The organism is Amycolatopsis sp. NPDC098790 (genome assembly GCF_044759945.1).
Classification (GTDB): Bacteria; Actinomycetota; Actinomycetes; order Mycobacteriales; family Pseudonocardiaceae; genus Amycolatopsis.
Window position 1 is genome coordinate 220530 of sequence record NZ_JBIWAI010000001.1, and the last position, 445282, is coordinate 665811.

The 445282-nt window shown below is 70.6% G+C and carries 452 protein-coding genes, 4 tRNA genes and 1 pseudogene (2 of these 457 only partly in view); 150 read left to right on the plus strand and 307 right to left on the minus strand.

What is annotated here, in order from left to right:
- The 4 genes from ACIQWX_RS01140 to ACIQWX_RS01155 form a co-directional block, all read left to right on the plus strand.
- A protein-coding gene (locus tag ACIQWX_RS01140) for an amidohydrolase family protein (protein ID WP_400863925.1) crosses the window boundary here: on the plus strand, positions 1–65 show its end. Its footprint begins 1099 nt before the window's first position; 65 of the gene's 1164 nt are visible here — the last part of the coding sequence; its start codon lies off the left edge, out of view; it ends in the stop codon at positions 63–65.
- Between the two features lie 88 nt (positions 66–153).
- Positions 154–537: a hypothetical protein gene (locus ACIQWX_RS01145; RefSeq protein WP_400863928.1), complete on the plus strand. Its 384-nt coding sequence runs from the start codon at positions 154–156 to the stop codon at positions 535–537.
- A gap of 21 nt (positions 538–558) precedes the next feature.
- Positions 559–1848 carry a histidine--tRNA ligase gene (gene hisS / locus ACIQWX_RS01150; RefSeq protein WP_400863930.1) on the plus strand — a complete coding sequence of 430 codons (1290 nt, stop codon included), beginning with the start codon at positions 559–561 and terminating at the stop codon, positions 1846–1848.
- Between the two features lie 32 nt (positions 1849–1880).
- A complete protein-coding gene (locus ACIQWX_RS01155; RefSeq protein WP_400863933.1) occupies positions 1881–3161 on the plus strand; it encodes a hypothetical protein in 1281 nt (426 codons plus the stop codon).
- 240 nt (positions 3162–3401) lie between these two features.
- Here the strand turns inward: ACIQWX_RS01155 and ACIQWX_RS01160 are convergent, their stop codons facing one another.
- The 8 genes from ACIQWX_RS01160 to ACIQWX_RS01195 all read right to left on the minus strand — a co-directional run bounded on the left by ACIQWX_RS01160 (position 3402) and on the right by ACIQWX_RS01195 (position 11957).
- Positions 3402–4592: a sensor histidine kinase gene (locus ACIQWX_RS01160; RefSeq protein ID WP_400863936.1), complete on the minus strand. Its 1191-nt coding sequence runs from the start codon at positions 4590–4592 to the stop codon at positions 3402–3404.
- Positions 4589–5236, minus strand: coding sequence for a response regulator transcription factor (locus ACIQWX_RS01165; protein WP_400869342.1), 648 nt, complete (start codon positions 5234–5236; stop codon positions 4589–4591). Before ACIQWX_RS01165 ends, ACIQWX_RS01160 begins: the two co-directional genes overlap by 4 nt.
- A 64-nt stretch (positions 5237–5300) precedes the next feature.
- Complete coding sequence (locus ACIQWX_RS01170) at positions 5301–6581, minus strand: cation:proton antiporter (RefSeq protein WP_400863939.1); 1281 nt, start codon at positions 6579–6581, stop codon at positions 5301–5303.
- Entirely contained in the window at positions 6578–7843 is a 1266-nt protein-coding gene (locus ACIQWX_RS01175) for a cytochrome P450 (RefSeq protein WP_400863942.1), read from the minus strand. Before ACIQWX_RS01175 ends, ACIQWX_RS01170 begins: the two co-directional genes overlap by 4 nt.
- Positions 7840–8913, minus strand: a complete 1074-nt coding sequence (locus ACIQWX_RS01180; RefSeq protein WP_400863944.1) for an alpha-hydroxy acid oxidase — start codon at positions 8911–8913, stop codon at positions 7840–7842. The genes ACIQWX_RS01175 and ACIQWX_RS01180 overlap by 4 nt, the downstream gene beginning before the upstream one ends.
- A complete protein-coding gene (locus tag ACIQWX_RS01185) occupies positions 8913–10451 on the minus strand; it encodes an NAD(P)-binding domain-containing protein (protein ID WP_400863946.1) in 1539 nt (512 codons plus the stop codon). Before ACIQWX_RS01185 ends, ACIQWX_RS01180 begins: the two co-directional genes overlap by 1 nt.
- Positions 10452–10581: 130 nt before the next feature.
- Positions 10582–11505 (minus strand): aldo/keto reductase, encoded by a 924-nt coding sequence (locus tag ACIQWX_RS01190; RefSeq protein ID WP_400869344.1) that lies wholly within the window; start codon positions 11503–11505, stop codon positions 10582–10584.
- 50 nt (positions 11506–11555) lie between these two features.
- Positions 11556–11957, minus strand: a complete 402-nt coding sequence (locus tag ACIQWX_RS01195; RefSeq protein ID WP_400863949.1) for a MerR family transcriptional regulator — start codon at positions 11955–11957, stop codon at positions 11556–11558.
- A gap of 83 nt (positions 11958–12040) precedes the next feature.
- Between ACIQWX_RS01195 and ACIQWX_RS01200 the strand changes: the two genes are divergently transcribed.
- Entirely contained in the window at positions 12041–12667 is a 627-nt protein-coding gene (locus ACIQWX_RS01200; protein WP_400863952.1) for a TetR/AcrR family transcriptional regulator, read from the plus strand.
- On the opposite strand, the gene ACIQWX_RS01205 is transcribed toward ACIQWX_RS01200, so the two are convergent.
- Entirely contained in the window at positions 12640–13899 is a 1260-nt protein-coding gene (locus ACIQWX_RS01205; RefSeq protein WP_400863954.1) for a hypothetical protein, read from the minus strand. The two genes, ACIQWX_RS01200 and ACIQWX_RS01205, sit on opposite strands and share 28 nt — an antisense overlap.
- Positions 13896–14465 (minus strand): RNA polymerase sigma factor, encoded by a 570-nt coding sequence (locus ACIQWX_RS01210; protein ID WP_400863956.1) that lies wholly within the window; start codon positions 14463–14465, stop codon positions 13896–13898. The genes ACIQWX_RS01205 and ACIQWX_RS01210 overlap by 4 nt, the downstream gene beginning before the upstream one ends.
- A 70-nt stretch (positions 14466–14535) precedes the next feature.
- On the opposite strand from ACIQWX_RS01210, the gene ACIQWX_RS01215 reads away from it, so the two are divergent.
- On the plus strand, positions 14536–15915 hold the full coding sequence (locus ACIQWX_RS01215; RefSeq protein ID WP_400863959.1) for a hypothetical protein: 1380 nt from the start codon (positions 14536–14538) through the stop codon (positions 15913–15915).
- On the opposite strand, the gene ACIQWX_RS01220 is transcribed toward ACIQWX_RS01215, so the two are convergent.
- The 3 genes from ACIQWX_RS01220 to ACIQWX_RS01230 are packed head-to-tail and all read right to left on the minus strand — an operon-like array spanning position 15897 to position 17890.
- Positions 15897–16811, minus strand: coding sequence for a pentapeptide repeat-containing protein (locus ACIQWX_RS01220; RefSeq protein WP_400863961.1), 915 nt, complete (start codon positions 16809–16811; stop codon positions 15897–15899). The two genes, ACIQWX_RS01215 and ACIQWX_RS01220, sit on opposite strands and share 19 nt — an antisense overlap.
- A 27-nt stretch (positions 16812–16838) precedes the next feature.
- Complete coding sequence (upp, locus tag ACIQWX_RS01225; protein WP_400863963.1) at positions 16839–17462, minus strand: uracil phosphoribosyltransferase; 624 nt, start codon at positions 17460–17462, stop codon at positions 16839–16841.
- A gap of 5 nt (positions 17463–17467) precedes the next feature.
- Positions 17468–17890: a protein-tyrosine phosphatase family protein gene (locus tag ACIQWX_RS01230; RefSeq protein WP_400863966.1), complete on the minus strand. Its 423-nt coding sequence runs from the start codon at positions 17888–17890 to the stop codon at positions 17468–17470.
- Between the two features lie 86 nt (positions 17891–17976).
- On the opposite strand from ACIQWX_RS01230, the gene ACIQWX_RS01235 reads away from it, so the two are divergent.
- From ACIQWX_RS01235 to ACIQWX_RS01255, 5 genes are all read left to right on the plus strand, one after another.
- Complete coding sequence (locus ACIQWX_RS01235; protein ID WP_400869346.1) at positions 17977–18591, plus strand: DUF1707 domain-containing protein; 615 nt, start codon at positions 17977–17979, stop codon at positions 18589–18591.
- Between the two features lie 84 nt (positions 18592–18675).
- Positions 18676–19650 (plus strand): deoxyribose-phosphate aldolase, encoded by a 975-nt coding sequence (gene deoC / locus ACIQWX_RS01240; protein ID WP_400863968.1) that lies wholly within the window; start codon positions 18676–18678, stop codon positions 19648–19650.
- Positions 19650–21083 carry an aldehyde dehydrogenase family protein gene (locus ACIQWX_RS01245; RefSeq protein ID WP_400863970.1) on the plus strand — a complete coding sequence of 478 codons (1434 nt, stop codon included), beginning with the start codon at positions 19650–19652 and terminating at the stop codon, positions 21081–21083. Before deoC ends, ACIQWX_RS01245 begins: the two co-directional genes overlap by 1 nt.
- The gene (locus ACIQWX_RS01250) at positions 21076–21942 is read left to right on the plus strand and encodes an aldehyde dehydrogenase family protein (RefSeq protein WP_400863973.1); all 867 of its coding nucleotides are present in this window, start codon (positions 21076–21078) and stop codon (positions 21940–21942) included. Before ACIQWX_RS01245 ends, ACIQWX_RS01250 begins: the two co-directional genes overlap by 8 nt.
- A gap of 102 nt (positions 21943–22044) precedes the next feature.
- Positions 22045–22581: a hypothetical protein gene (locus ACIQWX_RS01255; RefSeq protein WP_400863975.1), complete on the plus strand. Its 537-nt coding sequence runs from the start codon at positions 22045–22047 to the stop codon at positions 22579–22581.
- On the opposite strand, the gene ACIQWX_RS01260 is transcribed toward ACIQWX_RS01255, so the two are convergent.
- Together ACIQWX_RS01260 and ACIQWX_RS01265 are read right to left on the minus strand one after the other, a co-directional pair.
- Positions 22578–23267 (minus strand): hypothetical protein, encoded by a 690-nt coding sequence (locus tag ACIQWX_RS01260; RefSeq protein ID WP_400863977.1) that lies wholly within the window; start codon positions 23265–23267, stop codon positions 22578–22580. The two genes, ACIQWX_RS01255 and ACIQWX_RS01260, sit on opposite strands and share 4 nt — an antisense overlap.
- A gap of 219 nt (positions 23268–23486) precedes the next feature.
- Positions 23487–24137, minus strand: a complete 651-nt coding sequence (locus tag ACIQWX_RS01265; RefSeq protein WP_400863980.1) for a TetR/AcrR family transcriptional regulator — start codon at positions 24135–24137, stop codon at positions 23487–23489.
- A 178-nt stretch (positions 24138–24315) separates the two neighbouring features.
- Between ACIQWX_RS01265 and ACIQWX_RS01270 the strand changes: the two genes are divergently transcribed.
- From ACIQWX_RS01270 to ACIQWX_RS01280, 3 genes are read left to right on the plus strand one after another with little or no spacing between them, the layout of a single operon-like run.
- Positions 24316–25536, plus strand: a complete 1221-nt coding sequence (locus tag ACIQWX_RS01270) for a cytochrome P450 (RefSeq protein WP_400863982.1) — start codon at positions 24316–24318, stop codon at positions 25534–25536.
- Between the two features lie 10 nt (positions 25537–25546).
- Entirely contained in the window at positions 25547–26746 is a 1200-nt protein-coding gene (locus tag ACIQWX_RS01275; protein ID WP_400863984.1) for a cytochrome P450, read from the plus strand.
- 37 nt (positions 26747–26783) lie between these two features.
- Entirely contained in the window at positions 26784–26978 is a 195-nt protein-coding gene (locus ACIQWX_RS01280; RefSeq protein WP_360475480.1) for a 4Fe-4S domain-containing protein, read from the plus strand.
- A gap of 59 nt (positions 26979–27037) precedes the next feature.
- Here the strand turns inward: ACIQWX_RS01280 and ACIQWX_RS01285 are convergent, their stop codons facing one another.
- The 5 genes from ACIQWX_RS01285 to ACIQWX_RS01305 all read right to left on the minus strand — a co-directional run bounded on the left by ACIQWX_RS01285 (position 27038) and on the right by ACIQWX_RS01305 (position 32246).
- On the minus strand, positions 27038–28111 hold the full coding sequence (locus ACIQWX_RS01285; protein ID WP_400863986.1) for an ABC transporter ATP-binding protein: 1074 nt from the start codon (positions 28109–28111) through the stop codon (positions 27038–27040).
- 2 nt (positions 28112–28113) lie between these two features.
- A complete protein-coding gene (locus tag ACIQWX_RS01290) occupies positions 28114–28905 on the minus strand; it encodes a carbohydrate ABC transporter permease (protein ID WP_155549486.1) in 792 nt (263 codons plus the stop codon).
- A gap of 77 nt (positions 28906–28982) precedes the next feature.
- Complete coding sequence (locus ACIQWX_RS01295) at positions 28983–29915, minus strand: carbohydrate ABC transporter permease (RefSeq protein ID WP_400863988.1); 933 nt, start codon at positions 29913–29915, stop codon at positions 28983–28985.
- The gene (locus ACIQWX_RS01300; RefSeq protein WP_400863990.1) at positions 29915–31249 is read right to left on the minus strand and encodes an ABC transporter substrate-binding protein; all 1335 of its coding nucleotides are present in this window, start codon (positions 31247–31249) and stop codon (positions 29915–29917) included. The genes ACIQWX_RS01295 and ACIQWX_RS01300 overlap by 1 nt, the downstream gene beginning before the upstream one ends.
- Positions 31242–32246, minus strand: coding sequence for a zinc-dependent alcohol dehydrogenase family protein (locus ACIQWX_RS01305; RefSeq protein WP_400863993.1), 1005 nt, complete (start codon positions 32244–32246; stop codon positions 31242–31244). Before ACIQWX_RS01305 ends, ACIQWX_RS01300 begins: the two co-directional genes overlap by 8 nt.
- Before the next feature lie 128 nt (positions 32247–32374).
- Between ACIQWX_RS01305 and ACIQWX_RS01310 the strand changes: the two genes are divergently transcribed.
- Both ACIQWX_RS01310 and ACIQWX_RS01315 read left to right on the plus strand, forming a co-directional pair.
- Positions 32375–33361: a sugar-binding transcriptional regulator gene (locus ACIQWX_RS01310; protein ID WP_400863996.1), complete on the plus strand. Its 987-nt coding sequence runs from the start codon at positions 32375–32377 to the stop codon at positions 33359–33361.
- A gap of 127 nt (positions 33362–33488) precedes the next feature.
- Positions 33489–34139 carry a hypothetical protein gene (locus tag ACIQWX_RS01315; RefSeq protein ID WP_400863998.1) on the plus strand — a complete coding sequence of 217 codons (651 nt, stop codon included), beginning with the start codon at positions 33489–33491 and terminating at the stop codon, positions 34137–34139.
- Here the strand turns inward: ACIQWX_RS01315 and ACIQWX_RS01320 are convergent.
- Positions 34030–34353 (minus strand): winged helix-turn-helix transcriptional regulator, encoded by a 324-nt coding sequence (locus ACIQWX_RS01320; protein WP_400864001.1) that lies wholly within the window; start codon positions 34351–34353, stop codon positions 34030–34032. The genes ACIQWX_RS01315 and ACIQWX_RS01320 overlap by 110 nt on opposite strands.
- Positions 34354–34419: 66 nt before the next feature.
- Between ACIQWX_RS01320 and ACIQWX_RS01325 the strand changes: the two genes are divergently transcribed.
- Positions 34420–34965, plus strand: coding sequence for an NADPH-dependent F420 reductase (locus ACIQWX_RS01325; protein WP_400864004.1), 546 nt, complete (start codon positions 34420–34422; stop codon positions 34963–34965).
- A 4-nt stretch (positions 34966–34969) separates the two neighbouring features.
- On the opposite strand, the gene ACIQWX_RS01330 is transcribed toward ACIQWX_RS01325, so the two are convergent.
- The 3 genes from ACIQWX_RS01330 to ACIQWX_RS01340 all read right to left on the minus strand — a co-directional run bounded on the left by ACIQWX_RS01330 (position 34970) and on the right by ACIQWX_RS01340 (position 38775).
- The gene (locus ACIQWX_RS01330; RefSeq protein WP_400864006.1) at positions 34970–35125 is read right to left on the minus strand and encodes a hypothetical protein; all 156 of its coding nucleotides are present in this window, start codon (positions 35123–35125) and stop codon (positions 34970–34972) included.
- A 69-nt stretch (positions 35126–35194) separates the two neighbouring features.
- Positions 35195–36232 (minus strand): C45 family autoproteolytic acyltransferase/hydolase, encoded by a 1038-nt coding sequence (locus ACIQWX_RS01335; RefSeq protein ID WP_400864009.1) that lies wholly within the window; start codon positions 36230–36232, stop codon positions 35195–35197.
- Between the two features lie 38 nt (positions 36233–36270).
- Positions 36271–38775 (minus strand): DEAD/DEAH box helicase, encoded by a 2505-nt coding sequence (locus ACIQWX_RS01340; protein ID WP_400864011.1) that lies wholly within the window; start codon positions 38773–38775, stop codon positions 36271–36273.
- Between the two features lie 147 nt (positions 38776–38922).
- Between ACIQWX_RS01340 and ACIQWX_RS01345 the strand changes: the two genes are divergently transcribed.
- The gene (locus ACIQWX_RS01345; protein WP_400864013.1) at positions 38923–40188 is read left to right on the plus strand and encodes a primosomal protein; all 1266 of its coding nucleotides are present in this window, start codon (positions 38923–38925) and stop codon (positions 40186–40188) included.
- Between the two features lie 1118 nt (positions 40189–41306).
- Here the strand turns inward: ACIQWX_RS01345 and ACIQWX_RS01350 are convergent.
- Both ACIQWX_RS01350 and ACIQWX_RS01355 read right to left on the minus strand, forming a co-directional pair.
- Positions 41307–42515: an MFS transporter gene (locus tag ACIQWX_RS01350; RefSeq protein WP_400864016.1), complete on the minus strand. Its 1209-nt coding sequence runs from the start codon at positions 42513–42515 to the stop codon at positions 41307–41309.
- A gap of 90 nt (positions 42516–42605) precedes the next feature.
- Positions 42606–43700, minus strand: a complete 1095-nt coding sequence (locus ACIQWX_RS01355; protein ID WP_400864019.1) for an adenosine deaminase — start codon at positions 43698–43700, stop codon at positions 42606–42608.
- Positions 43701–43913: 213 nt separating this feature from the next.
- On the opposite strand from ACIQWX_RS01355, the gene ACIQWX_RS01360 reads away from it, so the two are divergent.
- Positions 43914–45005 carry a PA containing protein gene (locus ACIQWX_RS01360; RefSeq protein WP_400864022.1) on the plus strand — a complete coding sequence of 364 codons (1092 nt, stop codon included), beginning with the start codon at positions 43914–43916 and terminating at the stop codon, positions 45003–45005.
- A gap of 180 nt (positions 45006–45185) precedes the next feature.
- Here ACIQWX_RS01360 and ACIQWX_RS01365 read toward each other — a convergent pair whose 3' ends face one another.
- The 7 genes from ACIQWX_RS01365 to ACIQWX_RS01395 all read right to left on the minus strand — a co-directional run bounded on the left by ACIQWX_RS01365 (position 45186) and on the right by ACIQWX_RS01395 (position 54360).
- A complete protein-coding gene (locus ACIQWX_RS01365) occupies positions 45186–46469 on the minus strand; it encodes a thymidine phosphorylase (RefSeq protein WP_400864024.1) in 1284 nt (427 codons plus the stop codon).
- A complete protein-coding gene (locus ACIQWX_RS01370; RefSeq protein WP_033261417.1) occupies positions 46466–46855 on the minus strand; it encodes a cytidine deaminase in 390 nt (129 codons plus the stop codon). The genes ACIQWX_RS01365 and ACIQWX_RS01370 overlap by 4 nt, the downstream gene beginning before the upstream one ends.
- On the minus strand, positions 46855–48087 hold the full coding sequence (locus tag ACIQWX_RS01375; protein WP_400869348.1) for an ABC transporter permease: 1233 nt from the start codon (positions 48085–48087) through the stop codon (positions 46855–46857). The genes ACIQWX_RS01370 and ACIQWX_RS01375 overlap by 1 nt, the downstream gene beginning before the upstream one ends.
- A gap of 32 nt (positions 48088–48119) precedes the next feature.
- Positions 48120–49211: an ABC transporter permease gene (locus tag ACIQWX_RS01380; RefSeq protein WP_400864028.1), complete on the minus strand. Its 1092-nt coding sequence runs from the start codon at positions 49209–49211 to the stop codon at positions 48120–48122.
- Positions 49208–50779 carry an ABC transporter ATP-binding protein gene (locus ACIQWX_RS01385; protein WP_400864031.1) on the minus strand — a complete coding sequence of 524 codons (1572 nt, stop codon included), beginning with the start codon at positions 50777–50779 and terminating at the stop codon, positions 49208–49210. Before ACIQWX_RS01385 ends, ACIQWX_RS01380 begins: the two co-directional genes overlap by 4 nt.
- 78 nt (positions 50780–50857) lie before the next feature.
- Complete coding sequence (locus ACIQWX_RS01390; protein ID WP_400864033.1) at positions 50858–52003, minus strand: BMP family protein; 1146 nt, start codon at positions 52001–52003, stop codon at positions 50858–50860.
- A gap of 365 nt (positions 52004–52368) precedes the next feature.
- Positions 52369–54360, minus strand: coding sequence for an NPCBM/NEW2 domain-containing protein (locus tag ACIQWX_RS01395; RefSeq protein ID WP_400864036.1), 1992 nt, complete (start codon positions 54358–54360; stop codon positions 52369–52371).
- Between the two features lie 392 nt (positions 54361–54752).
- Between ACIQWX_RS01395 and sdhC the strand changes: the two genes are divergently transcribed.
- The 4 genes from sdhC to ACIQWX_RS01415 are packed head-to-tail and all read left to right on the plus strand — an operon-like array spanning position 54753 to position 58155.
- Positions 54753–55196, plus strand: coding sequence for a succinate dehydrogenase, cytochrome b556 subunit (gene sdhC, locus ACIQWX_RS01400; RefSeq protein WP_400864039.1), 444 nt, complete (start codon positions 54753–54755; stop codon positions 55194–55196).
- A 1-nt stretch (position 55197) separates the two neighbouring features.
- The gene (locus tag ACIQWX_RS01405; protein ID WP_247060758.1) at positions 55198–55611 is read left to right on the plus strand and encodes a succinate dehydrogenase hydrophobic membrane anchor subunit; all 414 of its coding nucleotides are present in this window, start codon (positions 55198–55200) and stop codon (positions 55609–55611) included.
- 19 nt (positions 55612–55630) lie between these two features.
- Positions 55631–57385: a succinate dehydrogenase flavoprotein subunit gene (gene sdhA, locus ACIQWX_RS01410; RefSeq protein WP_400864042.1), complete on the plus strand. Its 1755-nt coding sequence runs from the start codon at positions 55631–55633 to the stop codon at positions 57383–57385.
- The gene (locus ACIQWX_RS01415; RefSeq protein WP_400864045.1) at positions 57385–58155 is read left to right on the plus strand and encodes a succinate dehydrogenase iron-sulfur subunit; all 771 of its coding nucleotides are present in this window, start codon (positions 57385–57387) and stop codon (positions 58153–58155) included. Before sdhA ends, ACIQWX_RS01415 begins: the two co-directional genes overlap by 1 nt.
- A gap of 506 nt (positions 58156–58661) precedes the next feature.
- Here the strand turns inward: ACIQWX_RS01415 and ACIQWX_RS01420 are convergent.
- Positions 58662–60059 (minus strand): S8 family peptidase, encoded by a 1398-nt coding sequence (locus tag ACIQWX_RS01420; protein WP_400864048.1) that lies wholly within the window; start codon positions 60057–60059, stop codon positions 58662–58664.
- 63 nt (positions 60060–60122) lie between these two features.
- A complete protein-coding gene (locus ACIQWX_RS01425) occupies positions 60123–60350 on the minus strand; it encodes an SCO4848 family membrane protein (RefSeq protein ID WP_400864051.1) in 228 nt (75 codons plus the stop codon).
- Between the two features lie 43 nt (positions 60351–60393).
- On the opposite strand from ACIQWX_RS01425, the gene ACIQWX_RS01430 reads away from it, so the two are divergent.
- Positions 60394–61638: a D-alanyl-D-alanine carboxypeptidase family protein gene (locus ACIQWX_RS01430; RefSeq protein ID WP_400864053.1), complete on the plus strand. Its 1245-nt coding sequence runs from the start codon at positions 60394–60396 to the stop codon at positions 61636–61638.
- Here ACIQWX_RS01430 and ACIQWX_RS01435 read toward each other — a convergent pair.
- The 6 genes from ACIQWX_RS01435 to ACIQWX_RS01460 form a co-directional block, all read right to left on the minus strand.
- Positions 61635–62072 carry a winged helix-turn-helix transcriptional regulator gene (locus ACIQWX_RS01435; RefSeq protein WP_400864056.1) on the minus strand — a complete coding sequence of 146 codons (438 nt, stop codon included), beginning with the start codon at positions 62070–62072 and terminating at the stop codon, positions 61635–61637. The genes ACIQWX_RS01430 and ACIQWX_RS01435 overlap by 4 nt on opposite strands.
- On the minus strand, positions 62069–63175 hold the full coding sequence (locus ACIQWX_RS01440; RefSeq protein ID WP_400864058.1) for an acyl-CoA dehydrogenase family protein: 1107 nt from the start codon (positions 63173–63175) through the stop codon (positions 62069–62071). Before ACIQWX_RS01440 ends, ACIQWX_RS01435 begins: the two co-directional genes overlap by 4 nt.
- A 56-nt stretch (positions 63176–63231) precedes the next feature.
- Positions 63232–64245 (minus strand): inner membrane protein YhjD, encoded by a 1014-nt coding sequence (gene yhjD, locus ACIQWX_RS01445; protein WP_400864061.1) that lies wholly within the window; start codon positions 64243–64245, stop codon positions 63232–63234.
- Between the two features lie 279 nt (positions 64246–64524).
- Positions 64525–65028 carry an AAA family ATPase gene (locus ACIQWX_RS01450; RefSeq protein WP_400864064.1) on the minus strand — a complete coding sequence of 168 codons (504 nt, stop codon included), beginning with the start codon at positions 65026–65028 and terminating at the stop codon, positions 64525–64527.
- Positions 65025–66059 carry a tryptophan--tRNA ligase gene (gene trpS, locus ACIQWX_RS01455; RefSeq protein WP_400864066.1) on the minus strand — a complete coding sequence of 345 codons (1035 nt, stop codon included), beginning with the start codon at positions 66057–66059 and terminating at the stop codon, positions 65025–65027. The genes ACIQWX_RS01450 and trpS overlap by 4 nt, the downstream gene beginning before the upstream one ends.
- Before the next feature lie 281 nt (positions 66060–66340).
- Positions 66341–66691 (minus strand): hypothetical protein, encoded by a 351-nt coding sequence (locus ACIQWX_RS01460; protein ID WP_400864069.1) that lies wholly within the window; start codon positions 66689–66691, stop codon positions 66341–66343.
- 467 nt (positions 66692–67158) lie between these two features.
- Here ACIQWX_RS01460 and ACIQWX_RS01465 point away from each other — a divergent pair, with 467 nt between their 5' ends.
- Positions 67159–67887 (plus strand): chitinase, encoded by a 729-nt coding sequence (locus ACIQWX_RS01465; protein ID WP_400864071.1) that lies wholly within the window; start codon positions 67159–67161, stop codon positions 67885–67887.
- A gap of 54 nt (positions 67888–67941) precedes the next feature.
- On the opposite strand, the gene ACIQWX_RS01470 is transcribed toward ACIQWX_RS01465, so the two are convergent.
- On the minus strand, positions 67942–68442 hold the full coding sequence (locus ACIQWX_RS01470) for a MarR family winged helix-turn-helix transcriptional regulator (RefSeq protein ID WP_400864074.1): 501 nt from the start codon (positions 68440–68442) through the stop codon (positions 67942–67944).
- 81 nt (positions 68443–68523) lie between these two features.
- On the opposite strand from ACIQWX_RS01470, the gene ACIQWX_RS01475 reads away from it, so the two are divergent.
- Positions 68524–68997 carry a cupin domain-containing protein gene (locus ACIQWX_RS01475; protein WP_400864076.1) on the plus strand — a complete coding sequence of 158 codons (474 nt, stop codon included), beginning with the start codon at positions 68524–68526 and terminating at the stop codon, positions 68995–68997.
- Here the strand turns inward: ACIQWX_RS01475 and ACIQWX_RS01480 are convergent.
- Entirely contained in the window at positions 68994–69800 is an 807-nt protein-coding gene (locus ACIQWX_RS01480; protein ID WP_400864078.1) for an exodeoxyribonuclease III, read from the minus strand. The two genes, ACIQWX_RS01475 and ACIQWX_RS01480, sit on opposite strands and share 4 nt — an antisense overlap.
- A 31-nt stretch (positions 69801–69831) precedes the next feature.
- Here ACIQWX_RS01480 and ACIQWX_RS01485 point away from each other — a divergent pair, with 31 nt between their 5' ends.
- The 3 genes from ACIQWX_RS01485 to ACIQWX_RS01495 all read left to right on the plus strand — a co-directional run bounded on the left by ACIQWX_RS01485 (position 69832) and on the right by ACIQWX_RS01495 (position 72737).
- Positions 69832–70554 (plus strand): MBL fold metallo-hydrolase, encoded by a 723-nt coding sequence (locus ACIQWX_RS01485; RefSeq protein ID WP_400864081.1) that lies wholly within the window; start codon positions 69832–69834, stop codon positions 70552–70554.
- A 973-nt stretch (positions 70555–71527) separates the two neighbouring features.
- Positions 71528–72109, plus strand: a complete 582-nt coding sequence (locus ACIQWX_RS01490) for a TetR/AcrR family transcriptional regulator (protein ID WP_400864084.1) — start codon at positions 71528–71530, stop codon at positions 72107–72109.
- Between the two features lie 79 nt (positions 72110–72188).
- Positions 72189–72737 (plus strand): permease, encoded by a 549-nt coding sequence (locus ACIQWX_RS01495; protein ID WP_400864087.1) that lies wholly within the window; start codon positions 72189–72191, stop codon positions 72735–72737.
- Positions 72738–72740: 3 nt separating this feature from the next.
- Here ACIQWX_RS01495 and ACIQWX_RS01500 read toward each other — a convergent pair whose 3' ends face one another.
- Positions 72741–73037, minus strand: coding sequence for an SH3 domain-containing protein (locus tag ACIQWX_RS01500; RefSeq protein WP_257925207.1), 297 nt, complete (start codon positions 73035–73037; stop codon positions 72741–72743).
- A gap of 182 nt (positions 73038–73219) precedes the next feature.
- Positions 73220–74443 (minus strand): NADP-dependent isocitrate dehydrogenase, encoded by a 1224-nt coding sequence (locus ACIQWX_RS01505; protein ID WP_400864090.1) that lies wholly within the window; start codon positions 74441–74443, stop codon positions 73220–73222.
- Positions 74444–74700: 257 nt separating this feature from the next.
- Here ACIQWX_RS01505 and ACIQWX_RS01510 point away from each other — a divergent pair, with 257 nt between their 5' ends.
- The 3 genes from ACIQWX_RS01510 to ACIQWX_RS01520 are packed head-to-tail and all read left to right on the plus strand — an operon-like array spanning position 74701 to position 76243.
- On the plus strand, positions 74701–75210 hold the full coding sequence (locus ACIQWX_RS01510) for a hypothetical protein (RefSeq protein WP_400864093.1): 510 nt from the start codon (positions 74701–74703) through the stop codon (positions 75208–75210).
- Positions 75211–75235: 25 nt separating this feature from the next.
- Complete coding sequence (locus ACIQWX_RS01515) at positions 75236–75616, plus strand: DUF2203 domain-containing protein (RefSeq protein WP_400864095.1); 381 nt, start codon at positions 75236–75238, stop codon at positions 75614–75616.
- 9 nt (positions 75617–75625) lie between these two features.
- The gene (locus ACIQWX_RS01520; RefSeq protein ID WP_400864097.1) at positions 75626–76243 is read left to right on the plus strand and encodes a class I SAM-dependent methyltransferase; all 618 of its coding nucleotides are present in this window, start codon (positions 75626–75628) and stop codon (positions 76241–76243) included.
- A 3-nt stretch (positions 76244–76246) separates the two neighbouring features.
- Here ACIQWX_RS01520 and ACIQWX_RS01525 read toward each other — a convergent pair whose 3' ends face one another.
- Positions 76247–76750 (minus strand): hypothetical protein, encoded by a 504-nt coding sequence (locus tag ACIQWX_RS01525; protein ID WP_400864100.1) that lies wholly within the window; start codon positions 76748–76750, stop codon positions 76247–76249.
- Positions 76751–76885: 135 nt separating this feature from the next.
- Positions 76886–77299: a DUF2000 family protein gene (locus ACIQWX_RS01530; protein ID WP_400864102.1), complete on the minus strand. Its 414-nt coding sequence runs from the start codon at positions 77297–77299 to the stop codon at positions 76886–76888.
- A 50-nt stretch (positions 77300–77349) separates the two neighbouring features.
- Between ACIQWX_RS01530 and ACIQWX_RS01535 the strand changes: the two genes are divergently transcribed.
- Both ACIQWX_RS01535 and ACIQWX_RS01540 read left to right on the plus strand, forming a co-directional pair.
- Positions 77350–78126: an AraC family transcriptional regulator gene (locus ACIQWX_RS01535; protein WP_400864104.1), complete on the plus strand. Its 777-nt coding sequence runs from the start codon at positions 77350–77352 to the stop codon at positions 78124–78126.
- Between the two features lie 24 nt (positions 78127–78150).
- The gene (locus ACIQWX_RS01540; protein ID WP_400864106.1) at positions 78151–78732 is read left to right on the plus strand and encodes an HhH-GPD-type base excision DNA repair protein; all 582 of its coding nucleotides are present in this window, start codon (positions 78151–78153) and stop codon (positions 78730–78732) included.
- Here the strand turns inward: ACIQWX_RS01540 and ACIQWX_RS01545 are convergent.
- From ACIQWX_RS01545 to ACIQWX_RS01555, 3 genes are read right to left on the minus strand one after another with little or no spacing between them, the layout of a single operon-like run.
- Positions 78729–79280 carry a hypothetical protein gene (locus tag ACIQWX_RS01545; protein ID WP_400864108.1) on the minus strand — a complete coding sequence of 184 codons (552 nt, stop codon included), beginning with the start codon at positions 79278–79280 and terminating at the stop codon, positions 78729–78731. The genes ACIQWX_RS01540 and ACIQWX_RS01545 overlap by 4 nt on opposite strands.
- Positions 79262–79894: a spermidine synthase gene (locus ACIQWX_RS01550; RefSeq protein ID WP_400864110.1), complete on the minus strand. Its 633-nt coding sequence runs from the start codon at positions 79892–79894 to the stop codon at positions 79262–79264. The genes ACIQWX_RS01545 and ACIQWX_RS01550 overlap by 19 nt, the downstream gene beginning before the upstream one ends.
- Positions 79895–79906: 12 nt before the next feature.
- Positions 79907–80341: a TrmH family RNA methyltransferase gene (locus tag ACIQWX_RS01555; RefSeq protein WP_364518080.1), complete on the minus strand. Its 435-nt coding sequence runs from the start codon at positions 80339–80341 to the stop codon at positions 79907–79909.
- Positions 80342–80535: 194 nt separating this feature from the next.
- Between ACIQWX_RS01555 and ACIQWX_RS01560 the strand changes: the two genes are divergently transcribed.
- Complete coding sequence (locus tag ACIQWX_RS01560; RefSeq protein WP_034285998.1) at positions 80536–80724, plus strand: DUF1918 domain-containing protein; 189 nt, start codon at positions 80536–80538, stop codon at positions 80722–80724.
- Here ACIQWX_RS01560 and ACIQWX_RS01565 read toward each other — a convergent pair.
- The gene (locus tag ACIQWX_RS01565) at positions 80721–81887 is read right to left on the minus strand and encodes an MFS transporter (RefSeq protein ID WP_400864114.1); all 1167 of its coding nucleotides are present in this window, start codon (positions 81885–81887) and stop codon (positions 80721–80723) included. The two genes, ACIQWX_RS01560 and ACIQWX_RS01565, sit on opposite strands and share 4 nt — an antisense overlap.
- 109 nt (positions 81888–81996) lie before the next feature.
- On the opposite strand from ACIQWX_RS01565, the gene ACIQWX_RS01570 reads away from it, so the two are divergent.
- Together ACIQWX_RS01570 and ACIQWX_RS01575 are read left to right on the plus strand one after the other, a co-directional pair.
- The gene (locus tag ACIQWX_RS01570; protein ID WP_400864117.1) at positions 81997–82320 is read left to right on the plus strand and encodes an ArsR/SmtB family transcription factor; all 324 of its coding nucleotides are present in this window, start codon (positions 81997–81999) and stop codon (positions 82318–82320) included.
- A gap of 202 nt (positions 82321–82522) precedes the next feature.
- Positions 82523–83704 (plus strand): MFS transporter, encoded by a 1182-nt coding sequence (locus ACIQWX_RS01575; RefSeq protein WP_400864120.1) that lies wholly within the window; start codon positions 82523–82525, stop codon positions 83702–83704.
- On the opposite strand, the gene ACIQWX_RS01580 is transcribed toward ACIQWX_RS01575, so the two are convergent.
- Positions 83701–84024 carry a DUF3017 domain-containing protein gene (locus tag ACIQWX_RS01580; protein WP_400864122.1) on the minus strand — a complete coding sequence of 108 codons (324 nt, stop codon included), beginning with the start codon at positions 84022–84024 and terminating at the stop codon, positions 83701–83703. The two genes, ACIQWX_RS01575 and ACIQWX_RS01580, sit on opposite strands and share 4 nt — an antisense overlap.
- Positions 84024–84878, minus strand: a complete 855-nt coding sequence (locus ACIQWX_RS01585) for a bifunctional methylenetetrahydrofolate dehydrogenase/methenyltetrahydrofolate cyclohydrolase (protein ID WP_400864125.1) — start codon at positions 84876–84878, stop codon at positions 84024–84026. Before ACIQWX_RS01585 ends, ACIQWX_RS01580 begins: the two co-directional genes overlap by 1 nt.
- Before the next feature lie 223 nt (positions 84879–85101).
- On the opposite strand from ACIQWX_RS01585, the gene ACIQWX_RS01590 reads away from it, so the two are divergent.
- Positions 85102–88377: a glycohydrolase toxin TNT-related protein gene (locus ACIQWX_RS01590; protein ID WP_400864128.1), complete on the plus strand. Its 3276-nt coding sequence runs from the start codon at positions 85102–85104 to the stop codon at positions 88375–88377.
- Between the two features lie 57 nt (positions 88378–88434).
- Here ACIQWX_RS01590 and ACIQWX_RS01595 read toward each other — a convergent pair whose 3' ends face one another.
- Together ACIQWX_RS01595 and ACIQWX_RS01600 are read right to left on the minus strand one after the other, a co-directional pair.
- Entirely contained in the window at positions 88435–89022 is a 588-nt protein-coding gene (locus ACIQWX_RS01595; RefSeq protein ID WP_400864130.1) for a pentapeptide repeat-containing protein, read from the minus strand.
- Between the two features lie 23 nt (positions 89023–89045).
- Positions 89046–89504: a VOC family protein gene (locus ACIQWX_RS01600; RefSeq protein ID WP_400864133.1), complete on the minus strand. Its 459-nt coding sequence runs from the start codon at positions 89502–89504 to the stop codon at positions 89046–89048.
- A gap of 79 nt (positions 89505–89583) precedes the next feature.
- On the opposite strand from ACIQWX_RS01600, the gene ACIQWX_RS01605 reads away from it, so the two are divergent.
- The 3 genes from ACIQWX_RS01605 to ACIQWX_RS01615 are packed head-to-tail and all read left to right on the plus strand — an operon-like array spanning position 89584 to position 91550.
- Positions 89584–90393, plus strand: coding sequence for a helix-turn-helix domain-containing protein (locus ACIQWX_RS01605; RefSeq protein ID WP_400864136.1), 810 nt, complete (start codon positions 89584–89586; stop codon positions 90391–90393).
- A complete protein-coding gene (locus ACIQWX_RS01610; RefSeq protein WP_400864138.1) occupies positions 90362–90790 on the plus strand; it encodes an acyl-CoA thioesterase in 429 nt (142 codons plus the stop codon). The genes ACIQWX_RS01605 and ACIQWX_RS01610 overlap by 32 nt, the downstream gene beginning before the upstream one ends.
- Before the next feature lie 31 nt (positions 90791–90821).
- Positions 90822–91550, plus strand: a complete 729-nt coding sequence (locus ACIQWX_RS01615; RefSeq protein ID WP_400864140.1) for a class I SAM-dependent methyltransferase — start codon at positions 90822–90824, stop codon at positions 91548–91550.
- On the opposite strand, the gene ACIQWX_RS01620 is transcribed toward ACIQWX_RS01615, so the two are convergent.
- The 5 genes and pseudogenes from ACIQWX_RS01620 to ACIQWX_RS01640 all read right to left on the minus strand — a co-directional run bounded on the left by ACIQWX_RS01620 (position 91543) and on the right by ACIQWX_RS01640 (position 98739).
- Positions 91543–94848, minus strand: coding sequence for an error-prone DNA polymerase (locus tag ACIQWX_RS01620; protein WP_400864142.1), 3306 nt, complete (start codon positions 94846–94848; stop codon positions 91543–91545). The genes ACIQWX_RS01615 and ACIQWX_RS01620 overlap by 8 nt on opposite strands.
- Positions 94849–95733: a hypothetical protein gene (locus tag ACIQWX_RS01625; RefSeq protein ID WP_400864144.1), complete on the minus strand. Its 885-nt coding sequence runs from the start codon at positions 95731–95733 to the stop codon at positions 94849–94851.
- Positions 95734–95735: 2 nt separating this feature from the next.
- Positions 95736–97298, minus strand: coding sequence for a DNA polymerase Y family protein (locus ACIQWX_RS01630; protein ID WP_400869350.1), 1563 nt, complete (start codon positions 97296–97298; stop codon positions 95736–95738).
- Between the two features lie 319 nt (positions 97299–97617).
- Positions 97618–98277, minus strand: a pseudogene (locus ACIQWX_RS01635) (hypothetical protein); the annotation flags it as partial.
- Positions 98278–98403: 126 nt separating this feature from the next.
- Complete coding sequence (locus ACIQWX_RS01640; RefSeq protein WP_400864147.1) at positions 98404–98739, minus strand: hypothetical protein; 336 nt, start codon at positions 98737–98739, stop codon at positions 98404–98406.
- A gap of 55 nt (positions 98740–98794) precedes the next feature.
- Between ACIQWX_RS01640 and ACIQWX_RS01645 the strand changes: the two genes are divergently transcribed.
- Both ACIQWX_RS01645 and ACIQWX_RS01650 read left to right on the plus strand, forming a co-directional pair.
- Positions 98795–99283, plus strand: a complete 489-nt coding sequence (locus ACIQWX_RS01645; RefSeq protein WP_400864149.1) for a GNAT family N-acetyltransferase — start codon at positions 98795–98797, stop codon at positions 99281–99283.
- Between the two features lie 47 nt (positions 99284–99330).
- On the plus strand, positions 99331–100080 hold the full coding sequence (locus tag ACIQWX_RS01650; protein WP_400864152.1) for a hypothetical protein: 750 nt from the start codon (positions 99331–99333) through the stop codon (positions 100078–100080).
- Here the strand turns inward: ACIQWX_RS01650 and ACIQWX_RS01655 are convergent.
- The 9 genes from ACIQWX_RS01655 to ACIQWX_RS01695 form a co-directional block, all read right to left on the minus strand.
- Positions 100077–100838, minus strand: a complete 762-nt coding sequence (locus ACIQWX_RS01655) for a hypothetical protein (RefSeq protein ID WP_400864155.1) — start codon at positions 100836–100838, stop codon at positions 100077–100079. The two genes, ACIQWX_RS01650 and ACIQWX_RS01655, sit on opposite strands and share 4 nt — an antisense overlap.
- 27 nt (positions 100839–100865) lie before the next feature.
- Complete coding sequence (gene purH / locus ACIQWX_RS01660; protein ID WP_400864158.1) at positions 100866–102425, minus strand: bifunctional phosphoribosylaminoimidazolecarboxamide formyltransferase/IMP cyclohydrolase; 1560 nt, start codon at positions 102423–102425, stop codon at positions 100866–100868.
- Positions 102415–103032, minus strand: coding sequence for a phosphoribosylglycinamide formyltransferase (gene purN, locus ACIQWX_RS01665; RefSeq protein ID WP_400869352.1), 618 nt, complete (start codon positions 103030–103032; stop codon positions 102415–102417). The genes purH and purN overlap by 11 nt, the downstream gene beginning before the upstream one ends.
- A gap of 78 nt (positions 103033–103110) precedes the next feature.
- Positions 103111–104574 (minus strand): DUF6350 family protein, encoded by a 1464-nt coding sequence (locus ACIQWX_RS01670; RefSeq protein ID WP_400864161.1) that lies wholly within the window; start codon positions 104572–104574, stop codon positions 103111–103113.
- Between the two features lie 146 nt (positions 104575–104720).
- Positions 104721–105494 carry a DUF5336 domain-containing protein gene (locus ACIQWX_RS01675; RefSeq protein ID WP_400864164.1) on the minus strand — a complete coding sequence of 258 codons (774 nt, stop codon included), beginning with the start codon at positions 105492–105494 and terminating at the stop codon, positions 104721–104723.
- Positions 105495–105702: 208 nt separating this feature from the next.
- A complete protein-coding gene (gene sucD, locus ACIQWX_RS01680; RefSeq protein WP_400864167.1) occupies positions 105703–106593 on the minus strand; it encodes a succinate--CoA ligase subunit alpha in 891 nt (296 codons plus the stop codon).
- Position 106594: 1 nt separating this feature from the next.
- Positions 106595–107764 carry an ADP-forming succinate--CoA ligase subunit beta gene (gene sucC / locus ACIQWX_RS01685; protein ID WP_400864169.1) on the minus strand — a complete coding sequence of 390 codons (1170 nt, stop codon included), beginning with the start codon at positions 107762–107764 and terminating at the stop codon, positions 106595–106597.
- Between the two features lie 117 nt (positions 107765–107881).
- Complete coding sequence (locus ACIQWX_RS01690) at positions 107882–108205, minus strand: hypothetical protein (protein WP_400864171.1); 324 nt, start codon at positions 108203–108205, stop codon at positions 107882–107884.
- On the minus strand, positions 108202–110352 hold the full coding sequence (locus tag ACIQWX_RS01695) for a hypothetical protein (protein ID WP_400864174.1): 2151 nt from the start codon (positions 110350–110352) through the stop codon (positions 108202–108204). The genes ACIQWX_RS01690 and ACIQWX_RS01695 overlap by 4 nt, the downstream gene beginning before the upstream one ends.
- A 1312-nt stretch (positions 110353–111664) precedes the next feature.
- Here ACIQWX_RS01695 and ACIQWX_RS01700 point away from each other — a divergent pair.
- A complete protein-coding gene (locus tag ACIQWX_RS01700; RefSeq protein WP_400864177.1) occupies positions 111665–112342 on the plus strand; it encodes a M23 family metallopeptidase in 678 nt (225 codons plus the stop codon).
- A gap of 716 nt (positions 112343–113058) precedes the next feature.
- Here ACIQWX_RS01700 and pcrA read toward each other — a convergent pair.
- Complete coding sequence (gene pcrA / locus ACIQWX_RS01705; protein ID WP_400864180.1) at positions 113059–115479, minus strand: DNA helicase PcrA; 2421 nt, start codon at positions 115477–115479, stop codon at positions 113059–113061.
- 433 nt (positions 115480–115912) lie between these two features.
- On the opposite strand from pcrA, the gene ACIQWX_RS01710 reads away from it, so the two are divergent.
- The 7 genes from ACIQWX_RS01710 (at position 115913) to ACIQWX_RS01740 (ending at position 123038) form a co-directional block, all read left to right on the plus strand.
- Positions 115913–116338, plus strand: a complete 426-nt coding sequence (locus ACIQWX_RS01710; protein ID WP_400864182.1) for a DUF1707 domain-containing protein — start codon at positions 115913–115915, stop codon at positions 116336–116338.
- Between the two features lie 161 nt (positions 116339–116499).
- Complete coding sequence (locus ACIQWX_RS01715; protein WP_372672366.1) at positions 116500–116796, plus strand: chorismate mutase; 297 nt, start codon at positions 116500–116502, stop codon at positions 116794–116796.
- 64 nt (positions 116797–116860) lie between these two features.
- Positions 116861–117175, plus strand: a complete 315-nt coding sequence (locus ACIQWX_RS01720) for a hypothetical protein (RefSeq protein WP_400864185.1) — start codon at positions 116861–116863, stop codon at positions 117173–117175.
- Positions 117176–117509: 334 nt separating this feature from the next.
- Positions 117510–118970, plus strand: a complete 1461-nt coding sequence (locus ACIQWX_RS01725) for a hypothetical protein (RefSeq protein ID WP_400864187.1) — start codon at positions 117510–117512, stop codon at positions 118968–118970.
- A 258-nt stretch (positions 118971–119228) separates the two neighbouring features.
- Positions 119229–120089 carry a hypothetical protein gene (locus tag ACIQWX_RS01730; RefSeq protein ID WP_400864190.1) on the plus strand — a complete coding sequence of 287 codons (861 nt, stop codon included), beginning with the start codon at positions 119229–119231 and terminating at the stop codon, positions 120087–120089.
- A gap of 215 nt (positions 120090–120304) precedes the next feature.
- Positions 120305–121930, plus strand: a complete 1626-nt coding sequence (locus ACIQWX_RS01735; RefSeq protein ID WP_400864193.1) for a serine/threonine-protein kinase — start codon at positions 120305–120307, stop codon at positions 121928–121930.
- Between the two features lie 13 nt (positions 121931–121943).
- The gene (locus tag ACIQWX_RS01740; protein WP_400864196.1) at positions 121944–123038 is read left to right on the plus strand and encodes a serine/threonine-protein kinase; all 1095 of its coding nucleotides are present in this window, start codon (positions 121944–121946) and stop codon (positions 123036–123038) included.
- Here the strand turns inward: ACIQWX_RS01740 and ACIQWX_RS01745 are convergent.
- On the minus strand, positions 123035–123937 hold the full coding sequence (locus tag ACIQWX_RS01745; protein ID WP_400864198.1) for a LysR family transcriptional regulator: 903 nt from the start codon (positions 123935–123937) through the stop codon (positions 123035–123037). The genes ACIQWX_RS01740 and ACIQWX_RS01745 overlap by 4 nt on opposite strands.
- Before the next feature lie 104 nt (positions 123938–124041).
- On the opposite strand from ACIQWX_RS01745, the gene ACIQWX_RS01750 reads away from it, so the two are divergent.
- Positions 124042–125010 carry a DMT family transporter gene (locus ACIQWX_RS01750; RefSeq protein ID WP_400864201.1) on the plus strand — a complete coding sequence of 323 codons (969 nt, stop codon included), beginning with the start codon at positions 124042–124044 and terminating at the stop codon, positions 125008–125010.
- A gap of 4 nt (positions 125011–125014) precedes the next feature.
- Here the strand turns inward: ACIQWX_RS01750 and ACIQWX_RS01755 are convergent, their stop codons facing one another.
- From ACIQWX_RS01755 to ACIQWX_RS01765, 3 genes are read right to left on the minus strand one after another with little or no spacing between them, the layout of a single operon-like run.
- Positions 125015–125695, minus strand: coding sequence for a response regulator transcription factor (locus ACIQWX_RS01755; protein ID WP_086672798.1), 681 nt, complete (start codon positions 125693–125695; stop codon positions 125015–125017).
- 7 nt (positions 125696–125702) lie between these two features.
- The gene (locus ACIQWX_RS01760) at positions 125703–126998 is read right to left on the minus strand and encodes a PspC domain-containing protein (RefSeq protein WP_400864204.1); all 1296 of its coding nucleotides are present in this window, start codon (positions 126996–126998) and stop codon (positions 125703–125705) included.
- Positions 126999–127044: 46 nt separating this feature from the next.
- Positions 127045–127353, minus strand: a complete 309-nt coding sequence (locus ACIQWX_RS01765) for a restriction endonuclease (RefSeq protein WP_400864206.1) — start codon at positions 127351–127353, stop codon at positions 127045–127047.
- A gap of 295 nt (positions 127354–127648) precedes the next feature.
- Between ACIQWX_RS01765 and ACIQWX_RS01770 the strand changes: the two genes are divergently transcribed.
- Positions 127649–128938 (plus strand): PspC domain-containing protein, encoded by a 1290-nt coding sequence (locus ACIQWX_RS01770; RefSeq protein ID WP_400864209.1) that lies wholly within the window; start codon positions 127649–127651, stop codon positions 128936–128938.
- A complete protein-coding gene (locus ACIQWX_RS01775) occupies positions 128931–129170 on the plus strand; it encodes a hypothetical protein (RefSeq protein ID WP_400864211.1) in 240 nt (79 codons plus the stop codon). The genes ACIQWX_RS01770 and ACIQWX_RS01775 overlap by 8 nt, the downstream gene beginning before the upstream one ends.
- 63 nt (positions 129171–129233) lie before the next feature.
- On the opposite strand, the gene guaA is transcribed toward ACIQWX_RS01775, so the two are convergent.
- Positions 129234–130790 carry a glutamine-hydrolyzing GMP synthase gene (gene guaA / locus ACIQWX_RS01780; protein ID WP_400864214.1) on the minus strand — a complete coding sequence of 519 codons (1557 nt, stop codon included), beginning with the start codon at positions 130788–130790 and terminating at the stop codon, positions 129234–129236.
- A 109-nt stretch (positions 130791–130899) separates the two neighbouring features.
- Here guaA and ACIQWX_RS01785 point away from each other — a divergent pair, with 109 nt between their 5' ends.
- Together ACIQWX_RS01785 and ACIQWX_RS01790 are read left to right on the plus strand one after the other, a co-directional pair.
- Positions 130900–131445, plus strand: coding sequence for a DinB family protein (locus ACIQWX_RS01785; protein ID WP_400864216.1), 546 nt, complete (start codon positions 130900–130902; stop codon positions 131443–131445).
- Between the two features lie 70 nt (positions 131446–131515).
- Positions 131516–131938, plus strand: a complete 423-nt coding sequence (locus tag ACIQWX_RS01790) for a hypothetical protein (RefSeq protein WP_400864219.1) — start codon at positions 131516–131518, stop codon at positions 131936–131938.
- A 23-nt stretch (positions 131939–131961) separates the two neighbouring features.
- Here ACIQWX_RS01790 and ACIQWX_RS01795 read toward each other — a convergent pair whose 3' ends face one another.
- Entirely contained in the window at positions 131962–132570 is a 609-nt protein-coding gene (locus tag ACIQWX_RS01795; RefSeq protein ID WP_400864221.1) for a rhomboid family intramembrane serine protease, read from the minus strand.
- A 74-nt stretch (positions 132571–132644) separates the two neighbouring features.
- On the opposite strand from ACIQWX_RS01795, the gene ACIQWX_RS01800 reads away from it, so the two are divergent.
- Together ACIQWX_RS01800 and ACIQWX_RS01805 are read left to right on the plus strand one after the other, a co-directional pair.
- On the plus strand, positions 132645–133679 hold the full coding sequence (locus tag ACIQWX_RS01800; RefSeq protein WP_400864224.1) for a zinc-dependent alcohol dehydrogenase family protein: 1035 nt from the start codon (positions 132645–132647) through the stop codon (positions 133677–133679).
- 55 nt (positions 133680–133734) lie between these two features.
- Positions 133735–135180, plus strand: a complete 1446-nt coding sequence (locus ACIQWX_RS01805) for an aldehyde dehydrogenase family protein (RefSeq protein WP_400864227.1) — start codon at positions 133735–133737, stop codon at positions 135178–135180.
- Here ACIQWX_RS01805 and ACIQWX_RS01810 read toward each other — a convergent pair.
- The 3 genes from ACIQWX_RS01810 to ACIQWX_RS01820 form a co-directional block, all read right to left on the minus strand.
- A complete protein-coding gene (locus tag ACIQWX_RS01810) occupies positions 135177–136658 on the minus strand; it encodes an FAD-dependent oxidoreductase (RefSeq protein WP_400864230.1) in 1482 nt (493 codons plus the stop codon). The genes ACIQWX_RS01805 and ACIQWX_RS01810 overlap by 4 nt on opposite strands.
- Positions 136659–136750: 92 nt before the next feature.
- Positions 136751–137461 carry a maleylpyruvate isomerase N-terminal domain-containing protein gene (locus ACIQWX_RS01815; RefSeq protein ID WP_400864233.1) on the minus strand — a complete coding sequence of 237 codons (711 nt, stop codon included), beginning with the start codon at positions 137459–137461 and terminating at the stop codon, positions 136751–136753.
- Between the two features lie 10 nt (positions 137462–137471).
- Positions 137472–139181 (minus strand): FAD-dependent oxidoreductase, encoded by a 1710-nt coding sequence (locus ACIQWX_RS01820; RefSeq protein ID WP_400864235.1) that lies wholly within the window; start codon positions 139179–139181, stop codon positions 137472–137474.
- A 164-nt stretch (positions 139182–139345) separates the two neighbouring features.
- On the opposite strand from ACIQWX_RS01820, the gene ACIQWX_RS01825 reads away from it, so the two are divergent.
- Positions 139346–139540 carry a DUF397 domain-containing protein gene (locus ACIQWX_RS01825; RefSeq protein ID WP_400864238.1) on the plus strand — a complete coding sequence of 65 codons (195 nt, stop codon included), beginning with the start codon at positions 139346–139348 and terminating at the stop codon, positions 139538–139540.
- Here ACIQWX_RS01825 and ACIQWX_RS01830 read toward each other — a convergent pair.
- The 5 genes from ACIQWX_RS01830 to guaB form a co-directional block, all read right to left on the minus strand.
- Complete coding sequence (locus ACIQWX_RS01830; RefSeq protein WP_013222686.1) at positions 139524–140657, minus strand: GuaB3 family IMP dehydrogenase-related protein; 1134 nt, start codon at positions 140655–140657, stop codon at positions 139524–139526. The genes ACIQWX_RS01825 and ACIQWX_RS01830 overlap by 17 nt on opposite strands.
- A 76-nt stretch (positions 140658–140733) precedes the next feature.
- Entirely contained in the window at positions 140734–141216 is a 483-nt protein-coding gene (locus ACIQWX_RS01835; RefSeq protein ID WP_400864240.1) for a hypothetical protein, read from the minus strand.
- Position 141217: 1 nt separating this feature from the next.
- Entirely contained in the window at positions 141218–141745 is a 528-nt protein-coding gene (locus tag ACIQWX_RS01840) for a hypothetical protein (RefSeq protein ID WP_400864243.1), read from the minus strand.
- A gap of 74 nt (positions 141746–141819) precedes the next feature.
- Positions 141820–142266, minus strand: coding sequence for a DUF3574 domain-containing protein (locus ACIQWX_RS01845; RefSeq protein ID WP_400864245.1), 447 nt, complete (start codon positions 142264–142266; stop codon positions 141820–141822).
- 51 nt (positions 142267–142317) lie between these two features.
- The gene (gene guaB / locus ACIQWX_RS01850) at positions 142318–143829 is read right to left on the minus strand and encodes an IMP dehydrogenase (protein ID WP_400864248.1); all 1512 of its coding nucleotides are present in this window, start codon (positions 143827–143829) and stop codon (positions 142318–142320) included.
- A 149-nt stretch (positions 143830–143978) separates the two neighbouring features.
- On the opposite strand from guaB, the gene ACIQWX_RS01855 reads away from it, so the two are divergent.
- Positions 143979–144374 (plus strand): DUF5319 domain-containing protein, encoded by a 396-nt coding sequence (locus ACIQWX_RS01855; protein WP_003073549.1) that lies wholly within the window; start codon positions 143979–143981, stop codon positions 144372–144374.
- Between the two features lie 55 nt (positions 144375–144429).
- Here the strand turns inward: ACIQWX_RS01855 and ACIQWX_RS01860 are convergent, their stop codons facing one another.
- The 5 genes from ACIQWX_RS01860 to ACIQWX_RS01880 all read right to left on the minus strand — a co-directional run bounded on the left by ACIQWX_RS01860 (position 144430) and on the right by ACIQWX_RS01880 (position 149233).
- Positions 144430–145371, minus strand: coding sequence for an anti-sigma-D factor RsdA (locus ACIQWX_RS01860; RefSeq protein ID WP_400864250.1), 942 nt, complete (start codon positions 145369–145371; stop codon positions 144430–144432).
- A complete protein-coding gene (locus ACIQWX_RS01865; RefSeq protein WP_026468912.1) occupies positions 145372–145944 on the minus strand; it encodes a sigma-70 family RNA polymerase sigma factor in 573 nt (190 codons plus the stop codon).
- Between the two features lie 387 nt (positions 145945–146331).
- Complete coding sequence (locus tag ACIQWX_RS01870; RefSeq protein ID WP_003073605.1) at positions 146332–146928, minus strand: response regulator transcription factor; 597 nt, start codon at positions 146926–146928, stop codon at positions 146332–146334.
- Between the two features lie 131 nt (positions 146929–147059).
- Positions 147060–147914, minus strand: coding sequence for a hypothetical protein (locus tag ACIQWX_RS01875; protein ID WP_400864252.1), 855 nt, complete (start codon positions 147912–147914; stop codon positions 147060–147062).
- A 413-nt stretch (positions 147915–148327) separates the two neighbouring features.
- Entirely contained in the window at positions 148328–149233 is a 906-nt protein-coding gene (locus ACIQWX_RS01880) for a MerR family transcriptional regulator (protein ID WP_400869354.1), read from the minus strand.
- Between the two features lie 230 nt (positions 149234–149463).
- On the opposite strand from ACIQWX_RS01880, the gene ACIQWX_RS01885 reads away from it, so the two are divergent.
- Entirely contained in the window at positions 149464–149784 is a 321-nt protein-coding gene (locus ACIQWX_RS01885; RefSeq protein WP_026468909.1) for a WhiB family transcriptional regulator, read from the plus strand.
- A 107-nt stretch (positions 149785–149891) separates the two neighbouring features.
- On the opposite strand, the gene groL is transcribed toward ACIQWX_RS01885, so the two are convergent.
- Positions 149892–151505 carry a chaperonin GroEL gene (gene groL, locus ACIQWX_RS01890; protein ID WP_400864255.1) on the minus strand — a complete coding sequence of 538 codons (1614 nt, stop codon included), beginning with the start codon at positions 151503–151505 and terminating at the stop codon, positions 149892–149894.
- Between the two features lie 92 nt (positions 151506–151597).
- Positions 151598–151891, minus strand: a complete 294-nt coding sequence (groES, locus tag ACIQWX_RS01895) for a co-chaperone GroES (RefSeq protein WP_004559922.1) — start codon at positions 151889–151891, stop codon at positions 151598–151600.
- A gap of 454 nt (positions 151892–152345) precedes the next feature.
- Between groES and ACIQWX_RS01900 the strand changes: the two genes are divergently transcribed.
- Complete coding sequence (locus tag ACIQWX_RS01900; RefSeq protein WP_400864258.1) at positions 152346–154220, plus strand: N-acetylmuramoyl-L-alanine amidase; 1875 nt, start codon at positions 152346–152348, stop codon at positions 154218–154220.
- A 21-nt stretch (positions 154221–154241) separates the two neighbouring features.
- Here the strand turns inward: ACIQWX_RS01900 and ACIQWX_RS01905 are convergent, their stop codons facing one another.
- The gene (locus ACIQWX_RS01905; protein ID WP_400864261.1) at positions 154242–155618 is read right to left on the minus strand and encodes a glycosyltransferase family 2 protein; all 1377 of its coding nucleotides are present in this window, start codon (positions 155616–155618) and stop codon (positions 154242–154244) included.
- Positions 155615–156124, minus strand: coding sequence for an exosortase P (gene xrtP, locus ACIQWX_RS01910; protein ID WP_400869356.1), 510 nt, complete (start codon positions 156122–156124; stop codon positions 155615–155617). Before xrtP ends, ACIQWX_RS01905 begins: the two co-directional genes overlap by 4 nt.
- Positions 156125–156486: 362 nt before the next feature.
- On the opposite strand from xrtP, the gene ACIQWX_RS01915 reads away from it, so the two are divergent.
- From ACIQWX_RS01915 to wecB, 3 genes are all read left to right on the plus strand, one after another.
- Complete coding sequence (locus tag ACIQWX_RS01915; RefSeq protein ID WP_400864264.1) at positions 156487–157254, plus strand: choice-of-anchor P family protein; 768 nt, start codon at positions 156487–156489, stop codon at positions 157252–157254.
- Between the two features lie 11 nt (positions 157255–157265).
- On the plus strand, positions 157266–157445 hold the full coding sequence (locus ACIQWX_RS01920; RefSeq protein WP_257927206.1) for an LPXTG cell wall anchor domain-containing protein: 180 nt from the start codon (positions 157266–157268) through the stop codon (positions 157443–157445).
- Between the two features lie 95 nt (positions 157446–157540).
- A complete protein-coding gene (gene wecB / locus ACIQWX_RS01925; protein ID WP_400869358.1) occupies positions 157541–158692 on the plus strand; it encodes a non-hydrolyzing UDP-N-acetylglucosamine 2-epimerase in 1152 nt (383 codons plus the stop codon).
- 161 nt (positions 158693–158853) lie between these two features.
- Here wecB and tsaD read toward each other — a convergent pair whose 3' ends face one another.
- From tsaD to tsaB, 3 genes are read right to left on the minus strand one after another with little or no spacing between them, the layout of a single operon-like run.
- Positions 158854–159900: a tRNA (adenosine(37)-N6)-threonylcarbamoyltransferase complex transferase subunit TsaD gene (gene tsaD / locus ACIQWX_RS01930; protein WP_400864268.1), complete on the minus strand. Its 1047-nt coding sequence runs from the start codon at positions 159898–159900 to the stop codon at positions 158854–158856.
- On the minus strand, positions 159900–160379 hold the full coding sequence (rimI, locus tag ACIQWX_RS01935; protein WP_400864271.1) for a ribosomal protein S18-alanine N-acetyltransferase: 480 nt from the start codon (positions 160377–160379) through the stop codon (positions 159900–159902). Before rimI ends, tsaD begins: the two co-directional genes overlap by 1 nt.
- Entirely contained in the window at positions 160376–161041 is a 666-nt protein-coding gene (tsaB, locus tag ACIQWX_RS01940) for a tRNA (adenosine(37)-N6)-threonylcarbamoyltransferase complex dimerization subunit type 1 TsaB (protein ID WP_400864274.1), read from the minus strand. The genes rimI and tsaB overlap by 4 nt, the downstream gene beginning before the upstream one ends.
- A gap of 98 nt (positions 161042–161139) precedes the next feature.
- On the opposite strand from tsaB, the gene ACIQWX_RS01945 reads away from it, so the two are divergent.
- The 3 genes from ACIQWX_RS01945 to ACIQWX_RS01955 all read left to right on the plus strand — a co-directional run bounded on the left by ACIQWX_RS01945 (position 161140) and on the right by ACIQWX_RS01955 (position 164932).
- Entirely contained in the window at positions 161140–162567 is a 1428-nt protein-coding gene (locus ACIQWX_RS01945) for an acyl-CoA synthetase (protein ID WP_400864277.1), read from the plus strand.
- Positions 162560–163891 carry a carboxyl transferase domain-containing protein gene (locus ACIQWX_RS01950; RefSeq protein ID WP_400864279.1) on the plus strand — a complete coding sequence of 444 codons (1332 nt, stop codon included), beginning with the start codon at positions 162560–162562 and terminating at the stop codon, positions 163889–163891. Before ACIQWX_RS01945 ends, ACIQWX_RS01950 begins: the two co-directional genes overlap by 8 nt.
- A 78-nt stretch (positions 163892–163969) precedes the next feature.
- On the plus strand, positions 163970–164932 hold the full coding sequence (locus tag ACIQWX_RS01955; RefSeq protein ID WP_400864282.1) for a serine hydrolase: 963 nt from the start codon (positions 163970–163972) through the stop codon (positions 164930–164932).
- Positions 164933–164982: 50 nt separating this feature from the next.
- Here ACIQWX_RS01955 and tsaE read toward each other — a convergent pair whose 3' ends face one another.
- The 8 genes from tsaE to glmS form a co-directional block, all read right to left on the minus strand.
- Entirely contained in the window at positions 164983–165441 is a 459-nt protein-coding gene (gene tsaE / locus ACIQWX_RS01960; RefSeq protein ID WP_400864284.1) for a tRNA (adenosine(37)-N6)-threonylcarbamoyltransferase complex ATPase subunit type 1 TsaE, read from the minus strand.
- Between the two features lie 2 nt (positions 165442–165443).
- Positions 165444–166541 carry an alpha/beta fold hydrolase gene (locus tag ACIQWX_RS01965; protein WP_400864287.1) on the minus strand — a complete coding sequence of 366 codons (1098 nt, stop codon included), beginning with the start codon at positions 166539–166541 and terminating at the stop codon, positions 165444–165446.
- A complete protein-coding gene (alr, locus tag ACIQWX_RS01970) occupies positions 166538–167653 on the minus strand; it encodes an alanine racemase (RefSeq protein WP_400864290.1) in 1116 nt (371 codons plus the stop codon). Before alr ends, ACIQWX_RS01965 begins: the two co-directional genes overlap by 4 nt.
- A gap of 28 nt (positions 167654–167681) precedes the next feature.
- A complete protein-coding gene (locus ACIQWX_RS01975) occupies positions 167682–168770 on the minus strand; it encodes an ABC transporter ATP-binding protein (protein ID WP_400864293.1) in 1089 nt (362 codons plus the stop codon).
- A 3-nt stretch (positions 168771–168773) separates the two neighbouring features.
- The gene (gene xylB / locus ACIQWX_RS01980) at positions 168774–170204 is read right to left on the minus strand and encodes a xylulokinase (protein WP_400864296.1); all 1431 of its coding nucleotides are present in this window, start codon (positions 170202–170204) and stop codon (positions 168774–168776) included.
- Positions 170194–171027 carry a DeoR/GlpR family DNA-binding transcription regulator gene (locus ACIQWX_RS01985; protein WP_400864299.1) on the minus strand — a complete coding sequence of 278 codons (834 nt, stop codon included), beginning with the start codon at positions 171025–171027 and terminating at the stop codon, positions 170194–170196. Before ACIQWX_RS01985 ends, xylB begins: the two co-directional genes overlap by 11 nt.
- A 70-nt stretch (positions 171028–171097) precedes the next feature.
- Entirely contained in the window at positions 171098–172537 is a 1440-nt protein-coding gene (locus ACIQWX_RS01990) for an NAD(P)H-hydrate dehydratase (protein ID WP_400864301.1), read from the minus strand.
- 15 nt (positions 172538–172552) lie between these two features.
- Positions 172553–174412 (minus strand): glutamine--fructose-6-phosphate transaminase (isomerizing), encoded by a 1860-nt coding sequence (gene glmS, locus ACIQWX_RS01995; RefSeq protein WP_400864304.1) that lies wholly within the window; start codon positions 174410–174412, stop codon positions 172553–172555.
- Positions 174413–174987: 575 nt separating this feature from the next.
- Between glmS and ACIQWX_RS02000 the strand changes: the two genes are divergently transcribed.
- Complete coding sequence (locus ACIQWX_RS02000) at positions 174988–175812, plus strand: dienelactone hydrolase family protein (protein ID WP_400864306.1); 825 nt, start codon at positions 174988–174990, stop codon at positions 175810–175812.
- 10 nt (positions 175813–175822) lie between these two features.
- Here ACIQWX_RS02000 and ACIQWX_RS02005 read toward each other — a convergent pair whose 3' ends face one another.
- The 5 genes from ACIQWX_RS02005 to ACIQWX_RS02025 all read right to left on the minus strand — a co-directional run bounded on the left by ACIQWX_RS02005 (position 175823) and on the right by ACIQWX_RS02025 (position 181098).
- On the minus strand, positions 175823–176284 hold the full coding sequence (locus ACIQWX_RS02005; protein ID WP_400864308.1) for a hypothetical protein: 462 nt from the start codon (positions 176282–176284) through the stop codon (positions 175823–175825).
- Between the two features lie 19 nt (positions 176285–176303).
- Positions 176304–178844 (minus strand): WXG100 family type VII secretion target, encoded by a 2541-nt coding sequence (locus ACIQWX_RS02010; RefSeq protein ID WP_400864310.1) that lies wholly within the window; start codon positions 178842–178844, stop codon positions 176304–176306.
- Entirely contained in the window at positions 178844–179155 is a 312-nt protein-coding gene (locus ACIQWX_RS02015; RefSeq protein ID WP_400864313.1) for a hypothetical protein, read from the minus strand. The genes ACIQWX_RS02010 and ACIQWX_RS02015 overlap by 1 nt, the downstream gene beginning before the upstream one ends.
- A 142-nt stretch (positions 179156–179297) precedes the next feature.
- Positions 179298–179558 (minus strand): acyl carrier protein, encoded by a 261-nt coding sequence (locus ACIQWX_RS02020; RefSeq protein ID WP_400864316.1) that lies wholly within the window; start codon positions 179556–179558, stop codon positions 179298–179300.
- Positions 179551–181098: a fatty acyl-AMP ligase gene (locus ACIQWX_RS02025; protein WP_400864319.1), complete on the minus strand. Its 1548-nt coding sequence runs from the start codon at positions 181096–181098 to the stop codon at positions 179551–179553. The genes ACIQWX_RS02020 and ACIQWX_RS02025 overlap by 8 nt, the downstream gene beginning before the upstream one ends.
- Before the next feature lie 30 nt (positions 181099–181128).
- Between ACIQWX_RS02025 and ACIQWX_RS02030 the strand changes: the two genes are divergently transcribed.
- A complete protein-coding gene (locus ACIQWX_RS02030) occupies positions 181129–182010 on the plus strand; it encodes a cytochrome P450 (RefSeq protein ID WP_400864321.1) in 882 nt (293 codons plus the stop codon).
- On the opposite strand, the gene glmM is transcribed toward ACIQWX_RS02030, so the two are convergent.
- From glmM to rplM, 3 genes are all read right to left on the minus strand, one after another.
- Positions 181996–183330, minus strand: a complete 1335-nt coding sequence (gene glmM, locus ACIQWX_RS02035; protein ID WP_400864323.1) for a phosphoglucosamine mutase — start codon at positions 183328–183330, stop codon at positions 181996–181998. The genes ACIQWX_RS02030 and glmM overlap by 15 nt on opposite strands.
- 163 nt (positions 183331–183493) lie before the next feature.
- The gene (gene rpsI, locus ACIQWX_RS02040; protein WP_086679272.1) at positions 183494–184015 is read right to left on the minus strand and encodes a 30S ribosomal protein S9; all 522 of its coding nucleotides are present in this window, start codon (positions 184013–184015) and stop codon (positions 183494–183496) included.
- A 14-nt stretch (positions 184016–184029) separates the two neighbouring features.
- A complete protein-coding gene (rplM, locus tag ACIQWX_RS02045; protein ID WP_400864327.1) occupies positions 184030–184482 on the minus strand; it encodes a 50S ribosomal protein L13 in 453 nt (150 codons plus the stop codon).
- Between the two features lie 260 nt (positions 184483–184742).
- On the opposite strand from rplM, the gene ACIQWX_RS02050 reads away from it, so the two are divergent.
- Both ACIQWX_RS02050 and ACIQWX_RS02055 read left to right on the plus strand, forming a co-directional pair.
- Entirely contained in the window at positions 184743–185636 is an 894-nt protein-coding gene (locus ACIQWX_RS02050; protein WP_400864329.1) for a hypothetical protein, read from the plus strand.
- Between the two features lie 29 nt (positions 185637–185665).
- On the plus strand, positions 185666–186361 hold the full coding sequence (locus tag ACIQWX_RS02055; RefSeq protein WP_400864331.1) for a DUF4333 domain-containing protein: 696 nt from the start codon (positions 185666–185668) through the stop codon (positions 186359–186361).
- 247 nt (positions 186362–186608) lie between these two features.
- Here the strand turns inward: ACIQWX_RS02055 and ACIQWX_RS02060 are convergent, their stop codons facing one another.
- From ACIQWX_RS02060 to eccCa, 5 genes are all read right to left on the minus strand, one after another.
- Positions 186609–186902, minus strand: a complete 294-nt coding sequence (locus ACIQWX_RS02060; RefSeq protein WP_400864333.1) for a WXG100 family type VII secretion target — start codon at positions 186900–186902, stop codon at positions 186609–186611.
- 60 nt (positions 186903–186962) lie between these two features.
- Positions 186963–187289 (minus strand): WXG100 family type VII secretion target, encoded by a 327-nt coding sequence (locus tag ACIQWX_RS02065; protein ID WP_400864336.1) that lies wholly within the window; start codon positions 187287–187289, stop codon positions 186963–186965.
- Positions 187290–187542: 253 nt separating this feature from the next.
- Positions 187543–187899: a hypothetical protein gene (locus ACIQWX_RS02070; protein ID WP_400864338.1), complete on the minus strand. Its 357-nt coding sequence runs from the start codon at positions 187897–187899 to the stop codon at positions 187543–187545.
- An 18-nt stretch (positions 187900–187917) separates the two neighbouring features.
- On the minus strand, positions 187918–189939 hold the full coding sequence (locus ACIQWX_RS02075) for a type VII secretion-associated protein (RefSeq protein WP_400864341.1): 2022 nt from the start codon (positions 189937–189939) through the stop codon (positions 187918–187920).
- 106 nt (positions 189940–190045) lie between these two features.
- Positions 190046–194059 (minus strand): type VII secretion protein EccCa, encoded by a 4014-nt coding sequence (gene eccCa, locus ACIQWX_RS02080; RefSeq protein WP_400864343.1) that lies wholly within the window; start codon positions 194057–194059, stop codon positions 190046–190048.
- Positions 194060–194306: 247 nt separating this feature from the next.
- On the opposite strand from eccCa, the gene ACIQWX_RS02085 reads away from it, so the two are divergent.
- From ACIQWX_RS02085 to ACIQWX_RS02095, 3 genes are all read left to right on the plus strand, one after another.
- On the plus strand, positions 194307–194561 hold the full coding sequence (locus tag ACIQWX_RS02085) for a hypothetical protein (protein ID WP_400864346.1): 255 nt from the start codon (positions 194307–194309) through the stop codon (positions 194559–194561).
- 205 nt (positions 194562–194766) lie between these two features.
- Complete coding sequence (eccD, locus tag ACIQWX_RS02090; RefSeq protein ID WP_400864348.1) at positions 194767–196131, plus strand: type VII secretion integral membrane protein EccD; 1365 nt, start codon at positions 194767–194769, stop codon at positions 196129–196131.
- 20 nt (positions 196132–196151) lie between these two features.
- Positions 196152–197783: a type VII secretion-associated serine protease mycosin gene (locus tag ACIQWX_RS02095; RefSeq protein WP_400864350.1), complete on the plus strand. Its 1632-nt coding sequence runs from the start codon at positions 196152–196154 to the stop codon at positions 197781–197783.
- Positions 197784–197823: 40 nt separating this feature from the next.
- Here the strand turns inward: ACIQWX_RS02095 and ACIQWX_RS02100 are convergent, their stop codons facing one another.
- From ACIQWX_RS02100 to eccB, 3 genes are all read right to left on the minus strand, one after another.
- Positions 197824–198960 carry a WXG100 family type VII secretion target gene (locus tag ACIQWX_RS02100; protein ID WP_400869360.1) on the minus strand — a complete coding sequence of 379 codons (1137 nt, stop codon included), beginning with the start codon at positions 198958–198960 and terminating at the stop codon, positions 197824–197826.
- Positions 198960–199277 (minus strand): hypothetical protein, encoded by a 318-nt coding sequence (locus tag ACIQWX_RS02105; RefSeq protein ID WP_400864353.1) that lies wholly within the window; start codon positions 199275–199277, stop codon positions 198960–198962. Before ACIQWX_RS02105 ends, ACIQWX_RS02100 begins: the two co-directional genes overlap by 1 nt.
- Positions 199278–199343: 66 nt before the next feature.
- Complete coding sequence (gene eccB / locus ACIQWX_RS02110; RefSeq protein ID WP_400864355.1) at positions 199344–200987, minus strand: type VII secretion protein EccB; 1644 nt, start codon at positions 200985–200987, stop codon at positions 199344–199346.
- A 549-nt stretch (positions 200988–201536) separates the two neighbouring features.
- Between eccB and eccE the strand changes: the two genes are divergently transcribed.
- A complete protein-coding gene (gene eccE, locus ACIQWX_RS02115; RefSeq protein WP_400864358.1) occupies positions 201537–202772 on the plus strand; it encodes a type VII secretion protein EccE in 1236 nt (411 codons plus the stop codon).
- Positions 202769–203488, plus strand: coding sequence for a hypothetical protein (locus ACIQWX_RS02120; RefSeq protein WP_400864361.1), 720 nt, complete (start codon positions 202769–202771; stop codon positions 203486–203488). The genes eccE and ACIQWX_RS02120 overlap by 4 nt, the downstream gene beginning before the upstream one ends.
- A gap of 70 nt (positions 203489–203558) precedes the next feature.
- On the opposite strand, the gene truA is transcribed toward ACIQWX_RS02120, so the two are convergent.
- From truA to ACIQWX_RS02325, 41 genes are all read right to left on the minus strand, one after another.
- Positions 203559–204392 carry a tRNA pseudouridine(38-40) synthase TruA gene (gene truA / locus ACIQWX_RS02125; RefSeq protein ID WP_400869362.1) on the minus strand — a complete coding sequence of 278 codons (834 nt, stop codon included), beginning with the start codon at positions 204390–204392 and terminating at the stop codon, positions 203559–203561.
- Positions 204393–204465: 73 nt separating this feature from the next.
- Positions 204466–205011 carry a 50S ribosomal protein L17 gene (gene rplQ / locus ACIQWX_RS02130; RefSeq protein ID WP_400864363.1) on the minus strand — a complete coding sequence of 182 codons (546 nt, stop codon included), beginning with the start codon at positions 205009–205011 and terminating at the stop codon, positions 204466–204468.
- 41 nt (positions 205012–205052) lie between these two features.
- Complete coding sequence (locus tag ACIQWX_RS02135; RefSeq protein WP_004558887.1) at positions 205053–206123, minus strand: DNA-directed RNA polymerase subunit alpha; 1071 nt, start codon at positions 206121–206123, stop codon at positions 205053–205055.
- A gap of 105 nt (positions 206124–206228) precedes the next feature.
- Entirely contained in the window at positions 206229–206834 is a 606-nt protein-coding gene (gene rpsD / locus ACIQWX_RS02140; protein WP_004558886.1) for a 30S ribosomal protein S4, read from the minus strand.
- Positions 206835–206857: 23 nt separating this feature from the next.
- On the minus strand, positions 206858–207265 hold the full coding sequence (gene rpsK / locus ACIQWX_RS02145; protein ID WP_004558885.1) for a 30S ribosomal protein S11: 408 nt from the start codon (positions 207263–207265) through the stop codon (positions 206858–206860).
- An 18-nt stretch (positions 207266–207283) separates the two neighbouring features.
- The gene (locus ACIQWX_RS02150) at positions 207284–207469 is read right to left on the minus strand and encodes a hypothetical protein (RefSeq protein ID WP_013222623.1); all 186 of its coding nucleotides are present in this window, start codon (positions 207467–207469) and stop codon (positions 207284–207286) included.
- Positions 207466–207846: a 30S ribosomal protein S13 gene (rpsM, locus tag ACIQWX_RS02155; protein WP_004558883.1), complete on the minus strand. Its 381-nt coding sequence runs from the start codon at positions 207844–207846 to the stop codon at positions 207466–207468. The genes ACIQWX_RS02150 and rpsM overlap by 4 nt, the downstream gene beginning before the upstream one ends.
- Before the next feature lie 206 nt (positions 207847–208052).
- On the minus strand, positions 208053–208166 hold the full coding sequence (rpmJ, locus tag ACIQWX_RS02160) for a 50S ribosomal protein L36 (RefSeq protein WP_004558882.1): 114 nt from the start codon (positions 208164–208166) through the stop codon (positions 208053–208055).
- 34 nt (positions 208167–208200) lie between these two features.
- Positions 208201–208422: a translation initiation factor IF-1 gene (gene infA / locus ACIQWX_RS02165; protein WP_004558881.1), complete on the minus strand. Its 222-nt coding sequence runs from the start codon at positions 208420–208422 to the stop codon at positions 208201–208203.
- A 265-nt stretch (positions 208423–208687) separates the two neighbouring features.
- Positions 208688–209464 (minus strand): type I methionyl aminopeptidase, encoded by a 777-nt coding sequence (map, locus tag ACIQWX_RS02170; protein ID WP_400864369.1) that lies wholly within the window; start codon positions 209462–209464, stop codon positions 208688–208690.
- A 44-nt stretch (positions 209465–209508) separates the two neighbouring features.
- Complete coding sequence (locus ACIQWX_RS02175; RefSeq protein ID WP_400864372.1) at positions 209509–210063, minus strand: adenylate kinase; 555 nt, start codon at positions 210061–210063, stop codon at positions 209509–209511.
- Positions 210060–211367: a preprotein translocase subunit SecY gene (gene secY / locus ACIQWX_RS02180; RefSeq protein ID WP_400864374.1), complete on the minus strand. Its 1308-nt coding sequence runs from the start codon at positions 211365–211367 to the stop codon at positions 210060–210062. Before secY ends, ACIQWX_RS02175 begins: the two co-directional genes overlap by 4 nt.
- A gap of 256 nt (positions 211368–211623) precedes the next feature.
- A complete protein-coding gene (locus tag ACIQWX_RS02185) occupies positions 211624–212247 on the minus strand; it encodes a LysE family translocator (protein WP_400864376.1) in 624 nt (207 codons plus the stop codon).
- 22 nt (positions 212248–212269) lie between these two features.
- Positions 212270–213223 (minus strand): hypothetical protein, encoded by a 954-nt coding sequence (locus tag ACIQWX_RS02190; RefSeq protein ID WP_400864379.1) that lies wholly within the window; start codon positions 213221–213223, stop codon positions 212270–212272.
- 49 nt (positions 213224–213272) lie between these two features.
- The gene (locus ACIQWX_RS02195) at positions 213273–213809 is read right to left on the minus strand and encodes a hypothetical protein (RefSeq protein WP_400864381.1); all 537 of its coding nucleotides are present in this window, start codon (positions 213807–213809) and stop codon (positions 213273–213275) included.
- 67 nt (positions 213810–213876) lie between these two features.
- Entirely contained in the window at positions 213877–214323 is a 447-nt protein-coding gene (gene rplO, locus ACIQWX_RS02200; protein ID WP_372671240.1) for a 50S ribosomal protein L15, read from the minus strand.
- A complete protein-coding gene (rpmD, locus tag ACIQWX_RS02205) occupies positions 214320–214505 on the minus strand; it encodes a 50S ribosomal protein L30 (protein WP_033291195.1) in 186 nt (61 codons plus the stop codon). The genes rplO and rpmD overlap by 4 nt, the downstream gene beginning before the upstream one ends.
- 1 nt (position 214506) lies before the next feature.
- Positions 214507–215151: a 30S ribosomal protein S5 gene (gene rpsE / locus ACIQWX_RS02210; protein ID WP_086675494.1), complete on the minus strand. Its 645-nt coding sequence runs from the start codon at positions 215149–215151 to the stop codon at positions 214507–214509.
- Between the two features lie 34 nt (positions 215152–215185).
- Entirely contained in the window at positions 215186–215584 is a 399-nt protein-coding gene (gene rplR, locus ACIQWX_RS02215; RefSeq protein WP_400864386.1) for a 50S ribosomal protein L18, read from the minus strand.
- Positions 215585–215586: 2 nt separating this feature from the next.
- Positions 215587–216126, minus strand: coding sequence for a 50S ribosomal protein L6 (gene rplF / locus ACIQWX_RS02220; RefSeq protein WP_086675496.1), 540 nt, complete (start codon positions 216124–216126; stop codon positions 215587–215589).
- A 16-nt stretch (positions 216127–216142) separates the two neighbouring features.
- Positions 216143–216541 carry a 30S ribosomal protein S8 gene (rpsH, locus tag ACIQWX_RS02225; RefSeq protein WP_004558871.1) on the minus strand — a complete coding sequence of 133 codons (399 nt, stop codon included), beginning with the start codon at positions 216539–216541 and terminating at the stop codon, positions 216143–216145.
- Between the two features lie 91 nt (positions 216542–216632).
- The gene (locus ACIQWX_RS02230; RefSeq protein WP_004558870.1) at positions 216633–216818 is read right to left on the minus strand and encodes a type Z 30S ribosomal protein S14; all 186 of its coding nucleotides are present in this window, start codon (positions 216816–216818) and stop codon (positions 216633–216635) included.
- A gap of 4 nt (positions 216819–216822) precedes the next feature.
- Positions 216823–217386, minus strand: coding sequence for a 50S ribosomal protein L5 (gene rplE / locus ACIQWX_RS02235; protein WP_103350707.1), 564 nt, complete (start codon positions 217384–217386; stop codon positions 216823–216825).
- The gene (gene rplX / locus ACIQWX_RS02240) at positions 217386–217700 is read right to left on the minus strand and encodes a 50S ribosomal protein L24 (RefSeq protein WP_086675498.1); all 315 of its coding nucleotides are present in this window, start codon (positions 217698–217700) and stop codon (positions 217386–217388) included. Before rplX ends, rplE begins: the two co-directional genes overlap by 1 nt.
- On the minus strand, positions 217700–218068 hold the full coding sequence (gene rplN / locus ACIQWX_RS02245) for a 50S ribosomal protein L14 (RefSeq protein WP_004558867.1): 369 nt from the start codon (positions 218066–218068) through the stop codon (positions 217700–217702). The genes rplX and rplN overlap by 1 nt, the downstream gene beginning before the upstream one ends.
- Before the next feature lie 91 nt (positions 218069–218159).
- Entirely contained in the window at positions 218160–218438 is a 279-nt protein-coding gene (rpsQ, locus tag ACIQWX_RS02250) for a 30S ribosomal protein S17 (protein ID WP_372671242.1), read from the minus strand.
- On the minus strand, positions 218435–218680 hold the full coding sequence (rpmC, locus tag ACIQWX_RS02255; RefSeq protein WP_086675500.1) for a 50S ribosomal protein L29: 246 nt from the start codon (positions 218678–218680) through the stop codon (positions 218435–218437). Before rpmC ends, rpsQ begins: the two co-directional genes overlap by 4 nt.
- Positions 218680–219099, minus strand: coding sequence for a 50S ribosomal protein L16 (rplP, locus tag ACIQWX_RS02260; protein ID WP_004558864.1), 420 nt, complete (start codon positions 219097–219099; stop codon positions 218680–218682). The genes rpmC and rplP overlap by 1 nt, the downstream gene beginning before the upstream one ends.
- A gap of 3 nt (positions 219100–219102) precedes the next feature.
- Positions 219103–219936, minus strand: coding sequence for a 30S ribosomal protein S3 (gene rpsC, locus ACIQWX_RS02265; protein ID WP_072474761.1), 834 nt, complete (start codon positions 219934–219936; stop codon positions 219103–219105).
- Positions 219936–220355 carry a 50S ribosomal protein L22 gene (gene rplV / locus ACIQWX_RS02270; RefSeq protein ID WP_086675501.1) on the minus strand — a complete coding sequence of 140 codons (420 nt, stop codon included), beginning with the start codon at positions 220353–220355 and terminating at the stop codon, positions 219936–219938. The genes rpsC and rplV overlap by 1 nt, the downstream gene beginning before the upstream one ends.
- Before the next feature lie 29 nt (positions 220356–220384).
- Entirely contained in the window at positions 220385–220666 is a 282-nt protein-coding gene (rpsS, locus tag ACIQWX_RS02275) for a 30S ribosomal protein S19 (RefSeq protein ID WP_003102083.1), read from the minus strand.
- 18 nt (positions 220667–220684) lie between these two features.
- Entirely contained in the window at positions 220685–221521 is an 837-nt protein-coding gene (rplB, locus tag ACIQWX_RS02280; protein WP_400864396.1) for a 50S ribosomal protein L2, read from the minus strand.
- 15 nt (positions 221522–221536) lie between these two features.
- Entirely contained in the window at positions 221537–221848 is a 312-nt protein-coding gene (gene rplW / locus ACIQWX_RS02285; RefSeq protein ID WP_003102087.1) for a 50S ribosomal protein L23, read from the minus strand.
- Positions 221845–222534: a 50S ribosomal protein L4 gene (gene rplD, locus ACIQWX_RS02290; RefSeq protein WP_400864399.1), complete on the minus strand. Its 690-nt coding sequence runs from the start codon at positions 222532–222534 to the stop codon at positions 221845–221847. Before rplD ends, rplW begins: the two co-directional genes overlap by 4 nt.
- Positions 222531–223187: a 50S ribosomal protein L3 gene (gene rplC, locus ACIQWX_RS02295; protein WP_125306110.1), complete on the minus strand. Its 657-nt coding sequence runs from the start codon at positions 223185–223187 to the stop codon at positions 222531–222533. The genes rplD and rplC overlap by 4 nt, the downstream gene beginning before the upstream one ends.
- Positions 223188–223220: 33 nt before the next feature.
- Positions 223221–223526, minus strand: a complete 306-nt coding sequence (gene rpsJ / locus ACIQWX_RS02300) for a 30S ribosomal protein S10 (protein ID WP_003102098.1) — start codon at positions 223524–223526, stop codon at positions 223221–223223.
- A 408-nt stretch (positions 223527–223934) separates the two neighbouring features.
- Entirely contained in the window at positions 223935–225128 is a 1194-nt protein-coding gene (tuf, locus tag ACIQWX_RS02305) for an elongation factor Tu (protein ID WP_086675505.1), read from the minus strand.
- A gap of 171 nt (positions 225129–225299) precedes the next feature.
- Positions 225300–227399 (minus strand): elongation factor G, encoded by a 2100-nt coding sequence (gene fusA / locus ACIQWX_RS02310; RefSeq protein WP_400864402.1) that lies wholly within the window; start codon positions 227397–227399, stop codon positions 225300–225302.
- Positions 227400–227462: 63 nt separating this feature from the next.
- Complete coding sequence (gene rpsG, locus ACIQWX_RS02315; protein WP_003102106.1) at positions 227463–227933, minus strand: 30S ribosomal protein S7; 471 nt, start codon at positions 227931–227933, stop codon at positions 227463–227465.
- Entirely contained in the window at positions 227933–228307 is a 375-nt protein-coding gene (gene rpsL, locus ACIQWX_RS02320; protein ID WP_003102113.1) for a 30S ribosomal protein S12, read from the minus strand. The genes rpsG and rpsL overlap by 1 nt, the downstream gene beginning before the upstream one ends.
- Positions 228308–229043: 736 nt before the next feature.
- The gene (locus tag ACIQWX_RS02325) at positions 229044–229199 is read right to left on the minus strand and encodes a hypothetical protein (protein WP_400864406.1); all 156 of its coding nucleotides are present in this window, start codon (positions 229197–229199) and stop codon (positions 229044–229046) included.
- A 165-nt stretch (positions 229200–229364) separates the two neighbouring features.
- Here ACIQWX_RS02325 and ACIQWX_RS02330 point away from each other — a divergent pair, with 165 nt between their 5' ends.
- From ACIQWX_RS02330 to ACIQWX_RS02345, 4 genes are read left to right on the plus strand one after another with little or no spacing between them, the layout of a single operon-like run.
- Positions 229365–229901 (plus strand): YbaB/EbfC family nucleoid-associated protein, encoded by a 537-nt coding sequence (locus ACIQWX_RS02330; protein ID WP_400864409.1) that lies wholly within the window; start codon positions 229365–229367, stop codon positions 229899–229901.
- Positions 229901–230233, plus strand: coding sequence for an ESX-1 secretion-associated protein (locus ACIQWX_RS02335; protein WP_400864411.1), 333 nt, complete (start codon positions 229901–229903; stop codon positions 230231–230233). The genes ACIQWX_RS02330 and ACIQWX_RS02335 overlap by 1 nt, the downstream gene beginning before the upstream one ends.
- An 8-nt stretch (positions 230234–230241) precedes the next feature.
- On the plus strand, positions 230242–231432 hold the full coding sequence (locus ACIQWX_RS02340) for a hypothetical protein (protein ID WP_400864413.1): 1191 nt from the start codon (positions 230242–230244) through the stop codon (positions 231430–231432).
- The gene (locus tag ACIQWX_RS02345) at positions 231432–232043 is read left to right on the plus strand and encodes a hypothetical protein (RefSeq protein WP_400864416.1); all 612 of its coding nucleotides are present in this window, start codon (positions 231432–231434) and stop codon (positions 232041–232043) included. The genes ACIQWX_RS02340 and ACIQWX_RS02345 overlap by 1 nt, the downstream gene beginning before the upstream one ends.
- Here ACIQWX_RS02345 and ACIQWX_RS02350 read toward each other — a convergent pair.
- Positions 232024–232245, minus strand: coding sequence for a hypothetical protein (locus ACIQWX_RS02350; protein WP_400864418.1), 222 nt, complete (start codon positions 232243–232245; stop codon positions 232024–232026). The genes ACIQWX_RS02345 and ACIQWX_RS02350 overlap by 20 nt on opposite strands.
- A 58-nt stretch (positions 232246–232303) precedes the next feature.
- Here ACIQWX_RS02350 and ACIQWX_RS02355 point away from each other — a divergent pair, with 58 nt between their 5' ends.
- Positions 232304–232783, plus strand: coding sequence for a GNAT family N-acetyltransferase (locus ACIQWX_RS02355; RefSeq protein WP_400864420.1), 480 nt, complete (start codon positions 232304–232306; stop codon positions 232781–232783).
- A 130-nt stretch (positions 232784–232913) separates the two neighbouring features.
- Here ACIQWX_RS02355 and ACIQWX_RS02360 read toward each other — a convergent pair whose 3' ends face one another.
- The 6 genes from ACIQWX_RS02360 to ACIQWX_RS02385 form a co-directional block, all read right to left on the minus strand.
- Positions 232914–233132 (minus strand): hypothetical protein, encoded by a 219-nt coding sequence (locus ACIQWX_RS02360; RefSeq protein ID WP_400864423.1) that lies wholly within the window; start codon positions 233130–233132, stop codon positions 232914–232916.
- A gap of 14 nt (positions 233133–233146) precedes the next feature.
- Positions 233147–233353, minus strand: coding sequence for a hypothetical protein (locus ACIQWX_RS02365; protein ID WP_400864425.1), 207 nt, complete (start codon positions 233351–233353; stop codon positions 233147–233149).
- 24 nt (positions 233354–233377) lie between these two features.
- Positions 233378–235066 (minus strand): hypothetical protein, encoded by a 1689-nt coding sequence (locus ACIQWX_RS02370; protein WP_400864427.1) that lies wholly within the window; start codon positions 235064–235066, stop codon positions 233378–233380.
- Positions 235067–235121: 55 nt separating this feature from the next.
- Positions 235122–236978 carry a hypothetical protein gene (locus ACIQWX_RS02375; RefSeq protein WP_400864430.1) on the minus strand — a complete coding sequence of 619 codons (1857 nt, stop codon included), beginning with the start codon at positions 236976–236978 and terminating at the stop codon, positions 235122–235124.
- 310 nt (positions 236979–237288) lie between these two features.
- On the minus strand, positions 237289–237930 hold the full coding sequence (locus tag ACIQWX_RS02380; RefSeq protein ID WP_400864433.1) for a zinc ribbon domain-containing protein: 642 nt from the start codon (positions 237928–237930) through the stop codon (positions 237289–237291).
- Between the two features lie 61 nt (positions 237931–237991).
- The gene (locus ACIQWX_RS02385; protein WP_400864435.1) at positions 237992–239164 is read right to left on the minus strand and encodes an MFS transporter; all 1173 of its coding nucleotides are present in this window, start codon (positions 239162–239164) and stop codon (positions 237992–237994) included.
- A gap of 95 nt (positions 239165–239259) precedes the next feature.
- On the opposite strand from ACIQWX_RS02385, the gene ACIQWX_RS02390 reads away from it, so the two are divergent.
- Positions 239260–239760 (plus strand): Lrp/AsnC family transcriptional regulator, encoded by a 501-nt coding sequence (locus ACIQWX_RS02390; RefSeq protein ID WP_013222590.1) that lies wholly within the window; start codon positions 239260–239262, stop codon positions 239758–239760.
- A gap of 46 nt (positions 239761–239806) precedes the next feature.
- Positions 239807–240574, plus strand: coding sequence for a M15 family metallopeptidase (locus ACIQWX_RS02395; RefSeq protein WP_400864438.1), 768 nt, complete (start codon positions 239807–239809; stop codon positions 240572–240574).
- A gap of 59 nt (positions 240575–240633) precedes the next feature.
- Here ACIQWX_RS02395 and ACIQWX_RS02400 read toward each other — a convergent pair whose 3' ends face one another.
- From ACIQWX_RS02400 to rplJ, 16 genes are all read right to left on the minus strand, one after another.
- Complete coding sequence (locus ACIQWX_RS02400) at positions 240634–244545, minus strand: DNA-directed RNA polymerase subunit beta' (protein WP_400864440.1); 3912 nt, start codon at positions 244543–244545, stop codon at positions 240634–240636.
- Positions 244546–244631: 86 nt separating this feature from the next.
- Positions 244632–248135 carry a DNA-directed RNA polymerase subunit beta gene (locus ACIQWX_RS02405; protein ID WP_400864443.1) on the minus strand — a complete coding sequence of 1168 codons (3504 nt, stop codon included), beginning with the start codon at positions 248133–248135 and terminating at the stop codon, positions 244632–244634.
- An 813-nt stretch (positions 248136–248948) separates the two neighbouring features.
- Positions 248949–249902 carry a hypothetical protein gene (locus ACIQWX_RS02410; protein ID WP_400869364.1) on the minus strand — a complete coding sequence of 318 codons (954 nt, stop codon included), beginning with the start codon at positions 249900–249902 and terminating at the stop codon, positions 248949–248951.
- A gap of 82 nt (positions 249903–249984) precedes the next feature.
- Positions 249985–250566: a hypothetical protein gene (locus tag ACIQWX_RS02415; protein WP_400864446.1), complete on the minus strand. Its 582-nt coding sequence runs from the start codon at positions 250564–250566 to the stop codon at positions 249985–249987.
- A 36-nt stretch (positions 250567–250602) separates the two neighbouring features.
- Positions 250603–251868, minus strand: a complete 1266-nt coding sequence (locus ACIQWX_RS02420; protein WP_400864448.1) for an MCE family protein — start codon at positions 251866–251868, stop codon at positions 250603–250605.
- Positions 251868–253046 (minus strand): MCE family protein, encoded by a 1179-nt coding sequence (locus tag ACIQWX_RS02425; RefSeq protein ID WP_400864451.1) that lies wholly within the window; start codon positions 253044–253046, stop codon positions 251868–251870. The genes ACIQWX_RS02420 and ACIQWX_RS02425 overlap by 1 nt, the downstream gene beginning before the upstream one ends.
- Positions 253043–254227: an MCE family protein gene (locus ACIQWX_RS02430; protein ID WP_400864454.1), complete on the minus strand. Its 1185-nt coding sequence runs from the start codon at positions 254225–254227 to the stop codon at positions 253043–253045. The genes ACIQWX_RS02425 and ACIQWX_RS02430 overlap by 4 nt, the downstream gene beginning before the upstream one ends.
- Entirely contained in the window at positions 254224–255210 is a 987-nt protein-coding gene (locus tag ACIQWX_RS02435) for an MCE family protein (protein ID WP_400864457.1), read from the minus strand. Before ACIQWX_RS02435 ends, ACIQWX_RS02430 begins: the two co-directional genes overlap by 4 nt.
- Positions 255207–256235, minus strand: a complete 1029-nt coding sequence (locus ACIQWX_RS02440; protein WP_400864459.1) for an MCE family protein — start codon at positions 256233–256235, stop codon at positions 255207–255209. The genes ACIQWX_RS02435 and ACIQWX_RS02440 overlap by 4 nt, the downstream gene beginning before the upstream one ends.
- Positions 256232–257557 (minus strand): MCE family protein, encoded by a 1326-nt coding sequence (locus ACIQWX_RS02445; RefSeq protein WP_400864462.1) that lies wholly within the window; start codon positions 257555–257557, stop codon positions 256232–256234. The genes ACIQWX_RS02440 and ACIQWX_RS02445 overlap by 4 nt, the downstream gene beginning before the upstream one ends.
- Positions 257554–258390, minus strand: a complete 837-nt coding sequence (locus ACIQWX_RS02450) for an ABC transporter permease (RefSeq protein ID WP_003060266.1) — start codon at positions 258388–258390, stop codon at positions 257554–257556. Before ACIQWX_RS02450 ends, ACIQWX_RS02445 begins: the two co-directional genes overlap by 4 nt.
- A gap of 4 nt (positions 258391–258394) precedes the next feature.
- On the minus strand, positions 258395–259147 hold the full coding sequence (locus ACIQWX_RS02455) for an ABC transporter permease (RefSeq protein ID WP_086675527.1): 753 nt from the start codon (positions 259145–259147) through the stop codon (positions 258395–258397).
- Between the two features lie 38 nt (positions 259148–259185).
- Positions 259186–260382, minus strand: coding sequence for an ABC transporter ATP-binding protein (locus ACIQWX_RS02460; protein WP_400864464.1), 1197 nt, complete (start codon positions 260380–260382; stop codon positions 259186–259188).
- A 287-nt stretch (positions 260383–260669) separates the two neighbouring features.
- Entirely contained in the window at positions 260670–260807 is a 138-nt protein-coding gene (locus tag ACIQWX_RS02465) for a hypothetical protein (RefSeq protein WP_400864467.1), read from the minus strand.
- Positions 260808–260914: 107 nt separating this feature from the next.
- Positions 260915–261301 carry a 50S ribosomal protein L7/L12 gene (rplL, locus tag ACIQWX_RS02470; protein WP_086675529.1) on the minus strand — a complete coding sequence of 129 codons (387 nt, stop codon included), beginning with the start codon at positions 261299–261301 and terminating at the stop codon, positions 260915–260917.
- A gap of 49 nt (positions 261302–261350) precedes the next feature.
- Positions 261351–261905 (minus strand): 50S ribosomal protein L10, encoded by a 555-nt coding sequence (gene rplJ, locus ACIQWX_RS02475; RefSeq protein WP_125310035.1) that lies wholly within the window; start codon positions 261903–261905, stop codon positions 261351–261353.
- 279 nt (positions 261906–262184) lie between these two features.
- Here rplJ and ACIQWX_RS02480 point away from each other — a divergent pair, with 279 nt between their 5' ends.
- Positions 262185–263078, plus strand: a complete 894-nt coding sequence (locus ACIQWX_RS02480; protein WP_400864470.1) for a hypothetical protein — start codon at positions 262185–262187, stop codon at positions 263076–263078.
- 10 nt (positions 263079–263088) lie between these two features.
- On the opposite strand, the gene ACIQWX_RS02485 is transcribed toward ACIQWX_RS02480, so the two are convergent.
- From ACIQWX_RS02485 to ACIQWX_RS02510, 6 genes are all read right to left on the minus strand, one after another.
- On the minus strand, positions 263089–263868 hold the full coding sequence (locus ACIQWX_RS02485; protein ID WP_400864473.1) for an alpha/beta fold hydrolase: 780 nt from the start codon (positions 263866–263868) through the stop codon (positions 263089–263091).
- A gap of 70 nt (positions 263869–263938) precedes the next feature.
- Complete coding sequence (gene rplA / locus ACIQWX_RS02490; protein WP_086675533.1) at positions 263939–264658, minus strand: 50S ribosomal protein L1; 720 nt, start codon at positions 264656–264658, stop codon at positions 263939–263941.
- 199 nt (positions 264659–264857) lie between these two features.
- Positions 264858–265295: a 50S ribosomal protein L11 gene (rplK, locus tag ACIQWX_RS02495; protein WP_043781763.1), complete on the minus strand. Its 438-nt coding sequence runs from the start codon at positions 265293–265295 to the stop codon at positions 264858–264860.
- A gap of 74 nt (positions 265296–265369) precedes the next feature.
- Positions 265370–266212, minus strand: a complete 843-nt coding sequence (nusG, locus tag ACIQWX_RS02500) for a transcription termination/antitermination protein NusG (protein ID WP_400864477.1) — start codon at positions 266210–266212, stop codon at positions 265370–265372.
- A 73-nt stretch (positions 266213–266285) separates the two neighbouring features.
- Positions 266286–266726 carry a preprotein translocase subunit SecE gene (gene secE, locus ACIQWX_RS02505; protein WP_400864480.1) on the minus strand — a complete coding sequence of 147 codons (441 nt, stop codon included), beginning with the start codon at positions 266724–266726 and terminating at the stop codon, positions 266286–266288.
- Between the two features lie 26 nt (positions 266727–266752).
- Positions 266753–266825 (minus strand) — tRNA-Trp (locus ACIQWX_RS02510).
- A gap of 206 nt (positions 266826–267031) precedes the next feature.
- Between ACIQWX_RS02510 and ACIQWX_RS02515 the strand changes: the two genes are divergently transcribed.
- Positions 267032–267952, plus strand: a complete 921-nt coding sequence (locus ACIQWX_RS02515) for a TIGR03619 family F420-dependent LLM class oxidoreductase (protein ID WP_400864483.1) — start codon at positions 267032–267034, stop codon at positions 267950–267952.
- Positions 267953–268046: 94 nt separating this feature from the next.
- Positions 268047–268952, plus strand: coding sequence for an SGNH/GDSL hydrolase family protein (locus tag ACIQWX_RS02520; protein ID WP_400864485.1), 906 nt, complete (start codon positions 268047–268049; stop codon positions 268950–268952).
- 296 nt (positions 268953–269248) lie between these two features.
- Here the strand turns inward: ACIQWX_RS02520 and ACIQWX_RS02525 are convergent, their stop codons facing one another.
- The 6 genes from ACIQWX_RS02525 to ACIQWX_RS02550 form a co-directional block, all read right to left on the minus strand.
- A complete protein-coding gene (locus ACIQWX_RS02525; RefSeq protein ID WP_400864488.1) occupies positions 269249–269647 on the minus strand; it encodes a MaoC family dehydratase in 399 nt (132 codons plus the stop codon).
- Complete coding sequence (locus ACIQWX_RS02530; RefSeq protein ID WP_400864491.1) at positions 269644–270093, minus strand: MaoC family dehydratase N-terminal domain-containing protein; 450 nt, start codon at positions 270091–270093, stop codon at positions 269644–269646. The genes ACIQWX_RS02525 and ACIQWX_RS02530 overlap by 4 nt, the downstream gene beginning before the upstream one ends.
- Before the next feature lie 80 nt (positions 270094–270173).
- Positions 270174–270338, minus strand: coding sequence for a 50S ribosomal protein L33 (gene rpmG, locus ACIQWX_RS02535; protein WP_005152047.1), 165 nt, complete (start codon positions 270336–270338; stop codon positions 270174–270176).
- 49 nt (positions 270339–270387) lie between these two features.
- Positions 270388–270460 (minus strand) — tRNA-Met (locus tag ACIQWX_RS02540).
- A gap of 50 nt (positions 270461–270510) precedes the next feature.
- A tRNA-Thr gene (locus ACIQWX_RS02545) sits at positions 270511–270583 on the minus strand.
- Positions 270584–270663: 80 nt separating this feature from the next.
- Positions 270664–273309 carry a putative bifunctional diguanylate cyclase/phosphodiesterase gene (locus ACIQWX_RS02550; RefSeq protein ID WP_400864494.1) on the minus strand — a complete coding sequence of 882 codons (2646 nt, stop codon included), beginning with the start codon at positions 273307–273309 and terminating at the stop codon, positions 270664–270666.
- A gap of 237 nt (positions 273310–273546) precedes the next feature.
- On the opposite strand from ACIQWX_RS02550, the gene ACIQWX_RS02555 reads away from it, so the two are divergent.
- From ACIQWX_RS02555 to lon, 3 genes are all read left to right on the plus strand, one after another.
- Positions 273547–274485, plus strand: a complete 939-nt coding sequence (locus ACIQWX_RS02555) for a GNAT family N-acetyltransferase (protein ID WP_400864497.1) — start codon at positions 273547–273549, stop codon at positions 274483–274485.
- 70 nt (positions 274486–274555) lie between these two features.
- On the plus strand, positions 274556–275410 hold the full coding sequence (locus tag ACIQWX_RS02560; protein WP_400864500.1) for an SAM-dependent methyltransferase: 855 nt from the start codon (positions 274556–274558) through the stop codon (positions 275408–275410).
- A 100-nt stretch (positions 275411–275510) separates the two neighbouring features.
- A complete protein-coding gene (lon, locus tag ACIQWX_RS02565; protein ID WP_400864502.1) occupies positions 275511–277913 on the plus strand; it encodes an endopeptidase La in 2403 nt (800 codons plus the stop codon).
- 102 nt (positions 277914–278015) lie between these two features.
- Here the strand turns inward: lon and ACIQWX_RS02570 are convergent.
- Positions 278016–278101: transfer RNA gene (locus ACIQWX_RS02570), tRNA-Tyr, on the minus strand.
- 118 nt (positions 278102–278219) lie between these two features.
- Between ACIQWX_RS02570 and ACIQWX_RS02575 the strand changes: the two genes are divergently transcribed.
- On the plus strand, positions 278220–278711 hold the full coding sequence (locus ACIQWX_RS02575; RefSeq protein WP_400864504.1) for a YajQ family cyclic di-GMP-binding protein: 492 nt from the start codon (positions 278220–278222) through the stop codon (positions 278709–278711).
- 34 nt (positions 278712–278745) lie between these two features.
- On the opposite strand, the gene ACIQWX_RS02580 is transcribed toward ACIQWX_RS02575, so the two are convergent.
- On the minus strand, positions 278746–279405 hold the full coding sequence (locus ACIQWX_RS02580; RefSeq protein ID WP_400864507.1) for a hypothetical protein: 660 nt from the start codon (positions 279403–279405) through the stop codon (positions 278746–278748).
- Positions 279406–279551: 146 nt separating this feature from the next.
- On the opposite strand from ACIQWX_RS02580, the gene ACIQWX_RS02585 reads away from it, so the two are divergent.
- Both ACIQWX_RS02585 and rfbA read left to right on the plus strand, forming a co-directional pair.
- Complete coding sequence (locus tag ACIQWX_RS02585; RefSeq protein ID WP_400864510.1) at positions 279552–280688, plus strand: sialidase family protein; 1137 nt, start codon at positions 279552–279554, stop codon at positions 280686–280688.
- Between the two features lie 69 nt (positions 280689–280757).
- On the plus strand, positions 280758–281633 hold the full coding sequence (gene rfbA / locus ACIQWX_RS02590) for a glucose-1-phosphate thymidylyltransferase RfbA (protein WP_400864513.1): 876 nt from the start codon (positions 280758–280760) through the stop codon (positions 281631–281633).
- Here rfbA and ACIQWX_RS02595 read toward each other — a convergent pair.
- The 3 genes from ACIQWX_RS02595 to htpX form a co-directional block, all read right to left on the minus strand.
- Positions 281630–282940 (minus strand): NtaA/DmoA family FMN-dependent monooxygenase, encoded by a 1311-nt coding sequence (locus tag ACIQWX_RS02595; protein WP_400864515.1) that lies wholly within the window; start codon positions 282938–282940, stop codon positions 281630–281632. The two genes, rfbA and ACIQWX_RS02595, sit on opposite strands and share 4 nt — an antisense overlap.
- A gap of 1 nt (position 282941) precedes the next feature.
- Positions 282942–284036: an LLM class flavin-dependent oxidoreductase gene (locus ACIQWX_RS02600; protein WP_400864518.1), complete on the minus strand. Its 1095-nt coding sequence runs from the start codon at positions 284034–284036 to the stop codon at positions 282942–282944.
- Between the two features lie 126 nt (positions 284037–284162).
- Complete coding sequence (htpX, locus tag ACIQWX_RS02605; protein WP_400864520.1) at positions 284163–285014, minus strand: zinc metalloprotease HtpX; 852 nt, start codon at positions 285012–285014, stop codon at positions 284163–284165.
- A gap of 132 nt (positions 285015–285146) precedes the next feature.
- On the opposite strand from htpX, the gene ACIQWX_RS02610 reads away from it, so the two are divergent.
- Both ACIQWX_RS02610 and ACIQWX_RS02615 read left to right on the plus strand, forming a co-directional pair.
- Entirely contained in the window at positions 285147–286115 is a 969-nt protein-coding gene (locus ACIQWX_RS02610) for a YncE family protein (RefSeq protein WP_400864523.1), read from the plus strand.
- Between the two features lie 40 nt (positions 286116–286155).
- Complete coding sequence (locus ACIQWX_RS02615; protein ID WP_400864526.1) at positions 286156–287031, plus strand: LLM class F420-dependent oxidoreductase; 876 nt, start codon at positions 286156–286158, stop codon at positions 287029–287031.
- A gap of 42 nt (positions 287032–287073) precedes the next feature.
- On the opposite strand, the gene ACIQWX_RS02620 is transcribed toward ACIQWX_RS02615, so the two are convergent.
- The 4 genes from ACIQWX_RS02620 to ACIQWX_RS02635 form a co-directional block, all read right to left on the minus strand.
- Positions 287074–287463 (minus strand): hypothetical protein, encoded by a 390-nt coding sequence (locus tag ACIQWX_RS02620; RefSeq protein ID WP_400864528.1) that lies wholly within the window; start codon positions 287461–287463, stop codon positions 287074–287076.
- Between the two features lie 24 nt (positions 287464–287487).
- Positions 287488–288699 carry a hypothetical protein gene (locus ACIQWX_RS02625; RefSeq protein WP_400869366.1) on the minus strand — a complete coding sequence of 404 codons (1212 nt, stop codon included), beginning with the start codon at positions 288697–288699 and terminating at the stop codon, positions 287488–287490.
- A 190-nt stretch (positions 288700–288889) separates the two neighbouring features.
- Complete coding sequence (locus ACIQWX_RS02630; RefSeq protein ID WP_400864530.1) at positions 288890–289189, minus strand: WXG100 family type VII secretion target; 300 nt, start codon at positions 289187–289189, stop codon at positions 288890–288892.
- Between the two features lie 74 nt (positions 289190–289263).
- Entirely contained in the window at positions 289264–289632 is a 369-nt protein-coding gene (locus tag ACIQWX_RS02635; RefSeq protein ID WP_400864532.1) for a YrdB family protein, read from the minus strand.
- A gap of 200 nt (positions 289633–289832) precedes the next feature.
- On the opposite strand from ACIQWX_RS02635, the gene ACIQWX_RS02640 reads away from it, so the two are divergent.
- From ACIQWX_RS02640 to ACIQWX_RS02695, 12 genes are all read left to right on the plus strand, one after another.
- Positions 289833–291065: a class I SAM-dependent methyltransferase gene (locus tag ACIQWX_RS02640; RefSeq protein WP_400864535.1), complete on the plus strand. Its 1233-nt coding sequence runs from the start codon at positions 289833–289835 to the stop codon at positions 291063–291065.
- Between the two features lies 1 nt (position 291066).
- Positions 291067–291861, plus strand: a complete 795-nt coding sequence (locus tag ACIQWX_RS02645) for a glucose-1-phosphate cytidylyltransferase (protein ID WP_400864538.1) — start codon at positions 291067–291069, stop codon at positions 291859–291861.
- Positions 291858–292505 (plus strand): PIG-L deacetylase family protein, encoded by a 648-nt coding sequence (locus ACIQWX_RS02650; protein WP_400864541.1) that lies wholly within the window; start codon positions 291858–291860, stop codon positions 292503–292505. Before ACIQWX_RS02645 ends, ACIQWX_RS02650 begins: the two co-directional genes overlap by 4 nt.
- 5 nt (positions 292506–292510) lie before the next feature.
- Complete coding sequence (locus ACIQWX_RS02655; RefSeq protein WP_400864544.1) at positions 292511–293530, plus strand: NAD-dependent epimerase/dehydratase family protein; 1020 nt, start codon at positions 292511–292513, stop codon at positions 293528–293530.
- Positions 293530–294810 (plus strand): DUF4910 domain-containing protein, encoded by a 1281-nt coding sequence (locus ACIQWX_RS02660; RefSeq protein WP_400864547.1) that lies wholly within the window; start codon positions 293530–293532, stop codon positions 294808–294810. Before ACIQWX_RS02655 ends, ACIQWX_RS02660 begins: the two co-directional genes overlap by 1 nt.
- Positions 294811–294815: 5 nt before the next feature.
- Positions 294816–296141 (plus strand): hypothetical protein, encoded by a 1326-nt coding sequence (locus ACIQWX_RS02665; protein WP_400864550.1) that lies wholly within the window; start codon positions 294816–294818, stop codon positions 296139–296141.
- Positions 296142–296148: 7 nt separating this feature from the next.
- Positions 296149–297093 carry a glycosyltransferase family 2 protein gene (locus ACIQWX_RS02670; protein WP_400864553.1) on the plus strand — a complete coding sequence of 315 codons (945 nt, stop codon included), beginning with the start codon at positions 296149–296151 and terminating at the stop codon, positions 297091–297093.
- Positions 297090–298274 carry a polysaccharide pyruvyl transferase family protein gene (locus tag ACIQWX_RS02675; RefSeq protein ID WP_400864556.1) on the plus strand — a complete coding sequence of 395 codons (1185 nt, stop codon included), beginning with the start codon at positions 297090–297092 and terminating at the stop codon, positions 298272–298274. The genes ACIQWX_RS02670 and ACIQWX_RS02675 overlap by 4 nt, the downstream gene beginning before the upstream one ends.
- On the plus strand, positions 298271–298819 hold the full coding sequence (locus tag ACIQWX_RS02680) for a dTDP-4-dehydrorhamnose 3,5-epimerase family protein (RefSeq protein WP_400864559.1): 549 nt from the start codon (positions 298271–298273) through the stop codon (positions 298817–298819). The genes ACIQWX_RS02675 and ACIQWX_RS02680 overlap by 4 nt, the downstream gene beginning before the upstream one ends.
- A 5-nt stretch (positions 298820–298824) precedes the next feature.
- Positions 298825–300141: a glutamate-1-semialdehyde 2,1-aminomutase gene (locus tag ACIQWX_RS02685; RefSeq protein ID WP_400864562.1), complete on the plus strand. Its 1317-nt coding sequence runs from the start codon at positions 298825–298827 to the stop codon at positions 300139–300141.
- Positions 300142–300360: 219 nt separating this feature from the next.
- Positions 300361–301842, plus strand: coding sequence for a right-handed parallel beta-helix repeat-containing protein (locus ACIQWX_RS02690; RefSeq protein WP_400864564.1), 1482 nt, complete (start codon positions 300361–300363; stop codon positions 301840–301842).
- Positions 301843–302009: 167 nt separating this feature from the next.
- Positions 302010–302624, plus strand: coding sequence for an HAD family hydrolase (locus ACIQWX_RS02695; protein ID WP_400864567.1), 615 nt, complete (start codon positions 302010–302012; stop codon positions 302622–302624).
- Here ACIQWX_RS02695 and ACIQWX_RS02700 read toward each other — a convergent pair.
- The 17 genes from ACIQWX_RS02700 to ddaH form a co-directional block, all read right to left on the minus strand.
- Positions 302611–303225: a maleylpyruvate isomerase family mycothiol-dependent enzyme gene (locus ACIQWX_RS02700; RefSeq protein WP_400864570.1), complete on the minus strand. Its 615-nt coding sequence runs from the start codon at positions 303223–303225 to the stop codon at positions 302611–302613. The two genes, ACIQWX_RS02695 and ACIQWX_RS02700, sit on opposite strands and share 14 nt — an antisense overlap.
- Before the next feature lie 713 nt (positions 303226–303938).
- Complete coding sequence (locus ACIQWX_RS02705) at positions 303939–304580, minus strand: phosphatase PAP2 family protein (RefSeq protein WP_400864573.1); 642 nt, start codon at positions 304578–304580, stop codon at positions 303939–303941.
- Positions 304577–305752, minus strand: a complete 1176-nt coding sequence (locus ACIQWX_RS02710) for a glycosyltransferase family 4 protein (RefSeq protein ID WP_400864576.1) — start codon at positions 305750–305752, stop codon at positions 304577–304579. Before ACIQWX_RS02710 ends, ACIQWX_RS02705 begins: the two co-directional genes overlap by 4 nt.
- On the minus strand, positions 305749–307002 hold the full coding sequence (locus tag ACIQWX_RS02715; RefSeq protein WP_400864579.1) for an O-antigen ligase domain-containing protein: 1254 nt from the start codon (positions 307000–307002) through the stop codon (positions 305749–305751). The genes ACIQWX_RS02710 and ACIQWX_RS02715 overlap by 4 nt, the downstream gene beginning before the upstream one ends.
- A gap of 1 nt (position 307003) precedes the next feature.
- Complete coding sequence (locus ACIQWX_RS02720) at positions 307004–308527, minus strand: right-handed parallel beta-helix repeat-containing protein (protein ID WP_400864582.1); 1524 nt, start codon at positions 308525–308527, stop codon at positions 307004–307006.
- 9 nt (positions 308528–308536) lie between these two features.
- Positions 308537–310483, minus strand: coding sequence for an alginate lyase family protein (locus tag ACIQWX_RS02725; RefSeq protein ID WP_400864585.1), 1947 nt, complete (start codon positions 310481–310483; stop codon positions 308537–308539).
- Positions 310480–310908: a hypothetical protein gene (locus tag ACIQWX_RS02730; protein ID WP_400864588.1), complete on the minus strand. Its 429-nt coding sequence runs from the start codon at positions 310906–310908 to the stop codon at positions 310480–310482. The genes ACIQWX_RS02725 and ACIQWX_RS02730 overlap by 4 nt, the downstream gene beginning before the upstream one ends.
- Positions 310905–313082 carry a bi-domain-containing oxidoreductase gene (locus ACIQWX_RS02735; protein ID WP_400864591.1) on the minus strand — a complete coding sequence of 726 codons (2178 nt, stop codon included), beginning with the start codon at positions 313080–313082 and terminating at the stop codon, positions 310905–310907. Before ACIQWX_RS02735 ends, ACIQWX_RS02730 begins: the two co-directional genes overlap by 4 nt.
- The gene (asnB, locus tag ACIQWX_RS02740) at positions 313079–314989 is read right to left on the minus strand and encodes an asparagine synthase (glutamine-hydrolyzing) (RefSeq protein ID WP_400864594.1); all 1911 of its coding nucleotides are present in this window, start codon (positions 314987–314989) and stop codon (positions 313079–313081) included. Before asnB ends, ACIQWX_RS02735 begins: the two co-directional genes overlap by 4 nt.
- Positions 314990–315025: 36 nt before the next feature.
- Complete coding sequence (locus tag ACIQWX_RS02745) at positions 315026–316771, minus strand: Wzz/FepE/Etk N-terminal domain-containing protein (RefSeq protein ID WP_400864597.1); 1746 nt, start codon at positions 316769–316771, stop codon at positions 315026–315028.
- On the minus strand, positions 316768–318126 hold the full coding sequence (locus ACIQWX_RS02750; protein WP_400864600.1) for an exopolysaccharide biosynthesis protein: 1359 nt from the start codon (positions 318124–318126) through the stop codon (positions 316768–316770). Before ACIQWX_RS02750 ends, ACIQWX_RS02745 begins: the two co-directional genes overlap by 4 nt.
- A 110-nt stretch (positions 318127–318236) precedes the next feature.
- Complete coding sequence (locus ACIQWX_RS02755; RefSeq protein WP_400864603.1) at positions 318237–319427, minus strand: glycosyltransferase family 4 protein; 1191 nt, start codon at positions 319425–319427, stop codon at positions 318237–318239.
- Positions 319408–320724, minus strand: coding sequence for a nucleotide sugar dehydrogenase (locus tag ACIQWX_RS02760; RefSeq protein WP_400864606.1), 1317 nt, complete (start codon positions 320722–320724; stop codon positions 319408–319410). Before ACIQWX_RS02760 ends, ACIQWX_RS02755 begins: the two co-directional genes overlap by 20 nt.
- Positions 320725–320908: 184 nt before the next feature.
- Complete coding sequence (locus tag ACIQWX_RS02765) at positions 320909–321172, minus strand: helix-hairpin-helix domain-containing protein (RefSeq protein WP_400864609.1); 264 nt, start codon at positions 321170–321172, stop codon at positions 320909–320911.
- A gap of 63 nt (positions 321173–321235) precedes the next feature.
- On the minus strand, positions 321236–321931 hold the full coding sequence (locus ACIQWX_RS02770; RefSeq protein ID WP_400864611.1) for a glycoside hydrolase family 75 protein: 696 nt from the start codon (positions 321929–321931) through the stop codon (positions 321236–321238).
- Between the two features lie 190 nt (positions 321932–322121).
- Positions 322122–322772, minus strand: a complete 651-nt coding sequence (locus tag ACIQWX_RS02775; RefSeq protein ID WP_400864614.1) for a polysaccharide deacetylase family protein — start codon at positions 322770–322772, stop codon at positions 322122–322124.
- Positions 322773–322852: 80 nt separating this feature from the next.
- Positions 322853–323689: a dimethylargininase gene (ddaH, locus tag ACIQWX_RS02780; RefSeq protein WP_400864617.1), complete on the minus strand. Its 837-nt coding sequence runs from the start codon at positions 323687–323689 to the stop codon at positions 322853–322855.
- A gap of 74 nt (positions 323690–323763) precedes the next feature.
- On the opposite strand from ddaH, the gene ACIQWX_RS02785 reads away from it, so the two are divergent.
- On the plus strand, positions 323764–324210 hold the full coding sequence (locus ACIQWX_RS02785; protein ID WP_086676042.1) for an Lrp/AsnC family transcriptional regulator: 447 nt from the start codon (positions 323764–323766) through the stop codon (positions 324208–324210).
- A 517-nt stretch (positions 324211–324727) separates the two neighbouring features.
- Here the strand turns inward: ACIQWX_RS02785 and ACIQWX_RS02790 are convergent.
- Complete coding sequence (locus ACIQWX_RS02790; protein ID WP_400864622.1) at positions 324728–325096, minus strand: hypothetical protein; 369 nt, start codon at positions 325094–325096, stop codon at positions 324728–324730.
- 22 nt (positions 325097–325118) lie between these two features.
- Between ACIQWX_RS02790 and ACIQWX_RS02795 the strand changes: the two genes are divergently transcribed.
- From ACIQWX_RS02795 to ACIQWX_RS02805, 3 genes are all read left to right on the plus strand, one after another.
- On the plus strand, positions 325119–325871 hold the full coding sequence (locus ACIQWX_RS02795) for an enoyl-CoA hydratase (protein ID WP_400864625.1): 753 nt from the start codon (positions 325119–325121) through the stop codon (positions 325869–325871).
- Positions 325872–326133: 262 nt separating this feature from the next.
- Positions 326134–328059: a 2-oxoacid:acceptor oxidoreductase subunit alpha gene (locus ACIQWX_RS02800; protein WP_400864628.1), complete on the plus strand. Its 1926-nt coding sequence runs from the start codon at positions 326134–326136 to the stop codon at positions 328057–328059.
- Entirely contained in the window at positions 328056–329120 is a 1065-nt protein-coding gene (locus tag ACIQWX_RS02805; RefSeq protein ID WP_400864631.1) for a 2-oxoacid:ferredoxin oxidoreductase subunit beta, read from the plus strand. Before ACIQWX_RS02800 ends, ACIQWX_RS02805 begins: the two co-directional genes overlap by 4 nt.
- Before the next feature lie 152 nt (positions 329121–329272).
- Here ACIQWX_RS02805 and ACIQWX_RS02810 read toward each other — a convergent pair whose 3' ends face one another.
- Entirely contained in the window at positions 329273–330496 is a 1224-nt protein-coding gene (locus ACIQWX_RS02810) for a hypothetical protein (RefSeq protein ID WP_400864634.1), read from the minus strand.
- 18 nt (positions 330497–330514) lie between these two features.
- On the minus strand, positions 330515–331567 hold the full coding sequence (locus ACIQWX_RS02815) for a polyprenyl synthetase family protein (protein WP_400869368.1): 1053 nt from the start codon (positions 331565–331567) through the stop codon (positions 330515–330517).
- Positions 331568–331805: 238 nt separating this feature from the next.
- On the opposite strand from ACIQWX_RS02815, the gene ACIQWX_RS02820 reads away from it, so the two are divergent.
- From ACIQWX_RS02820 to ACIQWX_RS02830, 3 genes are all read left to right on the plus strand, one after another.
- Positions 331806–332462 carry a hypothetical protein gene (locus tag ACIQWX_RS02820; RefSeq protein ID WP_400864637.1) on the plus strand — a complete coding sequence of 219 codons (657 nt, stop codon included), beginning with the start codon at positions 331806–331808 and terminating at the stop codon, positions 332460–332462.
- A gap of 169 nt (positions 332463–332631) precedes the next feature.
- Positions 332632–333045, plus strand: coding sequence for a hypothetical protein (locus ACIQWX_RS02825; RefSeq protein WP_400864640.1), 414 nt, complete (start codon positions 332632–332634; stop codon positions 333043–333045).
- Between the two features lie 35 nt (positions 333046–333080).
- The gene (locus ACIQWX_RS02830; protein ID WP_400864643.1) at positions 333081–333665 is read left to right on the plus strand and encodes a DUF3558 domain-containing protein; all 585 of its coding nucleotides are present in this window, start codon (positions 333081–333083) and stop codon (positions 333663–333665) included.
- Here ACIQWX_RS02830 and ACIQWX_RS02835 read toward each other — a convergent pair.
- The gene (locus tag ACIQWX_RS02835; RefSeq protein WP_400864646.1) at positions 333617–334390 is read right to left on the minus strand and encodes a hypothetical protein; all 774 of its coding nucleotides are present in this window, start codon (positions 334388–334390) and stop codon (positions 333617–333619) included. The two genes, ACIQWX_RS02830 and ACIQWX_RS02835, sit on opposite strands and share 49 nt — an antisense overlap.
- Positions 334391–334831: 441 nt before the next feature.
- Here ACIQWX_RS02835 and ACIQWX_RS02840 point away from each other — a divergent pair, with 441 nt between their 5' ends.
- Positions 334832–334987 carry a hypothetical protein gene (locus ACIQWX_RS02840; protein WP_400864648.1) on the plus strand — a complete coding sequence of 52 codons (156 nt, stop codon included), beginning with the start codon at positions 334832–334834 and terminating at the stop codon, positions 334985–334987.
- Entirely contained in the window at positions 334984–335655 is a 672-nt protein-coding gene (locus tag ACIQWX_RS02845; protein WP_400864651.1) for an ESX secretion-associated protein EspG, read from the plus strand. Before ACIQWX_RS02840 ends, ACIQWX_RS02845 begins: the two co-directional genes overlap by 4 nt.
- A gap of 26 nt (positions 335656–335681) precedes the next feature.
- Here the strand turns inward: ACIQWX_RS02845 and nuoN are convergent, their stop codons facing one another.
- From nuoN to ACIQWX_RS02935, 18 genes are all read right to left on the minus strand, one after another.
- Complete coding sequence (gene nuoN / locus ACIQWX_RS02850) at positions 335682–337250, minus strand: NADH-quinone oxidoreductase subunit NuoN (RefSeq protein ID WP_400864654.1); 1569 nt, start codon at positions 337248–337250, stop codon at positions 335682–335684.
- A gap of 2 nt (positions 337251–337252) precedes the next feature.
- A complete protein-coding gene (locus ACIQWX_RS02855; RefSeq protein WP_400864657.1) occupies positions 337253–338803 on the minus strand; it encodes an NADH-quinone oxidoreductase subunit M in 1551 nt (516 codons plus the stop codon).
- The gene (gene nuoL, locus ACIQWX_RS02860) at positions 338803–340704 is read right to left on the minus strand and encodes an NADH-quinone oxidoreductase subunit L (protein WP_400864660.1); all 1902 of its coding nucleotides are present in this window, start codon (positions 340702–340704) and stop codon (positions 338803–338805) included. The genes ACIQWX_RS02855 and nuoL overlap by 1 nt, the downstream gene beginning before the upstream one ends.
- Before the next feature lie 10 nt (positions 340705–340714).
- Positions 340715–341014, minus strand: a complete 300-nt coding sequence (gene nuoK, locus ACIQWX_RS02865) for an NADH-quinone oxidoreductase subunit NuoK (protein ID WP_003081840.1) — start codon at positions 341012–341014, stop codon at positions 340715–340717.
- Entirely contained in the window at positions 341011–341874 is an 864-nt protein-coding gene (locus ACIQWX_RS02870) for an NADH-quinone oxidoreductase subunit J (protein WP_400864663.1), read from the minus strand. The genes nuoK and ACIQWX_RS02870 overlap by 4 nt, the downstream gene beginning before the upstream one ends.
- Positions 341871–342395: an NADH-quinone oxidoreductase subunit NuoI gene (gene nuoI / locus ACIQWX_RS02875; RefSeq protein WP_086678351.1), complete on the minus strand. Its 525-nt coding sequence runs from the start codon at positions 342393–342395 to the stop codon at positions 341871–341873. Before nuoI ends, ACIQWX_RS02870 begins: the two co-directional genes overlap by 4 nt.
- Entirely contained in the window at positions 342382–343740 is a 1359-nt protein-coding gene (gene nuoH, locus ACIQWX_RS02880) for an NADH-quinone oxidoreductase subunit NuoH (protein ID WP_400864667.1), read from the minus strand. Before nuoH ends, nuoI begins: the two co-directional genes overlap by 14 nt.
- A complete protein-coding gene (locus ACIQWX_RS02885) occupies positions 343737–346211 on the minus strand; it encodes an NADH-quinone oxidoreductase subunit G (protein ID WP_400864670.1) in 2475 nt (824 codons plus the stop codon). The genes nuoH and ACIQWX_RS02885 overlap by 4 nt, the downstream gene beginning before the upstream one ends.
- On the minus strand, positions 346208–347503 hold the full coding sequence (gene nuoF, locus ACIQWX_RS02890) for an NADH-quinone oxidoreductase subunit NuoF (RefSeq protein ID WP_400864673.1): 1296 nt from the start codon (positions 347501–347503) through the stop codon (positions 346208–346210). The genes ACIQWX_RS02885 and nuoF overlap by 4 nt, the downstream gene beginning before the upstream one ends.
- Positions 347503–348360 carry an NADH-quinone oxidoreductase subunit NuoE gene (gene nuoE / locus ACIQWX_RS02895; protein WP_400864676.1) on the minus strand — a complete coding sequence of 286 codons (858 nt, stop codon included), beginning with the start codon at positions 348358–348360 and terminating at the stop codon, positions 347503–347505. The genes nuoF and nuoE overlap by 1 nt, the downstream gene beginning before the upstream one ends.
- On the minus strand, positions 348357–349736 hold the full coding sequence (locus ACIQWX_RS02900) for an NADH-quinone oxidoreductase subunit D (RefSeq protein ID WP_400864679.1): 1380 nt from the start codon (positions 349734–349736) through the stop codon (positions 348357–348359). The genes nuoE and ACIQWX_RS02900 overlap by 4 nt, the downstream gene beginning before the upstream one ends.
- Positions 349733–350482 (minus strand): NADH-quinone oxidoreductase subunit C, encoded by a 750-nt coding sequence (locus ACIQWX_RS02905; RefSeq protein ID WP_400864682.1) that lies wholly within the window; start codon positions 350480–350482, stop codon positions 349733–349735. The genes ACIQWX_RS02900 and ACIQWX_RS02905 overlap by 4 nt, the downstream gene beginning before the upstream one ends.
- A gap of 4 nt (positions 350483–350486) precedes the next feature.
- Positions 350487–351035 carry an NADH-quinone oxidoreductase subunit B family protein gene (locus ACIQWX_RS02910; protein WP_086678877.1) on the minus strand — a complete coding sequence of 183 codons (549 nt, stop codon included), beginning with the start codon at positions 351033–351035 and terminating at the stop codon, positions 350487–350489.
- Positions 351036–351039: 4 nt separating this feature from the next.
- The gene (locus tag ACIQWX_RS02915; protein ID WP_086838657.1) at positions 351040–351459 is read right to left on the minus strand and encodes an NADH-quinone oxidoreductase subunit A; all 420 of its coding nucleotides are present in this window, start codon (positions 351457–351459) and stop codon (positions 351040–351042) included.
- A gap of 467 nt (positions 351460–351926) precedes the next feature.
- Positions 351927–353213 carry a geranylgeranyl reductase family protein gene (locus ACIQWX_RS02920; protein ID WP_400864687.1) on the minus strand — a complete coding sequence of 429 codons (1287 nt, stop codon included), beginning with the start codon at positions 353211–353213 and terminating at the stop codon, positions 351927–351929.
- Positions 353214–353223: 10 nt separating this feature from the next.
- On the minus strand, positions 353224–353913 hold the full coding sequence (locus ACIQWX_RS02925) for a demethylmenaquinone methyltransferase (protein WP_400864690.1): 690 nt from the start codon (positions 353911–353913) through the stop codon (positions 353224–353226).
- 23 nt (positions 353914–353936) lie between these two features.
- Positions 353937–355040, minus strand: coding sequence for a glycosyltransferase (locus ACIQWX_RS02930; protein ID WP_400864693.1), 1104 nt, complete (start codon positions 355038–355040; stop codon positions 353937–353939).
- Between the two features lies 1 nt (position 355041).
- On the minus strand, positions 355042–356112 hold the full coding sequence (locus ACIQWX_RS02935) for a glycosyltransferase family 4 protein (protein ID WP_400864696.1): 1071 nt from the start codon (positions 356110–356112) through the stop codon (positions 355042–355044).
- Positions 356113–356289: 177 nt separating this feature from the next.
- Between ACIQWX_RS02935 and ACIQWX_RS02940 the strand changes: the two genes are divergently transcribed.
- Positions 356290–357126: an inositol monophosphatase family protein gene (locus tag ACIQWX_RS02940; RefSeq protein ID WP_400864699.1), complete on the plus strand. Its 837-nt coding sequence runs from the start codon at positions 356290–356292 to the stop codon at positions 357124–357126.
- Between the two features lie 82 nt (positions 357127–357208).
- Positions 357209–357847: a GNAT family N-acetyltransferase gene (locus ACIQWX_RS02945; RefSeq protein ID WP_400864702.1), complete on the plus strand. Its 639-nt coding sequence runs from the start codon at positions 357209–357211 to the stop codon at positions 357845–357847.
- A gap of 134 nt (positions 357848–357981) precedes the next feature.
- Here ACIQWX_RS02945 and ACIQWX_RS02950 read toward each other — a convergent pair whose 3' ends face one another.
- From ACIQWX_RS02950 to menD, 3 genes are all read right to left on the minus strand, one after another.
- Positions 357982–358431, minus strand: a complete 450-nt coding sequence (locus tag ACIQWX_RS02950; protein WP_400864705.1) for a DUF3592 domain-containing protein — start codon at positions 358429–358431, stop codon at positions 357982–357984.
- A 22-nt stretch (positions 358432–358453) separates the two neighbouring features.
- Positions 358454–359971: a M1 family metallopeptidase gene (locus ACIQWX_RS02955; protein WP_400864708.1), complete on the minus strand. Its 1518-nt coding sequence runs from the start codon at positions 359969–359971 to the stop codon at positions 358454–358456.
- 154 nt (positions 359972–360125) lie between these two features.
- On the minus strand, positions 360126–361802 hold the full coding sequence (gene menD / locus ACIQWX_RS02960; RefSeq protein ID WP_400864711.1) for a 2-succinyl-5-enolpyruvyl-6-hydroxy-3-cyclohexene-1-carboxylic-acid synthase: 1677 nt from the start codon (positions 361800–361802) through the stop codon (positions 360126–360128).
- A 51-nt stretch (positions 361803–361853) separates the two neighbouring features.
- Here menD and ACIQWX_RS02965 point away from each other — a divergent pair, with 51 nt between their 5' ends.
- From ACIQWX_RS02965 to ACIQWX_RS02980, 4 genes are read left to right on the plus strand one after another with little or no spacing between them, the layout of a single operon-like run.
- The gene (locus tag ACIQWX_RS02965; protein ID WP_364616234.1) at positions 361854–362777 is read left to right on the plus strand and encodes a 1,4-dihydroxy-2-naphthoyl-CoA synthase; all 924 of its coding nucleotides are present in this window, start codon (positions 361854–361856) and stop codon (positions 362775–362777) included.
- A 1-nt stretch (position 362778) separates the two neighbouring features.
- On the plus strand, positions 362779–363912 hold the full coding sequence (menE, locus tag ACIQWX_RS02970) for an o-succinylbenzoate--CoA ligase (RefSeq protein ID WP_400869370.1): 1134 nt from the start codon (positions 362779–362781) through the stop codon (positions 363910–363912).
- A 51-nt stretch (positions 363913–363963) separates the two neighbouring features.
- A complete protein-coding gene (locus tag ACIQWX_RS02975) occupies positions 363964–364107 on the plus strand; it encodes a hypothetical protein (RefSeq protein WP_400864714.1) in 144 nt (47 codons plus the stop codon).
- Between the two features lie 49 nt (positions 364108–364156).
- Complete coding sequence (locus ACIQWX_RS02980; protein WP_400864717.1) at positions 364157–365026, plus strand: 1,4-dihydroxy-2-naphthoate polyprenyltransferase; 870 nt, start codon at positions 364157–364159, stop codon at positions 365024–365026.
- On the opposite strand, the gene ACIQWX_RS02985 is transcribed toward ACIQWX_RS02980, so the two are convergent.
- From ACIQWX_RS02985 to ACIQWX_RS02995, 3 genes are read right to left on the minus strand one after another with little or no spacing between them, the layout of a single operon-like run.
- On the minus strand, positions 365023–366102 hold the full coding sequence (locus ACIQWX_RS02985) for a PLP-dependent cysteine synthase family protein (RefSeq protein WP_400864720.1): 1080 nt from the start codon (positions 366100–366102) through the stop codon (positions 365023–365025). The genes ACIQWX_RS02980 and ACIQWX_RS02985 overlap by 4 nt on opposite strands.
- Positions 366099–366374 carry a DUF4229 domain-containing protein gene (locus tag ACIQWX_RS02990; protein ID WP_400864723.1) on the minus strand — a complete coding sequence of 92 codons (276 nt, stop codon included), beginning with the start codon at positions 366372–366374 and terminating at the stop codon, positions 366099–366101. Before ACIQWX_RS02990 ends, ACIQWX_RS02985 begins: the two co-directional genes overlap by 4 nt.
- Before the next feature lie 11 nt (positions 366375–366385).
- Positions 366386–366859: an Lrp/AsnC family transcriptional regulator gene (locus ACIQWX_RS02995; protein WP_400864726.1), complete on the minus strand. Its 474-nt coding sequence runs from the start codon at positions 366857–366859 to the stop codon at positions 366386–366388.
- 281 nt (positions 366860–367140) lie between these two features.
- On the opposite strand from ACIQWX_RS02995, the gene ACIQWX_RS03000 reads away from it, so the two are divergent.
- A complete protein-coding gene (locus ACIQWX_RS03000) occupies positions 367141–367353 on the plus strand; it encodes a BldC family transcriptional regulator (RefSeq protein WP_400864729.1) in 213 nt (70 codons plus the stop codon).
- Positions 367354–367715: 362 nt separating this feature from the next.
- A complete protein-coding gene (locus ACIQWX_RS03005; RefSeq protein WP_086677865.1) occupies positions 367716–367898 on the plus strand; it encodes a hypothetical protein in 183 nt (60 codons plus the stop codon).
- Here ACIQWX_RS03005 and ACIQWX_RS03010 read toward each other — a convergent pair.
- From ACIQWX_RS03010 to hemL, 8 genes are all read right to left on the minus strand, one after another.
- Entirely contained in the window at positions 367895–369322 is a 1428-nt protein-coding gene (locus ACIQWX_RS03010) for an AAA family ATPase (RefSeq protein WP_400864732.1), read from the minus strand. The genes ACIQWX_RS03005 and ACIQWX_RS03010 overlap by 4 nt on opposite strands.
- Positions 369323–369398: 76 nt before the next feature.
- Positions 369399–370367, minus strand: a complete 969-nt coding sequence (gene ccsB / locus ACIQWX_RS03015) for a c-type cytochrome biogenesis protein CcsB (RefSeq protein ID WP_400864735.1) — start codon at positions 370365–370367, stop codon at positions 369399–369401.
- A 3-nt stretch (positions 370368–370370) separates the two neighbouring features.
- The gene (locus ACIQWX_RS03020; RefSeq protein ID WP_400864738.1) at positions 370371–371966 is read right to left on the minus strand and encodes a cytochrome c biogenesis protein ResB; all 1596 of its coding nucleotides are present in this window, start codon (positions 371964–371966) and stop codon (positions 370371–370373) included.
- Positions 371963–372736: a cytochrome c biogenesis CcdA family protein gene (locus ACIQWX_RS03025; protein ID WP_400864741.1), complete on the minus strand. Its 774-nt coding sequence runs from the start codon at positions 372734–372736 to the stop codon at positions 371963–371965. Before ACIQWX_RS03025 ends, ACIQWX_RS03020 begins: the two co-directional genes overlap by 4 nt.
- 544 nt (positions 372737–373280) lie before the next feature.
- The gene (locus ACIQWX_RS03030; RefSeq protein WP_400864744.1) at positions 373281–373649 is read right to left on the minus strand and encodes a hypothetical protein; all 369 of its coding nucleotides are present in this window, start codon (positions 373647–373649) and stop codon (positions 373281–373283) included.
- 280 nt (positions 373650–373929) lie between these two features.
- A complete protein-coding gene (locus ACIQWX_RS03035; protein ID WP_400864747.1) occupies positions 373930–374493 on the minus strand; it encodes a TlpA family protein disulfide reductase in 564 nt (187 codons plus the stop codon).
- Positions 374490–375116, minus strand: a complete 627-nt coding sequence (locus tag ACIQWX_RS03040; protein WP_400864749.1) for a histidine phosphatase family protein — start codon at positions 375114–375116, stop codon at positions 374490–374492. Before ACIQWX_RS03040 ends, ACIQWX_RS03035 begins: the two co-directional genes overlap by 4 nt.
- On the minus strand, positions 375113–376414 hold the full coding sequence (hemL, locus tag ACIQWX_RS03045; RefSeq protein WP_400864751.1) for a glutamate-1-semialdehyde 2,1-aminomutase: 1302 nt from the start codon (positions 376412–376414) through the stop codon (positions 375113–375115). The genes ACIQWX_RS03040 and hemL overlap by 4 nt, the downstream gene beginning before the upstream one ends.
- A 60-nt stretch (positions 376415–376474) precedes the next feature.
- On the opposite strand from hemL, the gene ACIQWX_RS03050 reads away from it, so the two are divergent.
- Positions 376475–376951 (plus strand): TspO/MBR family protein, encoded by a 477-nt coding sequence (locus tag ACIQWX_RS03050; RefSeq protein WP_400864753.1) that lies wholly within the window; start codon positions 376475–376477, stop codon positions 376949–376951.
- Here ACIQWX_RS03050 and ACIQWX_RS03055 read toward each other — a convergent pair.
- The 8 genes from ACIQWX_RS03055 to hemB all read right to left on the minus strand — a co-directional run bounded on the left by ACIQWX_RS03055 (position 376948) and on the right by hemB (position 383110).
- Positions 376948–377508 carry a hypothetical protein gene (locus ACIQWX_RS03055; RefSeq protein ID WP_400864755.1) on the minus strand — a complete coding sequence of 187 codons (561 nt, stop codon included), beginning with the start codon at positions 377506–377508 and terminating at the stop codon, positions 376948–376950. The genes ACIQWX_RS03050 and ACIQWX_RS03055 overlap by 4 nt on opposite strands.
- Before the next feature lie 11 nt (positions 377509–377519).
- Entirely contained in the window at positions 377520–378725 is a 1206-nt protein-coding gene (locus ACIQWX_RS03060; protein ID WP_400864757.1) for an ABC transporter permease, read from the minus strand.
- A complete protein-coding gene (locus ACIQWX_RS03065) occupies positions 378722–379426 on the minus strand; it encodes an ABC transporter ATP-binding protein (RefSeq protein WP_400864759.1) in 705 nt (234 codons plus the stop codon). Before ACIQWX_RS03065 ends, ACIQWX_RS03060 begins: the two co-directional genes overlap by 4 nt.
- Positions 379427–379437: 11 nt before the next feature.
- Positions 379438–380727, minus strand: coding sequence for an efflux RND transporter periplasmic adaptor subunit (locus ACIQWX_RS03070; protein WP_400864761.1), 1290 nt, complete (start codon positions 380725–380727; stop codon positions 379438–379440).
- A gap of 62 nt (positions 380728–380789) precedes the next feature.
- Positions 380790–381128 carry a hypothetical protein gene (locus ACIQWX_RS03075; RefSeq protein ID WP_400864763.1) on the minus strand — a complete coding sequence of 113 codons (339 nt, stop codon included), beginning with the start codon at positions 381126–381128 and terminating at the stop codon, positions 380790–380792.
- Positions 381129–381141: 13 nt separating this feature from the next.
- Positions 381142–381588 carry a hypothetical protein gene (locus tag ACIQWX_RS03080; protein WP_400864765.1) on the minus strand — a complete coding sequence of 149 codons (447 nt, stop codon included), beginning with the start codon at positions 381586–381588 and terminating at the stop codon, positions 381142–381144.
- On the minus strand, positions 381585–382121 hold the full coding sequence (locus ACIQWX_RS03085; RefSeq protein ID WP_400864767.1) for a hypothetical protein: 537 nt from the start codon (positions 382119–382121) through the stop codon (positions 381585–381587). The genes ACIQWX_RS03080 and ACIQWX_RS03085 overlap by 4 nt, the downstream gene beginning before the upstream one ends.
- A gap of 17 nt (positions 382122–382138) precedes the next feature.
- Positions 382139–383110 carry a porphobilinogen synthase gene (gene hemB / locus ACIQWX_RS03090; protein WP_400864769.1) on the minus strand — a complete coding sequence of 324 codons (972 nt, stop codon included), beginning with the start codon at positions 383108–383110 and terminating at the stop codon, positions 382139–382141.
- 82 nt (positions 383111–383192) lie between these two features.
- Between hemB and ACIQWX_RS03095 the strand changes: the two genes are divergently transcribed.
- A complete protein-coding gene (locus tag ACIQWX_RS03095; RefSeq protein WP_400864771.1) occupies positions 383193–383981 on the plus strand; it encodes a DUF6597 domain-containing transcriptional factor in 789 nt (262 codons plus the stop codon).
- The gene (locus ACIQWX_RS03100; RefSeq protein ID WP_400864773.1) at positions 383978–384850 is read left to right on the plus strand and encodes an NAD-dependent epimerase/dehydratase family protein; all 873 of its coding nucleotides are present in this window, start codon (positions 383978–383980) and stop codon (positions 384848–384850) included. The genes ACIQWX_RS03095 and ACIQWX_RS03100 overlap by 4 nt, the downstream gene beginning before the upstream one ends.
- A gap of 52 nt (positions 384851–384902) precedes the next feature.
- Here the strand turns inward: ACIQWX_RS03100 and ACIQWX_RS03105 are convergent, their stop codons facing one another.
- The 7 genes from ACIQWX_RS03105 to ACIQWX_RS03135 form a co-directional block, all read right to left on the minus strand.
- Entirely contained in the window at positions 384903–386435 is a 1533-nt protein-coding gene (locus tag ACIQWX_RS03105; protein ID WP_400864775.1) for a uroporphyrinogen-III synthase, read from the minus strand.
- An 86-nt stretch (positions 386436–386521) separates the two neighbouring features.
- Positions 386522–387451 carry a hydroxymethylbilane synthase gene (gene hemC, locus ACIQWX_RS03110; protein WP_400864777.1) on the minus strand — a complete coding sequence of 310 codons (930 nt, stop codon included), beginning with the start codon at positions 387449–387451 and terminating at the stop codon, positions 386522–386524.
- Positions 387452–387471: 20 nt separating this feature from the next.
- A complete protein-coding gene (locus ACIQWX_RS03115) occupies positions 387472–388779 on the minus strand; it encodes a glutamyl-tRNA reductase (protein ID WP_400864779.1) in 1308 nt (435 codons plus the stop codon).
- Positions 388776–389681, minus strand: a complete 906-nt coding sequence (locus ACIQWX_RS03120; RefSeq protein ID WP_400864781.1) for a redox-sensing transcriptional repressor Rex — start codon at positions 389679–389681, stop codon at positions 388776–388778. Before ACIQWX_RS03120 ends, ACIQWX_RS03115 begins: the two co-directional genes overlap by 4 nt.
- Positions 389682–390096: 415 nt before the next feature.
- Complete coding sequence (locus ACIQWX_RS03125; RefSeq protein WP_400864783.1) at positions 390097–391653, minus strand: molybdopterin-dependent oxidoreductase; 1557 nt, start codon at positions 391651–391653, stop codon at positions 390097–390099.
- A 65-nt stretch (positions 391654–391718) separates the two neighbouring features.
- Positions 391719–391955, minus strand: coding sequence for a glutaredoxin family protein (locus ACIQWX_RS03130; RefSeq protein ID WP_400864785.1), 237 nt, complete (start codon positions 391953–391955; stop codon positions 391719–391721).
- A gap of 10 nt (positions 391956–391965) precedes the next feature.
- Positions 391966–393477, minus strand: a complete 1512-nt coding sequence (locus ACIQWX_RS03135) for an AMP-binding protein (RefSeq protein WP_400864787.1) — start codon at positions 393475–393477, stop codon at positions 391966–391968.
- Positions 393478–393791: 314 nt separating this feature from the next.
- Here ACIQWX_RS03135 and ACIQWX_RS03140 point away from each other — a divergent pair, with 314 nt between their 5' ends.
- From ACIQWX_RS03140 to ACIQWX_RS03150, 3 genes are all read left to right on the plus strand, one after another.
- Complete coding sequence (locus ACIQWX_RS03140; protein ID WP_400864789.1) at positions 393792–394484, plus strand: sigma-70 family RNA polymerase sigma factor; 693 nt, start codon at positions 393792–393794, stop codon at positions 394482–394484.
- Positions 394485–394597: 113 nt separating this feature from the next.
- Positions 394598–395656 (plus strand): DUF5667 domain-containing protein, encoded by a 1059-nt coding sequence (locus tag ACIQWX_RS03145; RefSeq protein WP_400864791.1) that lies wholly within the window; start codon positions 394598–394600, stop codon positions 395654–395656.
- A gap of 59 nt (positions 395657–395715) precedes the next feature.
- The gene (locus tag ACIQWX_RS03150) at positions 395716–396618 is read left to right on the plus strand and encodes an HAD family hydrolase (RefSeq protein ID WP_400864793.1); all 903 of its coding nucleotides are present in this window, start codon (positions 395716–395718) and stop codon (positions 396616–396618) included.
- A 132-nt stretch (positions 396619–396750) separates the two neighbouring features.
- On the opposite strand, the gene ACIQWX_RS03155 is transcribed toward ACIQWX_RS03150, so the two are convergent.
- From ACIQWX_RS03155 to ACIQWX_RS03210, 12 genes are all read right to left on the minus strand, one after another.
- Positions 396751–397785: a lysophospholipid acyltransferase family protein gene (locus ACIQWX_RS03155; RefSeq protein WP_400864795.1), complete on the minus strand. Its 1035-nt coding sequence runs from the start codon at positions 397783–397785 to the stop codon at positions 396751–396753.
- Positions 397782–398825 carry an NAD-dependent epimerase/dehydratase family protein gene (locus ACIQWX_RS03160; RefSeq protein ID WP_400864797.1) on the minus strand — a complete coding sequence of 348 codons (1044 nt, stop codon included), beginning with the start codon at positions 398823–398825 and terminating at the stop codon, positions 397782–397784. Before ACIQWX_RS03160 ends, ACIQWX_RS03155 begins: the two co-directional genes overlap by 4 nt.
- A 257-nt stretch (positions 398826–399082) precedes the next feature.
- Positions 399083–399184, minus strand: a complete 102-nt coding sequence (locus tag ACIQWX_RS03165) for a 30S ribosomal protein bS22 (protein ID WP_007030867.1) — start codon at positions 399182–399184, stop codon at positions 399083–399085.
- A 155-nt stretch (positions 399185–399339) separates the two neighbouring features.
- Positions 399340–399555 (minus strand): helix-turn-helix domain-containing protein, encoded by a 216-nt coding sequence (locus tag ACIQWX_RS03170; RefSeq protein WP_013222402.1) that lies wholly within the window; start codon positions 399553–399555, stop codon positions 399340–399342.
- A gap of 197 nt (positions 399556–399752) precedes the next feature.
- Positions 399753–400562, minus strand: coding sequence for a pyrroline-5-carboxylate reductase (gene proC, locus ACIQWX_RS03175; RefSeq protein ID WP_400864800.1), 810 nt, complete (start codon positions 400560–400562; stop codon positions 399753–399755).
- A gap of 508 nt (positions 400563–401070) precedes the next feature.
- Positions 401071–401898: a thioesterase family protein gene (locus tag ACIQWX_RS03180; RefSeq protein ID WP_372671411.1), complete on the minus strand. Its 828-nt coding sequence runs from the start codon at positions 401896–401898 to the stop codon at positions 401071–401073.
- A 134-nt stretch (positions 401899–402032) separates the two neighbouring features.
- Positions 402033–402845 carry a sugar phosphate isomerase/epimerase family protein gene (locus ACIQWX_RS03185; RefSeq protein ID WP_400864802.1) on the minus strand — a complete coding sequence of 271 codons (813 nt, stop codon included), beginning with the start codon at positions 402843–402845 and terminating at the stop codon, positions 402033–402035.
- Positions 402846–402920: 75 nt separating this feature from the next.
- Positions 402921–404552 (minus strand): hypothetical protein, encoded by a 1632-nt coding sequence (locus ACIQWX_RS03190; RefSeq protein ID WP_400864804.1) that lies wholly within the window; start codon positions 404550–404552, stop codon positions 402921–402923.
- Positions 404553–404709: 157 nt separating this feature from the next.
- Positions 404710–405693: a hypothetical protein gene (locus ACIQWX_RS03195; protein WP_400864806.1), complete on the minus strand. Its 984-nt coding sequence runs from the start codon at positions 405691–405693 to the stop codon at positions 404710–404712.
- A gap of 385 nt (positions 405694–406078) precedes the next feature.
- The gene (locus tag ACIQWX_RS03200) at positions 406079–406768 is read right to left on the minus strand and encodes a response regulator transcription factor (protein WP_125310281.1); all 690 of its coding nucleotides are present in this window, start codon (positions 406766–406768) and stop codon (positions 406079–406081) included.
- The gene (locus tag ACIQWX_RS03205; protein ID WP_400864809.1) at positions 406765–408006 is read right to left on the minus strand and encodes a sensor histidine kinase; all 1242 of its coding nucleotides are present in this window, start codon (positions 408004–408006) and stop codon (positions 406765–406767) included. The genes ACIQWX_RS03200 and ACIQWX_RS03205 overlap by 4 nt, the downstream gene beginning before the upstream one ends.
- Before the next feature lie 145 nt (positions 408007–408151).
- A complete protein-coding gene (locus tag ACIQWX_RS03210) occupies positions 408152–409015 on the minus strand; it encodes an oxidoreductase (RefSeq protein WP_400864811.1) in 864 nt (287 codons plus the stop codon).
- Between the two features lie 67 nt (positions 409016–409082).
- Between ACIQWX_RS03210 and ACIQWX_RS03215 the strand changes: the two genes are divergently transcribed.
- On the plus strand, positions 409083–409721 hold the full coding sequence (locus ACIQWX_RS03215; protein WP_400864814.1) for a DNA-binding response regulator: 639 nt from the start codon (positions 409083–409085) through the stop codon (positions 409719–409721).
- Complete coding sequence (locus tag ACIQWX_RS03220) at positions 409718–410593, plus strand: hypothetical protein (protein WP_400864817.1); 876 nt, start codon at positions 409718–409720, stop codon at positions 410591–410593. The genes ACIQWX_RS03215 and ACIQWX_RS03220 overlap by 4 nt, the downstream gene beginning before the upstream one ends.
- Before the next feature lie 3 nt (positions 410594–410596).
- Here ACIQWX_RS03220 and ACIQWX_RS03225 read toward each other — a convergent pair whose 3' ends face one another.
- The 7 genes from ACIQWX_RS03225 to ACIQWX_RS03255 all read right to left on the minus strand — a co-directional run bounded on the left by ACIQWX_RS03225 (position 410597) and on the right by ACIQWX_RS03255 (position 418412).
- The gene (locus ACIQWX_RS03225) at positions 410597–411346 is read right to left on the minus strand and encodes a phosphoglyceromutase (protein WP_400864820.1); all 750 of its coding nucleotides are present in this window, start codon (positions 411344–411346) and stop codon (positions 410597–410599) included.
- Positions 411347–412435: 1089 nt separating this feature from the next.
- The gene (locus tag ACIQWX_RS03230) at positions 412436–413299 is read right to left on the minus strand and encodes a DUF4349 domain-containing protein (protein WP_400864823.1); all 864 of its coding nucleotides are present in this window, start codon (positions 413297–413299) and stop codon (positions 412436–412438) included.
- A 70-nt stretch (positions 413300–413369) separates the two neighbouring features.
- A complete protein-coding gene (locus tag ACIQWX_RS03235; RefSeq protein ID WP_400864826.1) occupies positions 413370–413882 on the minus strand; it encodes a YbjN domain-containing protein in 513 nt (170 codons plus the stop codon).
- Positions 413879–415183, minus strand: a complete 1305-nt coding sequence (gene mshA / locus ACIQWX_RS03240) for a D-inositol-3-phosphate glycosyltransferase (protein ID WP_400864829.1) — start codon at positions 415181–415183, stop codon at positions 413879–413881. The genes ACIQWX_RS03235 and mshA overlap by 4 nt, the downstream gene beginning before the upstream one ends.
- 18 nt (positions 415184–415201) lie before the next feature.
- Positions 415202–416017, minus strand: a complete 816-nt coding sequence (locus tag ACIQWX_RS03245) for an alpha/beta fold hydrolase (RefSeq protein WP_400864832.1) — start codon at positions 416015–416017, stop codon at positions 415202–415204.
- A 3-nt stretch (positions 416018–416020) separates the two neighbouring features.
- A complete protein-coding gene (locus tag ACIQWX_RS03250) occupies positions 416021–417196 on the minus strand; it encodes an Ig-like domain-containing protein (RefSeq protein ID WP_400864835.1) in 1176 nt (391 codons plus the stop codon).
- A 160-nt stretch (positions 417197–417356) separates the two neighbouring features.
- Positions 417357–418412 carry a UDP-N-acetylmuramate dehydrogenase gene (locus tag ACIQWX_RS03255; protein ID WP_400864838.1) on the minus strand — a complete coding sequence of 352 codons (1056 nt, stop codon included), beginning with the start codon at positions 418410–418412 and terminating at the stop codon, positions 417357–417359.
- 24 nt (positions 418413–418436) lie between these two features.
- On the opposite strand from ACIQWX_RS03255, the gene ACIQWX_RS03260 reads away from it, so the two are divergent.
- The 5 genes from ACIQWX_RS03260 (at position 418437) to purU (ending at position 421717) form a co-directional block, all read left to right on the plus strand.
- Positions 418437–418943, plus strand: coding sequence for a DUF2505 domain-containing protein (locus ACIQWX_RS03260; protein WP_400864841.1), 507 nt, complete (start codon positions 418437–418439; stop codon positions 418941–418943).
- A complete protein-coding gene (locus tag ACIQWX_RS03265; RefSeq protein ID WP_400864844.1) occupies positions 418922–419716 on the plus strand; it encodes a class I SAM-dependent methyltransferase in 795 nt (264 codons plus the stop codon). Before ACIQWX_RS03260 ends, ACIQWX_RS03265 begins: the two co-directional genes overlap by 22 nt.
- A 63-nt stretch (positions 419717–419779) precedes the next feature.
- Positions 419780–420481 carry a DedA family protein gene (locus ACIQWX_RS03270; protein WP_400864847.1) on the plus strand — a complete coding sequence of 234 codons (702 nt, stop codon included), beginning with the start codon at positions 419780–419782 and terminating at the stop codon, positions 420479–420481.
- The gene (locus tag ACIQWX_RS03275) at positions 420378–420827 is read left to right on the plus strand and encodes a maleylpyruvate isomerase N-terminal domain-containing protein (protein WP_400864850.1); all 450 of its coding nucleotides are present in this window, start codon (positions 420378–420380) and stop codon (positions 420825–420827) included. The genes ACIQWX_RS03270 and ACIQWX_RS03275 overlap by 104 nt, the downstream gene beginning before the upstream one ends.
- A 23-nt stretch (positions 420828–420850) precedes the next feature.
- Positions 420851–421717 (plus strand): formyltetrahydrofolate deformylase, encoded by an 867-nt coding sequence (gene purU / locus ACIQWX_RS03280; protein WP_400864853.1) that lies wholly within the window; start codon positions 420851–420853, stop codon positions 421715–421717.
- A gap of 18 nt (positions 421718–421735) precedes the next feature.
- On the opposite strand, the gene ACIQWX_RS03285 is transcribed toward purU, so the two are convergent.
- The gene (locus ACIQWX_RS03285) at positions 421736–422785 is read right to left on the minus strand and encodes an NAD(P)-dependent alcohol dehydrogenase (protein WP_400864855.1); all 1050 of its coding nucleotides are present in this window, start codon (positions 422783–422785) and stop codon (positions 421736–421738) included.
- A gap of 90 nt (positions 422786–422875) precedes the next feature.
- Between ACIQWX_RS03285 and ACIQWX_RS03290 the strand changes: the two genes are divergently transcribed.
- Positions 422876–423484 carry a TetR/AcrR family transcriptional regulator gene (locus ACIQWX_RS03290; RefSeq protein ID WP_400864858.1) on the plus strand — a complete coding sequence of 203 codons (609 nt, stop codon included), beginning with the start codon at positions 422876–422878 and terminating at the stop codon, positions 423482–423484.
- A 4-nt stretch (positions 423485–423488) separates the two neighbouring features.
- Positions 423489–424112: a haloacid dehalogenase type II gene (locus ACIQWX_RS03295; protein ID WP_400864861.1), complete on the plus strand. Its 624-nt coding sequence runs from the start codon at positions 423489–423491 to the stop codon at positions 424110–424112.
- Here the strand turns inward: ACIQWX_RS03295 and ACIQWX_RS03300 are convergent.
- Both ACIQWX_RS03300 and ACIQWX_RS03305 read right to left on the minus strand, forming a co-directional pair.
- The gene (locus ACIQWX_RS03300; RefSeq protein ID WP_400864864.1) at positions 424109–425110 is read right to left on the minus strand and encodes an NADP-dependent oxidoreductase; all 1002 of its coding nucleotides are present in this window, start codon (positions 425108–425110) and stop codon (positions 424109–424111) included. The genes ACIQWX_RS03295 and ACIQWX_RS03300 overlap by 4 nt on opposite strands.
- 95 nt (positions 425111–425205) lie before the next feature.
- Positions 425206–425640, minus strand: a complete 435-nt coding sequence (locus tag ACIQWX_RS03305; RefSeq protein ID WP_400864867.1) for an SRPBCC family protein — start codon at positions 425638–425640, stop codon at positions 425206–425208.
- Between the two features lie 51 nt (positions 425641–425691).
- Between ACIQWX_RS03305 and ACIQWX_RS03310 the strand changes: the two genes are divergently transcribed.
- Positions 425692–426162 (plus strand): MarR family transcriptional regulator, encoded by a 471-nt coding sequence (locus ACIQWX_RS03310; RefSeq protein ID WP_400864870.1) that lies wholly within the window; start codon positions 425692–425694, stop codon positions 426160–426162.
- A 29-nt stretch (positions 426163–426191) separates the two neighbouring features.
- Positions 426192–426968 (plus strand): class I SAM-dependent methyltransferase, encoded by a 777-nt coding sequence (locus ACIQWX_RS03315; RefSeq protein ID WP_400864872.1) that lies wholly within the window; start codon positions 426192–426194, stop codon positions 426966–426968.
- Here ACIQWX_RS03315 and ACIQWX_RS03320 read toward each other — a convergent pair.
- Positions 426965–427888 carry an ABC transporter substrate-binding protein gene (locus tag ACIQWX_RS03320; RefSeq protein ID WP_400864875.1) on the minus strand — a complete coding sequence of 308 codons (924 nt, stop codon included), beginning with the start codon at positions 427886–427888 and terminating at the stop codon, positions 426965–426967. The two genes, ACIQWX_RS03315 and ACIQWX_RS03320, sit on opposite strands and share 4 nt — an antisense overlap.
- A gap of 139 nt (positions 427889–428027) precedes the next feature.
- Between ACIQWX_RS03320 and ACIQWX_RS03325 the strand changes: the two genes are divergently transcribed.
- The 4 genes from ACIQWX_RS03325 to ACIQWX_RS03340 are packed head-to-tail and all read left to right on the plus strand — an operon-like array spanning position 428028 to position 430495.
- Positions 428028–428717, plus strand: coding sequence for an ABC transporter permease (locus ACIQWX_RS03325; protein WP_400864878.1), 690 nt, complete (start codon positions 428028–428030; stop codon positions 428715–428717).
- Positions 428714–429427, plus strand: a complete 714-nt coding sequence (locus tag ACIQWX_RS03330) for an ABC transporter permease (RefSeq protein WP_400864881.1) — start codon at positions 428714–428716, stop codon at positions 429425–429427. The genes ACIQWX_RS03325 and ACIQWX_RS03330 overlap by 4 nt, the downstream gene beginning before the upstream one ends.
- A 38-nt stretch (positions 429428–429465) precedes the next feature.
- Positions 429466–430302: a helix-turn-helix domain-containing protein gene (locus ACIQWX_RS03335; protein WP_400864884.1), complete on the plus strand. Its 837-nt coding sequence runs from the start codon at positions 429466–429468 to the stop codon at positions 430300–430302.
- A 16-nt stretch (positions 430303–430318) separates the two neighbouring features.
- A complete protein-coding gene (locus tag ACIQWX_RS03340; protein ID WP_400864887.1) occupies positions 430319–430495 on the plus strand; it encodes a DUF397 domain-containing protein in 177 nt (58 codons plus the stop codon).
- Here the strand turns inward: ACIQWX_RS03340 and ACIQWX_RS03345 are convergent.
- The 6 genes from ACIQWX_RS03345 to ACIQWX_RS03370 form a co-directional block, all read right to left on the minus strand.
- A complete protein-coding gene (locus tag ACIQWX_RS03345; RefSeq protein WP_400864890.1) occupies positions 430485–431906 on the minus strand; it encodes an aromatic amino acid lyase in 1422 nt (473 codons plus the stop codon). The two genes, ACIQWX_RS03340 and ACIQWX_RS03345, sit on opposite strands and share 11 nt — an antisense overlap.
- Positions 431903–432910 carry an ornithine cyclodeaminase family protein gene (locus ACIQWX_RS03350; protein WP_400864893.1) on the minus strand — a complete coding sequence of 336 codons (1008 nt, stop codon included), beginning with the start codon at positions 432908–432910 and terminating at the stop codon, positions 431903–431905. Before ACIQWX_RS03350 ends, ACIQWX_RS03345 begins: the two co-directional genes overlap by 4 nt.
- Entirely contained in the window at positions 432907–433449 is a 543-nt protein-coding gene (locus tag ACIQWX_RS03355; RefSeq protein WP_400864896.1) for a YbaK/EbsC family protein, read from the minus strand. Before ACIQWX_RS03355 ends, ACIQWX_RS03350 begins: the two co-directional genes overlap by 4 nt.
- A gap of 418 nt (positions 433450–433867) precedes the next feature.
- Entirely contained in the window at positions 433868–434161 is a 294-nt protein-coding gene (locus ACIQWX_RS03360; RefSeq protein WP_086675688.1) for a DUF2516 family protein, read from the minus strand.
- 84 nt (positions 434162–434245) lie between these two features.
- Entirely contained in the window at positions 434246–434938 is a 693-nt protein-coding gene (locus ACIQWX_RS03365; protein ID WP_400864899.1) for a hypothetical protein, read from the minus strand.
- Entirely contained in the window at positions 434935–435351 is a 417-nt protein-coding gene (locus ACIQWX_RS03370; protein ID WP_372671538.1) for a helix-turn-helix domain-containing protein, read from the minus strand. The genes ACIQWX_RS03365 and ACIQWX_RS03370 overlap by 4 nt, the downstream gene beginning before the upstream one ends.
- Before the next feature lie 144 nt (positions 435352–435495).
- Here ACIQWX_RS03370 and ACIQWX_RS03375 point away from each other — a divergent pair, with 144 nt between their 5' ends.
- Positions 435496–436635 carry a methyltransferase domain-containing protein gene (locus ACIQWX_RS03375; protein WP_400864902.1) on the plus strand — a complete coding sequence of 380 codons (1140 nt, stop codon included), beginning with the start codon at positions 435496–435498 and terminating at the stop codon, positions 436633–436635.
- 28 nt (positions 436636–436663) lie between these two features.
- On the opposite strand, the gene ACIQWX_RS03380 is transcribed toward ACIQWX_RS03375, so the two are convergent.
- From ACIQWX_RS03380 to ACIQWX_RS03390, 3 genes are read right to left on the minus strand one after another with little or no spacing between them, the layout of a single operon-like run.
- Positions 436664–437275 (minus strand): nucleoside kinase, encoded by a 612-nt coding sequence (locus ACIQWX_RS03380; protein WP_400864905.1) that lies wholly within the window; start codon positions 437273–437275, stop codon positions 436664–436666.
- A 1-nt stretch (position 437276) separates the two neighbouring features.
- On the minus strand, positions 437277–437633 hold the full coding sequence (locus ACIQWX_RS03385; protein WP_400864908.1) for a zf-TFIIB domain-containing protein: 357 nt from the start codon (positions 437631–437633) through the stop codon (positions 437277–437279).
- Between the two features lie 7 nt (positions 437634–437640).
- Positions 437641–438009, minus strand: coding sequence for a VOC family protein (locus tag ACIQWX_RS03390; RefSeq protein WP_400864911.1), 369 nt, complete (start codon positions 438007–438009; stop codon positions 437641–437643).
- Between the two features lie 90 nt (positions 438010–438099).
- Between ACIQWX_RS03390 and ACIQWX_RS03395 the strand changes: the two genes are divergently transcribed.
- Complete coding sequence (locus ACIQWX_RS03395) at positions 438100–438570, plus strand: CGNR zinc finger domain-containing protein (RefSeq protein ID WP_400864914.1); 471 nt, start codon at positions 438100–438102, stop codon at positions 438568–438570.
- A 224-nt stretch (positions 438571–438794) separates the two neighbouring features.
- On the opposite strand, the gene ACIQWX_RS03400 is transcribed toward ACIQWX_RS03395, so the two are convergent.
- Positions 438795–440093, minus strand: a complete 1299-nt coding sequence (locus ACIQWX_RS03400; RefSeq protein WP_400864917.1) for a DUF445 domain-containing protein — start codon at positions 440091–440093, stop codon at positions 438795–438797.
- A 29-nt stretch (positions 440094–440122) separates the two neighbouring features.
- Here ACIQWX_RS03400 and ACIQWX_RS03405 point away from each other — a divergent pair, with 29 nt between their 5' ends.
- Positions 440123–441289, plus strand: coding sequence for a pyridoxal phosphate-dependent aminotransferase (locus ACIQWX_RS03405; protein ID WP_400864920.1), 1167 nt, complete (start codon positions 440123–440125; stop codon positions 441287–441289).
- Positions 441290–441827: 538 nt separating this feature from the next.
- Positions 441828–443126: a hypothetical protein gene (locus ACIQWX_RS03410; RefSeq protein ID WP_400864923.1), complete on the plus strand. Its 1299-nt coding sequence runs from the start codon at positions 441828–441830 to the stop codon at positions 443124–443126.
- A gap of 496 nt (positions 443127–443622) precedes the next feature.
- Here ACIQWX_RS03410 and ACIQWX_RS03415 read toward each other — a convergent pair whose 3' ends face one another.
- Positions 443623–445068, minus strand: a complete 1446-nt coding sequence (locus tag ACIQWX_RS03415; RefSeq protein WP_400864926.1) for a PLP-dependent aminotransferase family protein — start codon at positions 445066–445068, stop codon at positions 443623–443625.
- Between the two features lie 61 nt (positions 445069–445129).
- Here ACIQWX_RS03415 and ACIQWX_RS03420 point away from each other — a divergent pair, with 61 nt between their 5' ends.
- A protein-coding gene (locus ACIQWX_RS03420) for a YitT family protein (protein ID WP_400864929.1) crosses the window boundary here: on the plus strand, positions 445130–445282 show its start. The gene runs 468 nt beyond the window's last position; 153 of the gene's 621 nt are visible here — the first part of the coding sequence; its start codon is at positions 445130–445132; its stop codon lies beyond the right edge, outside the window.

Sequence of the window (445282 nt, forward strand, 5' to 3'; positions counted from 1 at the left end):
CGCTGGCGTCGCTCGCCGCGTTGCGCAATCCCCTTCTGGTGCTGGCCAAGGGTCGCGAAGCCTAGTTCCCCGATCGGGGGGTGCCCAGTTTGGTGACAACGTTTTAAAACAGTGTTATCGTAGCTGCCACCACCTCGACAAGGAGTCCCCCCGATGCACGGACCCACCCAGCTCTTCACCGTGATCGCCCTGGTCTCGCTGCCCACCGTCATGTACGGCGGCTACGCCCTGATGGGCGTCATGAGAGACCGCAAGCTCACCGAACACCAGCGCGCGATGTTCCGCGCCGGCCACGCGCACGCCGGCGTCCTGCTGGTCCTCGCCCTGGTCGCGCTGCAGATCCTCAGCCGGACGACCCTCTCGGACACCACCCTCTGGATCGCCTGCTCCCTGTTGCTCTTCGGGATCCTCGCCCAGTCCGGCGGGTTCTTCCTGCACCTGCTGCCGAACCGCGGCAAGCTCGGCGGGCGCGTCACCAGCGTCGGCGCCGTCCTCCTCGGTGCCGCCGTGCTGCTCACCGCCTACGGAGTCGCCTGAACCGGTCGTTAAGCTGGTCACGTGCCTGAATACCTGCCGACCGCGCCCTACAAGGGGACCCGGGACTTCCTGCCCGCCGAAATGTCCGTGCGTACGCAGGTGTTCGGTCATCTCTACGACGTCCTCGAGCGCCGCGGCTTCCTCCGCTACGACGGCCCGATCCTCGAATCGGCCGAGATCTACGAGCGGAAGTCGGGCCAGGAGCTGGCCGACAAGCAGCTCTACACGCTCACCGACAAGGGCGGGCGGCGCCTCGCGCTGCGTCCCGAGATGACGCCGTCGGTCGCGCGGATGATCGCCGGGAGCGCGAAGTCGCTGTCGTTCCCCGTCCGGTGGTACAGCCACCCGAACTGCCACCGGTACGAGGCGCCGCAGCGCGGCCGCGTCCGCGAGCACTGGCAGATCAACGCCGACATCTTCGGCTCGGACAGCGCCAACTGCGAGATCGAGATCTTCGAGCTGGTGCACGACATGATGGCCGCGCTGGGCGCGACGCCGGACATGTTCGTGCTGCGCGTCAACGACCGGAACCTGCTGACGTCGGCGCTCACCGACGTCGCCGGTGTCTCGGAAGACCACCTGGCCCAGGTGTTCGCGCTCGTCGACCGCTGGGAGAAGTACCCGCGCGAGAAGCTGGCGGAGAGCGCCGGTGAGATCGGCTTGTCGGACAAGCAGTTCGAGAAGCTGGCCGAGACGCTCGCCATGGGCGACGCCCTGCTCGACGAGCTGCCGGCCGAGGTGCGCGCGCAGTCGAACCTGGTTCGTGTCCTGGACAGCAGCGCGGGCAGCCTGGTGAAGTACGAGCCGCTGATCGTGCGCGGGCTGGCGTACTACACGTCGACGGTGTTCGAGGTCTTCGACACTTCGCCGGAGAACCGCCGCGCGCTGTTCGGCGGCGGGCGCTACAGCGACCTCGCGTCGATGTTCACACCGCAGCAGATCCCGGGCATCGGGTTCGGCATGGGTGACGTCACGCTGATCGACTTCCTCGACACGCACGGCCTGTCCCCGGCCCCGCGCAGCGAGGTCGACGTCATGGTGATCCCGGTGACCGAGGACCTCTCGGACGAGGCCCGTTCGGTGGCGGCGTCCCTGCGCGGCGCGGGCCTGCGGACGTCGACGCCGATCGAGCACCGCAAGCTGGGCAAGGAGCTGACCCGCGCGGACAAGGCGGGCGCGGCCGCGGTGGTGATCGTCGGCCAGGAGGACTGGGCGGCGGGCAACGTGACGGTCCGCAGCCTCGCGACGCGGGAGCAGAACCCGGTCGCGATCGCCGATGCCCCGGCCGCGGTTCAGGCCCTGCTGGGCTGAAAACGGTTCGACGCCCCTGGCACGCTGAGGGGGTGTTCGACGCCGAGATGCCCGACCTCGCCGCCTTCGCCGCCGGTGACGTGCGGCGCTGGGTCGACTTCGAGCGCGCCGTGCGGCGAGCGTGCCGGTACGGCCGGAAAGGCCGGTTGAGCCGCCGCCCCACCCGGCAGGAGCTGGCCGAAGCTTCGTGCGACGACGACGGTTACCTGCGCGAGGCCGCGGTCGAGCGGCTGGCCGCCCGCACCGATCCCGAGGCGCTGCCGTTGCTGCTGCTCCGGTGCGTCGACTGGGTCGAGCCGGTCCGGAACCTCGCGCGGACGCTGGTTCTGTCCAAACTGGACGAACCGGCGTTCCGCGCGGTGCTGCCGCTGATCGGCGTTCTCCGGCGGCGGCAGGTCGACGACTGGATGACCACGCTGTTCCGGCAGGCGCTGACCCCGCGGCTGCTCGACGCCGCGCTGTCCGTCGCGGACCGGGAGACCCGTCGCTGGGTCCACGGCGAGGCGCTCGATCTCCTGCCGCGCGAGCGGCTGCTGGACATCGCCACCCGCGACGGGGACTTCGTCGTGCGCGCGATCGTGGGCACCGCGCTGCTCGACCGCGGCGAGTGCGTCGACGAGCTGCTGGCGGCCGGGGCCCCGAAGGTCCGGATGCGCGCGCTCACCATGGCCGGCCGGGCCGAGGAGTACCTGGCCGACCCGACCTCCGCGGTGCGGTCGATGGCCCAGGCGCTGGTGCTCAAGGCGGGCGGCGACCCGGCCGTCCGCTACCGCGCGATGCCGGTTTCGTTCGGCATGGTCGCCGGGCTCGGCGAGACGGGCACGGCCGAAGACGCCCGCCTGCTGGAGGACCGGCTCACCGACGACCGCCCGCGCATCCGGCGGGCGGCGGTCCGCGGGCTGCGCCGGATCGCGCCGGACTCGACGGCGGTCGCCCCTCTGCTCACGGACTCCTCCCCCGCGGTGACCCGCCAGGTGGTGGAGTCCCTGCGCGGCAAGTTCATCGAGGTCGCCGCGCTCCGGGAGCTGCTGGCGGCGGACCGCCCGGTCCACACGCGACGGGCCGCCGCGACCCTGCTGCGCGACCGCGACACCTGGCAGCGCCTGCACACGGACCTCACGCTGCTGGCCGACGCGGACCTCGGCGCCGACGCCGAGCAGGACCTCCGCGCCTGTCACCAGCACTTGGCCCACGTGTGGACGAAACCCCCGGCGCGGCTGCGGGCAGAGCTCGAGGCCGCCTGCGCCGGCCTCGACCCCGCGCTGACCCGCGGAATCCGCTTCCTCCTGGACTCCGCGCGCTATCGGGCGTGATCAGGCCGAGCCGACCCGGCGCAGCCGCAGTGTGAACGTTGGCCGCGGCACCGACCGTGATCAGGCGGAGCCGACCCGGCGCAACCGCAAGGCGAGCCTCGCACCCGCGGCACCCACCGCGATCAGCCCGACCCGCCGCAACCGCAAGGCGAACCTCGCACCCGCAACACCGACCACGATCAGCCGACCCAACCCGACACAACCGCAACGCGAACCTCGCACCCGCGGCACCGACCGCGATCAGGCCGAGCCGGCCCGCCGCAGCCGCAAAGTGAACGTCGCACCGGCACCGGGCCGGCCCGCCGCCGCGATCGTGCCCCCGTGACCCGTCACCACTTCGCGGACCAACGCCAGCCCCAAGCCGAACCGGCGGCCGTCCCCGTCGGATCCGCGGGCGAAGCGCTCGAAGATCCGGTCCGCGTCCGCCGCCGGGAAACCGACCCCCGTGTCGCGGACCCGCAGCTCCACGTGCCCCTCGTCCGGTACACCCAGCCACACCTCGATCGACCCTCCCGGCGGCGTGTGGCCCAACGCGTTGTCGAGCAACGCCGACAGCACGCGCCGCAACGCCGTCGGGACGCCCTGGACCACGTACGGCCGTCGCTCCTTCGACACCGCCAGCCGGACCCGGCCCTCGCCCGCGCGGACCGCCTCCGCCGCGACTGCCTCCTCCGCCAGCACCCCCAGCTCCACCAGTTCCAGCGAAGGCCGGTCGCACGCCTGCGCCGACAGCAACAGGTCCTCGACGACCTCGCCGAGCTCCCGCGTGCCGCGCACCAGCTGGTCGAGGTCGGCCGCGTCGCGGCCGGACGCGCGCCGGGCCAGCAGCTGCGCCCGCGTGTGCAGGCGGGTCAGCGGGGCGCGCAGCTCGTGGGACGCGTCCGCGACGAACGTGCGCTGCCGGCGCAGCGCGTCGGCCAGGGGGCGGATCGCCCGGCACGCCAGCACGCGGCCGCACAGCACCGCGGCCAGCAGGGCGAGCACCTCGGCCACCACCAGCCCCGAGATCAGCGACGAGCGGTCCTGGATCTGGTACAGCTCCTCGAAGAACGCCTGCGAGACGACGCCACCGCGGTTCTCGACGCGGATCGTGTACGTCATGCCGCCGATCGAGCGCCGTTCCGTGTGGACGTCGCCGGCCGCGGGCACCGTCGCGTCCAGCGCCGGGATCGGCATCCCCGCCGGGGGACGGCCCGCGGGCGCGTGCAGGGCCGGGGTGAACAGCCAGACGCAGCCGGGCGGCGTCTCGGCCGGGCCCAGCTCGACCGTCCTGGCCAACGTGCGGTCGGCGTCGGCGTGCTGCCGGGACAGCAGGATCCCGTAGGCGACCCCGCCCGCCACCGCGACCAGCAACGACACCACGACGGCGATCTGCGCGGTGATCGCCCACCGCGCCCGCCGCAGGGCCCGCTCCTCGGGGTCGGCTCTCATACCGCGCCGATCTGGTAGCCGAGGCCGTGCACGGTCCGGACGACGTCGCGGCCGAGCTTGCGCCGCAGGTAGTAGACATACGTGTCCACAATGGACTCCCCCGTCGAGTCGGCGAAGACGGATCCCCGCAGCGCCGCCCGCGGGTGGATCGCCTTCGGCCGCTGCGCCAGCGTCCGCAGCAGCTCGAACTCCCGCCCGGACAGCGTGATCCGCTCGCCCCGCGGCAGCACGACCTCGTGCCGCTGCAGGTCGAGCGCCGCCGCACCCAGCGGCAGGCACTCCGCGCCTTCGAGGTCGCGGCGGCCGAGCGCGCGCAGGCGCGCGAGCAGCTCGTCGGCCTCGAACGGCTTGACGAGGTAGTCGTCGGCGCCGGCGTCGAGCCCGCCCACCCGGTCGGCCAGCTCGCCCAGCGCCGAGAGCACCAGCACGCGCGTGGTCACCGCCCGGGCCCGCAACCGCCGCAGCAGCTCCAGGCCGTCCAGCACCGGGAGCCGGCGGTCGATGATGATCACGTCGTAGTGACCGGTGAGCCCGAGGTGCAGACCCCGTTGCCCGTCGTGCGCCGCTTCCGTCTCGTAGCCTTCGTCCGCGAGCAGCTCGGAGAGCATGCCCGCCAGTTCCCGGTCGTCCTCGACCAGGAGCACTCGCGGTTTGGTTGCCCCATCGTGCACGCATCCATACTGGCAGTGATTTTCTGAAATTGAACTGTCAACTTTTCCCGGTCACCGGGACCGGCTCCGCCGTCAGGAGCACTTCGCTGGTCCCCTTGCGGGCATCGCGCCGGTCGAGCCAGGCGAGCACGGGTGCGGTCATGATCGTGGTGACCAGCGCCACAAGCACGAGCACCGTGAACAACGCCGGCGAGACGATCCCCGCGGCGAGCCCGACGTTCAGCGCGATCAGCTGCATCAGCCCCCGGGCGTTGACGAGCACGCCGACGCGCGTCGCGATCGCCTGCGGCTCCCCCGCCAGCCTCGCGGCGCCCCAGGACGCACCCAGCTTGCCGACGATCGAGACCGCCACCGTCAGCAGCGCGAAGGCGAGCAGCTTCGGGTCGGCGAGCAGCGCGAACCGGGTGTTCAGGCCGGAATAGGTGAAGAACAGCGGAACGAACACGATCGACCCGATCGGCATGATCTTCGCGAGCACGGCGTCGGCGGCCGCGCCGCGCGGGAACGCCACCCCGACGGTGAACGCGCCGAACACCGCGTACAGGCCGATCGTGTCGGTGAACCAGGCGGCCGCGAACAACGTCATCGCGGTGATGAGCACCCGCTGGTCGACGCTCACCCGGTCGCTGCCCATCACCCGGGTCAGCAGGCGCCGCCCGACGATGAACACCAGCAGCGCGAACAGCAGGCCACCGCCGAGGGCGAGCGCGATCGGGCCGAGCGACCCGGCGTGCATGCCCAGCACGACGGCCAGGAGCAGCCACGCGAGCACGTCGTCGAGCGCACCGCAGGCCAGCGCCAGCGAGCCGAACTTCGTCGAGCCGATCCCGCGTTCGGTGATGATCCGGACCATCATCGGGAACGCCGTGATCGCCACGGCCACCCCGACGAACGCGGCCGACGTCACGAGCGAGACACCTTCCTTGCCGATGCCGACCCACGACGTGCCCAGGATCGCGACGCCGACCCCGAGCGCCAGCGGCACCAGCGTCCCGGCCGACGAGATCGCCGCGACCGACTTCCGCGACTTCTTGATGCTGTCCAGGTTGAACTCGTAGCCGGCGCCGAACATGTAGATGACCAGGCCGATCTGGCCGCCGACGTAGAGCAGCGGCCGGATCGCGTCCGGGAACAGCGCCGCCTGGACGTCCGGCAGCAGCAGCCCGAACAGCGAGGGGCCGAGCAGCACCCCGGCGACCATCTCGCCGACCACCGGCGGCTGGCCGAGCTTGACCGCGACCAGGCAGACCAGCCGGACCACCACCAGGATCGCCACGACGGCGAGGAAGAAGACCGGCGCCGCTTCGGACGGGCTCATCGATTACCTCCGGCGAAGTAAGTGCTGCACAGGGCTTGGCGACGGGCGTCGAGGACCATGTAGGTGCCGAACACGAGCTGGGCGAAGCTGCGCCAGACGTCTTCCCAGCGGTCGCGCACGGCGATCCACACCAGGGGCACCCGCCGGGTGCGGGCACCGCGCCGGGTGAGCAGCGCCGGGCCGCGGTTGGGGATGGAGCGCGTGTGGCCTGCCGTCGAAGCGAGGCTGAACCGGCGCAGCACCTCGCGCGTCACGACGCGCATGGTCGGCGGGGCCAGCCCGCGGGCCGGGCAGGCGCGGTTCTGCGCGACGCCGAACGGGATGAAAGCGTCCTTTTCGGACTGTGCGGCGTAGCCCGGGTAGCTGAAGCACAGCACCGTTCCCGCCGGGATCGTGAGGTGCTCCAGCTCGATGTCCGCGGTGGAGATCCGGTGGGCGATGCCGAACAGCGGGAACTCGCGCAGGCCGTCGTCGATGACGCGGTCGAGGTAGGCGTCGTCGTCCGGGTGCTCGGCCAGCCGGCGCTGGACCTCCGGGCGTTGCGCAATGATCATCAGCAGGTGCGCCATCGCCTCGGACATCTGCACGACGGCGGTGTTGAAGAACGTCCCCTGCAGGTAGTAGGCCTGTTCCTCGGGGGTCAGCGAGTCCGGCAGCGGGTGCGGGACGTCGGCGAGGCGCCGCCGCAGGTACTTCGTCAGCTTGGCGCGGCGGCGCATGTTGCGCGGCCGCACGCACTTCAGGGCCGAGACGACGTCGTCGGCGTGCCCGACGATGAGGTCCCGCGCCTCGGGCGGGCACGGCTCCTCGAACACCAGCTCGTAGTACAGCTCGGCCCAGATCGGCATCATCGCATCGCGGAACCGGACGAGCCCGGGTTCGACGTCGTCGAGGACGTGCGCGGCCACCCGGCCGGCCAGCTCCTCGGAGTCCTTTTTGGACCGGACGAGGATGTGCCGGGTGCACTTGGCGACCTCGTCGTAGCGCGGCCCGGCTTCGAGGTGCTCCTGGTGCACCTGCGGCCCGGGCGCAAGCCAGTACCAGAACAGGTCGGACAACGCGGCGCCGCGGCTGCGGCCGTTCGCCGCCGGGTCGGCGTAGACGCGCTTGAAGTCCGCGGCGCCGACCTGCTCGCCCGGGATCGTCACCGTGTCCTGGCCGTTGACCAGCGCGAAGATCTTCATCCGCAGCGCGACGACCCGGGCGGGCAGCCACGCGGGCGCGGTCAGCGCGGCGGCCGCGGCGAGTGCTTTGCCGATCATCGCCGCACCTGGTCCGGGGTCAGGTCGGCCGGGTGCCGGCCACCGCACATCGCGAGGGCCTGGTCGAAGTCGTCGCGCAGCAGCTCCAGCACCTGCGTGACGCCTTCGCGGCCGCCCGCGGCCAGGCCCCACACGACCGGCCGGCCGACGCCGACCGCGTCCGCGCCGAGGGCCAGCGCCTTGACGACGTCGGTGCCGCGGCGGATCCCGCCGTCGAGCAGCACCGGGATCGCCCCGCCGACGGCCGCCGCGATCTCGGGGAGGACGTCGATGGTCGCGGGCACGGTGTCGAGCTGGCGGCCGCCGTGGTTGGACACGACGATCCCGGCCACGCCGTGGTGCACCGCCAGCCGCGCGTCCTCGGCGTGCAGCACGCCCTTGATCAGCACCGGCAGTTTCGTCTTCGACCGCAGCCACGCGATGTGGTCCCAGTTCAGCCCGGCCGACATGACGATCTCGCGGACATGGCTGGCGTTGCCGCCGCTGCGGTTCTCCAGCTCGAGGTTGCGGAGGTTCTCCACGACCAGCCCCGGCGGCAGGTCGTGGAAGTCGTTGCGGTCGTCGCGCTCGCGGCGGCCGAGCACCGGCGAGTCCACGGTCACGACGAACGCCTTGACGCCGGCGTTCTCGGCGCGGCGCACGATCGCCTCGGTGAACTCCAGGTCCGGCTGCAGGTAGAGCTGGAACCACAGGCCGGGGTCCGGCGCGACCTCGCGGGCCGCCGCGGCGATGTCCTCGACCGCCGTGGTGGCGGCCATGCTGACGATCATGATCGTGCCCGCGCGGGCCGCCGCCCGGGCCGTGGCGAGTTCGCCGTCGGCGTGCGCGAGCCGGTGGAACGCCGTGGGCGCGACGAGGATCGGCATCGACGACGGCGTCCCGAGCAGCTCGATGCTCAAGTCGCGCTTGTCGCTGCCGCGCAGGACGCGGGGCAGCAGCCGGAGCTTCCGGAACGCCGTTTCGTTCTCCGCCACGGTGATTTCGTCCTGCGCGCCGCCCGCGAAGTAGTCGTAGTGCACCGGGTCGAGGCGCTGGCGGGCCGCCGCCTCGAACTCGGCGATCGTGCGCATCACAGCTCCCGCGTGAAGAACGCGGTCAGCGGCTCGACGTGCACCTCTTTGTCCCACTCGTTCTCGAGGTTCTCGGTGACGTGGTGGGTCGCGACGAGCTCGCCGCGGCGGTAGTGCCGGACGATCGGGTGCAGGTAGTGGCCTTCGCCGGAGTCGTTGGCCTTGTCCTGGGCGGCGCGCGCGACGAAGTCGAACGGGTCGATCTTGTCGTGGTCGGGGCCGTAGTCGAGGGTGACGACGTAGGCGTCCTCGGGCGGGTCCTGGAGCACGCGGTCGACCGGCACCTCTTCGAGGTAGCGGGCGGTGTCGCCGTCGACGACCAGGACGTCGCCGAGGAAGCCGAACTGCTGGTACAGCGCGGAAGTCCGGTTGATCCGGGTGATCACGGCGTCGGTCAGCGCGTCCGGTTTGGCGGGTAGTTCGGTGTTCGGCCACGGCGTGTCGTGGTGGCGCTCGTTGAGGACCTTGGCCAGCGCGCGGACGCCGTAGCGGAAGCCGTGGATGAACGCGCTGGTGGCCTTCTTGAAGTCGCGGACCTGCGTGATCGTGCCGGCGAAGTAGAGGCCCGGCACGTTGACCGACTCCCAGTCCGGCGTCTGCGCGGGGAAGCGGTCGTTGATCGTGAGCTGCGGGCGGCAGTCCTCGTCGAACAGCGACGCGTCGAAGCGGAAGCCGGTGCAGCCGATCACGCGGTCGTAGCGGATCTCCTTGACGACCTCGTCGGCGCGGGCGAAGGCGAACTTGACGTGGTAGCCGTCGGCGTCCTTGCGGACCTCACGGACTTCGCCGTCGAGGATCGCGTGCTGGAGCTTCAGCTGGTACATGTCGAGGATGCCGGCGTTGTAGGCGCGCAGGTGACCGACGAAGTGGGTGCGCCAGGCGAGCTTCACCGGCCGCGGGCCGCCGACGTGCACGACCGCGGCCGTCTCGATGAGGTTGTCCGCCGTCTCGAACGCGGAGTTCCCCTTGCCCAGCACGAGAACGCGCTGGTCGGTGAAGCTCTTCGGGTCGACGTCGACGTCCACGTACTGGTCGATCAGCTCGACGCCGGGGAACTGCGGGATGTACGGCTTGGTGACGCCGGTGGCCATGATCAGCCTGCGCGTCCGGAACTCTTCGTCACCGGCGGTGAGGACGAAGAGAGCGCTTTCCGGGTCACGGCGGATGCGCGTCACCCGGGTGTCGTAACGGACGTCGACCTTGTGCTTCGCCGCGTAATCGGCGAGGTAGCGGAGGAAGTCCGGGGCGTCCGGGAAGAGCTTCTCGCTGTAGTCCGTGAAGACGAGCTCGTCGCCGGGATCGGCGAGGATCGAGTTCCAGTCCATCCGCATCCGCAGCTCCGGGTCGGCGTACCCGGTGTGCTTCTTGTTGATGGAGATGAGGGTCCGGTGCCGGGGGAACGTCTCGAAGAAGTGACCGGGCGCGGACCCGGCCTCCAGCACGAGGTACCGGTGCCCGGCGTGCGCGAGGTGCTGCCCCAGCTGCAACCCCGCGGGTCCCGCCCCGACAACCAGATAATCGAGCACTTCCTCCACCACGACCTCCTGAGGCTCGGCACCGACCTTGATCGGCGCCGAGCCTGCTCCGGAGATCTCAGAAAAGGCTCAGAGCGGAGCTTTCACGTGAAAGCTGCGCCCCCAGGTGGGAGCTTTCACGTGAAAGCTCGGCTCACTTGCCGGCCGCGCGGGCCAGCTGCTCCGGGTAGCGCTCCCCCGCGATGGCGTCCGCGGGAGCCGCCGCCGCGATGGCCGCCAGGTCGTCCGACGTGAGTTCGAGGGACGCCGCCGCCACGTTCTCCTCCAGGTACTTGCGGCGCTTGGTCCCCGGGATCGGCACGACGTCCTCGCCGTGGGACTGCACCCACGCGAGCGCCAGCTGCCCCGCCGTCACGCCCTTCTCCTCCGCCAGCTTCCGCAGCGCGTCGACGATCGCCATGTTGCGCGCGAAGTTGTCCTCGGCGAACCGGGGCAGGCCGCGGCGCATGTCGTCCTCGGGCAGATCCGCGACCGACTTCACCGCGCCCGTCAGGAACCCGCGGCCCAGCGGCGAGAACGGCACGACGCCGATGCCGAGCTCCCGGCACGTGTCGAGGATTTCGCCCTCGATACCCCGGGTCCACAGCGACCACTCGCTCTGCAACGCCGTCACCGGGTGCACGGCGTGGGCGGCGCGGATCGTCGCCGCGCTCGCCTCGGAAATCCCGGCGTACCGGATCTTCCCGGCCTCCACCAGCTCGCCCAGCGCGCCCCAGGTCTCCTCGATCGGCGTGGCCGGGTCGACGCGGTGCTGGTAGTACAGGTCGATGTGGTCGACGCCGAGCCGGCGCAGCGACTCGTCACAAGACTGCTTGACGTAGGCGGCGTCCCCGCGGGCACCCATCGCGCCGTCGGTCCACACGATGCCGAACTTCGTCGCGAGCACGACCTCGTCGCGGCGGCCGGCGATCGCGCGGCCCACCAGCTCCTCGTTGACGCCGGCGCCGTAGACGTTCGCGGTGTCGAGCAGCGTGACGCCGAGGTCGAGAGCCCGGTGGACCGTCGCGATCGACTCTTCGTCGTTGTCGCGGACGCCGTAGGCCTGGCTCATCCCCATGCAGCCGAGTCCCTGGGCGCCGACCTCCAGACCGCCGAGCTTCCTGGTCTTCACGCGGAAATCTCCTCCCTGCTTGGCTCCACGCCGAGCACGTTGCGCTCGACCTGGGCGTAGTTGTCGATCTTGTAGTCGAGGATGTCGAGGCACCCCTGCAGCTCGGCGATCCGCTCGGCGACCGACCGGCGCTGCTCCACCAGCAGAGCCTTGCGGCGGCCCGCGCTGGCCACGCCGTGGCGGCGCAGCGACGCGTACTCGCGCATGCTCTTGATGGGCATCCCGGTGGTGCGCAGCTTGGTCAGGAAACCCAGCCAGTTGAGGTCGTCGTCGGAGTACGCCCGGCGGCCCGCGGTGTCCCGGGCGGGCGGGTCGAGCAGTTTGATGCGCTCGTAGTACCGGAGGGTGTCGATGGACAGTCCGCTACGTCGAGCGGCTTCCGCTATCGAGTAGCTCATGAGCCGACACTACGACCTGGAGTGCACTCCAGGTCAACTCTTCACCCTGGTCTTCTATAACAGCGTTCCGATACGCTCTGTCGATGGCACGGCCACGCACGCATGACGAAGCCCTCCGGCTGAAGCTCCTCGACCGCGCCGGCGAGCTCATCGCCGCCGACGGGCCGAAGGCGCTTTCCCTGCGGAAGCTGGCCGCCGACGCCGGGACGTCGACCACCGCCGTGTACTCCCTCTTCGGCAGCAAACCCGATCTGGTGAACGCGCTCTACACCGAGGGCTTCCGCCGCTTCGGCGCCCGCATGGCCGGCACCGAGCTGACCGGTGACCCGGTCGAAGACCTCGTTGCGCTCGGCAGCGCCTACCGCGCCAGCGCACTGGCCGACCCGAACCTCTACGGGATCATGTTCACCAGGTCGGTGCCGGGGTTCGAGCCCAACGAAGACGCCGAAGAACTCGCCCGCAAGACCCTCGAGCCCCTGGAAGCGATCATCCGCCGCGCGATCGCCGACGGCGTCTTCCTCGACGTCCCCCCGGAGACGGTCGCGGTCGGCTGCTGGGCCTTCGTGCACGGGCTCGTCTCCCTGGAGCTCAACGGCAACCTGCCGGAGGAGTTCGACGTCACGGGCTCGTACGAGACGGCCCTGCGCGCGAACGCCTCCGGCTGGCTGCGGCCTCAGAGTCCTCAGATGAGCCGCAACGACCCGTCGTAGACGACCTTGCCCTGGGCGTCGCGGGCTTGGACGTGGACCGTCGCCTCCGGGGTTTGGTCGATGTTCGGGGGGATCCAGGCGGCGACCATGCCGTCGACGACGTCGGCCTCGACACTCGTCCCGATGCCGAAGTCGATGGTCGCCTTCGTCGCCGTCAGGGGCAGCGCCGCGACGTACGGGTGCCGCGCCTTCCCCGCCGGAGCACCCGTCTGCGGGTGGCCGAGGGTGTCGACGGTCAAGGTGCGGGCCACCTGGGTCTGCGGGCCGATGTAGCCGGCGTAGGAGCGGGACTTCGTCCGCCCCGGCCGGTGGTAGTCGGGCTCGGTCTCGCAGACCGCGACGCGGTCGCCCAGGCGGCCCATGACCACCCGGAAGTCGTCGGTTTCGAGCAGCGGCCCCGGCGCGTAGGCCGCGGCGTCCGGGACCACCTCCATCTCGGCGAGGTCCAGGCACTCGCCCAGCGCCCGGCCCGCGGGGGACGTCCGGTCGGCGGTCACCGGCCGGTCGACGGCCATGACCAGCCACGCCGGCGCCGGGGGCAGGGTCCTCGGGTCCGGTGCCATGGGCTTGCCCACGGTGAGCGTCGTCGCCGACAGCGAGGACCGCGTCATCCCGATGAACTGGTGCGTGACCGGGGAGAAGCTGATGCCCTGCGACATGTTCTCCCCGCCCTCGGTGCGCGAGTCGAGGAAAACGCCCGCCATGCCCGGGTCGAGGACCCCGCCGACCACCCCGGTCGGGCTCTGCAGCAGTAGGCCGGTGCGCGTGCCCGGCGCGTACGCGGGCGTGGCCGCCGGGTCCGACACCGTCACGGTCGTCTCGGTGGTCTCGCAGAACATCGGCTTGCCGGCCGCGGTCGCCGCGACCACCGCGTCCGCCTGCAGGACCTCGGTGAACAGCGGGACCCACTCCGCGCGCGGCGGCACGCGGTCCGTCTTGCCCGCCGCCTGCACCGCGGCCCAGCAGCGGTCCAGCGCGGCCGTCGCCACCTTCGGGTCGAGGGTGAGCCGGTTGCCCGGGTCCGGCGGCGGGCCGGCGACGGGCCGCTCCCGGAACGTCTTCGTCGCGACGACCGCGCCCGCGGCCAGGACGAGCACCGCGGCCGCCGCGGCGTACCAGACGTGCTTGGGCCGCCGCGGTTTCCCGATCCCGGCACGGACTTCGGCGAGCAGCCGGTCGCGGACGTCGTCCGGCAAGGTGCGCCGCGGCGGGAGGCCGAGGTCGTCGCTCATTTCTCCTCCAGCAGCGTGCGCAGGCGGGCGCGGGCCCGGGACAGGTGGGCGCGGACGGTGACCTCGGCGACGGCCAGCGCCGCGGCCGCGTCGGCGACACTCAGGTCGCCGAGCAGGCACAGTTCGACGACCGCGCGTTGCGCCTTCGGCAGCGCCCGCACGGCGTCGACGACCTCGCGCAGCCGCTGCTCGCCGTCGAGCCGCTCGGCCACCGCGTCGGCGTGGTCGGACACCACCGGCGGGTCCGGGACCTTCCGGAGCAGCCGCAGCCGCCGTCGCGCGCCGCGGTGTTCGTCGCGGGCGGCGTTGCCGGCCACCGTGTACAGCCACGGCAGGGCGCTGTCGCGCACCAACGTCACGTCGGCGCGGCGGCGCCAGGCGGTGAGGAAGGTGTTCGAGGTCAGGTCCTCGGCGGCGCTCCACGACCCGGTCAACCGGTAGGCGTGGTTCCAGACGGCTTCGGCGTGCCGCTCGAACAACTCGCCGAACGCCGTCTCGTCGCCGCCGGCGGCCCGGTCCCACAGGACCCGATCGTCCACCGGCGCCCCCGTCGCATGGCTGGTCACACCCCTCAGTGGCCGGCAGGCGCCGGGGTGTTGCGCGCAACTCCCGCCGGCCCCGCGGCCACTTCCGGTCGTGATCATCGACCAGGTCCGGACCACGGACAAGCTGCCCGCGGCCGTCGCGTGCGTGTCGGCGGCGGTGTTCCTGCTGACCCGCCCGCACCTCGTCGACGACACGTTCATCACGCTCGCCTACGCGCGCAACCTCGCGTTCCACGGCCACTGGGGCCTGCTGGCCGACGCGACGTCGAACTCCGCGACGTCCCCGGCGAACGTCCTCGCCTTCGCGGCGTTGACGTTCGTGGTGCGGGACGCCGTCTTCGCGGCCGGCGTGCTGTACGTGCTGAGCCAGGTCGCGCTCGTCCTGGCCCTGCGGCGGCTCGGCACGGCGTTGCCGCGCTGGTTCCCCGCGCTGGCGTTCGCGGCGCTGACCGTGAACCCGCTGCTGCTGTCGTCGATCGGGCTGGAGGTCGCGCTGGGCTCGGCGGTGCTCGGGTGGGTGACGGTGTTCGCGGCCGAACGGCGGCCCCTGGCGTTCGGGCTCACCGCGGGCGCACTCGCGCTCGTCCGGCTCGACCTGCTGGTCTTCGCCGTCGTCCTCGGCTTCTCCGTGCGATCCGGGCGAGCGCTGCTGGGGCTTGTCCTGGTGGCCTTGCCGTGGTTCGCGTTCAGCTGGGTCGTGCTCGGCGCGGCGGTGCCCGACACGGTCGTGATCAAGACGCTGCAGGGCGCGCAACGAGCTTGGGGCGACTGGAAGTTCGGCAACGGCCCGCTCTTCTACGCGCGGACCGCTTGGTGGGCGGCCGTGCTGTCGTTCCTGCCGCTCGCGGCGTTGCCTTTCGCGTTCCGGCGGGGGCTTCGGCCGTTCACCCTCCTGGCTCTCGGCGGTGTGCTCTACCACTTGACGTACGTGCTGCTGAACGTTCCGCCGTACCACTGGTACTACGGCCCGGGGATCACCGCGGCGACGATCTTCCTGTGCGCGTGGGCGTCTTCGCGGCGGGTCGCAACCGGTTTCGTCCTCGGGCTCGTGGCCGCTTCCGTGCTCGCGTACGCGGGCTCTTCACGGGAGTTCGCGCCGCTGACGTCCAACTACGCGTCGACCGCCCGGTACGAGGAGATCGGCCGCGACCTGCGCGACCTGGCCGGTGGCCGGGTGATCGGCAGCGCCGGCGAGATCGGCGTGCTCGCGTACACGTGCGAGTGCGCGATCGTCGACGTCTTCGCCGACCGCGGCCTGCTCCCGGCGGCCATCGATGCCCGCGGGGCCGGGAACCGCTGGGTCCGCGCGGCACTGCGCGTCGACTACGCGTTCTTCGACTTCGACGTCCGGCCGCGGCGCCCCGACCTGGTCCTGCGCCGGCTGCCGAGCCCGCCGCCGGACGCGCTCGCGCACTGGACGCTCGACGCGCCGACGCTCGGGAAGCAGGAGCTCTACTTGGTGCCGAACTGAGCGTCCGTCAGATCGAGTTCCGCGTGTTCGCCGCCGTCGAAGTCGGCGCCCTCCTCGAATACCGTGCGCGAAAACTCGAACCGGCCGCCAGAGCGGATCCGGGTGAAGCGGACATCGCTGGTGAAATGCGCCCGGGAGAAGAAAGCGCCTTCCTCGAACACCGACCGGTCGAAGTTCACGATGTCGCGGAACTCCGTGCCGTAGAACCCTGCCTGGCGGGTGAAGCGCGTGCCGCGGATGTGGAGCTGCCCGACGAACCGCGCGCGGCTGAAGTCGGCGGCGGCCAGGGTGCAGCCGCTCAGCCGGAAGTCGACGAGGGTGGCCCGCTGCAGGTCGATCGACATCCCCGGCCAGTAGCCCGCGGCGTCGTGGCTCAAGTGCGTCTTGAGCAGTTCCTGCACGGCCAGCCGGACGAGGAGCTCACTCTCCTCCGGGTCGTCGTCCAGATCGCGGGCCGCGGTGCCCTTGAGCCCGGCGACCGGTGCCTTGAACGGCATCCGCAGGTACGCGCACAGCACGTTCACGATCGTCTGACGCTGCTTCGGGTTGTCCTGTCCCAGCCGCTCCAGCGCGTACAGCCCGCCGAGCCGCACGGGGGCCTTGTCGCTCCCCAGCTGCTCGACGGCCTTCGTGTACAGCTCGGTGACCCGCCGCTCCTCGAGGTCGCGTTCGGTCACGCCCGCGACGCGGGTCGTCTCGGCGAGCTGCAGCTCCAGCGTGCGCTGGCGGCGCGTCGCCAGCCACAGCGCGAAGACGCCGCCCGCGCCGGCGCCGATGCCGAACGCCGTCTTGACGGCGTCGATGCGCACCGGCGCGTCCGGCGCCCCGGACCAGCCCAGCAGCAGCCAGAGCAGCCCAGCCGTGACGAGCGCGACGGCGCCGCCAGCCGCGGCCACCCAGCGCCACTTGAGGACGGGCAAGGCTCAGCGGGCGCCGTACTGGCGGTCACCGGCGTCGCCGAGGCCTGGGACGATGAAGCCCGAGTCGTTGAGGCGCTCGTCGATGCTCGCGGTGACCACGCGGACCGGCAGGCCGGTCTTCTCCAGGTGCGCCAGGCCTTCCGGCGCGGCGAGCGCGCAGATGGCCGTGACGTCGTCGGCGCCGCGGTCGGTGAGCAGCCGGATCGTGTACTCCATCGAGCCGCCGGTGGCGAGCATCGGGTCGAGCACCATGACCGGCCGGTCGGCGAGCGACTCCGGCAGCGACTCGAGGTACGGCGTCGGCTTCAGCGTCTCCTCGTCGCGCGCGAGGCCGACGAAGCCCATCTGCGCGTCCGGGATCAGCTTGTGCGCCTGGTCGGCCATGCCGAGCCCGGCCCGCAGCACCGGGACGAGCAGCGGCGGCTTGGCCAGCGTGTAGCCCTCGGTGCGCGCGACCGGCGTGTGGATCCGCTCGGTCTTAACCGGCACGTCGCGGGTGGCTTCGTAGACCAGCATGACGGTCAGCTCGTGCAGCGCGGCCCGGAACGCGGCGCTGTCGGTGCGCGCGTCGCGCATCGTGGAGAGCCGGGCCTTCGCTAGGGGGTGATCGACGACGTGCACATCCATGCGGGTCAATCTAGCCGTTTCGCGAAGCTCTTCACCCAGCCGCGCTGCCAGGGCGTTTCGACGGCTCGTTCGTGGTAGTGCCGCCTGGTCCAGGCGACGGCTTCGGCCGCGGGGACGCCGGAGAGGATCGCCAGGCAGGCCATCACCGTGCCGGTCCGTCCCGCACCGCCGTAGCAGGCGACTTCGACGGTTTCGAGCTTCGCTCTGGCGTGGAGCGCCTTGATTTGGTTTCGCGCTGCCTCGGGCTTCGTCGGCAGCAGGAAGTCGGGCCAGGTCACCCACTCGTGCGGCCAGGTGATGCCCCCGCCGTGCTTGCGCCGCAGCCGGCTCGTCCCCAGGTAGAGCCCGAAATCCGGCACGGGCTCGTCGGGTCGTGGACGGGCGAGACCTCGTCCGTGAACACGGGTGCCGTCCGGAAACTCGACCATAGGGGTCAGTGTCCTCCTGAAGAAGGACACGGTGGGTGGTTTTCGCCGCTAAGCTCCGCCGGGTGAGCGAACTGACGCCCGACCAGATGCGGGCTTCCGACGCGGACCGCGAACGCGTCGCCCAGGTGCTGCACAACGCCCTCTCGGAAGGGCGGATCACGGTCAACGAGCTGGAAGAGCGCCTTTCGACGGTGTACGCGGCGAAGACGGTCGGCGAGCTGAAGCCCGTGACGGAGGACCTGCCGTCGACGTCCGGGGCGATCCAGCCGGCGACCACGCGGGCCCTGGGCTTCCCGGACCAGCGCATCGGCGGCCACCCGGGCAGCCCGGTGTCGATCGGCGTGATGTCCGGCGCGGTCCGCAAGGGCAGCTGGGTCCTGCCCCCGCAGCACACGAGCTTCGCGTTCTGGGGCGGCACGGAGATCGACCTGCGCCAAGCGCGTTTCGCCGACCGCCAGTGCACGATCACGGCGGTGGCGATCATGGGCGGCATCACGATCACGGTCCCGGACGACATCAACGTCGACGTGACGGGGATCGGGTTCATGGGCGGGTTCGTGCTGGAGGACAAGTCGGGGGCACCGCCGGCCCCGCCGACGGCGCCGACCGTGAAGATCAACGGGCTCGGGTTCTGGGGTGGGGTCGTGGTGTACCGGAAGCCGGCGAAGCGGGACGAGCCACCGCAGATCGAAGGGGCCTGACCTCGGCGTTGTGACGCGTCACGCACCCAGCGTCACAACCAATGGGGGCTCGCACTGTCGGACCCGCCGCCTAGACTCAGGCGCATGACAGCCACGACCAGCACGTCAGCGGCGCCGGCCACCCCGGCACCGCTGGTGGACGCGACTCGCGACGACGCGAGCCTGCGCCGCTTCCTGCTCGGGCTGCCCGGTGTCGACCAGGTCGGCGTCGAGCAGCGCGCGGCGGGCCTCGGCACGCGCAGCATCAAGAAGGACGCCAAGCGGTGGGCCATCGACACCGCCATCTCCATGGTCGACCTGACCACCCTGGAGGGCGCCGACACCCGGGGCAAGGTCCGCGCGCTCGCCGCGAAGGCCGTCCGCCCCGATCCCGAGCGGCAGGACACCCCGCGCGTCGCCGCCGTCTGCGTGTACCCCGACATGGTCGCCACCGCCGTCGAAGCGCTCAAGGGCAGCGGCGTGCACGTCGCCAGCGTCGCCACCGGCTTCCCCGCCGGACGCACTTCGCGGGAAATCAAGCTGGCCGACACGAAGATCGCCGTCGACGCGGGTGCGCACGAAGTCGACATGGTGATCGACCGCGGCGCCTTCCTCGAAGGCCGGTACATGGACGTCTTCGAGGAGATCCAGGCCATCAAACAAGCCTGCGGCGACGCCCACCTGAAGGTCATCCTCGAGACCGGTGAGCTGGCGACCTACGACAACGTGCGCCGCGCGTCGTGGCTGGCGCTGCTGGCCGGCGGGGACTTCATCAAGACCTCCACCGGCAAGGTCTCCCCCGCCGCGACGCTGCCGGTCACGCACATCATGCTGCAGGCCGTCCGCGACTGGCACGTCCGCACCGGCGAACTGCGCGGCGTCAAGCCCGCGGGCGGCATCCGGACCACGAAGGACGCGATCAAGTACCTGGTCGCCGTGCACGAGGTCGCCGGCGAGGAGTGGCTGACCCCGGACCTGTTCCGCTTCGGCGCGTCCAGCCTGCTCAACGACCTGCTGCTGCAGCGCCGCACCCAGGTGGACGGCCACTACAGCGGCCCCGACTACGTGACGGTGGACTGATGCCTGTTTTCGAGTACGCACCGGCGCCCGAGTCGCGCGCCATCGCGAACCTCAAGGACCACTACAAGCCCTTCGTCAACGGCGAGTTCGTCGACGGCTCGGGTGAGCCGCTCAAGACGATCAACCCCGCCACCGAAGAGGTGCTGGCCGAGGTCGGCACCGCGTCGAAGTCCGATGTGGACACCGCGGTCAAGGCCGCGCGCAAGGCGTACGACACGGTCTGGTCGAAGATGCCGGGCACCGAGCGCGCCAAGTACCTGTTCCGCATCGCGCGGCTGATCCAGGAACGCTCGCGCGAGCTCGCGGTGCTGGAGAGCCTGGACAACGGCAAGCCGATCAAGGAGTCGCGCGACTCCGACGTCCCGACGGCGGCGGCGCACTTCTTCTACCACGCCGGCTGGGCGGACAAGCTGGAGTACGCGGGCTACGGCCCCAACCCGCAGCCTCTCGGCGTCGCGGGCCAGATCATCCCGTGGAACTTCCCACTGCTGATGCTGGCCTGGAAGATCGCGCCTGCGCTGGCCACCGGCAACACGGTCGTGCTGAAGCCGGCCGAGACGACGCCGTTGACCGCCTTGGTGTTCGCGGAGATCTGCCAGCAGGCGGAGCTGCCGCCGGGCGTGGTGAACATCCTCCCGGGCGCGGGCGACATCGGCGCGTCCATTGTGGAGCACGCGGGCATCGACAAGATCGCCTTCACCGGCTCGACCGAGGTCGGCAAGGCGATCCAGCGCCAGGTCGCGGGCACGCCGAAGAAGCTGACGCTCGAGCTGGGCGGCAAGGCGGCGAACGTCGTGTTCGAGGACGCGCCGCTCGACCAGGCCGTCGAGGGGATCGTCAACGGCATCTTCTTCAACCAGGGCCACGTCTGCTGCGCGGGCTCACGGCTGCTGGTCCAGGAGTCCATCGCCGAAGAGGTGCTGGAGAAGCTGCACCACCGCGTCTCGACGCTGCGCATCGGCGACCCCCTGGACAAGAACACCGACATCGGCGCGATCAACTCCGCCGAGCAGCTGGCCAAGATCCGCGGGCTCGTCGAGTCGGGTGACGCCGAAGGCGCGGAGCGCTGGACCAGCCCGTGCCCGGTGCCGGACCGCGGGTTCTTCTTCGCCCCGACGGTGTTCGCGAACGTCCACCAGTCGATGCGGATCGCGCGCGAGGAGATCTTCGGCCCGGTGCTGTCGGTGCTGACGTTTCGCACGCCGGACGAGGCCGTCGCGAAGGCGAACAACACTCCGTACGGGCTTTCGGCGGGCATCTGGACCGAAAAGGGTTCCCGGATCCTGTGGATGGCGAACCAGCTGCGCGCCGGCGTGGTCTGGGCCAACACCTTCAACCGCTTCGACCCCGCCGCCCCGTTCGGCGGCTACCAGGAATCCGGCTTCGGGCGCGAAGGCGGCCGCACCGGGCTGGAGGCGTACCTGAATGTCTGACCGGATTTCCGTCGCGAAGACGTACAAGCTGTACATCGGCGGCAAGTTCCCCCGTTCGGAGTCCGGCCGGGTGTACCCGGTGACGGACAGCAAGGGCAAGTTCCTGGCGAACGCGGCGCACGCGTCCCGCAAGGACGTCCGCGACGCGGTGGTCGCGGCCCGCAAGGCATTCGGAGGCTGGTCCGCGGCGACGGCGTACAACCGCGGCCAGGTGCTGTACCGGGTGGCCGAGGTGCTGGAGGGCCGTCGCGACCAGTTCGTCGCGGAAGTGTCCACTTCGGAGGGTCTCGCCACGAAGAAAGCCGAGTCCATTGTGGACGCGGCGATCGACCGCTGGGTCTGGTACGCGGGCTGGACGGACAAGATCGCCACGGTCCTCGGCGCGGCGAACCCGGTGGCGGGCCCGTACTTCTCGTTCACGGTCCCGGAGCCGACGGGCGTGGTGGGTGTTTTGGCGCCGCAGCAGTCGTCGTTGCTGGGCTTGGTGGAAGTGCTGGCCCCGGTCCTGGCAACGGGCTCGACGGCGGTGGTGGTGTCGAGCGCGGAGAGGCCGTTGCCGGCGATCACGCTGTCGGAGGTCTTGGCGACATCGGACGTCCCGGGAGGGGTGGCGAACATCCTGACGGGCCGGGCGGCCGAGCTGGGCCCATGGCTGGCATCGCACGGAGACGTGAACGCACTGGACCCGACCGGCGCGGCGTCGGACGACCGCGTCGAGTTGGCACGCGAAGCGGCGAACACGGTGAAGAGGGTGTTGACGGTCCCGGCAGCAGAGCCGGACTGGACGACGGCCCCGGACATCACCCGCTTGCGGCGTTACCTGGAGGCGAAGACGGTCTGGCACCCATTGGGCGTCTGAGCTGCGCGAACGGAGGCCACCACCCGAGCCGGGTGGTGGCCTCCGTCGTGCGTGGCGACGCTAAGCTGCCGGGCGAGTGCAAGAAGTGACGGGGGAGGTTACGTGAACCAGCAGGTCTGGATCCCGCCTCGCATGGCCGCGCGCTTCCGGGGCTCCTGCCTCGTCCTCGGCGTGGTCACCGTGGCCGTGGGCGTGGTGGTCGGGTTCGGGATTCCGCTCGGCGGCCTCCTGCTCCCCGGCCGCGCCGGCGCGATGGCCCTCAGCACCGTCACGACCGGCGTCTTCCTCGGCCTGTTCCTGCTGGTCTCCGGCGTGACGATGACCATGGCCCGAGGCTGGGTCACGACCCATCCCCAGGGCTACCTGCTCAACCGGCAGAAGTCGGCCATGGCGCTCTACGCGCTCGGCGTGCCGGCCGGCGCCGGCCTCTTCACGTCGTTGATCTTCTACGTCACCTCTATGAACCGCTTCACGTGGTCGGCCGAGGACGCCACCGGCACCGTCCACGTCGTGACGCCGGGCATCGCGGGCTACCTCTGCCTCCCGGCCGTCGCCGTCGTGCTGTGCGCGGTGAACTTCTTCGTCGGCCTGTCCCTGTTCCGGCCCTCTCCGCGCACCATCCAGCGGTACGCCCGCTAGCTCATCGTCACCGAGAAGTCCGTCAGCGTGAACCGCGCCTTACCCCCACCCGTAGAACAAAACTCGATCCCGTAACCGATCTGGTTCACCGTCGGGTTGGGCGGGATCAGCCCCTTCCCGATCGACCACGCGATCATCGCCTTCAGGTCGATGCTCCCCGAGTACTGCGTCGAGCGCGAAACGAACGCCACGTACCCCTCGTCGTCCGCCCACACGTCGTACGTGAATCCACCAGCCGTGTACGTCGTCAGCTTGTCGCCCGCCGGCTGCTGCTTCAGGTTCTCTGTCCACACCATCAGCTCACTGACGCCCGCGCCGTTGCCGACTCCGTTCAGCCACAGGTCGTACGCCACGTCGTAGACGCCCACACCCGGGCCACGGCCCGCGAACGTCGAACGGATCACCGAATAGTCGTTGAACGGTTTCCCGTTCTGGTCGTTTATGTCCTTGTGGACGTTCGGATAGGTTTTCACCGACGTCGAGTCGGGCTGACTGGAATCGACGTACCAGTTGTCGTACGCGCACGCCCGCAGCGTTTCCGGGCCCGCCTCCTCCGTGTTCCACATGTTGTTGTGGACGTAGTAGCCGCCGTCCGACCAGCCTCCGTCGGGCTCGGACGTCGTGAACTCCGGGCTGCGGCAACCGCGCACCGGGGTCGTCGACGGCGGGGTCGGAGTCGGTACCACGGAACGAGAAGACGGCGCAACCGACGTCGGCGGTGCAACGGCGACACTGGAAAAAGCCGAAGCGGAAGCCGGAGCAGCCGCCCCCGCGACCGGCCCGGAACTGCAGCCCGCGACCAGCAGAAAGGGAATCGCCAACAACCAGACTCTTCGTCGCATTTTTCCCGCCCAGAGCCACAATTCGGCAGAACGAGGCGGAACCCTAACACGAAAAAATGAAAATCAGGCGTGGTCGTCCGCGGGGTCCAGATCGTGCGACGTGATCGGCCGCCCCGGCAGCTCGGTGCCCGGCAGCGCGCTGAGACCGTCGATCATGATGCCGACGCAGCGGCGGGCCGCCATCTCCGCCACGTCCGGGGACTTCGCGCGCACCTGGCGCAGCAGCGTCGCGAACAGGATCGCGATGTCGCCCGAGCCGACGTCGAGCCGGAGCCTGCCCTCGGCCTTCGCGCCGTCGACGAACTCGTCGAGGACCGCCAGGATGTCGTCCCGCAGCCGGCGGACCTCCGGGTCGTTCTTCAAGATCACCAGCGCTCGCGGCGACACCATCGCCAGCTGGACGCTCAGCTGCAGCTCCACCGACTGCCGCAGCAACCGCGACAGCGCGCTCCACGCCGACGTCTCCTCGGCGGCGATCGCCCGCGCGTCGACCAGCACCCGCTCGAAGTTGTCCATCGCGACCGCGCGCACCAGCGCGTCCCGATCCGGGAACCGGCGGTAGAGCGTCCCGACGCCCACGCCGGCCGCGCGGGCGATCTCCTCCATCGGCACCTCGGGACCGGAGACGGCGAAGATGGTCTTCGCGGCGGCCAGGATCTGGTCGCGGTTGCGCCGCGCGTCCGCCCGCAGGGTGGTCTCGGGGTCTGCCGTCATGCCGTTCGCCTTCCGCTGAATCGCGCGGGCTGATTCTCGCATGGTCAGGCGGCCACACACCGGATCCGCTTCGAGTCACCCGTTAGCTAGTGGACGACTTCCTTCCACTTCGGTACGTTGGACCTAGAACCGGAATGTAATCCTCCGCATACTTTACGTCCGCTTTAGGGGGCCCGAAATGACCGAAGTCGCCGAACCCACCACGCAGGGCGACGTCTTCCCGCTCGACCGCAGCTGCCCGTTCGCGCCGCCGCCGGCGTACGAGAAGCTGCGCGAAGCGGGCCCGGTCCAGCGCGTCGGCCTGCCCGACGGCTCGGAGGCCTGGGCCATCACCCGCCTCGAAGAGGTCCGGCAGATGCTGACCGACCCGCGGTTCAGCTCCGACCGGTTCAACCCCGGCTTCCCGGTGCTGACGAAGGCCGGCCGCCCGCAGCGCCGCCGCTTCACCGCGTCGCTGATCAACATGGACCCGCCGGAGCACGGCGCCGCCCGCCGCGAGGTCGTCGGCGAGTTCACCGTCAAGCGCATGAAGGCGCTGCAGCCGCGGATCCAGCAGATCGTCGACGAGCACATCGACGCGATCCTGGCCGGCCCGAAGCCCGCCGACCTCGTCTCCGCGCTCAGCCTGCCGGTGCCGTCGCTGGTCATCTGCGAGCTGCTCGGCGTCCCGTACGCCGACCACGACTTCTTCCAGGTGCGCAGCTCCACGATGCTCAACCGCGAGGTCACGCAGGAGGCACGCTTCCAGGCCGTCGAGGAGCTGCAGGGCTACCTGGACGAGCTGGTCGCCAAGAAGGAGGCCGAGCCGACCGACGACCTGCTCGGCCGCCAGGTCCTCAAGCAGCGCGAGGAGCACGGCGACGTCGACCACGACTCGCTTGTCTCGCTGGCGTTCCTGCTGCTCATCGCCGGGCACGAGACGACGGCGAACATGATCTCCCTCGGCACCGTCGCGCTGCTGGAGAACCCGGACCAGCTCGAGCTCGTCAAGAACGACCCGGGCAAGACGCTCGACGCCGTCGAGGAACTGCTGCGGTACTTCACGATCGCGGAGTTCGCGACCTCGCGCGTCGCCACCGCGGACGTCGAGATCGGCGGCCAGCTGATCCGCGAAGGCGAGGGCGTGCTGGGCCTGAGCTACTCCGGCAACCGCGACGCGGCGGCGTTCGAGAACCCGGACGAGCTCGACCTCGAGCGCGGCGCCCGCCACCACGTCGCGTTCGGCTTCGGCCCGCACCAGTGCCTCGGGCAGAACCTGGCCCGGATGGAGCTGCAGATCGTCTTCGACACGCTGTTCCGCCGCATCCCGGAGCTGAAGCTGGCCGCGCCGGTCGACCAGCTGCCGTTCAAGCACGACTCGTCGATCTTCGGTCTCTACTGCCTGCCCGTGACCTGGTGAGGGGGACGCCATGACCACCGTCGAACAGCACGAGTTCCCGATGACCCGCACCTGCCCGTTCGCGCCGCCGCCGGCGTACGAGGAGATCCGCGAGGGCGACGCCGTCGAGCGCGTCCGGCTGCCGGAGGGCGGCCACGCGTGGGTGGTCACCCGCCTCGAAGACGTCCGGACGGTGCTGAACGACCGGCGCTTCAGCGCCGACCGGCAGCACCCGGACTTCCCGCAGCTGGTCAAGGGCGGGTTCCGGCGCAAGGGCGACGAGCGCACCATGATCACCATGGACGCGCCGGAGCACGGGCCGGCCCGCAAGGCCGTGCTCGGCGAGTTCACCGTCCGCCGGATGGAGGCGCTGCGGCCGCGGATCCAGGAGATCGTCGACGGCCAGATCGACGCGCTGCTCGCCGGCCCGAAGCCGGGCGACCTGGTCGAGGCGCTGTCGCTGCCGGTGCCGTCGCTGGTGATCTGCGAGATGCTCGGCGTCCCCTACGGCGACCACGACTTCTTCCAGGAACACACGGCGAAGCTGATCAAGCGCACGACGTCGGCGGAAGACCGGCGGGCGGCGTTCGACACCATCCGCGGGTACATGGCCGACCTCATCGCGACCAAGGAGGAGAACCCGCCGGACGACCTGCTCGGGCGCCAGATCGTCAAGCTCCGCGAGGACGGCACCTACCGGCGGGAGCAGCTGGCCGCGACCGGGTTCCTGCTGCTGGTGGCCGGCCACGAGACGACGGCGAACATGATTTCGCTGTCCACGGTGGCGTTCCTGCGCAACCCGGAGCAGCTGGCGGCGATCAAGGCCGACCCGGGCAAGACGCTCGACGCGGTCGAGGAGATGCTGCGCTACTGGACGATCGTCGACGCGGCCACGGCGCGCCTGTGCGTCGAGGACGTCGAGGTCGGCGGGCAGCTGATCAAGGCGGGCGAAGGCGTGTTGGCCCTGGGCTACGCGGCCAACCGCGACCCGCGGGCGTTCGAGAACGCCGACGAGCTGGACATCGAGCGCGGCGCGCGCCACCACGTCGCGTTCGGCTTCGGCCCGCACCAGTGCCTGGGCCAGAACCTGGCCCGGATGGAGCTGCAGATCGTGTTCGACACGCTGTTCCGGCGCATCCCGACGCTGGCGCTGGGCGCGGACGTCGACGACCTGCCGTTCAAGGACGACGCGAACATCTACGGCCTGTACCGGCTGCCGGTGACCTGGTAGAGATCGGACTGCCATCCCACCACAGGAAAGAAGGACCATGAAGATCATCGCGGACACCGGCAAGTGCGTCGGCGCCGGACAGTGCGTGCTCACCGAGCCCGAGCTGTTCGACCAGAGCGAGGACGACGGCACGGTCATCGTCCTGAACGAGGCGCCCGAGGGCGAACTGGTCGAGAAGGCCCGCGAAGCGGTGCACGTGTGCCCCAGCCAGGCCCTTTCCCTGCAGGAGTGACACGGGAACGGCCACCTCGCGGGTAAGGGGTTCCCGCGAGGTGGCCGTGGCCTGGTCGGTCAGGAGAGGCGCAGCGTGGTCCCCGGGTGGAAGGCGTGGGTCTCGCCTTCGCCACGCAACCCGACCCGGACGTTGTCGCCCATCCGGGGTGGCGTGCGGCCGTCCACCCGGACGACGAACCGGTCGTCGCCCACCTTGCCGTGCAGGTACGCGTCCGCGCCCAGTTCCTCGACCAGCTCCACCACCAGCTCGAAGCCGCCTTCGGAGACCAGCTCCAGCGACTCCGGCCGGACGCCGAAGACGACCTCGCGCAGGTCACCGGCGGCGGAAAGCACCGACCGCGGCAGCGGCAGCACGACGTCACCGAGCCGGACGCCGCCCTCGGTCAGCGGCAGCGTCGCCAGGTTCATCGCCGGCGACCCGATGAAGCCGGCCACGAAACTGTTGCGCGGGTTCTCGTACAGCTCCCGCGGTGACGCGCACTGCTGCAGCACGCCGTCGCGGAGCACCGCCACCCGGTCGCCCATCGTCATCGCCTCGACCTGGTCGTGCGTGACGTAGATCGTCGTCGTCCGCAGACGCCGTTGCAGCTGCGCGATATTTGCGCGCGTCTCCACCCGCAGCTTCGCGTCCAAGTTGGACAGTGGTTCGTCCATCAGGCACACGCTCGGCTCGCGCACGATCGCCCGGCCCATCGCGACGCGCTGCCGCTGACCACCGGACAGCGCCTTCGGCTTGCGGTCCAGGAACTTCGAAAGGTCCAGCATCTTCGCCGCTTCGGCCACCTTGGCGTCGATGTCCGCTTTGGACAGTCCACGCAGCTTCAGCGCGAAGCCCATGTTCTCGGCCACCGTCATGTGCGGGTAGAGCGCGTAGGACTGGAACACCATCGCGATGTCCCGGTCCTTCGGCGGCAGGTGCGTGACGTCGCGGTCGCCGATGTGGATGGCGCCCTCGTCGATGTCCTCCAGCCCGGCGAGCATCCGCAACGCCGTCGACTTCCCCGACCCCGACGGCCCGACCAGCACCAGGAACTCGCCGTCCGGCACCGTGAGGTCGAACCGGTCGACCGCCTTCACCACGTGCGCGCCCGGGTAGATCCGCGACGCCTGTTCGTAGCTGACCGCTGCCATGACTACTTCACCGCTCCCATCGACAGCCCGCGGACGAGGTGGTTCTGCGCGATCCAGCCGACGATCATCACCGGCAGCGAGGCCAGCAGCGCGGCGGCGGATAGCTGGGCCCAGTACAGGCCCTCACTGGTGATGAACCCGACGAGGAACACCGGCACGGTGCCGGCCCGCGCCGCCGTCAGGTTGACCGCGTAGAAGAACTCGGTCCAGGAGAAGATGACGCAGATCAGCGCCGTCGCCGCGATCCCGGGCGCGACCACCGGCATGATGATTTTGCGCAGCAGCGTCGGCAGGTTCGCGCCGTCGATCCGGCCCGCCTCGATCATTTCGTGCGGCACCTCGAGGAAGAACGACCGCATCATCCAGATGGCCAGCGGCAGGTTCATCGACGTGTACAGGATGACCAGCGCCCACACCGTGTCCAGCAGCTCGGTGTTCTGGGAAATGATGTACAGCGGGATGATCGCCGCGACGATCGGCAGCATCTTGGTCGAGAGGAAGAAGCCGAGCGCGTTCGACGTCTTCTTCACCGGCGCCAGCGACAGCGCGTACGCCGCCGGGATGCCGAGGAGCAGCACCAGCAGCGTCGACAGCACCGTGACGAAGGCCGAGTTCGACAGGTAGGGCAGGAACCCGCCCTTCAGCACGTTGGCGATCTGGTCGAACGTCGGGCTGAAGAACAGCTTCGGCGGGTCGGTGTAGGCGTCGGCTTCCTGCTTGAACGCCGTGAGGATCATCCACAGCAGCGGGAAGACGAACAGGATCGCGATGATCCAGGTGACGGCGGTGAGCACGCCGGGGCCGGTCCTGCGCTTCGGCTTGCGCGCCGGAGGGGCGGCGGTGGCCGCCTCCGGGCGAGTGTCGAGAGTGGTCACTTGATGCCTCCGTCCACCGAGAAGGTCCGGAACATCAGGCGCAGTGCGAAGGTCGCGACGATCATCGTCAGGATCACGACGATCACGCCCATCGCCGACGACTGGCCGACGTCGAAGCCTTCGAACGCGCGCTGGTAGATGTAGTACGGCAGGTTCGTGCTGGCCGTGCCCGGCCCGCCCTGCGTCATCAGGAAGATCGCGTCGAAGCTGTTCACGATGTAGATCGCGCCCAGCAGCGTCGCCAGCTGCAGGAACCGGGACAGGTGCGGCAGCGTGATGGAGACGAACGTGCGCCACCGGCTGGCACCGTCCACAGAGGCCGCTTCGAGGACCTCTTTGGACTGGCTCTGCAAGCCGGCGAGGATGAGCAGCATCATGAACGGCGTCCACTGCCACACGATCTGCGCCATCACCGCGGCCAGCGGGAACTCCGAAAGCCAGTCGACGTCGGTGCCGAAGACGAAGTGCAGCAGCCCGTACGTCGGGTCGAACACCGTCGTCTTCCACAGCAGCGCGCCGGCCGCCGGGAGGATGAGGAACGGCGTGATCAGCAGCGTCCTGACGACGCCGCGGCCGAAGAACTTCCGGTCGAGCAGGATCGCCAGTCCGAGGCCGAGCAACAGCGCGACCAGCACGCACACCACCGTCAGCAGCACGGTGTTGAGCAGCGCCACCAGGAACGTCGTGTCGCTGAAGACGTCGATGTAGTTGTCGAGGCCGACGAAGTGCCGCGAACCCGGCCGGACCAGGTTCCACGACTGGAACGAGTAGAACACGGTGAGCAGGAACGGCAGCTGCGTCACCGCGACGACGAAGATCAACGCGGGCAGCAGCGGCAGCCGCCGCTTGGCCGCGGTGCTCAGGCCCTTCTTTTCCGCGGCCTTCGCGTGGGTCTGGGAGGTGGGGGCATCTACGGAGAGCGTGGACATCACTGCACCGCCTTGTAGGAGTCGCCCACCGTCTGGGCGTAGTCCTGGGACTGCTTCAGGGCGTCTTCGACGGATTCGCGGCCGGCGATCGCCGCCGACAGCTGCTGGCTCACCCGGGTGCCCAGGTCCTGGAACTCGGGGATGCCGACGAACTGGATGCCGGGGTAGGGCACCGGGTTCGCCATGGCCTTCTGCTGGTTCGCGTCCGCGATGCCGTCCAAAGTGGGCTTCGCGTAGGCCTGCGCGGCCTTGGCGTAGTCGGGAATGTCGTAAGTGGACTGCCGGACGCCAGGCGGGACGCGATTCCAGCCGTAGGTCGCCCCGACCTTCTGCACGTACGCCTTGTCGGTCATCCAGGCCATGAACTTCCAGGCCGCGTCCTTGTCCTTGGCGACCTTCGGGATGCCGAGCGCCCAGGTGTAGAGCCAGCCGCTGGCCTGGGTCTTGACGACCGGCGCGGGCGCGTACCCGGACTTGCCGACGATCTTGCTGCTCGACGGGTCCTCGTTGGTGCCCGCCATGACCGTGGCGTCGTACCACATCGCGGCCTGGCCCTGGGTGTAGCGCGTGCCGCACTCGGAGAACCCGGCGCTTGAGGCGCCGACTTCGCCGTGCTCGCGGATCAGGTTGACGTAGAAGTTCGCGGCCTCGGTGAACTCCGGCGACGTCAGCTTGGCGTTCCAGTCCTTGTCGAACCATTGTGCGCCGAAAGTGTTGGCCACGGTCGTGAACGGCGCGAGGCTTTCGCCCCAGCCCGGCTTGCCGCGCAGGCAGATCCCGCTGACGCCGGCGGCCTTGTCGTCGAGCTTCGCGGCGAAGTCGGCGATCTGCTGCCAGGTCGGCTTGGCCGGCATGGTGATCCCGGCCTTGTCGAAGAGGTCCTTGCGGTAGGCCAGGAACGACGACTCGCCGTAGAACGGCACCGCGTACATCTGGTTCTGGTACGACAGCGACTGCTTGATGCTGGGGATGAAGTCGCCTTCGTCGTAGCCCGGGGTCGAAGCCATGTGCGGCTCGAGGTTTTCGAGCCAGCCGTTGGCCGCCCACTGCGGGGCTTCGTAGTTGCTGATCATGACGACGTCGAACTCGCCGCCCTCGGTGGCGGTCGAGGCGGTGATCTTCGCGCGGGCCTGGTTTTCCGGCAGGGACACGAACTTCAGGTTGATGCCGGTGGCCTTCTCGAACTCCGGCGCGAGCGAGATCGCGTCCTTCATCTGCGGGTTGGACACGATCGCGATGACGAGCGTGCTGCTGCCCTGGCCGAGTGAGCCCGCGCCCGCGCAGCCCGTGGCCAGCAACGACGTCGCGGCGAAGAGGGTGAGGAGCTTACGCACGGCCGCCTCCCGGGAGTACCTGCACCTTGAGGCCCGAGCCGCTGCGCATCTTGGCCAGCGCTTCGGGGTACTGCTCGAGCGGAAGCCGGTCCGTGAGCAGCGATTCGGTGTCGATGGCCCCGTTCGCGACGAGGTCGAGCGCGGTGCCGAAGCTGTGCAGCACGGCCATCGAGCCGACGATGGTGATCTCGTCGTTGTAGATGCGGAACGGCGAGAGCGCGACACGCGCTTCGGCGGGGGCGACGCCGAAGACGAGCAGCCGGCCGCCGCGGCGGATCGAGTCGAAGGCGGCTTCGATGGCGGGCGCGGCGCCGGTGGCGTCGACGGCGACGTCGAACTTCTCGCCGTTCAGCTCGCTGACGTCGCTCGCGGTGGCGACGGCGCCGAGGCTGGCCGCGCGCGGTAGCCGGTCCTTGTTGCGGTCGACGACCGTGACCTGCGCGCCGGAACGCTGCAGCAGCTGCTGCATGATCAGGCCCATGGTGCCGGCGCCGACGACGAGGAAGCGCTCTCCGGCTTCGACGCCGACGCGGCGCACGCCGTGCACCGCGCAAGAAACGGGCTCGACCAGCGCGCCCTGTTCCCAGGTCATCGCGTCGGGCATGCGGTAGCAGGTGGACGACGGAACGGCGACGTACTCGGCGAAGGCGCCGTTGACGGTGTCGCCGGTGGCGCCCCAGTTCGCGCAGAGGTTGCCGTGGCCGGCGCGGCACGGGCCGCAGTATCCGCAGAACAGCGACGGGTCGACGGCGACGCGGTCGCCGACCTTCCACTCGCCCGGCACGTCCGCGCCGAGCTCGACGATCTCCCCGGCGAACTCGTGCCCGGGGACGATGGGGTACGGGGTGGGCGGGAAGTGCCCGTCCGCGATGTGCAGGTCGGTCCCGCAGATCCCGCACGCTCCGACCTTGACGACGACCTGACGTTCCCCGGGTTTCGGATCGGGCACCTCGCCGACCCTGATCTCACCGGGCCGGTCGACGATGGCGGCACGCATGCCTAGCCCCTTCCTCGCGCTCATATGAGCGGCGTTGACCTATGGCGTCGAGAACATGTGAAGGCATTAGAGGTCTGACGTCGGTGTTACGTCAACCTTTCGGGCAGATTTCGGGCTATAGTGCTCAGATGAGCGCATCTCGCAAGGGCGCGTCGCTCTCGGAAGCGATGCTGCTCGCCACCGTCGCCCGGCGCTTCTACGTGCAGGGACGCTCCAAGCTGGAGATCGCCGACGAGTTCGGCGTCAGCCGGTTCAAGGTGGCCAGGATGCTCGACACGGCCATGGAGTCCGGCCTGGTCAGGGTGGAGTTCTCGCTACCGGCCCCGGTGGACCTGGCGTTGTCGGACGAGGTGCGCTCGGCGTACGGGCTGAAGCAGGCGCTGGTGCTCGAACGCTCAACCGAGCGCGAGCCGCGAGAGGTCGTCCGGGCCAAGATCGGGACGTTGGCGGCCCGGCTGCTGCAAGAGATCGCGACGCCGTCGGACGTGATCGGGCTGTCGTGGGCGCGGTCGGTGAACGCGATGACGGAGGCGATCCGGTCGTTGCCGCGGTGCCCGATCGTCCAGCTGTGCGGAGTCCAGGCGGGGATGGACATGCGCGGCCGGTCGGTGGAGACGGTGAGCCGCGTGACGTCGGTGTCCGGCGGCGACGCGTACCCGATCTTCGGGCCGTTGGTGCTGCCGGACCGGCGGACGACGGAGACGTTGCGGCGGCAGCCGGGGATCGCGGAGACGTTCGGCCAGTTCCGGTTGCTGACGAAGGCGGTGGTCAGCATCGGGGCGTGGCAGCCGGGCGAGTCGACGGTGTACGACGCGCTGGACGAAGCCGAGCGAGCGGCGATCACGGCCCGTGGGGCCACGGCGGAGGTGGCGGCTCGGTTGTTCGACGCGTCGGGGAACGCGTTGTCGACGGGGTTGGCGCACCACGTGCTGGCGATCAGCCACGAGGAGTTGATGGCGGTGCCGGAGGTGATCGCGCTGGGGTACAGCAGGCCCAAGGCGGCGGCGGTGGACGCGGTGCTGCGGTCGGGGATGGTGTCGACGCTGATCACGGACGCGGCGGCGGCGGTGCCGTTGCTGGCCTTGGCGGCGAAGAACCCGCCCAAGCCGTCGTGACAACTGGGGGAGTACGGGCCGCGCGGGTGCGTACTCCGCCGGTGGTAGGCGCGGGTCTGGGGACTCCGGGGCGAAACCCGGGTCGCGCCCGATGTGCCGTTTCCCGCGCTCGGCGAGCCTGGAACGCGTGAAATCTTCCCCTCGCTGGCGCCAGGCCGTGGTCTGGTTGCACGTCGTCTCGTCCGTCGCCTGGATGAGCCAGGCCCTCGCCCTCGTCGTGCTGATGTCGTCCGGCGCGCCCGCGATGGCCGACCGCCTCGACTCCGTCCTGCTCGCCCCGATGGCGAACGTCTCGGCGTTCACCGGCCTGCTCCTCGCCGGCGCGACGGCGTGGGGCTACTTCCGGCACTGGTGGGTGCTGACCAAGTTCGCCCTGACGCTCATCCAGCTCTACGCCGGCATCTTCCTGCTCTCCCCCGCGCTGCGCGAGTCGGCCGGCACCGGCGCCGTCGCGTGGCAGCAGATCGCCGGCGCGTCGCTGATGGCGAGCGCGCTGTCGTTCCAGGCCTGGCTTTCGGTCGCGAAACCGGGCCGCAAGACGCCGTGGTCCGCCGCCGCGAAGCCGCCGACCGCGCCGACGTGGGTGTTCATGGCCGGGGTCGGCGCGCCCGCGTTCGACGTCACCGCCGGGCTGCTGCTCGGCTACCCGCTCCCGGCGTTGTCGCTGGTCACGCTGGTCGTGCTCGGTTTTGAGCGGCGACGACGTCGTCGCCGTGCACAGCGGCCCACCGCCCGAAGCCCTCGATCGGCTCCAGGAAGCTTGAACCCAGCGTCGTGAGTGTGTAGGAGGCTTCGCGGCGCTCGACGAGACCGTCGGATTCCAGGCGCCGCAAGGCTTCCGTGAGCACCTTGGCGCTGATCCCGCCGATCGCACGCCGCAGGTCGACGTGCCGGCGCGGGCCGTCGCGCAGCGCCCAGAGCACCACCGGGTGCCACGTGTTGGCGACCAGGTCGAACGCGAGCCGCGTCCGGCAGTCGGCGAGGAAGTCCATGGTTACCGTTCGGTTCCTTCCCGGGTTCCTACCGTCGTGCTGGACAGCCAAGCACAAGGAGGCGGCATGCGGATCGGGATCTTCGGCACGGGCGCGATGGCGGACGCGCTCGGCACCCAGTGGTCGAGGGCGGGCCACGAGCTGAGGGTGGCAGGCCGCCGGACCGGAGGGTGGCGCGAGGTGGCCGAGTTCGCCGAGGTAGTCCTGTTGGCCATCCCGGCGGCGGCGATCGGCGAGGTCCTCGCTCAGTCGGGGCCGCTGCCGGGGAAGGTACTGGTGGACTGCACCAACGACCCGGCATTGACCGGCACACCGGTGGCCTCGCGGATCGAGACGGAAGCGCACGTGGTGAAGGCGTTCAACTTGGCACACGTGGACGTGTGGCGGATGACACCGCCGGTGTTCGCGGGTCGGCGGTTGTCGGTCCCGTTGTGCGGCAACGACCCGGCGGCGCTGGAAGCGGTGAGCACGCTGGTCCGCGACATCGGCGCCAAGCCGGTGATCGCGGGAGGGTTGAATCGGGCGGCGCTGCTGGAAGCGACGGCGGCTTTCGTGATCGGGCTGTGGTTCGCGGGCGAGGACGCCCAGGCGATCCTGACGCCCGCGAACTGAGTGGTCAGAGGCCGTATTCGATGGCCGTGGCATCGGTTCCGTACTCGACCGGAGTCGGAGCCAGCAACGCGTACTCCACCATCGATGCCGCCGACGCCGCCGGTGCCAAGCCCACCACCACCGCTGCCGCGACGAAGATCCCAGCCAGCAAACGCTTCATGGTCCCTCCCAGGTCCGGAGCCCTCCACGCTACCGCCGAAACCTCGCCGACCAGCGAAGATTGCGCCGTTCAGCCCACAGCGGCGACATTCCCCGACGCCAGATCCGCCGCTCGGGCTCGCAACGGCCCGCCACCGCGCGGAACCAACGTCACCTCACCCGAAGCCAAATCCGTCACCAGCGTGCTCAGCGTCATCAGCTCGTCGCCATCGGATGCGTTGCGGTGGACCGCCGACGTCAAGGCCGAGACCAACCACTTCGCGTCCGGGGCCACCGGAGCCAGGTGCGCACACACCTCAGCGCGCGCCAAGCTCTCCTCCGAAGCCGTATCCAGCGAAGGCGGCAGCAGCCGAAAATGGTTGGTATGCCAGGAATATCCACTGACCACAGTAGACACAGAAGTCTCGTGACCCGCCTTCTCGACCACCGTCACCCCCGGTGCGCCGACCTGGCCCATCGTGTAAGCGAACCCGCCGGCCGAAGCGTGCGACCGCAGCACGGAAACCGCTTCCGCCACCGACGTCGCACGCTGTGCCGTCCGCGCCACAAAATGGCGGCCCGCGCACGGTGATGGCGAAACCACGCTCACGCTGTCGATCCCCCACACCAGCCCGTGCGTGGTCACCGTGAACGTGTTCGACGGCAGGAACCCCGGGTACCACCACACGCACACGCCCGGCTCGCCGTCGATCAGCAGCGTCAGCAGGCGGCCGATGCCGTCGAAAACCGGGGCGCCGTCTTCGTTGTGGCCCAGCAAAGACGGCGCCCACGCCAAGTCCGTACAGCCCGTCCCGTCGCCCGCGCCCAAGTCTCCGCGCAAGTTGGCCAGCAGCAAGTCGTCGAAGGGCACCCCTGCGCCCGCCGCCAGCGCCGTCAGCTCGGCGTACGCGTCCGGGTGCTCGACCTGGGATGCCGACTCGATCGCGCGGAACAGGACCGGCGACCGCCTGGCCCGCGACGCCACCGGCCATGACGACAGCCCGTCCAACACCGTCCGGATGTCGGCCGCCGCGTGTGCTCCCAGCGCGTGGAAAGCGGCTTCCCGGGGACCTCGGACGATCGTCCAGCGCACGTCGCCGATCCGGTGCTCCCGCACTGTCGCCACCATGGGATCACGATGACTGACCAGTCAGGAATCCGCAACGGCTAGTGCGCGCCCACCTCGGTCACCCGGACCACCGCGACGCCGGCCTCGTCGGACGCCGCCAGGTCGACCTCCGCGCTGATGCCCCAGTCGTGGTCGCCCGCCGGGTCGTCGAAGATCTGGCGGACCTTCCAGACGTCCGGCTGCTGCTCGATCATCAGCAGCTTCGGACCGCGCGCGTCCGGGCCGGTGCCCAGCTCGTCGTACTCCTCGAAGTAGTCCTCGATCGCGTCCTGCCACGCCTCGGCGTCCCAGCCGGACGCCGCGTCCAGCTCGCCCAGCACCGACCACGCCCGCCGCGCGAACAGCTCCACCCGGCGGAACAGCTCGTTGCGCACCAGGACGCGGAACGCGCGCTCGTTGCGCGTGACGGCCGGGGGCGCCGACGGCGGCCGGTGCGAGACCGGGCCCTCTTCCGCGGGGTGCCGCAGCGCTTCCCACTCGTCCAAGAGGCTCGAGTCGACCTGCCGGACGAGTTCGCCGAGCCACTCGATGAGGTCCTGCAGCAGCTCGGTCTTCGCCTCGTCGGGCACCGTGTGGCGCAGTGCGTCGTAGACGTCGGCGAGGTAGCGCAGCACCAGGCCTTCCGACCGCGCGAGCTGGTAGAACCCGATGTACTCGACGAAGTTCATCGCGCGCTCGTACATGTCGCGCACCACGGACTTCGGCGACAGCTCGTAGTCGGCGACCCACGGGTGACCCTGCCGGTAGCTGTGGAAAGCGCCCTGCAGCAGCTCTTCGAGTGGCTTCGGGTACGTGACGTTCTCGAGCAGCTCCATCCGCTCGTCGTACTCGAGGCCTTCGGCCTTCATCGCGTTCACTGCCTCGCCGCGCGCCTTGAACTGCTGCTGCGACAGCACCGGACGCGGATTGTCCACAGTGGATTCCACAGTGGACACGACGTCGAGCGGGTAGCTCGGTGAGTCCAATTCGAACAGTTCGATCGCGGCCAGCGCGAACGGCGAAAGCGGCTGGTTGAGCGCGAAGTCGAACTGCAGGTCGACGGTGAGCCGGATGATCCGGCCCTGGTCGTCCGGTTCGGACAATCGCTCGACGACGCCGGCGGCGAGCAGCGCGCGGTAGATCGCGATGGCGCGCAGGATCAGCTTGCGCTGCGACGCGCGGTCCTCGTGGTTGTCCTCCAGGAGGTGGCGCATCGAGTCGAACGCGTTGCCCGGCCGCGAAATCACGTTCAGCAGCATCGAGTGCGTGACCTTGAAGCTCGACGTCAGCGGCTCGGGGTCGGCCGCGATGAGCCGGTCGAACGTGCTCTCGGTCCAGTTGACGAAACCCTCCGGCGCCTTCTTCCGGACGATCTTCTTTTTCTTCTTCGGGTCGTCGCCGGCCTTTTCGAGGGCCTTGGCGTTCTCGACGACGTGGTCGGGCGCCTGCACGACGACGTAGCCGTCGGTGTCGTAGCCCGCCCGCCCGGCGCGGCCGGCGATCTGGTGGAACTCGCGCGCCTTGAGGTGGCGCTGGCGGACGCCGTCGTACTTCGTCAACGCGGAGAAGACCACTGTCCTGATTGGTACGTTGATACCGACGCCGAGCGTGTCGGTCCCGCAGATCACCTTGAGCAGCCCCGACTGCGCCAAGGTCTCGACCAATCGGCGGTACTTGGGCAGCATGCCGGCGTGGTGGACGCCGATGCCGTGGCGGACCAGCCGCGACAGCGTCTTGCCGAACCCGGCGGAGAACCGGAAGTCGCCGATCAGCTCGGCGATGGACTCCTTCTCGGCCTTGGTCGTGACGTTGATGCTCATCAGCGTCTGCGCCCGCTCGATGGCCGCGGCCTGCGAGAAGTGCACGACGTAGACGGGCGCCTGACCGCCGTTGAGCAGCTCGGACATCGTCTCGTGCAGCGGCGTGAGCGCGTACCGGAAGGTCAGCGGCACCGGGCGCTGCGCCGACGTGACGACGGCGGTCGGCTTGCCGGTGCGGCGCGTGAGGTCCTTCTCGAAGAAGGACACGTCGCCCAGGGTCGCCGACATCAGGACGAACTGCGCCTTCGGCAGTTCCAGCAGCGGCACCTGCCACGCCCAGCCGCGGTCGGGCTCGGAGTAGAAGTGGAACTCGTCGGCGACGACCTGCCCGACGGGTGCCTCGGCACCGAACCGCAACGCGATGTTCGCCAGGATTTCGGCCGTGCAGCAGATGATCGGGGCGTCCGGGTTGACGCTGGAGTCACCCGTCATCATCCCGACGTTGTCGGCGCCGAAGATCTCGATGAGCTGGAAGAACTTCTCCGAGACGAGGGCCTTGATGGGCGCGGTGTAGTAGCTGCGGCGGCCCTGGGCGAGCGCGGTGAAGTGCGCGCCGACGGCGACGAGGCTCTTCCCGGAGCCGGTCGGCGTCGAGAGGATGACGTTCGATCCGGAGACGACCTCCATCACCGCCTCCTCCTGCGCCGGGTACAGCTCGATGCCCCGTTCGGCCGTCCAGGTCGTGAACGCTTCGAAGAGGGCGTCGGGGTCGGGATCCGCAGGCAGGAGGTCTGTAAGAGTCATCAGACGTCCATCGTGCCATCCGCTCGTCGCAAAGTCGGCAGGGGCGATCGCATCGCGCGTGGTAAACCCGTAGGCTTCGCGTTACCGCGCTTCGACCGGGAGATACGGTGTCGCGCGCACACGGGCGGTACACCGGAGGGCTTAGGAATGGCACAGGACATCATCCCGATCGAACTCGGGCTGCCGCAGGGCGACGTCGTCACCCTGTGGGCCCCGCGCTGGCGGGAAGACGGCGAGGAGTGGGAAGCGTTCCTCGGCGACGAGGACGACCTGTACGCCTTCCCGGACGCCGCGCACCTGGCCGCCTTCGTCCGAACGTCGGAGCGGCACGACCTGCTCGACCACCCGGCGTGGGACGCGGTGCCGTCGCTGAACGTGCCGGAGCTGATCCCGGACGAGGACCACACGTACGACCTCGTCGGCGTGCCCGAGCTCGTCGCCGAGGAGCCGGACGTCTGGCACATCGCCGAGCTGGCGGAGATCGTCGGCATCGTGCGGTCGCTCGCGGACGTCTGCGACCTCGAAGAGGTGCACGAGATCCTCGACTCGACCGAGGGCTTCTCGCTGCTGGACCAGGGCACCCTCCCGTTCACCGGGAGCGTCGGCGTCCAGGTGTGGAACGACCTGTCCGAGACGGTGTCGACGAAGTGGGACACCGTGCTGGACGCGATCGACGGCCTGGTGACGGTGCCGGACGTCGACGAGAAGGTGCTCGAGCAGACGGCCGAGGAGCTGGCGGCGTTCCACGAGGAGTCCGCCGAAGCCGAGGCCGGCGCCGAGGGTGAAGAGGACCTCGAAGCGATCTCCTCGGACGACGACTCCGATGAGGACGACGACGAAGAGGACGAGGGCCCGGTCGGCTTCTGGGCCGAGGTCGGCATCGACCCGATCAAGATCATCACGTCCGGCGCGGAGTACTACACGCTGCGCTGCTACCTGGACGACACCCCGGTGTTCCTGGGCAGCGAGGGCGAGATCGACGTGTTCACGTCGGAGAAGGCGCTGGCCCGCGCGCTGGCCGACGGCAAGGACCTGGCCGACACGGACCTCGCGGACGTGTCCACGTGGGACGAGGTCCTGGCCAAGGCGACGGCCGGCGAGCTGGAGATCGAGGTCGACCCGGAGAACACGTACGTGCTGACGGGCCTGGACGCGGACATCGCGGAGGGCCCGGAGTCGATCGACCCGACGCAGCTGGAGCTGGCGGTCGAGCTGATCACGGACGCGGCGGACTGGGCGGGCGACGACTCGGCCGAGACGGCGCTGGCGGGCAACGAGAGCCTGGGCTGGCTGGTGTCGTTCGTGCTGCGCCCGGACCCGACGCGGCTCGAGCCGTCGGCGCCGTTCGACGCGGAGCAGAGCGCTTGGCGGAAGCTCGTCGAGGGTTTCGAGAACCGCCTGACGGTCGCCTGAGTTTGCCTTTCGAAGGCCGCTTCCCCGGGGTTTGGGGAGGCGGCCTTCGTCGTGTCCGGGGGTCGCCGGATGACATGAATGAGTCATTCACGTCGTCTGGCGACATGAATGAGTCATTCACGACGTCGCTTGCGCCGGCTGGCCGCATCGGTCCACAGCCTTGGGGCGGTTGTGGACAACCGGGCCGCCGCAGGCTGCCGGCGGCCGGTTTCCGTCGGTGGCCGTCGATACGCTGGAGACGGGGGGCGCCCCCGCGGGCGGGAGCTGGCGGGGAGTCAGCGTGGCAGCCTCAGGCGGTACCCAGCGGACGGGAGCGGGGCGGGGGTCAACGTGGCGGCTCCAGGCCGCTCCCCGTTGGGCGGCCGCAGGCGGGGAGTCAACGTGGCGGCCTCAGCCACTACGCCAGCGGGCGGCCATGGAGCGACGGCCCCCGTGGGGCCGGCCGGGCGTCAGTCCTCCGAACCCGTGCTCCGCGCGGGCGGGGACGGCAAGAGCCGCCTTCCGTGGTTGGGGGAGGCGACCTTCCGTGGTTAGGGAGGCCGCCTTCCATGGTTGGGGAGGCGACCTTCCGCGGTCAGGGAGGCCGCCTTCCGCGGTCGGGGAGACGACCTTCCGCGGTCAGGGAGGCCGCCTTCCATGGTTGGGGAGGCGACCTTCCGCGGTTGGGGCGGCGACCTTCGCTGCGCCCGGGGTTCCGCCATGACATGAAAGGGTCGTTCATGTCATCTGGCGACATGAAAGGGTCGTTCATGACGTCGCCGGCCGCCTTCCTCCACAGACCGGGGCCGGTTGTGGACAGCCGGGCCGCCGCAGGCTGCCGGCGGCCGGTTTCCGTCGGTGCCCGCCGATACGCTGGAGACGGGGGGCGCCCCCGCGGGCGGGAGCGGGCGGGGGTCAGCGTGGCGGCTTCAGGCCGCTCCCCAGCGGGCGGCCGCGGGCGGGGAGTCAAAGTGGCGGCCTCAGGCTGTACCCAGCGGGCGGGAGCGGGGCGGGGGTCAACGTGGCGGCTTCAGGCCGCTCCCAGCGGGCGCCCGCAGGCGGGGAGTCAACGTGGCGGCCTCAGGCCACTACCCAGCGGGCGGCCATGGAACAACGACCCCCGCGAGTCCCAGCCGACGTCAATCCTCCGAAGCCCGCTCCGCACGAACCGGCACCACCAGCACCGCCAACGCCGGGAACACCGCCGCCACGCAGAACGCCAACGCGTACCGGCCGTCGCCGATCACCAACCCCAGCAACGGCGGCGTCAGCGACGCCGCGATGTTCTGCCCCGTGTTCTGCGTCCCCATCGCGCGGCCCGACCACGCCAGCCCCGCCAGCTCCGCCGACGCCGTGAAGCCCAGCCCGTTGTCCGCCACCGTGATCACCCCGGCCAGCGCCAACGCCAGCAACACCAGCCACAGCCAAGTCACGTCCCCCACCGCCACCAGCAGCATCACCAGGCAGCTCAGCACCGCCAGCTGGCGCATCGGCCGCAGCCGGCTGCCCACCCGGTCCGACCACCACCCCGACCCCAGCCGGCCCAGTGCGCCCAGCACCTGGACCGCCGCCAGGTACCAGCCCGCCGACAACGGGCTCCAGTGCTGCACCGCCACCAGGTACACCGGCGCGAACGCCGACACCGCGAACTGCGGCACCACCAGCAGCGCGCTCGCCCCGTGCACCCGCCACAGCGTGGCGTGCCGGTAGGGCGAAGCCCCCGCCGAGTGGGGCGTGCGAGGCGGGCGCGGCGGGTCCGTCACCAGCCACGCCACCAGCAGCGCGACGACGATCGCCAGCCCGGCCGGCAGCAGCAGCGCCGCGCGGAACCCGAAGTGCGCCGCCAGAGGCGGCAGCCCCAGCGCCGCGACCCCCACGCCGAGCGGCTGGGCCGTCTGGCGGATCCCCATCGCCACGCCGCGCTCGGACTTCGCGAACCAGCCCATCACCACGCGACCGCTCGCCGCGTTCACCGAAGCCGTACACGCACCCGCCGCCAAGAACACCCCAAAGAGCAGCCCGACCGGGTGAGTTCCCACCCCGGCGTACACCAGGAGTAACCCCGAGGCTCCCAGACCGAGGGCCATGATCAGGCGCTCTCCGTAACGGTCCGCAGCCGCGCCCCACACGATCAGGGTGAACAGGAGGCCGATGCTCGGGGCCGCGACGACCGTGCCGGCCTGCGCCAGCGACAGGCCCTGGTCGGCCTGCATGGCCGGGACCAGGAACGGGATGCCGTAGAGGAACGAGCAGCTCGCGGTCTGCGCAGCGAGGCCCAGCGCGAGGATGAGCCACCGGCGTGAACTCGCGTGCACCTGCTCACCCACATCGCCAGCGACCTGCGCCATCTTCGCCACCGTCTCACATCTTGAGAACTACTTCCTACATAGTGAACGATAGTTGGCATGGCTAAGGACCGCAAGGACCCGCGGCGGACGTCAGGCCAGCTCGGCGTACCCGGGCTTGATGACGTCGTCGATCAGCGCGAGCCGGGCGTCGAAATCGATGAACGCGGATTTCATCGCGTTGATCGTGAACCACCGGAAGTCGTCGAGACCGTACCCGAAGGTCTCGTGCAGAGTGGTGAATTCGCTGGTCATCGTGCATCCGCTCATCAGCCGGTTGTCCGTGTTCACGGTCACCCGGAAGCGCAGCCGCTTGAGCAGGGCGAGCGGGTGCTCGGCGATCGAGCGCACCGTGCCTGTTTGGACGTTCGACGTCGGGCAGATCTCCAGGGGGATGCGGCGGTCGCGGACGTACGCGGCCAACCGTCCAAGGTGGACCGTGCCGTCCGCGTCGGTCTTGACGTCCTCGACGATCCGCACGCCGTGCCCGAGCCGCTCGGCGCCGCAATGCTGAATCGCCTCCCAAATGGACGGCAACCCGAACGCCTCTCCGGCGTGAATGGTGAAATGCGCATTGTTCTGCCGCAAATACTCGAAAGCGTCGAGATTGCGGGTGGGCGGGAATCCGTCTTCGGGTCCGGCGATGTCGAAGCCGACGACGCCGGCGTCGCGGTAGCGGACCGCCAGGTTCGCGATCTCGAGGGCGCGGGCGTGCTGGCGCATCGCGCAGAGCAACGTCCCGACGCGGATGCTGCCGCCGTTCGCGGCGACCCGGCGTGCGCCCTCCGTGAACCCCGCTTGGACAGCCTCGACCACCGCATCGAGTGACAGACCGCGTTCGACGAACAACTCCGGTGCGTAGCGCACCTCGGCGTAGACGACGCCGTCGGCGGCCAGGTCCTCCACCGCTTCCGCGGCGACCCTGACCAGCGCTTCCTCCGTCTGCATCACACCGCACGTGTGCGCGAAGGTCTCGAGGTAGGAAACGAGTGAGCCGGAGTCGGCCGCCCGGCGGAACCAGGTGCCCAGCTCGGCCGGGTCGGTGGTGGGCAGGCCGGCGTAGCCGGTGGCGTCGGCGAGCTCGGCGACGGTGGCCGGGCGGAGGCCGCCGTCCAGGTGGTCGTGCAGGAGGACCTTGGGCGCGCGGCGGAGTGTCTCGCTGGTCAGAACAGGGCTTTCGTCAGGCATCCCCCAACGGTAACCTCGTTGTCATTCCCCTACATGGCCGTAAGTCCCAGGCTCGGGCTCACCCTCAGCGCCGACGATCATGCGACGAATCGGCCATCCGGGGGCAGCCTCCGCAATAGGCTCTTAACGGGGGCCATACAGACAGCAATTTTTGCAATCGATAAGCTTCGTGGCACGTCCCTCCATTTCCCCGCCGACGAAGGACACACAGCAGTGACCACTGACAACCACATTGCCGCCCCGTCCTTCGACCGGATGCGCAACATGCTGGTGCGCGCGGCCGAAGTGCGTGAGAGCGAGCAGCAGCAGATCTTCGACGCGCTCGACGACATCTACGCCCGCCTCGCGCCGGTGGACTCGCTGGGCGCGGTCCGCAAGCGGCTGTCCGAAATGCCCGACCGCACCGAGGTCGGCGTCCTGGCCGAGCGCCTCGACGAGGCGATGTCCCGCCTCGAGGCCCAGGACAACGCGATCGCCGCGCTGACCCGCGCGATCGAGGCACTCCCGGACAAGCTCGCCAAGCCCTTCGCGCAGCTCGACGGCCGTCTCGACGGCGTCGCCGCGCGCTTCGAGGGCGTCGCCGGGCGGATGGACGGGCTCGAGGACAAGCTCCAGAACATCCACCGCCGGCTCGACGAGCTGGGCGGCCACCTCGACAAGCAGGACGCGAAGCTCGACTCGCTGCCGCAGTCGGTGCACGGCCCGGTCCGCGAGCGGATCGACCAGGCCGAGTCGACGCTGCGCGAGCGCGTCGACACCGCCGACCACGAGCTGCGCGCGAAGGTCGACGAGCTGGACCGCGCCACCAAGGAGCGGATCGGCGCGAACACCGAGGCGCTCAAGACGGCGCTGACCGAGACCGGCGAGATGATCGACGCCTCGGACCGCCTGGAGAACCTGGGCAACCGGCTCGAGACGGTCACCACCCGCCTCGACGAGCTGGCCGGCCGCCTCGACAAGGTGGAAGACGGCTTCCTCTCCGGCATCGGCGACCTCGACGGCGCGCTCAAGAGCGGCCTGTCGAAGGTCGAGGACACGCTGTCCAAGCAGCCGGATTCCGACTCGGTGGACTCGCTGGTCCGCAAGAGCAACGACGAGAGCGTCCGCCGCATCGGCGGCCAGCTCGACGAGGCGATGGCGACGTTCGCGGAGCTGATGCTCGGCGGCGGCCCGACGGTCCAGCAGATCGCCCCGCCCCCGCCGGCCCCGCGCCAGCCGCGTCGCAGCTCCCGCAACGGCCGCGCCCCGAAGCCGGCCGACGCCAAGGCCAAGACGGGCGAAGGCGCGGAAGAAGCCACGGAGTAAGCACCTGTGAAGAAGGCCCCCGCCGGGATCCCGGCGGGGGCCTTCTTCATGTTCGGGCGGGAAGGCGGGCCTCCGCCCCCCGCTTTCCAGCTTACCGAGCACCACCGACAGGTTCGGGTGGCTCGGGCAGCTTCATCGGCGTCGGGTCACTCGACCGGGTGATCATCTTCGCGACGATCATCACACCTCGGCGCGGATCGCCTCCACGACGATCGGACCCGGCTCCGGAGCCGATTCGGCAACCGAAAACCCGCCCTCCAACGCCGCCAACGCCGCCGGAACCGCTTCCGGGGTGTCCGTGTGCAGCTCCAGCAGCGGCTCGCCCTCGGAGACGGCGTCACCCGGCTTGGCCAGGCACAGGATGCCCGCCGCCGCCTGGACCGGGTCCTCCTTGCGGGCCCGGCCCGCGCCCAGCCGCCAAGCCGCGACGCCCACCGCGTATGCGTCCAGCGAAGCCAGCACGCCCGAAGCCGGAGCGACCACCGTGTGCACGTGCGCGGGCGTCGGCAGCGGTGCCGACGGGTCCCCACCTTGGGCCGAGATCATCCGGCACCACGTCTCGTACGCCTCGCCGGAAGCCAGCACCGCGGCCGGGTCCGTCGAAATACCGGCCAGAGCCAGCATCTCCCGCGCCAGCGCGAGAGTCAGCTCGACCACGTCCGACGGCCCGCCGCCCTGGAGCACCGAAACCGATTCCGCGACCTCCACCGCGTTTCCGACCGCCCGCCCCAGCGGGACGTTCATGTCGGTCAGCAACGCCGTCGTCGGGACGCCGTGGTCGCGGCCGATCGACGTCAACGTCGAGGCCAGCTCACGCGCCTGGTCGAGCGACTTCATGAACGCGCCCGACCCGAACTTGACGTCCAGGACCAGCCCGGACGCCCCTTCGGCGATCTTCTTGCTCATGATCGAGCTGGCGATCAGTGGGATCGATTCCACAGTGGACGTGACGTCCCGCAGCGCGTACAGCTTCTTGTCCGCCGGCGCGAGCCCGGACGTCGCCGCGCAGACCACCGCGCCGACGTCTTCCAACTGACGAGCAATCTCCGAAGTGGACAGTGCGGCGCGCCAGCCCGGGATCGACTCCAGCTTGTCGAGCGTCCCGCCCGTGTGCCCGAGCCCGCGCCCGGACAGCTGCGGCACCGCCGCGCCGCACGCGGCCACGAGCGGCGCCAGCGGCAGCGTGATCTTGTCGCCGACCCCGCCGGTCGAGTGCTTGTCGACGGTCGGCCGCGAGACGTCCAGGGACAGCCTCTCCCCTGACGCGATCATCGCGTGCGTCCAACGGGAGATCTCCGCCGAGGTCATCCCCCGCAGGAAGATCGCCATCGCCAGCGCCGACATCTGCTCTTCGGCCACGAGACCGTGCGTGTAGGCGTCGACGACCCAGTCGATCTGCTCGTCGGAAAGCGTGCCACCGTCCCGTTTCACCCGGATGACGTCGACCGCCGCGAACCCGCTCACGGCAGGTCGTCCGGGCCGAAGGCGTCCGGCAGGACGTCCGACATCGGCAGGATCCCGCTGGGCGTGTCCACCAGGCACGAAGAACCGCCCAGCTCGAACAGGATCTGCCGGCAGCGCCCGCACGGCATCAGCAGGTCACCGGCACCGCTGCGACACGCCACCGCGACCAGACGACCGCCGCCGGACAGCCGCAGCTGCCCGGCCATCGTGCACTCCGCGCACAGCCCGAGCCCGTAGGAAGCGTTTTCGACGTTGCACCCGGTCACGACCCGGCCGTCGTCGACGATCCCGGCGACCCCGACGTGCAGGCCCGAATAAGGCGCGTACGCATGGGAAGCGGCTTCGATCGCCTGGGAACGCAGAGCGTCCCAGTCTACTGTGGACATCAGTCCTCACCTCGCCGGTACGGCTGCCCGTCGGCCTTCGGCGGCCGCAGCCGCTGCGAAGCCACCGCCAGCACGATCAGCGTCACGAAGTGCGCGGTGTACGGGATCAGGTCGGACGGCAGCGTGTCGTTCGACCAGTAGATCGCGTACAGCACGCCCGCGCCGACGACGCCGAGCCCGGCCGCGATCCACTGCTTCCGGAACAGCTGCACGACGACGATCACGCCGACCAGGATCACCGCGCCGTACAGCAGCGCGAGCACCGCTTCGCCACCGCCGGCCAGCTGCAGACCGTCCGCGTAGCCGAACAGCGCCGCACCGCCGAGCAGGCCGCCCGGCCGCCAGTTGCCGAAGATCATCGCCGCGAGACCGATGTACCCGCGGCCGTTCGTCTGGTTCTCCAGGTAGTCCGCGCCACCGCGCAGCAGCACCAGGGACGCGCCACCCATGCCGGCGAACGCGCCGGAGATGACGACGGCGACGTACTTGTGCAGGTAGACGTTGACACCCAGGGACTCGGCGGCGACCGGGTTCTCGCCGCACGAGCGCAGCCGCAGGCCGAACCGGGTCCGCCAGAGCACCCAGAAGCTCACCGGGACGAGGACGATCGCGATCATCGTCAGCGGCGCCACCTCGGTGACCAGCCCGCGCAGGATGCCGGCGACGTCGGAGATCCCGACGCGCTGCTCCTTTTCCAGGTCGCCCAGCCAGTCCGAGAGGAACGTCGCCGAGTACGTGTCGAACTTCGGCACCACCGGCGACTGCCGCGGGTTGCCGGAGATCGGCGCGAAGATCAGGTTCGCCAGGTACTTCGCGACGCCCAGGCCGAGCAGGTTGATCGCGACACCGGAGACGATGTGGTTGACGTTGAACGTCACCGTCGCCACCGCGTGCAGCAGGCCGCCCAGCGCGCCGAACGCCAGCGCGGCCAGCAGGCCCGACCACACGCCGCCGTAGTAGGAACCCCAAGCGGCGCCCCAGGTCCCGAGGATCATCATGCCCTCGAGGCCGATGTTGACCACGCCCGCGCGTTCAGCCCAGAGGCCGCCGAGCGCGCAGAGCAGGATCGGCAGCGCGAGCCGCAGCGCCGTCGACGCGGTGTTCGACGACGTCAGCGCCGAGACGCCGGTGGAGTACGACGCCGTCGAGATGACGGCGATGGCGATGACGGCCCAGATCACGCCGCGCAGCCAGCCGGGGACCCGGCCGCGGCGGCGGCGCTGGACCGGCATCGTCGAGCCGGATTCGGGAGCGACGTCGGTGATCACACCGCACCCCCTTCGCTGACCGAGGAACCCTTGCGGCCGGCGAGCGCGCGGCCCACCCTCCGTTGTTCGGCCGCGAGGTCGGCCCGGCGCACGACTTCGTACGCCACGACGACCGACAGCACGATGATGCCCTGCATGATCGTCGCGATCTCCTTGGACACGTTGATCTGCTCCAGCGACACCGCGGAGGTGTCGAGGAACGCCCACAGCAGCGCGCCGAGCGCGATGCCGCCGGGGTGGTTGCGGCCCAGCAGCGCGACCGCGATGCCGGTGAAGCCGTACATCTGGGTCGCGGTGATGCCGTAGCTGTAGTCGCGGCCGAGCAGCTCCGGCATGGCGACCAGGCCGGCCACGCCACCGGAGAGCAGCATCGCGATGAGCGTCATCTTCTTGGCGTTGACGCCACCGGCGGCCGCGGCCGTGGTGGACTCGCCGGACGCCTTCAGCTCGAAGCCGAACCGCGTGCGGTTGAGCATGAACCAGTAGGCGCCGCCGACGATCGCGGCGATGAACACGAACCCGAACAGCGTGCCCGAGCCGAGCGGGATGCCGGGGATCCGGCCCGACGGCTCGATCACGCGGGTGCCGATGTTGTTGCCGCGCTGCACGCCGAACTGGTCGGCGTTGATGAGGAACGCGATGATCCCGGCGACGATCGCGTTGAGCATGATCGTCGAGATGACCTCGCTGACCCCGCGGGTCACCTTGAGGATCGCCGGGATCGCCGCGTAGGCCATGCCCGCCACGACCGCGACCACCAGGATCGCGAGCACGTGGACGACCGGCGGCAGCTTCATCGCGCCGCCCGCGATGGCGGCGACGACGGCGGCGAAGCGGTACTGGCCCTCGACCCCGATGTTGAAGAGGTTCATCTGGAAGCCGATGGCGACGGCCAGGCCGGACAGGTAGTACACGGTCGCCAGGTTCACGGTGTCGACCGCGGTCGAGCCCTTGAACATCTGGCCGATCATCGTGCCGTACGCCTGCAGCGGGTCGGCCCCGGAGATGATCAGCGCGATCGCCGACAGCAGCACGGCGAAGACGATCGCCAGCAGCGGCGGCAGCAGTTTCGTGCGCCAGGAAGTCACTCTTCTTCACCCTCCCCGGCGCCGGTCATCGCCGAGCCCAGTTCCTGCGGCGTCACGGTGGCGGGGTCGGCCTCGCTGACGAGCCGCCCGCGCAGCATGACGCGGATCGTGTCCGACAGGCCGATCAGCTCGTCGAGGTCGGCGGAGATGAGCAGCACCGCGAGGCCGGCCGCCCGCGCCTGGCGGATGTTCTCCCAGATCAGCGCCTGCGCGCCGACGTCGACCCCGCGCGTGGGGTGCGACGCGATGAGCAGCACCGGGTCGCCCGACAGCTCGCGCCCGACGATCAGCTTCTGCTGGTTGCCGCCCGAGAGCGCCGCGGCCGGGACGTCGATGCCGGGCGTGCGGACGTCGTAGTCGCGCACGATCCGCTCGGTGTCCGTGCGGGCGCCCGCGATGTCGAGCAACTGTCCTTTCGAGACCGGTTCGCGGGTCTGGTACCCGAGCATCCGGTTGACCCACAACGGTTGCGTGAGCAGCAGGCTGTGTCGCGTGCGGTCTTCAGCGATGTAGCCGATGCCGGCTTCGCGCCGCGCCAGCGTGCCCGCCTTGGTGATGTCCCGCGCCTTGCCGTCCGCGTCGACCAGCTCGATGGTGCCGCCGGACGGCTTGCGCATGCCCATGATCGTCTCGACGAGCTCGGTCTGGCCGTTGCCCTCGACGCCGGCGACGCCGAGCACCTCGCCCGCGTGCACGGTGAAGGAGACGTCGTCGAGCGCGTTGCGGTCCGAACCCTCGGCGCCGAGCGTGAGCCCGGTCAGCCGCAGCACGTCCCGGTCGGTGACCGTGGACTCGCGGGTCTCCGGGCTGGGCAGCTCGGAGCCGACCATCATCTCCGCGAGCTGGCGCGAGGTGATGGTCTTCGGGTCGGCGGTGCCGACGGTCGTGCCGCGCCGGATCACCGTGACGGTGTCGGCGATCGCGCGCACCTCGTCGAGCTTGTGCGAGATGAAGAGGAACGTGTAGCCGTCGGCCTTCATCTCCCGGACGGTCGCGAAGAGCGCGTCGACCTCCTGCGGCACGAGGACCGCGGTCGGCTCGTCCAGGATGATGATCTTCGCCCCGCGGTAGAGCACCTTGACGATTTCGACGCGCTGGCGGTCGGCGACGCCGAGCTCCTCCAGCAGCGTCTCCGGCTTGGCGTGCAGCCCGGTGCGCTCGGCGAGGTCGGCCAGCCGCGCGCGGGCGGCGCGGCCGATGCCGTGCAGGGCTTCGGCGCCGAGGAACACGTTCTCGCCGACCGTGAGGTTGTCGGCCAGCATGAAGTGCTGGTGCACCATGCCGATCCCGGCGCGGATGGCGTCCTGCGGGTTGCGCAGCTTCACCTCTTCGCCGTTGATCGCGATCGTGCCCTCGTCCGGCGGCTGCATGCCGTAGAGGATCTTCATCAGGGTGGACTTGCCGGCGCCGTTCTCGCCACAGATGGCGTGCACCTCGCCCGCGGCGACGGTGAGGTTGACGTCGGAGTTGGCCACCACACCCGGGAACCGTTTGGTGATCCCGGTCAGCTGGACGGCGGGCGCGCCCCGGTCGGGGACGGCCTCGGCCGGGGCCTCGGCAGTGCTCATGGGCGGGAGGATTCCATATCTCTGGAACGCGTGAGGGGCCCGGAGGGAAAATCCCTCCGAGCCCCGACGCGCAATGAGTTACTTCTGCGGCTTGTCCGAAACGGTGATCGCGCCCGAGATGATCTGGGCCTTGTACCCGTCGAGGACGTCCTTGATGTCGTCGACCTTGCCGCCGGAGGTGGCGTAGCCGACGCCGTCGACCTTGAGGTCGAACCGCTTCGGCAGGGTCGTCAGGTCACCCTTGGCGACGGCCTGGATGTAGTCGAACACCGCGACGTCGACCCGCTTGAGCATGGACGTGATGATGACGTCCTTGTCGGCCTCGACGGTCTTCTGGTTGTACTGGTCGGAGTCGACACCGATGGCCAGCGCGTTCTTCGCCTTCGCCGCGTCGAACACGCCCTTACCGGAGGCGCCGGCGGCGTGGTAGATGACGTCCGCGCCCTTGTCGATCTCGGCCGCGGCCTTCGCGTTGCCCTTCGGCGGGTCCTGGAACCCGGAGAAGTCGCCGGCCGGGGTCAGGTACTCGTCCTCGATCTTGATCTTGGACGAAACCGTCTTCGCGCCCTGCAGGAAGCCGGCCTCGAACTTCTGGATCAGCGGGGTGTTGACACCGCCGACGAAGCCGATGTGGCAGTTCTTGCTCTTGTACGCGGCGGCGACGCCGGCCAGGAACGAGCCCTGCTCCTCGGCGAACACCAGCGGCGTGACGTTCGGCAGCGTGATCGAGTCGTCGTCGACGATCGCGAACTTGGTGTTCGGGTACTTGGCGGCGACGGCCTTGACCGAGTCCGCGTAGGCGAACCCGACCGCGACGATCGGGTTCAGGCCCGAGGAGGCCATCTGGTCGAGGCGCTGCTGCTTGGCCGACTCGGCCTCGCTGGCGCTGGCGGTGCTCTCGTTGACCGTCGTGACGCCGAGCTCGCTCTTCGCCTTGTCGGTGCCCGCGGCGGCGGCGTCGTTGAACGACGCGTCACCCCGGCCGCCGACGTCGAAGGCCAGGCCGATCTTCAGCTTGCTGCCGTCGACCTTGCCACCGGCGGCGGCCGTGCTGCTCGACGCGGCGGGCGCCGCGGGCGGCTTCTGCGCGGTGACGCAGTCCGAGCCGCCGGCCGACGAAGCCGCGGTGTTGTTCGAGCTGTTCCCACCGCCGGAGTCCTTGGCGCACCCGGCCAGGACGAGCACCCCGGCCATGGCCGCGGCGGCCAGCGCGGTTCCACGCATGCGACGCAACGTGTTTCTCCCTCCCCGCTGATCCAGCGGACGATCAGGGCACGACCCGGCCCACTGCCGGGTCGACCGCCAGACCGTACCCGCCGGACAGGAATGCGCCATAGGAAAGGCACGCTACGTAACACAAACGTTTACTCAGCAGTCTTGCGCGCGACGAACTGGACACCGAACGTGATCATCGAGCCTCGTTCGGCGCTACTTTCGTCGGGTGACCGCGCTCTGGGACGGCTTAAATGCCGTTTTGTGTCACTCAGTGTGCCGGGCTGACCGAAGGTTGGGCCAGCCCGATCACTCTGTGAGACAGCGGTCGTGAGTGAGAAACAGTGTTCTAACCCTGTTCCTCACTCACGACCGGCTCAGGCGCAGGTGAGCCGGGCGGCGGCCCAGTCGCTGCGGTCGTAGGAGTTGCCGTCGCCGCCGTCGGTGACGACCAGCCGCAGGTACTGGGCGCCGTGCAGGTCGGCGTTCAGGGGCAGCGCGGGGTCCTGCCAGGTCCGGACGCCCGTCGCCGCTACCCGGGAGCCGTCCGCGTACACCTCGAACGTCGCCGAGCCCTGCTTGTTCGTCGCCTCGCGCTCGTCGTCGACGCCGACGTCCGCGGTGAAGGCCGTGCAGCGACCGCCCACGTAGAAGACGACCTCGCTGGGCGCGTGTGCGCCGACCCCCTTCGGGTAGACCACGCCGTTGATCGTCAGCGGTTTGCCGTCGCCTGCCGGGATGCTGCCGTTGGACATGTCGCGCTCGACCAGGCCGTAGCCGTTCTTCTCGGTAGCCCAGCGCAGATCGCTCGCCCAGGCAGCCGAGGTCGGCGGCGCGGCCGGTACGGTCAGCTGCTGCTCCCCGGCCCACGTGACCTGCCCGAATCCGAGCGTGCGATAGCTGACGCCGCCTTTCAGGACCGCCGTCGTGCCTTCGGTGCCGGACGGCGGGGTCACCCGCCAGCGCCCGGCCGCGGTGTCGCCGGTGCCGAGCACGAACTCCCGGGGCCGCGCCAGCTGCTCGACCCGCCAGCCGGCGGGCGCGGTGAGCGTGACGCGCGGGTCGAACACCGGGACGCGGGCCTCGTCGGTCGCGGACACCGTCACCTCGAACGGTTTCCCGGCGGGCGTGATCTCGCCCGGCACGCCGGGGACGGGCGCGGCCAGCTCGACACCGGTGCTGACCAGGGGCTCGGCGCGCAGCCACGCGCCACCCGCGTGGACGCGGTAGACCACCGTCGCGTGCGGCGGCACGACCGCGGAGAGCCGGCCGGCGGTCTGCAGGTCGCGGTGGGCCCACAGGTCGCGCGCGGTGTAGCCGGCGGCCTGCGGGAGGCCGACGGCGGCCGCGGTGGTGCCGATCGCGGCGTTCGAGGTCGTCTCGTTGAAGAGGGCGACCGCGACGTCGCCGTTCGCGAGGGGCTTGGCGAAGACCCAGTGACCGTCCTGGTTGGACACCACCCGCGCCTGGATCCCGCGCCGGTCCTGGTCAAGCGCGATGACCTCGGTGTTGCGCAGGACGTCGAAGTTCGCGGGCGAGATCTTGCGCAGGTCGGCGCCGATGAGCAGCGGCGCGGCCATCATCGCCCACAACGAGAAGTGCGACTTGTACTCGTCCGTCGTCATGCCGCCGTTGCCGACTTCGAGCATGTCGGGATCGTTCCAGTGCCCGGGCCCCGCATACGGCGCGAGCGGCGCGTTCGCCTTGAGGATCTGGACGACCTTCGCCCAGTTGTCCTTGATGTCGCCGGTGGTCCGCCACAGGTGGCCGACGTCCGCGCCCCACTCCCACGGCTTGTTCTCGCCCCACTCGCACAGCGAGTACACGATCGGGCGACCGGTCTCCTTCAGCGCGTCCCGCATCTTCGTGTACCGCTCGAGCGCGGGACGGCCCTGGTTGTTGCAGTTGTCGTACTTGAGGTAGTCGACGCCCCAGTCCGCGAACGTCCGCGCGTCGGCGTCCTCGTGGTCCAGCGCGCCCGGCTGGGTCTTCGCGCAGGTCAGCGTGCCCGCGCTGGTGTAGATGCCGAACTTGAGGCCCTTCGCGTGGACGTAGTCGGCCAGCGCCTTGATCCCGCTGGGGAAGCGCGCCTTGTTCGCCTGCATGCGGCCCTCGGCGTCCCGCGTCGGCTCCGCCCAGCAGTCGTCGACGTTCACGTACTGGTAACCGGCGGCCTTGAGTCCTTTGTCGACGAAGAGGTCGGCGGTGTCGCGGATGAGCTGCTCGTCGACGGCGCAGCCCGTCGTGTTCCAGTTGTTGAAGCCCATCGGCGGAGTCAGGGCCAGTCCGTCCGGCAGCGCTTGTGCGGGGGTGACCGCCACCACGGGCAGCAGTACCGCGACGGCGATCACCAAGCCGAGTCGTCTCACCAGAACGTCACCCCATCGTGAAAGGTCCGATGTCTATGCGAGCGACAGTAGGAATATCGCCGGAACCGGTCAACCAGTGACGGAGTTCGCCAGCCTTTTGGCGTAATGCATCAGATATCAGACTTCAAAGACGTCTGACCTCAAGGGTTTCCGATGATCGGGACCACCTCGGCGCCGAGTGCGCTGCGCCACACCACCGGGTGGCGGTGCCCCGGTACCGGTGTCTGGTCCATCACAGACAGGAACCCGGAGGTGAGCCGGGTGCCGGGTGCGGGTCTAGCATCCGATTCATCCAGGCTCGATGACGTTGATCTCGGCACTGCCGCCGCTTCCGGCGACTGCGGACCTCACGGCCACCGGGCACATAGTCAGACGTTGGAGGCCGTTCACCGATGTCCACCACGGCGAGCACTGCCAGCGAGGCAGGCGCGAGCGATCGGGCGGGTGCCTCACGCCGGCAGGGGACCTTCTACCGGGGCGACCCCGGCATGTGGTCCTGGGTGCTGCACCGCATCACCGGCGTGCTCACATTCTTCTTCCTGTTCGTGCACGTGCTCGACACCGCGCTGGTGCGCGTGTCGCCGAACACGTACGACCAGGTCATCGAGACCTACAAGACGCCGATCGTGAACCTCCTGGAGGTCGGCCTGGTCGGCGCGGTCCTCTTCCACGCGCTCAACGGCATCCGCGTCATGCTGGTCGACTTCTGGTCGAAGGGCCCGAAGCTGCAGAAGGCGATGCTGTGGGTCATCGGCGTGGTCTGGGTCGTCGTGATGGTCCCCGGTGCGTTCTTCATGCTGAAGCGCACCGCCGAAACGCTCTTCGGGGGTAACTGACATGGCCGACCTCGCCCTCGCGAACCCCCGCGCGCCGAAGCGTCCCGCCGCCCGCCGCAGCAACTTCGAGCTCTACAGCTGGCTGTTCATGCGGATCTCCGGCCTCGCGCTGATCATCCTGGTGCTCGGCCACCTGCTGATCATGAACATCCTCGACGGCGGTGTGCACCGGATCAACTGGGGCTTCGTCGCCGGCCGCTGGGCCTCGCCGTTCTGGCAGTTCTGGGACCTGGCCATGCTGTGGCTCGCCGAGATCCACGGCGGCAACGGCCTGCGCACCATCATCGACGACTACGCGCGCAAGGACAGCACGCGGTTCTGGCTGAAGATCCTGCTCTACGTCTCGATGGTGCTGATCCTGGCCGTCGGCACGATGGTGATCTTCACCTTCGACCCGAACATGCCCGCGAACTGACCACCGGAGACCCCCCACCATGCAGTTCCACAAGTACGACGTGGTGATCGTCGGCGCCGGCGGCGCCGGGATGCGCGCGGCCATCGAGTCCGGCCAGCGCGCCCGCACCGCGGTCCTCACCAAGCTCTACCCGACCCGGTCCCACACCGGCGCGGCCCAGGGCGGCATGTGCGCCGCACTGGCGAACGTCGAAGAGGACAACTGGGAGTGGCACACCTTCGACACGGTCAAGGGCGGCGACTACCTCGTCGACCAGGACGCCGCGGAGATCATGGCCAAGGAGGCCATCGACGCGGTGCTCGACCTGGAGAAGATGGGCCTGCCGTTCAACCGGACGCCCGAAGGCAAGATCGACCAGCGCCGCTTCGGCGGGCACACGCGTGACCACGGCAAGGCCGCGGTCCGCCGCGCCTGCTACGCCGCGGACCGCACCGGCCACATGATCCTGCAGACGCTGTACCAGAACTGCGTCAAGTACGGCACGGAGTTCTTCAACGAGTTCTACGTGCTCGACCTCGTCCTGTCGGAGGACGAGAGCGGCAACCCGGTCGCCTCCGGTGTCGTCGCCTACGAGCTGGCCACCGGCGAGCTGCACGTCTTCCAGGCGAAGTCGATCGTGTTCGCCACCGGCGGCGCGGGCAAGATCTTCAAGACGACGTCGAACGCCCACACCCTCACCGGTGACGGCCTCGGCATCATCTTCCGCAAGGGCCTCCCGCTGGAGGACATGGAGTTCTTCCAGTTCCACCCGACCGGCCTCGCGGGCCTGGGCATCCTGATTTCCGAAGCCGTCCGCGGCGAGGGCGGGATCCTCCGCAACGCCGACGGCGAGCGGTTCATGGAGCGCTACGCCCCCACCATCAAGGACCTCGCGCCCCGCGACATCGTGGCGCGCTCGATGGTGCAGGAAGTGCTGCAGGGCCGGGGTTGCGGCCCGAACAAGGACTACGTCGTACTCGACGTCACGCACCTGCCGGTCGAGGTCCTCGAGACCAAGCTGCCGGACATCACCGAGTTCTCGCGCACCTACCTGGGCGTCGACCCGGTGAAGGAGCCGGTGCCGGTGTTCCCGACCTGCCACTACGTGATGGGCGGCATCCCGACCAACATCCACGGCGAAGCGCTGCGGGACAACGAGAACGTCATCCCGGGTCTGTACGCCGCGGGCGAGGTCGCGTGCGTGTCCGTGCACGGTTCCAATCGTCTGGGCACGAACTCCCTGCTGGACATCAACGTGTTCGGCCGCCGCGCCGGCATCGCGGCCGCGGAGTACGCGATGGCGCACGAGCACGTCGAGCTGCCCGCGGATCCGACCAAGCTGGTGGAAGACCAGCTCGCGGGCCTGCTGTCGGAGCACGGCGACGAGCGCGTCGCCGACATCCGCAAGGAAATGCAGCAGACGATGGACTCGCACGCGTCGGTGTACCGCACCGAGGACACGCTGAAGCAGGCGCTGACCGACGTCCAGGCGCTGAAGGCGCGGTACCAGCGGATCACGGTGGCGGACAAGGGCAAGCGGTACAACACCGACCTGCTGGAAGCCGTCGAGCTGGGCTTCCTGCTGGAGCTGGCCGAGGTCCTGGTGGTGGGAGCGCTGGCGCGCAAGGAGTCCCGCGGCGGCCACGCCCGCGAGGACTACCCGAACCGCGACGACACGAACTTCATGCGCCACACCATGGCCTACAAGCAGGGCGCCGGGCTGGCGTCCGACATCCGGCTGGACTACAAGCCGGTCACCTTCACCCGCTACGAGCCGATGGAGCGGAAGTACTGATGACTACGGCTACTGCTGATTCGGCCACCGCCGCGTCCGACGAGCACACCCCGATCACGGTGACGCTGAAGATCCTCCGGTTCAACCCGGAGGTGGATTCGGAGCCGCACTGGGAGTCCTACGACGTCCCGGCGCAGCGCACCGACCGCCTGCTGAACCTGCTGTTCTACGTGAAGGACTACATCGACGGAACGTTCTCGTTCCGCCGCTCGTGCGCGCACGGCGTGTGCGGGTCCGACGCGATGCAGATCAACGGCATCAACCGCCTGGCGTGCAAGGTCCTGATGAAGGACCTCCTCGCAAAGGACGGCAAGCAGACGACGATCACGATCGCCCCGATCAAGGGCCTGACGACGTTGAAGGACCTGTACGTCGACATGGACCCGTTCTTCGAGGCGTACCGCGCGATCAAGCCGTACTTGATCACTTACGGCAACGAGCCGACGCGCGAGCGCATCCAGTCCCAGGCGGACCGGGACCGGTTCGACGACACGACGAAGTGCATTCTCTGCGCGTGCTGCACGTCGTCGTGCCCGGTGTACTGGAACGACGGGTCGTACTTCGGCCCGGCGGCAATCGTGAACGCCCACCGGTTCATCTTCGACTCCCGTGACGAGGGAGCGGAGGAGCGGCTGGACATCCTCAACGATGGTGAGGGTGTGTGGCGCTGCCGCACGACGTTCAACTGCACGGACGCGTGCCCGCGAGGGATCCAGGTGACAAAGGCGATCCAGGAAGTGAAGCGAGCGCTACTGTTCAAGCGCGTCTGAGTAAGAAACAGGCAGCCGGCAACGCAAGAAGACCACGAGGTCACCAGACCTCCCCCGCCCCTCATCCCAGCCGCACTTAAGTCGACGCTCGGGTTTGTCAAGGCACGCTTTCCCGCCTTGACAAACCCGAGCGTCGACGGAAAATCCGAAAGGAGGGGCGGGGGAGGTCGGACCCGCGAAAGCCGCGGAAGAAGTCTTTTTCTGCCGCGGCAGAGGTCTTTCCGCCGCGGAAGCGGGTTTTTTCTTCTGCCGCGGCGAAAAGCCAAAGCATGTCCTCGCCGGACGGGCAGGCTCTGGGATGGCCACCCGACCCGCTGCCGTCTCCCGATGGGGAGGTGGGCCGCTGGGTGGTCATCCCGTCGCCTGAACGAGGCCTATCACTTTGAGCCGGGCCCGCAAGCTTTCGTTGTTCTCGCACCCTGGGCAGTCAGTTGCGGGCCCGGCTCAAAGTGATTTGACGGCCTCAGGCGACGGGATGACCACCCAGCTCCTCTATTGGTGTTGCGTCAGCGCACCGCGTCCAGCGCGTTGACCAGGCCGTGGCCGTAGTACGAGTTGTTCTTCGCCGGCCCGGTGCACTCCGTCTCCGTTGACGCGCACTTCACCGGGTCCGCTTCGCCCGTCAGGACCTTCGCCAGCAGCTGCGGCGGCAGGCCACGGAAGCGCGAAGCCAGCAGCGCCGCCACCCCCGCCGCGTGCGGCGATGCCATCGACGTTCCGCACTTGGAGCCGTACAACCCGCCGAACACCGTGGTCGACAGCGGGCACGACGGTCCTTCACCGGACGGCGGCAGCTGTGAGAAGTCGCCACCCGGGGCCGTCACGTCGATCTCTCCGTAGTTGCTGAACGACGACTTCGTGCCCGCGTAGCCCACCGACGACACCGTCACCACGCCGTCGATCGCCTTCGGGAGGATGCCGCACGACTTGTCCACCGGGTGCGGCCGGTTCGGGTCCGTTGTCTGCGTTGTCGTGTCGAAGCCCGAGTTGCCCGCCGCCGATACGTTCAAGACCCCGTGGCGCGTTGAGAACTCGATCGCGCGGCGGACCGCCTCGTACGCCGCCGCGTCGCCTGGCTCCTTCGAGCAGAAGAACATGCCCGGGTCGATGTAGTAGCTGTTGTTCGTCACCTGGAAGCCGTGCTTGGCCGCCCACACGAAGCCGCACACCGCCGACTCCGGGAAGATGTAGCCGTCGTCGTTCACGACCTTCACCGAGGCCAGCTTCACCCCCGGCGCGATGCCCGTGAAGCCCGCCGCCGGGTCCTTGCCCGCGATCGTGCCCGCCACGTGCGTTCCGTGGTCGGACGTCGTCGGGGCCCACGACGCCGGCGTCAGGTCCGGCGCTCCACTCACGCACCCGGCCGACGAAGAAGCCGAGACGGCCGCCTTCAGCGCCGGGTGGGTCGCGTCGATGCCCGAGTCCAGCACGCCGACCGTCACCGAACGGCTGCCCTGGTACTTCTTGTTCGCCTCGGGCGCGTGGATCGCCTTCATGTCCCACTGCTGGGCCGACAGGTCACCCGCGGCGGCCGTCGAACGCGTGTCCTCCAGGGTTTTCACCGCACCGAGCGAACGAGCCGCGGCACCGGACGAAGAGGCCACATCGCGACCACCCGAATAAGCCCGGTAGACGCCGATCTTCTGCTGGAAGTCCGCGTTGCGCGAGCTGGCGATCGCGACGCCGATCTCGCCGTAGTACGCCACCTTCGTGCCGCACTTGGCCGCCAGCTCCTTGTCGACGGCCGAGGCGCGCGTGCCCGGCTGGTACGTCACCACGTACGTGTACGGCGTGCTCGTCGTGTCGCACGTGACCGGCGCGGCCTCGGCGGCCGGGGCCGCGGCCAGCAGGCCACCCCCGACGGCCAGCACGAGCGGGGCCGCCATTCGGCGTATACGGGACATTCCACCTCCAGAGTCGGTGGCGTCAACCTAAACCGGCCCCGGAAACCGCGCCACCGACCAAAGTCAGGAAGCGGCGCGCACCCCGCGCCAGCCCAGCACGCCGATGATCGTGCCCAGCACGAACGACACGACCGTCAGCACCGCGTGGACGATGAAGTACGCGGTCGGCGAGCCGTCGGCGGCCCAGGCCTGGTCGCTGTCCCACAGGTTCTTGGCGAACGTGATCCAGATGATCCACGACCACACGCCGAAGGCCAGCAGGAACAGCGAGGTCCGTCGGGAAATGCGCATGCCCCTGAGTATGCGGCGCGCGCCTCGGCGCTAGATTGCGTGGGTGCACTCCGCTGTCTCCCGGTCGCTCAAGGTCTTCACGACGACGCTCGCCGCCGCCCTCCTGGCCCTGAGCACCCCGGCCCTCGCGGCCGCGGCGCCCCAGCAGGGCCAGTGCGCGAACCGCCAGGCCCCGCCGGCCCCGGTCGACACGTCGGAGAAGCCCGCGCCCGGCAAGCTCGTCCCGCCGCCGCTGGCCGTGCCCGCCGACCCGGTCGGCGGCCCGCGGATGGCCGAGTGCGGCCTGATCACCCCGGACGGCGCGCTCAACCCGCCGGAGGGCAACACGGCGGCGTCGTGGCTGGTGCAGGACCTCGACACCGGCGCGGTGGTCGCGGCGAAGGACCCGCACGCCCGCCAGCGGCCCGCGTCGCTGATCAAGACGCTGCTGGCGCTCGTCGTCGTCACCCAGCTGAACCCGCAGCAGGTGATCGTCGCGACGAAGGAGGACGCCGAGCAGGAGTGCACCTGCGTCGGCCTCGTCGCCGGCGGCCAGTACAGCGTCGACCAGCTGCTGCACGGCCTGCTGATGCACTCGGGCAACGACGTCGCGCACGCGTTCGCCACGGCGCTCGGCGGCGTCGACTCGGCGGTGGCCAAGATGAACGCGCTGGCGGCCCGCATCGGCGCGGAAGACACGCGCGCGGCGACGCCGTCGGGGCTCGACGGCCCGGGCATGTCGACCTCGGCCTACGACCTCAGCCTGATCTTCCACTACGCGATGAAGCAGCCGGAGTTCGCGCGGGTCGTCTCGACGAAGAACTTCGAGATCCCGGCGACCGGCGGCAAACCGGTCATCCCGATCTACAACGACAACAAGCTGCTCGGCGTCTACCCGGGCTTCCTCGGCGGCAAGACCGGCTTCACCGACGACGCCCGCCACACCTACGTCGGCGCGGCGCAGCAGAAGGGCAAGCGGCTCGCGGTCGTGATGCTGCGCGCCGAGCAGAAGCCGACGAAGGTCGTCGACCAGGCGGCGAAGCTGCTCGACTACGGCTTCGCGCTGGAAGCCGACCGAGCCGCGCCGGTCGGGCAGATCAGCTACCAGGCACCGGCGACCACGCCGACGGGCACCGACCCGTCCGTGCTCGCCGACGGCGGCACCGGCAACAGCGGGACGTCCTCGGCCGCGGCTGCCGCCAAGGAGGACCCGTTCGGCGTCACCGGCTGGATCATCACGCTCATCGTGTTCCTGATCATCGTCGGCGGGTTCGTCGTCGGGCACCAGCGCAAGAAGGCCTCGAGCTAGCGGAACCCGGGGCCGGGCTCCGGGGTCACGTTGCCGGTGGCGATCTCGCCGCCGCAGTGTCCACAAGCGACGAACGTGCCGCCGACCTCGCCGCAGTCGTGGTGCCGCAACCGGATCGGCGGACCGTCCGGCCCGGCGAGGTGCTCGTCGCCCCACTGCATGAGCGTGACGACGGCGCCGAAGAGGTCCCGGCCGGCTTGGGTCAGCACGTACTCGGGCACGGGGTCGACGCGGTCGAGCACACCCGCGTCGACGAGGGTCTTGAGCCGCGCGGACAGCGTCGGACGCGGGATCGAGAGGTTGCGCGCGAACTCGCCGTAGCGGCGCACGCCGAAGAAGGCTTCGCGCAGGATGAGCAGGCTCCACCGCTCGCCGACCAGGTCGAGCGCGCGCCCGACCGAGTCGTGCGTGAACCGGTGCGACAGGTCGGTCACAGCTGCTCCGTGCGTGCCGGGACACCCAGCAGGAGCTTCCCGGGCAGCTCGAAGCTGGCCGGGTTGACCTGGAAGTGGGCGGTCGCGGTGTGGGCGTCGCGGAACCGGCGCTGCAGCGGCGAAGTCTCGTAGATCGCCGCGCCGCCGCCGAGGTCGTACATGCTTTCGGCGACCTTCGCGGCGGTGCGCGTGACGTGCGTGGCGGCCAGCCGCAAGCCCAGCTTGAGCGCGTCCGGCACCGGCTCGGTGCCCTGCGCGGCCTGCCAGGCGTCGTCGATGCTCGTGTAGTAGAGCAGTCTCGCGGCGCGCAGAGCGGCTTCGGCTTCCGCGACGGCGGCCTGCGTCGCCGACCGCTCGGCCAATGACCGGCTGGAGCCGAGCGGCTTGCGCGTCGAGGCCAGTTCGACGAGGTCGTCGATCGCTCCCCGTGCGTTGCCCAGCGCGGCGGCCGCGACCGACAGCGCGAAGTAGCCGAAGAGCGGGAAGCGGTGCAGCGCGACGGCGCCGGTGGGCGGGCCGCCCATGACCGAGAAGACGCGGTGCTCGGGGACGAACAGCTCGTCGGCGACGCAGTCGTGGCTGCCGGTGCCGCGCAGGCCGTTCGTGTGCCAGGTGTCGAGGACCTCGATTTCGGCCTTGGGGAACGCACCGACGTAGAGAGCGCTTTCGTGCACGAACCCGGCGAAGAGCCAGTCGCAGTGCGGAATGCCGCTGCAGAACGACCAGCGGCCGGAGACGACGTACCCGCCGTCGACCTTCCGGCCGGTCCCGCGCGGCGCCCAAACGCCGGCCGCGACGGTCTTGGGGTCGCCGAAGACCTCCTCGGCGCACTTCCGCGGGGCGTAGGCCGAGAGCAGGCTGCTCGTGACGGCGATCGAGACGCACCAGCCGGCCGAGGCGTCCCCGCGCGCGACCGTCTCCGCGGTTTCGAGGCTGAGCGCGGGTGGCGCTTCGGGGCCGCCCAGGTGAGCGGGGACGCCGCTGCGCAGGAGCTGGGCGTCGGTCAGCTTGGCGACCAGCTCGGCCGGCAACGCGCGCTGCTGTTCGGTGACGGGCGCGAGCGACTTGGCGAGGTCGGCGCACTCGCGGGCGGCGTCCAGCATGAAACCTCCGGTTCAGATTTCTTACCGGTTCAGTTTCTTTACTGGGCGGACGGGTGTCAAGGCTTCCGGCGGACCCCGAGCCACGCGAGCAGCGCGCCGGCGCTGAAGGCACCGGCAACAGCGCCGAGCCCGGGCCCGCGTTGCACGGTGACGCTCTGTTCGAGCCGCACGGGCGGCGGAGGGGCGACGACCTTGTGCTGGTTCTCCTTGGCGGTCGCGGTCCACGCCGTGATGAGCAGGAGGAAGCGCGAGACGAGGTTCGCGAAGACGAGCAGACCGATGACCGGCCCGAACAGCGCGGCCGACGGCGACTTCGTGACGCTGGCGAGGTAGATCGAGCCGACCTGCTGCAGCACGACGAACCCGACGGCGGCGACGACGGCGCCCTTGACGGCACTGCGCAGCGCGACCCGCTCCCGCGGCAGCCGCGCGATGACCCAGATGAAGACGAGGGTGTTCGCGGCCAGCCCGAGCACGATGGTCGCCCCGCGCAGCAGGACGATCGCCCAGGTCTCCTGCTCGAGCCCGACGAGCTCGAGCAGGAACTGCCCGACCCCGCCACCGACGGCGGTCAGCGCGAAGGAGACGACGAGCGCGACCCCGAGCCCGATGAGCGCGACGAGGTCCTTGAGCGTCTGCTTGACGATCGGCTGCGACTGCTTTTCCTGGCCCCACTGCGCGGTGAGCGCGTCGCGGAGGTTCGACATCCAGCCGATGCCGGAGTAGAGGGCGATGAGCAGCCCGAAGATCCCGATCCCGCCCCCGGAGTCGAGCGCGCCCTTGACGATGCCGTTGACGAGGTCCTTGAGGCCCTCGGGGACGGAGTTGTTGATGCCGTCGGTGATCTTGGTGATGATGGTCTGGTCGTGGTTGACGACCAGGCCGACAACGGCGAAGGCGACCATGAAGAGCGGGAAGACCGACAGCACGCTGAAGTAGGTGATGGCGGCGGCGTAGTGGTTGCCGTACCGCTCGGTGAAGGCGTCGTTGGCCCGGATGAGGTGGTCGAGCCACGGGTACTTCCGCCGCAGCCGCGGCAGCAGCTTTTCCTTCGTTTCTTCGTTCGCCACCGTGAAACGCTAACCACGGCCCGTGACTCCCGCAACGCGAGCGGCTCAGGTGAGGGAGGTCGGGCGGGTGTCGTTCGCGGCGTGTCGACGGCCGTTGCCTCCTGAGCCCGGCGCGCGACCCGCCGGTTGTCCACAGCGGTCGGCAGTTGTGGACAACCGGCCCGTCCAGCGCCGCGAAAACCCGAACCGTCGGTGGGCGCCGATAGACTGGAGTCGGGGACGCCCCCCAGGGAAGGGCGGGGGCCGCTTTCGGGTCGGCGGCGGGCGGCCACACCTGGCTCAGGTCAGAGCCGCGACGAAGTCCTGGTAAGCGGTCTCCCCGTCGAGGATCGCCGCGCCGGGCCGTGTTGATGCGTATTCGGCCACGCGGTCGTACGCCGTCGCCAAGTCTTCCTCGGTGAGCGGGTGCGCCGTCTCGACTTCCGACTCCCCGCGTCCGGCGAAGCGTCTGCGGGTCTCGGCGAGGTCCGGCAGCAGCACGATCTCGTGGAAGCTCGCGTCCGTCTCGGCCGCCAGCTCTTCGAGCCGCTCGGCGAACCCGGGACGGGCCAGCAGCTGCGGCACCACGACGTCGTGCCCCGCCGTCAGGTGCGTGCGCGCCGCCGCCAGGGTCAGCTCCCTTGCCAGCAGGCCCGCCCTGCCCGGTTCCGTCCGCCAGCCGCCGATCATCGCCCGGACTCGGTCGACGTCCAGGGCCAGCGCCGGCGGGTGGTCGTCCGCGTAGCGGCGGGCCAGTGTCGACTTGCCGCTGCCCGGCGGGCCGTTCAGCAGGATCAGCTTCACCGCACCGGCGACAGGAAACCGATCCGCTGGTACGTCTTGGCCAGCGTCTTCGACGCCACCTCGCGGGCGCGTTCGGCACCGGCGGCGAGGACCTTGTCCAGCTCGGCGACGTCGTCCAAATAGGACTTCGCGCGCTCCTGGATCGGCGTGACCCACTCGACGAACACCTCGCCGAGGTCCTTCTTGAGGTCGCCGTAGCCCTTGCCTTCGTACGCGGCTTCGAGGTCCGCGATCGCGCGGTCGGTCAGGGCCGAGTAGATGGTCAGCAGGTTCGAGACGCCGGCTTTGTTCTCGGCGTCGAACTTGACCTCGCGGCCGGTGTCGGTGACCGCCGAGCGGATCTTCTTCGCCGAGCGCTTCGGGTCTTCGAGCAGCTCGATGAGCCCGTTCGCCGCGGACGCCGACTTGCTCATCTTGCTCGTCGGGTCCTGCAGGTCGTAGATCTTGGCGGTGTCCTTGATGATGTACGGCTCGGGCACGACGAAGGTCTTGCCCAGCCGGTTGTTGAAGCGCTGCGCGAGGTCGCGGGTCAGCTCGAGGTGCTGGCGCTGGTCCTCGCCGACCGGGACGGCGTCGGCCTGGTAGAGCAGGATGTCCGCGGCCTGCAGGACGGGGTAGGTGAAGAGGCCGACGCTCGAGCGGTCGGAGCCCTGCTTGGCCGACTTGTCCTTGAACTGCGTCATCCGGCCGGCCTCGCCGAAGCCGGTCTGGCACTCGAGGACCCAGCTCAGCTGGGCGTGCTCCGGGACGTGGCTCTGCACGAAGAGGGCGCTGCGGTCCGGATCGATGCCGATGGCGAGCAGCTGCGCGGCCGAGACGCGGGTGCGCTGGCGAAGCACCTTCGGGTCCTGCTCGACGGTGATGGCGTGCAGGTCGACGACCGAGTAGAAGGGCTCGTGCGTGTCCTGCAGCTTCACCCACTGGCGCAGCGCACCGAGGTAGTTGCCGAGGTGGAACGAGTCGGCGGTGGGCTGGATCCCGGAAAGGACCCGCGGACGACGTTCAGCGGCGACGGTCTGCTCTTCGGACACGGGAGGATTCTTCCAGGCCGGGCCTCGTGACGGGCGCGGAGGGGGTTCGAGCTGGGGATTCTTCCAGGACGCGGCACGGGCGCGCCGGGCCGGCTCGGCCACCGGGCGAGTTCAGGCGTGCGGGCGCCGCGTGAGAACCGGGCGAATCGACCACGGTCGGCATTGCGCGGGCGGATGTGCCGCCGGCCGCGCAGACCAGGAGTGGGGGTGCTGTGTCAGAAACGGGCCAATCGACTCGGCGTCGACATTGCGCGGGCGAATGTGCCGCGCGGCCGCGCGGATCAGGCGTGCGGGTTCTGTGTCAGAAACGGGCGCGTCGGCGTGGCGTCGGGCTCGCCGAGCACCGCCTCGGCCATCGCCGTCACCGGGCCAGGGGCTTCGGGGACCGCCGGTGCCGCCTCCGCCATGCGGGCCTTGCGGCGTTGGCGCAGCACACCGAGCGTCATCCCGACGATGCCGAGCGCCACTGCCACCAGGCCGACCGGGCCCAGCACGCCGAAGCTCTCCGCGTTCGTGTCGGCCTGCGCGGTCGTCGTGTCGGCGGATGCGCTCGCGGCGCCGGCCAGCACCAAGGCCGCCGGGACGAGCGCGACCACCGCGGCCGCGCGGCATGCGCGCAGCGTGGATCGCAACAGGGTTTGACCTGGGTTGCGCACCGGAGTGCCTCCCGCGAGTGACGAGCGCTGTGACTTACTTAAAGGCTCACCCATTCGAGTGAGACGCTGCGTGCTACTGGTCAAAAAACTACCGAGCGTGTCAAGACCTGTCGTCCCGATCGACTCGGGGGCCGAGACTAGCGCCCAACAGAGAACACGACTCGGCCACCCCCGCGGTTCACCCCAAGCGCCCAAGCGGGTGTTGCGGAAGACGGAACGCTCATACCCAAAGTAGTACGTGACCGATCCGTGTCCGGTCGGTCATCACCCGTTCATCGCAAATTCGGCTCACGCTCTGCCATTCGCCGCAGCCGGGACTAGTCCGATCGCGGCGTCTTAGTCGGAAAACTTTTCACTCGATAGTGATTGGTCTATACCTCTTGGAGTAGCCCATTCGGCTCGGTCGGACCGCGCACGACCGGCGTGACCAAGAGGAGTTCCGAATGTCGATTGCCCGGATCCTGAAGCGCGCCGGAGTGGCGGTGAGCGCGCTCGCCGCGGCGAGCGCCGCCGTCGTGCTGCCGGCCACCACCGCGTCCGCCGCGGTGGACGCCTCGTTCGTCGTCAGCGAGGCCCAGTTCAACCAGATCTTCCCCAGCCGCAACAGCTTCTACACCTACAGCGGCCTCACGGACGCCTTGTCCGCGTACCCCGGCTTCGCCAACACGGGCGACGACACCGTGAAGAAGCAGGAAGCGGCGGCGTTCCTGGCGAACGTCAACCACGAGACCGGCGGCCTCGTCTACGTCGTCGAGCAGAACACCGCGAACTACCCGCACTACTGCGACGCGAGCCAGCCCTACGGCTGCCCGGCCGGCCAGGCCGCGTACTACGGCCGCGGCCCGATCCAGCTGAGCTGGAACTTCAACTACAAGGCCGCCGGCGACGCGCTCGGCATCGACCTGCTGAACAACCCCTACCAGGTCGAGCAGAACTCGGCCGTCGCGTGGAAGACCGGCCTCTGGTACTGGAACACCCAGACCGGCCCGGGCACGATGACGCCGCACGACGCGATGGTCAACCAACGCGGCTTCGGCGAGACCATCCGCAGCATCAACGGCTCGATCGAGTGCAACGGCGGCAACCCCGCCCAGGTGCAGAGCCGGATCGACAAGTACACGCAGATCACCGGGATCCTCGGGGTCCCCACCGGAGGCAACCTGTCCTGCTGAGCCGGGCGCGGCGAGAAGGGCCTCCCCGGCCACTCGGGGAGGCCCTTTTTGGTGCTATTCCTGGGGATCGAGGTGACCGAGCAGCTTGCGCAGGACGTCGTCGAGCAAGTTTAAGTCCTTTTCGGACAGTCCGGAAAGGAGCTCGGAGACGTTCGCTGTGTGCTCGGTCATCGCGGCGTCGACGGCGTCGAAACCACTGGCGGTCAAGCGGATGCGGAAGCTGCGGCGATCGTTCGGATCCAGCGTGCGCTCGACGAACCCCGCCTTCTCGAGCCGGTCGAGGCGGCTCGTCATGCCGGCGCGGGACATCATCAGCGTCGCGGACAGCTCCGACGGGATCAGCGTGTAGGGCCGCCCGGACCGGCGAAGCGCGGCCAGGACGTCGAACTCCCCGCGCTGCAGGCCGAACTTGCCGAACACCCGCTCCTGCGCCGGGCCGAGCACGAGCGCGAGCCGCCCCATCCGGCCGGCGACGCCGATGGCGGTCAGGTCGAGGTCGGGGCGCTCGCGGTGCCACGCCGACACGACGGCGTCGACGGCGTCTTCGTCAGTCACGACTCCACTCTATTCGACGCAAGCACTATTCGCTGCCTGATAGTTTGACAACGAACTATCAGGCGTGGAACCATCGCTGGCATGACGACTTTGCTGGTACGCCACGACGAAGCCGAACAGCTCGGCTCGACCCCCGACACGATGACCCTGCTCGCCGACGTCTCGCAGACCGGCGGGCGCCTGAGCACGAACCGCGCGTCGCTGGGCCGCGGGCGCGACGGCGCGACGCCGCACTTCCACACCTCGTCGGCCGAGATGTTCTTCATGCTGGACGGGGAGCTCGAGGTCCTGAACGGCGAGGAGGTCGTGACGGTCCGGACGGGTGACATGCTGTTCGTGCCACCGCACACGAATCACGCGTTCGGGGCGACTGCGCGCTCCGGCGCCGACGTGCTGATCGTGTTCACGCCCGGCGTCGAGCGCTTCGAGTACTTCCGCATGATCGACCGGATCCGGCGGGGTGAGGCGTCGCCGGCGGAGATCCTGGCGTCGCAGGACCGGTTCGACAACCACTTCGTGGACAGCGCGGCCTGGCGCGCCGCCCGCGCGGCCTAGATGTCGTAGGTGGCGGTGACCGGCGCGTGGTCGGACCAGCGCTGGTCGTAGGACGCGGCGCGCTCGACGACGACGTCGACGACCTTCTCGGCGAGGCCCGGGGTGGCGAGCTGGCAGTCGATGCGCCAGCCGGAGTCGTTGTCGAAGGCCTGGCCGCGGTAGGACCACCAGGTGTAGGGGCCGGGGCCTTCGGGGTCGAGGCGGCGCTGGACGTCGGTGTAGCCGGCCTCGGTGTAGACGCGGCCGAGCCAGGCGCGTTCTTCGGGGAGGAAGCCCGAGTTCTTGCGGTTGCCGCGCCAGTTCTTGAGGTCGACGGTGTCGTAGGCGATGTTCCAGTCCCCCACGACGACGACCTCGCGACCGGCCGCGGCGGCCTTGGCCCGGAGCTCGACGAGGTAGGGCAGGAACGCGGCCATGAAGCGTTCCTTTTCGTCCTGGCGTTCGGTGCCGACGTCGCCGCTGGGGAGGTAGAGGCTGGCGACGACGACCTTCGCGAAGTGGACTTCGAGGTAGCGGCCGCTGTCTTCGAACTCGGGTTCGCCGAAGCCGATCCGGACTTCTTCGGGCTCTTCGCGGCTGTAGACGGCGACGCCGTTGCGCCCTTTGAGGGCCGAGGGGGCGTGCACCGAGAACCAGCCTTCGGGCTCGACGACGTTGGCGGGCAGCTGGCTCGCCTCGGCGCGCACCTCCTGGCAGGCGACGACGTCGGCCTTCGTGGTGGCGAGCCACTCGACGAAGCCCTTCTTGGCGGCGGCGCGGAGTCCGTTGACGTTCACGGTGGAGACGGTGAGCACGTCCCGCACGCTACCGGTTCGCTCTGCCAGACTGCCGGGCATGGGTGAGCTGACGGTACTGGGCAGCTGCGGCGCGTTCCCCGAACCCGGACGGGCGTGCGCGGGGTTCCTGTTGTCGCACAACGGGTTCCGTGTCGTGTTGGACCTCGGGTACGGCGCCGCCTCGCGCCTGTTCGGCCACGGGCTGCCGGACGCGGTGGTGGTGACGCACGAGCACCCGGACCACTGCGCGGACGTGAGCGCACTCGGGCGGGCCTCGTACTACGGGTCCGGTCCGCGGCTGCCGTTGTTCTGCACGCCGGGCACGGTCGGCAGGCTCGCGGCGATGGAGCCGCGGCCGCACCCGACGGAGGTGTTCTCGGTGCACGACCTCGAGTCGGCAACCTCGGTCGGGCCCTTCCGGCTCACGGCGTACCCGCTGCCGCACCACGTGCCGAACTTCGGCGTGCGGTTGGCCGCGCCTGGGTTGACCGTGGCTTACACGGGTGACACAGGGCCTTCGCCGGTGCTGGCCGAGTTGGGGCGCGATGCCGACCTGCTCATCTGCGACGCCACCTACCGGACGCCGCCTCCCGGAGACGAGCCGCGGTACTTGATGACGGCCGCGGAGGCGGGCGAGTGGGCGGCCGCGGCCGGAGCGCGCAGGTTGATGCTGACGCACTTCTGGCCGGGCACCGACCGGGCGGCCGCGGCCGCGGAGGCACGCGCGGAGTTCGGCGGCGAGGTGCTGGTCGCGGAGGAGGGCTTGACGGTCGAGCTTTGACGCTCGGTCCGGCTCGGCCCGGTTCGGCTCGGCCCGGTTCGGCTCGGCCCGGTTCGGCTCGACCCGGTTCGGCCCGGCCCGGTTCGGCCCGGCCCGGTTCGGCTCGGCCCGGTCCGGTTCGGCTCGACCCGGTTCGGCCCGGCTCGGCTCGGCCCGGTCCGACTCGGCTCGGCCCGGTCCGACTCGGCTCGGCCCGGTCCGGCCCGGTCCGACTCGGCTCGGCCCGGTCCGACTCGGCTCGGCCCGGTCCGGCCCGGTCCGGTCCGGCTCGGTCCGGCCCGGCTCGGCGCGCTCGGCCCGCTCGGCGCGGCTCGGCCCGGCTCGGCCCGGCCCGGCCCGGTTCGGCTCGGTCCGGCTCGGTCCGGCTCGGTCCGGCTCGGCTCGGTCCGGCCCGGCCCGGCCCGGCTCGGCCCGGCTCGGCCCGGCCCGCTCCGGTCCGGCTCGGCCCGGTCCGGTCCGGCTAGGTCCGGCTCGGCTCGGTCCGGCCCGGTCCGGCCCGGCTCGGCTCGGCTCGGCCACGCCCCAGATCCGCAGCAGAGGTCAATCCGGTCGGCCGCCGGGTCGCCCGCGAACGCGCCGGGTCGCCCACCAACGCGCCGCGCCACCCACTAGCGCCGACAGCGGCTCGCCAACCGGCGGCCCCGAACAAGGCCCACCTCAGCGGCCCGCCGCTCAGCGGGTTCGAAGGAATCTCACCCCACGCTCAGACCCCCGTCCAAGCGCGTTCCCCAGGCTCGATCCCTCCGGCCCCGCCGCACGACCCCCGAAGTCCCTGCCCGCGGAACTCCCCCTGGAGACCCCGCGGACACCACCTCGAACCCATGCCGCATTCAGTTGTCGCCCGCCCCCGGACGTCGGTCCACCTCCGATCATCGACTCACGAAAGTTCTAACACCCACCACCGACAAAAACCGGCCCTTGACCCCGAAAGCTACGACCATTAGCTTCAAAGCTATGTCAAGTAGCCAACCCGATGTCCCCTAGAGCCGGCCTGACCACCGAAGCCGTGGTCGACCTCGCCCTCCAGATCATCGACACCTCCGGCCCCGAAACCCTCACCCTCGCCAAGGTCGCCGAACGCGCCAAAGTCGCCCCGCCGTCCCTCTACAAGCACGTCAAAAACCTCGCCGACCTGCGACGACTGATCGACCTCCGGGTCGTCAAAGAGATGGCCGAAACCCTCAGAAAAGCTGCCACCGGACGCGAAGGCGGCGACGCCGTCCGGGCCGTCGCCGACGCCTACCGGGACTACCTGCGCCACCACCCGCACCGGACCCACGCACTCGCCACCGCCCCCGACGAAACCGACACCGAACTCAGCAAGGCCACCCACGCCGTCGCCGAAGTCGTCTTCGCCGTCCTGCGCCCCTACGGCTTCGACCACGCCCAAGCCGTGCACGCCACCCGGTGCCTCCGCGCCGCCGTGCACGGGTTCGCCGGACTTGAAGCCTCCGGGGGCTTCGGGCGCCCTGAGGACGTCGACCGGAGCTTCGAAGTCCTCAAAACCATGCTCGTACAAGGCCTGAGCACTTACTCGGATCAGGAGAAGAAATGAGCTTCATCCTCGCCGTCCTCCTCTTCACCGTCGGGCTCGGCGTGCTCGACGCCCGCTTCCCCTGGACGGAGGCCCGCAGATGATCGCCGGGCACTTCGGGCTCGCCGCCGCCGTCAAGGCCGGGCGGCCCGCCATCCCCGTCTGGACGCTCATGCTCGCCACCGCCTGGCTCGACGTCGTCTTCGTGCCGCTCTACCTCAGCGGCATCGAGACCGTCGACGGCGAGGGCTACGGCGGTGGCGTCATCCACGCCGACTACACGCACTCCCTCGTCGGCGCACTCGTCCTCTCAGCGCTCTTCGGGGCCGTGGCGAGCAGATGGCTCGGCCGCGAAACCGGGCTGATCCTGAGCGCGGTCGCCTTCTCGCACTGGCTGCTCGACCTCGTCGTGCACCGCGCCGACCTGCCGATCCTGCCCGGCAACGCCGGCGACCTGCCCACGTTCGGCTTCGGGCTGTGGCGGCTGCCCGCCGTCTCGGCCGTCGTCGAACTGCTCATGCTCGCGGTCGGCATCGGCCTCTACTGGCGCGCCGCCGCGAAACGCGACCCGAAGCGCGCGCGGGTGCTGGGGCTGACCGCCGCACTGTGCGGCGTCATCACCCTCGGCACCGATCTGCTCGGCGTATAGGACTCAGCAGGCGGACCCGGCGACCGGCTCGGTGAACGCGGCGGCCACCCACTTGTCGTCGGCCACCTTCCGGAAGCCGTTCTGCACGCCCGGCAGCGCGTCGAACTGGGCGTCGCGCAGGTACTTGCCGACGATCTTGGCGTTGCCGTCCGCCGTCTCGCGGGCGTTGAGGACGTCCGCGGTCACCGTCACCTTGCAGCCGGTGGCCGAAGCCCCCGAAGCCTGCTTGTCCGTGTTCATCACGTAGACGATGACGACCAGGACGATGGCGCCCAAGATGATCAGAGTCTTCTTCGACATGCCTTCCTCCATCCGCGAGCCCCGTCCCCCGCCAAGGGTAGGCAATCCTTTACCCGCACGGACAGCGCCGGACGCAGCAACCACCCGGAGGCGCCAGTCCGCATCACCCACCGGTGACGCACGGTGTACGAAAAAGGCCCCCTTCCCGGCAAACCGGGAAGGGGGCCCCTTCGGGAACGCACTCAGCCCTGGGCGATCTTCTTCGCCAGGTTGTCGTCCAGCGTCGCGAGGAACTCCTCGGTCGTCTGGAACGGCTGGTCCTTGCTGATGAGCAGCGCGAGGTCCTTCGTCATCTGGCCGGCTTCGACCGTCTCGACGACGACCTGCTCCAGCGTGTTCGCGAAGCCGATCAGCTCCTGGTTGCCGTCCAGCTTGCCGCGGTGCTCGAGGCCGCGGGTCCAGGCGTAGATCGACGCGATCGGGTTCGTCGACGTCGGCTTGCCCTGCTGGTGCTGGCGGTAGTGCCGGGTGACCGTGCCGTGCGCGGCCTCGGCCTCGACGGTCTTGCCGTCCGGCGTGCGCAGCACCGACGTCATCAGGCCGAGCGAGCCGAAGCCCTGCGCGACCGTGTCGGACTGGACGTCACCGTCGTAGTTCTTGCACGCCCAGACGTAGCCGCCCTCCCACTTCATCGCCGCGGCGACCATGTCGTCGATCAGGCGGTGCTCGTAGGAGATGCCCTTGGCGTCGAAGTCGGCCTTGAACTCGTTCTGGTAGATCTCCTCGAACACGTCCTTGAACTGGCCGTCGTAGGCCTTGAGGATGGTGTTCTTGGTGGAGAGGTACACCGGGAGCTCGCGGTCGAGGCCGTACTGCAGCGAAGCGCGCGCGAAGTCCTCGATCGACTTCTTGAAGTTGTACATCCCCATGGCGACGCCGCCGCCCTCGGGGAACTGCGCGACCTGGAACTCCATCGGCTCGGAGCCGTCGTCCGGGGTGTAGGAGACGGTCAGCTTGCCCGGGCCCGGGACCTTGAAGTTGGTCGCGCGGTACTGGTCGCCGTGGGCGTGGCGGCCGATGATGATCGGCTTCGTCCACGTCGGCACCAGGCGCGGGATGTTCTGGATGACGATCGGCTCGCGGAAGATCACGCCGCCGAGGATGTTGCGGATCGTCCCGTTCGGGGACAGCCACATCTTCTTGAGGCCGAACTCTTCGACGCGCGCCTCGTCCGGGGTGATCGTGGCGCACTTGACGCCGACGCCGTGCTTCTTGATCGCGTTCGCGGAGTCGACCGTGACCTGGTCGTCGGTGCGGTCCCGCTCCTCGATACCCAGGTCGTAGTAGTCCAGGTTCACGTCCAGGTACGGGTGGATCAGCTTGTCCTTGATGAACTGCCAGATGATGCGGGTCATCTCATCGCCGTCGAGCTCGACGACGGTGCCCTGGACCTTGATCTTGGCCATGAGCAGCGGTGCTCCTTCCGCGGATCTTCGCGTTACTTCGATACGTCTCACCGGTAGCGGTACAAGCGTACTGCTTGACCGAGCTGGATGGTTCCAGTAGTGGCCGGTATCAAGTCTCCCCCGGCTGTTTGTGGTGGTGGTCACCGGGCGGGTACCGCCGTTCGCCCGATTCGACCGCTCGCCGAGCGACCATCGCGCGAAGGGGTGAACCAAGGCACGATGCCACCCGTGAACTCATCATGCGGGAGGTGACGGCCATGTCGACCCATCGGTACGCCGAGTACGAAGACGACTACGAGGACTACGACGACACGACGGAAGCGCGCGACGAACGGCCGCGCCGCGGGGTCGCCCACCTGGTCAGCGCGCTGGGCGGGCTGCTGCTCACCCCGGTCGCGCTGGGGCTGCTGAGCTGGGGCGGGCTGCGTCAGCAGCAGCTGATCCAGGCGACGCTGAGCACCAACCGCGACCCGCTGGGCATCGCGCTGCTGGCCGGCGGGGCGATCCTGCTGCTGGTCGTCGCCGCGCTGGGGGCGCTTTCGGCGGCGGGCCCGATCCTCGGCGGGCTGATCTACGGCGTGCTGCCCGGGGTCGCCGCGATGGCCGTGCCCGAGTGGGGGTTCAAGCTGGTCAACCTGATGCCGAAGAGCGACATCGCGTACGGCGTCATGGACTTCCTCTTCATCGGCGGCCTGCTCGGCGTGGGTTTCCTGCTGGTCGGCAGCGGGCTGGCCAACGCGCTGGTCCGGCGGCGCCGGGAGGCCTGAACCGGGCCGGTGGGATCATCGCGCGATGGGTTTGTTCACCGTCGCGGAGGCACGCGACGAACTGGCGCGGCTGCGTCCGGTCCTCGACGAACTGGTGCGCGTCCGGGCCGACGCGGCGGAGCTCGCGGCGTCGCTGCGCCCCGGTGGTCGCGCCACCGAGCTGGGCGGGCTACCCGAGTGGAAGGCCGCGCAGGCGCACCTCGACGACCTGATGACGACGGTCCAGCACACCGGCGCCGAGCTCAAGGGGTTCGCGCCGCTGCTGGTCGACTTCCCGGCCGAGCTCGACGGCACCGACGTGCTGCTGTGCTGGCTCGAAGGTGATCGCGAGCTGGGCTGGTACCACCGCGCCGACCTGGGTTTCGCGGGCCGTCGTCCGCTGAAAATCGCTGGTCGGCCCGGCTAGGTTGGGTTCGTGGACCACGACTCTCGCGCAGCCCTGTTCGACAGCACGGCCGAGCACTACGACGAAGACGAATTTCACGCTTTGGTGGCCGACGCGCTGGTTTCGCCGTTGCCGTCCGCGCCGGAGCTCGTGCTGGACGTCGCTACGGGGACGGGCTTCGCGGCGTACGCGGCTTTGGGACTGAAGCCTTCGCGCGTGCTGGCTGTCGACTTGTCGCCGGCGATGGTCGCGCGGGCTCAGGCGAAGGCTTCGGCCTTGGATCCGTCGGGCGTGATCGAGTGGCGGGTCGGGCCGGCGGTGCCGATGCCTTCACCGGACGGGTCGGCCGATGTGGTGCTCTGCGCGTCTTCGCTGCACTTCCTCGGGGCGGTCGCGTTCGCGGACTGGCTGCGGGTGCTGCGGCCGGGTGGGCGGCTGGCGTTCTCGGTGGTTTCCGGGGCGCGGTTCAAGCCTTCGGGCCCGTTCGCGGAGTTCGTGCCGGCGGACCTGTCGTTCCCGCTCGACGAGGCCGGCGCGGGGGCGCTGGCCTCGTCGGCGGGGTTCGTGGACGTGTCGGCGCGGACGTTCACCGTCGACGGTGGAGATCGGGTGCGGAGCGTTTTCCTGGTCCACGCCACGGCGCCGTGAGCCTCAGCGGGTGAAGTGGACCTCGCCGCGGGTGGCCGGGCCGTCGGGGCTGCCGCAGCGCTGGACGAACGTCGCGTCCAGGCCGGTCACCTCGCCGTCCGTCGCGTCGAGGCGGTCGATCGTGAAGTCCGCGTAGTCGTCGCCGCAGCCGAAGCCGGCCGTGACCGCCGAGATCCCCGGTGTGCTCAGCGCCGGGTCGCCCGGGGCGCGGTAGCGCGCACCTGTGTACGTTCCGGTGTGCAGCGTTTCGCCCGCTGGGGCGCTCAACTCGATGCGCAAGTAGTCGAAGTTCGCATCGACGTCGACCGTCAGCCGGCCGTCGTGCTGCCACACGTTGATCTCGGCGCCCGGCGACGCGTACTGGGCGCTGCCCTGCATCGGCCAGGCGCCGTCCTCCGACGTGTAGCTCACCGTCCGCACCGGGTCCGCCGACGCGACCGGGACGAGCGCCACGCCCAACCCGGCCGCCGCCGTCAGGACCACGCACGCACGACGAAGTGAATTCACGGAACCTCCCCAGTCCGAGCCGCCCTTCGCGGCACTGCCGCCGATCATGGCAGCGACCTCGTGCCTGGGAGGAGGTGTTTGCGCTGTTCGCCACGCTTTTCCCAGATGGGCAACCGGGACCCCCTCCGAGGGCATCTAGTTATGCAGCGAAGCGCCCTTGAGGATCTTGTCCACCGCGTTCTTCGGGCCGTGCACCGCGAGGCCGGCCAGCGTCAGCTTCTCCCCCGGGACCGCGCGGACCGCCGCCCGGTTGTCGTCGTCGTTGCCCGTGTGGAACAGCTCGTCCGTGAAGATCGAGAACCGCAGCCCGCGGCTCAGGGCGCGCGTGTGCGCCGCCGTGAGGACGTCCGCGGTACCGCTGAACACCAGCACCGGCTGGCCGAACATCGGCAGGTACTCGGTGTCGTCGGCGTCGTGATACGGCTCGCCCATCAGCTCCGGCGTCACGTGGGCGATACCGCTGACCAGGAACGCGGTGACGTTGAGCCGCTGCCAGGACGCCAGGTCGTCGCGGAGCAGGACGGCGATCTTCGTGTCGAAGGAACTCATGCCGGACAGACTCGCCCGCCCGCCACCCGCGCGTCTTGTACGTTCTTGACATGGCACGAGTCGAAGCGTGGCGGCCGGCGGTCCCGGGGATCGCCGAGGTCTTCCACGCGCGCTTCACCACCCACGCCTACCCGCTGCACACGCACGACACGTGGACGCTGCTGATCGTCGACGACGGCGTCATCCGCTACGACCTCGACCGCCACCACCACGGCGCGCTCGGGCCGGCCGTGACGCTGCTCCCGCCGAACGTCGCCCACGACGGGCGGGCCGCCACCAGCCACGGCTTCCGCAAGCGCGTGCTCTACCTGGACACGTCGGTGCTGGGCGAGGAGCTGATCGGCGCGGCGGTCGACGAGCCGAGCGTCGCCGACGGCCTGCTGCGCACCCGCATCCACCAGCTGCACGAGGCGCTCGCCCACCCCGGCGACGCGCTGGAGGCGGAGAGCCGGCTCGCGCTCGTCGCCGACCGGCTGCACACCCACCTGGGACGGCCGGCCCGCCACGAGCCGAAGCGCGGACTGGCCGACGACCTGCGCGACCTCCTCGACGCTCGCCTGCCGGACGCGCTGACGCTGGCCGAAGCCGGGTCGGCGTTGGGGGCCCACCCGGCGCACCTGGTCCGCTGCTTCGGGGCGCGGTTCGGGTTGCCGCCGCACCGGTACTTGACGGGCCGCCGCGTCGACCGCGCGCGCCGGCTGCTGCTCGACGGGTCGCCTGCCGCGGAGGTCGCCGCGGAGGCCGGGTTCACCGACCAGGCCCATCTGACCCGGCACTTCAAGCGATATCTGGGGACGACGCCGTCGCGGTACGCGAGAACCCGATGAGCCCGGTTGTGTCAAGATGACCGCATGCTGCGCGAACTGCACCTGACCGGCGACCCGGCCGCCGACAAGCTGCTCAACGACGACCCGTTCGCCCTGCTCGTCGGCATGCTCCTCGACCAGCAGTACCCGATGGAGCACGCCTTCGCCGGGCCGCGGAAGATCGCCGACCGCATGGACGGCTTCTCGCTCGCGAAGATCGCCGCCACCGATGTCGAGAAGTTCGTCGAGATGTGCGTGGTGCCGCCGGCCATCCACCGCTACGGCGGCTCGATGGCCCGTCGCGTGCACGCGCTCGCGCAGCACATCATCGAAAACTACGACGGCCGCACCGAGGGGCTCTGGCTCGACGGGCGCCCGAAGCCGGACGGGCCCGAGGTCCTCAAGCGCCTGCGCGCGCTGCCGGGCTTCGGCGAGCAGAAGGCGAAGATCTTCCTGGCGCTGCTGGGCAAGCAGCGCGGCATCCAGCCGAAGGGCTGGCGCGAAGTGGCGGGCGCGTACGGCGACCGCGGGTCACGCCGGTCGATCGCCGACGTCACCAGCGCCGAGACGCTCGCCGAGGTGCGGGCGTTCAAGAAGGCCGCCAAGGCCGCGGCCAAGACGGGCTAGCGCACCCAGACGCGCAGCGGGCCCAGCGGCTCGGCGCCGTGGTCCACGGCGGCACGCAGCGCGTCGCCGTGTTCGTAGCCGACCACTGGCACCCCGGGGAACGCCGACGCCACCGCGGAGACCGCGCCCGGCCAGCCCGCGGTCGGCCCCTCGAAGTTCGACAGGCCCACAACGCCCTCGCCGCGATGGGCCACCACCGCGTTCTCCCCTCGGGACAGCAGCGCGACCGCGGGACCGAGCGGCGAAGCAGCGCGCTGCCAGCCCGGCTCCGGGACGCCGGGGCCGCACGCGAGCCACGTCGCCTCGAACAGCAGGGAAAAGCCCGGCAGCTCCAGCGTCGCGAAGCTGTCCTTCACCGAGCAGCCCGCCGAGCCGTCGACGAACGGGAGGACGTCGGCGGCCGTGGCGTCCGGGGTGAGCGTCACGGCGTCCGGGTAGTACTCCGGCGTCCGGGTGCCACTGGTCCACGCCCGCGCGCGGAACCGGCCGCCGCAGACGAGGGCGCACCAGGCCGCGTTCTCCGCGACCGCTAGTTCCGCGCGAACCACAGCACGTCCGGCTCCCCGCGCGGAACTTCCACCGGAACCTCCCGTACCGAAGCGAAGTGCTCGCGAAGCCGCGAAGCGAACATCGGGGCCGCTCCCGCGCTCCACACCGCCAGCACGCCACCCGGGTTCAGCAACGACGCCAGCCGCGTCAAGCCCGTCGGCGAGTACAGCTTCGCGTTGCCCTCCGTGACCGTCCACTCTGGACCGTTGTCGATGTCGAGGCACAACGCGTCGAAGCGGTCGGACGTCGAAGCCAGCCACGGAACGAGATCCGCCTCCACCACCGTCACCCGCGGGTCGGCGAGCGCGTCGCCGTGGATCGTCCGAAGTGGACCCGAGCGGTTCCACGCGATCACCGCCGGCTCGCGTTCGACGACCACGACCGAACCCGCGCCCGCGTCGAGGGCCGCGCGCAGCGAGAACCCGACGCCAAGGCCGCCGATCAGGACCGACGCCCCCGGGGTCAGCGCGCCGGTCACCAGGAGGCGCTCGGACTCGCCGTTGCGCGTGTCCATCAGGAACACGCCGTTCTCGATCACTTCGAACGCTTCGCCGTCGCGTCGCAGGACCAGCTCGCCGCCGCGGCCCGCGATCGTCTCCACCACTTCGACCACGTTCCGACCTTCTCACAGCAGGCCAGCGAGTTTGTACAGGACGAGACTCCCCGCCACCGCCACGTTGAGGCTCGCGCCGGTGCCGACCATCGGGATCTCGACGACCGTGTCGAGCAGGTCGAGGGCCTCCGGTGGGATGCCCGTCTGCTCGTGGCCGAGCACGGCGATCGTGCGGCCGCGGGCGGCCGGGAGGTCCCCCAGCCGCACCGCTTCCTCCGCCAGCTCGACGCCGACCACTCGCGTCCCGGCCGCGCGTTCCCGCGCCAGCCAGCCCGGCGGGTCGTGCACCCAGTGCACGCATGCCGGGCGCCGCAACGTGTTCCCGCGCCGCAACGCCTCCGGCACCCACGGGAACCTCGGCACCGCGAGGCACGCGCCGACCGCGTCGCACGTGCGCAGCAGCGTGCCGAGGTTCGCGCCGTGCAACGGCCAGAGCGGGGCGGCCACCAGGTGGCCCCAACAGGGATGTTCCTTGCTTCGCCGGGACTTCCGCAGCTCGCTCGGCGTGCGGACCCGGATCGCGGGGCTCACCGGCGCCGAGGCGCGGCGCCTCCGATTTCGTCGTTCATGCCCGGATTCTAACCGTTCGCCGGGTCCGCCGGGCGATTCGCGCTCCTACCCTGGACACGGAGGTGAGGGCCATGCACGCAGGAGTGGGAGACGAAATCCAGGTACACGGCCGTACCGTCGGGTCGGCCGAGCAGCGCGGCGAGATCCTCGAAGTCCGCGGGCCCGACGGCGCCCCGCCCTACCTGGTGCGGTTCGCGGACGGGCACGAAGGACTCGTCTACCCCGGGCCCGACTGCGAAGTCCAGGCCCACGCCGACTAGGCGGCGACGGGCTCGCGGACCCGCCCCCACGCCGCCCCGATGAGCAGCAGGGCGACGAGGGTGAGCGCCGCCGCGACCTCGGGCAGCACCAGCGGGCCGCCGGAGTCGAGCACCGCGCCCCCGACCACGCCGGACAGGCCGACGCCGAGGTAGATCGCCGACGCGTTGAGCGAGAGCACCAGGCCGGCGTGGCCCGGGGCCAGCTCGATCAGCCGGTGCTGCACCGGCGGGCTGAACGACCACGTCGCCACGCCCCACACGAACAGCGCGACCCCGGCCACGACCGGCGTGGTCGTCGCGATCGGCAGCAGCGCCAGTACGACGGTGATCGCGGCCGTCACGACCAGCAGCGGCGTGCGCGAACCCCAGCGGTCGGTCGCCCGGCCGGCGGCGAAGTTGCCGACCGCGCCGCCGACGCCGTAGCAGAAGAGCAGGATCGTGACCGCCGTGCCGTGCAGGCCCGCGGTCGCGGCCAGCAGCGGCGACACGAACGTGTAGACCATGAACGCGGCCAGGCAGCCGAGGACCGTCACGGCCAGCATGACGAGCACGCGCGGGTCGCGGCCCGCGGCGAACCGCTCGGCCAGGCTGACCCGGGGCGGCGCGGCGACCGACGGCAGCGCCACCCGCACGGCCAGCGCGCTGGCCAGCGAGAACGCGGCGACCAGCCCGAACGCCGTCCGGTAGCCGAGGTGCTGGGAGATCAGGCTGCCCAGCGGGACGCCGAAGATGAGCGCGACGGTCAGGCCGCCGAACACGAGCGCGACCGCGCGGCCCCGGCGTTCCGGGCTGGTCAGCTCGGCCGCGACGGCGCTCGCCGCGGGCGTGAACACCGCGGCGCCGATCGCGGTCACCACCCGGGCCAGCAGGAGCGTGCCGTAGCCGGGCGCGAGCGCGGCGAAGAGGTTGCCGGCGGCGGTGACGACGAGCGCGGCGACCAGCAGCGTCCGGCGCTCCCACGTGCCGGTGACGGCGGCGAAGACCGGGGAGCCGATCGCGTACGCGATGGCGAAGGCCGTGACGAGCTGCGCCGCGGCGGTCGCCGAGACGTGCAGCTCGCCGGTCAGCGCGGGCAGCAGCCCGGCGACGATGTAACCGCTGGTCCCGACGCCGAACGCGCCGAAGGCCAGCACCGAGATCCTCGAAGACGAGGGTGCGGACATGGGTGGGTCCCCCAAGCGGAGCGGGCGATTGGTTCGATGAACGTCGTAGTTCGACAACCACCGTACTACGTCACTCCGACAATTTCGATCGGCGTCGTACAATGGGCTCATGGCCCACACCGCCGCACTGCCGCCGATCGTTCACCCGACGCTGGACGAGATCACCGTCGAAGGCGTGCTCCGCGCGCTCGCCGACCCGGTGCGGCTGGGCATCGTGCGCCAGCTCGCGGCCGCGGACTGCGAACTCGCGTGCGGCGCGCTGACCGTGCCGGTGACCAAGTCCACAATCACCCACCACCTGAGCATCCTGCGCCAGGCCGGCGTCGTGGCCGGCCGCCAGGAGGGGACGACCCGGTTCAACTCGTTGCGCCGCAACGACCTCGACGCCCTGTTCCCGGGCCTGCTCAACGGCGTTCTGGCCGCTCAGCGCTGAGCACGCCGTCACGGTGTGGATCGTCACCCGAATACCGGGATGACAACGACCCCCTCCGTCGGTTGGACTGGGCGTAGGCAGCTCACGGCGCTGGGGCCATGCGGCTGCCTTTCCTTTTGAGCCTTCACTGAACCGATCCAGTGACCCGACCACCCGATCGGCCAAGTAATCGATTTCTTGCACCAACCCTGGAAGGAGTGCCGTGCCCGTCGCGCTGCTCGCGCTCGCCATCGGAGCTTTCGGCATCGGGACCACCGAGTTCGTCATGATGGGCGTGCTGCCCCAGGCGGCCGCCGACTTCGGCGTCGACATCCCGACCGCCGGCTACCTCATCTCCGCCTACGCCCTCGGCGTCGTCGTCGGCGCCCCGCTGCTCACCGCGGTCGCCGTCCGGCTGCCGCGCAAGACCATGCTGCTGGCCATGATGGGCCTGTTCACACTGGGCAACGGCCTGTTCGCGCTCTCGCCCAACCACGAGTTCGGCGTCGCGTTCCGGTTCCTCGCCGGCCTGCCGCACGGTGCGTTCTTCGGTGCCGGCGCGGTCGTCGCGTCCAGTTTGGTCGGACCCGGCCAGCGCGCGAAGGCCGTGTCGATGATGTTCCTGGGCCTGACCCTGGCCAACGTCATCGGCGTTCCGCTGGGCACGCTGCTGGGCCAGCAGGTCGGCTGGCGCGCCACGTTCGGCGTCGTCGCCGTGATCGGCCTCGTCGCCGCGGCGGCCATCGCGAAGCTGGTCCCGCACCAGGGCAAGCCCGCCGACGCCTCGCTGCGGGGTGAGCTCGGCGCGTTCAAGCGGCCGCAGGTGCACCTGGCGCTGGCGATCGTCACGTTCGGGCTCGGCGGCGTGTTCGCCTGCTTGTCGTACATCACGCCGATGCTGACCGACGTCGCCGGCTACTCGCCGTCGAACGTCACGCTGCTGCTGTCCCTGGCCGGCGTCGGGATGACGATCGGCAACCTGCTCGGCGGCCGGCTGGCCGACCGCGCGCTGATGCCGGGCCTGTACGCGGCGCTGCTGTCGCTGGCCTGCGTGCTCGGGATCTTCACGATCACCGCGCAGGGCAAGGTCGGCGCGGCGATCACGATCTTCTTCGTCGGCGTCGCCGGGTTCATGATCGGCCCGATGATGCAGGCGCGGATCATGGAGAAGGCGGGCGGCACTCCGTCCCTGGTGTCGGCCGCCGTCCAGTCCGCGTTCAACATCGCCAACTCGATCGGGGCCTACCTCGGCGGGCTGGTCATCGCGGGCGGGCTCGGCCTGGTCGCCCCGAACTGGGTCGGCGCCCTCCTGGCGGTCTTCGGGCTCAGCCTGGCGATCGTCTCCGGCACGCTCGACCGCCGCGAAGCGAAAGCCGAACGGCGTGAGCTGGCGATGGCATCCTAAGAAGACGCGAACGGGCCGCCGATGATCGTCAAGGCCACGTACAGCACGGCTGCCGCCAGCCCGGTGTAGGTCACGATGTCCACGACCTTGCCGCGGATCGCGAGCAGCCCGGCCTTGGCGGTCGGCAGCACCGCCCGCAGCACCGCGGCGAGGAGGAGCGCGGCGCCGATCAGCGCCGCGCCCTCCCGCCAGTGGTACTGGACGATCCGTAGCGCGGCCACGGCCGCCACCAGCAGCACCGCCGCGAACGGGAGCTGCGTGAACCGGGACTGCCTGCTCCGGCGGTCGTGGACGTCCCGCCGGTCTTCCGTCATCGTCATCAGCCTTGGACCGCGCGCTCGGCCGCCTCGACGACGTTGCTCACGAGCATCGCCCGGGTCATCGGGCCGACGCCGCCGGGGTTCGGCGAGATCCAGCCGGCCACCTCGGCCACGTCCGGGTGAACATCGCCGGTGAGCTTGCCGTCCACGTGGGACACGCCGACGTCGAGCACCGCCGCGCCCGGGGCGACCATGTCCGGCGTGATGATCCCCGGGACCCCGGCCGCGGCGACCACGATGTCCGCTCGACGGACTTCGGCGGCCAGGTCGCGCGTGCCGGTGTGGCACAGGGTCACAGTCGAATTCTCGCTGCGGCGGGTCAGCAGCAGGCCGAGCGTGCGGCCGACGGTGATGCCGCGGCCGACCACGGTGACGCGCGCGCCGTTCAGCTCGACGCCGTGGCGCTTGAGCAGCTCGATGATCCCGTACGGCGTGCACGGCAGCGCACCCTGCTGGCCGAGCACGAGCCGGCCCAGGCTGACCGGCGCGAGGCCGTCGGCGTCCTTCTCCGGGTCGATGCGCTCGAGGACGCGGTTCGCGTCGAGGTGCTTCGGCAGCGGCAGCTGGACGATGTAGCCGTGGCACGCGGGGTCGGCGTTCAGCTCGTCGATGACGGCTTCGAGCTTCTCCTGGGTGATGTCGGCAGGCAGGTCGCGGCGGATCGAGTTGACGCCGATCTTGCCGCTGTCCGCGTGCTTCATCCGCACGTAGGAATGCGACCCGGGGTCGTCGCCGACCAGGACGGTGCCCAGGCCCGGCGTCACCCCCTTCGCGGCCAGCGCCGCGACGCGCGGCTCGAGCTCCGCGAAAATGGCGTTCTTGGTGGCCTTGCCGTCGAGAATCTTCGCCGTCACGGCCCCCATTCTGGCAAAGCGACCCCCGCGCGTCGCTTCCAGGCGTGGGTGGTCGCTGCCCGTAGACTGGCCGCTACCCCACACGGTCCATTCGCGACGCTCGCCGCGATCAAGCTGTGATCTACCGCACTTCGCATCACGCGAGGTCAGACCGGGTGCCGCCGGGTCGCCGAGCGGCAAAACCCACATGCGGGGTGCACACGCGCGCGCGAACAGTCAAAATGTGCGGGTGGCACAACCGACGACGCAGCTGAACGCGACCGAGCAGGACACCCTGGTCAAGCAGATCGGACTTGCCCTGCTCCGTGCCGCCCCGCGCGACTGGCGCAAGGTCACCGCGGAGTACCGAGCCGTCGGGAGGTACCACGAGCTGACCGGCGAGATCGTCACCGAGGACGGCACCGTCCACGAGTGGCTCGCCACCCACGACATCGCGACCCTGTTCGGCAGGCTGCGCGGTGGCATGTACCGCGACGGCCGCGGAACGTGGTTCAACGCGCGCTACCAGCTGGACCACCCGTCCAGCTACAACCTCGAGTACAACCGCGACGAGCCGGTGTGGAACCTCGCGCCGCCGCCGCAGGCCTACTCCGACGAGCTGCGGATGTTCCCGCGCACCGAGGAGAACGTGCCCGAGTGGCTGATCCGGCGGATGTCCGGGCTCGGCCCGGAGCAGCCGGGGCCGCACTTCCGGATCGCCCGGATCTTCGACACGATCGGCCCGGCAGGCCGCCCAGTGATCAACCGCCCCGACCTCGAGGTCGAGGAGCAGGACCGGCTGCTGGAGTACCTGGACCACGCGCCGCTGGTCGTCACCGAGCGCGGCTACGACATCGACCGGCTCGCCGCGACGCCCGAGGCCACCGTGCCGGTCGCCTTCCACAGCGACGGCCAGTGGATCTGGCCCGCGGCCGTCAACTTCTACCTGCGCAAGTACGGCGTCTCGCCGGAGCTGGACCTGGTCGAGCACGTCCGGACGGTCGGGTTCAAGCTGCCGCCGGTCGACGAGCCGACGCTGCAGGCCGCCGGCGCGTACCTGACCCGGGGCAACCAGCCGCCGCCGCAGCAGCAGCGCCCGGCCGGGCCGCCGCCCCAGGGGCCGCCGCCGCAGCAGCAGGCGCCGCAGGGCCCGCCGCCGACCATGGTCGCGGTCCCGCCCGTCGCGCCACCGCAGCAGGAGCCGCCCGCGCCGGCGGACCCCGCGGCCGAGGAGCACGGCTACGCCGAAGAGGCCGGGTTCACCGAAGAGGCCTACGACGACCGCGAGTTCGACGACCGCTTCGCCGAGGAGGACTCCTACGGCGAGGAGGAGTACGAGCACCCCGAGCACGCGGCGGGCTCGAACGGCACGTCGCCGGAGCCGGGCCGGGTACCCGACCTCGAGGAGACCGCGGAGTACGTCCCCGACCAGCCGATCGGGCACGGCGACGAGCCGCGCGACGGCGCCGCGTTCGAAGCGCCGGGCGAGGCCGAGCCGGGTCACGACGAGCACCGCGAGGACGAGGAGCACCACGCGTTCGAGGCCGGTTCGCACCGGGACGAGCCCTCGCACCAGGAGGACGACGAGCAGGCGGCGTTCGCGCAGCACCGCGAGGAGGAGCCGGCCGGGTTCCAGGCCCGTGGTGACGAGGGCGGGTTCCAGGCTCGCGGCAACGAGGTGCCCGCCGGGTTCCCAGCTCGCGGCGACCAGGGGCCCGCTGGGTTCCAGGGCCGCGGCGACGAGGGCGCCGCTGGGTTCCAGGGCCGCGGTGACCAGGGGCCCGCCGGGTTCCAGGCTCACGGTGACGAGGGCCAGCCCGGGTTCCAAGCCCACGGCGACGAAGGACCGGCCGGGTTCCAGGCCCGGGGCGACCAGGGACCTTCCGGGTTCCAGCCGCGACGCGACGAGGAGAACGCCGAGTTCCAAGCTCACGGCGACGAGGGGCCCGCGGGGTTCCAAGGCCGTGGCGACGAAGGCCCCTCCGGATTCCAGGGCCGCGGCGACCAAGGGGCCGCCGGGTTCCAGGCCCGCGGCAATCAAGGACCTGCCGGATTCCAAGCTCACGGCGACGAAGGACCCGCGGGGTTCCAGGGCCGTGACGAAGAGGGACCGGCCGGGTTCCCGGGCCGCGGCGACCAAGGGCCCGCCGGGTTCCAGGCCCGCGGCGACCAGGGGCCTGCCGGGTTCCAGGGCCGCGGCGACGACGGCCCCGCCGGATACCAGGCCGGTGAGGAGCCGCCCGGGTTCCAGCCGCGGCCGGACGAGCCCGCGCACGCCGCCTTCGAACCTGGCCGGGCCCGGCCGGAAGAGCCCGCGCACGCCGGGTTCCAGCCGCCGCGGCGTGAGGAGCAGCCGGCGTTCGATCCCGGCCCGCCGACCATGATCACCCAGCCCGAGGTGCCCGGCGTCCTGCCGGTGCCCGAGCCGCCGGCCCCCGCGGCCGAGCCCGCCGCGCCGGCGCCCCGCTCGGGCCGCCGTGCGCTGCGCCGCGAGACGCCGGACCACCCCGTGCTCGCCGGCCTGCAGGCCAAGCTGGACGAGCTCGACGTGCCCGAAAGCGGCTACAAGCTGGGCGAGCCCGCCGAGCACGGCTGGAGCGTCGAGGAGGTCGACGAGGGCTGGCGCGTCGGCTGGTACGACGGCAAGCTCAGCAACCCCGCGGTCTTCGGCGACGCCGAGGACGCGGCCGCGTTCATGCTCGGCAAGCTGCTGCTCAACCCGGAGGGCCACGTGCCCGAGCCGGAACCCGAACCGGAGCCCGAGCCCGAGCCGGAACCCGCGCCGCAGCGGGTCGTCGCGACGCTGTCGCCGGAGGTCGCGACCGGTTCGTACCCGGTCCGCAAGCCGGAGCCGGTGCCGCCGCAGGAGCAGACGGCGTTCACCAGCGCCGACGAGCTCTTCGGCGACCTCGAGGACGACGAGCCGCCCGCCCCGCCGACTCCGCCGCGCCAGCCCGCGCCGGTCCCGGCCGGGCCGCCGCCGCTGGCTCAGCAGGCCGGCCCGCCGCCCGCGCCGCCCCGGCGTGAACCGCCGTCGGCGCCGACCGTCCTGGCCGCGCCGGTGCCCCAGGGTGCGCCCCCGGTGCCGCCGGCCACCCCGCCGGCGCCCCCGCGTCGCGAGGTGCCGGCCAGCCCGGCCGTCAACGGCGGTGGCGGCGGCCAGCAGCAGTGGCCGATCGGGCCGATGGCCGGCGAGCCGCCGCTGACGCTGTTCCGCGGCAAGGAACTGCGCGAGCTGCCGGCGGGCAGCGAGCTGGACCGCTTCGGCGGCCCGAACGGCAACCTGACGTACGCGGCGGGCACGCCGTTCGCCGAGCGGTCGCTGGTGCCCGAGTGGGTGAACCGGCCGTACCACGTCTACCGCGTGCAGCGGCCGCTGGAGACGCTGGCCGGCGTCGCGATCCCGTGGTTCAACCAGCCGGGTGGCGGGTCGGCGTACCTGCTCCCGGCGTCGATCGAGGAGCTGCTCGCCGAGGGCGACCTCATCGAGCTCGACCCGGGCGAACCCCCGATCGACTGACCCCACCGCTCGTGAGTGAGAAACAGTGTTCTAACCCTGTTTCTCACTCACGAGCCGTCAGCGGACGACGAGCCCGTGCGCGGCCGCGAAGGCGATCGCGGTGTCGACGTCCACCTCGGCGCCCCGCAGGTTGGCCTGCACCAGGGCGTTCGCGTCGAGCCGCGCACCGCGCAGGTCCGCGCCGTCGAACTTGGCGCCCTGCAGGCGCGCGCCGGTCAGGTCGCTGCCGCGCAGGTCGGCGCCGGTCAGGTCAGCCTCAGTCAGGTTGGCTTCCCGCAGCCGCAGCCCGGACAGGCCCAGCCGGCGCAGCCGCGCCTTCGCGAGCGACGCCAGCGAGAGGTCGCACTCGGTCAGCGCGATGCCGCCGAACCCGCTGTCGGTGAACGACGAGCCGAGCAGCGAGCACGACGTCCAGCGGCTTTCGACGAGCACCGTCCGGTCGAACGTGCACGAGCGGAACGCGGAAGCGTCGTGCCGCGAGCGGGACAGGTCCGCCCGCGTGAACACGCAGTCGTCGAAGGTGCAGCCGCGCGTCTGCAGCCCGCTCAGGTCCGCCCCGGTGAAGTCACACCCGGTGAACCGGCGCTTTTCCCACCACTGCCCGGACAACACCGCTTCGCGGTAGTCCTCCCCCGTCTCCAGCACGGCCCCCAGGGTGCCACACCCGTTCAGGGCCGCACGCCTTGGACGTAGTTCATCGCCTCGACGTACTCGGGCAGCTGCGCGCGGCGCGCCATCTCGGCCTCGTCCAGGTTCTCCAGCCGCGTCTGGATCCACCACAGGTTGCCGAAGGGGTCGCGCACGCGGCCGACGCGGTCGCCGAAGAACAGGACCGTCTGGCGGGTCACCTCGGTCGCGCCGGATTCGATCGCGCGACGCTGCGTTTCCTCGCTGTCCGGCACGTAGAGCCGCAGGAACGCCGGGGTCGCGGCCCAGTCGTCCGGCGAGTCGAACGCCATCACGACCGCGTCGCCGATGCGGACCTCGGCGTGGCCGATCTTCCCGTCGTCGCCGACCACCCGGCCGATTTCTTCGGCGCCGAACGCGGCCGTCAGGAAGTCGATCAGCGCGGCGGTGTCGCGGCCGATGATCCACGGCGTGACCGTCGTGTAGCCCTCGGGAACCATGAAATGTCCTCCTCAAGTCGGTGTGGCCCCGACGCTAAGATCGAATTAGGTCAGTTCCTGACCGCTGCATACTGGGCTCATGGGAGTTCCGCTGCGGCCGGTCGCGGCGCGGTCGGTGTACCGCGAGGTCGCGCCGCCCGCCGCGCTGGCCGACGTGGTGGCCTGCGGCTGGCACGGGCGCACCGGCTGGGCGCGGCCGCTGCGCGTCCTCCCCGACGGCTGCGCGGACCTCGTCTGGGACGGCGAAGCGCTCACGGTGGTCGTCACGGTCGGCGCTCCCCTGCGGTTGTGGGTCCCGGCGTCCGCGTCGCGGGTCGGCGTGCGGCTGCGCTGCGGGGCCGCGGCCGCCGTGCTCGGCACCTCCATGCCGGACCTGCCCGCCGTGACCAGGTTGAGCGACCTCTGGGGCGCCGACGCCCGGCGCGCCGAAGAGCAGCTCGCGTCGGCCGATCCCGAGGCGCAGCGCGGGATTCTCGAATCACTCGTCGCCCGCCGGAGTGCGACGCCGGACCAGCGGGTGCTGGCCGCCGTGCACGCCCTCGGCGCGGCCGCGCGGACGTCCGAGGTCGCCGTCGGGATCAGCGAACGCTCGTTGCGGCGCCACTTCGTCCACGCGATCGGAGCCGGGCCGAAGCAGCTGCACCGCGTCCGGCGGTTCCAGCGGTTCCTGCGTCTCCTGGAGCCCCTCGCGGCCGGGCGGGCGTCGCTGGCCGACGTCGCCGCCGGGCTCGGGTACGCCGACCAGTCGCACCTCGGCCGCGAATGCCGGCGCCTCTCCGGCTCCTCCCCCGCCGCGCTCGTGCGGGTGGCCGAAAAGTTCCAGACACCCGCGCCCGCCGCGCGCCACGATCGTGCGCATGTTCCGAGTCACGATCGCGGTGCGCGCTGACGACCTCGACGTCAACGGGCACGTCCGCGGCCCGGCCTACCTCGCCTACGCCGACCACGCGCGCTGGGTGTGCGTCCAGGCCGCCGGGATCGACCTTGGCGAGCTGGCCGCGCGCCGGATCGGGCCGGTGAACCTGGAGACGACCGTGCGGTTCCACCGCGAGCTCGTCCCCGGCAGCGAGGTCTCCGTCAGCTGCGAATTCCGTTACGGGGAGGGCAAAACCTCGCAGGTCAGGCAGGAGTTCCACGCGCCGGACGGGACGCTCGTCGCCTCGGTGTCGTCGGTGTCGGGCCTGCTGGACCTCGACCGGCGCCGGCTGCTGCCCGACCCCGGCGCGTACTGGCAGGAGCTGGCCGCACACCCCGAACTCCTCGGCCTGGCCCCGAAAACGACGTGATCTTTCGCGGCCCGCTCACTACGGTGGCTCCGTGCCCGACCACGACTACGTCGATCCGTACCTCGCCTCGCTCTACGACGCGCTGAACCCGCGGGAGAGCAGCGGCGACTTCGAGTTCTACCTGCCGATGATCATGGCGGCGGAGTCGGTGCTGGACGTCGGGTGCGGCACCGGTTCGCTGCTGCACTGGGCGCGCGAGTCCGGCCACGAAGGCCGGCTCGTCGGGCTCGACCCCGCCGAGGGCATGCTCATCCAGGCCCGCCGCCGCGACGACGTCGAGTGGGTGCACGGCGATTTGTCGACCGCGTCCTGGGACGGCGAGTTCGACTTCGCCGTGATGACCGGGCACGCGTTCCAGGTGCTGCTGACCGACGACGAGCTGCGCACGGCGTTCTCGGCTGTCCGCCGCGCGTTGAAGCCGGGCGGCCGGTTCGGTTTCGAGACGCGCAACCCCGCCGCCCGCGGCTGGGAGCGCTGGACGCCTTCGCACGTCTGGGAAACCGGCGAAGTGCGGTCGTGGAACGACGCCGGGCCGTTCGAGAACGGGTACGTCAGCTTCACGACGACGTACGAAAGTCCTCAGTGGGACGCGCCGCAGTACAGCGAAAGCACGTTGCGCTTCCTCGACGTGCCGGCGCTTTCGACGTTCGTCGAGGAAGCCGGGCTGGTCCTCGACGAGCAGTACGGCGACTGGGACCGCACGCCGGTGACCGACGCGAGCCCGGAGATCATCACGATCGTGCGGCGGCCCCTCACCTGAAGTCGCGCGACTTCGCCTTGATCCGCATCGGCAGCGCCTCGACGCGGTCGGCGAGCACGCTCACGACGCCGTCCGCTTTCTCCACCACCCCGCGGATCAGCAGCGCCGGGCTGGCGCGCGCGACGCGGTGGTAGCGCTGCCACAGCCCGAGCGTGCAGATCACGTTGACCATCCCCGTCTCGTCCTCGATGTTGAGGAAGGTGACCCCGCCCGCGGTCGCCGGGCGCTGGCGGTGGGTGACGGCGCCGCCGACCAGCACGCGCGCGCCGTCGTCGAGGTCGGCCAGGCCGCTCGCCGGGACGACGCCGAGCGCGTCGAGGCGGTCGCGGATGAACTCGGTCGGGTAGCTGTCGGGCGAGACCCCGGTGGCCCAGACGTCCGCCGCCGCGAGGTCGAGGCCGTCCATCCCGGGCAGCGTCGGGGCCTGGCCGCCGACCAGGCCCGGCAGCTTCTCCGGGCGTTCCCCTGCGACGGCACCCGCGGTCCACAGCGCCTGCCGCCGGTCGCCGCCGAACCCGGCGAACGCGCCGGCCGTGGCGAGGGCCTCGATCTGCGGGGTCGTCAGCCGGACGCGGCGGGCGACGTCGGCCATGTCGGTGTAGTCGCCGTTGCCGAGCCGCTCGGCGACGATCCGCTTGGCGACGTCCTCGCCGATCATCCGGACGGTGCTCAGCCCGGTGCGCACGTCGTGGAACTGCCCGGTGCCGGCTTCGAGGGTGGCGTGCGGGAGGCTGCGGTTGATGTCGGGGCCGTGCACGGTGACGCCGTGGCGCCGCGCGTCGGCGACCAGCGACTGCGGTGAGTAGAAGCCCATCGGCTGGGCGCGCAGCAGGCCCGCCAGGAACGCGTCCGGGTGGTAGAGCTTGAAGTAGGCGCTGGAAAACACGAGGTGCGCGAAGCTCAGCGCGTGGCTCTCCGGGAAGCCGAAGTTCGCGAACGCCTTGAGCTTCAGGAAGATCTTCTGCGCCAGTTCGTCTTCGACGCCGTTGGCGGCGGCGCCTTCGAGGAACCGCTGCCGCAGCCGGTCCATCTTGCGATCCGAGCGTTTCGAGCCCATCGCGTGCCGCAGCTGGTCGGCCTCCGCGGCGGTGAAGTTCGCGACGTCGAGCGCGATCTGCATCATCTGTTCCTGGAAGAGCGGCACGCCTTTGGTCTTGTGCAGCGCCTTTTCCAGTAGCGGGTGGTCGTAGGTCCACTCCTCGCGGCCCTGCTTGCGGCGGATGTACGGGTGCACCGAGCCGCCCTGGATCGGGCCCGGCCGGATCAGCGCGACTTCGACGGCGAGGTCGTAGAACTCCCGCGGTTCGAGGCGCGGCAGGGTCGCCAGCTGCGCGCGGCTTTCCACCTGGAACACGCCGATCGCGTCGGCGCGGCAGAGCATGTCGTAGACCTTCTGGTCGGTGAGGTCCAGCTCGGCGAGGTCGATCTTCTCTCCTTTGTGCTCCTCGACGAGGTCGAGCATGTAGTGCAGCGCCGAGAGCATGCCGAGGCCGAGCAGGTCGAACTTGACGAGCCCGGCGGCCGCGCAGTCCTCCTTCTCCCACTGGATGACGCTGCGGTTCTCCCTCCGCGCCCACTCGACGGGCACGACCTGGCTCACCGGCTCGTGGCACATGACCATGCCGCCGGAGTGGATGCCGAGGTGGCGTGGGAAGTCCTCGAGGGCGAAGGCGAGCTGCACGACCTCGTCCGGGATGTCGTGGTCGTGGTCCTTTTCGGTGCTGCGCAGGGAACCCCAGCGGTCGATCTGCTTGCTCCAGGCGTCCTGCTGGCCGGGCGAGTAGCCGAGGGCGCGGGCGGCGTCGCGGACGGCGGACCGGGCGCGGTAGGTGATGACGTTCGCGACCTGGGCGGTCCTGAGCCTGCCGTGTTTTTCGAAGACGTACTGGATGGCTTCTTCGCGGCGGTCGGATTCGATGTCGAGGTCGATGTCCGGGTAGCCGTCGCGGTCCGGGGCGAGGAAGCGTTCGAAGAGCAGTTCGTTGGCGACCGAGTCGACTTTCGTGATGCCGAGCGCGTAGCAGACGGCCGAGTTCGCGGCCGAGCCGCGGCCTTGGCAGAGGATGTTGTTGTCCTTGCAGAACCGGACGATGTCCCAGACGATCAGGAAGTACCCGGGGAAGCCGAGCTTTTCGATGATTTCGAGTTCGTGTTGGATCTGCTGCTTGGCTTTTTCTTCGTGTTCCTTGCCTCCGAAACGCTCTTCCGCGCCTTCCTTGGTCAGTTTCCTGAGGTACGTCGCTTCGGTTTCGCCTTCCGGGACGTCGAAGGGCGGCAGCTCGGGGGCGATCAGCTTGAGCGGGAAGGCGCATTCCATGCCGAGGAGGGCGGCGCGCCGGACGGCACCGGGGTAGCGCCGGAACAGGACGTCCATTTCGGCGCCGCTGCGCAGGAACGCCGTGCCGGCCGCGGGGAGCCAGCCCTCCAGCTCGTCGATGCCGCGACGGGCGCGGATCGCGGCGAGGGCGTCGGCGAGCGGAGCGCGTTCCGGCCGGGCGTAGTGCGCGGCGGTGGTGGCGACGGTGGGGAGTTTCAGTTCGTCGGCGAGCTGCGTCAGGACGTCGTTGTGCGTGCTGTCGAGCGGCTGGCGGTGGTCGGTGAGCTCGACGTAGACGTTGTCGTGGCCGAAGCGGTCAATGAGGTGCTTCAGTTCGTTTGCGGCGGCTCCTGGACCGTGCGTGGCGAGGGCGGAGCGGACGGCGCCCTTGCGGCAGCCGGTCAGCACGACGCACTGCCCGGCGACCTCCTCGGCGACGGCGTCGAGGTCGTAGATCGGCCGGCCCTTCTCGGCTTTTTCGTGGATCTGGCCGGCGGTGATGGCCCGGCAGAGGGCCCGGTAGCCCTGGTCGCCGCGGGCGAGGAGCAGGAGGTGTTCGCCTTCGGGGTCGGCGACGCCGTTCTGGGGGTTGGTGAGGCCGAAGCTGAGCTCGGTGCCGAAGACGGTGTTGACGCCGAGCTCCCGCGCGGCCTCGGCAAAGCGCACGACGCCGTACATGCCGTCGTGGTCGGTGAGGGCGATGGCGTCGAGTTGCAGGCGCGCGGCTTCCTCGACGAGCTCTTCGGGATGGCTGGCGCCGTCGAGGAAGCTGAAGTTGGAGTGGCAGTGCAGTTCGGCGTAGGGGACGCGGACGGTTTCGCCGCCGTCGTCGTTGCGGCGGGTGGGGAGGTTTCGTGGCCGTTGGTAGGCCTCGCGGCGCCGGCCCCAGGCGGGGCTGTCGCCGTGGTCACCGGGAGGGGCCCCGCCGGCGAGGGTGCGGGCGAGGTCCTTCCAGGGGACGGGCGGGTTGTTCCAGCCCATTCAGCGGCTCCCGGGAGCTTCGGGACGTTCTTCGGGGTGTTGTTCTCGGCGCCGGCGGTGCCAGTTGCTGGGGTGGTTCCAGCGGCTGCGGGCTTCGGCTTCGCTCATGCGGGGCTGGTCTGACGGGCCGGCGGCGGTTTCGCCACGCCGGATCCGAGGCCGCGACTCAGCGGCGGCGGCTCCGCTCACGCCGAGCTGGTCGGCGGCCGGGGCGTCGGGCAGCTGCATGTTGCGGGACCGATCGACCAGGCCGGCCCGGTCGGCGGCCACTTCGCCGGGCAGCCGCGGATTCCGAGACCGCTCGGCCGGGTCGGCCTGATCGGCAGCCACTTCGCCGGGCAGCCGCGAGTTCCGAGACCGCTCGGCCGGGTCGACCAGGCCGGCCTGGTCGGCAGCCGCGTCGCCGGGCAGCCGCGGGTTCCGAGACCGCTCGGCCGGGTCGGCCATGCCGGGCCAGTCAGCAGCCGCTTCGCGCGGCAACCGCACGTTCGAGGACCGTCCGGCCGGGTCGGCCATGCCGGGCCGGTCGGCGGCCGGGGCGCCGGGCGAGCGCCGGGTTCGGGAGCGCCGCTCGGTGGGGTCGCTCATGCGGCAGCCGTTCTCGTCCGAGGCGCGCGGGAGCGGGAGCGCGATGACCGGGCACACCCACTCCTCCTCGAGTTCCTCGACCGGCTCCAGCGGCAGCCGGCCACGGACCGTCCACCGCTCGTCCGAGGCGGGAGCCGGCGCCTGTCCCGGTGGCCGGTCGGCGGGGGTCCACCCACCGTCCGTCTGCGGCGCCGGCACTTCGCGCAGCCACTCGCGCTCTTCCTCCGCTCGGCGCGGGGTTGCCTCCGGCTCGGCGCTCAACCAGGCGCGGAGCTTGCGTGCGTAGTCCTCGTCCATGCTCAGTCGTACACTCCCTCGACCGTCCACAGTGGATTTTCCGTGCCCGCGCAGTGCAGGAGCACCGCCTCGGGCGGGTCGTCCGGCCCGCCCGCGAGCAGCAACTGCACCCTCGCTCGCCGCGGTCCCGTTCTTCGGCGGTCGCCCGCCAGGGGCCACGGCCCCGCCCACCCCACGACCTCCCTCGGCGGCCCGCCCGTGATGCTCAGCCCCTGCGGGACCGCCGTCAGCTGGTCGCGCGCCGTGATGCCGATCGGGCTGCCCTCGGCGTCGACCACCTGGGCGGGGACCGGGCGGTCGAGGACCGTTGCCGGGGACGGTGCCGGCAGCCGTCCGGGCCACGGCGCGTCCGGGGGCGTCGCCGGCTCTCGCGGGTCGCCCCACGGCACCAGCCGGACGCGGCCCGCCGGGTCGCGGCCGCCGTCGAGCAGCGGGGTCACCACGCCCTCCGGCCCGAGTAGGCCCTGGACGCGCACGAACGCCCGCGCCGCGCGTTCGTCTTCCTCCTCGGAACCGCCGTTCTGCCACAGGTCGAGCTGCAGCGACCGCCCCTCGACGACCTCCTCGGGTTCCAGCCGCAGCCGCACCACGCCGGACGTCGGGCGCCGGCCCGGTGCCGCGCGCAGCCAGCCTTCGAACTGCCAGCGCACGCGGTCCGCGACCCCGACGGGCGTCAGCGGTTCCGCGCACCGCCACGCGCGGCCGAGGTGTTCGCCTTCTTCGGTGACCGCGTAGATGCCGAGCCGGGTGCAGGCCAGGCCGTGGCCGGCGAGGGCGGCGCAGAACCGCGTCGCGAGGCCCTTGGCGAGGAACGCGGCGACGTCCACCCGCTCGACGACCGGGTCGAACTCCTCGGTCAGCGTCAGCTCGGGTGGCGGGCTTCGCCGCAGCGGCGGCCGTTCGGACCGGCCTCGCGCCAGCCGGTGGGCCAGCACGCCGTCGGCGCCGAACCGGTTGACGACGTCGCGTTCCGGCAGTTCCGCGAAGGCGCCGAGGGTGCGCAACCCGAGGCGCCGCAACAGGTCGACGAGCTCCGCGCGGTCGGCGCCGGGCTGGTCGAGTTCGGTGATCGGCAGCGGGGCGAGGAACTCGGCGACGCGTCCGGGCTCGACGAACTCCCCGCGGCGCGCGGCGAGCGTCGCGGCGAAGAGCCCTTCGGCGACGCCGACCTGGCATTCGACGCCGGCCGCGGCGGACACTTCGTCGACGAGCCGTTCGACGAGCGCGTGTTCGCCGCCGAAGTACCCGGCGGCGCCGTCGACGGGGACGGCGACGAGCCCGGGCCGCACGACCTCGACCCCGACGACGAGCCCTTCGACGGCTCGCGCGACGGCTTCGAAGAGCCGGGCGTCCCGGCCGTCGTCGGCGGCGAAGACGGCCAGGTCCGGGCAGTTCGACTGCGCCTCCCGCCGCCGCATCCCGCGCCGGACGCCGTTGCGCCGGGCACCGGCATTGCTCGCGACGACCCGGTTGGCGCTGAAGACGGCGGCGGGCGAGGTGACGGGCACGCCACCGACGGCCGCCGCGGCGACGACGGGCCAGTCCGGGCACCAGAGCACGAGCATCCGGGTGGCGAGATCGGCGGACCGCCGTTGCTCGGGGACGGTCACGCGGCCTCCCCGCGGACTTTCCGGGGACTGACGGCGATCATGCGGTCGCCTCTTCGCGAAGGGCAACGGAATCCTCGGCGGATCCGGTGGGCGCGGAGGCCAGCCCGGCAGCAGCCGAACCGGCACGGCCGGGAACCAGACTGGCAGCACCGAGCGAGCCGGCAGGCGCGGAGACCAAGCCGGAAGCAGCACCCACACCGCCACGACCAGGAACCACGCCGCCGTCACCCAGCGAGCCCGCAGGCGCGGAGACCGAACCAGAAGAGGCCCCGCCAGCAGCACCCAGCGCACCACCCGGACCGGGCAGCGCGACCGAAGCCGTCACCGGGCGAGCCGCAGCCCCCCGGCCACGGGCCCGCACGGTCACCTCCCGCTCACGCAGGTGCCCATACCCGCCCTCGAGCCCCTCCCACGCCGAAAACCGGCACGACAGCTCGACGTCGGCCCCCGGCCACGCGCCGAACGACAGCAGTACCGCCCCTCGGTGCCGGGCCCGGGCGGACAACCGCCGCGCCACGGCTGCCTGGACCGTCTCCGAATGGACCGCCACCAGGTCGACCCCGTCGAGCAGCGCCGCTACCACCGCCGGGAGCTCCACTCCCGGACGGGGGACCAGCGCCACCCGGCCGAGGTCGACGCCGTACTCGGCCGCCGCCGCCAGCCCCAGCGACGGCATGCCGACCACGGCCGCCCACGACCCGGCGGCGGTGGCCTCGGCGAGCAGCGCGAGCAGCAGCGACGTCCCCCCGTGGACCGCCAGCGTGCTCCCGCGCCGGAGCCCGGCGGCGGGCAGCAGCCCGGCCAGCGCGGGGGCGACCGGGAGCACCCTTCCCGTCACCCGCGCACGCTCGGCCTGCGCCGCGACCCGGCTCGCCGTGCTGACCCCGGGCAGGGCCGCCAGCCGGGCCACCGGCGGCTCCACCACAGCGGTCACCGCACGCACCTCCCCACCACGGACTAGGCCGGCGGTCGAGCCTCTCCCAAAAACACGACCGACGGCACTGGTTCGCCGCGGGGAAGGCGGCGGTTCCACGTCGAACACGTGTTCGACATGGACAAGTCAACCGCGAACGTCCCGAGGTGTCAAGTCACCCACTAGTGGGGTCCGAACCCTGAACGCGAGCCGCGCGTCGGCCTCCGAAGCGATCCGCGAAAGCTCGTCGTCCAGCACCATGAAGGCCCCCACGGCTCGCCCGCCAGGAGCTCCGTCCGGCACCCGCTTCCCCTTCCACACCTTGTCCGCGAGGCTGACGAGCAGGTCTTCGGCCGTCGCGTCCGGCGCGGACCAGGAACCGTGCGTGCCGGCGAACCGCGCCAGCCGCTCGGGAACCCCGTGCGACCGCAGCAGCGCGTGCCCGGCGTCGAACGGAACCCGGTCCGCGGCCCAGCCGGTCACCCCGCCACGGTAATGAAGTTGCCCGCGCCGAACCCCGGTCGCTAGACACACTCCCGTGGAGCTCACCGAAGCCCGGCCCGAAGACTGCCCGGAACTGCTCGTCCTGCAACGCTGCTGCTGGGTCCAGGAGGCCGTCCTCAACGACACCCTCGACATCCCCGCGCTGCACGAAACCCTCGAAGACGTCCGCGACTGGACGAAGACCTGGTCCGTGTGGGTGCTCCGCGAGGACCACCGGCTGGTCGGCGCGGTGCGGGCCCGGCTCGAAGGCGACCGCTGGGAGCTGGGCCGGCTGATGGTCGCGCCGGACCTCGCGGGGCGCGGGATCGGACGCCGGTTGCTCGAACACGCCGAAGCGCACGCGCCGGCCGAAGCGCGCCGGTTCGCCCTCTTCACCGGGGCGCGCAGCACCCGGAACATCACGCTCTACCAGCGGGCCGGCTACCGGCTCACCGACGCGCCCGACGCCGGCGGGCACATCAACGGCGCCGTCTACCTCGAAAAAGACGTCACCCAGCGCGAAAAACCCGGTCCGCCCGCCTGACGCTGCGGCGTCGGCTAGATTCCCCGGTGGACTTCTGGGGGTGGGCGATGACCAAACGGCCGGTTCTGTGGGTCGCCGGAGCGCTGGTCGCGGCGGGTGCGGTGGCGGCCGTCGTGCTGACCGCGGGCGGCGGGGTGCCCGGCGCCAAGGCCGCGGCGCCCGGGCCGACGACGATGGGCGCCGAGTGGCGGTCGTTCCGCGCCGACGTCACCGGGATCCGCCCCGGCCAGGACGACGTCAGCCTGTTCGTGCAGGTCGCGCTGCCCGGCAAGGACCCCGGCTGCGTCCGGGAGCCGCGGATCGAACAGGTCGTGGAGACCAAGACCGACGTCCGCGCCGACGTCGTCTACTCGACGCGGCCCGCCTCGGGCGGCTGCCAGGACAAGGTGCCCGCGGAGCTGCGGCTGACGACGTCGGCGCCGGTCGCGGACCGCACCGTCGTCCTCAACGGCGACAACGGCAACGCCTGGCACAAGCTCGGCGCCGGCTGGGGCCACTGCGCGCCCCAGGGCACCTGCGCCCCGCCCGCCGACCACTGCGACCCGGCGTGGGTCGGCGCCGCGGTGTCCGCGACCGGCGCCGAGAGCGCGGGCACCACCCGCGCCTGCGACCCGGGCTGGCTGGTCCTCGACCTCCTGCTGCGCCAGACCGACCCGCCCGCCCGCGCGGTCTTCCGCTGGAGCGACACCGGCTGGACGTCGTTCGCGCAGGTCAAGACGGCCGGCTGCGCGGACATCCGGGCCGCGGAACCGAAGTTCCCGGTCGCGCTCTGCAAGACGCTGCCGGCGCCCGCCTAGCGCCCCAGCTTCTTGACGACCTCCGCGCCGACCGCCTTCACCGCGTCGTCGGTCTCCTGCTGCGGCATCGGCGAGTTCGAGAAGAACCCCTTGTCCCAGCCGGACACCTCGACGATGACGACCGTCGTGCCCTTGAGGATGTGCAGTTCCGACCCGCTGAACGCGCTCTGCGTCACCAGCCGGACCAGCGTCGCCTTGTCGCCGACGCCCTTCACCTCCGTCGGCGGGACCGCCGGCGCGATCGGCTGGTACAGGTGGTTCGCCGACTCCCGCGCACCCTCCCCCGAGTACGCCGTGAGCCGGACGCTCAGCGTCGCGTCGCGGACGTTCTCGTCGGGGCCGGGCTTCCAGCTGCAGTTGACCTGCTTCAGGCCCGGCACGTTCGCGGTGCCCGGGCCGCCCAGCGCGAAGCTCGGGAAGCCCGCCTTCTCCAGCGTCTGAGCGGAGACCTGGCACTCGGCGGGCACCGGCGACGACGACGGTGCCGCGCCGGTGCTCGCGAAGTAGTCGCTCGCGAAGATGCTCAGCGGGATGCCCGCGCCGAGCAGCACGACCACCGCGCCGACGATCCCGAGGATCAGCCCCGTCCGCTTCTTCTTCGGAGGCGGCGGCATCGGCGCGCCGTAGCCGGGGCCGTAACCGGGATAGCCCTGCGGCTGATACCCGGGCGGCGGGTAGCCGGGCTGCTGGGGATACGGCCCCTGCTGCCCGTAACCCGGCTGTCCCTGCCCGTACGGCGGCGGTGGTGGTTGCTGCATCGAGCCCTCCCTCTCGAAGCGCGCGGGTCAGTGCGCGAAGTGCCGCGTTCCCGTCAGGTACATCGTGACGCCCGCCTTCTCCGCGGCCGCGATCACCTCGGGGTCGCGAACCGAACCGCCGGGCTGCACGACCGCGCGGACGCCCGCCTCGATCAGCACCTCCAGGCCGTCCGGGAACGGGAAGAACGCGTCCGACGCGCCGACCGAGCCCTTCGCCCGGTCGCCCGCGCGCGAGACCGCCAGCCGCGACGAGTCGACGCGGTTGACCTGGCCCATGCCGACGCCGACGGTCGCGCCGTCCGCGGCGAGCAGGATCGCGTTCGACTTGACCGCGCGCAGCGAGCGCCACGCGAACTCGAGGTCGCGCAGGGTCTGCTCGTCGGCCGGGGTGCCGGTCGCCAGCGTCCAGGACGCCGGGTCGTCGCCCGGCGCGTTGATCGCGTCGACGGTCTGCACGAGGACACCGCCGGAGATCTGGCGGAACTCGATCGGCGACGGCGGGACCTCGGGGAGCTTCAGCAGCCGGATGTTCTTCTTGCGCTGCAGGATTTCCAGCGCCTCGGCGTCGAAGTCCGGCGCCAGCACGACCTCGGTGAAGACCTCGGCGATCTGCTCGGCGGCCTCGCGGCTGACCGGGCGGTTCGTCGCGATGACGCCGCCGTAGGCCGAAACCGGGTCGCACGCGTGCGCCTTGCGGTGCGCCTCGGCGATGTCCGTGCCGACCGCGATGCCGCACGGGTTGGCGTGCTTGATGATCGCGACGGCGGGCTCGGCGAAGTCGAACGCGGCGCGCCGGGCGGCGTCGGTGTCGACGTAGTTGTTGTAGGACATGGCCTTGCCGTGCAGCTGCTCGGCGTGCGCCAGGCCGGCCCGGTGTCCCTTGTAGAGCGCGGCCTTCTGGTGCGGGTTCTCGCCGTAGCGCAGCACGTCGCCGCGTTCCCAGCTGATGCCGGAGAACTCGGGGAAGCCGGAGTCGTCCGCGGGCGCGTACACGTTGGAGAACCAGGAGGCGACCGCGATGTCGTACGACGCCGTGTGCGCGTACGCCTGGGCCGCGAGGCGCTTGCGGTCGGTCAGGTCGAACCCGCCGTCGGCGACGCGCTCGAGCACCCAGCCGTAGCGGGCCGGGTCGACGACGACCGCGACGCTGCCGTGGTTCTTCGCCGCCGCGCGGACCATGGCCGGGCCGCCGATGTCGATGTTCTCGACGCAGTCCTCGGGGCTCGCGCCGGACGCGACGGTCTGCGTGAACGGGTACAGGTTGACGACCAGCAGGTCGAACGCCGCGATCTCCAGCTTGCGCAGCTGCTCGACGTGGTCGGGGTTGCCCTGGTCGGCGAGCAGGCCGGCGTGCACGCGCGGGTGCAGCGTCTTGACGCGGCCGTCGAGCGACTCGGGGAAACCGGTGACGTCTTCGACCGGCGTGACCGGGACACCGGCGTCGGCGATGACCTTCGCCGTGCCGCCCGTGGAGACGATCTCGACGCCGGCCGCGTGCAGGCCGGTCGCGAGGTCCAGCAGGCCCGCCTTGTCCGAGACGCCGATCAGCGCCCGGCGGACCGGCCGCCGTCCCAGGTCAGTGCTCACGAAATGTCACCTTTCGTCCGTCCACGGTGCAGCCACCGCGGCCGAGTCGCTCGATCGTTTCCACCAGCAGCCTGCGCTCGACGGCCTTGATCCGTTCGTGCAGGACGTCTTCGGTGTCGTCGTGCTCCACGACGACCGCCTCCTGGGCGATGATCGGCCCGGTGTCGACCCCGGCGTCCGCGAAGTGCACGGTCGAGCCGGTGATCTTGACGCCGGCTTCGAGCGCGTCGCGCACCGCGTGCATCCCGGGGAACGACGGGAGCAGCGCCGGGTGCGTGTTGACCACCGTGAAGCGGCCGAGGAACTGCTCGCCGAGGATCTTCATGAACCCCGCGGAGACGACCAGGTCGGGCTGGTAGGCCGCGACGGCTTCGGTCAGCGCCTTGTCCCAGGCGGCGCGGTCGGGGTGGTCGGCGACGCGGACCGTGAACGACGGGACGCTCACGCGCTCGGCGCGGGTCAGCGCCTCGATGCCGGTGCGGTCGGCGCCGACGGCGACGACCTTGGCCGGGAAGCCGGACCGCGCGGTGGCGTCCAGCACCGCCTGCAGGAGGGTGCCGGAGCCCGACGCGAGCACGACGAGCTTCACCGGGGTGGGCAGCTCCAACCGTTGAGACAGAGCGGGCTCCTTGCCGCGGGCGGTGCGCAGCCGGTGCGCACGGCGCTTCACCAGGTCGCGTCAACCCTAACGGTCGGTCTCGTCCGCCTCGACGTCGCCGCAGGTCTCGGTGCCTCCGGTCACAGCTTCACCGGCCTCGCCCGAGCTTTCACGTGAAAGCTCGGCCTCCTCGAGGGCGGCACTTTCACGTGAAAGTGCCGCGTCCTCTTCGGGTTCTTCGGGCTCTGCTCCGTCCTCTTCGGACGCTTCGGACGCTTCGAGCTCCTCGACGGCTTCGGCCGCTTCTTCGGCGTCGACGTCGTCGGCGTCTTCGAAGGCTTCGTTGTCTTCGAGCGCTTCGGGAGGCGGCGCCGGCGGTTCGTGCTCTCCGGTGAAGAACGCGACGAACGAGCCCGGGATGACGATCCAGCAGAACGCGACGACCGACGCGACCCCGACCGGCACGCTCACCGGGTCGAACGGGCCGTCGCCGAGCCGTCCGCCGGACAGGGTGCCCAGCGCGACGCAGCCGAGCGCGACCACCGCCCCCGCCACCGCGACCGTGCGGATGCGCTGCGCCGGATCGGCGTCCACCTTGCGCAGCGTCCAGCCGACGAACGCCCCGGTCGCCGCGGGCAGCACCAGCAGCGCCGGCCACCACGCCGCGTGGTGCTCGGGCAGGCCGCCGAGCAGCGGGACGCCGGGCACGGCGCCGCCGCGGTAGCCGAACATCCCGACGGTCAGGTCGCCGATCGAGAACCCCGGCCCGGTGACGAACGACAGCGTCGCCGCCACGGCGTTGGGCAGGTAGAGGACCGACAGCAGGAACATCCCGAAGCCGCTGCCGAACGCGGGCTCGTACATGTCGGCGACCGTCCGCCAGGACAGCGCGGTCGCGACGGTGAACACGACGCCGCCGCAGGCCAGCAGCACCGCGAACCCGAGCGCGCCCGCCCGGACCCCGCGCAGCGCCGAGGGGTCGAGGCGCTCGGCGACGACGTCCGGCAGCCCGCAGCACCGGAAGATGCCCGCGCTCGCGGCCACCGCGGCCAGCGCCCCGGGCACGGCGAACGCGACCAGCGGGTTGGCCGTCACCGGCGAGCCGTGCGCGCCGAGCGCGATGGCCAGCCCGAACAGCGCGTGCGCGAGGGTGATCGTGACGAACACCGGCAGCGCTTCGCGGGGTGACCGGCAGCCGAGACGGATGGCGGCGCCGGACGCCGTCCGCGCGGCCAGCGCGAGCGCGCCCAGCGTCGGCAGCAGCGGCAGCACGCCGAGCGGGTGGACGCCGAGGTCGAGGCGCACCTGGTGCGTGGCGAGCCAGCCGGGGCCGGCGGCCAGCAGCACGCCGGTGCCGGAGAAGACGGTGCGTTCGGCGGTGAGGGTGACCAGCGTCAGCACGGTCGCGACGGCGGCGTAGCCGGTGACCAGCGGGCCGAGGGCGGCGGCGAGCAACACCCGCACCCGCGCCGCCTGGGAGAGTTCGACGTCGGGTTCGAGGTCGCCCACCGGCTCCTCGCGGGAGTCGGTGAGCAGGTCCATGATCCGCACCCTGACATCCGCGCTGGTCCGTCCGGGTGAGCCACGCCGCCGCCGGCGGGCGTGGGGAAGCTAACCCACCCGGTCGAGTAACCCCCGGAGTGCAAAACACCCGCCGTGACACTCTGCGTGTCACGGCGGGTGTTCCGAGAGGTGCGTCAGTTCGACTTGCCGAACCCCCCGGGCGGCGTGCCCGGGTTGTCCGACGGCGGCTGCTGGAAGAACGAGCCCTGCTGCGGGGCGTACGTCGTGGCCTGCTGACCCGGCGGCGGCGTGGTCGACGGCGGGTTCGGCGAGCCGTACTGGCCCTGCCCGAACGGCGCGTCCCCGCCCGGGGTGACCGGCCCGTGCCCCGGCTGACCGAACTGCTGCCCCTGCTGGCCCGGCTGGTTCTGCTGCGGGTACTGCTGCTGGCCGTACTGGCCGCTGAAGGGCGCGGCGGCGGGCTTCGGCGTCGGCGGCTTGAGCACGTCCTGGTCGATCAGCAGCGCGGCGACCGCGGCGGCCATCTGCAGGACGCCCAGGATCAGGATGACGGTGACGATGCCGGGCGACGTCTGCATCCCGATCAGCTGGTCCAGGACGTAGAGCGCGCCGAGGACGCTGAACAGCGCCGCGAACGGCAGCGTCTTCGGGCCCTTCGGCAGCGCGTGCATCGCGGCGAGCAGGCCGCCGCCCAGCAGGAACACGCCGCCGAGGCCGACGTCACCGGAGTCGGAGAAGCCGAGGAAGTACTGGACGACGCCGAAGACCGCGACGCCGAGCGCGAGCATCAGCGGCAGGTTGTGGGTCAGGTTCGCGACACCCCCCGACGGCGCCTGGTGCGAGTGGGGCGGCTGCTGCTGAGCCGGGAAGCCACTGGACGGCGGTCCGGGGGGCTGCTGGCCGCCACCCTGCTGGGGGTAGCCGGGCCCACCGCTGGGGAAGGTCATCGGATGCACTCCTGTCGGTTCGACCGGCACTCCGGGGTACCAGGACACCCGGGGGAAGACAAGGCGGCTCGTGTGCGCAGAACGCTAGCGCACTCCGGAGCCGCCGACCCATCAGACGCGTGAATACCCCGGGAGGTTTCGTCCCTGAACCAGGTGAAGCCGGGCACCTGATCGGGTGCCCGGCTTCACCAGGAGTAATGCGTCAACCTCAGCCGAGGTTGTTGTACAGCTCACGCGCGAGGACGGCGGTCTCGCTCGGGGTCTTGCCGACCTTGACGCCGGCGGCCTCGAGGGCCTCCTTCTTCGCGGCGGCCGTGCCGGAGGAGCCCGACACGATGGCGCCCGCGTGGCCCATGGTCTTGCCCTCGGGCGCGGTGAAGCCCGCGACGTAGCCGACGACCGGCTTCGTCACGTTCTCCTTGATGTACGCCGCGGCGCGCTCTTCGGCGTCGCCGCCGATCTCGCCGATCATGACGATGACCTTGGTCTCGGGGTCCTGCTCGAACGCCGCGAGGGCGTCGATGTGGGTGGTCCCGATGATGGGGTCACCGCCGATGCCGACAGCGGTGGAGAAGCCGATGTCACGCAGCTCGTACATCATCTGGTAGGTCAGCGTGCCCGACTTCGACACGAGGCCGATCGCGCCGGCCTCGGTGATGTCGGCCGGGATGATGCCGGCGTTCGACTTGCCCGGGCTGATCACGCCGGGGCAGTTCGGGCCGATGATCCGGGTCTTGTTGCCCTTCGCGACGGCGTGCGCCCAGAAGTAGGCCGAGTCGTGCACCGGGATGCCCTCGGTGATCACGACGGCCAGCGGGATCTCGGCGTCGATCGCCTCGAGGACCGCGTCCTTGGCGAACTTCGGCGGCACGAAGATGACCGACACGTCGGCGCCGGTCTCCTTGATCGCCTCCTCGACGGTGCCGAAGACCTTGAGGTCCTTGCCCTCGATGGTGACGGTCTGGCCGGCCTTGCGGGCGTTGACGCCACCCACGATGTTCGTGCCGGACTTCAGCATCTTGGTCGCGTGCTTCGTGCCCTCGGAGCCGGTGAGCCCCTGGACGATGACCTTGCTGTTCTCGTTGATGAAGATCGACATCTCACGCACCTGCCGCGGCGAGCTCGGCAGCCTTGTCGGCCGCGTTGTCCATTGTGTCCACCACGGTGACCAGCGGGTGGTTCGCGTCCGCCAGGATCTTGCGACCCTCCACGACGTTGTTGCCGTCCAGGCGGACGACCAGCGGCTTGGTGGCCTCGTCGCCCAGGATCTTCAGGGCCTCGACGATGCCGTTCGCCACCGCGTCGCAGGCGGTGATGCCGCCGAAGACGTTGACGAAGACGCTCTTCACGTCGGTGTCGTTGAGGATGACGTCCAGCCCGGCCGCCATGACCTCGGCCGACGCGCCGCCGCCGATGTCGAGGAAGTTCGCCGGCTTCACGCCGCCGTGCTTCTCGCCCGCGTACGCCACGACGTCCAAAGTGGACATGACGAGGCCCGCGCCGTTGCCGATGATGCCGACCTGGCCGTCGAGCTTGACGTAGTTGAGGTTCTTGGCCTTGGCCTTCGCCTCGAGCGGGTTCTCCGCGTCCTTGTCCACCAGGGCTTCGTGGCCCGGCTGGCGGAAGTCCGCGTTCTCGTCGAGGGTGACCTTGCCGTCGAGGGCGATGATCTTGTCCTGCGGGTCGCGGACCAGCGGGTTGACCTCGACGAGGGTGGCGTCCTCGGAGACGAAGGTCTCCCAGAGCTTCACGACGACGTCGGCGGCTTCGTCGATGATGTCGGCCGGGAAGTTGCCGGCCTTCAGGATCTCGAGCGCCTTCGCCTTGTCGACCCCGGCGATCGCGTCGACCGGGATCTTCGCGAGCGCGTCCGGCCGCTCGACCGCGAGCTGCTCGATCTCCATGCCGCCCTCGGAGGACGCCATCGCCAGGAACGTGCGGTTCGCGCGGTCCAGCAGGAAGGAGAAGTAGTACTCGGACGCGATGTCCGAAGCTTCGGCCACGAGCACGCGACGCGTGATGTGGCCCTTGATGTCGAGGCCGAGGATGGCTTCCGCCTTCTCCTTCGCCTCGTCGGGCGTCTGGGCCAGCTTGACGCCGCCCGCCTTCCCGCGGCCGCCGACCTTCACCTGCGCCTTGACGACGACCTGGTTGCCGATCTGCTCCGCGGCGGTCTTGGCTTCTTCGGGGGTGCTAGCCACCGAGCCCGGCAGAACCGGTACTCCGTGGGCGGCGAAGAGATCCCTCGCCTGGTACTCGTAGAGGTCCACTACTCCAGTCTCCTGACGACACGCCACTGTGGTGGTCCGTTGCCGGACCGCGCTGTCGGACCAGTCGAGGTTAGCGACCTGCGCAGACGCAGGGGACTCCGCACCTGGTGAAGTCGGTCACCGTGCGCGGTCAGACGGTACGTCCACGGTGTGAGACCGCCCACCGCGCAACCATTCCACGGCTTTTCGGGGGTCTTCGCCGGTGAAGATCCGAACGCCGTTCAACGCATCGGCGAGCCCGGGCGGCGGTCCGTCGCCGAGCACGCCGACGGCGTCCGGGTCCTCCTGTTCGGCGGTGGTCCGCAGCTGCTCGAGCGTGTCGAGCCGGCCGGCGTGGACGACCTCCATGCCTTCGTCGCGCAGGACGCGGCCCAGCGCGACGGCGGCCGGGTCGGACGTCCCGAACTCGACGAGGAGCACCCGGAGGCGCTCACGGCTCACGACGTCCTCCGGTTGTCGGCGTCTGGCGGCGTCCGGCGGCTTCCGGCGGCCGACATGCCGGCGGCGACTAGCAGCGCGGCCGCGGCGGCGAGGGTGACCCAGAACCCGGTCGACGGGCTCGCGTCGCCGAGGGAGCCGCCGACGAGCGGCAGTTCCGCGGCGTGCAGCGCGGCGAGCAGGGCGGCGCCGGTGAGCAGGGCGGCCGCGGGGCGGGGCCGTGACCGAACGGCGAGCGCGGCGGCGCCGACGACGACCACGACGGCGGTCCAGAGTCCCCACGAAGGTGTGTCGAGGTTCGACCAGAGCCCGGGAGCGACGTAGCCGGGCACGCTGAAGACGGGCAGCCCGAACCCGGCGACGGCGAGCACCGCCCCGGCGGCGACGGGGGTGAGCACGCCGGCGTTCGCGGTGCCGTCCCCGGCGTCTTCGCGTTCGACGACCCCGGTCCCGACGGCGGCGAGCGCGGTCAGGGCGGCGAGCACGAGCGCGCCGAACGTCCAGGCGGCGCCGGCCCCGAGGTCGTAGGTGAAGACGGGGGTGGTGCCGGCGTCCGCCCCGCCGAAGCCGGCGAGGTTGCCGGCCTGGGTGGCGGTCAGCGCGGTGTTCAGGACGGCGGTGCCGGCCAGGACGATCCCGGCCCAGGCGACCCCGAGCACGGGCCGCGCTTTCGACGCGGTCCCCGGGACGAGCGTGAGTGCGGCGGCCACGGCAACGAGCAGGGCGGCGACGAGCAGGAACCACCGAGCGGGACTCTCGGCGGCGGCGGTGCTGGGAGCGGTGGCCCCGGGGTTGAGCGCGCTGACGGCGACTTGCGGCGCGAAGGTCCCGACGAGCGCGGCGACGGCGGTGGCGAGGCCGAGCAGGCCGGTGATCAGCCGCCACCAGAAGACGCCGGGGATCCGGACGTCGTGTTCGGCCTGCGGTTTTTCGCTCAGCCGGGTGAAGGCGAGCGCGCCGACGAGGACGGCCGCGACGAGCGCGAGGACGGGTCCCCAGGTGACGTGCAGGTCGGTTCGCAGGAGCCCGGAGAGGATCGGCGGTGTCGCTGTTGCGCCGATCCCGGCGGCGAGGCCAAGAAGCATGCCCCGCGCGGTGGCTTCGGAGGGAGCGGCGAGAGCGAGGGCAGCGGCGAGCGGGAGGGCGGCGGCGAGGAGGAGGTACCCGCCGAGGGCGGGCCAGGGCCCTTCGAACGCGGCGCGGGCGAGGAGGAAGCCGTTGTCGGATTGGACGGGGGCGGTGAGCAGCCCGACTGAAGCGGTGACGGCGAGCAGCGGGGCCAGGAGACGCCAGCGCCGGCGTTCGGGTTCTTCGTTTTGCCGCCCGGCGCGCCAGGCGGCGATACCGGCGGCTGCGGTGAGCAGGTGCCCGGCGAGGAGGAGCCAGAACCCGGCGCCGACGGCCGAGCCGCCGATGAAGTGGTCGGGGAAGTACAGCTCGGGGCGGATGGCGAGGGGGGCGTTGACGGCGAACTGGAGGTCGAGGACCAGCCGGCCGGGTGCCAGGGCGGCCAGGCCGAGGATCAGGCCGTTGGCCAGGCCGGGTCGCTTGGCGCTCGCCCCGGCGGCGGCCGCAACGGGGGCGAGCGCGAGGACGGCGAGCCAGGGCCAGCTGGTGAACCCGGGGGCGGCGGCTGGGGAGATGTGGGCGATGGCTGCCGCGGTGAGCGCCAGGGCGCCGAGGGTGGTCAGGAGGAGGGGGAGGGTTGGTTTGGGGGTTTCGTCTTCGGCCCAGGTGGGGGTGGGTTCGGGGTGGTCGCTTGCGGTGTTTTTGGGGCGGGACCGGGCGGCGCTTCCCGGGCGGTCCGCGGCGGAGGCTGAGTCTGTGCTCGTGCGGTGGGTTGCGGCTGCGGCCGGGCGGCTTCCCGCGGAGGCCGACTCTGCACCCGCCGGGCGGCCTGCGGCAGCGGCCGGGCCTGCGCCTTCGGAGCCGGGGGTGGTCGCCGGGTCGGCGCCTGCCGAGCGGTTCCCCGCGGAGGCCGGCTTCGCACCCGCGGGGCGGGCTGCGGCGGCTGCCGAGTCGGCGCCTTCGCGGCCGGCACTGGTTGCCGAGCCGGCGCCTGCCGAGTGGCTTCCCGCGGAGGCTGACTCCGCGCCCGAGGGGCGGGCTGCGGCGGCTGCCGGGTCGGTGCCTTCCGGGGCGGCCTGCACCTTTGGTGGACCCGAGGTTTCGGGGGCGGCCTGCCGGGAAGTCTGTGCGCGAGGGGGCTTCCGCTTGCCGGTGGGACGGGTGGCCGCGGGGTCTTGCGGGGAAGCCGGGGTGCCGGGGGTGTCCCCGGCCGGGGGCTCTGAGCGTGGGGGCATTGCCCGCGACGCTAGCAAGCCCGGGCGGCGAGCGAGGTCCTAGCGGGGCGCGAGTCGCCGAGTGGCCCGGTGAGCGGTGGATGCAGGGCGCGCAGCTGGAAACCCGGTCGCCGGGAGGAGCCGCTGGTTGCGGCTGCGGATTGGCCAGCTCGGCGAGGCGCCTCGCGTCACCGCGCGGCCAAGGTGGCCGCGCGTGCGCGATCGAGCGGGCGGCGACGGTACGGGTGGTGGCGGCCGGGGACTCGCCGTGCCTGTCGACCAAGGGCGAGTCGCTGGTTGCGGGCGCGGGCTGCGGATGTGGCTCAGCCAGGTCGGCGATCGCCGGGCGGCTCGAAGCGCCGGGAACGGGCTGCTTGCTGCCGTGCGAGGTCTATCGGCGATCGCCGGGCGACTTGAGGCGCCGGGAACGGGCTGCTTGTCGCCGTGAGATCTATCGGTGATCGCCGGGCGGCTTGAGGCGTCGGGAGTGGGCCGCTGGTTGCCCTTCGAGACCTGCGCGCATGGGGCGGGTGGCCGAGTCAAGGCGTCTGAATCGGACAAATCTGGCGGCCGCGGGCTGCTTACACGCGCGAGTCGGTGAACGGTTCGCGTGCGTCGATGAACGGTCGACTCCGGCCGCGACTCAACCCCTTCGAATCCGCGCTCCAGAGGGGCACCGGAACCGATCCACGCGTCGAAGATGCTTAAACATCCCCTGGCAAACCCTTATTCCGGCCCTCCCAGCCCGCCCACCCCTCAGTAGGTCCATAACCGCCCGCAAGAGCTGTAAGGCAAGTCACAACCAAAGCAGTAAACCCTCTCTAACTTTGGGTAATTGCCACAGGTGAACGCAAGATCTCGTCCACCCGATCGGCCGCCGCCGGGGGCAGATCTTGCTTACAGCGGTGCCCCTTCGTTACTGTCCCCCGGTCCCCATTACAGTCAGGTCACGAAGTAGGACGACGAGCGAACCACCCCCGAGGTTGGCTCACCGGGTTCCCCCGCCCGCAGTCCTCGACCCGGCTCCCCGACGATGGAAGGCCCTGTCTTGGCTTCACACCGCTCCCCCGGCGGCCAAGCTCCTTCCCCGGCACTGAAGGACGCACTCGAAGGTGCGGTCGTCCGTGTCCGGGGTGCGCACCGCATCGCCCCGCCCTCTTCGGCCCTTCGCGGCCGTGTCGTGGTTGCCGCTGTCGCGGCCGGCGCCTTCGCCGCTGCCGCTGCGGGCTCGACGCTCAAGACAGTCACCTCCGATGCTCCGGTCACCCCCCTGGCCAACAGCCAGGACGCCAGCGCGTCGCTCACCGCGGGAGGTGCGGGCACCGGGGGCGCCCCCGAGCTCCTGCCGACCGGACACACCGTCGACGCCTCTGCCGAGGCCGCGAAGCTCTCCGACAGCGCCTCCGTCACCCAGGCCCGTGAGCAGCGCGAAGCCGACGCCGCCCGCCGGGCCGCCGAAGAAGCCGCTCGCCCCAAGACCTGCCTTCCGGCCCACGGGACCTTCACCTCGGGCTTCGGCGCCCGGTGGGGCACGAGCCACCTCGGCATCGACATCGCCAACTCGATCGGCACGCCGATCTACGCCGCCTCCGACGGCACCGTGATCGAGGCCGGCCCGGCCAGCGGCTTCGGCCTCTGGGTCCGGATCCAGCTCGACGACGGCACGGTCCAGGTCTACGGCCACATGAACAGCTTCTCCGTCAAGGAGGGCCAGAAGGTCAAGTGCGGCCAGCAGATCGCCGAGATCGGCAACCGCGGCCAGAGCACCGGCCCGCACCTGCACTTCGAGGTCTGGCAGAACGGCACGAAGAAGATCGACCCCCGCCCGTGGCTCGCCGCGCGCGGCATCGTGCTCTGATCCCCGCCTCGCGCGCAGACACGGAAATCTCGCAGTAGCACGCAAAACCGGGCTGTGAGCTGAAGTCCGCCAGACCCGGCGACCAGTGGTCCAGGCCACCGCGAAACGAGAGCCGAGCACGCGCAGAGCCGCGCCACACCGCTCCGGTGCCCTCAGGGCACCCGAGAACACGCTCAGGCCCCTCAGAAACGTTCTGAGCACCCGGAAACGGCTACCGCTGCCCACCCGGCAACCGCCGGATGAAGTACGCGACCGCGACCTGCCACACCGTGCACAGTTCCGCGCGCCGCCGCCGCACCGGCAGCCAGCCGAAGACGACGCCCTCCCCGGCGCCCCCCGCGGAGCGGACACGCGCGGCTCGACGCGTCGTCCAGCGGCGTCCCCGGCCGCAGGTGACACATCGGCCGTCCGCTCCCAGCTCGTGCTGCCTGAGCAGCGCTCGCCAGGCGGCGGCCAGCCGGCACGCCTCCGCTCCCGCACGCGAAGGATTTCCTGAAGCCCCCGAAAGGCCCGGACCCCGATCCGGAACCCTCGACCCCAGGACTCCTCGCAGGTATTTTTGTACCCCTTCGGCCAACAGGTGAAACAGCACCGGGTCCACACCGGTCTCCCCCTCCGTCGAACTCGTGTTCGATGACGGGGTCAGTTCTACCGGCGGGGTACGACGATTCCGGCGCCGATCCGCGGGATCGGCGCCGGGTTCACTCGGACGGGTGTTAGAGCTTCACCATCGGCACGCTGCCGATCAGCATCAGGCGGACCTTGCCGGCCGCGCCGAAGTCGATCGTCGCCGTGGCGCGCGGGCCGACGCCGTCGCACGAGATCACCGTGCCCAGGCCGTACTTGTCGTGGCTGACGCGGTCGCCGACGTCCAGCTTCAGCGCCACCGTGTCCTTCCAGCCCTTGCCGAACGACGGCGTGCCGGAGGACGAAGGCGACGACGTGTTCCGACGGCCGCCCCACGTGGTCGCCGCCCGCGGCGTCCCGCCGCCGCGCGACCCGGAACCGAACCCGAACCCGGCGCTGGAGGGCTCCAGCCGCCGCCAGTCGACGAGGTCGCCCGGCAGCTCGTCCAGGAACCGCGAAGCCGGGTTCATCGAAGGCTGGCCCCACGCCGAGCGCGTGATCGCGCGCGAGACGTACAGCCGCTGCCGCGCCCGCGTGATCGCGACGTACGCCAGCCGCCGTTCCTCGGCCAGCTCGGTCGGGTCGCCCAGCGCGCGCATGTGCGGGAAAACGCCGTCCTCCCAACCGGTGCAGAAGACCACCGGGTACTCCAGGCCCTTCGCGGTGTGGACGGTCATCAGCGTGACCACGCCCGCGCCGCCGTCGCCTTCCTCGCCGCCGTCGGGCGAAGGCACCGAGTCGGCGTCCGCCACCAGCGACACGCGCTCGAGGAACGCGGGCAGCGAACCCGGCGCCGGGACACCGGGTTCCACGACCAGCTCGGCGTTCTCGTCCGCGACGACCTCGGCGGTGATCTCGGTGAACTCGCGCGCGACCGTGACGAGCTCGTCCAGGTTCTCGACGCGCGTGTGGTCCTGCGGGTCGTCGGACTCCTCGAGCTCGATGCGGTAGCCGGTCTTGTCCAGCACGGCTTCGAGGACGTCGTGCACCTCGGCGCCTTCGGAAACCAGCGTGCCCAGCTCGTCGAGCATCGCGACGAACCCCTTGATCGCCTTGACCGAGCGCGGGTTCAGCAGCGGCACCTTGTCTTCGGTGGCGTCCCGAAGCGCCGTGGCGAACGAAATCCGCTCGCGCTCGGCGTGCGTCGCCACGACGGCTTCGGCGCGGTCGCCGATGCCGCGCTTGGGCACGTTCAGCACGCGCCGCAGGCTGACCGTGTCCTCCGGGTTCGCCAGCACGCGCAGGTACGCGATCATGTCGCGGACTTCGCGCCGCTCGTAGAACCGCACGCCGCCGACGACCTTGTACGGCAGGCCGAGCCGGATGAAGATCTCTTCGAAGACCCGGGACTGGTTGTTGGTGCGGTAGAAGACGGCGACGTCGGAGTAGTCGGCTTCGCCCTTCTCTGCCAGCGAATCGATTTCGCCCGCGACGAACGCGGCTTCGTCGTGGTCGTTGTCCGCGACGTAGCCGACGATCTTCTCGCCGTCGCCCGAATCCGTCCACAGCCGCTTGGCGCGGCGGTTGGGGTTGCGCTCGATGACGGCGTTGGCCGCGGACAGGATCGTCTGCGTGGAGCGGTAGTTCTGCTCCAGCAGGATGGTGTGCGCGTTGGGGAAGTCCCGCTCGAACTCCTCGATGTTGCGGATCGTCGCGCCGCGGAAGGCGTAGATCGACTGGTCCGCGTCACCGACGACGCACAGTTCGGCCGGCTCGACGCCCGCCTCGTTCGGCGCGGTCCCGGCCAGCTCGCGCACCAGGGTGTACTGCGCGTGGTTCGTGTCCTGGTACTCGTCGACCAGCACGTGGCGGAAGCGCCGCCGGTAGTACTCGGCGACGTCCGGGAACGCCTGCAGCAGCGAGACCGTGCGCATGATGAGGTCGTCGAAGTCGAAGGCGTTGGCCAGGTTGAGGCGCCGCTGGTACTCGACGTACACCTCGGCGACGCGCCGCTCGAGGTCGTTGGCCGCGTTCGCCGCCGCGGTCTCCGGGTCGGTCAGCTCGTTCTTCAGGTTCGAGATGTGCACGGCGAGCGTGCGGGCCGCGTAGCGCTTCGGGTCGATGTCGAGGTCGCGCGCGACGAGCGTGATGAGCCGCTTGGTGTCGTCGGAGTCGTAGATGGAGAAGTTCGACGACATGCCGAGCGTCTTGGCTTCACGGCGCAGGATCCGCACGCACATCGAGTGGAACGTCGAGACCCACATGGCGTTCGCGCGGCGCCCGACGAGCGCCGCGACGCGCTCGCGCATTTCCGCGGCGGCCTTGTTGGTGAACGTGATCGCCATGATTTCGCCGGGGTGCACGCGGCGCTGCCCGAGCAGGTAGGCGATGCGGCGGGTCAGCACCCGGGTCTTGCCCGATCCCGCGCCCGCCACCACCAGCAGCGGGCCACCGGCGTGGGTGACGGCTTCGCGCTGGGCGGGGTTCAGGTCGTCGAGCAGATCGGCCTGCCCGCCGGAAGCGGGCTTGCGCGCGGGGGTCTCGGCGGGGAGATCGAAGAGGGTGTCCATCGTCTGTCCACGCTACCCCGGGCGGGCAGGAGGGCGGCAGAGCGTGCCGACGCGGCGGGTCCGGTTGCGGGCGGGCGGCGGTGAGCGGGCGGCGGTTTTCGGTTGGGGCGAAGCCGGCTCACGCGGGCGGGCGGTGGTGAGCGGTCGGGGCGGATCGGTGGCGGGCGGGCCCCCGCCGGCGGGCGGGCGGGACGGGGTCGGCTTGGGCGGGCCGACGCGGCGGGTCCGGTCGCGGACACGCCGGCGCCGGGCAGACGTCTTGAATGAGTCATTCAGGTCTTCGGACGTCCTGAATGACTCATTCATGTCGTCCGGCGACATGAATGAGTCATTCACGTCGTTTCAGCCGGGCCCGCTACCGCGCCGGGCGTAGCCGCATGTGTCGCCTGGCGTCCGACGCGCCGCGGCCCGGCCGCGCGGAGCATCGGTTGGCATGGAAGACAACCGCACCGCCCGGATCCGGGCCGCCGACGCCGATCGTGAGCGCGTCGCCACCTCCGTCCAGACCGCCGGCTCCGAAGGCCGGCTCACCCTCGAAGAGGTCGAAGAGCGCCTCACCCGCGTCTACGCCGCCAAGTTCACCGACGAACTCGCCGCCCTCACCGCCGACCTGCCGCGGCCCGCGGCTCCGCGGCCCGGTTTCCCGCTCACCCGCGACGCGCTGCGGCGGCATCCCGCGCTTCGGCTGCACCTCGCCGTCGTGGTGGCGGTCGCCGTGCTGGTGGTCGTCCGGTGGGCGGTGCTGGGCGCCGGGTTCTTCTGGCCCGCCTTCCCGATGTTCTGGCTGGCGGTCAGTCTCTTCGTTCATGCCCGGGTGCGCTCGTTCCGGGAGCGCCCCGGGAACGCTGTGCCATACTGAAGCCATGCGGCACCACGCAGAGCGATTTTTTTACGGGACCCGGACTCCGGCTCCCGTGATCGCGTAGTGCCCGAACCGCCATCACGCCAGCCCCGGAGTCCACGGACCCGGGGCTGTCGCCGTCCCAGGGGCCGGGTCCGGGCACCGAGGGAGAGGTCCCGATGAACGCACAAGCGACGAACGCCGACGGCCAGCCCGCCGAGCACACGCCCGCCGGGGACGACATCGCGTCGCTCCGCGAGGAGATCGACTGGCTGGACAAGGAGATCCTGCGGCTGGTGAAGCGCCGGGTCGAGGTGTCCAAGACGATCGGGGCCGCGCGGATGGCCGCCGGCGGGACGCGGATCGTCTACAACCGCGAGATGGACGTGCTCGCGCGCTACCGCGAGCTGGGCCCGGAAGGCCGTCAGCTGGCCATGGCGCTGCTGGAGCTGGGCCGCGGCAAGCTCGGCCGGTAACGGTTGCCCGAATTCCGGGTCTTCCCGGAGGCACCGGCGGCCCGGCTACGGGCAGACTGGAGCCATGGACTGGCTCGTGAACCTCATCGCCGTCATCGTCGCGCTCGCGAGCGTGCTGGCCGCGCTGGGCCATGTGGGGTATCTGGCGCTGCTGAACAACGCGGCGGGTAAGCGGGCCGGCGGTGCGCCGGTTTCGCAGTACGTGCGCAGCCGCTGGGCTGTTGCCGGCGGTACCACCGCCGCGTCGCTGTTCGCCTGGTTGCTCACGGCCGGGGGACCGACGCTCGACATCGTGGCGATCCTCGTCGCGGCCGGTAGCGGCGTGGTGGCGACGAAGGCGCTGCAGTCCACACGCGACCGTTACCGCACGGGAGGCTGACCTCCCTGAACTGGGCTGATGGCGCTGGGTGAAACTGCGCAGCGTCACCCTCCCCCGATCGGTCGCGCCCGACAGAGTGAAACCTGTGCAACTTGCAGGTTTGGGCGGGACTTTCTACGCCGGATGCTCCTAGGGTTGACGCCGTGAGGACCCTTGCGTTCGGGTCGGGCGGAGCCCGGAGGACGCGCGGGGGCATCAGCCCCGCGCGCCCCGCTTCGCATGCGCGTGCATTTGCGCAGGATTCGGAACGCGAAGCCGCCCGTGAGGATGCTCCGATCGGGTTCCGTTGCGCCCGAACGGCATCAGGACCGTACGGCCGGGTGGTCGAACCGACATGACCCACGGCACGGAGTTCCACGGACGCGGCAGCGCGCCCGCGCATCCCGGGCGGCACCGGCTCGGCGGCACCGAGAGCTGGACGCCGCCGCTGCCCCCGAACCGCGCGGGCCGGCGGCACGCGGCCGGCCACGCGCCGGTCGACCCGCCCGTGTCCGGGTCGCTTCCGTTGGCACCGCCGAGGTCGGGTGGGGCTTACCCGAGGTCCGGGCCGATGTCGTTCCCCTACGCGCAACCGGGGACCGTCCCCCGGCAGGCGGCGGAGTCCTTCCTCGACGAGCAGCCGGGCGCTCTCGGCCGGCCGATTCCCGCATCGTTCCCCTATGCGCAGCCGGGGGCCATGCCCCAGCAGGCGTCCGGGGCCTCGCCTTTCGCACCGCCGGGGGACCTGCCCCAGCACGTGTCCGGGTCCCTGCCCCTCCCCCAGCCGGGGTCCGGAGCACCGCCCTTCGAGCAGCCCGTGTCCGGCACGCTGCCGCAACCGCGCGACCGGCGCCCCGCGCCCCCGCTCTTCCCCGCTGCGCACGGCGACCTCCCCCTCGACGACGAAGCCGGGCCGGTCACCACCGAATCCCGCGCCGACCAGGCCGCCCGGCGCACCCGCGTCTCGCTGGCCTCCCCCCAGCCGCGCCGCACGGACCCCGAAGACGACGACGTCCTCATCTACGCCGCGCCCCCCATCGACGGGCTCGGTGGCTTCACCATCGGGTCCGTGCCCGCCTCCGTCACCCCGCCCAAGACCTGGAAGAAGGCGGCCTGGTTCGCCACCGGCGCGTCCGGTGCCGTGGTCGTCGGGCTGCTCTTCGCCGGTTCCTACCTCGTCGGGAAGCCGCCGATGGACCAGGCCGTGCAGGGCGCGTGGCCCGGCTACCAGGGCGCTCCCAGCGTCATCGACCCCACCGACGATGCGAGGCCGACTTCCCGGCAAGGCGGGTCCGCTCCCGGCCCCGACACCTCGTCCCGGCCGGACCAGCCGGCCGGGCGGACCAGCGGCGGTGGTACCGGTCCCGTCGACGGTTCCGTCCCGCCGCCCGCCGCCGACGACAGCAGCGCCGCCCCGGGAACGACCGGCGCCGACACCCCGAGCGCGCGGCCGCAGAAGCCGCCCGTCACGCCCGCCCAGCGGGAAACCCCGGTCAAGCCGCCGTGGTGGTACTCCTTCCCGCCGGACGCCCAGACCATGGGCGACAACTCGGAGAAGTTCTTCAACACCGTCACCACCGACCCCGCCGCGGCGTCCGCGGTGACCACCGGCGAGCTGCACGACCAGGGCCCGCGGGCCCTCGCCGACCGCTACGCCGGCATCGCCTACTTCGAGGTCCGCAAAATCAGCATCGACCAGCAGCGCGGCGTCACGGTGAACACCGTCGAGATCACCCACACCGACGGTTCCAAGACGATCGAGGAGCGCACGCTGACGTTCGGGGACGGCGACAAGATCGCGGCTGACGGCCAGTAACCAACCCTGCACGTGCGGTTCGCCCGTTCCGATGCACGTGCGGTGCGCCGAACGGTTACCCCTGGTCCGGGTGGGTGACATATGCTGCCGCTCGTCGTATCGCGACGGCATTCCGGCGACAGAGCCTGGTGGTGCCCGTCCGCACAGGGTTACCTGACGACAGCGGATCCGGAACCGGCCACGAGTCGGCCACCCGGACCAACGGAAACCCGGCGAACGGCCGAGTGACCGTCCCCGGAACCCAGAGCGAGGACATTCGTGCTTGATCGGCAGCGCACACGGCGTGAGGTACCCAACGCCGTCCGCGTCGAGGACGTGATCCCGGCCGAGATACTCGACGGCGTCGGCGACGCCGACCGCGACTATCTCGAGCAGGTCTTCCGCGATCCGCAGAAGTTCCTGCCGCCGCGCCCGGAACCCGTCCGCGAGCCGGAACGGGCCGAGGACGACGGCGATCCCGAGAGCCGGTTCGTCCGCCGCGCCAAGCTGGCCGGGCTCGTCGCCGCCGGTGCGCTCGTCGCCGGCGCGGTGGTCGCCGCGCCGATGCTGACCAGCGCGCACCGCGCGGTGTCCGAAGGCGGCCAGTCCACGCCCGCCGGCTTCAGCGGCGCCGCGGAGCTCGGCGGCCTCGCCGTCCCGCAGCACCAGGCCGGCGGCGGCGCACCCGAGCAGCCCAGCACGCCCGCGCCGGGCACGCACTCCGGTGGCGGGCCCTCGGCGTCGGAGTCGACCGGCGGGAGCCCGCGCACCGAGGCCGTGGCCGCGCCCGCCGACGCCGTGCCGGACAAGGCCGCCGACGCGCGCAGCGCCGCCCGGAAGATCCAGGCCGTCAAGGACTTCTACGCCGCCATCGCGAAGGACTCGACGGGCGCGCTGGCGCTGCTGAGCCCGACGCTGGCCGACGGCGCGGCCGGCGAGCTGGTCCGCACCTGGAGCTCGATGGACGCCATCGACGTCCAGGAGGCCGACACGCAGATCAAGCCGGACGGCTCGATCCTCGCGGTCGCGACCCTGCACCGGCCGGACGGCGCCCTGGTCCGCGTGACCCAGCTGTTCCGGGTGGCCGACAGCGGCGGGCTGATCACCGAAGCCGAGCTCGTCTCGGCCCAGTACATGTAGCCCTCGGCGATCACCCCTTCACCCGTGGTTCAAGTGCCCGTACCGGATTCGTGTGCGCAGAGTGAGCGCCTAGCCTTGTCACGGGCCGGTCTCAGTGAAGCCGGCACACAGCCCACGACATGTGCATACGCTCCAGCGAAGCGGCGTGCGCGTGGCCGCGTCACCAGGCACCGATCCTCACGCCCTGGTGAAGTCGGAGCCCAAAGGGAGGTCGCGTGAGCGACGAGGGTCGTCTGGTCGCCGGTCGGTACCGCATCGTCGGCCGGATCGGCACGGGCGCGATGGGGGCCGTCTGGCAGGCGCACGACGAAGTCCTGGGCCGCACGGTCGCCATCAAGCAGCTGCTCCTCCAGCCGCACCTGGACGAGCACGACGCCGAGGACGCGCGCCAGCGGACCATGCGCGAGGGCCGGATCGCCGCCCGCCTGCACCACCCGAACGCGATCTCCGTGTTCGACGTCGTCACCGACGACAGCGGGCAGCCGTGCCTGATCATGGAGTACCTCAACTCCACCAGCCTGGCCGCCGTGCTGCAGGAACGCCGCACGCTGCCGCCGACCGAGGTGGCGCGCATCGGCGCCCAGGTCGCCGCGGCGCTGCGCGAGGCGCACGCGGTCGGCATCGTGCACCGCGACATCAAGCCGGGCAACATCCTGCTCGCCCCCAACGGCACCGTGAAGATCACCGACTTCGGCATCTCGCGCGCCAAGGACGACGTCACGGTCACCAAGACCGGCATGATCGCCGGCACCCCCGCCTACCTGGCCCCGGAAGTCGCCATCGGCGGCGACCCGGGCCCGGAGTCCGACGTCTTCTCGCTCGGTTCGACGCTGTACGCGGCCTGCGAGGGCCAGCCGCCGTTCGGGCTGTCGGAGAACACGCTGAGCCTGCTGCACGCGGTCGCGGCCGGGCAGATCATCCCGCCGCGCCAGTCCGGGCCGCTGGCGAGCGTGCTGGCCGTGCTGCTGCACCCGGACGTCCAGCACCGGCCGACCGCCGAGGAGTGCGAGGAGCTGCTGGCGGCCGTCGCCCGCGGCGAGACGCCGCTCGGCGGCCCGGCGGACGAGACCATGATGGCGCCGGCCGCGGGCGTGCTCGGCGCGGCCGCCGTCGCCGACCCGAACGCCACGCAGATGTTCGACGAGATCCCAGCGGGGCACTCCGGCAGCCTCCTCGACGGCGGACAGGCCCCCACGCAGGCCGTCCCGTACTACGACGAGGACGACTACCCCGAGGGCACCGGCTACCCCGAGGACGACTACGACGGGTACGACCGCTACCCCGACGAGCACCAGCAGTACGCCGGCGGTGTCCCGCCCGGCCTGGCCGCGACCCGCGCGGTGCCGGTGCCGCCGCACGAGCAGGGCCCGTACGCGGACGACCCGTACGACGACTACGAGGACGAGCCGGCCCCGCCGCCCCCGCCGCGGCGTGCGCAGGCCAGCCCGGTCGACGACGAGGACGAGAAGCCCGGTGCCTGGAAGCGGCCGGCGATCATCGGCGGGGTCGTGGTCGTGGGCCTGGTCGCGCTCGCCGTCTGGCTGCTGAGCCCGAACAACCCGGAGGCGCCCGCCGCGCCGGTGTCGAGCAGCAAGCCCGCGCCGGTCGCGACGTCGGAGTCGCTGCCGTCGACGACCGAGGAACCGATCAGCACGGCGGACGTGCCGCCGCCGGCGTCGGAGACGTCCTCGTCGAAGCGCACGACCACGCCGCGGGAGACGCAGCCGGAGAAGACCACGACTCCGCGGACGACTCCGAAGACGACGACTTCGCAGCCGACGACCGAGACGCAGCCGACAGACACCGGAAGCACCGGGACGTCGACGCCCCCTAGCCCATGACCCGAGGTTTGTGTTGAGTTCCGAAGGCACCATCGTCGGCGGCCGGTTCCGGCTGGACCAGCCGATCGGCCGTGGCCGCGCGGGCATCGTGTGGCTGGCGTTCGACACGCGGCTGTTCCGCACCGTCGCGATGAAGCGGATGTACCTCCCCGTCGGCGCCGGCGAACGCGCCGAGCAGGCGCGCGCCGCCGCCATGCAGGAGGGCAAGGACGCCGCCCGGATCGAGCACCCCAGCGCGATCAAGGTGTTCGACGTGCTGCCCGACGGCCAGGACGTCTGGCTGGTGATGGAGTACATCCCGTCGCGCAGCATGGCGACGTTCCTCGCCGAGCACGGCAGGCTCACCCCCGACCAGGCCGCGCACCTGGGCATCCAGCTCGGCAACGCGCTCGCCGCGATCCACGCGGCCGGGTTCGTGCACCGCACGCTCGAGCCGGGCACGGTGCTGCTGGCCGACGACGGCGGCGTCAAGCTCACCGACATCGGCATCAGCGGCGGCGGGCCGCACGCGGCGTACGTGGCACCCGAGGTCGTGCGCGGGCTGCCGCCGACGCCGGCCGCCGACGTCTTCTCACTCGGCGCGACGCTGTACACGTCCGTGGAGGGCGTGCCGCCGTTCGGGGAGGACGGGCAGTCGTCCGAGCGGCCGGCGCAGAACGCGGGCGTGCTGACCGCGGCGCTGCGCAAGATGCTCCGCGGCGACCCGACGACGCGGCCGACGATGGCCGACACCGTCCGGGCGCTGAGCGCGATCACCGAGGGCCGCGAGACGGCGTTCATCCCGCCGACCAACCCCGGGATCCCGCCGCCTCCGCCCCCGCCGTTCAACCCGGGGCTGGCGCCCGCCGCGCCGCCGATGCCGCCGTCGGGACCGCAGTTCCAGCAGCAGATCCCGGTCGCCGCGCCCGGCTACTCCTCGGCGGAGGAGACCCAGCGGATGCAGCCGGTCCCGCCGCCGACGCAGTACGTGCCGGGGCCGGGACCGCGGCCCCAGCCGCAGGCCGGGACGTGGAACCTTCCGGTGTCGAAGAAGACGCTGATCACCGTGGCCGCGATCCTCGCGGCGGTCTTGGTGGGCATCCTCGTCTCGGAGCTGTTCTTCGTCTAAGCCACCTTGGCGGTCGCCGCGCGCATGGCTTCCAGCAGCGTGCGGACGGCCGGGTGGCCCCACATCCGGGACGCGACCGCGGCGTGGATCGCGCGGACCGGCTCCGGGTTGCGGATCCGGCGGACGACGACGCCGGGGTGCTGGGCGCCGAGCCCCAGCTCCGGGATGAGCCCGACGCCGATGCCGGCGGCGACGAACCCCTGCGCCGTCTGGTAGTCCTCGGACTCGACCACGACGTTCGGCGCGAACCCGGCGGACGCGCAGGCGCTGTCGAGGATGTCGCGGCAGATGCCGGGCAGGCCGTCGACGCCGACCCACGGCTCCTCGGCGAACTCCGTCAGGTCGAGCACGCGCTTGCGGGCCAGCGGGTGGGTCTTCGGCAGCACCGCGCGGTACGGGTCGTCGAGCAGGTGCACCAGCTCGACGCCCTTGCCGGGCGGCTTCGTGCGCGGGAAGACGGTGATCGCGACGTCGGCGTCACCCGCTTCGACGTCGGCCATCGGGTCGTCCGGTTCGACCAGCTTGAGGTCGAGGCGGACGCCGGGGTGCTCGCGGCGGACCGCGGCGATGGCGGGCGGCACGAGTGACGCGCCGGCCGTCGCGAAGTAGCGGATGGCGACGCGGCCGGTGCGGCCCTCCTTGAGCTCGGTCAACGCCGCTTCGGCCTTCGCCAGCTCGGTGCTCAGCTTCTCGGCGTGCTCGGACAGCAGTGCGCCCGCCGGCGTCGCCCGGACGCCGCGGCCGACGCGTTCGAGCAGCTCGGTGCCGGCTTCGCGTTCGAGGGCCGACAGCTGCTGGCTGATCGCGGACGGCGTGTAGCCGAGGTTGCGGGCCGCGGCGGTGATCGACCCGCTGGTGATGACGGCGCGGAGGACCTGCATGCGGCGGACGTCGAGCATGCCCCGATCGTACAGCTGAGCTTAAGCGTTCCTGCAGTTATTTTCGCTTGTCCTTACGTCTCGGCGGGGCGAAGCTGGCGCTTGATCGGCGAAGGAGGACTGGGGTGGGCGAGACGAAGACCCTGCTGAGGATCGGCGCGCTGGCGTTGATGTGGGGTTCGAGCTTCTTCTGGATCAAGCTGGGGCTGGGGATGTTCTCGCCGGTGCAGCTGGTGCTGGCGCGGCTCGTGCTCGGCGCGGCGATGCTGCTGGTGCTGTGCCGGCTGGTCCGCGCGCGGCTGCCGCGCGACCGGCGGACGTGGGGGCACCTGGCCGTCGCGGCGTTCTTCCACAACGCGCTGCCCTTCCTGCTGTTCGCGATCGGCGAGACGACCGTCGACTCGGGCATCACCGGGGTGCTGAACTCGACGACGCCGCTGTGGGTGCTGCTGGCGGCGCCGCTGATGGGGACGTCGTCGCGGATGACGGGGACGCGGCTGGCCGGGCTGCTCGTCGGCCTCGGCGGAATCCTGCTGATCTTCGCGCCGTGGCAGGCGTCCGGGCTGCTGAGCTGGGGCGCCCTGGCGTGCCTCGCGGCGGCGGCGAGCTACGGCTTCGCGTTCGTCTACGAGGGCAAGTACCTGTCTTCTTCGGAGTCTTCGCCGTACGCGATCGCGGCCGGGCAGATGCTGCTGGCCAGCGGGATGCTCGTGCTGGCGCTGCCGGTGGGCGGGCTGACGCCGGTGCACGTCTCCCCCGGGCCGCTGCTCGCGGTGCTCGTGCTGGGACTCGGGTCGACGGGGATCGCGTTCGCGCTGAACTACCAGCTGCTGGCTTCGGAAGGCGCGGTGGCGGCGTCGGTCGTCGGCTACCTGCTGCCGGTGGTGTCGGTGCTGCTGGGCGCGGTGTTCCTGGGCGAGCAGCTCGACGCGCGGGTGATCGCGGGCATGGTGGTCGTCCTCGGCGGGGTCGCGCTGACCCGCCTCCAGAAGCCGGAGCGAGGGGTCGCGGAAGTGCCCGGTGACCAGGCGGATGGGCTTGGTGACGACACCACCGGGCGCGCGCCCCGGCCTCTCGCTCCTCTGGCGGACTGAGCGCTCACACCAAGCGGCGGTCGGAAGCCCAGCGGGAGAGCTCGTAGCGGTTCGACAGCTGGGTCTTCCGCAGGACGCTCGACACGTGCGTCTCGACCGTCTTCACCGAGATGAACAGCTCGGACGCGATCTCCTTGTACGCGTACCCGCGCGCGAGCAACCGCAGGACGTCCCGCTCCCGGGGCGTCAGCAGGTCCAGCTCCGGGTCGTTGATCGGCGCCGAACCGGGGCGGTCGGCGAACGCGTCCAGCACGAACCCGGCCAGCCGCGGCGAGAACACCGCGTCGCCGTCGGACACGCGGACCACCGCGCGGACCAGCTCCTTCGACGAGATCGTCTTCGTCACGTAGCCGCGGGCACCCGCGCGGATGACCGCGATGACGTCCTCCGCCGCGTCGGACACCGACAGCGCCAGGAACACCACGTCCGGCAGCTCGGGACGCACGCGGCGCAGGACCTCCGCGCCGCCGCCGTCGGGCATGTGGACGTCGAGCAGGACCACCTGGGGCTTCGTGCGGGCGATGCCAGCCACCGCCTCCGCCACCGAGCCGGCCTCGCCGACCACGCGGACCTCGTCGGTGATCGAGTCGAGCTCGGTGCGGACCCCCGCGCGGAACAGCGCGTGGTCGTCGACGAGGAACACCTTCACCGGTTCGCGCTGGGTGTCAGTCACGTCGTCGAGCATAGCCGCCTCACGCTGCACCCTTGCCCGCTTTCACCGGCATGGCGAGCTGCACTTCGGTGCCCTCGCCCGGCGCGGTGCGGACCTTGCACGTGCCGCCGTGGCGGGTCATCCGGCCGCGGATCGAGTCGGCGAGGCCGTGGCGGTCGTCCGGGACGAGGTCGGGGTCGAAGCCCTTGCCGCGGTCGCGGACGAACACCGTCACCGCCGTCGGCTCGACCTCGGCGAAGACGCTGACCTCCTCGACGCCCGCGTGCTTGGCCGCGTTGACGATCGCCTCGCGCGCGGCCTGGACCAGCGCCACGAGGGAGTCGTCGAGCTCGGCGTCGCCGACGACCACCTGGCCGACGGAGATCGCGAAGGTGTCCTCGACCTCGCCGCACGCCGTCGCGAGGGCTTCGGACAGCTGGCCGGTCGCTTCTTCGGCGGTCTCGACGGGCTTGCCGTAGCCGTTCGGGCCGTAGAGCCAGCCGCGCAGCTCGCGCTCCTGGCTGCGCGCCAGCCGGGCGACCTCGCGGGGCTGCTCGCTCTGCTTCTGGATCAGCGCCAGCGTCTGCAGGACGGAGTCGTGCAGGTGGGCGGCGATCTCGGCGCGTTCGTCGGTGCGGATGCGGGCCTTGCGCTCGTCGGACAGGTCGCGGACCAGCCGCAGCCAGAACGGGATGGTCAGGACGGCGACCCCGATCAGCGTCGCGAGGACGGCGATGAGGGCGAACTGGACCTGGTCGAGGGTGCCGCTGCGCAGCACGACGACGGTGATGCCGGTGATCACCAGCGCGACGCCGGCGACGATCCGGATCGCGGCCGACCAGCCGCCCCCGCCGAGGAACGCGCCCGCGAAGCCGTCCTTGGCCCCGACGCGCCAGCGGCGGCGCTGCGACTCGTCGGCCTCCCGCCAGACGACGGCGAGACCGATCATGGCGACGGCGAGCGGCACGGCGACCCAGCCGCTGATGAACCCGGTGAGCGTCCCGCTGGCGACGGCGAGGCCGACCCCCAGCGCGATCAGGCCGAACGCCTGCTGGCGCTCTTTCGACGTCGGCGCCTTCGCGGTTTCTTCGGTCTGCTGCTGGATGAAGACCCAGAGGAGCCCGTAGGCGAGCAGGCCGGCCCCGTTGAGGGCGGCGAGCAGCGCGAAGGCGGTCCGCACCCAGACGACGGGGACCCCGAGGTGATCGGCGAGCCCCCCGGCGACCCCGGCGATCGCCCGCCCGGACCGGCGCCGGAACATCTTGGGCTTGTCCGGGACGGTCACCTGGTCGGTCGTGACGTGGTCGAGGGCTTCTTGCACGTCCTCCATGGTCACACGTGGTCGTGCGGGGGTGCATCGGGGAAAATCCCCGAACGCCCGATCAGTGCCAGGGTGCCGGTCCCGTCCGGCTCGCCCAGGCAGCGAGACCGTGGACGTCGAACAGGCGAATCCCGTGGTGGGCGGCGTACTGCTGGGCTTGCTTCGTGAACGTCGAGGTGGTGACCACCGCTGCGACGCGGGCGCCGTGCACGGTGTAGCAAGTGCCGCCGAACCGCTGCAGGTCCGGGCCGCCGACCTTGTGGGTTCCGCTGAAACGCTTCGCCTGGAGCACGATCTTGCGCCCGTCCGGCGCGTAGGCGACCACGTCCGCGCCGAGCTTCGCGCGCCCGCCGCTGCCGCCACAGGACAAGCAGGTAGCTCGTCACGCCGAGCACGGCAGCGCCGCCGACGAGCGACGTGACCGGGTGCGCCGCCACCAGCTGCATGACCGCGAGCGCTCCTGCGCCCACCACGGCGATTCCCACCGCGAGCGGGGCGCACCCGGCCGGCTGATTCCCTCGGGCCACCGCAAGTCCCTCCTCCGGATCCGGAACCAAGGTCGCGGCCGGAAGCCGCTTGTTGCACCCGCCCCCGGAACCCTCTCCGGGAAACCTCAGGGACCATCCCGGATGTCCGCCGATCCCGGATCGCGCATGCTCTTCGGTATGAGTGGTGCGAGTGAGACACGGGCACCGAAGCCGAGTCCTCTGAACGGCTTCGAGGAGACCGTGAAGGACTTCTGGGTCAGCCGGCCTCGGCGGCCGCACGCCGGGCGGAAGGTCGCCGGTGTTGCCGCGGCCATCGGGTACCGGTACGGGATCGATCCCGTCGTCGTGCGGGTCGCGCTGGTGGTCGCCACGATCTTCGGTGGCTTCGGGGTCCCCTTCTACCTGCTGGGGTGGCTGTTCCTGCCCGGCGAGAGCGACGAGGTCTCCGGCTTCGAAGGCCTGATCGGCCGCGGCCGGTCGTCGGTGTCGCCCGCCTTCGCCGTCGTGCTCTGCGTGCTCACCGTGATCAGCGTCGGGGGCGCCTTCAGCGGCTCGTGGTTCGACGGCGGGGCCCTCATCAGCTTCGCGCTCATCGCCATCGCGCTCTACCTGCTGCACCGCAACCGCGGCCAGGAGAACCGGCCCGCACCGGTCGTCCCGCGGACTCGAGCCTTCACCGGGAACGGAGCCTTCACCATGACCGACACCGCGACCGCCGGCGCGGAGGCGAAGCCGGGCTGGGACCCGCTCGCCGCCGACCCGGCCGGTTGGGACCTGCCCGACCCGCCGTCGACGCAGCCGCCGCCCCCGCCCGCGCCGCCGATGCACCACCGCGACCGCCGTCCCGAGCGGCGCCGCAACTCCAAGGTCGGTTCGGCGACCTTCGCGCTCGCCGTGCTGACCGCCGGCGGTGGCGTGCTCGCCAACCTCAACGGCGCGACCTGGTTCTCCGCGCAGCACATCATCGGATTGGTGCTCGGTGTGGTCGGGATCGGCCTGGTCACCGGCGCCTTCGCCCGGGGCGGGCGCGGCCTGATCGGGCTCGCCGTGCCGCTGGCGATCGCCGGGATGGTGCTGACGACCGTGCCGTTCGAGAACTTCGACTTCCGCGGCGGCGCGGGCGACCTGCGGGAGACCCCGCACGCCGTGACCGACCTGAAGCCGCTCTACCAGCACGCCGCCGGCGACATCGACCTCGACCTGACCCAGCTGCCCGCCGGCTCGCCGATCACCACCAACGTGATCAACGGCGCGGGCGACACCACCGTCATCGTGCCGGACACCGCGGACGTCACCTACGACTGCCGCACCGGTGCCGGCAACGCGGAGTGCTTCACCCGCGAGACCGACGGCATCAGCCAGGACCCGCTGACCGGCGTCGACTACGGCACCGACGGGCCGGGCGGCCAGCAGATCACCCTGCACGTCAAGAACAGCGTGGGCAACGTGGAGGTGCGCCGTGGCTGACCAGAACCCCTACGCCTACGACAACGCGACGGAGGCCCAGCCCGCCAAGCGCGGGGTGGACGTCTTCACCCTGATCGTCGGGATCGCGACGCTGCTGATCTCCGCGTACGTCCTCTCGGACGGCGCGAGCTGGCTGCCCCGGTTCGACTTCCGCTGGGTGATCGCCGGCGGCGCGGTGCTCGTGGGGCTGCTGCTCCTCGGCGCGTCGTTCGGCAGCAAACGCCGCCGCTGAAACAGAGGAACTCTCGAGGCCCCGGATCCCACGCCGGGGCCTCGAGTCCTGTCTACAACGGACTCATTCCCACTCGATGGTGCCCGGCGGCTTGGACGTCACGTCCAGCACCACCCGGTTGACCTCCGCGACCTCGTTGGTGATGCGGGTGGAGATCCGCTCGAGGACGTCGTAGGGCAGGCGGGTCCAGTCCGCGGTCATCGCGTCCTCGGACGACACCGGCCGCAACACCACCGGGTGCCCGTACGTCCGGCCGTCGCCCTGGACGCCGACGCTGCGGACGTCCGCGAGCAGCACCACCGGGCACTGCCAGATGCTGCGGTCCAGCCCGGCCGCGGTCAGCTCCTCGCGGGCGATCAGGTCGGCCGCGCGCAGGGTGTCGAGGCGCTCCTGGTCGACCGCGCCGATGATGCGGATGCCCAGGCCGGGGCCGGGGAACGGCTGGCGCTGCACGATCGTCTCGGGCAGGCCCAGCTCCGAGCCGACGCGGCGGACCTCGTCCTTGAACAGCAGCCGCAGCGGCTCGACCAGCTCGAACTCGAGGTCGTCCGGCAGGCCGCCGACGTTGTGGTGGCTCTTGATGTTGGCCGTGCCCTCGCCGCCGCCGGACTCGACGACGTCCGGGTAGAGCGTGCCCTGGACCAGGAACTTGTAGTCGCCCTGGGCCTTGAGGTCGCGCTCGGCCTGCTCGAAGACGCGGATGAACTCGCGGCCGATGATCTTGCGCTTCTGCTCCGGGTCGGTGACGCCGGCGAGCGCGTCGAGGAAGCGCTCGCGCGCGTCCACGGTGACGAGGTTGACGCCGGTGGCGGCGACGAAGTCACGCTCGACCTGGGTGCGCTCCCCCGCCCGCAGCAGGCCGTGGTCGACGAACACGCAGGTCAGCCGGTCGCCGATGGCGCGCTGGACCAGTGCGGCCGCGACCGCGGAGTCGACACCGCCGGACAGGCCGCAGATCGCGCGGCCGTCGCCGATCTGGTCGCTGATCCGCTGGATCTGCTCCTCGACGATCGACGACGTCGTCCACTGCGGCTTGATGCCGGCGATGTCGTGCAGGAACCGGCGCAGCACCTCCTGGCCGTGCGGCGAGTGCGCGACCTCCGGGTGGTACTGGACGCCGGCGAAGCGGCGCTCGACGTCCTCGAAGCCGGCGACGTCGGCGCCGTCGGAGGACGCCGTGACGACCGAGCCCTCCGGGGCCTTGGTGACGCTGTCGTTGTGGCTCATCCACGCGGGCTGGTGCGCGGGCAGGCCGGCGTGCAGGACGCCGCCGTCGCCGGTCACGCGGACCTCGGTGCGGCCGAACTCGCGCACGCCGGTCGGCTCGACGACGCCGCCGAGCGCGCTGGCGAGCAGCTGGTGGCCGTAGCAGATGCCGAACATCGGGACGCCGGCTTCGGTGAGCTTCGGGTCCATGCCCGGCGCGCCTTCGGCGTAGACGCTCGACGGGCCGCCGGAAAGGATGATGGCCGCGGGGTTCTTCGCGAGGATCTCTTCGGTCGACGCGCTGTGCGGGACGACCTCGGAGTAGATCTGCGCCTCGCGGACGCGCCGGGCGATCAGCTGCGCGTACTGCGCCCCGAAGTCCACGACGAGAACCGGACCGGTGGGGTTGGGCACCTGGCGACCTCCTGGCGAGAAGCGGGATTCCCCTCCATCGTCCCAGGTGGGCCCGGTCACTCCCGATTCAGGGCCGCCCCTGTCCGCGATCGGGCCTACGGTCCCCGGTATGGCTGTGAACTGGACCAAGGAACTGACCGACCAGCTCGACTTCCACTGGAACGTCCACACGCGCCCGAAGCTCGAGGGCCTGACCGACGACGAGTACTTCTGGGAGCCCGTGCCGGACTGCTGGACCGTACGGGCGCGCAAGTCGGACGACGAGCCCGGCACGGGCCCGTTCACCATCGACTTCGCGTTCCCCGAGCCTGCTCCGCCGCCGGTCACGACGATCGCGTGGCGCCTCAACCACGTCCTGGTCGGGGTGCTCGGCATGCGCTCGGCGTCGCACTTCGGCGGCCCGCCGATGACGTACGACGACTACCCGTACCCGGGGACGGCCGCCGAGGCGATGTCGCTGCTCGACGAGTACTACGCCCGCTGGGTCGAAGGGGTGAAGTCGCTCGACGAAGAGGCCTTGGCGCGGCCGTGCGGCCCGGCGGAGGGCCCGTACGCGGAGTACCCGATGGCGACGCTGGTGCTGCACATCCACCGCGAGATGATCCACCACTGCGCCGAAGTCCTGCTGCTGCGCGACCTCTACCGGAATCGGTGATCTGTAACGCGGAGTCACCACCGGCCCGATTCACCGGGTGTCGAGGACGGCTTCCGAGGGGGACCTGCGCATGCTCTACCGACTCCGCCCGCAAGGCGCTCTGACTTGGTGCGACGTGCCCGGGTACGTGGTCACCCGCGCCGACGACCAGCCACCGCCCGACTGGGAGCGGCTGTCGTGGGTGCCCACCGAAACCCGCGCGTTCAGCAACGACCTCCTGCGGATCGCCGTCCGCTACGGCGCGCGCTCGGGCAGCGGGATCGTCCTCGACGCCCGGCACACCGAGGACCTGGGCAAGGCCGACGAGCTGCGCTGCGACCGGATCGCCGCCGCGGAACAGCGCGACGGCGTCGACGACGACGACGGGGAGTGGGAGCGCACGGAGGAAGCGGCCCGCCAGGCGGAGGCGGATCTCGCCGCACTCCTCGACGTGCCGCCGCAGCCGCACCTGGTCGCGCACTGGTGCCGGCTCGGCGGCCGCTACCCCGACTGACCTCGTGAGTGGGAAACAGCGTTCTAACCCTGTTTCCCACTCACGACCGGCCGTGGGAGGAGCAGGAAGCCCAGCGCCAGGCCCAGCAGCAGCGGGAGGCCGTGGTTGTCGTGGACGACCGTGTCGACCACGGCCAGCACCGGCGCGGCGAACGCCAGCACGCGGAACTGGACCGGCAGCACCACGCCGTAGCGGCGCGACGCCACCATCACCACCGCCGCGAGCCCGCCGATCAGGCCGACCACGCACATCGAGTTGCCCGCCCCGACCGGGTTGAGCCACAGGTAGCTCACGACCTGCCCGAACAGGCCGCAGCCGAAGTACAGGACGAGCCAGCGGGCGCGGCCGAACACGCGCTCGGCGAGCGTGCCGAACACCGCCAGCCAGACCAGGTTCGACGTCAGCCCGAACGCCCAGCCGTCCTGGAAGAACATGCCCGTGACCAGGCGGTACCACTCACCCGCGTCGATCCGGGCCGCGTCGCGGACGACGTGGTCGTACAGCCCGCGGTCCGCCAGCTGCGCGATCCCGCACGCCAGCGTCACCGCGAAGACCGCCGCGGTCAGGTACGGGCGGCGGCGCACCGGGGCGAGCGCCACGAACGGGTTGCGGGATGCGATGCGCGTGGTCATGGACGAAAATCTAGGCGCGCCACCGCCGTCGCACCCCCGACGTTTGTCACGAACTCCCACGGGAAGGCCCCAGCATGCGAGCGACAGTCATCTACGGTGCCGGGGACGTGCGGGTCGAGACCGTCCCGGACCCCGAGCTGATCGAGCCGACCGACGTCGTCCTGCGGGTCGTGCGGTCCTGCATCTGCGGCAGCGACCTCTGGCCGTACGCCGACATGCCGCCGCGCGAGCGCGGGCGCCGGATCGGCCACGAGTTCCTCGGGCTCGTCGAGGAAACCGGCGCCGACGTCACGACGCTCAAGAAGGGCGACCTCGCCATCGCCCCCTTCGTCTGGTCGGACAACACCTGCGAGTTCTGCCGCGAAGGGCTCCAGACGTCGTGCCTGCACGGCGGCGGCTGGGGCGCGAAGGACGTCGACGGCGGCCAGGGCGAGGCCGTGCGCGTCCCGCAGGCGGACGGCACCCTGGTCAAGGTCCCGAACACCGAGGACGACGACCTGCTCGCGTCGCTCCTCACGCTGTCCGACGTCTTTTCCACCGGCCACCACGCGGCCGTGAAGGCGCGGGTGAGCGAGGGGCAGAACGTCACGGTGATCGGCGACGGCGCCGTCGGGCTCTCCGCCGTCCTCGCGGCGAAGCGGCTGGGCGCCGACCGGATCATCCTGATGGGCCGCCACCAGACCCGCACCGACCTCGGCCGCGAGTTCGGCGCGACCGACGTCGTCGCCGAGCGCGGCGAAGAGGGCGTCGAAAAGGTGCGCGAGCTGACGAACGGGCGCGGCACGCACGCCGTCCTCGAGTGCGTCGGCACGCTGGGCGCGTTCGAGATGGGCGTCGGGGCCGTGCGCGCGGGCGGCGCGGTCAGCCGGGTCGGCCTGCCGCAGTACGAGGACGCCCCCGCCGGCGTGGGGGTGTTCCGCCGCAACGTCACGATCACCGGCGGTGTCGCGCCGGCCCGGCACTACATCCCCGAGCTGCTGCCGGACGTCCTCGACGGCAAGTACCGGCCGGGTCGCGTCTTCGACCGCACGATCGACGTCGAGGGCGTGCCGGACGGCTACCGCGCGATGGCGGACCGGGAAGCGCTGAAGGTGCTCATCAAGCCGTGACCCGTCCGGGTGGGGGTCCCCCACCCGAGCGAGCGCCCGGATTACGTTGGTACGCATGGACATGATCACCCCCGAGCCGCGCCCCGCCTGGATCGCCGGCCGCCCGGAGCCGGGCGCCACCACCCTCGTCGTGCACCACCCGTACGACGGCAGCGAGGTCGCCACGGTCGCCGTCCCGGGGCCGGAGCAGGTCGAACGCGCGGTCACCGCCGCCGTGTCGGTCGCTCGCGAGTTCCGCGCCAGCCCGGCGCACGTCCGCGCGGGCGCGCTCGAGCACGTGTCCCGCGTGCTCGCCGCCCGCGCCGAGGAGATCGCCGAGGTCATCACCGCCGAGAACGGCAAGCCGCTCAAGTGGGCCGACGCCGAGGTCAAGCGCGCGGTGTCGGTGTTCCGCATCGCCGCCGAGGAGGCCCGCCGGTTCAGCGGCGACGTCCAGCGCCTCGACACCGACCCGGCAGGCGAGGCGCGGCTGGCGCTGACCCGCCGCGTCCCGCGCGGGCCGGTGCTCGGCATCGCGCCGTTCAACTTCCCGCTCAACCTGGTGGCGCACAAGGTGGCGCCGTCGCTGGCGATCGGCGCCCCGATCATCGTCAAGCCCGCGCCGCGGACGCCGTTGTCGTCGTTGATCCTCGGCGAGATCCTGGCCGAGACGGACCTGCCGGCAGGCGCGTTTTCCGTGCTGCCGCTGGGAAACGAGGAGACGCAGAAGCTCGTCGCCGACCCGCGGCTTCCCGTCGTCTCGTTCACCGGCTCGGGCCCGGTCGGCTGGTCGCTGAAGGACGCGGCACCGCGCAAGCACGTCGTCCTCGAACTCGGCGGCAACGCGGCGGCCGTGGTGCTGCGCGACTGGCCCGACCCCGAAGGCGCGGCGCACCGCATCGCGACCTTCGGCAACTACCAGGCCGGGCAGTCCTGCATCGCCGTGCAGCGGGTGATCGTCGACGCCGCGGTCGCGGACGAGTTCGTCCCCGCGCTCGTGGAAGCCGTCGAGGCGCAGCGGACCGGCGACCCGTACGACCGCAACACCGACGTCGGGCCGGTCGTCGACGAGGCCGCCGCCGAGCGGATCGTCGCGTGGGTCGAAGAAGCCGTCGCGGCGGGCGCGAAGGTCCTCACCGGCGGCACCCGCGACGGCGCGACCGTCGCCCCGACGCTGCTCACCGACGTCCCGCCGGACACCAAGGCGTGGGCCGAGGAGATCTTCGGGCCGGTGCTCGCGGTGTCCGTTGTGGACGGTGTCGACGACGCCTTCCGCGCGGTCAACGAATCCGCGTACGGCCTGCAGGCCGGCGTCTTCACCACCGACGTCCAGCTGGCGTTCCACGCGTCAGCCGAGCTGGAGGTGGGGGGCGTGATCATCGGCGACGTCCCGTCCTACCGCGCCGACCAGATGCCCTACGGCGGCGTGAAGGGCTCCGGCGTCGGCCGCGAAGGCGTCCTCGCGGCGATGCACGACCTGACCGAGGAGCGCGTCACGGTCTTCACCGGCATCGACCTCTAGGCGGCCACGCCCTGCCCGAACCGGAAGACGTTGTAGGGGTCGTACTTCTTCGCGACGTCCCCGAGCCGCTTGGCGTTGTCGCCGTAGTAGGCGGCCTTCCAGTCGGGCATGGCGGGGTCGATGTAGTTGACGTACCCGCCGCCCGCCCCGGCCGCCGCGAGGCCCGCGACGACGTCGTCCACCGACTGCGTCACCTTCGCCCGCGTCTTCGCCGTCGCCGGCGCGTAGATCTGGACGCTCGCCAGCGCGTCGCGGTGCCAGAACGCCGTCGCGTCCTTCGCGGGCTCGGCGACCTTGCCGCCGAGGCCGTCGATGAGCAGGTCCATGCCCGCGCGGCCGTCGGCGAGCGCGACGACCTTCGCCGGGTCGACCGGGCTGGTGATGATCCGCGACGACGCCACGAACGACTGCCGGGCCGAGCTGCCCGAGAAGTAGTTCATCGCGCCGAGGAAGTCGAGGGCCTTCACCGTGCGCTGGGTCGGCCGCGCACCGGCGTTGGTGGTGAGGTTGTTGAGCAGGGTGTTGAGCCCGGAGGGGGCGCCGACGTAGCAGCCGCCGACGCGGCACTGCACCGGCGAGCCACCGGAGATGACGATGTTGGCCCACAGCTCCGGCGGCTGCGCGGCGATCCACTGCTGCCACGCGCCGAGCACGCCGGTCGCGGAACCGGCCGGGAAGTGCAGCGAGAACACCGTCAGGTTCGGCGCGGGATCGGTGTCGAAGGTGAACTCGGTGACGATGCCGAAGTTGCCGCCGCCCCCGCCGCGCAGCGCCCAGAACAGGTCGGGCTCGGAGCTCGCGGACGCCGTCAGCAGCCTGCCGTCGGCGGTGACGACCTGCGCGGAGCTGAGGTGGTCGCAGGTCAGGCCGTACTTGCGGGACAGCACGCCGATGCCGCCGCCGAGGGTCAGCCCGGCGACCCCGACCGTCGGGCAGGAGCCGGCGGGCAGCGCGCGCCCGGCCGCCGCCAGGCCGGCGTAGACGTCCTTCAGCTTCGCGCCCGCGCCGATCACCGCCTGGGTGCCCCGGATCTCGACCTTGTTCATGGCGGAGACGTCGACGACCAGGCCGCTCTCGGGGACGGAGTAGCCGGCGTAGCTGTGGCCACCGCTGCGCGCGGCGAGCGTGAGGCGCCCAGCGACGGCCTGGACGCAGGCCTGCACGTCCTTGGCGCCGGTCGCCGTCGCCACGGCGACCGGGTTGTTGCCGTCGAAGAGCGGGTTGAAGGCGCGCTTGGCGGTGTCGTAGCCGTCGGTGCCCGGGCGCAGGAGGGCGCCGGACAGCTTGCCGCGCAGGTCGTCCCAGTTCGGCGGGCCGGTGGGCAGCCGCGTGGCGGGCGGCGCGGACGTCTCCGGAGCGGCGGACGTGCTCGACGCGACCGGCGCCGAGGGCGTGCCCGGCCCGCAGGCGGCGGCGACGGCACCGGCCGCCGAGACGCCGGTGATCCGGAGGAACGCCCTGCGGTTCACGCTGTCCACTTCGGACTCCTCGCTGCCGGGGACGCTCAGTTTAGGGGCGGACCCCGGTGTTCGCGCTGTTGATGGGTACACGGAGAGCGATCAAGATCAGTTCAGCCCCAGGCGGGGATGCGCGGAACGGCGCCGTCGAGGGCCGCGCCGTCGGAGCGGCCGCTGAGCCAGGCCAGCAGCTGCCCGCTCGTGCCGCGGACGGTGGCGCCGGGAGCGGCACCCATCGTCCACTCCGAGCCGCCCGCGACCAGGCGCAACGCCGGGAGGTGCGCGGCCCGCGAGGTGATCGCGTGCTGCACGACGTCGTCGGCGAGCGGCCCGAGCAGGCCGAGCACGCGGTCGAGGTCGTAGCCGCGGTCGAGGTCGGCGAGGTGGATGGTGAGCTCCGACAGCCGCATCCGCGCGACGACGGCCCCGGTGACGGGAGCGCCCTGCCGGTTGCGGGCTTCGCGCGCCCAGGCGTCGTCCGGCATGGCGGCGGCGTACTGCTCGAAGCGCCCGGCGGAGGCGACGAAGTCGGCGAGCAGGTCGCCGGCCGGGTGCTGGGAACCGGCTTCGATGTCGGCGTCCCGCGCCTCGGCGCTGGCGTACATCGGCGTCTCGACCCCGGTGTTCGCCCAGGTCAGCAGGTTATGCAGCCCATCCGCGTTGCGAGCGAGGTGCGCAAGGACGTGGGCGCGCGACCACCCGGGCAACGCACTGGGGGCGCGCAGTTCGGGTTCACCGAGGCCACCGATGGCCCTGGCCCATTCGTCGTCGAGCTTCCGTACGCCTTCGAGCAGCGCGTGCGCCTTCTCCGATGCCGTCGTCACGGCCCCGATCTTAGGACCGGCGCAAGGCCGCCGGGGCGTCCGCGGGGACCGCCGGGTTCTTCGGGGCCACCGGTTCCAGCCGGACGTACGACGAGTCCTGCGCCGGCCGCTGGTCCGCCTCGCCCTTGTTCGGCCACAGCGAGAACGCCCGCTCCGCCTGGGCCGTGATCGTCAGCGACGGGTTCACGCCCAGGTTGGCCGTGATCGCCGCGCCGTCGACCACCGACAGGCCCGGGTAGCCGAACACGCGGTGGTACGGGTCGATCACGCCCTCCTCCGGCGACGCGCCGATCGGGACGCCGCCGATGAAGTGGGCGGTCAGCGGGATGTCGAAGATCTCGCCCCACGTGCCGCCCGCGATGCCGCCGATGCGGTCGGCCGTGCGCTCGTTCGCCTTGTGCCCCGCCGGGATGAAGCTCGGGTTCGGCTCGCCGTGGCCCTGCTTCGACGTGTACTTGCGGCGGCCGAACAGCCCGGGCCGCGTGTACGTCGTGATCGAGTTGTCCAGGCTCTGCATCACCAGCAGGATCACCGTGCGCTCGCTCCAGCGGTAGCCGTTGAGCAGCTTCGCCGTCTGGACCGGGTGCTTGACCATGAAGCTGACGGCCTGCCGCCACCGCGGGACCGGCGAAGCGCCGTCGGTCGCGATCGTCTGCAGCAGGCTCATCGCGTTGCTGCCCTTGCCGTAGCGGACCGGCTCGATGTGGGTGTTCTCGTCCGGGTGGATCGACGACGTGATCGCGACCCCGCGGCTGAAGTTGCGGCTCTCGTCGACGTCGGTCCGGGCCGCGCCGATGATCGCCTCGGAGTTCGTGCGGGTCAGCTCGCCGAGCCGGCCCGACAGACCAGGCAGCGTGCCCGTGTCCTTCATGCGATGCAGCAGGTTTTGCGTGCCCCACGTGCCCGCGGCGAAGACGACCTTTTCGGCCGTGATCGTCGTGCGGAAGCGCCGGGACGTCGTGCCGGTCTTCTTCAGTGAGACCTCGTACCCGCCGTCGATCGGCCGCACGGACGTCACCGTCGTCAGCGGGATGACCTTCGCGCCGTCCTGCTCGGCCAGGTACAGGTAGTTCTTGACCAGGGTGTTCTTCGCCCCGACGCGGCAGCCGGTCATGCAGGAGCCGCACTCGGTGCAGCCGGTGCGCGCGGGTCCGGCGCCACCGAAGTACGGATCCGCCGCCTCGGAACCCGGCTTGCCGAAGTACACGCCGACCGGCGTCGGGTGGAACGAATCGGCGACGCCCATGTCCTTCGCGACGTCGCGCATCACGACGTCCGACGGCGTGAGCGACGGGTTCGTGACGACGCCCAGCATCCGGCTCGCCTGGTCGTAGTGCGGCGCGAGCTCGGCTTCCCAGTCGGTGATGTGGGACCACTGCCGGTCGCGGTAGAACGGCTTGAGCGGCCGGTACAGCGTGTTCGCGTAGACGAGCGAACCGCCGCCGACACCAGCCCCGGCCAGCACCATGACGTCGTTGAGCATGTGGATGCGCTGGATCCCGTAGCAGCCGACCTGCGGTGCCCACAGGTAGCGCTTGAGGTCCCACGACGTCTTCGCGAACTCGTCGTCGGCGAACCTGCGTCCGGCCTCGACGACGGCTACGCGGTAGCCCTTTTCGGTGAGCCGCAGCGCCGCGACGCTGCCGCCGAACCCCGACCCCACCACGACGACGTCGTAGTCGGGGCCACCCGCACTGGTGGTGGTGTTACTGGCAGTCACACCTTGAGCGTAACCCGGGGTCCAGGTTCTGACCAGAGGTAAGTTACTGGCCAGTCACCCTTCTGGACGCTTGTCCGACGACAACAGTGGGTATTTATCTGGGTGTTCGATGTCCACGTCGGCGAATCACCGCTGAGCGGGACACGATCCCTGGAGGCACCACGATGAGCCCACGAACGCTCACCGGTTGGCGCAAGTCGAGCCACAGCCACTTCGAGGAGAACGCCTGCGTCGAGATCGGCGCCGGTCCCGGCGTCGTCGGCGTGCGGGACACCAAGCACCCGGTGCCCCGGCCGATCCTCGTCTACTCCGAGACCGCGTTCGCCGCGTTCCTCGACCACCTCACCGCCGGACGGTGAGGCCCACCCGCTGGAACTCCTTGAGGTCCGAGTAGCCCGTCTTCGCCATCGCCCGGCGAAGCGCCCCGAAGAGGTTCACCACGCCTTCCGCGTCGGACGACGGCCCGAACAGCAGGGTCTTGAGGTCGACGGCGTAGTCCGGCCCGGCCGCCACGCGCGAACGCGGCAGCGACGGGTGCGCGGCCGCCGCCGTCCAGTACAGGCCCTGCCCGGGCGCGTCCGACGCGGCGGCCAGCGGGGAGCCGAGCATCACGGCGTCCGCGCCGCACGCGATGGCCTTGGCGATGTCACCCGACACCGTCATGCCGCCGTCGGCGAGGACGTGCACGTACCGGCCGCCCGTCTCGTCGAGGTAGTCGCGGCGGGCGGCCGCGGCGTCGATGATCGCCGTGGCCATCGGGACGCCGATGCCGAGGACGCGGTCGGTGCTGGTCACGCCGGGCGTGTAGCCGTGGCCGACGATGACGCCGGCGGCGCCGGTGCGCATCAGGTGCATCGCCGTGCGGTAGTCGCTGACGCCGCCGGCGATCACCGGCACGTCGAGGCGGCCGATGAACTCCTTGAGGTTCAGCGGCTCGGCGTCGCGTTGCACGTGTTCGGCGGAGATGATCGTGCCCTGCACGACGAGGATCTCGACGCCGGCCGCGATCAGGTCCGGGGTCAGCTCGGCGGCGTGCTGCGGGCTGACGCGCGCGGCGACCGTGACGCCGGACTCGCGGACGGTCTTGATGGCCTCGGTCAGCAGGTCGAGCCGGATCGGCGCGGCGTGCAGCTCCTGCAGCACGCGGCCGACCGCCGTCGGGTCCTCGAGGTCCTCGGCGGCGCGGACCAGCTGGAAGATGGCGTCCTCGACGTTGGCGTGCCGCGCCCAGAGGCCCTCGGCGTTCAGCACGCCCAGGCCGCCCAGCTCGCCGACGGCGACCGCGGTGCCGGGCGAGACGATCGCGTCCGTCGGGTGCGTGACGAGCGGCAGGTCGAAGCGGTAGGCGTCGATCTGCCACGAGGTGGACACCACCGAAGACGACCGGGTCCGCCGCGACGGCACGATCTCGACGTCGTCGAGGTCATACGCCCGCCGCGCGGTGCGGCCCATCCCGATCTCGACCAGGTCCCGCACGTGAAGCCTCCTCCGACGACGACAATCTGCCGTGCCCCATTGTCGCTAGTCCGCGTGGGTGACCCGCGCACGGGGGTTAGAACAGCAGCAACACCGGCGCCACGCCCGCTCCGAGACCGGCCACGGTGGTCAGCGCGGCGGGCAGCGGCCGCCCGGTCCGCGCCGCGTTCGACAGCGCGCCGGCCAGCGCCCCGCCACCGAGCAGGACGGCCCAGAAGGCCAAGCCCTCCCCCGCGTCCGTGCCGATGCGGCGGCGGTAGACCACCAATGCCTGCACCTCCCGCCCGACTGCGGAGATCTCGATCCGGACGTTCGCCCCCGGCCGGACGCCGAGGCCCTTCTCGGTGCCGTCGGCCTCGAAGCGCTCGCCGGACGCCGTGCGCAGGACCAGGTGGTAGGTGCTGGTCCCGGACTCCGAGCGGGAGACGTCCCGCGCCTCGACCACGGCTTCCACGCGTTCGACCGGGCCGGCCGACTCGAGGATGCCGTAGACCGCGAAGGTCAGGCCGGCGCCGGCGGCGACGGCCCACGCGGCGGGCGCGGCCAGGCTGACGGGCACGTCACACCCGCACGAAGACGGCGACGGGAGCCAGCAGGGCACCCAGGGCGACGGCCAGCCAGGTCGCGACCGGTGGGTAGACGTGCAGCCGGACCGCGCCGAAGTAGACCGCGCCCAGCGCGAGCAGGGCCGCGCAGATCAGCAGCACCGGCCGCACCACGCCGGGCCGCAGGTCGATCACGGCACCGCCGGCGAGCAGGTAGGCGATGCTGCCGTCCGCCGTCGAGACGTCGAGCGCGACCGGCTGCCCGACCGGCAGGTCCAGGCCGGGGCCGACGGAAGTGATCCGGTAGAGCCGGTTCCCGGCGTCGACCGCGATGGTGTGGCTGACGGCGTCCTCGTCCCCGCCCACCGGCAGCGCGCCCCGCTCGTGGGACACGACGTGCCCCTCGGCGCGGTAGGTGGGCGCGTCACGGCCGGCCAGCACCTGGCACATGAGGCAGACGACGCCGCCGAGGAACAGCGACACGAGCGCGACGGCCGTGAAGAAGACCTTGCGCAGCACTTGCGTGAAGCGGCCGACCGTCATGCCCTTCAGTGCACACTACGACGGGCACGCAAGGCGATAGACCGATTACCGTAAGCACGCTAGGTCACGAGAACTCAGAAGGAGACCTTCTCCACGGAGTCCGAACGCAGTACCGACTCCTGCTGGAACTGCTTTTCGTAGTCGGCGCGCAGGCCTTCGATCTCGCGCTCGGCGTCGCGGTCGCCGAACGGGTAGAGCAGGACGATCACGTGGGTGTGCTCCCGCACGATCGCGCCAGAGCCGCCACGCCACTGGCCGCTGCCGTCGAGGCGGGTGAAGCCGTCCGGGAAGGCCGGCGTGATCTCTCGGTCGGAGAAGGCGGCGAACTCCTTATCGGTCACCTCGGTGCCGTCCGGCTTGCCGGTGCCGAAGTACAGCTCGGTGCGCTTCCACAGCTCACCCGGCGACTGCGCTTGGGCCTGCGGAGGAGCTGAATCCGCCGACGCGGCCACGCCGCCACCGACGCCGAGCAAGGCAGCCGCCGCCACCGCCACCATCGTCCGTCGGGAAATCCTGGTCATGGGCCGAGTTTCGCGGCCCATGACCAGGAGCGGAATGCTCGAAAGGGCGGACTACCGGGTGGTGTAGTTGGGGGCCTCGACGGTCATCGTGATGTCGTGCGGGTGGCTCTCCTTGAGGCCGGCCGCGGTGATCCGGACCAGCTGGGCCTCCTGCAGCTCCGCGATCGTGTTCGCGCCCGCGTAGCCCATGCCCGAGCGCAGGCCGCCGACGAGCTGGTGCACGACGTTGGCGAGCGGCCCGCGGAACGGGATCCGCCCTTCGATGCCCTCGGGGACCAGCTTGTCCTCGCTCAGCACGTCGTCCTGGGCGTAGCGGTCCTTCGAGTACGACTTCGCCTGGCCCCGCGACTGCATCGCGCCGAGCGAGCCCATGCCGCGGTAGACCTTGAACTGCTTGCCGTTGACCAGGATCAGGTCGCCGGGCGACTCGGCGGTGCCGGCCAGCAGGCTGCCCAGCATCACCGTGGACGCGCCGGACGCGATCGCCTTCGCGATGTCGCCGGAGTACTGGATGCCGCCGTCGCCGATCACCGGGACGCCCGCCGGGCGGCACGCCTGGTCGGCCTCGAAGATCGCGGAGATCTGCGGGACGCCGACGCCCGCGACGATCCGGGTGGTGCAGATCGAACCCGGGCCGACGCCGACCTTGACGCCGTCCGCGCCCGCGTCGACCAGCGCCTGCGCGCCCGCGCGGGTGGCGACGTTGCCGCCGACGATGTCGACCGACTCGCCGAGCTCCTTCTTCAGCAGCGCGACCGTGTCGACGACCGCGCGGGAGTGGCCGTGCGCGGTGTCGACCATCAGGACGTCGACGCCCGCGTCGGCCAGCGCCATCGCGCGCTTGTGGCCGTCCGGGCCGACGCCGACCGCGGCGCCGACGATCAGGCGGCCGTCCGGGTCCTTCGTCGCCTTCGGGTACTGCTCGGTCTTCACGAAGTCCTTGACCGTGATCAGGCCGCGCAGCTTGCCCGCGCCGTCGACGATCGGCAGCTTCTCGATCTTGTGCCGGCGCAGCAGGCCCAGCGCGGCGTCCGCGGAGACGCCGACCTGCGCGGTGACCAGCGGCGCCTTCGTCATGACCTCGGACACCGGGCGGCTGTGGTCGACCTCGAACCGCATGTCGCGGTTGGTGATGATGCCCACCAGCGCGCCGGAGGCGTCGGTGACCGGGACGCCGGAGATGCGGAACTTGGCGCACAGCGCGTCGACCTCGGCCAGCGTGGCGTCCGGCGCGCAGGTGACCGGGTCGGTGACCATGCCGGCCTCGGACCGCTTGACCACCTCGACCGCGGCGGCCTGCTCGTCGATCGGCAGGTTGCGCTGGAGCACGCCGATACCACCCTGGCGGGCCATGGCGATCGCCATCCGCGCCTCGGTGACGGTGTCCATCGCGGCGGACACGAGCGGGATGCCGAGGGTGATGTTCCGGGTCAGCCGGGTGCTCGTGTCGACCGCGCTGGGGACCACGTCCGATTCCGCCGGCAGCAGCAGCACGTCGTCGAAGGTCAGGCCGAGCATGGCGAACTTGGCCGGAACGGGGGCGGTGATGCCTTCGCTGGTCATAGCGGGTGAAGGGCCTTCCTGGCGCGGGATGAGCGGGGTCGCTGGTTTTCTGATCAAGATCAACGGGCGACTCGGAGCCTTCCCCTCATGATATCCGGCGCGCGCCCCCGCCCCGGGTGGTGGGCGAGCCGCCGGGGCCGCCCGGTACCGTGCAGGCCGTGGCGCACGATGTCCTGCCTCCAGACCCGTTCGCGGACGACCCGGACGACCCGGCCCGCGCTTTCGGAGACCCCGAGGACCGGCTGGACGAGCCGATCAGCGATTCCGAACGCACCGAGCTGCTGGCCGACCTCTCCGATCTGGCCGTCTACCAGGCGCTCCTCGAGCCCCGCGGGGTCCGCGGGATCGTCGTCGACTGCGGTGAGTGCGACGAACCGCACTACCACGACTGGCACCTGCTGCGGGCCAGCCTGGAGCAGCTGCTGGCCGACGGGCGGATGCGCCCGCACGAGCCGGCCTACGACCCGAACCCCGGCGACTACGTGAGCTGGGACTACTGCCGGGGCTTCGCCGACGGCGTGACGGCCAACGAAAGCGCCTACTGAACTCGCATAAAAAGGCCCTGGTGAGTTTCCTCACCAGGGCCTTTTCGCTGTGGTCCTACTGACCTTCGCCGACGCTCTGGCTGCCGACGGACGACTCGCTGCGCCCGGTGTTCGTGCCGGGGTCGTTGCCGCTCGCGGCCGTGCTGGTCGGGGGCGGCGGCTCGGTGGTCGGCGGCGGCGGGGTGGTGGTCGGCGGCGGGGGCGTCGGGGTCGGCGTGCCGGTGCCCGGCAGGCTCGTGGTGCCGCTGCCGCTGCCCGGGATCGACGTCGCCGAGCCGGCCGGCGGCATCTGCGTCGCCGAGACGCCGGGCGGCACCTGCGTCGGCGTCGTCTGGGTCGGGCCCTGCACCGGGGCGTCCGGGTTCTGGAGCTGCGCGGCGAGCTGCCGGTGCTGCTCCAGCAGCTGGTCGCGGTTGTCCTCGTCGCTGACCTGCGACAGCGCGGCCTGTGCGGCGTCGAGCGCTTCGCGCGCGGCGTCGAGGTTGCCGCCGGCGATGGCCAGGTTCGCCTTCTCGAGGTCGAGCTTCGCGTTCGCGGCGGCCTCGACCGAGCGGGTGTGATCGGAGTACAGGACCTTCGCCAGGCCCCAGAGGGTGTCGCCCGGTTGCGCGGAGCGCGCGGCCAGCCCGGTGCCGGTGAACGCGATCGCCAGCACGGCGGCGGCGACGGCGACCGGGACGAGCAGCCTGCGGCGGCGTCCGCTCGAGGCGTGCTGCTTCGCGAGACTCGCGGTGGTGACGGTCCGCACTGCGGTGTCGACGTCGACCAGCTCGGCCAGTGGCTCGCTGTCGATGTCTCTTCGCCACGCCACCAGCAACGCGTTGAGCTCCTGGTCGCCGAGGCCGTCGGCCAGCGCCGGGTCGGACCCGCCGAGGGCGTCGAGCAGCGCGTCGTCCGCTTGGACGGCCGACAGGTCGGCGGCGAACTCCGCCTCCGACGAGGACAAGCCACTTCCGAACACGTCGTCGGGCTCGTAGCCCTTCTCGTGACCGGTCACTCAGATCACCTCCTCCGCGGCCAGGACCTTTCTCAGCCGCGCGAGGGCGCGGTGCTGGGCGACGCGGACGGCGCCGGGCGTGGAGCCGACCGCGTCCGCGGTCTCCTCCGCCGACAGACCGACGACCACGCGCAACACCACGATCTCCCGCTGCTTGTCCGGCAGCACCTGCAACAACTGGGACATCCGCTCGTTCAGCTCACCTTGCAGCGCCCGCTGCTCGGGGCCGACCCCGCCTTCGACCTCGTCGGGGATTTCGGCCACCGGCTCGGCTCGGTTGCGCGCCGCCGCGCGGTGCGCGTCGGCCACCTTGTGCTGGGCGATCCCGTAGACGAACGCCAGGAACGGGCGGCCTTGGTCGCGGTACGAGGGCAATGCCGTTAGCACCGCGAGACACACCTCCTGCGCAACGTCGTCCGCCGAAGCGAAGGATCGCTCCTGCCTGCCAACCCGAGCGCGGCAATACCGCACTACCAGTGGACGGATAGCAGCCAGCAGCCGCTCCACTGCCTGGGGATCTCCCTCGACAGCAGCGGCGACCGGTTCATCCAGTCCATCCCCCACATTGGCCATCGCAGACAACAGTCCCAGTGTTACGTGTAGGTGTGCAAAGAACCCGGCCCGTGGTCGCCTCCACCGCGCACCGGAGACCGCTACCGTACCCGCGGCCCCCAGCGGAGCGGCGCGCGCGGTGCTCCCGGGCGTGCCGCGGCCCCGTGAGGCGCGGAAATACGGATTATCGTGCAGACCCGCGGTCTTCTTCGCCGATTCAACGAGCGAGCGGCGTCACGGGTACGAGATCCGTCGGAGGGACGGTGTCCGGGGCGGGGTTCCGCCCCGGGGGCTGCCCGAAGGGGCGCCGGAGTGTGATGGGGACCACACAGGTACGGGCCAGGGCGGTGCGCCCTGGCCCGTCGTCACCTGTAAACCGGCCGTGTCAGGAACGGGGAGAGCGACGGGTCAGCTGACCAGGCCGCGGCGGAAGCCGTGGGCCACGGCCTGCGCGCGGTCGCGCACACCGAGCTTCCGGAACAGCCGCCGGGCGTGGGTCTTCACCGTGTCCTCGGACAGGTAGAGCTCGCGGCCGATCTGGCCGTTGCTCTTGCCCTGGCTCATCCCGCGGAGCACCTGAAGCTCGCGCTCGGTCAGCTGGACGCCCGGGTCGGACGGCTGACGGGGCGCGGGCACCGAGGTGCTCGCCAGGGTGTGGGCCAGTGCGGCGACCAGCTCCGGCCGGGACGCGTCCCAGCGGAGGTAGCCGCGGGCACCGCCGGCGATCGCGGCGGCGATGCTGCCCGCGTCGTCCGGGGCGCCGAAGACGATGACGTTCGCCTGGGGGTTCGCGGAGACGAGCCGTCGAGTGGCTTCGACACCTGTCGGGACCGCGCGTTGCGTCCCGACCAGCACGACGTCGACGGGCTGACGGGAGTACCGGGCCAGCAGCTCGTCACCGTGCGCTACGCAGTCGATGCGACTGACCCCAGGGACCGCGGACATCACTCGGGTGAGCCCTTCACGGACACTGCGTCGGTCGTCGCAGATCAAGACCGTCGTCACGGGGTTTCCTTCCTGCAGCCGGGTGACATTCCTCTTCCCCTATCGGACGCTTTAGCCCGAACCTTGACACGATCCGGTGGCTTTTTTTGAAGTTTCTTAGCCCGGATGCCGGAACACCCCATTCCGACGGCTCAACCACCCGGGGCGGGCACCCACGGCGATTCCCCCGCGATCCTCCTCCCGCAAGGATCTGCGCTTCGTAACACTGCGTGCAACACCTCTGCGACTCTGAATCGATACTCCTCGGCGTGTCCTGGGCGCAGGTCGGCCATGACGAGCGCCGCCGGCCACAAAAGTGAAAGCAGTTCGCATTCCTCGGCGGTCGCCATTGCGTTTCCGACAAGACCGTCCGAAATCTTCCGGTGATCGGGACGCCCGGCCGCCCCCAGCGCGACAGCCAGCACAATCCCGGATTTCACGGCGTGCCGCCGAGCCCCGCGCGCGACAGCGGTTTCGAAAGCCCGCTCGGCGGGCGCCACGGCGGCGGCCCCGTGACCGGCGGCGAGCTCGATCTCGGCACCGACCCAGCCCCCGCGGACGCAGGCCCGCCACCCGGCGTGCTGAGCAGCGGCTTGGGCGGCGAGCCGTCGTGCGGCCCGCTGGCGCCCCAGGGCCAGGTTGTCGGCGGCCAGGCCGAGCAGGGCATCGGCCCGCGCGCCGGCGGCGTCGAGGCCATCGGGGTCGTGGTCCGTGTGCTGGGTGACGGCTTTGGCGAAGGCCTCGCCGTCGAGGGCGCGGGCGTGCCGGTGGCCGCCGAGCTGACGGCGGTGGGAGGCGAGGGTGCTGGCGGCGAGGGAGGCTGTCGCCGGGTCCCTGTCGTGCCGGAGGGGGCCAAGGAGGGCGGCGGCGGCCGCGTACCGGCCTTGGGCGCCGAGCACGACGGCGGCGAGGAGGCGCTCCTTGCCGGTGCCGGTGCCGCGCAGCACGGCGGGATCCGGGAGCGGATCGCTCCCGAACGCGGCGGCCCTGAGGGCGGGTTCGTGCACCCGTACTTTGTAGCGGGTCCCACCGACAAAAACATGATCGAAGTGGCCGGAGTCGCGCGCGCCGCCCGGGAGACCGCGCCCCACCCATCCCTGGGGGCTGACCCCGGTCCAGTCTATCGGCGAGGGGCGACAAACCCGGCGGATCGCGCTCCTGGCGCCGAGGTTGTCCACATCACGGCCAGGCTGTGGGCAACCGCTGTCCCCGGCTACCCGCCCGCGCCGACCAGGACGTGCTCGATGCGGTCCGCCGCCCCAGGCAAATCCGCCGGTCGCTGCGTCTCGCCAGCCGGCAGGCCGGGGCGGAAAAGCGCATGAACGACCCTTTCACGACCTCCGACGCGGTGAAAGGGTCGTTCATGACGTCCCCGCGCGGACGGACACCACCCGCGGAAGGCGTTTCCCGGGCTACCCGGCTACCGGCTCGCGCCGACCAGGACGTGCTCGATGCGGTCCGCCGCCCCCGGCAGATCCGTCAACAGCTCCACCCGGTCCGGCAACCCCGCCGGGTCCCACCCCGGCCCGCACGCGAACAACCGGCTCCGCTGCCGTCCCCGCGACACCCGCGCGAACAACCGCGTGTCCGCCACGCCCCGCCGGTGCGCCCACAGCACCACCGCCGCCGGCGCGCTTCGCCTCACCGCCACCGCCAGCACCTCCGCCGGCAGCGGGACCCCGAACAGCTGCGCCCCGATGCGGCGGCCGGCCAGCGACGCCGCCAGCGCGTACATCGGCATCGTGTCGCGCTCCTCCGGGACGCAGCCCAGCAGCACCGGGCGCGTGTTGCGCGGCTCGTCGAGCACCGGCGTCGCGCGGACCAGCGCCGCGAACACGCACTCCGCCAGCAGGTACTCGACCTCCGCCCCCGCGCTCGCGCCGCGCCAGCGCGCCCCCAGTGCCGACAGGACCGGCTCGACCACGCCCGTCCACGCCGGGAGGACGCCCAGCTCGTCGATGGTGTCCGCGAGCATGCGCTGGACCGCGCCGACGTCCATCGCCAGCGCCGCCGTGCTCAGCCGGCGGGCCAGGCGGGAGCGGACCTCCAGGCCGTCGTCGGCCGCCGAGGAGTCGGTGGGTTCCGATGGCTCCGCTGGCTGCGGCGGTCCCGAGCGCGGCATCTGCTCGAGCGCGTAGCGCGCCGCCTCGGCCGTCGACGCGCCGCTCAGCAACGCCCGCTGCATCAGTTCGAGGCGGCCGATGTCGGAGGTGCCGTAGCGGCGGTGGCGGCCGTCGGTGTGCCGGCTCGGGCCGAGCCCGTAGCGGCGGTCCCAGGTTCGGAGGGTGGACGGGGCGACCCCGAGCCGGCGGGCGACCGAGGCCACCGGCAGGGTGGGTTCTTCGGTGCCCGACCCAGCTCCCACGAGCCTCAATATCCAGGCAGACCGCGGGGTCGGCAACCGGAGGCGAAATCCCAGCTCACACATCCGGGGGATGCCTAACGGCTGAATCGGGCCGGATCGCTTGAACAACTATTGGCGCGCTTCTAACGTTACCGCCGTTGCACCGAATGGAGTATCGGCACCACAGCAGAGCAGCTAGCGGCATCGACCGAATGACGGAGGCGGTCAGGATGGCAGACACGCGCAGGCTCCCAGGACCCAACGCCGACATGTGGGACTGGCAGCTCGAAGGGTCGTGCCGGGGGATGGACAGCGCGTCCTTCTTTCACCCGGACGGCGAGCGCGGCCCGGCGCGGGCACGGCGGGAGGCCAGGGCGAAGGCGGTCTGCCTGAGCTGCCCCGTCCTGGAGATGTGCCGCAGCCACGCGCTGGCGGTGCACGAGCCGTACGGCATCTGGGGCGGCCTCTCGGAGTCCGAGCGGGAGCACCTCATCAAATCCGACAAACGCGCGCTCAGCATGTCCGGCGGCTGAGCGCCCCACAGACCTCGAAGGGCGGCACCGGGTGGGGTGCCGCCCTTCGTGCTCTCCGGACACGAAAAGCGGGGCAGCACACGTGCTGCCCCGCTTTCGGTGAAACGTCAGTGCGAGTGGCCGTGGCCCGCCGCGGCGGGCTCTTCCTCGGCCGGCTTCTCGACGACCGACGACTCCGTCGTCAGCACGAGACGCGCGATCGAGGCGGCGTTCGCCACCGCGGACTGGGTCACCTTGACCGGGTCGACGATGCCGGCGGCCAGCAGGTCGGTGAGCTCGCCGGTGGCCGCGTTGAAGCCCTGGCCCCAGCCCTGCTCCTGCACCTTGTTGACGATGACCGCGCCCTCGTGGCCCGCGTTGGTCGCGATCCAGAACAGCGGGGCGGACAGCGCGTCGCGCACGATGCGGACGCCGGTCGCCTCGTCGCCCTCGAGGCCGAGGCCGCCCTCGAGCTCCTTGACCGCGTGGACCAGCGCCGAACCGCCGCCGGGCAGGATGCCCTCTTCGACGGCCGCCTTGGTCGAAGCCACGGCGTCCTCGATGCGGTGCTTGCGCTCGTTCAGCTCGGTCTCGGTGGCCGCGCCGACCTTGATGACCGCCACGCCGCCGCCGAGCTTCGCGAGCCGCTCCTGCAGCTTCTCGCGGTCCCAGTCGGAGTCGGTGGTCTCGATCTCCTTGCGGATCTGCGCGACCCGCCCGGAGATGGCGTCCTTGGCGCCGTCACCGTCGACGATCGTGGTGTCGTCCTTGGTGACGACGATCCGGCGGGCCTTGCCGAGCGCGCCGAGGTCGACGTCGGACAGCTTGCGGCCGATCTCCGCGGAGATGACCTCGCCGCCGGTGACGACCGCGAGGTCGTCCAGGAACGCCTTGCGGCGGTCGCCGAAGAACGGCGCCTTGACCGCGACGGCGGTGATCGTCTTGCGCAGCGAGTTCACCACGAGGGTGGACAGCGCCTCGCCGTCGACGTCCTCGGCGATGATCAGCAGCGGCTTCTTGGCCTCGACGACCTTCTCCAGCACCGGGAGCAGGTCGGCCAGCGCCGAGATCTTCTCGCGGTGCAGCAGGACGTAGGCGTCCTCGAGGATCGCCTTCTGCTCCTCCGGGTTGGTCGCGAAGTGCGCCGAGAGGAAGCCCTTGTCGAACTGGACGCCCTCGGTGATCACCAGCTCGGTCGCCAGCGTCGACGACTCCTCGATGGTGATGACGCCGTCCTCGCCGACCTTCTCGACGGCTTCGCCGAGCAGGGCGCCGATGTTGGCGTCACGGGAGGTCACGGTGCCGACCTGGGCGATGCTCTCGCGGCCCTTGACCGGGGTGGCCTTGCTCTTGAGGACCTCGATGACCTTCTCCGCGGCGGCCTCGATGCCACGGCCGACCGAGGTCGGGTTGGCGCCGGCGGCGACGTTGCGCAGGCCGACCTTCACCAGCGACTGCGCGAGCACGGTCGCGGTGGTGGTGCCGTCGCCGGCGACGTCGTTGGTCTTGGTGGCGACGCTCTTGGCGAGCTGCGCGCCGAGGTTCTCGAAGGGGTCGTCGAGCTCGATCTCACGGGCGACGGTCACGCCGTCGAGGGTGATGGTCGGGCCGCCGAACTTCTTGTCGAGCACGACGTGGCGACCGCGCGGGCCGAGGGTGACCTTGACGGCGTCGGCGAGCTTGTTCACCCCGCGCTCCAGCGCGCGACGAGCGTCCTCGTCGAAACTGATCTGCTTGGGCATAGCGTGTTCCGCTTACCTTTCTCTGAACGCAAAGACGCCCCGCTCCCCGGCGTTTGTGCGGGGCCCGGGGCGTCATGCGCTGCGAGCGGACGTCAGTTGATGACGGCCAGCACGTCGCGGGCGGACAGGATGAGGTAGTCCTCACCGTTGTACTTGACCTCGGTGCCGCCGTACTTCGAGTAGATGACGACGTCGCCGACGTTCACGTCGAGCGGGACGCGGTTGCCCTTGTCGTCGATCCGGCCCGGGCCCACGGCCAGAACCTTGCCCTCCTGGGGCTTCTCCTTGGCGGTGTCGGGGATGACGAGGCCGGAAGCGGTCGTCTCCTCGGCCTCGCTCGTCTGGACAACGATCTTGTCCTCGAGCGGCTTGATGTTCACGCTCACCGGGTTGACCTCCACGGTCGTCGAAAGCGTTGGCAGGATGTGGTTACGGCTCAACCACCCCCGCCGTCGCGGGTGCCGGGGCTGTTCGGGCCGTGCGATTAGCACTCTAGCCACGTGAGTGCCAGTCGTGCAAGGAGGGTCCACCCGACATGCCAAAACGCCGGCCAAAGACCCCTGACCGGCCATTTCACGCAAAGCCGAGTCAACAGGGCCGCAGGCCCGCCCTACACCACCCCACCCCTCGTCCCAGCCGCAGTCAGCACCGGAGACCCGGGGTCAAGGGTGAGCGAAGCTCATCGCGAAGCGACGCCGAAGGCGCCCTTGAGGCCGGGTATCCGGTGTTGAACAATGAAAGGACGAGGAGCGGGGAGAACCCAACCACCAGGTCAGCCCTACCCCCAGAGTGAGTTTCTGGTTAGGTTCTCACCGTCTGGCACCAGAACCCTGGGGGTTTATGCCCATGTCCTCCCGTTCCTTCCCAAGAACAACGGCCGCGATCGCCGCAGCAACGCTCTTGACCGGTCTGGCCACCGCACCAGCCCAAGCGGCCAGCCGCGACCAGCGCCAACAAGACTTCGCAGCAGCAGCGAGCGAGTTCGGAGTCCCCGAGAACATCCTCCTGGGCGTCTCGTACCTGGAGTCCCGCTGGGACACGAACGGCGGCACGCCCAGCACGTCGGCGGGCTACGGCCCCATGCACCTGACGGACGTCCGCGAGGCCGGGGTGGCGACAAGCCACCACGACGAGGGCACGGAAGACCCCCGCGGCGACGACGCCCGCCCGGCCCTGCACCCCCAAGCCGGCCCGGCAGCTCCGCCCCAGGGACTGCAGACGGTCGACGAAGCAGCCCAGCTCACCGGCCAGAAAGCGGAGACCCTCCGCACCGACGCCACCCAGAACATCCGAGGCGGCGCAGCCCTCCTGGCGAAGTACCACGCCGGCCAGTCCGACTGGTACAACGCGGTAGCGAAGTACAGCGGATCGACCGGAGACGCAGCCCAGACGTTCGCCGACGAGGTCTACGACACCATCAAGACCGGCATCTCCCGCACAACGGACGACGGCCAGCAGATCACCCTGGCCGCGGCCCCGGACTTGACGACCCCACAGCACCCCGGAAACCCGTCGAACGTCGAGTGTCCAAGGACCGTCGCCTGCGAGTCCGTCCCGGCGCCCTACCAGGAACTCCCGAACGACGACTACGGCAACCACGACCTGGCCAACCGCCCGGCCGGCCAGAAGATCGACCACATCGTCATCCACGACACCGAGGGCTACTGGGACAACGTCCTCGACCTCGCCCAGGACCCGACGTACGTCAGCTGGCACTACACGATCCGCTCCAACGACGGCCTGATCGCCCAGCACGTCCCGACGAAGGACGTCGCCTGGCACGCGGGCAACTGGTACGTCAACGCGAAGTCCATCGGCATCGAGCACGAGGGCTTCGCCGCGAAGGGCACCTGGTACACCGAAGCGATGTACCGCTCGAGCGCCAAGCTCGTCGGCTACCTCGCGCGCAAGTACGGCATCCCGCTCGACCGCGCGCACATCATCGGCCACGACAACGTGCCGGGCACGATCCCGTCGACGATCAAGGGCATGCACTGGGACCCGGGCCCGTACTGGGACTGGTCGCACTACTTCGACCTGCTGGGCGCGCCGCTCGGCGGGTTCGGCCTGCCGGGCTCGTCGCTGGTGACCATCGACCCGGACTTCGCGAAGAACCAGCCCGCGTTCACCGGCTGCGACAGCCCCGGCACCCCGTGCGCGCCGCGCGGTTCGGAGGCCGTGGTGCTGCACTCCGAGCCCAGTGAGTCTTCGCCGCTGCTGAAGGACGTGGGCCTGCACACCGACGGCACGCCGTCCACAATGGACGTTTCGGACGTCGGCAGCCGCGTCGCGACCGGGCAGCAGTACGCCGTCGCCGGCGTCAGCGGCGACTGGACAGCGATCTGGTACCTCGGCCAGAAGGGCTGGTTCCACAACCCGCGCGGCGCGAAGGTCGCGAAGCCGGCGATCGGCTGGGTCGTGACGCCGAAGCCGGGTCTCGCGACCGTGCCGGTGTACGGCCGCGCGTACCCCGAACCGGAGGCCTACCCGGCGACCGTGCCGGTGCAGACCATCACGCCGCTGCCGTACACGCTGTCGGCGGGCCAGAAGTACTCGTCGGCCGGCACGGTCGGGTCCGAGTACTACTACGCGGTGACGTTCGACCCCGCCGACCACCTCGTGGTCAAGGGCAAGCTCAAGTACGTGCAGATCCAGTTCGGGCACCGGATCGCGTTCGTCAAGGCGGACGACGTCCGGATCGTCCCGGCGTTCTAGACCGGCCGGCGGAGGTCGCGCTCACGCGTCGAGTGCGACCTTCGCCCCCGCCGTCTGCTCCGTGTTGCGGCGCGTCTTCGCCCAGCCGTTGCGGCCGCGGACCAACCTGAACAACGCGCGCCACGACGTCACGTAGAACGTGTAGATGTACGCCGCGTACGCGAAGCCCATCCCGATGCCGCGCAGGACGTTCCGGCTGCGCAGGCACTTCAGCTGGTAGATCGGGCCCCAGACGAGGAACGGCAGCAGGCCGAACGAGCCGTAGATCGCGAACAGGATCCACGCGCCGCCGGTGAACCACGTCCACATCTGCGCCGGGTCGCCCGCCGTGCTCACCACCAGCAAGATGAACGGGATCGGGTACAGCAGCGAGCCGAGCAGCTGCAGCCACGGCTGGGCGAGGTAGTACATCATCTCCGCCGCGCCGAGCGTACTGACGTGCGGGGAATCCCAGATCCGGCGCAGGTACCGCGCGCACTGCATCGTTCCCTGGCCCCACCTCGTGCGCTGCACCAGGAACCGGCGCAAGCTGTACAGACCCTCCTGCGCCACATGGGAATCCGGCGTGAACCCGGTGCGCCAGCCCGCCGTCAGCAGGTGGACGCCGAGCTCGAAGTCCTCCAGCAGCGAGCCGCGCCACGGCTCTTCGGTGCCGCCCGCGATGGAGTCGAGGGCGGTCAGCCGGGTGAACTGGCCGTTGCCGCCCATGGAGATCGTGCCGGTGAAGCCGCGGGACGTCTGGATCGCCGCGATCGCCGTGCGGAACTCCAGGTCCTGCAGCTGCGCGAGCTTCAACCCGAACCAGCGCCCCACCGGGTTGCGCGACGGCGGCGGCGTCCCGACGTTGCTCATCCACACGTCCAGCTGGACCGCGCCGATCCCCGGGTCGCCGAAGAGGTGGTCCGCCGCGCAGACCTCCAGGCAGTTCGGGGCCGGGCGGCCGTCGGCGTCGACGACCACCACGACGACGTCGTCGCGCGCGGCGTCCGGGCCCATCCAGTCGTTGAGGGCCCGGTAGGCGGCGTTGAGCGCGTCGCCCTTGCCCGTCCGGGCTTCGGGCCGCACGCGCGGCACCAGGTGCAGGTACGGGTCGTAGCCGCCGTGGCGCCGCCACAGCATCCGGACGACGCGGGCGGTGCGGTCCTCCGAGTCGTCGTCGACGACCCAGACGTGCGCCTTGCGGAACGTCGTGCGCAGGTAGCGGATCGTCTCGCGGATCACCGTCTGCTCGTCGCGGCACGGCACGAAGAAGTGCCACGTGAAGTCCGCCGGGTCGCCGACCGGCGCGGGCTTGCGCCGCAGGTACGGCACCACGATGACCACGACGTACACCAGGAACGCCACGCTCATCGTGAGCGCGAACGCCTGCGTGATCGCCAGCAGGACCTTGACGCTCATGCCTTCTTCTTCCGGGTGGCGAGCCAGACGAACAGGACGATCGAGACGGCGCCGCCGAACACGCTGACCATCGAGCCGAGCAGCGTGTGGCCCCAGTAGTAGCCCTCGTCGGTGCCGAACCAGTGGACCAGCCCGACGATCGTGAGAATGCGCAGCTGGTTCACCAGCACGACGACGAGTGCGGAAATGCCGAGCGAAAAGAACAGGCGCTTCGCATTCGACGGCCGGAAATACAACATGGCCGTGGTCACAACGAGCAGCGGGAGCAAAAGGAACGCCGAAGAGCATTCCGGAGTCATTCGCAACCCGAATGGAGCAGCACTGCTCAACCCAAAGTAAACGGACTCCCGATCGGGTGCCACATAAACACCCGATGTAGTGATGACGTCGAGGATCGCGCCCGCCAGGCGCACTTCCAGTTCGCGGTAGAACCGCTCGGCCAGCACCACCACGGCTCCCGCGGCCGCCAGCGCGCTCAGCGCGATGACCAGCGGAAACCTTGCCATGCCGGAGTTTGGAGCGCTCGCTACGGCCACGACGTTCCTCTCGGTGTCGATTCTTCGTTCAAGCTGCGGACCCCGGGCGAGCGTAGGACATGTGTGCCACGCCTTTCCACTCGGAGGGGTGGAAAGGCGACCCCATTCGGCTGGTTCTCCGCCGAACTTGTTACGCCGTTCGAGTGACGTCACGGCGACCAGCGCAAACGGCGACGCGGAATACCCGATCCGGTGATTCGGGAAATTTCGTGTGCTATTCGGGCCGCTCTTCGCGATAGTCGATTCGCGTGCCGAGTAGAGGCAAGCCGGTTAGATCCGCGCCACCGTCACGCGAACTCCAGGGAAACCCAGCGAATTCGGAGGACCAGTTGATGAAGAGCTCCCTCGCGCGCCGCGGCGGCCTGCTCGCCGCGGTCGTGGCGAGCTTCGTGCTCGCCGGCGCGGCGCCCGCTTCGGCCGCGCCCGGCGACGGATCCGCGTACGGCGTCAAGGTCGACGTCAAGCTGCTCGGGCAGCAGGCGGTGAAGGCGGGCCCGCTCGCGGCCGCGAACACCGCGGGCCCGACGAGCACCAGCCTCGCGAAGGTCGACCTGACCGGCGTCCTCACCGCCGGCGCGGTCAACACCGAGGCCAAGCGCGACGAGAACTCCGGTGCGGTGACGGCGAAGGCGAGCACCGCCGACGTCGGGCTGCCGCTGCTGAAGGCCGCCCTCGGCGACGTCGGCATCAAGGTCGTCGAGGCCGTCTGCACCGCGACGCAGAAGGGCGTCGAGGGCAGCACGAAGCTGGTCGGCGCGAACCTCGGCAGCGTCGGCAAGGTCGACGCCACCCCCGCCGCGAACACGCAGATCAAGGTCGGGCTCGGCGCGCTCAACGTCGCCACGATCATCCTGAACGAGCAGGTCAAGAACCAGGACGGCAGCCTCACGGTCAACGCCGTCCACGTGAAGCTGCTCGGCGAAGGCCTCAACGCGCTGGGCTCCGGTGACGTGGTCGTGTCGTCGGCGACCTGCGGCCCGGCCGCGCCGCCGATGCCGCTGGCGTCCGGGGCGGGCCTGTGGATCGGGCTCGGGCTGCTCGGCGCCGTCGCGCTGCCGGTCGGCACGCGCATCTACCGCCGCCGCGCCGCGCAGGCCTGAGCGAGGCCCGCATGTACAAGATGCCGGGCGCGGGCGTCGGCGTGGCCGGTGGCGGGGTGGGCACCCTCGCCGCCACCGGCGCCGACGTCGGGTGGTGGCTGGCCGTCGGCGTGCTCCTGGTCCTGCTCGGGACCGTCGCGCTGATCGCCGTCCACCGCCGCAACCGCCGTCTGTCCCAGGCGCGGGACTGAGGAAGGAGGCCGCCGGCGTGTGCCCCTCGCACGCCGGCGGCCCCGCGGTGGGAAATTCCTGGACACTGGACGATGTGGAGAAGGAGCACCGCGGGGTGGACGTGATGTTGCTGGCCGGAACGCGGCCGGAAGCGCTGAAGCTCGCGCCGCTGGCACTGGCGCTGGAGGCGCACCCCGCGTTGCGGCCGATCCTGGTCCACAGCGGGCAGCACGCGGGCATGGTCGAACAGGCGCTGAAGCCGTTCGGCCTGGTCGCGGACGAGTGGCTGGACGTACCGCCGCGCGTGACCGGCGGTCAGGCAGAGCTGGTCGCGGGCCTGCTGCCGGCGCTCGACGACGTCCTGCGCCGCCACGCACCGGCCGCGCTCGTCGTCCAGGGCGACACCACGACAACGCTCGCGGGCGCGCTGGCCGCGTTCTGGCTGGGCATCCCGGTGGTGCACCTGGAAGCCGGACTGCGCACGCACGACCTCAAGGCGCCCTTCCCGGAGGAGGGCGCACGCCAGATGGTGTCCCGCCTGGCGGCCCTGCACCTGGCGCCAACCCTCACGGCGGCGGCCGAGCTGCGCGCGGAAGGCGTTGCGAGGCAACGCATCGCGGTAACGGGCAACACGGTGGTCGACGCGGTACTGGAGATAGCGGCGCGCGACCTCCCGGCCCGAGACACGGCGCTGGCGTTGCTGGAGATGGAGATCGCGGAGGCGAACGAGCGGCTGGTGCTCGTGACGTCCCACCGGCGCGAGTCGTGGGGCGAGCCGCTGGAGCGGACCCTAGCGGCGGTCCAGCTGATCGTGGCCGAGCACCCGGACGTCCAGGTACTGTTCCCGGCCCACCCAAACCCCCAGGTCCGCAGCCAGGTAGAGGCGGCGCTGGGTGGATTGCCGAGGGTGACGATCACGGACCCGCTGGAGTACCCGGACCTGGTCCGAGCGCTGCGGCTGGCATCACTGGTGCTGACCGATTCCGGCGGCATCCAGGAGGAAGCCCCAACGTTCGGAACACCGGTCCTGGTCCTACGGGACGTAACCGAGCGGGTCGAGGTGGTCGAGGCCGGCTGCGCATGGCTGGTGGGCACGGAGACATCCCGCATCGCGGACACAGCGGCCCGGTTGCTGAGCGGCGACCTACGACCAGCACAGGTCGGGAACCCTTATGGAGAAGGCAATGCGGCCGCGCTAGCGGTCGCGGCAATAGAGGAACTGCTAGGCGTAGGCGCCCCCACGCACAAGCACGCAGCAGCGTCCTAACGAGACGGAACACGCGCCCCAAGCAACACGGGACCCAGACCCCCCGCAACCCCGATCCGAAGCCAGAACACGGCCGGCGGCACCGGGTCAAGGCATCTTTCCCGCCTTGACGCGGTACCGCCGGCCGTAGTCACAATGGGCGAGCGGGGTGGCGGACAAACCTAGAGCGACACCACATTAACCGGCAACGCAGGGTTAGCACTGAAGTCCAACGGAGCAGTAGGCCGCTTAGCCGCAACAACATGCGCCCCCAAAGCCGCAATCATCGCACCATTATCGGTGCACAGCCGAGGCCGCGGAACCCGCAACTCAATCCCCGCAGCAGCACAGCGCTCGGCAGCCAGCGAGGACAACCGCGAGTTCGCCGCAACCCCACCGGAAATCACAATGGTCCCGATCCCCTGCTCCTTCGCAGCACGAACCGCCTTCATGGTCAGCACGTCCGCAACGGCCTCCTGAAACGACGCCGCAACATCATCCACCGGAATCTCTTCACCGCGCCGCAAAGCACCTTCAACCCAACGCGCAACCGAAGTCTTCAAACCGGAGAAGGAAAAGTCATTCTTGGCATCCCGCGGACCAGTCATCCCCCGAGGGAACGCAATCGCCGCCGGATCGCCATTCTTGGCCGCCTTGTCAATCGGCGGCCCACCCGGATAAGGCAGCCCAAGCACCCGCGCAACCTTGTCATACGCCTCACCGGCCGCATCATCCACAGTGGACCCCAACTCGATGATCTCCGACGCGATGTCATCAACGCGCAGAAGCTGAGTGTGCCCACCGGAAACCAGCAGCGCCAAACACGGAGCCGGCAACGGCCCGTGCTGCAGAGTGTCCACGGCGATGTGCCCGGCCAAGTGGTTGACGCCGTAGAGCGGAACGTCCAGCGCCGTCGCGTAAGCCTTCGCCGCCGAGACGCCGACAAGCAACGCACCTGCCAAACCAGGCCCCGCAGTCACCGCAATGGCATCCACATCGGACAGTCCAAGGCCAGCCGTAGCGAAAGCCCGTTCAGTCGTCGGAACCATCGCTTCAAGGTGCGCACGACTGGCAACCTCGGGCACCACACCGCCAAAGCGCGCGTGCTGCTCAACGCTGGAGGCGACCTCGTCGGCGAGCAACTCCACCGTCCCATCGTCGTGCAGCCGGACCAGGCCGACGCCGGTCTCGTCGCACGAGCTTTCGATGCCCATGATGATGCGTGACATCAGCCCGCCACCTCGTCTCGCGTCCGCGCGGGGCGGACCATCGTGTACGCGTCGGCGCCGGAGGGCTGGTAGTAGCGCTTCCGGATGCCGAGCCGTTCGAAGCCGTGGCTCTCGTACAGCGCGAGAGCCGAGTCGTTGTCCGTGCGGACCTCGAGGAACACCGGCGCCTCGAACTCGTCGGCCCGCTCGAGCAACGCGCGCAGCAGCGCCTTGCCGATGCCCCGGCGCTGGTACTCCGGTGCGACGCCGATGGTGTGCACGGTCGCCTCGTATTCGCCGCGGCGCCGCCCGACGACGGCCAGCCCGGCGTAGCCGAGCAGTTCGTCGCTCTCGTCCGGGCGCGCGGCCAGGTAGAAGTTGCCCATGTCCAGCTCGGAGTGGAAGGCGCGCGCGCTCCACGGGTCGTCGCCGGGGAAGAGGATCTGCTCGATCTCGACGCACCGGGCGATGTCCCGGCGGCGCAGGGGCTCGAGTCTCACGGCGTGGTCACCCGTTTCGGCGCCGAGGGCTCGGCGGCGTCGGGGCGGCGCAGGTACAACGGTGTCAGCGGCGCCGGCGTTTCCTTCGCGAGCAACGCGGCGCGAGCGGCCTTCACCAGCCCGGCGGGCGAGGGGAAGCGCGGCTCGATCGGCCGGACGTCGAGCGCGTCGGCGTACAGCAGAGCGCCGTCACCCGCCGCGACCTTGACGTCGGTGCCGAGGTCGGCCGGGCGCTGGACGTGCGGGCCGTCGGTGCGGGTCCCGTCGGCGTCGTAGGCCGCCCAGTAGACCTCGCGGCGGCGCGCGTCGGTGAGGACGAGGAAAGCGCTGTCGCCCGGGGGGACGTCGGCGGCGAGCGCGTCGAGGCTGCAGACCGGGTACACCGGCAGGCCGAGCGCGTGCCCGAGGGCGGCGGCGGTGGCCATCCCGGCGCGCAGGCCGGTGAACGGCCCGGGACCGACGCCGACGACGATCGCGTCCAGGTCCTTGAGGGCCACGCCGGCTTCTTCGGCGGCCGCGAGCGCGTGCGGCGTGATCAGTTCGCCGTGGGCGCGGGGGTCGACCGTGACGCGGTCTCCGCGCGTCTCGACCCCGCTGCCGTCCACCGCGACGACGCCCGCGGTCACCGCCGGGGTCGAGGTATCGATCGCCAGTACCAACACGGTGAGCAAGCGTACGACCAGCGCCTTCGAGGGCTCGCTGCAGGGGACAGATCCGCACGGTAACGTGCGGGAGAGTCCGACTCTGGGAGGTCCCCGCGGTGCCCGCCCCGTTGTTCCCCACCCTCGCCGACGGATCCGCCAAAGAGGCCCTGCGCTTCGGCGACCACGTCCTCACCTACGACCACCTCGCCGCCGTCGCCGGGGCGCTCGCCGCCGAGCTGCCTCGCGGCCGCGTCGCGGTCTGGGCGACGCCGACCGTGCACACCAGCGTCGCCGTCGTCGCCGCGCTGCTGGCCGGCGTCCCGGCCGTGCCGCTCAACCCGAAGATCGGCGAACGCGAGCTCGCGCACATCCTCGCCGACAGCGAGCCGCAGCTGGTGCTGGCCGAACCCGGCGTCGAGCTGCCCGCGGGCCTGGCCGGCCTGCCGCGGCGCGACATCCCGCTGACCGGCGAGCAGACGCCGCTCGCGGACGAGCCCGACCCCGAGGCACCCGCGCTCATCGTCTACACGTCAGGTACGACCGGCCCGCCGAAGGGCGTCGTCCTCCCCCGCCGGTCGATCGCCACCACGCTCGACGCGCTCGAGGACGCCTGGGGCTGGAGCGCCGACGACGTCCTCGTGCACGCGCTTCCCCTGTTCCATGTGCACGGCCTGATCCTCGGCATCCTCGGCCCGCTGCGTCGCGGCGGCTCGGTGCGCCACCTCGGCCGGTTCTCCACCGAAGGCGTCGCCCGCGAACTGGCGAACGGCGCGACGATGCTGTTCGGCGTCCCGACCATGTACCACCGCATCGCCGGCGAAGTCGGCACCGACACCGCGCTGGCGGAGGCACTTCGCGGGGCCCGCCTCCTGGTGTCCGGGTCCGCGGCGCTGCCCGTCCACGACCACCAGCGGATCACCGCGGCCACCGGCCAGCAGGTCGTCGAGCGCTACGGCATGACCGAGACGCTGATGAACACGAGCGTCCGCGCCGACGGCGAACGCAAGCCCGGCACGGTCGGCGTCCCGCTGCGGGGTGTCGAGCTGCGGCTGGTCGGCGAGGCCGGCGAAGTGATCGAGGACGTCGAGACCGTCGGCGAGATCCAGGTGCGCGGGCCGAACCTGTTCACCGAGTACCTCAACCGGCCGGACGCGACCGAAGCCGCGTTCGACGGCGGCTGGTTCCGCACCGGCGACATGGCGACGCGCGACACCGACGGGTACATCAAGATCGTCGGGCGCAAGGCGACCGACCTGATCAAGAGCGGCGGCTACAAGATCGGCGCGGGCGAGATCGAGAACGCGCTGCTCGAACACCCCGGCGTCGCCGAAGCGGCCGTCACCGGCGAGCCGGACGACGACCTCGGCGAGCGGATCGTCGCGTGGATCGTGCCGTCCGGGGAAGCGCAACCGAGCGCCGACGAGCTGGCCGACCACGTCGCGAAGCTGCTCGCGCCGCACAAGCGGCCGCGGGTCGTCCGGTACCTGGACGCGTTGCCGCGCAACGACATGGGCAAGGTCATGAAGCGGGCGCTCGGTGTCTAGGCAGCCGGCGCGCGAGGTCGTCGGCGCGATCGCCAACGGGTTCACGGAGTTCCCGACGCCGTTGCGGGACGAGCCGGCCGACGGGCCGATCCACTGGCCGGGTTACCGCTCCGCGCGCGCCGCCGCGGAAGAGCGCACCGGCGAGAGGGAGTCGGTCGTCTGCGGGACGGCGAAGATCGGCGACGTCGAGGCCGTGCTGATCGCGTTCGAGTTCGGGTTCCTCGGCGGCTCGCTCGGCCAGCGCACGGGCGACCGGATCGAGGCGGCGTTCGCGCACGCGCGCGACGCGCGGCTGCCGGTCGTGTCGCTGATTTCGACCGGCGGCAGCCGCATGCAGCAGGGCATGCGCGCGTTGATGCAGCTCCAGCGGGTGGCGCGGGCGGCGGCGTTGACGCGGTCGATGGGCATCCCGCAAATCTCGGTGCTGCGCGACCCGACGACCGGCGGCGGCTGGGCGACGCTCGGCGCGGGCGCCGACGTCATCCTCGCCTTGCCGGAAGCGCAGGTCGGGTTCGCGGGCTCGCGCGTGCGTCCCGCCGGCTCTCCGGAGGCGTACACGGCGGAAGCCAAGCTGGAGTGGGGCCAGGTCGACGCGATCGTCGCGCCCGAGGACCTCGGCGTGACGCTGGAGCGCTGGCTGCGGCTGCTGACGGCCCGCTCGACGGCGGCGGCTCCCCCGCCCTCCGCGCTTCGCCCGGCCGCGCTGCCTTCGACGGGCTGGGAAGCGGTCCAGGCGGCGCGGTCCCCACGCCGTCCCCGGGCCGTCGAGTACCTCGACGCGTACTTCGACTGGCGCTCGGACGTCAGCGGCGACCGCGCGGGCGGCGTCGATTCGGGGGTGGCGTGCGGCTTCGGCTGGCGCGACGGCCGCACGATCGCGTACGCGGCCCAGTGCGGCACGCCGACGTTGCCCGCGGGCTTCCGCACGGCGGCGCGGCTGGTGCAGCTGGCGTCCCGCTTGGGGATCCCGGTGTTGACGCTGGTGGACACGCCGGGCGCGGCGAACGACGCGGCGGCCGAGCAGGCGGGCGCGGGCGGCGCGATCGCGGCGATGTTCGAAGCGGTGGCGACGGCGTCGATCCCGGTGACGACGCTGGTGATCGGCGAAGGCGGCTCGGGAGGGGCGCTGGCGTTCGCGGCGTTGGGGTCGACGTGGGTGGCGCCGGACGCGTACTTCTCGGTGACGTCCCCCGAAGCCGCGGCGGCGATCCTCAAGCGGCCGGCTTCGGAGGTCCCGGACATCGCCAACCAGCTCCACCTGCGCCCGCAGGACCTGGTGGACCTGGGCGTGGCCCGCGCGGTCGTGAGTGAGAAACAGGGTTAGCACACTGTTTCTCACTCACGAGGTCCGTGGTTGGATCTTGCGATGGGGTATCGACTCAACAGGCGAGCGGCGTTCGGTGTGGGAACCGCTGTCGTCGCCGGAAGCGTTCTGACCGGCTCTCCCGCGTTCGCGCAGGAAGCAGACATCGAGGCCAGCCCGGCCACCCCGGACCGGGCCAGGCAGAAGGTGAAGCGCGTCTACGACGACGCGGCCGCTGAGGCGGGCGGCACCTGGAACTCCTACATCAGCGTGGCCGACCAGGTGGCCGTCGACGTGGCGTCCGACGAGGTCGTCGAGGCGTACAGCGTCAACAAGGTGGCCGTCGCGGTCACCTTGATGGACAAGATCGACCGTGGCCTGCTCACGCTGGACCAGCAGGTCCAGGTGCCGGAGAGCATCGTCGTGCCGGGTGGTGACGGCATCATCATCCTGGACAAGGCGTACCCGAGCGCGTTCACGCTGGGCCACGTCCTGTCGCTGTTCCTCACCGTTTCGGACGACACGTGCGTCCGGCTGGTGGGGCTCGTCGTGCCGGCGGCCGAGATCAACCAGATCCTGGTGGCCAAGGGCTTCCCCAAGACCCAGGTCACGCCGGTGGCCAACCCGAACCGCTACTTCCTCGGCCAGACCACTCCGCGCGAGACCCACGACCTGCTGAAGGCGCTGGTCGCGGGCACCTTGCTGAGCCCGGCGTCGACGGAGTACCTGGTGTCCATCCTGCGGTCGCAGGTGGCGTTCACCGACGGCATCCGCCGGGAGATGTCGTCCGCCGACCGGGCGAGGATCGCCACGAAGGCGGGCTGGCTGAACGACGGCCGCAACGAGGCGGGGATCATGTTCGACGCCGCGGGCAAGCCGGTGGTGATCTACTCGATGTTCGCCCACGGCCAGGCGAACCCGGAGGACTTCGGGGCCACGCACCCGGTCCGGCAGGCGAGCGCGAAGATGGGGCCGAAGTTCCTGCGCGCGGTCGACAAGATCGCGGGTGCCGGCACCAAGACGTTCCGGGCGCCGGCCTACCAGCAGTACAACGGCGGCTGAGCGCAGCTACCCTCGTGAGTGAGGAACCGGGTTAGAACACTGTTTCTCACTCACGAGGTCTTGGCGAGCTCGGGCACCCGGTCGGCCCAGGAGCCGTGGGGTTCGAGCGTGATCTCGCGGACGTCGTCCTCGCGGCGGTCCAGCCGGACCACGAGGTAATCGGAAGACAGCCGCTCCGCCGACCCCTCACCCCACTCGACCACGATCGCCGAGCGCTCCAGGTCCGTGTCCAGGTCCAAGTCGTCCAGCTGGGACAGGTCCCCGCCCAGCCGGTACGCGTCCACGTGCACCAGAGGCACGCCAGACGCTCCCGCCGGGTGGACGCGGGCCAGGACGAACGTCGGGGAACTGACCCGGCCGCCGACGCCGAGACCGTCCGCGATGCCGCGGGTCAGCGTCGTCTTGCCCGCTCCAAGGGGACCCGCGAGCAGCACCAGGTCCCCCGCGCGCAGGGAACGGCCGAGGGCCCGTCCGAAGTCCATCGTTTCTTCGGGCGTGGGAAACACCATGCTCAACGCTGCCACCACCAGTTTCGCCGGGACGAGTTTTCGCCGTCCACACCGGAACAGCGTTGCAGGAGATCGATCAGATGGCTGTTCACCAGCTCCGGCTGCTCGAGCTGGACCATGTGGCCGGCGCCGCGGACGCGGACGAGCTCCGCGTCGGGCAGCTCGGCCGCGATCCGCTCGGCGTGCGAGAACGGCGTGAACCGGTCCGAATCACCGCCGATGACCAGCACTTCCGCGTGCTTCAGCCCGGCCAGCGCCGCGTATCGGTTGTGGCTGCCGAGCGTGTCGACGAAGTTCACCAACCCGCGCACCGGCGTCACTTCCAGCATTTCCAGCATGAAGTCGACGAGCCGGGGCGCGACGTCGCGGTTGCCGAACGCCAGCCGCCGCACGGCCTGGCGCGTCAGCTGGCCGCCCGCCGCGCGGACGAACTCGACCAGACCCGGCTGCCAGCCCGCGAGACCGCCGGCCGCGCGCGTCAGCGGGTTGTACTTCGACAGCAGCGAACGCGGCAACCCGCGTGCGCCGACTTCGCCCGCCGCCGTCGCGATGAAGGCGACGCCCTCGACCCGCTCTTCGAAGAGCTGGGGGAACTCGGCGGCCAGTTCCATGATCACCATGCCGCCCATCGAGTGCCCCATCAGCACGATGGGCCCCTCCGGCACGACCGACCGCAGCACGACGTCGAGGTCGCGGGCCAGCTGTTCGATCGTCGAGTTCTCCGCCGAAGCCGCGCCGGACAGGCCGTGGCCGCGGTGGTCGTAGTACACCTGACGCACGCGCGGCAGCCGCAGCGAAGCCAGGTCGCGGCGCTGGAAGTGCCAGCAGCGCCGCGAAAGCGCGAAGCCGTGCACCCCCACGACGGTCAGTTCCGGTTCGCCGCCGTCTTCCGGGTCGATCTCCTCGACCGAAAGCGGCGTGCCGTCCTCGGCCGCGACCGTGGAGGCACGGTCCGGCTTCAGCTCCCCCAGCGGCTCGTCCACGTACGGATCCTCACTGTGCCGCCGCTGCTGCGCGGCGACGATAGCGGCGGCGGCGGTCCCGGTGGCGAGGGCCCCGACCCCGCCGGCGATGGCCAGCAGTCGTCGTGAAGGTGTCACGAGCGGTCCCCCAGATACCGGCGCCGCACCCGCGGGCGGTACATCGAAGTCACGATCTCGTAGTCGATGGTGCCCAGCTTGTCGGCCCATTCCCGGGCGGTCGGCTCGCCGTGCGCCCCCGCACCGAACAGGACGACCTCGTCGCCGACGGCGGGTTCGTAGTCGCCGCAGTCGACGACCACCTGGTCCATGCAAACCCGCCCGGCGACCGGCCGCCGCTGTCCGCCCAGAAAGACGTCCATCCGGCCGGACAACGACCGCGGCACGCCGTCGGCGTACCCGGCCGGCACCAGCGCGAGGTTCGTGTCGCGCGAGGCCGTCCAGGTGTGCCCGTAGGACACCGATTCGCCGGCTTCGACGCGCTTGACCAGCGCGACCGCCGACCGGAACGTCATGGCCGGACGCAGGTCTTCGGCCTGCGGCACCGGGTTCAGCCCGTACATCGCGATACCCGGCCGGACGACGTCGAAGTGCAGGTCGGGCCGGGTGAGCAGGGCCGCGGAGTTCGCCAGGTGCCGCTTCGGGTCGAGCCCGGCGGCGCGAGCGACGTCGTAGGCCTCGGCGAAGCGCTTGGCCTGCAGGTCGGTCGCCGGGTGGTCCGGCTCGTCCGCGCACGCGAGGTGGGACCAGACGGCGACGACTTCGACCCGCGGTTCGGCGGCCGCCGCTTCGACCAGTTCGGCCCAGGCGGACGGCGGGCAGCCGTTGCGCGAGAGCCCGGTGTCGATTTTGAGGTGCACACGCGCCCGGGTACCCACGGGAGCCGCGGCGGCGATGCGGCGAAGCTCACCCAGCGAACTGGCGGCGAGGTCGACGCTGGCCTCGATGCCCGGCGCGAAGTCGACGTCGGGCGTGTCCAGCCAGCTGAACAGCCGGGTCGTGACGCCGGCTTCGCGCAGGGCGAGGGCTTCGCCGAGCGAGCAGGTGCCGAGCCAGCTCGCGCCGGCCTCGACCGCGGCGCGCGCCACCGGCAGCGCGCCGTGGCCGTAGGCGTCGGCCTTCACCACGGCCATCACCTCGGCGCCGGGCGCGCGGGCGCCCAGCAGGGTGAGGTTGTGGCGGATCGCGTCGAGGTCGATGTCGACCTGGGCGCGCGGGAAACTGGAGGACATAACGCCTCCAGTTTCCCATGACCCGAGGTCAGGGCAGGCGCAACCCGGACGTGGCCGAGAACACGTGCAGCTCGTCGGGGCGGATCCGCAGGTGGAGCGTGTCGCCCATGGCGGGCGGCGTGCGCGGGTCGACCCGGGCGACGACGTTCGACTTGTTGTCGGCCGCGTCGGTCTCGGCGAGCTTGCCGTAGACGTAGGCGTCCGAGCCGAGCTCCTCGACCAGCTCCACCTTGATCGGCAGGGTGCCTTCACCGGTGGCGACCTCGAGGGCCTCCGGCCGGAAGCCGAGGGTCACGGTGTCGCCGTCGGCCGCCGCGATGGTCTCGCGGGTCAGCGGCACGCGCGCGCCACCGACCTCGGCGCCGTCCGCCGTCAGCTTCGCGGTGACGAGGTTCATCGCCGGCGAGCCGATGAACCCGGCGACGAAAGCGTTTGCGGGCCGGTCGTACAGCGCGCGCGGGGTGTCGCACTGCATGAGGAGGCCGTCCGAGAGCACCGCGACGCGGTCACCCATCGTCATGGCCTCGACCTGGTCGTGCGTGACGTACACGGTCGTGACGCCGAGGCGGCGCTGCAGCGCGGCGATCTGCGTGCGCGTCGAGACACGCAGCTTCGCGTCGAGGTTCGACAGCGGCTCGTCCATCAGGAAGACCTGCGGCTCGCGGACGATCGCGCGGCCCATCGCGACGCGCTGGCGCTGACCACCGGAGAGCGCCTTCGGCTTGCGGTCGAGGTACTGCTCGATGTCCAGCAGCTTCGCGGCCTCGAGGACCTTCTGCTTGATCTCGGACGCGGGGCGGCCGGCGATCTTCAGCGCGAAGCCCATGTTCTGGGCGACCGTCATGTGCGGGTACAGCGCGTAGTTCTGGAACACCATCGCGATGTCGCGCGAGCGCGGCGGCAGCTGCGTGACGTCGCGGTCGCCGATCCAGACGGCGCCGTCGTCGATGTCCTCGAGGCCGGCGAGCATGCGCAGGCTGGTCGACTTGCCGCAGCCGGACGGGCCGACCAGCACCAGGAACTCGCCGTCGGCGATCTCCAGGTCCAGCGCGTCGACCGCGGGGCGATCCGAACCGGCGTAACGCCGGGTCGCCTTGTCGTAGGTGATGGAAGCCATCGGTCAGTCCTCTCCGAGATTCCGCCGGACCCCGTGCGCCGCTTCGCGGGCTTCGAGGTGGCGCTGCTGGATCCGGTGGCCCTCGGCGCGCTGCGCCTCGGTCGGCTCGTCCAGCTCGAGCCGGAGCTTCTGGTTCTTCCGCCAGGACGGGGGTTCCGCACTGGAAGTCAGGGCCCAGGCCGCCTGGCGCGCCGCCCCGATGGCGACGTACTCGGCGACTTCGGGCAGCTGCACGGGCACGCCGAACACCAGCGGCGCGACGGCGCGGACGGCGGCCGACTGCGCGCCCCCGCCGATCAGCAGCACGCGCTGGACGTCGAGGCCGTGCGCGCGGACCGCGTCGAGCCCGGCGGCGAGGCCGCAGAGCATGCCTTCGACGGCGCTGCGCGCGAGGTTCTGCGGGGTCATGTTGTCCCTGGTCAGCCCGCTCAGGGAGCCGGTCGCGCCGGGGAGGTTCGGGGTGCGCTCGCCGTCCAGGTAGGGCAGGAAGGTGAGGCCACCGGAGCCCGGTTCGGCGGTCAGGGCGAGCCGGTCGAACTCGCTGAGCGTCGCGCCGAGCATCGACGCCGTCGCGGTGAGGACGCGGGCGGCGTTGAGCGTGCAGGCCAGCGGGAGGAAGCGGCCGGTGGCGTCGGCGAACCCGGCGACCTCGCCGGACGCGTCGGCCGCGCCGGCTTCGGCGACGCCGAACACGGTGCCGCTGGTGCCGAGGGAGACGACGACGTCACCGGGCTGGAGTTCGAGCCCGAGCGCGGCGGCCATGTTGTCGCCGGTGCCCGCCGAGACGAGCACGCCGTCTGCCGTGTGGCCGGCGGCGTCGGCCGGGCCGAGCACGGTGGGCAGCTCCGGCGTCCGGCCGCCGAAGGCGTGGCTCAGCACGTCGAGGCGGTAGGCGTTGTCCGACGGCGAGAAGTAGCCGGTGCCGGAGGCGTCACCGCGGTCGGTGACCGGGTCGCCGCCGGTGAGCTTCCAGGTCAGCCAGTCGTGCGGCAGCAGGACGCGGGCGACGTGGTCGGCGAGCTCGGGCTCGTTGTCGGCCAGCCAGCGCAGCTTCGTGACGGTGAAGCTGGCGACGGGCACCGAGCCGACGGACTTCGCCCACACTGACGGGCCGCCGAGCTCATCGACGAGGTCGAGGGCCGAGCGCGCGGACCGGGTGTCGTTCCACAGCAGTGCGGGCCGGACGACTTCGCCGGCTTCGTCGAGGGTGACCATGCCGTGCTGCTGACCGCCGACGCCGATGGCCTTGACGTCGTCGAGCAGGCCCTTCGTGGCCTCCTGGAAGGCGTCCCACCAGGCGGCGGGGTCGACTTCGGTGCCTTCGGGGTGCGGCGCGCGGCCGGTGCGGACGATTTCGCCGGTTTCGGCGTCGCACACGACGACCTTGGTCGACTGCGTGGACGAGTCGATGCCGGCGACCAGCTCAGCTGTCATAGGGCTGCCCCTCTGCGACGTGTTCGACGATCTCGATCGCGGTACCGGCGTTGAGCGCGGCCTCGATCTCCTCGGTGGGCGTGTACTCACCGGTGATGAGCAGGTCGTAGTCGCCGACGTCGCCGTGCGCGTAGGTGGCGGTGCGGCCGAACTTCGAGTGGTCGACGACGAGGACGTTCTGGTTCGCGACCTTGAGCGCGGCCTTCTTGAGCTCGGCGTAGTCGCGGTCGGGGTGGAACAGGCGACCGACGGCGACGGCGGTGACCGAGACGAACGAGACGTCGGCGCGGATGGAGTCGAGCAGGTTGAGGACCTCGGGGCCGGCGCAGGAGTCGTATTCGGGCGAGTACCGGCCCCCGGCGAGCACGACGTCGTTGTTCGGCCCCAGCAGGCGCGCGGCGTGCAGCGAGTTGGTGACGACGGTGAGGGCGTCGATCTCCGCCAGGCGCTTGACCAGCGGGAGGAGGGTGGTGGAGTCGTCGACGAAGACGGTCTGCCCGGGCTGCACGTGGTTCGCGGCGGCCTCGCCGAGGGCGTCTTTCTCGCCGTGGTGGAGGGTGTCGCGGAAGCGGGCGGCGGTCTCGATGGTGAGCGCGGGGTAGGCCTCGACCTTGCCGCGCAGCTTGCGGAGGAGGCGGCGCTCGGCGAGGTCGTCGAGGTCGCGGTGCATGGTCATGAGGCTGACCTTGAAGCGGCTGGTGAGGTCGTCGATGCGGGCTTCGCCGTGCTCGATGACGTGGTCGAGGATGTCCTGCCGCCGCTGTTCGACGACGGCATCGGACGGCCGGGTCTTCCGGTCTCCGGGTGCTGTGCCGCCGCTCACACGGCATTCTTACCAGATTTATCGTCCAGAGTTAACAGAGAACTCGATAACTCTTCGCACGGCCAGAGGGTCAGGACGTCAGGGAGCGGATCGCGCGGATGGCCTCGGGGATCGCGTGGACCAGGCCGGATGCCGAGGTCGGCGCGTTCTGGGCCGCGATCGCCCCGGCCAGCGAGTGGACGTGGGCCGCCGCCGCGGCCGCCAGCCACGGGTTCAGGCCCGCCGCGAGGAGGGAGCCGACCAGGCCCGATAGCACGTCTCCGGAGCCTGCCGTCGCCAGCCAGGCGCCGTGCGGCTTGTTCACCGCGACCCGGCCGTCCGGGGCCGCGATCACCGTGACGTGCCCCTTCAGCAGCACCACCGCGTCGTACTTCTTCGCCGCTTCGCGCGCCGCCGTCACGCGGTCCGCGCCCGGCTTCCGGCCCATCAGCCGCTCGTACTCGCCCGCGTGCGGGGTCAGGACCAGCGGCGTGTCCGGGTCGCGGGCGTCCAGGACCTCCGGGGACTTCGCGATGATCGTCGTCGCGTCGGCGTCCGCGCACACCGGGACGCCCTGGCCCAGCACGTGCCGCAGGACGTCGCGGCCCTCCGCGCCCGTGCCGATGCCCGGGCCGACCGCCCACGCCTGGACGCGGCCCGCGTCCGCGACCGTGCCCGTCGCGATGATCTCCGGCCACTGCTGGCGCACGACGTCGGCCGCGTGGCCGGCGTAGCGGACCATGCCCGCCGTCGCGCGGACCGCCGAGCCCGCCGCCAGCACCGCCGCGCCCGGGTACGTCGCCGAGCCCGCCGCGATGCCGACCACGCCCTGGCTGTACTTGTCGTCCTCCGGACCGGGGATCGGCCACGCCGCGGCGACGTCGACGATGTCGAGCCGCTCGATCGAGGGGTCCGCCAGCTCGAGGCCGATGTCGACCAGCACCACTTCCCCGCACCACGACGGCGCCAGCGCGTGCACCGGCTTGAGCGCGCCGAACGTCACCGTGCGGGCCGCTTTCACCGCCGGGCCGTCGACCGCGCCGGTGTCCGGGTCGACGCCGCTAGGCAGGTCGACCGCGATGATCGGTGCCTCGACCAGCTCCACCAGCCGCGCGGCGTCGGGCCGGAGGGAGCCGCTGGCCGAGATGCCGACGATCCCGTCGACCACGACGTCCGCCTTCGCGATCCACTGTGGACCGTCCTCCGCGGACACCGCCCGGCCCCCGGCCCGCTTCAGCGCCCTCAGGCCCGCAGCGTGCGCCTTCTCGGGCTTCAGCAGGATCGCCGTGACGGCCACCCCGCGACGGCGCAGGAACGCCCCGGCCCAGAGTGCGTCACCGCCGTTGTCACCGGAACCGACGAGCAGCACGACCCGGCGGCCGGAAACGCCGCCGGTGTGGTCGTCGAGGAAGTCCGCGATGTGCACCGACAAGCCGAACGACGCCCGCCGCATCAGCTCGCCTTCCGGCGTGACGGCGAACGCCCGCCCCTCCGCTTCGCGAATCCGTTCCGTGGTCCAGATTCCCTGCACGGCGGGGCCTCCCGCTTACTCGACGGTGACGGACTTCGCCAGGTTACGCGGCTTGTCGACGTCGTACCCGCGGGAGCGGGCGATCTCCGCGGCCAGCACCTGCAGCGGCACCGTGGACACCAGTGGCTGGAGCAGCGTCGGCACCGCGGGCACCTCGATGAGCTCGTCGGCGAACGGCCGGACGGTCTCGTCGCCCTCTTCGGCGATCACGATCGTGCGGGCGCCGCGGGCCTGGATCTCGCTGATGTTCGACACGAGCTTCGAGTGCAGCACCGCGCGGCCCTTGGGCGACGGCATCACGACGACGACCGGCAGGCCGTCTTCGATCAGCGCGATCGGACCGTGCTTCAGCTCGCCGGCCGCGAAGCCCTCGGCGTGCATGTACGCGAGTTCCTTGAGCTTCAGCGCGCCTTCGAGGGCGACCGGGAACCCGACGTGGCGGCCGAGGAAGAGGACGGCCTTCGAGTCCGCGATCCGGCGCCCGAGGTCGCGTACCTGCTCCACTGTGGACAGTACCTTTTGGACGGCCGCGGGCATCGCTTCCAGCTCGGCGAACTCGCGGGCGACCTCGTCCGGGTACTTCGTGCCGCGGGCCTGCGCCAGCGCCAGGCCGACCAGGTAGTTCGCCGCGATCTGGGCGAGGAACGCCTTGGTCGAGGCGACGCCGATCTCGGGACCGGCGTGGGTGTAGAGGACGGCGTCGGACTCCCGCGGGATCTGCGCGCCGTTGGTGTTGCAGACGGCCAGGACGCGCGCCTTCTGTTCCCGCGCGTGCCGGACGGCTTCGAGCGTGTCCGCCGTCTCGCCGGACTGGGAGACGGCGACGACGAGCGTGTCGCGGTCGAGGACCGGGTCGCGGTAGCGGAACTCGCTCGCCAGCTCGACCTCGACGGGCAGCCGCGTCCAGTGCTCGATGGCGTACTTGGCGACCAGGCCGGAGTGGTAGGCCGACCCGCAGGCGACGACGAAGACCTTGTCGACGTCGCGCAGGTCCTGGTCGGAGATGCGCTGCTCGTCGAGGATGATGCGGCCGGACTCGAAGTGGCCGCGCAGCGTGTTGGCCAGCGCCTCGGGCTGCTCCTCGATCTCCTTGAGCATGAAGTACTCGTGGCCGCCCTTTTCGGCGGCGGAGAGGTCCCAGTCGACGGTGAACGGCTTGGCCTGGGCGGCGTCGCCGTGGAAGTCGGTGACCTCGTAGCCCTCGCGGGTGATGACGACGAGCTGGTCCTGGCCGAGCTCGACGGCCTCGCGGGTGTGCTCGATGAAGGCGGCGACGTCGGAGGCGACGAAGTGCTCGCCCTCGCCGACCCCGACGACCAGCGGCGACGACCGCCGCGCGGCGACGATGGTGTCCGGTTCGTCGGCGTGCGTCACGACGAGGGTGAACGCGCCTTCGAGGCGACGGCAGACGGCGGCGACGCTGGCGGCGAGGTCACCCTTGGTGTCGCCTTCGGCGTAGACGCGGGCGACGAGGTGCGCGGCGGTCTCGCTGTCGGTGTCGCTGGCCATCTCGACGCCGTCGGCTTCCAGCTCGGCGCGGAGGGTGGCGAAGTTCTCGATGATGCCGTTGTGCACGACGGCGACGCGCTGGGTCGTGTCCCGGTGCGGGTGCGAGTTGCGGTCGATCGGCGCGCCGTGGGTGGCCCAGCGGGTGTGGCCCATGCCGGCGGTGCCGGTGAGGGTGTCGCGGCCGACCTTGTCGAGCTCCGCTTCCAGGTTGGCGAGGCGGCCCGCCTTGCGCTCGACGGTCAGTTCGCCGCCGTCCAGGACGGCGATGCCGGCCGAGTCGTACCCGCGGTACTCCATGCGCCGGAGCCCGCCGAGGACGACTTCCAGGGCCGGGCGGTGCCCGACGTATCCCACGATTCCACACACGCTCATCAGGGTAACGAGGGTTTTTTGGCGGGTTGATGGGGTCTGGGAAGGGGGGTTGACCTGGGGATATCACTGTTGTGGTGGTTCGGACCAATGCTGTGTCACCCACATGTGTGTCCTCTGGGGACCCGCCACCCCGACGCCTGATTGTGACTACGGACGGCAACACCGCGTCAAGGCGGGAAAGATGCCTTGACCCGGTGCCGCCGTCCGTGTTCTGGCTTCGGATCGGGGTGGGGGGAGGGTCTGGGTGGAGTGCCTGTTGTGCTCTCCGGCTGCCGGTCTCGCCCGGGCGGCGAAAGCTGCGGCCTGACGGCCGCCCTGCCGGTCTCGCCCGGGGCAGCGAAAGCTGCGGCCTGACGGCCGCCCTGCCGGTCTCGCCTGCGGCGGCGGGAGCGACGGCCTGACGGCCGGGCCGGCCGGACGTGGGCCGACCCTGCCGGAACGTCATGAAAGAGTCGTTCACCTCGCCTGACGACATGAAAGAGTCGTTCATGACGTCGCCGCCCAGGTCGCCAGCGGCGCGCCGGGCGGCGGGCGCGCCTCAGCAGCGGCCGGGCGCTAGGGTTCCGGGCATGGCCAGCAAGCCCAAGCAGCTGCTCGCGGAGTTGACGCACCCGGGTCCGCACGAGGTCCTGCGGGGCAACCTCGCCCTGGTCGGGCTGCCCGGCGTCGTCTACACACCACGCTCCGGGCTCGGGTTGCCCGCCCTTGCCTTCGGGCACGGGTGGCTGCAGCCGCCCGATCGGTACCGGCAGCTGCTGCACCACCTCGCCAGCTGGGGCATCGTCGCCGCCGCGCCGGCTACGCAAAAGGGCCCCCTGCCCTCGCACCGGTTGCTCGGCGCCGATCTGCTGACCACCCTCGACGTCGTCACCACCGTGCGGCTCGGACCCGATGGCATCAGCGTCGACCCGGGCAAGCTCGGCCTCGCCGGGCACTCCACCGGCGGGGGCTCCGCCGTCCTCGCCGCGGCCCAAGACGCTCAGGCCGAGACCTCCCGGATCAAGGCCGTCGCGACCATCACCGCCGCTCAGACGATGCCGCCCGCCACCGAGGCGGCCAAGGTCATCACCGTCCCCGGCCTGCACCTCGCCGCCGAAGAGGACCTCGTTGCCCCCAAGGTTGGGCACGCCGAGGCCATCACCGACGCCTGGGGCAGCGACGACGTTCAGCTGCGCACCCTCGGCAAGGCGACCCACCTGGGCGTCACCGAGGGCAAGCACTGGTCGCAGCTGATCATGCACGGCAAGCCGCACCGCGGGACTCAGCAGGTCACGCGCGCCCTGTTCACCGCGTTCTTCCTCACCCACCTGACCGGTACCGACAAGTACCGGCCCCTCCTCGAAGCGGACGTCAAGCGCGCCCCCATCGAGCGCGAGGAAGAACCCGCGCACTGACCCCGAAAGGTCAGACCAGCCAGCTGGTGCTCGAGAAGTCGTCCTCGTCGTCGGGCTGACGCGCGTGGCGCCCCCGCTTCGGCGGCTCCGGCGCCGGCGGCGCGGGAGGCTCCGGTGCGGGCGGTGCCGCCGCCGCCGGGACCGGCGTCCCGTAGCTCGGCGTCGGGTACGGTGTGCGGCCGGTGTCGGCCTCCTCGTCCTCGACGCCGAACTCCATCAGCGACTCGCGCCCCTTGTCGGCCAGCGTCTTCTCCGTCGCCCAGCCACCCGCGCTCTGCTTGCGCTTGTTGAGCTCGTCCATGTGCTCGGCGTACTTCTGCGCGGCGGCCAGCTCGTTCTTCAGCCCCTCGCGGGCCTGCGTCTCGGCTTCGGCGACGCGGCGTTCGCGCAGGCCACGCTGCTCGTCCTGCTCGCGCGCCGCGGCGTCCATCGTCGAGATCGCCGCGCGGTACCGGTCTTCGGCGCTGGTCATCGCCCCTCCTCAGCCATTGTCACCGGTCGTACCGGATCGAACGGTCACCCTCGTCGTCGAGCGAGCCGCTGATCCGGCCCTTGGCGCCGCTCGTCTCGAAGACGCCGCCCTCGATGCGGTACTGGCTGGGCCCGCGCTGCTGGTCGCCACCGCCACCACCCGGCGCGCCGCCCATGCCGCCCATCATGCCCATGCCGCCCATGCCGGACATCCCGCTCATGCCGCCCGACGAGCTCGCCGCCGCGGCGTGCGCGCCCGGGTCGACCGGGGTCGCGCCGAGCCCGCCGCCCTCGGACATCGGGAGCGACGTGTCGCTGCCGGACTGCGCGCCCGGGTCGAGCGACACCGCGCCGGCGAAGTCCGCGGACCCGCCGCCGGTGACGGCCGAGCCGAAGTCGCTCGCCCCCGCCGTCGTCGTCGCGTCGCCGCCGCCACCGCCGGCCACCCCGGAGTCGCCGGCACCCGCGTCGGCCACGGCCACCGCCGGCTCCGCGCCGACGCTGCCGCCGAAGTCGCCGGAGAAGTCCTGCCCGCCCGGGGCGACGAACCCGCCCTCGCTCGACGCGCCCCGCGTGAAGCCCGGGTCGGGGTTGTCCGGCGCCGGGTCCTTCGTCACCGCCGACTCGGCACCCGCGTCGTGCTTGATCGCGGAGCTGTTGCCGGTGTCGGACGCGGAAGCGGGGTCGGTCTTGAGGTCGCTCGCCTTGGGGTCGTCCTTCTCGTCGAGCGTGTACGTCGTCGGCTCGCCCTTGCCGTCGTCGACGGTCACGATCGTCGGGCCGTCCGGTCCCTCCGGCCGCTCGGCCGTGATCTTGAGGTTGCCGTCCTGGATGTGGATCTTGCCGTCCGGGCCCGGCTTGTAGCTGCCGTCGGCCGACGGCTGGCCCTCCTTGACCGCCGCCTGCGACCCCTGCGGGCCGAAGCTGCCGTCGGCCTTGGCGCCGTCCTTGCCGTCCTTGCCCGCCTCGGCCTTGTCGTCGTCACCCCAGTCGAGGTGGTAGTCCTTCTTGTTGCCGTGGCCGTCGTCCACGGAGATGTCCTGCTTGCCCTCCTTGTCGGGCTCGGACATCTCGATCGTGTTGTCGCCCTTCTTGACCGACACCGTGTCGGTGTCGTCCGTGTCCTTGATGGCCTCGCCGGTCGTCGGGTCGATCGGGTACGGCTTCCCGGTGTCCGGGTCCATCTCGAGGGGCTTCCCGGTGATCGGGTTCGTGCCGTCCTCGGGCTTAGCCGGGTCCTCGGTCTTGGGTGGCTCGGTCGCCGACGGCGTCGTGCTGCCCCCGCCGCCCGTGCTGCCGCCGCCACCCGTCGACCCGCCGCCGCCGGTGGAGCCGCCGCCCCCGGTGTCGCCGCCGCCGGTGTTGCCGCGGTGCGTGTCGCCGCCGCCGGTGTCGTCGCCGCCCTTGCCGGGGTCGCTCTTGGCTTCGTTGAGCTGGTTGCGGTAGCCGTCCATGAACCGCGCCAGCGCGCCCCACTGCTGGTCGATCGTGTCCTTGGCCGACTTGCACGAGCCGTTGAACGCGTTGATCAGGCCCTGGTACTCGGTCGCGAACGCGCCGTCGCGCCAGTAGCGGCAGACGTTGCGGCCGTACTCCTTGTTCTCGTCGTTGAAGCCGCAGTCGTCGTTCTGCAGCCGCTCGGCGAGGTTGGTCTGGTTGCCGTTCTTCGCGTTGACGGCGTCGACCCAGCCGGCGACCTTCATGAAGTCGTCGAACTCCTCGGTCTCGCCGTTGGCGATCTTGAGGACGTCGCGCGCCATGTTGATGTCGGCCTGGGCGATCGTCGTGCGGTGCAGCCCGAGGACCTCGTCGACCTTCTTCTTGACGGCGTCGTAGACGTGCGTCACGGTCTGCGGGATCAGCTTCGCGGCGCCGTCGATCTGCTTCGACAGCTCCTGGGCGTGCGGCTTGACCGTCTCGTCGTACTTGATCTCCGCGGCGTTCGCGCCCTTGCCCTTCCACTCCCCGAAGAGGGTCTGGAGCTCGGTGTCGCTCTTGCCCAGCGTGTCCTCGACGACCTTGTGCGCCTTGCTCAGGTCGTCGGCCTCGGTGAGGAACTTCTGGAACTGGATGCCGCGGTTCTCGTGGAACTTGTCCTTGATGTCCTTCTGCGAGTCGATGTGGCCCGACCCGCCCTTGATCTTGTTCCAGATGTCGTCGGTCCACAGCGCCAGGAAGTCGACCGTGATGTTGCCCTGGTCGAGCATTTCGTCCGACGTCTTCGCGCCGACGCCCAGGGTGGGGGTCGCGATCCCGTCGAGGTTCTTCTTCGCCTGGTTCTTGCGGTCGGTCTGGGCCTGCTGCTCCTTGTTCTTGGCCGCCCCGTCCTGCTGGGCTTCCTTGAGCGCGTTGTCGACGTCTTCGTCCGACCCGGACGGCGCGAGCGGCGTCGTCAGCCAGTTCCGGTCGGCGTACCCGTCGACGTACTGCTTGGCGTACCGCTCTTCTTCGTCGTTGAAGTTCCAGGTCGCCTTGTCGTACGCCTCCATGAGCGCCGACTTCTTCTCCATGGAGACGTTCGGGTCGTCCAGGACCTTCTTGATTTCCGCCCAGTCGGCCATTACCTGCTCCCCGCCGCGTTCGCCTGCGCCCCGGCGTTCTGCTCCTGCGCGGTGTACTTGGAGCCCGCGGTGCCGATCCCGGAGCTGAGGTTCATCAGCGCGTTCGAAAGCCCGGTCATGCCGGCGCCGATCTGGTCGATCCCGGACTTGTACTTGCCGAAGCTCTCCTGGTGCACGCGGCCGAAGTCCACGGCGGCGATTTCGGTCGGCGCGACCTTCGACGCTTCCGTCGCCGGATCGTCCGCGGCGTCGGCGAGGCGGATCTGCGCCCGCGTCATCGCCTCCGAACTCGCTTCATAGCCGTTTGGCATGGTCGCTGCCCCCTTCGATCCCACAGTCCCTTGCTCGGTGTTCGAGACTGTGACGCGCCCGGCCGCCGTTCGGTGCCGTCGCAGATGCACACAGAGTCTAGCGTTCGGGCGAGCGGCCTACCTGGGCTTCGCCGAAGTGCACTCAGCCGGTGGTCCGCTGCGCGGCGACCGCCTCGGAGATCACTTCGGCGACGCCGCGGACGTCCACCAGCCGGTCGAGCTCGTCCAGGTCGACCGACACGCCGTAGCGCACCTCGACCCGGGCGAGCAGCTGGACGCGCTGCCGGGACGTCATGCCGATGTCGTCGAACGGGGTCGTGTCGCCGAGCCGCTCCGGCGGGACCTCCAGCGCGGTGCAGACGATCTTGCGGATCTCGTCGGCGTAGGCGCCCGCGTCATCCATGGCGCCCATTCTCGCCCCACCACCGGTCGCGGGCCGCGGCGCGGGACACCTTGCCGCTGGAGGTCCGCGGCACCGCGCCCGGCGGCACCAGCCAGAGTGCGCGCAGCGGCAGGTCGTGCCCCGCGGACACGGCCCGCCGCACGGCCGTCTCGACGTCGTCGCCGGGCGCCGTGCAGCCGGCCACCACCGCGACGCCCTCGCCGCCGCCGTCCCGCACGGCGAACGCGGCGACGCGCGCCTGCCGGATGGCGGGGTGCGCGGCCTCGACGGTGGCCTCGATGTCCTGCGGGTGGTGGTTGCGGCCGTCGACGATGATCAGGTCCTTGCGCCGCCCGGTGACGTACAGCTGTCCATCGTGGACGAACCCGAGGTCGCCGGTGCGGAGCCAGCCGTCTTCGGTGAACGTGTCACCGCGGTCCGGGCGGCCCCAATAGCCGTCGGCGACGTTGGGGCCGGACACCTGGATCTCTTTGTCGACAAAGCGGATCCGCTGACCGTACGGCCGCCCCACCGACACCCGCGGCTCGCCGCCGTCGAACGGCGTGACCGTCGGACCCTCGTCGCCCGCGCTCGCGACGAACACCGTCGCCTCGGCCAGGCCGTAGCACGGTTTGAGCGCGGTGCGCGGCAGCCCGAACCGCGCGAAGGCGTCGTGGAAGGCGTCGAGGCTGGCCGCGCGGATCGGTTCGCTGCCGTTGAGGATCGAGTTGACGTGCGAGAGGTCGACGTCTTCGAGTTCGCCGGCGGCGCCGGCGGCCATGTCGAAGGCGAAGTTCGGCGCGGCGGTGATCGCGCCGGGGTGCTCGGCGAGCAGCCGGATCCAGCGCAGCGGGTCGCGGACGAACTCCATCGGCGTGCAGAACACCGAGTGCGCGCCCAGGAAGACGGGCGTGCCGATGAGCAGGACCAGGCCCATGTCGTGGAAGAACGGCACCCAGCCTGCCAGGTTGGTCGACGCGTCGGCGTGGTAGCACTCCGTCGTCTGCCAGCAGGCGGCCACCAGCGCGCGGTGCGAGATCACCGCGCCGGCCGGGCGGCTCGTCGAGCCCGACGTGTACTGCAGGTACGCCGGGTCGCCCATCGCCACTTCGGCGGGCGGCTCGGTGTCGTCGGCTTCGATGTCCTCGACGGCCAGTGCGACGACCGGCGGGATCTTGTCCAGGAGGTCCTTCGAGGTCAGGCAGGCTGCCGGGGTGGCGTCCGCGAAGGCCGACTCGATCCGGGCGCGGCCGGTCCGGCCGGTCGGGACGGACAGCGGCACCGCGATCCGGCCCGCGTAGAGCGTGCCGAGGAACGCGACGACGTACCCGAGGTCCTGCCGGGCGACGATCGCCACCCGGTCGCCCGGCTCGGTGCGGCGGCGCAGCTCGCGCGCGACACCGCGGACGCGCGCGAGCACCTGGGGCCACGTCAGCGTGTGGTCGGTGGGGCCGGGGAAGGTGCGGCACGTGAACGCGGGCCGGTCCTCGGCGGCGTTGCGGCGCAGGTAGTCCGTGAACGGGGTGGTCAGGACCTCTTCCGGGACGTCTGCGGGCGGCACGCGCCCATCCTGCCCTACCGTGTCGAAGCGATGGACGACTTCGAGCGGCACGGGATCGGCGTGCTCTCCGGCCGCGACGCGTGCGCGCGGGCCCTGCGCTCCCCCGAGCTGACGTCGGATCCCGGCGGCGGTTCGCCGAGCGTGCTGCTGCGCGACGGCGACGGCCACACGCGGGTCCGCGGGGTGCTGCGGGAGATCATCGCCGGGCTGGAGCCCCTGCCCGCGCCGGTGCTCGCCGGGATCGAAGCCGTGGTGGCCGGGCTGGGATCTTCCTTCGACCTGGTACGGGACTTCGCGCGGCCGGTGGCGGGGCTGGTGACGTCGGCGGCGCTCGGCGTCGAACTGGACGACGCCTTCCTGGACCGCCTGGAGGCGACGACGGCGAACCTCGACGTCTTCGGCGGCGCGGACCGGGCCGGCCAGGCGGCGGCGTTCCGGCTCGCGGTGCAGCTGAGCCGGACCCCGGCCGGGCCGGGCGGGTTGACGGCGTTGCGGGAGGCCCACGCGGCCGGCCGGCTCGACGAAGACGAGCTGGCGATCAACGCTGTCGTCCTGGCGCACGCGGCCTACGAGAACTCGCTGAACTTCCTGGCCTGCGCGGGGCTGGAACTCGCGAAGTCAGGGCCGCGGGGTGTGCGTGAGCTGGTGACGGCGGTTTGTCCGGCCCGGTACGTGCTGCGGTTCGGGCCGGACGGTCCGCTGGCGGTGTCCCTGGCCGACGGGCTCCCGTTCGGCCTGGGACGGCACGCCTGCCCGGGTTCGGGCGTCGCGCTGGCCGAGGGCGAAGTCGCTCTCACGGCCCTCGCCCAGCACCTTGAGCCCGGCTGCGAAGTCGGCGACGTGGAGTGGAAGACCCACCCGGTGTTCCACGGCCTGGCGAAGGCCGTGGTCACCCGATCAGGAAACCGCTGAGACCACGCCGGCCAGTCGGTCGGCCGCGGCCTGGGCCGTGGCCTGGGCCGGGGCCTCGACCATCACGCGGACCAGCTGCTCGGTGCCGGACGGGCGCAGCAGCACCCGGCCCTCCTCGCCCAGCTCGGCCTCGACCGCGCCGATCGCGTCACGGACCTCGGACGAGCCGGCGACCGCCGCCTTGTCCGCGACCGGGACGTTCACCAGGACCTGCGGCAGCCGGTTCATCACCGCGGCCAGGTCCTCCAGGGATTTGCCCGTCTCGGCCATCCGGCTCATCAGGCGCAGCGCGGTCAGCAGGCCGTCGCCCGTGGTCGCGTGGGCCGGCAGCACGACGTGGCCGGACTGCTCGCCGCCGAGGGCGTAGCCGCTCGCGCGCAGCTCCTCGAGGACGTACCGGTCGCCCACCGCCGTCGTGACGACGTGCACGCCGTGGGCCTTCATGGCCAGGTGCAGGCCGAGGTTGCTCATCACGGTCGCGACCAGCGTGTCCTTGGTCAGCTCGCCGGACTCGGCCAGCGCGAGGGCCAGCACGGCCATGATCTGGTCGCCGTCCACGAGCTCGCCCGCGGAGTCGACGGCCACGCAGCGGTCGGCGTCGCCGTCGTGGGCGATGCCCAGGTCGGCGCCGTGCGCGACGACCGCCTCACGCAGCTTGTCCGGGTGGTTCGAGCCGCAGTGCTCGTTGATGTTGACGCCGTCCGGCTCCGCGAACAGGGCGACGACCTCGGCGCCCGCCCGGCGGTAGATCTCGGGTGCGGCGGCCGACGACGCGCCGTTCGCGCAGTCGACGACGATCTTCAGCCCGGCGAGCGAGTGCGGCGTCGCGCCGAGCAGGTGGGTGGCGTAGCGGTCGAGGGCGTCGTCGACGTCGTGGACGCGGCCGACGCCGGCACCGGTCGGGCGGACCTTGCCGTCCGCGAGGCCGGCTTCGATCTCGTCCTCGATGCCGTCGGGGAGCTTGTGCCCGCCCGCGGCGAAGAGCTTGATGCCGTTGTCGGGCATCGGGTTGTGCGACGCGGAGATCATCACGCCCAGATCGGCCTCGAGCGAGCCGACCAGGTAGGCGACGGCGGGCGTCGGCAGGACGCCGACGCGCAGGACGTCGGCCCCGGCGGACGTGAGGCCCGCGACGACCGCGGCCTCGAGCATCTCGCCGCTGGCGCGCGGGTCACGGCCGACGACCGCGACCGGCCGGTGCGAGCGGTCGTGCGCGGCGAGCACGCGGGCGGCGCTGGCCGCCAGCGCGAGCGCGAGCTCCGGCGTCAGCTCGGCGTTGGCCAGGCCACGTACCCCGTCGGTACCGAACAGGCGTGCCATCGATCGACCTCCTTGTGGAATGACCACGACAACCTAGCGATCCTGACGGACCGCCTTCCCTGAGTGTCGCTCCCTTCGACGGAAACGACACACCCCTGAAAAACGCCGGAGCGCCCATCCGATGGACGGATGGGCGCTCCGGTGGGTTGCGCCAGTGGCGCGATCAGCGCTTGCTGTACTGCGGGGCCTTGCGGGCCTTCTTGAGGCCGTACTTCTTCCGCTCCGTGGCGCGCGCGTCACGGGTCAGGAAGCCGGCCTTCTTGAGGGCCGGGCGGTCATCGGCGTCGACCTCGACGAGCGCGCGGGCGATCGCCAGGCGCAGCGCACCGGCCTGGCCGGAGACGCCGCCGCCGTGGAGGTTGGCGAAGATGTCGAAGGAGTCCGGCTTCTCGACCGTGACCAGCGGCTCGCGGATGAGCTGCTGGTGCACCTTGTTCGGGAAGTACTCCTCGAGGGTGCGGCCGTTGAGCTTGAACACACCGGTGCCCGGGACGACCCGCACGCGGACGACGGCCTCCTTGCGGCGGCCGACGGTCTGCGCGTTGCCGCCGGCGGCACGCGACGGGCGCGGCGCGGCAGCGGACTCGCTGGTGGCGACCGGGGTCTCGCTGGTCGCGACGGCGCCGGTCTCGGTCGCCTCGGTGGCCTCGACGACCTCGGGGGTCTCGGTCTCGGTGCTGGTCACAGACTGTTCCTCACTCACTGCGCGACCTGCGCGATCTTGGTGATCTCGCGCGCCTGCGGCTGCTGCGCGGCGTGCGGGTGCTCAGCACCGGCGTAGACCTTCAGCTTCTTCGCCTGGGCGCGGCCGAGCTTGTTCTTCGGCAGCATGCCCTTGACGACCTTCTCGACGAGGTGCTCGGGCTTGGTGTCGAGCAGCTCGCCGAAGGAGCGCTTGCGCAGACCGCCGGGGTAACCGCTGTGCCGGTAGGCGAACTTCTGCTCGCGCTTGTTACCGGTGAGCGCGACCTTCTCGGCGTTGACGATGATGACGAAGTCACCGGTGTCCACGTGCGGGGCGTAGGTCGGCTTGTGCTTGCCGCGCAGCAGCGTGGCGACCTCGGTCGCCAGCCTTCCGAGCACGACATCCTCGGCGTCGATCACGTGCCAGGCACGAGTGAGATCGCCGGGCTTGGGGCTGTACGTGGGCAAGGGTCTACCTCGTCGTCAACATTGCGTGTGGGTTCTGTGCGGGCCTAGCGCTTACGCGCCGCAGCGCACAACGACATGTAAAGATACCCGCACGCCCACCGCACCCGTGCATCGGGGTGGGTGGAGACGCCCGCAGGGCCCTTCGACCGGCCTGGGCGCAGCGAGACTCTACCCGGTTTTCCCGCGGAAGTGCCCGCACGCGCCGCGCCGACACGCGAGGATGAGACGATCCGGGCGGCACCATCGAGCAGGGGACGCGCATGAGCAGACGACCGACGGCGATCTTCGTCCTGGGCGCCATCCTGGCCCTGGTCAGCGCCTGCGGAACCGCGAAGGCGGGCACCGCGCTGCCGAAGGGCGACGACGCGGCGGATTACGTCGGCGCCAAGTTCGAGCAGCTCATCGGCAAGCTCGGCGACGCCATCACCGACACGCGCGACGTCACCAACTCGCTGGACGCCTACTTCAAGTTCGACGACAAGTGGATCCACAGCACCGTGACGTCGGCGCGCACCGGCAGCCCGGAGAACCGCGTGGTCCGGCACCGGTCGCAGAAGAACCCCGACGAGATCATCGACACGTACACGCCCGCCGACGGCGCGGTCGAGTACACCTACCTCGGCCCGATGTACGTGAAGGCGGGCGTCTCGCCGACGGCGTGGGTGTCGATGCCGAAGCCGGAGGCCGGCCTGGTCCAGCCGTGCGTCTGGGGCGGGGTGCTGACCCCGTGCCGGATGGCCGACTCGACCGTGGACGCCTACGAGGCGGACAAGCGCGCGGTCCGCGGGGCGAAGAGCCTCGGTGACGGCAAGACCGCGCTGACCGTCAACGTGCCGTTCGAGGTCTTCGTCAAGAACAAGGTCGAGATCCTGCCGAAGAGCATCACCGACCAGGTCGGGCCGGAGCTGAAGAAGGCCGTGGTGCCGACCACGATCACGCTGAACCCGGACGGCAGCCTGGTCTCGTTCGGGATGGACGCCAAGTTCTCCGGCGACGGTCACAACCTGGAGCTCAAGTACGACTTCCGGTTCACCGGCAAGGCGAGCCTGCAGGACATGCCGAAGCTGCCGGACGCGTCGCAGATCACGGTGCTGCCCGACCGGGCGGCGATGAACGACTTCTACCGCCGGCTCGGCGAAGCGCAGGGCAGCTGACGCGTGACCACGACCCGAGGTGATCTCCGATGACCCACCCGCCCGGCCCCCAGCAGCAGCCGCAGTGGTGGCAGCCCCCGGCGAACCAGCCCGGGGGGCCGCCGGACCAGCAGGCGACCGGCCCGCACGCCGGGCAGTGGCAGCAGAACGCCGACCCGGGCGCGGTTTCGGGTTCCTACACCGGCCAGTGGGCCCCCGCGCAGCAGCAGGGTTCCGGGTCGTTTTCGGGACCGTGGCAGCCGGGCCAGCCCAGCGGGCCGTGGCAGCCGCCGTCCCAGCCGACACCGCAGCAGCCCGGCACGCCCGGCGGCGGCCAGCCGGCGCAGTTCCCGCAGCAGCAGTACGGCGGCGGGTTCCAGCCCGCGCAGTACGGCGGCCTTGGCGCGTTCGCCGTGGAGCCGGCGAAGAAGCCGAAGTCGAAGAAGCCGTTGCTGATCGCCGGCGTGGCGGTCCTGGTGCTCGCCATCGGCGGCGGGGCGGCGTGGCTGCTGGGCGCGTTCCGCGGCGACGTGCTGGAGCAGCAGTCCCTTGAGGACGGTGTGGTCAAGGTCCTCAACGAGAGCTACGGCGAGCCGGACGTGACGAACGCGCAGTGCCCGGCGAACGAAGCCGCCGAAAACGGCACGACGTTCGACTGCACGGTGAAGATCGGCGGCCAGGACAAGAAAGTCACCGTGCGGGTGCTCAACGACCGGCCCGAGTACGAGGTCGGCGCACCGCACTGACGGCGGGCGCCACGGGCCCTCTTCGCCTGCCGGCGAAGAGGCATTCGGCCGCGGGGGTTGCTGAACAACACCTCGCCGCGCGCCGCCGGCCGGCCGAAGCGGGCTCCCGCAACGGCTTCGGCACCACCACCGCGCGCCCCTCGCGGCGACCGATCCCCGCTTCCCGGCTGTTCCCCTTGCCGCGCAACGGAAAACGGCGGGCCCCGCACCGGAGTGCGGGCCCGCCGTGGTTTCCGGGACTACCGGCTCAGAACAGGCCTTCGACGGCGTTGTCCGTGGACTGGTAACCGTCGGCGATCTGCGGCAGGGCGGCGGCGATCTGCGCCAGAACCTGCTTCAGGTCCTCGAACTTCTGGTCCCAGGTGCGCTGGGCCTGGTCGTACTGCTCCTTCGCGGAACCGGTCCAGGTGGTGACCAGCGGCTTGAGGTCGTCCTTCAGGCGGTCGAACGCCTGCTGCAGCTCGCCACCGGTGCTGCGGCAGTCGTCCGCGGCCGCGTGGATGGTGGCGTAATTGACGACAATGCCGGCGCCATCAGGCATGATGTGCTCCTTCTGTGCAGAGAAAGTTTTGGTGGAGGAAAAGAAGATTCAAGGTGAAGCTCAGCCGAGCGCGTCGAAGCCCTTGTTGACGGCCGCGAGGATCTCCTGCTGCTGCTGCTCGGAACGCTCGTACTTCGAGCCCGCCTCGCGGAGGAGGTCACCGATGCGCTGCAGGGCCTGGTTCATCTGACGGGCGTCGTCGTCGAACCGCATCATCACGTTGTCGAACGCCTTCTGCGCCTCACCCTGCCAGCCGGCGCGGGTGGCCTCGATGCGGTCGCGCAGCGTGACGAGGTTGTTGTCCATACCGGCGCGCACCTCGGTGACGCGGCCTTCGGCGTCGGTGAACTGCTGAACTGTCCCCTGGAATCCGGAACCGGCGCTCATACCGGAACCCCCTTCTGAAGAGTGATGGTTGGCCGTACCAAGCTTGTTCGTTGTACGGCCCTACGACGCAGACCCTGCCACGTCCGGTTCCCCCTTGTCGTGCTTTGCCCGCAAGTAGTTGCTTGCGTGAACGCTCCTCCCGGGAACCGATCGCGACGCGTATTGCGCGAACTCACCGACTCGGCGATGAGTCACTCGAAAAAGCGTTCTCCACCAGCGGAGTTAGCACACGCACAGCAATCGCCGGCGTGCCTCAGCCGTCGCGTTTCATGATTCGCATCTGGGAAAAGTCTTCGTCCTCGTCACCCGTTCGAGGGGCACGGGCGGCGGATTGCGAACGCGAAGGAACCGAATCGGCGGGATCGGGAACCGCCGGGACCGACAACCCGCGCGCGCGGCGGAACCGTTCGGCGGCGGCGCGCAGCGTCCCGGGCGTCGGGTCGCCGGACTTCGCGCCGCGGCCGCTGCGCTTCAGCAGTTCGACGTTTTCGCTGTGGTGGCGGTAGGTGCGCGCCTTCGCGGTGCCGGCGACGCGCCGGGCGTGCGTCACCGCGTCTTCGCCGGTGCGCCGGAAGGCCGCCGCGGCGCTGTCGAACTCTTCGGACGGCACCGGGTGCCCCCCTTTCTCTCAGCCGAGGATCTCGACCGTGCGCACGGCCTGCGTGCACGCGGCGGCGACCCGGTCGCGCAGTTCCGCCGTGGCGTACTGGCAGCCGACGTGGACGCGGATCCGGCCCTTCGCGACGACGTACCAGTCGACCTGGAGGTCGGGGCGGTCCTTCTTGACTTCGTGGTAGCCGATCACCGTCTTGCCCGCGTACGACAGGCTCGGGTTGAAGGCGCTGTACTGGTCGGGGCTGCCGTCCACGCCGCCCTTGAGGTAGTCCACCAGCTTCTGCGGGTTCGCCGTCGCGTCGTAGTCCATCACGAACTCCTGCACGACCAGGAGGTCGTTGCCGTCACGGGACTCCTGCGGGTGGATCACGACCTGCTTCTTGGCGACCTGGTCGTCGGTCTGGACCCAGTCTTCGGGCGAGACGAACTTGAAGTCGTACTGCGAAAGCGTCCGGCCGGTCTCGGCTTCGCCCCCAGGGCCCCGGAACACGAAGATCCCGCCGACGACGAGCGCGGCCACGACGACCACGGCCCCGGCGACGATCCCCCACAGCTTCCCGCGGCCCTTCTTCTCCGGCTGCGCGGTGGCGGCGGGAGGGCGGCCGGGCGGCGGGCCCTGGGCGGGCTGGCCGGCGGGCGGGGTCCACGGCCGGGCGGCCGGCTGCCCGTGGGGCGGCGACGGCGGGGCCGCGCGGTTCGGGAACCCGGCCGGCCCGGGCGGCACCGGCACGGCGGCCGGCGTGCGCGGCGGCGCCGGGCGCTGGTCCGCCGGGCGCGGGGCGACGTCGCCGGGTCGGACGACCTCCGTGCGCTGCGCCGCCGGGCTCATGGCCCCGCCGGGCACCGCGCCGAGGCGCGCCATGGCTTCGCCGGGCAGCGCGCCCGTGCGGTCCGGGTCCACCAGCACGGCCCGCAGGGCGCCGCGCGCGACGACCGTTTCGGGCTGGTCGAGGCTCGTCGGCACGACGCCGGTGCGTTCGTGGACCAGCCGCGAGATCATCGGGATCCGGCTCGACCCGCCGACCAGGAAGATGGCCGTGAGCTGCTTCGGCCGCAGGCCGGCGTCGCCGATCGCCGCGACCGTCAGCTCCACCGCGCGGCCGAGCGGCGCCGCGATCAGCCGTTCGAGGTCTTCGCGCGTGACGTGCGCGTCGGCGAACGGCGGCGGCATCGGCACGTCGGTGTAGGCGTGCCGCGACAGCGTTTCCTTGGCACCGCGCACGTCCTGGCGCAGGACGCGACGGCGGCGCCGGTCGACCAGCTCGCGGCCTTCGACGAGCTGCCGCCACGCGTCCTGGTCCGCGCCGGCCACGAGCGAGCCGATGTGCTCCAGCAGCGCCTGGTCGATGTCCGCGCCGCCGAACGCGGGGTCACCCCGGGTGGCGAGCACCTGGAAGCCGCCGCGCTGCGGACGGCCGGCCCGGTCGCGCGCGGTGTCCGGCGGCAGCCGCCGCACCACGCTGACGTCGACCGTGCCGCCGCCGAGGTCCAGCACCGCGAGCGCGTCGCCGGGGCGGCCGCTGAACTCGACGGTGCGGTCGTTCGTCACGTCCTGCGGCGCGAACGTCGCCGCGTGGTAGACCGCCGCCGCGACCGGCTCGGGCACCAGCGCGACCTCGCGCGCCAGGCCGCCCGCGGCCTGCCGCAGCAGCCGGGTGCGGATCGCACCCCAGTCGGCCGGGTGGGTCAGCACCAGCAGGTCGACCTCGGCCTCGCCGGCCAGCCGGCGCGCCTCGGCGACCGCGCGGCCCAGCACCGCGTGCACGACGTCGGTGACGCGCAGGACGCTGTCGCCGAGCAGCAGCTCGCCTTCGTCGATCCGCCGCTTCGGGTTCGGCTCGTACCGGGACGGGTCGACGGCCGCCTGCCGCTCGGCCTCCTGGCCGACGAACAGCGTGCCGTCCGCGGCCGCGAACACCGCCGAGGACATCAGCGGCTGGCCGTCGATCACCACGACCTGCGGGTCGCGCCCGTTCACCGAGGCGACGACGCAGGTGCTCGACGTCCCGAAGTCCACCGCAACCCGGACCGTCACCAGCAGCTCCCGCAATAAAGTTCGCGATCCCCCGCGTCCGGCCGGCCGGACGCGCCCTCGGGGAGGAACCTACCCACCCCGCCGGGCACGCGTCCGGCCACCGTCGTCAGTCGGGGTTGATCCACGACACCTGGATCAGCTGCTTGCCCGACTTGCGGGTCAGCAGGTTGCCCCGGCCCGGCGGCATCGCGCTCGGCTTGATGTTGCCGACCAGCGCACCTTCGTCGCGGGAACCGTTCATCACCATGCCCGGCGCCGCGATCTCCTTGAGCTTGCCGATGATCGGGTCGTACATCGCCTTGCTCGCACCACCGGTGCGCCGCACGACCACCAGGTGCAGGCCGACGTCCTTGGCCTGCGGCAGGAAGTCGGAGATCTTCCGCAGCGGGTTGTTCGACGACGTGGCGACCAGGTCGTAGTCGTCGACCAGGATGAACAACTCCGGGCCCTTCCACCACGACCGCGTCTTCAGCTGCTCCTGCGTCACATCCGGGCCCGGCAGGCGGCGGGTCATCGAGTTGAAGACGTCGCCGACCATGCTCTCCAGCTGCGCGGCCGAGACCGCGTAGCCCAGCAGCGAGTCGCCCTGGACGAAGCCGAGCATCGTGCGCCGGTAGTCGACCAGCAGGATCAGCGCTTCCTTCGCGGTGAACCGCTCGGAGATGCCCCGGGCGATCTGGCGCAGCAGGTTCGTCTTGCCCGACTCGCCGTCGGCGAAGGCGTAGAAGTGCGGCTCGGCGTTGAAGTCCAGGTAGATCGGCTGCAGGTCCTCCTCGTTGACCCCGATCGGGATCAGCTTGGAGTCGCGGTGGGCGTCGAGCTTGAGCACCTCTTCGTAGGTGATCATCTCCGGCAGCAGGCGGACCTGCGGCGCCACGCGGCCGCGCCACGCGCCCTTGATCTTCGCCACCGCGTCGGCCACGCCGGCCGCGATCGTCTCCGGGTCACTCGAGCCGTCGATCCGCGGCAGGCCGCCCAGCAGGTGCAGCTTCTCCCGCGTCAGCCCGCGGCCCGGGCGGCCGGTCGGGATGTTCACCGCGACCCGGCGGTCGATGTCGGACTCGGTCGGGTCACCCAGGCGCAGCTCGAACCGGGTGCCGATCATGTCCTTGATCGCCGGGCGGATGTCCGCCCACCGGTTCGCGGCGACGATGACGTGCACGCCGTACGACAGACCCTGGGTTGCGATCCGGGTGATCGTGGTCTCGAGCTCTTCGAAGTCGTCCCGCAGCGCGCGCCAGCCGTCGACGACGAGGAACGCGTCGCCGAACGGGTCCTGGTCGGCCCGGATCTCGCCGCGGCGCTTGCGGTTGCGGAACTCGGTCATCGAGTCGATGCCCAGCGCCCCGAACCGGCCTTCCCGCTCGGTGAGCAGGGTGGTCAGCTCGGCCACGATCCGCCGCGCCTTGTCCGGCTCGCGCCGCGCGACCGCCACGCCACCGACGTGGGGCAGGTCGGCCAGCCCGGCCAGGGTGCCACCACCGAGGTCCAGGCAGTAGAACTGCGCCTCCTCCGGGGTGTGGGTCAGCGCCATCGACATGATCAGCGTCCGCAGCATCGTCGACTTGCCCGACTGCGGCCCGCCGACGATCACGCCGTGCCCGGCCGCGCCGGAGAAGTCCGCCCACAGCGGGTCACGGCGCTGCTCGTACGGCCGGTCGACGATGCCCAGCGGCACCTGCAGCCGCCCATTGCCGAAGAACCCCACCGGGGACAGGCCGCGGTCGTCGGTCGGGTTCAGGTTCGGCAGCAGCGTGTCGAGGGAGTTGGGGTCCTTCAGCGGCGGCAGCCACACCTCGTGCGCGGGCGGGCCCTGCCCGATCAGCCGCGACACGATCACATCCAGCTCGGACGGTTCGACCGCTTCTTCCGACTGCGGCTGCTGCGCCACCGGGGCCGCCTCGACCTGCTGCGGCTCCGGTTCCTTGGGCAGCTCCACGAAGTCCGGGACGAACAGCTGCGGGCGTTTGTCCGCCCGCACCACGGTCGCCGCCGGGCCGGCCGCCTGGATCCCGGCCGGGCGGTAGGGGCCGGAGACGTAGGAGGCCTTGAACCGCACCAGCGTGGAGGTGTCGTACTTGAGGTAGCCGCCGCCGGGGACCGAGGGCAGCTCGAACGCGTCCGGCACCCCGATCGCCGCGCGGGACTCCGCCGCGGAGAACGTCTTCAACCCGATCCGGTAGGACAGGTGCGAGTCCAGGCCCCGCAGCTTGCCCTCTTCCAGGCGCTGGGAGGCGAGCAGCATGTGCATCTGCAGCGACCGGCCCAGCCGGCCGATCGCGACGAACAGGTCGATGAAGTCCGGCTTCGCCGCGAGGAGTTCGGAGAACTCGTCGCAGACGATGAACAGCGCGGGCAGCGGGTCGAGGTCGGCGCCGTTCTCGCGGGCTTTCTCGTACTCCCAGACGTTTTTGAAGTTACCGCCGTTCTTCAGCGCTTCCTGACGGCGGTTCATCTCCCCGGCCAGGGCGTCCTTCATGCGGTCGACCAGCGTGACCTCGTCGGCGAGGTTGGTGATCACCGCCGAGACGTGCGGGGCCTTGTCCAGCCCGAGGAAGGTCGCGCCACCCTTGAAGTCGACGAGGACGAAGTTCAACGTGCTCGAGGAGTGCGTGGCGAGCATGCCGAGGACCAGGGTGCGGAGGAACTCCGACTTGCCGGACCCGGTCGCGCCGATGCACAGCCCGTGCGGGCCCATGCCCTCGGCGGCGGCTTCCTTGATGTCCAGCTCCACCGGCTGGCCGTACTCACCCACGCCGAACGGGACGCGGTAGCGGTCGCGGATCGGGCGGGGGCGCCAGGCCTGCTGGACGTCGAAGGTCATCGGGTCGCCCGGGATACCGAGCAGCTCCAGCAGCGACGGGTTGGACAGCAGCGGCTCTTCGTCGCCGACGTCCTGGCCGGCCGCGCCGCCGACGCGGTACGGCGAGATCAGGCGGGCCAGCGACTCGGTCTCGACCACGGACAGCGTGTCCGGGCGGCCGAACCACTCGACACCGCCGGCGCTGCGCGCGCCCAGGCGGTCCGGCTCGACGACCAGCCGCAGGCCGCGGCGGGCGGCGAGGTTGCCGATGGAGTCGGACAGGTCGACCAGCGTGACGCCGACCAGGCCCTCCTCGAGGATGATCTGCTCTTCGCGGGTGACCTCGGCGTCGTCGACGATGATCACGACGTGCGGCTGGTCCGGCGCCGGGGTGGCGTTGCGGGAGAAGCGCTGGCGGTCACGCAATTCTTCGTCGAGCCAGTTTTCGATCTGGGCCAGCGAACCGGCCATCATGCGGAGCTGGCCGATGCCGTCGGACAGCGTCGGGTGCTGCGCGTGCGGGAGCCACTTCGCCCACTCCCACTCCTCCTTCGCGCGGCCCGCGGTGGCGATCGCGATCAGGACGTCGTCGGGGCTGTGGAAGGTGACCAGCTGCGCGAGCATCGCGCGGGTGAGGCCGCGGGTCAGCGCGCGGTCGCCCTGCATGCTGACCGCGGCGAACCCGCGCAGGGTGATCTGGGTCGGCAGGTCCGGCACGATCGAGTGCGCGCGCACGAACCGGCGCAGCGCGAGGGTGGCGATCGGCTCCAGCTCGTCGACCGGCCCGGTCTGCGGCGGGACCAGCCGCGTCGCGAGGCGGTGCGAGCTGCGCCCGACGCGCAGGTGCAGGAAGTCCTGGTCGTTCTGCCGTCGTTCCCACATGCGGCGGCTGGCGGCCAGCGGCCAGAGGGACTGGGGGTCGGGGTGCACCCATTCGAGGGCGGCGCGCTGGTCGACCATCGCCTCGCGGGCGCGGTCGCGCATCTGGCCCAGGTAACGCAGGTAGTCCTTGCGGTCTTCGTCCATCTCGGCGCGCTTGGCGCCACCGCCCTTGCCACCGCCGCCGGCCATCATCCCGAGCGTGCCGACGACCATCATGCCGCCCATGGCCATCATCATCGGGTTCCGGTTGGAGGCCTGGAACATGAAGACCATCATCCCGAGCGACGCGACGATCATGACGACGGGAAGCGCCTTCATGACGATGTTCCCGGGGATGACGCGCGGCACCTCGGGCGGCGGCTCGAGGTGCACCTCACCACCCGGCGGGCGCGGTGCCGCCAGCCGCGGCGACTTCTTGAACTGCAGCGTGCTCATCGAAGGACCCCTCATTCAAACTCGACGATGGCGGCCACCGCTTGGTGCGCGAGGTGCGCGCATCAACCTATCGAACGCCGCGGGGTAATTCCGCCGGATGCCGGAACCACCCCGTGAGCTTTGCCCCATCCTCGTTCGCGAGTGTACGGCCAGGCACCGACAGTAATCCGGGGTTCCGGTACCTGACCTGGGTTCCGGGCCGCGGGAGACGTCTTGAATGAGTCATTCAGGACCTCCGGCGTCCTGAATGACTCATTCAAGACGTTCGGCGAGCCCGGGCCACCTGCGGGCGGCGCGGCGGGCGGCGGGGCGGGCGGCGGGGCGGCGGCGCGAGGCCGCGCGTGGCGGGCCGGCAGGGCGCTGGGACGGCGGGCCACCGGCGCGCCAGGCGGCGCGGCGCGGCCGGGCGGCGCGGCCGGGCGGCGCGGCCGGGGCGGCGCGGGCGGCGCGGCGGGCGGCGGGCGGCGGGGCGGGGATGCGCGCGGCCGGCCCGACGACATGAACGACTCTTTCACCTCACCCAACGACATGAACGACCCTTTCATGTCGTTGGGTGAGGTGAAGCGCCGGTGACCCGACCTGCCGCTGCCGGTGATTTTCGGACGTTCGGTGATGCCCGCACCGGGGTTCGGTATAAGTTCCCCCGGGAGCAGTCTCGACCGAGCGGGGGCAGTGCAGTGGCTACGGGCACGACAGTTTTCAGCAGGGTGACGGTCGTCGCGCCGTCCACCCGGATCGACGTGGCGTTGCCCGCCGACGTCGCGGTGGCCGATCTCCTGCCCATGCTGCTGGACATGGCCAAGGAGTCGTCGCCGGACGGCGGGGCTCGGCACGGCGGCTGGGCGCTCGCCAAGCTCGGCGACGCCCCGCTCGACCCGAGCCGGACGCTCGCCTCGCTCGGCGTCGTCGACGGGGAACTGCTGCAGCTGCGCAAGCGCAACGAAAACCCGCCGCCGCCGCTGTACGACGACGTCGTCGACGCCATCGCCGAGTCCTCGCCCGACAGCTTCCGGCCGTGGACCAAGGAGACGGCGAACCGCTTCGGGCACGTCGCGGGCGGGCTGGCGCTGGTCGCCGCCGCCATCGCGCTGTTCATGAGCGGCTCGCTCTACGGCGGCAGCGCGCTCGGGGCCGCCATCGCCGGCGGCATCGGCGCCATCGCCTGCGTCGCGGTCGGCGCCACGCTCGCCAAGGCCTACCAGGCCGAAGCCACCGGGGTCCTGATCGCCGCGGCCGGCGGGCTGCCGCTGGCGTTCGTCAGCGGCTTCTACATCGTGCCCGGCCTCTCCATGCGGGCGAACCTGCTGCTCGGCGCGGTCCTCGTGATCATCGTCGCGTCCGTCTGCATCATGGTCATCGGCGCCGGCATCACGACGTTCATCGCCGCCGCCACCGCGGGCACCTTCGGCGCGCTCGCCTTCCTCTTCGGCACGCTCGTCGCGCACCCGGGCGCCGGCATCGCGGCCGGCACGGTCGCGGTCGCCCTCGCCTGCATCTCCATCCTGCCGCGCGCCACGATCTGGCTCGCGAAGCTGCCGCTGCCGCACGTCCCGAGCAACGCCGAAGAGCTGAAGGAAGACTCCGGCTTCCCGGACTACCGCGCGATCGAGCGCCGCACGGCGGTGGCGCACAACTACATGACCGGCCTGATGATCGGCTGCGGCGCCACGGTCGCGGTGTCCGCGATCATCGCCGCCACCGCGCCCGGCGCGTTCGGGATCATCCTCGGCGTCGTCGCCACGCTCGTGCTGCTCCTGCGCGCCCGCGCGTACGCGAACGGCAGCCAGGCGATCGCCCTGCTCACCAACGGCCTGGTCGCGGCGACCGGCATCGGGATCGGCTGGCTCGTCACGGCGAGCGCGCAGAACCGCCTGCTCTACGTCTTCGGGGCGCTGGTCCTGCTCGCCGCGGGCGCGCTCGTGGTCGGCGTGATCTTCCCGAACCAGCGCTTCTCGCCGCCGCTGCGGCGCACGGTGGAGATCATCGAGGCGATCTGCATCGCGTCGGTGCTCCCGCTCGCCCTGGGTGTGATGGACCTGTACACCACCCTGCGGCACCTGAACTTCAAGTGACCGGATCGGGTGACTCTCGGATGGCTCCAGGACGCCGTTTCGGCGCGACCCGGCGAACCACGACGGCCCTGATCGCCGGCACGCTCGGCATCCTGGCTCCGGTGGGCGCGACGGTCCCGGTGTGGGCACAGGCGGCCCCGGCCGACGGCTACTTCGCGACCCCGCCGCCGGTCGACATGAGCAAGCTGATCCCGGACTCCCGGCAGCCGGACAAGAAGTACAAGCAGTCGAAGGGCTGCGTCCAGCGCAGCACCCTCGGCCAGAACATCGTGCTGAAGAACCGGCCGTGGGGCCAGGACTACCTGCAGATCTCGAAGGCGCAGGAAATCGTCCGGGCGGCCACGAACGGCGGCGCCGGCAAGGGCGTCAAGGTCGCCGTGGTCGACACGGGCGTGACGAAGCACCCCTGGCTGCAGGACCGCATCCAGTCCGGCGGCGAGTACGTCCTGACGCCGAGCGGGAAGCAGCCCGGCCTCGAGGACTGCGACGGCCACGGCACCGAGGTCGCCGGCATCATCGCGGCCCGGCCGGACAACCCGGAGGTCGGGTTCGTCGGCGTCGCCCCGGACGCCACGATCGTGTCCTACCGCCAGCTGAGCGAGAACTACGAGCCCGACACGTCGACGTCGACCCCGAACCCGCCCGCCACCTCGAGCGGGACGCCGTCGTCGAGCACCAACCCGCCCGGCGGCTCGGAGTCCTCGCTGCCGCCGAGCACCGAAGGCGGTGGCGGCGGTTCCGGTGAAGGCGACGGGACGTCCCCCGGGCAGACGAACGGCGGGCGCCAGCTGGAGAAGGCCGGCACGGCGGGCACGCTGAAGACGCTGGCCGAGATCATCCGCGGCATCGCCGAGCGGCACGAGGCCGACATCATCAACATGTCGGTCGACAACTGCCGCACCGCCGACGGGCGCATCACCGACGGCGAGCAGCAGGTCCAGGCCGCCGTCCACTTCGCCGCCGAGCAGGGCGTCGTGATCATCGCCGCCGCGGGCAACGCGACGGACACCTGCCCGCAGAACGACCAGCCGGACGCGCGGAAGCCGAAGACGATCGTGACGCCGCCGTGGTTCGCCGACGACGTGCTGTCGGTGGGCGCGATCGACGAGACCGGCAGCGTGGCCCCGTTCAGCGTGCACGGCCCGTGGGTCGGCGTCGCGGCGCCGGGGACGCAGATCATCTCGCTCGACCCCGCCGAAGGCTCCGACGGCCTCGCGAACCTGACGTTCGAAAGCGGCGACAAGGCCAGCGCGATCCAGGGCACGAGCTTCGCGGCGCCGTACGTGTCGGGCCTCGCGGCCTTGGTCAAGGCCAAGTTCCCGGACCTCAACGCGAAGGCCATCATCAACCGCATCAAGGAGACGGCCCAGCACCCGGCGGCACCGGGCGGGCGCGACAACTTCGTCGGTTACGGGGTCATCGACCCAGTGGCCGCGCTGACCCAGAGCCTCCCGTCCGAGGTGGGCAACCAGGCGCCGATCCCGGCTCCGCAGGCGGCCCAGCTCCCGCCCGCGAACAACGCCAGCTCGACGCCGATGGTCGTGGCGCTGGCCGGCACCGGCGGCGGTCTGGTGGCGTTGCTGATCACGCTGTTCGTGATGCGGACGATCCGCCGCAACCGGCCGGCCGAAACCGGCTCCACCCGCCGCTGAACGCACCCGGCCCGCGGTTTCCCGCGGGCCGGGCCGGAGTTCACTTCGCCGGCGGCGCCGGTGGTTTCTTCTGCTTCGGCGCGTTTTCGTCTTCGCCGATCACCGGCGGGGCCACCAGACCGGGTTCTCCCAGCAGCTCCGACGACGACGTCGTCGGGCGGGTCTTCGGCTGGCGGCGGCCACCGCCTCCCCCGCCGCCGAACGCGCCGAAGCCCATCATCGGCATCATCGGCATGCCCGACGCGCTGTGGTTCGCCGAGTTGTCCTGGGCCGGCGCCGGCTGCGCCGTCGCGTCGGCGGGCTGCGCCGCGTCCGGGGTGCCCACGCCTGTGTGCTTCGGCTCCGCCGGGTCCCCGCTCGCCGACGACGGCGTCATCACCTCGTCCGAACCGGCGTCCGAATCCGCGGAAGAAGCGGAAGAAGTGGCGGGCGCCGCGGAACCAGCGGCGGATTCCGGTTCGTGCAGCTGGAAACGCTCCTCCGGGTACCGGTGCGCAATCTCGATGCTGCGCGTGGTCGCGTCGGGGTCGTCGACGCCGTCGCAGAGCCGGTCGAACGCCTCCAGGACGTCCCGCGCGGTCTCGTACAGCGCCTTCGCCGAATCCTGCGTCTCCCGCAGCTGCGCCCGCGCCCGCTTGGTGCCGCCACTGGGCAGCATCATCGTCTCGGAGACCAGGTCCGCGGCGTCGACCAGCACCTCGGCGAGGTCGACGACGACGTGCCGCAGCGTCGTCACCAATTCGTCGAGCGCGTCCGCGAGGACCGTGAGCGCCTCCTGGAGGTCACCGCCCGCGGCGCCGATCTCCCGCATGTAGGCGACGAACGCGTCGGCGTCCCGGCCCGCCCAGCCGGCGTCGAGCCGGCCGAGGCGGTCGTCGAGCCGCGCGGACACCTCGGCCGCCGCGGCGGCCGCCGAACGCAACCGCCCGGCTTCGGCGCCGAGGTCACCCCAGCGGCCGATCAGCGGGCGGAAGTACGTCTCGACGGGGTCGATCACGCCCAGCTGGCGGGAAACGTCCGTCAGGTAGGCCAGGTACGGCTCGGCGGTGGCGGCGATGTCGTCGCCCTCGGCGTCCGGGGCGAACGCCACCGCGGGCGCGGTGGCCGCGGGAGCGGCTGTCCGCTTCGCCAGCGGGTGCGCGATCGATTCGGTGGAGCCCTCCGGCTCGGCGAACATCATTCGGGCCTGCCCGCGCGCTTGATCAGCTCCGCGGCTTCCGCGTCCTGCCCGCTGTGGCGGACCGTGACGTGCCGCAGCGCCTCCGCGGCCGACTTCAGCGCCTCGGCGCCGTCGACCAGCTGACGCCGCAACGCCTCCGCCGCGCGGCCGTACGACTCACCGAGGCCGATCTGCGCCCCCAGCGCGCCGTAGGACTCGCCGGAGACGCCACCGCCTCCCACGTCCGCCGCGGCCGCGTGCAGGTCGTCAGCGGCCTCCTCGGCGGTCCGGGCGTACTCGGCGACGACCACGCCGTCCATCCTCAAGCCGGCCATGGCACCTCTCCGCTCACCGGGAAAACCTCCGGGCGTGTGACGTCCGCCGCCGCCCGCCGGTTCCGCTCAGCCGCCCGCCTGCGCGGTCGGCGTCGGGAACGAGCCGGCGTTCGGGTCGATCGGCACGGAGTCGAACTGCTTGAGCACGTCCTGGGTGTTCAGCGAAGAGCCGGTCGGCAGCAGGCCGATGATCGACTCAGGCGCGGGCTGCCGGTTGTTCAGCCCGATCGCGTCCGCGGTCGCGGCGTCCGGGACGCTGTAGCGGACCCCGCGGTCGGAGATCAGCTGGATCGCGCCCTTGCCGAAGCTGGCCTTGCCGGTCGCGGACTGGACCACCGCGGCGAAGCCCGGCTGCAGGTAGAAACCGTTGATCGGCACGCGGTTCGGGCCCGGCGTGGTGACCTTGGTCGTGGCGAACTTGGCGCCGTGGCTGTTCGCGCCCGGCAGCTGCGTGTCGATGTACACCGACGTGTGGCCGTCGCGGTTGTCGCCGTCGCCGACCACCGACCAGCCGAGGCAGGAGACCGCGGAGTTCTTGGTGGCGTCGAGGACCGTCGGCACCGACCGCGGGAAGTCGTCGACCTGGATGTAGTCGGGGTCGGTCGGCTGGAGGACGCGGACGCCGTTCAGCTTGTCGAGGCCCATCGTCTGGATCCGGCCGGAGCTGCCGTTCTTGGCCACGCGCATGATGTCGGCGACCGCGTTGGACACCTTCTGGATGCCGCCCGTGGTGATCGCCCAGAACTCCGGGTCCGCACCGGCGGGCTGCGTGGCGAAGACGTCGCCCGCGCTCAGCCCGCTGAAGTCCCCGGGGGCCGCGCCTTCCTGGATCTGCGGCGGGGTCAGCCGCGAGACTTCGGGGATCGCGTTCAGCAGGCCCTGGGTGATCTTCCGCGGCTTCTCGTTCAGCTGCAGCGCCGTCGAGACCGCGTTGTGCGTGTCACTGGTGTCGATCTCGGCGCGGACGGTGTTGGCGTTCGGGCGGTTCTGCGTGCTCGGCAGCCGGTAGATCAGGTACGTCTTGCCGTTGTCCGCCTTCGCCAGCAGCGCTTCCTTTTCCCCGAGCTCGGTGCCGAGCGCGCTCGGGGCGACGCCGCCGAAGACGTAGGTGTTGGTCTGGTTGACGCTGTCGGGCACCGGCAGCGTCGGGTCCAGCTGGACCTGGTCGCAGACAGCCCAGTTGGGGGAAATGCGCTGGGAATCCGACGGCATCAGCTGCGGCCCGTCCGGAATCCCGGTCAGCTTTCCGCGCGGAATGTCTTTCAGCTGCTCGTCGGAAACGACCGTGGGATTCTTCACAGCCGCGGCGCTCGGCGCGGCGGGCGCCGGAGCCGCCGTCGCCCCGCCGGTGCTCCCCGCGCTCGATTGCTTTTGCTGGGCCAGCAGAAGAAGCCTCGCCGAAGCCAAGTTGAACGTCGGGACAAGTGTTTTCGGGTTCCCCGCCATCACCACGTACACCGTGCCGGACTGTTCCCCGATCACGATGTTCCCGGCCTCGGGCACCGACGGCGCCGGGCTGAGCAGCCCCCAGACGACGAACACGATCATGCCGAGCGCGCCCAGCACGACACCCACGATGGTCGCCCTCGTGTGCGTGCGCATCGGGTCGTGCAGCATCACGGCGTCCCGCCGGACCAGCGCCGACTGCATCCGCCGCAGGACGAACTGATACGCCTGGACCTGAGACTTAGTCGTGGGTGTTGATGGCATTCTCGACCTACAGCTCTCCCCGTCGCGGTACGGTTCCGCAGGATAGCCGTACGGGGACCGTCTGGTGTGGGGTTTCTACCAACTCAAGCTAGTGTCGGACACCCCGGGACCCGGCTTCCGGGTACGCAGCAAGCACGAGGGGAAGAGAAAGCGCGGATGTCCGTCACCAACCCTCCACGTCCGCCTGGCCCGCCCGGGCCCCCGCCGCCCGGCCGCCAGCCGGGCCCGCCGCCCCGTCCGGGGAGACCCGGCGGTCCCGGAGGTGTCCCGGGCGGTCCTGGTGGCCCCGGCGGACCCGGTGGCGGTCCCGGCGGACCCGGCATGCCCCCGCGCGGCCCCGGCGGACCCGGTCCCGGTGGAGCCGGCAGCCCGAGCGGTCCGATCGTCCGGCCCGGCGGTCCTGGTGGCCCGGCTGGACCTGGCGGCCCCGGCGGCGGTGGTCCCGGTGGTCCCGGCGGTGGCGGCCCCGGTGGTCCCGGCGGCGGTGGCCCCAGCGGTCCCCAGGGACCCGACGACGGCCCAGCCACTCCCCCGCCCAGCCCGGTGCGGATGGCTCCGCCCGCGCGACGACGCTCCTCGGGCGTCAACCTCGGCCCGCTGCCCGTCGCCAACCTCGTCGTGCTCGAAGTCGGTCTCGCGGTCGGGCTCGTGCTCCTCGCGATCGACATGTCGCTCAAGTGGGTCGGCGTCGGCATCGTCGGCTTCGCCCTCATCGTCGCGCTGCTGCGCTGGCGCGGCCGCTGGTTCACCCAGTGGATCGGCCTGACGCTGCGCTACTCCTTCCGCTCCCACGACCGCGTCGCCGAACCGCTGCCGCCGAGCACCGTCGAAGAGCTGGCCGCCGAAGAGACCACGGTGACCGGCCCGGACGACGCCCGCGTCAACCTGCTGCGCGTGGCCGTCCCGGACCTCGTCGTGGCGCACGGCGTCGACCACGAGCGCCAGCAGGTCGGCCTCGCGTGGAACGACGGCACCTGGACGGCGGTCCTGCTCGTCGAGCCGACGCCGGCGCTGATCACCCAGGCCGGCGGCGCGCCGAGCCTGCCGCTGTCGGCGCTCGCGCCGTGCCTCGAAGACCGCGGCGTGGTCCTCGACTCGATCCAGACGATCTGGCACTGCTACCCCGGCAGCGCGGCGCTGCCGGCGGACTCGCCCGCGCTCAGCTCCTACATGGAAGTGCTCGGCCCGCTGCCCGCGGCGGCGCGGCGGACGACGTGGGTGGCGATCCGGCTCGACCCGCGGCGCTGCCCGGCGGCGATCCGCGAACGCGGCGGCGGCGTCGTCGGCGCCCACCGCGCGCTGATCGGCGCGCTTTCGCGGGTGCGCAACGCGCTGGAGTCCCAGGGCGTGCCGACCCGGCCGCTCGACCCGGACGAGCTGCTGCGCGCGAGCATTTCGGCCGCGGAGCTCACCTCCGTCGCCGGTTCGCCGAGCAAGGTGACGCTGCAGGAGCGCTGGTCCGGCGTGACGGCGGCGGGCATCGGCCACGCGAGCTACGCGATCACCGGCTGGCCGAAGGGCAAGATCAGCGGCAGCCTGAACGCGCTGACGAGCGTCCGCGCGCTGTCGGCGACGCTGGCGATGTCGATCTCCCCCGCGTCCGACGAGGGCAAGATCGGGCTGCGCGGCATCGTCCGGCTGAGCGCGCGCAACCCACGTGAGCTCGAAGCCGCCGACCAGCGGCTGCAGGGGCTGTCCGAGCGGCTGGACGTCGACTTGACGCCGCTGCGCGGGCTGCAGGTTTCGGCGTTCGCCGCGACGCTGCCGATCGGAGGAACAGCATGAGCTCCCGGATGCGTGACGCCGGGCAGAACCTCGGCGTGGCGCCGGAGTTCACGGTGGACCCGGTGATGCTCGACGCGGTCAGCCCGTCGGGTGACCGCGGCGGCATCGTGCTCGGCTCGGGCCTCAAGGGCGAGCCGCTGACGATCTCGGCGCTGCGTTCGACGCCGACGCGCATCGTGCTGGTCGGCGGGCTGTACCTGGCCCGCCAGGTGGCCATGCGCGCGATGGCAGTCGGCGCGTGGGTCGTGGTCGCGACGGGCCGCCCGACGGAGTGGCAGGTGCTGTCCCGCGCGGCGGGCACCCGCGACGGACGGCCGTCGCCGCTGGTCCAGATCCGCCGGCTGTCCCCGGTCGAGCTGCCGCGGCCGTCGGAGGACGCCCCGCTGCTGGTCGTCACCGACGGCGGCCCGACCCCGCAGGACCTGTTCCCGCCGCGGTCGCCGTGGCAGACGACGGTCTACGTGCTGCCGTACCTGCACCCCCAGGCGGGCGCGACGGCGAACGCGGCGGACCTGGTGCTGATGCAGCGCCTCCCGGCCGGGCAGGCCGAGCTGGCGGCGCGGATCTGGCGCCTGCCGCCGCAGATGATGCGCCAGCTGACGACGTTGCAGGACGACCAGGTCGTGGCACTGGGCCGCAACCTGTGGCGCCCGCTGAGGCTCGTGACGACGGGCAAGGAGCAGCAGCTGCTCGGCCCGGTCCGCCGCGGCGACTGACCCATGTAGTGAATGACTCATTCATGTCGCCTGGCGACATGAATGAGTCATTCACTACACCCGAACCGAGCTACCCGGCCTCCGGCGTGCGGACGTTGCGGGTTTGCTCCGCGCGGGCCGCGAGTTCGGCGTCCGGCGGGTAGTCCACGCCCAGCAGGGTCAAGCCATGAGCCGGGGCCACCGCGCTGTCGCGGATCCCGCTCTCCAGCACCTTCGCCGGCCAGCCGTCGGTGCGGCGGCCGTCGCCGACCAGGAGCAGTACGCCCACCAGGCTGCGGACCATCGAGTGGCAGAACGCGTCCGCCGAGACGCGGACTTCCAGCAGGTGCTCGTCCACCCGCGCCCACTCCAGGCGCTGCAGTTCGCGGATCGTCGTGCCCGTGTCGCGCTGCTTGCAGTACGCCGCGAAGTCGTTGAGCCCCAGCAACTGCCGAGCCGCCGCGTTCATCGCGTCCGTCGACAATGGACGGTTCCAGGCCAGGGTGTCATTGCGCCGCAACGGGTCCACGCCCCAAGGCGCGTCCGAGACGCGGTAGCGGTAGTGACGGCGGATCGCCGAGAACCGGGCGTCGAACCCCTCGGGCGCGACCCGGGCGCCCAGCACCCGGACGTCGCCGGGCAGGAGGCGGTTCCAGCGGCCCGTCATGCGGGTCAGGTCCGGGATGCCGTCCGAAGACACCGGAATGCGTCCGGAGGGAGAAGACAGCGGTACGACGTCGACGTGCACCACCTGGCCCGTCGCGTGCACGCCGGCGTCCGTGCGGCCCGCCACGACCACGGACTTGGGCACCGAAGCCCCCGGTGGCTGCCGCTGCAGCGCCTCCTCCAGCAGCCCCTGGACCGTCCGGCGGCCCGGCTGCCGGGCCCAGCCCGAGAAGTCCGTGCCGTCGTAGGAGACGTCCAGGCGCAGACGAACGAGCCCGCCCTCCCCAGCGGGAGTGGCGGGCTCGTCCGGTGTCGACTCTGCCGTCAGGACGTCAGTCCTTCTTGGCGTCCGCGTCTTCCGAAGCCGGGGCCTCGGTCTCAGCGGCGGTGTCCTCAGCCTTGGCCTCTTCAGCGGCGGGAGCTTCCTCGGTCGAGGTGGTCTCCTCCGCGGCCGGGGCGGCGGGCTTCTCGTCCTTCGCGAACTTCGTCTTGCGAGCGCGCTCGGCTTCCGAAGTCACCGTCTTCTCGGCCACCAGCTCGATGACCGCCATCTTGGCGTTGTCGCCCTTGCGCGGCATCGTCTTGGTGATCCGGGTGTAGCCACCGTCGCGCTCGGCGAAGTGCGGGCCGATCTCCGCGAACAGCTTGTGGACGACGTCCTTGTCACGGACGACGCGCTGCACCTGACGGCGGTTGTGCAGGTCGCCCCGCTTCGCCTTGGTGATCAGCTTCTCGGCCAGCGGGCGGACCCGCTTCGCCTTCGCCTCGGTGGTGGTGATCTTGCCGTGCTCGAACAGCTGCGTGGCCAAGTTGGCCAGGATCAGCCGCTCGTGCGCGGACGACCCGCCGAGCCGGGCTCCCTTGGTAGGGGTGGGCATTGGTTCTCCTAGTTCAGCTCACAGCGTCCGGGCACAGAGCCTCAGAGCTGCTCGGTCTCTGCGTAGTCCTGGCCATCGTCGTGGCCGTCCGAAATCCCGTCGGCGATGCCACCGACACCCTCCGACCAGCCTTCACCGTCGTAGCTGGCGGCCGCCGCGGTCGGGTCGAACCCGGGCGGGCTGTCCTTCAGCGCGAGGCCGAGGCCGACGAGCTTGAGCTTGACCTCGTCGATCGACTTGGCGCCGAAGTTGCGGATGTCGAGCAGGTCCGCCTCGCTGCGCGAGACGAGCTCGCCCACCGTGTGGATGCCCTCGCGCTTGAGGCAGTTGTACGACCGGACGGTGAGGTCCAGGTCCTCGATCGGCATCGCGTAGGCGGCGATGGTGTCCGCCTCCTGCGGCGACGGGCCGATCTCGATGCCCTCGGCGTCGACGTTCAGCTCGCGGGCGAGACCGAACAGCTCCACCAGCGTCTTGCCGGCCGACGCGACCGCGTCGCGCGGCGTGATCGACGGCTTGGTCTCGACGTCCAGGATCAGCTTGTCGAAGTCGGTGCGCTGCTCGACACGGGTGGCCTCGACCTTGTAGGTCACCTTCAGCACCGGCGAGTAGATCGAGTCGACCGGGATCCGGCCGATCTCCGCGCCCGCCTGCTTGTTCTGCAGGGCCGGAACGTAACCGCGGCCGCGCTCGACGACGAGCTCGATCTCGAGCTTGCCCTTGCCGTTCAGCGACGCGATGTGCAGATCCGGGTTGTGCACGGTGACACCCGCCGGCGGCACGATGTCGGCCGCCGTGACCTCACCCGGGCCCTGCTTGCGCAGGTACATGGTGACCGGCTCGTCCTCTTCCGAGGACACCACGAGCTCCTTGAGGTTCAGGATGATGTCGGTGACGTCTTCCTTCACCCCGGGAACGGTGGTGAACTCGTGCAGCACGCCGTCGATGCGGATGCTCGTCACGGCCGCGCCCGGGATGGACGACAGCAGCGTGCGACGCAGCGAGTTGCCGAGCGTGTAGCCGAAGCCGGGCTCCAGCGGTTCGATGGTGAACCGGGAGCGGGTCTCGTTGACCGTCTCTTCGCCGAGAGCCGGCCGCTGGGAAATCAGCATTCCTTGTTTTCCTTTCCAGACGACGCCCGCCATATGACGTCGAAGGGATGGCGCGGCGGCGGCGCACCTTGTTGCGCCGCCGCCCGTACTCCAGCCGGGGCCGGACTACTTCGAGTAAAGCTCGACGATCAGCTGTTCCTGAACCGGAACGTCGATCTGCGCACGCTCCGGCAGCTGGTGGACCAGCACGCGGAGGTTGGACTGGACGACCTGCAGCCACGCCGGGATCGGGCGGTCGCCGAAGGACTCCTTCGCCACGACGAAGGGCAGCATCGCGAACGACTTCGGCCGCACGTCGATGATGTCCCACTTCGAGACCTGGAACGAGGGAACGTTGACCTTGACGCCGTTGACCAGGAAGTGGCCGTGGCTCACCAGCTGACGCGCCTGACGGCGGGTGCGGGCGATGCCGGCGCGGTAGATCACGTTGTCCAGGCGGGACTCGAGGATCTGCAGCAGGTTCTCACCGGTCTTGCCAGGACGCCGGACGGCTTCCTTGTAGTACCGGACGAACTGACGCTCGAGAACGCCGTAGGTGTAGCGAGCCTTCTGCTTCTCCTGCGACTGCAGGAGGTACTCGGACTCCTTGATGCGCCCGCGGCCGTGCTGGCCCGGCGGGTAGGGGCGACGCTCGAAAGCCTGGTCGCCGCCGATGAGGTCAACCTTGAGGCGACGCGAAATACGCGTCGCGGGGCCGGTGTAACGAGCCATTTCTTCTTACTCCTCCCCGTTCCTCAGACCCGGCGCCGCTTGGGCGGGCGGCAGCCGTTGTGAGGCTGCGGGGTCACGTCCTGGATGGTGCCGACCTCGAGGCCGGCCGCCTGCAGCGAGCGGATCGCCGTCTCGCGGCCCGAACCCGGGCCCTTCACGAAGACGTCGACCTTCTTCATGCCGTGCTCGGCGGCCTTGCGGGCAGCGTTCTCGGCGGCCATCTGCGCGGCGAACGGGGTGGACTTGCGCGAGCCCTTGAAGCCCACGTGACCACTCGACGCCCACGCGATCACGGCACCGGTCGGGTCCGTGATCGAGACGATGGTGTTGTTGAAGGTGCTCTTGATGTGCGCGTGACCGTGCGCGACATTCTTCTTTTCCTTGCGGCGGACCTTCTTGGCCCCGGCCGCAGTACGAGACTTCGGTGGCATGTTCTGAGGGTTCTCCTGTTAGCGCGCGTTCTCTTGGTGAGCGGCGACCGCTTCGGCCTGTCCGCGCCGGATGATCGAACCGGCGTCGGTGTACAGGTTGCGGAGCGCCATCGGGCGGGCGTAGAGCGCCTTGGGCGAGACACAAGCCGAGCCGCGGCGCTGAACGCCACCCATCTGCACGACCTTCTTGCCCTGGACGCTCACTTCTTGCCAGCCTTCTTCTTGCCGGCGACCGTCTTCTTCGGACCCTTGCGGGTACGGGCGTTGGTCTTCGTGCGCTGACCGCGGACGGGAAGTCCGCGACGCCAGCGAAGGCCCTCGTAGCACCCGATCTCGATCTTCCGACGGATGTCGGCGTTCACCTCGCGGCGAAGGTCACCCTCGACCTTGAAGTTCTCTTCGATGTACGTACGCAGCTTCGCGAGGTCGTCATCGCTGAGGTCTTTGACGCGGGTGTCCGCGTTGAGCTCGGCAGCCTTGATGAGCTGCTTCGAGCGGGTACGGCCGATGCCGTAGATGTACGTAAGCGCGATCTCCAACCGCTTCTCGCGGGGGAGGTCTACGCCAGCGAGTCGTGCCATTGGCGCTGATGCTCCTTCGTAGGTTTCCTCTTCAGGTCTGCTCCCCGTCCGGTTCCGGGACCGACTCGCCTGTCGTGCCCTCGGCTTGCGCCTCGGGTGTCCCAGCCCCGGCCTGAAGTCCGGGGGTGAACCGGGCCACTCGCGTGGCCCGGCAGGTGCGGGGAGGTTGTGTAGCCGTCAATCCACTCTGCTCGAGTGCTTGGCGATCAGCCCTGCCGCTGCTTGTGCCGCAGGTTTTCGCAGATCACCATGATCCGGCCGTGACGGCGGATCACCTTGCACTTGTCGCAGATCTTCTTGACGCTCGGCTGAACCTTCACGTCTTCTGCTCTCCTGCTTCTGAGCTGCTCGTGATCACTTGTAGCGGTAGACGATGCGACCACGAGAGAGGTCGTAGGGCGAGAGCTCCACGACAACCCTGTCCTCGGGCAGGATGCGGATGTAGTGCTGCCGCATCTTGCCGCTGATGTGTGCCAGGACCTTGTGACCGTTCTCCAACTCGACGCGGAACATCGCGTTGGGGAGCGGCTCGACTACGCGGCCTTCGACCTCGATGGCCCCGTCTTTCTTCGCCATGTCCTCCGCTTTTCCCTGTCGGTATCGTCTGTCGCCACACCGTGATCAACTCCGAGCACTAGTGCTGGGTCGGGTGTTGCGTGGCACACTGGTGCCCGGCTCCCAAGACCGTGAATTCACGAGCGCGCAGGATCCGGGCGCGATAAGTGCGCCGACTTGACAGTGTACGCAGGTCGTGTCGCGACCCCCAAACCGGGGGTGACCATGCTAAAGGCGCGTGCAGGTGGACGTGATGGCGATCACCGCTTGTGGGTGAATGCGCAGGTCAGCCTTCTTCGGGTGCGGTGAGCACCCAGGGACCCTCTTCGGTGATCGCGACGGTGTGCTCCCAGTGCGCCGCGCGGGAGCCGTCGGCCGTGACGACCGTCCAGCCGTCGTCCAGCTCGCGGGTCTCGCCACCGCCGCCGGTCAGCATCGGCTCGATCGCCAGCGCCATGCCGGGCTTGAGCCGGGGGCCCTTGCCGGGCTTGCCGACGTTCGGCAGGAACGGGTCCATGTGCATCTGGCGCCCGATGCCGTGGCCGCCGTACTCGACGATCATCCCGTACTCGATGCCGTCGTCGCGGCCCGCGCGTTCGGCGGCGGACTGGACGGCGAAGGAGATGTCGGTCAGCCGGCCGCCGGCGCTGACCGCCTCGATGCCGGCCCACATCGCCGCTTCGGTCGCCGCGGACAGCGCCAGGTCGGCGTCGGCGACGCTGCCGATGGCCAGCGTGACGGCGGAGTCGCCGTGCCAGCCGTCGAGGATCGCGCCGCAGTCGACGGAGATGATGTCGCCGTCGGCCAGCACCTGCGTCTTCGCCGGGATGCCGTGGACGATCTGCTCGTTCACCGACGCGCAGATCGACGCGGGGAAACCGTGGTAGCCCTTGAACGACGGCACCGCGCCGGCGTCCCGGATCGTCTGCTCGGCCAGCTCGTCGAGCTCGGCCGTGCTGACGCCCGGTTTCGCGATGGCGCGGACCGCCGCGAGCGTGCGGGCGACGACGAGCCCCGCGGCCCGCATCGCCTGCAGCTCGTCCGGGGTCTTGACCTCGATCATGCGCCCACGGCGGAGCACTTGCAGAACACGCAATCCTCCGAGGTTCACGTGCGGTCGCGCAGCGCTTCCAGCACCCGGCCGGAGATCTCCTCGACGCTGCCGACGCCGTCGACGGTCACCAGGATGCCGGCGTAGTACTCCAGCAGCGGCGCGGTGTCCGACACGTAGATCTGCTGGCGGCGGCGGATGACCTCTTCGGTGTCGTCCGCGCGGCCGCGGGACATGAGCCGCCCGACGACGACGTCCTCGGGCACCTGCAGCTGGATCACGGCGTCGAGCGAGACGTCGGCGTCGCCCAGGATCTCCCCGAGCACCTCGGCCTGCTTGGTGTTGCGGGGGAAGCCGTCGAGCAGGAAGCCGGCCTTCGCGTCCGGCTCAGCCAGGCGCTCGCGGACCATCTCGTTGGTCACCGAGTCGGGCACGAGCTCGCCGGAGTCCAGGTAGCGCTTGGCTTCCTGGCCCAGCGGGGTCTCCTGGCCGACGTGCGCGCGGAACAGCTCGCCCGTGGAGATGTGCGGGATGCGCAGCTGCTCCGAGAGAGCCACCGCCTGCGTACCTTTGCCCGCGCCGGGCGGACCCACGAGAACCAAGCGCGTCACTTCAAGAACCCTTCGTAGTTGCGCTGCATCAGCTGGCTTTCGATCTGCTTCACGGTGTCGAGCCCGACACCGACCATGATCAGCACAGCCGTGCCACCGAACGGGAAGTTCTGGTTGTTCCCGCTACCGGTCACCGACAGGAAGAAGTTCGGAAGGATCGCGATGATGCCCAGGTACAGCGAACCCGGAAGGGTGATGCGGCCGAGGACGAAGCTCAGGTACTCGGCCGTCGGGCGGCCCGGGCGGATGCCCGGGATGAACCCGCCGAACTTCTTCATCTCTTCCGCACGCTCGTCCACGTTGAACGTGATCGTGATGTAGAAGTACGTGAAGAAGATGATCAGCGCGAAGTACAGCGCGATGTGCACCCAGCTGGACTGGTTCACGATGTAGTTCTTGATGAAGACCTGCCAGCCGGAGTTGGCGTTCTGGTCGCCGACGAGGCGGCTGATCAGGTCCGGCAGGTACAGCAGGGACGACGCGAAGATGACCGGGATGACGCCGGCCTGGTTCACCTTGATCGGCAGGTAGGTCGACGTGCCGCCGTACATCCGGCGGCCGATCATGCGCTTGGCGTACTGCACCGGGATCCGGCGCTGCCCCTGCTCGACGAAGATGACGCTCGCGATGATCACGAGCCCGAAGATGCAGATCATCGTCAGCGCGACGCCGCCGCCGTTGGACAGGATGTTCCCGCCCTCGACCGGGATGCGCGCGGCGATGTTCAGGAAGATCAGGACGGACATGCCGTTGCCGACGCCGCGTTCGGTGATCAGCTCGCCCAGCCACATCATGACGGCGGTGCCCGCGGTCATGGTGATGACGATGATCGCCAGCGAGTAGACGCTGTTGTCCGGGATGATCGGCTGGTCGCAGTCCGGGAAGAGCTGCTTGCGGTCCGCGAGCGCGACCACGCCGGTGGCCTGCAGGATCGCCAGCGCGACCGTCAGGTACCGGGTGTACTGGGTCAGCTTGCCCTGGCCGGACTGGCCTTCCTTCTTCAGCTCCTCGAACCGCGGGATGACCACGGTCAGCAGCTGGATGATGATGCTCGCCGTGATGTACGGCATGATGCCGGTCGAGAAGAGCGACAGCTGCAGCAGCGCACCGCCGCTGAACAGGTTCAGCAGCTGGTAGACGCCTTCCTGCTGCGCCTGGGAGCTACAGGCCTGTACCGCCCCGTAGGAGATCCCGGGTGCCGGAATGGTCGCACCGATTCGGTAGACCGCGACGATGGCTAGCGTGAACAGGATCTTCTTGCGTAGATCCGGCGTCGCGAGAGCCGAGCGGAAGGCGCTGAACACGCGGGGGACCTCCTCGGCGTCGTCGGCCGTCCTCAACCGACGATCGGCTTGGCCGGCACGGGGGCCGGCGGGAACACACAGCACTACTGGCACGCAAGCCAGGAACGCTTCGGGGCACACTCGTCCCGAAGCGTGTCGCCGACTCTAACAGCTTCACAGGGCGTGTCCGCAGTCCGTGTGCGTTTTCCGTACCAAGGTTGCTCCGGCGGGTTGATCCACATCGCCGTCTCGGCCGTATTCCTTGACAGATTGTGGATCAGGCGTTCGACGTCGCGAGCACGCCGGCGAGGCCGACCAGGACCACTCCGGTCCCCCGGTCCACGTTGCGCCGGGTCCGCCGGGTCAGCTTGATCGTCTTCAAGGCGGCGCCCACGCCGACGTAGACCGAACCGGCCAGGAACTCGGCCAGCAGGTAGACGGCGCCGAGCAGCGCGATCTGCGCCGGAAATGGCCCGTGACCTGCGTCGATGAACTGCGGGACAAACGCGGTGAAGATCAGGATCGCCTTCGGGTTGGTGATCGCGACACCGAACTCCTTGCGCGTCACCCGCCAAGCCGACGCCGGTTGGGTGTCCGGTTCGGGGACGTCCGTTTCGCCCCGGAAAGTCGACCAGAGCAGGCGCACGCCGAGGTAGAGCAGGTAGGCGGCACCGGCCCACTTGATGATCGTCAAGGCGGTCTCGGACGCGGCCAGCAGCTGCCCCAGCCCGGCCGCGACGGCCGTGATCAACAGGGTGAACGCGGCCAGCCGGCCGGCCAGCCCGGCGAGGCCGCGGCGGACACCGTGCGTCATCCCGTGGTGGAGACCGAGCAGGTTGTTCGCGCCGGGCGTAAGCGCGATGAGCACGGACGCCCCGAAGAAGACCAGCAGCCACGACACGGGTCCACGGTAGCCGCCGGGGTCAACGGGGTTCTTCGGGTGGGAGAACGGTGATGGCGACGCCGGTCGGCGGGGTCGGGGTGTCGGCGTAGGCGAGGGTCGGGTCGGCCCAGTTCTTCGTCGGCAGCACGGCGATGACCGCCGCGGCGGCGGCCGACGCGGTGGCCGCGATCAGCAGCCACATGCCGGCGGTGGTGGTGACCTCGAAGTCCAGGCCCTCGGCCATGGCGGACCACCCCGGCCCGATCATCCCGATGGTGACGACGACCCCGCCGGTGAAGAAGGCGCCGGCACCGATCAGCCACCGCCCGCGCCGAGGCCGCGCGAAGGCGGTGAAAGCGGCGACGGCGAGCAGGACGACGGCGAGGACGACCGGAATGCCGACGGGCGCGGTGCCCTGGTCGACGGCCTCCTGACCGGGGATTTCGATCCGGCTGCCCCAGACGGTCTGGGTGACGGTGAGCCGGGCTTCGAAGAACGTCCGGCGGACGTTGACGCTCTGCTGGAGGCGGAAGAGGGGGAAGAAGAGGCCGCCGGCGGCCAGGAGGGCGGCGGTGGCGGCGAGGGCCGGTGGGAGGAAGCGCGGGAGCCCGGAGGGGCGAAGTTCCGAGGCGGGTTCGGCTGCCGGGATCGGAGCGGCGGCGGGCTGAGCAGCGGTGGGCGCGGTGGGTGTGGAGCCGGGCAGGTGCGCGACCGGGAACGGCAGCGGCGTGGCCGGCGGAGATTGGGTCGGGAAGGCGAGCGGATCCGCCTGCGAACCGATCCCCGGCGATCGCCCAGCCTCAGCGGGGAAGCCGAGCGGGTCCGCCGACGATCCAAGCTCCGGCGGCCGCGCGGCCTCGGCCGGGAAGGCGAGCGGGTTCCCGTCCGGCGGCGACCCCGCTCCCGGCTCCACGCCCGCGACCTTCGGCGCCTCGACCGGAAAGCTCAACGGCGACTCGGGCGGCTCGGGCGACTCCTGCGACGGTCTCTCCACCCCTCCGATCCTCCGTCCGGACCCGCACCGCGGCAAGGAACCTGTCCGGTCAGTCCGCTTCGGGCGGCAGCACCGTGATCGCCACGCCCGAGGGCGGCGTCGGCGTGTCCGCGTACGCCGCCTCCGGGTCCGCCCACCCGCGAGGCCGGGCCAAGCCGGCCGCCACCCCGGCCACCGCCACCGCCGCGAGCAGCACCCACGTCCCGGCCAGGGGCGTCGTCGAGACCTCGAGCCTGTTGTCGTCGAAGAGGCTGCGCATGCCCTGCACCACGACCGTGCACACCGCCCCGGCCAGGAACGCCGCCCCCACCAGGGTGGTCCGGAAAGCGGGCCGGCGGGTCACCAGGCCGAGGACCAAGGCCGCCAAGAGGATCGCGGCCGCCAGCAGCAGCGGGACGCCCAGCGGCGCCGACGGCGAGCTGATCTCCCCCTGTCCCGGAAAGGTGTAGTCGATCCGCCAGGCCCGCGTCGTCGTCCGCGCGAGCCCGGACGGCTCCAGCCCGATCACCTGCTCCGTGCGGAAGAACGGCAGGAACGTCCCCACGACCGTCAACGCCGTCGCGACCAAGACCAGCAAAACTCGCACAACAACCCCCCGGAAACGCCGAAGGCCCGCCTGGCGAACCAGACGGGCCTTCGAACTACGAACCAGCTCAGTTGGTGGTGGCGGAGCCACCGGCCGCTTCGAGCTTCTCCTTGGCGGAGCCGGAGAACGCGTCGGCGGTGACGTTCAGCTTGACGCCGTTCACGTCGCCGTTGCCGAGGACCTTCACCAGCTTGCCCTTGCGGACCAGACCGCCCTTGACCAGCTCGTCGGCACCGATGGTGCCGCCGTCCGGGAAGACGCGGGCGATGTCGCCCACGTTCACCGGCTGGTACTCGGTGCGGAAGCGGTTCTTGAAGCCACGCAGCTTCGGCAGCCGCATGTGGATGGGCATCTGCCCACCCTCGAACCCGGCGGGCACGTTCTTCCGGGCCTTGGTGCCCTTCGTACCGCGACCGGCCGTCTTGCCCTTCGAGCCCTCACCACGACCGACGCGCATCTTCTCGCGCTTGGCGCCCGGAGCCGGACGCAGGTGGTGGATCTTGATGGCCGTCATGCCTTGACCTCCTCGACCTCCACCAGGTGGCGGACGGTGTGGATCAGGCCGCGCACCTGGGGGGTGTCTTCACGCACGACGCTCTGGCGGATCTTGCGCAGCCCGAGGGTGCGCAGCGACTCGCGGTGAGCGTGCTTCGTGCCGATCTTGCTCTTGACCTGGGTGACCTTGAGCTGAGCCATGTCAGACCCCCTGGCCCGCGCGCTGGCGCAGCATCCGGGCCGGCGCGACGTCCTCGAGCGGGAGACCGCGGCGGGCCGCGACCTCTTCGGGACGCTGCAGGCCCTTCAGGGCCGCCACGGTCGCGTGCACGATGTTGATCGCGTTGTCGGAGCCGAGCGACTTCGACAGCACGTCGTGGACGCCCGCGCACTCCAGCACCGCGCGCACCGGGCCACCGGCGATGACGCCGGTACCGGCGGACGCCGGACGGAGCAGCACGACACCGGCGGCCTCCTCACCCGTGATCGGGTGGGGGATGGTGCCGCCGACGCGGGGAACGCGGAAGAAGTTCTTCTTCGCTTCCTCGACGCCCTTGGCGATGGCCGCGGGAACTTCCTTGGCCTTGCCGTAGCCGACGCCGACCTGACCGTCGCCGTCACCGACGACCACCAGGGCGGTGAAGCTGAAGCGACGACCACCCTTGACGACCTTGGCGACGCGGTTGATCGTCACGACCTTCTCGAGGTGCGGGGTCTTGTCCTGGGCCGCCCCGCCACGACCGCTGTCGCGCCGGTCACGGCGGTCGCGACGGTCACCGCGGTCGTTGCCGCCCTGCCCGCCGGGTCCACCCTGGCCGCCGCCGAATTGCCGTGTACGTCCCGGCATCAGGCTTTCCTTCCGTTAACAAGCTTCTGCATCGTCAGAACTCCAACCCCGCCTCGCGGGCGGCGTCGGCGAGCGCGGCGATGCGGCCGTGGTAGGCGTTGCCGCCACGGTCGAACACCACAGCCGAGATCCCGGCGTTCTTGGCACGCGCGGCGACGAGTTCCCCGACCTTGGCGGCCTTGGCCTTCTTGTCGCCTTCGAACGCCCGGACGTCCGCCTCGAGGGTGGACGCCGACGCCAGCGTGTGGCCGGCCAGGTCGTCGATGACCTGCACGGCGATGTGCCGCGAGGACCGCTTGACGACCAGGCGCGGACGCTGGTCCGTGCCCGAGACCTTCTTGCGGAGGCGGAAGTGCCGACGGGCCTTCGCGACGCGGCGGCGGGTCGAGATGTCCTTGCCCACCGGCTTGCGCTTCGTAGTCGTGTCGCTCATGATCACTTACCCGTCTTTCCGACCTTGCGGCGGATCTTCTCGCCCTCGTACCGCAGGCCCTTGCCCTTGTACGGGTCCGGGCGCCGCAGCCGGCGGATGACCGCCGAGATCTGGCCGACCTTCTGCTTGTCAATACCGGAGACCGAGAACCGGGTCGGGCTCTCCACCTTGAAGGTGATGCCTTCCGGGGCCTCGATCTTCACCGGGTGCGAGTAGCCGAGGGCGAACTCGAGGTCCGAGCCCTTGGCCTGCACGCGGTAACCGACACCGTGGATCTCGAGCTTCTTCTCGTAGCCCGAGGTCACACCCACGACCAGGTTGTTCACCAGGGTGCGGGTGAGGCCGTGCAGAGCCTTGCTGGTGCGCTCGTCGTCCGGGCGCTTGACCAGCAGGGTGCCGTCGTCGTCGCGCTCGACCGAAATCGGCTCGGCGATGGTGTGCTCCAGGGTCCCCTTGGGGCCCTTGACGCTGATGTGCTGACCGTTGATGGTCACCTCGACCCCGGAGGGGACGGCGACCGGCAGCTTTCCGATGCGTGACATGTCTGTGCCCCCTTCCTTACCAGACGTAGGCGAGGACTTCGCCGCCCACGCTGTTGCGCTTGGCCTGACGGTCCGTCTGCAGGCCACCGGACGTCGAGATGATCGCGATGCCCAGCCCACCGAGAACGGACGGCAGTTCGGTCGATTTTGCGTAGACCCGCAGACCGGGCTTGGAGACGCGGCGCAGGCCGGCGATGCTCCGCTCACGGTTGGGGCCGTACTTGAGCTCGACGACCAGGTTCTTGTGCTTCTCGCCCGGCTCGTCGTGGTAACCCGCGATGTAGCCCTCGCGCTTGAGGATCTCGGCGATGTTCGCCTTGAGCTTCGAGTGCGGGAGCTTGACCTCGTCGTGGTACGCCGAGTTCGCGTTGCGCAGACGCGTCAAGAAGTCTGCGATGGGGTCGGTCATCGTCATGGTGACCTGTCAACCTTTCTCGCCCTGGTTCCCCGCCGCCCGGTACACGGGCGGCAGGGCCTGTGGCGAAGTGGGAGTTAAAAAGAAGCTCTTACCAGCTGGACTTGCGGACGCCGGGCAGCTCGCCCGCGTGCGCCATCTCGCGAAGGCAGATCCGGCAGAGCCCGAACTTGCGGAACACGGCGTGCGGGCGGCCGCACCGCTGGCAGCGGGTGTAGGCGCGCACGGCGAACTTCGGCTTCTTCGCGGCCTTGTGGACCAGTGCTTTCTTGGCCATCGGCTCAGTTCTCCTTGAACGGGAAGCCGAGCTTGCGCAGCAGCGCCCGGCCCTCGTCGTCGTTCGTGGCGGTCGTGACGACGGTGACGTCCATGCCGCGCGGGCGGTCGATGGAGTCGGGGTCGATCTCGTGGAACATCGACTGCTCGTTGAGACCGAACGTGTAGTTGCCGTGGCCGTCGAACTGCTTCGGCGAAAGCCCGCGGAAGTCGCGGATACGCGGCAGCGCGATGGTCAGCAGCCGGTCGAGGAACTCCCACATGCGGTCGCCGCGCAGCGTGACTCGCGCGCCGATCGGCTGACCCTCGCGCAGCTTGAACTGCGCGATGGACTTGCGGGCCTTCCGGACCTCGGGCTTCTGGCCCGTGATCAGCGCGAGGTCCTTGACCGCGCCCTCGATCAGCTTGCTGTCGCGGGCGGCGTCACCGACGCCCATGTTCACGACGACCTTCACCACGCCCGGGATCTGGTGGACGTTGGCGAAGGAGAACTCAGCCTGCAGCTGGCCCTTGATTTCCTCGCGGTACCGCACCTTGAGGCGCGGAGAGGTCTTCTCTGCGGTGGTCATCAGATGTCCTTACCGTTCCGGCGCGAGATGCGGACCTTCTTGCCGTCCTCGCCGATGCGGTAACCCACCCGGGACGGCTTGCCGTCCGAGTCGACGACCATCACGTTCGAGACGTGGATGGGCGCCTCCTGCGTGACGATGCCACCGGACTGCGCACCGCGCTGGGTCTGGGTGATCCGCGTGTGCTTCTTGATCCGGTTCACGCCCTCGACCAGCACGCGGTCGCGCTCGGGGTAAGCCTGGATGACCTTGCCCTTGGCGCCCTTGTCCTTGCCGGCGATGACGACGACCGTGTCGCCCTTCTTCACCTTCATCACAGCACCTCCGGCGCGAGCGAAATGATCTTCATGAACTTTCGGTCGCGCAGCTCGCGGCCCACCGGGCCGAAGATGCGGGTGCCCCGGGGCTCGTTGTCGTTCTTGATGAGCACGGCGGCGTTCTCGTCGAACCGGATGTAGGAACCGTCCGGACGACGACGCTCCTTGACCGTGCGGACGATGACGGCCTTGACGACGTCGCCCTTCTTCACCCCGGCAGCCGGGATGGCGTCCTTCACGGTGGCGACGATGATGTCGCCGATGCCGGCGTAGCGCCGCCCGGAACCACCGAGAACCCGGATGCAGAGGATTTCCTTCGCACCCGTGTTGTCGGCTACCCGAAGCCGCGACTCCTGCTGGATCACGTCAACTCCTGTATGTCGCGCCGGTTCTCGCCCGCTGGTGAGGATTCACCTTGGCGAGCCTTGCGGAACTAAAGACTCCGAAGAGCCCTGCTTACTTGGCCTTCTCCACGATCTGCACCAGGCGCCACCGCTTCGATGCCGACAGCGGGCGGGTCTCCATCAGGGTGACCCGGTCGCCCACGCCCGCCTCGTTGTTCTCGTCGTGCACCTTGACCTTGGTGGTGCTGCGAACGACCTTCGAGTAGCGGGGGTGCTTCTTGCGGTCCTCGAGCTCGACCACGATCGTCTTGTTCATCTTGTCCGAGACGACGTAGCCCTCGCGGACCTTGCGGTCGTTCCGGGCCGGCGTCTCGGTGGTGGGCTCGCTCATGCGGCACCTTCACTCTCGGCGTCGGGGGCAACGGACAGGCCGAGTTCGCGCTCGCGCATGACCGTGTAGATCCGCGCGATGTCCGTGCGGACGGTGCGCAGACGGCGGTTGTTGTCGAGCTGCCCGGTCGCCATCTGGAAGCGGAGGTTGAAGAGCTCCTCCTTGTACTCCTTCAGACGCAGGACGAGCTCTTCCGCGGTGAGCTCACGCAGCTCCGATGCCAGAGCACCAGCGTTCGCCATCAGAACTCACCACCTTCACGGGTCACGATGCGGCACTTCATGGGCAGCTTGTGGATCGCGCGGCGCAGCGCCTCGCGGGCCGTCTCCTCGTTCGGGAACGAGATCTCGAACATCACGCGGCCCGGCTTCACGTTGGCGATCCACCACTCGGGCGAACCCTTACCGGAACCCATGCGGGTTTCCGCCGGCTTCTTGGTCAGCGGGCGGTCCGGGTAGATGGTCGTCCACACCTTGCCGCCACGCTTGATGTGACGGGTCATGGCGATACGAGCGGACTCGATCTGCCGGTTCGTCACGTAACTGTGCTCAAGCGCCTGGATGCCGTACTCGCCGAAGCTGACCTTCGTGCCACCCTTGGCGGCGCCGTGGCGCTTCGGGGAGTGCTGCTTCCGGTGCTTGACCCTGCGCGGGATGAGCACGTCTCAGCCCTCCGTCTTTTCTGCGGTCTCGGTGGCCGGGGCCGCCGGGGCCTCGGTCGTGGCGGCGGCGGCCGCACGACCGGCTTCGGTCGAGGTGGCGGTCGTGCCCGAGGCGCCGGAACGACGCGGACGGGACGGCCGGTCGCTGCGGTCGCGGTCGCGACGCGGCGCGCGCTCGGCGGCGTCGCGGGCTTCGCGGGCCTTCAGGCCACCGACGAGCTCACCCTTGTAGATCCACACCTTGACGCCGATGCGGCCGAACGTCGTCTTGGCCTCGAAGAAGCCGTAGTCGATGTCGGCGCGCAGCGTGTGCAGCGGGACCCGGCCGTCGCGGTAGTGCTCGGAGCGGGACATCTCGGCACCGCCGAGACGACCGCCGCACTGCACGCGGATGCCCTTGACCTGCGGCGAGCGCATGGAGGTCTGGATCGCCTTCCGCATCGCGCGGCGGAACGCCACGCGGTTGGAGAGCTGCTCCGCGACCGCCTGGGCGACCAGCTGGGCGTCGGCCTCGGGGTTCTTGACCTCGAGGATGTTCAGCTGGACCTGCTTCTTGGTCAGCTTCTCCAGCGCGCCGCGGATCCGGTCGGCCTCCGCGCCGCGGCGGCCGATGACGATGCCCGGCCGGGCGGTGTGGATGTCGACGCGGACGCGGTCACGGGTGCGCTCGATCTCGACCTTGGAGATGCCCGCGCGCTCCATGCCGGTGGCGAGGAGCTTGCGGATCTTGACGTCCTCGGCCACGTACTCGGCGTACTGCTTGTCGGCGTACCAGCGCGACTTCCAGTCCGTGGTGATACCCAGGCGGAAACCGTGCGGGTTGATCTTCTGGCCCACTACCGGCCACCTGCCTTCTTCTTGCTCTGAGCCTTCTGCGCGACGGCCGGACGCGACTCCACCTCGACGGTGATGTGGCTGGTCCGCTTGCGGATCCGGTACGCGCGGCCCTGGGCCCGCGGGCGGATGCGCTTGAGGGTGGGGCCCTCGTCGGCGTACGCGTTCTTGACCCAGAGCGTCTCCGGGTCCAGCTGAAGGTTGTTCTCGGCGTTGGCCACGGCGCTGGCGAGCACCTTCGCGACCGGCTCGCTGGCCGCCTGCGGGGCGAACCGGAGCACGGCCAAGGCGTCGGCGGCGCTACGTCCCTTGATGAGCTCGATCACCCGGCGCACCTTGGTCGGCGAGTCCCGGACGAAGCGAGCCCGCGCGTACGCCGTAGGCAGTTCAGCCTCGGTCGTCACGTCGTTCTGGGCGTTCATCGCTACTTCCTGTCTGGTTTCGTGCCCGCTCAGCGGCGGCGCGACTTGCGGTCGTCCTTGATGTGGCCCTTGAAGGTCCGCGTCGGGGCGAACTCGCCCAGCTTGTGACCCACCATGGCCTCGGTGACGAACACCGGGACGTGCTTGCGGCCGTCGTGCACGGCGATCGTGTGTCCCAGGAAGTCCGGGATGATCGTCGAGCGCCGCGACCAGGTCTTGATGACCGTCTTCTTGCCCGATTCGTTCAGCGCGTCCACCTTCTTGAGCAGGTGGTCGTCCACGAACGGGCCCTTCTTGAGGCTACGTGGCATGTTGTTCTACCTCCCTGCTCAGCGCTTGTTCTTGCCGGTACGCCGGCGGCGGACGATGAGGGCGTCGCTCGGCTTGCGCCGGCGCGTACGGCCCTCGGGCTTACCGTTCGGGTTGACCGGGTGGCGACCACCGGAGGTCTTGCCCTCACCACCACCGTGCGGGTGGTCGACCGGGTTCATGACGACACCGCGGACCGTGGGGCGCTTGCCGCGCCAGCGGTTGCGGCCGGCCTTGCCCCAGTTGATGTTCGCGTGCTCGGAGTTGCCGACCTCGCCGATGGTGGCGCGGTTGCGCACGTCCACGTTGCGGATCTCACCCGAGGGGAGACGCAGCTGGGCGTACGGACCGTCCTTGGCGACGAGCTGCACCTTCGCGCCCGCGGACCGCGCCATCTTCGCGCCGCCGCCGGGGCGGAGCTCGATCGCGTGGATCACGGTGCCGACCGGGATGTTGCGCAGCGGCAGGTTGTTGCCCGGCTTGATGTCGGCCCGGGGGCCGTTCTCCACCGTGTCACCCTGCTTGAGCTTCTCCGGCGCGATGATGTAGCGCTTCTCGCCGTCGGCGTAGTGCAGCAGCGCGATGCGAGCGGACCGGTTGGGGTCGTACTCGATGTGCGCGACCTTGGCGGGAACGCCGTCCTTGTCGTTGCGACGGAAGTCGATGAGGCGGTAAGCGCGCTTGTGGCCGCCACCCTTGTGCCGGGTGGTGATCTTGCCGGACGAGTTGCGACCGCCCGAACCGCTCAGCGGACGAAGCAGCGACTTCTCCGGGGTGGAGCGGGTGATCTCGGCGAAGTCCGAGACGCTCGAACCGCGACGACCCGGGGTCGTCGGCTTGTACTTGCGGATGCCCATTGTCAGCTCAGTCCTTTACGCGGTGGGTCCGCCGAAGATCTCGATCGCCTTGCTTTCCGGCGAAAGAGTCACGATGGCGCGCTTGGTGTCCTTGCGCTTGCCGAAGCCCGCGCGAGTCCGCTTCCGCTTGCCCTGGCGGTTGGCCGTGTTGACGCTGACCACCTTGACGCCGAACACCTTCTCGACCGCGATCTTGATCTGGGTCTTGTTGGCATCCGGGCGGACGATGAACGTGTACTTGTGGTCCTCGAGCAGCCCGTAGGACTTCTCGGAGATGACCGGCGCGAGCAGGATGTCGCGGGGGTCCGGAATGGCGACCGAACTCACTTCTCGTCACTCCCTTCCGTGACCTCGCCCGACCGCGCGGAAGCCTTGGCGCTCTTACCGCGGACGGGGCCGGCGACGAACGCGTCGTACGCGGCCTTGGTGAACACGACGTCGTCGTTGACCAGGACGTCGTAGGTGTTGAGCTGGTCGGCCCAGAGCAGGTGCACCTCGGGCAGGTTCCGCAGGGAAACCCAGCTCAGCTCGTCGGCCCGGTCCAGCACCACGAGCACGCGCTTCGCGGCCGTGACGGCGGCGAGGGCGGTCTTGGCGGCCTTGGTCGACGGCTTCTCACCGGTCACCAGTTCGGTGACGACGTGCAGCTGGCCGGCGCGCGCCCGGTCGGAGAGGGCGCCACGCAGGGCGGCGGCCTTCATCTTCTTCGGGGTGCGCTGCGAGTAGTCACGCGGCGTGGGGCCGTGCACGACGCCACCGCCGACGAACTGCGGCGCGCGGGTCGAACCCTGGCGGGCACGGCCGGTGCCCTTCTGCCGGTACGGCTTCTTGCCGCCACCGGAGACCTCACCGCGGGTCTTCGTGTCGTGCGTGCCCTGGCGCGCGGCGGCCTGCTGGGCCACCACGACCTGGTGCATGAGCGCGACATTGGCCTGCACGTCGAAGATCTCCCCGGGGAGATCCACGGTGCCGTCGGCTTTACCGGCCGGGGTCTTCAGCTCGACGCTTGTCATTCGGAGTTACCACCCTTCGCGGCGCTGCGCACGAACAGCAGGCCGCCCTTGGGACCGGGCACGGCGCCCTTGATCAGCAGCAGGCCGTCCTCGGCACGCACGGCGTGCACGGTCAGGTTCTGCGTGGTGACCCGGTCGTTGCCCATCCGGCCCGCCATGCGCAGGCCCTTGAAGACGCGGCCGGGGGTGGCGCAGCCACCGATCGAACCCGGCTTGCGGTGCACGGCCTGGGCACCGTGGCTCGCGCCCTGGCCCTTGAAGCCGTGGCGCTTCATGACACCCGCGTAGCCCTTGCCCTTGCTGGTACCGGTCACGTCGACCTCGACGCCGGCGGCGAACACCTCGGCGGTGATCTCCTGGCCGACCTCGTAGGTCTCGGCGTCGGTGGTGCGCAGCTCGGCGAGGTACCGGCGCGGCGTCACGCCCGCCTTGTCGTAGTGGCCGGTGCGCGGCTTGTTCACCTTGCGCGGGTCGACCGCGCCGAACGCCAGCTGCACGGCCTTGTAGCCGTCCTTCTCCTGGGTCCGAACCTGGGTGACCACGTTCGGACCGGCCTTCACGACGGTGACCGGGACAACCCGGTTCTGCTCGTCGAAGACCTGGGTCATACCGAGCTTGGTGCCCAGGATGCCCTTCATCTGCCTGTCAGACATGAGTCTCTTATCTCCGCCGCTCGCCCGCCGCTACTACTGGATGTTGACGTCGACGCTCGCCGGCAGGTCGATGCGCATGAGCGCGTCGACCGTCTTCGGCGTCGGGTCGAGGATGTCGATCAGACGCTTGTGCGTGCGCATCTCGAAGTGCTCGCGCGAGTCCTTGTACTTGTGCGGCGAGCGGATGACGCAGTAAACGTTCTTCTCGGTGGGCAGCGGCACCGGCCCGACGACCCGGGCGCCGGTGCGCGTGACCGTCTCCACGATCTTGCGCGCCGAGGTGTCGATCGCCTCGTGGTCGTAGGCCTTGAGCCGGATGCGGATCTTCTGTCCCGCCATGGTGGCTGCTCGTTCCTTGTCGTCTCGTGCCGCTATCTCACAAACCCCGCCGGGTGTTTCCACCCTGAGCCTGGGTTTCCGCAGTTCAACGGCCCTGTCCCCGGTCCACGCGGTCGGGCGTGTCGCGCCCGACGCACAGACGGATCCCGCGGGATCGTCGTCTTGCCTGGTCTTCCTCAACGTGAGGAGGCTATGAGCCGGCTGTGCTCTTGCGAGAACACCGTCCCACTGCCTTTGCCCGCTCGCCTGCAACCCGAAGGAAGAGCTCGGCGGACCGTGGCCACTCGCACCAGGGCGGCCGGACCCCAAAGGAGTCGGCCGCCCCAGGACGAGCAACCTGAATAGTGTCGCACACGTGATTTGACGCCCCTGAGCCGGGGGTGTATTACCCCCGGCCGGGGCGCGAAATCACTTGATGATCTTGGTGACCTGACCCGCACCGACGGTGCGGCCACCCTCGCGGATGGCGAAGCGCAGGTTCACGTCCATCGCGACCGGCTGGATCAGCGCGACCGAGATGTCGGTGTTGTCGCCCGGCATGACCATCTCGGTGCCCTCGGGGAGGGTCACGACGCCGGTCACGTCGGTGGTGCGGAAGTAGAACTGCGGGCGGTAGTTGTTGAAGAACGGGGTGTGACGGCCACCCTCGTCCTTCGACAGGATGTAGACCCGGCCCTCGAAGTCGGTGTGCGGGGTGGTGGTACCCGGCTTCACGACGACCTGGCCGCGCTCGACGTCCTCGCGCTTGATACCGCGGACGAGGAGGCCGACGTTGTCGCCCGCCTGGCCCTGGTCCAGCAGCTTGCGGAACATCTCGACACCGGTGACAGTCGTCTTGGTCGACTTCTCCTTGATGCCGACGATCTCGACCTCTTCGTTCACGTTGACCACGCCACGCTCGACGCGGCCGGTGACGACGGTGCCGCGACCGGTGATGGTGAAGACGTCCTCGATCGGCATGAGGAACGGCTTGTCGAGCTCGCGCACCGGGTCCGGCACGTTGTCGTCGACGGCGGTCATCAGCTCGAGAACGGCCTCGGCCCACTTCTCGTCGCCCTCGAGGGCCTTCAGGCCCGAGACGCGCACGACGGGGGCGTCGTCGCCGGGGAACTCCTGCGAGGACAGCAGCTCGCGGACCTCCAGCTCGACGAGCTCGAGGATCTCCTCGTCGTCGACCATGTCGGCCTTGTTCAGCGCGACCACGATGTAGGGCACGCCGACCTGGCGGGCGAGCAGCACGTGCTCACGGGTCTGCGGCATCGGGCCGTCGGTCGCGGCCACGACCAGGATCGCGCCGTCCATCTGGGCGGCACCGGTGATCATGTTCTTGATGTAGTCCGCGTGACCGGGGGCGTCGACGTGCGCGTAGTGACGCTTCTCGGTCTGGTACTCGACGTGCGAGATGTTGATCGTGATACCGCGCTGGCGCTCTTCGGGCGCGTTGTCGATCTGGTCGAACGCACGCGACTCGTTGAGCTCGGGGTACTTGTCGTGCAGAACCTTGGTGATCGCCGCGGTCAGCGTGGTCTTGCCGTGGTCGACGTGACCGATGGTCCCGATGTTGACGTGCGGCTTGCTCCGCTCGAACTTCGCCTTCGCCACTGGAATGTCCTCCTGGACTGGTTTCGCTTTGTGCTCGGGGGCCGGCGTGGCTGCCGACCCCCGCTGTGTTTGACGCCGCCTCCGCGGTAAAGAGTGCGTCGGCGGGATTCCTTCGTCGGTGCTAGCGGACGTTCAGGAGAGTCCCTTAATGCCCGCGCGCGGTGGGGGTTTTTACTCCCCCGTCGCCTTCGCGATGATTTCCTTCGCGACGTTCGCGGGAACCTCGGCGTAGGAGTCGAACACCATGGAGTAGTTCGCCCGGCCCTGGGTGCGGGACCGGAGGTCACCGACGTAGCCGAACATCTCCGACAGCGGGACCAGCGCCTTCACGACGCGGGTGCCCGACCGCTCCTCCATGGCCTGGATCTGACCACGGCGGGAGTTGAGGTCACCGATGACGTCACCCATGTAGTCCTCGGGCGTGGTCACCTCGACCGCCATCATCGGCTCCAGGATCACCGGGCCGGCCTTCTTCGCGGCTTCCTTCATCGCCATGGAACCGGCGATCTTGAACGCCATCTCCGAAGAGTCGACCTCGTGGTAAGCACCGTCCAACAGGGTGAACTTCAACCCGACGAGCGGGTAGCCGGCCAGGACGCCGTACTGCATCGCGTCCTGCGCGCCCGCGTCCACCGACGGGATGTACTCCCGCGGCACGCGACCACCGGTCACCTTGTTGTCGAACTCGTAGAGCGCGCCGTCGGTGCGCTCGAGCGGCTCCAGCTTCACGATGACCTTCGCGAACTGGCCGGAACCACCGGTCTGCTTCTTGTGGACGTAGTCCAGCTTGTCGACCGTCTTCTTGATCGTCTCGCGGTAGGCGACCTGCGGCTTGCCGATGTTCGCCTCGACCTTGTAGTCGGACTTCATCCGGTTCACCAGCACCTCGAGGTGCAGCTCGCCCATGCCCGCGATGATCGTCTGGCCGGTGTCCTCGTCCAGCTTGACCTGGAACGTCGGGTCCTCTTCGGCCAGCTTCTGGATCGCCAGGGACAGCTTCTCCTGGTCGGCCTTCGTCTTCGGCTCGATCGCGACCCGGATGACCGGCTCGGGGAACGTCATCGACTCCAGCACGATCGGGTTCTGCGGGTCCGCCAGGGTGTCACCCGTGGTGGTGTCCTTCAGCCCGATGACCGCGTAGATGTGGCCGACCTGGGCGTCGTCGACCGGGTTCTCCTTGTTGGAGTGCATCTGGAAGATCTTCCCGATGCGCTCCTTGCGCTCCTTGGTCGCGTTGATGACCTGAGCGCCGGCGCCGACCTTGCCCGAGTACACCCGGATGTAGGTCAGCTTGCCGAAGAACGGGTGCGCGGCGATCTTGAACGCGAGCGCGGCGAACGGCTGGTCCACCGACGCCGTGCGGGTCACGACGGTCTCACCGTCGGGCAGCAGGCCCTCGACGGCCGGGACGTCCAGCGGCGACGGCAGGTAGTCGATCACCGCGTCGAGCATGGGCTGCACGCCCTTGTTCTTGAAGGCGGAGCCGGCCAGGACCGGGAACGCCTCGCGGGTGATGACCAGCTTGCGGATGCCGGACTTGATCTCGGCCTCGGAGAGCTCTTCGCCCTCGAGGAACTTCTCCATGAGGGAGTCGTCCGTCTCGGCGACGGCCTCGATCAGCTTCTCCCGGTACTCCGCGGCGCGGTCGGCCAGGTCGGCGGGGATGTCCTCGACCGAGTAGTCCTCGCCCTTCTGGACCTCGCCGCGCCAGGTCAGCGCCTTCATGCGGACCAGGTCGACGACGCCCTCGAAGTCGTTCTCCGCGCCGATCGGCAGCTGGATCGCCAGCGGCTTGACGCCGAGGCGCTCCGTGATCGTCTTCAGGGTGTAGTAGAAGTCCGCACCCAGCTTGTCCATCTTGTTGACGAAGCAGATGCGCGGGACGTCGTACTTGTCCGCCTGCCGCCAGACCTGCTCGGACTGCGGCTCGACGCCTTCCTTGCCGTCGAAGACGGCGACCGCGCCGTCGAGCACCCGCAGGTTGCGCTCCACCTCGACGGTGAAGTCGACGTGCCCGGGGGTGTCGATCAGGTTGATCTGGTGGTCGGCCCAGAAGGTGGTGGTGGCAGCCGAGGTGATGGTGATGCCCCGCTTCTGCTCCTCCTCCATCCAGTCCATGGTGGCGGCGCCGTCGTGGACTTCACCGATCTTGTAGTTGACCCCGGTGTAGAACAGGATCCGCTCGGTGGTGGTGGTCTTGCCGGCGTCGATGTGCGCCATGATGCCGATGTTGCGGACCTTGTTGAGGTCGGTCAGCACTTCACGTGCCACGAGACTGTTCCCCTGTTCTCAAGCTTGGGGCCCGGCATGGCTTGGTCGACAGCCGGGCGGTGATCACCAGCGGTAGTGCGCGAAGGCCCGGTTGGACTCGGCCATCTTGTGCGTGTCTTCGCGACGCTTCACGGAGGCCCCGAGGCCGTTGGAAGCGTCCAGGAGCTCGTTCTGCAGGCGCTCGATCATCGTCTTCTCGCGGCGGGCCTGCGAGAAGGAGACCAGCCAGCGCAGCGCCAGGGTCGTCGAGCGACCCGGCTTGACCTCGATCGGCACCTGGTAGGTGGCACCACCGACGCGGCGGCTCTTCACCTCGATGGTGGGCTTCACGTTGTCGAGGGCGCGCTTCAGCGTGACGACCGGGTCGGTGCCCGTCTTCTCGCGAGCGCCTTCGAGCGCGCCGTACACGATGCGCTCGGCCAGGGACCGCTTCCCGTCCTTCAGCACCTTGTTCACCAGCTGGGTGACCAGCGGGGAGGCGTAGACGGGGTCGGAGATCAGCGGCCGCTTCGGGGCCGGACCCTTGCGGGGCATTAGCTCTTCTCCTTCTTCGCGCCGTACCGGCTGCGCGCCTGCTTGCGGTTCTTGACACCCTGCGTGTCGAGCGAACCGCGGATGATCTTGTAACGGACACCCGGAAGGTCCTTCACACGACCACCACGCACGAGCACCATCGAGTGCTCCTGCAGGTTGTGGCCCTCACCGGGGATGTAGGCGGTGACCTCGATGCCGCTGGTCAGCTTCACACGCGCGACCTTGCGCAGCGCCGAGTTCGGCTTCTTGGGGGTCGTGGTGTACACGCGAGTGCACACGCCACGCCGCTGCGGGCTCCCCTTGAGGGCCGCGGTCTTCTGCTTGGCAGCCTTGTCCTGGCGGCCCTTGCGGACCAGCTGCTGGATCGTGGGCAATGGACCAGCTTCCTGTCGTGATCTGCTTCTTCGTGTCTTCACCGGCCCCCGCGGTCGGGCGTGTCGGCCCGCGTCACGGTCTCTCGACCGGTAACTTCCCGGAGGGATTTTCCGTCGGAACCCCGACCTGCCGAAGCCGGTGACCGGGTGCCTGAGCACCCCGCCCATGCGCACGGCACGCGGAGCGGCCCGACGCCTGCCGGGCACGGTCTCCAAAGATACCCGCCCGGGTCCGGAAGGAGCGCGGCGGGGGGTCCGAAGGTCGGCGAACCTCCAGCGTACCTCTCGGCACCGCCCGGCCGGGGGATGTTCCGGAGTCCGGTCACGGTGACGCGGTTCCCCCGCCCGGTTTCCCGGATCCGCGGGTGGCCGGCGTTCCCGGCACGGACTCCCCCGCACCGATTGCAACACCGCCGGCCTCGGGAATGTTCCGGACGCCGGGCCGAGCGGCGCCGGCCGCGCTTGGCTCGCTCACCGGCTCGGGGCCGGGTGCCGCGAAAGTCGCATCCGCGGCACCGGAGGTCCCGAATGAGTCATTCGCGACGCCGGACCCGGCGAGCGGCCCTCCGCACCGGCCGGACCCGCCTCGACGACTCGGCGTGCAAACTCACGCCGCGAAAGTCGCGTTCGCGGCACCAGAGGTCCCGAATGAGTCATTCGCGACCGCGGAACCCCGGCGAGTGCCGGCCTGCCGAGCGGCCCTCCAGCTCGCCCGGCGCAGCCGACCCCCTCCGGCTCAGTCCTCTTCGGGCTTCGCGTGGTCCGGCTTGCCCGGGTTCGGGTCGCGGGACAAGTCGATCAGCGGGTGCACCCCGGCCCCCTCGGGAGCCGCGTGGCTGCCCGTCGACTTCGGCTCTTCTTCAGGCCGGCCGGCCCCTTCGCTGCTGCTCATCACGCACTCCTAGCGCTGTTCCCCTGCTTCCCCTTGCGGCCGCAACCTACCCATTACCCGACCGGGTGATGCAGTGGGATCGGATCCGGCGTTCCGTGCGTCACACCGTCGCCGACAGGCCACGATGGGTGGCGGGCAGCACGCGAACGGGAGGGAACGAGGGGCATGGCGGCCGAGTTCGACCAGCTGTTAGCCGAGTTCGAGCGGTTCCAGTCGGGCATCCGGGACGTCGACGACCGGTTCGCCGGCCTCGGCGCGATGCAGCGGCAGCTCACCGAGCTGCGGGCGAGCGCGTCATCGCCGGACGGGGGCGTGACCGTCCTCACCGGACCCGGCGGCGCGGTCCTCGACGTCAGGTTCACCGACGCCGCGCTCGCGAAAGGCCCGCAGGCCCTCTCCGCGGCCCTCATGACGACGCTGCGGGAAGCCGTCGGCGAGGCCGCGCGGCGGCAGGTGGTCCTCGTCCAGGAGCACCTCGGCGACGAGCTCGGCCTCGTCGACCAGGTCCTCGAGACGCAGGCCGAAGCGTTCGGAACCACCGTCGAGGAACTGCGGTCGAAGCTCACGCAGGACGAGCCGGCGCCGGAGGACTTCTCCGAACAGCGCATCCTCCGGCAAGCCGACGCCCCGCCGCCGCCACCCACTACCAGCGGGTCCGCGGGCGACACCTTCCTGCGCAGCCTGTTCGACGAGGAGGACTGATGGCCGACGGCTACCGGGTGGAGGTCGACGCCCTGCGCAAGTACGCCGGCGACCTCGGCAAGTACCGGGACCAGGGCACCAAGTTCACCGAGAAGGTCGGCCAGTCCGACGTCGGCGACAAGTCGTGGGGCGTCGTCGGCCTGTTCACCAAGCACGGGTACGACGAAACGCTGCACGAGCTGCGCGACCTGCTGGCGTCGATGGCCGAGGGCCTGACGTCGGCGCAGGCGAAGTTCACCGACGCCGCGAACGTCTACCAAGGCACCGAAGACGACCACAAGGCGTTCTTCGGCCAGGTCGAGGTCCTGCTCGACGGCCCGAAGAAGCCGTAGGGGGATCGATGGCGGAGTTCCAGGACGTCGCGAGCGGCGTCAGCGTGAAGAGCGACGACCCGACGACCGTGCTCGGGGTGAACGTCGACAACGCGGTCAAGGCGACGCCGTTCGTGGGCAGCGCGGTGACCGTCGGCAAGGACGTCGTTTCGGTGGTGAAGGCCGCCGCCGCGCCGCACCCGGACGGCGTCGACATCGCCCTCGGGCTCGGCACGATCGCGACCGACACGACGTCCTTCATCCAGTCGAGCGCGAGCACCGTCACCGACATCGCCACCGACCCGCTCGGCTGGCTCGTCGGGCAGGGGCTGAACTTCCTGCTCAGCGCGGTCCAGCCGATCCAGGACGCGATCCACTTCGTCAGCGGCGACGGCCCGGCGCTCGGCATCGCCGCCGACAACTTCAACGCCATCGCCACCGGGCTCGACCAGCTGGCGAAGAACTTCGCCGAGGTCGCCGACACCTCACTCCAGGGCTGGCAGGGCGACGCCGGGGACGCCGCGCGCCGGTCGCTCGGCGAGTTCGCCCACGGCATCGGCGGCGTCTCCGCGAAGTCCGGTGACCTGGCGCAGATGCTGCAGCTGAGCAGCATGCTGATGAGCTTCGTCGAGGACCTGATCAAGGCGATCCTCACCGAGCTGGTCACCTGGCTGATCATGATCTGGATCCCGGCGCTGGCGGCCGCGGTGCCCACCTGCGGGGCGTCGGTCGCCACCGCGGGCACGGCGTCGGAGGTCAAGCTCGGCACGACCGCCGCGAAGACGACGCAGAAGGTGTCGAAGGTCCGCGAGCTGCTGCAGAAGATCCTCGACTGGCTGCAGAAGATGAAGGCCAAGCTGGCCGCGACGAAGCTGGGCAAGGTGTTCGCCGACGGCAAGACCGCGAAGAAGCTGGGCGAGATCGCCGAGCGCGACGCGGGCAAGAGCCTCGTCGACAAGCTCACCGGCGCCGACGGGATGATCGGCAAGCGGGCCGGGAAGAACGCCCTGTCGGAGATCGCGAAGAAGGGCGGCGAGGCCGCGGCGAAGGGCGTCTTCGGCTTCAACCCGGCCAAGCCCGGCGACAACCCGGCCAAGACGCTCAACGATCACCTCGGCAAGCTCAACAGCCACGTGAAGAACGCCAAGAAGGCCAGCGACTACGGCGAAACCGGCCGGAACCAATCTGACGACGAGACGCGCGAGGACCTGGACTTCTGATGCTCGTGGTGGTGGTGATCGTCCTGATCGCGGCGGTGTTCGCGGGCGCGGCCGCGATCTGGTGGCGGTCGCACGCGAAGTTCGTCGAAAGCCGCGAGGAGCACTGGTTCAAGACGTTCGCGGCCGAGCGCGGCGGCACCTTCAACAGCGGAGTGCCCAGCGACACGAAGGCGACGCCGTCGTTCGGCGTCAGCCACCCGAGCGGCCGCCCGCTGGCCGGCGGCAACACGACGTGGGTGGAGTTCCGCCACGGAGACCGGCCGGTCATCGCGATCGACGCCCAGGAGCCGTACCGGCACTTCGACGACCACACCCACTTCCGCGACATCCACGTCACGCAGGTGCGGGTGCCGCCGAGCCCCGAACTGCGGATCACCGCGGGGCAGGTGTCGATGCCGACGGACCCGCGGCTCGAGGCCGACCTGGCCCGGTGGCTGGCCGACACCCCGCGGTTCGCCCAGCGGGACGTCGTCGTCGAGCACGGCTCCGCGCGTGCCTGGGGGCAGGGCTGCGCGACCCGGCAGAACGTCGTGGCCGAGGCCGGCTACCTCGCCGACCTGGCGGAGAGCCTGCCCGCGGCGCTGTGGAACGTCAGCGGCGGCGCGTCGTGAGGTGCGTCAAGCCCGCCGACAACGCGAACACCAGGCCCAGTCCCACGATGTAGGGCCCGGCCAGCAGGGCGAACCCCGCGCCGATGTTGGCGTCGGCCTGCTCGTCCGACCGGAAGCCGAGTGCCCCCACCGACAGCAGGATCGCGCCCACGGTGATCAGCACGACGGCCACCACCGTCAGGCGTTTCGTCGCAGTCGTCATGTCCTCATGGTGCCCGGGGCCCGCGGAATCCGCTGGACAGCGACCGCAGGATGAGGACGTGAACTGGAAGATCACCCAGATCGACGTCGCTCACCCGGACGCCGTCGCGATCATGCGCGACTACATGGACGAAGTCGCGTCGCGCTACTACGGGCGCCCGATCACCGAAGCGGAGCTCTCGCAGTACGTGGCCGAAGAACCGGGCACCGACCTGGTGCCGCCGACCGGGGCCTTCCTCGTCGGGCACCTCGGCGGGGAGGTCGCGGGCTGCGCCGGGACCCGGGTCGTCGCGCCGGGGATCAGCGAGCTGACGAAGGTCTTCGTCAAGCCCGCCCACCGCGGCACCGGCGGCGCGCCCGCGCTGGTCGCGGCCGCCGAGGAGGCCGCCCGCCTGCTCGGTTCGCGGCTCATGCGGCTCGACACCCGCCACGACCTCGTCGAAGCCCGCGCGCTCTACGCGAAGGTCGGGTACGCCGAGGTCGAGCCGTTCAACGACGGGCAGTTCGCCGAGCACTGGTTCGCGAAGGCCCTCAGCTGACGCAGGCGGCGACCTCTGCGTCTTCACCACCCGGCCGCCGACCGTGACGCGGCATTCGACCGCGCTGCCGGTTCATGGGGACTCGCATGGGAAAGGGGCGGCCCCTCGAACGCGAGGGGCCGCCGCCGGGTCAGAAGGAGGGCAGCAGCTTGCCCGGCACACCGTTGATCGACTGGATCAGGCCGAGCACCGGGACGCCGAGCGGCGCGAACGTCCAGATGTTGTTCAGGCCGCTGGTGTCCGGCTCGTCGACCACGACGACGCCGGGCGTGTCGGCGGCCAGCGCCGGCGCCGCCGCGCCGAACAGGGCCGCACCGGTGAGGACGGCGACAGCGAGGGTCTTCTTCATGGGTTCTCTCCCCTTCAGGAAACAGCGGTGATCAGGTCGAAGACGGGGGCGAGCAGGTCGACGGGCTGGCCGATCGGGCCGAGCAGGCTGCCGAGGTCGATGCCCGGCACGAGCCAGACGGAACCGTCGGTCGGGTCGGCCGACGCCACACCGGCGGCGAGGCCGGTGAACGCCGTCGCCGCGACGAGCGGCAGCAGCACGCGGGCAGCAAGACGCTTCATGCTTTTCCTTTCGTTGCAGGGGTTTCAGCGGAGAACCGACGTGATCGGCACGATGGTTCCGTCGGGGACCCACTGGCCCGCGTAGTCGCGGTTCATCACCATTCCGGTGGCGTGGGGTTCGGTGGGGTACATCGGCATGGCGTTGACCTGGGCGGCGGCGAAGATCTGCACGTCCGCGGCCGGCCGGTCGGCGCCGAGCCAGGTCCGGAAGCCGCCGAGCGTCGGGCTTTCGCCGCCGAAGCGGTCGCCGACCGCCACGGCGTACCCGACCGCGGTCGCCTCCCGCGGGTCGAACCGCAGCGGCAGCGACGCGCTGGCGACGGCGTTGACGATCGGCCCGTTCAGCAGCCACGGCGCCAGGTAGAGCCCGTACTGGTGGGTGGGTTCGAGGCGCTGCAGCTCGGCGGCCCGCGTCATCGCCGTGTACCCGGCGCTCCAGCCGGAGACGACGACGAGCGCGGTGTCGGGCCCGGCGTCCGGCCGCACGGCCAGCCCGGTCCGCGCCGCGGTCTCACGCACCAGCTTCGCCGCCGCGGCTCCGCGCGGGGAGTCGTCCTCGACCAGCGTGAGCGCGGACGGCTTCCGTCCGGCCAGGAACTCGACCAGCTTGACCAGCGCGCCGCTGTCTTCGGGGGTCAGCGCGTCGGACGGGCACGCGGTCAGGACGTCGGTGCGGCCGGCGACCAGGCCGCCGAGCGCCGCGGACGCGCATTCCGGCGCGTCCGCCTCGGCGATCGCCGGGCCGGGTTCGGTGCCCGCGTCGACCTCGACGACCGTCGTCGTGTCGCCGCGGCGGATCTCCAGGTCGCTGCGGCCGGGCGGTAAGTCGACATCGGCCCACGTGCCCTCGGCGCCGGGCCGCGCGACGGCCTTGGTGATCAGCCCACCGCGGACGCCTGCGGCGAGGTCGTCGCCCGCGCTCGGCGGGAAGTGGACGACGTTGTGGCCCGGCCGTTGCGGGCTGACCAGCACCGGGAACCCGGCCTCGTCGGCCAGCAGCGGCACCCCGGGCACCGGCAGCGGCGGCGGCGCGGGGATGGCGCCGAGCGCGGTCCACGCGACGAACCCGAGCGCGACGGCGGCCACGCCGAACCGGTAGGTGCGGCCTTTGAAGACTCCGGCGAGCACGCTGACCGCCAGCGGCAGGACCACGACCGCCAGGACGGTGAGCCCGAACAGCGTCGAGTAGAGGCGCCGGTCGAACCCGAGGCCGGACAAGCCGAACCGCACCGCGCCGGCGAGGACCAGGAGCCCGCCGAGGGTGAGGGCCAGCGGTCCGGGCCGGACGGCCGACGTCGCCACCGGACCGAACAGCGCGAAGCCGAACCACACGGCCGCCCCGGCGACGAACACCGAGTCGAGCGCGAACTCGACGCCGGTCCCGCCGAGTGAGGTCTCGAGGACGACGAGGACCAGCAGCGCGGCCGACGTCCAGCGGGTGGCCCGCGGGAGGACCGGCACTGCCACCGCGAGCACGACGTGGATCGCCAGCGCGACGACGTTGACGTCGACGGCGAAGGCCGACACCACGGCGAGCAGCGCGGAAACGCCGCCGAGGAGGTACAGCGTGCGCCGCGGCCGGTCACCCGGCGGCCGCAGCAGACCGCCACCGGCGAGGAACGCCGTGGAAAGCAGCAGGGCCAGCCGCAGCGCCAGCGCCAGGGCGTCCACAGTGGACGATCCGGTGGCCGGCGCGGAGTGGTCGTGATCCATCGGGACCTTCCGGGGAAGAGGCGGGCGGGGTCGCGGACGACCCCGCCCGCGTCGGCTACTTGATGTTCGCGTCGGCGACCACGAACAGCTCGGAGTGCGGCTTGGCGTTGCCGAAGTCCCCGTGCGGCCACGACTTGCGGTTGAAGTTGATGCCGACCTGCCCGGTGAACTCGTCCCGGAAGTTCGAGTCGACCGCGACCTTCCCGTCCGGGCCGAGGTTCAGCAGGTTGACCTTGTGGTCACCGTCCAAACCGGACCGCGCGACGAAGTAGTTCGACACCGCGAGGTGCTGCGGCGACGTCGTTTCGTGGTAGAAGCCGTCGTCGCCGAGCGCCCAGTTGTCGTAGGCGCCCCAGTGCGGGCCCGCGCCCGGCGTGCCGGGGTTGATCGGGGCCGCGCCGACGACGGTCGGCAGGTCGCCACCGCCGCCCTGCTGCGCCTTCGCCTTGGTGTCGACCCGGCCCTCGATGTCCTCGATCCGGTCGCCGGCGTTGACCAGCTTCTGGATGTCGAGGACGTAGACGCCGCCGGTCGTGCCGGGGTCGTCGGCCGAGAGGGTGCCCTTCTGCCGCCCGACGATCGCGCGGTAGAGGTACTTGTCGTCCGGGCTCGTCTGGATCCAGCCGCCGTTGGAGCTGGCGCCGTTGGAGTCGTTGTTGGCGTAGATGGACTTGTTCGCGGCGCCGTCGTCGAACACCTCGATCCAGTGCGGCTCGGCCGCGGTGATGTCCGGCGTGTAGAACACCGCGCCGCCCTGCATGGTCTGGGCGAACGCGCCCTTGTGGCCGGGCAGGTTGGTCACGGTGGTCTCCATGACCGCGCGGCTCTCGGCGTGCAGCGGGTCTGCGGGATCGGCGCGCGGGCCGTCCTGCAGGTACGACACCGACTTCAGCTTCGGGTGGTTGCGGTCGGAGATGTCCCAGGTCCGCACGGTCGGCCGGCGCAGGTACGGCGACGGCTGCTTCACCGGGTCGAGGATGATGTTGCGCGGCTCGGCGTAGTCGCTCGTGACGAGCGTGTTCAGGTCCTCGCGGGCCTGGATGCCGTGCGGGTTCGCGCAGGTCGGCTTGCCCAGCTGCGGCAGGTTGTCGCAGAGCTTCTGGTTGTCGCCCTGCGGGGTCGCCGCCGGGGACTCGGAAAGCACTTCGGCGTTCTGTCCGAAGTGGACGACCTCGCCGGGGCTGCCCGCGAAGCCGTTGCCGATCTGCGTGGAGCCGTCGGCGTAGGAGTGCGGTCCGGGGACGACCGGGCCGCCCATGTACGTGCCGTACGCGGTGCCGTCCTTGAGCACCCAGTAGGCGTCCGGGACGCTCCCGCCGAGGGTGTTCGTCGGGAGGCTGACGCCCTTGAGCTTCAGCTGCGGCAGCGCGCTGACGTCGAAGGCGTACGTCGCCGCGGCGAACAGCGCGCCGGCGTAGATGGTGTCGCCCTGGTGCCACACGTACTGCATGTGGTGCGGCTCGTTCTCGACGAGCGGGCCGACCGTGGCGGTGTTGACGACCTTGCCGTAGGTCGGCGAACCCTGCGTCGCGTCGATGACGGCGAGGAAGTCCGGCCCGGGCAGGGCGTTCTTGATCTTGTTGAGCCCACCGCCGAGCGTGCCCGGCAGGTTCTTGACGTCCTTGACGAGCGTGTCGGCGATGTTCTCGTCACCGGCCCAGACGAGCAGCCACTTCTTCGGCGTCCCGCCTTCCGCACGCGCTTGCGCGGCGAGGTCCTTCGACACCAGGTGGTTCTGCACCCAGTACTGCTTGCCGTCGGACGCGGTCTTCGCGTCGGTGATCGTCTGGACGTCGGCGTAGGCGCCGGTGGACGAGCCGGTGTACGTGACGGCGCCGGCCGCGAGCGCGAGTGCCGCGGCGCCGGTCACCACCCTTCGCCACCGGCCCGGGCGCGACGGAGTTGATCGCATGGTTCTCCCTGTTCTTGAGCACGGATGGAAACCGTTGGGACACAACGGAAAGCTGACGTCAGCCGACCTGGAACGGGATATTCGCGCCAAGCGGACGAAGGGTCCAGCCGTGATCAAAGAATGAGAACCGACCCGAAAGGGTTAATCTCCCACGAAGTGGGCCGATTTGACGCCCGCCGCTGCGCCGAACGAGTGAGCGAACGGACTGGACCAACTGGCGGTGTCACGGTTGGTCACAATGGCGCAGCCCCGGCGACTGAACGCCGGGGCTGCTCGTTATGTATTCGTTATGACTTGCCGGGAACTCCGGTCAGAGTTTGCTGCCGCAGTCCGAGCAGAACAACGCGCCCGGCTTGTTGCTCTCACTCCCGCAACCGCCGCAGGCGACCTTGAGCGCCAGGGACGTGCCGCACGACGAGCAGAACTTCCCGCCCTCGGCCTTCAGGCCGCAGCCCGGGCAGGTGACCTTGGCGCGGGTGTCGATGTCGAGGCCGGTGGTCCAGTCCTTCTCGCGGGCCTTGTCCCAGATCTGGTCGCGCTGCGCGGAGGCCTGCGCGCGCGAGATCTCCTCGGCGACGCTCGGCGAGCAGCGCAGGCACTGGCCGATCTCCTCGTTCCAGCACTGGTCCTGGCACATCCAGTCGCCGCAGCCGCGGCACTGGCGGAAGCTCGGCGTGATCTCCTGGACCGCCGCCGCCAGCGCCTTGTCCTTGGCGGGCGAGTTGGTCGCGCGGTCGTAGCGCCACTGGTCGGCCGAGTTGCTCAGGTCCCGCAGCGTCCCGCCGAAGAACGACCCGACAGCGCGGAGCACGCTTCGGCCGGTCTCGACGTTGTCGCGCTGGAAAGCGGACCGGTAACCGTTGCCGCAGCGTTCGCACCGGAACTCGAACTGGTACCCCTGCGTGTTGGAGAGGTCCGAGAAGTTGTCCGTGAAGGGCACAGAGTCAGCCACGGCCCATCTTCGCCAGCGGAGCCCGCCGGCGGCGACGAGAGATTTGCCGACAACGACCCGGCTACCGGCCGTCACGGGATCCCAGCAGCAGCAACGGAAGCAGCGCCAGAACGCCGCCGACGACCGCGACGAGCGCGTACCCGCCGCCGGCAAACAGCTGTCCTGACCCCAAACCGGCCAAAGCGGACGCGGACCAGACCACCGCGTCCACCGTGCCCTGCACCCGGCTGCGCGTCGCGGGCGGGAGGTCGCGGCTCAGCTGCGCGCTGCCGCCGACGAACACGAGGTTCCAGCCGTAGCCGAGCAGGAACAGCGCCACCGGCAGGCCGGACGTGTGCGCGGTCGGGGCCGCGAGCGCGGTCGCCGTCGAGAGCGCGAGCACACCCAGGCCCGCGTTGACCGTGACGCGCGGGCCCCAGCGGTCGGCGATCCGGCCGGACAGCGGCGCCAGCGCGAACATGCCGAACAGGTGCGCGCTCAGCACCCAGCCGACGACGTCGAGCCCGTGCCCGTGGTCCTGGAGCTGCAGCGGCGTCATGGTCATGACGGCGACCATCGTGAGCTGCGCGGCGACCATCGCGACCAGCGGCCGCGCGACACCGGTCGCCCGCGCGGGAGCACTCACCTTTGCTTCCTGCCGGACCGGGACGTGCCGCGGCAGGAACGCCGCCGCCAGCGCCGCCCCCGCCGTGGCGAGGACCGCGACGGCGACCGGCCCGGACAGCGCCGGCCAGCCGAAGCTCTCCGCGGCATCCGCCGCCGGGGCCATCAGCGCCGGCCCGGCGAGCGCGCCGATCGTCCCGGCCCAGACGACGTTCGAGAGCGCGCGGCCCCGGCGTTCCTCGGGGTACAGGTCCGCGGCCAGGTAGCGCGACAGCTGCGCGCCGCCGTTGCCGAGGCCGACCAGCAGGATGCCCAGCAGGAGCGGCACGAGCGACGTCGTCAACGCGCCGGCGAACGCGACCAGCGCCCCCGCCGCGGCGACGGCGTACCCGGCGCTCAGCACGCGGCGACGGCCGTGGCCCGGCAGCAGCAGACCCGTGCCGAACGCGCCGGCGGCGGTGCCGAGCACGTTCGCGACGCTCGGCAGGCCGCTCCAGCCCGGCCCGCTGCCCGCGGCGACGATCAGCGTCGCCGCTGTGCTCAGGCCGACCGTCGCGGTGTTGAGCAACGCGACGCCGGCGAACAGCGCTCCCACGGACCGGGCCCGGCCGGTCACCGTCAAAGTCCCCATGACCAGCAACTTTAGGAACTCGCGGCGATCTTTCGAAGGGCTGTTCGACGGCAAATCCGTGGCCCCGGCCGCGGTTCGGAAGGAAAATGGGGCCCATGACCTTCCGTTCGGAAAAGGCCCTGGACGACGTCGACTGGCGGCTGCTGGACCTGCTGCAGGCCGACGGGCGGTTGTCGTTCAAGGAGCTGGGCCGCCGGATCAACCTGTCGGCGCCGGCGGTGGCCGAGCGGGTGCGGCGGCTGGAGGAGACCGGGGTGATCACCGGCTACCGCGCGCAGGTCGACGCGCGGCGCGCCGGCCAGCCGCTGCAGGCGTTCGTCGAGATGCGCTGCGCGTTGAGCAGCTGCCTGCTGAAGACGTCGAAGTCCGAGGACTACCCGGAGGTCGTGGAGATCCACCGGCTGTCCGGCGACCACTGCACGATGCTGAAGATCCGGGCGGCGTCGCTGGAGCACTTCGAAGGCCTGCTGGAGCGGCTGGGCAAGCACGGCGAGCTGCGGTCGTCGGTGGTGCTGTCGACGCAGTTCGAGGGACGGCCGGTGCAGCCGCCGTCCGATGACTTCCTCCGCGCGACGACGTCGGAAGGCTGGTCTTGACCGGTTGGCGGCTGCTTGCCGGGCGCGCGGCTGCTAGACGGGAGGGATGCCGATCTTCCGTGCGTTGGTCGTGGCCCTGACCGCCTCGGCCGCTTTCGCCGTCCCCGCTCCCGCCCAGGCCGCACCGGCTGCCGGCTTCGTCGCGCTGTCCGACGTCGCGCCGTCGATCCTGCAGGACATCCGGTACGCCACCCGGCACAACTTCGTCGGGCAGCGGATCGACGGGTACCTCGAGCCCACCTGCCTCCTGACCCGCCAGGCCGCCGCGGGGTTGCGGCAAGCGCAGGCCCAGGTGCTCCGGCAGGGCTACACGCTCAAGGTGTACGACTGCTACCGCCCGCAGCGCGCGGTCGACCACTTCGTGCGGTGGGCGAAGGACCTCGCCGACGAGAAGATGAAGGCCGAGTTCTACCCGAACGTCGAGAAGGACCGGCTGTTCGAGGAGGGGTACATCGCGGAGAAGTCCGGCCACAGCCGCGGCAGCACGATGGACTTGACGCTGGTGAAGCTCCCGCCGCGGTACCAGCGGCCGTACCTCCCGGGCGAGCCGCTGAAGCCGTGCTTCGCGGCGCAGCGGTTCCCGGACAACATGGTCGACATGGGCACGGGCTACGACTGCTTCGACCCGCTGGCCCACACGGACAACCCGGCGATCACGGGAGTCGCGCGCACGAACCACGACGTGCTGCGGAACGCCATGACGGCGGCGGGGTTCCGGAACCTGCCCGAGGAGTGGTGGCACTACACGTTGAACGGGGAGCCGTTCCCGGACACGTACTTCGACTTCCCGGTGTCCCGCTGCAGCGTCCGGTGAAAACGGGAAAGGCCCCCGCCGGAAACCCGGCGAGGGCCTTTCCTTGACTCAGCTCAGCTTCAGCGGAAGTCGCGGCCGAAGTCGTAGTCGTCCAGCGGGACCGCAGCACCGGTACCCGTACCGAACACGTCCGGGGTGTAGTAACCGTCGTCGTAGGACGGGATCGCGTACGCCGCGACCCGGGCCTCTTCCGTCGGCTGCACCTGGATGTTGCGGTACTTGTTGATGCCCGTACCGGCCGGGATCAGCTTACCGATGATCACGTTCTCCTTGAGGCCCACGAGCTTGTCCGAACGGCCGTTGATGGCCGCATCGGTCAGGACTCGCGTGGTCTCCTGGAACGACGCCGCCGACAGCCACGAGTCCGTGGTGAGCGACGCCTTCGTGATGCCCATCAGCACCGGACGGCCCGAAGCCGGCTCGCCGCCCTCGGCGACCGCGGCCCGGTTCGTCGCCTCGAACTTGGTCCGCTCGGGCAGCTCGCCCGGGAGGAAGTCCGTGGCACCGGAGTCGATGATCGTCACCCGGCGCAGCATCTGCCGGACGATGACCTCGATGTGCTTGTCGTGGATCGACACACCCTGCGCCCGGTACACCTTCTGGACCTCGTCCGTCAGGTGCATCTGCGCCTCGCGCGGCCCCATGACCCGCAGGACCTCGTGCGGGTCCGGCGTGCCTTCGAGCAGCTGCTGGCCGACGTTGACGTGGTCGCCGTCGCCCAGCGGGCCGTTCGGGGTGTTCGCGAGCCGCTGACGCTTGGACAGCTTGTCGAAGACGATCTCTTCGCCGCCGTCGTCCGGGATCAGCGTGATCTTCCAGAACCGCTCGCTCTCCTCGATGCGCACGCGGCCATCGACGTCGGCGATCGGCGCCTTGCCCTTCGGCACACGAGCCTCGAAGAGCTCCTGGACACGGGGCAGACCGGTCGTGATGTCGTCACCGGCGACACCACCCTGGTGGAACGTACGCATCGTCAGCTGCGTACCGGGCTCACCGATCGACTGGGCCGCGACGATACCCACGGCCTCGCCGACGTCGACGAGCTGACCGGTCGCCATCGAGCGGCCGTAGCAGGTCGCGCAGATGCCGACGGCCGACTCGCAGGTCAGCACCGAGCGGACCTTGACCTTCGAGATGCCGCTGGAGAGCAGCTTGTCGATGGCCGGGTCGCCGATGTCGTCGCCCGCGTTCAACACGACGTTGCCCTTGGCGTCCACCGCGTCCGTCGCGAGGTTCCGCGCGTAGACCGAGGTCTCGACGTGCTGGTCGCGCAGGACCTTGCCGTCGCCGATGTCCTCGCCGATCGGCATCATGATGCCGCGGGTGGTGCCGCAGTCGATCTCGCGGACGATGACGTCCTGCGAGACGTCCACCAGACGCCGGGTCAGGTAACCCGAGTCGGCGGTCCGCAGCGCCGTGTCCGCCAGGCCCTTCCGGGCACCGTGCGTCGCGATGAAGTACTCCGCCACCGACAGGCCCTCACGGAAGTTGGCCTTGATCGGACGCGGGATGTACTCACCCTTCGGGTTCGACACCAGGCCACGCATACCGGCCAGCGACCGGACCTGCGTCATGTTGCCCGCCGCGCCCGACTTCACGATCATGGCGATCGGGTTGTCGTCCGGCAGCGCCGTCTCCATGATCTTGTGGACCTCTTCGGTGGCCTGCGTCCACACCTTGACGAGCTCGTTGTTGCGCTCGGTGTGCGACAGCTGACCACGCTGGTAGCGCTTCTCCACCTGGGAGGCCTTGCCCTCGTACTCGTCGAGGATGGCGGCCTTGCCCACCGGGGTGAGCACGTCCGAGATGGCGACGGTGACGCCCGAGCGGGTCGCCCAGTAGAACCCGGCGTCCTTCAGGCGGTCCAGGGTCTGCGCGACCTGGGTCATCGAGTACCGCTCGGCGAGGTCGTTCACGATCGCGGCCTGACGCTTCTTCGGCATCGGCTCGTTGATGAACGGGTAGTCCGCCGGCAGCAGCTCGTTGAACAGCACGCGGCCCAGGGTCGTCTCGGCCAGCCACGCCTTGCCCGGCTCCCAGCCCTTCTCCGCGAGCGTCGCCTCGTCGGCCTTCGCCGGCTGGCGGTCGGTGATGCGGATCTTGATCGGAGCGTGCAGGCTCAGCGCCTTGCGGTCGAAGGCCATGATGGCCTCGGCCGGCGACGAGTACGCGTTGCCCGCGCCCTCGGCGTCCTCGGTCAGGCGGGTCAGGTGGAACAGGCCCGTGACCATGTCCAGCCGCGGCATGGCGAGCGGACGGCCCGACGCCGGCGACAGGATGTTGTTCGCCGACAGCATCAGGATCCGGGCCTCGGCCTGCGCCTCGGCCGACAGCGGCAGGTGCACCGCCATCTGGTCACCGTCGAAGTCCGCGTTGAACGCCTCGCAGACCAGCGGGTGCAGCTGGATGGCCTTGCCCTCGACCAGCTGCGGCTCGAAGGCCTGGATGCCGAGGCGGTGCAGCGTCGGCGCGCGGTTCAGCATCACCGGGTGGCCGGTGATGACCTCTTCCAGCACGTCCCACACCTGCGGCCGCGAGCGCTCCACCATCCGCTTGGCGGACTTGATGTTCTGCGCGTGGTTCAGGTCGACCAGCCGCTTCATGACGAACGGCTTGAACAGCTCGAGCGCCATGTCCTTCGGCAGACCGCACTGGTGCAGCTTCAGCTGCGGGCCGACGATGATGACCGAACGGCCCGAGTAGTCGACGCGCTTGCCGAGCAGGTTCTGGCGGAACCGGCCCTGCTTGCCCTTGAGGAGGTCGGACAGCGACTTCAGCGGCCGGTTGCCCGGGCCGGTGACCGGACGCCCGCGGCGGCCGTTGTCGAACAGCGCGTCGACGGCCTCCTGCAGCATCCGCTTCTCGTTGTTGACGATGATCTCGGGCGCGCCGAGGTCGATCAGCCGCTTGAGGCGGTTGTTCCGGTTGATCACCCGGCGGTACAGGTCGTTCAGGTCGGAGGTCGCGAAGCGGCCACCGTCCAGCTGCACCATCGGGCGCAGGTCCGGCGGGATGACCGGGACGGCGTCGAGCACCATGCCGCGCGGGTCGTTGCCGGTGGCCTGGAACGCCGCGACGACCTTGAGCCGCTTCAGCGCGCGGAGCTTCTTCTGCCCCTTGCCGTTGCGGATCGTGTCGCGCAGGCTCTCCGCCTCCGCGGCGACGTCGAACTCGGTGGCCAGCTTCTGGATGGCCTCCGCGCCCATGCCGCCGGTGAAGTACTCGCCGTAGCGGTCGACGAGCTCGCGGTAGAGCAGCTCGTCGGCGATCAGCTGGCGGGTGTCGAGCTTCGTGAAGGTCGTCCAGACCTCCTCGAGGCGGTCCAGCTCGCGACCGGCGCGGTCACGCAGCTGGCGCATCTCGCGCTCGCCGCCTTCCTTGACCTTGCGGCGGACGTCGGACTTGGCGCCCTCCGCCTCCAGCTCGGCCAGGTCGGCTTCCAGCTTCTGCGCGCGGGCCTCGATGTCCGCGTCGCGCTTGGTCTCGAGGTTCTTGCGCTCGACGCCGATCTCGTTCTCGAGGGTCGGCAGGTCGTTGTGGCGCAGCTCCGTGTTCACGCCCGTGATGACGTAAGCAGCGAAGTAGATGATCTTCTCGAGGTCCTTCGGCGCCAGGTCCAGCAGGTAGCCCAGGCGGGACGGAACACCCTTGAAGTACCAGATGTGGGTGACCGGAGCGGCCAGCTCGATGTGGCCCATCCGCTCGCGGCGCACCTTGGCGCGGGTCACCTCGACGCCGCAGCGCTCACAGATGATGCCCTTGAAGCGGACGCGCTTGTACTTGCCGCAGTAGCACTCCCAGTCCCGGGTCGGACCGAAGATCTTCTCGCAGAAGAGGCCGTCCTTCTCGGGCTTGAGCGTCCGGTAGTTGATGGTCTCCGGCTTCTTGACCTCGCCGTACGACCACTGACGGATGTCGTCGGCCGTGGCGAGACCAATGCGGAGCTCATCGAAGAAGTTGACGTCCAGCACGTCTAGATCCCCTTGGGGTTGTTTCGGCTAGAGAGGGGGCGGGCGAGCTGGGCCCTGCGGGAGGCCGGGCCCAGCTCAGCTCGCGATCAGTGCACGACGTCGTCCACCGAGGGCGACTCGTTGCGGGACAGGTTGATGCCGAGGTTGGCCGCGGCGCGCTCGAGGTCCTCGTCGTCGGAGTCGCGCATCTCGATCGCCGCGCCGTCGCTGGAGAGCACCTCGACGTTGAGGCACAGCGACTGGAGCTCCTTGAGGAGCACCTTGAACGACTCCGGGATGCCCGGCTCGGGGATGTTCTCCCCCTTGACGATGGCCTCGTACACCTTGACGCGGCCGACCACGTCGTCCGACTTGATCGTCAGCAGCTCCTGCAGCGTGTAGGCGGCGCCGTACGCCTGCATCGCCCAGCACTCCATCTCACCGAAGCGCTGGCCACCGAACTGCGCCTTACCACCCAGCGGCTGCTGCGTGATCATCGAGTACGGGCCGGTGGAGCGGGCGTGGATCTTGTCGTCGACCAGGTGGTGCAGCTTCAGGATGTACATGTAGCCGACCGACACCGGGTACGGGTACGGCTCGCCGGAGCGGCCGTCGAACAGCGTGGCCTTGCCGTTCTCCTTGACCATGCGCTCGCCGTCGCGGTTCGGCTTGGTCGCGCCCAGCAGCCCGGTGAGCTCCTCTTCCTTCGCGCCGTCGAACACCGGGGTCGCGGTGTTCGTGTTCGGCGCGACGTCGTAGAGCTCCTCGGACAGGTTCTTCGCCCAGTCCGGGTTGCCTTCGATCGTCCAGCCCTGCGACGCCAGCCAGCCCAGGTGCAGCTCGAGGATCTGGCCGATGTTCATCCGTCGCGGCACACCGTGGGTGTTCAGGATGATGTCGACGGGCGTGCCGTCCTCCATGAACGGCATGTCCTCGACCGGCAGGATCTTGCCGATGACACCCTTGTTCCCGTGCCGGCCGGCGAGCTTGTCGCCCGGCTGGATCTTGCGCTTCTGGGCCACGTAGACGCGGACCAGCTCGTTGACGCCCGGGGGCAGCTCGTCGTCGTCCTCGCGCGAGAACACGCGGATGCCGATGACCTTGCCGGTCTCGCCGTGCGGCACCTTCAGCGAGGTGTCGCGGACTTCGCGGGCCTTCTCGCCGAAGATCGCGCGGAGCAGGCGCTCCTCCGGGGTCAGCTCGGTCTCGCCCTTCGGCGTGACCTTGCCGACCAGGATGTCGCCGTCGCGGACCTCGGCACCGATGCGGATGATGCCGCGCTCGTCGAGGTCGGCCAGGACCTCTTCGGAGACGTTCGGGATGTCCCGGGTGATCTCCTCGGCGCCCAGCTTGGTGTCGCGGGCGTCGATCTCGTGCTCCTCGATGTGGATCGACGTCAGCACGTCGTCCTGCACCAGGCGCTCGGAGAGGATGATCGCGTCCTCGTAGTTGTGGCCCTCCCACGGCATGACCGCGACGAGCAGGTTCTTGCCGAGCGCCATCTCACCGTTCTCGGTGGACGGGCCGTCGGCGATGACCTGACCCTGCTCGACCCGGTCGCCCTCGTTGACGATCGGGCGGTGGTTGAAGCAGGTGCCGTGGTTCGAGCGGCGGAACTTGTACAGCCCGTAGCTCTTCCGCGTGCCGTCGTCGTGCATGATCGTGATCAGGTCCGCCGAGAGCTCCTCGACGATGCCGGCCTGCTCGGCGACGAGCACGTCACCGGCGTCGACCGCGGCGCGCAGCTCCACACCCGTGCCCACGTACGGGGCCTGGTTGCGCAGCAGCGGCACGGCCTGGCGCTGCATGTTCGCACCCATCAGGGCGCGGTTCGCGTCGTCGTGCTCGAGGAACGGGATCATCGCCGTCGCGACCGAGACCATCTGCCGCGGCGAGACGTCCATGTAGTCGATGTCGAGCGGGTCGATCAGCTCGACCTCGCCACCCTTGCGGCGGGCCATGACCCGGTCTTCGACGAACGTGCCGTCGTCCTCGATCGGCGCGTTGGCCTGGGCCTTGACGTACCGGTCTTCCTCGTCCGCCGTCAGGTAGTCGACCTGGTCGGTGACCCGGCCCTCGACGACCTTGCGGTACGGCGTCTCGATGAAGCCGAACGGGTTGACCCGCGCGTACGAGCAGAGCGAGCCGATCAGGCCGATGTTCGGGCCTTCCGGCGTCTCGATCGGGCACATCCGGCCGTAGTGCGACGGGTGGACGTCCCGGACCTCCATGCCGGCGCGCTCACGGGACAGACCACCCGGGCCGAGGGCCGAGAGACGACGCTTGTGCGTCAGGCCCGACAGCGGGTTGTTCTGGTCCATGAACTGCGACAGCTGCGAGGTGCCGAAGAACTCCTTGATCGCCGCGCCGATCGGGCGGATGTTGATCAGGGTCTGCGGCGTGATCGCCTCGACGTCCTGCGTCGTCATGCGCTCGCGCACGACGCGCTCGGTGCGGGAGAGGCCGACCCGGATCTGGTTCTGGATCAGCTCGCCGACCGTGCGCAGGCGCCGGTTGCCGAAGTGGTCGATGTCGTCGGTCTCGACCGGCACCTCGGTGCCGTTCTGCGCGTCCATCTTGTCCTCGCCGGCGTGCAGCCGGACCAGGTACTCGATGGTCGTGACGATGTCCTCTTCGGTCAGCGTCCCGGTGTCGTACGGCGTGTCGAGGCCGAGCTTCTTGTTCAGCTTGTACCGGCCGACCTTGGCCAGGTCATAGCGCTTCGCCTTGAAGAACAGGTTCTCCAGCAGGGTCTGCGCGCTCTCCTTCGTGGGCGGCTCGCCCGGGCGCAGCTTGCGGTAGATGTCGAGCAGCGCCTCGTCGGTGCCGGCGGTGTGGTCCTTCTCGAGGGTGGCCAGCAGCGTCTCCGAGAAGGAGAAGCGCTCGCGGATCGCCTCGGTGGTCCAGCCGAGCGCCTTCAGCAGCACGGTGACCGGCTGGCGGCGCTTGCGGTCGATGCGGACGCCGACGGTGTCGCGCTTGTCGACGTCGAACTCGAGCCACGCACCCCGGCTCGGGATCACGCGGACGCTGAAGACGTCCTTGTCGGTCGTCTTGTCGACGTCCTTCGAGTAGTAGACGCCCGGCGAGCGGACCAGCTGGGACACGACGACACGCTCGGTGCCGTTGATGATGAACGTGCCCTTGTCGGTCATGACCGGGAAGTCGCCCAGGAAGACCGTCTGGCTCTTGATCTCGCCCGTGTTGTTGTTGACGAACTCCGCCGTCACGAACAGCGGGGCGGCGTAGGTCATGTCCTTGTCCTTGCACTCCTCGATCGAGGCCTTGACCTCGTCGAAGCGCGGAGCGGAGAAGGACAGGGACATCGAACCGGAGAAGTCCTCGATCGGGGAGATCTCGTTGAGGACCTCTTCGAGGCCGCCGACCGGGTTTTCTTCACCTTCTTCGACACGGCGTTCGAACCACGCTTCGTCCCCGGTGAACCACTGGAACGACTGGATCTGGACGTCGAGCAGGTTGGGGGTGCTGAGGGGTTCGCGAATCTTTGCGAAGGAAACCCGCTTGGGCGCGCCGGGGATTCCCGTGGACTCCGAGCGAGATTCAGCCGAGGTGGTCGCAGCAGTGGCCTGGTTCGCGGGAGAGACTGCCAAGATGCGTCCTTCCGGGGACAATGAGCGGTGGCAGCCGCCATAGCAACAGCTATGAGTGACTGTCAAGGGTGCCGTGTGCCCACTATCCTAACTACCGGCTCCGGGCAGCCTGAAAGAGGGCAGCGCAAAGAGGCAGTCTAGCCCGAACGGCGCGGTCTGTCCAGGGGGCGCTCCCGATGGGGCCCAGCCTGCCTCGCGACGTCTTCAGGTATGCCTCCAGGCGAGCCGGTTGTCCCTCCCGCAAGGGCCGCCGGTTTCGCCGTTCGGGAGTAAGCGTGAACCCACCGGGCCCGAGAGTCAAGATGCCACACGGGGGTCCCGCCGGTTGGCGCAGCGTTGAAGAAGGTCAGCGGAGCGTGAGCGGCCGAATAGTGTTCCAGTTACCCGCCGGTAGCGCCAGTAATAGGGGTTGGACCTGGGTGTTTCCCGCGTTCCGGGGTCGTGTTGAACTGTGTTCCAGACCACTTCGGACGGGACCGGTTCCGCCGTCGGCGGCGTGTCGCGGCGGTTTCGGGTGATCGGTCCGAGGCGGGTTTCGAGGGGGTGCCGGGCGTCTCAGGCGTCACACGTGTCCCGCGCGCGTGACGGCCGCTCACGGGGCCGCTCCGGGCGCGAAAACGGCCCGCGACCGACCCGGGTCGCGGGCCGGTGCCGAGCGCTAGTTCGTCGGCGACGGAGGCGCTGGGGCGCGGACGACGAAGGGGCTTGAGTCCGACGACGGCCCGCCGCCCGAGCCGCTACCGAGTGTCACAGGGGCGCTCCGGGCGCGAAAACGGCCCGCGACCCATCGGGGTCGCGGGCCGCTGCCGGACGCTACTTGGTCGGCGACGGAGACGCCGGCGGCGCGGACGGCGAAGCCGGCGCCTGGGTCGCCGCCGGGACCTTCGGCGCGTTGTACGTGTCCATGTCCGTGATCTTCCACTTGTCGCCCTGCAGCTGGGCGTTCAAGTGGAGCTGGGCGGTGCCCGCCGTCGTCTTCTTCGTGTCCGTGCGCGTCGACGTCTGGTCGACGAACACCATCACCTTCGCCAGGTCGCCGTTCAGCATGATCACCGCCGCGCGCGTCACCTTGCACGTCACGATCATCTTCTGGGCCGGCGCCAGCCGCTTCACCTCGCCCATCAGCGAGTTGTACTTGTTCTTGACGTCGTCGTTGGCGAGCAGGTCGTTCGCCGCGTCCTCGGTCTTCTTGATGTTGTTGAAGTCGTACGAGAACAGCGCCTCGGCCGCCTTGGACACCGCGTCCTTGACCTGGGCCGTCTTCGCGACGTCCAGCAGGGCCGTGTTGCTCGTCGCCGAGGAGACCTTGACCTCTTCGGACTTGAACCAGTACGCCAGCCCGCCCAGGATCAACGCCACCAGCACCAGCGCGCCCGCGACCACGTACGGCTTCTGCACCCGCGAGCCCGCCGCCGGTGCGGCCGGCTCCTCCGCGGCCACCGGGACCTCGGACTCCTCGGTCGGCTTCGCGATGCCCGTGTCGCGCTTCTTCCGCCGCGGAGCCGGCTTCGCATCGACCTCGGCCTCGGGTTCGCCGGTGAGCGCGTCGACCTGCGGTTCCTCCTCGGTGCCGACCGCCGCGAACACCTGCGTGTCCTCGGCGGAGGGCGCCGTGTCGAGCTGCCCGCTGTCGGCCTCGAACGGCTCAGCGGGCCTGGCGGCCGGACGGGGGGCCGGACGCGGCCGCGGCTTGGCCGGGACGGCGGGGAGCTGGCCGGTCCGCTCGGCGGCGGTCTCGTCCGTCGAGGGCTTGCGCAGTCCGGCCACGCGCGGCCGGCGCGACGGCGGCGTGCTGTTGCGAGGCGGCTGACGGCGGGAGGGGGGCACTACGAGCTCCTTCTTGGTGACGCTACTGGCCGGCCGCGACCAGCGGGACGCTGTCGATGCCGGACAGCTTCCACTCGTCGCCCACGCGGGTCATCGACACTTCGAGGCGCAGCGGCTTCGCGCTGCTCTTGTCCCCCTGGGTGACGGTCGTGGCGATCGCGGCGAGGAAGCTGGCCTTGCCTTCGTGGTCGTCCAGCTCTTCGACGGCGATGTCCTGGACGTCGGTGGCGACCTTCGTCTTGGCGTCGGCGAGCGCCTTGCGGAACGTCGGCGCCGACTGGTCGATCTGCTGCGACATCTTGTCGTCCGACACCGACTTCTGCCGGGCGAAGAACCCGTCGAGGTCGGTGTAGTCGACCTCGGTGTACGCCTTCAGCGCGTTGGTGCCCGCCTTGACGACGGCCTCGCGCGAGGCCGCCAGGTCGGCGTTGTCGTCGTTCGCGGCCACCCACCACTGGACGCCGAAGATCGCCGCCGCGATCAGCGCGGCCAGCGCCAGCGCCGCGGCGCCGAGCACCAGGATCCGCGAGGACGGCTCCCGGTCCGCCGGAGCACCCGCGGGCTCCTCGTCCACCGCCACGGCGGCCGGCTCGTCCGAACTCATAGCACTCCAGGGTAGGTAACGGTCATCAAATCCACGTCAGGCGAGCCCGAGCAGCGAACCCAGGCTGTTCAGGCTGACGCCGGGGCTGCCGACGATGCCCGGCACGCCCCGGGTGTTGCGCTCCTCGGCCAGCTCCTCCGCCGGCCGGTTCGCGTTGGCCGAGACGTCGGCGTCGGACGGGGCGACCGGCACTCCGCCGTACGGCGCGTTCTGCGAGCCGCGGACGTTGATCGGGCTGCCCTTCGGTTCGGCACAGTACGCGTTGTCGTCCGCGGGCCGCGGCGTCAGGTTGTTCCCGGTCCGGTACTGCGAGTACGGCATGTACCCCTTGGTGCAGGCGGGCGGGTTGAACAGGTTGAGCACCAGGCCGAGGTGCGCGGTGCCGTCGCCGGGCGCCACGCTGCTCGCCGCGCCGGCCAGCGCCGGGTACGTCACGAGTCCCTGCTCGATGCCGTCGAGCCGGGTCACGGTCAGGTTGGCCGTCGTCAGCAGGTTCGCCGTCAGCGCCCCGAGGCCGGGGCCGGACTCCTGCAGCACCTGGCTGATCTGCATCGCCACCTGCGGCGTGATGCCGATGAGCTTGCGCAGGTCGCCGTCGGAGTTCTTCAGGGTGCCGGTCAGCTCGTTGAGGCTCTTGCTGAACGACGCGAAGTTCGCCGCCTCGTCGTTCTGCGTGTCCAGGACCTTGCCGCCCTGGTCGAGCAGCTGGATCGTCTGCGGCAGGTACTCCTGCGCGGTCGCGGTGAAGCTGCGCGCGGTGTCCAGCAGCTGCTGCAGGTCGCCGCCGGTGCCGCGGAAGGCGTCGTAGGACTCGTCGACGACCGTGCGCAGCGAGTCGACCGGGACCGACGCCGCCAGCGAGTCGAGGTCGCCGATCAGCCGGTCGGTGCTGACCGGGGTGGTCGTCTTCGACGCCGGGATCACCGAGCCGGCCGCGAGGTACGGGCCCTTGTCGGCCTTCGGCTTGAGGTCGACGTACTGCTCGCCGACCGCCGAGCGGTTGGCGACGACGGCGTCGAGGTCGGCCGGCACCTGCGGCGCCGACGGGTCGATGTTCAGGTCGGCCTCGAGCCCGGTCGGGGTCAGCCGCATCTCGCCGACCCGGCCGATGTTGTAGCCGCGGTAGGTGACTTCGGCGTTGGTGAAGATGCCGCCCGACTCGTTGAGCTGCAGCTTGACCGTGTAGCCGTCGTTGCCGAACACGGTGCCGAGCCCGGCGAACCGGATCAGCGCGTACACGATCGCGACGACCGAAATGACCGCGAAGGCGATCAGCTGGATCTTCGTCCGGCGGATCAGCATCAGCCCGCACCTCCCGAGAGCAGCCCGAAGAGGTTGCCGAGACCCGGCTGCGACTGCCCGGACTGCGCGGACCCGCTCTCCCCCGGGATCGGCAGCGGCGGGTTGCCGGACGCGCCTTCGGTCCCGCCGGTGAGCCCCTGCAGCGGGAGCTGCCCGGACAGGATGTTCTGCCGGCTGTTGCCCAGGTTCTCGACGACGGTCTTCAGGTTCAGGTCCACCTTCGCGAACAGGTTGAAGTAGTCGCCCTTGACGTCGTTGACGGCCTGGTCGCTGAACGGGAACGTCAGCAGGATCTGCAGGGCCTTCGGCAGGTCGTTGCCCGCCTCGCCCAGCTTCTGCAGCGTCGGCGTCAGCGCCTTCAGGTCGGCGACGAGGTCCTTCTGCGACCGGTTCACCGTGTCGGTGGCGACGCCGGAGAGGTTGTCCAGCGCCTGCAGCATCGTGACCAGCTGGCCGCGCTGCTGCTCGAGCACGCCGAGGCCGGGCCCGAGGTTGTCGACCGCGCCGACCAGCTTGTCCTTCTGGTCGTTCAGGGTCGAGGACAGCCGGTTCAGCCCGTCGATGGCCCGGGTGATGTTGCGCGACTGCTGGTCGAGGTTCGTGACCAGCTGGTTCGCGTTGTCCAGCAGCGCCTTGAGGTCCGGCTCGCGGCCGGAGGTGGCGTTGTTGAGCTCCTTGGTGATGGTGTTGAGCTGGTCGACGCCACCACCGTTGAGCAGCAGCGACAGCGCGCCGAGCAGCTCTTCGACCTCGACGCTGCGGTTCGTCCTGGCCAGCGGGATGGTCGCGTTGTCGGCGAGCTTGCCCTGGGCCTGGTCGTCGCCGGGCGAAGCCAGCTCGACGTACTTCTCGCCGAGCAGGCTCGACTGCTTGACGTTGGCGAGCGCGTTGGCCGGCAGCTTGACGTCGCCGTTGACCCGCAGCGTCACCAGCGCGTGCCAGCCGTCCTTGGTGAGGCCGACGTTCTCGACGCGGCCGACCGGCACCTCGTTGACCTTCACCCCGGCCTGCGGGGTCAGGTCGAGCACGTCGCGGAACTCGACGTTCACCGTGTACGGGTGGTCGCCGAGGTCGGCGCCGCCGGGCAGCGGCAGGTCGTAGATGCCCTTGAAGGCGCAGCCCGACAGCACCAGCGCGGACGCGGTGGCGAGCGCTCCGACGGTCAGGAGCTTCCTCACTGGCCACCTCCCGAGCCGTAGAGCTGCCCGGCGATGGGCAGCGGCAGCGGCGGCAGCTTGCCCGCCTGCAGCGCCTGGACGGTCTGCGCCACCGACGGCAGCGGCACGAGCCCGTCGACGACGCCGGCGATGCCCTCGCACGCGTTGCCCAGCGCGTCGAGCGCGTCCGGGGTCTGCTTGAGCAGCCGGCAGATCATCACCAGCGGCGGCTGGGTCAGCTCGTTGAGGTTCGGCCGGGCGTCGAGCGTGCCCGCCGAGCCGTTGTAGGTGTTGACCAGGTTGCTCAGGCCGACCGGCGCGACGTCCAGGATCTCGGCGAGCGAGCTGCGCTGGTCGACGAGCACCTTGGTGATCCCGGCCAGCTTGTCCACGTTGGACTTGAGCCGGTCGTGGTTCTGGTCGATGAACGCCTGCACCGCGGTGAGCGTGGTGCCCAGCTGCTGCACGGTCGCGGCCAGGTTGTCCTTTTCGGACGCCAGGTAGCCGCTGACGTCGGCGAGCTGGCTCTCGAAGCTGCGCACCTGCTTGTCGGAGTCGGCCAGCGTCTGCGAGAACTTCCCGAGGTTCTCCACGGTGGAGAAGAGGTCGTCCTTGTTGCCGGCCAGCGTGCCTGCCGCCTGGCCGAGCTTGGTGATCGTGTCGTGCAGGGCCTGGCCGTTGCCGTCGACGTTGGCCGCCGCGGTGTTCAGCAGGTTCGACAGCGACCCTTCCTTGTTGGCGCCGTTCGGGCCGAGGGTCTCGCTGACCCGGGCCAGGCTGGCGGCCAGCTGGTCGACCTCGAGGGGCACCTCGGTGCGGTCGAGGCCGATGACCGCGCCGTCGGAGATCCGCGGGCCGCCGGTGTAGGCCGGGGCCAGCTGGACGTACCGGTCGGACACCAGCGACGGCGCCACGATGAGCGCCTTGGCGTCGGCCGGGACGGCGACCGAGCGGTCGTACTCGAAGTCGACCTTCACCTGGTTGCCCATCGGCGTGATCTTGGTGACCGTGCCCATGTCGACGCCGAGCATCCGCACGCTGTTGCCCTCGTACAGGCCGACGGCGCCGGCGAAGTACGCGGTCAGGTGGTTGCGGCCGGCGTCCTTGAGGGTCCACCAGATCCCGCCGGCGACGACGAGCGCGAGGACGATCGCGATGGTGAAGCCGCGGGTGAGAGCCGCTCCGAAGCGGGTGTCACTCATTTCGTGTAGCACCCCTCTTCGTTGATCGGGCCGAACGACGGCAGCAGCAGGCCGCAGATGTAGTTGTCGAACCAGCGCCCGTTGCCGATGGTGTTGGTGAAGACGCGGATGAACGGCGCGAAGTCCTTGATGCCCTGGGCCAGGGAGTCCTGGTTGCGCTGCAGCATCGAGGTCAGCTGGTCCAGCGACGTGAGCACCGGGTCGAGCTGCTTGTCGTTGTCGTCGATCAGGCCCTGCAGCTGGGTCGCGAGTTCGCGGGAGCCGTTGAGCAGGGACGTGATCGCGTCTTCGCGCTTGGACAGCTCGTCGAGCAGCTTGTTGCCGTCGGTGAGCAGCTTCTGCACCTCGGCGTCGCGGTCGACGAGCGTCTGCGACACCTCGCGGGTGTTGGCCAGCAGGTTCGACAGCTGCGTGTCGCGCGAGGCGATCGTGTCCGACAGCTTCGAGAGCCCGGACAGCGCGCCCTTCACGTCTTCCGGTGTGTTGGCGAAGGTCTGCGAGATCGTGTCGAAGCTCTGCGCCAGCTGCTTGGTGTCGATGTTGTCGACCGTCTGCGAGAGGCCGCGGAACGCGTCGAGCACGTCGTAGGGGGCCATCGTGCGGTCGCGCGGGATCGCGGTGCCCGGGTTCAGCGAGCCCTGGCCCTGCGGGTCCAGCGACAGGTACTTCTGGCCGAGCAGCGTCTTGATCTTGATCGCGGCGCTGGTCCGATCGCCCAGCCAGGCGTCCTTGACCTTGAACGACACCTTGACCGACGCGCCGTCGAGCTCGATGTCGCTGACCTTGCCGACCTTGACGCCGGCGATCCGGACGTCGTTGTCCTTCTGCAGGCCCGACGCTTCGCTGAACTCGGCGGAGTACGTGGTGCCGCCGCCGATCACCGGCAGGTCGTCGGAGTTCAGCGCGGCGATGAAGCCGAGCGCGAGGACGGCGATGCCGACCAGCGCGATCGGGACGGGGTTGCGCTTCTGGAAGGACTTCATCCCGAGCACCTCTCCCGGTTGGCCGGGATCAGCGGGATCGGCACGTCGTTGATCAGTGGGGGCAAGCTGACGCTCCCGGAGAACTCGCAGGCGTAGAAGTTGAACCAGGAGCCGTAGTCCGCGGTGCGGGTCAGCGTGCTCACCTTGGTCGGCAGGAACTGGATGAAGTGCTCCAGCTCCGGCTCGTTCTTGTTGAGCTGGTCCGTGAGGTTGCCGAGGGCGCTGATGTCGTTCTTCAGCGGCTCCCGGACCTCGCCCAGCAGGCCGGACGTCGTCTCGGCCAGGTTGCCGAGGCTCTCGATCGCGTCGCCGATCGGCTTGCGGTCGGCGGCGAGGCCCGACGTCAGCTGCTGCAGCTTGACGATCAGGTCGTTGAGCTGCGGGGTGTGCGCGTTGACCGTGTCGAGCACCGAGTTGAGGTTGTCGATGACCTCGCCGATGACCTGGTCCTTGTTCGCGATCGTGGTGGCCAGCGACGCCGTGTGCGAGAGCAGGCTCTCGACGGTGCCGCCCTCGCCCTGCAGGACCTGGATGACCTCGTAGGACAGCTTGTTGACGTCGTCCGGGTTGAGCGCGGTGAACAGCGGCTTGAAGCCGTTGAACAGCTCGGTCAGGTCCAGCGCCGGCGTGGTGCGGTCCAGCGGGATGGTGCCACCGGGCTGCAGGGTCTTGCCGCCGGCGTTCTCCCCCTCGGCGAGGGAGACGTAGCGCTGGCCGACCAGGTTGCGGAACTTGATCTGCGCGGTCACCCCGGCCGGCAGCGTCCGGCCGGCGTCGACCTCGAACTCGACCTCGGCCTGGCGCTTGTCGACGATCTTGACGTCCTTGACCTGCCCGACCCGGACGCCGGCGATGCGGACGTCGTCGTTGGGCAGCAGCAGCGTCGCGTCGGTGAAGCGCGCCTTGTAGGCGTTGGTGCTGGTGGTGTTGATGTTGGCGATGCTGATCCCGAGGATCGTCGTGAACAGCACGGTGACGACCACGAAGACGCCGAGCTTGATCAGCGGCGCGAGCAGGCCCCTCACTTGACCGTCACCTCCGCGCCCCGGTACAGCGGGCCGACGAGCAGCGCGCTCCAGCTGGGGACGTCCGCCGAGTTCAGGCCCAGCTGCGGGCCGAGCAGGTCGGCCAGGAAGCCCTGTTCCGCCGTCGAGTACGCCAGGTCGCCGCCGCCCGCGCCGTTGCCCGCCGCGTCCTGCTTGAACTTGGCCGGGTTGAGGCCCTCACCGACGGTCTTCGGGGCGGCTTGGTGCTTGGTGCCGTCCTGGAACGGGCCGTCCGGCGGCTCGGACGGGAACGGCTTCGGGATGTCCTTCATGTCGTAGCACCGCGGGCCGCGCTTGTCCTCGAACCGCGGCTCCTCCTTGCCCGCCTCGTACGGCGCGCGCGGCACGATGATCTCGATCGTCGCGTGCAGGCCGGGCTTGTCGGTGCCCTTGCCCAGCGCCTGGTCGATCAGCGGCACGTTGTCGGCCATCTGGGAGATCACGCAGGGGTACTCCGGTGCGTACTTCGCCAGCAGCTCGGCCGTCGGCCGGGCGGTGTCGGCGAGGGAGATGATGTTCTCCTTGTTGTTCTGCAGGAACGTCTGCAGGTCGATCGACGCCGTCGTCAGGTTGCCGTAGAGGTTCGCCAGGTTCTGCCGCTCGTCGACCACGGTCCGGGTCGTCGTGCTCAGGTTGTCGAGGCTCTGCACCAGGTCCGGCGCGGCGTCCTTGAGGTGGTCGGAGAACTCCGCGAGCGCCTTGAGGTTGTGCTGCAGCTCGGGCTCGTGCGGGTTCAGCTCGCCGATGTAGGTGCCCAGCTGCGACAGCGTGTCGCCGAGCTGGTCGCCGCGGCCGGACAGCGCCGTCGAGATCGCGGTGAGCGTCGCCGACAGCTTCTGCGGCTGGACCGCCTGCAGCACCGGCATCAGGTGGGAGAACGCCTGCTCCAGCTCGACCGCGCTGGACGTGCGGTCCTGCGGGATGACGTCGCCGCTGGAGAGCGTCTTCGACGACGGGTCCTTCGGGATCTCCAGCGAGACGAACCGCTCGCCGAAGAGCGTCTTCGGCAGGAACCGCGCCGAGACGTTCTCCGGGATGAGCTTCGCGGACTCCGGCTGGAGCGCGAGCGTGAGCTCGGCGCCCTTGTCCGTGGCGACGATGTCCTGGACGGACCCGACGATCAGCCCGCGCACCTTGACGTCGGACTGCTTGATCAGCTGGTTGCCGATCTTGTCGGCCTGCAGCTTGACCGTGACGACCGGCGTGAACGCCTTGTCGTAGAGCGCGATGGACAGCGCCACCCCGCCGACCATCACGGCGATGAGCAGCAAGCCGAGCAGCCTGCGTCGGAGCACCCTCATCCCGCGATCCTTACCGTGACGTCGGTTCCCCAGATGGCGAACCCGATGAAGAAGTTCATGATCGACACCGTGACGATGGACAGGCGCACGGCCTTGCCGACCGCGACGCCGACGCCGGCCGGGCCACCGGTCGCGCGGTACCCGAAGTAGCAGTGCGACAGGATGATCAAGACGCTGAAGAGCAGCACCTTGATGAACGAATACAGCACGTCCTGCGGTGGTAAGAACAGGTCGAAGTAGTGGTCGTAGGTGCCCGCGGACTGGTTGTAGATGTAGATGACGACCAGTCGTGACGCGAGGTACGAGCTCAGCAGGCCGATGATGTAGAGCGGGATGACCGCGACGAAACCGGCGATGATCCGCGTCGTCACCAGGTACGGCAGGCTCGGCACGCCCATGACTTCCAGCGCGTCGATCTCCTCGGAGATCCGCATCGCGCCGAGCTGCGCGGTGAACCCGGCGCCGACCGTGGCGCTCAGGGCGAGGCCGGCGACCAGCGGCGCGATCTCGCGGGTGTTGAAGAACGCCGTCAGGAAGCCGGTGAAGGCCGACGTCCCGATCGAGTTCAGCGCCGAGTAGCCCTGGAGGCCGACGAGGACGCCGGTGAACAGCGTCAGGCCGACCATCACGCCGACCGTGCCGCCGATGACCGCGAGCGAGCCGGAGCCGAAGCTGACCTCGGCCAGCAGCCGGAGGACTTCCTTGGTGTAGCGGCGCAGGGTCCGCGGCGTCCACAGCAGCGCGCGGCCGTAGAAGGACATCTGGTCACCCAAGGTGTCCAGTGTCTGCAGAGGACGGTTGGCGACGCGTTTCGCGCCCTGGAGGAACGTCATGGCGCTAGTCCAGCTTTCCGGGCACGATCTGCAGGTAGATCAGGGTGATCACGAAGTTCACGACGAAGAGCATGAGGAACGTGATGACCACCGACTGGTTCACCGCGTCCCCGACGCCCTTCGGGCCGCCGGAGGGGTTCAAGCCCCGGTAGGACGCGACGACGGCGGCGATGAACCCGAAGATCAGCGCCTTGAGCTCACCGACCCAGAGGTCGGGCAGCTGCGCGAGGGCGGAGAAGCTCGCCAGGTACGCACCCGGCGTCCCGCCCTGCAGCACGACGTTGAAGAAGTAGCCGCCGAGCACGCCGATGACGCTGACCATGCCGTTGAGCAGGAGCGCCACGAGCATCATCGCGAGGGTGCGCGGCACGATCAGCCGCTGCACCGCGGAGACGCCGAGCACCTCCATCGCAGCGATCTCCTCGCGGATGGTGCGGGCGCCGATGTCGGCGCAGACGGCGGAGCCGCCCGCGCCCGCCACCAGCAGCGCGGTGACCAGCGGGCTGGCCTGCTGCACGGTGGCGAGCACGGAGCCCGCGCCGGTGTAGGACTGCGCGCCCAGCTGACGCGCGAGCGAACCGAACTGCAGCGAGATGACCGCGCCGAACGGGATCGCCACGAGGGCCGTCGGCAGGATGGTCACGCTCGCGATGAACCACGACTGCTGGATGAACTCCCGCAGCTGGAACGGGCGCTGGAACAGGCCGCGGATGATGTCCAGGCCGAGGGCGAACAGGTTCCCGGTCTCGCGGAGCATGCCGATCCCGGGGATCTTCGCCTGTGATGCGGGAGAGCTCACCGGCCACCTGGCCCGTTGTTCGGTGGCAAGCGGTGCGTGCCGGATCTCGGCGGCTGGCCGCCGCCGGGGATCCGCGCGACCTGGTCGGCGGGCAGCTGGCCGTGGTGCTGGTTCGGGACGCCGTCGCCACGCGGGGCGCCCGCCGGGACCTGCTGTTGTTGCTGCTGCTGGGCGTGCGCGACCTGCCGTGGGCTGACGCCGTAGTGGCGCTGCTCCTCGGGGCTCAGGGAGGCGATGATGCTCTGCTGGGCGGCGTCCGGGAGCCGGTGCATGATCTCCATGACCCGGTCCTTGCGGCGGACCGCGCCCATCCGGGTCGGCACGCCCGGCGTCGGCTGCATCTGCGGCGGCACGCCCGAGACGTCCTCGACGCCGCCCGCGTGGTGGCCGGCGTCGAACATCGCCTGCTCGGCCGCGATCTGGGCGCTGTCCTTCTCCTCGGACATGCCGATCGGGCCCTGCATCTTGCCGTTGAGGAACTGCTTGACGACCGGCTCCTCGCTGGTCAGCAGCACCTCGCGCGGGCCGAACATGACCAGTTCCTTGCGGAAGAGCATGCCGAGGTTGTCCGGGACCGTGCGGGCCAGGTTGATGTTGTGCGTGACGATCAGGAACGTCGCGTCGATCTGCGCGTTGACGTCGAGGAACAGCTGCGAGATGTAGGTGGTGCGGACCGGGTCGAGGCCCGAGTCCGGCTCGTCGACCAGGATGATCTCGGGGTCGAGCACCAGGGCGCGGGCGAGGCCGGCGCGCTTGCGCATACCGCCGGAGATCTCGCCCGGGAGCTTCTTGTCGGCGCCGTTCAAACCGGTCATGTCGAGCTTTTCGAGGACGATCCGGCGGATTTCCGTCTCGGACTTCTTCGTGTGCTCGCGCAGCGGGAAGGCGACGTTGTCGTAGAGGTTCATCGAGCCGAAGAGCGCGCCGTCCTGGAAGAGGACGCCGAAGAGCTTCCGGATCTCGTAGAGCTTGTGCTCGGAGCAGGTGACGATGTCGACACCGTTGATCACGCACCGGCCGCGGTCGGGCTTGAGCAGCCCGATCATCGACTTGAGGAACACCGACTTGCCGGTTCCCGACGGACCGAGCATCGCCGACACCTCGCCCGGGGGCAGGGTCAGCGTCACGTCCCGCCAGATGGCCTGCTTACCGAAGGACTTGGTCAGGCCTTCGATGACCACCTCGGCACCCATCGCACCTCCAGGAGCTGTTCCGCGTCATTGCGCCCGCTGCCACACCCATGCCGCCCGCGTCGGCGGCGGGTGCGCTCCAGGCGCCCCATGAACCCGCGTCAACCAGGTGCAACGAGCTGAGTGCGAACAGGTTACTCACCAGTTTTCTTTTCTGGCCAGCCCCGGGTTCATCGACACCCCGCTGTGATCGGCAACGGGAGGCACGTTAGTCCATTCGGGGCAACAGCGCAGATCTCCGAAGCCCGGAACCCTCAATTTAGGGACCCGGGGCCAATCGGACACCGCTCCTAGGGGATCAGCGCGAACGCGGCCACGACCAGCAGGAACACGACGGGCGCGACGACGGCGGCCGGGGAGAGCGTGAGCAGGGGCGCGCGGTCGGTCAGCTGCTGCGCGAGGAGTTCGAGGTGCTCGGGGTCGGTCATGGTCAACAGATCGCTCCGGGGCGCGTCCGTGCAACAAAGCGAAAGGGCGGGCACCCGAGTGGGTGCCCGCCCTTTCGCGGCGTGCTTCGGCGCTCACGCGCCCGAAATCACTTGATGGAGATCTTGGCGCCCGCGGCCTCGAGCTTCTCCTTGGCGGCCTCGGCGGCCTCCTTGTCGACCTTCTCCAGGAGGGCCTTCGGAGCGGCCTCGACCAGCTCCTTGGCCTCCTTCAGGCCCAGGCCCGAGACGACCTCGCGGACGACCTTGATGACCTGGATCTTCTTGTCGCCGGCGCCCTCGAGGACGACGTCGAACTCGTCCTGCTCCTCGACGGCGGCCGGGGCGGCACCGGCGGGGCCGGCGGCGGCAACGGCGACCGGCGCGGCGGCGGTCACGTCGAAGACCTCTTCGAACTCCTTCACGAACTCGGAGAGCTCGAGGAGGGTGAGCTCCTTGAAGGCGTCGATCAGCTCGGCGGTGCTCAGCTTCGCCATGATGGCTTCCTCTCAGAAAAACGAACTAGACGTTCGGGGTGGGGGTGGTTCAGCTCTCGGCGGGTGCTTCGGCTGCTTCGGTACCGGCGGCGTTGCGCTGCTTCTCCTCCAGCGCGGCAGCCAGGCGGGCGACCTGGGACGCCGGCGCCTGGAACAGCGCGGCGGCCTGGGACAGCTTCGCCTTGAACGCGCCCGCCGCCTTGGCGAGCAGGACCTCACGGCTGTCGAGATCGGCGATCCGGTTGATCTCGTCCACGGACAGCGCTTTGCCGTCCATGTAGCCGCCCTTGATCACAAGCGCGTTGTTGTCCTTCGCGAAGTCGCGAAGCGCCTTGGCGGCGTCGACCGCTTCACCCTCGACGAAGGCGATGGCGGTGGCACCGACGAACAGGTCCTCGAGCCCCGTGACGCCCGCGTCTTCCGCGGCACGCTTGACGAGGGTGTTCTTCGCGACCCGGTACTTGGCACTGGTGCCGAGAGCGCGGCGCAGCTGGGACAGCTGGGACACGGAGAGGCCGGTGTACTGGGTAACGACGGTGGCCGAGCTGTTGCGGAAGCTCTCCGCGATCTCGGCGACGGCCGCCACCTTGTCGGGCTTCGCCATGGTCGCCTCCTCTCTTGGCTAGTGTTTCCACTGGCACGCGAGGGACCCCCGAAACGACGAAACGCCCTCGCGCAAGCAGGCGCGGGGCGTTCTTCCGGCATGACGGCCGGGGCCTCGTTCCTCCTGCGCGGGCCGCCCGGCGAGTTGCGGGACCTTCGTTCCCCGTTGGAGCGGGGAAAACCAGCGGTCTTCGGTAGAACCGTCGAGAAGAATACCTTGTCAAGTCGGGAAGGCTTCTCCCACCCCCACCTCCGCGGCCCAGTGGGGCATCATGGTGACGTGGCGGAGCAGCGCGATGACGGAAAGCCGGGAGCGGAAATCGAACCGGCGGGCCCGAACGCGCCCGCACCACAGCCGCCGGTGGACCCCGCCGAGCTGGAGCAGTTCCGCCAGTTCCAGCAGTTCCAGGACTACCTGAGGTTCACCCAGACCCAGCAGGGCAACCAGCCGGCCCCACCGCCGAACTCGGGAGTCGTCCAGGCCCCGCCGTCGTCTCCCCAGCAGGCTGGTGGCGCCCAGCCCCCGATGATCCCGCCGGGCTACCAGCTGGTCCCGGCCGAACGCCGTCGCGCGCCGAAGTGGCTGAGCTGGCTGGGCAAGAAGGTGATCGCGTGGGTCCTGGCGATCATCATCCTCGGCGTCGCGGGAACGTGGCTGTACAACCACTTCTTCCCGAACGACGCAGGCAAGACGTCAGCCCAGCTCGCCCAGGAGGGCGGCGGGAAGTACCACACGAACCACGTCTTCTCGACGAACCCGTACGAGGCCGTCCGGTTCGTGTACCACAACATCGCCCAGGGCCGGGTCGACGACGCCTGCGGCCGCTTCCAGAACGAAGGTCAGCGCGACATCCAGACCCAGTTCGCCCAGGACATCGCGCAGACGTTCCGCCAGAACACCGCCCAGACCGACTGCAAAAAGGCCGTCGAGTTCCTCGCCACCCAGGTGACGAACAAGAACGACTACGCCGAATCCCTGCCGTCGAGCGTCTCGGACCCCTTGCCCGGCGACACCGTGACGATCGATTCCTGCAACTTCCCCGTCAGCGGCGGCCCGGCACTGGGCGTCTTCACGGTGTCGAAGGTCGAAAAGGGACAGTGGCTCATCACCGGCCACGCCATCGGCCCGGCGAAGTGCAGCGGAATCCCGGCCACCACCACGCCGACGGGCTGACCGGCCGGGCTCAGCGGGGCTGCGGCGCGGTCAAGAACGCCACCAATGCCTCCGAGAACGCCGGCGCCATCACTGCCGTCATGTGGTCACCCGGGATCCGCACCAACCGAGCCCCCGCGATGGCCGCTGCCAGCCGCTCCGGCTCCGCCGCCAGCAGGTCCTGATCCCCCGCCAGCACCAACGTCGGCACGCCGATCGACGACAGCTCGAGACGACCTTCCTGCGACGCCAACGCCACCGCCGCCAACGCCTGACGATCCCCGCCGGTCGCATCGGCCAGCAACCGGAACGGCACTCCCGACGGCGGCACCGTCGAAGGGTCCTCCGCCAGCAACGCCGAAGCGATCTCCGCCGGCTTCACCACCCGCAGGTCGACGCCGCCGAAGTCGACGATCCCCGACCCCACTCCGCCCGTCGCCAACCGGCGGATCCGCTTGTCCGACGCCGACGCCGTCGCCGCCAGCGCGATGATCGCGCCCATCGAGTACCCGACCAGGGACACCTCGTCCAACGCCAGCTCGTCCAGCAGCGCCGAAACGTCCCGGGCCATGCTGTCGCCCGTGTACGCCGCTTCGTCGTGAGGCTTCTCCGACCGCCCGTGGCCACGCGCGTCCAGCGAGATCACCGTCAAGCCCGCCGCGCGCAACGCCGCGACCACGCCCGTCGAGATCCAGTTCGCGTTCGTGTCGGCCGCGAAGCCGTGTTGGAGCAGTACCGGGTGGTGGGCGCCGTCGCCCTCCCACACCGTGTAGTTCAACCGGAGGCCGTCGAACGACGCGAAAGTCGGCATGACCTCCATGAGACACGAAGAAAGGGCGCCCCCGCAGCAAGCGGGGACGCCCTTTCCGGTGATCTCAGACTCAGACGTTCGCGTCCTCGGAGAGGAGGTTGCGGGTCCGCAGCGGGTCGACCGGGATGCCCGGGCCCATCGTCGTCGTGAAGGTGACCTTCTTCAGGTAACGGCCCTTCGCCGACGACGGCTTGGCGCGGAGGATCTCGTCCAGCGCCGCCGCGTAGTTCTCGACCAGCTTCTCCGTGTCGAAGGAAGCCTTGCCGATCACCAGGTGCAGGTTGGCCTGCTTGTCGACGCGGAAGTTGATCTTACCGCCCTTGATGTCCTTCACGGCCTTCTCGACCGCGGGGGTCACCGTGCCGGTCTTCGGGTTCGGCATCAGGCCACGCGGGCCGAGGATGCGGGCGATGCGGCCCACCTTGGCCATCTGGTCCGGCGTCGCGATCGCGGCGTCGAAGTCGAGCCAGCCACCCTGGATGCGCTCGATCAGCTCGTCGGTGCCGACCGCGTCCGCGCCGGCGGCCTCGGCCTCGGCGGCCTTGTCGCCGACGGCGAAGACGATGACGCGGGCGGTCTTACCGGTGCCGTGCGGCAGGTTCACGGTGCCGCGGACCATCTGGTCGGCCTTGCGGGGGTCCACACCGAGACGCATCGCGACCTCGACGGTCGCGTCCATCTTGGTCTTGGAGGTCTCCTTCGCCAGCTTCGCGGCCTCGATCGGCGCGTACAGACGCGCCTTGTCGACGAGTTCCGCAGCCTGGCGGTAAGCCTTGCTGTGCTTGGTCATGCTTCTGTCCCTAACTTCGAAAAACGGATCAGTGTGGTGACGAGCCAGCACGGGCTCTCCCACGGTGTTGTCTGCCTCGACTCCGTCGAGGCGGCGAGATCGCCCTCAAGCCGCTTCCTGCCCGCCCGATTCCGCTCGGCCCGGGGGCCGATCGAAATCGCTCGGTCAGAAACCGGCGCGATCTCGCGTGCTGCAAACGTCAGGCGTCGACGACCGTGATGCCCATCGACCGAGCAGTACCGGCGATGATCTTCGCGGCCTGGTCGATGTCGTGCGCGTTGAGGTCGGTCTCCTTGGTCTTGGCGATTTCGCGGACCTGGTCCCAGGTGACCTTGGCGACCTTGGTCTTGTGCGGCTCGCCGGAGCCCTTCTCCACGCCCGCGGCCTTCAGCAGCAGCTTGGCGGCCGGCGGCGTCTTCAGCTTGAAGTCGAACGACCGGTCTTCGTACACGGAGATCTCGACCGGGACGACGTCCCCGCGCTGCGACTCGGTCGCGGCGTTGTAGGCCTTGCAGAACTCCATGATGTTGACGCCGTGCTGACCCAGGGCCGGGCCGACCGGCGGCGCGGGGTTGGCCGCACCCGCCTTGATCTGCAGCTTGATGATCGCCGCAAGCTTCTTCTTCTTGGGTGGCATTTCTTTTCCTGTCCTGTACTACGTTCCCCGCGTACCTGCCGTGGACGCGGGGACTGCGGCCGACCGGGCGGCCGTCAGATCTTGGAGACCTGGTTGAACGACAGCTCGACCGGGGTCTCCCGGCCGAAGATCGACACCAGGACCTTCAGCTTCTGCCCGTCGACGTTGACCTCGGAGATCGTCGCCGGCAGCGTCGCGAACGGGCCGTCCATGACCGTGATCGACTCGCCGATCTCGAAGTCGACCTCGACGGCCGGGCCGCCGAGCGGGGCGGCGGTCGCGGTGGACTCGCCCTTGCCCGCCTTCGCCGGGGCTTCGCTCTCGACCTTCGGGGCGAGGAACTTCAGCACCTCGTCGACGGTCAGGGGCGACGGCCGCGAGGTGGCACCGACGAACCCGGTGACACCCGGCGTGTTGCGCACCGCGCTCCACGAGGCGTCGTTCAGGTCCATCCGGACCAGGATGTAGCCGGGCAGCACCTTGCGCTGCACCTGCTTGCGCTGGCCGTTCTTGATCTCGGTGACCTCTTCGGTCGGGACCTCGATCTGGAAGATGTAGTCCTCGACGTCCAGGGTCTGGGTCCGGGTCTCGAGGTTGGTCTTCACCTTGTTCTCGTACCCGGCGTAGGAGTGCACGACGTACCACTCGCCGGGCGCGGCGAGCAGCTCGGCACGCAGCTTGGCGACCGGGTCCTCGTCGTCCGCGGCGGGCTCGGCCTCGTCGGAAGCGGCGTCGGCCTCGGCCACGTCGTCGTCCTCGGCACCGGCTGCGTCATCGGAAGCGGATTCGTCGACCTCGTCGGACACCTCGACGGGCTCCAGGTGCTCGGACTCCTCGTCACCGAGTGCCGTGTGCACCTGCTCGTCGGAAAGCTCGGTCAGGTCGTGACCGGCTGATGTGCCGTTGTCGGAGGTCACGTTCCGTCCTCTCAGTTGATCATTGCCGGGGTCAGGCCGGGACCTGAGCCCCATCGGCGCGCGCCGGGGCGCGTCAGCCGAAGATCTTGCCGATGCCCCACTTGAATGCCAGGTCGAGCACGCTCACCAGGGCCACCATGAACACCACGAAGGCCAGCACGACCGCGGTGTAGGTGACCATCTGCTTGCGGTTCGGCCAGATGACCTTGCGCAGCTCGGCCCAGACCTCGCGGATGAAGCGCAGGAGCCGCGCGAACACGGAGGCCTTCTTCGCCTTCTGGTCCCGCTTCGGGGTCGGAGCACCCTTCGCGTCGGAGGCGGTCTTCTCCCCCGACTTGCCGGCCGGCCGGGACTTGTCGTCCGCACGTGCCGCGGACTTGCCCGCCGGACGAGCGGTCGCACGGCGCTCACGCCGGGCAGCGGCTGTGACGGGACGGGACGTGCTCTCGGGCTTCGGCCCGGTGCCGTCCTGCTCCTGCTCGCCGCCGCTGGCGTCGCTGTCGCTCACGACCACTCCTCCGCTCCACCAGTTCCGTTACGCAGGGGTGACAGGACTTGAACCTGCAACCTGCGGTTTTGGAGACCGCTGCTCTGCCAATTGAGCTACACCCCTGTGAGGCCCCGATCGCTCGGAGCCCCGGTGGACGCATTCCATCGTCCCCACCATCCAGGCGGGGATGACCGTAGTGCGTTCCAAGTCCCGAAGTCTACGGCAAGCCTCGCGAGAGCCCGCAACCGCGCCCCCCGATCGACCGCCGAACCCCGGCCTGCCTGCGGAAAACTCCCCGCCGACCTCCCGATCATGCCAGGATGTCCGCCATGACGAGCAACCCGGAGTCCCGCTCACCGGTGAGCGGGCTGCGGCTCGGGCTGGCGCTGCCCCAGTACGGCGCCCTCGCCGACCCCGCCTCCGTCGCGCGCTTCGCGACCGCCGCCGAGGACCTGGGTTTCGGCTCCCTGTGGGTCGGCGACCGGATCCTGACGCCGCACGCGCCCTCGGACCTCTACCCGGGCGGCGGGACGCCGGAGCACCCTTACCCCGTGGAGTTCGAAACCTTCGCGGACCCGTTCACGACGCTGGCCTCCGCGGCCGCGGTGACCCGCACGGCCCGCCTCGGGATGAGCGCGCTGACCGGCCCGGTCTATTCCCCGGTGCTGCTCGCCAGGGCCTTGACCTCGCTCGACCTCGCCAGTGGTGGGCGGCTGGACGTCGGGTTCGGGCTCGGCTGGCTGCGCGAGGAGTACTTTGCGACGGGCGTCCCGTGGGAGGGCCGCGGCAAGCGGCTGGACGCGGTGCTCGACGCGCTCGAAGCCATGTGGACCGGTGACCCCGTCGCGCACGAGGGCCCGCAGTGGCGGATCGCGCCGTCGACCGTCGGGCTGCGTCCGGCGCAGGACCCGCGGCCGCCCGTGCTGCTCGGTGGGTTCTCGCCGGCGGCGCTCGCGCGGGTGGGCCGGCGCGCGGACGGGTGGCTGGCCGGGTGGATGCCCAAGGAGTACCTGATCGGGCTCTGGTCCGCAGCGGTCGACGCCGCCGAGAAGGCCGGGCGTGACCCGGGTGCCTTGCGGCGCGTGCTGCGGATCAACCCTCGCGCGGGTACCGGCGTCGAGACCGTCGCGGACGTCGCTCCCTGCCTGGACGTGGCTCGCGAGCTGGGCATCACGGAAGTTCTCGTCGATCTGCACTACGTCGCCAAGGACGTCGACCACGCTCTGGAGCTGGCCGCCGAATTGGTGTGACGGAGATCATTGTCACTCTGCGGGGTTCGGTGGTTCCCCCTAGTCACCCGGATTGCCCACTTCGGGACGGCCCTCGCACCGGTAGAAACGATGTGTGGCCAAGAACAGTGGGGGCGGCTGCCTCGTTGTCGTGATCGTCGTCGGTCTGCTGGCCTTCGGGTACTACAAGTGGCAGCACGGGTCCTCTTCGGCTCCGCCCGATACCGGGGCGCAGACCGGGGGTGGCACCGGGCGGTACGTCGCTCTCGGCGACTCCTACACGTCCTCGCCGCACAACGGGCGGGACGCCGGTCCTCCGGCCGGGTGTCAGCGTTCGCTCGACAACTACCCCCATGTCGTTTCGGCGAAGCTGAAGCCTGCCGAGTTGGCTGATGTCAGCTGCTCTGGTGCGACCATCGCCAATTTGACCTCGCCTCAGAAGACTTCCAATGGGACCAATCCGGCTCAGTTGGATGCCGTGAACTCCAAGACCACGCTGGTTACCTTGGGGATCGGGGGGAACGATGTCGGGTTCATCTCGCTTGCTGCTTCCTGTGCCACTGCTCATCCCTCCGGGTCGCCTTGTCGGGATCGGTTGACCGCTGGGGGGCGGGATCAGTTGGCTGAACGGATTGACGCTGCTGCTCCGAAGTTGGGCGCTGTGCTCGACAAGATCCATTCCAAGGCTCCGAAGGCCAAGGTTGTTGTGGTTGGGTATCCGACTGTTCTGCCTGATGGGGATGGGTGTTGGCCGGTGCTTCCCGTGGGGTCCGGGGATGTTGATTACTTCCGGGGGGCCTTGGGGAAGTTGAACAAGATGCTTGAGGATCAGGCTGATTCTCACTCGGCTGGTTATGCCGATACCGCTGCTCCTAGTAAGGGGCATGATGTTTGCTCTTCTTCGGATACTCGGTGGGTTGAGGGGGTTATTCCTACCTCTCGTACCGCTCCGCTTCATCCGAATGTTCGGGGGGAGCAGGGGATGGCTGATGCTGTTCTGGGGGTTCTCAAGCTTCCTTGAGTTGTCTTACGGCACCCCGAAGCTGGCATTGTGACTACGGCCGGCATCACCGCGTCAAGGCGGGAAAGATGCCTTGACCCGGTGGTGCCGGCCGTGTTCTGGCTTCGGATCGGGGTGCGCGGGGGTCTGGGTGCTCGTCGGGGCCTGTTCTCTTAGCCCCTTGCGTTGGTCTCGCTGACGCTAGGCGTGCATCGGTGCTTGAGTTGGTCTCGCTGACGCTAGATGTGCAGCGATGGCCTGGTGGTCTCGCTGACGCTAGGCGTGCACCGATGCTCTGGTGGTCTCGCCTCGCTGCGCTAGATGCGCACCAATGCCTGGGGCTTGCCCAGGACCGTCTTGCCCTCGAACTTCGCCACCAGGTCGATTCGGGCCGTTCCGTCCTCGTTCACCGCCCCCACCTTGCCCGAGAACTCCACCACTGCCCCCTCGGGCGTGTTGGGGACCACCACCGGCCTCGTGAAGCGGGCGCTCAGGTCGATCAGCCTCGCCGGGTTGCCCAGCCAGTCCGTCACCACCCTGCCCGCCAGGGCCATCGTCAGCATCCCGTGCGCGATCACGTCCGGGAGTCCAACTTCCTTCGCGAAGGCCTCGTTCCAGTGGATCGGGTTGAAGTCCATCGCCGCGCCCGCGTAGCGGACCAGCTGGTCCCTTGTCACCCGGACCTCGATTCCGGGCAGCTCGTCGCCGACGTTCACGCTGCCTCCCCCCGGACCACCAGCTGGGCCCTCGTCGTGGCGATGTGCTCGCCCTCGGCGTCCACGATCTCCGCCCGCAAGTTGATGAAGTCGTTGCCCGCTCGGGCCATGATCTTGTCGATGTGGGTCGTCAGCAGCAGCTGGTCGCCCACCCGGACCGGGCGGCTGTAGCTGAACTGCTGGTCTCCGTGGACCATGCGCGAGTAGTCGAGACCCAGCTCGGGGTCCGTGACGATCGCGTTGATCGCCGCCAGGTTGACGATCGTGATGAACGTCGGCGGGGCGATCACGTCCGGGTGGCCGGCGGCCTTCGCGGCTTCAGGGTCGCGGAAGACCGGGTTCTCGTCCCCGATCGCGTCGGCGAACTCGCGGATCTTCTCGCGGCTCACTTCGTAGCTGGTCTGCGGCGGGTACACCCGCCCGGTGAACGACTCGTCCAAAGGCACCCGGAGAGGCTACCAACAGCAAAGAGCCGCCCCGGTGGTCCAGGGCGGCTCTTCGAAGCTGGTGCGAACGCGCTACGCGGTCAGCGGGTTTCCTTGTGCGTCCGGTGCGTACCGCAGTTCGGGCAGAACTTCTTCATCTCCAGGCGATCCGGGTTGTTGCGCCGGTTCTTCTTGGTGATGTAGTTGCGGTGCTTGCACTCTTCGCACGCCAGCGTGATCTTGGGTCGCACGTCGGTGGCAGCCACAGCGTTTCCTTCTCTCTCAGGTCCGGGGGCCAGCCCCGTCGTTACCGCGTAGCGGTGGCCGGACTTGAACCGGCGACACAGCGATTATGAGCCGCTTGCTCTGCCAACTGAGCTACACCGCCCTTACATGACCCAAGCCGCGACACGCAGGCGTGACGCGGCTGAGGTCGAGAGCCCCTTTACGGAATCGAACCGTAGACCTTCTCCTTACCATGGAGACGCTCTGCCGACTGAGCTAAAGGGGCCTGGCCTCTCGCGAGGACTTGGAAAGATTACCAACCCCCGTCACCCGGCCGTGCAACCGGGGTCCCGTTAGCACAAAACCTCAGGTCAGCAGCGTAAGCACGGTCTCGGAGTGGCGGCCCGGCGAGCGCGCCGTGCGGGCCTGCAGCCACGCCTCCAGGCGGTCCTCCGGCAGCGGGCGCGAGATCAAGTAGCCCTGGGCGACGTCGCAGCCCATCGCCTCCAGCTGGTCGCGGGCCACGTCCTCCTCGACGCCCTCCGCGACCACCGTCAGGCCGAGCGAGTGGCCCAGCTCGACGATCGACCGGACCACCGCGAGGTCGCCCAGGTCGGTGCCCATGCCCAAGACGAAGCTCTTGTCGATCTTGACCTGGTCGACCGGCAGCTGCCGCAGGTAGGCCAGCGACGAGTAGCCCGTGCCGAAGTCGTCCACCGCCAAGGTGATGCCCAGCGAGTGCAGCTCACGCAGGATCGGCAGCGCCTTCTGCGGGTCGGACATCACGCCGGACTCGGTCAGCTCGAACGTCAGCAGCTCGGGCGGGATGCCGTGGTGCTCCAGCTCGCGGGCGACCTTGTTCGGGAAGTCCTCGTCGGCCAGGTTGCGGACCGACAAGTTGACCGCCACCGAGATCCGCAGGCCCTCGTCGAGCCACTTGCGGCAGCGCTTGAGCGCCTCGCCGAGCACGAACCCCGTCAGGACGCCGATCAGGCCGGCCGCCTCGATCGCCGGGACGAACTCGTCCGGGCCGAGCCTGCCGAACTCCGGGTGCACCCAGCGGACCAGCGCCTCGACGCCCTGCACCTGGCGGTTCGGCAGGGTGATCTTCGGCTGGTAGTGCACGCTGACCTGGCCGTCCTCCAGGGACTGCCGGAACTGCGTGACCATCTGGAAGCGCCGCAGGAAGATCTGGCCCATGCTCGGCACGTAGCCGCGGACCTCTTCGCCGCCCTTGGTAGCGCGAACAGCCACGTCGGCGCGCTGGAGCAGGCCCTCGATGTCGACGACGTCGCCGGACTCCTCGGGCGTCGTCGTCGCGTAGCCGATCATCGCGTTCGCCTCGACCGACAGGCGGTCCACCGGGTACGGCGCCGACAGCTCCTCGCGCAGCCGTTCCGCCGCCGCGTGCGCGTCCTCCGGCGGGCAGCCGACGAGCAGCGCCGCGAACGACGCGCCTTCGAGGCGGGCCAGCGGGACGTCGGGGCCGAGCGCGTCGCGGATGCGGCGGCCGGCGGCGATCACCATCCGGTCGGCCCACGCGTAGCCCAGCGCGTCGCTGACCGTCGAGAAGACGTCGAGGTCGATCCGCAGCACCACGGCGTTCGCGAAGTCCCGCAACGGTTCCTTCGCCACCTGCCGGAAGCCCGGCCGGTTGAGGTGCCCGGTGAGCGGGTCGTGGTAGGCGTCGTGGCGCAGGGTCGCGAGCAGGCGCCGGTTGTCCAGCGACGTCGCCAGGTGGCTGGCCATCGTGCCGAGCAGCTGGACGTCGTACTTGCCGAACCCGCGCCAGCGGGACAGCCGGTCGTGCGCCTCGACGACGCCGAGCAGCTGGTTCGCGCTGCGCAGCGGCACGACGAGCGCTTCCTGCGCGCCGCGGTCGAGCAGCGCCGCGCGGACGTCGGGATTGGCTTCGGTGATCCGGAAGTGCCGGACGTGCGCGCCGGGCAGGCGCAGCAGCGGGTCGTCGGCGGCCGGGTCGGCGGGCGGCAGGTCGTCGCCGGCGACGACGACGCGCATGGCGTCCTTCGGTTCGAGCCGCAGTCTCAGCACGACGCGGCCGGCCGCGAGCTGGTCCTTGATGCGCTCGGCGATCGTGGCCCACTCGCGGACGTCGACGCCGCCGACGAGCTCGTCCGCGCGGCTGGCCGGGCGCGCCGCGGCCTGCTGGCCCGAGCGGGCCACCATCAGGCTGACGTCGGACAGCGCTTCCATGTCCCGCTGCTCGCGCAGCAGGTCGGAGTAGGCCCAGTAGAGCGCGGTCAGGCCGAGGAACACGGCGAGCACCAGCGGCCACGCCTTGGGCGTGTTCGAGATGACGAGGTAGCCGGAGAGGCCGACGGAGGCGTTGACGAACCCGACGACCAGGATCCGCGCGGTGAGCCGGACGGCGGTGCTGACCCGCATCCGGCGCCGCAGCACGCGGACCGCGGCCAGCGCGAGCAGCGTGCTCACCAGCGGCGCGGTCAGGGTGCCCGCCAGCGCGGCGACCCACGGGATCTTGTCGCCCGCCCCGGCGCCGACGGCGACCTTCACCAGCCCGGCGACCCCGAAGGCGCCGGTGATCTCCAGCAGGAACGCGCCCGCGTTGTAGAGGACGCGGCCGGCGACCTTGCGCGCCAGCAGCGTGCCGATGCCGGCGACGAGGTGCGCGGCGAGCACGACTTCGAACGGCGCGACGAAGAACCCGATGACGAGCGGGATTTCGGTGAACGAGATCGTCCACGAGATACCGCTGCGGACGTCGACGTTGATGCCCAGCTGTTCGGCGAGCAGGAAGGCGACCGCGAGCACCGGCCCGATCCACAGGAGCCTGCTGTCCCAGTGGAACGGCAGCCACGAGCCGACGGCGAACGCGGCGACGAGCCCGATGCTCAGGACGGCGAAGGTGTACGCGCGGAACCGGCGTTCGTCGGTGCGGGCTTCGGCGGAGACGGGCGGTGTCCCGGAAGCGGCTCCCGGCCCGGGCTGCGCCTGCGTTACGGCGTCGCCGTGGGCGTTGGTGTCCGGCATCCGACCTTCCCTCCCGGCTTGTCCACCGGTACTGATCCGTGACTTCGGGTGTGGACAAGGGCCATACCGTACCCCGTAGGGCGTACCCGTGTCCCTTTCGAGACAGTAGGAGATCACCCCAGGGTTAACAATGCCTCGATGGCGCTGACCTGCGTGGACCAAGGGGTGAAACATCGGGTGGCAATGCAGGGGTTGGTCGTGTGCACACGACAGCTCGGGTAGCGCTTCAATGAACCCATGCACAGCGACGTGATAGCCACCGAACACGCGGCCCGGCTCGCGGCGGTGGATCCCCTGCTCCCCGGTTCTTCTCCCTTCGAGGCGGCCGAAAACGCCGTGGTGCTGGGGGTCGCGACGGGTGACTCCGCCGCCTCCGCCCTCGCCTCGCGCATCCAGGTCGACCAGGACGCGCCCAACGCGCCGTGGCGGGCGGTCACCGAGCACCGGCTCGACCTCCAGCTGGCCGGCCCGCGCCCGGCCGGCGCCCTCGACGCCCTGCTCACTCGATGGGATGAACATCTGCGCGCGGTCGCCGAGCGCGGCGACACCGAGACCGCGGCGATCGTGCCGCGCGCGAGCCGCGACGCCGCCGGCACGCGCGAGATGCTGCATCACGGCTTCGCCCCGCTGCGGGTGATCGCGGTCCGCCCGGCGGACCGGATGATCCCGGCCGGCCCGCGCGGCACGCCCGGCGTCAAGATCCGCCGCGCCGAGCCCGGCGACCTCGAAACCGCCGTCACGCTCGGCCTGGAACTGCACACCTTCGACGCGCAGTACGGCACGGTCAACTTCCGCAAGGGCGTCGAGGACATCATGGCCAAAGACCTGGCCGAGCAGCTGAACCGGCCGGAGCCGCCACTGTGGATCGCCGAGCTGTACGGGCGTCCGCTCGGCATGGTGAACGTCCAGCACCCCGGCGAGACCGGCTGGATCAGCGACCGCGTCAACGCCTCGCGCGTCGGCTACCTGTCGTCGCTGGCCGTCGCGGAGACCGCGCGGTCGTCCGGTGTCGGTACCGCGCTGGCCGCGCACGCCCACCACGTCCTGGACGAAGAGGGCGCCGACGTCGTCCTCCTGCACCACGCGGCGGCGAACCCGCTGTCGACGCCGTTCTGGTACGCGCAGGGGTACCGCCCGCTGTGGACGTACTGGCAGCGCCGGCCCGCCGTCCGCTGAACGACTGGCGGCTTACCCCAGGGAGTCCGTCCTTATAGGCTGGCTCCGGGAGCAGCGAGGGGAGCCGGCAGTGACCGACCAGCGCGATTCGGCGCCGAGAGCGCCCGAAGGCGTCGACACCGAGAAGCCGTCCGCGGCCCGGATCTACGACTGGTACCTGGGCGGCACGCAGAACTGGGCCGTGGACCGCGAGTTCGGCAGGCGCATGGAGCAGCAGTGGCCGCTCGTGCGCCCCGGCTCGAAGCAGAACCGCGAGTTCATGAACCGCGCGGTCCGGGCGGCGCTGCGGGCCGGCATCCGCCAGTTCATCGACCTCGGGTCCGGCGTCCCGACGGCGGGCAACGCCCACGAGGTCGTCGAGGCGGAGCTGCCCGAGGACCACGACGCGAAGGTCGTGTACGTCGACTACGAGCCGGTCGCGGTCGCGCACGCGACGCTGATCCTCGAAGAAGAGGTGGCGACGGACTGGGCCGGCATCGTCCAGGCGGACATGCGCGACGCGAAGGCCGTGCTGCGCGCCGAAGAGACGAAGCGGCTCATCGACTTCTCGCAGCCGGTCTGCCTGATGATGATGGCGGTCCTGCACTTCGTCGGCCCGGACGACGACCCGATCGGCCTCCTGAAGGCGTACCGCGACAAGCTCGCGCCGGGCAGCTGGCTGGCGATCTCGCAGATGAGCGAGGGCGACGGCGAGGGCGAGGCACTGGCGGGGCTGCGCTGGTTCGTCGAGCAGTACCGCAAGACGAGCAACCCGGTGTGGCTGCGCGACCGCGACGAGATCGAGCCCCTGTTCGGTGACTGGGAGATCATGGAGCCGGGCATCGTGCACCTGCCGGACTGGCGGCCGGACCGGAAGCTGAACGCCCTGGAGGCCGAGGCGCGGCCGTTCGCGTGGTGTGGCATCGGGGTCAAACCAGGCGCCTGACCTGCGCTTTCGCTGATCGCTGTGGGCGAACGCACCATCGGAAACAAACGCACCCAGCGGAGAGTTGAGCTAGGCAGACTCAACTACACGAGGAGTGCACATGTCCGACACCCGCCTCCTGCCCGTGCTCCCGCTCGATGACGACGTCGTGCTGCCGGGCATGGTCGTCCCGCTCGACCTCAGCGACACCGAGACGCGCGCCGCGGTGGAGTCCGCCCAGGCCAACACCCCCAGCCAGGCGTCGTTCCCCGGCATCCGGTCGACCGGCGCCACCAAGGCCGAGGTCCTGATCGTCCCGCGCGTGCACGGCGAGTACGCCGAGTACGGCACCGTCGCCACGGTCGAGCGCATCGGCCGCGTGCCCGGCGGCAAGGCCGCCGTCCTGCTGCGCGGCACGTCCCGCGCGCTCGTCGGCCGGATCGCCGACGGCCCCGGCGCCGCCCGCTGGGTGCACGCCGAGGACGCCCCCGAGACCACGGACGACCAGACCGCCAAGCTCGCGGCCGAGTACAAGGCCGTCGTCATCTCGATCCTCCAGCAGCGCGGCGGCTGGCAGCTGATCGACGCCGTCCAGCAGGTCGAGGACGCCTCCGCGGTCGCCGACCTGTCCGGCAACGCGCCGTACCTGTCCACCGACCAGAAGCTCGAGCTGCTCGGCGCCCTGGACGTCACCGCACGTCTGGAGAAGGCGCTCGAGTGGAGCAAGGAGCACCTGGCCGAGCTCGAGGTGACCGAGACGATCCGCAAGGACGTCTCCGAGGGCATGGAGAAGCAGCAGAAGGAGTTCCTGCTGCGCCGCCAGCTCGAAGCCATCCGCAAGGAGCTCGGCGAACTCGACGGAACCGCCGACGAGACGGACTACCGCGCCCGCGTCGAAGGTGCCGAGCTGCCCGACGCCGTCAAGAAGGCCGCGCTGGCCGAAGTGGACAAGCTGGACCGCACGTCCGAGCAGTCCCCCGAGGGCGGCTGGATCCGCACGTGGCTGGACACCGTCCTGGAGCTGCCCTGGAACGAGCGCACCGAGGACGTCTACGACATCGCCGCGGCGCGAGCGGTTTTGGACGCCGACCACGCCGGCCTCGACGACGTCAAGGAACGCATCATCGAGTACTTGGCCGTGCGCAAGCGCCGTGCTGAATCGGGTCTCGGCCCGGTCGGTGGCCGGCGTTCGGGTGCCGTGCTCGCCCTCGCGGGCCCTCCCGGGGTCGGCAAGACGTCGCTCGGTGAGTCCGTCGCGAAGGCGATGGGCCGCAAGTTCGTGCGGGTGGCGCTGGGCGGCATCCGCGACGAGGCGGAGATCCGCGGCCACCGCCGCACGTACGTCGGCGCGCTGCCCGGCCGGATCGTCCGCGCCATCAAGGAAGCCGGCTCGATGAACCCGGTCGTGCTGCTCGACGAGATCGACAAGGTCGGCGCCGACTACCGCGGCGACCCGACGGCCGCGTTGCTCGAAGTGCTGGACCCGGAGCAGAACCACACGTTCCGCGACCACTACCTCGAGGTCGAGCTGGACCTGTCCGACGTCGTATTCCTGGCGACGGCCAACGCGCTGGAGACCATCCCCGGCCCGCTGCTGGACCGCATGGAGCTCGTCACGCTGGACGGCTACACCGAGCACGAGAAGGTCACCATCGCCCGCGACCACCTGCTCCCCCGCGAGCTGGAGCGCGCCGGCCTCGGCGCCGCGGACGTCGTCCTGACGGACGCGGCGTTCAGCCGGATCGCCGCCGAGTACACCCGCGAGGCGGGCGTGCGCGACGCGAACCGCACGATCGCGAAGGTGCTGCGCAAGGTCGCGACGAAGGTGGCGCTGGACGAGGTCGCGCTGCCGCTGACGGTGGACGCGCCTTCGCTGGAGACCTACCTCGGCCGCCCGCGGCACATCCCGGAGTCGTCGCTCCCGGCGTCGACCCAGCGCACGGCGACCCCCGGCGTGGCAACGGGCCTGGCGGTGACCGGCGCGGGCGGCGACGTCCTCTACATCGAGGCGTCGCTGGCCGACGAGGAGTCCGGCGCGTCCGGGCTGCAGCTGACCGGCCAGCTCGGCGACGTGATGAAGGAGTCGGTGCAGATCGCGCTGTCCTACCTGCGTTCGCACGGCGCGGAGCTGGAGCTCCCGGTGGGCGACCTGCGCAAGCGCGGCATCCACGTCCACGTCCCGGCGGGCGCGGTCCCGAAGGACGGGCCGTCGGCGGGCGTGACGATGACGACGGCGCTGGCATCGCTGCTCTCGGGCCGGGTGGTCCGCGCGGACGTCGCGATGACGGGCGAGGTGTCGCTGACCGGCCGGGTGCTCCCGATCGGCGGGGTGAAGCAGAAGCTCCTGGCGGCCCACCGAGCGGGCATGAAGACGGTGATCATCCCGCAGCGCAACGAGCCGGACCTGGACGACGTCCCGGCCGAGGTGCTCTCGCAGCTCGACGTGCACGCGGTGGCGAACGTGCGCGAGGTCCTGGACCTCGCCTTGACGCCGGCTTCAACGCCGGTTTCCCAGGCGGCGTAACCCCGAACGCCGCCCGCGGCCGGTTCCCTTCTCCCCCAAGGGGAGCCGGCCGCTCCGAACAAGAGAAGGCCCCGTGATCCGAACCGGATCACGGGGCCTTTCTGGTGGCGGGTGAGGGATTCGAACCCCCGTAGGCGTAAGCCAACTGGTTTACAGCCAGTCCCCTTTGGCCACTCGGGTAACCCGCCATGGCCGGTATCACCGGCCGGGGAGAAGCTTACCCAAGGGCTCCCGGCGGGGGTCAACCGGGATACCCGGGGCTAGGCTGGGTGGCCCCTGACAAGCGAGTACGAGGTGTGAGGACACGTGGCGGATCCCTCTTTCGACGTCGTGAGCAAAGTCGACCGCCAGGAGGTGGACAACGCGCTCAACCAGGCGAGCAAGGAGCTGGGCACGCGCTTCGACTTCCGCGGCACGGGCACGACGATCAACTGGTCCGGCGAGGAGGCGATCGCGATCGAGTCCGAGACCGAGGAGCGCGCCCTGGCCGCGGTCGAGGTGTTCAAGGAGAAGCTGATCAAGCGCAGCATCTCGCTGAAGGCGTTCGAAGCCGACGAGCCGGCGCTGTCGGGCAAGATCTACAAGATCTCCGGCAAGATCCTGCAGGGCATCGCGTCGGACAAGGCGAAGCAGATCGCGAAGTTCATCCGGGATGAGGGTCCGAAGGGCGTCCAGGCCCAGATCCAGGGCGACCAGCTGCGGGTGTCGGGCAAGAAGAAGGACCAGCTGCAGGACGTGATCGCGTTGCTGAAGGGCAAGGACTTCGAGATCGCGCTGCAGTTCACCAACTACCGGTGACGCCGCCGCGGGCACCCGGCCACCGGGTGCCCGCTCAGGACGGTGTGATCGTCCAGCTGGCCTCGTACCCCTCCACCGACAGGTAAGCCGGCCCCACGACGTCCACCGTCTTGGACAAATCGCCGATCTCGTTGATCAACAGATCGCGGACCTTCTCCGAGTGCACCCAAACGGCCACGTTCCCGCGCGTCTTGGCCGTGAAAGCCACCGTCCGAACCCCCTCCGGCACCCGGAACACCGCATCCCCCTTGCCCGAAGCCGTCGCGCCAGGAGTGGCCACCGGCAAGCTCCGGTAGTCCGCGATCGTCGCCGTCCAGGCTGCGTTCGCGTGGACCGTCACCTTCGTCGTCGGGCGGTCCGGCTCCGTGTTCAGCCACGTCGTCCCCTTGTACGCACCGATCGCGTTGACCAGGCCGTACTCGCCGCCGTCCGTGTCCACCATCACGTTCGACGAGCACTTCGGGCAGTCGAACGTGAAGAAGCCCAGCTGGTCCGCCGGCCAGCTCGTCGCGAACTCGCCGTCGCCCTTGCCCGTGTGCGTCTCCGTCGGGACGTCCTTCAGCAGCGGTGCGGCCGAAGTCGCAGGCGGCGACACGGGCACCGACGCGGAAGTCACGATCGTGCCGAACCCCGTCGTCGACCCGCACCCGGACAGCAGGACCAAGACCAGAAAACCGAGCAACCCGCGTTTCATCGCTCCCCCTCGTAACTACTCCACGTTACCCGTCACCCGGAAGCGCACAGCAAACCCCTCTAACGCGCGAATGGGCCGTGTGACTGTCCACGAAGGACCCGATCCGCGTGCTGTAATCGCGCGGTCACCGCGTGGAGAGGGTCAGGATGCGCCGCTTGCTCGCCTTCGTGCTGTCACTCACCGTGATCGGCGCGACACTGACGCCCGCGAGCGCCGCCGAGCGCAAGCAGCTCCTGCCCGGGCTCGGCTCCTACGCGCGGCTGATCCGGCTCGACCACTCGATCTTCGGCCGCGGGCGCATCATCGCCTCGCTGACCAGCGAAGACGCCGGCGGCAAGTTCACACCCATCATGGAGAGCACCGACGAAGGCGAGACGTTCCACCAGATCGGCGCGATCCACGACCCCGACGGCCGGTACGGCATGTGCTGCGGCACGATCTACGAACTGCCGCAGCGGGTCGGCCGGCTCCGCGCGGGCACCCTGCTCTGGGCCGCCTCCTACCGGCAGGACGCGGGGGCGCAGCGCCGCGTCGGGATCAAGATCTGGGGCAGCCCGGACGGCGGCCGCTCGTGGCGGTTCCTGTCCGAGGCCGCCCGTTCGCACAACATCGACGGCATCTGGGAGCCCGAGTTCACCGTCGACGCCGGTGGCACGCTCTGGCTCCACTTCGCCGACGAGACGCAGGCCCCGAAGTACGCCCAGGTCCTCAACCGCGTCGCCTCGACCGACGGCTTCACCTGGGGCACCAAGCAGCTCACCATGGCGATCCCGCCGGACCGGGTCCGGCCTGGCATGCCGATCATCCGCCGGCTGCCCGACGGCCGGTACTACTTCGCCTACGAGATCTGCAACTTCCGCGACCGCTACTGCGATCCGTACTTCAAGATCTCCCCCGACGGCGCCAACTGGGGCAGCCCCACCGACCCCGGCACGCGCGTCGACACCGCGAACGGCAACTACTTCCAGCACGCGCAGACGATCGCGCTCTTCCCCGGCGGCCCCAACGGCGTCCGGATCGTCATGGTCGGCCAGATCTACACCAACGCGAAGGGCCAGCCGCAGCCCGGCAACGGCCAGGTCCTGCTGGCCAACGACGACTTCGGCAGCGGCCACTGGTACGAACTGCCCGCGCCCGTGCACATCACCGGCATCTACAACAACTTCTGCCCCAACTACTCCTCGACGCTGCTGCCGGTCGACGACGGCCGGAACGTCCTCGAGATCGCCACCGAGTACAACTCCGGCTGCAAGGCCTACTTCGGCAAGGGACCGGCCTTCTAGCGCTTCCCGATCAGCCGGCGGCGCCCGGCCCGTAGGGTGGGGCCGACGCCGGACCCGAGGAGGCAGTTCATGAAGGGCATCGTGCTGGCCGGAGGCAGCGGGACGCGCCTGCACCCGATCACCCAGGCGGTGTCGAAGCAGCTGCTGCCGGTCTACGACAAACCGATGGTCTACTACCCGATCTCGGTGCTCATGCTGGCCGGGATCCGCGAGATCCTCATCATCTCCACCCCCGCCGACCTGCCGATGTTCCGCAAGCTGCTCGGCAACGGCGACCAGTTCGGCGTCTCGTTCTCCTACGCCGAGCAGCCCAGCCCGAACGGCCTCGCCGAGGCCTTCGTGATCGGCGCCGACTTCATCGGCGACGACGACGTGGCCCTCGTCCTCGGCGACAACATCTTCTACGGCCAGGGCTTCTCCGGCCGCCTGCAGACCGCCGTGCGCGACCTCGACGGCTGCGTCCTGTTCGGCTACCCGGTGAAGGACCCCGAGCGCTACGGCGTCGGCGAGGTCGACGCGGCGGGCAAGCTGCTCACCATCGAGGAAAAGCCCGCCAAGCCGCGGTCCAACAAGGCCATCACCGGGCTGTACTTCTACGACAACCAGGTCGTCGAGATCGCGCACGCGCTCAAGCCGTCACCGCGCGGCGAACTGGAGATCACCGACGTCAACCTCGAGTACGTGCGCCAGGATCGGGCGTCGCTGGTCGACCTCGGCCGCGGCTTCGCCTGGCTCGACACCGGGACGCACGACTCGCTGCTCGAAGCCGGCCAGTTCGTGCAGGTGCTGGAGCACCGCACCGGCGTCCGCATCGCGTGCCTCGAGGAGATCGCGTTGCGGATGGGCTTCATCAACGCCGCCGAGTGCTACGCGCTGGGCGAGAAGCTCGCGAAGTCCGGCTACGGCGACTACGTGAAGGCAGTCGCCGTAGCCGCGGGCGCCTAGAACAGCTGCTCGCGCAGCGTCGTGCCGGTGTACTCGGTGCGGAACACCCCGCGTTCCTGCAGCAGCGGCACGACCTTCTCGACGAACGCGTCTAGCCCGGTCGGCGTCAGGTGCGGCACCAGGACGAACCCGTCGGCCGCGTCGGACTGGACGTACTCGTCGATCGTCGAAGCGACGGTCGACGGCGTCCCGACGAACTGCTGGCGCGCGGTGACCTCGATCACCAGCTCGCGAATCGAGAGCTTCTTCTCCTCCGCGATCGCCCGCCACTTCCGCGCGAGCGCGAGCTGGTCCTTCTCGTGCCGGACGCGGCCCCAGGTCAGCGGCTCGGCGTCCGGGTCGGGATCGACCTCGGGCAGCGGGCCGTCGACGTCGTAGTCCGACAGGTCGCGGCTCCACACCTGCTCCAGGAACTGGATCGCGGTGGCCGGGCGGACCTGCTGGAGCCGGATCTGGCGCGCGTGCTCCTCGGCTTCGGCGTCGGTGTCGCCGAGGACGAACGTCGCCGCCGGCATGATCAGCAGCTCGCCGTACTCGCGGCCGTACGCGGCCAGCCGCCGCTTGACGTCGTGGAAGAACGCCTGGCCGTCTTCGAGGGTGCCGTGGCGGCTGAAGATGACGTCGGCGGCCTTCGCGGCGAACTCGCGGCCCTCGTCGGAGTCGCCGGCCTGGATGACGATCGGCTGGCCCTGCGGCGTCCGCGGGAGCGTGAACTCGCCGTGGATGTCGAACTGCTGTCCACTGTGGACGAACTTGCCGGGGTCGCGCGCGAAGACGCCGTTCTCCTTGTCCCCCACCAGGGTGCCGGGCTGCCAGCTGTCCCACAGCTCGCGCACGGTGGCCAGGAACTCTTCGGCGCGCGCGTAGCGGTCTTCGCGCTTGAGGAAGCCGCCGCGGCGGAAGTTCTTCCCGGTCCACGCGTCCGGCGACGTCACGACGTTCCACGCGGCGCGCCCGCCGGAGAGGTGGTCGATGCTCGCGACCTGGCGGGCGACCTCGTAGGGCTCGTTGAACGTCGAGGAGAGCGTGCCGGCCAGGCCGAGGTGCGTGGTGACGGCCGACAGCGCGGCCAGCACGGTGGTCGTGTTGGGCCGGCCGACGACGTCGGAGTCGAGGATCTTGCCCGCGTGCTCGCGCAGCCGCAGGCCCTCGGCGAGGAAGAGGAAGTCGAACTTGCCGCGCTCGGCGGTGCGGGCGAGGTGCTCGAAGGACGCGAAGTCGATCTGGCTGCCCGACGCCGGGTCGCTCCACACCGTCGTGTTGTTGACGCCGGGGAAGTGCGCGGCGAGCTTGATCTGCTTGGTCATCTCAGGCTCCCGGGGTGACGGCGTAGGCGTTGACGGCCCGGCCGAGGCCGAGGTGGTCGCGCAGGGTCTCGCCGCGGTAGCCGTCCCGGAACGCGCCGGCCGCGCGCAGGGCCGGGACGACCTCGCCGGCGAGCAGGTCGAGGTCGTCGGGCAGGACGGCGGGCCGCAGGTGGAAGCCGGCGACGCCGGTCTCGGCGGCCCAGCGCGGCAGCTCGGCGGCCAGCTGCGCGGGCGTGCCGACGAAGGACAGGCCCGCGGGCTCGAACGGCGTCAGCGCGTCCAGCTCGTGCTGCCGGTCCCGGGCGCCCTGTTCGGTCTCGGCGAGCACGATCGACACCGTCGCCAGGACCTTCGCGCCGGGGAACCGCGCGGCCGCGGCGCGCACGGCGTCGAGGTGGTCGGCCCGGGTGATGACCACGTCGGCGCCGACGGCGTGCGGCGAATCGCCGTAGCCCGCGGTCACCGGGTGGCCCTGCGGCGGGCGCGGCGTGATCGACGGGCCCTTCACGCTGAAGAAGTCGCCCTCGAAGTCGACGTAGTGCAGCTTCTCGCGGTCGACGAACCGGCCGGTGGCGGCGTCGCGGACGATCGCGTCGTCCTCCCAGCTGTCCCAGAGCCTGCTGATGACGTCGAGGACCTCGCCGGTCTCGGCCTCGCCGTCCGCCGGTGACGGGGCCGGGCGACGGCCGAAGTGCGCGGCCTCGCCGTCGGTCAGCGACGGCACCGCGAGGACGCCCGCGCGGCCGCGGCTGGCGTAGTCGAGGGTCGCGACCGACGTCGAGACGTGGAACGGCTCGGTGTGGGTGGTGGTGACCGTCGGGACCAGGCCGATCCGGCTGGTCGCCGGCGCGAGGGCGGACAGCGTGAGCAGCGCGTCGAGGCGCCCGCGCACGACCTCCTCACCGCCGGGCTGCAGGGCCAGGGAGTCGTCGAGGGTCACGAAGTCGAGCGAAGCGGCTTCGGCGAGCTTCGCGTACTTCAGGTAGTGACCGGAGGTGAACAGCGCGGCGGGCTCGACCGCGGAGACACGCCACGCGGCCGGGTGGTACCCGGCCCCGTCGATGGCGACGCCCAGGTGCAGCTGTGCGGAAACCATGCCTACGGAACTCCGTCGGCGGAATCGGGATTCCCGCTCCCACCTGCTGGGAAAAGCGCCACTTTCCCTACGAAAGCTCCACTTTGCGTTTCAAAGCGGAGCTTTCACGTGAAAGCTCCGCCGGGGTCAGAACGGGCGGCGGGCCATTTCCTCGAGCCGCGCGATGCGGTCGGCGATCGGCGGGTGCGTCGAGAACAGCTTGCTCAGGCCCTCGCCGGGCCGGAACGGGTTCGCGATCATCAGGTGCGACTGCGACACGAGCTGCGGCTCGGCGACCAGGGGACGCGCCCGCGTGCCGGCGTCCAGTTTCCGCAGCGCCGAGGCCAGGCCCAGCGGGTCGCCGGTCAGCTCGGCGCCGGACGCGTCGGCCTGGTATTCCCGCGACCGGCTGACCCCCATCCGGATGACGGCGGCCGCGATCGGGCCGACGAAGATCAGCATCAGGCTGACCAGCGGGCTGCCGTCGCGGTTGTTGCCGCCGAAGAACAGCGCGATGTTCGCGAGCACGCTGATCACGCTGGCCAGCGCGCCGGCGACGCACGAGATCAGGATGTCGCGGTTGTAGACGTGGGACAGCTCGTGGCCGAGCACGGCCCGCAGCTCGCGCTCGTCGAGCAGGTCGAGGATGCCGGTGGTGCAGCAGACGGCGGCGTGCCGCGGGCTGCGGCCGGTCGCGAACGCGTTCGGCGCGACCGTCGGGCTCAGGTAGAGCTGCGGCATCGGCTGGCGGGCGACCTGCGCGAGCTCGCGCACGATCCGGTACATCGCGGGCTGCTCGACCTCGGACACCGGCCGCGCCCGCATCGCGCGCAGCGCCAGCTTGTCGGAGTTGAAGTAGGCGTACGCGTTCATCCCCAGCGCGATGAGCAGGCCGATGACCAGCGCGCCGCGGCCGAAGAGCCCGCTGATCGCGATGATGATCGCCGACAGCAGGCCGAGCAGCACCGCCGTCTTCAGTCCGTTTTGGTGCCCGTGCACGCGCTCGCCTCCGTCCGCTCTGGAAGTGGGTTACCCACTGGAAACAACGCGATCGGGGGACGCGAAGTTCCTTCACGTGATGATCGCGCGGGTTAGGGTCGGGAGGCGAGTCGATCACGAGCGGAGGCGCCGATGCGAGGTCGCCCGATGGGCCGGAGGGCGCTGTTCGCGCTGGTCACGGCCGGTGCCGGGGTCGCCGTCCTGCCCGGGGTCGCGCGGGCGCAGGACGTCCGGTCGATCGACCTCGGCGGGTCCCCCACCGCGGTCGCGGTGAACCCCGTCACCGGGCTCGCGTACGTCACGGATCCCGAGGCCGGGACGGTCTCGGTGGTCGACCCGCGCGCGGCCGCGGCCGTCGCGGTGATCCGCGTCGGCGGCGCTCCCGGTGACGTCGCGGTCGACCCGAAGGCCAACCGGATCTACGTCGCGAACCCGCCGGCCGGCACCGTCGTGGTGCTCGACGGCCGCACCCACGACCTGGTGAGCGTGATCGGCGCGGGGTCGGGCGCGTCCGCGCTGGCCGTGGACGAGCGCGCCAACCGCGTCTACGCGGCCAGCGGCGCCACCGGCACGCTCGCCGTGCTCGACGGCATCAGCTGCACCCTGTCCGCGCTCGTGCCGGGCCCGAAGCCGAGCCTCGGCGGGATCGCCGTCGACGCCGGTCGCAAGCTCGCCTACTGCGCGAGCACCGGCACGGACTCGCTCGAGGTGTTCTCCATCGACAGCGGGGAGTTCGTCGCGAGCGTGAAGGTCGGCGCGCGGCCCACCGCGGTCGCCGTGCACACCGAGAGCGGCTCGGTGTACGTGGCCAACTCCGGCATCCACCACATGTCCATTGTGGACGCCGCGACGCACACCGAGCGCAAGACCGTGTTGCTGCGCAGCGAATCGTCCTCGCTCGCCGTGCACCAGGGCACGAACACCGTGTACACCAACGGCGGCCAGAACGGGCTGAGCCGCGTCGACGGCGGGAGCGGAACGCTGACCGGCGAGCTGCCGCTGGGGATCAACCCCGGCGACGTGGCGGTCGACCAGCGCACGCGCACGGTGTTCGTCACGGATCCCTTGCACGGCAGGGTTTCCCTCGTCCGCGATTTCTGAGCACGCGGCTGGGGTAACTCCAGGTATACGGTCGGGAAGTATGAAACTCGGACTGCAGATCCCCGACTTCACCTGGCCGAACGGGGCGTCCGCGCTGGGCGCCGACCTGGCCGCCGTCGTCCGCACCGCCGACCAGGCGGGCTTCGACTCCATCGCCGTGATGGACCACTTCTTCCAGATCGGCGGGGTCGGCCCCGTCGAAAACGACATGCTCGAGGCGTACACGACGCTGGGCTTCATCGCGGCGCACACTTCGCGCGCCAAGCTCCTGACGGTCGTCACCGGCGTCTTGTATCGGCACCCGGGCCTGCTGGCCAAGGCGATCACGACGCTGGACGTGCTATCCGGCGGCCGCGCGATCCTCGGCATCGGCGCGGGCTGGAACGAGGACGAGTCCCGCGGCCTCGGCTTCCCGTTCCCCCCGGTGGCGGAGCGCTTCGAGCTGCTGGAGGAGAACCTCCAGTACGTGCTCCAGATGTGGGCGGACGGCGACGAGCCGTTCAAGAGCAAGCACTTCGACGCGTCGAGGCTGCTGAACGTCCCGCAGGCGCTGTCGGACCCGCGCCCGCCCATCATGATCGGCGGCGGCGGCGAGAAGAAGACGCTGCGGCTGGTCGCGAAGTACGCCGACCAGTGCAACCTGTTCAACAGTCCGGAGCTGGAGCACAAGCTCGAAGTGCTGAAGAGGCACTGCGAGAACGAGGGCCGCGACTACGACTCGATCACGAAGACGGTGTACCACATCCTGGACATCGGCGAGGACGGCTCGAAGTCGGGCGAGCTGCTGAAGGAGCTGGAGCGGCTCCACGGGCTCGGCATCGACGTGGCGCTGGGGATGGTCCCGCACGTCCACAACCCGGCGGTGCTGGAAAAGTTTGGCACCGACGTGATCCCGGCCGCCGAGAAGATCGGCTGATCACCGACGAGCTGCCTCGCGGGATTTCCGCGAGGCAGCCCGTCACGACCGAGTTCCCGCGGCCGGATCCTCGATGTCCTCATCGATGACGTATTGCAGGTCGTACGTCGAAAAAAGCGAGAACTTCCCGGTCGCTTTCAAAGCGTCATAAGTTCTCTGCATGGAAGAACGAGCGTCCTCGACATCTCGATCGAGGGTCCGGAAGCGAAGCATGTACGGATGGGTTGCGAACGGCATGTCGTCATAGATTTCGTAACCGTGGTTGACGAACAGTTCGACCGCTACGTCCTCGCGCCGTCCGACATACGCCTCGTCTTGGTACTTCGGTTCCCGCAGAAGCGGAGTTCCCACAAGCTCCGCAACCTCGCCGACGACCGACGGGACGGATGCCGCCTCGATCGGCCTCAGGAATATTTCGACATGTGTCGCCATCCGCGCGCACCTCCCGCACCGCCCTCAAGGACCGACAACTGTCCAGCCGTCGCCCCAGATGGTGATCTTGTCATAGGCGTCCTTCCTGAGGCCTTTGAAACGCTGCACACCTTCGAGCGCGGCTTCTCTCGTCAGCGACGTTCCTTGGGCGTCGACGACTATCTCACGCGCCTGGCCGCCCTTGCGCGCCGAATCGTCGAGTACTCGCATGACTTTCGTACTTCCCGGATCAGTCGCCTCGATCGTCTTGAACTCGGTCGGCGTCCCGTCCACGAGCGCATCCGGTGTTCGAACCCCCGGTTCCGTGGACGGCTTGAGCGCCTTCACGTCGTGTCCCTCTCCGGCCAGTCGTTCGGCGATCTTCTGCTCAGCCTGGTTGAACGCGGATTCGGATTGGTCGATCGCGCCGGTTCGCTCACCGAGCTCCTCACCGAGCTTCGTGGTGTCCGCCTGCTCGATGTTCGGCTCCGGGGTCCGGTCGACCGCCATCGCCATGGCCGTCACCCCGCCCGCTACCGCGCCGAGGACTTCCGCCCCTTCGAGCACCGCCACCGCTCCGGCCGAGAGCTCCGCGATCGGACCCACCAGCACGCCGATGACGTCGATCCCCAGCAGTTCGGCCGCGCCCACGAGGACGTCGAACGCGCCTTCGGTGAGGATGCTGACGATGCCCGCGATCGCGAGCCCGAGCCCAGCTCCGTCGACCACGTCACGGACCGAGTCCTCGATGCGCTGGCGCGTGTCGACGACCCAAACCCGGAAGTCGGCGAAAGCCGTCGACAGCTTCTGGAGGAACTGCGGGAGCACGAAGAAGATCGCCGAATCGTGTCCGCCGGAGAGCCGGTCCCAGAAGTCGTTCAGGGCGTCGACGTCGGCGGCATCGTTGTTCTCCACCAACGCGAACATCCGGTTCTTGAGGTCGGCGGCCAGCGCCTGCACCGCGTCGCCGGCTTGCTCGAACGCCAGCTGGATGTTCGTCAGCTTTCCGGTGTCGGCGTTCGGCACGTATCGGGCCACCTCGTGGGGCAGCCACCACTCCTCCGGCCCCAGCAGGCTCGGCCACGCCGGGCTGCCGCCGGCCTTCGGTGGCACAAGCGGCGTCCACGGCGCCGGCCCGGGGTGCGGGTGGGAAGAGTTGTCGGCGTTCCAGTGGTTCAGACCAGCCTGGTCGATCCCCGCGGCGACCGAGCCAAGCACGTCGTAGGCGCGGAAGAACGCCGCGACCGCGGTGTGCATTGCCTCCTCGTAGGCGCGTTCGAAAGCGTCGGCGCCATCGCCCGCACCAGCCGCGCCGGCATTGCCGTCCAGCGCGGCGAACAGCTTCAGCCGAATCTGGTGCAGCCGCTCCTGACCGTCGGCGAGCTCCAGTGCGACGGCGTGGAAGTCCTCCGGGGTGACGTCGACGACTCCTTGGGGCGCGCCGCCCTCATCGATCCGTGCCACGCCAGATGTCCAGGTTCGCCGACAACGCCGCGCCGTGGTTGTCGTGCGCCGTGAGCACGAAGTCCCGGATCCGAGGCAGGTCCGCGTGCAGTTGGCGAGCAGCGGCGACCCATTCGGCATAGCGTCGCGCGAACGCGGATCGCCCGTCGCCGAGCCAATCGCCCAACGCCTCCGCGAGCTCCTGCTCGAGCCGCGTGAGCAGGGCGTCGGCCTCGTCGAACGCGGTTTCGAGGTCTTGCGCCCGCGTTCGCAGCGCCGCGAAATCGACCCTCAGCGTGCCCATTCACCCTCCCCGGTGACCGAACGCTTCCGATCTGTCACGCTAGCCGCCGAGGGGTGGGTAATCGAGCGGTAAAGTCAGCCGTCCTTGGCAAATCGCCTGGTCAGCGCCGCGATGCCGATGCCGACGACGGCCAGCGCGATCCCCCAGACCGCCCAGCCCACCAGCACGAGCACCACCCCGGTGGCCGCGAAGAGGGCGAACTCCACCAGGAAGCGGGCCGGTTCCGGCAGCCGGCGACGGGCCCGCGGCGCGATGAACAACCCCCAGATCGCGGCCGCGACCAACGGCAGCAGGACCGCGTCCACGATCGCCAGCGCCACGCCGCTGCCGAGCTGGGTGCCGGCCAGTGCCAGGCCGCCCAGCAAGGCCAGCTCGGTCAGGAAGCGGATCGTCAGCACCACGCCCGCGACCCCGCTCAGGCGGGGACCCGTTTCCGAAGTCATCCGGCCAGCCTAGGGCCACCATCCACAGTGGACGTTACGGGTCCGGACGGGTACCGTCCGTGATCTCGGCCACATTCCCGTGATCCAGGTTGCGGTTCCGAATCGGTCCACCAGTGCCTCACGCGTCGCTGTAACGACGATCCGCCCCTGCTCGACGTGTTAAGCGCACATCGCGACCCGCGAGCCAAGGAGCCTGGTAGATGACCACATGTCGACTCTGCGGTTCGACAAACACGGCCAGCGTGGTGGACCTCGGGGCCACTCCCCCGTGTGAGCGATTCTTGACCGCCGAACAGCTCGACGAGCCGGAGGCCACCTTCCCGCTCCACCTCAAGGTGTGCACCGACTGCTGGCTCGCCCAGATCCCGCCCCTGATCGACCCGGACGACACGTTCACCGAGTACGCCTACTTCTCGTCGTTCTCGACGTCGTGGGTCGAGCACGCGAAGCGGTTCGTCGACGCCTCCGTCGAGCGACTGGGGCTCGGCGAGAAGTCCTTCGTCGTCGAGGTCGCGAGCAACGACGGTTACCTGCTCAAGCACGTCGTCGGGCACGGCATCCGGTGTCTGGGCGTCGAACCTTCGGTGAACGTCGGGCAGGCGGCGCGCGACGCCGGCGTGCCCACCCTGACGGCCTTCCTCTCCGAGGAGACCGGCAAGCAGGTGCGCGAGGAGCACGGCCCGGCCGACCTCGTCGCCGCGAACAACGTCTACGCGCACATCCCCGACGTCCTCGGCTTCACCAAGGGCCTGCGCGCCCTGGTCGCGGACGACGGCTGGGTCTCCATCGAGGTCCAGCACCTGCTCACGCTGATCGAAAAGAACCAGTACGACACGATCTACCACGAGCACTTCCAGTACTACACGGTCGAATCCGCGCGCCGGGCCCTCGCGACCGGCGGCCTGACCGTCGTCGACGTCGAACTGGTGCCGACGCACGGCGGGTCGATCCGGCTCTGGGCGCGTCCCGACGAGGTGGCGGGCGAGCCCAGTGAGCGGATGACCGACGTCCTGGAGCGCGAGAAGTCGGCCGGGCTGCACGAGCTGTCCGGGTACACCGAATTCGCCGAGCGCGTCACCCGCGTGCGGCTGGACCTGCTGAAGTTCCTGATCGAGGCGCGCAACGACGGGAAGACCGTCGTCGGCTACGGCGCCCCGGGCAAGGGCAACACCCTGCTGAACCACTGCGGCATCCGGACGGACCTGCTGCAGTACACGGTCGACCGCAACCCGTACAAGCACGGGCGGTTCACCCCGGGCACGCGCATTCCCGTGCTGCCCCCGGAGCGGATCGAAGCCGACCGGCCCGACTACGTGCTCGTCCTCCCGTGGAACCTCCGGGAGGAACTGACCGAACAGCTTTCGTTCGTGGGTGCGTGGGGCGGAAAGCTCGTGTTCCCCATCCCCCACCTGGAAATCGTCGAGGTGCAGTGAAGTGAAGGTCGTCCTCTTCTGCGGTGGCTACGGGATGCGGATGCGCAACGGCGCGGCCGACGACGTCCCGAAGCCGATGGCGATGGTCGGTCCGAGACCGCTCATCTGGCACGTGATGCGCTACTACGCGCATTTCGGCCACACCGAATTCATCCTGTGCCTCGGCTACGGCGCGGCGCACATCAAGAACTTCTTCCTTTCCTACGAGGAGACGATTTCCAACGATTTCGTCCTCCGCGGCGGCAAGGCCGAACTGCTCTCCACCGACATCGCGGACTGGACGATCACCTTCGTGCAGACCGGCATCGAGTCGCCGATCGGCGAGCGCCTGCGCCGGGTGCGCCCGTACCTCGACGGCGACGAGATGTTCCTCGCGAACTACGCCGACGTCCTGTCCGACGTCCCGCTGCCCGACATGATCGAGCGGTTTTCGAACACCGACGCGGGCGCGTCGATGATGGTCGTCCCGCCGCAGTCGTCGTTCCACTGCGTGGAGATGGACGAGGGCGGCAAGGTCGGCTCGATCACCGCGGTGAGCGAAATGCCGCTGTGGGAGAACGGCGGGTACTTCGTGCTGCGGCAGGAAGTGTTCGACCACATCCCGGAGAACGGCGACCTGGTAGCCGACGGCTGCGGCGAACTGGCCAAGCGCGGCCGCCTGCTGGCCTACCCGTACCGCGGCTTCTGGAAGCCGACGGACACGGTCAAGGAGCGCGCGGCCCTCGACAACGCCTACACCCACGGCGACCGCCCCTGGGCGCTCTGGGAGAAGCAGCCCGCGGCGAGCATCGCGTGATCGGGCTCCGGCCGGGACGACTCGGCGGCGTCGTCGCCCTCGGCGCGCACTGCGACGACATCGCGATCGGCGCCGGCGGCACCCTGCTGACCCTCTGTTCCGGACGCCCCGGCCTGCGGGTCGACGCGCTGGTCCTGACCGGCGGCGGCACGCCCCGCGAGGACGAGGAGCGGGCGGCGCTGGCGGCGTTCTGCCCGGGCGCCGAGCTCGACGTCACGGTGCTGAAGCTGCCGGACGGGCGGTTCCCGGCGCACTGGGAAGAGGCGAAGAACGCGCTGGAGGAGCTGCGGCGGCGGACCGACCCGGACGTCATCCTGGCGCCCCGGACCGACGACGCCCACCAGGACCACCGCGGGCTGGCCCAGCTGGTGCCGACGGCGTTCCGCGACCACCTCGCGCTGGGCTACGAGATCGTCAAGTGGGACGGCGACCTCGGCGCCCCCTCGGTGTACCAGCCGCTCGACGACGACGTCGCGGAAGAGAAGGTCCGGCTGCTGCAGGAGCACTACGCGTCGCAGCGCCACCGCCCCTGGTACGACCGCGAAGCGTTCCTCGGGCTCGCCCGGATCCGCGGCATCGAGGCCGCCGCGAAGTACGCCGAAGCGTTCTTCGTCAAGAAACTCACTCTCGACCTGAAGGGCTGAATCCGATGCGGGTGTTGCTGACGGGGCACAAGGGCTACCTGGGGACGGTGATGGCTCCGGTGCTCGCCGCCGCCGGCCACGAGGTTTTCGGCCTCGACTCCGGGCTGTTCGAGGACTGCCTGCTCGGGCCCGCCCCGGCCGACCCGGCCGGGCACGTCGTCGACCTGCGGGACGTCACCCTCGAGCACGTCTCCGGGTTCGACGCGGTGATCCACCTGGCCGCGCTGTCGAACGACCCGCTCGGCTCGCTCGCGCCGGAGCTGACCTACGACATCAACCACCACGCGTCGGTGAAGCTCGCGAAGCTGGCGAAGGAAGCCGGCGTGCAGCGGTACCTCTACGCGTCGACCTGCTCGGTGTACGGCGCGGGTGGCGACAACCTCGTCGACGAGGACGCGCCGCTGCGCCCGGTGACGCCGTACGCGGAGTCGAAGGTGCGCGTCGAGGCCGACGTCCACGAGCTCGCCGACGACGACTTCACGCCGGTCTACATGCGCAACGCGACGGCGTTCGGCTACTCGCCCCGGCTGCGTGGCGACATCGTGCTGAACAACCTGACCGCGCACGCGCACCTGTCCGGCGAGGTGCTGGTGCTCTCGGACGGCACGCCGTGGCGGCCGCTGGTGCACGCCCAGGACATCGCGCGCGCGTTCACGGCGGCCCTGACGGCGCCGAAGGAGGCCGTGCACAACAAGGCGTTCAACATCGGTACCGAGGACAACAACGTCACCGTCGCCGAGATCGCCCAGGAGGTCGTCGAAGCCGTGCCGGGCTCGACGCTGAACATCACCGGCGAGGCCGGCGCCGACCCGCGCTCCTACCGCGTCGACTTCTCGCGCTTCCGCACCGCCATCCCAGGCTTCGCCTGCGAGTGGTCGGTCAAGGACGGCGCCGTCGAGCTCATCGAGGCCTACCGCAAGTTCGGGCTGACGCGAGAGTCGTTCCAGCAGCTGTTCACCCGGCTCGCGTGGCTGAAGAGCGAGGGCGAAGCCGGCCGCGTCGACGACACCATGCGGCGGCGCTAGTGGCGAGCCCGCAGCTGCGGACGGGCGCGGAGCTGCACGCCCTGGTCGAGCGGCTGTACCCGATCTGCCGCAGCATCACCGGCGACGGCGTGCGGCAGACCCTGGACATCATCGGCGAGCACATCCCTTTGGACCGCCACGAAGTCCCGACCGGGACGGCCGTGCTGGACTGGACGATTCCGCAGGAGTGGAACATCCGGGACGCGTACGTCGCTTCGCCTTCCGGTGAGCGCGTGATCGACTTCCGGGAGTCGAACCTGCACGTCGTCGGGTACAGCGTCCCGGTGCGGCAGCGGATGCCGCTGAGCGAGCTGCGGGAGCACCTGCACACGCTGCCGGACCAGCCGTCGTGGGTGCCCTACCGGACCAGCTACTACGCCCCGGCCTGGGGTTTCTGCCTCGCGCAGGAGAAGCTCGACGCGCTGCCCGACGGCGACTACGACGTCGTCATCGACTCGACCCTGGCCGACGGCTCGCTGACCTACGGCGAGCACGTCGTCCCGGGGCGCGTCACCGACGAGGTCATCGTGTCGTGCCACGTGTGCCACCCGTCGCTGGCGAACGACAACCTGGCCGGGATCGCGGTGGCGATCTCGCTGGCCCAGCAGCTCGCCTCGGAGCAGCCGCACTACACGTACCGGTTCCTGTTCATGCCCGGGACGATCGGCTCGATCACCTGGCTCGCGCGCAACGCTTCCCGCATCGAGAAGGTCCGTCACGGCCTGGTCCTGGCGTGCGCGGGCGACCCGGGATCGTTGACGTACAAGAAGTCCCGCCGCGACGACGCCGAGATCGACCGGGTCATGCAGCACGTGCTGCGCTCGCGGGAGCATCGAGTTGTCGACTTCTCGCCGTATGGCTATGACGAGCGCCAGTTCTGCTCGCCGGGCTTCAACCTCGGCGTCGGCTCGCTGACGCGGACGCCGTACGCGGGCTACCCCGAGTACCACACCTCCGCCGACAACCCCGGGTTCGTTTCGCCCGCGGCCATGGAGGACACGCTCGGCGCGCTTCGCGACGCCTTCGGCGTCCTGGACCGCAACCGCCGATACGTCAACCTCAGCCCGTACGGCGAGCCGCAGCTCGGCAAGCGCGGGCTGTACGACTCCCTCGGCGGCCGCAGCGACGCCAAGCAGGCCCAGATGGCGATGCTGTGGGTGCTCAACCTCTCCGACGGTTCGCACAGCTTGCTCGACATCGCCGAGCGTGCCGGCCTGCCGTTCGACATCGTCGACGTCGCCGCCCGCGCCCTGCACGACGCCGGTCTGGTCAAGGAGTGAGCGACGTGGCCAACCACCGCCGTGCGCCGCGCTCGATCTTCCGATCGGGCGCGGTGCGGGCGATGGCCGGACGGCTCAGCTGGGGCCTCGGCGACCAGGCGGTGTCCAGCCTGACCAACTTCGCGGTCGGGCTGTACGTGGCCCGCTCGCTCGGCACGTTCGCGTTCGGCATCTTCAGTCTTGTTTGGGTCACCTACGGCGTGGTGCTGAACGTGTCGCGCGGCCTGGCCACCGACCCCCTGATGGTGCGGTTCTCCGCGGTGCCGGAGGACCGCTGGCGCCTGGGGGTCGCCAGCGCCTCCGGCACCGCGATCGGCGTCGGCTGCGCGACCGGGGTGATCAGCCTGGTGGCCGGGCTGGCCGCGGGCGGCCCGCTCGGCAACGCGTTCGTCGCGCTCGCCGTCGTCATGCCGGGCCTGCTGCTGCAGGACGCCTGGCGCTTCGCGTTCTTCGCCCGCGGCCAGGGCAAGAAGGCGTTCCTCAACGACGTCGCCTGCGGCATCGCGCTGGTCCCGGCGCTGTTCATCGCCGGCCGGGTCGGGACGGTCGTCGCGTTCGTCCTCGCCTGGGGCATCGCGGCCGCGCTCGCCGCGGTCTACGGCTGGTTCCAGACGAGCATCCTGCCGCACCCGCGTGAGCTGGTCGGCTGGCTCCGCTCGCAACGCGACCTGAGCGTCCGCTACCTGGTCGAGAACGTCAGCAACAGCGGCGCGTCCCAGCTGCGGGCGTACGGTCTCGGCGCCATCGCCGGGATCACCGCGGTAGGCGCGGTCCGCGGTGCCGAACAGCTCCTGGGCCCGTTCCTGGCCCTGCTCATGGGGCTGTCCCTGGTCACCGTGGCCGAGGGCGCGCGGGTGCTCCAGCGGGCGCCGCACCGGCTGAAGCACTTCTGCGTGATCCTCGGGGGCGGCCAGGCGGCCGCCGCGCTGTGCTGGGGCCTCGGCCTGCTGCTCCTCCTACCCGACAGCGCCGGCCGCTGGGTGATGGGTGACGTGTGGGACTCGTCGTCCCCGCTGATCCTCCCGGTCACCCTCGCCGTGGTCGGCGCGAGCTTCGCCACCGGCGCGGCGGCCGGCCTCCGTGCGCTCGGCGCCGCCCCGCGCAGCCTGCGTTCGCAGCTGATCGCCTCCCTGTTCTACGTCACGTTCGGCATCGCCGGCGCCTTCCTCGGCGGCGCGGCGGGGTCCGCGTGGGGCGTCGCGACCGCGACGCTCAGCGGGTCCGTCGTCTGGTGGCTGCAACTGCGGGCCGGGCTGCGCGACTACGTGCCACCCAGCGCCGACGAGCCCACCGTGGTCTTCGAGCCGATCAAAGAGCCGATCAAGGAATGAGGACTCCATGACCACCGTCCCGCGGCTGAGCCTCGGCCTCCCGGTGTACAACGGCGAGGAGTACCTCGCCGAGTCGCTGGACGCCCTGCTCGGCCAGACCTACGAAGACTTCGAGCTGATCATCTCGGACAACGCCTCCACCGACGGCACCGACGAGATCTGCCGCCGCTACGCCGAGAAGGACTCCCGGATCCGCTACGTCCGGCAGCCGAAGAACATCGGCGCGACACCGAACCACAACTTCGTGTTCGACGTCTCCCGCACCGAGCTCTTCAAGTGGGTCTCCCACGACGACCTCTACGCCCGCGACCTCCTCAAGCGCTGCATCGAAGCGCTCGACGAGCGCCCCGACATCATCCTGGCCCACTGCGACCAGGCGATCATCGACGGCGACGGCCGCATCGTCCAGCCGCTCGAGTACACGCTGAACACCGCCTCCCCGCACGCACCCGACCGCTTCCGCAGCATCCTGTTCGAGCCGGGCGGCGACGACTTCTACGGCGTCATCCGCGCCGACGTCCTCCGCCGCGTCAAGCCGCTCGACAGCTACCACCACGCCGACCGGACCTACTCCGCGGAGATGGCTCTGCACGGCCCGTTCCACCAGGTGCCCGAGCTGCTCTACTTCCGCCGCGACCACCCGGGCCGCGCGGAACGGGCCAACCCGACCATCCGGAGCCGGTGCGCGAATCTGGACCCGCGGCGCGCGAACCGGCTCCGGAACCCCACCGTCCGCCTGCTCGGCGAGTACGTGTTCGGGTTCGCGGACCTGATCCGCCGCGCGCCGATCTCGGCCGCCGACAAGCGCGAGTGCTTCGGGCACCTCGGCGCCTGGCTGACGAACCGGGCGCGCTCCGGTCACGGCGAGCGCGTCGAGGACCGGGCCCCGACCGCCTCCGACGTCGCCACGGTCAACGAGATCGTGGCCGGCCGCGAAGGCAGGCTCGCGTGAAGCGTGCCCCGCGCGTCGGCGTCTTCGGCCTGCTCGGCTCGGGGAACCTCGGCAACGACGGTTCCCTCGAAGCCGTGCTCGGCTACCTGCGCACCGAGTACCCGGACGCCGTCCTGACCGGCCTGGTGGGCGGCCCGGACGTCGTCCGCGAGCGCTACGGCGTCGACACCACGCCCCTGCACTGGAACCAGGCCGAGTACGAGACGGCGTCCGGCCTCCGGTCGATCGTCCTCAAGGGACTCGGCAAGCTGGTCGACGTCGGCCGCACGGCCGCCTGGGTCCGCAAGCAGGACGTCGTCATCGTGCCCGGCATGGGCGTCCTCGAAGCGACGCTTCCGCTGCGTCCGTGGGGTTTCCCGTATTCGCTCTTCCTCCTTTCCGCCGCCGGGCGCCTCTTCGGCACCAAGGTGGCGCTCGTGTGCGTCGGCGCGAACCACATCAGCGCGCGGGCGACCCGGACGCTGGTCCGCTGGTCCGGCCGCCTGGCCGCCTACCGCTCCTACCGGGACGACATCTCCCGCGACGCCATGCGCGCCATGGGTGTCGACACCAGCCGCGACGAGGTCTACCCCGACCTCGCGTTCTCCCTCCCCACTCCGGCCGCCGAAGGCGAGCCCGGCACCGTCGGCGTCGGCGTGATGGCCTACTACGGCGGCAACGACGACCGCGCCGACGGCGACCGCATCTACCGCCACTACGTCGACACGATGAACCGTTTCGTCGCGTGGCTCGTTGACCAGGGCAGACCCGTCCGGCTGTTCATCGGCGACCGGATCGACCGGCAGGTCGTCGACGAGATCATCGAGCAGACCGCTTCCCCGCTGGTGACGGCGGCTTCGGCGGAGACCCTGGACGAGCTGATGCACGAGATGGCGGCGGTGGACAGCGTGGTGGCCACGCGCTACCACAACGTGCTCTGCGCCCTGAAGGTCGCGAAACCGACCGTCGCGATCGGGTACGCGCCGAAGAACGACGTCCTGATGGCGGAACTGGGTCTCGACGGTTTCACCCAGCGGGCGAAGGACGTCGACTACGACAAGCTCGTCGAACAATTCACCGAACTGGAGAACCGTTCGGCGGAACTTCGCCAAACCCTCCGGGAACGGAACGAGATGAACGCGCAACGGCTCAAGGACCAGTTCGCCGCCCTTTCGGCGGCCCTCTTCGGGGGTGGGCGATGAAGGCCATTCCGGTGCCCGAGATCGAGGGCGTGTACCTGTTCGAACCGACTCCGCACGGTGACCAGCGCGGCTTCTTCAGCCGGACGTTCGACCGGGACGTCGTCGCCTCGGTCGGGATCGACCCGGACGGCTTCGCCCAGGACAGCCTTTCCCGCTCCCGCAAGGGAGTCGTCCGCGGGATGCACCTGCGCGGCGGCGCCGGCGAGGCGAAGCTGGTGCGGTGTTCGAGCGGTGCGATCTTCGACGTCGTCGTGGATCTCCGACCGGATTCGCCGACATTCCGGAATGTCAAAACCTTCGAACTTTCCGGTGAGACGCAGGTTTCCGTGTACATCCCCGCAGGATGCGCGCACGGATTCCAGTCCCTCACGGACCCGTCGGATGTCGCGTACCGTATCGATCGCCCCCACGATCCGTCCGAAGACATCACAATTTCGTACAAAGACCCTGAATTGGACATTTCGTGGCCACTGTCGGTCACAATGGTCAGTGACCGGGATGAGCGCGCGCCGTCTCTCGGAGAGGCGTTGAAACCAACGAGGTGACCCCCATGGGAACGAACTTGCCCCGCTCCACGAAGGCGAACGAGCGGCTGCACCGGGTCATCCCGGGTGGTGCGCACACTTACGCCAAGGGCTCGGACCAGTATCCCGAAGCGATGGCTCCGGTCATCTCCCACGGCCTCGGCGGCCACGTCTGGGACGTCGACGGCAACGAGTACGTCGAGTACGGCGCCGGGCTGAGAGCGGTCAGCCTGGGCCACGCCCACCCGCGGGTGCTCGAGGCGGTCCGCGCCGAACTCGGCAAGGGCAGCAACTTCATCCGCCCGTCGATCATCGAGGCCGAGGCCGCCGAGCGGTTCCTGGAGAACGTGCCGACGGCCGAGATGGTGAAGTTCACCAAGAACGGCTCGGACGCGACGACGGCCGCGGTCCGGCTCGCCCGCGCGGCCACCGGCCGCCGGCTCGTCGCCAAGTGCGCCGACCACGCCTTCTTCTCGACCGACGACTGGTTCATCGGCACGACGGCGATGAACGCGGGCATCCCGGACGAGACGACGGAAGCGGTCGTGTCCTTCCCGTACGGCGACCTGCAGGCCGCGGAGGAGCTGCTGCAGCGCCACGAGGGCGAGATCGCGTGCATGATCCTGGAGCCCGCGGCCGCGGTGGAGCCCCCGCCGGGGTACCTCCAGGGACTGCGCGAGCTCACCGCCCGCCACGGCGTCGTGCTGGTCTTCGACGAGATGATCACCGGCTTCCGCTGGTCGGCCCACGGCGCCCAGGGCCTGTACGGAGTGACGCCCGACCTCTCGACGTTCGGCAAGGCCCTCGGCAACGGCTTCGCGGTGTCCGCGCTCGCGGGCAAGCGCGAGCTGATGGAGCTCGGCGGCCTGCGCACCGACCGCGAGCGGGTGTTCCTGCTCTCGACCACGCACGGCGCGGAGACGCACTCGCTGGCGGCCGCGATGGCGGTCATGGACGTCTACCGCGACGAAGACGTCATCGGCCGCCTGCACGCCCTCGGCGACCGGCTCGCCGCCGGCGTCCGCGAGGTGGCGGCCGGGATCGGCGTGGAGGACCACGTGGTGGTCCGCGGCCGCGCGAGCAACCTGGTCTTCGGCACGCTCGACGAGCAGGGCAAGCCGTCCCAGCCGTACCGCACGCTGTTCCTGCGCGAGCTGATCGGCGGCGGGGTGCTCGGACCGTCCTTCGTGGTCAGCGCGGCACTCACCGAGGCCGACATCGACAAGACGATCGACGTGGTCGCCCAGGCGTGCACGGTGTACCGGAAGGCCCTCGACGCCAACGACCCGACACCGTGGATGGGTGGCCGGCCGGTGCAGCCGGTGTTCCGCAAGTTCGCTTGACCGTCCGGCCGGCCGGGGAGCGCGTCCCGGCCGGCCGGCGGGTCCGCCGTCGGAGGCCTTCCCCGGCTCCGACGGACCTGCGACCACCGCCCGCCCCGGCGAGCCCGACCCACCATCGGCCGCCGTCCCCCGCCCGAGCGGGCCGGATTCACTCTTCCGGTCCGATGAGGACACTCCAGGGTGACTGTTTTCCGGCCCGATCGTGCGTAACTTCCTGCCATGGGCAGATCTCGCGCGGTCCTCGTCGCCGCTTGCTCGCTGCTGATCGCCGTCGCCTGCCCGGTGGTCGCGCGGGCCACCGACGGGCCCGGGCCGGTGTGCGACCACCAGCCCGCGGAGCACGAGGAAGCACCTCCCGGGGCCGTCTCCGTCGATCCGGGCGTCGACGGAGACCTCTCGGCCAAGACGGCGGCGAACCCGCCCGGCACCACGTTCTGGCTCCGCCCCGGCACCCACACCCTCGGCACCGACGAGTTCGGTCAGGTCGCCCCGAAGGACGGTGACGTCTACCTCGGCGCGCCGGGCGCGGTCGTCGACGGCCGCGGCGTCAACCGGGCCGCCTTCACCCAGCGTGCCCGGGACGTCGAACTCCACGGGCTCACCATCCGCGGCTTCACCGCGCTCCAGGACCAGGGCGTGGTGAACCACGACTCCGGCGACGGCTGGCTCATCGAGAACACGACCATCGAGGACAACGCGGGCGCGGGCCTGATGGCCGGCGCGCGCCAGGTCGTCCGGCACTCCTGCCTCCGGAACAACGGCCAGTACGGGCTGAACGCCTACCAGGCGGGCGACGGCATCACCGGGCTCGTGCTCGAGGGCAACGAAATCACCGGCAACAACACCGGCGACTGGGAAGCCAAGGTACCGGGCTGCGGGTGCAGCGGCGGCGCCAAGTTCTGGGCCGTGAACGGCGCCGACATCACCGGCAACTGGGTGCACGGCAACCACGGCGCCGGCCTCTGGGCCGACACGAACAACAACGACTTCCTCGTCGAGGACAACCTCTTCGAGGCCAACGACGCCGAGGCGCTGTTCTACGAGACCAGCTACAACCTCGTGCTGCGCGGCAACACGTTCCGCCGCAACACCGTGGTGCAGGGCCGCGCGTTCGCGGCGCGCGGCGACAACTTCCCGGCGGCGACGGTGTACCTGTCCGAGTCGGGCGGCGAGCCGCGCGTGCCGGCGCGGACGTCGTCGATCGACATCAGCGGGAACACCTTCGAGGACAACTGGGCCGGGATCACGGTGTGGGAGAACGCCGACCGCTTCTGCAACAGCCCGGCGAACACGTCGACCGGCTACTGCACCAAGGTGGCGGCCAAGTCTTCGTGCGTCGCGGGCACGATCGAGAAACCACCGGCGTACGACGACTGCCGCTGGAAGACCCAGCGCGTGGAGGTGCACGGGAACACGTTTCGGTTCGATCCCGGGCGGGTCGGCTGCACCGGCTTCTGCGGGCGGATGGCCCTGTTGTCGAACTACGGGACGTTCCCGGACTGGTCGCCCTACAAGGGAACTGTCGTCGAAGAGGCGATCACGTTCCGGCAGGACAACCGGTGGCACGGCAACTCCTACGCCGGGCCGTGGACTTTCGTCGTGCATGACACCTCCAAGACGGTCGACGCTGCGGGCTGGCGGGCGGGGCCCTACTCGCAGGACGAGTGTTCTTCGTTCGACGGCGGGATCGCCGGCTGCTGATCACGAGCTTGCCGAGGGGGTCCGACACTTTTCGCCGCGACCGGCGCCACCGATGGCTTTTTTCCTTGCGGTCAAAGGGAAAAGTCGCGAACGGAGGATTTCGGACAGCGCACACATCACCCATTCCAGCGATGGCGTTCGCACGCGTGTTCGGTACCGTCGGAGACATGCCCGCCATCCCCGCACCCCTCCACCGCGACGCGATCGACGTCGTCCTGTTCGACGCGATGGGCGTCCTCTACTCACCCGCCGACGACGTCGGCGAGCTGCTCGTCCCCTACCTCCGCAGTCACGGCTGCGTCCTGCTTCGCGAAGAAATCGCCCAGCTGTACCAGGAATGCAGCCTCGGCAAGATGTCCTCCGCGGACTTCTGGGCGACGTCCGGCGCGGCCGGCGCGTCGGACGAGGAGTACTGCCGGAACCACCGCCTGACCGAAGGCGTGGTCGCGCTCCTCGCCGAACTCGATGCCACCGAAGTGCGGCTCGGCTGCCTGAGCAACGACGTCAGCGAGTGGTCGAAGCTCCTGCGCGAACGGTTCGGCCTCGGCGAGTACCTGACCGACTGGTTCATCAGCGGCGACACCGGCGTGCGCAAGCCGGCGCCGGAAGCGTTCACGATCCTGTGCCGGCGCCTGGACGTGGTGCCGGACCGGATCCTCCTCATCGACGACCGCGCGGAGAACGTCTCGGCCGCGCGAGCCGCCGGATTGCAGGCGCTGCAGTACGGCGCGGATCGACTGTCCACAATGGATCAGCTGCGAAAGGAACTCAGACCGTGGTGAAGCGCGCGCTCGACTCGCCCCGAAGACGTCCGGCCGGCAGCCGCCGGTTGCAGAGAACCAGGAGCAGATCCTGGGCCGCGCCGGCGACCGGAGTCCCGGTGCCGTACGACCAGTCGAGGTCGTCGGCACGCAGGCAGACGCCGGCCAAATCGGTCCCGAAGTACTTGACCTGCTTCGGCTTGACCCCGCCGAGAACGATCTCAAGCCGCTCCAAGGGCACGCGCCGGTCCAGCCCGAGGGCGGTGGTGATGTCGAGGCCGTGGATCACGTCGTGGCTGAGCGCGCCCGCCGGCCCACCACCGGGCGGCTGCCAGGGGTGCTCGGCGTTGTCCCGCAGCGAAGCGATCAGCTCGTCCCGCGACAGCTCGGCGGCCTCCTGGCGAGCCAGGCGGTCGGCCATCCGGTTGAAGCGCCCACCGGACTTCACCATCTCGCGCACGAACCGCCCGGTCGAAAACCGGAAGGGCATGGTCACGTGCGCAACGACTTCGGCAACCCGCCACCCGTCACACAAAGTCGGCGACGCCCATTGGCCCGGCGAGAGGTCATCAAGCAACGCGGCCAGTTCCCGCCGCTCGGCGGCGATCAGGTCGGGGATCATGGGTCTCTCCTTCGCGGGTAGGTCACCCCACCGACGAACAGGACCGCCCCGGACCGACACGCAGGAGCCGGCCGAGTAGCGAGCGCACCGCCTTCCGGGGCCGGCCGGGCCGAGCGGGGCCGGGCTGCCGGGGCCCGGGCAGGGCCGGGCAGGCCGGGCGGAGCGGGGCCAGGCGAGCCGAGCCAAGCCAAGCGAGCCGAGCCGGGCCGGGCCGCGCGAGCCGGGCCGGGCCGGGCCAGGCCAGGCCAGGCGAGCCGGGCCGAGCCAGGCGAGCCAAGCCGGGCGAGCCGAGCCGAGCCGAGCCAGCCGAGCCAAGCCAGCCGAGCCAAGCCAGCCGAGCCAAGCCAAGCCAAGCCAGCCGAGCCGAGCCGGGCCAGGCGAGCCGAGCCAGGCGGCCGGGGCCGCCGCAGGGCCGGGCAGGGCAGGCCGGGCGGAGCGAGGCCAGGCGGGCCGAGCCGAGCCGGGCCGGGCCGAGCCGAGCCAGGCGAGCCGAGCCAGGCCAGGCGAGCCGGGCCGGGCGGAGCGGGCCAGGCGAGCCAAGCCGGGCGAGCCCGAGCCGGGCCGGGCCAGGCCAGGCGAGCCCGAGCCGGGCCGGGCGGGGCCGGATCCCGTCGGCGCGCGAAGCTGCGCGACCTCAGGAAGCGGTCAACCCGCCGGCACCATGCTCGACCGATCCGCCCCCGGCAGCCGTCGTGCCCGTGCGGGACCTGGCATCACAGGCGGTCGGCCACCCGGTCCACCAACCATCCCGTCGCCGGGACCGCGGCCAACGCGGCACAAAACCCACCCACCGCATCCGTCGGGTAGTGCGCCCCCAGCGCTACCTCGGCCCACCCCATCGCCAAACCCGCGACCAGAGCCAGCGCCAAGACCAACACCACGGCGGCCACCCGCCCCAACCGGTCGGCCAGCAGCAACCCGACCACCAACGCCAGCGCGGTCGCCAAAGCCGTGTGTCCGCTCGGATACGAAAGGAACTCGCCATGGATCTTGCGGCCCACGATCGGCTTCAGCAGCGTCGTCACGGCCACCGTGACCACCACGCCCAGCACCGTCAACACAGCCGTCCGGGCTCGGCGGACCAGGAAACACACCGCCGCGAGCAGCGCGACCAGGACCGTCGACCCCACCGGCTCGCCACCGAAGTCGATCACCAGCGCCACGTACCGCCACGGCGGCTGGACTCCGTCGATCGACGGCAGCACCGCCGCGTCGATTCCGGTCAGGCCCGAGTCGTGGAAGTGGAGGATGCCGAGCGCCACCAGGATCGCCGTTGCCAAGGCGGCCGTCATCGCCAGCGGGGCGCGCAGCACGACCGGCAAGGCCGCGGGTGCCGTGCGGACCTGCTCCTTCACCCGTGCGCCTCGATCGCTGCCTCGTACCCGGCGATCAACCGGTCGAGCCCGACCGCCGGCGTGAAGTCCTTCTCGTACCGGACGCGGGCCGCGTCGCCCATCTCGGCGTTGCGGTCGCCGGTCACCGCTCTCAGCCGGTCCGCGAGCGATGCCTCGTCGTTCGGCGCGTGCAGGAGGCCGGTCACCCCGTCGTCCACCAGCTCCGGGAACGCGCCGTGGGCCGCCGCGACCGTGGGCACTCCCGCCGCCATTGCTTCGACCACCACCAGGCCGAACGCCTCCAGCCACGTCGACGGTGCCACCACCGCCACCGCGTCGGCCGTCAGGGCCCGGCACTCCGCCTTGTTCTGGAGGCCGACGTACGACACGTCCGCGCGGCCGGCCGCCCACGTCGCCACTTCGTCCTGCATCGGGCCGGTGCCGGCGATGACCAGCGGCACACCCAGGGCGCCGCCGAGGCGGTCCCACGCCCGCATCAGCAGGCCGACCCCCTTCTCCTCGGTGACGCGGCCGAGGAACAGCACGTGCTTGCCGTCGCCGGTGCGGCGGACGCCGGGGTCGGTGACGAAGTTGTGCTTCACCGCCATCCGCTCGCCGGGCATCCCGGCCGACACCAGGAGGTCACGTTGGGCCGCCGAAATGCAGAAGAAGCGCGAAACGCCCGTCCACCACCGGCGGCGGTTCGCAGCCGTGCTCGCCGCCATCGGGAGCGTCGCCACGCGCGAACCGCGGTAGCAGCCGTGCTGGACCGCCGGCAGCGGTGCGCCGCCGACGCAGTCGGTGCAGATGCGGCCGTCGCGGTGGAGCGTGCCGGGTGGGCAGACCATCCCGTAGTTGTGCAACGTCACGACCGCGGGCACCCCCGCGTCCGCGCACGCCGCCACGACCGACGGCGACAGCAGCGGGAACGTGTTGTGGATGTGCACGACGTCCGGGTGCGAGGCCCGCAGCCGGGCGGCGAGTTCCTTGCGAACTGCCGGATTCCACGGCACCGTCAGCGGCACCGCGACCTTGCGGACCTTCGACATCGCGGCGATGTCGTCGCTGCGGCGCTCGAACAGCGACACCTGGTGCCCGCCCTCGGCGAGCAGCGTCACCTCGGCGTCGACGACGTTGTTCTCGCCGCTCGGCTGCTCGGACCGGTACCGGTTGTGCACCACGAGCACCTTCACGCGACTGTCCCCTTCGCCGGGATGAATGCTTCTTCGTCGGACTGCGGCGCGCCGCGGACCAGCAGGGACGCGGCCACGGCCAGGTGCAGCAGGTACGGCGACGCGTCGCCGAGGCCGGCTTCGGTGTAGGAGGCCGAAACGCAGTAGGTGATCAGGAAGATCGCGCACGCGCGAGCCAGCGACGGCGGCCGCAGCACGGCCACCACCACCAACGTGAGGAGGAACCCCGCCACCAGCGCGATCCCGACGAAGCCCTGCTCGTGGTAGATCGCGAGCCAGCTGTTGTCGATCGGCAGGCCGTCGTAGGACTTGTCCGTCAGCCCGACCCCGAAGATGTACTCCGACGTCGTCCGCGGGGCCTCCAGCAGCGCGTCCCACACCTTCGCGCGGCCGGTCAGGCTGGAGAAGTTGTCCGCGCTCTGCCCGCGCAAGAACCACGTCTGCAGCGCGCCCGCGAGCACGACGCCGGCGACCCCGCCGACGCCGACCGTCCACGCGAACACCTTCCGGGCGCGGGCGCTGGTGAGCAGCATCGACAGGAAGGCCACGGCCAGCCCGGCGACCAGGCCGAGCGTCGCCGTGCGGGTGTGCGTGAGCATCAGCAGGCCCACCACCGGCACCACGATGAACACCGCGCTGCGCCACGTCGTGCGGCGCCCGAACCAGAGGAGGAGCGTCAGGCCGGAGATGACCGCGGCGTACTGGCCGATCTGCGGCGGGGTGAGCGGCCACACGGCACCGGAGAGCCGACCGCCGTACTCCTCCGGCATCGCGTTGCCGGGCGAGACCACCAGACCGATCGCCACCGACGCGAGCACGATCGCGTAGGTGCGGATGTGGTAGCGGACGAAGCTGAACCCGCCGTCCCACCAGCGGGTCAGCAGCCAGAGCGTGGAGACGAACACCGTGAGCCGGAAGCACCGGAACAGCGCGCCGGCGCCCTCCTTCAGGTCGATGCTGGCGAGGACGCTCGAGCCCAGCAGCAACGTCAGGAGGAGCAGGTACGCGCTCGGCCGGATCCGCAGGTGCTTGTTCAGCACCAGCGCGATCACGAACGCCGTCATCAGCGAACCCATGGTCACCAGCTGGCTGACCGACCGCGGGAGCGGGATGACCGTCTTCGCGCCGGTCGAGCCGAGCGTGTTGAGGATCAGCAGCGCCCACGCCAGGCCCGCCCACTTCGGGGTCGCCGAGGCAGGTTCGGCCGCGGCTTCGCCGCGGATGCCCGCGATGCCGGTGTGCGCCGCCACGTCAGCCCCCGCCCTGCGCGGTGAACGTGCTGCCGGTGTCCTGCGAGTACGGCGAGCCTTCCCACTCGCCGATCTCGAGGACGCGGTCGGTGGTGTACGCGATGAACGTCCACGGGCCGGCGTAGCTGTTGTCGTGCCAGCGGTTGTCCTGCTTGTAGGTGATCGCCTCCTGGACGACGTCACCCTTGTACGGCGACCAGTCCGGGTAGCTGCCGAAGTTCGACAGCAGGCCCATCCGCCCGCACGAGGCCTGGCAGCCGACCACGGCCGGGTCGAGGACGAACTTGTTGTCGTGGATGTCGACGTGCTGGGTCTTCCAGCGGCAGTCGCTCAGCAGCGGCCCGTTCGCGATGGCCGGGTCCGCGCACGTCTTGACGTCCGGGACCAGGCGGGTGCAGTCGCCGGAGGAGGTGTTCGCCGGGCTGTTGCAGTAGCGGTCGGCGTTCTCCCACAACGTGATCCCGGACCAGTTGTTCTCCAGGTAGTTGCGGGAAATCTCGATCTTCGCCGTCCGCGCCTTGATCCGCGGCTCGCCACCGGACTCGGAGATGTAGATCGCCGGGGTCGGGAAGTTGTCGCCCTTGTCGGCGTAGCGGCGGCCGTCGACCCAGTTGTTCTTGCGGATCGTGTTGTCGCGGATGACCGCGTTGTAGCTGATCTCGTAGATGAGCGCGGCGCTGTCGTTGTTCTCGATGAGGTTGCCCTCGATGAGGAAGTCGTTGTTGTTCGTGTCGGCCCACAGCCCGGTGCCGTGGTTGTCGTGCACCCAGTTGCCGCGCACGTCGGCGCCGTTGACGTCCCAGAACTTGACGCCGCCGGTGCAGCCGCAGCCGTCGATCTTCGCTTCCCAGTCGCCGGTGTTGTTGCCTGCGATCTCGTTGCCCTCGACGACCAGCGCGGTGATCGGCGTGTTGCCCGAGAAGGCGTTCATCCCGTACTGGCCGTTGCGGCGCAGGCAGTTGCCGCGCACCTGCTGGCGCGCGCCCGCCATCAGGCCGGCGCCGTCGTTGTCCTGGATGGTCGAGTGCTCGATCACCCAGCCGTCGCCGGAGTCGTGGTTGACGACACCTTCGTCGCGGGGCGCGGCGAAGCCCTGGACGGTGAGGTAGGTGAGCTTGACGTTGGTGCCGTGGCCGGTGAACGCGTACTGGTTGATCTTGCGGCCATCGACGACCGCACCGGGGGCGCCGATGTAGACGTCGCCGTCCTTCGGGGTCACCTGGTCGTACTTGTCGTCGCCGAGGATGTGCTTGCCCGGCTTGAGCCAGAACGTCGTGCCCGGGCCGGCCGCCCGCGTCTTCGTGGCGAGGTCGCCCGGCACGGCCGGGTCGACGACGACCGCACCGGCCGGCGCCGCGGCCGGCCCGGCCGGCTCCTTGTCGCAGACCGCCGCGACCGACCCGCTGGGAACCGGGGTCGCCTGCGCCGGGCCTTCGGTGTCGGGTCCGCTCGAGCACGCCGCGACCGTGAGGAGGATGCCGAGCAGCGGTGCGGCACGGCGGAGTCGGAGTCGGCGGGCTGTCACGGGCGGGTCCTAACTGAAGCGGAGCAGGGTGGTGAGGTGTCTGGGGCTGCCGGAGCCGACGAGGGTGGTCGAAGGATCCTTGCGGCCGAAGCCCGCGGAGTACCAGCCGAGGGGTGGCTCGATCTCACCGCGGTGAGCGGTCCACGACAACTCGGCGGGCAGTTCCACGACCGCGGTGTGCACCGGGGCCACGGAACCCGTTGCGGTGCCCTGCCAGCGCAGGTGGGCAACGTTCCCCTCGAGCCGCGCGGTGATCGCCGGGCCGAGGTGGAACGCCAGGCGCGCGGCCGGGCGGGTGTCGCCGAGCACTTCGTCGACGATCTTCAGCAGGTCGCCGTCGAGCTCGACCGTGCGGCGGTGGACCGCGGGCGCGTAGCCGTCGTGGGCCGCCGTCCAGCGGGAGGGGCCGTCCGGCGGGGTCTCGACGGCCAGCACCTTCGTGACCGCGTGCCGCGTCCACAGGAACGGGCCGCCGGACACCGACTGGTCGGTCCCGTCCAGTTCAAGGGTGTTGTGGCCGAGCGTCGAGCGGAAGTACGACCGCCACCGCGGCTCGCCGTGGTAGCAGAAGGTGCCCGGGTCGGCGAGGACGTCGACGCCGTCGTGGCGGACCTCGACCGCCAGCGCGTCGGCGTGGGCGTGCGCGGCGATCGAGAGGAAGCCGTGCGGCCCGCCGTCGCAGCGGGCCCAGACGCGGCCCGACCGCAGGATCGTCATGCCCGCGTCCCGCAGGTGCGCGGGCCGCCGGCCGGGCCGGACGCCCGAAACGCGAGGTGTCCGGGACACGAGAGCGGCCAGCAGCGGCGTGCGGACGTCGTCGCCCGGCACCCGCGGCCACCATTCCAGGCGGCCGAACAGCGCCTCGCCGGTCGCGAGCAGCGACGCCCAGCGGTCGGTCTCGGTGCCGTCGACGATCAGGCCGAAGCCGTCGTCGGCGTCGCCCTGCCGCGGCGGGCGGAACTTGTTGTCCACAATGGACGCGAGAGCATCGGTCATCCGGAGCAGGACGTCCCACGTCGAGTCCGGCACCGGCGTGCCGGCCGCGTCGGCTTCCACCGCCGCGGCGAGGCCGAGTTCCAGCACCAGGCCGTGGTATTCGGACGCCAGTTCGGCGTTCAGTCCCGAGGGGAACGTGTTGCGGGCGAGCTGGACGTCCAGCGAGCGCATCGCCTCGGTGCGCCAGCCCGCAGACTCCGGGAACCAGCCGAACGCGCAGGCGGCAGCGAGCAGGCCGGCGTCCTCGGCGATGACGTGGTTGTTGGCCGACGAGCCGTGGCTGCGCAGGGTCGCCAGCCAGTTCTGGTGGTGCCACAGCTGGAGGTGGAAGTCGGGGTTGTCCTCGAACAGGTCCGCGACACCGTCCCAGCCGTCGAGGAGGCGGCGGGTCCAGACCCAGGACAGGAGCCGGATGCCCAGCTCGATGCCGCTGATCCAGTGCGGGCCGCGCAACGGCGGGTTCTCCGCCCACCACGAGCGCAGGTGTTCGGCCACGCGGTCGGCGTAGGCCGAGGACCCGGTGAGGGCGTACGCCGCGGCCAGCACGGTGAGGTGCTGGTGGCGCGACGGCTCCCAGATCTGCTTGATGTCGCCGACGGTGTCTTCCGACCGGTAGGGCACGTCGAAGGCATACGGCGCCGAGGGTGCGCTGCGGCCGGTTTTCGGATCGACGAACCAGTCCGGCGCGACCATGTCGTCTCGGACTACGCCGAAGTACTCGCCGCGGCCGGCGAGCAGCTCGTCGGCGGTGGCCAGCAGGCGTTTGACGCCCTCGCCGGACACGTTGTCGAGCGCGCCGGAGGGGAGCACGGCGGTGAAGCGCGGGTGCGACGGCCAGTCGGGAGCGGTCGGCAGCGCGGTCCGCCACTGCCGCTGAACAACGGCATGCCGAGCACGGCCGACGACCTCCGCCGGCCCCATCCTGGAGAGACGGCGCAGGTACCAGCCGGGACCCATCATGGCCGAGCACCTGCCTTCGGCAGCAGCGCCGGCCGAACCGCGGCGGCGCTCGGCAAGGACGAGGACACCAGATCCCGCCGAACCGACGCGGCGCCCAGCGGACCCGAGCCCGCCGAGGCGACACTCGCCAGGGACGAGGACAGCAGGTCCCGCCGAACCGACGCGGCGCCCAGCGGACCCGAGCCCGCCGAGGCGGCGCTCGGCATGGCCGAACACGGCAGGTTCCGCCGAACCGACGCGGCGCCCAGCGGACCCGAGCCCGCCGAGGCGGCGCTCGGCATGGCCGAACACGGCAGGTTCCGCTGGACCGGCGCGGTGCCCGGCAGGCCCAGACCCGGCGGCCGCTGCAGCGGCCGCCGGAGCGATGCTGCGCTCGGCGTGGCCGGGCGCAGCACCTTCAGCCCGCTAGGGGCGAGGCTTCTCATGCCGGCGCGCCCGTCTTCGTCGGCAGCTCGATCCGCACCGGAGCCGCGTTGGCGACGCTCGTCTGCGCCGCCAACGTCGCCAACGTCGTCGCCGCCAGCGAAGCCACCGAAATCGGCATCGGCGCGCCCGTCCGCACTGCCTCCAGGAACGCGTTCACCTCCGCGGCCTGCCCCTTGTCACGCCCCTTCGGAATCCGCGAGCTCGCCCACTTCTTGCGCGAGTACACCGAGGCGCGCACGAAGTCGTCGAACTTCAGGACCTTGCCGTCCGCCGTCAGGTCCAACGTTTCCTTCGGGAAGCCCGATGAGCCCGTCTCCGCGTACGTGATCACCGCCGTCGAGCCGTCCGGGTAGCCCAGCGTCACCTGGAGGTCTCCCGTCGCGAACACCGACACCGGGTCCGCGTCCAAGAGCCAGCTCACCGTGTCGATGAAGTGCCCGCCTTCGCCCGCGAAGCGGGAGCCTTCCGAGTCCGTCTGGTTGTACCAGCTGCCGTGGTCGAGACGGCCCGCGTTGACCAGGTAGCGGACCGTCGCCGGGCCTACGCGCGGGCCGAACTGGTCGCGGGCCTCGTGCAGCAGCGGCGCGAACCGGCGGTTGAAGCCGACCTGCAGGCGGTCGTTGCCCGACTCCTCGATCGCGTCCAGGACCTTCTGCAGCTCCGAAGGCGACAACGCCAGCGGCTTCTCGACGAACACCGTCTTGCCCGCCAGCAACGCCTGGCGCGTCAGCTCCGCGTGCGAGCTGTGCCGCGTCACCACGAACACCGCGTCGATCGAGGAGTCGCCCAGCACGTTGTCGATGTCCGTCGACGCCGAAGCGAAGCCGAACTTGCGGCGAGCGTTGGCGCCCGACAAAGCCGACGTCGTCGCGACGTGCTTCAGCTGCACGTCCGCGCGCTCGACCAGGTGCGGCAGCAGCATCGACGACGCGTAGTTGCCCGCGCCGATGAAGCCCAAGCGCACCGGCTGTCCCGCCGGCAACGCGGCCACCGGAGACGATGCCACCCCGACCCGCGCCGACGTGACCACCGGCTCCGTCCGGGCGACCGCGTCCGGGTAGCGGAACAGCACCGCCACCGCCTTCAACGCGCCCTCGTTCAGCGACTGGTACGTCGAAACCGCGTCAGAGAAGTCCGACACGTGCGTGATCAGCGGCTCGACGTCCAAGCGATCACGCGCGATCAGGTCCAGGACGCACTCGAGGTTGCGACGCTCGGTCCAGCGGACCTGGCCGATCGGGTAGTCCCGCCCCTCCAGCTCGTACGACGGGTCGTAGCGGCCCGGCCCGTACGACCGCGAGAACCGGACGTCCAGTTCCTTCTCGTAGTAGGCATTCCACGGCAGGTCGAGCTTGCACTTGCCGATGTCGATGACGCGGCCGCGGTCGCGCGACAGCTTCGCGGCCAGCTCCACCGGGTCGTTCGTGTTGCCGCCGGCCGCCAGGTACGTCTGGTCGACGCCCGCGCCGTGGGTCAGCTCGTCCACCGCCGTGTCGACGATGCCGGACGCCGGGTGCGCGCAGGTCAGCGCGCCGAGGCTCTCGGCGAGCTTGCAGCGTTCCGGGTCCGGGTCGACGCCGACCACGCGCACGCCGGACGACGTCAGCAGCTGGACGACCAGCTGGCCGATCAGGCCGAGCCCGATCACCAGGGCGACGTCGCCGATCTGCGGCTCGCCGCGGCGGACGCCCTGCATCGCGATCGACCCGACCGTGCCGAACGCCGCGTGCCGCGGGTCGACGCCGTTCGGGACGCGCGAGTAGAGGTTCTTGGGCACCCAGTTCAGCTCGGAGTGCAGCGCGTGCTCGTTGCCCGCGCAGGCCACCAGGTCGCCGACCGCGACGTCCGTGATGCCGTCGCCGACCTGCTCGACGATGCCGCACAGCGAGTAGCCGAGCGGGGTGTAGGAGTCCAATTTGGACGTCACCGTGCGGTACGTCGCCGACAGGCCGTTCGTGGCGACGCTCTGCATCACCTTCGCCACCTGGTCGGGCCGGGCCTTCGCCTTGCCCACCAGGGACAGGCTGGCCTCGGACACCTTCATCATCTCGGTGCCGGTCGAGATCAGCGAGTACACCGTCCGCACCAGCACGCCACCCGGCTTGCAGGCGGGCTCGGGGACCTCGAGGAGCGCCAGCTCACCGCTCTTGTAGTTCTGGACTACCTGCTTCACTTCGCTCCCGCTCCAGACATCGCGTTCCGGTACCAGTACTCAAGGGTCAAGACGTGCCAGAGGTGCTTGCCGCGGTCTTCCTGACCGGCGGCGTCCTCGGCGACCATGCGCTGCAACGCCTCGCGCTGCAGAAGACCGGAGGAAACGAGCACACCGTCGTTGACGACTTCCCGCACCAGCGGCGCCAGGTCGCGGCTCATCCACGCCCGCAGCGGCGCGCTGAACAGGCCCTTCGGCCGGTGCACGATCTCGCCGGGCAGGATGTTCTCGGCCGCCTTCTTCAGCGCCATCTTCCCGGCGCGGCCGACGATCTTCTTGTTCCCCGGGATCTTGAACGCCGCGCGCACGACCTCGACGTCGACGAACGGCGTCCGCACCTCGGTGGACGCCGCCATCGTCGACCGGTCGGTGTAGGTCAGGTTCAGCCCGGGCAGGAACATCCGCGAGTCGGCCAGGCACATGCGGTTGACGAAGTCGTCCAGCGCCTGGTCGTTGTACGTGTCCGCGTGCTCGGTCAGGACGTCGTCCACGGAAGAAGCCAAGTCCGGGTTCACCAGCGACAGCAGCTCCGCGCGGTCGTACATCGTGTAGCTGCGCCGGAACGCCGTCTCCTCGGGCAGGCCCGCGAAGGACAGGAACCGCTTGGCGAACCGCACCGACCGGTACCCGCGCTTCGCCGACGCCACCGGCAAGCGGTCCACAATGGACTCCACCGGCCGCCGGACCGCACTCGGGACCTTGTGATACCGCAGTGCGATCAGGTTCGCGAGGTGCTTGCGGTAGCCGGCGAACAGCTCGTCGGCGCCCATCCCGGACAGCATCACCTTGACGCCGGCCTCGCGTGCGGCCGAACAAATGAGGAACGAGTTGATCGCCGCCGGGTCGCCGATCGGCTCGTCGAGGTGGTAGGTCATCTTCGGCAGCAGGTCCAGGACCTGCGGCGCGATCTCGATCTCGTGCAGGTCGACGCCGAACTTCTCCGCCACGATCCGCGCATAGCGCAGGTCGTCCGGCATCGCCTCGAACTTCGCGTCCTCGGCGCGGAACCCGATGGTGTAGGCCGAAATCCCCGGCTGCGAACGCGCGGCCAGCGCCGTCAGGTAGCTGGAATCCAGGCCACCCGAGAGGAACGTCGCCACCGGGACGTCCGAAATGAGGTGCTTGGCGGTCGACTCGGCGATCACGGCGTGCAGGTCGACGTCGCCGTCGAAGGCCGCGCCCTCCTCGGCGACCTCGCGCAGCGACCAGAACCGGCCGCGGTCGACCTGGCCGTCCGGGCGGCAACGCAACCACGTGCCCGGCGGCAGCTTCTCCGCGCCCTGGTAGGCGCACCGGCTGTCGGGCACCCAGTAGTAGAGCAGCGACGCGATCAGCGCCGCGTTGTCGACCTGCAGCGACCCGCCGAGCTCACCGGCCAGCGCTTTCAGCTCGGACGCGAACGCGACCCCGCCGTTCCGCTGGACGAAGAACAGCGGCTTGATGCCCAGCTGGTCGCGGACCAGGAACAGCTCGCCGGTGCCCTCCTCGAACAGGGCGAAGGCGAACATCCCGCGCAGCTTGGGCAGGCAGTCGGTGCCCCAGCGCCGCCACGCCTGCAGCAGCACCTCGGTGTCGGACGTCCCGCGGAAGCGGACGCCGGCCGCGGACAACTCGGCCCGCAGCTCGGGCGCGTTGTACAGCTCGCCGTTGTAGCTCAGCGCCAGGCCGTCGAGGGCCATCGGCTGGGCGCCGGTCTCGGTCAGGTCGACGATCGAGAGCCGCCGGTGTCCCAAGTGGACGGAGCCGGCGCCGACGGTGTGGTCGTAGCGGCCGGAGCCGTCCGGGCCGCGGTGGGCCAGCGTCTTGGTCAGCCGGTCGGTGAGCGGCCCGCCGTCCGGCCAGAGGTAGGTGCCTGCGATGCCGCACATCTCGAGTGGGTCCCCTTCATTCGCGGCGCGCGGGAGTCAAGAAACTTCCGCGCTCTTCTCGGACTCGAGTCCGGCATTCAACTCGCCTTTGTGCGTCGGTTCGCCGTGGTCGCGCTTGAACGGCGTCGGCCGCTTCGGCGGCTTGACCGGGGCGAACTTCTTCGTCGGCGCGTCCAGGTGGTCCGGCACGCTGACCTTCCCCGGCTCCGGCAGTGGCGGCTTGGCCGGCGGCGGGGCGACCGGCCGGACCGGCGCGATCCGCCGCGTCGGCGGCTCGACCACCGCGACGCGCTCGGCGATCCGGGCGGCCAGTTCGTCGATGCGGTCCTCGTGCTCGACGACCGAGACGCGGTGCACCGACGGCGCCGCCTTCGCCCGGCCGCGCAGGGCCGTGTGCAGGCCGTCCCACAGCGTGCCGTCTGACTTGTCGCGCGGATCCGGGTCGACCAGCACCACGCCGACGATCGGGATCTGCTGGTCGGCGAGCTGCCGGGCCACCGTGTGCAGCCACAGCGTGTTCGCGTGCCCGGCCTTGACGACCAGCACGGTCTCCTGGCCGAGGTGCGTCAGGTCGGTCCACGCCGTGCCCGGCGACACCGTGCCGACGCCGATGCGGCGTTCGTCCGGCGCGGCCTCGGGGTCGCCCGCGCCGACCACGGCGACCTCGCTCTTCGTCTCGGCGACGAGCTTGCGGACGTCCTCCTTCGGCAGGTCGTCGACGACGCTCGCGGAGCCGTCGAGCTCCTCGGCGATGTCGACGGCGAGCGCGGCGGCGACCTTCGGTGCGCCGAGCTCCAGCAGCGACACCTGCGGCTGGTCCTTCTTGATCGCGCGTACCAGCGTCGTGGCGACGCGCTTGCGTTCGGACACCGCGCGGGAGCGCCGCCACAGCCGCGCCGGGCCGCGCGGCTTCGACGGCAGCTGGGCGAGCACGGACGCGCCGAGGTGCGTGGAGATCTCGCGGCGCAGCACCGGCCGGTCGCGCGAGACCGCGCCGATGGCGGCGAACGCGATCCCCAGGGCCAGGCCGAGCGCGAAGCCGATGCCGGCGTTGGTCGCGGTGGTCTTGAGGAACGCCTTGGGCAGCGCGCGCGGGGCGTCGACGATCTGGGTGCCCGCGGCGACCTGCGGGCTGCCGATGCCGGCCTGCTGGGCGCGGGAGTCGAAATCGGAGATCTGCGACGCGAGCGCCGCGCGGCGCCCGTAGAGGCCTTCGAGGGTGCTGGCGTTGGCGTTGCGGCCCTTGCCGGTCTCGTCGGCGATCTGCTGGTCGACCTTGGTCAGCTCGTCCTGGGCGTTCTTGCGCTGGTCGAGGATGGCCTTCGACTGCGCGGCCGCGGCGGCCTGGCTGCGCCGGACGTGGTCGGCGATGAACACGTCGGCCAGCGCCTGCGCCTGCGCCACGGCCTCTTCGTTGCTCTTGGCCTTGACGGTGATCTGCATGACGTTGTTGGTCAGGCCGAGCCCGGCGTAGTTCTTCATGAACTCTTCGGCCGACTCGGTGCTGCCCAGCTTCTTCAGCGCGCCTTCGGCGATCTGGGTCGTCGACAGCACGGCGACGTCGGTGCGCATGAGCGTGCCGCTGTCGGTCGGCGAGTCGTCCTGGTGGACGACGATCACCTTGGTGACCGCGGTCGGCGGCGCGGGCAGCACGACCGCCACCGCGGCGCCGGCGATCAGCCCGAGCAACGCCGTGGCCAGCCACAACCGCTTGCGACGGCGGATGGCGACGAAGAGGCGCTGGAGGTCGACCAGCGGCGCCGTTTCCGGAGAAGTGCTCACGCCGAACCTGCCAGGGCTTTCTCGGGGGCTTCCGCCGCGGGTTCGGGTTCCGCCGGCTCCGCGGGCCTGACGGGGTGGGTGAGAACCGCGCCGACGACCTCCTGGCCGGCGTCGGCGCAGGCCTCGGCGAGCCGGACGAGCTCCCACGCGGTGCGGGAGCCGGCGCTGAGCACCACCAGGACACCGGAGCCGGGGCCGGCGTCCGGCACCGTCGGCCGCCCGGCGGTGAACTCGAAGATCCGCAGCGGCAGGGACAGCCGGTCGGCCAGCTCGGCGAGCTGACCGGCGGCCAGCTTGCCCGTCTCGTCGTCGTCGGCCACGAGCAGCAGGACGTCGGCGGGGCCGGTGGCCAGCCGGGCCAGCACGCGGCGGTAGCGGATGTCGCGGTTGACCTCGTCGGCCGACGTCGCGACCGGCGGCAGCACCCACGGCCGGTCGCTGCCGAGCAGCCGCCGCACCTGGCCGAGGAGGCCGGTCGCCGGGAGGCGGTCGCCCTGCGGCGTCGTGACGTCGACGCCGGCGAGGATCGGCGAGCCGAGCGCCGAAGCGATCTCCGGCTCGCCGCGCAGCCGCCGGTCCGCGCGGGCGGTGAAGAGGTGGCCGATCACGCCGGCGAGGAAGAACAGCACCGCACCGCCGGCGACCAGCTGCACCAGCGTCGGCGCGGCCGGCCCGGTCGGGCGCTCGGACGGCCCGAGCACGACGGTGTTGCCGATGCCGGTCGCGAGGTCGGCCTGGTTGAGGTCGTTGATCGCCTGCTCCAGCGACGTCCGCAGGCCTTCCAGCTGGGTGCGGACCTGGACGCTCTCGACGGTCAGGTCGCCGCCGACGCCCTTGGCGATGTCGCTGATCTTCTCGGTGGTCAGCTTGACCTGGTTGCGCAGCGTCTCGCGCTGCTCCTGAGCCAGCTGCACCGACGCGTCGGCGGAGTTGCTGGCCAGCTGCCCGGAGTACTTGACGAACTGCTGCGCGACCTGGTCGGCGAGCTGCTGGGCGTGCTCGGCGGTGTCGGCCGAGACGGTGATCGTCACGACGTTGCCGTTCGCGACGGACGCGGTGACCTGCTTCTTCAGGTCGGCGCCGCTCGGCTGCCAGGCCAGCTGCGCGGCGGCGCGGTCGAGGACGACCGAGCTGGTCGCGACCTCGGCCTGCGTCAGCAGCTCGTCCGCCTGACGCGGTCCCTGCAGCAGCACGCTCGAGGAGGTCTGGTAGCCGGGCGAGAACAGCACCGAGGCGCCGGCGCCGACGGCCGCGCCCAGGACGGCGAGGGCGGCCAGCAGCCGCCATCGCCGTTTCAGAACCTGCCCGACCAGGGCCAGGCGCACCGTGTCGTCAGTCAACGGCGGTATCTCCATTCCTGAGCCGGGTACGCCGAACGGATCTCAGTTGATCGGCCGGTTACCCGAACCGTCGTCGGACCGGGAGCATTGGTTACACGTCCGGTGAGTTCTTGACCTAACGGCGATCAGGACTTCACAGCGTGCTCATACGCGGCCAGCAGGTTCTTCGCTGAGTTCTCCCACGAGAGGGTGCCGGCGACCCGGGCCTGGCCCAGCTTGCCCATGCGAACCCGCTCCTCCGGGTCGTCGAGCAGCTGCGAAACGAGCTTCGCGAACGCCGACTCGTCGTTCGCCGGGGCGTAGACCGCCGCGTCGCCGGCCGAAACGCGCGCTTCGCGCAGTTCGAACGAGACGATCGGCTTGCTCATCGCCATGTACTCCATGACCTTGTTCATCGTGGAGACGTCGTTGAGCGGGTTGAGCGGGTCAGGGGACAGGCAGACGTCGGCGGTGGAGAGGTAGCGGACCAGGTCCTCGTCGGAGATCCGGCCGGTGAACTCGACCTGGTTGGCCAGCCCGAGCTTCGCCGAGAGGGCGACCATGTCGTCGAAGGCGTCGCCGGAGCCGACGAACACCGCGTGCCAGTCGGTGCGCCCGACCTCGTCGCGCAGCTTCGCGAGCGCGCGCAACGCGTAGTCGACGCCGTCCTGCGGGCCCATCACGCCGAGGTAGGCCAGCAGGTGCGGCTTGCCCTTCTTCAGCTCGGGCTCGGCCGGCACCTCGTGGAACCGCTCGACGACCGGGGCGCTGCGCACCACGAAGACGTCTTCGGGCTTCTTGCCGCCGCGGATCCGGGCGACCTCCTTGTAGCTCTCGTTCGTCGAGATCACGACGTCGGCGGCGCGGTAGGTGGCGCGTTCGAGCGCGCAGACCCCGCGGTAGAGCAGGTCCTGCCCGCGGTCGAACCGCGAGAGGTACAGCTCCGGGCACAGGTCGTGCTGGTCGAAGATGAACCGGGCGCCCTGGCGCTTGAGCACCTTCGCGACCAGGTACAGCAGGTCCGGCGGGTTGCAGGCGTGCACGACGTCGACCGGCCCGACCTTGCGGGCCAGCCGCAGCGTGTGCCACAGCGCGCTGCCGTACTCCTGCAGGTAGCCCGCGGGGCCGCCGGTCGCCGCCTTCAGCGGGTAGCGGTGGATGTGGACGCCGTCGACGACGGCTTCGGCCTCGGTGTCGCGCTTCGTGCCCTGCGGGCAGATCACGTGGACTTCCCACCCGGCGTCGCGCAGGGTCGTGGACTCCTGCCACACCCGCCGGTCGAAGGGGACGGAAAGGTTCTCTACGAGGATGAGCGCTTTACCAGGCAAGGCCGGCATATCCCTCTTCAAGGCGACGCTCGGCGGCGTCGGGCAGGCGGACGAGGTCGACGATCTCCCGGTCGCCGCCGTGCGGCAGCGCCGCCAGGACGTCCGGGTCCTTGGTGCCGACGAGCAGCACGTCGGCGTGGTCCATCACTTCTTCGACGGACCCGGCGAGCAGCTGGCCGAGGTGCGGCAGGCGCCCCTCGATGTACTCGCGGTTGGCGCCCATCAGCCGCGAGAGGCTGACGTTGGCGTCGTAGATCTTGAGGTCGTAGCCCTTGCCGAGCAGCTTCTCGGCCAGCTCCACCAGCGGTGACTCGCGCAGGTCGTCGGTGCCCGGCTTGAAGGAGAGGCCGAACAGCCCGACCTTGCGCTTGCCGGTGCGCGCGACCAGGTCGAACGCGCGCTGCAGGTGGTCGGCGTTGGACGCGAGCACGTGCGACAGGATCGGCACGCTGACGTCGGCGCGGTGCGCGGCGTAGACCAGCCCGCGCAGGTCCTTCGGCAGGCACGAGCCACCGAACGCGAAGCCGGGCTTGAGGTAGGCGGGGCTGATGTTGAGCTTGGTGTCGGCGAGGAAGACGTCGATCACCTGGTGCGAGTCGAGCCCGAGCGCGCGGCAGACCGCGCCGAGCTCGTTCGCGAAGCCGATTTTCAAGCCGTGGAAGGAGTTGTCGGCGTACTTCGTCATCTCCGCGACCGGGATCGGGACGCGGAACACCGGGCCGGGCAGCCCCTCGTACAGCCCGGCGACGGCGTCCCCGCTGGCGGTGTCGATCTCGCCGATCACGGTCTTCGGCGGGTCGAAGAAGTCGCGGACGCTGGTGCCCTCGCGCAGGAACTCGGGGTTCACCGCGACGCCGAAGTCGACGCCGGCCGTGCGGCCCGACGACTTCTCCAGGATCGGGATCAGCAGGTCCAGGCAGGTTCCGGGCAGCATCGTGCTGCGGAAGACGACGGTGTGCCGCTCGCTCTTCTTCGCGATGGCCTCGCCGATCTCCTCGGCGACGCGCTCGAGGTAGACGGTCGAGAGGCTGCCGTTCGGCGCCGACGGCGTGCCGACGCAGACCAGCGAGATTTCGCTGTCGGCGACGGCTTCCGCGACGTCGGTCGTGGCTCTCAGCGCGCCGCTCGCGACGACTTCGGCGGTCAGCTCGCCGATCCGCTCCTCGACCACCGGGGCCCTGCCCTGGGTGATGAGGTCGATCTTGACCGGGTTGACGTCCACGCCGACCACCCGGTGCCCTTGCCCCGCCAGGCACGCGGCGGAGACACAGCCGACGTAACCGAGCCCGAAGACACTGATCTTCACGCCAAAACCTCCGCTATTCCGCGCGACCCTCAAGTTGGTCGGCGGCGCCCCCTGGATCGTTACCGGCGGGGCAGCGAACGGGGTAAAGCGTGAGACGGCCGTTAGGCGTAACGGTTTTCGCGTAAAAATCGGGTCTCGAATTGCATCTTGCAGTGGGTGATCAACGCGGTCGCCGCGGTTGTCGTCAGCGGGTCCCGAGAAGGCGTTTCCGTTCGGGCGTGTAGGTCCACCACGGCCGCGGCGGAGCGCCGTCGGCTTGGTCGACGGCCGACATGAACGTGTCGAGGACGCAGGGGTCGTGCCGGACGCCGTCGGTCTCGCAGAGCCGTTCGTACAGCTCGAGGGCGTCGCGGCCGGCCAGCTGGTCCGGCTCGGTGATGCCGAGGCGCGCGAAGTCGCGAACCATCGCGGGGCCGATGTTGGCCAGTTTCAGCAGTTCCTTGCTCATGCTTCCCAGCACAGCAGCCGGGGCCGATCCGCGTCTTGAACGGATCGGCCCCGGCGTGCTCGTTCAGTTGTTGTTCACGAACGTGGTGGCCAGGCTCTGGCCCTTGCTCACCGCGTTCGCGTGGTTCTCGATCGGCGAGACCGTCGAGTTCTTGAAGCAGATGTACGTGACGCCGGAGTCGGTGCCGCCGTTGGACGGGTCCGGGTTGATGCCGAGGTCCTTCGCCGTCGCGTACGAGGCTTCGCCGATGATCTGCGACGGGCCGGTGTCGCCGATGACCGCGTACTCGACCTTGCCGTTGTAGATCACCGCGCAGGAGCCGCCGCCCTTCAGCTGCGACGAGCTGTACTTCCAGATGCTGCTCGAGCTCGGCACGACGATGTAAGGCAGCTTCGCGGCGTTGAGCGGCTTGCCGTCGGACTGGTGGAACGCCGTGTCGTCCTGGTAGCAGCAGTCGGTGTCCTCGTTGCACTGCGTGCTGCGCTGGCCGTCGCAGTCGATGTCCATGTCGGCCTTCCAGAAGACCGCGCCGTTCGCGTCGCAGACGGCGACGGTCTTGCCGGAGACGTCTTCGTCGGTCTTGTACTTGCCGTTGGAGATCTGCTTGCAGCTGTTCGTCTTCGCGAGCAGCTGGGCCGCGGTCGGGGCGGCCGCGGTGGTCGCCGGAGCCGCGGCGGGGGCCGGTGCCGCCGACGCGAGGGCCGAGGGCATGACGGCCGCGGCGAGTGCCATGGTCGCGAGCAGGATCAGTTTCCGCATTCCTGGTGCTCCCTTTAGTTAGGAAACTTTCCTTACGGCGGCGAGGCGACCAGGATGCACCCGCGAAGTGGTCTGGACAAGAGGGTGCGGTGCGGGAATTTCCCATCATGCGGCCGGTCTTGACGAAAACGCTGCTCACCGGACGCGGGCGCGGAAACGCCTGTGCCGATCACCGGGAAGCGGTCCGGGGTCAGCCCCGGCGGAACAGCCGGCCCGGCCAGCTCCCCCGCCGGCGCCCGGCCGCGAGCACGCCGTCGAGCGTCTCGCCGTCGAGGTCGTGACGCAGCTCGGTGCGCGCCTGCAGCCAGCCGTCGCGGCTCGCCGCGCCGCCGCCGGTCGTGTAGACGCGCGTCGCGCCCGCCTCCCGCAACCGCGTCAGCACGCGGCGGTCGTACGCGCCGAACGGCAGCGAGTACCGCCGGACCGGGCGGCCGCACAGGTCGCCGAGGAGCTTCGGGGCGTCGGTCAGCTCGCGGCTCGCCTGGCGGTCGTCGAGGCGCCGCCAGTCGCGCGGCTCCCAGCCGTGCGAGCCGATCTCCATGCCGGCGCGCGCGAGTTCGCGCAGCCCGTCGCGGTCGAGGTAGCCGCGCTGCCCGAGGCGGCCGGCGAGCGGGAAGAACTCCGCCGTCAGCCCGCGGTCGACGAGCCGCGGCAGCGCGATCTCGACGTCGGACTCGTTGCCGTCGTCGAAGGTGAGGTGGACGTCGTCGCGGTCGGCGACGGCCTCGAGCACCTGCTCGAACTGCTCGACCGTCACCCAGCGCTCGTCCTCGCCGGGGTCGAGCTGACGAGCCGGCCGGCCGATCCCGTGCAGCGCGAGGTTCACCGCCACCACTCCCACCGCCTGCCACCGCGAGTAGTCGATTTGTTACTTCGATTAATCGCGGTGGCAAACGGGTGAGTTACAGGTTTTGCCGGTATTCACCCTTTGCGGATTTCCAGCGTGCAGCACTTGGGGCCGCCGCCGGCTTTCCGCAGCTCGGAGATGTCGACGTAGACGGGCTCGTAACCGCGGTCCGCGAGAAGTTCACCCAGTCGGGTGGCCTCGACGGGGAGGACGACGTTGCGGCCGTCGGACACGCCGTTCAGGCCGAAGCACTCGGCGTCTTCGCGCGTCGCGAGCACGGCGTCCGGGAACAGCCTCTCCAGCACGCGGCGCGAGCCGGCCGAGAAGGCGTCGGGGTAGTAGACGATCTGCGCGCGCGTGGTGTCCGTCGCCTCGGCGAGGACGAACAGCGCCGTGTCGAGGTGGTAGTAGCGCGGGTCGACCAGGTGCAGCGAGACGACCGGGACGCCGAGGACTTCCTGGGCTTCGGCGTGCGCGGCCGGGTCGGTGCGGAAGCCGGTGCCGGCCAGCAGCAGGGTGCCGGTCCAGGCGAAGTCGCCCTCGGCCTCGTTGATCTTTTCGGGCATGGTGATGTCGCGGTAGCCGTGTTCGACGAACCAGCGGCGGAAGTGCTCGGCCTCGGCGGCCCGCTGCGGCGCGCGGAACCGCGAGCCGAGGACGCGGCCGTCGACGACGGTGCCGGAGTTGGCGGCGAAGACCATGTCGGGCAGCCCGGGCTGGGCGTCGATCTCCTCGACGGTGTGGCCGAGGCGGCGGTAGGTGTCGCGCAGCTCGGTCCACTGCGCCACGGCGGTTTCGGCGCTGACCGGCTGGGTCGGGTCCATCCAGGGGTTGATCACGTAGTCCACCGCGAAGTGGCGTGGGGGACACATGAGGTATCGACGGGTGGTCGGTACGCGCATCTCCTGCATGGTTGCAGGGTAAGGGGCGCCTAATCTCGCAATCAATCGCTGTTCGCTGCGCATATCTGTGCTATCTGTTGCGTGTGAACACCATCGACCAGCGAATCGTTTCGTGCCTCGTGGCGAACGCGCGCAGCAGCTACGCGGAGATCGGCAAGGTGGTCGGCCTGTCGGCCCCGGCGGTCAAGCGGCGGGTGGACCGGCTGCTGGAAACGGGCATCCTGAGGGGCTTCACGGCGGTGGTCGACCCGGAGGCGCTGGGGTGGGGAACGGAGGCGTTCGTCGAGGTCACGTGCCAAGGCAACATCACGCCGGCCCGGATCCGGGCGCGGTTGGAGCCGCTGCCGGAGGTGGTGGCGGCGTACACGGTGTCGGGCGCGGCAGACGCGATCGTCCATTTGCGGGCGGCGGACATCCACCATCTCGAGACGGCGTTGGAGCGGTTGCGGGGGTTGGAGATCGTGGACCGGACGGTGTCGACGGTGGTGTTGTCGCGGTTGCTGGAACGGCCGCCTACTCCGGAGGGGTGACGCCTCCGGCCCCCGGGTTCCAGTTTAGTGGCGGGGACCGACGGTTTCGGGCCGGTGCGCGGTCGGTGCCGCCAGTTGTGCACAGGCCCCGCCGGTTGTGGAACAACAGCGGGCCCGACCCGTCGAGATCACCGGACTGTCGGACCCGGCCGATACGCTGGCGACCGGGGGCCGGAGGCCGCCCTCAGGGCTCGGAGGACCAGCGGTGTCTCGTCCGGCTCGACCACGCCACCGGACGGAGCGACTGGTCACCCACCGCGCCACCGGACCGAGCGACTGGTCACCGACCGCGCCACCACATGCCGGAACAGGCCAGGCCGGCCCGCTCGACCCCGGCGAACCGACCCCGCGGCACACGGTGAAGAAGCCGATCGACCAGCGGCAACCTCGAACGCAGCCGCGGCCGCCAGTTGTGCACAGGCCGCCGGTTGTGGAGCAACAGCGGGCCCGAGCCGTCGAGATCGCCGGACTGTCGGACCCGGCCGATACGCTGGCGACCGGGGGCCGGAGGCCGCCCTCAGCCCGCCAGCGCCCGCAAAACCATCGATGCCTCGTCCGGATGCAGCCGCAACTCCGTCCGCCCACCCGCCGAGTGGAACGTCACCGCCTGGCGGTCCACCGCCTGCATCGTCAACTCCCCCGGCTCGAACGCCACCGGAGAACCACCCGGCACCCGCCAAGTCGCCGGCCCCTCGCCGACCGCGATCCAGCCGCGCTGTTCACGACCGGACGTCAGCTCCTCCGACCGCAGCACGCACGGCACCGACACCCGCGACCCCCGTGCGAAAGCCGCGGCCCGGGCCCGACGGCGACGGCTGCCGAACAGCTCCGACATGTCGATCATCGTCAGCAAGTTGCCGACCAGCACCACCAGCAGTTCCCCCATGCCCCACTAATACCCTGACCCGATGACCGACCGCATCGTCAGCGAGCACTCGGACGGCATCGCGCTGCTGACCGTCGACGCCCCCGGCAGCCGCAACGCGCTCACCCTCGAGCTCTCCGCCCAGCTCGCCGCCGCCGTCGAGGCCGCCGAACGGGACCAGACCGTGCACGCCGTCGTCGTCACCGGTACTCCTCCCGCCTTCTGCGCCGGCGCCGACCTCTCCGCGCTCGGCCGAGCCGACGAAACCGGCCTGCGCGCCATCTACGAAGGCTTCCTCGCCGTCGCTCGGTGCAGCCTGCCCACCATCGCCGCCGTCAACGGGGCCGCCGTCGGGGCCGGCCTCAACCTCGCCCTCGCCGCCGATGTCCGGCTGGTCTCCCCGCGTGCGAAGTTCGTCGCCCGGTTCCTCGAGCTCGGGCTGCACCCCGGGGGCGGCATGACGTGGATGACGCAGCGGCTGGCCGGCCCGCAGGTGGCCGCCGCCATGACGTTGTTCGGGCAGCCGCTCGACGCCGAAGCCGCCGTGCGCGCCGGGCTCGCCCTGGCGGTCGCCGAAGACGTCGTCGCCGCCGCGAAAGAGCTCGCCGCTCCCGCCGTCGCCGCGCCGCGCGAGGCGCTGCTCGCCACCAAGCGCAGCCTGCGGACGACCGCCTCGCTGGCCTCCCACGCCGACGCCGTCGACGTCGAGATCCAGCCGCAGCTCGCGTCGCTGGCCTCGCCCGAGTTCGCCGAACGGCTGGCGGCCGTCCAGGCGCGGATCCGGTCACAACCCTGATCCCAGCAGGTGGACCCCTGAGTCCGAGACCCGCGTCACAACGAAGACTGGGGTCTACCCGTTACCATCGGTCACAGGTATTTGCCGGACCAGCGCAGAAGAACCGTCGGCGCAGTAATGAGGTCGTCCGCGACCCCGGGACTCTAGGAACATCGTTGCCGAGCGCGAGCTAACCTCGTGGTAGGGCCTGGTGATCCGCGTGTCATCGCACCGGGCAGGCGACCGATGGCCGCAACGTCGGGAGAGAGGGAATCCCTGACCCATGAGCACGAGTGCGAACGGCAACGGCGCTGGTCACGGCTCGCTCGCCGCGACCAGGCCGACCGAGGTCAGCAAGCTGGACCGGGTCGTCATCCGGTTCGCGGGCGACTCGGGTGACGGCATGCAGCTGACCGGCGACCGCTTCACGTCCGAGGCCGCCGCGTTCGGCAACGACCTGTCGACGATGCCGAACTTCCCCGCCGAGATCCGCGCGCCGCAGGGCACCATCCCCGGCGTCTCGAGCTTCCAGGTGCACTTCGCCGACTACGACATCCTCACCCCCGGCGACCGCCCGGACGTGCTGGTGGCGATGAACCCGGCCGCCCTCAAGGCGAACCTCGGAGACGTCCCGCACGGTGGGACGATCATCCTCAACACCGACGACTTCATCAAGCGCAACCTGACGAAGGTCGGCTACGCGACGGACCCGCTCGACGACGACACGCTCGCGCCCTACCAGGTGCACCGGGTCGCCATGTCGACGCTGACCCAGGGCGCGCTCGCCGACACCGGCCTCGGCAAGAAGGACGCCGAGCGCTGCAAGAACATGTTCGCGCTCGGCCTGCTGTCGTGGATGTACCACCGGCCGACCGAGGGCACCGAGCAGTTCCTGCGCGAGAAGTTCGCGAAGAAGCCGGACATCGCCGAGGCGAACATCCTGGCCTTCCGGGCCGGCTGGAACTACGGCGAAACGACCGAGTCGTTCGCGACGACGTTCCAGGTCGCCCCGGCCAAGCTGAAGCAGGGCACCTACCGGCAGATCACCGGCAACACCGCGCTCGCCTACGGGATCGTGGCCGCCGGGCAGCGCTCCGGCCTGCAGATCCTGCTCGGCACGTACCCGATCACGCCGGCGTCGGACATCCTCCACGAGCTGTCCAAGCACAAGAACTTCGGCATCATCACCTTCCAGGCCGAGGACGAGATCGCCGGCATCGGCGCCGCGCTCGGCGCGTCCTACGGCGGCGCGCTCGGCGTCACCTCGACGTCCGGCCCGGGTGTCGCGCTGAAGTCCGAAGCCGTCGGCCTCGGCGTGATGGTCGAGCTGCCGCTGGTCGTCATCGACGTCCAGCGCGGCGGCCCGTCGACCGGCCTGCCGACCAAGACCGAGCAGGCCGACCTGCTGCAGGCGATGTTCGGCCGCAACGGCGAGTCGCCGGTCCCGATCGTCGCGCCGCTGTCCCCCGCGGACTGCTTCGACGCGGCTGTCGAGGCCACGCGCATCGCGCTGAAGTACCGCACCCCGGTGCTGCTGCTCTCGGACGGCGCGATCGCCAACGGCTCCGAGCCGTGGCTGATCCCCGACGTCGAAACCCTGCCCGACCTGCGCGTCGAGTTCGCTTCCGAGCCGAACGCCGACAACGACTCGGGCGAGTTCTGGCCGTACGTGCGCGACCCCGAGACGCTCGCCCGCGCGTGGGCGATCCCGGGCACGCCGGGCCTGCAGCACCGCATCGGCGGGCTGGAGAAGGCCGACAAGACCGGCCACATCTCCTACGACCCGGCCAACCACGAAAAGATGGTCCGGCTGCGGCAGGCGAAGATCGACGGCATCGACGTCCCGGACGTCGTGGTCGACGACCCCTCCGGCGGCAAGGCGCGCGTGCTGGCACTGGGCTGGGGTTCGTCCTACGGCCCGATCGGGGCCGCGTGCCGCCGGGTGCGCAAGCTCGGCCTGCCGATCGCGCAGGCGCACCTGCGCCACCTCAACCCGCTCCCGGCCAACCTCGGCGACATCCTCCGCAGCTACGACAAGGTCGTGGTGCCGGAGATGAACCTGGGCCAGCTCGCGCTCCTGCTGCGGGCGAAGTACCTGGTGGACGTCCACAGCCACACCAAGGTCGCTGGCATGGCGTTCAAGGCCGAAGAGCTGCAGGACCTGTTCTCGGAGATCATCACCGGCGTTGCTACGGAGGCGGCGAAATGACCGCAATCGACATCGGGCTTCCCACTCTCGGCGGCCTGGACCTTGTGCCCAGCACCGAAGAACCGCAGAAGGCCAAGGACTACAAGTCCGACCAGGAAGTGCGCTGGTGCCCGGGCTGCGGCGACTACGTCGTGCTGAACGCGGTGCAGTCGTTCCTGCCGACGCTTGGCCTCAAGCGCGAGAACATCGTCTTCATCTCGGGCATCGGCTGCTCGTCGCGCTTCCCGTACTACCTCAACACCTACGGCATGCACTCGATCCACGGCCGCGCGCCGTCGATCGCGACCGGCCTGGCGACCACCCGCGAGGACCTCTCGGTGTGGGTCGTCACCGGTGACGGCGACGCGCTGTCCATCGGCGGCAACCACCTGATCCACGCGCTGCGCCGCAACGTCAACATCAAGATCCTGCTGTTCAACAACCGGATCTACGGCCTGACCAAGGGCCAGTACTCCCCGACGTCCGGCCAGGGCATGGTCACCAAGTCGACGCCGATGGGGTCGGTGGACACACCGTTCAACCCGCTCTCGCTGGCGATCGGCGCGGAGGCGTCGTTCGTGGGCCGCGCGATGGACTCCGACCGCAAGGGCCTCACCGAGGTCCTGCAGGCCGCGGCCGAGCACCGCGGGTCGGCGCTGGTCGAGATCTACCAGAACTGCCCGATCTTCAACGACGGCGCGTTCGACGTCCTCAAGGACGCCGACGAGGCCGCCGCCCGGCTGATCCCGCTGCGCGCCGGCGAGCCGATCCGGTTCGGCCCGAACCAGGAGTTCGGTGTCAAGCGCTCCGACTGGGGCGGCCTGGACGTCGCGAAGGTCGCCGACATCGGCGAGGACAACGTGGTGGTGCACGACCCGTCGATCGTCGACACGTCGTACGCGTTCGCGCTGTCGCGCCTCGGCGACCAGAACCTGAACCACGTCCCGACGGGCATCCTCCGCCGGGTCGAGCGCCCGACGTACGACGACGGCGCCCGCGCCCAGGTCGAGCAGGCCCGCGCGGCCCGCACGCCCGACCTGCAGGCCCTGCTGCGCGGCAAGGACACCTGGACGGTCGCTTAGTTCTGTCTCCCGAAGGCCGCCACGCCCTGGTGCGTGGCGGCCTTCGTCGTTTCGGGGTTGCGTCACTCGGGACACGTGTCCCGATTTTTGGGTCATGCGACCTTAGCGTTCTTCGACGTTCGGAAGTCCGATGTGGACACCGCGGCCTGAAGTCAGCTGAGCGGGCGGAAGCCGACCCGCTCGGCGTCCTCGGCGGTCCGGAACCACACCTCGGCCACCATCTTCGGGAACTGCGCCGATTCCTCGGTGCAGTACCGCAACGCCGTCACGCTGGCCTTGACCTCGAACGCGTCGCTCGGCCGGCCGCCGCCGGGCCGCGGCATCGCCGAGCCGGGGCCGAACGGGCCGGGCGGGACCGCGTCGCCCGCCGCCTGCCGCGCGGGCGGCGGCTCCGGCGCCGCGACGGCCGCCTGGTTCGGCTGCACCGACGGCTCGAACAGCGAACCGCTGTGGGCGCCGGCCAGGTCGGTCTCGCGCCGCTCGACGGTGCGCATCGACGGCTCGATCGGTTGCGGCGAAACGAACCCGCCGCGCAGCGCCTCGCGCGGCTGCCGCTTGGGCAGCACCTGCGTCGCCTCGGCCGGGGTCTCCGGCGGCACGTCCAGCTCGCCGTTCGCCGCGTCGTCGCCGCCGAACGCGTACTGGGGCGCTTCCTCGGCTTCTTCGGCTTCTTCGACTGCGTCGCCGCCGACCGAAAGGTAGCGGGTGCGCTCCACCGGCTCCTCGAACGCCGAACGCTCGGAGGGGAGGTCGTCGTCGAACCAGTCCGGCGCCTGGTGCTGCGGCTCGTCCGCCGGGGTCTGGAACAGCGAACCGGCGGCGGGCTCCGGGTCGAGCTGCTGCTCGAGCCGCGAAAGCGCCGGCGTCTCGGGCTCGAGCTCTTCCTCCGGCGTCAGGTACTCGGTCGCGGCGGCGCGGTACGGGTCCTCGGACTCCGGCGGGGCGACCGGGGGGATGAACTGCGTCTCCGACGCCCGGTCCTCGGGCTCCGGCTCCGGCCGGAACGCCTCGTCGGGGTCGTGCGTCCCCGGCGGCACCTGCGAGTCGAGCTCGGCGAAGTCCGCGTCGATGTCGTCGTGGACGTCGTCGCGGTTGAACGGCGCCGCGGCAACGAGCGTGCCCGGGTAGGAGGTCTCCTCGCGCGCCGGCACCGGCTCGGGCCGCGGCTCCGGCCGGGTGAACACCTCGGTGCCCGGCGCGGCCAGCCCGGCGGCGTTCGCGGGCGTGCGCGCGGCGTCGGCGTGGGCCTGCGCCAGCGAACTCTCCAGCTTGCGGACGTTCTTGCGGAGCGGCAGCACCAGCACCAGCCAGGTCAGCAGCACCCCGACGAAGAACGCCGCGAGACTCCACAGCCAAACTTGTCCGAAAATGGACATCTCTTTCCTGCCCCTGTTTTAGTGCGTGCGCGCGACCAGGTAGTCGGCGACCGACTCGCACGCGTCCCGGGCGGGTGACGCGGGCAACGCGGCCAGCTCGGCTCGAGCGCGCTGAGCGTAGTCGGAAAGGGTGACGCGTGCCCGTTCGAGTCCACTACTCGCCCGCAGCAGTTCCAGCGCCTCCCGGACCAGGGCGTCGTCGGCGATCGGGCCGGACAGCAGCTCGGTGAGCCGCGGGTCGGTGCCCGGGTCGGCCAGCGCGTACAGCATCGGCAGCGTCCGGACGCCTTCGCGCAGGTCGGTGCCCTGCGCCTTGCCCAGTTCGTCGGACGGCGAGGCGATGTCGATGATGTCGTCGGAGATCTGGAACGCGGTCCCGATGATGTCGCCGAAGCGGCGCAGCGCCTGGATGTGCTCCTCGGCGGCGCCGGACATCATGCCGCCGAAGCGGCCCGACGTGGCGATCAGCGAGCCGGTCTTCTGGGCGATCACGGTGAGGTAGTGCGCGACGGCGTCGTCACCCGGTCCGGGGCCGACGGTCTCGCGCATCTGGCCGGTGACCAGCTCGCCGAAGGTCTCGGCGATGATCCGCGCGGCGTCCGTGCCCAGGTCGGCGACCAGGCGCGAGGCGTGCGCGAAGAGGAAGTCGCCGGTGAGGATGGCGATGGTGTTGTCCCACCGCGCGTTGACGCTCTCGGCGCCGCGGCGCATGTCGGCCTCGTCCATGACGTCGTCGTGGTAGAGCGTGGCGAGGTGCACCAGCTCGACCGCGGCGGCGGCGATCACGACGTGGTCGTCCTGCTTCGGGCCGAACTGCGCGGACAGCAGCGTGAAGAGCGGACGAAAACGTTTGCCCCCCGCCTCGACCAGGTGCAACGCGGCGTCGTTGACGGCCTGGACGTCGCTGCGGACGACCTCGCGCAGCAGCTTCTCGACGTCGGCCAGGCCGCCGGCGATGGCGCGGAGCAGGGACTCGTCGGCGATCTGCAGGCCAACCGACGCGCGCAGGTCCTCGAGGGCGCCACCCGGCGCAGCGGGGAGGGATCCCGCCCCGGGGGCTGGGGAAGGCACAGACACGTCGGCTCCGCTCTACTCGTGCACCGGTCGGGTTATGCCTTGAGCGTAGTGGCTACCCCGCGCGGTCGTTTACCCGCTGTCCAGCGGAAACGGTGACGAACACGACACCCCGTCCCCCACCACCGACGGGTGGTTCGCGATCCCCGAAGGAGTGATCGACGTTTTCGGGCGCAACGGACGTCTCCGGCGGGCGGATATTGCCCTCAGGAAGATCACTCAAGGAGGACTCGGAATGCGCAACACGATCGCGGGACGGGCCGGGCTCGCCGGATCACTGCTGGTGGCCGGGCTGTGCGCCGGCGTCGCGCCGGCCGAGGCCGCCCCGCAGCCGGGGGTGGCGAACATCGGCTCGGCATCGTTCACGAAGGCGGGCTCGACGATCACGGTCCCGACGCAGGGCCGCTGTTCGGTCGACGGCCCGACGAGCGCAACGGCCCAGGTGGTGACGAAGACGGGCATCACGTTCGGCGGCGGGACGTCGTCCTGCACGACCACGGTGACGGACCCCAACACGGACGCCACGACGACGACGTCGACGGCAACGGGCAAGAACTTCGAGCTGTCGGCCCTGGTGAGCGCGGGCGGCCCGCGCGTCAAGCTGTCGACGTTCACGGTGAAGTGCGTGGCGACCCAGACGCAGACGAACGCGAACTGGGGTTACGGCGGGATGGCGGGCATCCCGAACCCGCCGAGCCCGGTGCCGGTGGGCTACGTGGCGCCGATCAAGAAGTCCAACGGGACGGTGCTGGCGAACGCGGTGTTCAACATCCAGAACCTCCCGGGCGACGGGAGCATCGGGTTGACGATGCTGCGGATCGATTTCCTGCCGGCATCGGGGGTCAGTGGGCAGGTGGTGCTGGGTCACACTTCCTGTTCGCCGACACCGTAGGGATTTCGGGGGCCGCGGCCGGGGAGTTCTTTTCGAGAGGACGGCCGCGGCCCTCGTTTGTTTTTGGTTCTTCGGAACCCTGGTAGCGTGCTGGCCGTCGGATACGCAGGGTGCTCGGGGTGGAGCGGACTGCGAGCTAGGGGAGAGCTGATGACGACGGGGTTTTGCGGTGGGTGAGGGTTACGATCCCGGGGGCACGAGGCGGGCGCCGTTGCGTCCGGTGGTGCGGCGGGCGGGGTCTTATGGGGATGGGGTTGGCGGGGGCGGGGCGGGGTTCGCGTACGACGAGGCCACGCTGCACGAGCTGGTCAAGGAGTGGCGCGAACTTGAGGACGAATTCCGAGCGGACTTCGCGCAGGCCGAGGCTCTCGTTCGCGCGAAGGGGCCTGGCCTCGAGTATGCGAGCGGAAACAACGCAGAGCTGATCCGAGCCTCTGGAACGTCCCTGTCCGACACGTTGCAGGAACGAGCTCGGTATTGCGAATCCATGGTGGAGAAGTACGTGACCGCTTTGGGAAAGTACGCAACGGCAGAAGAAGCTCACGCCACCGAGATCGGCAACACCACGAAAGGCACCCTCTAGTGCGTCGCATCCTCGCGTTGAGCTGCGTTGGGCTCATGTCGCTCGTTGCCTGCTCGCCTCAAACCTCAGGTACGGAATCTCCGGCGAACACTCCGAGTTCGCCGGCAGGATCCGACACCGAGCAACAGGTACCTGGACCTGGTGTCCCGAAGGTGGACACGCCGATCGACACAGGTCGGTTCGAATCGGCGCCTTGCTCCGCTCTGACCGATGCGCAGGCCACCGAGTTGTTCGGCGGTCAATTCGTGGCCAAACCCGATCCGCAGGCGCCTGCCGGCCCGACGTGCAACTGGACGCCGGCAGACCTGACCGGAGCCAGCCTCAACGTGATCTTTTCGAAGGTCGACCGACTCGGCTTGACCAGCGTCTACCAGGCGAAAGGCACTACATACAAGCTCTTCGAGGTGCTAGCGCCCATCGCCGACCATCCTGCCGTCGCTTACGGGACTTCGGACTTCCGTGCGACTGGCGTTTGCTCGATCGCAGTCGGTACCAGTGATCGCAGCACCGTCGACATCACAGTCACTCAATCGCGCGGCAACATCGGCAAAAATGACCCTTGCGTGGCCGCTCAAACCGTCGGTTCGAAGGTTCTTGCCACGCTGAAGGGAGGAAGCTGATGGCAACCGAAGGCCCCTTGACTGCAGCGCAAATCTACGAACAGATCACCGGTGGCGAAGGCACTGACTCGTTGTCGGATGCTGAGGTCAGTGCCAGGAATCTGACCAGTCGGATGGTTGAACGCGCTCAGCGGATTAGTGCCCTTCGGGCCAAGACTCTGTCTGGTTGGCAAGGCGGTGCTGGGGAGGCTGCTGCTGATGCCACCCTTCCCCTTGTTCAAGCCGCTGCCGACGATGCCGTTCATCTTCAGACCGCTCAGACTGCTGTTGGCTCTCAAATGGATGCCTTTGGGACCGCCAAGAACTCCGTCAAGCCCGTTGCTCCTCAGCCTCCTGAACTGACCGCTGCCGACATTCTTCACGTCTTCACCGGGGAAGGGACCGGCTCTTACCCCACCAAGGTTGCCAACTGGCAGTCCGATAGCCAGGCCAATATCGAAGCCTTCGCCGCCTATCACTCCGCCAGTAGTATCAACGGTATTCAGATGCCCGCCCGATATGCTCAGCTCGCCGACTCCGGTGCTCCCGTCTCCTTGGCTACCCCCAGGGATGACACGCCCAGTAAGACCGCCGGGCCTACCGATACCGGTGAGTGGGCTCGGAATCCCCATCAGCCGCGGGTTCCTGCGCAACAGGAGCGGCAGACCGTCCAGCCCGGACAGCAGCAGGTTCAAAACCAGTTCACGAACCAGACGTCTCAGAATCAGCAGCAGGTTCAGAACCACGTCCAGCAGCCTGGCACCGATACCACTCATGCCAACAGCTACATCACCAAGCCTGCTGCTCAGGGTGGGTATCAGTTCGGACCCACCGGGCAGCCCGTCAGCAACCTCGGTGACAACTACTCCTTCGGGCCCGGCGGTGGCGGCTACACCAGCGGATTCGGACCCGGGACCGGCGGCTACGGAAGCAACTCAGGCACCGGGTACCGGCCAGGCACAGGAACAGCACCCGGCACCGGAACGGGCCCCGGGACCGGAACTGGCCCTGGCACAGGGAAAGACCCGGGCATAGGAACAGGCCCGGGAACAGGAACGGGCACAAACCCCGGACCAGGCCAACGCGGCCCAGGAGCCAACACCGGCGCCCGACTCCCCGAAGAACGGCTCGCCGGGACCACCCCCACCCGCGGCACAGCCGGACCCCGAGGGGCCAACGGCATGCCCATGGGCACCCCCGTCAACGGACGCGGCGGTAAAGAAGAAGACCGGGAAAAGAAGAACGCCCCCTACCTTCGAAACCCCGACCCCGACGAGACCTTCGGCGGCTTCATCGAAAAGCCGATGCCTCCGGTCATCGGCGAGAACCGGCCCAAGAAGTGATCAACGCCGACCTCTCGCTCCACACCCTGCTCACCGCCATGCGCGACGCCGGCTGCGGTGACCCCCATCCCGTTCTCGCCGGCGGACTCAGGTACGTCCCTCCCTCGGCGGAAACGCACGTCAATCGGGAAGCCTTCGAGGAACTCAGCGAATACGGCTTCACCCAAGGGAACGGCTTCACCCCCGAATTCGATGATCTCCTGCACCGCCTCGACAACCCACGGTGCTACGCCTACGCCCGCGACGAAGCCGGGCAAATAGGCATCCTCGCCGCACCAGGTGTGACCGTTGTCTGCCGAGGCGATCGCGTCACCCTCGAAACCAAAGACTCGCATCCCGCCGACGCCCTCGTAGCCAAGCTGCCGCCACACCGACCGGCACCCATCAAGCCCTTCACCCTGTCCCAAGAGGACTTCAAAGGTCCCCAAGACGTCAGTGACGTCTTCGACGACGCGCCCGCCCGAAGCCGGGAAGCCCAAGAACTCGACGCCCTCTTCCAGCGACGGCACCTGGGCCTCGGGCAGCTCTACGCCGAAACCAACACCGTCAGCTACCTCGACCTCGACGAAGGACGCGTCGGGATCGCACTCGAAAACGGCTACATCAGCGTCGTTCCCGGCGACCACCGACAACTGAGCCACAAACTAAAGGCCGCCACCTCCCCGTAGGAAAGTGGCGGCCTGAAGAAAAGAACTCAGGAAGCGAAACCGCCCGCCCCGGCCCAACCCAAAGCGAACGCCGGGACCAGGCCCAGCACCAGCGTCACCGCCGTGCCCAGGAAGATCGCCGTTCCCGTTCCGAAGCCCGGGACCGTTACCGACGGGCCGTCCGCTGCCGGCTCGGAGAAGTACATCAGCACGATCACCCGCAGGTAGAAGAACGCCGCCACCGCGCTGAACACCAACGCCACCACGACCAACGGCGCCATTCCGTCCGACAAAGCCGCCGAGAACACCACGAACTTGCCCACGAAACCGGACGTCAACGGGATACCGGCCAACGCCAAGAGCAAGAACGTGAACACCCCCGCGAGCAACGGCGACCGCTTCGCCAGACCGGCCCACGCCGACAGATGCGTTGCCTCACCCGAAGAATCCCGGACCAGGCTGATCACGCCGAACGCCGCCAGCGTCGTGAAACCGTACGCCAGCAAGTAGAACAGCGTGCTCGACAGGCCGTCCTTAGTCATCGCGATGGCACCCACCAGCAAGAATCCCGCGTGGGCGATCGACGAGTACGCCACCATGCGCTTGACGTCCGTCTGCGTCAGACCCAGCACCGCGCCGATCACCATCGAAATGATCGCCACGCCCCACAGGACTCCGCGCCACTCCCACGACGTCGACGAGAACGCCACCGACAGCACCCGCAGGATCCCGCCGAACGCCGCTACCTTCGTGCACGCCGCCATGAACGCCGTCACCGGGGTCGGGGCTCCCTGGTACACGTCCGGGGTCCACGTGTGGAACGGCCCGACCGAACCCTTGAACAGCAGGCCTACGACCAGGAGACCCAGCCCCGCGAACAGCAGCGTGTCCGAGCGGTCCGAACCCGCCGCCGCGGCCGCGATGTCCGCCAGCTTCACCGAGTTCGCGTAGCCGTACAGCAGCGCCAGGCCGTACAGGAAGAACGCCGACGAGAACGCCCCGAGCAGGAAGTACTTGACCGCCGACTCCTGCGACAGCAGACGGCGACGGCGAGCCAAGCCGCACATCAGGTACAGCGGCAGCGACAGCACTTCCAGCGCGATGAACATCGTCAGCAGGTCGTTCGCCGCGCAGAACGCCATCATGCCGCCGAGCGCGAACAGCGTCAGCGGGAACACCTCGGTCTGCATGACCGTCGCCGTCTGGGCGCGGTCCTGGACCGTGCCCGGGCGGATGCCCGCCTGGGCGACCAGGGCGCCGCCCGGCTCGACCACGCGGTCCGAGATCAGCAGCACCGCGCCGACGCCCAGGGCCAGCAGCGTGCCCCAGAGGAACAGCGCCGGCTTGTCGATCGAGATCGCTCCGCTGAACGTCTTGACGCCGCCCGCGGGGGCGCTGCCCGTCGCGTAGAGGACCAGGCTGACGCCGGCCGCGACGATCGCCGCCAGGCTCAGCCCGACCTGCAGGCTGAACCGCGAGCGCTTCGACGCGAACGCCTCGACCAGCACGCTCACGCACGCCGCGCCGAAGACGATCAGCATCGGCAGCACGGCCGGGTAGTCGACCGACGGCACCTGCACCGGCTGCGGCGCCTGCGTCAGGAGGATGTCGAGCACGGTTACTTGCCTCCCTGGACCGCGGTCAGCGTCTGCTGCACCGTCGGGCTGACTGTGTCGAGCACCGGCTTCGGGTAGAAGCCGAGGAAGAGGACCAGCACGACCAGCGGGGCGAGGATCGCGATTTCCCGGCCGCCGAGGTCGCGGATGGCCTTCTTGGCGCCCAGTTCCGGCGCAAGAGCCGTACCCGGGCCGCCGCCGACGCCGATTAGGGCGTCACCGCGAACCGGGCCCTGCATCACGCGCTGGTAGAGCCACAGGACGTACGCCGCGGCCAGGACCATGCCCACCGTGGCGAGGATCGTGTACACCGGCTGGTCCACGAACGCCCCGATGAGCACCAGGAACTCGGAGACGAACGAGTTGGTGCCCGGCAAGGACAATGTGGACAGTCCCGCGAGCAGGAACAGCCCGGCCAGCAACGGGGTCACCTTCGCCATGCCGCCGTAGTCCGAGATGCGGGACGACCCGCCGCGCGCGATGACCAGGCCGATCACCACGATCAGCATGCCGGTCGCGATGCTGTGGTTCAGCATGTACGTCGCCGAGCCGACCATCGCCTGCTCGTTGAACGCGAAGATGCCGAGCGAGATGAACCCGAAGTGCGCGATCGAGACGTAGGCGATGAACCGCTTCATGTCCCGCTGGCCCGCCGCGAGGATCGATCCATAAAGGACACCGATCACCGAGAGCACCAGCACCAGCGGCGCCAGGGTCTTGCTCGCGTCCGGGAACATCGGCAGGCAGTAGCGCAGGAACCCGAACGTGCCGACCTTGTCCAGCACGCCGACCAGCAGGACGGCGACGCCGATCGGCGCCTCCCCCGCCGCGTCCGGCAGCCAGGTGTGGAACGGCACCAGCGGCGCCTTGATCGCGAACGCCAGGAAGAACCCGAGGAACAGCCAGATCTGCGTGGACAGCGGCGCGTCGCGCACCACCGTCACCAGCGTGGCCCAGTCGAACGTGCCCTTGCCGAGCTTGTCCGACGCCAGCGAGTACGCCCCGATCGCCGACGCCAGCATGATCAGGCCGCCGAGGAACGAGTACAGGAAGAACTTCACCGCCGCGTACTGCCGGTTCGCGCCGCCGTAGCCGCCGATCAGGAAGTACATCGGGATCAGCATGATCTCGAACAGCACGTAGAACAGGAAGACGTCGGTCGCGGCGAACACGCCGATCGTGAGCGCCTCCTGCAGCAGGATCAGCGAGAGGAACCCGCCCGCGCTGCGGCCCGGCGGGAGCTTGTCCAGCGTGCCGAGGCCGCCGACGACGATCGGCACCAGCAGCGCGATCACCGCGATCATGATCAGCGAGATGCCGTCGGTGCCGAACGCGATGTGCACGCCGAAGCTGGGGATCCAGTCGAAGCTCGACGTCTGCTGCAGCCGCGCGCCGGACGGCGAGTAGCTCGCCCAGAACGGGATGATCAGCAGGAGCTCGAGGATCGAGAACCCCAGCGCGGCCAGCACCGCGGCGCGGTCGTTCCCCTTGAGGAACGCCAGCACCAGGGAGCCGGCCAGCGGCACCAGGATGAGGATGAGCAACCAGGTCATCAGGAGAACCTCACCAGCAGGAGAGCCGCCAGAAGCAGGAACGTGCCGCCCAGCATCGACAGCGCGTACGACCGGACGAACCCGGTCTGGAGCCGCCGAAGCCGGCCGGAGCCGCCGCCGAGGCCGGCGGCCAGGCCGTTGACCGCGCCGTCGACGCCGCGGTTGTCGACGAACACCAGCGCCCGCGAGAGCCAGGTGCCCGGGCGGGCGACCAGCGTCTCGTTGAGGGCGTTGCCGTACAGGTCCTTGCGAGCCGCGCGGGTGACGAACGAGACCCGCTGCGGCTGCTCGACCGGGACGTCACGGCGGAAGATCAGGTACGCGATCGCCACGCCCGCCAGCGAGAACACGATCGCGGCCGCCGAGATCACGCCGGCGTTCAGCGGCGAGTGGTCTTCCTCCACCAGCTCGCCGACCGACGGCGTCAGCCACTCGGCGAAGCGGTCACCGAGGGCGAAGAACGCACCGGCGCCGACCGAACCGACCGCCAGCACCGCCATCGGGATCCACATGATCGCCTTCGACTCGTGCGGGTGGAAGTCGCGGCCATCGCTGGACTTGATGTCCTTCCAGCGCTCCTTGCCGAAGAACGTCATCACCATCAGGCGGGTCATGTAGAACGCGGTGAGCCCGGCACCCAGCAGCGCCGCGCCGCCCATCACCCAGCCACGCCAGCCACCCTGGCTGAACGCCGCTTCGATGATCGCGTCCTTGGTGAAGAAGCCCGACAGCGGCGGGATGCCGATCAGGGCCAGGTAGCCGAGGCCGAAGGTGATGAAGGTGATCGGCATCTTCTTGCGCAGGCCGCCGAACTTCCGCATGTCGACCTCGTCGTTCATGCCGTGCATGACCGACCCGGCCCCGAGGAAGAGCCCGGCCTTGAAGAAGCCGTGCGCCACCAGGTGCATGATGCCCAGCGCGTACGCGATCGGCCCGAGCCCGACCGCCAGCATCATGTAGCCGATCTGGCTGACCGTCGAGTACGCGAGGACCTTCTTGATGTCGTCGTACGCGCAGCCGATGATGCACCCGAGCAGCAGCGTCACCGTACCGACCAGCGTCACGATCAGGCGGCCGTCTTCGGTGGCGTTGAAGATGTCCTTCGAGCGGGCCACCAGGTAGACACCCGCGGTGACCATCGTGGCCGCGTGGATCAGGGCCGACACCGGGGTCGGACCCTCCATCGCGTCCGGGAGCCACGCCTGCAGCGGGAACTGGCCGGACTTACCGCAGGCGCCCAGCAGGAGCAGGATCGCCATCGCGGTGATCGCCGCCGGCGAGAACTTGCCGTCGCCGACCGCCTGGAAGACCTGCGCGTAGCCGGTCGAGCCCGCGTACTTGAACATGATGAAGATCGCCAGCGCGAGCCCGACGTCCCCGACGCGGTTCATCAGGAACGCCTTCTTCGCCGCGGTCGCGGCGGACGGGCGGCCCTGATACCAGCCGATGAGCAGGTAGGACGCGAGACCCACGCCCTCCCAGCCGAGGTACAGCGTCACGAAGCTGTTGCCCAGCACCAGGATCAGCATCGACGCGACGAAGAGGTTCAGGTACGCGAAGAAGCGGTACCGGCCCTCGTCGTCGGCCATGTAGCCGATCGAGTAGTAGTGGATCAGCATGCCGACGCCGGTGATGAGCAGCACGAACGTCAGCGACAGCGCGTCGATCCGCAGCCCGAAGTCCACCTGCAGCTGGCCGACCGGGATCCACGAGTAGACCTTGACGTCGGACGCGGTGGCCGTGTCGGCGCTGAAGAACAGGATCAGCCCGTAGACGAAAGCCAGGGTGACGGTGGCACAGCCGAGCAGATGCCCCCACGCCTTCGCGCGCTTCCCCGCCAGTAGGAGGATCAGGGCGCCGAGGGCAGGGAGGGCCACCAGCAGCCACGATGATGCGGTCACTCGGTGTCTCCTAGTACTTCAGCAGGTTGGTGTCGTCGACCGAGGCCGAGCGCCGGGTGCGGAAGATGGCCATGATGATCGCCAGGCCGACCACGACCTCGGCGGCCGCGACGACCATGACGAAGAACGCCATGATCTGGCCGTCGAGCCCGCCGTTGATCCGGGCGAAGGTGACCAGCGACAGGTTCACGGCGTTGAGCATCAGCTCGATGCACATGAACACGACGATCGCGTTGCGCCGCACCAGCACGCCGACCGCGCCGAGCGCGAACAGCAGCGCCGACAGCAGCAGGTAGTACGTCGGGGTCATGCCTTCTCCCCCTCGGAATCGGAACTGTCGGTGCCGACCAGCGCGTGCGCGTCCGGGTGCGGGCCCTCGTCCGAGACGAGCTTGCGTTCCTTCGCCAGCTCGATCGCCGAGGTGGACTCGATGATCGCCGAGAGCGACTCCGGGGCGACCGAGCCGTCCGGCAGCAGCGCCGGCGTGGCGACGGAGTTCGCGGTGGCGAAGACGCCCGGGCCGGGCAGCGGCGAGGGCCGGTCGTGCTCGCCGCGGAAGCGCTCGACGACCAGTTCCTTCTGCGTCTTCTTGCCGCCCTTGCCGTGCCGGTCGGTGAAGGCCAGCACCATCGCGCCGATCGCGGCGGTGATGAGCAGCGCCGACGTCAGCTCGAACGGGAACAGGTAGTCGGTAAAGATCAGCTTCCCGAGGCCCGCGGGGCCGCCGCCGGCCGACGTCGTCGAGTCGAGCGGCGTCGCCGGGGTGACGTTCTCCAGCGCCCGGTAGATGCCGGTGGCCAGCAGCGCGGCCATCCCGATGCCGAGCACGGTGGCGGCGAGCCGCTGGCCGCGCAGGACTTCGACGACGGAGTCGGAGCTTTCCCGGCCGACCAGCATCAGCACGAACAGGAACAGCATCATGATCGCGCCGGTGTAGACGATGATCTGGGTGAAGCCCAGGAACGGCGCCGACTGGATCATGTACAGCGCGCCCAGGCTCAGCATCGTCAGGACCAGCCACAGCGCCGAGTGGACGGCGTTGCGGGAGAAGATCATGCCGAGCGCGCCGAGCAGCGAGAGCGGGCCGAGGATCCAGAACGCGATGGCCTCGCCGGTCGTGACGCCGGCGGCAGCACCGGTCGGCGCCTGGGCGAGAAGGGCGGCGATCACTTGACGCCCTCCCCGCGAGCCAGCTCGGGGCCGTTCACGTAGTAGTCCTGCTCGTTCTCACCGAGCCGCATCGGGTGCGGCGGCTGCTCCATGCCGGGCAGCAGCGGGGCGAGCAGGTCTTCCTTCGTGTAGATCAGCCGCTGGCGGTCGTCGTCGGCCAGCTCGTAGAAGTTGATCATCGTCAGCGACCGCGTCGGGCACGCCTCGATGCAGAGGCCGCAGCCGATGCAGCGCAGGTAGTTGATCTGGTAGTCCGCGCCGTACCGCTCGCCCGGCGAGAACCGGGCCTCCTCGGTGTTGTCACCGCCCTCGACGAAGATCGCGTCCGCCGGGCACGCCCAGGCGCACAGCTCGCAGCCGACGCACTTCTCGAGGCCGTCCGGGTGGCGGTTCAGCTGGTGGCGCCCGTGGTACCGCGGCGCGGCGGGCGCGCCCGCCTCCGGGTACTCCTCGGTGGCGACCTTCTTGAACATCATCCCGAAGGTGACGCCGAAGCCCTTGACGGGATCAAGAAACCCCATCTTGCGCTCCTTCCTTTGCGGTACCGACGGCCGCCGGCTTGCGGCGGGCCGCCTTCGCCTCGGCCTTGGCCAGGGCCTTCTGACGCGGGGTGGTCTGCGGAACCTTGAGGTCCAGCGGCGGGACCGGGAAACCGCCACCGGTCACCGGCACGGTCTCGCTCTCCTCTTCGCGGCCCGACGCGCGGACGTAGAAGAACAGGGCGACGACGATGAAGATGGCGACCGCGGCGATGATGATGGACGCGGTGTTCCAGGCGATGACCTTCGCGAAGGTCACCATGATGATCCACACCAGGTTCAGCGGGACCAGGACCTTCCAGCCCAGGCGCATGAACTGGTCGTAGCGCAGGCGGGGCAGCGTGCCGCGCAGCCAGATGAACCCGAAGAGCAGGACGAACATCTTCGCGAAGAACCACAGCACCGGCCACCAGCCGGTGTTGAGGACGTTGTTCCCGATCAGCGACAGCGGCCACGGGGCCATCCAGCCGCCGAGGAACAGCGTCGTCGCGAACGCCGAGACGATCACCATGTTGACGTACTCGGCGAGGAAGAACATCGCGAACTTCATCGAGCTGTACTCGGTGTGGAAGCCGCCGACCAGCTCCGACTCGGCCTCGGGGAGGTCGAACGGGGCGCGGTTGGTCTCACCGACCATCGAGATCAGGTAGATCACGAAACTCGGGACCAGGTAGAGGAACCACGCCTTGTGCTGCGCGCCGACGATGTCGGCCAGGTTCAGCGAACCCGCCTGCAGGATCACCGCGACGATCGAGAGACCCATCGCGATCTCGTAGGAGATCACCTGCGCGGCGCTGCGCATGCCGCCGAGCAGCGGGTACGGCGAGCCCGACGACCAGCCGGCGAGCACGATGCCGTAGACGCCGATCGAGGAGCAGGCCAGGATCACCAGCGCGCTGACCGGCAGGTCGAGCAGCTGCAGCACGGTCCGCTCGCCGAAGATCGACACGACCGGCCCGAACGGGATGGCCGACAGCGCGATCAGCGACGGCACCACGCACATCACCGGCGCGAGGAAGTACACCTTGCGGTCGGCGGTGTCCGGGATGATCTGTTCCTTGAACGGCAGCTTGATCGCGTCCGCGAGGGACTGCAGGTAGCCGCCCGGGCCGACCCGGTTGGGGCCGGGCCGGTTCTGCATCCGGCCGACCGCCTTGCGCTCCCAGACGATCAGGAAGATCGTCATGATCGGCCCGATCAGCAGGATGACCACGCACTTGATCAGGATCAGCCAGAACGGGTCGTCCGCCAGCAGCGCCGCCCGCGTCGCCGCGTCCGGGACGCTGCCCAGGGGAACGTCGGTGGCCTGTGTCAGCAGCGGGATCATTGCTCACCCCCAGCGAGGTTCACGACGGCGCCGTGCCCGGCGCCGAGCGTCTTGAACACGGCGGAGCCGTCGGAGTTGCCCGGCAGCCACACGACGCCGTCGGGCAGGTCCGCGATCTCCACCGGCAGCGTGATCGCGCCGCGGTCGGTGCTCACCCGCACGGTGACGCCCAGCCCCTCCGCGGTCTTCGCGGACAGCCGCGCGACCGGCGTGCGCTGGGTGCCCTTGAGGTGCGGCTCGCCGTCCTGCAGGGACCCGTTGTCGATGAGCTGGCGCCAGGTCGACAGCACCGCCTGGCCCGCGCCCGGAGCCGCGGTCGCACCGCCGGTCGCCGCCTCCACCGGACCCCAGCGCAGCGCCGAGGCCGGGCCGAGCTTCTCGAAGTCGCCACGGGCGGCGGCCGGCGTCTGCGTGAACAGGTCCGCGTCCATCTCGACGGCGAGGGTGTCGAGCACCCGGCAGTCCGGCAGGGCGCCGGTGCCTTCGATGGTCGTGTCGAACGGCCGGGTCCGGCCCTCCCAGTTGAGGTAGCTGCCGGACTTCTCGTCCGACGCCGCCACCGGGAGCACGACGTCCGCGCGCTCGGTCACCGCGCTGTGGCGGAGTTCGAGGCTGACGACGAAGCCGGCGTTGTCCAGCGCGCGCAGCGCGAGGTCCGGGTCCGGCAGGTCGAACGGGTCGACGCCGCCGACGACCAGGCCGCCGAGCTCGCGGGCCGAGGCCGCCTGCAGGATGCCGGTGGTGTCGCGGCCCGGCGTCGCCGGGATCGGGACGCCCCAAGCGTTCTCGACGGCGACGCGCGCGGCGTCGTCGCCCACCCGGTGTCCGCCCGGCAGCAGCGTCGGCACGCAGCCGGTGGCCAGCGCACCGCGGTCGCCGGCGCGGCGCGGGATCCACGCGAGCCGGACGCCGGTGCGCTCGACCAGGTCGTGCAGCGCGGAGAACAGGCCGGGCACCTGGGCGGCGCGCTCGCCGACCAGGACGACCGCGCCTTCGCCGCGCAGGCCCTCGTCGAGGTCCGGCGCGTGCTTGGCGATGCCTTCGACGGCCGCGGCCTCCTGGCCGGGGACGCAGGCGAGCAGCTCGCCGAACGTCTTGCGCACCGACGACGTCGTCCACTGTCCCAAGTGGACGACCCGGGTGCGGTTCTTGCGGGCCGCCTTGCGCAGCCGCAGGAACACGATCGGGGCCTCGTCCTCGGGCTCGAACGCGACGCACAGGACCGTGCGGGCCCGCTCGATTTCGCCGAAGGTGACGCCGGATTCGGGCGTCACGCCCACGACGTGCGAGGTGAGGAACGCCAGCTCCTCGGCCGAGTGCGGCCGGGCGCGGAAGTCGACGTCGTTGGTCTGCAACGCGACGCGGGCGAACTTCGAGTACGCGTAAGCGTCCTCGACGGTCAGCCGGCCACCGGGCAGGACGCCGACGCCACCGTTCGAACGGGCCGCGGTGAGGCCCTCGGCGGCGGCGCGCAGCGCGTCGGTCCAGGACGCTTCTTCCAGCTCACCGGTCTCGCGGTTGCGGACCAGCGGCCGCTTGATGCGGTCCTCGGCGCCGGTGTAGCGGAAGGCGAAGCGGCCCTTGTCGCAGATCCACTCCTCGTTGACCTCGGGGTCGTCGCCGGCCAGCTTGCGCTGGACCTTGCCGCGCCGGAAGTCGGTGCGCTCGGCGCAGCCGGACGAGCAGTGCTCGCAGACGCTCGGCGAGGACACCAGGTCGAACGGCCGCGACCGGAACCGGTACGCCGCGCTCGTCAGGGCCCCGACCGGGCAGATCTGGATGACGTTGCCGGAGAAGTAGCTCTGGAACGGCTGGCCGGACGTCGTCCGCGACGCCAGGTCCAGGACGTCCGCCGTCTCCGCGGTGCCGATCTGCTGGTGCGCGCCGCGCTCGAGCAGCTCGATGAACGGGTCGCCGGCGATCTCGCGGGAGAACCGGGTGCAGCGCTGGCAGAGCACGCAGCGTTCGCGGTCGAGCAGCACCTGCGTGGAGATCGGCAGCGGCTTCGGGAACGTCCGCTTGGTGTCGACGAACCGGGACTCCGTGCGGCCGTGGGCCAGCGCCTGGTTCTGCAGCGGGCACTCGCCGCCCTTGTCGCAGATCGGGCAGTCCAGCGGGTGGTTGATGAGCAGCAGCTCCATCACACCCTGCTGGGCCTTGTCCGCGACCGGCGACGTCAGCTGCGTCTTGACGACCATGCCGTCGGCGACGGTCATCGTGCAGGACGCCTGCGGCTTCGGCATCGGCCGGCCGCCCATCTCGACCTCGACCAGGCACTGGCGGCAGGCGCCCGCCGGGTCGAGGAGCGGGTGGTCGCAGAACCGCGGGATGACCGTGCCGAGGCGTTCGGCCGTGCGGATCAGCAGCTCGCCCTTGGGGGCGATGACCTCTTCGCCGTCGATGACCAGCTTGACGTGGCCCTCGGGGACCGGCGTCTCGGTGGTCTCGGGCTTGTCGGGCGCGATCGTCATGCCTGCGCTCCCACGAGTTCGGGCTTCGTCTGTTCGTGGCGGTTCGCTTCGCACAGCGCGAGGAACTCCTCGCGGAAGTACTTGATGCCGCTCTGGATCGGCGACACCGCGCCGTCGCCGAGGGCGCAGAACGACCGGCCGAGGATGTTGTCGCAGACGTCGAGGAGGGTGTCGATGTCCTCCTCGGTGCCGTGGCCCTCGACCATGCGCTCGAGGATCTGCGCCAGCCAGTACGTGCCTTCGCGGCACGGCGTGCACTTGCCGCAGGACTCGTGCTCGTAGAACTGCGTCCACTTCATCACGGCCCACGGCACCGACACGGTCTCGTTGAAGACCTGGACGGCGGTGGTGCCCAGCATCGACCCGGCTTCCGCCGCGCCTTCGAAGTCCAGGGGAACGTCGAGGTGCTCGGCGGTGAACATCGGGGTGGACGAGCCGCCCGGGGTCCAGAACTTGAGCGGGACGCCGTCCTTCATGCCGCCCGCCATGTCCAGCAGCTCGCGCAGCGTGGTGCCGAGCGGGCACTCGTACTGGCCGGGCTTCTCGACGTGGCCGGAGATCGAGTAGATCTTCGGGCCGGGCGACTTCTCGCGGCCCATCTCGCGGAACCAGCTGGAGCCGCCGTTGACGATGAACGGCGCGCTCGCGATGGTCTCGACGTTGTTGACCGTGGTCGGCGCGGCGTACAGGCCGGCGGCCGCGGGGAACGGCGGCTTGAGCCGGGGCTGGCCACGACGTCCCTCGAGGGAGTCGAGCAGCGCCGTCTCCTCGCCGCAGATGTACGCGCCCGCGCCCGCGTGGACGGTGATCTTGAGGTCGAACCCCGAGCCGAGGATGTTCTCGCCCAGGTAGCCCGCCGCTTCGGCTTCGCGCACAGCCGCGTTGAGGCGGCGGATGCAGTGCAGCGCCTCGCCGCGGACGTAGATGAAGCAGTGGTTGGACCGCATCGCGTACGAGGCGATGATGCAGCCCTCAATCAGCGAGTGCGGGTCCGCCATCATCAGCGGGATGTCCTTGCAGGTACCGGGTTCGCCTTCGTCGGCGTTGATCACCAGGTAGTGCGGCTTGTCGAAGTTCGGCGGCATGAACGACCACTTGATGCCGGCCGGGAAGCCCGCGCCGCCGCGGCCGCGCAGGCCGGAGTCCTTGACCACCTGGACGAGCTGCTCCGGCGTCCCGGCCAGTGCCTTGCGGACGGCGGTGTAGCCCTCGAGTGCCTCGTACGTCCCGATCTGCCAGGAGTTCGGCGACAGCCAGCGCTTCGTCAGAACCGGAGTGATGGGGTCAGCCATTACTTCTTCTCCACTTCTGGCAACGGCACATCGGAAGCCACCGGGGCGACCCAGCCGCGGTCCTGGGCGAGCTTCGCGCCCCGCAGCGTCTCGACGGCCTGCGAAGGACCGTCGACGTCCGCGCGGTACTGGCGCTCGTCCTCCGGGAAGAACCCGGCGAGCTGCAGCTCGGCGCCCTTGAAGCTGGACAGCGGCGCGCCGCGCGTCGGCGCCGGCTTCTTGCCCGCCTGCAACGCGTCGACGAGCGCGACGGCCTTGTCCTCGGTCTGGTTGTCGAAGTACTCGTAGTTGACCTGGATGACCGGCGCGAGGTCGCAGGCCGCGAGGCACTCGGCGTGCTCGAGGGTGATCGAGCCCGGCTCGTTCGGCGTGCCCGCGGTTTCGTTGTGCCCCAGCGGCGCTTCCTCGGAACCCAGGTGCGTCTGGAGCCGCTTGTAGATCGCGTCGCCGCCCATGGCCGCGCACAGCGTGTTGGTGCAGACGCTCACGAGGTGCTCGCCGCACGGCTTGCGCTTGTACATCGTGTAGAACGTCGCGACCGCGCTGACCTCGGCGTCGGACAGGTCGAGCTGCCGCGCGCAGAACGCGATGCCCTCCTGGCTGACGTACCCCTGCACGGACTGCACGAGGTGCAGCATCGGCAGCAGCGCCGAGCGGGACATCGGGTACCGGGCGATGATCTCCTGCGCCTGGGCCGTGGTGCCGGCGTCGAAGATGTCTTCGAGCGGCGTCTCGGTGATGATCCCGGCGGCCACCGCGGGGTCCGGCGCGATGGCGACCACGTCGACGTCCGGCCCGGCCGCGGCGTGCGTCGTCACGGCGTCGTTGGGCCCGGGTTCGGGAACAGCTGTGCTCATCGGTCCACTCCCCCCATGACGGGGTCGATCGAGGCGATCGCGGCGATCACGTCCGCGACCAGGCCGCCTTCGGCCATTGCGGGCATCGACTGCAGGTTCACGAAGCTCGGTTCGCGCACGTGGACCCGCAGCGGCCGGGTGCCGCCGTCGGAGACCAGGTGCGCGCCCAGCTCGCCGCGCGGCGACTCGACCGAGGTGTAGACCTGGCCGGCCGGAACCTTGAAGCCCTCGGTGACCAGCTTGAAGTGGTGGATCAGGGACTCCATCGACTGGCCCATGATCTTCTTGACGTGCTCGAGCGAGTTGCCCATGCCGTCGCTGCCGATGGACAGCTGCGCGGGCCACGCGATCTTCTTGTCCTCGACCATGACCGGGCCCGGCTCGAGCTTCTCCAGGCACTGCTCGATGATCTTGAGGCTCTCGTGCATCTCGTGGACGCGGATCAGGTAGCGCGACCAGCAGTCGGCGCCGTTGTCCACGGGCACGTCGAAGTCGAACTCGTCGTAGCAGGAGTACGGCTCGGTCTTGCGCAGGTCCCACGGCAGGCCCGCGGACCGCAGCACCGGGCCGGTGACGCCGAGCGCGAGGCACGCGTCGACCGGCAGGTACCCGACGCCCTTGAGCCGGTTGCGCCAGATCGGCTGACCGGTGAAGAGCTTGTCGTACAGCGGAAGGCGCTTCTTCATCGTCTTGACGAATTCAGTGACCTTCTCGCGGTAGTCCGCCGGCATGTCCTGCGCGAGACCGCCGGGGCGGATGAACGCGTGGTTCATGCGCAGGCCGGTCAGGTGCTCCAGCAGGTGCAGCACCTCTTCGCGCTCGCGGAAACCGAGCGTCATCGCGGTGGTGGCGCCGAGCTCCATGCCGCCGGTGGCGATGTAGACGAGGTGCGAGCCGATGCGGTTGATCTCCAGCAGCAGCACGCGCAGCAGCTGCGCGCGGCGCGGGGCTTCGATCTGCAGCAGCTTCTCGACGCCGAGGCAGTACGCCATCTCCGTCGAAAGCGGGGCCAGGTAGTCCATCCGCGTCACGAAGGTGACGCCCTGGGTCCAGGTCCGGTACTCGCAGTTCTTCTCGATGCCGGTGTGGAGGTAGCCGATGACCGACCGCAGCTGCGTGACGGTCTCGCCCTCCATCTCCAGCACGAGCCGGAGCACGCCGTGCGTCGACGGGTGCTGCGGGCCCATGTTGATGACCATGCGCTCGTCGTGCGCCGCGTCGGCGACGACGTCGTCCCAGTCGCCGCCGGAGACCGAGTAGACGCGGCCTTCGGTGGTGTCGCGGGAATCCGCGTAGTTGACGTCGTCGGAGCTGTCGCTGCCTTCCGGCGTGGTGCTCGTCCCGGTCGTGACGTCGGAAAGGTTCTCGGTGCTCACGAGTACGACCTCCGCTGGTCCGGCGGCGGGATCTCCGCGCCCTTGTATTCGACCGGGATCCCGCCGAGCGGGTAGTCCTTGCGCTGGGGGTGGCCGTCCCAGTCGTCCGGCATGAGGATGCGGGTCAGTGCCGGGTGACCGTCGTAGACGATGCCGAACATGTCCCAGGTCTCGCGCTCCTGCCAGTCCGCGGTCGGGTAGATCCCGACCAGCGACGGCACGTGCGGGTCCTCGACGTCGAGGGTGACCTCGAGGCGGATCCGGCGGCGGTAGGTCAGCGACGTGAAGTGGTACACCGAGTGCAGCCGCTGCGGGACGTCGACGCCGTAGTCCACTCCGGACACCGAGGACAGCAGCTCGAAGCGCAGGCCGCCGTCGTCGCGCAGGACCTTCGCGATCTCGACCAGCTTCTCGCGGTCGACGTAGAAGCTGATCTCGCCGCGGTCGACCGTCGTCTGCAGGATCGACTCGGCGGGGATCTTGTGGTCGGCCAGCGCCGCGTAGAACTCGTCGGCGAACTGGTCGAACCAGCCGCCGTACGGGCGTTCGGCCGGCGCGGGGCTGTAGGCCGGGAGCCGGACACCGCCGTAGCCCGAGGTGTCGCCGGTGCCGTGGACACCGAACATGCCCTGGCGTTCGCGGCCGGTGACGACCGGTTCGGCCGCGCCCGGGCCCTTCGCCGTCAGGCCGGTTTCGGCACGCTCGGCGCTCGACTGCTCTTCGCCGGGTTGGGGGTTCTCAGTCATCGCTCTACTTCTTCGCGTACTTGATCGACGACGCGACGAGCTCGGTGCGCGCCCCGCTGGCCGCGCGGATGGCGGCGCGGCGGGCGTTGATCGGCTCGTCCTGGATCTTGGCGTGCAGCTTGAGGATCGCGTCCAGCAGCATCTCCGGCCGCGGCGGGCAGCCGGGCAGGTACATGTCGACCGGCACGATGTGGTCGACGCCCTGGACCACGGCGTAGTTGTTGAACATGCCGCCGGAGGAGGCGCAGACGCCCATGGCGAGCACCCAGCGCGGCTCGGCCATCTGGTCGTAGATCTGACGCAGGACCGGGGCCATCTTCTGCGTGACGCGCCCGGCGACGATCATCAGGTCGGCCTGCCGCGGCGTCGCGCTGAAGCGCTCCATGCCGAAGCGGGCGATGTCGTAGCGGGAACCGCCGACCGTCATCATCTCGATCGCGCAGCAGGCGAGCCCGAACGTGGCGGGCCAGAGCGAGTTCTTGCGCGCCCAGTTGACGAGGCCTTCGAGGCTGGCCAGCAGGATGCCGTTGGGGAGTTTCTCTTCGAGGCCCATGGGTCTAGTTCCAATCCAGGCCGCCGCGCCGCCACACGTAGGCGTACGCGAAGCCGACCGTCGCGATGAACAGCAGGATCTCCACCAGGCCGAACGTGCCCAGCGCGTCCGCCTGCACGGCGAACGGGTAGAGGAAGACCATCTCGATGTCGAACAGGATGAACAGCATCGCGGTGATGTAGTACGCGACCGGCATCCGCCCGGCGCCGACGAGCGGCTGCGGCGACGGCTCGATGCCGCACTCGTAGGCGGAGAGCTTGGCCTTGTTGTACCGGCTGGGGCCGACGAGCGGGCCCAGCAGGACCGACAGCACGGCGAAGCCGAGCGCCAGGACGAACAAGATCACGATGGGCAGGTAGGGCTTCAGGCTGGGGGCCTCTTGCGCCAGCTGCACCGTGTCGGTTCGGGTCAGCAACGTCAGCACGGGGTCTTCGCCATCCTTTCCGCGCCGATGCGGTTGTGCTTGTGGTGGGAACCGCTTGGCCTCGTCGGCACCCTAAGGGACCTGGGTCACACCGCCGAGGGTCAGGGTCTCCTTACGGCCCGTGGCTGGACCGCGCGGTGCTTGTGAAATAGTTCACAAGCCACTCGTCGCGGATGTGAAGGGATTCACAAAGCATGGGGGGAGTCTAGGACGCGACTCACAGTCTTGTCCCTAGGCCCCCGTGTTATAAGGGTGACCTAACTTCTGACGCCAACGTTGTCACGGCCCGATGACGGCCCGCGCGCGACCTGCGCGAAAGCTCGTCAGATCGCTCGATGGCCGGACAATCCAGGCAGCGACGTGTGACCGATCCCACTGACCGCACGGCCAACTTGCTAGGCCACCCGTGTGTCCGCGCGCGAGAAGGGCGGCACTTTCACGTGAAAGTGCCGCCCTGGTGAGAAGCGTCAGCGGGGGCTCGGAGCCGCCTTCGCGAGGGCCGAGATCAGGCGGTCGACGCCGTCGCCGCCCTTGGCGTCGTAGCAGCCCGAGAGGCCCTTGTAGACCAGCGGCAGCAGCTTGTTGATGCGCAGCCCGTACTTCGTGCACGCGTGCATGATCTTCGGCTTGCCGATGATCTTCGCGAACACGTTGCCCAGCTGGTAGTAGCCGCCCATCAGCTCGCGGACCGCCCGCGGGTACGCCTCCAGGGCGCGTTCCCGTGAGGGGCCTTCGCGGCGGGCCAAAGCCTGGACGACGACCTCCGCCGCGATCTGCGCGGACTCCATCGCGGCCGAGATGCCTTCGCCGTTGAACGGGCTGACCATGCCGCCCGCGTCACCGAGCAGCAGCAGGCCGTCGCGGTAGTGCGGGGTGCGGTTGAAGCCCATCGGGAGGCCGGCGCCGCCGACCTTGCCGATCGCGTTCTCCTCGCGGTAGCCCCACTCCTCCGGCGTCCCGTCGAGCCACTGGCGCAGCAGCGCGCGGTAGTCGGTGTTCCGGAACGACGCCGACGTCGAGAGCATGCCGAGGCCGACGTTGACCGTGCCGTCGCCGAGCGGGAACGCCCAGCCGTAGCCCGGCAGCAGCTTCGGGTTCCGCGGGTCGGAGCGGTCCCACAGCTCGAGGTGGCCCTCGATGAACGGGTCGTCGTGACGCGGGCTCTTGTAGTACTGGCGCACCGCCACGCCCATCGGGCGCTTCTCGTTCTTCTGGATGCCGACGCTGAGCGCGAGCCGCGCGGACACGCCGTCGCAGGCCAGGACCAGCGGCGCGTAGTACTTCACCGGCGTCCGCTCCGGGCCGACCTTCGCCTCGACGCCGACCACGCGCCCGGCCGCGTTCGTGATCGCGCTGGTCACGGTCGTGCGCTCGTACAGCCGCGCGCCGGCCTTCACGGCGAGCTTCGCGAGGAGGTCGTCGAAGTCGTGGCGGGTGCGGGAAACGCCGTACGGCGGGTAGCTCGTCAGGTCCGGCCAGTCGAGCTCCAGCGTCAGGTCGCCGGTGAGGATCCGGAGGCCGGTGCTGTGCACCCAGCCGGCGTCTTCGCTGGTGTCGATGCCCAGGTCGATGAGCTGCTTGACGCCGCGCGGGGTCAGGCCGTCGCCGCAGACCTTCTCGCGCGGGAACTCGGTCTTCTCCAGCAGGAGGACGTCGACGCCCGCGCGGGCCAGGTAGGTGGCCACGGTGGACCCAGCGGGTCCGGCGCCGACGACGATGACTTCGGCGTCCTGGTCTGCGGTACGACGGCTCATAAGCGCGAGTTTAGGCAGGCTTGCGCGCGCGGTGGATCGCCACGACGCCGAATGTGAGGTTCAACCACTCGACGTCGGTCCAGCCCGCGCTCGCGATGATCTCGCCGAGGGTGCGCTGGTCGGGCCACGCGAGCATCGATTCGGCCAGGTAGGAGTAGGCCTCGGGGTTGGACGACGTGCGCTTGCCGACCCACGTGAGCAGCTTGAGCATGAACCGCCGGTGGATGAACCGGATCGGGGCGAACGGCGGGGTCGAGACCTCGCAGATCACCAGCCGGCCACCCGGCTTCACCACGCGGGCGATCTCGGTGAGCGCGGCCTTCGTGTCGACGAAGTTGCGCAGGGCGAGGGAGATCGTCACGGCGTCGAAGCTGTCGTCGGCGAACGGCAGGTTGAGCGCGTCGGCCGCAACCATCGGCACGTTCCGGTGCTTGCCCGCGCGCAGCATGCCGAACGAGAAGTCCGCGGCCAGGCACCAGGCGCCGCCGCGGGCGTACTCGACGGTGGACACGCCGGTGCCGGCGGCCAGGTCCAGGACCTTCTCGCCGCGGCGGGCGTCGAGCACGCGCGCGGTGGTGGTGCGCCAGCGCCGGTCGAAGCCGAAGGTCATGAACGAGTTCGCCCGGTCGTACCCGTCCGCGACGCCGTCGAACATCGCGGCGACTTCGTGCGGGTCCTTGTCCAGGCTTGCGCGTGACATGACCTGAGATTAGTCCGGGTCACTCAGCGGAACGTGGCCAGCATGCCCGCCACCGCGGCGGGCCAGGTGAACTCCTCGGCCCTTGCCCGCGCCGCCGCACGGCGCGCGTCCTCCGGGCTGTCCAGCAGGTCCGTGACGGCCGTGGCGAACGCCGGCGCGTGGTCGTCCACCGCCGCGCCACAGCCCGGCCGGACGATCTCGCGCAGCGCCGACGAGGCCGACACCACCACCGGCGTCCCCGAAGCCAGGGCCTCCAGCGCGGCCAGCCCGAACGTCTCGTGCGGCCCGGGCGCCAGTGAGACGTCCGCGCTCGCCAGCAGCCGCGCGACGTCGCCGCGGCCGGACAGGAACCCCAGGAACGTCACCGGCAGCCCGCGCGCCCGGCGTTCGAGGGCCCGCCGTCGCGGCCCGTCCCCGGCCACCACCAGCCGGACCTTCACCCCGGCATCGGTCAGCGAAGCGACGGTGTCCACGCTGCGCTCCACGTGCTTCTCCGGCGACAGCCGTCCACAGTGGACGAGCAGGGCGTCCGCGCCGGAGGCCAGGTCGGTGCGCCAGCCGGTGTCGCGCATGGCGGGCCGGAACGTCGACAGGTCGACGCCGAGCGGGACGCGGTGGACGTTCGGCGCGGCGATCCGGTCGAACTCCGCGCGGGCGAACGCCGTCGTGCAGACGACCGTGTCGTAGCTCGCGGCCATCCGCCGGTTCGCGACGTCGGCGACGCGCCGCGCGACCGGCTCGGGCAGCAGGAACTGCTCCAGCAGGCGGTCGAGCCGCTCGTGGGAGATGACCGTGCTCGGGACGCCGTGCCGCCGCGCCCAGCCACCCATCCCCCGCAGCGTCAGCCGGTCCGAGACCTCCAGCCGGTCGGGTTCGAGTCTTCGCAGGACCGCGCGGACGCGGTGCGGGTCGACGGCCCGGTAGCCGCCGGTGCCGGGGATCTTCGGGGCCGGCAGGGAGAACCGCCGCACGCCGGTCGGCAGGACCTCGTCGGCGTAGCGGGTGCCGGGCACGACGAGCGTCACGGCGTGGCCGCTCGCGACGTAGCCGGCGCCGAGGTGGTGCAACGCCGTGCGCAACCCGCCCGAGCGCGGCCCGTAGAAGTTCGCGAGCTGGACGATGTGCATGTCAGGCCGCGCGGGCGGCCCGGCCCCGCACGGCTTCGTAGTGCCCGAGCAGCTCGTGGCAGACGGCGGGCCAGGTGCGGCCCAGCACGACCTTGCGCGCCTTCTCGCCGAGCCTCTCGCGCAACGCGGCGTCGCGCAGCGCGTCGACCTTCTCGACGAGCGCCGGGCCGAAGCCCTCGCGGTCGGCGGGCAGCAGGTAGCCGGTGCGGCCGGGCAGGACGAGGTCCTTGGGGCCGCCCGCGGCCGGCGCGAGCACCGGCAGGCCGGACGCCATCGCCTCCTGCACCGCCTGGCAGAACGTCTCGTGCGGGCCGGTGTGCACGAAGACGTCGAAGCTCGCGTACGCCTTCGAGAGCTCGTCGCCGTACCTCGCGCCGAGGAAGGCTGCGCCCGGGAGTTGCGCCTTCAGGTTTTCGAGTTCCGGCCCGTCGCCGACGACGACCACGCGGATCCCCGGCATCCCGGCCAGGGCGGCCAGCCGGTCGACCTCCTTCTCGGGCGCCAGCCGGCCGACGAACCCGACGAGCAGCTCCCCGTTCGGGGCCAGCTCGGCCCGCAGCGCGGCGTCGACGTGGTCCGGGGAGAAGCGCTCGATGTCGACGCCCCGCGCCCAGCGGTGCACGCGCGGGACGCCGTGCAGCTCGAGCTGCTCGACGGAGTCGCTGGAGGGGGCGAGGGTCCGGTCGGCCCGCGAGTGCAGCCGCCGCACCCACCGCCACGCGGCGCGCGCGGCGATGCCGAAGCCGTACGCCTGGGCGAACCCGGCGATGTCGGTCTGGTAGACGGCGATGGACGGGACGCGCAGCCGTCTCGCGGCGGCCAGCCCGCGCGCGCCGACGACGAACGGCGACGCCAGGTGCACGACGTCCGGGCCGAACGCGGTGAGCGCGTTGAGCACGGTCCGCGTCGGCACGCCGATCGGCAGGGAGTTGACCCCGGGGAAGTCCAGCGCGGGGATCCGGACCACGGGGGCGCCGCGGTAGGAGTCCGGGCCCGGGCCGGGGGCGATGATCAGCACGTCGTGGGCGCGTTCGCGCAGGTGCTCGACGACCCGCAGGACGGAGTTGGTCACGCCGTTCACCTGGGGCAGGAAACTTTCGGTGACTATGGCGACTCGCACGTCTTGGACGATCGCACCCGTTCCTGGCGCTCGTGTGACACGGCGGCCAACGCTGCCGGAACAGATCGGCTACGACATGTCATCTCAAGGTCGTGTCCCGGAAACCAGCGGGGCCCAGACTAAGCAGGCATGACCCTCTTGTCCTCCCGGCCGCCGAGGCCCGTCGAGCCCGGCCTGCTGTCGAGGGCGCTCGAAGTGGCCGGGCGGCTGGCCAACGACGCCACCGACGTGATCACCGCGACCGCCGGCCGCGGCGCCCACCCGTCCACGCTGGATTCGCCGTTCGACTGGGTCACCGACACCGACCGCATCCTGGAGCGCCACACCAGGCGAGTGCTGACGGCGGAGTTCCCGGGCATCCCGGTGGTCGGCCACGAGTTCGGCGCGGACCACGGAGCGGACGTCGCGGAGTACCGCTGGGTGGTGGACTCGGTGGACGGAACGGCGAACTACGTGGCGGGCGTCCCGTGGTGCGCGTACAGCTTGGCGCTGGTGGACGCGGCCGGCCCGGTGGTGGGGGTGGTGGCAGACCCGTACCGAGCCCAGATCTACGCGGCAGCCCGCGGCCGTGGAGCAAGGGCGAACGGCAAACCGGTCCAGCTGACGGACAGGTGCGTGACGGCGGGGGCGCTGGTGTGCACGGAGTTCGCAAGGCGAGGTCCGTGGCCAGGGATGGGCGGCTTCATCGAGCGAGCAGCAGCGGCCCACGCGGGGGTCCGGGTCCTGGGCTCGGCGGCGTTGTCGATCGCCCAGGTGGCATTGGGCCACGCGGCGGCAGCGGTGTTGCACAGCTACCACGAGTGGGACGTGGCCGGCTCGGTGGCAATGGCGATCGAGGCGGGGGCGGTGGTGCTGGACAAGCACGGAGAGGACACGGCGCTGCCAACGGACGGCCTGCTGGTAGCGGCCCCGGGGGTAGCGGACGAGGTACTGGGCTGGTGGCAGGAGACGGCCCACGCAGGCTAGGCGGCGCGCACCCGGACCTCGGCAAACAAGCCTCAGCGGCCCCGCGGGCCAATCCGGTTGCGCGCCCGGTGACGATCGACTCATGCCCACCCTGCACACCGCGCGGCTCACCCTGGTGCCCCTGTCCGACGAGCACCTGGAGCTGGAGTACGAGCTGGACTCCGACCCCGAGGTGATGCGCTACCTGACGGGCCGGGCCGCAACCCGGGCCGAGGTCGTGCAGGCCCACTCGCGACGGATGGCCACCGCACCGGGCTTCGGGTTCTGGATGGGCTTCGCGGGAGCGAACTTCGTGGGCTGGTGGCTGCTGAGGCCACCGCACGGCCCCGACCAGCCCGAGGTCGAGGGCGAAGCCGAGCTGGGCTACCGCCTGCTGCGAAGCCAGTGGCGCCGGGGATATGCCCGGGAGGGCTCGCTAGAGCTGCTCAGGTACGGCTTCGAGGAGCTGGGGCTGAACCGGATATTCGCCCAGACAATGGCGGTCAACAAGCCATCAAGGGCAACGATGGCCTCGCTCGGCATGACGTTCGCCAGGGCATTCACATCGGCCGCGGAGTACGAGGACCCGGTGGAGGGAGCAGACCAGGGCGAGGTCGAGTACGAGACCAAGCGAAGCCACTGGCTGAGGACAGCGAACCAGGAGGGCCGAAGGCCGCACCTAGACCTCCCCCGAACCTCGTCCCAGCCGCAGTCAGCACTGGAAACCCGGGGTCAAGGGTGAGCGAAGCTCATCGCGAAGCGACGCCGAAGGCGCCCTTGAGGCCGGGTTTCCGGTGTTGAACAATGAAAGGACGAGGAGCGGAGGGAACCCAACCACCTCCGGCAACCAGGCTTCAGCGGCGACAGCCGCCCAGGTCAAACAGCAACCGGCTCATCAACACGAGCCCGCTTGTCAACCCGCCGAATCCACCACAACAAGGGCCCAGCCACCAACCAGGTGAAAAACACAAAGCTCCCGAGCGGCAGCAGCGTCAAAGCAGCCGACCGCCCAGCAACCCGAGCCAACTCCGGATCAGAAGCGTCGTACTCGATCCGAACAAGCTGCCCAGCAGCCAACCCATCCGGATACAACACCCCATTGGCCGGACTGTGCACAATCCCATCCGGCGTCTCGAAGTGGATGATCGTCCGATCGAACGCCACAGAGTCGACCGTCGCATTCGCCGTACCCAGCTGCGCGGAGATAGCACCATCGTTGCGAATGGCCGCGAACAGGAGACAAACACACATCACAGTGAGGAGCGAGGCAACGCCGAGGGCAACCCACCACCCGACGCGCCTCACCCGCTCACCTCTAGTGCTCACGCCGCGAGCGTAGCGGTCCCGCTCAGTGAGCGTGTTCGACGGCGAGATTCCGGTGGTTCGCCTGGATCTGGTCATAGGACCGAGGCTTCACCGACACCGCACGAGCGGTGAAAGCCGCAGGCGAAGCCCCGTTCGGACCCACCGAAGGCTTCCCAGCCGTGTAGAGCCAGGTCTGGAACAGATCGTGCAGAGGCTTACCCGAGATCTTCTCCGCCAACGCGATGAACTCGAGGATCCGCCCAGACGACCCACCCTTGGCAGCCTGCCACGCCTTCAAGATGGAGAAGAACGCGTCGTCACCCACAGCGGTCCGCAACGCCTGCAGAGCCAACGCACCCCGGTCGTAAACAGCGTTGTCGAACTGGTTGTCGGCACCAGGATCAGCCGGAACGAGCTTCCACAGATCACCATCAGCCGGGTTCGAGTCGTAGGTGTACTGCGCCAGCTCCGCGACCGTCCCCTCGCCCTCGTGCTCCGACCAAAGCCACTCCGCGTACGACGCGAACCCCTCGTTGAGCCAAATGTCGCTCCACCGCCCGAGCGAAACGCTGTCACCGAACCACTGGTGGGCGTTCTCGTGCGCGATCAACGTCGTGTTCGACCCGGCGCGGAAGTTCCGGGCGCCGTACGTCGGCCGGGTCTGGTTCTCCAGCGAGAACGTGATGCCGCTGGTGACGACGCCGCCCTCCGCCTCGAACGGGTACGGCCCGAACTGGGTCGCCAGGAACTCGTTGATCTCCGGCGTGCGCTCGACGCTGGCCTTCGCCGCGTACAGCGAATCGCCGAGGTCGGCGCCGTACGCCGAGATGAACGGCTTGCCGTCCGGGGTCGTCGCCTGGTTCAGCTCGTACTTGCCGACGATGAACGACGTCAGGTACGTGGCCTGCGGCTTCGTGCTGCGCCACTGCCAGCGGGTCCAGCCCGCGCGGCTCTTCTGCGTCCGGACCAGCGAGCCGTTGGAGATGGCGACGTTGTCGTCCGGGGCTTCGATCGTGACGTCGTAGGTCGCCTTGTCGGTCGGGTGGTCGTTGGCCGGGAACCACCACGCCGAGCTCTGCGGCTCGTCGACGCCCAGGGCCCCGAACGCGCCCTTCTTCCAGGCGTTGATGCCGTCCACCGTCTCGGTCGACGGCGTGTCCGAGTAGGCGACGACGACGGTCGCGGTCTGGCCCTTGAGCAGCGGCTGCGCCGGCGTGACGACGAGCTCGCCGTTGCCGGTCTGGTTCGCGAACTGCGCGGGGCGGTTGTTCACGCGCACGCTCGACGCCTTCAGCGCGAAGTCGAGGTCGAACCGCGAGAGGTCCTGCGTGGCGGTGAGCAGCAGCGTCGTCGTGCCCGCCAGGACGTCGGTCGCCGGCTGGTAGGTCAGGCGGATGTCGTAGTGGAGCACGTCCGTGCCGCCGTTGCCGGCGTTCGGGTAGTAGGGGTCGCCGGCGCCGGGAGCGCCCGGCGCGGGGGCCGCGGAAGCGGTGCCGGCGAGCAGCACCGAGACGACGCCGGCCGCGAGCGCACCGAAGCCGGTGCGCGTTCTTGCACGCATTCGAATCCCTCCAACGGGTGAGGTTCAGCGCGCTCGAACGTAGCCAGCCGGGCAGCACCCAGGTACCGGCGAAGGAAGGTTCTTACCTCCTGGGACCGGCCCCGGAAACCGCTTGACCGGCCCCGAGGCGGAGCTTTCACGTGAAAGCTCCGGGTCAGACCGCCGAAACAGCCGTGCTGACCGCCGCGCGCAACCGGCCGTGCAGGTCGCGGTGCCGCGACCGGTCCACCCGCACCTCGACGACCCGCAGCCCCGGCGCCGGCCGCAGGGCCGCGCGGAACTCCGTCAGCGTCTCCGCGACGACGTGCGGGACGCGGTAGCCGGCGCACAGCGCCCCCAGGTCGGCGCCGTGCGGCGTGCCGAACACGCGCTCGAAGCTCGCCGCGTGCTCGGGCGCGCCCTGCTCCAGCAGCGAGAAGATGCCGCCGCCGTCGTCGTTGCACACCACGATCGTCAGGTCGGGACGCTGCTCCGCCGGGCCCGTCAGAAGCCCCGAAGCGTCGTGCAGGAACGTCAGGTCACCCAGCAGCGCGTACGACGGCCCGCGGTGGACGTACGCCGCGCCGATCGCCGTCGAGACCGTGCCGTCGATGCCCGCGACCCCGCGGTTGCGGTGCACCAGGACGTCCGGGCGCAGCCGGCCCGCCAGCGCGACGTCGCGCGTCGGGTTGGACGAGCCCACCACCAGCAGCGAGTCCGGCGGCAGCGCGTCCACCAGCTCGGACGCCACGCGCAGCCCGGACGGCCACGCCTCCGCGTCCAGCACCGACGCGACCGCCGAAGACGCCGCCGCGTCCGCCCGGCGCCAGCTCGCCAGCCACTCCGGGTCGGCGGGCTTGGTCGGCTCGTCGAACCACTGCCCGACCTGCCGGACGTTGTGCGCGGGCGCCGGCCAGTCCGAGTCCGGGCGCACGAGCAGGACCTCGACCGACGGGTCCGAGATCACCTTCTGGATCTGCCGGAACACCGTCGGCCGGCCGAGGCAGAGCACCTGCTCCGGCTTGTGCTTGGCGATGAACTCCTCGACGCCCAGCAGCCACGCGCCGGACGAGATCGCCGTGCCGCCGGACAGCCCGAGGCCGCCGGTCTCCGACACGACCGGCCAGCCGTGCTGCTCGGCCCACTCGCTGGCCGCCTGGACGCCGGTGTCGCACGCGATGACCAGGCCGTGGCGCGCCGACGGCACCACGAACGACGGCAGCGCGCCGAAGTCCGGCAGCTCGGTCCAGCGGGAGCCGTCGGGACGGCCGTCCAGGGACTCGTACCACTCACCGTCGTCGTCCAGGTCGGGGACGAGCGGCTCGCGGAACGGGATGTTCAGGTGCACCGGGCCGCAGCGCCACTCGCCGTAGGCGGCGTTCCAGGCGCGGCAGATCTGGCTGCGCCAGTACGAGTTCTGGCCGGCCCGCCGTTCGGCGACGGCCAGTTCGTCGAAGTAGCGGGCGGCGGCGCCGTAGAGCTGGTGCTGGTCGATGACCTGGGACGCGCCCGCCGCTCTCAGCTCGGGCGGCCGGTCGGCGGTCAGCACGATCAGCGGGACGCCGGCGCGGTCGGCCTCGAGGACGGCGGGGTGGAAGTTCGCGGCCGCGGTGCCGGACGTGCACAGCACGGCCACCGGACGGCCGGTGCGGGCGGCGATGCCGAGGGCGAGGAACGCGGCGCCGCGCTCGTCGATGCGGACGTGGAGCTGGAGCTTCCCGGCCGCCGCCGCGTCATACAGCGCGATCGACAGCGGCGCGTTGCGGGAGCCCGGGCAGAGGACGACGTGCGAAACGGTGTTGCGGACGAGTTCGTCGACGATGACCCTGGCCTGCGCGGTGGAAGGGTTCACCGGCAGGCTCCGTCGAGATGAGAAGTGTCCACAGGTCCTATTCTCCCAAACGTGGATGACGCCCGAGTTTCCGAGCTGTTCGACCCCGCCGCGTGGACCGAGGTCGAAGGTTTCGCCTTCACCGACATCACCTACCACCGTTCCGCTGAGAACCGCGGCGGCAAGCGCGTGGTGCGCATCGCGTTCGACCGTCCGGAGGTCCGCAACGCCTTCCGGCCGCACACCGTCGACGAGCTCTACCGGGCGCTGGACCACGCCCGGATGAGCTCGGACGTCGGCTGCGTCCTGCTCACCGGCAACGGCCCCTCGCCCAAGGACGGCGGGTGGGCGTTCTGCTCCGGTGGTGACCAGCGTATTCGCGGACGCTCCGGCTATCAGTACGCGAGCGGCGAGACCTCCGACACGGTGGACCCCGCGCGGGCCGGCCGGCTGCACATCCTCGAGGTCCAGCGGCTGATCCGGTTCCTGCCGAAACCGGTGATCGCGGTCGTGCCGGGCTGGGCCGCGGGCGGCGGGCACTCCCTGCACGTCGTGTGCGATCTCACGCTCGCCTCGGCCGAGCACGCGAAGTTCAAGCAGACCGACGCCGACGTCGGCTCGTTCGACGGCGGCTACGGCTCGGCCTACCTGGCGAAGATGGTCGGCCAGAAGTTCGCCCGCGAAATCTTCTTCCTCGGCCGCGAGTACTCGGCCGAGCAGATGCACCAGATGGGCGCGGTGAACGCGGTCGTCCCGCACGCCGACCTCGAAAAAGAGGCCCTGACCTGGGCGTGGGAGATCACGCGCAAGTCGCCGACGGCGCAGCGGATGCTCAAGTACGCGTTCAACCTCACCGACGACGGCATGGTCGGCCAGCAGCTGTTCGCCGGCGAGACCACGCGCCTGGCCTACATGCAGGACGAAGCCGTCGAAGGCCGTGACGCGTTCCTGCAGAAGCGCGACCCCGACTTCAAGGACGTCCCCTATTACTACTGAGCTGCTCCCGGTCGCCCTCGACGGGTCGCCGTCCGCGCTGGTCACGCTGAAGAACGCGGTCGCGGCCGCGCTCGACGGCGGCCCGGCGGTGCTGCCGTTCACCGACCCCGCGCTGCGTGACGCGATGGCCCCGGCCGAGCCCGCCGAGCCGGGCACGGCCGTGGTCATCGCCACTTCGGGCTCGACCGGCGCACCCAAGGGCGTGCTGCTGTCGGCCCGCGCGCTGACCGCGTCCGCCGAGGCCACGCACGCCCGCCTCGGCGGCCCCGGCCACTGGCTCCTGGCGACCCCGGCGCACTACATCGGCGGGCTGCAGGTGCTGGTCCGGTCGCTGCTCGCGGGGACGTCCCCGGTGTTCCTGACCGGCACCGGCTTCCGTCCGGACGACTTCGCGGCCGCGGCGGCGGCTTTGAAAGGCGGCCCGCGGTACACGGCGCTGGTGCCGACCCAGCTGGTCCGGCTCCTCGACGACGACGGCGCCGGGCTGGCCGCGGCGAAGACGTTCGACGCGATCGTGGTCGGCGCGGCGGCGACGTCGGCGGCCCTGCGCGAGCGCGCGGCCGACGCGGGTGTGGCGATCGTGCCCGCGTACGGCATGAGCGAGACGGCGAGCGGCTGCGTCTACGACGGCTTCCCCCTGGACGGCGTCCGCGTCGACGTCACCGGTGACCGCATCCGCATCGCCGGCGACGTCCTCGCGCACGGCTACCGGCGGCAGCCAGAGCTGACGGCGGAGTCGTTCGACGGCGGCTGGTTCACGACGTCCGACCGTGGGGTTCGTCACGAAGACGGCCGGATCGAGGTACTCGGCCGGGCCGACGACATGATCAACACCGGCGGCGTGAAGGTGTCCGCGAACGCGGTCGAGCGGGTGCTGACCGCCCAGCCGGGCGTGCGCGACGCGTGCGTCGTCGGCGTGCCGGACCCCGAGTGGGGCGAGGCCGTGGTGGCACTGGTCGTCCCAGCAGGTGAACCGCGCGAAGCGGACGAACTGCGGGCGGCGGTCCGGGCCGAACTCGGCGCGGCGGCGACGCCGAAGCGAGTCGAATACGCCGCCGAGCTGCCGCTTCGCGGTCCAGGCAAGATCGACCGGGCGGCGGTGAAGTCCCGACTTGCGTCGGGTTTCCGCGGCTGAATGGCGGCACTTCGTTGACATGCACGGCGTGCACCCGCTTGGCTACGCACCATGACACGCTGGTTTCGCACGGCTCTGATCAGCACCGCCGTCGCCTTGGGCGTCCTCCTCCCGGCGGGCGCGGCGTTGGCCGACGGCCCGGGAGCCGACCCGAACAGCGGCCAGCTCACCTGGCAGCTGCCGACCACCAACTGACCGACCGGGGTCCCGCTCGCGGGTGATCACCATGGCGTTGAATGGCGCCATGGCGACAGTGAACGAGTGGATCGAGGGGGCCCGGCCCCGGACGCTGCCCAACGCGGTGGCGCCGGTGGTGGCGGGCGTCGGCGCGGCCGTCGCGCTGGACGCGTTCTCGTGGTGGCGCTCGGTCTTGGCGCTGCTGGTCTCCCTCTCGCTGATCGTCGGCGTCAACTACGCCAACGACTACTCCGACGGCATCCGCGGCACCGACGAAAACCGCGTCGGCCCGCTGCGGCTGGTCGGCTCGGGTGTCGCCAAGCCGAAGGCCGTGCTGACCGCCGCGCTGGTCTCGCTGGGCCTCGCCGGGGTGCTGGGGCTCGTGCTGGTGATCAGCAGCGGGCACTGGTGGCTGCTGGTCATGGGCGCGCTGTGCATCCTCGGCGCGTGGTTCTACACCGGCGGCAAGAAGCCCTACGGCTACTACGGCTTCGGCGAGATCGCCGTGTTCGTCTTCTTCGGGCTGGCCGGCGTCCTGGGCACGGTGTACGTCCAGGCGGGCCGGGTCAGCTGGGCCGCGCTGGCGTGCGCGGTCGCCGTCGGCAGCTTCTCGACGGCGGTCCTGACGGCCAACAACCTGCGTGACATCCCGACCGACGTCGAGTCCGGCAAGCGCACCCTGGCCACCCGCCTCGGCGACGCCGGGACGCGGCGGCTGTACCTGGTCCTGCTCGCGGTGCCGTACGTGCTCGGCATCGTGCTCGGCGTCTTCCAGCCGTTGGTCCTGATCACGCTCGTGACGGCGCCGATGCTGCTCAAGTCGGTCCGCGCGGTCGGCGGCGGGCAGCAGGGGCGGGCGCTGATCCCGGCGTTGCGCGACACCGGCCTGGCGATGCTCGCCTGGGCCGTGCTCGCCGCCGTGGCGCTGAGTTTCTAGTCCTCCGGGACGAAGAACTTCCCGGTCGTCAGGAACTCCTCGAACAACGCCGTGTGCGGCGCCAGGTCCATCCCCTGGGCCTCGATCCACTCGTCGTTGTAGTACGTGTGCGCGTACCGCTCGCCGCCGTCGCACAGGAGCGTCACGACGCTGCCCGCCTGGCCGTCCTCGACCATGCGCGAGATGAGCCGGAACGCGCCGTAGAGGTTCGTTCCGGTCGAGCCGCCCGCCCAGTGCCCGGTGCGCTCGCGCAGCAGCCGGATGGCCGCCAGGGAGCCCGCGTCGGGGATCCGGAACATCTCGTCGATGACGCCCGGCACGAACGACGGTTCGCAGCGCGGCCGGCCGATCCCCTCGATCCGCGACGGCATGCCCGTCGCGTAGTCGAGCGCGCCCGTTTCCCACGCGCCGTAGAACGACGAGTTCTCCGGGTCGGCGACGCAGATCTTCGTCGTGTGGCGCTTGTAGCGGACGTACCGGCCGAACGTCGCGCTCGTGCCGCCCGTACCCGCGCCGACCACGATCCACGTCGGGATCGGGTGGCGTTCCGAGCGCATCTGCGCGAAGACCGACTCGGCGATGTTGTTGTTGCCGCGCCAGTCCGTCGCGCGCTCGGCGTAGGTGAACTGGTCGAGGTAGTGCCCGCCGCTCTCGGCCGCGAGCCGCTCGGCCTCGGGGTACATCGCCGGGGCTTCGTCGACGTAGTGGCACTCACCGCCGTAGAACTCGATGAGCGCGATCTTCTCCTTCGACGTCTTCCGCGGCACGACCGTGATGAACCGCAGGCCGAGCATGCGCGCGAAGTAGGCCTCGGACACCGCCGTCGACCCGCTGGACGCCTCGACGAGCACGGTGTCCGGGCCGATCTGGCCGTTGACGAGCCCGTAGAGGAACAGCGAGCGGGCCAGCCGGTGCTTCAGCGAGCCGGTCGGGTGGACGGACTCGTCCTTGAGGTAGAGGTCGATGCCCCACTCCGGGGGCAGTGGGAAGACGTGCAGGTGGGTGTCGGCGCTGCGGTTCGCGTCGGCTTCGATGATCCGGACGGCCTCGCGGACCCAGCTGCGCGCGTGGTTCATTCGGCGTTGCCCGGGGCGTCGCCACGCAGCTGCGCGCGGAGCTCGGCGCGGGCCCGGGCGCGCTTTTCGTTGCGCTTGGCCAGGCCGGCCGTGACGCGGGCGTTCAGCGGGCGGAACAGCAGCAGGCCCAGCGGCAGCCCGACGACCAGGCCGACGAGCAGCGCGACCAGCAGGGGCACGCCGACCAGGGTCAGCACCCAGGCGATCACCCCGACCAGCACGAACCGCGCCAGGAGGTACAGCGTCAGGTCACGCGGCAGTGTGTTGCTCACACCGAGGCAGGCTACGCCCCGCCCGCCCGGTCCTTCTGCAGGCCCGCGTTGTTCGGGCGGCCCTCGAAGCGCGTCGAGAGCACGACGGTCGTGTTCGTCCGCCCGACGCCGGGGATGCGCCGGAGGCGGCCGAGGCACCGCTCCAGCTCGTCGACGGTCGACACGCGCACCTTGACGACGAAGGCCTCGTCACCCGCGACCGCGTAGCAGCTCTCGACCTCGTCGAGCTCGGCGAGCGCGTCGGCGACGTCGTCCTCCGTCGCGGTGTCGGTCGGGTGGATGCTGACGAGGGCGGTGACGCCGAGGCCGACCGAGCTCGGGTCGACGACCGCGTGGTAGCCGGTGATCACGCCGGCGGCTTCCAGCTTGCCCACCCGCTCGTGCACCGACGACGCGGAGAGCCCGACGGCCCGCCCGAGGTCCGCGTAAGTGGCCCGTCCGTTGATGCGCAACGCCGCGATGATCTTCCGGTCCAACTGATCCACGGGATCACTCTATGCGGTTGGACAATCCCCCATTGAGACCACGTCTGGCGGCCGGTGACCCAGGCGAACCACGTCTCCGCACGTCAGGTGATCGGCAGTTTAGTTGCAGAACGTAAGCAACCTGTCCGTTTTGACCTTTAAGGGCTCTTTACTCTTGGACAACCGTTCGAGTACCCGACGGGTGAAGTGCAACGATTGCCGTGTTGGCTACCCCGGCGCGACGGGCCAGAAGGGCCCGGATTGCCTCCGGTATAGCAGTGAGGTCGTTAAGGAGGCGGAAAATGACCGCGACGATGGGCGGACGCCTGCTCACCCCTGGCGAGGTGGCAGCACTGTTCCGGGTGGACCCCAAGACGGTCACCCGATGGGCGACGGCGGGCCGGATCGGCTCGATCCGGACCCCGGGCGGGCACCGGCGGTTCCGGGAGTCCGAGGTGAACGAGCTCCTCGCGGAGCTGACCACGGACGCCAGCGAACCGACCCGCAAGGTCTGAAGGAGTTCCGGCGCGGGGCCGTGCCGGGTACGGGGACTTCCCCGGCCCGCGCGGCCCTTCGTCGTTCCCGCAGGCGACATGAATGAGTCATTCATGTCACCTGACGACAGCAATGAGTCATTCATGTCGTTCGAGCGAGGCTGCCGCCACTTCCGCCGGCGCGGGTAAGCCCGCCCCCGCGTAGCCCGATGGGGCGGTCCCGCGAACCATCCGCGCCCCGGAGCCGTATCCAGGTAAAGGGGAACCGTCCCCGCCCCCGCACAAGGGCATTCGTGTTCCGGTCGTCACCCCGCTCGACCGGGTTCGGGCCGAAACCCCGTCCGACGGGTTAACCTCGGGGGACCCACACGGAAGGATCCGGCATGCTCGCTCTGCTCGCGGCGGTCGGCGCGCTGGTCGTCGCCCTGCTCCTGTGGCGGTCGTTCGCCGGTCAGCGGATGGTCACTTCGCCGCCGCGCCGCGCTCCGATCGCTCCGGACGACGATCCCGACTTCCTGCGCCAGCTGGCCGAACAGCAGCGCAAGCGCCGGGACGAGGAGGGCTAGCGGTAACCCTGCGAAAGCGGGGTCGCGAAGCCGTCGGCCACCGTCGCCGCCAGGTCCAGCAGGGCCAGCCGCGTGTCGCCGGTCAGGCGGTCCAGCTCGATCTCCGCGCCCTCTTCCAGGTGCGGGTCGAACGGGATCTTGCAGACCGCGCGGACCTTCGCCCCGAAGTGGGCCGACAGCTTGTCCAGGTCGACCGAGCCACCCTTCGGCCGGACCGAGTTGATCACCGCCACCGAGCGCTTGACCAGCTCGCCGTAGCCGTGGGCTTCGAGCCAGTCGAGCGTCGCCGACGCGCTGCGGGCGCCGTCGACCGAGCCTGACGACACCACGACCAGCGCGTCCGCGACGTCCAGGACGCCCTTCATCGCCGAGTGCATCAAACCGGTGCCGCAGTCGGTGAGCACGATGTTGTAGAAGTGCTCGAGCAGGTTGACCGTGCGCCGGTAGTCCTCCTCGGAGAACGCCTCGGACACGGCCGGGTCCTGCTCGCTCGCGAGGATCTCCAGCCGGCTGGCACCCTGGGACGTGTACGACCGGACGTCGCTGTAGCGCGTGATCCGGGCCGCGTCGCGCAGCAGGTGGCGGACCGTCGCCGTCGTCTCCAGCGGGAGCTTCTGCGACAGCGTGCCGCGGTCCGGGTTCGCGTCCACGGCCACGACGCGGTCGCCGCGCAGGGAGGCGAACGTCGCGCCGAGCGTCGTCGTCACCGTCGTCTTGCCGACGCCGCCCTTCAGCGACAGCATCGCGATCTTGTAGCAGCCGCGCAGGGGCTGGTTGACGCGCGCGATGAGGTCACGGCGCTGCGTGTCCGCCGGGCTCTCACCCGGGTTGATCAGCTTGCCGGAGCCGACGTAGACGACCTTGCGCCAGCCGGACTGCGGCGGCCGCTTGACCTGCTTGACCAGGTGCGCGGTCGAGAGGTCGTGGCCGTGGCCCGGCTGCTGCGGGGCCGCGTGCCTGCCGCCCTGAGGCTGCGGGAGCCCGGCCGCCTGCTGTTGCTGCTGGTACTGCGCGTACTGCTGCGCCGGGTCGCCGTACTGCTGCTGCGGCTGCAGCGGCGGCAGGTTCTGGTCGTAGCCGTAGCCCGGCGGCACCTGGTGCGGCCCCGAAACGGCCGGGTTCACCTGGTGCGGCCCGGACACCGCCGGATTGACCTGGTGCGGCCCCGAGACGGCGGGGTTGACCTGGTGCGGCCCGGACACCGCCGGGTTGACCTGGTGGGGCCCCGACACCGCCGGGTTGGGCGGCGGCGCGACGGCCTGCGTCGGCTGCGCGTCGAGCGCGGCCGGCGGCTCCGGATGCGGGTGCGAATCCGTCCGGTCTTCGGCGAACAGCCCGGCCGCCCCCTCCGGCTGCTGCGGGGCAGCGGCCGGTTCGGCTTGTTCGGGGTGGCCAGGAGCCGATTCTTCGCTGGGTCCGGTCACCGGTGTAAACCTCCGCGCACTCCGCCCGACATCACGCCCCCTGGTGACGACGGTAGTCGGCGTACTCGCGGCCTGCTCAGCCCACCCCGGCGTACGAGTGCAAGCCCGCGGTGACGAGGTTCACGAAGAACAGGTTGAAGATCATCGCGGCGAACCCGACGATGTTGATCGCCGCCGCGCGCGCCCCGCGCCAGCCCGCGGTCGCCCGCGAGTGCAGGTAGGCCGCGTAGATGACCCAGGCGATGAACGCGACGGTCTCCTTGGGGTCCCAGCCCCAGAACCGGCCCCACGCCGACTCGGCCCAGACGGCGCCGCACAGCACGCCGAACGTGAAGACCGGGAAGGCGAAGATGGTCGTCCGGTAGGCGATCCGGTCGAGGACGTCGGCCGCGGGCAGCTTCGAGGCGAACCGGGCGAACTTCGTCTCGTCCTTCTCGTGGGCCGCGCGGAACAGGTAGAGCACGCTCGCGACACCGGGCACCAGGAACACACCGGAGCCGATGATGGCCGCGGAGACGTGGATGACCAGCCAGTACGACTGCAGCGCGGGCTGCACCGGCGCCGCGGTGGTGTAGAGCAGCGTCCCGTTGATGAACATCAGGATCACGACGGGCAGCAGCAGGAAGCCGGTGAGGTGCCGGACCGGGAACTTCCACATCACGACGATCCAGGTGACCACCGTGATGAAGGTGACCGCCATGCCGTACTCGTACATGTTGCCCCACGGCGCGCGGTGCACGGCGAGCCCGCGCAGCACGATCGCCGCCAGCTGCAGCAGCGCGCCGAGCACGAGCAGCGACGCGCCCATCTTGCCGATCCGCTCGGGGCGCCCGGTCGTGCGCTGCGCGTCGGGGAGCTCTTCGACCGGCGGCCCGCCGGCGCCGACGAGCTCGCGCGCCCGGAGCTTGGCGCGCTCGGTGGCGAGCCTGCCCTTGGCGCCGAAGCCCTGCTCGACCAGCGTCATCATCAGCGCGACGACGTAGATCGCCGCGGCGGTGGTGTACAGCCAGTCGCTGTACTGCGACAGCGTCTCGTTGATCGGCATGCCTCAGCCCTTCTGACCACTGATCAGGCGTTCACTGATCTTGTGGAACTCTTCGCCGTAGCCCGCCTGGTCGGTGCGGGCGAGTCCGGCGACCTCGATCACGGTACCCGGGTCGTCGTCGGTCCCCGGCTTCACCCGCACCCACAGCCGGCGGCGCTTGACCAGCAGGGACGCGCCGAGGCCGAGGAACATCGCGATGGCGAAGCCGAGCACGAACCCCTGCGTCGGGTCGTGGGAGACCTGCAGGGAGACCCAGTGGTTGACGCCGTCGAAGCGGATCTTCGTGCCGTCGTCGAGCGTGATCTCCTGGCCGACCTTCATGTTCTCGCGGGCGATCTTCTTCAGCCTGCCGTCGTCGACGAGCGACTGGTCGATCTCGAACACCGACTGGCCGCGCCCGGCGTCCAGGCCCAGGTCGCCGCGCATGATGTCGACGGCCACCGCGGGATCGTTCAGCTCCGGCGCCGCCGACGTCAGGACGTTGCCGTGCAGGAACGACGTCGGCGCGAACAGGCCGGTGATGGCCAGCTGGCGGGTCCGCCGCTGGACCTCGTCGGTGATGCCCGGCTGGTCGAACTTCGTCGCGCCCTCGGCGAGCATCGTGGTCGGGTCGACCGTGCGCCACTGCGTGTTCTGGGTGCGCTTGTCGCCGTTGGGGAAGGTCACCGTGAACTGCGGCGAGTAGCCCTGACCGAGCAGGTAGACGCGGTCGCCGGCCGTCCGCAGCGGCGAGTTGACCTCGAGGCCGTACGGGCGCCAGGTGCCCGTGTCGAGGTCGCCGCCGGACTGGTACTGGATGTTCGCGTGGTAGTACTCCGGCTCGCCGGCCGGGGTGTAGCGCACGGTGAAGTCGTTGACCTTCACGCAGAACGGGTCGAGGTCGGTGCCGTCGACGCGCAGGCCCGCGTTGAAGGAGTCGTAGTTGTAGATGCCGGAGTTGCAGAACGAGCTGCCGTCGGCCTGGACGATGACCTGGCCCTCGTAGCCGTAGAGCTTGCCGAGCGCGAAGAACACGATCAGGCCCAGCATGCTGAAGTGGAAGAGCAGGTTGCCGGTCTCGCGCAGGAACCCGCGTTCGGCGGAGATCGTCCGGACGCCGTCGGCCTCTTCCCGCTCGACGCGGCGCCAGCCCGACAGTTGCTTGTGGACGGCGGCGATCTCGGCCTCGACGTCGGACTTGCCGCGGCCCAGCCGGTAGTGCGGCATCCGGGCCAGGTTGCGCGGGGTCAGGACGGGCTTCGCGCGCATCGCCTTGACGTAGTCGAAGCTGCGCGGCGTCAGGCAGCCGACCAGGGAGATCATCAGCAGCAGGTAGATGGCCGAAAACCAGATGCTGGAGTAGACGTCGTAGAACTCGAGCTTGTCGAGCAGGGGGCCCCACCAGCCGTGGGCGGCGATGTACTCGTCGACCTTGGGGGCGTTGAGCTTCCGCTGCGGCAGGAGCGCGCCGGGCAGCGCGGCGAGGGCGAGCAGGAAGAGCAGGACGAGCGCGGTGCGCATCGACGTCAGGCCGCGCCAGGTGTTGCGGAGGAAGGCGAAGGTGCGCTTCGCGGGCGTCGGGCCCTGTGGGGTCTTCGGGGGCGCTTCGGTGGTGGTCACAGCGGCAGCTCCAGGCCGCTCGCGAGCTCGTTGCGCAGCCAGCCCATCAGATCTCCCCAGACGCCGGTGACGAGCAGGATGCCGACGATCATCAGCAGCACGCCGCCGAAGATCTGCACCTGCCGGCCGTGCCGCCGCACCCAGTCGGTGGCGCGCACGGCCCAGCGGGCGCCGAGCGCGATGAGCAGGAACGGCAGCCCGAGGCCGAGGCAGTAGATCGCGATCAGCAGGTACCCGCGGGCCTCGGCCCCGCCGGTGGCGCTGGCCAGCGTGGTGACGGCGGAGAGCGTCGGGCCGATGCAGGGCGTCCAGCCGAGTCCGAAGATCGCCCCGAGCACGGGGGCGCCCCAGATGCCGCCGCCGGGAACGCGGTGCGAGCGGACCTCGCGCTGCAGGCCGGGGATCCAGCCGAGGAAGACCAGGGCCATGGCGATGGTGAGGACGCCGCCGATGCGCTGGAGGAGGTCCTGGTTGAGGACGAGCGTGTCGGCCAGCCAGACGAGGGTCCCGAGGGTGGCGACGAAGACGACGGTGAACCCGAGTACGAACAGCAGGGCGGCCCCGAGAACGGCCCACCGCCCGTTTTTGCGTTCCTCATCGGCGCTGACGGCAGGAGCATCGGCCCCGACGAGAGCGGCGAGGTACGCGAGGTACCCCGGCACGAGCGGCACAACGCAGGGCGAGGCGAAGGAGATGGCCCCGGCCAGCAGCGCGACGCCCGCGGCGAGCAGCAGCGGTCCGGAGATCGCCAGCTCGGTCACGGAGTTCACCCCGTTGAGGGTAGGCAGTGAGGTCGGGGTGAGAACTCCGGGGCCGGTTCACAGGACCTCGGTCACAGCAGTTCAGGACCTTGGTCCCGGTGGTTCGGGCGGGGTCGGGATGACGTGAATGACTCATTCATGTCGTGTGGCGACAGGAATGAGTCATTCACGTCATCGCCGCAGCGGGCCGGCCGCGGGCACGGACCACCCAATGCGCGCCAGGCCATCCCACCCCCCAGGGACGGCCGGCGTGGCTCACCGCCCTGCCCGCAGGGCAGCCGACCCCGGCTCACCGCCGGCGCCCGGCGACGAACGGTCACGCTCCCAGCCCAGCTCACCGCCCGGCGCCGAAGTTGTCCACAGCTCGCAGTGAATGTGGACAACCCCGGCGCTGAGCCGGCTTTCGGCGGGGTTTGTCGCCCCTCGCCGATAGACTGGACAAGGGCACGCCCCCCAGGGACGGGCGGGGCGCCAGGCGGGCCGGGTGCCAGGCGGGCCGGGTGCCAGGCGGGCCGGGTGCCAGGCGGGCCGGGCGCTGCCGGTCCCCGGCCGGTCAGAAGTGGAGTTCGCCGCCGCTGGCGAAGACTCCGTTCACGCTTGGGCCGTAGTTGCCGTACTCGCCCGTGTTGAGCTCGGACTGGCCGTTGCTCGTCACCGTCTCGTACGTCGTGTACGGGTAGCAGCAGCTGCCGATCGACAGCTTGTCTCCGTAGCGGGCGCCGGACAGGTTCGCGTGCACCTGGTTGTTGCTCGTGTTCAGCCACAGGCGCAGCGTGCGGCCGTAGCCGCTCGTCTGCTTGAGCACCGTGAACCCCTGAACCGAGACCGGCGCGGCCGACGCCGCCGCGGCCGAAGCCGGCACCGACACCGCCGTGGTGGCGGCCGCCGCGGCCACCAAAACGACCGCGAACTTCTTCAGCATGGGTCCTCCCCTAGGTCGAAAACGATCATGGGGAAACCTAGCCGAACCACCACTCAAGCCGGTAAAAATCCGGCAAAAGCCACGCGATCAGGCTTCGGCCGCCGGTCCCGCAGTGCCCTCCACCCCGAGGCCCGGATTGTGACTACGGCCGGTAGTACCGCGTCAAGGCGGGAAAGCGTGCCTTGACCCGGCACCACCGGCCGTGTTCAGGCTTCGGATCGGGGTGGTGGACGGGGTCTGGGTGGGGTGCCGGTTCGGCCTTCGGCTGTCTGGAAGACCGTCAGGCTTCGGCCGCCAGCCTCTGCGTCACCGGCAGCAGGTCCTGGGCCAGCACCTGACGCAGGAACACCGCCGCCACCCGGTGCTGCTTGTCCAGCACGATCGTCGACGGGATGATGTTGCGCGGGTAGCCGCTCAGCTTGAGCAGCACCCTCCCGTCCGGGTCGTAGATCGACGGGTACGTCAGCTTGCGGTCGCGGACGAAGTCCTGCGCCACCTCGCGCGCCGGGTCGCGGACGTCGATGCCGACCACCTGGACGCCCTGCTTGGCCACCGCCTCCATCTCCGGCACCTCCGTGCGGCACGGCCCGCACCACTGGCCCCACAGGTTGAGCACCACGACCCTGCCCGGGAAGTCCGCGATCGACAGCTGCTTGCCCTCGTTCATCAGGTCTTCGCCGGCCAGCACCGGCGACGTCTGGCGCTGCGCGAGGTCGTACGTGATGTCGACCTTGCCGCCCGGGGAGACGAAGCTGAAGCTGCTCCCCTGCACCACCGCGTCCTTGCCGCTGCTGCACCCCGCCACGGCCAGCGCGACGAGCGCCGCGCAGAAGACCCGCCTCACGCCCCGGTCACCTTCGGGTCGGTCGCCCCGGCCGGCTCGCTGTAGACGATCTCGCGCAGCTCGTCGCCGTCGAACACCAGTGACGTCAGCGACGCCAGCGAGCACTGACGGCGACGCGGGTCGTGCCACAGGCGCTTGCCCTCGAGGAACCGGCGCAACGTCCAGATCGGCAGCTGGTGCGACACGCACAGCGCCTCGTGACCGTCAGCCGCCTGGCGGGCCCGGTGGACCGCGCCGAGCATCCGGTGCGCGATCTCGAGGTAGGGCTCGCCCCACGACGGCTTGAACGGGTTCACCAGCTTCGGCCAGTGCTTCGGCTCCCGCAACGCGCCGTCGCCGACCGCCACGTGCAGGCCCTCGAACTGGTTTCCCGCCTCGATCAGCCCGGAATCGGTCGCGATGTCGAGGCGGTGCGCCGCGGCGATCGGGCCCGCCGTCTCCTGCGCGCGCTGCAGCGGCGACGCGACGACGTGCACCAGGTCGTGGCCGGCGACGGCCTCGGCGACCGTCAGCGCCTGACGCTGCCCGCGCTCGGACAGCCGGTACCCGGGCAGGCGGCCGTACAGGATCTTTTCGGGATTGTGGACTTCGCCGTGCCGCAGCATGTGGACCACGGTGGTCACTTGACCGCCTCCGCCGCCGCGCGCGCCGCCGCGGGCAGGGCCGCTTCGATCACCGAGAACGCTTCGTCGTCCATCGCCGCGTTGACGAACCAGGCCTCGTACGCGCTGGGCGGCCCGTACACGCCGGCGTCGAGCAACGCGTGGAAGAACGCCGGGTACCGCCACGTCTCGGACGCCTGCGCGCCCGCGTAGTCGCGTACCGGCGCTTCGCCGAAGAACACGCTCACCAAGTTGCCCGCGTACTGGACGTTGTTCGTCACCCCCGCTTCGCTCAGCGAGCGGCGGAAGAGGTCCCCGAGCCGCTTCGCGTTGGCGTCGAGGGCCGCGTACACGGCGTGGTCGGCCGCGCGCAGCGTCGCGAGGCCCGTGGCCACCGCGACGGGGTTCCCGGAGAGTGTCCCGGCCTGGTAGACCGGCCCGCCCGGGGCCAGCTTGGCCATCACGTCGGCGCGGCCGCCGAACGCCGCCGCCGGCAGGCCGCCGGACATCACCTTGCCGAACGTGTAGAGGTCGCCGGCCACGCCTTCGAGTCCGAACCAGCCCGCGCTCGAGACGCGGAACCCGGTCATCACCTCGTCCATGACCAGCAGCGCGCCGTGCTCGTGGGCGAGGTCGCGCAGGCCGGCGTTGAAGCCCTCGTCCGGCGCGACCGCGCCCATGTTGCCGGCCGCGGCCTCGGTGATCACCGCGGCGATCTCGCCCGGGTTGTCCACAAAGGACTGCCGGACGGCGTCGAGGTCGTTGTAGGGCAGCACCAGCGTGTCCGCGGCCTGGGCGCCGGTGACACCCGGCGACGTCGGCAACCCGAGCGTCGCGACGCCGGAGCCGGCCTGGGCGAGCAGCGCGTCGACGTGACCGTGGTAACACCCGGCGAACTTGACGATCTTCGTCCGGCCGGTGAAGCCCCTGGCCAGCCGGATCGCGCTCATCGTCGCCTCGGTGCCCGAGTTGACCAGGCGGACCTGCTCGACCGGCGCGACGCGGTTGACGATCTCCTCGGCCAATTCGACCTCGCCGATGGTCGGCGTGCCGAACGACAGCCCGGACGTCGCCGCCTTGCGCGCCGCCTCGACGACGTGCGGGTGGGCGTGGCCCAGGATCATCGGGCCCCAGGAGGAGACCAGGTCGACGTACCGGTTGCCGTCGGCGTCCCACAGGTGCGGGCCCTCGCCGCGGACCATGAACCGCGGGGTGCCGCCGACGGAGTTGAACGCCCGGACCGGCGAGTTCACCCCGCCCGGGATGGCTGCCTTCGCGCGGTCGAACCACGCCTTGGACTGCTCGGTTCCAGTGCTCACCACCCCAGTCTCCCAAATCCCCCTAGGATGGCCGGACGCCGCCCGGGAGGGGAACAGCCGGTGACCGAACGTGTGTCCCAGCGCAACCCGTGGCTCGTGCTGGCCGGCTTCCTGGGCGTCGTCGCCGTCGTGGCCGTGGTCGCCGGACTGGCCGCCACCTCGGCGAAGGACGTCTACGCGCGGCTCGAGCAGCCGTCGTGGGCGGCGCCGGCGTCCTGGTTCGGTCCGGTGTGGACGGTGCTGTACGTCACGATCGCGGTGTCCGGCTGGCTCTACTGGCGCACCGACGGCGAGACCCGCGGGTTCGCCGCCTACGGCATCGGCCTGCTGGCCAACCTCCTGTGGACGCCGCTGTTCTTCGAGGGCGGCGCGGCGAAGGCGGCGCTCGTCGACATCGTCGTGCTGGACGTCGTGGTGGTCGTCACGATCGTCCTGTTCGCCCGCCGGTCGAAGCCCGCCGCCGCGCTGCTCGTGCCCTACCTCGCCTGGATCCTCTACGCGACGGCGCTGAACACCGCGATCGTCGCGCTCAACTAGCGCGCGGCCTGCTGGGTGATGGCCTGCGCGGTCACCGTGCCGTCCTCGCCGGCCTGCCCCTGGACGGTGACCGTCGAGCCCGGCTTGAGGTCGGAGAGCTTGCCCTGCTGGGTGACGCCGACCGTGGTCGAGTCCGAAGTGGACACCTTGACGTCGTCGCCCTGCGCGGTCTTCACGTAGACGGTGGTGCCGTCGACGCGGTCGACCGTGCCCGTGGTGCCGCGCCCGCCGCCCGCGCCGCGGAAGCCACCACCCTGCTGGCCGGTGCCGCCCTGCTGACCGCCTTGAGCCGCGCCGGTGGGGCGGGTGGGCGTGGCGGAGGACGAGGAGCCGAACGCGGCGTGCGTCCAGACACCGCCACCGAACGCGATAGCGAGGACGACGAGCCCGGCGAGCACCACCGTCGTGCGCGAGAACGGCTTCGCGGCCCGCCGCATTTCGGCGTTGAGATCCCCCTCGACCGCCGGGCTGGCGACGATCTGCTCCGCGGTCGGCTCGACCGCCGGCAGCACGGCCGTCGGCTCGTCGCCCGGCTGGGTCGTCGTGGACGAAGACATGCGAAGACTCCTTATTCGTGACGCAGGGCGTCGATGGGCCGCAGCTTGGCGGCCCGGTTCGCCGGGAAGCTGCCGAAGAACAGCCCGATCAGGGCGGATACCGCGAACGCGAGCAGGATCGACGAGGGCACCACCACGGGCTGGATCCCGGAGATGGTGAACCGGCTGCCGATCAGCCCGATCGCGACGCCGAGCAGCCCGCCGAACAGGCTGAGCATGGTCGCTTCGGCGAGGAACTGGCCGAGGATGGCCGCGCGCGGGGCGCCGATGGCCTTGCGGATGCCGATTTCGCGGATCCGCTCGGTCACCGTGACGAGCATGATGTTGGTGACGCCGATGCCGCCGACGAGCAGCGAGATCGCCGCGACCGCCGCCAGCAGCACCGTGAACGTCTCGGTCGCCGACGTCCGGGTCGCGAGCAGCTGCTCGGAGTTCTGGATCTGGTAGTCGGCGGTGCCGCCGAGGCGGATGCCGTGACGGGCGTTGAGGATCGCGGTGATCTCGGACTGGGCCAGCGAGACGGAGTCCGCGCTGGTGGCCTGGACGGCGATCTGGCTGAGGCTCCCGTAGCCGGCGAGGGAGTTCTGGACGGCCGAGATCGGCGCGATGGCGACGTCGTCGGCGTTCTGCAGGCCGGTGCTGCCCTTGGCCTGCAGCACCCCGACCACGGTGAACTGGATGCTGTTGAGCAGCACGTTCTTGCCGACCGCGGCCGTGGTGGTGCCGAAGATCGACTCCGCCGTCGTCGGGCCGAGGACGACGACCTTCCGCGCGGCCGTGACGTCCTCGCTGGTGAACAGCTGGCCTTGGGCGAGGTCGCGGTTGGTCGTCGCGAAGTAGGCCGGTTCGGTGCCCGCGACGCTGGAGATGTCGTACGACGTCTGCCCGTAGGTCGCGGTCGCCGTCGTGTTCACCACCGGCGACGCGGCCTTGACGTCCGGCGCGCCGACGGGGTCGACGAGCGCGTGCGCGTCCTGGACGGTCAGCGGCCGCGCCGACGCGCCCTGCCCGCCGCCGCGCGCCGGGGAGACGTTGACGACGTTGGTGCCGAGGCCCTGGATGCTGGCCGCGATGGCCGCCGAAGCGCCGTTGCCGACCGCGACGAGCAGGATCACCGCGGCGACGCCGATGGTGATGCCGAGCGTGGTGAGCGCCGAGCGCAGCTTGTTCGCGGTGAGCCCGCGGACGGCGAAGCGCAGGATTTCGAGGAAGTTCACGTGAGCGCTCCGGCCGCGCGGGTGATCTCGTCGGACACGATGAGGCCGTCGTCGACCCGCACCACGCGGCGCGCGTGCTCGGCGACCTCGTCCTCGTGCGTGATGACGACGATGGTGCGCCCGAGCCGGTTGAGCCGGTCGAACACGCCGAGGACGTCTTCGGTGCTGCGGCGGTCGAGGTTGCCGGTGGGCTCGTCGGCCAGCAGCATCGCCGGGCCGGTGACCAGCGCCCGCGCCACGGCGACGCGCTGGATCTGGCCGCCGGACAGCTCGCTCGGCAGGTGCTTGGCCCGGTCGGACAGCCCGACCATCTCGAGCGCCGCGAGCGCGCGGCGGCGGCGTTCCGCCCGGCGGAGTCCACTGTAGACGAGCGGAAGCTCCACATTGGACAGCGCGGACGTCCGCGGTACCAGGTTGAACGACTGGAAGATGAAACCGATCTTCCGGTTGCGCAGCAACGCCAATTGCCGCTCGTTCAGCTTGCCGACGCCGAAGCCGTCGAGCAGGTACTGGCCGGACGTCGGGACGTCGAGGCAGCCGAGCATGTTCAGCAACGTCGACTTGCCCGAGCCCGAGGCACCCATGATGGCGACGTACTCGCCGGGCCAGACGGTCAGCTCGACGCCACGCAGCGCGTGCACCGCCGTGTCGCCGGCGCCGTAGGTCTTGCGCAGCCCGGAGACCGCGATCACCGGCTTCACGCGCGCCGGGTTCACCCGCGGCCGCCGAACCCGCCGCCGGCGCCCGTGCCGGTGCCGCGCTGGCCGCCGCCGGGGAAGCCACCGGTGCCGCCGCCCGGGAACCCGCCGGTGCCACCGGTCCCGGTCCCGGTCCGGCCGGTGCCCCCGGTCGTGCCGGTCGAGGCCCCGCTGAGCACGACGTTCTCGCCCTCGGTCAGCCCGGAGGTGATCTGCACGGTCGACTCGCCGCGGATGCCGACCTGCACCTGCCGCGGCACGTTCTGGCCGTTCTCCTGCACGGTGACGACGTTCGTGGTGCCGGCGGTCGTCACGGCCGCGGCCGGCACGCTCAGCGCGTTCTGCGCCTCCGCCACGGTGATGACGACGCTCGCCGACTGGCCGGGCCGCAGCCCGTCCGGCGGGTCGGTCAGCGCGAGCTGCGCGCCGTAGGAGACGACGCTGCCGCTGGTCGTCGGGGTCAGGTTGATGCTCGATACGGTGGCCTGGACCGGCTTGTCCGGCAACGCGTTCAGCGTCACGGTGGCCTTCTGGCCGGTCTTGACCTTGCTGACGTCGATCTCGGCGACCGAGGTGTTCACGACCAGGCCGGTCATGTTCGTGATGGTGATGAAGCCACTGCTGCTACTGCTGGACGAGGACGCGGTGCTGTTCGACGAGCCCTGTCCGCCCTGGCCGCTGCCACTGCTGCTGCTCGACGACTGGGAGCTGCTCGCCGAGCCGCTGGAGGACTGCTGCCCGACGGTCCCGTTGACCGCGGTCACCGTGCCGGCGCCGGGTGCGTAGAGCGTCGTGTTGTCGAGGGCTTCCTGCGCGGTCTGGACGTCCAGCTGCGCCTGGTCGAGCTTGGCCTGCGCCGAGGTGACGCTGTTCGCGGCCTGCGTGCTGTTCTGGGAGTTCTGGCCGGTCGCCGGGGTGTCCTCGGCGTCTTCGGCGGAGTCCAGGCTGTCCTGCGCGACGGCGAGGTTCGCCTTCGCGACCTGAAGCTGTTTCGCCGCCTGCGTGCTGTCGATGGTGGCGAGCTTCTGGCCGGCGCTGACGACGTCGCCGACCTTCACGTCGATCGAGGTGACCTTGCCCGCCGTCGAGAAGTTCGCCGCGCCGGTGTAGCTGCTGGCGAGGGTCCCCGCGGCGGAGATGGTCTCGGTGACCGTCGCGCGGCGCACCTGGGTGCTGCGCGTCTGCGCCTGCGCCGTGTTCGGTTCCGGGCTGAACGCCTGGTATATCCCGAAACCCGCTCCGGCCAGCAGTACGACCAGAGCACCGTTGATCACCCATGCCTTCGAGGCACGCACGCGCGTCATGCGGCAACAGTGGTGCCGCTGCTTAGCAATTGACTGTTCGTTCCCTGTGCGGGAGCTGTGTATCAGGCCTTCGGGGCGCGGTGCCGCGCACGCACGGCGAGCAGCAGCTGACGCACGGCGTCGACCAGCAGGATCGCGGCCACGGTGCCGAGCCCGATGGCGGCGGCGAGCATGCCCCCGAAGTACCGGTGCGACTCGAGGACGGCGCCGTCGTCGGTCCGCGTGACGACGACGGCGAGGCCGCCGTGCCAGAGGGCGTAGGCGGCCCACCCGGCGCCGACGGCGAGCACGACTTCCAGGACGGCGACGAGCGTCCGCCACGGCTTGTGCAGCCGGGCCTGCGGGCCGGCTTCTTCCGGCGGCCAGAGCTCGGCCCCGGTGGGCTGCGGGAGGTCGATCACGGAAGCGATTTTCTCATGCTTCCTTCGGCGTCGCCCGCACGAGCCGGTCCAGCGCGTCCTGCAGCGCCTCGACGTCCTTCGCCCACGCCAGGACCACCGTGCCGTCCGCCAGCTCGACCGGGAGCGAGTCGTACTTGCGCGGCACCGTCCAGCCGCCGCCCAGGACCCGCGCGCCCACCGGGACGCCGACGTCCGTCACCGAGGCCAGCTGGTCCGCCGCCACCTTCTCGCGGCCCTGGCGCAGCTGCTTCGTCGTCACTTCCAGCGACAGGAACCGGCGGCGCGCGTACACCCACGGCACCGTGATGACGCACAGCCCGAACCCGACCATCAGCCAGCCGACGACGTGCACCGGCCCGCCCGTGACCAGCTCCGCCAGCCCGCCGAGCAGGGCGAACACCGGGCCCCACGCGATGGCGGCCCAGCTCACGCCCGACTCGGCGTAGAGCCGGTCGCTCACGGCTTGGCGCCTGCCTTCGGGAAGAAGTCGCGCACCGACGGCAGGTACATCAGCACCAGCGCGATGACGAACAGCAGCGTCGCGACGACCGACGGCAGGTTGCTGAACAACGCGAACTGGAACAGCACGCACGCGATCGCGAGCCACGTCAGCACCGTGCGCGCCGAGCGGGTGCCTTCGCGGGCCTTGTACGCGAACAACGCCATCAGCAGCGCGAACACCACCGCCCCGACGAGCAGCACCCAGACCAGTGTGTTCGTGCCGCTGGCGATCGCCGCCGCGTCGAACTGGCGGCCCGCCTCGCGGTTCTGCTTGATCAGCTGGTCGACCAGCTGCTGCTTGAGGACCAGGGTGAGCACCTGGCCGCCGATCAGCACGAGACCGCCGGCGATCCAGAACCAGAAGGACACCTGCACGGGTCCGGGCGGCGTCACGCGCGTCGCGACCTGGCCCGGCAGCAGCGGATCCGGCGAGCGGCCCAGTTTGCGCCGTTCGTCATCGGTCAGACCCGTCAGGTCCTCTTTGTCGTCCACGGGGGGACTCTATTACGTCAGTCCAGCCAGGCAGCGGCCTCGGCCGCCCAGTACGTGAGGATCAGGTCGGCGCCCGCGCGGCGGATCGACGTCAGCACCTCGAGGACGGTCCGTTCGCGGTCCAGCCAGCCGTTCGCCGCGGCGGCCTCGACCATCGCGTATTCGCCCGAGATGTTGTACGCCGCCACCGGCACCGGGGAGATGTCCGCGGCCGCCTTGATGACGTCCAAATAGGACAGCGCGGGCTTGACCATGACCATGTCCGCGCCCTCGGCGAGGTCCAGCTCGATCTCGCGCAGCGCCTCGCGGCCGTTGCCCGGGTCCTGCTGGTAGGTCTTGCGGTCGCCCTTGAGCTGCGAGTCGACGGCCTCGCGGAAGGGGCCGTAGAACGCGCTGGCGTACTTCGCGGAGTAGGCGAGGATCGCCTTGTCGCGGTGCCCGGCCTCGTCGAGCGCCCGGCGGATGACGCCGATCTGGCCGTCCATCATCCCGGACGGCCCGAGCACGTGCGCCCCGGCTTCGGCCTGCGCGACCGCCATCTCGGCGTAGATGCGCAGGGTGGCGTCGTTGTCGACCCCGCCGTCGGCGTCCAGGACGCCGCAGTGGCCGTGGTCGGTGAACTCGTCGAGGCAGGTGTCGGCCATCAGCACGGTGGCGTCGCCCAGCTCGTGGCGCAGGTCGCGCAGGGCGACGTTGAGGATGCCGTTCTCGTCGACCGCGCCGGAGCCTTCGGCGTCCCGGTGCTGCGGGACGCCGAACAGCATGAGCCCGCCGACGCCGGCGTTGACCGCGTCCACGGCGGCCTTCCGCAACGTGTCGCGGGTGTGCTGGACGACGCCCGGCATGCTCGAAATCGCCTTCGGCTGGTCGAGGCCCTCGGCGACGAACATCGGGAGGATCAGCTGGCGTGGCCGCAGCGTCGTCTCACCCACCAGCCTGCGCATGGCCGGGGTGGTGCGGAGCCTGCGGGGACGATGCTCTGGGAACACCCCTCCAAGTTACTCCCGCCGTGATCGCCGGAGTTCCGCAAGGGTGCTTGACCCCGGCCCGCGCGGGCGATTCGGTACGGGGGTGACCGAGTACGTCGAGCGCCTGCCCGTGCCGCGGCTGGCGTCCGTGGTGCGGACGGTCTGGTTCCAGCGCACCGGCGACGCGCCGTACGTCCAGCGGCACCTGCCCACCGGCGGCGTCGAACTGCACTTCCCGCTCGGGGGACGGCCCCGGCTGCTCGGCCCGCTGACCGCGCCCAGGCTCGAGGTCATCCCGGCGCGCACGACGCTCGTCGGGGTCCGGTACCGGCCCGGCGCCGCTCCGCCGCTTCCGGTCCCCCTCGACGAGCTCGTCGACCAGCACGTCGACCTGGCCGACCTGTGGGGTGACGCGGCCGGCCGGCTGGCGGCGGCCGGAACCCTCGCGGGCATCCAGGCCCGGCTGCCCGTGGCAGCGGTGGACCCGCTGGTCGCCGAGGCCGTGCGGCTGCTGATGCCGTGGCGCCCGGCCGACATCGACACCGTGGCCGGCCACCTCGCGTTGTCCCCCAGCCAGCTGCGCCGCCGCTGCCTGCAGGCGGTGGGCGTCGCGCCGAAGGTCCTGCAGCGGACGCTGCGGTTCCAGGGGTTCCTCGCGCTGGCCCAGGCGGGGCTGCGGAGCGCGGCCGGGCTCGCCGCCGACACCGGGTACGCCGACCAGGCGCACCTCAACCGCGAGTGCCTCCGCCTGACCGGGCTGACCCCGCGGGCGTTGCTCGGCGGCAGCGTCGAGGGGTGCGCGTGCGGTCACGACCACTCGGCGTCCTACCTGCCGTTCCTGCGCGATTCGTTCAAGAACGGCCGGCTCGGCGTCCCTAGCCTGGCGCGATGATCCTCGTCACCGGCGGGCTCGGCATGATCGGCGCCCACACCGCCCGCGCGCTGCTGCACCTCGGCCACGACGTCGTCGTCACCGCCCACCGGCGGGTCGAGGTGCCGTCGTTCCTGGAGGGCCGGGTCACGGTCGAACGGCTCGACGTCACCGACCGGGACGCATTCCTTGCACTCGGGTCGCGCCACGACATCAGCGACATCGTCCACCTCGCGGGCAGCATCCCCGGGGACGACCCGGTCGAGTTCTTCCGCACGGACACGGCGGGCCTGCTCAACGCCCTCGACGCGGCCCGCGCGTGGGGCGTCCGGCGGTTCGCGGTGGCCAGCAGCCTGGGCGTGTACATCGGCCGTCCGGAGGTGCCTTGGACCGAAGACCTCTCGCTCCCTTCGGTTGCCTTGCCGCACTTGATCATCGCGTACAAGAAGGCGGTCGAGCCGCTGACGACGCACAGCCTGGCGGGCAGCGGCGTCCAGCCGGTGGTGCTGCGCATCGGCACGATCTGGGGCCCGCTGGTGGACCCGCAGTCGCCGTTCTGCCCGATCCCGTCGCTGGTCAACACGGCCACCTCGCAGATGCACGCCGACGACGGCGGCGACGTTTGCTACGCCCCGGACGCGGGCCGCGCGATCGCCCTGCTGACCACGGCCCCGACGCTGAACCACGAGGTCTACAACGTGTCGAGCGGCCGCCCGTTCACGTACGGCGAGTTCGCGTCGGCGCTGGGCGCAACCCTGCAGCCGGGCGGCTCGAGCGGCCCGTACCTGGACATCTCCCGCCTGACCGCGGACACGGGCTTCAAGCCCGAGTTTGACGTCCCGGCCTCGGTCGCCGACTACCTGAAGTGGCGCGAGACCAACCCCCGCTGAAACGACCGAAGGCCGCCCCGGCAAACCGGGGCGGCCTTCGTCGTGAAGAACCTCAGGAGCGGCGGGCCCGCTTCGCCTTGCGGGGCGGCGGCAGCGCACCCTCAGCACGCAGGCGAGCGGCGTGCTCGGCCAGCGCGTCCACCAGGTGCGGCACGTCGGCCTTCTCCGGCTGGACGTCGACCCGGAGCCCGAACTCCACGGCGGTTTCCGCGGTCTTCGGGCCGATGCACGCGACCAGCGTGCGGGTGTGCGGCTTGCCGGCGATGCCGACCAGGTTCCGCACGGTCGAGGACGAGGTGAAGCAGACCGCGTCGAAGCCGCCGGTCTTGATCATCTCGCGGGTCTCGGCGGGCGGCGGCGCGGCCCGGACGGTCCGGTAGGCCGTCACGTCGTCGATCTCCCAGCCGCGCTCGCGCAGGCCGGCCGACAGCGTCTCGGTGGCGATGTCCGCCCGCGGCAGCAGCACGCGGTCGACCGGGTCGAGGACGTCGTCGTACGGCGGGAACTCGGCCAGCAGGCCCTCGGACGACTGCTCGCCCGACGGGACCAGCTCCGGGATGATGCCGAACGAGCGCACCTTCGCCGCGGTCGATTCGCCGACGCAGGCGATCTTCACGCCGGAGAACGCGCGGGCGTCGAGCCCGAACTCCTCGAACTTCTCCCACACCGCGCGGACCGCGTTGGTGGAGGTGAAGACGATCCACTGGTAGCGGCCGTCGACCAGGCCCTTGACCGAGCGCTCCATCTGGGCCGGGCTGCGGGGCGGCTCGACCGAGATGGTCGGCACCTCGTGCGACGTCGCGCCGTGGCCGCGCAGGCGCTCGGCCATCTCGCCGGCCTGCTCCTTGGTGCGCGGCACCAGGACCTTCCAGCCGTACAGCGCGCGCGACTCCCACCACGACAGCTTCGAGCGCTGCCCGGCGGCCTGGCCGATCGTGACGATCAGCGGCCCGACGAGCTCGCCCGCGTCGTTGGCGAGCTTCTCGAGCGTGGTGTCGAGGGTGCGCTGGGTGTTGATGGTGCCGTTCGCGGTGACCGCGACCGGGGTCGACGCCGGGACGCCGTTGCCGGTCAGCGCGGACGCGGCCTCGGCCAGGTGCGCCGACGACGCGTGCAGCACCAGCGGGCCGGGCGAGGCGGCCAGCGCCGCCCAGTCGACGTCGCCGCGGACGTCGACCTCGGTGTGCGTGCCGCCCAGCGCGACGCCCGCGTACGCCGGGACGGCCGCGGCGGGCGAGACGCCCGGGATGACGTCGAACACGGCGCTCGTGCGCGCGACCGCCTGCACCTCGGCCACCACGGCCGGGGTGGTCAGCGGGTCGCCCGCCACCAGGCGCAGCACCAGCCGGCCGGCCTTGGCCTCGGCGGTGAGGTCCTTGGCGACCTCGGCGGCCTCGCCGACGGCGGGCCGGACCTCGGCGCCCTCGGCGGCCATGGCCAGCACCGCCTGGGGGACGTCGGGGTCGGTCACCACGACCTCGGCCTTGGTCAGCAGCTCCTGGGCACGGACCGTGAGCAGGCCGGCGTCGCCGGGGCCGGAGCCCACGAACGCTACGCGCCCGGTGGTCTTTCGCGCGGGGGTCATCTGTGCGTTTCTCCTCTTGCGGCGGCCGTGCGGGATCGCACGGACGCAGGTCTCCTACACGTCTTTTCGAAGCGCTCGCGAGAGCGCTACTGAGCGGGACCGGAGAGGGCTCCGGCTCCGAGGTCCAGCAGCTCGGCGGCCAGGTCCTTGCCCAGCTGGGCGGCCTGGTCCTTGTCGGCGAGCGCGATGGCCCGGACCATGTCCACCGCGCCGTCCTCGCCGTCGACCGCGGCGGTGCCGCGCAGCGAGATCCGTTCCACGACCTTGCCCTCGGCGTCGAGATCTTCGACGATCTCGGCGAGCGCGCCCACCGGCGCGCTGCACCCCGCCTCGAGCGCGGCCAGCAGGGAACGCTCGGCCGTCACCGCGACCCGCGTGCCCTCGTCGTCCACTGTGGACGCGAGCAGCTGCTCGATGTCCACGTCGGCGGACCGGCACTCCACCGCCAGCGCGCCCTGGGCGGGCGCGGGCAGCATCTGGATCGGGTCGAGGGTCTCGGTGATCGCCTCGACCAGACCGACCCTGGCCAGTCCGGCACGCGCGAGCACCACGGCATCGAGCTCGCCGTCGGTCACCTTGCGCATGCGGGTGTCGATATTGCCGCGAATCGGCACGATTTCCAAACCGAGACCCAGCGCACGCAGCTGCGCGGTGCGCCGGGCGGCGCCGGTGCCCACCGTCGAACCCGGCGGCAGCTCGCCCAGGGTCAGCCCGTCACGCGCGATCAGCGCGTCCCGCGGGTCCTCGCGCGGCGGCACGGCGGCGAGCGTGATGCCCGGCTCCGGCGCGGTCGGCAGGTCCTTGTACGAGTGGACGATGACGTCGACTTCGCCGCGCAGCAGGGCTTCCCGCAGCGCGGAGGTGAACACGCCGACGCCGATCGTCGCGATCGGCGCCATCGACTTGTCGCCGGGGGTGGTCACCTTGACGATCTCGACCTCGACGCCGGTGGCGCGCAGGGCGTCGGCCACGGTTCCGGTCTGGGTCAGCGCGAGCTTCGAACCACGCGTACCCATGCGAATGACTCTGGTCACTGCTACTTCTTCTCTGGTGGGGGCTTCGGGCTCGCCACCGCGGCGGGTGCCTGCGGGTCGAGGCAAAACAGTTCTCGCAACGCGTTCGCGTAGTCGGTGTCGGCCGTCTCGGCGGCCAGCTGCTTGACCCGCACGGTCGGCGCGTGCAGCAGCTTGTCGACCACCCGGCGGACCGTGCGGCCGACCTCTTCGCGGACGCCCGGCTCCAGTTCGGGCAGGCGGTTGTCCAGCCGGAGCAGCTCGGCGTCGACGACCTCGGCCGCGCGACGGCGCAACGCCGTCACGGTCGGGGTGACCTCGGCGCTGCGCTGCCCGGCGAGGTAGTCGCGGACCTCGTCGAGGACGATCCCGGTCGCCTTGGCCGTCTGGCGCTCGGTGGTCGGGGTGCCGGCTTCGCGCATCCGGCGCTGGATGGTGGCCAGGTCGACGACCCGGACGTCGGCGAGCTCGCCGACCGCCGGGTCGACATCGCGGGGCAGGCCGAGGTCGCAGACGACCAGGGCGCGGCCACCGCGGGGCAGCACGTGCTCCGGCGTGAAGACGGCGTCCTGCGCGCCGGTGCAGCAGATCACGACGTCGGCGTCGCGGACCGCGTCGGCGACCTGCGACAGCGGGACCGCGCGGGCCGGCACGCCCTGCTCGGTGACGTTCGCGGCCAGCCGGCGGGCGCGGGCGTCGGTGCGGTTGGCGACGGTGATCTCGCCGATGCCGGCCTTGCGCAGCTGCGACGCGCTCAGCGCGCCCATCGAGCCGGCGCCGACGATGACGGCGTGCTTGCCGGCGACGTCCCCGGCCGCGGCGAGCGCTTCGGACACGACCGACGCGCCGAGCTGGTCGAGCCCGGTTTCGGTGTGGACGCGCTTGCCGACGCGCAGCGTGGTCTGGATCAGCTCGTGCAGCGTGCGGCCGACGGTGCCGGCCTCGCGCGCGGTGGCGTAGGCGGACCGGATCTGGCCGAGGATCTGCGTCTCGCCGACGACCATCGAGTCCAGGCCCGAGGTGACCGAGAACAGGTGCTCGACCGCGGCGCCGGCGTAGTGCACGTACAGGCTGTCGTAAAGCTCGGCGGTTTCCATGCCGGCCTGGCGGGAGAGCACGCGGGTGACGTCGTCGAGGCCGCCGTGGAAGGTCTCGACGACCGCGTAGACCTCGATCCGGTTGCACGTCGAGACGAGCATGACCTCACTGACGTGCTCGGCCTGCTGCAGCTCGTCGAGCACCTTGCCGATCTCGGGAGCCGGCACCGCGACGCGCTCGAGCGTGCTCAGCTCCGCACTCCGATGCGAGAGACCGACCGCCAAGACGCTCATGAGCGCACCACCATTTCCCGTCCGCCGTCCGGACCCGAACCGTTCCGGCCGCCCTTCCCATTCTCGGACGGCAGGCCTGTCCCGGGTAATCCGGAATTGCCCTGATTGCCGGCGGCGTCATCCGCGCGGCGGGCCACATGGAACGAGAGTATCTGCAGCTCCACGGCCAAATCCACTTTGCGGACCTCGATGTGAGCAGGAACCTGCAGCACGACGGGAGCGAAGTTGAGGATGCACTGGACACCGCCCGCGACCAGACGGTCACACACCGATTGCGCGGCGGTGGGCGGGGTGGCGATCACGCCGATGGAGATGCCGCGCTCGGCGCAGATGCGCGGGATGTCGTCCATGTGCGACACCGGGAGGCCGCCGACGGGCACGCCGATCAGGTCCGCGTCCAGGTCGAACAGGGCCTCGACCGGGAAGCCGCGCCCCGGGAAGCCGCCGTAGTTGGCCAGCGCGTGGCCGAGGTTACCGATCCCGACCACGGCCACTTTGTGCTGCCGGGTCAGGCCCAAGATGCGCTCGATCTGGCTGACCAGGACGCTGACCTCGTAGCCGACGCCGCGGGTGCCGTACGAGCCGAGGTAGGAGAGGTCTTTGCGCAATTTGGCGGAATTGACGCCCGCGGCCTGGGACAGTTCCTCGCTCGAAACGGTCGTCGCGCCCTGCTCGGACATCCCGGACAGCACCCGGAGGTAGACGGCGAGGCGGGCAACGGCGGCTTCGGGGATCTGCTTCGCCCGGACGGCCTCGGGGGCATCCCCGTTGGGGCCGGCCGGGACCGCCGGCATTTCGGCGGTGGGGGCGTTGTCGGCGTCCGGGGTGGCCGGACGGCGGGGCCGTCGCGGCGCCCGGCCCGGGGAGTCCGCCGCGTCGCGCCTCCCCCGCTGTGTCACCACGCCGTCGTCTCCTGCCCGCTGTTCGAAGTGAAGCTGTGCACCCGGCGGCCATCGCCACGGCCGTTCCGAACTGTGTCTTGACCCAGGGCGCGGGGTCCGGTTCGATGCGGACCGCCCGGGGGCGATGGTCCTACGGTAGACCACTTGTGAACGCACGCACAAAGTCACTGGTCGGAGGCGGTTCAGGGGTGGCCACGATCATGACGCGGTGTCAGAATCCTTGCCCGCCAGGCACTTCCGCCCCCCGTCGCACGCCGGGCGTGATCGCGCGCCCGCACCGGCGGCGCGGCAAGCGGGCCGCCGGGCGCGGTGAACGGCTCCGGCGCGCTGCTCGGCCCCGCGGTGTCTTGAATGAGTCATTCAGGACCCCGGAGGTCCTGAATGACTCATTCAAGACCTTTGGCGGCGGTGTGGGTCAGCTCGCGTCGAGGCTCACCGAGTGCCAGCCGGTGGCGCCGTCGGGGACCGGGTCCGCGCGGTTCTCCGTCTGCGTGTAGCCGTCCTGGTCGGTCGCCCGCACGAACGCCTGGTGCGTCCCCTTCGGCACCTCCAGCTCGATCCACCACATGCGCCAGGTGTCCTTGCTCACCTCGGCCGACAGCACCGCCGGCTGCCACGCGCCCTGGTCCAGCCGGACCTCGACCTTCGCGATGCCCGTGTGCTGCGCCCACGCCGTCCCGGCCAGCCGGACCTTGCCCGCGCCGACCTTCGCGAAGCCGGTCGGGGTGTCGATCCGGGACTCCGTCTTGATCGGCGCCTGCTCGGCCCAGCCGCGGCTGAGCCAGTACGCCTGCCGGTCGTCCCACTTCGCGAACTCCAGCGACTCGACCCACTTCGTCGCGGACACGTACCCGTACAGCCCGGGGATGACGATCCGCGCCGGGAAGCCGTGCTCGACCGGCAGCGGCTCGCCGTTCATGCCGATCGCGAGCATCGCGCCGCGCTGCGGGTCGAGGGCCACGTTCGCCGGGGTGCCGCACGTCCAGCCGTCGACGCTGGTCGCGTACATCTGCTCGGCCCCGGCCTGGACGCCGGCTTCGCCGAGCAGGTCGACGAGGTCGACGCCGAGCCAGGTCGCGTTCGAGATCAGCGGCCCGCCGACCTCGTTGGACACGCACGTCAGCGTGACGCGCCGCTCGACCAGCGGCCGGTTGCGGATGTCGGCGTAGGAGAAGGTCACTTCGCGGTCGACCATCCCGTGGATCTTCAGGCTCCAGTCCTCGGTGCGGATCTGCGGGACGACCAGCGCGGTGTCGATGCGGTAGAAGTCGCCGTTCGGCGTGAGGAACGGCGGTGAGCCGAGCTTCGCGAAGTCGGCGTCGGCGGGCAGCGGCGGCGCGGTCCGCGCGGGGACCAGCGGCCCGACGGCGGCCCGCGACTCCTCGGCGTTCGAGCTGGTCCCGGCCACCTGCCCGACGACGGCGGCGACGCCCGACCCGGCCACCACCCCGACGCCGGCCCGGAGGAACTTCCGGCGGTCGAACCCCCGGTCGTGCACGACGTCCACCGGCAGCGCGATCCGGTGCAGCCAGGTGAACACCGCGAGCCCGGCGGCGAGCGCGGCGACCGGCGCGAGCAGCGCGACCTGCCCGAGGTCGCTGCGCGCGTAGACGGCCGCGACGCCGGCGGCACCGAGCACGACGACGAGGATCTGCCCGGCGCGGGGCGTCCGCCGCGAGAGCTGCCCGGCCAGCAGCGCGAACAGCACGAGCACGAGGGCCAGCCCGACCTTCAGGACCGGCTTGTCCCAGGTGCCCAGCGTCCGCTCGGCCCACTTCACGATCGGGGTCGGGCTGTGGTCGATGACGTAGTTGGCGACCGCGATGAACGGCGAGGCCGTGTAGCCGACGAACCCGGCGACCAGGTGCCCGACCCCGAGGGCGGCGGCCAGCGCGAGCACCCCGATGAGGGTCGCGACGGGCAGCGAAAGCCGCCGGGGTGCTTCGGGCGGCGCTTCCTGCAGAGTGCTCACGCCTCCATCTTCGGAGCGAAGGCGTGAAGCGGCTGCTCGGAACGGCTTACAGACCTGTTACGGCTTCAGGCGAGGGCCTTCCGCAGCCGGTCCTCCTCGACGCGCCAGTACCCGTGCTCGGCGCCGTCGACGAGGATCACCGGGACGCGGTCGCCGTACTCGGCGCGCCACTCCGGATCCGTGTCGACGTCCTCCGCCTTCCACGGGACACCCAGCTCACCGCAGATCCGGGCGACCTCCGCCTCCGCGACCTCGCAGAGGTGGCAGCCGTCGCGGCCCATGACCGTCACTTCGTGCGCCATGCCGTCCTTACTACCGCAACCGGACGCGGCGCAGCTTGCCGGTCGCCGAGTGCGGCAGCGATTCGGCGAACTCGACCGCGTGCGGCACCTTGTACCCCGCGAGGTGGGCCGCGCACTGGTCGACGACCTGCTGCTCCGACAGCGACGCCCCGGCCACCGGCACCACGAACGCCTTCACCGCCTCGCCGCTTCGCTCGTCCACGACCCCGACGACCGCGGCCTCGGCCACCTCCGGCAGCTGCCCGATGACCTCCTCGACCTCGCGCGGGAAGACGTTGAAGCCGTTGACGATGATCAGGTCGTTGGCCCGGTCGACCAGGTGCAGGTCGCCGTCGACGTCGAGGTAGCCGACGTCGCCGGTGCGGAACCAGCCGTCGTCGCCGGGCCCGTGCTCGCCGTCGGGCCAGTAGCCGGAGAACAGGTTGGCGCCGCGGATCGACACCAGCCCGGTCTCGCCCTCGGCTTCGAATACGTCGTCGACGTCGTCCGGGTCGAGCGGCACGGCCTGGTCGGTGCCGTCGCTGTCGACCAGCCGCAGCTCGACCCCGGGCAGCGGCCGCCCGACCGAGCCGGGCTTCGGGTAGCCGGTGACCAGCGTCGACGTCACCACCGGCGCGCATTCGGTGAGCCCGTAGCCCTCGAAGACGTCCAGGCCGGTGGCCTCGCGGATCGCGCCGAGCACCTTCGGGTGCAGCGGCGCGGCACCCGACGTCATCCGCCGGACGGTGGCCAGCTTCGCGCGCAGCTCGTCGGGGCCGAGCGCGGCGAACTCCGTGTACATCGTCGGGACGCCGGTGATCGTCGTGACGCCGTGCTCGGCGCAGTCGTCCAGCGTGCGCTGCGCTTCGAAGCGCTCGGACAGGATCGCGGTCGCGCCCACGGCGACCGCGTGCAGCAGGCCGGGGCCGAGGCCGTAGACGTGGAAGAGCGGGATGGTGATCAGCACGCGGTCGTCGTGCTCGAGCGCGCCCTCGACCTCGCCGATCTGCGCCAGGTTCGCGAGCAGCGCGCGGTGCGACAGCATCACGCCGCGCGGCGGCCCGGTGGTGCCGGAGGTGTAGGAGACGACGGCGACGTCCTCGCCGGACCGGCCGGCATCGACGGATTCGACTGCTCCATCCGGGTCGGATTCCGGAGTGAGACCGGTCACGCCGTCCGGCAGCGCCTCTTCGGCGTCGCGCGTGATGACAACCTTGGCACCGCTGTGCTCGAGCAGCTTCTCGAACTCGGGTCCCGGTGCCTGCGGCGACAGCGGCACGACGATCGCCCCGGCGCGCAGCGCGCCGAAGAACCCGACCACGAAGTCGACCGACGTCGGCAGCCGCAGCGCGACCCGGTCGCCGGGCTCGACCCCCGCGTCCACGAGCCGCCCGGCCTGCGCCTGCGCAGCGGCCTCGACCTGGCGGTAGGTCAGGCCGCGCCCGGTGCCGGTCTCCCGCACCGCCGGGTGGTCCGGCCACGTCGCCGCGGCCCCTGTGAGCAGCCCGCCGACCCCCGGCTGCGTCCCCTCTGGAGCACTCACGAACGATCCACCTCTCCTCGCCCGGCCCAAACCGTTGCAAGTCTGTCATTCGGAGCGACGTCATGGGTGCTGACCGCGAGCGTCGCGTCTGCACAACCCCGGAGCCACTACCTACTTCGCGGTAACTACACGTATGCTGCACTGCGTCGTGGGGGTGGTGGTGATCACCGCCACGACCGGAGAGAGGGAGTCGCCGTGACGAACTTGCTTGCCCACGAAGCCGTGGGGCACGCGAGCCGGCCGGCCCCTGCTCTCCGGGGTTCCGGGGGTACCGTGGCCCGCTGGGCCAGCTTCGCCGCCGGAGGTGCCGCCCGATGACCGTGCCGACCGCCGTGAGCCGCGGGCCCGTCTTCATGTTCGCCGAGCGCGTGTTCGGGCGTTCCGCGTCCGTGCCGGTGAGCAGGCAGGCGGCCGACGACGAACGCGCCGAAGCGGCGAAGGCCGAGGCGTGGGACCTCGTGCGCGCCGCGCAGGAGGGCGACACGTCCGCGTTCGGCCGGCTCTACGACCGCTACGTCGACGTCGTCTACCGGTACGTGCTGTTCCGCCTCGGCGACCGCGACCTGGCCGAAGACGTCACGAGCGAGACGTTCCTGCGCGCGCTGCGCCGGATCACGTCGGTGAGCTACCAGGGGCGTGACGTCGGCGCCTGGTTCGTCACCATCGCCCGCAACCTCGTGCTCGACCACGTGAAGTCGAGCCGGTTCCGGCTCGAGGTCGTCACCGACGAGGTGACCGAGCCGGGTTCGGCGCCGTTCAGCGTCGGCGCGAGCGTCCAGGCGGGTCCCGAGCAGGAGGCGATCAGCCGCGCGACCCGCACCGAGCTGCTGCGCTGCGTCGCCGAACTGGGCGACGACCAGCGGGAATGCATCGTCCTGCGGTTCCTGCAGGGGCTGTCGGTGGCGGAGACGGCCGAGATCATGAACCGCAACGAGGGCGCGATCAAGGCGCTCCAGCACCGCGCGGTACGCCGTTTGGCACAACTTCTGCCCACGGGATTGCGCTGATCCCGCGAACTTTTCGCACCCGTCGGCCGAATCGGTAACCTCGGCGGCTTCTTAATCGTTACTCCTGCCAGACCGGTGTCAGGACCGGCCCTGGCCCGAGATGGAGCTGCGCAGTGAGGTTTGCGCGTGAGCGAGCCGAGATCGATCGGTTCGCGCGTGCCCTGGAGCCGTCCCCGGTACGCCGGGACGGCGAGTTCGCCGACGAGCTGGCTCTCGTCGGCGCCCTGCGCGAACTCGGGGCGGCCGGGGCCCCGGACCTGGAGACCCGGCAGCGGATCCGCGCGGAGATCGCGGGCCGCCTGGAGACGGCGGCGGCCACCCCGCGTCGGAGGTGGCGGCCGCGGACCGCCGACCTGGTGGCCGCCGCGCTCTTCCTCTTCCTCGTCCTCTCCGGGCTGACGCTGGTGCTCTCCCGCAACGCGCTCCCGGGCGACCCGCTCTACGGCGTCAAGCGGGCTGGTGAGTCGACGGCGCTGGGCCTGACGTTCGGCGACGAGGCCAAGGCCCGCAAGCACCTGGAGTTCGCGACCAACCGCGTCACCGAGATGGGCGAGCTGGCCTCGGAAGGCGCGAGCGACGCCGACTACCGGACGGCGTACGACGACTTCGCGGCCGACTTGAAGGCCGGCGTCGCGCAGATGGCGACCGTGGCGACCAGTGACGGCGGCGGCGCGCAGGCGCTGTCCGACGTCCGGCTGTGGGCCCGCAACCAGGCGGCGCGGCTCGCGGCGCTCCCGGCAGGCCCGGCCCCGGTGCTCGACGACGTCCGCGACCTGCTCGGCAAGGTCCAGGAGCGCACGAGCGGCCTGGTGGCGCGGATGAACTGCTACCAGATCACCACCGGCTCGTCGGACGACCTGGGCCTGATCCCGGCGACCGGCGAGTGCACGCAGCGGCCGCTGCCGTCGTCGGGCGGCGAGCCGACGTCGTCGTCGCCCCAGTCGTCGACCGAGAGCACCGCCCCGGTGGCGACGGGCACGCAGCTGGCGCCGTCGAACGCCGCGTCGACGCCGGGCCTGCCCGCGCCGACGGGCGGGGTCACACCGCCGCCGGTCTACGGCCAGGTGCCGACGACCACGCAACCGCCGCCGGTGACGTCGACCACGCAGCCACCGCCGCTCGTGTCGATCCCGCCGCTGCTCCCCGGCCTGCCCCCGATCGTGATCGGCTGAGGTCCGGGCCACACCTGCGACAGCGCGGTGGGCGGCTCGCTACGCTGTGCGAAGGAGACGTGGAGGCGGTGTACGTGTCAGCTTGGCGTGGCAAGGACAAGAGTCAGGAGCTCGAACGGCTCGCCGCGCTGGCGGGCGAGGCGTCGGCCGAGGCCGCCCACGCCCTGTCCGAACCGCCGTCCCCGCCCGCCCCGCCGGACCTCACGGCGGCCGCGTTCTTCGACGTCGACAACACGATGATGATGGGCGCGTCGATCTTCTACTTCGCCCGCGGGCTGGCGGCGCGCAAGTTCTTCACGTCGTCGGATCTCGCGGGTTTCGTCTGGGGCCAGATCAAGTTCCGCCTCGGCGGCCGCGAGAACAAAGAGGACATCAAGACCCACCGCGAGCGGGCACTGTCCTTTGTGGCCGGCCGCACGGTGGCCGAGCTGACGTCGATCAGCGAAGAGATCTACGACGAGCTGATGGCGGACAAGATCTGGTCGGGCACGCGAGCGCTGGCCCAGATGCACCTGGACGCGGGCCAGCGCGTGTGGCTGGTGACGGCAACGCCGATCGAGCTGGCGGCGATCATCTCCCGCCGGCTGGGTCTGACCGGCGCGCTGGGCACGGTGGCCGAGACCCGCGACGGCGTGTACACGGGCCGGTTGGTGGGTGACCTGCTGCACGGTCGGGCGAAGGCCCACGCGGTGCGCGCGCTGGCGTCGCGCGAGGGGCTGAACCTCAAGCGCTGCACGGCGTATTCGGACTCGGCCAACGACATCCCGATGCTGTCGGCGGTGGGCACGGCGGTGGCGGTCAACCCGGACGGCGGGCTGCGGGACGTGGCCCGGGCGCGCGGGTGGGAGATCCGCGACTTCCGGACGGGCCGCAAGGCGGCGAAGATCGGCGTGCCGTCGGTGTTGGGGGCGGGCGCGCTGGCCGGCGCCGTGGCGGCGGGGATGGCCTACCGCCGCCGCTGAGGGGGCCCACCAGCCCGGAAGGGCAGCCCCCACCCTGTCCCGGGGGGCGTCCCCTGGTCCAGTTTATCGCCTCCGACGGGCAAAAACGGCCGCGGCGAAAATCTGTGGACAACTGAACCCGATGTGGACAACTCAGCCGCGGAAGATGGACTTCCGCTGCGAAAGCCGCTGGTAAAGCGTCTGCTGGATCGACTCCCGCACCTGGTCCGTCAACTGGAACACCAGCATCGGGTCCTCGACCGCCTCCGGGCCGTACGAATCCGTCGCGATCGGCGTCCCGAACTCGATGCTCCACTTCGTCGGCAGCGGGATCGCGCCCAGGAGACCGAACATCGGGAACAGCGGCGTCACCGGGAAGTACGGCAGCCCGAGCATCCGGGCCAGCACCTTGATGTCGCCCAGCTTCGGGTAGATCTCCTCCGCGCCGATCACCGACACCGGGATGATCGGGACGCCCGCGCGCAGGGCCGCCTGGACGAACCCGCCGCGGCCGAAGCGCTGCAGCTTGTACCTCGACGAGAACGGCTTGCCGATCCCCTTGAACCCCTCGGGCCACACGCCGACCAGCTCGCCGCCGCGCAGGAGGCGTTCCGCGTCCGCCGTGCAGGCCAGCGTCTGGCCGGACTTGCGGGCGAACGACCCTACCAGCGGCACCTGGAACACCAGGTCCGCGCCGAGGCCGCGCAGGTGCCGGCCGCCCGTTTCGTCGTGGACGGCCACCGCCGTCATCAGCGAGTCCAGCGGGATCGTGCCGGAGTGGTTGGACACCAGGAGCGCGCCGCCGTCCAGCGGCAGGTTCTCGACGCCGTGCGTGTCGACGCGGAACCACTTCTTGTACAGCGCGCGCAGCGGCGGCAGGAACACCGCGTCGGTGAGCTCGGCGTCGAAGCCGAACTCGTCGACCGTGTAGTCGCCGGTCAGCCGGTCGCGGATGAAGCCGAGCGCCGAGCGCGCGGCGTCCGACAGGGGTTCTTCCGGCGCCGGACGGTCGGCGCCGGGGAAGGCGACGACGGGTGCGTCGACCCGCGTGGACTCTTCCCGACGGCCGCCCGGTTGGACTTCCGGCTTCTCCCGGCCCGGTCCGTGCAGCGGGATGACCTGCGCCTCGGCACCGCCCACCGTCTCCGCCTCGCTTCCCAAGTCGTCCCAGTCGTGCGGCCTGCTCATCGGCTCTGCCCCGTCGCGGCGGCAACGAGCACCTTGCCCGCCAGGCCCGCCAGCTTGCCGCCGTCGAGCACCGGCCTCAACCCGCGTCCGGTGATGTAGTCGTCGAACGCCTCCCGTGTCGTCCACCGCGGGGTGTAGCCGAACTCGTCCTTCAGCTTCGTGATGTCGACGACCCGGCCGAAGTTCAGCAGCCGGACCTGGTCGGCGGAAAAGTCCACGACGCGGGCGCCGCGCAGCACCTTGCCCACCGACGGCACCACGCTCCGCGGCATCGGCAGCTCGACCCGGCCCGCTCGCCGGATCGCCTGCGAAAGCGTGAGTACCCCCTCCGAACCGACGTTAAAGACGCCAGGCCGGTCTTCCAGCGTCGCGCGTTCGAGCACGGCGAGCGCGTCCGAAGAGTGCAGCAGCTGGATGCGGGCGTCGTAGCCGAAGACCGTCGGCACGACCGGCAGCGCGAAGTAGCGCGAAAGGACGGTGTCGGTCTCGGGACCGATGATGTTGGCGAAGCGGAAGAGCGTCGTGGTGATGTCGGGACGGCGCCGCACCAGGCCGCGCACGTACCCCTCCATCTCGACGGCGTCCTTCGCGTACCCGCTGGACGACGTCGGGATCAGCTCGGAGTCCTCGGTGAACACCGCCTGCGAACGGGCGCCGGCGCCGTAGACCGCCGCCGTCGACTTGACCACCAGCTTCTTGACCAGCGGCGAGCGCTGGCACGCGGCGAGCAGCCGCATGGTACCGATGACGTTGACTTCCTTGATCGCGGTGCGGCGCCCCGGCCCAGCCGGGTGCGCGGTGCACGACGCGTGCACGACCGTGTCCACTTCGGCCGTGCTGATCACCTTGGCGATCAGCGGGTTCCGGATGTCCGCGCGGACGAATTCGGCGTGGCCCATGCGCTGCAGCACCGCCTTGTCCGGCGCCACCGTGTCGACGCCGATGACCCGCTCGAAGTCGGGGTTGTTGCCCAGCCGGGCGAGCAGTTTCCCGCCCAGTTCCCCGGCTACCCCGGTGACGAGCACGATGTTCGACGGCATGCGACTCCCTGCGGCGTAGGGCGTGGTGGGGGTGGACGATCACCCGAAGTGCGCGGGCCTGCACTTACTGGAAGCATCGCGCGGACGTCATTGAGATGTTACCGCTCATCAGTGGTAGCTCAGGGCTGTCTTACGTGCTATTAACCGCCATTCCCCCGGAAAGCGACGAACGCCTCACTCGAACGGGGGGACCGGCCCACCACATGGACGTGGCCCGTCCAGAGACTGGACGGGCCACGGCTACGCACGGCTGGGTCTTACTTGCCGGCCTTACGACGCTGAACGCGCGTACGGCGAAGCAGCTTGCGGTGCTTCTTCTTCGACATGCGCTTGCGGCGCTTCTTGATCACAGAGCCCATGGGCGCTCCTTAGGTCGTCGTCGGTCACGCTGCCCGGCGCAGCGTCCAACGGGTGGAGCGCACAGGCACGAGCGGTTTTCCAGGTTACCCGGCACCCGGGGCGGGCCGGTCGGCGGGCACGTCGTAAGGCGACGTGCCGCCGGCCGCGACGCCGATCAGCCGACGTCGTAGTACGCGCCCTGGAGGTACTCGTGCACTGCTTTTTCCGGCACCCGGAAGGACTTCCCGACCCTGACGGCGGGCAGCTCACCCGAGTGCACGAGACGGTAGACGGTCATCTTGGAGACCCGCATCAGCGTGGCCACCTCGGCGACCGTCAGGAACTGGACCTGCCCGACAGCCGGCAGATCCTCCTTCTTGTTCGGCGACATGTTTACCGCGTCCTTCGACACGTGTCGCGCCACGAGGCTTCCCCACCTGTGGTATCGACACGCACGTGCTCTATCGAGAGTAGCGGGACTGGTGGGACTAATGCGACGCCTGTCACCGAGATGGGCTCCTACCTGCGCTAACGCACAGCCACCCGCGCGTGCAAGACCGCAGGAATCGCCCATTACGGCGAAATCGGTCAGCCCTCGTGGGCCTTGCCCAGCTCCACGGACCGGTCCTTGGCCGCCTCGATGGCTGCCAGGAGCGCCGCGCGGACGCCGTGCTTCTCCAGCTCGCGGATGGCGTTGATGGTCGTCCCGGCCGGCGACGTCACGGCCTCGCGCAGCAGCACCGGGTGCTCCTCGGACTCGGCGAGCATCTTCGCCGCCCCGACGGCCGACTGGATGATCAGCTGCCCGGCCAGCGCGCGCGGCAGGCCGAGCAGGATGCCGGCGTCGATCATGGCCTCGACCAGGTAGAAGAAGTACGCCGGCCCGGACCCGGACAACGCGGTCACGGCGTCCTGCTGCGCCTCGGGCACCTCGACGACCTGGCCGACGTGCGAAAGCAGGTCCCGCACGACGGCGAGGTGCTCGGCGGTGGCGTGCCGCCCGGCGGAGATGGCGCTCATGGCCTCGTTGACCAGCATCGGCGTGTTCGGCATGACCCGCACGACCGGAACGCCCTCGGCCAGCCGTCGCTCGTAGAGGGAGGTGGGCAGGCCGGCGCACAGCGAGACGACGAGCGACGACGGACCCAGCAGCGGCGCGAGTTCGTCGAGCACGGGCTCGATGTCCTGCGGCTTCACGGCGACGACCAGGACATCGGCCTGCTTGGCGGCGTCCTCGACCTCGACCCCGCGGATGCCGTACCGCGCGGTGAGTTCGTCGACGCGCGCCGGGTACCGCTCGGTGAAGAGCAGATCGCCCGGCTCGTGACCGCCGTGCAGCAGCCCCGAGAGCAACGCCTCGCCGATCTTTCCCGCACCGAGCACCGCGATGACCGTCATGGCGTAAAGCGTGCCAAACGCGCCTCAGGCCCCCGGTGCCGGGGCGAGCCGGGCCGCCGACCACCGCCCGGCCCGGCAAAGGTCTTGAATGAGTCATTCAAGACCTCCGGCGTCCTGAATGACTCATTCAAGACATCGGAGACCGGCGCCGAGCCCCGCCGAGCCCGCCTCAGGCCCCCGGTGCCGGGGCGAGCCGGGCCCGGCTTGGCATGCGATGAACGACCCGTTCACCTCGCCCGACGCCATGAAAGAGTCGTTCATGACGTCCGCAGGCCGGCGCCAGGGCGAGCCGTCGGGCTGGGTGCCGCGCGCCCACCCCTGCCCCCGGCGCTCAGCCCGGGATCCGGTTCCGGCGGAAACCCGCCCAGCGGCCGGCCCGGCGCCCCCGGTGCGGGGCGAGCCGGGCAGCCGACCACCGCGCCCGGCAAAGGTCTTGAATGAGTCATTCAAGACCTCCCACGTCCTGAATGACTCATTCAAGACATCGGAGACCGGCGCCGAGCCTGCCTCAGGCGCCCGGTGCCGGGGCGAGCCCCAGCTGCCGGGCCTGGCACACCAACCGCCCCTGGGAGTCCACCACAGTCGCATCCGAGTCGAACCAAGACTCGTGCACCGAGCGCGACTCCACCACCACCCGCAACCACCCCGGAGCCGGCCGCGTCCGCAGCAGCGCCGTCAACTGGACCGTCGGCGCCCACCCGATCCGACCCAAGTTCATCACCACCGGCGGGTTCACATCGGACGCCAAAAGCGTGAAGTACGGATCCACCAGCCCGTGCCGCGGCCGCACCCACAACCGCATCCGAGGCGGCTCGCCGGTTCGCCCGGCCAAATACCCCGCCGTGGCCGGGTCCAGCCGGACTTCGCACCCCTTGGCCAAGTTGAACGGCCCCTCCGTGCTCTCCGCCATCGCCAACGCCCCCGGGGACGGCTCGGCGGGCATCGACGGCACGTCCGTCCACTCCGGCCGCCTCATCGGCAGCCGGCCCGTCGTCACGCGCGCCTCGACGCAGCTGCGGCCTCGCTGCTCCAGCCGGACCTCGACCACCGTCGCGCGGCGGCCGACCTTGCGGACGTCCGTGCGCAGCAGCACCGGGCCCAGCGCCGGCGCGTGCAGGAACTCCGCGCTGACCACCAGCGGCTCCGCGTGCGGCTCACCGCGTTCGTGGAGCGCGGCGATCGCCGCCTTGGCCAGGAGGGCCAGCAGGAAACCCCCGTGCGGGTGCGAGCCGATGGCCCACTCCGCACGCAGCACCGCGGTGAAGGTGCCGTCCCCCAGCGACCGCGCCGCACTCGCCGTGTCGAAGGACACGGCGGTGCCGTCCGTTCCGCTCACGAACGCGCCGTGCCAATGGGTAAATCCGGGCAGGTGACGATCAACGAGCGCGACGGTTTCACGGTCCGAACTTTACGTGTTCGACCCGGGTGAATGGGCCCGGGAGCTGTCGTGTCCGTGGTGAACGTGCGCAATTACTGCCCGAGGTGGAATCGCGCGAACAGCAATGCCTCCGCCAGATCACGGACCCGCTCGGCGCCGGTGGCGGCGTGCCGCGTGTTGATCTCCAGCACGATCTGGCCGCCGAAACCGCTGCTGACCAGCTTCTCCAGCAGTGCGGCGCAGGGCTGGCCACCTCGCCCGGGCACCAGGTGTTCGTCCTTCGGGACGCCGGTTCCGTCCGCCAGGTGGACGTGCGAAAGGCCTTCGCCCATCCGCTCGGCCAGCGCGAGGGCGTCCATCCGGGCCGCCGCTGTGTGGGACAGGTCGAGCGTGTAGTGCCGGAAACCGACGTCCGTCGGGTCGATCGACGGCCGGAACGCGGAGACGCGCGAATTCTTCGAACCGCCGGGCGGGCGCACCTTGAACATGTTCTCGACGGCGATTTCGATGCCGCTGGACTCCTCCAGCTCGTCGACGAGATCACCGAACGCGTCGCCGTAGCGCCGCTGCCACCGGAACGGCGGGTGCACGACGACGGTCCGCGCGCCGAGCTCCTGCGCGGCCTCGACGGACATCCGCAGCCGCACGACCGGGTCCGGCGACCAGATCCGCTGCGTGATCAGCAGCGACGGCGAGTGGATCGACAGCACGGGCACCCCGGTCCGGCGCGACCACCGGCGCAGGGCGCTGACGTCCTGGCTGACGGCGTCAGCCCACACCATGACCTCGACGCCGTCGTAGCCGAGCTCGGCGGCGAGCTCGAAGGCGGTCCCGGCCTTGAGCGGCCACACGGACGCCGTGCTGAGCCCGACGGGGACCGGCTGCTCGTCTGTCACGCGCGCCATCCTGCCTCGTCACCGAGGGTGCGGAGCAGGGGCACGCGCGGAAGGGGACGCGGATCTCACCGCGTCCCCCGCGCGTCAGCGTCCGACGAGCAGCAACGCCGCCGGGGAGACCGTCACGACCAGGCCGACCAGCACCGCCAGCACCGTCGTCTGCAGGTCCTCCGCGCGGCGGATCTTCCGCACGATCCAGACCAGCGCGACGACCACCAGCAGCGCCGCCACCAGCGCGGCGGCCGGGATGTTCACCCACAGCCAGTTGAAGCCCAGCCACACGGCCGCGCCGCCGACGACGCCCATCGCCAGCTGGCCGGCCAGCGCCAGCCACGCCTTGCCCGGCGAGGCGGCGGCCTCCGGCTCCGCGGCCGGCTCGGGCGCGTCGTCGTACTCGTCGTCCTCGTAGCCGTCGGCCTGCTCGTAGCCGTAGTCGTCCTGCTCGAAGTCCGGGCCGCCGTCGGGGTAGCCGTCGGCGAACTCGCGCTCGTACGGCGCCAGGTCGTCCGGGATCGGCGCCCGGGACGCGCGGTCGCCGGGTGCGAACGGCATCGGCGGCGGGTACGCGCCCGTCGGCGGGCCGGCGTCGTACGCGGCCTGGTAGCCGCTGCTCTCCGGCGCGAAGCCGTCGGGCTCGAAGTCGTCCTCGGGGTAGCCGTCGTCCGGGGTGTCGGTGGGCACCACCGGCATGACGCCGATCTCGGTGTCCTCCAGCTGCTCCTTCTGCCGGCGCTTGCGCCAGTTCGCGAGCCCGCCCGGCGACGACGGCTCGTCGGGCTTCGCCGGCGGGGCCGGGGGCGGCGGGGGCTGCTCGTGCGCGACCGCGTCGAACTGCTCGGTGTAGGCCTCCTGCTGCGGCTGCGGACGGCGGGCCGGGCCCCGGCGCGGGCGGCCGGGGGCGGCCGGCGGCGTCGCGAACTTCCCGCTGGCCATCGGGGGCGGCGGGACGTCGATGTCGGCGTCCGGGGTGCCGTTGAGGCCGTCGAGCCGGGCCGACAGCGGGCCGGCGGGCGGCGGCGTCGGCAGCTGCTGGGACGGCTGGGGCGGCGGGACCGGCAGCTGCTGCGAGGGCGGCGCGGGACGGCGCCGGACCGGCGGGACGGCCCCGCGGGTCTCCTCGGCGGCCGGCGGCGTGGGCAGCTGCTGCGAGGGCTGCGGCGGCGGGACCGGCAGTTGCTGCGACGGCTGCGGGGGCGGCGGCTGGCGCCGCGGCGCGCGCGGCGGCACGGGCAGCTGCGCCGACTCCTGCGGGCGCGAGAACTGCCCGGACTCCTGCTGCGGCGGCCGCGAGAACTGGGTCGGCTCCTGCTGCGGCGGGCGCGCGTACTGGCCGGACTCGGCGCCGCCGGGCGCGGGCCGGGCCGGCGGGGGCGGCGGGACCGGCCGCGGCAGCGGCTGCGAGTCCTGCGGGACCGCGCGGGGCGCGGGCGGCGGCGGGGAGGGCGGCTCGGCGCGACGCCGTCCGGTGGGCCGGTTCGGCGGGGGCGGCGTGCCTTCCGAGGCGACGCGGTCGATGATCGCCTGCGGGCCGGTGTCGCCCACGCCAGGACGTCGGTGCGAGCCGGTCGGCCCCGGGGTCTCCGGGGTGGCCGGCTCGTCGTCGTCATCGGCCGCGCGGCGGCGGCGACGGCGACCGCCGTCGACCTGGGCACCGTGCTGGGCGAGCAGCTCGGCCACGGTCTTCTGCGGCTGGTCGCCTCCGGTCTGGTCCGTCATACCTGGTCGTCCCCTGCGCGCTCTGGGTTCTCGGCACTCGGCGAAGCGGTACCTGACGGCACGCCGGCGGCGTCGCGCGCGCTGTACGCCGACCTCTGCATGTCCGTCACCTCTCCACCGTGCCCGTTGTCCGTCCGGGAAGTCCAGCCGCGTGCTTTCACCGGTCCTCCTGTGCGCCGAAGCGCCCCACGAGGGCGGCTCCAGTCTCATCCGCGCCGTTCGAATGGTCCAGCCGCCGCAGGATGACACCCTCTCGCAGAGCCCACGGGCAGATCTCGAGTTCTGACAGACCGAGCGCCCGCATCGTGGCCTGCGCGACGAGCGCGCCCGCGACGAGCTGGTGGGCCCGGCTCGGGCTGACGCCCTCGAGCTGGGCCAGATCGGCCGACGTCATCCGCGAGATGAAGGCCAGGAGCTGGCGCAACGCGGTGTCCGTGAGCGTACGTCGCACGCGCGGGCCCGCCGCCGAGGGGGCGGCGCCGGTCAGCCGGGCGAGCGACCGGAACGTCTTCGACGTCGCGACGACGCGGTCGGGTTCACCCCATTTGGTGACCTTCCGCGTGAGGTCGGTGAGCTGGTCGTCCAGCCACGCCGACGTCGCGACGAGCTCGGAGCGCGTCGGCGGGTCGTGCTTGAAGCGGGTGCGCGTGGTCCGGCCCGCGCCCAGCGGCAGGGATTCGGCCAGGACGGGCTCTTCGTCGCGGCCCATGGCGATCTCCAGCGAGCCGCCGCCGATGTCGAGCACGAGCAGCTGGCCGGCGGACCAGCCGTACCACCGCCGGACGGCGAGGAAGGTGAGCCGGGCTTCGTCGGTCCCGGAGAGGACCTGCAGGTCGACGCCGGTCTTGTCAGCGACGCGGGCCAGGACCTTGGCGGAGTTCTTCGCTTCGCGGACTGCGGAGGTGGCGAAGGCCATGACCTCCTGGCACCCGAGCCGCGCGGCGGCGTCCTTCGCGGATTCGACGGCGGTGACGAGGTCGTCGGCGCCGGCCTTGCTGAGCTCGCCGGACGGGGTGAGCTGCTCGGCCAGGCGGAGCACGGACTTCTCGGAATGCATCGGCGTCGGGTGGGCGCCACGGTGGGCGTCGACCACGAGCAGGTGGACGGTGTTGGAACCGACGTCGAGTACCCCTAGGCGCACGGGGGTCCAGGGTACCGGCCCCGGCGCCAGGTCTCGAACATGTAACCGAAAACACTCGGTGCGGTACCGCCCCGGCGCGCCTCCACGCCGGGACGGAACCGCCCAAAGAGGACTTACGTCCGTCTGGCGACCCAGAAAAGAGCGGGCGGTCATCCCGTCGCCTGAGGCCGGAAAATCACTTTGAGCCAGGCCCGCAACCACGAGACCGACAGCGAGCCGAGTACGCAGGCTTGCGGGCCTGGCTCAAAGTGATAGGCCTCGTTCAGGCGACGGGATGACCACCCGCGACCCACACGTGAAGGTGAGCCGAAAGCGCCGCCCAGGTCATCCCGGAGCCTGCCCGTCCGGCGAGGACGCTTTTCCGCGCGGCCTACCCGACACCGGCTTACGTCTCGAACTTGTAGCCCAGCCCCCGAACCGTCACCAGGTGCCGCGGCGAGCCCGGATCAGGCTCGATCTTCGACCGCAGCCGCTTCACGTGGACGTCCAGCGTCTTCGTGTCACCGACGTAGTCCGCGCCCCAAACCCGGTCGATCAGCTGCCCCCGCGTCAGCACCCGGCCGACATTGCGCAGCAAGTACTCCAGCAGGTCGAACTCCTTCAACGGCAGCGACACCTCGGCGCCGTCCACGGTCACGACGTGCCGCTCGACGTCCATCCGGACCGGACCCGCCGACAGCACCAGCGGCGCCAGCTCGCCTTCAGCGCCCGGCTCGCCACCGCGCCGGAGCACCGCCCGGACCCGCGCGATCAGCTCACGCGCCGAGTACGGCTTCGTCACGTAGTCGTCGGCACCCAGCTCCAAGCCGACGACCTTGTCGATCTCGCTGTCGCGCGCCGTCACCATGATCACCGGTACGGCCGACCGCTGGCGCAGCTGCTTGCAGACGTCGGTGCCGCTCATCCCGGGCAGCATCAGGTCGAGCAGCACGATGTCGGCGCCGTTGCGGTCGAACTCCTCCAGCGCGGCCTGGCCCGTCCCGGCGACGGCCGCGGTGAACCCTTCCTTGCGCAGCAGGAAGGCGAGGGGGTCGGCGAACGACTCCTCGTCCTCGACGATGAGAACCCTGGTCACAGGTTTCCTCCATGATCTGGGCTGTCCTGCCCGGTAACCACGAGCCTCGGGGTGCGCTCGGGGGTCTTCTCCTGCCGCGGTGCCGGCGAGGTCTTGGCGGCCCGCGCCGGCTCGGGTGCCGGTTCGGGGCTGACGTGCGCGGGGATGCGCAGGGTGAACGTCGAGCCGGTGCCCGGCCGGCTCCACAGCCCGACCGAGCCGCCGTGGTTGGCCGCGACGTGCTTGACGATCGCCAGGCCGAGCCCGGTGCCGCCGGTGGCGCGCGAGCGGGCCTTGTCGGCGCGGTAGAAGCGCTCGAACACGCGCTGCTGCTCGTCCTCGGCGATGCCGATCCCGCGGTCGGTGACGGCGATCTCGACCATCCCGTCGGCCAGCCGCCTGCTGATCGACACCGGGCTGCCGGCCGGCGAGTACGCGACGGCGTTCTCCAGCAGGTTCGACAGCGCGGTGACCAGCAGCGTCCGGTCGCCCTCGATGAGCAGGCCGCTGGGCGTGTCGGTGGTGATCCGGATGTCGGCCGACTCCGCCGAGAGCGTCGTCCGGCCGAGTGCCTCGCGGACGACGGCGTCGACCTCGACGACGTTGAGGTCCGGCAGCCGCTCGGCGCCCTGCAGCCGCGACAGCGCGATCAGCTCGGTGACGAGCTGGCCCAGGCGCGTCGACTCGCGGAGGATCTTGCCGCCGAAGCGGCGCACCTCCTCGACGTCCTCGGCGGCGTCGAGCACGGCCTCGGTGAGCAGCGCGATCGCGCCGACCGGGGTCTTGAGCTCGTGGCTGACGTTGGCGACGAAGTCGCGGCGGACGGCCTCCAGCCGGATGGCCTCGGAGTGGTCGACGGCCTCGACGACGGTGAAGCCGTCGCCGAGCGGCCGCACCTGGCCGAGCACCGCCTCCGGCTGGCGGCCGCGCGCTTCGAGCGGCGAGAGATCGATTTCCAGCGGTTCGTCGGTCTCGGCGACCTGCTCGGCGGCTTTGCGGGCCCGCGGGTCGGCCTGGTTGACCTTCACCAGGCCCAGCTCGTAGGCGCGCGGGTTGTGCAGCACCATGTCGCCGAACTTGTTGAGGACGACGACGCCGTTGTGGGACGACCGGACGAGCCGTTCGAGGAGCTCCGCGACGGTCGGACCCGGCGGCCGGGCCTCTTCGCGGCGGCTTCTGGCCCGCGCGAGGAGGTAGCCGACCACCGCACCGGCCACCAGTGCCCCGATGGCCAGTGCGAGGGAAACAGGCGTGGTCACAGGCCGATCGTAAGCTGAGAAGTGGCCCTGTGGCCTAGCGTTGTCCGCCTCGTCGTGAGCACCGCGACACCTGGCGACGACATGTTCGCCGGTGCTTCAGGCTGCGTTCACCCGATCGATTCCCCGGCGAGACATTCCGGGTGAATCACCCGAGGGTCTCAAGATCCTCGTCGGTCAGCCGCAGGGCCGCCGCGGCGACGTTCTGCTCGAGGTGCGCGACGTCGCCGGTACCCGGGATCGCGAGCACGTGCGGTCCTTGGTGGAGGGTCCACGCGAGCCGCACCTGCGCCGGGGTGGCGTCGTGCCGGCGCGCGACCTCGGCGACACGCGCGTCCTCGCCCTGGCCGCTCGCGACGGCGAAGAACGGCACGAAGGCGATCCCGCGCTCGGCGCACATCCGGACGATCTCGTCGTCCTCGCGGCGCGCGGTGAGGCCGTACTGGTTCTGGACGCAGACGACGGGCGCGATCTCGAGGGCTTCGGTGAGGTGGTGCGGCGCGACGTTGGAGATGCCCAGCTCGCGGATGAGGCCTTCCTCACGCAGCTCGGCGAGCGCGCCGAACCCGTCGGCGAGCGAGCCTTCGCCGCGGTCCAGACCTTCGCCGATCCGGTAGTTGGCGACGTCGAGGTGGTCCAGACCCAGTTCGCGGAGGTTCTCTTCGACCTGGGCGCGCAGCTGGTCGGGCCGGGCGGTGTAGAACGCGCCGGTGAAGTCGCGGCCCGGGCCGACCTTGGTGGTGATCGTCAGGTCGTCGTACGGCGCGAGGGCGGTGTTGATCAGCTCGTTCGCCGAGCGCGGGCCGGCGAAGTAGAAGACGGCGGTGTCGATGTGGTTCACCCCGAGCTCGACGGCGCGGCGCAGCACGGCGACCGCCGTCTCGCGAGCACGGATACCACCGTCCGAAGTGGACATCAGGCGCATCGCGCCGAAGCCGAGCCGGTTGACTTCGAAGGAGCCGAGCTGCCAGGTGCCCGCCGCGGCGGCGGGGAGGGTGGTGTTCGTGGTCATGGCTCCAGCCTTCCGGCGCACCCTGCGCGACCACCGCGTTTGGCATCTTGCTGCCACACTGGAATGCGTGGAGAGAGTCAGTGACGTCGTCGTCGTGCGCGGCGAAGCCGAGCTGTTCGAGCGGACGGCCCACCTGTTCGCGACCGCGACGGAGATCGCGTGCGCGGCCCGCGACCTGCACACGTGGTCGGTGGCGCACCCGACCGCGCCGGAACGCGAGCAGGCCGTGCGCACGACGTCCGTGCGCAAGATGTACCTGCCCGCCGTCCTCTTCGACCCGGCGCTGGCGGAGCACCTGCGGTTCATGGCCACGCACGGCGCCCGCATCCGGATCACCGAGCGCGAGGTCAACGAGACGATTCTGCTGGACCGCCGGATCGCGATCGTCGCGGGCGACCACGTCGGCGGGGTCCGCAGCTACACCGTGGTCAGCAGCCCGGAGCTGGTCCAGGGCATCCAGTCGCTGTTCGAGGCGGCCTGGGCCGGCGGCACGGACCTCGAGTCGTACCAGGCCCGGTTCACCGAGCTGGGTGCGCGCGAGATCCTCGAGCAGCTGGCGTCCGGCTGCAAGGACGAGACGGCGGCCCGCGCGCTCGGCGTCGGCCTGCGCACCTACCGGCGGCGGGTGGCGGAGCTGATGGACGTGCTCGGCGCGTCGTCGAGGTTCCAGGCCGGAGCGCGGGCCCGCGAAGCCGGGTTGCTGTGAGGCGAGCGCTCCTGGCGCTGGTCTTGACGACGTCGGCGTGCACGTCGGCGGTGTCCGGCACACCCGCGGCGCTCACCGGCAACCTCGCGCTCGTCAACGGCCCCGGCACGGCCGCCGCGCTCGACGCGGTCGCGAAGGCCGCCGAAGCGGTGTTCAGCTACGACTCGGCGAACCCGGCGGGGTTCGACCAGGCCGTGGCGGCGAACGTCACCGGAGCGGCGAAGGACCAGCTCACGAAGCTGTTCGACACGATCAGGACGAACCCGCAGCCGGTCCACCTGACCACCCGCGTGGTGCGGAACGCGGCACTGGAACTGACCGGCGACCGGATCCGCGAACTGGCCGTGCTGGAGCAGGTCAACGGGACGTCGAAGGGCATCGCGACGGTCGCGTTCACCGCGATCCGGGAAGGCGGGCGCTGGCGGATCTCCGACACCGCGATCAACCCGGCGCAGCCGCCACCCGCACCGCACCCGGACGACGGCACCCTCGCCGGCCTGCGCGACTCGGCGCTGGCCGGGGCCCGGGCGGCCGCCGCGGCACTGCTGACGACCGACAGCGGCGACCCGGAAGGCTCTTACGCGCGGGCCGAAGCGGTCGTCGCCGAGCCGCTGCTGACCGACTACCGCGCGAAGAAGGCGACCTACGTCGCCGCGATCCGCCAGAGCGGTACGAAGGTCGTCCTCGGGCCGGACCCGCTGGCCGGCGTCACCGCGCTGACCGGCGCAACGGCGACGGTGCTGTTCTTCACGACGCTGAAGGTGACCGGCCCCACCGGCGCCGCCGACCGCCCGTTCACCACCGAGCTGGACTTGGTCCGCGCCGGCCCGGGCTGGAAGGCGACCGCGGTCAGGACGGTCACCGCGTCGTGAAGGTCAGCGCCCCTGGTTGGCGACCGCGGCGGCGGCTTCCTTGGCGGCCTCGGGGTCGAGGTACTCGCCACCGGCCTTGACGGGCTTGAGGTCGGCCGTCAGGTCGTAGCGCAGCGGGATGCCGGTCGGGATGTTGAGCCCGGCGATGTCGGCGTCGGAGATGCCGTCGAGGTGCTTGACGAGCGCACGCAGCGAGTTCCCGTGCGCGGCGACGAGCACGGTCTTGCCCGCGCGCAGGTCGGGCACGATCTCGGACTCCCAGTAGGGCAGCAGCCGCTCGACGACGTCCTTGAGGCACTCGGTCAGCGGGGCATCGTCACCGAGGTTCGCGTACCGGGCGTCCCCGGCCTGGCTCCACTCGTCCTTCGGGTCGATCTCGGGCGGCGGGGTGTCGTAGGAGCGGCGCCAGAGCATGAACTGCTCCTCGCCGAACTCGTCGAGGGTCTGCTTCTTGTTCTTGCCCTGCAGGGCGCCGTAGTGACGCTCGTTGAGCCGCCAGTCGCGCTTCACCGGGATCCAGTGCCGATCGGCGGCGTCCAGAGCGATGTTCGCGGTGGAGATGGCGCGGCGCAGCAGCGAGGTGTGCACGACGTCCGGCAGCAGCCCGGCGTCGGCCAGCAGCTGCCCGCCCTGGCGGGCTTCGCCTTCGCCCTGCTCCGACAGCGGCACGTCCACCCAGCCGGTGAACAGGTTTTCCGCGTTCCACGTGCTCTGCCCGTGCCGCAGCAGCACCAAAGTCCCAATCTCGGCCATGCCTTCAGCCTGCCATGACGGACCAGCAGGCCGACTGGTGACCTCGCGTCCTACAGAGAGTGTGTTACTTCGGAGTAACACCTCACCCTTTGACAAGTCCGAGCGCCAACAACGCGCAAAATCCTCGCGTCAAACTGCACACCGTTATCGTCGCGAGTGAAGTTCACTCGAACGGACTAGTGGGTAGTCTTGTGATTACAGGTCGAGATCTGACAGGTTTGCTTACGTCCCGAGCGGCCGGATTCCACGCACTCCCCGGCCGGTTTCGGGCTTGACCGCGGCTCGTCTCCCCCCTGCCGAGCCGCGGCCCGCCGGCCCCGATGGCACCCCCCTCGTCACCGGGTCCTTGATCGGCGGGAACTTCAGCGGGGCGGCTCGAGATCGCGACTCCCCCCTCCCTCGAGCCGTCCCGCCTGTTCTCCTCATGTCTTGAATGAGTCATTCAGGACCTCGGAGGTCCTGAATGACTCATTCAAGACTTCCAGACCGCGCGGGCGGAGTTATCCACAACGGCTCCGGCTATCCACAGATCCGTCGCACCACCCGTTAGTGAAGCCCCCCACCGATAGACTGGGACAGGGCACGCCCCCCAGGGTGTGGCGGGGCGCTGTCCGGTGAGGCGGCTGCCCGGCGAGGCGGCTGCCCGGTGAAGTGCCGCAGGCCCGATGAGGCGGAGCGCTGCCCGACGAGGTAGCCACCCGGCGAGGCGACTGCCCGGCGAGGCGGCTGCAGGCCCGACGAGGCGGAGCGCTGCCCGACGAGGTAGCCACCCGGCGAGGCGGCTGTCCGGTGAGGGGCCGCAGGCCCGGCGAGGCGGCTGCCCAGCGAGGCGACTACCCGGCGAGGGGCCGCAGGCCCGATGAGGCAGGCCGCAGGCCCGACGAGGTAGCCACCCGGCAAGGGGCAGCCGGCCGAAGCAACTCGCCCACATCGGATCGCGCCTAGACCTCCCCGCCCCTCGTCCCAGCCGCAGTCAGCACCGGAGACCCGGGGTCAAGGGTGAGCGAAGCTCATCGCGAAGCGACGCCGAAGGCGCCCTTGAGGCCGGGTCTCCGGTGTTGAACAATCGAGGGAGAGGAGCGGGGAAACTCAGCTCTCAACAGGCTCAGGCCGCGCAGCCCGCCGCCGCCGGTTCAGCCGCCAACCCAGCCAAGCCACCGGCACAATCACGAGCAAGAACGGCGCCACAGCCCCCAAAACGGTGAGCAGGCCACCCCCAAAGGTCAAAAACGCATCCCACCCACCAGCCAACCCACCGAGGAACCCACTCCGGTCCTCCGAAGGCGGAGCCGGAGCAGCAACACTCCGAATGCTCATCGAGACGGTAGCCATCGCAACACTCCCGGCGAGAGAGTTCCGCTGCTGCTCCAAAGACTCCAAAGCCGACTCACGACTGGTCAACTCAGCTTCGATCGAAGTGATGTCCGACACGGAAGTAGCCTGCGAAAGCAACGCCCGAATCCGCTCAACGGACTTCCGCTGAGTAGTCAACCGAGCCTCGACATCGACAACCTGCTCAGTGACGTCCTGAGTGTTCAACTCCCGCTTGACCAGCGAAGACCCCAAATGGGAAAGCTGATCCAACACGGGATCCAACCGCTCGGCAGGCACCGCCAAGGACAACGTCGCCGACTGATCACCGGTGCTCTCCTGCCCGGTGTATCCCCCCGCCCCCTGCGCAATCCCCCGAGCCTGAGCGACAACATCGACAACCTTGGTCGCGGTCAACTCCAACCGAGCACTACGCGAAAGCTTCCGCTCGGTTGCCCCAGGCTGCGGAGCCGCAACTTTCGACTCGGCCTTCCCCCCGGTCCCCTGCTGCGGCGCGGCGGGCACCCGCCCGGAACCAGCACTGTCCGCGGTGGACGAAGCCCCATTCTCCGCCGCCGAGCACCCCGCCAGCGCGAAAACCGCCGCCGCACCCGCGAGCGCCGCTCTCCATCGAGTCCGCATCCTGCGTCTCCCTCCAGTTTCGACTGGCGATGAGACGGATGTCCGGTTCAGGCCCGTTGCACGCCCCGGGTCACGACTCGGTCAAGCCCGGTTCATGCGGCTTGTCGGGCGTAACGAGGTGCTTGAACGCCTGCAGGTTGGCCAGCGACTCACCGCGGGAGACACGCCAGTCCCACTCACGCTTGATCGACGTCGCGAACCCGATCTCGAGCAGCGTGTTGAAGTCGCCATCGGCGGCTTCCAGAACCTGCCCGAGCACCTTGTCCAGCTCATCGGCGGACATGGTCTCTTTGCCGAACCGGCCGACCAGATAAATGTCACCGAGACTGTCCACTGTGTAGTGAACGCCGTACAGCTTCGCGTTGCGCTGCAACAAGAACCGGTAAACGTCCTCATGGGACTCATCCGGACGCCGACAAACGAACGCCTCCACCGAAAACGCGTGGTCGCCGTCGACGAGCCACGCATTCGTCTGGAGCTTCTTCGTGCCGGGCAACGTGACGAAGTACTTGCCGGGACCGCGTTTGTCGTACTTCAGCTCCGCGGAGTCCAAAGTAGACTGGATCAGCTGGTCCAGGCTCACACCGCCACCTCCGTGCGCAGGTCCAGCGCGTGGCGAAACGCGCTCGTCGCCTGAGCATAGATGTCCAGGAGCGCGTCCGTCGTGCGACGCCAGGAGAACCGCCGCGCGTGCACGACGGCGTTGGCACCCAGTTCGGCACGCCGATCGGGACGCAGGGCGACGGCGGCCAGCGCGTCCGCCCACTCGTCGGCGCCGTGGCCAGGCACCAGCAGGCCGGACACGCCGTGCGGCACCGCGACCGGCAGCCCGCCGACCTCAGCCGCCACCACCGGCGTCCCGCAGGCCTGCGCCTCCAGCGCGACCAGGCCGAACGACTCGTTGTAGCTGGGCACCGCGACGACGTCGGCCGCGCGGAAGACCCGAGCGAGCGCTTCCCCGGGCTGCGGCGGCAGGAACCGCACCTGCCGCTCGATGCCGAGCGAAACGGCCAGCTCGCGCAGGGCCTGCGGCTGCTCCAGCCCGGTGCCCGACGGCCCGCCGACGACCAGCACGACCAGCCGGGAGGCCAGCTCCGGCCGCCGGCGCAGGAGAGCCGCGGCCGCGTGCAGCAGGACGTCCGGCGCCTTCAGGGGCTGGATCCGGCCAGCGAAGGCCAGCACGACGTCGTCGGCGGCGAGACCGAGGGAAGCCCGCGCGGCCGCCTGGGAGCCCGGTGTGAAGCGGTCGAGGTCGACGCCCGGCGGCACGGCGTGCACCGCGTCCGGCTCGGCGTCGTAGAGGTCGACGAGCTGCCGCGCCTCGACCGCGGTGTTGGCGACCAGCCGGTCGGCCTCGGCGACGACCTGCTCTTCGCCGATCACCCGCAGCCGCGGTTCGGGCTTGTCGCCCTCGGCCAAAGCGGCGTTCTTGACCTTCGCCAAGGTGTGCGCGGTGTGCACCAGCGGCACCGACCAGCGGTCGCGGGCGAGCCAGCCGACCTGGCCGGACAGCCAGTAGTGCGAGTGGATGAGGTCGTAGTACCCGGGTTCGTGGAACGCCTCGGTGCGCAGGACGCCGGAGGTGAACGCGCACAGCTGGGCGGGCAGCTCGTCGCGGCCCAGCGGCTCGAACGGCCCGGCCTGGACGTGCCGCACGGTCACGCCCGGCGCCAGCTCGGCCACCGGCGGCTGGTCGGACGCCGTCGCGCGGGTGAACACCTCGACCTCGACGCCGAGGCGGGCCATCTCGGTCGCCGTCTGGCTGATGTACACGTTCATCCCGCCGGCGTCGCCGGTGCCCGGCTGCTCGAGCGGTGAAGTGTGCACGGACAGCACCGCGATCCGGCGCGGGGCAGCTTCGAACCCCCGGATGGAGCTGGTCACCTGGTCACGTCTCCTGCGTCAGCATTCCTCGGCGAACTGCCGCAGCACCGCGTCGAACTCGTCCGCGGACTCGGCGAAGGGCGCATGCCCCCCGTCAAGGAACCAACGCCCGACGGCACCCGGAATCTTCCCGAGTGCGTGTTCGGCCGCCGACGGCTCGATCACGCGGTCGGCCGTCCCGTGCGCGACGAGGGTGGGCTTGTCCAGCCTGACCAGCACGTCTTCGCTGCCGATGTCCCGGCGGAACAACGCCGAACGCACCGCGGGCGGCACGCTCAAGGAAGCGCCCAGCAGCGCCTGCGCGAGCGTTCCGGGCAGTGGCCGGGAGACCATCCCGCGGCTGAACTCCGTCAACGCGGGGACCGCGATGTCCGGATCGTCCGAAAGCATGGCGCGCATGTGCTCGCGCATCAGCGGGCCGACGCGGCCGCCGGGCCGGTCGCGGCCGATCTCGGTGATGGCGCCGACGAGCACGACACCCCGCAGCCGTGCGGTGCCGTGCACCCGGATGTGGTCGGCGAGCACGAGCCCGCCGTACGACCAGGCGACGACGATCGCGTCCGGCCCGGCGAAGTCCAGCACCGCCGAGAGGTCGTCGGCCCAGGCCACCGGGTCGTCGTAGCCGGAGGCCGGCACGTCGGAGGCGCCGTGGCCGCGCAGGTCCATCGCGACCAGCCGGAACCGCTCGGTCAGCGCCGGGTCGGCCAGCTGCGCCGCCCAGCACGCGCCCGACTGCGCCCAGCCGTGCACGAACACGATCGGCCTGCTGTTCTCGGCCCCCTCGACCCGCAGGCCGAGCCGGGTCCCGCCGTGCCCGACGACTTCGGTGCGCACGGCTTACTTCGCTCCCAGCGACTTCCAGGCCGACCAGCTGTAGTTCCAGTCCTTGACGTCCGAGGCCATCGGCGCGCCCAGCTGGGAGCCGGTGATCTCGACCGGGTCGCCGACCAGCGCGGAGTCGAAGTAGTCCTTGGCGTCGGCTTCGAGGAGGTTGACGCAGCCGTGGGAGTTGTTGTTCTTCCCGATGTTGGCCGCGTTGTCCTGGTTCTCGTGGATGAACTCGCCGTGGTTGGAGAACCGGCAGGCCCACTTCTTGTTGACGTTCGTGTAGCCGTAGCGGGCGTTGTCGAAGATCGCCGACGGCTCCTTGCTCATGATCATGTAGGTGCCGTTGGGCGTGTTGCGGTCGACCTCGGCGTCCAGGCCGTTCGCGCACGGGTAGCTCTTGACCTGCGCCCCGTTGCGGTAGACGCGCATCTGGTGGTCCGGGGTGTTCACCTTGACCACCTGGTTGCGGCCGATCTTGAACTTCGTGGTGACGTCGGCCTTGCCGTACGCGCCGCCGCCGAGCTCGACGCCGTAGAGCTTCGCCTCGACGCTCACCGTGATGTTCTGCGGCCAGTACTCCTTCGGCCGGTAGTCGACCTGGCTGTCCGACAGCCAGCCCCACGCGCCCTCGACCTCCTTGTCCGTCTTCACGGACAGCGCCTTCTCGACGGCCTTGCGGTCCTTGACCGGCGACGCGAACTTGACGCTGACCGGCATGGCCACGCCGACCTGCTGGTTGTCCGCGGGGTTGAGCGTGGCGCGGACCTGCTTGGCCGGGCTGATCGTGGTGAACGTGCCGGTGAGCTCGACCGGCTTGCCGTCGCTGCCGGTGGCCTTGGCCGCGTAGGTGTAGGTCTTGCCGTAGCCGAGCGGCTCGGAGCTGGTCCAGGTGAGCCCGTCCGGCGCGGTGTCGCCCTTGACGGCCTTGCCGCCGTCGGCGGTGACCTTGCACTCGGTGAGCTTGCCGTCGGCGACCTTGACCGTGACCGGTGTGAGCACCGAAGCGTCCTTGGCGTTGACGGCCGGCTCGGCCGTGATCTTCGCCACTGGCTGCGCGCCACCGCCGTCGGCACCGGCCGCGCCGGTGGGCAGCGCGGTGCCGTCGTTCGTGCTCGAACACGCCGCGGCGGCCAGGGCGGCCCCCGCCGCCAGAGCGGCCTTGAAGACCGTGCGCCGTCCGATCACCGAAACCTCCTGGATTTTCCCCCGCCGACCTGCGGGCACAAGCCCTTAGCGCTGGTGGCCCACCCGACGTTACCTCCCGAAAGGTAAAGACCATCCGATCAGGTGGCTACGTCTTTGTCGACAAAGACGTCTCATACACGTCCAGGTTGCCCGGTTCGGCTCAAATGACGCAGTTGATCAAGAGCGGTTCGGGGTGCAACCGGACGCCGAACCGCTCGTGGACGCCGTCGCGGACCTCGCGGGCGAGCGCGAGCAGGTCCTCGGTCGTGGCGTCGCCGCGGTTGGTGAGGGCGAGGGTGTGCTTCGTCGACAGCGAAACCCGGTTCCCCGGTCCGGGGTAACCCTTGGCGAAGCCGGCGCGCTCGATCAGCCAGGCCGCCGACAGCTTGACGCCGCCGTCGGCCGGGTACTGCGGCGCGTCCGTCCCGACGCTCTCGGCGATCCGCGCGAGCACGGCCTCCGCGTCGGCCGACGGGACGATCGGGTTGGTGAAGAACGAGCCCGCGCTCCACGTGTCGTGGTCGTCGGCGTCGAGCACCATGCCCTTGCCGCGACGCAGCTTCAGCACGGCTTCGCGCGCTTCGGCCGCCGGGACGCGGGCGCCGATCTCGACGCCGAGCGTGCGGGCGAGTTCGGCGTAGCGGACGGGCGCGGAGAGACCGTCTCCGCGGATTTCGAAGCGCACCGACAAGACGACGCCGGTATCGGTGCCCTTCAGGACGCTGGTGCGGTAGGCGAAGCCGAGCTCGTCGGCCTTGAGCGTGCGCACCTCGCGCGTCCGGCGGTCGTACAGCTCCAGCGAGACGATGGACTCCGCGACTTCGCAGCCGTACGCGCCGACGTTCTGGATCGGCGTCGCGCCGACGCTGCCCGGGATGCCGGAGAGGCATTCGAGCCCGCCCAGGCCCGCGTCAACCAGGCCGGCGACGAACGCGTCCCAGTTCTGGCCGGCCTCGACCTCCACGACGTCCCCGTCGCGATGCCAGCCGGTGTTGGCCACCTCGACGAGCGTGCCGTCGAACCCCGCGTCCGCCACCACCAGGTTGGAGCCGCCGCCGAGCAGCAGCACCGGCTCGTCCGCGGCGTCGGCCTCGCGGACCGCCGTGACGAGGTCTTCGCTGGTCACGGCGCTGACGAACCGGCGGGCGGGGCCGCCGAGGCGCAGCGTCGTGTACGCGGAGAGCTTCGGGAGGGCGGGAGTACGGGCGGTGTTCACGCGTCTGACGGTACTGTCCGGCTCATGGGATCCCGGATCGAGCACCGCGCCGAGTTCGCCGCCGACGTCCCCGCGACGTACGCGGCGGTCGCCGGCGAAGCCGCCCTGCGGGCGCGGCTCGAGCAGCTCGGCGGGCACGGCGCGGCGCTGCTGGCGTACGAGGAGTCCGGCACGGACCTGCGGTACTCGCTGCGGCAGGGCATCCGGGCGGAGAACCTCCCGCAGGCGGTCCGGGCGCTGCACAAGGGCGACCTGATGGTGACCCGCACGCAGACCTGGCGCGTGAGCAACGACGGCACCGGCCACCAGGGCAACGCGACCGTCGAGGTCGGGGGCGTCCCGGGCGACATCACCGCGCGGACGGCCCTGCTGGCCGGCGGCGACAAGACCGTGTTCCGGACCAGCGGCGAAGTGACCATGCGCGTTCCGCTGTTCGGCAAGAAGCTGGAGGCCGTGATCGCCGAGCAGGTCACGAAGCTGCTGGAGCGCGAAGCCGAATTCGCGGCGAAGTGGCTCACCGAAGCAAGCTGAGCCCGGTCGGCGCGCCGACCCGCGGCACGACCAACCCGAACCGCCTCCGCCGCGTCGATCGGTGGATCACGTACTCCCCCGCGACGACCCGGCTGCTGCGTGCGACGGCGTCCCCGCTGGTCGTCGACCTCGGGTACGGCGCTTCCCCGGTGACGACCGTCGAGCTTTCCCGGTGGCTGCGGCGCGTCCGGCCGGACGTCCGGGTGCTGGGTCTGGAGCTGGATCCCGCTCGCGTGGCTTTTGCTCAGCCGGCCGCGACGCCGCCGTCGCTGGACTTCCGCCGCGGCGGGTTCGAGCTGGCCGGGACGCGGCCGGTGCTGGTCCGGGCGTTCAACGTGCTGCGCCAGTACGCGGAGGACGAGGTCCCGGGCGCGTGGGCGCTGGTGCTGGACTCGATGGCGCCGGGCGGGTTGCTGGTCGAGGGCACGTGCGACGAGATCGGCCGGCTGTCGACGTGGGCGCTGGTGTCGCCGGCCGGCCCGGTGTCGTTGACGCTGTCGATGCGGCTGGCGGGGCTGGAGAAGCCGTCGACGATCGCCGAGCGGCTGCCGAAGGCGTTGATCCACCGGAACGTCCCGGGTGAGCGGATCCACGCGTTCCTTTCGGAGTTGGACATCTGCTGGGCCACGGCCGCGCCGCACCAGGCGTTCGGCGTCCGCTCGAGGTGGCTGGAGACGGTCCGGCTGCTGGTCGCGCGCGGCTGGCCGGTGCCGGACCCGCGGATCCGGCCGGGCGAGCTGACGATTCCGTGGTCCGCGGTCGCTCCTGCCTAAAGGTTCACCGATCCACCCCTGCTGCGTCACCCCGAAGTGACCTGCGGTGATCACCATTGAACCGTGGAACTCCTGGGGCACGTCACCGAGCTGCTGCGCGGCGCGCTCGGCTCGCCGTGGCTGTGGGTGCTCGTCTTCGCGGTGGCCGGACTGGACGCGCTGCTGCCGTTCATGCCCAGCGAGACGACGGTCGTCACGGTCGCGGTGCTGCTCGGGCCCGACCCGGCCCAGCTCGCCCTGCTGGCGGCGGTCGCGGCGGGCGGCGCGTGGGCGGGCGACTGCCTCGGGTACTCCGTCGGACGGCTCGCCGGGCCGCGGGCGATCGCGCGCCTGCAGCGCGGCGCGGACGGCCACCGGCGCTACGAATGGGCCCGTGACCAGGTGCAGCGCAACGGCGGGTTGCTGATCATCGCCGCGCGGTACCTGCCCGGCGGCCGCGTGGCCAGTTCGCTCGCGACCGGCAGCCTGGGCTACCCGCTGCGCCGGTTCGTCCCGCTCGACCTCGCGGGCGCGGCGATCTGGGCGGTGTACAGCGTCCTGATCGGCCTGGCCGGCGGCGCGGCGTTCGCGGACGAGCCGGTGAAGGGCCTGCTGCTGTCGTTCAGCCTGGGCCTGGGTCTGGTGTTCGCGATCGAGACCGGACGACGGCTACGGTCGGCCCATGCTCGAAGCGATCGACGTCCACGCGGACGCGCTGAAGAGGGCGGCGCTGACGGCGGGTCCGACGGCACCGGTGCCGAACTGTCCGAAGTGGACTGTTCATGACCTGGTGACGCACATCGCTTCCGTGCACTGCGCCGCGATCGGCCTGGTGCTGGAGCGGCCGTTGTCACCGGCGCCGCCACCGGAGTGGGAAGACGTGCTCGGGTGGTGGGACGGGCAGCGCCTCGCCCTGCGCGAAGCCCTGGTGCGAAACCCGGAATCGCCGTGGACCGGCCGGCTGGCCCACGCCACGGCGATCCACCGCCTCGACGCCGAATCCGCCCTCACCCGGCCCGTGCCGGCGCGCCTGCCCCCCGAGTTCGCCCAGGGGGCCGGCGAAATCGTTTGCGCCGTCGTGCTGCCGGGTTCGGCCGGGTGCGGCAGCGGGGACCGGCTCCCGGCCGGCTGACCAGCGCGAGGGAGAATGCCGACGTGACCGCTCCCGAACGCCGCTACGTCATCACCTTCGGCTGCCCCGACCGCACCGGCATCATCGCCCGGATCTCCGGGTTCCTCGCCGAGCACGGCGGCTGGATCGTCGAAGCGGCCTACCACACCGACCCGGACACCGGCTGGTTCTTCACCCGCCAGGTCGTCCGGGCCGACTCGCTGCCGTTCGACGCCGACGGCCTGCGCACCCGGTTCGCCGAGGTCGCCGCGGACCTCTCCGCCGAGTCGAGCTGGCAGGTCAGCGACACCGGCGAGCGGCGCCGCGCGGTCGTGCTCGTGTCCAAGGCCGGGCACTGCCTCTACGACCTGCTCGGCCGCGTCGCGTCCGGTGAGCTGGACGTCGACATCGCCGCGGTGATCGGCAACCACGAGTCCCTTGCCGACATCACGCGCGCGCACGGGATCCCGTTCCACCACGTGCCGTTCCCGGCGGGTGGAAAAGAAGAAGCGTTCGAGCAGGTCCGCAAGCTGGTCGACGAGCACGAGCCGCACGCGGTGGTGCTGGCCCGGTTCATGCAGATCCTCCCGGCCGACCTGTGCCGCGAGTGGGCCGGCCGGGCGATCAACATCCACCACAGCTTCCTGCCGTCGTTCATCGGCGCGAAGCCGTACCACCAGGCCCACACACGCGGCGTGAAGCTGGTCGGCGCGACCTGCCACTACGTGACGGCGGACCTCGACGCGGGCCCGATCATCGACCAGGACGTCATCCGCGTCGACCACGGCGACTCGGTCGAGGACATGGTCCGCAAGGGCCGCGACATCGAGAAGGTCACGCTGGCGCGCGGCCTGCGCTGGCACCTGGAGAACCGGGTGCTGGTGCACGGCAACCGGACAGTGGTGTTCTGACCGGCTGCCGTGCGGTGTTCACGCGCCGATGGTCGACGCGTCGATGACGAACCGGTAGCGGACGTCGGAGTTCTCGACGCGCTCGTAGGCCTCGTTGACCTTGTCGGCCGGGATCGTCTCGATCTCCGCGCCGATGCCGTGCTCCGCGCAGAAGTCCAGCATCTCCTGGGTCTCGGCGATGCCGCCGATCATCGAGCCGGCCAGCACCTTGTTGCCGCCCAGCAGCGAGAAGGCGTTGTAGTTCAGCGGCTCGCCCGGCGCGCCGACGTTCACCATCGCGCCGCCGACCTTCAGCAGGCCGAGGTAGCTGTCGATCGGCAGCTTGGCCGACACGGTGTTGAGGATGACGTCGAACTTCCCGCGCAGGACGTCGAACGTGGCTTCGTCGCTGGTCGCGTAGTAGTCGGTGGCGCCCAGCTTGAGGCCGTCCTCCTGCTTCTTGAGGCTCTGGCTCAGCACGGTCACCTCGGCACCCATGGCGGCGGCGATCTTGACACCCATGTGGCCGAGCCCGCCGAGGCCGATCACGGCGACCTTCTTGCCGGGGCCGGCGCCCCAGTGGTGCAGCGGCGAGTAGGTGGTGATGCCGGCGCACAGCAGCGGCGCGGCGATGTCGAGGCTGATGCCCTCCGGGATGCGGCAGACGAAGGCGTCCTTCACGACGATCTGGTTGCTGTAGCCGCCGTAGGTGTTCTCGCCGTCGAAGCCGACGCCGTTGTACGTCTGGACGTTGCCCTTGACGCAGAACTGCTCGGTGCCGGCCAGGCAGTACTCGCACTCGCCGCAGGAGTCGACCATGCAGCCGACGCCGACGCGGTCGCCGACCTGGTACTTCGTGACATCGGAGCCGACCGCGGCGACGACGCCGGCGATCTCGTGGCCCGGAACCATCGGGAAGATCGCCTGGCCCCAGTCCTCCTTGGCCTGGTGGATGTCGCTGTGGCAGATACCGGCGTAGGCGATGTCGATCAGCACGTCGTCCGGACGCAGGTCACGGCGCTCGATCGTGGTCGGCGCCAGCGGCGCGCCCGGCGCCGGAGCGGCGATGGCGTGCGTGGTGGTGCTCATGGAACCCTCCAACTTCAAGTACCGTTGCCTCGTAAGAGGCCTCTTACATGGTCTACGTAAGAGCCCTCTTACGTATTTCGAACGAGAGATGTGATCCAGGTCATGGGCGGCAAGTACCACCACGGCGACCTCCGCGGCGAGCTCGTGCGCGTATCCCTGGATTTGATCGCGGAGCAGGGTCTGGCCGGCTTCTCGGTCGCGGAGGTAGCGCGCCGCGCGAAGGTCAGCCCCGGCGCGCCCTACCGGCACTTCCCGACGCGGGAGAGCCTGCTGGCGGAGGTCGCGGCGAACATCGCGTGCCAGCTGGCCGAGCGCGTCGCTTCGGCGGCGAGCGAGCACGACGATCCGGTGGACGCCCTGGCCGCGGCGGCGGGCGCGTACACGCGCTACCTGATCGAGCGCCGGGCCGGGATGAACGTGATCTACGCGGAGGGCCTGCACGGCCCGGAGCACCTCGGGCTACACGAGCAAACCCGGCGGTTGACGGACGAGTTCCTGCTGCGCTGCCTGCAGGTGGCGCCGGACCCGGCGACGGCGCTGGAGCTGATGGAGCAGCTGTTCACCCAGGCCCACGGCTACGGCACGTTCCAGCTGGACGGCGTCTTCGTGAAGCACGGCTATTCGGTGGACTTGGTGGTGAAGAAGTCCACGGAAGCGGCGCGCGCCACGATCGCGGGCCGCACGGCCAGCGGATACTGAACCCATGCTGTGCGTCTTCGACGTCAACGAGACCCTGCTCGACCTCGCCGCCATGGACCCCCTGATCGGCGGCCCCGAGCTGCGGCGCGAGTGGTTCGGCCTCGCCATCCACACCGTCCTGACCGTCACGGCCACCGGTGGCTACCAGGACTTCGCGGGCATCGCGGGCGCGGCCGCCGTCGAAACAGCCGCCCGGCACGGCCACCAAATCGACCTCGCCGAGGTCGCCGCGGGGCTGCGGTCGATGCCCGCCCACCCGGACGCCCACGAAGGCCTCGCCAAGCTGCGCGAACAGGGACACACCCTCGTCGCCCTGACGAACTCGCCGCTCGCCACCGCCGAAGCCCAGCTGCAGAACGCCGGGCTCGCGCCGCTGCTCGACCGGATCTTCTCCGCCGAGCAGGTCGGCCGGCTCAAGCCCGCGCCCGAGCCGTACCGGCAGGTCCTCGCCGCCTACCCCGACCACAAAGCGGTCATGATCGCCGCGCACGACTGGGACATCGCGGGCGCCCAGGCCGCGGGGCTCGAGACGGCGTTGCTCGCCCGTCCCGGTGTCCACCCGCTGCCCGGCTCGCCCGCGCCCACCTACACCGCGTCGACCTTGCCGGAGCTGGCCGAACTGCTTTAGAGCCGGACCAGCATCTTGCCGGTGTTCGCCCCGGACAGCAGGCCGAGGAACGCCTCCGGCGCGTTGCGGATGCCGTCGACGAACGTCTCCGAGTACTTGATCTCACCGGACTTCACCAGCGGCGCGATCTCGGTGACGAACTGCTGCTGCAGGCCCCAGTGGTCGAGCACCAGCAGGCCGCGGATGGTGAGCCGCTTGGCGATGATCTGCGCGAGGTTGCGCGGCGCCGGCGTCGCCTCGGTCGCGTTGTACTGGGAAATCATGCCGCAGACGGCGATCCGGCCGTGCACGTTGATCGAGTTGATGGCCGCTTCGAGGTGCTCGCCACCGACGTTGTCGAAGTAGACGTCGATGCCCTCCGGCGCCGCCTCGGCCAGCTGCGAAGCGACCGGGCCGTCCTTGTAGTTGAAGGCCGCGTCGAAGCCCAGGTCGTCGATCAGGTGACGCACCTTCTCCGCCGAACCCGCCGAGCCGATGACGCGCTTGGCGCCCTTCAGCTTCGCGAGCTGCCCGACGAGCGAGCCGACCGCGCCGGCCGCGCCCGAGACGAACACCGTGTCGCCCGGCTTGAACTCCGCCGACTCCAGCAGGCCCGCGTACGCGGTCAGGCCCGGCATGCCGAGCACGCCGAGGTACGTCGACAGCGGCGCGGCGGACGCGTCGACCTTGACGAACCGCTTCGCGTCGAGCACGGCGTGCGTGCGCCACCCGGCCTGGTGCAGGACGTGGTCGCCCGGCGCAACACCGTCCACATGCGACTCGACGACCTCGCCGACCGCCCCGCCGGACATGACCTCGCCGACCTCGAACGGCGGCGCGTAGGACTTCACGTCCCGCATGCGGCCGCGCATGGCCGGGTCGACGCTCATGATCAGGTTGCGCACCAGGATCTGGCCCTCGCCCGCGGTGGGGATCTCGGTCTCCACGACGTCGAAGTTGTCGTGCGTCGGGACGCCGTGCGGGCGGGAAGCCAGCCTGATTTCGGTCGCTGCGGTCACCGTCGAACTCCTCAAGTCGGTCGAAGCGGGGCAAGCGCCCCGGATTCCACCGGGTAGAACCGGCTAACCGGGGCGCACATTCCGTCTGTGAGCCGTCACACGATCTCGGCGAGCTTCCCGAGAACGCCGTCGTAGATCTTCTTCAAGCCACCGGGCGCGAAGGTCTTCTCGAAGAAGCCGCCGATCCCCCCGGCACCGTCCCACGAAGTCTCGATCTTCACCACGCTGCGCTCACCCGCTTCGGTGACCGTCCAGGTGGTGACCATGCTGGAGTTCGCGTCGGTCTCGACGAGCGTTCCCGGCCGCGGCTCGCTGACGGTCGCGGCCACGTCCCGCACCCGCTTGGACGTCGCCTGCAGCTTCCAGCTCGCCTTGGTCCCGGCACCGACCCCGCCCTCGGTCACCTGGTAGTCGCGGTAGTGCTCGGTGAGCAGCTTCGGGCGCGTTTCGGCGTAGTCGGCGACGAGCGCGCGGACCTTGTCGGCCGGGGCGTCGATGGTGCGCTCCGCGGTGGCCGTGACCTTTCCCATTTCACTCCTTTGCCCGGGGGTACCGATCGTGCCCACAGTAGGCTGACGGCCATGACCGCCACCCCACGGCGCCGGTCGACGGTCGAGGTCAAGGAGTCGCTGCGAGAGCTGCGCAACCAGCTCTCCCTCCTCAACCACCAGGTCAGCGCCCACCTCTCGCTCAAGGACGTCGACCTGGACTGCCTGGAGCTGATCGCCCGCCACGGCCCGCTGAGCCCGAGCGCGGTCGCCCGCCGGGCGGGGCTGCACCCGGCGACGATGACCGGCATCCTCGACCGCTTGCAGAAGGGCGGCTGGATCGTCCGCGAACGCGACCCGGAGGCGGCCGACCGCCGGGCGGTCGCGGTCCGCGCGGTCCGCGGCCGCAACGGCGAGCTGTTCCGCCTCTACGCGGGCATGAACACGGCGATGGACGAGCTGTGCGCGGACTACAGCGAGGAGGAACTGGCGTTGATCGCCGGGTTCCTGCGGCGCGCGACGTCGGCCGGTCACACGGCGACCGGCGACCTGGCCAACAGCTGACCAGCGGTTTCTGTGCTGTACTCCGGGGCATGTGGCAGTCAGGCGACGCGTACGAGGCCTACATCGGACGGTGGAGCCGCCGGATCGCGGAGACGTTCGTCCGGCGGCTCGGCGTCCCGGCGAGCCGCCGCTGGCTCGACGTCGGCTGCGGCACGGGCGCGCTGACGTCGGCGGTCCTGACGGCGGCCGACCCGGCGGAGGTGACCGGCGTCGACCCGTCGGAAGGCTTCCTGGAGACGGCCCGCGCGACCGTGCCGGACCCGCGGGCGACGTTCACGCCGGCTGACGCGCGCGAGCTGCCGTTCCCCGACGACCGCTTCGACGTGACGGTTTCGGGGCTGGTGCTCAACTTCGTCCCGGACCCGGCCGCCGCGGCGACGGAGATCGCCCGGGTAACCGTCCCAGGTGGACTAGCGGCGGCGTACCTGTGGGACCTCGCCGAGGGGATGGAGCTGATCCGCCTCTTCTGGGACGCGGCGGCCGAGCTGGACCCGGCAGCCGCGGAACTCCACGAAGGGCGCCAGTTCCCGCTGTGCCGCCCGGAACCCTTCGGTCGCTTGTGGACAGAGGCGGGCCTGAACGCGGTAGCGGTAAGCGAGATCAAGATCCCGACGGTGTTCCGGGACTTCGACGACTACTGGACGCCGTTCCTCGGCGCCCAGGGCCCGGCCCCGGCGTACCTCGCCACCCTCCGCGAGGCACGCCGGAACCAGATCCGTGAACTCCTGCGCAGCCGCCTGCCGACCGACCCGGACGGCTCGATCCCGCTTTCGGCCCGAGCCTGGGTCGTGCGCGGGACTGCTTAGAGACCGGCCTGCGCCAGCCAGTCCTTCGCGACGTCGGCGGCCTTCTCGCCGTCGGAGTCGACGCGCTTGTTCAGGTCGCGCATGACATCGGTCGTCAGCTTCGCGCTCACGGCGTTGACCGCGGTCGCGAAGTCGGCGCCGCGCTCGTCGAGCACCTTCTTGTTCACCGCCGGCACGACGTTCTCCGTCGGGACGATGTTCAGATCGTCCTTGAGCACGGTGTAGTTCGAGTCGCCGGTCAGCGGGCTGACCGAGTCGACCGGGATCACCGTGACGGCGCCCGACTTCAGCTGCTCGACCCGCGGCCCGGCTTCCTGGATCGTCTGGAAGGTCGCGTTCGTCAGCTTGTAGACGTCCTTGAAGCCCTGGAAGCACGGCAGCCGCTTCTCGCACTCCGGCGGGCCCGCCATGACGACCTTGTCCAGCTTCTTCAGGTCGCTGATCGACGCGATGCCCTTTTCCTTGGCCAGGTCGGACTTGATGATGTAGGTGTTCTTGTCCTCGGCCGGCGCGAAGTTCAGCAGGCCAACACCGCTGGGCTCGAACAGCTTGGCCAGCTGCTCGTGCTCTTCCTGTGCGGTCTTGCCCGCCTCCTTGCCGAAGCCGGTGGTGATCGCCGCGCCCTGGTACTCGGGGATGAACTGCAGCTCACCGGACTTCAGCGACGGGTAGATCAGCTCCCGCGAACCGAGGTTCAGCTTGCGCGTCACCGGATAGCCCTTGGCTTCGAGGGCCTGGGCGTAGATCTCGGCGAGGATCTGGCTGTCGGTGAAGTTGAAGGACGCGACGACGATCGGCGCGCCACCCTTGCTCTGCGCGGCGGGCTTGTCACCGCTGTCGCTGCCACCCCCACAGGCGGCCAAACCGAGCGTCGCCGCGACGGCCACCGCCACCACGGACGCGTTCCGGAACCAGCGCACGAATCCCCACTCCCTCGTCACTCGAACAGACGAAAGGACCCTAGCGCCGCCCACCGACAGGCGCCCACATATTGGGAGAAAAGCACTCGAATTCCCAGACTTCGGAATAAGCCCAGTCCGATCGGGGTAAGGTCGCCAGGTGCACGTGACCCCGCTGGCCGCCGACAGCGGACCCCCGATCTTCCAATGGAGATGGGTGGACCGCAACGCGGACGACATCGTCCAGCGCCTCGGCGAACACATCTCCCTGACCGCCGCCGCGCTCGGCGTCGGGCTGGTCGTCTCGATCGCGCTCGCGGTGCTCTCGCTGCGGTACCGCTGGTCGTACGGCGTCATCCTGAGCGCGGCCGGCGCGCTGTACGTCATCCCGAGCCTGGGCGCGTTCGCCGTGCTGGTGCCGTTCTTCGGACTGACGTTCCTCACCGCGATGATCCCGCTCGCGACGTACACGCTGCTGATCCTGGTCCGCAACATCGTCACCGGCGTCGACCAGGTGCCGAACGAAGTGCGCGAAGCCGCGGTCGGCATGGGCTACACGCGCGGCCGGCTGCTCTGGCAGATCGAGCTGCCGCTCGCGCTGCCGGTGGTGATCGCCGGGCTGCGCGTCGCCGCGGTGACGACGATCGGCCTGGTCACGGTCACGTCGATGCTCGGCCTCGGCGGCCTGGGCTACTTCATCCGCGCGGGCATCCAGACGGCGACGCCCAACCCGACCGAGATCATCGTCGGCGTGGTGCTGTCGGTGGTGCTGGCGGTGGTCGTGGACCTCCTGCTGTGGTTCAGCGAGCGCCTGCTGGCGCCGTGGACGCGGAAGGTGCGGGCGCGATGAGCTTCCTCGACCAGCTGAACGCGTGGCTCGCGGACCCGAACCGCTGGAGCTGGACGGACAAGGCCGGCGTCCCGTACCGGACCGTCGAACACCTCCGGTTTTCCCTGCTGGCGCTGGTGATCGCGGCCGTGCTGACGATCCCGGCGGCGTTGTGGCTCGCCCACTACCGCAAGGGCGCGTTCCTCGCGAGCAGCGCGGTGAACATCGGCCGGGCGATCCCGAGCTTCGGCCTGATCATCCTGTTCTGGTTCCTGGCCAGCCGCTGGGAGTTCGACACGACGTTCTGGCCGCTGCTGCTCGCGCTCGTCGCGCTGGCGATGCCGCCGCTGTTCACGAACACGTACGCGGGCGTGGTGTCCCTGGAGCAGGAGACCGTCGACGCCGCCCGCGGCACGGGCTACCGCGAGTGGCAGATCATGCTCCGGCTCGAGCTGCCGCTGGCGTCCCCGGTGATCCTGGCGGGCGCGCGGGTGTCGTTCCTCCAGCTGATCGCGACGGTCGCGATCGGCGCGATCGTCAACGACGGCGGCGGCCTGGGCCGCTACATCGTCGACGGCTTCGCGCTCGGCGCGTCGGGCTACGGCGAGATCTTCGCGGGCGGCGTGGCCGCGGTCGTCCTCGCGCTGGTGTGCGACGGCGCCTTCGCGCTCATCACCCGTTTGGCCACACCCCGAGGTCTGGCGCTGCAAAACGCCCGCCGCGAATCGTAGGAATCTCACCCTGCGCAGTCGCGCCCTACGATCCGTGCATGGACCGGCCGAAGCCCAACGCCCGCAAGCGCCTGCTCGCGAACAAGCTCCGACGCCTGCGTGAGGACGCCGGCCTGACGCAGGTCGAGGCCGGCGAGCCCATGCGGTTCAACAAGAACAAGATGAGCCGGATCGAGCTGGGTCACTTGCCGGATTACAACGGCTTTTTGGCGTTGCTCGATCGCTACGGCGTGATCGTCTCGGACTACGAGGAGTGGGTCAGCCAGTACGACCGCGCCTGGGAGAAGGGCTGGTGGCACGCCTACGGCATCGACGGCCGGGGATACGTTTCCCTGGAAGCCGACGCCGACGAGGTTCGCACGTACCAGCTCGGACTCATTCCGGGGTTGCTGCAGACCGAAGCCTGGATGCGAGCGGCTTTCGCCGGTGCGCGTGACCCGTTGACCGGCCGCCGTCTGGAGAATGCCGTCGCCGTCCGCCTGCGCCGCCAGACCCGCCTCACCGACGACCCGCCGCTGCAGCTGCACGCGATCATCGACGAGTCCGCGCTCCGGCGTCCGGACCTGCTTCCGGACGAGCAGTGTGCGCAGCTCGAGCACATCATCGACTGCGCGGAGCTGCCGAACGTCACGGTGCAGGTTGTGCCGATCTACCACGGCCTCCATCCCGGCCGCGATGGCAGCTTCACCGTCCTCAGCTACCCGCGGCTCGCCGAGCCCGACATCGCCTACCTCGAGCACGGCTTCGGTTCGCTTCAGTTCGAGAAAGCCAAGGATGTCAACGCTGCTAGGCTGGTGTTCCGTCATCTCGCCGATCTCGCGTACGACGAGCCGGACTCGATCCGGCTGATCCGGCAGGTGATCGCCGAAACCTGACAGGAGGCGACCAACCGTGCCCAACCTCCACTGGCGCAAAAGTACTTACAGTGTTGGCGGAAACGAGGCGGATTGCGTCGAGGTCGCCGTCGCGGTTGACATGGTCATGGTCCGCGACTCGAAGGCACCGGCGTCCGGCACGCTGACCGTGTCCGCCGAAACCTGGCGCCACATCGGGGAAATCACCCGCTGAACGACCGGCAGGCAGCGGCCAGCCGTTCGATCTCCGGCCCCAACGGACGATCCTCGTCCAGCGGCGGCACGACCGACCGCACCCACTCGTAAGCCGCGCCCAAAGCCGGAACGCCGTCCGACGCCAGGTACCGCGCCTGCGACCCGGTGACCAGCTCGCACGCCGTGATCGCGAAGAGGTGCGTCGCAGCCGCCCGCAGTTGCTCCCCTGCCGCCCACGCAAACGCTTGCACGTCCTCCTGACCAGCCGACGTGTCAATCGAGCCGAGCGTCGCGGGCGTCGCGAGCCGCCGCAACGCGTGCAGTTCCCCGACGGCCCGCTTGTGCAGCGGCACCAACCCCGCCCGCGGCCCGGGATCGGCCGTGAGCTGCGGCGGGAGCCCGCTGAACCGCTCGTCGAGCAGGCGGTGCATGCGCTGCACCGAAATCTCGCCGAGGTGGACCAGCGCCGCCGTCACGGCGTCCATGCGCAGGCCGAGGTCGATCGCGTGGTACGCCGTCCCCGGGAGGAACTCTCCCTCGACGAACGACGGCGAGTCCCCCGGCATCGTCCCCCAGCGCCGCCGGGCGTCGGCGAGTTCGTCGTTGACGCGGGACGCGTGGGCCAGCGCCCGCGGCGCGACCCGCACCGACAGCGGCGCCTGCACGACCCCGGCGCGCACCGGACCCGCGCCGACCATCCCGGTCAGGGCCTGCAGCAGCCGCCGCAGGTGGTCGTCGCCACCCGCCATGACCGGCGAAAACACCTCGCGCGGTGCGCCGAGGACGTCGATCGCCATCGCCTCGGTGAGCGTCTGGAGCTGGATGAGCTGCCGCGCTTCGGCCCAGCCGCGCTGCGCGTGCACCACGGCCAGCGGAGACCCCTGAAGCAGCGACGCGCCTTCCTTGGGCCCCAACACATACGGCTCGGCACCGCGCTTCGCCAGCGCCTCTGCCGCGGGGGTCTCGACGCCGTCTTCGAGGACCGTGCCGATGCCGAGGAACGTCTGGAAGGCGTGGGACAGCGGGATGATCTCGCCCGAGCTGCCGAGCCCGCCGCGCGGGACGGCGGGAGTGAATCCGTCGTTGAGGCGGTCGACGAGGAACTGCACGAGTTCCGCGCTCACCCCGGACCACGGCTGCAGGAAGTCGCGCAGCCGCGTGACGAGCAGCGCGCGGACGTCCTCGGGTGGGAGCCACGGCGGACCGCCGACCGCGCGTCCGATGAGCAGGTTGCGTTGGTGTTCGGCCTGCTGCCGTTCGTCGAGCGCGACGCCCGCGAGGCGGCCCATCCCGGTGTTGACGCCGTAGACCGGGGCATCTCCGCCGAGGGCCGTCAAGAGCGCTTCCCGGCGCTCCTGCAGCGCTGTGACCAGCGCTTTGTCCAGAATCAACCGTTCACTGTCGGCGAACTCGCTTCCGTCGATGATCATCGGTACGGCAGCATTGTTCCGACGCCGGAAGCCTCGGCACGGGCGAGGATCATGTTCGCCACCGCCAAGTCCGTTGTGGACAGTCCGCGGTGCCAGAACAGGATCCGCTCGGCGTCGTGCTCGCGGCCCGGCTTCTTCCCGGCCACGACGTCGCCGATCTCGGCGTGGACCCCGTCCGCGGTGAGGAGGCCGGCGTTGAGCTGCGGGCGCAGGGCGCCGAACCGCGGGTTGCCGGACTGCGATTCGCGCCAGTCGTCGACGACGACCTTGTCGACGTCGTCGAGCAGCGTGAGCTCCAGCGCGCTGATCGTGCCGTAGGGCACCAGGAAGGTGCCCGGCCGGAGGAACTCGCGCCGCACCAGCGGTTCGGGTTCGACCAGCCGGGAGGCCTCGACCTGGATGTCCGCACCGTCCAGGGTCTCCTCGGCCGTGGCGCAGACGCGGACGTCCTTGCCGAGCCGTTCGGAGAGCCGGCGGCCGAAGTCCTCGCGGGACTCCGGGCGCTTGCTGGTCACGCGGATTTCGGCGAAGTCGAACAACGAGTCGAGGAGGACGACGTTCCACCACGCGGTGCCGCGAGCGCCGATGTGGCCGAGCACCCGGGAGTCCGGGCGGGCGAGGTACTTCGCGCCGACGGCGGTCATCGCGCCGGTGCGGGCCTCGGTGATCATCGTGCCGTCGACGATGGCCCGCGGCATGCCCGTGTCCGGGTCGAGCAGCAGGATCAACGCCATTTCCGAAGGGAGGCCCCGTTCGAAGTTCCCCACGAAGTCACCGACGACCTTCACGCCGCTGACCTGCTTCGCGGACAGGTGGCCGCGAAGGATGTTGAAGTGGCCCTTGCCACCGTTGTCGGGCACGAGGTGCGTGCGCGGCTCGAAGACGACCTGGCCGCGGCCGTGGTCGGCGAGCACGTCCTCGACCGCGCCGACGATGTCGGCTTCGGTGACGCCGAGCGAGTCGATGTCGGCACCGGTGAGGTACCGGAGCCAGACGGACGTCACTTGGCGAGGTCCGCGATGACTTCGGCGCCGGGCAGCGAGGCGAGCGCGGCGCCGGAGATCAGCAGCTTGCTGCCGCGGATCCCGCTGCCGATGACGAGCTCGGGCGCGTCCGCGACCCGCTGGTCGACGAGGATCGGCCAGTCGGCGGGCAGGCCGACGGGCGTGATGCCGCCGTACTCCATGCCGGTGAGGGAGACGGCCTCGTCCATCGGCGCGAAGGAGGCCTTGCGCACGTCGAGGCGGCGCTTGATCACGCCGTTGACGTCGGCGCGGGTGGTCGCGAGCACGAGCGCGGCCGCGAACCGGACTTCGCCGCCGCGCTTCCCGGCGACGACGACGCAGTTCGCGGACGCTTCGAGCGGCGAACCGTAGGTCTCGCAGAAGGCGGCGGTGTCGGCCAGCGCGGGGTCGATCTCGGCGACGCCGACGGCATCCGGTTCGCCGAGCGCGGCGAGTGCCTTGGCAACGGGCTCGGCGAGCAGGTCGGTACGAGTGGGGGCGGGAACGACGTCGAGGCTCCCGGCGATGGTCCAGGTCACGACCCCATTAAACAGCGCGGTCCGCCGGCGCGCCGCTGAGCTGCGATGCCATGACGACCCGTTCATGACGCCCGGCGCGGTGAACGACTCGTTCATGACGTTTCGCGGGGTGCGATGGTCGGCCGCAACCGGCTCCCGCCGGCCACCATCCAGGGTCGCGAATGTCGCATTGCGGACCTCGGACGCCGCGAATGAGTCTTTCGCGACCTCGTCGGGGCCCGAAGGGAGGCGGGGCGGGAACGCCATGAACGACCCGTTCATGACGCCCGGCGCGGTGAACGCCTCGTTCATGACGTTTCGCGGGGTGCGATGGTCGGCCGCAACCGGCTCCCGCCGGCCACCATCCAGGGTCGCGAAAGTCGCATTGCAGACCTCGGGCGTCCCGAATGAGTCATTCGCGACCTCGCCGGGACGGGAACTACCAGCTCTGGCCGCCGCGCTGGACCTCGATCAGCTTCGGCCGGACGTCCACTATGTAGACCAGGGCCGCGGCCATCGCCGGCACGTAGAAGATCATCCCGGGACCCATCACGGGGAACAGCACCATGGCGAGCGTCGCGCCACCGGTGATGAGCATCCACACGGGCTTCGTCTTGCGGTCCGCCGCGGAATAGGCGTCGGCACGCTGAAGCAGCGCGTGCACGAAGGCGAAGAGCCCGACCAGCGCGCTGCCCCAGTGGATGACTTCGAGGATCCAGATGGCAACCAGCACAGCGACAGCTTACGGCAAACCGCCCGAACGACCCCGGCCCCGCCACCGGGGTCCGGTGGCGGGGCCGAAGGGTTCACGGCGTCTTTACTTGTCGGTCTTCGGCGCGGCCGGCTTCTTCGCGGCGGCGCTGGTGGTGGTGCCGCCGGTGGTGCGACGGGCCGGGGCGGCCGTCTTCGGGGCCGTCTTGTTGGCGACCTTGCGGCTCGCCGAGCGGGTCTCGTGGGCGACGTCGTCACCCAGCTCCTCGATGGCGTCCGCAGCGTCGCCGGCGACCTCGGTCACCTTGCGGGCGGTCTTCTCGCCGGCCGAGCGGGTGCGCTTGGTGAAGGTGCCCAGCACGCCGTCGACGCGCTCGCGGACCTCGCTGGTGACGCCCTCGACCTGGCCCTGCGCGGTGGCGACGGCCTCCTCGAGCTGCTCGATGGCCTTCTTGACCTGCGGCTGCGCGGAGAACTTGTCCCACGCCTGCTCACCCGACTCGGCCAGCTTGTTGTACAGCTTGAGCGCGGCCTCGGTGTACTCGTCGATGACCTTGCGCAGCTCGGCCGGGTCCAGCTTCTCGCGGAGGCTCTCGACGTCGGTCGGCAGCTCCTGCAGGTTCTTGCGGGCCGCCTCGCCGCTCTTGGTCACGTTCTCCTTGGCCTTCGCCACGGCGTCGGTGACGGCGTGGGTGGCCAGGTTGCCGGCGCCGAGGGCGGCGAGCAGCGGGGTGCGGACCTGGTCGAGGGCGGTGTTGACGGCCTTCTTGACGTCTTCGGTGGTCTTGGGGGTGGTCATGCTGACTCCTTGGTGTCTGCGGCTGGTTCGGTGTCGGCGGTGGGAGAAGGCTCGGCGGCCGGCCGTGCCGCGGCGTTCTCCCGGCGGAAGGACTCGTAGACGTCGAGCAGGACCTGCTTCTGCCGTTCGGTCAGCTCGGCGTCGGCGCGGATCGCGTCGCCCACCGGCCCACCCGTCGGCAGGTCGAGGATCCCGGCCTGCACGTACAGCGCTTCCGCCGAAATGCGCAGGCCCTTGGCGATCTGCTGCAGGATCTCCGCGCTGGGCTTGCGGACCCCGCGCTCGATCTGGCTCAGGTACGGGTTGGACACGCCGGCGAGCTTCGACAGCTGGCGCAACGAGATCTTCGCGGTGTTGCGCTGCTGGCGGATGTACTCGCCGATGTCGGAAGCGATGTCCGCGACCTTCTCCATGGGACTTCCGGATCCTGGTGTCCCACCGGTTTCTGCCATCCGGTCACCTCCTCGCGACACCATCGACGGTACGCGCGAGTGCTAGCTATTGCAAGCACTCTGCTTGCAACCATCGGGTGTGACGCTCACCGCTAACGTGGGCGTATGACGCGCTCGGCCCGGCTGCGGCGGCGGCTCGTCGAGCACCTGCTCGACGAGGACGTCCTGCACGCTCCCGAATGGATTTCCGCTTTCCGCGCGGTGCCGCGCCACGTCTTCCTGCCGCGGTTCTTCGCGCCGGCGGGCGGGCTGTGGGCGGCGGTCGACCGGGACGACCCGGGCTGGCTGGAGACCGTCTACTCGCGGGACGTGCTGGTCACGCAGCTGGACGACGACCCGGAGCGCTGGGAGCTCGCCCGCCGCACCGGGCCGGTGCCCGGGACGCCGACGAGCTCGTCGAGCATGCCGTCGATCATGGCGATCATGCTCGAGGAGCTGCGGGTGCGCGACGGCCAGCGCGTGCTCGAGATCGGCACCGGCACCGGCTACAACGCCGCCCTGCTGAGCCACCGCTGCGGCGCCGGCCAGGTGTCCACAGTGGACATCGACCCGGTGATCGTCGGCGAAGCGCGCGAGCGGCTGGCGCAGGCGGGCTACCACCCGGCGTGCGCGGTGGGCGACGGCGCGCTCGGCTTCCCGGCCGGCACGGTGTTCGACCGGGTGCTGTGCACGGCGTCGGTGTCCTCGATCCCGCCCGCGTGGCTCTCGCAGACGGTGCCGGGCGGGCTGGTCGTGACGACGCTGAACCGGCCGATCGGTGCCGGGCTGGTCCGGCTCGTCGTCGGCGAGGACGGCACCGGGCAGGGTCACGTCCTCGCGCGCGACGGCCGTTTCATGCCGCTTCGCGCGCATCGGCTGCCCGAGGCCGACCGGCTGCCGATGCCGTCGCGCGACGACTGGACGCAGACGCGGCTGCCGATGTCGACCGTCCTGCAGCCCCGCAAGCAGTTCGAGTTCTTCGCCGGGCTGGCCTTGCCCGGCGCGCGGCCGGTGCGCGACGCCGCGGACGACAGCGTCTCGCTCACCCACCCGGACGGCTCGTGGGTCCGCCACCGCAAACGCGGCGGCGCGGACGAGGTGGCCCAGGGCGGCCCGCGGGAGCTGTGGGAACTCGTCGAAGCGGCTTACGTCGAGTGGTGCGAGCTGGGCAAGCCGGATCGCGACCGTTTCGGCGTGACGGTCACCGAAGAGCGCCAGGAGTTCTGGCTCGACGAGCCGGACGGCCGCACCTGGCCCCTCGCCTGAAGCGGCACTTTCACGTGAAAGTGCCGCTTCAAGGCAACCGGGCGCGGATCCACTTCTCGACGTGGTCGGCCGTGGCCTCCGTCGAGGCGTCCGTGGTGTCGAAGAGGTCGACGCCCAGCTCTTCCGCGGACTTCTGGAGCCAGTCGTTGAACTCCAGCATCTCCTCGATCCGCGGCTCGTCCCACTCGCGCCACGCCGGGCGCGCGCGCAGGCGGCGGCCCAGCGACTCCGGCGTGCTGACCAGCGCCAGGTAGTGGATGTCGCTGAAGAACGCGCGTTCCGGCAGCGGCTCGAACTCCGGGGGCGCGACCGTGCCGCACAGCACGACCGGGCGGCCGTTCTGGTGCAGCACCGCCGCCATCCGCAGCCACACCGCGCGGAACGCCGTGACGTCGTCGCGCAGGGCGTCGACCCAGAGGACGTCCTGTTCCAGCACGACGACGTCGCCGCCCAGGCGGTCGGCCAGCAGCGGGCCCATCGTCGACTTCCCGGCCCCGCTCGGGCCGGTCAGCGCGAACAGCGGCAGCTTGCGGAACGGCCACTCGTGCCCGCACTTTCGGCACGAAAGTTCGGCGCCTGCGACGATCGGGCGGTCGGCCCGATCGCCGCAGGACGGGCAGATCCGCAGGTCGAGACCCACCTCAGTCGAAGAGGTTCTCGAGGAAGCCGCGCTTGCGGTGGCCGTGGCCGTACGGCCTCGGCGAATCCGAATACCCGCGGTGCGGCCGCGGCGAGTCCCCGTACCCGCCGCCGCGGTACGCCTTGGGCGAGTCCGAGTAGCCGCCGCGGTAGGGCCGCGGCGAGTCGGAATGCCCTCGGTAGGGCGGGGGCTGTTGGCCGTAGAAGGAGCTCTCCGCACCGGCGATCGCTTCGAGCTCACCGCGGTCCAGGAAGATCCCGCGGCAGCCCTCGCACTGCTCGATGTGGACGCCGTTCTTGTCCACGGTCCGCATCTGGTTCTGACACTTCGGACAAATCACACATGCGAGCCTACGCACAAATCGGTCAGCAGGCGCAGAGGCAGAACGGATGGCCCACCGGATCGGCGTAGACGCGGAAGGTCTTCGGGCCGTCGTCCAGCAGTTTCGCGCCCAGGCCGAGCACGCGCTCGTGCGCCGCTTCCAGGTCCGTGACGTTCAGGTCCAGGTGCAGCTGCTGCGGGTTCTCCGCGGACGGCCACGACGGCGGCCGGTAGTCGGGCACCCGCTGGAACGCGATCCCCGCACCGCCGGCCGGGTTGGCCAGGGTCGCCCAGTGTCCGTCGTCGGAGACCTCGGGCTCGTCCCACTCCAGCACGGCCCGGTAGAACCCGGCCAGCGCCACCGGGTCCGGGCAGTCGAGGGCCACCACACCCAGCGTCGGTACCGCACCCATCGTCGCTCCCTTCGATCGTGAGTAACCAGTCATCGGAGTATGAGGGTTAGCGCACGCGGGGGCAACCACCGGCCGCCGTACACTGGGCCGGTGCACACCGACGCCTCCCTCGTCGTGGAGTTCCTCAACACGGTCAACGTCGAAGAGGGCACTGACCTGCTCGAAGATCCCGGGCAGTGGCACGAGTGGGCGGCGGGGCGGTCGCTGACGGCGAACCCGGTGGCCGAGGCCCGCGCGGCACGGGACGCGTTGCGCGCGGCGATCGGCGACCCGCGGCTGCCGGCGGGAAGCCTCGACGTGGGCACGCGGATCTCCCTCACGGACGCCGGCCCGGCCCTGGTGGCGGACGACGTCGTGGGCGCGGTGTTCGCGGCATGCGCGCGGTGTGTGGTGCGCGGCGACTGGATCCGGTTGAAGATCTGCCCGGCGGACACGTGCCTGTGGGCGTTCTACGACGAGTCCCGCAACCGGTCGCGGACGTGGTGCTCGATGCGGGTGTGCGGCAACCGCGAGAAGGCCCGCGGCTGGCGAGCCCGGGCGGCGGAGACCGCGGCCGGCTGAATCCTGCGGCTGGGGCACTCATCCGAGCGGCGGACCCCCGAAGGGCTGTGGACAACCCGGCCCCGAGCCCCCACATATCCACGCCCCCACCACCGAGACCCCCACACGTTGTGGACACCCGTTAGGCCATCACCGTGAAAACCTGTGGATAACCCCGGGGATAACTCAGCTTCCTGTGGACAACTCGTTTAGAGCTCCCTCAGCTGTGGTATACGACTCGGCCGTCAGAACAGCAGCTCCGCCACGGCGTAGATGACCAGCCCGGCCAGCGCACCCACGACCGTGCCGTTGATGCGGATGAACTGCAGGTCACGCCCCACCTGGAGCTCGATCTTCCGCGACGTCTCCTCGGCGTCCCAGCGCTCGACCGTGTCCGTGATGATCGTCGTGATCTCGCGCGAGTAGTTCTTCACCAGGTACGCCGCCGCGCCCTCGACCCAGCCGTCGGCCTTCGACCGCAGCTGGTCGTCCGACACCAACCGCGTCCCCAGGGACGTCAGCCCCAGCCGAACTCGGCGGCGTAGCTCGCTCGACGGGTCCTCCGCCGCCGTCAGCAGCATCTCCTTCGCCGTGCTCCACGCCGAGCCGATCAGGCGCTGGACCTCCTCGTGGTGCACGATCTGGCCCTTCACCTGCTCCGCCCGCGCCATCACGTCCGGGTCGGTCTGCAGGTCCTGGGCGAACTCGCCGAGGAACTTGTCCAGCGCCAGCCGCATCGGGTGGTTGACGTCCGTCTTCACCGCCCACGCGAACGACAGGACCTCGCCGTAGACCTTGTCCGCGAGCATCTCGTCGACGAACTTCGGCGACCAGCTCGGCGCCCGGTCGGACACCACGCGCAGCATCGTCGTGTGGTTGTCGCGGACCCACTCGTACGCGCGGTCGCACATCAGGTCCACGAGCTTGTGGTGGGCGCCGTCGGCGAAGACGCCCTGGAGGATCTTGCCCAGCGGCGGGCCCCACGGCTTGTCGATGATCCGCCGCGCGACCGCCTGCTCCATGATCGCCTGGACGTCTTCGTCCCGAAGGACGCGAACGGCCGCCCGGACCACCGTGGCCAGCTCGGACGTCACGCGCTCGGCGTTCTCCTCCTGGGCCAGCCACGCGCCGAGCCGCCGCGCGATCTCGACGCGCTTGAGCTTGTCGCGCACGACCTCCTCGGACAGGAAGTTCGACCCGACGAAGTCGCCGAGGCTGTTGCCCAGCGCGTCCTTCTTGTTCGGGATGATCGCCGTGTGCGGGATCTTCAGGCCGAGCGGGTGCCGGAACAGCGCGGTGACGGCGAACCAGTCGGCCAGCGCGCCGACCATGCCGGCCTCGGCGGCGGCGCGCACGTAGCCGACCCAGCCCGGCCAGCCGGCCGACTGCGCCCAGCTGGTCAGCAGGAACACGACGGTGGCGCCGAGCAGGAACGACAGCGCGACCAGCTTCATCTTGCGCAGCGCGCGCCGCTTTTCCTCTTCGCCGGCGGCGCCGCCCGGCGGATCGGCGGGCGTCACCTTGGCGGGGGTCAGTTGCTCCACCTCACCATTGTCCGTGAGGATGCTTGATCGTGCGCGAACCTGCTCTCGTCCCCCGCCTCCGGCCGTTCACCTCGACCATCTTCGCCGAGATGACCGCGCTGGCCGTCAAGCACGACGCCGTCAACCTCGGCCAGGGCTTCCCGGACACCGACGGCCCGGGCGGCATGCTCGACGCGGCCAAGAACGCGCTGTTCGGCGGCGCGAACCAGTACCCGCCCGGCCCCGGACGCCCTGAGCTGCGGGCGGCGATCGCGCGGCACCGGCTGCGCTACGGCACCGAGTACGACCCGGACACGGAGATCCTCGTCACCGCGGGCGCGACCGAGGCCATCGCGGCCGCGTTGCTGGCGCTGACCGAGCCCGGCGACGAGGTCATCGTCATCGAGCCCTACTACGACTCCTACGCGGCCGCGGTCGCGATGGCGGGCGCCGAGCGGCGGGTCGTCGGGCTCGTCGAGGGCCCGGACGGCCGGTTCGGGCTCGACGTCGACGGCCTGCGCGCCGCCGTCACGCCGCGGACCAGGGCGATCCTGGTCAACTCGCCGCACAACCCGACCGGCACCGTGTTCACCCGCGCCGAGCTGGAGGCGCTGGCCGCGCTGTGCGTCGAGCACGACCTGATCGCGATCTGCGACGAGGTCTACGAGCACCTGGTGTTCGACGGCAACGAGCACATCCCGCTGGTCACGCTGCCCGGGATGCGGCCGCGGACGGTCAGCATCTCCAGCGCCGGGAAGACGTTCAACTGCACCGGCTGGAAGATCGGCTGGGTCTGCTCGACACCGGAGCTGGTCGCGGCGGTGAAGGCGGCGAAGCAGTTCATGACGTTCGTGTCCGGCGGGCCGCTGCAGCCGGCCGTCGCGCACGCGCTCGACCACGAGCTGCCCTGGGTCGACGGCCTGCGCGCGTCGCTGCAGGAGAAGCGCGACCGGCTCTCGGCCGGGCTCGCCGACGCCGGGTTCACCGTGCGGCCGACGGCGGGCACGTACTTCGTCTGCGTCGACGTGCGGCCGCTGGGCTTCACCGACGCCGCCGACCTGGCGTGGGAGCTGCCGGGCCGCGTCGGCGTCGCCGCGGTGCCCGTGAAGGTGTTCACCGATCACCCGGACGAGTGGAAACACCTGCTGCGTTTCGCGTTCTGCAAGCGCAACGAGGTCATCGACGAGGGCGTCACCCGATTGCGCAAACTGGTCTGACGACCGCGATCCGGCTCGGTGGCGGCGTTCGGCTCCGCGGAGCCGGTCGCGCGGAGCGGGCGTCGCGAGCGGCCGTCACGCTCCGGAGCCGCGGGCGCACAGCTCGGCGGTCGGTTGGTCACGGACCGCAGGCGGAATCGGTGGGTCCCGTCCCACCTGCCGGACCCATTTCGAGCAAGCGGCCAAAAATTCCTTCACGACCACGAACCGCGGTCGAACGGACACCGCTCGCGACCGGGATTCCCGAAACATCAGGTCAACGCTCAAATGTGCAAGTTGCAGCACTCGTCCGAATGGCGGCAGAGAAACCCCCGAACGGCACTGAGAGTGATCAACTCGTCGGCCGTAGTTGCCTTGGCAGGCCAGGCCGTTCCGCCTTGTGGGCTGGATCGAACGCGGGAGAGATGAAAGACTCCCCGAGCGGTGCTAGAACGAATGCAGCCCCGGGGGAACTGCGACCTGGCCGGATAAAGACCCCAGCAAGAACGGTCTCGAGCGCGAAGCGTTGGAGCCACAGGCGCGGACGGTGGTGGTGGCGGTGAGCAGCACGGCGAACGCACGCCGCAGCGCTCCCGCGCAGCCTGCGCTCACAGCGGGTAAGCCCGCTCCGGGTGGAGCCCGCCCGGCGGCACGTCCCCTTTCCGCAGGTCAGGCCCACCGCACCACCGACTCGCTTCCCTCCCGCGGATCCCTTCGCGCGCGCGGTCGCACGCCGCGCCCCTGGGCCGCCGCGCTGCAGCGGCCCGCCGCCAAGATCCTCGTTGCCGGGGGCCTGACCCTCGCCGGCTGGCTGCTCACCGGAGCGCTTTCCGGCAGCACCGCGGCCGCCGCCGAGACCACCGGCTGCCCGCACGCCACCGCGTCCACTGTGGAGCACGGCGGCCTGCCGCACGGCCACCACCGCAAGAGCCACCGCGAAACCGACGGCTGCGCGCAGCAGCCGGCCGGCACCGCGAAGACCGACACGAGCGAGTCCGACGAAACCGCGGCCGACTCGTCGAAGACCGAGTCCGTCCCGGCGCAGTCCACGAAGGACACCCAGACCACCGAAGAGCCGGCCACCAAGGCGACCTCGTCCGGCGGTCTGCTCAACGGCCTCGTCGACACCGTCACGTCGGCGACCAAGCCGGTCACGAAGACCACTTCGTCCTCCGGCAACGGCGGCCTGCTCGGCGGGCTCGTCGGCGGCGTCGTCAACGTGGTCGGCGGCACGCTGAACACGGTCACCACCACCCTCTCCGGCACGCTGGACACCGTCAGCACGCTGACGAACACGCTGTCCCACACCGTCCTCGCGCCGCTCACGCAGCCGCCCGCGGACAACCCGGACGCGCCCGTCCTGCTCCCGCTCGACGACGTCCTGAACCCGATCCTCGGCGGCAGCTCGAACTCCGGCGGCGTCACGGTCACCTTGCCCGTCGTCACCACCGACACCGCCGCCACCGAGCCGGCCGCCGCCGCCGTCGTCGAGACGACTGCGCCCACCGGCACCACGGCGACGACGACGCAGCAGACGTCCCGCGTCGCGGTCGTGCACCTCGTCGAGCGGCAGAACACGCTGCCCGCCAAGCAGGAGCAGCCGCGTGACTCCGGCGTCCACGCGCGCAACGGCGGCGGCGACACCACCCCGGGCCTGCCCGGCGGCACCAGCGCCCCGAGCGCGCCGGCCCCGACCGCGGCCCCCGGCCACGACGGCCCGGGCGGCGCCCGCCACGCGTTCGCCGTCCACACCGACGACGTCACCACCACCCAGCTGAAGCTCATCGGTGCCAGCCGCGACCACGAGGTCGACGGCGCCGGCAGGGAAGCCGCCCTGCCCACCACCTCCCCCGACTGACCCCGAACCGGGCAGCCGGGGAGAACTGCGTCCAAAACAAGATCATCTCGACGCACGCGCGCGCCGCTGAGGCGTGACGTTTCCCCTGCTCCAGTACGAAATTCGTGACTCTTTCACGTCTCGTGACGCGCCAGCGCGTCCGACGTACTCAAGGGGCGAAAACCCATGCCAAACCACAGTCTTTCCGACCGGCCGACCGCGCCCGGCCGGGTCGGATCCCGGTCCCGGCGTCGCGCTGCCCCCGCGGCGCCGGGACCCACACCGGACGTGCTCCAGGAGTCTTCGCTCACCGCGCCGAGCGGGGATTCGTCTTTCGGAGAGCACGTCTGAGCCGCCGGCTTCCCGGCACGTCGAGGGGCTGTGCCGGGAAGCCGCGGCACCCGTGGACGGGGTCACGCCCGGAAGTGGGAGTGTGGAACAACGAACCGGTGCGCTGGATGCACATGAACGCCGCCCATCCCTGGGAGCAGGCTCGCATCCAGCGCACCGGTTCGTTCTATGCGATGGGTGCGTCCAGCGAAGCCGGGGTGCCGCGGACGGACGCCTCCGCCGCGCTCAGCCGCCGGACCGCTTCCTCGATCCGGTCCGGCGGCAGCGAAAACGGCAGCCGGATCCAGCGCTCCAGCCCGCCGTGGACGCCGAAGCGCGAGCCCGGCGCGACCTGGACGCCGTGGCTCGCCGCCGCCACCGCCAGCCGTGAGCTCACCGGCTCCGGCATCCGGCACCACAGCGACAGGCCGCCTTTCGGCAGCGTGAACGTCCAGTCCGGCAGGTACCGGTGCACCGCGCCGGCCAGCGCGTCGCGGTAGCCGCGCAGCTCCGCGCGACGGCGGCCCAGCGCGGCGTCGTCGTCCAGCAGCTCGCCGAGGACGATCTGCTCGAACACCGGTGAGCCCAGGTCGACCGCGTACCGCGCCGAAACCAGGCGGCCGAGCAGGTCCTCCGACGCGCGGATCCAGCCGAGCCGCAGCCCGCCCCAGTGCGTCTTCGACGCCGAGCCGACGCAGATCGCCAGGTCGCCGGCGAACGCGGCCAGCGGCGGCGGCCCGGTCAGCGGGTCGCCTTCGAGGTCGAGCTCGACGAGCGTCTCGTCCACCACGACCGGCGTCCGGGCGCGGGCCAGCACGGTGCCGAGCCGGGCGCGGCCTTCGGCGTCCAGGCGCAGGCCGGTCGGGTTCTGGAAGTCGACGACGAGGTAGGCGAACCGCGGGGACGCCTGGCGCAGCGCCGCGTCGACGCCCGCGATGTCCCAGCCGCGGTCGCCGCTCGGGTCGAGCGCGACCGGCAGCGGGATCGCGTGCGCGGCCCGGATCGCCTCCAGCGCGTTCGGGTAGGTCGGCTGCTCGACGAGCACGCGGTCGCCGGGGCCGGCGAGCATCCGCAGGACCAGGACGAACGCGTGGTGCGCGCCGTTGGTGACCATGACCTGCGCGGGGGTCGTCGGCAGCCCGCGTTCGGTGTAGCGGCGCGCGATCTTCTCGCGCAGGCCGAACAGGCCGCGTTCCTGGTAGCCGTGGTCGCCGAGGTGGTCGGCGAGCCGGACGCGGGCCGCGTCGACGGCCGCGGCCGTGCCCGGGATCGCGGGCGAGGAGGCGTGGGTGAAGTCGATCGAGCCGGCGCCCGCCGGGGCGAGCGGGCCGCGCCGACGGCGTCCGGGCGCGGCGATCCACGAGCCCGCGCCCCGCCGGCTGGCGACGAACCCGCTTTCCCGCAACCGGTCCAGGGCCGCGCCGATCAGCGTCCGGCTGACGCCGAGCGCGTCGGCCAGCTCGCGCTCGGCGGGCAGCCGGGTGCCGAGCGGGAGCTGGCCGTCCAGCACCTGCAGCTCGATGGCCGCGGCGAGATCGGCCGCGCCCTGCCGGTTGCCCTGCCGCCACGAGCCCAGCATGACGGCCAATCGGGGCCCGGAGATGCGTCCACCCAGTGGGACTGCGGCTTCCATAAGGCCAATATCCTGGAATTGGCTATGGTTTACAAGGCCACCGCGGACGGATAGTGCCGGTGTGGCTCAGATCGACCTCCGGCCCGTCCGGATCTCCCGCGACCCCGTCCGCCGCAGCGTCCAGTTGCTCGGCGGCCTCGCCCTCTACGGCACCAGCGTCGCCCTCGTCACCCGCGCCGGCCTCGGCCTCGAGCCGTGGAGCGTGCTGGCCGAG

Excerpts from the sequence above, each read along its gene's own strand:
- ACIQWX_RS01145 (WP_400863928.1), top strand. The coding sequence starts at position 154 with ATGCACGGACCCACCCAGCTCTTCACCGTGATCGCCCTGGTCTCGCTG.
- ACIQWX_RS01160 (WP_400863936.1), bottom strand. The coding sequence starts at position 4,592 with ATGAGAGCCGACCCCGAGGAGCGGGCCCTGCGGCGGGCGCGGTGGGCG.
- ACIQWX_RS01170 (WP_400863939.1), bottom strand. The coding sequence starts at position 6,581 with ATGAGCCCGTCCGAAGCGGCGCCGGTCTTCTTCCTCGCCGTCGTGGCG.
- ACIQWX_RS01175 (WP_400863942.1), bottom strand. The coding sequence starts at position 7,843 with ATGATCGGCAAAGCACTCGCCGCGGCCGCCGCGCTGACCGCGCCCGCG.
- ACIQWX_RS01180 (WP_400863944.1), bottom strand. The coding sequence starts at position 8,913 with ATGCGCACGATCGCCGAGTTCGAGGCGGCGGCCCGCCAGCGCCTCGAC.
- ACIQWX_RS01190 (WP_400869344.1), bottom strand. The coding sequence starts at position 11,505 with ATGGGGATGAGCCAGGCCTACGGCGTCCGCGACAACGACGAAGAGTCG.
- ACIQWX_RS01195 (WP_400863949.1), bottom strand. The coding sequence starts at position 11,957 with ATGAGCTACTCGATAGCGGAAGCCGCTCGACGTAGCGGACTGTCCATC.
- ACIQWX_RS01200 (WP_400863952.1), top strand. The coding sequence starts at position 12,041 with ATGGCACGGCCACGCACGCATGACGAAGCCCTCCGGCTGAAGCTCCTC.
- ACIQWX_RS01205 (WP_400863954.1), bottom strand. The coding sequence starts at position 13,899 with ATGAGCGACGACCTCGGCCTCCCGCCGCGGCGCACCTTGCCGGACGAC.
- upp (WP_400863963.1), bottom strand. The coding sequence starts at position 17,462 with ATGGATGTGCACGTCGTCGATCACCCCCTAGCGAAGGCCCGGCTCTCC.
- ACIQWX_RS01230 (WP_400863966.1), bottom strand. The coding sequence starts at position 17,890 with ATGGTCGAGTTTCCGGACGGCACCCGTGTTCACGGACGAGGTCTCGCC.
- ACIQWX_RS01235 (WP_400869346.1), top strand. The coding sequence starts at position 17,977 with ATGCGGGCTTCCGACGCGGACCGCGAACGCGTCGCCCAGGTGCTGCAC.
- deoC (WP_400863968.1), top strand. The coding sequence starts at position 18,676 with ATGACAGCCACGACCAGCACGTCAGCGGCGCCGGCCACCCCGGCACCG.
- ACIQWX_RS01245 (WP_400863970.1), top strand. The coding sequence starts at position 19,650 with ATGCCTGTTTTCGAGTACGCACCGGCGCCCGAGTCGCGCGCCATCGCG.
- ACIQWX_RS01250 (WP_400863973.1), top strand. The coding sequence starts at position 21,076 with ATGTCTGACCGGATTTCCGTCGCGAAGACGTACAAGCTGTACATCGGC.
- ACIQWX_RS01265 (WP_400863980.1), bottom strand. The coding sequence starts at position 24,137 with ATGACGGCAGACCCCGAGACCACCCTGCGGGCGGACGCGCGGCGCAAC.
- ACIQWX_RS01270 (WP_400863982.1), top strand. The coding sequence starts at position 24,316 with ATGACCGAAGTCGCCGAACCCACCACGCAGGGCGACGTCTTCCCGCTC.
- ACIQWX_RS01275 (WP_400863984.1), top strand. The coding sequence starts at position 25,547 with ATGACCACCGTCGAACAGCACGAGTTCCCGATGACCCGCACCTGCCCG.
- ACIQWX_RS01280 (WP_360475480.1), top strand. The coding sequence starts at position 26,784 with ATGAAGATCATCGCGGACACCGGCAAGTGCGTCGGCGCCGGACAGTGC.
- ACIQWX_RS01285 (WP_400863986.1), bottom strand. The coding sequence starts at position 28,111 with ATGGCAGCGGTCAGCTACGAACAGGCGTCGCGGATCTACCCGGGCGCG.
- ACIQWX_RS01295 (WP_400863988.1), bottom strand. The coding sequence starts at position 29,915 with ATGTCCACGCTCTCCGTAGATGCCCCCACCTCCCAGACCCACGCGAAG.
- ACIQWX_RS01305 (WP_400863993.1), bottom strand. The coding sequence starts at position 32,246 with ATGCGTGCCGCCATCGTCGACCGGCCCGGTGAGATCAGGGTCGGCGAG.
- ACIQWX_RS01310 (WP_400863996.1), top strand. The coding sequence starts at position 32,375 with ATGAGCGCATCTCGCAAGGGCGCGTCGCTCTCGGAAGCGATGCTGCTC.
- ACIQWX_RS01320 (WP_400864001.1), bottom strand. The coding sequence starts at position 34,353 with ATGGACTTCCTCGCCGACTGCCGGACGCGGCTCGCGTTCGACCTGGTC.
- ACIQWX_RS01325 (WP_400864004.1), top strand. The coding sequence starts at position 34,420 with ATGCGGATCGGGATCTTCGGCACGGGCGCGATGGCGGACGCGCTCGGC.
- ACIQWX_RS01330 (WP_400864006.1), bottom strand. The coding sequence starts at position 35,125 with ATGAAGCGTTTGCTGGCTGGGATCTTCGTCGCGGCAGCGGTGGTGGTG.
- ACIQWX_RS01335 (WP_400864009.1), bottom strand. The coding sequence starts at position 36,232 with ATGGTGGCGACAGTGCGGGAGCACCGGATCGGCGACGTGCGCTGGACG.
- ACIQWX_RS01340 (WP_400864011.1), bottom strand. The coding sequence starts at position 38,775 with ATGACTCTTACAGACCTCCTGCCTGCGGATCCCGACCCCGACGCCCTC.
- ACIQWX_RS01345 (WP_400864013.1), top strand. The coding sequence starts at position 38,923 with ATGGCACAGGACATCATCCCGATCGAACTCGGGCTGCCGCAGGGCGAC.
- ACIQWX_RS01350 (WP_400864016.1), bottom strand. The coding sequence starts at position 42,515 with ATGGCGCAGGTCGCTGGCGATGTGGGTGAGCAGGTGCACGCGAGTTCA.
- ACIQWX_RS01355 (WP_400864019.1), bottom strand. The coding sequence starts at position 43,700 with ATGCCTGACGAAAGCCCTGTTCTGACCAGCGAGACACTCCGCCGCGCG.
- ACIQWX_RS01370 (WP_033261417.1), bottom strand. The coding sequence starts at position 46,855 with ATGTCCACAGTAGACTGGGACGCTCTGCGTTCCCAGGCGATCGAAGCC.
- ACIQWX_RS01375 (WP_400869348.1), bottom strand. The coding sequence starts at position 48,087 with ATGCCGGTCCAGCGCCGCCGCCGCGGCCGGGTCCCCGGCTGGCTGCGC.
- ACIQWX_RS01385 (WP_400864031.1), bottom strand. The coding sequence starts at position 50,779 with ATGAGCACTGCCGAGGCCCCGGCCGAGGCCGTCCCCGACCGGGGCGCG.
- ACIQWX_RS01390 (WP_400864033.1), bottom strand. The coding sequence starts at position 52,003 with ATGCGTGGAACCGCGCTGGCCGCCGCGGCCATGGCCGGGGTGCTCGTC.
- sdhC (WP_400864039.1), top strand. The coding sequence starts at position 54,753 with ATGTCCACCACGGCGAGCACTGCCAGCGAGGCAGGCGCGAGCGATCGG.
- ACIQWX_RS01405 (WP_247060758.1), top strand. The coding sequence starts at position 55,198 with ATGGCCGACCTCGCCCTCGCGAACCCCCGCGCGCCGAAGCGTCCCGCC.
- sdhA (WP_400864042.1), top strand. The coding sequence starts at position 55,631 with ATGCAGTTCCACAAGTACGACGTGGTGATCGTCGGCGCCGGCGGCGCC.
- ACIQWX_RS01415 (WP_400864045.1), top strand. The coding sequence starts at position 57,385 with ATGACTACGGCTACTGCTGATTCGGCCACCGCCGCGTCCGACGAGCAC.
- ACIQWX_RS01420 (WP_400864048.1), bottom strand. The coding sequence starts at position 60,059 with ATGTCCCGTATACGCCGAATGGCGGCCCCGCTCGTGCTGGCCGTCGGG.
- ACIQWX_RS01425 (WP_400864051.1), bottom strand. The coding sequence starts at position 60,350 with ATGCGCATTTCCCGACGGACCTCGCTGTTCCTGCTGGCCTTCGGCGTG.
- ACIQWX_RS01440 (WP_400864058.1), bottom strand. The coding sequence starts at position 63,175 with ATGCTGGACGCCGCCCGCGAGTGCGCCGACCTCGCCAAGTCGCTCGCG.
- ACIQWX_RS01465 (WP_400864071.1), top strand. The coding sequence starts at position 67,159 with ATGTCGATTGCCCGGATCCTGAAGCGCGCCGGAGTGGCGGTGAGCGCG.
- ACIQWX_RS01475 (WP_400864076.1), top strand. The coding sequence starts at position 68,524 with ATGACGACTTTGCTGGTACGCCACGACGAAGCCGAACAGCTCGGCTCG.
- ACIQWX_RS01485 (WP_400864081.1), top strand. The coding sequence starts at position 69,832 with ATGGGTGAGCTGACGGTACTGGGCAGCTGCGGCGCGTTCCCCGAACCC.
- ACIQWX_RS01490 (WP_400864084.1), top strand. The coding sequence starts at position 71,528 with ATGTCCCCTAGAGCCGGCCTGACCACCGAAGCCGTGGTCGACCTCGCC.
- ACIQWX_RS01495 (WP_400864087.1), top strand. The coding sequence starts at position 72,189 with ATGATCGCCGGGCACTTCGGGCTCGCCGCCGCCGTCAAGGCCGGGCGG.
- ACIQWX_RS01500 (WP_257925207.1), bottom strand. The coding sequence starts at position 73,037 with ATGTCGAAGAAGACTCTGATCATCTTGGGCGCCATCGTCCTGGTCGTC.
- ACIQWX_RS01505 (WP_400864090.1), bottom strand. The coding sequence starts at position 74,443 with ATGGCCAAGATCAAGGTCCAGGGCACCGTCGTCGAGCTCGACGGCGAT.
- ACIQWX_RS01510 (WP_400864093.1), top strand. The coding sequence starts at position 74,701 with ATGTCGACCCATCGGTACGCCGAGTACGAAGACGACTACGAGGACTAC.
- ACIQWX_RS01515 (WP_400864095.1), top strand. The coding sequence starts at position 75,236 with ATGGGTTTGTTCACCGTCGCGGAGGCACGCGACGAACTGGCGCGGCTG.
- ACIQWX_RS01530 (WP_400864102.1), bottom strand. The coding sequence starts at position 77,299 with ATGAGTTCCTTCGACACGAAGATCGCCGTCCTGCTCCGCGACGACCTG.
- ACIQWX_RS01535 (WP_400864104.1), top strand. The coding sequence starts at position 77,350 with ATGGCACGAGTCGAAGCGTGGCGGCCGGCGGTCCCGGGGATCGCCGAG.
- ACIQWX_RS01540 (WP_400864106.1), top strand. The coding sequence starts at position 78,151 with ATGCTGCGCGAACTGCACCTGACCGGCGACCCGGCCGCCGACAAGCTG.
- ACIQWX_RS01560 (WP_034285998.1), top strand. The coding sequence starts at position 80,536 with ATGCACGCAGGAGTGGGAGACGAAATCCAGGTACACGGCCGTACCGTC.
- ACIQWX_RS01565 (WP_400864114.1), bottom strand. The coding sequence starts at position 81,887 with ATGTCCGCACCCTCGTCTTCGAGGATCTCGGTGCTGGCCTTCGGCGCG.
- ACIQWX_RS01570 (WP_400864117.1), top strand. The coding sequence starts at position 81,997 with ATGGCCCACACCGCCGCACTGCCGCCGATCGTTCACCCGACGCTGGAC.
- ACIQWX_RS01580 (WP_400864122.1), bottom strand. The coding sequence starts at position 84,024 with ATGACGATGACGGAAGACCGGCGGGACGTCCACGACCGCCGGAGCAGG.
- ACIQWX_RS01600 (WP_400864133.1), bottom strand. The coding sequence starts at position 89,504 with ATGGTTCCCGAGGGCTACACGACGGTCACGCCGTGGATCATCGGCCGC.
- ACIQWX_RS01605 (WP_400864136.1), top strand. The coding sequence starts at position 89,584 with ATGGGAGTTCCGCTGCGGCCGGTCGCGGCGCGGTCGGTGTACCGCGAG.
- ACIQWX_RS01610 (WP_400864138.1), top strand. The coding sequence starts at position 90,362 with ATGTTCCGAGTCACGATCGCGGTGCGCGCTGACGACCTCGACGTCAAC.
- ACIQWX_RS01620 (WP_400864142.1), bottom strand. The coding sequence starts at position 94,848 with ATGGGCTGGAACAACCCGCCCGTCCCCTGGAAGGACCTCGCCCGCACC.
- ACIQWX_RS01625 (WP_400864144.1), bottom strand. The coding sequence starts at position 95,733 with ATGGACGAGGACTACGCACGCAAGCTCCGCGCCTGGTTGAGCGCCGAG.
- ACIQWX_RS01630 (WP_400869350.1), bottom strand. The coding sequence starts at position 97,298 with ATGCTCGTGCTCTGGTGCCCGGACTGGCCCGTCGTCGCCGCGGCGGCC.
- ACIQWX_RS01650 (WP_400864152.1), top strand. The coding sequence starts at position 99,331 with ATGACCAAACGGCCGGTTCTGTGGGTCGCCGGAGCGCTGGTCGCGGCG.
- ACIQWX_RS01655 (WP_400864155.1), bottom strand. The coding sequence starts at position 100,838 with ATGCAGCAACCACCACCGCCGCCGTACGGGCAGGGACAGCCGGGTTAC.
- ACIQWX_RS01675 (WP_400864164.1), bottom strand. The coding sequence starts at position 105,494 with ATGACCTTCCCCAGCGGTGGGCCCGGCTACCCCCAGCAGGGTGGCGGC.
- sucD (WP_400864167.1), bottom strand. The coding sequence starts at position 106,593 with ATGTCGATCTTCATCAACGAGAACAGCAAGGTCATCGTCCAGGGGCTC.
- pcrA (WP_400864180.1), bottom strand. The coding sequence starts at position 115,479 with ATGGACACCCTCTTCGATCTCCCCGCCGAGACCCCCGCGCGCAAGCCC.
- ACIQWX_RS01710 (WP_400864182.1), top strand. The coding sequence starts at position 115,913 with ATGGAAGACAACCGCACCGCCCGGATCCGGGCCGCCGACGCCGATCGT.
- ACIQWX_RS01715 (WP_372672366.1), top strand. The coding sequence starts at position 116,500 with ATGAACGCACAAGCGACGAACGCCGACGGCCAGCCCGCCGAGCACACG.
- ACIQWX_RS01720 (WP_400864185.1), top strand. The coding sequence starts at position 116,861 with ATGGACTGGCTCGTGAACCTCATCGCCGTCATCGTCGCGCTCGCGAGC.
- ACIQWX_RS01725 (WP_400864187.1), top strand. The coding sequence starts at position 117,510 with ATGACCCACGGCACGGAGTTCCACGGACGCGGCAGCGCGCCCGCGCAT.
- ACIQWX_RS01745 (WP_400864198.1), bottom strand. The coding sequence starts at position 123,937 with ATGCTCGACGTCCGCCGCATGCAGGTCCTCCGCGCCGTCATCACCAGC.
- ACIQWX_RS01755 (WP_086672798.1), bottom strand. The coding sequence starts at position 125,695 with ATGCTCGACGACGTGACTGACACCCAGCGCGAACCGGTGAAGGTGTTC.
- ACIQWX_RS01770 (WP_400864209.1), top strand. The coding sequence starts at position 127,649 with ATGAGTGGTGCGAGTGAGACACGGGCACCGAAGCCGAGTCCTCTGAAC.
- ACIQWX_RS01785 (WP_400864216.1), top strand. The coding sequence starts at position 130,900 with ATGGCTGTGAACTGGACCAAGGAACTGACCGACCAGCTCGACTTCCAC.
- ACIQWX_RS01790 (WP_400864219.1), top strand. The coding sequence starts at position 131,516 with ATGCTCTACCGACTCCGCCCGCAAGGCGCTCTGACTTGGTGCGACGTG.
- ACIQWX_RS01795 (WP_400864221.1), bottom strand. The coding sequence starts at position 132,570 with ATGACCACGCGCATCGCATCCCGCAACCCGTTCGTGGCGCTCGCCCCG.
- ACIQWX_RS01800 (WP_400864224.1), top strand. The coding sequence starts at position 132,645 with ATGCGAGCGACAGTCATCTACGGTGCCGGGGACGTGCGGGTCGAGACC.
- ACIQWX_RS01805 (WP_400864227.1), top strand. The coding sequence starts at position 133,735 with ATGGACATGATCACCCCCGAGCCGCGCCCCGCCTGGATCGCCGGCCGC.
- ACIQWX_RS01825 (WP_400864238.1), top strand. The coding sequence starts at position 139,346 with ATGAGCCCACGAACGCTCACCGGTTGGCGCAAGTCGAGCCACAGCCAC.
- ACIQWX_RS01840 (WP_400864243.1), bottom strand. The coding sequence starts at position 141,745 with ATGACGGTCGGCCGCTTCACGCAAGTGCTGCGCAAGGTCTTCTTCACG.
- ACIQWX_RS01845 (WP_400864245.1), bottom strand. The coding sequence starts at position 142,266 with ATGACCAGGATTTCCCGACGGACGATGGTGGCGGTGGCGGCGGCTGCC.
- guaB (WP_400864248.1), bottom strand. The coding sequence starts at position 143,829 with ATGACCAGCGAAGGCATCACCGCCCCCGTTCCGGCCAAGTTCGCCATG.
- ACIQWX_RS01865 (WP_026468912.1), bottom strand. The coding sequence starts at position 145,944 with ATGGCCAATGTGGGGGATGGACTGGATGAACCGGTCGCCGCTGCTGTC.
- ACIQWX_RS01885 (WP_026468909.1), top strand. The coding sequence starts at position 149,464 with ATGACGGAGGCGGTCAGGATGGCAGACACGCGCAGGCTCCCAGGACCC.
- groL (WP_400864255.1), bottom strand. The coding sequence starts at position 151,505 with ATGCCCAAGCAGATCAGTTTCGACGAGGACGCTCGTCGCGCGCTGGAG.
- ACIQWX_RS01900 (WP_400864258.1), top strand. The coding sequence starts at position 152,346 with ATGCCCATGTCCTCCCGTTCCTTCCCAAGAACAACGGCCGCGATCGCC.
- ACIQWX_RS01905 (WP_400864261.1), bottom strand. The coding sequence starts at position 155,618 with ATGAGCGTCAAGGTCCTGCTGGCGATCACGCAGGCGTTCGCGCTCACG.
- xrtP (WP_400869356.1), bottom strand. The coding sequence starts at position 156,124 with ATGGCAAGGTTTCCGCTGGTCATCGCGCTGAGCGCGCTGGCGGCCGCG.
- ACIQWX_RS01915 (WP_400864264.1), top strand. The coding sequence starts at position 156,487 with ATGAAGAGCTCCCTCGCGCGCCGCGGCGGCCTGCTCGCCGCGGTCGTG.
- ACIQWX_RS01920 (WP_257927206.1), top strand. The coding sequence starts at position 157,266 with ATGTACAAGATGCCGGGCGCGGGCGTCGGCGTGGCCGGTGGCGGGGTG.
- tsaD (WP_400864268.1), bottom strand. The coding sequence starts at position 159,900 with ATGTCACGCATCATCATGGGCATCGAAAGCTCGTGCGACGAGACCGGC.
- tsaE (WP_400864284.1), bottom strand. The coding sequence starts at position 165,441 with ATGGTGTTTCCCACGCCCGAAGAAACGATGGACTTCGGACGGGCCCTC.
- alr (WP_400864290.1), bottom strand. The coding sequence starts at position 167,653 with ATGTCCTCCAGTTTCCCGCGCGCCCAGGTCGACATCGACCTCGACGCG.
- ACIQWX_RS01975 (WP_400864293.1), bottom strand. The coding sequence starts at position 168,770 with ATGGCTTCCATCACCTACGACAAGGCGACCCGGCGTTACGCCGGTTCG.
- xylB (WP_400864296.1), bottom strand. The coding sequence starts at position 170,204 with ATGACAGCTGAGCTGGTCGCCGGCATCGACTCGTCCACGCAGTCGACC.
- ACIQWX_RS02000 (WP_400864306.1), top strand. The coding sequence starts at position 174,988 with ATGGCCAGCAAGCCCAAGCAGCTGCTCGCGGAGTTGACGCACCCGGGT.
- ACIQWX_RS02005 (WP_400864308.1), bottom strand. The coding sequence starts at position 176,284 with ATGACCAGCGCCGAAGACCGGTACCGCGCGGCGATCTCGACGATGGAC.
- ACIQWX_RS02010 (WP_400864310.1), bottom strand. The coding sequence starts at position 178,844 with ATGGCCGACTGGGCGGAAATCAAGAAGGTCCTGGACGACCCGAACGTC.
- ACIQWX_RS02015 (WP_400864313.1), bottom strand. The coding sequence starts at position 179,155 with ATGCCAAACGGCTATGAAGCGAGTTCGGAGGCGATGACGCGGGCGCAG.
- ACIQWX_RS02020 (WP_400864316.1), bottom strand. The coding sequence starts at position 179,558 with ATGGATGACGCGGGCGCCTACGCCGACGAGATCCGCAAGATCGTCTGC.
- ACIQWX_RS02030 (WP_400864321.1), top strand. The coding sequence starts at position 181,129 with ATGGACGACTTCGAGCGGCACGGGATCGGCGTGCTCTCCGGCCGCGAC.
- glmM (WP_400864323.1), bottom strand. The coding sequence starts at position 183,330 with ATGGCACGCCTGTTCGGTACCGACGGGGTACGTGGCCTGGCCAACGCC.
- ACIQWX_RS02050 (WP_400864329.1), top strand. The coding sequence starts at position 184,743 with ATGAGCAGACGACCGACGGCGATCTTCGTCCTGGGCGCCATCCTGGCC.
- ACIQWX_RS02055 (WP_400864331.1), top strand. The coding sequence starts at position 185,666 with ATGACCCACCCGCCCGGCCCCCAGCAGCAGCCGCAGTGGTGGCAGCCC.
- ACIQWX_RS02060 (WP_400864333.1), bottom strand. The coding sequence starts at position 186,902 with ATGCCTGATGGCGCCGGCATTGTCGTCAATTACGCCACCATCCACGCG.
- ACIQWX_RS02065 (WP_400864336.1), bottom strand. The coding sequence starts at position 187,289 with ATGAGCGCCGGTTCCGGATTCCAGGGGACAGTTCAGCAGTTCACCGAC.
- eccCa (WP_400864343.1), bottom strand. The coding sequence starts at position 194,059 with ATGAGCACGCTGCAGTTCAAGAAGTCGCCGCGGCTGGCGGCACCGCGC.
- ACIQWX_RS02085 (WP_400864346.1), top strand. The coding sequence starts at position 194,307 with ATGACTCATTCAAGACGTTCGGCGAGCCCGGGCCACCTGCGGGCGGCG.
- ACIQWX_RS02095 (WP_400864350.1), top strand. The coding sequence starts at position 196,152 with ATGGCTCCAGGACGCCGTTTCGGCGCGACCCGGCGAACCACGACGGCC.
- ACIQWX_RS02100 (WP_400869360.1), bottom strand. The coding sequence starts at position 198,960 with ATGTTCGCCGAGCCGGAGGGCTCCACCGAATCGATCGCGCACCCGCTG.
- ACIQWX_RS02105 (WP_400864353.1), bottom strand. The coding sequence starts at position 199,277 with ATGGCCGGCTTGAGGATGGACGGCGTGGTCGTCGCCGAGTACGCCCGG.
- eccB (WP_400864355.1), bottom strand. The coding sequence starts at position 200,987 with ATGCCATCAACACCCACGACTAAGTCTCAGGTCCAGGCGTATCAGTTC.
- eccE (WP_400864358.1), top strand. The coding sequence starts at position 201,537 with ATGGCTCCGCCCGCGCGACGACGCTCCTCGGGCGTCAACCTCGGCCCG.
- ACIQWX_RS02120 (WP_400864361.1), top strand. The coding sequence starts at position 202,769 with ATGAGCTCCCGGATGCGTGACGCCGGGCAGAACCTCGGCGTGGCGCCG.
- rplQ (WP_400864363.1), bottom strand. The coding sequence starts at position 205,011 with ATGCCCACCCCTACCAAGGGAGCCCGGCTCGGCGGGTCGTCCGCGCAC.
- ACIQWX_RS02135 (WP_004558887.1), bottom strand. The coding sequence starts at position 206,123 with ATGCTGATTTCCCAGCGGCCGGCTCTCGGCGAAGAGACGGTCAACGAG.
- rpsD (WP_004558886.1), bottom strand. The coding sequence starts at position 206,834 with ATGGCTCGTTACACCGGCCCCGCGACGCGTATTTCGCGTCGCCTCAAG.
- rpsK (WP_004558885.1), bottom strand. The coding sequence starts at position 207,265 with ATGCCACCGAAGTCTCGTACTGCGGCCGGGGCCAAGAAGGTCCGCCGC.
- rpsM (WP_004558883.1), bottom strand. The coding sequence starts at position 207,846 with ATGGCACGACTCGCTGGCGTAGACCTCCCCCGCGAGAAGCGGTTGGAG.
- infA (WP_004558881.1), bottom strand. The coding sequence starts at position 208,422 with ATGGCGAAGAAAGACGGGGCCATCGAGGTCGAAGGCCGCGTAGTCGAG.
- map (WP_400864369.1), bottom strand. The coding sequence starts at position 209,464 with ATGATCGAGGTCAAGACCCCGGACGAGCTGCAGGCGATGCGGGCCGCG.
- rplO (WP_372671240.1), bottom strand. The coding sequence starts at position 214,323 with ATGACGGCCATCAAGATCCACCACCTGCGTCCGGCTCCGGGCGCCAAG.
- rpmD (WP_033291195.1), bottom strand. The coding sequence starts at position 214,505 with ATGGCTCAGCTCAAGGTCACCCAGGTCAAGAGCAAGATCGGCACGAAG.
- rpsE (WP_086675494.1), bottom strand. The coding sequence starts at position 215,151 with ATGCCGGGACGTACACGGCAATTCGGCGGCGGCCAGGGTGGACCCGGC.
- rplR (WP_400864386.1), bottom strand. The coding sequence starts at position 215,584 with ATGAGCGACACGACTACGAAGCGCAAGCCGGTGGGCAAGGACATCTCG.
- rplF (WP_086675496.1), bottom strand. The coding sequence starts at position 216,126 with ATGTCACGCATCGGAAAGCTGCCGGTCGCCGTCCCCTCCGGGGTCGAG.
- rpsH (WP_004558871.1), bottom strand. The coding sequence starts at position 216,541 with ATGACGATGACCGACCCCATCGCAGACTTCTTGACGCGTCTGCGCAAC.
- ACIQWX_RS02230 (WP_004558870.1), bottom strand. The coding sequence starts at position 216,818 with ATGGCCAAGAAAGCACTGGTCCACAAGGCCGCGAAGAAGCCGAAGTTC.
- rplE (WP_103350707.1), bottom strand. The coding sequence starts at position 217,386 with ATGACCACCGCAGAGAAGACCTCTCCGCGCCTCAAGGTGCGGTACCGC.
- rplX (WP_086675498.1), bottom strand. The coding sequence starts at position 217,700 with ATGAAGGTGAAGAAGGGCGACACGGTCGTCGTCATCGCCGGCAAGGAC.
- rpsQ (WP_372671242.1), bottom strand. The coding sequence starts at position 218,438 with ATGAGCGAGCCCACCACCGAGACGCCGGCCCGGAACGACCGCAAGGTC.
- rpmC (WP_086675500.1), bottom strand. The coding sequence starts at position 218,680 with ATGGCGAACGCTGGTGCTCTGGCATCGGAGCTGCGTGAGCTCACCGCG.
- rplV (WP_086675501.1), bottom strand. The coding sequence starts at position 220,355 with ATGAACGCCCAGAACGACGTGACGACCGAGGCTGAACTGCCTACGGCG.
- rpsS (WP_003102083.1), bottom strand. The coding sequence starts at position 220,666 with ATGCCACGTAGCCTCAAGAAGGGCCCGTTCGTGGACGACCACCTGCTC.
- rplB (WP_400864396.1), bottom strand. The coding sequence starts at position 221,521 with ATGGGCATCCGCAAGTACAAGCCGACGACCCCGGGTCGTCGCGGTTCG.
- rplD (WP_400864399.1), bottom strand. The coding sequence starts at position 222,534 with ATGACAAGCGTCGAGCTGAAGACCCCGGCCGGTAAAGCCGACGGCACC.
- rplC (WP_125306110.1), bottom strand. The coding sequence starts at position 223,187 with ATGTCTGACAGGCAGATGAAGGGCATCCTGGGCACCAAGCTCGGTATG.
- rpsJ (WP_003102098.1), bottom strand. The coding sequence starts at position 223,526 with ATGGCGGGACAGAAGATCCGCATCCGGCTCAAGGCCTACGACCACGAG.
- rpsG (WP_003102106.1), bottom strand. The coding sequence starts at position 227,933 with ATGCCCCGCAAGGGTCCGGCCCCGAAGCGGCCGCTGATCTCCGACCCC.
- ACIQWX_RS02325 (WP_400864406.1), bottom strand. The coding sequence starts at position 229,199 with ATGAGCAGCAGCGAAGGGGCCGGCCGGCCTGAAGAAGAGCCGAAGTCG.
- ACIQWX_RS02330 (WP_400864409.1), top strand. The coding sequence starts at position 229,365 with ATGGCGGCCGAGTTCGACCAGCTGTTAGCCGAGTTCGAGCGGTTCCAG.
- ACIQWX_RS02335 (WP_400864411.1), top strand. The coding sequence starts at position 229,901 with ATGGCCGACGGCTACCGGGTGGAGGTCGACGCCCTGCGCAAGTACGCC.
- ACIQWX_RS02340 (WP_400864413.1), top strand. The coding sequence starts at position 230,242 with ATGGCGGAGTTCCAGGACGTCGCGAGCGGCGTCAGCGTGAAGAGCGAC.
- ACIQWX_RS02345 (WP_400864416.1), top strand. The coding sequence starts at position 231,432 with ATGCTCGTGGTGGTGGTGATCGTCCTGATCGCGGCGGTGTTCGCGGGC.
- ACIQWX_RS02350 (WP_400864418.1), bottom strand. The coding sequence starts at position 232,245 with ATGACGACTGCGACGAAACGCCTGACGGTGGTGGCCGTCGTGCTGATC.
- ACIQWX_RS02360 (WP_400864423.1), bottom strand. The coding sequence starts at position 233,132 with ATGAAGAAGACCCTCGCTGTCGCCGTCCTCACCGGTGCGGCCCTGTTC.
- ACIQWX_RS02365 (WP_400864425.1), bottom strand. The coding sequence starts at position 233,353 with ATGAAGCGTCTTGCTGCCCGCGTGCTGCTGCCGCTCGTCGCGGCGACG.
- ACIQWX_RS02370 (WP_400864427.1), bottom strand. The coding sequence starts at position 235,066 with ATGGATCACGACCACTCCGCGCCGGCCACCGGATCGTCCACTGTGGAC.
- ACIQWX_RS02375 (WP_400864430.1), bottom strand. The coding sequence starts at position 236,978 with ATGCGATCAACTCCGTCGCGCCCGGGCCGGTGGCGAAGGGTGGTGACC.
- ACIQWX_RS02385 (WP_400864435.1), bottom strand. The coding sequence starts at position 239,164 with ATGGGGACTTTGACGGTGACCGGCCGGGCCCGGTCCGTGGGAGCGCTG.
- ACIQWX_RS02390 (WP_013222590.1), top strand. The coding sequence starts at position 239,260 with ATGACCTTCCGTTCGGAAAAGGCCCTGGACGACGTCGACTGGCGGCTG.
- ACIQWX_RS02395 (WP_400864438.1), top strand. The coding sequence starts at position 239,807 with ATGCCGATCTTCCGTGCGTTGGTCGTGGCCCTGACCGCCTCGGCCGCT.
- ACIQWX_RS02415 (WP_400864446.1), bottom strand. The coding sequence starts at position 250,566 with ATGAGTTCGGACGAGCCGGCCGCCGTGGCGGTGGACGAGGAGCCCGCG.
- ACIQWX_RS02420 (WP_400864448.1), bottom strand. The coding sequence starts at position 251,868 with ATGCTGATCCGCCGGACGAAGATCCAGCTGATCGCCTTCGCGGTCATT.
- ACIQWX_RS02430 (WP_400864454.1), bottom strand. The coding sequence starts at position 254,227 with ATGAGTGACACCCGCTTCGGAGCGGCTCTCACCCGCGGCTTCACCATC.
- ACIQWX_RS02435 (WP_400864457.1), bottom strand. The coding sequence starts at position 255,210 with ATGAAGTCCTTCCAGAAGCGCAACCCCGTCCCGATCGCGCTGGTCGGC.
- ACIQWX_RS02445 (WP_400864462.1), bottom strand. The coding sequence starts at position 257,557 with ATGAGGGTGCTCCGACGCAGGCTGCTCGGCTTGCTGCTCATCGCCGTG.
- ACIQWX_RS02450 (WP_003060266.1), bottom strand. The coding sequence starts at position 258,390 with ATGACGTTCCTCCAGGGCGCGAAACGCGTCGCCAACCGTCCTCTGCAG.
- ACIQWX_RS02455 (WP_086675527.1), bottom strand. The coding sequence starts at position 259,147 with ATGCTCCGCGAGACCGGGAACCTGTTCGCCCTCGGCCTGGACATCATC.
- ACIQWX_RS02460 (WP_400864464.1), bottom strand. The coding sequence starts at position 260,382 with ATGGGTGCCGAGGTGGTCATCGAAGGCCTGACCAAGTCCTTCGGTAAG.
- ACIQWX_RS02465 (WP_400864467.1), bottom strand. The coding sequence starts at position 260,807 with ATGACCGACCCCGAGCACCTCGAACTCCTCGCGCAGCAGCTGACCGAC.
- rplL (WP_086675529.1), bottom strand. The coding sequence starts at position 261,301 with ATGGCGAAGCTGAGCACCGCCGAGCTGATCGACGCCTTCAAGGAGCTC.
- rplJ (WP_125310035.1), bottom strand. The coding sequence starts at position 261,905 with ATGGCGAAGCCCGACAAGGTGGCGGCCGTCGCCGAGATCGCGGAGAGC.
- ACIQWX_RS02485 (WP_400864473.1), bottom strand. The coding sequence starts at position 263,868 with ATGCCGACTTTCGCGTCGTTCGACGGCCTCCGGTTGAACTACACGGTG.
- rplA (WP_086675533.1), bottom strand. The coding sequence starts at position 264,658 with ATGACCAAGCACAGCAAGGCTTACCGCCAGGCTGCGGAACTCGTCGAC.
- rplK (WP_043781763.1), bottom strand. The coding sequence starts at position 265,295 with ATGCCACCCAAGAAGAAGAAGCTTGCGGCGATCATCAAGCTGCAGATC.
- ACIQWX_RS02515 (WP_400864483.1), top strand. The coding sequence starts at position 267,032 with ATGACGAGCAACCCGGAGTCCCGCTCACCGGTGAGCGGGCTGCGGCTC.
- ACIQWX_RS02550 (WP_400864494.1), bottom strand. The coding sequence starts at position 273,309 with ATGCCGGACACCAACGCCCACGGCGACGCCGTAACGCAGGCGCAGCCC.
- ACIQWX_RS02555 (WP_400864497.1), top strand. The coding sequence starts at position 273,547 with ATGCACAGCGACGTGATAGCCACCGAACACGCGGCCCGGCTCGCGGCG.
- lon (WP_400864502.1), top strand. The coding sequence starts at position 275,511 with ATGTCCGACACCCGCCTCCTGCCCGTGCTCCCGCTCGATGACGACGTC.
- ACIQWX_RS02580 (WP_400864507.1), bottom strand. The coding sequence starts at position 279,405 with ATGAAACGCGGGTTGCTCGGTTTTCTGGTCTTGGTCCTGCTGTCCGGG.
- ACIQWX_RS02585 (WP_400864510.1), top strand. The coding sequence starts at position 279,552 with ATGCGCCGCTTGCTCGCCTTCGTGCTGTCACTCACCGTGATCGGCGCG.
- rfbA (WP_400864513.1), top strand. The coding sequence starts at position 280,758 with ATGAAGGGCATCGTGCTGGCCGGAGGCAGCGGGACGCGCCTGCACCCG.
- ACIQWX_RS02595 (WP_400864515.1), bottom strand. The coding sequence starts at position 282,940 with ATGACCAAGCAGATCAAGCTCGCCGCGCACTTCCCCGGCGTCAACAAC.
- ACIQWX_RS02600 (WP_400864518.1), bottom strand. The coding sequence starts at position 284,036 with ATGGTTTCCGCACAGCTGCACCTGGGCGTCGCCATCGACGGGGCCGGG.
- ACIQWX_RS02610 (WP_400864523.1), top strand. The coding sequence starts at position 285,147 with ATGCGAGGTCGCCCGATGGGCCGGAGGGCGCTGTTCGCGCTGGTCACG.
- ACIQWX_RS02615 (WP_400864526.1), top strand. The coding sequence starts at position 286,156 with ATGAAACTCGGACTGCAGATCCCCGACTTCACCTGGCCGAACGGGGCG.
- ACIQWX_RS02620 (WP_400864528.1), bottom strand. The coding sequence starts at position 287,463 with ATGGCGACACATGTCGAAATATTCCTGAGGCCGATCGAGGCGGCATCC.
- ACIQWX_RS02625 (WP_400869366.1), bottom strand. The coding sequence starts at position 288,699 with ATGCACACCGCGGTCGCGGCGTTCTTCCGCGCCTACGACGTGCTTGGC.
- ACIQWX_RS02630 (WP_400864530.1), bottom strand. The coding sequence starts at position 289,189 with ATGGGCACGCTGAGGGTCGATTTCGCGGCGCTGCGAACGCGGGCGCAA.
- ACIQWX_RS02635 (WP_400864532.1), bottom strand. The coding sequence starts at position 289,632 with ATGACTTCGGAAACGGGTCCCCGCCTGAGCGGGGTCGCGGGCGTGGTG.
- ACIQWX_RS02640 (WP_400864535.1), top strand. The coding sequence starts at position 289,833 with ATGACCACATGTCGACTCTGCGGTTCGACAAACACGGCCAGCGTGGTG.
- ACIQWX_RS02655 (WP_400864544.1), top strand. The coding sequence starts at position 292,511 with ATGCGGGTGTTGCTGACGGGGCACAAGGGCTACCTGGGGACGGTGATG.
- ACIQWX_RS02670 (WP_400864553.1), top strand. The coding sequence starts at position 296,149 with ATGACCACCGTCCCGCGGCTGAGCCTCGGCCTCCCGGTGTACAACGGC.
- ACIQWX_RS02680 (WP_400864559.1), top strand. The coding sequence starts at position 298,271 with ATGAAGGCCATTCCGGTGCCCGAGATCGAGGGCGTGTACCTGTTCGAA.
- ACIQWX_RS02685 (WP_400864562.1), top strand. The coding sequence starts at position 298,825 with ATGGGAACGAACTTGCCCCGCTCCACGAAGGCGAACGAGCGGCTGCAC.
- ACIQWX_RS02690 (WP_400864564.1), top strand. The coding sequence starts at position 300,361 with ATGGGCAGATCTCGCGCGGTCCTCGTCGCCGCTTGCTCGCTGCTGATC.
- ACIQWX_RS02695 (WP_400864567.1), top strand. The coding sequence starts at position 302,010 with ATGCCCGCCATCCCCGCACCCCTCCACCGCGACGCGATCGACGTCGTC.
- ACIQWX_RS02700 (WP_400864570.1), bottom strand. The coding sequence starts at position 303,225 with ATGATCCCCGACCTGATCGCCGCCGAGCGGCGGGAACTGGCCGCGTTG.
- ACIQWX_RS02725 (WP_400864585.1), bottom strand. The coding sequence starts at position 310,483 with ATGATGGGTCCCGGCTGGTACCTGCGCCGTCTCTCCAGGATGGGGCCG.
- ACIQWX_RS02730 (WP_400864588.1), bottom strand. The coding sequence starts at position 310,908 with ATGAGAAGCCTCGCCCCTAGCGGGCTGAAGGTGCTGCGCCCGGCCACG.
- asnB (WP_400864594.1), bottom strand. The coding sequence starts at position 314,989 with ATGTGCGGCATCGCAGGCACCTACCTCTGGCCGGACGGCGGGCCGCTC.
- ACIQWX_RS02750 (WP_400864600.1), bottom strand. The coding sequence starts at position 318,126 with ATGGAGATACCGCCGTTGACTGACGACACGGTGCGCCTGGCCCTGGTC.
- ACIQWX_RS02755 (WP_400864603.1), bottom strand. The coding sequence starts at position 319,427 with ATGCCGGCCTTGCCTGGTAAAGCGCTCATCCTCGTAGAGAACCTTTCC.
- ACIQWX_RS02765 (WP_400864609.1), bottom strand. The coding sequence starts at position 321,172 with ATGAGCAAGGAACTGCTGAAACTGGCCAACATCGGCCCCGCGATGGTT.
- ACIQWX_RS02770 (WP_400864611.1), bottom strand. The coding sequence starts at position 321,931 with ATGCGGAAACTGATCCTGCTCGCGACCATGGCACTCGCCGCGGCCGTC.
- ddaH (WP_400864617.1), bottom strand. The coding sequence starts at position 323,689 with ATGCAGGAGATGCGCGTACCGACCACCCGTCGATACCTCATGTGTCCC.
- ACIQWX_RS02790 (WP_400864622.1), bottom strand. The coding sequence starts at position 325,096 with ATGGGGGAACTGCTGGTGGTGCTGGTCGGCAACTTGCTGACGATGATC.
- ACIQWX_RS02795 (WP_400864625.1), top strand. The coding sequence starts at position 325,119 with ATGACCGACCGCATCGTCAGCGAGCACTCGGACGGCATCGCGCTGCTG.
- ACIQWX_RS02800 (WP_400864628.1), top strand. The coding sequence starts at position 326,134 with ATGAGCACGAGTGCGAACGGCAACGGCGCTGGTCACGGCTCGCTCGCC.
- ACIQWX_RS02805 (WP_400864631.1), top strand. The coding sequence starts at position 328,056 with ATGACCGCAATCGACATCGGGCTTCCCACTCTCGGCGGCCTGGACCTT.
- ACIQWX_RS02810 (WP_400864634.1), bottom strand. The coding sequence starts at position 330,496 with ATGTCCATTTTCGGACAAGTTTGGCTGTGGAGTCTCGCGGCGTTCTTC.
- ACIQWX_RS02820 (WP_400864637.1), top strand. The coding sequence starts at position 331,806 with ATGCGCAACACGATCGCGGGACGGGCCGGGCTCGCCGGATCACTGCTG.
- ACIQWX_RS02830 (WP_400864643.1), top strand. The coding sequence starts at position 333,081 with ATGTCGCTCGTTGCCTGCTCGCCTCAAACCTCAGGTACGGAATCTCCG.
- ACIQWX_RS02840 (WP_400864648.1), top strand. The coding sequence starts at position 334,832 with ATGGGCACCCCCGTCAACGGACGCGGCGGTAAAGAAGAAGACCGGGAA.
- ACIQWX_RS02855 (WP_400864657.1), bottom strand. The coding sequence starts at position 338,803 with ATGACCTGGTTGCTCATCCTCATCCTGGTGCCGCTGGCCGGCTCCCTG.
- nuoK (WP_003081840.1), bottom strand. The coding sequence starts at position 341,014 with ATGACCCCGACGTACTACCTGCTGCTGTCGGCGCTGCTGTTCGCGCTC.
- nuoI (WP_086678351.1), bottom strand. The coding sequence starts at position 342,395 with ATGGGGTTTCTTGATCCCGTCAAGGGCTTCGGCGTCACCTTCGGGATG.
- nuoH (WP_400864667.1), bottom strand. The coding sequence starts at position 343,740 with ATGATCCCGCTGCTGACACAGGCCACCGACGTTCCCCTGGGCAGCGTC.
- ACIQWX_RS02885 (WP_400864670.1), bottom strand. The coding sequence starts at position 346,211 with ATGACGATCGCGCCCGACAAGCCCGAGACCACCGAGACGCCGGTCCCC.
- nuoF (WP_400864673.1), bottom strand. The coding sequence starts at position 347,503 with ATGGCTGACCCCATCACTCCGGTTCTGACGAAGCGCTGGCTGTCGCCG.
- nuoE (WP_400864676.1), bottom strand. The coding sequence starts at position 348,360 with ATGAGCACAGCTGTTCCCGAACCCGGGCCCAACGACGCCGTGACGACG.
- ACIQWX_RS02905 (WP_400864682.1), bottom strand. The coding sequence starts at position 350,482 with ATGACTGAGAACCCCCAACCCGGCGAAGAGCAGTCGAGCGCCGAGCGT.
- ACIQWX_RS02910 (WP_086678877.1), bottom strand. The coding sequence starts at position 351,035 with ATGGGCCTCGAAGAGAAACTCCCCAACGGCATCCTGCTGGCCAGCCTC.
- ACIQWX_RS02920 (WP_400864687.1), bottom strand. The coding sequence starts at position 353,213 with ATGAGCCGTCGTACCGCAGACCAGGACGCCGAAGTCATCGTCGTCGGC.
- ACIQWX_RS02925 (WP_400864690.1), bottom strand. The coding sequence starts at position 353,913 with ATGTCACGCGCAAGCCTGGACAAGGACCCGCACGAAGTCGCCGCGATG.
- ACIQWX_RS02930 (WP_400864693.1), bottom strand. The coding sequence starts at position 355,040 with ATGCACATCGTCCAGCTCGCGAACTTCTACGGGCCGCGCTCGGGCGGG.
- ACIQWX_RS02940 (WP_400864699.1), top strand. The coding sequence starts at position 356,290 with ATGACCCTCTTGTCCTCCCGGCCGCCGAGGCCCGTCGAGCCCGGCCTG.
- ACIQWX_RS02945 (WP_400864702.1), top strand. The coding sequence starts at position 357,209 with ATGCCCACCCTGCACACCGCGCGGCTCACCCTGGTGCCCCTGTCCGAC.
- ACIQWX_RS02955 (WP_400864708.1), bottom strand. The coding sequence starts at position 359,971 with ATGCGTGCAAGAACGCGCACCGGCTTCGGTGCGCTCGCGGCCGGCGTC.
- ACIQWX_RS02975 (WP_400864714.1), top strand. The coding sequence starts at position 363,964 with ATGACACGCTGGTTTCGCACGGCTCTGATCAGCACCGCCGTCGCCTTG.
- ACIQWX_RS02980 (WP_400864717.1), top strand. The coding sequence starts at position 364,157 with ATGGCGACAGTGAACGAGTGGATCGAGGGGGCCCGGCCCCGGACGCTG.
- ACIQWX_RS02985 (WP_400864720.1), bottom strand. The coding sequence starts at position 366,102 with ATGAACCACGCGCGCAGCTGGGTCCGCGAGGCCGTCCGGATCATCGAA.
- ACIQWX_RS03000 (WP_400864729.1), top strand. The coding sequence starts at position 367,141 with ATGACCGCGACGATGGGCGGACGCCTGCTCACCCCTGGCGAGGTGGCA.
- ACIQWX_RS03005 (WP_086677865.1), top strand. The coding sequence starts at position 367,716 with ATGCTCGCTCTGCTCGCGGCGGTCGGCGCGCTGGTCGTCGCCCTGCTC.
- ccsB (WP_400864735.1), bottom strand. The coding sequence starts at position 370,367 with ATGCCGATCAACGAGACGCTGTCGCAGTACAGCGACTGGCTGTACACC.
- ACIQWX_RS03030 (WP_400864744.1), bottom strand. The coding sequence starts at position 373,649 with ATGCTGAAGAAGTTCGCGGTCGTTTTGGTGGCCGCGGCGGCCGCCACC.
- ACIQWX_RS03055 (WP_400864755.1), bottom strand. The coding sequence starts at position 377,508 with ATGTCTTCGTCCACGACGACCCAGCCGGGCGACGAGCCGACGGCCGTG.
- ACIQWX_RS03070 (WP_400864761.1), bottom strand. The coding sequence starts at position 380,727 with ATGACGCGCGTGCGTGCCTCGAAGGCATGGGTGATCAACGGTGCTCTG.
- ACIQWX_RS03100 (WP_400864773.1), top strand. The coding sequence starts at position 383,978 with ATGATCCTCGTCACCGGCGGGCTCGGCATGATCGGCGCCCACACCGCC.
- ACIQWX_RS03105 (WP_400864775.1), bottom strand. The coding sequence starts at position 386,435 with ATGACCCCCGCGCGAAAGACCACCGGGCGCGTAGCGTTCGTGGGCTCC.
- hemC (WP_400864777.1), bottom strand. The coding sequence starts at position 387,451 with ATGGGTACGCGTGGTTCGAAGCTCGCGCTGACCCAGACCGGAACCGTG.
- ACIQWX_RS03115 (WP_400864779.1), bottom strand. The coding sequence starts at position 388,779 with ATGAGCGTCTTGGCGGTCGGTCTCTCGCATCGGAGTGCGGAGCTGAGC.
- ACIQWX_RS03130 (WP_400864785.1), bottom strand. The coding sequence starts at position 391,955 with ATGGCGCACGAAGTGACGGTCATGGGCCGCGACGGCTGCCACCTCTGC.
- ACIQWX_RS03140 (WP_400864789.1), top strand. The coding sequence starts at position 393,792 with ATGACCGTGCCGACCGCCGTGAGCCGCGGGCCCGTCTTCATGTTCGCC.
- ACIQWX_RS03155 (WP_400864795.1), bottom strand. The coding sequence starts at position 397,785 with ATGAGCAGGCCGCACGACTGGGACGACTTGGGAAGCGAGGCGGAGACG.
- ACIQWX_RS03160 (WP_400864797.1), bottom strand. The coding sequence starts at position 398,825 with ATGCCGTCGAACATCGTGCTCGTCACCGGGGTAGCCGGGGAACTGGGC.
- ACIQWX_RS03165 (WP_007030867.1), bottom strand. The coding sequence starts at position 399,184 with ATGGGCTCTGTGATCAAGAAGCGCCGCAAGCGCATGTCGAAGAAGAAG.
- ACIQWX_RS03170 (WP_013222402.1), bottom strand. The coding sequence starts at position 399,555 with ATGTCGCCGAACAAGAAGGAGGATCTGCCGGCTGTCGGGCAGGTCCAG.
- proC (WP_400864800.1), bottom strand. The coding sequence starts at position 400,562 with ATGACGGTCATCGCGGTGCTCGGTGCGGGAAAGATCGGCGAGGCGTTG.
- ACIQWX_RS03185 (WP_400864802.1), bottom strand. The coding sequence starts at position 402,845 with ATGGCGCGCGTGACAGACGAGCAGCCGGTCCCCGTCGGGCTCAGCACG.
- ACIQWX_RS03190 (WP_400864804.1), bottom strand. The coding sequence starts at position 404,552 with ATGACGGACCAGACCGGAGGCGACCAGCCGCAGAAGACCGTGGCCGAG.
- ACIQWX_RS03210 (WP_400864811.1), bottom strand. The coding sequence starts at position 409,015 with ATGACCACGAACACCACCCTCCCCGCCGCCGCGGCGGGCACCTGGCAG.
- ACIQWX_RS03225 (WP_400864820.1), bottom strand. The coding sequence starts at position 411,346 with ATGGCCGAGATTGGGACTTTGGTGCTGCTGCGGCACGGGCAGAGCACG.
- ACIQWX_RS03230 (WP_400864823.1), bottom strand. The coding sequence starts at position 413,299 with ATGCGGACTCGATGGAGAGCGGCGCTCGCGGGTGCGGCGGCGGTTTTC.
- ACIQWX_RS03260 (WP_400864841.1), top strand. The coding sequence starts at position 418,437 with ATGGGATCCCGGATCGAGCACCGCGCCGAGTTCGCCGCCGACGTCCCC.
- ACIQWX_RS03275 (WP_400864850.1), top strand. The coding sequence starts at position 420,378 with ATGCTCGAAGCGATCGACGTCCACGCGGACGCGCTGAAGAGGGCGGCG.
- ACIQWX_RS03285 (WP_400864855.1), bottom strand. The coding sequence starts at position 422,785 with ATGAGCACCACCACGCACGCCATCGCCGCTCCGGCGCCGGGCGCGCCG.
- ACIQWX_RS03295 (WP_400864861.1), top strand. The coding sequence starts at position 423,489 with ATGCTGTGCGTCTTCGACGTCAACGAGACCCTGCTCGACCTCGCCGCC.
- ACIQWX_RS03305 (WP_400864867.1), bottom strand. The coding sequence starts at position 425,640 with ATGGGAAAGGTCACGGCCACCGCGGAGCGCACCATCGACGCCCCGGCC.
- ACIQWX_RS03310 (WP_400864870.1), top strand. The coding sequence starts at position 425,692 with ATGACCGCCACCCCACGGCGCCGGTCGACGGTCGAGGTCAAGGAGTCG.
- ACIQWX_RS03315 (WP_400864872.1), top strand. The coding sequence starts at position 426,192 with ATGTGGCAGTCAGGCGACGCGTACGAGGCCTACATCGGACGGTGGAGC.
- ACIQWX_RS03330 (WP_400864881.1), top strand. The coding sequence starts at position 428,714 with ATGAGCTTCCTCGACCAGCTGAACGCGTGGCTCGCGGACCCGAACCGC.
- ACIQWX_RS03335 (WP_400864884.1), top strand. The coding sequence starts at position 429,466 with ATGGACCGGCCGAAGCCCAACGCCCGCAAGCGCCTGCTCGCGAACAAG.
- ACIQWX_RS03345 (WP_400864890.1), bottom strand. The coding sequence starts at position 431,906 with ATGATCATCGACGGAAGCGAGTTCGCCGACAGTGAACGGTTGATTCTG.
- ACIQWX_RS03365 (WP_400864899.1), bottom strand. The coding sequence starts at position 434,938 with ATGACCACCCCCAAGACCACCGAAGACGTCAAGAAGGCCGTCAACACC.
- ACIQWX_RS03370 (WP_372671538.1), bottom strand. The coding sequence starts at position 435,351 with ATGGAGAAGGTCGCGGACATCGCTTCCGACATCGGCGAGTACATCCGC.
- ACIQWX_RS03375 (WP_400864902.1), top strand. The coding sequence starts at position 435,496 with ATGACGCGCTCGGCCCGGCTGCGGCGGCGGCTCGTCGAGCACCTGCTC.
- ACIQWX_RS03390 (WP_400864911.1), bottom strand. The coding sequence starts at position 438,009 with ATGGGTGCGGTACCGACGCTGGGTGTGGTGGCCCTCGACTGCCCGGAC.
- ACIQWX_RS03415 (WP_400864926.1), bottom strand. The coding sequence starts at position 445,068 with ATGGAAGCCGCAGTCCCACTGGGTGGACGCATCTCCGGGCCCCGATTG.